The organism is Halomonas sp. A29 (assembly GCF_046723295.1).
Taxonomy (GTDB): Bacteria; Pseudomonadota; Gammaproteobacteria; order Pseudomonadales; family Halomonadaceae; genus Halomonas.
Genome location: NZ_JAXQPR010000002.1, coordinates 1 through 455418 on the forward strand (window position 1 = coordinate 1; position 455418 = coordinate 455418).

General features: G+C 63.6%; 415 protein-coding genes, 9 tRNA genes, 1 other RNA gene and 3 pseudogenes (1 of these 428 only partly in view). 281 read left to right on the plus strand and 147 right to left on the minus strand.

Features of this window, described 5'->3' with window-relative positions; all coding sequences use genetic code 11:
* The 5 genes from SPH52_RS03450 to SPH52_RS03470 all read right to left on the minus strand — a co-directional run.
* On the minus strand, positions 1 to 355 hold a 355-nt coding region (locus tag SPH52_RS03450; protein ID WP_411793608.1), incomplete at its 3' end, for a DUF411 domain-containing protein.
* Entirely contained in the window at positions 352 to 504 is a 153-nt protein-coding gene (locus tag SPH52_RS03455) for a hypothetical protein (protein WP_411793609.1), read from the minus strand. The genes SPH52_RS03450 and SPH52_RS03455, both read right to left, overlap by 4 nt.
* Positions 505 to 545: 41 nt before the next feature.
* Positions 546 to 812: a hypothetical protein gene (locus SPH52_RS03460; protein ID WP_411793610.1), complete on the minus strand. Its 267-nt coding sequence runs from the start codon at positions 810 to 812 to the stop codon at positions 546 to 548.
* Positions 809 to 3091: a heavy metal translocating P-type ATPase gene (locus SPH52_RS03465; protein ID WP_411793611.1), complete on the minus strand. Its 2283-nt coding sequence runs from the start codon at positions 3089 to 3091 to the stop codon at positions 809 to 811. Before SPH52_RS03465 ends, SPH52_RS03460 begins: the two co-directional genes overlap by 4 nt.
* An 83-nt stretch (positions 3092 to 3174) precedes the next feature.
* Positions 3175 to 3723 (minus strand): Spy/CpxP family protein refolding chaperone, encoded by a 549-nt coding sequence (locus SPH52_RS03470; RefSeq protein WP_411793612.1) that lies wholly within the window; start codon positions 3721 to 3723, stop codon positions 3175 to 3177.
* 795 nt (positions 3724 to 4518) lie between these two features.
* On the opposite strand from SPH52_RS03470, the gene SPH52_RS03475 reads away from it, so the two are divergent.
* From SPH52_RS03475 to SPH52_RS03495, 5 genes are all read left to right on the plus strand, one after another.
* Positions 4519 to 4851 carry a hypothetical protein gene (locus tag SPH52_RS03475; RefSeq protein ID WP_411793613.1) on the plus strand — a complete coding sequence of 111 codons (333 nt, stop codon included), beginning with the start codon at positions 4519 to 4521 and terminating at the stop codon, positions 4849 to 4851.
* 71 nt (positions 4852 to 4922) lie between these two features.
* Positions 4923 to 6557, plus strand: a complete 1635-nt coding sequence (locus SPH52_RS03480; RefSeq protein WP_411793614.1) for a multicopper oxidase family protein — start codon at positions 4923 to 4925, stop codon at positions 6555 to 6557.
* A gap of 65 nt (positions 6558 to 6622) precedes the next feature.
* Positions 6623 to 7438, plus strand: coding sequence for a prolipoprotein diacylglyceryl transferase (lgt, locus tag SPH52_RS03485; protein WP_411793615.1), 816 nt, complete (start codon positions 6623 to 6625; stop codon positions 7436 to 7438).
* Positions 7438 to 8904, plus strand: coding sequence for a cardiolipin synthase (gene cls / locus SPH52_RS03490; RefSeq protein WP_411793616.1), 1467 nt, complete (start codon positions 7438 to 7440; stop codon positions 8902 to 8904). The genes lgt and cls overlap by 1 nt, the downstream gene beginning before the upstream one ends.
* 106 nt (positions 8905 to 9010) lie before the next feature.
* On the plus strand, positions 9011 to 10102 hold the full coding sequence (locus SPH52_RS03495) for a L,D-transpeptidase family protein (RefSeq protein ID WP_411793617.1): 1092 nt from the start codon (positions 9011 to 9013) through the stop codon (positions 10100 to 10102).
* A 56-nt stretch (positions 10103 to 10158) separates the two neighbouring features.
* Here the strand turns inward: SPH52_RS03495 and SPH52_RS03500 are convergent, their stop codons facing one another.
* From SPH52_RS03500 to SPH52_RS03530, 7 genes are all read right to left on the minus strand, one after another.
* Positions 10159 to 10941 carry a c-type cytochrome gene (locus SPH52_RS03500; RefSeq protein ID WP_411793618.1) on the minus strand — a complete coding sequence of 261 codons (783 nt, stop codon included), beginning with the start codon at positions 10939 to 10941 and terminating at the stop codon, positions 10159 to 10161.
* A 65-nt stretch (positions 10942 to 11006) separates the two neighbouring features.
* Positions 11007 to 11333 carry a hypothetical protein gene (locus SPH52_RS03505; RefSeq protein ID WP_411793619.1) on the minus strand — a complete coding sequence of 109 codons (327 nt, stop codon included), beginning with the start codon at positions 11331 to 11333 and terminating at the stop codon, positions 11007 to 11009.
* Between the two features lie 120 nt (positions 11334 to 11453).
* Positions 11454 to 12503, minus strand: a complete 1050-nt coding sequence (locus tag SPH52_RS03510) for a fatty acid desaturase (RefSeq protein WP_411793620.1) — start codon at positions 12501 to 12503, stop codon at positions 11454 to 11456.
* A gap of 111 nt (positions 12504 to 12614) precedes the next feature.
* The gene (locus SPH52_RS03515) at positions 12615 to 13259 is read right to left on the minus strand and encodes a response regulator transcription factor (protein WP_411793621.1); all 645 of its coding nucleotides are present in this window, start codon (positions 13257 to 13259) and stop codon (positions 12615 to 12617) included.
* Positions 13256 to 14836, minus strand: a complete 1581-nt coding sequence (locus tag SPH52_RS03520) for a PAS domain S-box protein (RefSeq protein ID WP_411793622.1) — start codon at positions 14834 to 14836, stop codon at positions 13256 to 13258. Before SPH52_RS03520 ends, SPH52_RS03515 begins: the two co-directional genes overlap by 4 nt.
* Positions 14836 to 15495, minus strand: a complete 660-nt coding sequence (locus SPH52_RS03525) for a 2OG-Fe(II) oxygenase (protein WP_411793623.1) — start codon at positions 15493 to 15495, stop codon at positions 14836 to 14838. Before SPH52_RS03525 ends, SPH52_RS03520 begins: the two co-directional genes overlap by 1 nt.
* 47 nt (positions 15496 to 15542) lie before the next feature.
* Positions 15543 to 16187, minus strand: coding sequence for a CoA pyrophosphatase (locus tag SPH52_RS03530; RefSeq protein WP_411793624.1), 645 nt, complete (start codon positions 16185 to 16187; stop codon positions 15543 to 15545).
* Between the two features lie 70 nt (positions 16188 to 16257).
* Between SPH52_RS03530 and SPH52_RS03535 the strand changes: the two genes are divergently transcribed.
* The 11 genes from SPH52_RS03535 (at position 16258) to xylB (ending at position 27481) form a co-directional block, all read left to right on the plus strand.
* The gene (locus tag SPH52_RS03535) at positions 16258 to 16815 is read left to right on the plus strand and encodes an NUDIX hydrolase (RefSeq protein WP_411793625.1); all 558 of its coding nucleotides are present in this window, start codon (positions 16258 to 16260) and stop codon (positions 16813 to 16815) included.
* 26 nt (positions 16816 to 16841) lie between these two features.
* The gene (locus SPH52_RS03540) at positions 16842 to 17801 is read left to right on the plus strand and encodes a sugar-binding transcriptional regulator (RefSeq protein ID WP_411793626.1); all 960 of its coding nucleotides are present in this window, start codon (positions 16842 to 16844) and stop codon (positions 17799 to 17801) included.
* A gap of 145 nt (positions 17802 to 17946) precedes the next feature.
* Positions 17947 to 19251: an ABC transporter substrate-binding protein gene (locus tag SPH52_RS03545; protein ID WP_411793627.1), complete on the plus strand. Its 1305-nt coding sequence runs from the start codon at positions 17947 to 17949 to the stop codon at positions 19249 to 19251.
* A 67-nt stretch (positions 19252 to 19318) separates the two neighbouring features.
* Entirely contained in the window at positions 19319 to 20209 is an 891-nt protein-coding gene (locus SPH52_RS03550; protein WP_411793628.1) for a carbohydrate ABC transporter permease, read from the plus strand.
* A 15-nt stretch (positions 20210 to 20224) separates the two neighbouring features.
* Positions 20225 to 21139 (plus strand): carbohydrate ABC transporter permease, encoded by a 915-nt coding sequence (locus tag SPH52_RS03555; RefSeq protein WP_411793629.1) that lies wholly within the window; start codon positions 20225 to 20227, stop codon positions 21137 to 21139.
* A 12-nt stretch (positions 21140 to 21151) separates the two neighbouring features.
* A complete protein-coding gene (locus SPH52_RS03560) occupies positions 21152 to 22294 on the plus strand; it encodes an ABC transporter ATP-binding protein (RefSeq protein WP_411793630.1) in 1143 nt (380 codons plus the stop codon).
* 11 nt (positions 22295 to 22305) lie between these two features.
* Positions 22306 to 23025 (plus strand): HAD family hydrolase, encoded by a 720-nt coding sequence (locus SPH52_RS03565; RefSeq protein ID WP_411793631.1) that lies wholly within the window; start codon positions 22306 to 22308, stop codon positions 23023 to 23025.
* Positions 23022 to 23804 carry an L-iditol 2-dehydrogenase gene (locus SPH52_RS03570; protein WP_411793632.1) on the plus strand — a complete coding sequence of 261 codons (783 nt, stop codon included), beginning with the start codon at positions 23022 to 23024 and terminating at the stop codon, positions 23802 to 23804. The genes SPH52_RS03565 and SPH52_RS03570 overlap by 4 nt, the downstream gene beginning before the upstream one ends.
* Before the next feature lie 4 nt (positions 23805 to 23808).
* The gene (locus SPH52_RS03575; RefSeq protein ID WP_411793633.1) at positions 23809 to 24432 is read left to right on the plus strand and encodes a nucleoside triphosphate hydrolase; all 624 of its coding nucleotides are present in this window, start codon (positions 23809 to 23811) and stop codon (positions 24430 to 24432) included.
* A gap of 68 nt (positions 24433 to 24500) precedes the next feature.
* A complete protein-coding gene (locus SPH52_RS03580) occupies positions 24501 to 25994 on the plus strand; it encodes a mannitol dehydrogenase family protein (protein ID WP_411793634.1) in 1494 nt (497 codons plus the stop codon).
* Positions 25994 to 27481, plus strand: a complete 1488-nt coding sequence (gene xylB, locus SPH52_RS03585) for a xylulokinase (protein ID WP_411793635.1) — start codon at positions 25994 to 25996, stop codon at positions 27479 to 27481. Before SPH52_RS03580 ends, xylB begins: the two co-directional genes overlap by 1 nt.
* A gap of 17 nt (positions 27482 to 27498) precedes the next feature.
* Here the strand turns inward: xylB and SPH52_RS03590 are convergent, their stop codons facing one another.
* A complete protein-coding gene (locus SPH52_RS03590) occupies positions 27499 to 27810 on the minus strand; it encodes an NGG1p interacting factor NIF3 (protein WP_411793636.1) in 312 nt (103 codons plus the stop codon).
* A 195-nt stretch (positions 27811 to 28005) separates the two neighbouring features.
* Here SPH52_RS03590 and SPH52_RS03595 point away from each other — a divergent pair, with 195 nt between their 5' ends.
* Positions 28006 to 28512 (plus strand): fasciclin domain-containing protein, encoded by a 507-nt coding sequence (locus SPH52_RS03595; protein WP_411793637.1) that lies wholly within the window; start codon positions 28006 to 28008, stop codon positions 28510 to 28512.
* 57 nt (positions 28513 to 28569) lie between these two features.
* On the opposite strand, the gene SPH52_RS03600 is transcribed toward SPH52_RS03595, so the two are convergent.
* Positions 28570 to 31416 carry an AMP-binding protein gene (locus SPH52_RS03600; RefSeq protein WP_411793638.1) on the minus strand — a complete coding sequence of 949 codons (2847 nt, stop codon included), beginning with the start codon at positions 31414 to 31416 and terminating at the stop codon, positions 28570 to 28572.
* Positions 31417 to 31505: 89 nt separating this feature from the next.
* Between SPH52_RS03600 and SPH52_RS03605 the strand changes: the two genes are divergently transcribed.
* The 6 genes from SPH52_RS03605 (at position 31506) to SPH52_RS03630 (ending at position 39332) form a co-directional block, all read left to right on the plus strand.
* Entirely contained in the window at positions 31506 to 32342 is an 837-nt protein-coding gene (locus SPH52_RS03605) for a fructosamine kinase family protein (RefSeq protein WP_411793639.1), read from the plus strand.
* 103 nt (positions 32343 to 32445) lie between these two features.
* Positions 32446 to 33438 carry a lipid A deacylase LpxR family protein gene (locus SPH52_RS03610; protein ID WP_411793640.1) on the plus strand — a complete coding sequence of 331 codons (993 nt, stop codon included), beginning with the start codon at positions 32446 to 32448 and terminating at the stop codon, positions 33436 to 33438.
* A gap of 124 nt (positions 33439 to 33562) precedes the next feature.
* Positions 33563 to 33964, plus strand: a complete 402-nt coding sequence (locus tag SPH52_RS03615; protein ID WP_411793641.1) for a hypothetical protein — start codon at positions 33563 to 33565, stop codon at positions 33962 to 33964.
* An 86-nt stretch (positions 33965 to 34050) separates the two neighbouring features.
* Positions 34051 to 35331, plus strand: coding sequence for an efflux RND transporter periplasmic adaptor subunit (locus tag SPH52_RS03620; protein ID WP_411793642.1), 1281 nt, complete (start codon positions 34051 to 34053; stop codon positions 35329 to 35331).
* A complete protein-coding gene (locus SPH52_RS03625; protein WP_411793643.1) occupies positions 35328 to 38495 on the plus strand; it encodes an efflux RND transporter permease subunit in 3168 nt (1055 codons plus the stop codon). Before SPH52_RS03620 ends, SPH52_RS03625 begins: the two co-directional genes overlap by 4 nt.
* A gap of 144 nt (positions 38496 to 38639) precedes the next feature.
* The gene (locus SPH52_RS03630; RefSeq protein WP_411793644.1) at positions 38640 to 39332 is read left to right on the plus strand and encodes a hypothetical protein; all 693 of its coding nucleotides are present in this window, start codon (positions 38640 to 38642) and stop codon (positions 39330 to 39332) included.
* A gap of 18 nt (positions 39333 to 39350) precedes the next feature.
* Here SPH52_RS03630 and SPH52_RS03635 read toward each other — a convergent pair whose 3' ends face one another.
* The gene (locus tag SPH52_RS03635; protein ID WP_411793645.1) at positions 39351 to 39965 is read right to left on the minus strand and encodes a TetR family transcriptional regulator; all 615 of its coding nucleotides are present in this window, start codon (positions 39963 to 39965) and stop codon (positions 39351 to 39353) included.
* A gap of 178 nt (positions 39966 to 40143) precedes the next feature.
* Between SPH52_RS03635 and SPH52_RS03640 the strand changes: the two genes are divergently transcribed.
* Positions 40144 to 41175, plus strand: a complete 1032-nt coding sequence (locus SPH52_RS03640; RefSeq protein WP_411793646.1) for a succinylglutamate desuccinylase/aspartoacylase family protein — start codon at positions 40144 to 40146, stop codon at positions 41173 to 41175.
* On the opposite strand, the gene dusA is transcribed toward SPH52_RS03640, so the two are convergent.
* Positions 41176 to 42213 carry a tRNA dihydrouridine(20/20a) synthase DusA gene (gene dusA, locus SPH52_RS03645; RefSeq protein ID WP_411793647.1) on the minus strand — a complete coding sequence of 346 codons (1038 nt, stop codon included), beginning with the start codon at positions 42211 to 42213 and terminating at the stop codon, positions 41176 to 41178.
* 221 nt (positions 42214 to 42434) lie between these two features.
* Positions 42435 to 42629 carry a hypothetical protein gene (locus SPH52_RS03650; protein ID WP_411793648.1) on the minus strand — a complete coding sequence of 65 codons (195 nt, stop codon included), beginning with the start codon at positions 42627 to 42629 and terminating at the stop codon, positions 42435 to 42437.
* Between the two features lie 2240 nt (positions 42630 to 44869).
* On the opposite strand from SPH52_RS03650, the gene SPH52_RS03655 reads away from it, so the two are divergent.
* From SPH52_RS03655 to SPH52_RS03665, 3 genes are all read left to right on the plus strand, one after another.
* The gene (locus SPH52_RS03655; protein ID WP_411793649.1) at positions 44870 to 45463 is read left to right on the plus strand and encodes a hypothetical protein; all 594 of its coding nucleotides are present in this window, start codon (positions 44870 to 44872) and stop codon (positions 45461 to 45463) included.
* A gap of 147 nt (positions 45464 to 45610) precedes the next feature.
* Positions 45611 to 45946, plus strand: a complete 336-nt coding sequence (locus SPH52_RS03660; protein ID WP_411793650.1) for a TraR/DksA family transcriptional regulator — start codon at positions 45611 to 45613, stop codon at positions 45944 to 45946.
* 71 nt (positions 45947 to 46017) lie between these two features.
* The gene (locus tag SPH52_RS03665) at positions 46018 to 46611 is read left to right on the plus strand and encodes a hypothetical protein (protein WP_411793651.1); all 594 of its coding nucleotides are present in this window, start codon (positions 46018 to 46020) and stop codon (positions 46609 to 46611) included.
* Positions 46612 to 46626: 15 nt separating this feature from the next.
* Here the strand turns inward: SPH52_RS03665 and SPH52_RS03670 are convergent, their stop codons facing one another.
* A complete protein-coding gene (locus SPH52_RS03670) occupies positions 46627 to 47016 on the minus strand; it encodes a hypothetical protein (RefSeq protein WP_411794111.1) in 390 nt (129 codons plus the stop codon).
* A gap of 24 nt (positions 47017 to 47040) precedes the next feature.
* Positions 47041 to 47223, minus strand: a pseudogene (locus tag SPH52_RS03675) (helix-turn-helix domain-containing protein); the annotation flags it as partial.
* A gap of 245 nt (positions 47224 to 47468) precedes the next feature.
* Between SPH52_RS03675 and gltX the strand changes: the two are divergent.
* The 3 genes from gltX to SPH52_RS03690 all read left to right on the plus strand — a co-directional run bounded on the left by gltX (position 47469) and on the right by SPH52_RS03690 (position 49201).
* On the plus strand, positions 47469 to 48950 hold the full coding sequence (gltX, locus tag SPH52_RS03680; protein ID WP_411793652.1) for a glutamate--tRNA ligase: 1482 nt from the start codon (positions 47469 to 47471) through the stop codon (positions 48948 to 48950).
* Positions 48951 to 49017: 67 nt separating this feature from the next.
* A tRNA-Ala gene (locus SPH52_RS03685) sits at positions 49018 to 49093 on the plus strand.
* 32 nt (positions 49094 to 49125) lie between these two features.
* A tRNA-Glu gene (locus SPH52_RS03690) sits at positions 49126 to 49201 on the plus strand.
* Between the two features lie 507 nt (positions 49202 to 49708).
* Here SPH52_RS03690 and SPH52_RS03695 read toward each other — a convergent pair.
* Both SPH52_RS03695 and gltA read right to left on the minus strand, forming a co-directional pair.
* Positions 49709 to 50596, minus strand: a complete 888-nt coding sequence (locus SPH52_RS03695; RefSeq protein ID WP_411793653.1) for an NAD(P)-dependent oxidoreductase — start codon at positions 50594 to 50596, stop codon at positions 49709 to 49711.
* A gap of 136 nt (positions 50597 to 50732) precedes the next feature.
* Positions 50733 to 52016, minus strand: a complete 1284-nt coding sequence (gene gltA, locus SPH52_RS03700; RefSeq protein WP_411793654.1) for a citrate synthase — start codon at positions 52014 to 52016, stop codon at positions 50733 to 50735.
* A gap of 473 nt (positions 52017 to 52489) precedes the next feature.
* Between gltA and sdhC the strand changes: the two genes are divergently transcribed.
* From sdhC to SPH52_RS03760, 12 genes are all read left to right on the plus strand, one after another.
* A complete protein-coding gene (gene sdhC / locus SPH52_RS03705; RefSeq protein ID WP_411793655.1) occupies positions 52490 to 52867 on the plus strand; it encodes a succinate dehydrogenase, cytochrome b556 subunit in 378 nt (125 codons plus the stop codon).
* Positions 52861 to 53208 (plus strand): succinate dehydrogenase, hydrophobic membrane anchor protein, encoded by a 348-nt coding sequence (gene sdhD, locus SPH52_RS03710; RefSeq protein WP_411793656.1) that lies wholly within the window; start codon positions 52861 to 52863, stop codon positions 53206 to 53208. The genes sdhC and sdhD overlap by 7 nt, the downstream gene beginning before the upstream one ends.
* 3 nt (positions 53209 to 53211) lie before the next feature.
* Complete coding sequence (gene sdhA, locus SPH52_RS03715; RefSeq protein ID WP_411793657.1) at positions 53212 to 54984, plus strand: succinate dehydrogenase flavoprotein subunit; 1773 nt, start codon at positions 53212 to 53214, stop codon at positions 54982 to 54984.
* Between the two features lie 14 nt (positions 54985 to 54998).
* The gene (locus tag SPH52_RS03720) at positions 54999 to 55703 is read left to right on the plus strand and encodes a succinate dehydrogenase iron-sulfur subunit (protein WP_411793658.1); all 705 of its coding nucleotides are present in this window, start codon (positions 54999 to 55001) and stop codon (positions 55701 to 55703) included.
* A gap of 252 nt (positions 55704 to 55955) precedes the next feature.
* Positions 55956 to 58787 carry a 2-oxoglutarate dehydrogenase E1 component gene (locus SPH52_RS03725; RefSeq protein ID WP_411793659.1) on the plus strand — a complete coding sequence of 944 codons (2832 nt, stop codon included), beginning with the start codon at positions 55956 to 55958 and terminating at the stop codon, positions 58785 to 58787.
* A 42-nt stretch (positions 58788 to 58829) separates the two neighbouring features.
* The gene (gene odhB / locus SPH52_RS03730; RefSeq protein ID WP_411793660.1) at positions 58830 to 60371 is read left to right on the plus strand and encodes a 2-oxoglutarate dehydrogenase complex dihydrolipoyllysine-residue succinyltransferase; all 1542 of its coding nucleotides are present in this window, start codon (positions 58830 to 58832) and stop codon (positions 60369 to 60371) included.
* A 52-nt stretch (positions 60372 to 60423) separates the two neighbouring features.
* A complete protein-coding gene (gene lpdA, locus SPH52_RS03735) occupies positions 60424 to 61863 on the plus strand; it encodes a dihydrolipoyl dehydrogenase (RefSeq protein ID WP_411793661.1) in 1440 nt (479 codons plus the stop codon).
* Positions 61864 to 62024: 161 nt separating this feature from the next.
* Positions 62025 to 63191: an ADP-forming succinate--CoA ligase subunit beta gene (gene sucC, locus SPH52_RS03740; RefSeq protein WP_411793662.1), complete on the plus strand. Its 1167-nt coding sequence runs from the start codon at positions 62025 to 62027 to the stop codon at positions 63189 to 63191.
* A complete protein-coding gene (gene sucD, locus SPH52_RS03745; RefSeq protein WP_411793663.1) occupies positions 63191 to 64063 on the plus strand; it encodes a succinate--CoA ligase subunit alpha in 873 nt (290 codons plus the stop codon). Before sucC ends, sucD begins: the two co-directional genes overlap by 1 nt.
* Positions 64064 to 64190: 127 nt before the next feature.
* Positions 64191 to 65072: an urea carboxylase-associated family protein gene (locus tag SPH52_RS03750; protein ID WP_411793664.1), complete on the plus strand. Its 882-nt coding sequence runs from the start codon at positions 64191 to 64193 to the stop codon at positions 65070 to 65072.
* Between the two features lie 174 nt (positions 65073 to 65246).
* Positions 65247 to 65663 (plus strand): CopG family transcriptional regulator, encoded by a 417-nt coding sequence (locus SPH52_RS03755; RefSeq protein WP_411793665.1) that lies wholly within the window; start codon positions 65247 to 65249, stop codon positions 65661 to 65663.
* Positions 65664 to 65686: 23 nt separating this feature from the next.
* Positions 65687 to 67006 (plus strand): alpha/beta hydrolase family esterase, encoded by a 1320-nt coding sequence (locus SPH52_RS03760; RefSeq protein ID WP_411793666.1) that lies wholly within the window; start codon positions 65687 to 65689, stop codon positions 67004 to 67006.
* A 155-nt stretch (positions 67007 to 67161) separates the two neighbouring features.
* Here SPH52_RS03760 and siaD read toward each other — a convergent pair whose 3' ends face one another.
* From siaD to SPH52_RS03785, 5 genes are all read right to left on the minus strand, one after another.
* Positions 67162 to 67938 (minus strand): biofilm regulation diguanylate cyclase SiaD, encoded by a 777-nt coding sequence (gene siaD / locus SPH52_RS03765; RefSeq protein ID WP_411793667.1) that lies wholly within the window; start codon positions 67936 to 67938, stop codon positions 67162 to 67164.
* Positions 67935 to 68324: a biofilm regulation phosphoprotein SiaC gene (gene siaC / locus SPH52_RS03770; protein WP_411793668.1), complete on the minus strand. Its 390-nt coding sequence runs from the start codon at positions 68322 to 68324 to the stop codon at positions 67935 to 67937. The genes siaD and siaC overlap by 4 nt, the downstream gene beginning before the upstream one ends.
* Before the next feature lie 17 nt (positions 68325 to 68341).
* Positions 68342 to 68872, minus strand: coding sequence for a biofilm regulation protein kinase SiaB (gene siaB / locus SPH52_RS03775; protein WP_411793669.1), 531 nt, complete (start codon positions 68870 to 68872; stop codon positions 68342 to 68344).
* The gene (gene siaA / locus SPH52_RS03780) at positions 68872 to 70941 is read right to left on the minus strand and encodes a biofilm regulation protein phosphatase SiaA (protein WP_411793670.1); all 2070 of its coding nucleotides are present in this window, start codon (positions 70939 to 70941) and stop codon (positions 68872 to 68874) included. Before siaA ends, siaB begins: the two co-directional genes overlap by 1 nt.
* Positions 70942 to 71130: 189 nt before the next feature.
* Positions 71131 to 73071, minus strand: coding sequence for an exoribonuclease II (locus SPH52_RS03785; protein ID WP_411794095.1), 1941 nt, complete (start codon positions 73069 to 73071; stop codon positions 71131 to 71133).
* Positions 73072 to 73265: 194 nt separating this feature from the next.
* On the opposite strand from SPH52_RS03785, the gene SPH52_RS03790 reads away from it, so the two are divergent.
* From SPH52_RS03790 to SPH52_RS03820, 7 genes are all read left to right on the plus strand, one after another.
* Entirely contained in the window at positions 73266 to 74063 is a 798-nt protein-coding gene (locus tag SPH52_RS03790) for a Cof-type HAD-IIB family hydrolase (RefSeq protein ID WP_411793671.1), read from the plus strand.
* A 122-nt stretch (positions 74064 to 74185) separates the two neighbouring features.
* Positions 74186 to 74908: a response regulator gene (locus SPH52_RS03795; protein ID WP_411793672.1), complete on the plus strand. Its 723-nt coding sequence runs from the start codon at positions 74186 to 74188 to the stop codon at positions 74906 to 74908.
* Complete coding sequence (locus SPH52_RS03800) at positions 74905 to 76374, plus strand: ATP-binding protein (RefSeq protein ID WP_411793673.1); 1470 nt, start codon at positions 74905 to 74907, stop codon at positions 76372 to 76374. The genes SPH52_RS03795 and SPH52_RS03800 overlap by 4 nt, the downstream gene beginning before the upstream one ends.
* 129 nt (positions 76375 to 76503) lie before the next feature.
* Entirely contained in the window at positions 76504 to 77775 is a 1272-nt protein-coding gene (locus SPH52_RS03805) for an ABC transporter substrate-binding protein (RefSeq protein WP_411793674.1), read from the plus strand.
* Positions 77776 to 77850: 75 nt separating this feature from the next.
* Positions 77851 to 78783, plus strand: coding sequence for a carbohydrate ABC transporter permease (locus SPH52_RS03810; protein ID WP_411793675.1), 933 nt, complete (start codon positions 77851 to 77853; stop codon positions 78781 to 78783).
* Positions 78776 to 79654 (plus strand): carbohydrate ABC transporter permease, encoded by an 879-nt coding sequence (locus SPH52_RS03815; protein ID WP_411793676.1) that lies wholly within the window; start codon positions 78776 to 78778, stop codon positions 79652 to 79654. The genes SPH52_RS03810 and SPH52_RS03815 overlap by 8 nt, the downstream gene beginning before the upstream one ends.
* A gap of 28 nt (positions 79655 to 79682) precedes the next feature.
* Positions 79683 to 80804, plus strand: coding sequence for an ABC transporter ATP-binding protein (locus tag SPH52_RS03820; protein WP_411793677.1), 1122 nt, complete (start codon positions 79683 to 79685; stop codon positions 80802 to 80804).
* 56 nt (positions 80805 to 80860) lie between these two features.
* Here the strand turns inward: SPH52_RS03820 and SPH52_RS03825 are convergent, their stop codons facing one another.
* From SPH52_RS03825 to SPH52_RS03850, 6 genes are all read right to left on the minus strand, one after another.
* Positions 80861 to 81301: a universal stress protein gene (locus SPH52_RS03825; protein ID WP_411793678.1), complete on the minus strand. Its 441-nt coding sequence runs from the start codon at positions 81299 to 81301 to the stop codon at positions 80861 to 80863.
* A gap of 102 nt (positions 81302 to 81403) precedes the next feature.
* Positions 81404 to 82450, minus strand: a complete 1047-nt coding sequence (locus tag SPH52_RS03830; RefSeq protein ID WP_411793679.1) for a YcjF family protein — start codon at positions 82448 to 82450, stop codon at positions 81404 to 81406.
* Complete coding sequence (locus SPH52_RS03835) at positions 82447 to 83838, minus strand: YcjX family protein (protein WP_411793680.1); 1392 nt, start codon at positions 83836 to 83838, stop codon at positions 82447 to 82449. Before SPH52_RS03835 ends, SPH52_RS03830 begins: the two co-directional genes overlap by 4 nt.
* A gap of 26 nt (positions 83839 to 83864) precedes the next feature.
* Positions 83865 to 85043 carry an MFS transporter gene (locus SPH52_RS03840; protein WP_411793681.1) on the minus strand — a complete coding sequence of 393 codons (1179 nt, stop codon included), beginning with the start codon at positions 85041 to 85043 and terminating at the stop codon, positions 83865 to 83867.
* Between the two features lie 30 nt (positions 85044 to 85073).
* Positions 85074 to 86072 carry a GlxA family transcriptional regulator gene (locus SPH52_RS03845; RefSeq protein ID WP_411793682.1) on the minus strand — a complete coding sequence of 333 codons (999 nt, stop codon included), beginning with the start codon at positions 86070 to 86072 and terminating at the stop codon, positions 85074 to 85076.
* A gap of 99 nt (positions 86073 to 86171) precedes the next feature.
* Positions 86172 to 86363, minus strand: a complete 192-nt coding sequence (locus SPH52_RS03850) for a hypothetical protein (protein ID WP_411793683.1) — start codon at positions 86361 to 86363, stop codon at positions 86172 to 86174.
* An 82-nt stretch (positions 86364 to 86445) separates the two neighbouring features.
* On the opposite strand from SPH52_RS03850, the gene SPH52_RS03855 reads away from it, so the two are divergent.
* Both SPH52_RS03855 and SPH52_RS03860 read left to right on the plus strand, forming a co-directional pair.
* The gene (locus SPH52_RS03855) at positions 86446 to 87000 is read left to right on the plus strand and encodes a DUF924 family protein (RefSeq protein ID WP_411793684.1); all 555 of its coding nucleotides are present in this window, start codon (positions 86446 to 86448) and stop codon (positions 86998 to 87000) included.
* 86 nt (positions 87001 to 87086) lie between these two features.
* Positions 87087 to 87329, plus strand: coding sequence for a GlsB/YeaQ/YmgE family stress response membrane protein (locus SPH52_RS03860; protein WP_411793685.1), 243 nt, complete (start codon positions 87087 to 87089; stop codon positions 87327 to 87329).
* Positions 87330 to 87395: 66 nt separating this feature from the next.
* Here SPH52_RS03860 and SPH52_RS03865 read toward each other — a convergent pair whose 3' ends face one another.
* Positions 87396 to 88082: a hypothetical protein gene (locus SPH52_RS03865; RefSeq protein WP_411793686.1), complete on the minus strand. Its 687-nt coding sequence runs from the start codon at positions 88080 to 88082 to the stop codon at positions 87396 to 87398.
* A 217-nt stretch (positions 88083 to 88299) separates the two neighbouring features.
* Here SPH52_RS03865 and katE point away from each other — a divergent pair, with 217 nt between their 5' ends.
* Positions 88300 to 90486, plus strand: a complete 2187-nt coding sequence (gene katE, locus SPH52_RS03870; RefSeq protein ID WP_411793687.1) for a catalase HPII — start codon at positions 88300 to 88302, stop codon at positions 90484 to 90486.
* A 64-nt stretch (positions 90487 to 90550) separates the two neighbouring features.
* On the opposite strand, the gene SPH52_RS03875 is transcribed toward katE, so the two are convergent.
* The 3 genes from SPH52_RS03875 to SPH52_RS03885 form a co-directional block, all read right to left on the minus strand.
* Positions 90551 to 91759, minus strand: coding sequence for a PAS domain S-box protein (locus tag SPH52_RS03875; RefSeq protein WP_411793688.1), 1209 nt, complete (start codon positions 91757 to 91759; stop codon positions 90551 to 90553).
* A gap of 246 nt (positions 91760 to 92005) precedes the next feature.
* Positions 92006 to 93298, minus strand: coding sequence for a 4-aminobutyrate--2-oxoglutarate transaminase (gabT, locus tag SPH52_RS03880; RefSeq protein WP_411793689.1), 1293 nt, complete (start codon positions 93296 to 93298; stop codon positions 92006 to 92008).
* A 31-nt stretch (positions 93299 to 93329) separates the two neighbouring features.
* Positions 93330 to 94775 (minus strand): NAD-dependent succinate-semialdehyde dehydrogenase, encoded by a 1446-nt coding sequence (locus SPH52_RS03885; RefSeq protein ID WP_411793690.1) that lies wholly within the window; start codon positions 94773 to 94775, stop codon positions 93330 to 93332.
* A 206-nt stretch (positions 94776 to 94981) separates the two neighbouring features.
* On the opposite strand from SPH52_RS03885, the gene SPH52_RS03890 reads away from it, so the two are divergent.
* Positions 94982 to 97447 carry a DUF1266 domain-containing protein gene (locus tag SPH52_RS03890; protein WP_411793691.1) on the plus strand — a complete coding sequence of 822 codons (2466 nt, stop codon included), beginning with the start codon at positions 94982 to 94984 and terminating at the stop codon, positions 97445 to 97447.
* Positions 97448 to 97759: 312 nt separating this feature from the next.
* Positions 97760 to 98296: a C40 family peptidase gene (locus SPH52_RS03895; RefSeq protein WP_411794096.1), complete on the plus strand. Its 537-nt coding sequence runs from the start codon at positions 97760 to 97762 to the stop codon at positions 98294 to 98296.
* A 37-nt stretch (positions 98297 to 98333) separates the two neighbouring features.
* On the opposite strand, the gene SPH52_RS03900 is transcribed toward SPH52_RS03895, so the two are convergent.
* Positions 98334 to 99221 (minus strand): LysR family transcriptional regulator, encoded by an 888-nt coding sequence (locus SPH52_RS03900; RefSeq protein ID WP_411793692.1) that lies wholly within the window; start codon positions 99219 to 99221, stop codon positions 98334 to 98336.
* Between the two features lie 109 nt (positions 99222 to 99330).
* Here SPH52_RS03900 and SPH52_RS03905 point away from each other — a divergent pair, with 109 nt between their 5' ends.
* The gene (locus SPH52_RS03905) at positions 99331 to 100533 is read left to right on the plus strand and encodes an MFS transporter (RefSeq protein ID WP_411793693.1); all 1203 of its coding nucleotides are present in this window, start codon (positions 99331 to 99333) and stop codon (positions 100531 to 100533) included.
* Here SPH52_RS03905 and msrA read toward each other — a convergent pair.
* A complete protein-coding gene (gene msrA, locus SPH52_RS03910) occupies positions 100522 to 101136 on the minus strand; it encodes a peptide-methionine (S)-S-oxide reductase MsrA (protein WP_411793694.1) in 615 nt (204 codons plus the stop codon). The genes SPH52_RS03905 and msrA overlap by 12 nt on opposite strands.
* A gap of 111 nt (positions 101137 to 101247) precedes the next feature.
* Here msrA and SPH52_RS03915 point away from each other — a divergent pair, with 111 nt between their 5' ends.
* Both SPH52_RS03915 and SPH52_RS03920 read left to right on the plus strand, forming a co-directional pair.
* On the plus strand, positions 101248 to 103485 hold the full coding sequence (locus tag SPH52_RS03915; protein WP_411793695.1) for an FAD-dependent oxidoreductase: 2238 nt from the start codon (positions 101248 to 101250) through the stop codon (positions 103483 to 103485).
* Entirely contained in the window at positions 103478 to 104128 is a 651-nt protein-coding gene (locus SPH52_RS03920) for a CDP-alcohol phosphatidyltransferase family protein (RefSeq protein WP_411793696.1), read from the plus strand. The genes SPH52_RS03915 and SPH52_RS03920 overlap by 8 nt, the downstream gene beginning before the upstream one ends.
* A gap of 63 nt (positions 104129 to 104191) precedes the next feature.
* Here SPH52_RS03920 and SPH52_RS03925 read toward each other — a convergent pair whose 3' ends face one another.
* Positions 104192 to 104674 carry an FKBP-type peptidyl-prolyl cis-trans isomerase gene (locus SPH52_RS03925; protein ID WP_411793697.1) on the minus strand — a complete coding sequence of 161 codons (483 nt, stop codon included), beginning with the start codon at positions 104672 to 104674 and terminating at the stop codon, positions 104192 to 104194.
* Positions 104675 to 104887: 213 nt separating this feature from the next.
* Between SPH52_RS03925 and SPH52_RS03930 the strand changes: the two genes are divergently transcribed.
* Positions 104888 to 105172 carry a hypothetical protein gene (locus SPH52_RS03930; protein ID WP_411793698.1) on the plus strand — a complete coding sequence of 95 codons (285 nt, stop codon included), beginning with the start codon at positions 104888 to 104890 and terminating at the stop codon, positions 105170 to 105172.
* Positions 105173 to 105339: 167 nt separating this feature from the next.
* Here the strand turns inward: SPH52_RS03930 and SPH52_RS03935 are convergent, their stop codons facing one another.
* The 8 genes from SPH52_RS03935 to mnmA all read right to left on the minus strand — a co-directional run bounded on the left by SPH52_RS03935 (position 105340) and on the right by mnmA (position 113496).
* Positions 105340 to 105807: a glycine zipper 2TM domain-containing protein gene (locus SPH52_RS03935; RefSeq protein WP_411793699.1), complete on the minus strand. Its 468-nt coding sequence runs from the start codon at positions 105805 to 105807 to the stop codon at positions 105340 to 105342.
* 280 nt (positions 105808 to 106087) lie between these two features.
* A complete protein-coding gene (locus SPH52_RS03940) occupies positions 106088 to 107683 on the minus strand; it encodes an isocitrate lyase (protein WP_411793700.1) in 1596 nt (531 codons plus the stop codon).
* A gap of 395 nt (positions 107684 to 108078) precedes the next feature.
* A complete protein-coding gene (locus tag SPH52_RS03945) occupies positions 108079 to 108510 on the minus strand; it encodes a GNAT family N-acetyltransferase (RefSeq protein WP_411793701.1) in 432 nt (143 codons plus the stop codon).
* 4 nt (positions 108511 to 108514) lie between these two features.
* The gene (locus SPH52_RS03950) at positions 108515 to 109687 is read right to left on the minus strand and encodes a JmjC domain-containing protein (protein WP_411793702.1); all 1173 of its coding nucleotides are present in this window, start codon (positions 109685 to 109687) and stop codon (positions 108515 to 108517) included.
* 20 nt (positions 109688 to 109707) lie between these two features.
* Positions 109708 to 110271, minus strand: a complete 564-nt coding sequence (locus tag SPH52_RS03955; RefSeq protein ID WP_411793703.1) for a cob(I)yrinic acid a,c-diamide adenosyltransferase — start codon at positions 110269 to 110271, stop codon at positions 109708 to 109710.
* 34 nt (positions 110272 to 110305) lie between these two features.
* Positions 110306 to 111670: an adenylosuccinate lyase gene (purB, locus tag SPH52_RS03960; RefSeq protein WP_411794097.1), complete on the minus strand. Its 1365-nt coding sequence runs from the start codon at positions 111668 to 111670 to the stop codon at positions 110306 to 110308.
* A gap of 78 nt (positions 111671 to 111748) precedes the next feature.
* Positions 111749 to 112387 carry a high frequency lysogenization protein HflD gene (gene hflD / locus SPH52_RS03965; RefSeq protein WP_411793704.1) on the minus strand — a complete coding sequence of 213 codons (639 nt, stop codon included), beginning with the start codon at positions 112385 to 112387 and terminating at the stop codon, positions 111749 to 111751.
* Positions 112384 to 113496 carry a tRNA 2-thiouridine(34) synthase MnmA gene (gene mnmA / locus SPH52_RS03970; protein ID WP_411793705.1) on the minus strand — a complete coding sequence of 371 codons (1113 nt, stop codon included), beginning with the start codon at positions 113494 to 113496 and terminating at the stop codon, positions 112384 to 112386. The genes hflD and mnmA overlap by 4 nt, the downstream gene beginning before the upstream one ends.
* 137 nt (positions 113497 to 113633) lie before the next feature.
* On the opposite strand from mnmA, the gene SPH52_RS03975 reads away from it, so the two are divergent.
* The 3 genes from SPH52_RS03975 to SPH52_RS03985 all read left to right on the plus strand — a co-directional run bounded on the left by SPH52_RS03975 (position 113634) and on the right by SPH52_RS03985 (position 118380).
* Positions 113634 to 114239, plus strand: coding sequence for a TetR/AcrR family transcriptional regulator (locus SPH52_RS03975; RefSeq protein ID WP_411793706.1), 606 nt, complete (start codon positions 113634 to 113636; stop codon positions 114237 to 114239).
* A gap of 83 nt (positions 114240 to 114322) precedes the next feature.
* Complete coding sequence (locus SPH52_RS03980) at positions 114323 to 115381, plus strand: efflux RND transporter periplasmic adaptor subunit (RefSeq protein WP_411793707.1); 1059 nt, start codon at positions 114323 to 114325, stop codon at positions 115379 to 115381.
* Positions 115378 to 118380: an efflux RND transporter permease subunit gene (locus SPH52_RS03985; RefSeq protein WP_411793708.1), complete on the plus strand. Its 3003-nt coding sequence runs from the start codon at positions 115378 to 115380 to the stop codon at positions 118378 to 118380. Before SPH52_RS03980 ends, SPH52_RS03985 begins: the two co-directional genes overlap by 4 nt.
* A gap of 142 nt (positions 118381 to 118522) precedes the next feature.
* Here SPH52_RS03985 and SPH52_RS03990 read toward each other — a convergent pair whose 3' ends face one another.
* Positions 118523 to 118975: an NUDIX domain-containing protein gene (locus SPH52_RS03990; RefSeq protein ID WP_411793709.1), complete on the minus strand. Its 453-nt coding sequence runs from the start codon at positions 118973 to 118975 to the stop codon at positions 118523 to 118525.
* Positions 118972 to 119580 carry a pseudouridine synthase gene (locus SPH52_RS03995; RefSeq protein WP_411793710.1) on the minus strand — a complete coding sequence of 203 codons (609 nt, stop codon included), beginning with the start codon at positions 119578 to 119580 and terminating at the stop codon, positions 118972 to 118974. Before SPH52_RS03995 ends, SPH52_RS03990 begins: the two co-directional genes overlap by 4 nt.
* Before the next feature lie 285 nt (positions 119581 to 119865).
* On the opposite strand from SPH52_RS03995, the gene SPH52_RS04000 reads away from it, so the two are divergent.
* From SPH52_RS04000 to clpA, 4 genes are all read left to right on the plus strand, one after another.
* A complete protein-coding gene (locus tag SPH52_RS04000; RefSeq protein ID WP_411793711.1) occupies positions 119866 to 122103 on the plus strand; it encodes an NADP-dependent isocitrate dehydrogenase in 2238 nt (745 codons plus the stop codon).
* A gap of 143 nt (positions 122104 to 122246) precedes the next feature.
* Complete coding sequence (gene icd, locus SPH52_RS04005; RefSeq protein WP_411793712.1) at positions 122247 to 123503, plus strand: NADP-dependent isocitrate dehydrogenase; 1257 nt, start codon at positions 122247 to 122249, stop codon at positions 123501 to 123503.
* A 139-nt stretch (positions 123504 to 123642) separates the two neighbouring features.
* Positions 123643 to 124026, plus strand: a complete 384-nt coding sequence (gene clpS, locus SPH52_RS04010) for an ATP-dependent Clp protease adapter ClpS (RefSeq protein WP_411793713.1) — start codon at positions 123643 to 123645, stop codon at positions 124024 to 124026.
* 139 nt (positions 124027 to 124165) lie between these two features.
* The gene (gene clpA / locus SPH52_RS04015; protein WP_411793714.1) at positions 124166 to 126442 is read left to right on the plus strand and encodes an ATP-dependent Clp protease ATP-binding subunit ClpA; all 2277 of its coding nucleotides are present in this window, start codon (positions 124166 to 124168) and stop codon (positions 126440 to 126442) included.
* Between the two features lie 106 nt (positions 126443 to 126548).
* On the opposite strand, the gene infA is transcribed toward clpA, so the two are convergent.
* The 3 genes from infA to aat form a co-directional block, all read right to left on the minus strand.
* Positions 126549 to 126767: a translation initiation factor IF-1 gene (infA, locus tag SPH52_RS04020; protein WP_010627817.1), complete on the minus strand. Its 219-nt coding sequence runs from the start codon at positions 126765 to 126767 to the stop codon at positions 126549 to 126551.
* A gap of 150 nt (positions 126768 to 126917) precedes the next feature.
* On the minus strand, positions 126918 to 127667 hold the full coding sequence (locus tag SPH52_RS04025) for an arginyltransferase (RefSeq protein WP_411793715.1): 750 nt from the start codon (positions 127665 to 127667) through the stop codon (positions 126918 to 126920).
* A gap of 12 nt (positions 127668 to 127679) precedes the next feature.
* Positions 127680 to 128423, minus strand: a complete 744-nt coding sequence (aat, locus tag SPH52_RS04030; protein WP_411793716.1) for a leucyl/phenylalanyl-tRNA--protein transferase — start codon at positions 128421 to 128423, stop codon at positions 127680 to 127682.
* A 204-nt stretch (positions 128424 to 128627) separates the two neighbouring features.
* Between aat and SPH52_RS04035 the strand changes: the two genes are divergently transcribed.
* Positions 128628 to 131714, plus strand: coding sequence for a DNA translocase FtsK 4TM domain-containing protein (locus SPH52_RS04035; RefSeq protein WP_411793717.1), 3087 nt, complete (start codon positions 128628 to 128630; stop codon positions 131712 to 131714).
* A 126-nt stretch (positions 131715 to 131840) separates the two neighbouring features.
* Positions 131841 to 132470: an outer membrane lipoprotein chaperone LolA gene (gene lolA, locus SPH52_RS04040; RefSeq protein WP_411793718.1), complete on the plus strand. Its 630-nt coding sequence runs from the start codon at positions 131841 to 131843 to the stop codon at positions 132468 to 132470.
* Between the two features lie 51 nt (positions 132471 to 132521).
* Here the strand turns inward: lolA and SPH52_RS04045 are convergent, their stop codons facing one another.
* On the minus strand, positions 132522 to 133862 hold the full coding sequence (locus SPH52_RS04045) for a replication-associated recombination protein A (protein WP_411793719.1): 1341 nt from the start codon (positions 133860 to 133862) through the stop codon (positions 132522 to 132524).
* Positions 133863 to 134112: 250 nt separating this feature from the next.
* Here SPH52_RS04045 and SPH52_RS04050 point away from each other — a divergent pair, with 250 nt between their 5' ends.
* The 5 genes from SPH52_RS04050 to SPH52_RS04070 all read left to right on the plus strand — a co-directional run bounded on the left by SPH52_RS04050 (position 134113) and on the right by SPH52_RS04070 (position 142923).
* Complete coding sequence (locus tag SPH52_RS04050) at positions 134113 to 134658, plus strand: hemerythrin domain-containing protein (protein WP_411794098.1); 546 nt, start codon at positions 134113 to 134115, stop codon at positions 134656 to 134658.
* A 114-nt stretch (positions 134659 to 134772) separates the two neighbouring features.
* Complete coding sequence (murI, locus tag SPH52_RS04055; RefSeq protein ID WP_411793720.1) at positions 134773 to 135549, plus strand: glutamate racemase; 777 nt, start codon at positions 134773 to 134775, stop codon at positions 135547 to 135549.
* A 40-nt stretch (positions 135550 to 135589) separates the two neighbouring features.
* Positions 135590 to 136699, plus strand: coding sequence for a tRNA (uridine(54)-C5)-methyltransferase TrmA (gene trmA / locus SPH52_RS04060; protein ID WP_411793721.1), 1110 nt, complete (start codon positions 135590 to 135592; stop codon positions 136697 to 136699).
* Positions 136700 to 136903: 204 nt separating this feature from the next.
* Complete coding sequence (locus SPH52_RS04065) at positions 136904 to 141742, plus strand: NAD-glutamate dehydrogenase (protein ID WP_411793722.1); 4839 nt, start codon at positions 136904 to 136906, stop codon at positions 141740 to 141742.
* A gap of 149 nt (positions 141743 to 141891) precedes the next feature.
* Positions 141892 to 142923, plus strand: a complete 1032-nt coding sequence (locus SPH52_RS04070) for a quinone-dependent dihydroorotate dehydrogenase (protein ID WP_411793723.1) — start codon at positions 141892 to 141894, stop codon at positions 142921 to 142923.
* A 127-nt stretch (positions 142924 to 143050) separates the two neighbouring features.
* Here SPH52_RS04070 and rmf read toward each other — a convergent pair whose 3' ends face one another.
* Positions 143051 to 143257, minus strand: a complete 207-nt coding sequence (gene rmf / locus SPH52_RS04075) for a ribosome modulation factor (RefSeq protein WP_111412507.1) — start codon at positions 143255 to 143257, stop codon at positions 143051 to 143053.
* 279 nt (positions 143258 to 143536) lie between these two features.
* Between rmf and rlmKL the strand changes: the two genes are divergently transcribed.
* The 3 genes from rlmKL to SPH52_RS04090 all read left to right on the plus strand — a co-directional run bounded on the left by rlmKL (position 143537) and on the right by SPH52_RS04090 (position 149673).
* A complete protein-coding gene (gene rlmKL / locus SPH52_RS04080) occupies positions 143537 to 145738 on the plus strand; it encodes a bifunctional 23S rRNA (guanine(2069)-N(7))-methyltransferase RlmK/23S rRNA (guanine(2445)-N(2))-methyltransferase RlmL (RefSeq protein WP_411793724.1) in 2202 nt (733 codons plus the stop codon).
* Positions 145739 to 145817: 79 nt separating this feature from the next.
* Complete coding sequence (locus SPH52_RS04085; RefSeq protein ID WP_411793725.1) at positions 145818 to 146174, plus strand: glutaredoxin family protein; 357 nt, start codon at positions 145818 to 145820, stop codon at positions 146172 to 146174.
* A gap of 106 nt (positions 146175 to 146280) precedes the next feature.
* Positions 146281 to 149673, plus strand: a complete 3393-nt coding sequence (locus tag SPH52_RS04090) for an EAL domain-containing protein (protein WP_411793726.1) — start codon at positions 146281 to 146283, stop codon at positions 149671 to 149673.
* A gap of 55 nt (positions 149674 to 149728) precedes the next feature.
* Here the strand turns inward: SPH52_RS04090 and SPH52_RS04095 are convergent, their stop codons facing one another.
* Entirely contained in the window at positions 149729 to 150010 is a 282-nt protein-coding gene (locus tag SPH52_RS04095; protein ID WP_411793727.1) for a hypothetical protein, read from the minus strand.
* Positions 150011 to 150141: 131 nt separating this feature from the next.
* Here SPH52_RS04095 and pdxB point away from each other — a divergent pair, with 131 nt between their 5' ends.
* Positions 150142 to 151296 carry a 4-phosphoerythronate dehydrogenase PdxB gene (gene pdxB / locus SPH52_RS04100; protein WP_411793728.1) on the plus strand — a complete coding sequence of 385 codons (1155 nt, stop codon included), beginning with the start codon at positions 150142 to 150144 and terminating at the stop codon, positions 151294 to 151296.
* Between the two features lie 79 nt (positions 151297 to 151375).
* Here pdxB and htpX read toward each other — a convergent pair whose 3' ends face one another.
* The 4 genes from htpX to msrB form a co-directional block, all read right to left on the minus strand.
* The gene (htpX, locus tag SPH52_RS04105) at positions 151376 to 152275 is read right to left on the minus strand and encodes a protease HtpX (RefSeq protein WP_411793729.1); all 900 of its coding nucleotides are present in this window, start codon (positions 152273 to 152275) and stop codon (positions 151376 to 151378) included.
* A 125-nt stretch (positions 152276 to 152400) separates the two neighbouring features.
* Positions 152401 to 153633 carry a pyridoxal phosphate-dependent aminotransferase gene (locus SPH52_RS04110; RefSeq protein ID WP_411793730.1) on the minus strand — a complete coding sequence of 411 codons (1233 nt, stop codon included), beginning with the start codon at positions 153631 to 153633 and terminating at the stop codon, positions 152401 to 152403.
* Between the two features lie 63 nt (positions 153634 to 153696).
* Entirely contained in the window at positions 153697 to 154677 is a 981-nt protein-coding gene (gene ylqF, locus SPH52_RS04115; protein WP_411793731.1) for a ribosome biogenesis GTPase YlqF, read from the minus strand.
* A 73-nt stretch (positions 154678 to 154750) separates the two neighbouring features.
* Complete coding sequence (msrB, locus tag SPH52_RS04120; protein ID WP_411793732.1) at positions 154751 to 155152, minus strand: peptide-methionine (R)-S-oxide reductase MsrB; 402 nt, start codon at positions 155150 to 155152, stop codon at positions 154751 to 154753.
* 153 nt (positions 155153 to 155305) lie between these two features.
* Between msrB and SPH52_RS04125 the strand changes: the two genes are divergently transcribed.
* The 12 genes from SPH52_RS04125 (at position 155306) to SPH52_RS04180 (ending at position 160033) form a co-directional block, all read left to right on the plus strand.
* A tRNA-Glu gene (locus SPH52_RS04125) sits at positions 155306 to 155381 on the plus strand.
* Between the two features lie 60 nt (positions 155382 to 155441).
* Positions 155442 to 155516 (plus strand) — tRNA-Gly (locus tag SPH52_RS04130).
* Positions 155517 to 155533: 17 nt separating this feature from the next.
* Positions 155534 to 155609, plus strand: a tRNA-Glu gene (locus tag SPH52_RS04135).
* Between the two features lie 56 nt (positions 155610 to 155665).
* Positions 155666 to 155740, plus strand: a tRNA-Gly gene (locus tag SPH52_RS04140).
* A gap of 38 nt (positions 155741 to 155778) precedes the next feature.
* A tRNA-Glu gene (locus SPH52_RS04145) sits at positions 155779 to 155854 on the plus strand.
* 45 nt (positions 155855 to 155899) lie between these two features.
* A tRNA-Gly gene (locus SPH52_RS04150) sits at positions 155900 to 155974 on the plus strand.
* Positions 155975 to 156137: 163 nt separating this feature from the next.
* Positions 156138 to 157100 carry an ABC transporter ATP-binding protein gene (locus SPH52_RS04155; protein ID WP_411793733.1) on the plus strand — a complete coding sequence of 321 codons (963 nt, stop codon included), beginning with the start codon at positions 156138 to 156140 and terminating at the stop codon, positions 157098 to 157100.
* On the plus strand, positions 157097 to 157870 hold the full coding sequence (locus SPH52_RS04160; RefSeq protein ID WP_411793734.1) for an ABC transporter permease: 774 nt from the start codon (positions 157097 to 157099) through the stop codon (positions 157868 to 157870). Before SPH52_RS04155 ends, SPH52_RS04160 begins: the two co-directional genes overlap by 4 nt.
* On the plus strand, positions 157867 to 158700 hold the full coding sequence (queF, locus tag SPH52_RS04165) for an NADPH-dependent 7-cyano-7-deazaguanine reductase QueF (RefSeq protein ID WP_411793735.1): 834 nt from the start codon (positions 157867 to 157869) through the stop codon (positions 158698 to 158700). Before SPH52_RS04160 ends, queF begins: the two co-directional genes overlap by 4 nt.
* Positions 158701 to 158771: 71 nt before the next feature.
* A complete protein-coding gene (locus tag SPH52_RS04170) occupies positions 158772 to 159332 on the plus strand; it encodes a nitroreductase family protein (protein ID WP_411793736.1) in 561 nt (186 codons plus the stop codon).
* 3 nt (positions 159333 to 159335) lie between these two features.
* A complete protein-coding gene (locus SPH52_RS04175) occupies positions 159336 to 159839 on the plus strand; it encodes a YiiD C-terminal domain-containing protein (RefSeq protein ID WP_411793737.1) in 504 nt (167 codons plus the stop codon).
* Positions 159840 to 159945: 106 nt separating this feature from the next.
* A tRNA-Ser gene (locus SPH52_RS04180) sits at positions 159946 to 160033 on the plus strand.
* A 191-nt stretch (positions 160034 to 160224) separates the two neighbouring features.
* Here the strand turns inward: SPH52_RS04180 and SPH52_RS04185 are convergent.
* Positions 160225 to 160596 carry a VOC family protein gene (locus SPH52_RS04185; protein WP_411793738.1) on the minus strand — a complete coding sequence of 124 codons (372 nt, stop codon included), beginning with the start codon at positions 160594 to 160596 and terminating at the stop codon, positions 160225 to 160227.
* An 87-nt stretch (positions 160597 to 160683) separates the two neighbouring features.
* Here SPH52_RS04185 and SPH52_RS04190 point away from each other — a divergent pair, with 87 nt between their 5' ends.
* The 3 genes from SPH52_RS04190 to SPH52_RS04200 all read left to right on the plus strand — a co-directional run bounded on the left by SPH52_RS04190 (position 160684) and on the right by SPH52_RS04200 (position 164665).
* Complete coding sequence (locus SPH52_RS04190) at positions 160684 to 161106, plus strand: MarR family winged helix-turn-helix transcriptional regulator (protein WP_411793739.1); 423 nt, start codon at positions 160684 to 160686, stop codon at positions 161104 to 161106.
* Between the two features lie 1095 nt (positions 161107 to 162201).
* On the plus strand, positions 162202 to 164118 hold the full coding sequence (locus tag SPH52_RS04195; RefSeq protein ID WP_411793740.1) for a putative bifunctional diguanylate cyclase/phosphodiesterase: 1917 nt from the start codon (positions 162202 to 162204) through the stop codon (positions 164116 to 164118).
* 121 nt (positions 164119 to 164239) lie between these two features.
* A complete protein-coding gene (locus SPH52_RS04200) occupies positions 164240 to 164665 on the plus strand; it encodes a DUF3617 domain-containing protein (RefSeq protein WP_411793741.1) in 426 nt (141 codons plus the stop codon).
* Between the two features lie 69 nt (positions 164666 to 164734).
* Here SPH52_RS04200 and SPH52_RS04205 read toward each other — a convergent pair whose 3' ends face one another.
* Both SPH52_RS04205 and SPH52_RS04210 read right to left on the minus strand, forming a co-directional pair.
* Complete coding sequence (locus SPH52_RS04205; protein WP_411793742.1) at positions 164735 to 167851, minus strand: efflux RND transporter permease subunit; 3117 nt, start codon at positions 167849 to 167851, stop codon at positions 164735 to 164737.
* The gene (locus SPH52_RS04210) at positions 167851 to 168987 is read right to left on the minus strand and encodes an efflux RND transporter periplasmic adaptor subunit (RefSeq protein WP_411793743.1); all 1137 of its coding nucleotides are present in this window, start codon (positions 168985 to 168987) and stop codon (positions 167851 to 167853) included. The genes SPH52_RS04205 and SPH52_RS04210 overlap by 1 nt, the downstream gene beginning before the upstream one ends.
* A 338-nt stretch (positions 168988 to 169325) precedes the next feature.
* Here SPH52_RS04210 and SPH52_RS04215 point away from each other — a divergent pair, with 338 nt between their 5' ends.
* The 13 genes from SPH52_RS04215 (at position 169326) to SPH52_RS04275 (ending at position 181751) form a co-directional block, all read left to right on the plus strand.
* Complete coding sequence (locus SPH52_RS04215; RefSeq protein ID WP_411793744.1) at positions 169326 to 169511, plus strand: Flp family type IVb pilin; 186 nt, start codon at positions 169326 to 169328, stop codon at positions 169509 to 169511.
* Between the two features lie 70 nt (positions 169512 to 169581).
* Positions 169582 to 170109, plus strand: a complete 528-nt coding sequence (locus SPH52_RS04220) for a prepilin peptidase (RefSeq protein WP_411793745.1) — start codon at positions 169582 to 169584, stop codon at positions 170107 to 170109.
* 27 nt (positions 170110 to 170136) lie between these two features.
* Positions 170137 to 171528 (plus strand): AAA family ATPase, encoded by a 1392-nt coding sequence (locus SPH52_RS04225; protein ID WP_411793746.1) that lies wholly within the window; start codon positions 170137 to 170139, stop codon positions 171526 to 171528.
* The gene (gene cpaB, locus SPH52_RS04230; protein WP_411793747.1) at positions 171525 to 172346 is read left to right on the plus strand and encodes a Flp pilus assembly protein CpaB; all 822 of its coding nucleotides are present in this window, start codon (positions 171525 to 171527) and stop codon (positions 172344 to 172346) included. The genes SPH52_RS04225 and cpaB overlap by 4 nt, the downstream gene beginning before the upstream one ends.
* A gap of 79 nt (positions 172347 to 172425) precedes the next feature.
* The gene (locus tag SPH52_RS04235) at positions 172426 to 173988 is read left to right on the plus strand and encodes a type II and III secretion system protein family protein (protein ID WP_411793748.1); all 1563 of its coding nucleotides are present in this window, start codon (positions 172426 to 172428) and stop codon (positions 173986 to 173988) included.
* Positions 173989 to 174016: 28 nt separating this feature from the next.
* The gene (locus tag SPH52_RS04240; protein WP_411793749.1) at positions 174017 to 174313 is read left to right on the plus strand and encodes a hypothetical protein; all 297 of its coding nucleotides are present in this window, start codon (positions 174017 to 174019) and stop codon (positions 174311 to 174313) included.
* Positions 174314 to 174446: 133 nt separating this feature from the next.
* Positions 174447 to 175634 carry an AAA family ATPase gene (locus SPH52_RS04245; protein ID WP_411793750.1) on the plus strand — a complete coding sequence of 396 codons (1188 nt, stop codon included), beginning with the start codon at positions 174447 to 174449 and terminating at the stop codon, positions 175632 to 175634.
* Positions 175635 to 175655: 21 nt separating this feature from the next.
* The gene (locus tag SPH52_RS04250) at positions 175656 to 177017 is read left to right on the plus strand and encodes a CpaF family protein (protein WP_411793751.1); all 1362 of its coding nucleotides are present in this window, start codon (positions 175656 to 175658) and stop codon (positions 177015 to 177017) included.
* Entirely contained in the window at positions 177008 to 177994 is a 987-nt protein-coding gene (locus tag SPH52_RS04255) for a type II secretion system F family protein (protein WP_411793752.1), read from the plus strand. Before SPH52_RS04250 ends, SPH52_RS04255 begins: the two co-directional genes overlap by 10 nt.
* Positions 177995 to 178007: 13 nt before the next feature.
* The gene (locus SPH52_RS04260; protein WP_411793753.1) at positions 178008 to 178988 is read left to right on the plus strand and encodes a type II secretion system F family protein; all 981 of its coding nucleotides are present in this window, start codon (positions 178008 to 178010) and stop codon (positions 178986 to 178988) included.
* Positions 178989 to 179024: 36 nt separating this feature from the next.
* On the plus strand, positions 179025 to 179984 hold the full coding sequence (locus SPH52_RS04265; RefSeq protein ID WP_411793754.1) for a tetratricopeptide repeat protein: 960 nt from the start codon (positions 179025 to 179027) through the stop codon (positions 179982 to 179984).
* Between the two features lie 56 nt (positions 179985 to 180040).
* A complete protein-coding gene (locus SPH52_RS04270; protein ID WP_411793755.1) occupies positions 180041 to 180484 on the plus strand; it encodes a TadE/TadG family type IV pilus assembly protein in 444 nt (147 codons plus the stop codon).
* 1 nt (position 180485) lies between these two features.
* On the plus strand, positions 180486 to 181751 hold the full coding sequence (locus SPH52_RS04275; protein WP_411793756.1) for a pilus assembly protein TadG-related protein: 1266 nt from the start codon (positions 180486 to 180488) through the stop codon (positions 181749 to 181751).
* Between the two features lie 101 nt (positions 181752 to 181852).
* Here the strand turns inward: SPH52_RS04275 and SPH52_RS04280 are convergent, their stop codons facing one another.
* Complete coding sequence (locus SPH52_RS04280) at positions 181853 to 182782, minus strand: helix-turn-helix domain-containing protein (RefSeq protein ID WP_411793757.1); 930 nt, start codon at positions 182780 to 182782, stop codon at positions 181853 to 181855.
* Positions 182783 to 183111: 329 nt separating this feature from the next.
* On the opposite strand from SPH52_RS04280, the gene SPH52_RS04285 reads away from it, so the two are divergent.
* From SPH52_RS04285 to SPH52_RS04300, 4 genes are all read left to right on the plus strand, one after another.
* The gene (locus SPH52_RS04285; protein WP_411793758.1) at positions 183112 to 184326 is read left to right on the plus strand and encodes an NAD(P)/FAD-dependent oxidoreductase; all 1215 of its coding nucleotides are present in this window, start codon (positions 183112 to 183114) and stop codon (positions 184324 to 184326) included.
* 111 nt (positions 184327 to 184437) lie between these two features.
* Positions 184438 to 185751: an ergothioneine biosynthesis protein EgtB gene (egtB, locus tag SPH52_RS04290; protein WP_411793759.1), complete on the plus strand. Its 1314-nt coding sequence runs from the start codon at positions 184438 to 184440 to the stop codon at positions 185749 to 185751.
* Position 185752: 1 nt separating this feature from the next.
* Positions 185753 to 186718, plus strand: coding sequence for an L-histidine N(alpha)-methyltransferase (egtD, locus tag SPH52_RS04295; RefSeq protein ID WP_411793760.1), 966 nt, complete (start codon positions 185753 to 185755; stop codon positions 186716 to 186718).
* Between the two features lie 64 nt (positions 186719 to 186782).
* Positions 186783 to 187433 (plus strand): hypothetical protein, encoded by a 651-nt coding sequence (locus tag SPH52_RS04300; protein WP_411793761.1) that lies wholly within the window; start codon positions 186783 to 186785, stop codon positions 187431 to 187433.
* Between the two features lie 20 nt (positions 187434 to 187453).
* On the opposite strand, the gene SPH52_RS04305 is transcribed toward SPH52_RS04300, so the two are convergent.
* The 4 genes from SPH52_RS04305 to SPH52_RS04320 form a co-directional block, all read right to left on the minus strand.
* Complete coding sequence (locus tag SPH52_RS04305) at positions 187454 to 187765, minus strand: YqjK family protein (RefSeq protein WP_411793762.1); 312 nt, start codon at positions 187763 to 187765, stop codon at positions 187454 to 187456.
* Positions 187746 to 188147, minus strand: coding sequence for a phage holin family protein (locus tag SPH52_RS04310; RefSeq protein WP_411793763.1), 402 nt, complete (start codon positions 188145 to 188147; stop codon positions 187746 to 187748). Before SPH52_RS04310 ends, SPH52_RS04305 begins: the two co-directional genes overlap by 20 nt.
* A complete protein-coding gene (locus SPH52_RS04315; RefSeq protein ID WP_411793764.1) occupies positions 188147 to 188479 on the minus strand; it encodes a YqjD family protein in 333 nt (110 codons plus the stop codon). The genes SPH52_RS04310 and SPH52_RS04315 overlap by 1 nt, the downstream gene beginning before the upstream one ends.
* Positions 188480 to 188554: 75 nt before the next feature.
* Positions 188555 to 189589 carry a phospholipase A gene (locus SPH52_RS04320; protein WP_411794099.1) on the minus strand — a complete coding sequence of 345 codons (1035 nt, stop codon included), beginning with the start codon at positions 189587 to 189589 and terminating at the stop codon, positions 188555 to 188557.
* Positions 189590 to 189914: 325 nt separating this feature from the next.
* On the opposite strand from SPH52_RS04320, the gene mscK reads away from it, so the two are divergent.
* Positions 189915 to 193250 carry a mechanosensitive channel MscK gene (mscK, locus tag SPH52_RS04325; protein ID WP_411794100.1) on the plus strand — a complete coding sequence of 1112 codons (3336 nt, stop codon included), beginning with the start codon at positions 189915 to 189917 and terminating at the stop codon, positions 193248 to 193250.
* A 6-nt stretch (positions 193251 to 193256) separates the two neighbouring features.
* Here the strand turns inward: mscK and SPH52_RS04330 are convergent, their stop codons facing one another.
* Positions 193257 to 194021: a TlyA family RNA methyltransferase gene (locus SPH52_RS04330; RefSeq protein WP_411793765.1), complete on the minus strand. Its 765-nt coding sequence runs from the start codon at positions 194019 to 194021 to the stop codon at positions 193257 to 193259.
* A gap of 80 nt (positions 194022 to 194101) precedes the next feature.
* On the opposite strand from SPH52_RS04330, the gene SPH52_RS04335 reads away from it, so the two are divergent.
* Positions 194102 to 195130, plus strand: a complete 1029-nt coding sequence (locus SPH52_RS04335; protein ID WP_411793766.1) for an AbrB family transcriptional regulator — start codon at positions 194102 to 194104, stop codon at positions 195128 to 195130.
* Here SPH52_RS04335 and SPH52_RS04340 read toward each other — a convergent pair.
* Both SPH52_RS04340 and SPH52_RS04345 read right to left on the minus strand, forming a co-directional pair.
* Entirely contained in the window at positions 195124 to 197172 is a 2049-nt protein-coding gene (locus tag SPH52_RS04340) for a hypothetical protein (protein WP_411793767.1), read from the minus strand. The genes SPH52_RS04335 and SPH52_RS04340 overlap by 7 nt on opposite strands.
* Before the next feature lie 43 nt (positions 197173 to 197215).
* Positions 197216 to 198439 carry an ATP-grasp domain-containing protein gene (locus SPH52_RS04345; RefSeq protein ID WP_411793768.1) on the minus strand — a complete coding sequence of 408 codons (1224 nt, stop codon included), beginning with the start codon at positions 198437 to 198439 and terminating at the stop codon, positions 197216 to 197218.
* Positions 198440 to 198650: 211 nt separating this feature from the next.
* Here SPH52_RS04345 and ffs point away from each other — a divergent pair.
* An RNA gene (gene ffs / locus SPH52_RS04350) (signal recognition particle sRNA small type) lies at positions 198651 to 198747 on the plus strand.
* Positions 198748 to 199003: 256 nt separating this feature from the next.
* Positions 199004 to 199309: a hypothetical protein gene (locus SPH52_RS04355; protein ID WP_411793769.1), complete on the plus strand. Its 306-nt coding sequence runs from the start codon at positions 199004 to 199006 to the stop codon at positions 199307 to 199309.
* 131 nt (positions 199310 to 199440) lie between these two features.
* Here SPH52_RS04355 and SPH52_RS04360 read toward each other — a convergent pair whose 3' ends face one another.
* Genes SPH52_RS04360 through SPH52_RS04370 form a run of 3 tightly spaced genes read right to left on the minus strand, consistent with a single transcriptional unit; the run spans position 199441 to position 203314 of the window.
* The gene (locus SPH52_RS04360) at positions 199441 to 200715 is read right to left on the minus strand and encodes an ArgE/DapE family deacylase (protein WP_411793770.1); all 1275 of its coding nucleotides are present in this window, start codon (positions 200713 to 200715) and stop codon (positions 199441 to 199443) included.
* Between the two features lie 45 nt (positions 200716 to 200760).
* Entirely contained in the window at positions 200761 to 201972 is a 1212-nt protein-coding gene (locus SPH52_RS04365) for an iron-containing alcohol dehydrogenase (RefSeq protein WP_411793771.1), read from the minus strand.
* A gap of 55 nt (positions 201973 to 202027) precedes the next feature.
* Positions 202028 to 203314, minus strand: a complete 1287-nt coding sequence (locus tag SPH52_RS04370; RefSeq protein ID WP_411793772.1) for an NAD(P)/FAD-dependent oxidoreductase — start codon at positions 203312 to 203314, stop codon at positions 202028 to 202030.
* 245 nt (positions 203315 to 203559) lie between these two features.
* On the opposite strand from SPH52_RS04370, the gene dnaX reads away from it, so the two are divergent.
* Genes dnaX through SPH52_RS04400 form a run of 6 tightly spaced genes read left to right on the plus strand, consistent with a single transcriptional unit; the run spans position 203560 to position 208545 of the window.
* The gene (dnaX, locus tag SPH52_RS04375) at positions 203560 to 205593 is read left to right on the plus strand and encodes a DNA polymerase III subunit gamma/tau (protein WP_411793773.1); all 2034 of its coding nucleotides are present in this window, start codon (positions 203560 to 203562) and stop codon (positions 205591 to 205593) included.
* Positions 205594 to 205631: 38 nt separating this feature from the next.
* A complete protein-coding gene (locus SPH52_RS04380) occupies positions 205632 to 205958 on the plus strand; it encodes a YbaB/EbfC family nucleoid-associated protein (protein ID WP_411793774.1) in 327 nt (108 codons plus the stop codon).
* 55 nt (positions 205959 to 206013) lie between these two features.
* Complete coding sequence (gene recR / locus SPH52_RS04385; protein ID WP_411793775.1) at positions 206014 to 206619, plus strand: recombination mediator RecR; 606 nt, start codon at positions 206014 to 206016, stop codon at positions 206617 to 206619.
* 35 nt (positions 206620 to 206654) lie between these two features.
* A complete protein-coding gene (rnd, locus tag SPH52_RS04390; protein ID WP_411793776.1) occupies positions 206655 to 207785 on the plus strand; it encodes a ribonuclease D in 1131 nt (376 codons plus the stop codon).
* Positions 207782 to 208093, plus strand: a complete 312-nt coding sequence (locus SPH52_RS04395) for a YcgL domain-containing protein (protein WP_411793777.1) — start codon at positions 207782 to 207784, stop codon at positions 208091 to 208093. Before rnd ends, SPH52_RS04395 begins: the two co-directional genes overlap by 4 nt.
* Positions 208094 to 208095: 2 nt before the next feature.
* A complete protein-coding gene (locus SPH52_RS04400) occupies positions 208096 to 208545 on the plus strand; it encodes a YcgN family cysteine cluster protein (RefSeq protein ID WP_411793778.1) in 450 nt (149 codons plus the stop codon).
* A 505-nt stretch (positions 208546 to 209050) separates the two neighbouring features.
* Here SPH52_RS04400 and SPH52_RS04405 read toward each other — a convergent pair.
* A complete protein-coding gene (locus SPH52_RS04405) occupies positions 209051 to 209518 on the minus strand; it encodes a hypothetical protein (protein WP_411793779.1) in 468 nt (155 codons plus the stop codon).
* Between the two features lie 43 nt (positions 209519 to 209561).
* Positions 209562 to 211652, minus strand: coding sequence for a S9 family peptidase (locus SPH52_RS04410; protein WP_411793780.1), 2091 nt, complete (start codon positions 211650 to 211652; stop codon positions 209562 to 209564).
* 84 nt (positions 211653 to 211736) lie between these two features.
* Between SPH52_RS04410 and SPH52_RS04415 the strand changes: the two genes are divergently transcribed.
* The 9 genes from SPH52_RS04415 to SPH52_RS04455 all read left to right on the plus strand — a co-directional run bounded on the left by SPH52_RS04415 (position 211737) and on the right by SPH52_RS04455 (position 224648).
* The gene (locus tag SPH52_RS04415; RefSeq protein WP_411793781.1) at positions 211737 to 212207 is read left to right on the plus strand and encodes a hypothetical protein; all 471 of its coding nucleotides are present in this window, start codon (positions 211737 to 211739) and stop codon (positions 212205 to 212207) included.
* A 9-nt stretch (positions 212208 to 212216) separates the two neighbouring features.
* Positions 212217 to 214061 carry a VWA domain-containing protein gene (locus SPH52_RS04420; RefSeq protein ID WP_411793782.1) on the plus strand — a complete coding sequence of 615 codons (1845 nt, stop codon included), beginning with the start codon at positions 212217 to 212219 and terminating at the stop codon, positions 214059 to 214061.
* Entirely contained in the window at positions 214054 to 214884 is an 831-nt protein-coding gene (locus SPH52_RS04425; protein ID WP_411793783.1) for a class II glutamine amidotransferase, read from the plus strand. The genes SPH52_RS04420 and SPH52_RS04425 overlap by 8 nt, the downstream gene beginning before the upstream one ends.
* 215 nt (positions 214885 to 215099) lie before the next feature.
* Positions 215100 to 216773 carry an AMP-binding protein gene (locus tag SPH52_RS04430; RefSeq protein ID WP_411793784.1) on the plus strand — a complete coding sequence of 558 codons (1674 nt, stop codon included), beginning with the start codon at positions 215100 to 215102 and terminating at the stop codon, positions 216771 to 216773.
* 183 nt (positions 216774 to 216956) lie between these two features.
* A complete protein-coding gene (gene hrpA / locus SPH52_RS04435) occupies positions 216957 to 220907 on the plus strand; it encodes an ATP-dependent RNA helicase HrpA (RefSeq protein WP_411794101.1) in 3951 nt (1316 codons plus the stop codon).
* Between the two features lie 84 nt (positions 220908 to 220991).
* Positions 220992 to 222113: a beta-ketoacyl-ACP synthase III gene (locus tag SPH52_RS04440; protein ID WP_411793785.1), complete on the plus strand. Its 1122-nt coding sequence runs from the start codon at positions 220992 to 220994 to the stop codon at positions 222111 to 222113.
* A gap of 39 nt (positions 222114 to 222152) precedes the next feature.
* Positions 222153 to 222932, plus strand: coding sequence for a VacJ family lipoprotein (locus SPH52_RS04445; protein ID WP_411793786.1), 780 nt, complete (start codon positions 222153 to 222155; stop codon positions 222930 to 222932).
* Between the two features lie 11 nt (positions 222933 to 222943).
* Complete coding sequence (locus SPH52_RS04450) at positions 222944 to 224149, plus strand: PP2C family protein-serine/threonine phosphatase (RefSeq protein ID WP_411793787.1); 1206 nt, start codon at positions 222944 to 222946, stop codon at positions 224147 to 224149.
* The gene (locus tag SPH52_RS04455) at positions 224136 to 224648 is read left to right on the plus strand and encodes an STAS domain-containing protein (RefSeq protein WP_411793788.1); all 513 of its coding nucleotides are present in this window, start codon (positions 224136 to 224138) and stop codon (positions 224646 to 224648) included. The genes SPH52_RS04450 and SPH52_RS04455 overlap by 14 nt, the downstream gene beginning before the upstream one ends.
* Positions 224649 to 224713: 65 nt before the next feature.
* Here the strand turns inward: SPH52_RS04455 and tal are convergent, their stop codons facing one another.
* A complete protein-coding gene (tal, locus tag SPH52_RS04460) occupies positions 224714 to 225649 on the minus strand; it encodes a transaldolase (protein ID WP_411793789.1) in 936 nt (311 codons plus the stop codon).
* 142 nt (positions 225650 to 225791) lie between these two features.
* On the opposite strand from tal, the gene SPH52_RS04465 reads away from it, so the two are divergent.
* The 8 genes from SPH52_RS04465 to SPH52_RS04500 all read left to right on the plus strand — a co-directional run bounded on the left by SPH52_RS04465 (position 225792) and on the right by SPH52_RS04500 (position 233356).
* Positions 225792 to 226976: a multidrug effflux MFS transporter gene (locus tag SPH52_RS04465; RefSeq protein WP_411793790.1), complete on the plus strand. Its 1185-nt coding sequence runs from the start codon at positions 225792 to 225794 to the stop codon at positions 226974 to 226976.
* Positions 226969 to 227703, plus strand: a complete 735-nt coding sequence (locus tag SPH52_RS04470) for a sulfite exporter TauE/SafE family protein (protein WP_411793791.1) — start codon at positions 226969 to 226971, stop codon at positions 227701 to 227703. Before SPH52_RS04465 ends, SPH52_RS04470 begins: the two co-directional genes overlap by 8 nt.
* A gap of 139 nt (positions 227704 to 227842) precedes the next feature.
* Complete coding sequence (locus SPH52_RS04475) at positions 227843 to 228859, plus strand: substrate-binding domain-containing protein (protein WP_411793792.1); 1017 nt, start codon at positions 227843 to 227845, stop codon at positions 228857 to 228859.
* A gap of 73 nt (positions 228860 to 228932) precedes the next feature.
* On the plus strand, positions 228933 to 230303 hold the full coding sequence (gene pstC, locus SPH52_RS04480; RefSeq protein WP_411793793.1) for a phosphate ABC transporter permease subunit PstC: 1371 nt from the start codon (positions 228933 to 228935) through the stop codon (positions 230301 to 230303).
* Positions 230296 to 231681 carry a phosphate ABC transporter permease PstA gene (pstA, locus tag SPH52_RS04485; protein ID WP_411793794.1) on the plus strand — a complete coding sequence of 462 codons (1386 nt, stop codon included), beginning with the start codon at positions 230296 to 230298 and terminating at the stop codon, positions 231679 to 231681. The genes pstC and pstA overlap by 8 nt, the downstream gene beginning before the upstream one ends.
* Before the next feature lie 26 nt (positions 231682 to 231707).
* A complete protein-coding gene (gene pstB, locus SPH52_RS04490) occupies positions 231708 to 232496 on the plus strand; it encodes a phosphate ABC transporter ATP-binding protein PstB (protein ID WP_411794102.1) in 789 nt (262 codons plus the stop codon).
* 19 nt (positions 232497 to 232515) lie between these two features.
* Positions 232516 to 232935 (plus strand): arsenate reductase ArsC, encoded by a 420-nt coding sequence (locus SPH52_RS04495; protein ID WP_411793795.1) that lies wholly within the window; start codon positions 232516 to 232518, stop codon positions 232933 to 232935.
* A gap of 34 nt (positions 232936 to 232969) precedes the next feature.
* On the plus strand, positions 232970 to 233356 hold the full coding sequence (locus SPH52_RS04500) for a metalloregulator ArsR/SmtB family transcription factor (RefSeq protein ID WP_411793796.1): 387 nt from the start codon (positions 232970 to 232972) through the stop codon (positions 233354 to 233356).
* A gap of 27 nt (positions 233357 to 233383) precedes the next feature.
* Here the strand turns inward: SPH52_RS04500 and SPH52_RS04505 are convergent, their stop codons facing one another.
* Positions 233384 to 234595, minus strand: a complete 1212-nt coding sequence (locus SPH52_RS04505; RefSeq protein WP_411793797.1) for an MFS transporter — start codon at positions 234593 to 234595, stop codon at positions 233384 to 233386.
* Positions 234596 to 234673: 78 nt separating this feature from the next.
* Positions 234674 to 235759 carry an ACR3 family arsenite efflux transporter gene (gene arsB, locus SPH52_RS04510; RefSeq protein WP_411793798.1) on the minus strand — a complete coding sequence of 362 codons (1086 nt, stop codon included), beginning with the start codon at positions 235757 to 235759 and terminating at the stop codon, positions 234674 to 234676.
* Positions 235760 to 235933: 174 nt separating this feature from the next.
* Between arsB and SPH52_RS04515 the strand changes: the two genes are divergently transcribed.
* Both SPH52_RS04515 and SPH52_RS04520 read left to right on the plus strand, forming a co-directional pair.
* Positions 235934 to 236551: an ATP-binding cassette domain-containing protein gene (locus tag SPH52_RS04515; RefSeq protein WP_411793799.1), complete on the plus strand. Its 618-nt coding sequence runs from the start codon at positions 235934 to 235936 to the stop codon at positions 236549 to 236551.
* Positions 236542 to 237345 (plus strand): ABC transporter permease, encoded by an 804-nt coding sequence (locus SPH52_RS04520; protein WP_411793800.1) that lies wholly within the window; start codon positions 236542 to 236544, stop codon positions 237343 to 237345. Before SPH52_RS04515 ends, SPH52_RS04520 begins: the two co-directional genes overlap by 10 nt.
* 50 nt (positions 237346 to 237395) lie before the next feature.
* Here SPH52_RS04520 and SPH52_RS04525 read toward each other — a convergent pair whose 3' ends face one another.
* Positions 237396 to 238583, minus strand: a complete 1188-nt coding sequence (locus tag SPH52_RS04525) for an acetyl-CoA C-acyltransferase (protein WP_411793801.1) — start codon at positions 238581 to 238583, stop codon at positions 237396 to 237398.
* 169 nt (positions 238584 to 238752) lie between these two features.
* Here SPH52_RS04525 and SPH52_RS04530 point away from each other — a divergent pair, with 169 nt between their 5' ends.
* The 4 genes from SPH52_RS04530 (at position 238753) to SPH52_RS04545 (ending at position 244156) form a co-directional block, all read left to right on the plus strand.
* Positions 238753 to 239358, plus strand: a complete 606-nt coding sequence (locus tag SPH52_RS04530; protein ID WP_411793802.1) for a TetR/AcrR family transcriptional regulator — start codon at positions 238753 to 238755, stop codon at positions 239356 to 239358.
* A gap of 204 nt (positions 239359 to 239562) precedes the next feature.
* Positions 239563 to 241233, plus strand: coding sequence for an AMP-binding protein (locus SPH52_RS04535; RefSeq protein ID WP_411793803.1), 1671 nt, complete (start codon positions 239563 to 239565; stop codon positions 241231 to 241233).
* Positions 241234 to 241319: 86 nt separating this feature from the next.
* A complete protein-coding gene (locus tag SPH52_RS04540; RefSeq protein WP_411793804.1) occupies positions 241320 to 242087 on the plus strand; it encodes an SDR family NAD(P)-dependent oxidoreductase in 768 nt (255 codons plus the stop codon).
* A 257-nt stretch (positions 242088 to 242344) separates the two neighbouring features.
* Positions 242345 to 244156 carry an acyl-CoA dehydrogenase C-terminal domain-containing protein gene (locus SPH52_RS04545; RefSeq protein WP_411793805.1) on the plus strand — a complete coding sequence of 604 codons (1812 nt, stop codon included), beginning with the start codon at positions 242345 to 242347 and terminating at the stop codon, positions 244154 to 244156.
* A 117-nt stretch (positions 244157 to 244273) separates the two neighbouring features.
* On the opposite strand, the gene SPH52_RS04550 is transcribed toward SPH52_RS04545, so the two are convergent.
* Entirely contained in the window at positions 244274 to 245287 is a 1014-nt protein-coding gene (locus tag SPH52_RS04550; RefSeq protein WP_411793806.1) for a lysophospholipase, read from the minus strand.
* A complete protein-coding gene (locus SPH52_RS04555; RefSeq protein WP_411793807.1) occupies positions 245284 to 245586 on the minus strand; it encodes a winged helix-turn-helix domain-containing protein in 303 nt (100 codons plus the stop codon). Before SPH52_RS04555 ends, SPH52_RS04550 begins: the two co-directional genes overlap by 4 nt.
* Positions 245587 to 245767: 181 nt before the next feature.
* On the opposite strand from SPH52_RS04555, the gene SPH52_RS04560 reads away from it, so the two are divergent.
* Entirely contained in the window at positions 245768 to 246028 is a 261-nt protein-coding gene (locus tag SPH52_RS04560; protein WP_411793808.1) for a hypothetical protein, read from the plus strand.
* 21 nt (positions 246029 to 246049) lie between these two features.
* On the opposite strand, the gene SPH52_RS04565 is transcribed toward SPH52_RS04560, so the two are convergent.
* Positions 246050 to 246511, minus strand: coding sequence for a DUF721 domain-containing protein (locus tag SPH52_RS04565; RefSeq protein WP_411793809.1), 462 nt, complete (start codon positions 246509 to 246511; stop codon positions 246050 to 246052).
* Between the two features lie 61 nt (positions 246512 to 246572).
* Here SPH52_RS04565 and SPH52_RS04570 point away from each other — a divergent pair, with 61 nt between their 5' ends.
* From SPH52_RS04570 to SPH52_RS04585, 4 genes are all read left to right on the plus strand, one after another.
* Complete coding sequence (locus SPH52_RS04570; RefSeq protein ID WP_411793810.1) at positions 246573 to 246965, plus strand: hypothetical protein; 393 nt, start codon at positions 246573 to 246575, stop codon at positions 246963 to 246965.
* Positions 246966 to 247029: 64 nt separating this feature from the next.
* Positions 247030 to 249768, plus strand: a complete 2739-nt coding sequence (gene secA, locus SPH52_RS04575; protein WP_411793811.1) for a preprotein translocase subunit SecA — start codon at positions 247030 to 247032, stop codon at positions 249766 to 249768.
* A 62-nt stretch (positions 249769 to 249830) separates the two neighbouring features.
* Positions 249831 to 251060: a bifunctional glutamate N-acetyltransferase/amino-acid acetyltransferase ArgJ gene (gene argJ, locus SPH52_RS04580; protein ID WP_411793812.1), complete on the plus strand. Its 1230-nt coding sequence runs from the start codon at positions 249831 to 249833 to the stop codon at positions 251058 to 251060.
* A gap of 91 nt (positions 251061 to 251151) precedes the next feature.
* The gene (locus tag SPH52_RS04585) at positions 251152 to 252111 is read left to right on the plus strand and encodes a Nudix family hydrolase (RefSeq protein WP_411793813.1); all 960 of its coding nucleotides are present in this window, start codon (positions 251152 to 251154) and stop codon (positions 252109 to 252111) included.
* Positions 252112 to 252222: 111 nt separating this feature from the next.
* Here SPH52_RS04585 and SPH52_RS04590 read toward each other — a convergent pair whose 3' ends face one another.
* Together SPH52_RS04590 and SPH52_RS04595 are read right to left on the minus strand one after the other, a co-directional pair.
* Positions 252223 to 253125: a carbon-nitrogen hydrolase gene (locus SPH52_RS04590; protein WP_411793814.1), complete on the minus strand. Its 903-nt coding sequence runs from the start codon at positions 253123 to 253125 to the stop codon at positions 252223 to 252225.
* Complete coding sequence (locus SPH52_RS04595; protein WP_411793815.1) at positions 253122 to 254183, minus strand: agmatine/peptidylarginine deiminase; 1062 nt, start codon at positions 254181 to 254183, stop codon at positions 253122 to 253124. The genes SPH52_RS04590 and SPH52_RS04595 overlap by 4 nt, the downstream gene beginning before the upstream one ends.
* 163 nt (positions 254184 to 254346) lie before the next feature.
* Between SPH52_RS04595 and SPH52_RS04600 the strand changes: the two genes are divergently transcribed.
* On the plus strand, positions 254347 to 255588 hold the full coding sequence (locus SPH52_RS04600) for a lipoprotein-releasing ABC transporter permease subunit (RefSeq protein ID WP_411793816.1): 1242 nt from the start codon (positions 254347 to 254349) through the stop codon (positions 255586 to 255588).
* Positions 255581 to 256315: an ABC transporter ATP-binding protein gene (locus SPH52_RS04605; RefSeq protein WP_411793817.1), complete on the plus strand. Its 735-nt coding sequence runs from the start codon at positions 255581 to 255583 to the stop codon at positions 256313 to 256315. The genes SPH52_RS04600 and SPH52_RS04605 overlap by 8 nt, the downstream gene beginning before the upstream one ends.
* 48 nt (positions 256316 to 256363) lie before the next feature.
* On the opposite strand, the gene SPH52_RS04610 is transcribed toward SPH52_RS04605, so the two are convergent.
* On the minus strand, positions 256364 to 256903 hold the full coding sequence (locus SPH52_RS04610) for a DUF2062 domain-containing protein (protein WP_411793818.1): 540 nt from the start codon (positions 256901 to 256903) through the stop codon (positions 256364 to 256366).
* 140 nt (positions 256904 to 257043) lie between these two features.
* On the opposite strand from SPH52_RS04610, the gene SPH52_RS04615 reads away from it, so the two are divergent.
* Genes SPH52_RS04615 through murB form a run of 9 tightly spaced genes read left to right on the plus strand, consistent with a single transcriptional unit; the run spans position 257044 to position 265746 of the window.
* The gene (locus SPH52_RS04615; protein WP_411793819.1) at positions 257044 to 259323 is read left to right on the plus strand and encodes a DNA internalization-related competence protein ComEC/Rec2; all 2280 of its coding nucleotides are present in this window, start codon (positions 257044 to 257046) and stop codon (positions 259321 to 259323) included.
* Positions 259324 to 259356: 33 nt separating this feature from the next.
* Positions 259357 to 260025, plus strand: coding sequence for a MotA/TolQ/ExbB proton channel family protein (locus SPH52_RS04620; protein WP_411793820.1), 669 nt, complete (start codon positions 259357 to 259359; stop codon positions 260023 to 260025).
* A complete protein-coding gene (locus tag SPH52_RS04625; protein WP_411793821.1) occupies positions 260022 to 260450 on the plus strand; it encodes an ExbD/TolR family protein in 429 nt (142 codons plus the stop codon). The genes SPH52_RS04620 and SPH52_RS04625 overlap by 4 nt, the downstream gene beginning before the upstream one ends.
* Complete coding sequence (gene msbA, locus SPH52_RS04630; RefSeq protein WP_411793822.1) at positions 260447 to 262204, plus strand: lipid A export permease/ATP-binding protein MsbA; 1758 nt, start codon at positions 260447 to 260449, stop codon at positions 262202 to 262204. Before SPH52_RS04625 ends, msbA begins: the two co-directional genes overlap by 4 nt.
* Entirely contained in the window at positions 262201 to 263211 is a 1011-nt protein-coding gene (gene lpxK / locus SPH52_RS04635; RefSeq protein ID WP_411793823.1) for a tetraacyldisaccharide 4'-kinase, read from the plus strand. Before msbA ends, lpxK begins: the two co-directional genes overlap by 4 nt.
* Before the next feature lie 53 nt (positions 263212 to 263264).
* Complete coding sequence (locus SPH52_RS04640) at positions 263265 to 263474, plus strand: Trm112 family protein (protein ID WP_411793824.1); 210 nt, start codon at positions 263265 to 263267, stop codon at positions 263472 to 263474.
* The gene (gene kdsB, locus SPH52_RS04645) at positions 263475 to 264248 is read left to right on the plus strand and encodes a 3-deoxy-manno-octulosonate cytidylyltransferase (RefSeq protein WP_411793825.1); all 774 of its coding nucleotides are present in this window, start codon (positions 263475 to 263477) and stop codon (positions 264246 to 264248) included.
* Positions 264249 to 264262: 14 nt separating this feature from the next.
* The gene (locus SPH52_RS04650) at positions 264263 to 264742 is read left to right on the plus strand and encodes a low molecular weight protein-tyrosine-phosphatase (protein WP_411793826.1); all 480 of its coding nucleotides are present in this window, start codon (positions 264263 to 264265) and stop codon (positions 264740 to 264742) included.
* On the plus strand, positions 264739 to 265746 hold the full coding sequence (gene murB, locus SPH52_RS04655; RefSeq protein ID WP_411793827.1) for a UDP-N-acetylmuramate dehydrogenase: 1008 nt from the start codon (positions 264739 to 264741) through the stop codon (positions 265744 to 265746). Before SPH52_RS04650 ends, murB begins: the two co-directional genes overlap by 4 nt.
* Before the next feature lie 126 nt (positions 265747 to 265872).
* On the opposite strand, the gene rne is transcribed toward murB, so the two are convergent.
* Positions 265873 to 268992 carry a ribonuclease E gene (gene rne / locus SPH52_RS04660; RefSeq protein ID WP_411793828.1) on the minus strand — a complete coding sequence of 1040 codons (3120 nt, stop codon included), beginning with the start codon at positions 268990 to 268992 and terminating at the stop codon, positions 265873 to 265875.
* A gap of 579 nt (positions 268993 to 269571) precedes the next feature.
* On the opposite strand from rne, the gene SPH52_RS04665 reads away from it, so the two are divergent.
* From SPH52_RS04665 to sppA, 3 genes are read left to right on the plus strand one after another with little or no spacing between them, the layout of a single operon-like run.
* Complete coding sequence (locus SPH52_RS04665) at positions 269572 to 270519, plus strand: RluA family pseudouridine synthase (RefSeq protein ID WP_411793829.1); 948 nt, start codon at positions 269572 to 269574, stop codon at positions 270517 to 270519.
* 38 nt (positions 270520 to 270557) lie between these two features.
* Positions 270558 to 271208, plus strand: a complete 651-nt coding sequence (locus SPH52_RS04670; protein ID WP_411793830.1) for an HAD family hydrolase — start codon at positions 270558 to 270560, stop codon at positions 271206 to 271208.
* Positions 271209 to 271231: 23 nt separating this feature from the next.
* On the plus strand, positions 271232 to 272308 hold the full coding sequence (gene sppA, locus SPH52_RS04675) for a signal peptide peptidase SppA (protein ID WP_411793831.1): 1077 nt from the start codon (positions 271232 to 271234) through the stop codon (positions 272306 to 272308).
* On the opposite strand, the gene SPH52_RS04680 is transcribed toward sppA, so the two are convergent.
* On the minus strand, positions 272293 to 272889 hold the full coding sequence (locus SPH52_RS04680) for a Maf family protein (RefSeq protein ID WP_411793832.1): 597 nt from the start codon (positions 272887 to 272889) through the stop codon (positions 272293 to 272295). The two genes, sppA and SPH52_RS04680, sit on opposite strands and share 16 nt — an antisense overlap.
* Positions 272890 to 273007: 118 nt before the next feature.
* Here SPH52_RS04680 and SPH52_RS04685 point away from each other — a divergent pair, with 118 nt between their 5' ends.
* The 18 genes from SPH52_RS04685 (at position 273008) to SPH52_RS04770 (ending at position 289055) form a co-directional block, all read left to right on the plus strand.
* Positions 273008 to 273535 carry a YceD family protein gene (locus SPH52_RS04685; protein ID WP_411793833.1) on the plus strand — a complete coding sequence of 176 codons (528 nt, stop codon included), beginning with the start codon at positions 273008 to 273010 and terminating at the stop codon, positions 273533 to 273535.
* A 31-nt stretch (positions 273536 to 273566) separates the two neighbouring features.
* Complete coding sequence (rpmF, locus tag SPH52_RS04690) at positions 273567 to 273737, plus strand: 50S ribosomal protein L32 (RefSeq protein WP_021820795.1); 171 nt, start codon at positions 273567 to 273569, stop codon at positions 273735 to 273737.
* A gap of 35 nt (positions 273738 to 273772) precedes the next feature.
* Entirely contained in the window at positions 273773 to 274804 is a 1032-nt protein-coding gene (gene plsX / locus SPH52_RS04695) for a phosphate acyltransferase PlsX (RefSeq protein WP_411794103.1), read from the plus strand.
* An 11-nt stretch (positions 274805 to 274815) separates the two neighbouring features.
* Complete coding sequence (fabD, locus tag SPH52_RS04700) at positions 274816 to 275769, plus strand: ACP S-malonyltransferase (protein ID WP_411793834.1); 954 nt, start codon at positions 274816 to 274818, stop codon at positions 275767 to 275769.
* A 71-nt stretch (positions 275770 to 275840) separates the two neighbouring features.
* Entirely contained in the window at positions 275841 to 276584 is a 744-nt protein-coding gene (gene fabG / locus SPH52_RS04705) for a 3-oxoacyl-ACP reductase FabG (RefSeq protein ID WP_411793835.1), read from the plus strand.
* A gap of 122 nt (positions 276585 to 276706) precedes the next feature.
* Complete coding sequence (gene acpP / locus SPH52_RS04710) at positions 276707 to 276940, plus strand: acyl carrier protein (RefSeq protein ID WP_008956801.1); 234 nt, start codon at positions 276707 to 276709, stop codon at positions 276938 to 276940.
* 192 nt (positions 276941 to 277132) lie between these two features.
* Positions 277133 to 278374 carry a beta-ketoacyl-ACP synthase II gene (gene fabF, locus SPH52_RS04715; protein ID WP_411794104.1) on the plus strand — a complete coding sequence of 414 codons (1242 nt, stop codon included), beginning with the start codon at positions 277133 to 277135 and terminating at the stop codon, positions 278372 to 278374.
* A 24-nt stretch (positions 278375 to 278398) separates the two neighbouring features.
* Entirely contained in the window at positions 278399 to 279220 is an 822-nt protein-coding gene (gene pabC, locus SPH52_RS04720; RefSeq protein WP_411793836.1) for an aminodeoxychorismate lyase, read from the plus strand.
* A gap of 92 nt (positions 279221 to 279312) precedes the next feature.
* Positions 279313 to 280317 (plus strand): endolytic transglycosylase MltG, encoded by a 1005-nt coding sequence (gene mltG / locus SPH52_RS04725; protein ID WP_411793837.1) that lies wholly within the window; start codon positions 279313 to 279315, stop codon positions 280315 to 280317.
* 24 nt (positions 280318 to 280341) lie between these two features.
* Positions 280342 to 280995 (plus strand): dTMP kinase, encoded by a 654-nt coding sequence (gene tmk / locus SPH52_RS04730; RefSeq protein WP_411793838.1) that lies wholly within the window; start codon positions 280342 to 280344, stop codon positions 280993 to 280995.
* A complete protein-coding gene (locus SPH52_RS04735) occupies positions 280986 to 281987 on the plus strand; it encodes a DNA polymerase III subunit delta' (RefSeq protein ID WP_411793839.1) in 1002 nt (333 codons plus the stop codon). Before tmk ends, SPH52_RS04735 begins: the two co-directional genes overlap by 10 nt.
* Before the next feature lie 23 nt (positions 281988 to 282010).
* Complete coding sequence (locus SPH52_RS04740) at positions 282011 to 282346, plus strand: PilZ domain-containing protein (protein WP_411793840.1); 336 nt, start codon at positions 282011 to 282013, stop codon at positions 282344 to 282346.
* Between the two features lie 50 nt (positions 282347 to 282396).
* Positions 282397 to 283242 carry a TatD family hydrolase gene (locus SPH52_RS04745; protein ID WP_411793841.1) on the plus strand — a complete coding sequence of 282 codons (846 nt, stop codon included), beginning with the start codon at positions 282397 to 282399 and terminating at the stop codon, positions 283240 to 283242.
* Between the two features lie 33 nt (positions 283243 to 283275).
* Positions 283276 to 283830, plus strand: a complete 555-nt coding sequence (locus tag SPH52_RS04750; RefSeq protein WP_411793842.1) for a DUF1285 domain-containing protein — start codon at positions 283276 to 283278, stop codon at positions 283828 to 283830.
* Complete coding sequence (locus SPH52_RS04755) at positions 283827 to 286058, plus strand: ATP-dependent helicase (protein WP_411793843.1); 2232 nt, start codon at positions 283827 to 283829, stop codon at positions 286056 to 286058. Before SPH52_RS04750 ends, SPH52_RS04755 begins: the two co-directional genes overlap by 4 nt.
* Entirely contained in the window at positions 286055 to 286888 is an 834-nt protein-coding gene (locus SPH52_RS04760) for a sulfurtransferase (protein WP_411793844.1), read from the plus strand. Before SPH52_RS04755 ends, SPH52_RS04760 begins: the two co-directional genes overlap by 4 nt.
* Before the next feature lie 84 nt (positions 286889 to 286972).
* Entirely contained in the window at positions 286973 to 287950 is a 978-nt protein-coding gene (locus tag SPH52_RS04765; RefSeq protein ID WP_411793845.1) for a Gfo/Idh/MocA family protein, read from the plus strand.
* Between the two features lie 16 nt (positions 287951 to 287966).
* Positions 287967 to 289055, plus strand: a complete 1089-nt coding sequence (locus tag SPH52_RS04770) for a DegT/DnrJ/EryC1/StrS family aminotransferase (protein ID WP_411793846.1) — start codon at positions 287967 to 287969, stop codon at positions 289053 to 289055.
* A gap of 95 nt (positions 289056 to 289150) precedes the next feature.
* Here the strand turns inward: SPH52_RS04770 and SPH52_RS04775 are convergent, their stop codons facing one another.
* A complete protein-coding gene (locus tag SPH52_RS04775) occupies positions 289151 to 290818 on the minus strand; it encodes an electron transfer flavoprotein-ubiquinone oxidoreductase (protein ID WP_411793847.1) in 1668 nt (555 codons plus the stop codon).
* Between the two features lie 348 nt (positions 290819 to 291166).
* Here SPH52_RS04775 and SPH52_RS04780 point away from each other — a divergent pair, with 348 nt between their 5' ends.
* The 3 genes from SPH52_RS04780 to SPH52_RS04790 all read left to right on the plus strand — a co-directional run bounded on the left by SPH52_RS04780 (position 291167) and on the right by SPH52_RS04790 (position 293678).
* Positions 291167 to 291916 (plus strand): electron transfer flavoprotein subunit beta/FixA family protein, encoded by a 750-nt coding sequence (locus SPH52_RS04780; RefSeq protein ID WP_411793848.1) that lies wholly within the window; start codon positions 291167 to 291169, stop codon positions 291914 to 291916.
* 14 nt (positions 291917 to 291930) lie between these two features.
* The gene (locus tag SPH52_RS04785) at positions 291931 to 292857 is read left to right on the plus strand and encodes an electron transfer flavoprotein subunit alpha/FixB family protein (RefSeq protein ID WP_411793849.1); all 927 of its coding nucleotides are present in this window, start codon (positions 291931 to 291933) and stop codon (positions 292855 to 292857) included.
* A 209-nt stretch (positions 292858 to 293066) separates the two neighbouring features.
* A complete protein-coding gene (locus SPH52_RS04790) occupies positions 293067 to 293678 on the plus strand; it encodes a superoxide dismutase (protein ID WP_411793850.1) in 612 nt (203 codons plus the stop codon).
* Between the two features lie 135 nt (positions 293679 to 293813).
* On the opposite strand, the gene SPH52_RS04795 is transcribed toward SPH52_RS04790, so the two are convergent.
* On the minus strand, positions 293814 to 294581 hold the full coding sequence (locus SPH52_RS04795) for an ABC transporter ATP-binding protein (protein ID WP_411793851.1): 768 nt from the start codon (positions 294579 to 294581) through the stop codon (positions 293814 to 293816).
* An 81-nt stretch (positions 294582 to 294662) separates the two neighbouring features.
* Positions 294663 to 295067 carry a hypothetical protein gene (locus tag SPH52_RS04800; RefSeq protein WP_411793852.1) on the minus strand — a complete coding sequence of 135 codons (405 nt, stop codon included), beginning with the start codon at positions 295065 to 295067 and terminating at the stop codon, positions 294663 to 294665.
* A 221-nt stretch (positions 295068 to 295288) separates the two neighbouring features.
* On the opposite strand from SPH52_RS04800, the gene fhuB reads away from it, so the two are divergent.
* Positions 295289 to 297274, plus strand: coding sequence for a Fe(3+)-hydroxamate ABC transporter permease FhuB (gene fhuB / locus SPH52_RS04805; protein WP_411793853.1), 1986 nt, complete (start codon positions 295289 to 295291; stop codon positions 297272 to 297274).
* A gap of 14 nt (positions 297275 to 297288) precedes the next feature.
* On the opposite strand, the gene SPH52_RS04810 is transcribed toward fhuB, so the two are convergent.
* The 3 genes from SPH52_RS04810 to SPH52_RS04820 are packed head-to-tail and all read right to left on the minus strand — an operon-like array spanning position 297289 to position 299982.
* Entirely contained in the window at positions 297289 to 298185 is an 897-nt protein-coding gene (locus SPH52_RS04810) for an ABC transporter substrate-binding protein (protein WP_411793854.1), read from the minus strand.
* Positions 298186 to 298204: 19 nt separating this feature from the next.
* The gene (locus tag SPH52_RS04815; RefSeq protein WP_411793855.1) at positions 298205 to 299143 is read right to left on the minus strand and encodes a sucrase ferredoxin; all 939 of its coding nucleotides are present in this window, start codon (positions 299141 to 299143) and stop codon (positions 298205 to 298207) included.
* The gene (locus SPH52_RS04820; RefSeq protein ID WP_411793856.1) at positions 299140 to 299982 is read right to left on the minus strand and encodes an ABC transporter ATP-binding protein; all 843 of its coding nucleotides are present in this window, start codon (positions 299980 to 299982) and stop codon (positions 299140 to 299142) included. Before SPH52_RS04820 ends, SPH52_RS04815 begins: the two co-directional genes overlap by 4 nt.
* 183 nt (positions 299983 to 300165) lie before the next feature.
* Here SPH52_RS04820 and SPH52_RS04825 point away from each other — a divergent pair, with 183 nt between their 5' ends.
* Genes SPH52_RS04825 through SPH52_RS04870 form a run of 10 tightly spaced genes read left to right on the plus strand, consistent with a single transcriptional unit; the run spans position 300166 to position 312925 of the window.
* The gene (locus tag SPH52_RS04825; RefSeq protein ID WP_411793857.1) at positions 300166 to 301608 is read left to right on the plus strand and encodes a DHA2 family efflux MFS transporter permease subunit; all 1443 of its coding nucleotides are present in this window, start codon (positions 300166 to 300168) and stop codon (positions 301606 to 301608) included.
* A 22-nt stretch (positions 301609 to 301630) separates the two neighbouring features.
* Positions 301631 to 303391: an IucA/IucC family protein gene (locus SPH52_RS04830; protein ID WP_411793858.1), complete on the plus strand. Its 1761-nt coding sequence runs from the start codon at positions 301631 to 301633 to the stop codon at positions 303389 to 303391.
* 5 nt (positions 303392 to 303396) lie between these two features.
* Positions 303397 to 305232: an IucA/IucC family protein gene (locus tag SPH52_RS04835; RefSeq protein ID WP_411793859.1), complete on the plus strand. Its 1836-nt coding sequence runs from the start codon at positions 303397 to 303399 to the stop codon at positions 305230 to 305232.
* Positions 305233 to 305241: 9 nt separating this feature from the next.
* Positions 305242 to 306018 (plus strand): HpcH/HpaI aldolase family protein, encoded by a 777-nt coding sequence (locus SPH52_RS04840; protein ID WP_411793860.1) that lies wholly within the window; start codon positions 305242 to 305244, stop codon positions 306016 to 306018.
* Positions 306015 to 307289 (plus strand): type III PLP-dependent enzyme, encoded by a 1275-nt coding sequence (locus SPH52_RS04845; protein ID WP_411793861.1) that lies wholly within the window; start codon positions 306015 to 306017, stop codon positions 307287 to 307289. The genes SPH52_RS04840 and SPH52_RS04845 overlap by 4 nt, the downstream gene beginning before the upstream one ends.
* Positions 307286 to 309247: an IucA/IucC family protein gene (locus SPH52_RS04850; protein WP_411793862.1), complete on the plus strand. Its 1962-nt coding sequence runs from the start codon at positions 307286 to 307288 to the stop codon at positions 309245 to 309247. Before SPH52_RS04845 ends, SPH52_RS04850 begins: the two co-directional genes overlap by 4 nt.
* A 33-nt stretch (positions 309248 to 309280) precedes the next feature.
* Complete coding sequence (locus SPH52_RS04855; RefSeq protein ID WP_411793863.1) at positions 309281 to 310240, plus strand: ABC transporter substrate-binding protein; 960 nt, start codon at positions 309281 to 309283, stop codon at positions 310238 to 310240.
* Complete coding sequence (locus SPH52_RS04860; protein ID WP_411793864.1) at positions 310234 to 311238, plus strand: FecCD family ABC transporter permease; 1005 nt, start codon at positions 310234 to 310236, stop codon at positions 311236 to 311238. Before SPH52_RS04855 ends, SPH52_RS04860 begins: the two co-directional genes overlap by 7 nt.
* Positions 311235 to 312269 (plus strand): FecCD family ABC transporter permease, encoded by a 1035-nt coding sequence (locus SPH52_RS04865; protein WP_411793865.1) that lies wholly within the window; start codon positions 311235 to 311237, stop codon positions 312267 to 312269. Before SPH52_RS04860 ends, SPH52_RS04865 begins: the two co-directional genes overlap by 4 nt.
* Positions 312270 to 312301: 32 nt before the next feature.
* The gene (locus tag SPH52_RS04870) at positions 312302 to 312925 is read left to right on the plus strand and encodes an RraA family protein (RefSeq protein ID WP_411793866.1); all 624 of its coding nucleotides are present in this window, start codon (positions 312302 to 312304) and stop codon (positions 312923 to 312925) included.
* A 72-nt stretch (positions 312926 to 312997) separates the two neighbouring features.
* Here SPH52_RS04870 and SPH52_RS04875 read toward each other — a convergent pair whose 3' ends face one another.
* Positions 312998 to 315142, minus strand: a complete 2145-nt coding sequence (locus SPH52_RS04875; protein WP_411793867.1) for a TonB-dependent receptor — start codon at positions 315140 to 315142, stop codon at positions 312998 to 313000.
* A gap of 232 nt (positions 315143 to 315374) precedes the next feature.
* Between SPH52_RS04875 and SPH52_RS04880 the strand changes: the two genes are divergently transcribed.
* Positions 315375 to 317441, plus strand: a complete 2067-nt coding sequence (locus SPH52_RS04880) for a TonB-dependent siderophore receptor (protein WP_411793868.1) — start codon at positions 315375 to 315377, stop codon at positions 317439 to 317441.
* A gap of 85 nt (positions 317442 to 317526) precedes the next feature.
* On the opposite strand, the gene SPH52_RS04885 is transcribed toward SPH52_RS04880, so the two are convergent.
* Positions 317527 to 319629: a TonB-dependent siderophore receptor gene (locus SPH52_RS04885; protein WP_411793869.1), complete on the minus strand. Its 2103-nt coding sequence runs from the start codon at positions 319627 to 319629 to the stop codon at positions 317527 to 317529.
* Positions 319630 to 319729: 100 nt separating this feature from the next.
* Entirely contained in the window at positions 319730 to 320668 is a 939-nt protein-coding gene (locus SPH52_RS04890; RefSeq protein ID WP_411793870.1) for a helix-turn-helix transcriptional regulator, read from the minus strand.
* 196 nt (positions 320669 to 320864) lie between these two features.
* Here SPH52_RS04890 and SPH52_RS04895 point away from each other — a divergent pair, with 196 nt between their 5' ends.
* From SPH52_RS04895 to SPH52_RS04920, 6 genes are read left to right on the plus strand one after another with little or no spacing between them, the layout of a single operon-like run.
* Entirely contained in the window at positions 320865 to 321638 is a 774-nt protein-coding gene (locus SPH52_RS04895) for a DUF3450 domain-containing protein (protein ID WP_411793871.1), read from the plus strand.
* Entirely contained in the window at positions 321635 to 323008 is a 1374-nt protein-coding gene (locus SPH52_RS04900) for a MotA/TolQ/ExbB proton channel family protein (RefSeq protein ID WP_411793872.1), read from the plus strand. Before SPH52_RS04895 ends, SPH52_RS04900 begins: the two co-directional genes overlap by 4 nt.
* A complete protein-coding gene (locus SPH52_RS04905) occupies positions 322992 to 323525 on the plus strand; it encodes a MotA/TolQ/ExbB proton channel family protein (RefSeq protein WP_411793873.1) in 534 nt (177 codons plus the stop codon). The genes SPH52_RS04900 and SPH52_RS04905 overlap by 17 nt, the downstream gene beginning before the upstream one ends.
* Positions 323518 to 323925: an ExbD/TolR family protein gene (locus tag SPH52_RS04910; protein ID WP_411793874.1), complete on the plus strand. Its 408-nt coding sequence runs from the start codon at positions 323518 to 323520 to the stop codon at positions 323923 to 323925. Before SPH52_RS04905 ends, SPH52_RS04910 begins: the two co-directional genes overlap by 8 nt.
* Entirely contained in the window at positions 323922 to 324692 is a 771-nt protein-coding gene (locus SPH52_RS04915) for an energy transducer TonB (protein WP_411793875.1), read from the plus strand. The genes SPH52_RS04910 and SPH52_RS04915 overlap by 4 nt, the downstream gene beginning before the upstream one ends.
* Positions 324693 to 324696: 4 nt before the next feature.
* Positions 324697 to 325776, plus strand: a complete 1080-nt coding sequence (locus SPH52_RS04920) for a hypothetical protein (protein ID WP_411793876.1) — start codon at positions 324697 to 324699, stop codon at positions 325774 to 325776.
* A gap of 182 nt (positions 325777 to 325958) precedes the next feature.
* Here SPH52_RS04920 and xthA read toward each other — a convergent pair whose 3' ends face one another.
* Positions 325959 to 326789, minus strand: coding sequence for an exodeoxyribonuclease III (gene xthA, locus SPH52_RS04925; RefSeq protein WP_411794105.1), 831 nt, complete (start codon positions 326787 to 326789; stop codon positions 325959 to 325961).
* Positions 326789 to 327037, minus strand: a complete 249-nt coding sequence (locus SPH52_RS04930) for a hypothetical protein (protein ID WP_411793877.1) — start codon at positions 327035 to 327037, stop codon at positions 326789 to 326791. Before SPH52_RS04930 ends, xthA begins: the two co-directional genes overlap by 1 nt.
* Positions 327038 to 327181: 144 nt before the next feature.
* Here SPH52_RS04930 and rhlB point away from each other — a divergent pair, with 144 nt between their 5' ends.
* Entirely contained in the window at positions 327182 to 328456 is a 1275-nt protein-coding gene (gene rhlB / locus SPH52_RS04935; RefSeq protein ID WP_411793878.1) for an ATP-dependent RNA helicase RhlB, read from the plus strand.
* 180 nt (positions 328457 to 328636) lie between these two features.
* Positions 328637 to 330772: an ATP-dependent DNA helicase DinG gene (gene dinG, locus SPH52_RS04940; protein ID WP_411793879.1), complete on the plus strand. Its 2136-nt coding sequence runs from the start codon at positions 328637 to 328639 to the stop codon at positions 330770 to 330772.
* Between the two features lie 58 nt (positions 330773 to 330830).
* Here dinG and SPH52_RS04945 read toward each other — a convergent pair whose 3' ends face one another.
* Positions 330831 to 331907 (minus strand): 3-deoxy-7-phosphoheptulonate synthase, encoded by a 1077-nt coding sequence (locus SPH52_RS04945; protein ID WP_411793880.1) that lies wholly within the window; start codon positions 331905 to 331907, stop codon positions 330831 to 330833.
* A 297-nt stretch (positions 331908 to 332204) separates the two neighbouring features.
* Here SPH52_RS04945 and rpoE point away from each other — a divergent pair, with 297 nt between their 5' ends.
* The 10 genes from rpoE to pdxJ all read left to right on the plus strand — a co-directional run bounded on the left by rpoE (position 332205) and on the right by pdxJ (position 342283).
* The gene (gene rpoE, locus SPH52_RS04950) at positions 332205 to 332810 is read left to right on the plus strand and encodes an RNA polymerase sigma factor RpoE (protein ID WP_411793881.1); all 606 of its coding nucleotides are present in this window, start codon (positions 332205 to 332207) and stop codon (positions 332808 to 332810) included.
* Between the two features lie 179 nt (positions 332811 to 332989).
* Positions 332990 to 333700, plus strand: coding sequence for a sigma-E factor negative regulatory protein (locus tag SPH52_RS04955; protein WP_411793882.1), 711 nt, complete (start codon positions 332990 to 332992; stop codon positions 333698 to 333700).
* A complete protein-coding gene (locus SPH52_RS04960) occupies positions 333700 to 334695 on the plus strand; it encodes a MucB/RseB C-terminal domain-containing protein (RefSeq protein WP_411793883.1) in 996 nt (331 codons plus the stop codon). The genes SPH52_RS04955 and SPH52_RS04960 overlap by 1 nt, the downstream gene beginning before the upstream one ends.
* Before the next feature lie 128 nt (positions 334696 to 334823).
* Entirely contained in the window at positions 334824 to 336242 is a 1419-nt protein-coding gene (locus SPH52_RS04965) for a DegQ family serine endoprotease (RefSeq protein ID WP_411793884.1), read from the plus strand.
* Positions 336243 to 336439: 197 nt separating this feature from the next.
* Entirely contained in the window at positions 336440 to 338257 is a 1818-nt protein-coding gene (gene lepA, locus SPH52_RS04970) for a translation elongation factor 4 (protein ID WP_411793885.1), read from the plus strand.
* A gap of 13 nt (positions 338258 to 338270) precedes the next feature.
* Positions 338271 to 339074 carry a signal peptidase I gene (lepB, locus tag SPH52_RS04975; protein ID WP_411793886.1) on the plus strand — a complete coding sequence of 268 codons (804 nt, stop codon included), beginning with the start codon at positions 338271 to 338273 and terminating at the stop codon, positions 339072 to 339074.
* A gap of 24 nt (positions 339075 to 339098) precedes the next feature.
* The gene (gene rnc / locus SPH52_RS04980) at positions 339099 to 339791 is read left to right on the plus strand and encodes a ribonuclease III (protein ID WP_411793887.1); all 693 of its coding nucleotides are present in this window, start codon (positions 339099 to 339101) and stop codon (positions 339789 to 339791) included.
* A complete protein-coding gene (era, locus tag SPH52_RS04985; RefSeq protein ID WP_411793888.1) occupies positions 339788 to 340687 on the plus strand; it encodes a GTPase Era in 900 nt (299 codons plus the stop codon). Before rnc ends, era begins: the two co-directional genes overlap by 4 nt.
* A 46-nt stretch (positions 340688 to 340733) precedes the next feature.
* Entirely contained in the window at positions 340734 to 341435 is a 702-nt protein-coding gene (gene recO / locus SPH52_RS04990; RefSeq protein ID WP_411793889.1) for a DNA repair protein RecO, read from the plus strand.
* 35 nt (positions 341436 to 341470) lie between these two features.
* The gene (gene pdxJ, locus SPH52_RS04995; protein ID WP_411793890.1) at positions 341471 to 342283 is read left to right on the plus strand and encodes a pyridoxine 5'-phosphate synthase; all 813 of its coding nucleotides are present in this window, start codon (positions 341471 to 341473) and stop codon (positions 342281 to 342283) included.
* A 52-nt stretch (positions 342284 to 342335) separates the two neighbouring features.
* On the opposite strand, the gene SPH52_RS05000 is transcribed toward pdxJ, so the two are convergent.
* Positions 342336 to 345065: an ATP-binding protein gene (locus SPH52_RS05000; protein WP_411793891.1), complete on the minus strand. Its 2730-nt coding sequence runs from the start codon at positions 345063 to 345065 to the stop codon at positions 342336 to 342338.
* A gap of 117 nt (positions 345066 to 345182) precedes the next feature.
* Here SPH52_RS05000 and cysM point away from each other — a divergent pair, with 117 nt between their 5' ends.
* Genes cysM through ppc form a run of 5 tightly spaced genes read left to right on the plus strand, consistent with a single transcriptional unit; the run spans position 345183 to position 353336 of the window.
* Positions 345183 to 346079 (plus strand): cysteine synthase CysM, encoded by an 897-nt coding sequence (cysM, locus tag SPH52_RS05005; RefSeq protein WP_411793892.1) that lies wholly within the window; start codon positions 345183 to 345185, stop codon positions 346077 to 346079.
* A 1-nt stretch (position 346080) separates the two neighbouring features.
* The gene (locus tag SPH52_RS05010; RefSeq protein WP_411793893.1) at positions 346081 to 347499 is read left to right on the plus strand and encodes a TRAM domain-containing protein; all 1419 of its coding nucleotides are present in this window, start codon (positions 346081 to 346083) and stop codon (positions 347497 to 347499) included.
* Positions 347500 to 347503: 4 nt separating this feature from the next.
* On the plus strand, positions 347504 to 349780 hold the full coding sequence (relA, locus tag SPH52_RS05015; RefSeq protein ID WP_411793894.1) for a GTP diphosphokinase: 2277 nt from the start codon (positions 347504 to 347506) through the stop codon (positions 349778 to 349780).
* Complete coding sequence (mazG, locus tag SPH52_RS05020; protein WP_411793895.1) at positions 349777 to 350691, plus strand: nucleoside triphosphate pyrophosphohydrolase; 915 nt, start codon at positions 349777 to 349779, stop codon at positions 350689 to 350691. The genes relA and mazG overlap by 4 nt, the downstream gene beginning before the upstream one ends.
* Positions 350688 to 353336 carry a phosphoenolpyruvate carboxylase gene (gene ppc / locus SPH52_RS05025; RefSeq protein WP_411793896.1) on the plus strand — a complete coding sequence of 883 codons (2649 nt, stop codon included), beginning with the start codon at positions 350688 to 350690 and terminating at the stop codon, positions 353334 to 353336. Before mazG ends, ppc begins: the two co-directional genes overlap by 4 nt.
* A 78-nt stretch (positions 353337 to 353414) precedes the next feature.
* On the opposite strand, the gene SPH52_RS05030 is transcribed toward ppc, so the two are convergent.
* The 4 genes from SPH52_RS05030 to SPH52_RS05045 form a co-directional block, all read right to left on the minus strand.
* Complete coding sequence (locus SPH52_RS05030; protein ID WP_411793897.1) at positions 353415 to 354074, minus strand: peroxiredoxin; 660 nt, start codon at positions 354072 to 354074, stop codon at positions 353415 to 353417.
* Positions 354075 to 354221: 147 nt separating this feature from the next.
* Positions 354222 to 354863 (minus strand): hypothetical protein, encoded by a 642-nt coding sequence (locus SPH52_RS05035; RefSeq protein WP_411793898.1) that lies wholly within the window; start codon positions 354861 to 354863, stop codon positions 354222 to 354224.
* Positions 354864 to 355042: 179 nt separating this feature from the next.
* Positions 355043 to 355948: a ketopantoate reductase family protein gene (locus SPH52_RS05040; protein ID WP_411793899.1), complete on the minus strand. Its 906-nt coding sequence runs from the start codon at positions 355946 to 355948 to the stop codon at positions 355043 to 355045.
* 71 nt (positions 355949 to 356019) lie between these two features.
* A complete protein-coding gene (locus tag SPH52_RS05045; protein WP_411793900.1) occupies positions 356020 to 357948 on the minus strand; it encodes a DNA topoisomerase III in 1929 nt (642 codons plus the stop codon).
* A gap of 139 nt (positions 357949 to 358087) precedes the next feature.
* On the opposite strand from SPH52_RS05045, the gene SPH52_RS05050 reads away from it, so the two are divergent.
* Positions 358088 to 359329, plus strand: coding sequence for an ABC1 kinase family protein (locus SPH52_RS05050; protein ID WP_411793901.1), 1242 nt, complete (start codon positions 358088 to 358090; stop codon positions 359327 to 359329).
* Positions 359330 to 359416: 87 nt separating this feature from the next.
* Positions 359417 to 361234 (plus strand): SEC-C metal-binding domain-containing protein, encoded by a 1818-nt coding sequence (locus SPH52_RS05055; protein ID WP_411793902.1) that lies wholly within the window; start codon positions 359417 to 359419, stop codon positions 361232 to 361234.
* Between the two features lie 9 nt (positions 361235 to 361243).
* Here the strand turns inward: SPH52_RS05055 and SPH52_RS05060 are convergent, their stop codons facing one another.
* Positions 361244 to 362611: an AmpG family muropeptide MFS transporter gene (locus SPH52_RS05060; protein ID WP_411793903.1), complete on the minus strand. Its 1368-nt coding sequence runs from the start codon at positions 362609 to 362611 to the stop codon at positions 361244 to 361246.
* 179 nt (positions 362612 to 362790) lie between these two features.
* Between SPH52_RS05060 and rfaH the strand changes: the two genes are divergently transcribed.
* The 5 genes and pseudogenes from rfaH (at position 362791) to SPH52_RS05085 (ending at position 365920) form a co-directional block, all read left to right on the plus strand.
* The gene (rfaH, locus tag SPH52_RS05065) at positions 362791 to 363333 is read left to right on the plus strand and encodes a transcription/translation regulatory transformer protein RfaH (RefSeq protein WP_411793904.1); all 543 of its coding nucleotides are present in this window, start codon (positions 362791 to 362793) and stop codon (positions 363331 to 363333) included.
* Positions 363334 to 363374: 41 nt separating this feature from the next.
* Positions 363375 to 363880: pseudogene (locus tag SPH52_RS05070) on the plus strand (FKBP-type peptidyl-prolyl cis-trans isomerase).
* Positions 363881 to 364035: 155 nt separating this feature from the next.
* Entirely contained in the window at positions 364036 to 364152 is a 117-nt protein-coding gene (ccoM, locus tag SPH52_RS05075) for a cytochrome c oxidase subunit CcoM (protein ID WP_411793905.1), read from the plus strand.
* A gap of 158 nt (positions 364153 to 364310) precedes the next feature.
* Positions 364311 to 364796, plus strand: coding sequence for a hypothetical protein (locus SPH52_RS05080; RefSeq protein ID WP_411793906.1), 486 nt, complete (start codon positions 364311 to 364313; stop codon positions 364794 to 364796).
* Positions 364790 to 365920 (plus strand): diguanylate cyclase domain-containing protein, encoded by a 1131-nt coding sequence (locus SPH52_RS05085; RefSeq protein WP_411793907.1) that lies wholly within the window; start codon positions 364790 to 364792, stop codon positions 365918 to 365920. The genes SPH52_RS05080 and SPH52_RS05085 overlap by 7 nt, the downstream gene beginning before the upstream one ends.
* 7 nt (positions 365921 to 365927) lie before the next feature.
* On the opposite strand, the gene SPH52_RS05090 is transcribed toward SPH52_RS05085, so the two are convergent.
* The 3 genes from SPH52_RS05090 to SPH52_RS05100 form a co-directional block, all read right to left on the minus strand.
* Positions 365928 to 366659, minus strand: coding sequence for a lytic transglycosylase domain-containing protein (locus SPH52_RS05090; protein ID WP_411793908.1), 732 nt, complete (start codon positions 366657 to 366659; stop codon positions 365928 to 365930).
* The gene (locus SPH52_RS05095) at positions 366595 to 368316 is read right to left on the minus strand and encodes a proline--tRNA ligase (protein WP_411793909.1); all 1722 of its coding nucleotides are present in this window, start codon (positions 368314 to 368316) and stop codon (positions 366595 to 366597) included. Before SPH52_RS05095 ends, SPH52_RS05090 begins: the two co-directional genes overlap by 65 nt.
* Before the next feature lie 150 nt (positions 368317 to 368466).
* Positions 368467 to 369078 (minus strand): GNAT family N-acetyltransferase, encoded by a 612-nt coding sequence (locus tag SPH52_RS05100; RefSeq protein ID WP_411793910.1) that lies wholly within the window; start codon positions 369076 to 369078, stop codon positions 368467 to 368469.
* A gap of 133 nt (positions 369079 to 369211) precedes the next feature.
* Between SPH52_RS05100 and SPH52_RS05105 the strand changes: the two genes are divergently transcribed.
* A complete protein-coding gene (locus SPH52_RS05105) occupies positions 369212 to 369649 on the plus strand; it encodes a hypothetical protein (RefSeq protein WP_411793911.1) in 438 nt (145 codons plus the stop codon).
* Between the two features lie 96 nt (positions 369650 to 369745).
* Here SPH52_RS05105 and SPH52_RS05110 read toward each other — a convergent pair whose 3' ends face one another.
* The gene (locus SPH52_RS05110; RefSeq protein WP_411793912.1) at positions 369746 to 370243 is read right to left on the minus strand and encodes an Lrp/AsnC family transcriptional regulator; all 498 of its coding nucleotides are present in this window, start codon (positions 370241 to 370243) and stop codon (positions 369746 to 369748) included.
* 205 nt (positions 370244 to 370448) lie between these two features.
* On the opposite strand from SPH52_RS05110, the gene SPH52_RS05115 reads away from it, so the two are divergent.
* Positions 370449 to 371465, plus strand: coding sequence for a 1-aminocyclopropane-1-carboxylate deaminase (locus SPH52_RS05115; protein WP_411793913.1), 1017 nt, complete (start codon positions 370449 to 370451; stop codon positions 371463 to 371465).
* Here the strand turns inward: SPH52_RS05115 and SPH52_RS05120 are convergent.
* From SPH52_RS05120 to SPH52_RS05150, 7 genes are all read right to left on the minus strand, one after another.
* Positions 371444 to 372364, minus strand: coding sequence for an N-acetylmuramoyl-L-alanine amidase (locus tag SPH52_RS05120; protein ID WP_411793914.1), 921 nt, complete (start codon positions 372362 to 372364; stop codon positions 371444 to 371446). The genes SPH52_RS05115 and SPH52_RS05120 overlap by 22 nt on opposite strands.
* 2 nt (positions 372365 to 372366) lie before the next feature.
* Positions 372367 to 373125 carry a DUF3307 domain-containing protein gene (locus SPH52_RS05125; RefSeq protein WP_411793915.1) on the minus strand — a complete coding sequence of 253 codons (759 nt, stop codon included), beginning with the start codon at positions 373123 to 373125 and terminating at the stop codon, positions 372367 to 372369.
* A complete protein-coding gene (locus tag SPH52_RS05130; RefSeq protein ID WP_411793916.1) occupies positions 373122 to 373763 on the minus strand; it encodes a hypothetical protein in 642 nt (213 codons plus the stop codon). The genes SPH52_RS05125 and SPH52_RS05130 overlap by 4 nt, the downstream gene beginning before the upstream one ends.
* A gap of 220 nt (positions 373764 to 373983) precedes the next feature.
* The gene (locus SPH52_RS05135; RefSeq protein WP_411793917.1) at positions 373984 to 375165 is read right to left on the minus strand and encodes a vWA domain-containing protein; all 1182 of its coding nucleotides are present in this window, start codon (positions 375163 to 375165) and stop codon (positions 373984 to 373986) included.
* Positions 375166 to 375168: 3 nt separating this feature from the next.
* Complete coding sequence (locus SPH52_RS05140; protein ID WP_411793918.1) at positions 375169 to 376023, minus strand: AAA family ATPase; 855 nt, start codon at positions 376021 to 376023, stop codon at positions 375169 to 375171.
* A 93-nt stretch (positions 376024 to 376116) separates the two neighbouring features.
* Positions 376117 to 376998, minus strand: a complete 882-nt coding sequence (locus SPH52_RS05145) for an NAD(P)-dependent oxidoreductase (RefSeq protein WP_411793919.1) — start codon at positions 376996 to 376998, stop codon at positions 376117 to 376119.
* Positions 376995 to 377588: an NTP transferase domain-containing protein gene (locus SPH52_RS05150; protein WP_411793920.1), complete on the minus strand. Its 594-nt coding sequence runs from the start codon at positions 377586 to 377588 to the stop codon at positions 376995 to 376997. The genes SPH52_RS05145 and SPH52_RS05150 overlap by 4 nt, the downstream gene beginning before the upstream one ends.
* 176 nt (positions 377589 to 377764) lie before the next feature.
* On the opposite strand from SPH52_RS05150, the gene SPH52_RS05155 reads away from it, so the two are divergent.
* The 6 genes from SPH52_RS05155 (at position 377765) to SPH52_RS05180 (ending at position 382503) form a co-directional block, all read left to right on the plus strand.
* The gene (locus SPH52_RS05155) at positions 377765 to 378268 is read left to right on the plus strand and encodes an SRPBCC family protein (RefSeq protein ID WP_411793921.1); all 504 of its coding nucleotides are present in this window, start codon (positions 377765 to 377767) and stop codon (positions 378266 to 378268) included.
* Positions 378269 to 378517: 249 nt separating this feature from the next.
* Positions 378518 to 379990: an amidohydrolase family protein gene (locus SPH52_RS05160; protein WP_411793922.1), complete on the plus strand. Its 1473-nt coding sequence runs from the start codon at positions 378518 to 378520 to the stop codon at positions 379988 to 379990.
* Positions 379991 to 379998: 8 nt separating this feature from the next.
* Positions 379999 to 380742, plus strand: a complete 744-nt coding sequence (locus tag SPH52_RS05165) for a hypothetical protein (protein ID WP_411793923.1) — start codon at positions 379999 to 380001, stop codon at positions 380740 to 380742.
* A 60-nt stretch (positions 380743 to 380802) separates the two neighbouring features.
* The gene (locus SPH52_RS05170) at positions 380803 to 381225 is read left to right on the plus strand and encodes a VOC family protein (RefSeq protein WP_411793924.1); all 423 of its coding nucleotides are present in this window, start codon (positions 380803 to 380805) and stop codon (positions 381223 to 381225) included.
* Between the two features lie 114 nt (positions 381226 to 381339).
* Positions 381340 to 381690: a DUF2200 domain-containing protein gene (locus tag SPH52_RS05175; protein ID WP_411793925.1), complete on the plus strand. Its 351-nt coding sequence runs from the start codon at positions 381340 to 381342 to the stop codon at positions 381688 to 381690.
* A gap of 102 nt (positions 381691 to 381792) precedes the next feature.
* Positions 381793 to 382503 carry a class I SAM-dependent methyltransferase gene (locus tag SPH52_RS05180; protein WP_411793926.1) on the plus strand — a complete coding sequence of 237 codons (711 nt, stop codon included), beginning with the start codon at positions 381793 to 381795 and terminating at the stop codon, positions 382501 to 382503.
* A 154-nt stretch (positions 382504 to 382657) separates the two neighbouring features.
* Here SPH52_RS05180 and SPH52_RS05185 read toward each other — a convergent pair whose 3' ends face one another.
* Positions 382658 to 383233, minus strand: a complete 576-nt coding sequence (locus tag SPH52_RS05185) for a hemerythrin domain-containing protein (RefSeq protein ID WP_411793927.1) — start codon at positions 383231 to 383233, stop codon at positions 382658 to 382660.
* 168 nt (positions 383234 to 383401) lie between these two features.
* Here SPH52_RS05185 and SPH52_RS05190 point away from each other — a divergent pair, with 168 nt between their 5' ends.
* A complete protein-coding gene (locus SPH52_RS05190; protein WP_411793928.1) occupies positions 383402 to 384163 on the plus strand; it encodes a metallophosphoesterase family protein in 762 nt (253 codons plus the stop codon).
* Positions 384164 to 384165: 2 nt separating this feature from the next.
* On the opposite strand, the gene SPH52_RS05195 is transcribed toward SPH52_RS05190, so the two are convergent.
* The gene (locus SPH52_RS05195; RefSeq protein WP_411793929.1) at positions 384166 to 384636 is read right to left on the minus strand and encodes a phosphatidylglycerophosphatase A; all 471 of its coding nucleotides are present in this window, start codon (positions 384634 to 384636) and stop codon (positions 384166 to 384168) included.
* A gap of 273 nt (positions 384637 to 384909) precedes the next feature.
* Between SPH52_RS05195 and SPH52_RS05200 the strand changes: the two genes are divergently transcribed.
* Positions 384910 to 385332: a cytochrome-c oxidase gene (locus tag SPH52_RS05200; protein WP_411793930.1), complete on the plus strand. Its 423-nt coding sequence runs from the start codon at positions 384910 to 384912 to the stop codon at positions 385330 to 385332.
* Between the two features lie 113 nt (positions 385333 to 385445).
* Complete coding sequence (locus SPH52_RS05205; RefSeq protein ID WP_411793931.1) at positions 385446 to 385727, plus strand: DUF503 domain-containing protein; 282 nt, start codon at positions 385446 to 385448, stop codon at positions 385725 to 385727.
* 556 nt (positions 385728 to 386283) lie between these two features.
* Here SPH52_RS05205 and SPH52_RS05210 read toward each other — a convergent pair.
* Positions 386284 to 386643 (minus strand): general stress protein, encoded by a 360-nt coding sequence (locus SPH52_RS05210; RefSeq protein ID WP_411793932.1) that lies wholly within the window; start codon positions 386641 to 386643, stop codon positions 386284 to 386286.
* Positions 386644 to 387021: 378 nt separating this feature from the next.
* Here SPH52_RS05210 and SPH52_RS05215 point away from each other — a divergent pair, with 378 nt between their 5' ends.
* Positions 387022 to 387990 (plus strand): YbgA family protein, encoded by a 969-nt coding sequence (locus SPH52_RS05215; RefSeq protein WP_411793933.1) that lies wholly within the window; start codon positions 387022 to 387024, stop codon positions 387988 to 387990.
* Positions 387991 to 388011: 21 nt separating this feature from the next.
* Here SPH52_RS05215 and SPH52_RS05220 read toward each other — a convergent pair whose 3' ends face one another.
* Both SPH52_RS05220 and SPH52_RS05225 read right to left on the minus strand, forming a co-directional pair.
* Positions 388012 to 389787 (minus strand): ABC transporter transmembrane domain-containing protein, encoded by a 1776-nt coding sequence (locus tag SPH52_RS05220; RefSeq protein ID WP_411794106.1) that lies wholly within the window; start codon positions 389785 to 389787, stop codon positions 388012 to 388014.
* A gap of 108 nt (positions 389788 to 389895) precedes the next feature.
* Positions 389896 to 392370, minus strand: a complete 2475-nt coding sequence (locus SPH52_RS05225) for an NAD-dependent epimerase/dehydratase family protein (RefSeq protein ID WP_411793934.1) — start codon at positions 392368 to 392370, stop codon at positions 389896 to 389898.
* 339 nt (positions 392371 to 392709) lie between these two features.
* Between SPH52_RS05225 and SPH52_RS05230 the strand changes: the two genes are divergently transcribed.
* Positions 392710 to 393435, plus strand: a complete 726-nt coding sequence (locus SPH52_RS05230; protein WP_411793935.1) for a glutamine amidotransferase — start codon at positions 392710 to 392712, stop codon at positions 393433 to 393435.
* A gap of 9 nt (positions 393436 to 393444) precedes the next feature.
* Here SPH52_RS05230 and yejK read toward each other — a convergent pair whose 3' ends face one another.
* From yejK to SPH52_RS05270, 8 genes are all read right to left on the minus strand, one after another.
* Positions 393445 to 394461 carry a nucleoid-associated protein YejK gene (gene yejK / locus SPH52_RS05235; RefSeq protein WP_411793936.1) on the minus strand — a complete coding sequence of 339 codons (1017 nt, stop codon included), beginning with the start codon at positions 394459 to 394461 and terminating at the stop codon, positions 393445 to 393447.
* A 119-nt stretch (positions 394462 to 394580) separates the two neighbouring features.
* Positions 394581 to 395807, minus strand: a complete 1227-nt coding sequence (locus SPH52_RS05240; RefSeq protein ID WP_411793937.1) for a GGDEF domain-containing protein — start codon at positions 395805 to 395807, stop codon at positions 394581 to 394583.
* Between the two features lie 210 nt (positions 395808 to 396017).
* Positions 396018 to 396779 (minus strand): ABC transporter permease, encoded by a 762-nt coding sequence (locus SPH52_RS05245; RefSeq protein ID WP_411793938.1) that lies wholly within the window; start codon positions 396777 to 396779, stop codon positions 396018 to 396020.
* Positions 396776 to 397750 (minus strand): ABC transporter ATP-binding protein, encoded by a 975-nt coding sequence (locus tag SPH52_RS05250; protein WP_411794107.1) that lies wholly within the window; start codon positions 397748 to 397750, stop codon positions 396776 to 396778. Before SPH52_RS05250 ends, SPH52_RS05245 begins: the two co-directional genes overlap by 4 nt.
* A gap of 188 nt (positions 397751 to 397938) precedes the next feature.
* Positions 397939 to 398217, minus strand: a complete 279-nt coding sequence (locus tag SPH52_RS05255; RefSeq protein WP_167116256.1) for a peptidylprolyl isomerase — start codon at positions 398215 to 398217, stop codon at positions 397939 to 397941.
* A gap of 123 nt (positions 398218 to 398340) precedes the next feature.
* A complete protein-coding gene (locus SPH52_RS05260; protein WP_411793939.1) occupies positions 398341 to 398661 on the minus strand; it encodes a hypothetical protein in 321 nt (106 codons plus the stop codon).
* Between the two features lie 31 nt (positions 398662 to 398692).
* The gene (locus tag SPH52_RS05265; protein WP_411793940.1) at positions 398693 to 399556 is read right to left on the minus strand and encodes an SDR family oxidoreductase; all 864 of its coding nucleotides are present in this window, start codon (positions 399554 to 399556) and stop codon (positions 398693 to 398695) included.
* A 20-nt stretch (positions 399557 to 399576) separates the two neighbouring features.
* Positions 399577 to 400209 carry a glutathione S-transferase family protein gene (locus SPH52_RS05270; protein ID WP_411793941.1) on the minus strand — a complete coding sequence of 211 codons (633 nt, stop codon included), beginning with the start codon at positions 400207 to 400209 and terminating at the stop codon, positions 399577 to 399579.
* A 251-nt stretch (positions 400210 to 400460) separates the two neighbouring features.
* On the opposite strand from SPH52_RS05270, the gene SPH52_RS05275 reads away from it, so the two are divergent.
* From SPH52_RS05275 to SPH52_RS05290, 4 genes are all read left to right on the plus strand, one after another.
* Positions 400461 to 400997: a hypothetical protein gene (locus SPH52_RS05275; RefSeq protein WP_411793942.1), complete on the plus strand. Its 537-nt coding sequence runs from the start codon at positions 400461 to 400463 to the stop codon at positions 400995 to 400997.
* Entirely contained in the window at positions 400969 to 402180 is a 1212-nt protein-coding gene (locus SPH52_RS05280; RefSeq protein ID WP_411793943.1) for a methyltransferase, read from the plus strand. The genes SPH52_RS05275 and SPH52_RS05280 overlap by 29 nt, the downstream gene beginning before the upstream one ends.
* A gap of 156 nt (positions 402181 to 402336) precedes the next feature.
* Positions 402337 to 404331 (plus strand): diguanylate cyclase, encoded by a 1995-nt coding sequence (locus SPH52_RS05285; protein ID WP_411793944.1) that lies wholly within the window; start codon positions 402337 to 402339, stop codon positions 404329 to 404331.
* Positions 404332 to 404484: 153 nt separating this feature from the next.
* On the plus strand, positions 404485 to 405495 hold the full coding sequence (locus tag SPH52_RS05290) for a M28 family peptidase (protein ID WP_411793945.1): 1011 nt from the start codon (positions 404485 to 404487) through the stop codon (positions 405493 to 405495).
* A gap of 68 nt (positions 405496 to 405563) precedes the next feature.
* On the opposite strand, the gene SPH52_RS05295 is transcribed toward SPH52_RS05290, so the two are convergent.
* Positions 405564 to 406034, minus strand: a complete 471-nt coding sequence (locus SPH52_RS05295; RefSeq protein WP_411793946.1) for an aminoacyl-tRNA deacylase — start codon at positions 406032 to 406034, stop codon at positions 405564 to 405566.
* A 145-nt stretch (positions 406035 to 406179) separates the two neighbouring features.
* Between SPH52_RS05295 and SPH52_RS05300 the strand changes: the two genes are divergently transcribed.
* Positions 406180 to 406719, plus strand: coding sequence for a PH domain-containing protein (locus SPH52_RS05300; protein WP_411793947.1), 540 nt, complete (start codon positions 406180 to 406182; stop codon positions 406717 to 406719).
* Positions 406716 to 408248, plus strand: a complete 1533-nt coding sequence (locus SPH52_RS05305) for a PH domain-containing protein (RefSeq protein ID WP_411793948.1) — start codon at positions 406716 to 406718, stop codon at positions 408246 to 408248. The genes SPH52_RS05300 and SPH52_RS05305 overlap by 4 nt, the downstream gene beginning before the upstream one ends.
* Here the strand turns inward: SPH52_RS05305 and SPH52_RS05310 are convergent.
* Entirely contained in the window at positions 408236 to 408640 is a 405-nt protein-coding gene (locus SPH52_RS05310; RefSeq protein WP_411793949.1) for a glutaredoxin family protein, read from the minus strand. The two genes, SPH52_RS05305 and SPH52_RS05310, sit on opposite strands and share 13 nt — an antisense overlap.
* Positions 408641 to 408843: 203 nt before the next feature.
* Here SPH52_RS05310 and SPH52_RS05315 point away from each other — a divergent pair, with 203 nt between their 5' ends.
* From SPH52_RS05315 to gntR, 8 genes are all read left to right on the plus strand, one after another.
* A complete protein-coding gene (locus SPH52_RS05315; protein ID WP_411793950.1) occupies positions 408844 to 409191 on the plus strand; it encodes a hypothetical protein in 348 nt (115 codons plus the stop codon).
* Positions 409192 to 409231: 40 nt separating this feature from the next.
* On the plus strand, positions 409232 to 410338 hold the full coding sequence (locus tag SPH52_RS05320) for an acyltransferase family protein (RefSeq protein ID WP_411793951.1): 1107 nt from the start codon (positions 409232 to 409234) through the stop codon (positions 410336 to 410338).
* A complete protein-coding gene (locus tag SPH52_RS05325; RefSeq protein WP_411793952.1) occupies positions 410335 to 411456 on the plus strand; it encodes a serine hydrolase in 1122 nt (373 codons plus the stop codon). The genes SPH52_RS05320 and SPH52_RS05325 overlap by 4 nt, the downstream gene beginning before the upstream one ends.
* A gap of 224 nt (positions 411457 to 411680) precedes the next feature.
* The gene (locus tag SPH52_RS05330) at positions 411681 to 412751 is read left to right on the plus strand and encodes a TRAP transporter substrate-binding protein (RefSeq protein WP_411793953.1); all 1071 of its coding nucleotides are present in this window, start codon (positions 411681 to 411683) and stop codon (positions 412749 to 412751) included.
* Between the two features lie 66 nt (positions 412752 to 412817).
* Positions 412818 to 413408, plus strand: coding sequence for a TRAP transporter small permease (locus SPH52_RS05335; RefSeq protein ID WP_411793954.1), 591 nt, complete (start codon positions 412818 to 412820; stop codon positions 413406 to 413408).
* A 3-nt stretch (positions 413409 to 413411) separates the two neighbouring features.
* Positions 413412 to 414695: a TRAP transporter large permease gene (locus tag SPH52_RS05340; protein WP_411793955.1), complete on the plus strand. Its 1284-nt coding sequence runs from the start codon at positions 413412 to 413414 to the stop codon at positions 414693 to 414695.
* Positions 414696 to 414724: 29 nt separating this feature from the next.
* The gene (locus tag SPH52_RS05345) at positions 414725 to 415252 is read left to right on the plus strand and encodes a gluconokinase (protein ID WP_411793956.1); all 528 of its coding nucleotides are present in this window, start codon (positions 414725 to 414727) and stop codon (positions 415250 to 415252) included.
* 102 nt (positions 415253 to 415354) lie between these two features.
* Positions 415355 to 416350, plus strand: coding sequence for a gluconate operon transcriptional repressor GntR (gene gntR / locus SPH52_RS05350; RefSeq protein WP_411794108.1), 996 nt, complete (start codon positions 415355 to 415357; stop codon positions 416348 to 416350).
* A 3-nt stretch (positions 416351 to 416353) separates the two neighbouring features.
* On the opposite strand, the gene SPH52_RS05355 is transcribed toward gntR, so the two are convergent.
* From SPH52_RS05355 to SPH52_RS05370, 4 genes are all read right to left on the minus strand, one after another.
* Entirely contained in the window at positions 416354 to 417103 is a 750-nt protein-coding gene (locus SPH52_RS05355) for an ABC transporter ATP-binding protein (protein WP_411793957.1), read from the minus strand.
* On the minus strand, positions 417097 to 418164 hold the full coding sequence (locus tag SPH52_RS05360; protein ID WP_411793958.1) for a FecCD family ABC transporter permease: 1068 nt from the start codon (positions 418162 to 418164) through the stop codon (positions 417097 to 417099). Before SPH52_RS05360 ends, SPH52_RS05355 begins: the two co-directional genes overlap by 7 nt.
* Positions 418154 to 419287, minus strand: coding sequence for an ABC transporter substrate-binding protein (locus SPH52_RS05365; protein ID WP_411793959.1), 1134 nt, complete (start codon positions 419285 to 419287; stop codon positions 418154 to 418156). The genes SPH52_RS05360 and SPH52_RS05365 overlap by 11 nt, the downstream gene beginning before the upstream one ends.
* A gap of 185 nt (positions 419288 to 419472) precedes the next feature.
* Entirely contained in the window at positions 419473 to 419898 is a 426-nt protein-coding gene (locus tag SPH52_RS05370) for a RidA family protein (protein WP_411793960.1), read from the minus strand.
* A 168-nt stretch (positions 419899 to 420066) separates the two neighbouring features.
* Between SPH52_RS05370 and SPH52_RS05375 the strand changes: the two genes are divergently transcribed.
* Together SPH52_RS05375 and SPH52_RS05380 are read left to right on the plus strand one after the other, a co-directional pair.
* Positions 420067 to 421485 (plus strand): bifunctional enoyl-CoA hydratase/phosphate acetyltransferase, encoded by a 1419-nt coding sequence (locus SPH52_RS05375; RefSeq protein ID WP_411793961.1) that lies wholly within the window; start codon positions 420067 to 420069, stop codon positions 421483 to 421485.
* Positions 421482 to 422693: an acetate/propionate family kinase gene (locus tag SPH52_RS05380; RefSeq protein WP_411793962.1), complete on the plus strand. Its 1212-nt coding sequence runs from the start codon at positions 421482 to 421484 to the stop codon at positions 422691 to 422693. The genes SPH52_RS05375 and SPH52_RS05380 overlap by 4 nt, the downstream gene beginning before the upstream one ends.
* 16 nt (positions 422694 to 422709) lie before the next feature.
* Here the strand turns inward: SPH52_RS05380 and SPH52_RS05385 are convergent, their stop codons facing one another.
* Positions 422710 to 424107, minus strand: a complete 1398-nt coding sequence (locus SPH52_RS05385) for a PLP-dependent aminotransferase family protein (protein WP_411793963.1) — start codon at positions 424105 to 424107, stop codon at positions 422710 to 422712.
* Positions 424108 to 424204: 97 nt separating this feature from the next.
* On the opposite strand from SPH52_RS05385, the gene SPH52_RS05390 reads away from it, so the two are divergent.
* Positions 424205 to 424807 (plus strand): LysE family translocator, encoded by a 603-nt coding sequence (locus SPH52_RS05390; protein ID WP_411793964.1) that lies wholly within the window; start codon positions 424205 to 424207, stop codon positions 424805 to 424807.
* Between the two features lie 41 nt (positions 424808 to 424848).
* Here the strand turns inward: SPH52_RS05390 and SPH52_RS05395 are convergent, their stop codons facing one another.
* The 3 genes from SPH52_RS05395 to SPH52_RS05405 all read right to left on the minus strand — a co-directional run bounded on the left by SPH52_RS05395 (position 424849) and on the right by SPH52_RS05405 (position 427431).
* Complete coding sequence (locus tag SPH52_RS05395) at positions 424849 to 425796, minus strand: threonine/serine dehydratase (protein WP_411793965.1); 948 nt, start codon at positions 425794 to 425796, stop codon at positions 424849 to 424851.
* Between the two features lie 9 nt (positions 425797 to 425805).
* On the minus strand, positions 425806 to 426426 hold the full coding sequence (locus tag SPH52_RS05400) for an exopolysaccharide biosynthesis protein (RefSeq protein WP_411793966.1): 621 nt from the start codon (positions 426424 to 426426) through the stop codon (positions 425806 to 425808).
* A gap of 99 nt (positions 426427 to 426525) precedes the next feature.
* Positions 426526 to 427431, minus strand: a complete 906-nt coding sequence (locus tag SPH52_RS05405) for a cation diffusion facilitator family transporter (protein WP_411793967.1) — start codon at positions 427429 to 427431, stop codon at positions 426526 to 426528.
* A 208-nt stretch (positions 427432 to 427639) separates the two neighbouring features.
* Here SPH52_RS05405 and SPH52_RS05410 point away from each other — a divergent pair, with 208 nt between their 5' ends.
* Together SPH52_RS05410 and SPH52_RS05415 are read left to right on the plus strand one after the other, a co-directional pair.
* Positions 427640 to 429361: a methyl-accepting chemotaxis protein gene (locus SPH52_RS05410; protein WP_411793968.1), complete on the plus strand. Its 1722-nt coding sequence runs from the start codon at positions 427640 to 427642 to the stop codon at positions 429359 to 429361.
* 94 nt (positions 429362 to 429455) lie between these two features.
* A pseudogene (locus tag SPH52_RS05415) lies at positions 429456 to 429794 on the plus strand (cytochrome P450); the annotation flags it as partial.
* A 17-nt stretch (positions 429795 to 429811) separates the two neighbouring features.
* Here SPH52_RS05415 and SPH52_RS05420 read toward each other — a convergent pair.
* A complete protein-coding gene (locus tag SPH52_RS05420) occupies positions 429812 to 430729 on the minus strand; it encodes a LysR substrate-binding domain-containing protein (RefSeq protein WP_411793969.1) in 918 nt (305 codons plus the stop codon).
* A gap of 137 nt (positions 430730 to 430866) precedes the next feature.
* Here SPH52_RS05420 and SPH52_RS05425 point away from each other — a divergent pair, with 137 nt between their 5' ends.
* Positions 430867 to 431496 (plus strand): FMN-dependent NADH-azoreductase, encoded by a 630-nt coding sequence (locus SPH52_RS05425; protein ID WP_411793970.1) that lies wholly within the window; start codon positions 430867 to 430869, stop codon positions 431494 to 431496.
* 166 nt (positions 431497 to 431662) lie between these two features.
* Positions 431663 to 432619 carry an alpha/beta fold hydrolase gene (locus SPH52_RS05430; protein WP_411793971.1) on the plus strand — a complete coding sequence of 319 codons (957 nt, stop codon included), beginning with the start codon at positions 431663 to 431665 and terminating at the stop codon, positions 432617 to 432619.
* A gap of 86 nt (positions 432620 to 432705) precedes the next feature.
* On the opposite strand, the gene SPH52_RS05435 is transcribed toward SPH52_RS05430, so the two are convergent.
* Both SPH52_RS05435 and SPH52_RS05440 read right to left on the minus strand, forming a co-directional pair.
* Complete coding sequence (locus SPH52_RS05435; protein ID WP_411793972.1) at positions 432706 to 433545, minus strand: cupin domain-containing protein; 840 nt, start codon at positions 433543 to 433545, stop codon at positions 432706 to 432708.
* Positions 433546 to 433630: 85 nt separating this feature from the next.
* Positions 433631 to 434044: a helix-turn-helix domain-containing protein gene (locus SPH52_RS05440; protein ID WP_411793973.1), complete on the minus strand. Its 414-nt coding sequence runs from the start codon at positions 434042 to 434044 to the stop codon at positions 433631 to 433633.
* A gap of 65 nt (positions 434045 to 434109) precedes the next feature.
* On the opposite strand from SPH52_RS05440, the gene SPH52_RS05445 reads away from it, so the two are divergent.
* Both SPH52_RS05445 and SPH52_RS05450 read left to right on the plus strand, forming a co-directional pair.
* Complete coding sequence (locus SPH52_RS05445) at positions 434110 to 434613, plus strand: DUF2938 domain-containing protein (RefSeq protein WP_411793974.1); 504 nt, start codon at positions 434110 to 434112, stop codon at positions 434611 to 434613.
* A 71-nt stretch (positions 434614 to 434684) separates the two neighbouring features.
* Positions 434685 to 436073 (plus strand): MFS transporter, encoded by a 1389-nt coding sequence (locus SPH52_RS05450; protein ID WP_411793975.1) that lies wholly within the window; start codon positions 434685 to 434687, stop codon positions 436071 to 436073.
* A gap of 11 nt (positions 436074 to 436084) precedes the next feature.
* Here the strand turns inward: SPH52_RS05450 and SPH52_RS05455 are convergent, their stop codons facing one another.
* Positions 436085 to 437482: a diguanylate cyclase gene (locus tag SPH52_RS05455; protein WP_411793976.1), complete on the minus strand. Its 1398-nt coding sequence runs from the start codon at positions 437480 to 437482 to the stop codon at positions 436085 to 436087.
* A 328-nt stretch (positions 437483 to 437810) separates the two neighbouring features.
* Between SPH52_RS05455 and SPH52_RS05460 the strand changes: the two genes are divergently transcribed.
* Entirely contained in the window at positions 437811 to 438647 is an 837-nt protein-coding gene (locus SPH52_RS05460; protein ID WP_411793977.1) for a helix-turn-helix domain-containing protein, read from the plus strand.
* On the opposite strand, the gene SPH52_RS05465 is transcribed toward SPH52_RS05460, so the two are convergent.
* Positions 438633 to 439226, minus strand: coding sequence for a LysE family translocator (locus SPH52_RS05465; RefSeq protein WP_411793978.1), 594 nt, complete (start codon positions 439224 to 439226; stop codon positions 438633 to 438635). The genes SPH52_RS05460 and SPH52_RS05465 overlap by 15 nt on opposite strands.
* Positions 439227 to 439403: 177 nt before the next feature.
* Here SPH52_RS05465 and SPH52_RS05470 point away from each other — a divergent pair, with 177 nt between their 5' ends.
* Positions 439404 to 439877 (plus strand): GFA family protein, encoded by a 474-nt coding sequence (locus tag SPH52_RS05470; protein WP_411793979.1) that lies wholly within the window; start codon positions 439404 to 439406, stop codon positions 439875 to 439877.
* 20 nt (positions 439878 to 439897) lie between these two features.
* Here the strand turns inward: SPH52_RS05470 and SPH52_RS05475 are convergent, their stop codons facing one another.
* Entirely contained in the window at positions 439898 to 440323 is a 426-nt protein-coding gene (locus SPH52_RS05475) for a DCC1-like thiol-disulfide oxidoreductase family protein (protein WP_411793980.1), read from the minus strand.
* 95 nt (positions 440324 to 440418) lie between these two features.
* Here SPH52_RS05475 and SPH52_RS05480 point away from each other — a divergent pair, with 95 nt between their 5' ends.
* The 6 genes from SPH52_RS05480 (at position 440419) to SPH52_RS05505 (ending at position 443550) form a co-directional block, all read left to right on the plus strand.
* Positions 440419 to 440988 (plus strand): hypothetical protein, encoded by a 570-nt coding sequence (locus SPH52_RS05480; RefSeq protein ID WP_411793982.1) that lies wholly within the window; start codon positions 440419 to 440421, stop codon positions 440986 to 440988.
* 89 nt (positions 440989 to 441077) lie between these two features.
* A complete protein-coding gene (locus SPH52_RS05485; RefSeq protein WP_411793983.1) occupies positions 441078 to 441446 on the plus strand; it encodes a glyoxalase superfamily protein in 369 nt (122 codons plus the stop codon).
* A gap of 39 nt (positions 441447 to 441485) precedes the next feature.
* Positions 441486 to 441869, plus strand: coding sequence for a nuclear transport factor 2 family protein (locus SPH52_RS05490; RefSeq protein ID WP_411793984.1), 384 nt, complete (start codon positions 441486 to 441488; stop codon positions 441867 to 441869).
* A gap of 29 nt (positions 441870 to 441898) precedes the next feature.
* Positions 441899 to 442417, plus strand: a complete 519-nt coding sequence (locus tag SPH52_RS05495; RefSeq protein WP_411793985.1) for a GNAT family N-acetyltransferase — start codon at positions 441899 to 441901, stop codon at positions 442415 to 442417.
* A 219-nt stretch (positions 442418 to 442636) separates the two neighbouring features.
* Positions 442637 to 442795, plus strand: coding sequence for a DUF3309 family protein (locus SPH52_RS05500; RefSeq protein WP_411793986.1), 159 nt, complete (start codon positions 442637 to 442639; stop codon positions 442793 to 442795).
* An 8-nt stretch (positions 442796 to 442803) separates the two neighbouring features.
* Entirely contained in the window at positions 442804 to 443550 is a 747-nt protein-coding gene (locus SPH52_RS05505) for an SDR family oxidoreductase (protein ID WP_411793987.1), read from the plus strand.
* On the opposite strand, the gene SPH52_RS05510 is transcribed toward SPH52_RS05505, so the two are convergent.
* Positions 443508 to 444464: a LysR family transcriptional regulator gene (locus SPH52_RS05510; RefSeq protein ID WP_411793988.1), complete on the minus strand. Its 957-nt coding sequence runs from the start codon at positions 444462 to 444464 to the stop codon at positions 443508 to 443510. The genes SPH52_RS05505 and SPH52_RS05510 overlap by 43 nt on opposite strands.
* Positions 444465 to 444577: 113 nt before the next feature.
* On the opposite strand from SPH52_RS05510, the gene SPH52_RS05515 reads away from it, so the two are divergent.
* The 3 genes from SPH52_RS05515 to SPH52_RS05525 all read left to right on the plus strand — a co-directional run bounded on the left by SPH52_RS05515 (position 444578) and on the right by SPH52_RS05525 (position 448608).
* Positions 444578 to 445408, plus strand: a complete 831-nt coding sequence (locus SPH52_RS05515) for an alpha/beta fold hydrolase (protein ID WP_411793989.1) — start codon at positions 444578 to 444580, stop codon at positions 445406 to 445408.
* A 430-nt stretch (positions 445409 to 445838) separates the two neighbouring features.
* Positions 445839 to 448031, plus strand: coding sequence for an OsmC domain/YcaO domain-containing protein (locus SPH52_RS05520; RefSeq protein ID WP_411793990.1), 2193 nt, complete (start codon positions 445839 to 445841; stop codon positions 448029 to 448031).
* Positions 448032 to 448131: 100 nt separating this feature from the next.
* Positions 448132 to 448608, plus strand: coding sequence for an NYN domain-containing protein (locus SPH52_RS05525; protein ID WP_411793991.1), 477 nt, complete (start codon positions 448132 to 448134; stop codon positions 448606 to 448608).
* A gap of 160 nt (positions 448609 to 448768) precedes the next feature.
* Here the strand turns inward: SPH52_RS05525 and SPH52_RS05530 are convergent, their stop codons facing one another.
* Complete coding sequence (locus SPH52_RS05530) at positions 448769 to 449371, minus strand: glutathione S-transferase family protein (RefSeq protein ID WP_411793992.1); 603 nt, start codon at positions 449369 to 449371, stop codon at positions 448769 to 448771.
* Positions 449372 to 449520: 149 nt separating this feature from the next.
* On the opposite strand from SPH52_RS05530, the gene SPH52_RS05535 reads away from it, so the two are divergent.
* From SPH52_RS05535 to SPH52_RS05585, 11 genes are all read left to right on the plus strand, one after another.
* Entirely contained in the window at positions 449521 to 449631 is a 111-nt protein-coding gene (locus SPH52_RS05535) for a LysR family transcriptional regulator (RefSeq protein WP_411793993.1), read from the plus strand.
* Positions 449632 to 449856: 225 nt separating this feature from the next.
* Complete coding sequence (locus tag SPH52_RS05540) at positions 449857 to 450507, plus strand: dihydrofolate reductase family protein (protein ID WP_263583575.1); 651 nt, start codon at positions 449857 to 449859, stop codon at positions 450505 to 450507.
* 46 nt (positions 450508 to 450553) lie between these two features.
* Positions 450554 to 450952, plus strand: coding sequence for a GFA family protein (locus tag SPH52_RS05545; RefSeq protein ID WP_411793994.1), 399 nt, complete (start codon positions 450554 to 450556; stop codon positions 450950 to 450952).
* A 35-nt stretch (positions 450953 to 450987) separates the two neighbouring features.
* Positions 450988 to 451557, plus strand: coding sequence for an N-acetyltransferase family protein (locus SPH52_RS05550; RefSeq protein WP_411793995.1), 570 nt, complete (start codon positions 450988 to 450990; stop codon positions 451555 to 451557).
* Between the two features lie 43 nt (positions 451558 to 451600).
* Positions 451601 to 451747: a hypothetical protein gene (locus SPH52_RS05555; RefSeq protein ID WP_411793996.1), complete on the plus strand. Its 147-nt coding sequence runs from the start codon at positions 451601 to 451603 to the stop codon at positions 451745 to 451747.
* A 64-nt stretch (positions 451748 to 451811) separates the two neighbouring features.
* Positions 451812 to 452402 (plus strand): GNAT family N-acetyltransferase, encoded by a 591-nt coding sequence (locus SPH52_RS05560; protein WP_411793997.1) that lies wholly within the window; start codon positions 451812 to 451814, stop codon positions 452400 to 452402.
* Between the two features lie 89 nt (positions 452403 to 452491).
* Positions 452492 to 453016 (plus strand): GNAT family N-acetyltransferase, encoded by a 525-nt coding sequence (locus SPH52_RS05565; RefSeq protein ID WP_411793998.1) that lies wholly within the window; start codon positions 452492 to 452494, stop codon positions 453014 to 453016.
* A 65-nt stretch (positions 453017 to 453081) separates the two neighbouring features.
* A complete protein-coding gene (locus SPH52_RS05570) occupies positions 453082 to 453498 on the plus strand; it encodes a hypothetical protein (RefSeq protein ID WP_411793999.1) in 417 nt (138 codons plus the stop codon).
* A gap of 210 nt (positions 453499 to 453708) precedes the next feature.
* Entirely contained in the window at positions 453709 to 454125 is a 417-nt protein-coding gene (locus tag SPH52_RS05575) for an SRPBCC family protein (protein WP_411794000.1), read from the plus strand.
* A gap of 17 nt (positions 454126 to 454142) precedes the next feature.
* Entirely contained in the window at positions 454143 to 454730 is a 588-nt protein-coding gene (locus SPH52_RS05580; protein ID WP_411794001.1) for a Crp/Fnr family transcriptional regulator, read from the plus strand.
* Between the two features lie 111 nt (positions 454731 to 454841).
* Positions 454842 to 455418: the 5' portion of a GGDEF domain-containing protein gene (locus SPH52_RS05585; protein ID WP_411794002.1), read on the plus strand. It continues 362 nt past the right edge of the window; 577 of the gene's 939 nt are visible here — the first part of the coding sequence; the start codon lies at positions 454842 to 454844; the stop codon falls past the right edge of the window.

A 455418-nucleotide genomic window follows, 5' to 3' on the forward strand; every position in this document is an offset into this window, starting at 1 on the left:
CGATGGGCATGCCGGCGAGCCCTATGCCGCCGATCTTCGGCCGTTCCTGGAACAGTCTCTCCACGGCTTCGAAGGGCACGTGCCCTTCGATGGCGTAGCCACCGATCAGGGTGGTATGACATGAGCCCAGGCCAAAGGGCAGGCCTGCGTCCTGCTTGACCTTGCCCATGTCCATGTCATCGACGATGTGCACCGTCACCCCCAGCTCCTCGAGCTGGCGCGCGTATTCGTCGCAACAGCCGCACTGGGGGTTCTTGTAGAGTGTGGCTTCGTCGGGTAGTGCGGCGTGAGCGGTACCAGCGACACTGAAGAGCAGGCTGGCAGAAAGCAGCAGGGATGAGGTTCGACGGTTCATGAGCATGCTCCGTTGGTGGTCTTGGCAGACGTGAACAGGTACTTGAGCAGGGCGGCGATGCCCAGGCCCAGCAGGGCAAGGACGGCCACCGGCATCAGCCAGCCAATCCAGCTCATATGGCCCATCAGGGCGAGGCAGTCGGTCATCATGGCGGTAACTCCTCTCGAAAGGTTGCTGTCGTCGGGCCACGTCAGTCGTCCCGATGAGAATGGCCGTGGCGATGCATAAGCAAATGCATACCGAGGCACAGCATCATGGGAAGCAGCAGCCAGGCGCCTCCCGATGCCTGGCCACGCCACATGACCAGCAGGAAGGCGCTCCCCATCAGGATCAGGCAGAGGGGCATCATCCAGGCGTGCAGCCCCCTCAAAAAAGCCCCCTGCGGTTGGTTCGCCGAGTCGTTGTCTTCCTGGGCAAGCTTGTCCTTCAGCCGAGAATGGAAGCGCATGCGGTTCATGACACCTCTCCTTTGGGTTGGGTGCGGGCGTAGCGACGCTTGAGCAGCAGCGAGTTACCGATCACCGACAGCGAGCTTGCGGTCATGGCAATGACGCCGATCATGGGGTGCAGCAGGCCGGCGGCTGCCATGGGAATGGCTGCCACGTTGTAACCGCTGGCCCAGAGCAGGTTCTGCACGATCTTGCCGAAGGTGGCGCGAGACAGGTGCATGGCTTCAACCACGCCGGTGAGCTCGCCGCGCACCAGGGTCACGTCGGCGGCCTCGATGGCCACGTCGGCCCCGGCACCGATGGCGATGCCCACATTGGCTTGCTTGAGGGCCGCAGCGTCGTTGATGCCGTCCCCCACCATGGCCACGTGGTTGCCATACTTTTCCTGCAGCTTGCGAATAGCATCGACCTTTCCCTCGGGCAGTACGCCGGCCTGGACCTCGTCGATGCCGACTTCGTCGGCCACGGCGCGGGCGGCGCGCTCGTTGTCGCCAGTGATCATCACCACGTGCAGGCCGAGCTCATGCATGCCGCGAATGGCCTCGATCGACTCCTTCTTGAGGGTATCGGCTACTGCCACGATGCCTTGGGCGTGGCCCTCGGCGGCGACGATGACGGCGGTGCGTCCCTTGCCTTCGAGCGCCTGCATGGCGTCGTCCAGCGCTGCCAGGCCTGCGATGCCTTCTTCCTCGAGCAGTCGGCGGTTGCCGATCAGTACCTGCTTTCCCTCGACCCTGCCGGAGACGCCGCGGGCGCCAGTGGAGCGAAACTCGCTGACCTCGCCGGGCTTGATGCCGCGCTCGATGGAGCCGTCGACGATGGCGCGGGCGATGGGGTGCTCCGAGGCGTTCTCGACGCTTGCCGCCAGTCTCAGCAGCTCTTTCTCTTCGACTCCTTCCGCCGTGGCCACCTCAGTGAGCTTCGGCTCGCCGCGGGTGATGGTGCCGGTCTTGTCGAGCACCATGACCTTGATGTCCTTGAAGGTCTGGATCGCCTCGCCGGAACGGATCAGGATGCCGCGCTCGGCACCGATGCCGGAGCCGACCATCAGCGCGGTGGGGGTGGCCAGGCCCAGGGCGCAGGGACAGGCGATGACCAGCACGGCGATGGCGGCGATCAGGGCCAGGACCGGTGTGCTGGCGTCCGGGTTCACCCAAGGCAGGAAGCTGGCACCCCAGTCGAGAATCGGGCGCAGAACGTCGGGAATCAGCAACCAGGCGGCCAGGCTCGCCAGCGAGATCAGCAGCACCGCCGGCACGAAACGCCCGGTCATGCGGTCGGCGAACTCCTGTATCGGCACCCGCGAGCCCTGGGCCTGATCGATCAGGCGTACCACCTGGGAGAGGAAGGTGTCGCCGCCGACCCGGGTGGCCTTGACGCGCAGCCGCCCCTCCTTGTTGATCGTCGCGCCGATCACGCTGTCGCCCGTGCGCTTGTAGACAGGGATCGATTCGCCGGTGGCGATGGACTCGTCGAGATGACTCTCGCCCTCGATGACCTCGCCGTCGGTGGGGATCTTGTCGCCGGGGCGCACGACCATGATGTCGCCCGGTTCGAGCTCCTTGATCGGCACCTCGACCTCTTCGCCATTGCGTTCGACGCGTGCCGTCTTGGCGCCCAAGGTCAGCAGGCGGCGAATGGCTTGCGAGGCGCGGCCCTTGGCCAGTGCCTCGAGATAACGACCCAGCAAATGGAAGGTCATGATCGTGGCCGCCATCTCGACGAAGGAGGTCATCGGGTAGACGAAGCCGACCAGGCCGATCAAATAGGGCGGCAGGCTGCCCATGGAGATCAGCACATCCATGTTGAAGGTGCCGTTCTTCAGCGAGCGCCAGCTCGAGCGGTGGGTGGCCGCACCGCCATACGTAAACACCACCGGGAAGGCGAGCAGGACGACGACGACCAGGTAGCCGGGGATCGGCTGCCAGAACATGTGCGGCATCATCAGGAGCATGATCAGCGTGGTGGGTACACCGGCGATCCATAGCCGCTTGCGGGCCTGTCGCAGGTAATCTTCATCGATGGCGGCATCGGATTCACCATCGGCCTCGGCTTCGCCGCTTACCGCCGCGACGTCATAGCCGGCCCCCTCAACCGCCCGTTTCAAGGCGTCGGCATCGGGGCCACCCCGCTCGACCTCGATGCTGACCCGATGGCTGGCTATGTTGGTCTGGATCTCGCCGACCCCATCGAGGCGCTCGAGCGTCTTGCGTACGATGCCGGCACAATGGTCGCTGCCCATGCCTGGTACTGTCAGGGCGATCCTGCTGGAATTACCCTCACTCATCGCGAATCTCCTCGTAGGCGGAGCCAGGCGGGCGACCCGGTATGGGACCCGCCGTCCTGGCTGCGCTACTCAACCTCGCTCAATCAATGGTGAGCGGCGTGGTCATCGGGATCGGTGGCCTCGGGCGCGGCTTGCTGCATCTGCTCGCGCTGCTCCTCGGTCATCAGGTCGTGCATGGCATTACGCATGCGCACCATCTCGGCCAGCATCTCGCCATGCAGCTCTGCCATCTGGCCATGCAGCGCCTGTACCTCTTCGGGATCGGGACGCTCGGTATGCATGGCAGCCATCAAGTCGTCGCGCAGGTTCATCAATTGACCCATGCGCTCGAACTGGGCGGGACGGTGCTCGCGCATGAGCTCACGCATCTCGCTGCGCTGTTCGGGCTCAAGCATCGGCATCATGCCTTTGCCGCCATCCAACATCGGGCAGGGCATCATGCCACCGCCCATCATGCCTGGACCCATGCCACTGCCCATCATGCCTGGCCCCATGCCACTGCCCATCATGCCTGGACCCATGCCACCGCCCATCATGCCGGAGGTCTCGTCCATCTTTGCCTGGGCCAATGCGGTACCGGCGGTACCTACCACCAAGGCGAAGCCCAAGGCGTAAGAGAGTTTGGTTTTCATGATCGTTTCCTGTGGGGCGCGCGGCCCCTTTCCGTTATGGCCAGTGACAAGGCCGAGAGTCATGAACGGCTAACCCGTATCCACGAAGTGCCGCCTGCCCGCAGCAGGTATGGCAAACCGGGCAGCCTTGCTGCTGAAGCTGAAGCTGAAGCTGGAGCAGGAGTTCGAATGGGTGCGTCAGTGACGCAGTCGCTGGGTCAGCAAATAAATCGGGGGAGAAGCAGGGGGCGGTATTCGGCTGGGCTGGCCGATGGTGGCTTCTGCTCGCGGGGGTATCGAGACCTGGGTGAGACAGGAAATCGCATTGCTATCGGTGTCCTGCCGATCCACACGCAGCAACGCCTCGCTCGTACTCTCCCAGCCGTGGCCGTGTTCGCAGTGGGGGGCAGTGTGTTGCAGAGTTTCGGATACTGAACTTTCGTTGGTGAGAGAGTGACCAGGAGGAGGGGTTGGGTGGACAAGGGCTGAAAGAGCAAATGCCAGGATCAGTGCCAGTGCCAAGGGGGCGGCGAGCCAGCCTCTACGCCACCCGGAACGGGTGCACGATCGATGTGAGGCTCGGTTTGCCCATTGCTGCATGGCATGTCGCTCCAACGTGATAGGCAAGTTCAGCATAGTTGTTTGCGCTGGACTGTTACTTGACCTGTATCAGTCAAGGCGTGTCTTCTCGAGTCGTGTAGTCCACATGGATTTCCTTTTTCAGGTCTTACATGAAAGGAGCGAAGACTCTTGCGGCTTTCCAGTGGCCATGGAAGACTAGATGCGTCATGGCTTTCTGGACTGTTTCGACCGCTGATGCTTCCCCGTTTCTTTTTCTTGCTGCTCTGTCTCCTGCTGGGTATCGCTCTGGCGTTGCCGCAGGCTGCCATGAGCGCCTGGAATCACGCTGACGAGGATTGCCTGGTGGAAGGCTATTCGACACACGACCACGCCACTCCAACCGAGACGGACAATAGCCAGGCACAGCCTGCCGATAGGGTGGCCTGTACCGCTCCCTGCCCGGCCTGCTTCGGTTCGTCATTGGCGCTGCTATCCGTAGCCCCACGCTCGCTGGAACCTCGCTGGGATATCGATGAGGCGCCTGCCCCTGCGTCCCGCGAACGCCCGGAACGCCCTCCTCGCGTCTGAATGTTGCCGCTCTCGATGTGATCACTCGTTCAAGCGAGTGGCATCGGTCATTCATTCCACGAGGATTTACCATGCAACGCCGCGACTTTCTCCGCTATTCCGCCCTGGGTGGAGTGGCCCTGTCGACGTCTGGCCTTTTGGCCTACGCCATGGCGGGCCGTCCACACTCTCATAACCCCCTGGCTCCGTTCGACCTATCCAGCCTCCCTCATGGAGAGCCGCTAAGGGCCTTGCCTCGCATCGTCAACCTTGCCGAACGCGAAAGAACGTTCCGCGCTGCCCTTGCGGCTGGGCCGGTGGAAGTGCCGTTGGGCGATACCCGGGTGGCTTGGCTATGGCTCTACAATGGCAAGGTGGCGCCACTGATCGAGGTGCGCGAAGGGGACGAACTCGATGCCACCCTGATCAATGAACTGACGCAGGAAACCACCATTCATTGGCACGGTGTGGCCGTGAAAAATGAATACGACGGTGGTCCGGCAGATGCGGTGCCACCTGGCGAGTCCCGTCGTTACCGCCATCGTTTTGCCGAGGGCAGCGCCGGGCTACACTGGTTCCATCCGCATCCGCACGGCGTGCTTGCCGAGCAGATCGCCCATGGCCTGGCGGGTGTGCTGCTGGTGCGGCCCCACGAGGATCCGCTACCACCAGACGTGGAGGAGCATTTGCTGGTGGTGAGCGACCTGCGTCTCAGCGCAGACGGAAAAGTGGCAGCCCATACCGATGAAGACTGGATGAACGGTCGTGAGGGCGAACTGTTGCTGGTCAATGGCCAACGTCAGCCGCAGCTCGAGGTGGCGCCGGGGGCTACGCTGCGCTTGCGTCTGGTCAATGGCTGCGCTGGACGCTACCTGCGGCTGCGTCTGGAGGAGCATGAGCTCACCCTGATCGGCTCCGACGGAGGGCTGATCGAAAAGCCCCAGGCGCTGCCTGAACTGCTACTGACCCCGGGCGAGCGTGCCGACCTGTTGGTTCGAGTCGCTACCCGCGGTGGGGAACGCTTCGATTTGTCCAGTCACCCCTACGATCGCGGTTGGATGGGCGTGCGCCCGGCACATCTGGATGAGCCCGCGCGACTTCTGACCGTGCGTACCTCGAATGAAGATGTCTTGCCAGCGGTGAGTTTGCCGGAACGACTGCGGCGTATCGAGCGTCTGGGAGAGCCGGCGATACACCGCCAAGTGGTGCTCACCGAAGTCATGCAAGGTGCCGGTCATGAGGGGCACGGCGATCATGCGAGTGACCAAGAGCCGCGCCAAGAGCATGCCGATCATGCCGGTGATCAAGCTGAACACGGTGACCATGGCGGACACGCCCACGCAGGTCGCGAGACTCATGCCGCTTCCGAACAGCAGAGTGAGCGACCCGCGATAGATTTCCTGCTGAACGGTCGGAGTTTCTCGATGGGCGAGGTGATGTTCGAGGGTCGAGTCGGAGAGGTGGAGGAGTGGGAGATCTTCAACGACTCCCACATGGATCACCCCTTTCATGTTCATGGCACCCATTTTCAGGTCGTTGCCGAGCGCAAGGCCGACGGCGATTGGCACGAGACGCCGTGGCTCGCCTGGAAGGATACGGTCAATCTGGCCCCCTATGAGCGGGCCCGCATTCGGCTGGCTTTCCAGGCGCCGGGCGACTGGCTGTTCCATTGCCACATCATCGAGCACGAGGAGATGGGCATGATGGCTGCAATCCGGGTCCGTTGATTGCCCCTATGCAGGGCTGCACTCATGTGTTGGCGCCCATACCTCAATGAGACGAGGATTCTTTCATGAACTATCCCGATATCGACCCGGTGGCCATCTCCATCGGATCATTTCAAGTGCACTGGTACGGCTTGATGTATGTGGTAGGCTTCGTCAGCGCCTGGTGGCTGGGGCGCCGCCGGGCGCATCGCCTCGGGCTGAGCCACGACGACATTGGCGACCTGCTGTTCTATGCCGCTATCGGCGTAGTAGCCGGCGGGCGCCTGGGTTACGTGCTGTTCTATGGCATGGAGCGGTTCCTGGCCAACCCGCTGTGGCTGTTCAGCATTTGGGAAGGGGGCATGAGCTTCCACGGTGGCCTGCTCGGGGTGCTGCTGGCCGCGCTGCTGTTCGCCCGCAGGAAGAAGCTCGCCTTCTTCCAACTCACGGACTTCATCGCCCCCATGGTGCCGATCGGCCTGGGGGCCGGGCGCATCGGCAATTTCATCAACCATGAGCTGCCGGGGCGCGTCAGCGAGCTGCCCTGGGCCATGCCGTTTCCGCACATGGGGCCGGAGCCACGCCATCCTTCGGCACTCTACGAGTTCGCTCTCGAAGGCGTGGTGCTGTTCGCCGTGCTGTGGTGGGTATCCAGCCGCCCACGGCGCCGCGGCCTGGTCTCGGGACTGTTCCTGGTACTCTATGGCATCTTCCGCTTCGCGGTGGAGTTCGTGCGGCTACCCGATGAGCACATCGGTTTCATCGCCTTCGGCTGGGTGACCATGGGCATGCTGCTGACGCTGCCGATGATCGCTGCCGGCGCGGCGCTCATCCTGTGGTCGCAGCGCCAGGGTCGAGACGAACCCGCGCCGGTAGCTTCTCCTGTGCAAGGGGCGGGCTGATGGTGGGGTGGCTTTCCCGTAAGCCAGCCAACGGACGTCGCCGTTCCTGGGGCAAGCTCGCCATCTTCATGGCGCTGGCGCATGTGCTGGGGCTGGTATCGTCAGTGGAAGCACTGATGTCGAGCCGCACCTCGCAAGGGGCGATTGCCTGGATCGTTTCGCTCAACGCCGTGCCGTACGTGGCGGTGCCGACCTACTGGATATTCGGGCGTAACAAGTTCGAGGGCTATGTGCTGTCGCGACGCGACGAAGACACCGAGCTGACCCGGGCCCTGGCAGAGAAGCTCGACGAGCTGCGTGCGCATCGGGTGGAGTGGAACAACGATGACCGCAAGTTGGCGGGTGTGGAGCAACTGGCCAAGCTGCCCTATCTGGGAGGGAACGAGGCCACACTTCTGGTAGACGGTGACGAGACCTTCGACAGCCTGTTCGAAGGGATCGATTCCGCCGAACGCTACCTGCTGGTGCAGTTCTATATCGTACGCGACGACGACCTCGGCCAAGCGTTCCAGCAACGGCTCATCGCGAAGGCCAGCGAGGGTGTCGAGGTCTACTTCCTGTACGACGAGATCGGCAGCTACAAACTGCCGAATGCCTATCTGCAGGAGCTGCGCGACGCCGGGGTGAACGTGCATCGGTTCCACTCCACGCGTGGGCCGGGCAACCGTTTCCAGCTCAACTTCCGCAACCATCGCAAGATCATGGTGGCCGACGGTGCGCGGGCCTGGCTCGGTGGCTTCAACATTGGCGACGAGTACCTGAAAGGCCATGAGAGCCTGGGCCCCTGGCGCGACACGCATCTCAAGCTGGAGGGACCGGCAGCTCTGGCACTGCAGCTGGTATTCATCGAGGATTGGCACTGGGCCACCGAGGAGATCCCGGATCTACCCTGGGAGCCGGCAGAGCCGACATCGAACGGGGCGCCTGCGCTGGTTCTGCCCTCCGGCCCGGCGGATCGCTTCGAGACGGCAAGTCTGATGGTGCAGCAGGCGATCCATGCCGCGCGTGAGCGAATCTGGATCTCCAGCCCCTACTTCGTGCCCGACGAAGGCGTGCAGTCGATGCTCAAGCTGGCGGCGCTGAATGGAATCGATGTAAGGATCCTGATTCCTGAGCGACCGGACAACTTGCTGGCCTTTCATGCGGCCTATGCCTTCCTTGGGCCGATGCTCGACGCCGGCGTCGAAATTCATCGCTACCAGGAGGGGTTTCTCCATGGCAAGGCGTTTCTGGTCGATGACGTGGGGGCCGCAGTGGGTACGGTGAATCTCGACAATCGCTCCTTCCGCCTCAACTTCGAGGTGACGGCCCTGGTGATGGAGCGGGATTTCGCCCGCGATGTCGAGGCGATGTTCGAGCGTGATTTCGCCCGGTCGCGCCGAATGACTCCGGAAGAGATCAACGACAGGTCGCTGTGGCAGCGGGTCGCCGCTCGTGGCGCCTACCTGTTTGCCCCGCTGCTGTGATGGGTGAATCAGATGGCTGTTGCTGTCGAATTCCCGCAATGATCGTTAGTATGGGGCCATCAGATCATTAGGCCCCTAAAGATGGATATGACTAGAGGCAATCGCTATGAAGCATCACGCCATGGTATCTGAACACTGTTGGCCAGCGCGGCGCCTGGCAGGAGTGCTGCTGTTCGCCTGCATGCTGGCCATGGCACTGTTGGCCGGCACGGCTTGGGCCGAAGAAGAGACGGCAGCCGAGGAGAACGCGGCAGAGTCTGCAGATGCGTGGCCGAAGGGGCATTATCCCTTGCCCGAGCGGGGCGATGTCGTCGGCGAGGATTACATCGTCGAAGCGCAAGGTGGAGAGACCCTGCTCGATATCGCCCGCGCCCATAATGTTGGCTACGAGGAGATCCGCCGAGCCAACCCCGACGTCAGCGTCTGGCTGCCGGGTGAGGGCACCGAAGTCCTGATCCCCGGCCGCTTCATCCTGCCGCCCGTGGAGCGGGAGGGGATGGTGATCAACGTGGCCGAACTCAGGCTCTATTATTATCCTCCGACGCGAGAAGGCGAGACACCACGGGTGGAGACGTACCCGATCGGTATCGGGCGAGAGGGCTTCGATACCCCCTTGGGCAAGACCAAGACCACCATGCGGCTCAAGGACCCGGCCTGGTACCCGCCGCGCTCGGTGCGTGAGGAAGCTGCCGCACGCGGCGAGACGGCACCTGCCGTGGTGCCGCCAGGGCCGGACAATCCGCTCGGGCGGCATGCCATCCTGCTCGACATTCCCGGCTATCTCATCCATGGCACCAACCAGCCCGACGGCGTCGGCATGCGTGCCAGTCGCGGCTGCGTGCGCATGTTCCCGGAGGACATCGAGTCGATCTTCGACCGTGTGCCGGTCGGCATGCAGGTGCACCTCATCAACCAGCCGATCAAGGCTGGCTGGGATGGCGATACCCCTTATGTGCAGGCCTACCAGGCGCTCGAGGAGCAGGAAGCCGGCATGGCTGCCCTGATGGAGACGCTGGCGATGCTGGAGCGTGATGAGGAAGAGCCCACCGTACCGCTGAACTACGAGATGCTGCGCGAGCTGCTGGAGAACCCCACCGGTGAAGTCATTGCACTGACGCCGGCCCCGGCCCCGGCGCCGGAACCCGAGAAGGAGGCTGAAAAAGAGGAAAGCCTGCTCTGGGATGAGCTGGCGGTCTAGCGACATGCGGTAAGCGAGTCAGAACGAACCGGGCGCCCTAGTGGCGCCCGGTGCCGTTAGTGTCGATGAACCTGATCGTACTGACCGCCCGGGTCCTCCGGCAGACCATGGCGAATGTAGTGAACCACGGACCATATCTCGTTCTCGCTCAGCTTCGTGGCGAAACGTGGCATGGCGCTGGCAGGATTGCCTTCATGGATGATCCAGGCGTATTCCCCGGCGCCATGGCCTGGCCCGTGTAGCGCCAGATTGGTGGGGCTGGGGTCGTAATAGGCGGCGGCGGGTGCCAGGCCATTTCCTTCCCCGCTCGGTCCATGACAGGCTGAGCAATAGCGCTGATAGACCTGCATCCCCTGAGCCAGGGTCTCGGCATCGGGCTCCAGCGGACTTTCGCGTTCAGCCCACTCCTGCGGTGCCTTCCAGCCATGACCTCCATCCCCATGGGCATGATCGTCTGCACCGTGGCCATCGTCGCCGTGAGCGGCATGGTCGTCACCGCCATGGGCATGGCCATCGTCGCCATGTGTCGCATGGTCGTCGCTGCCATGGGCGTGGTCGTCATCACTATGGGTGTGGCCATCGTGGCCGTGTGCCGCATGGCCGTCATCGCCATGAGTCTGGCCGTTGTCGCCATGGGCAGTATGTTTTTCATCGTCATGGGTGGCATGCGCGTGGCTACCCGCCGAGCTGCGCGCATGGCTCTCATCGGCATGGCCAGGACTGGCCAGGGCAAGGGCGAGTGTCAGGCCGCCAGCTAGAATGATGGCGAAACGACGCAGTCGGCCGCGGTCCTGGGTGGCCACCTGATTGGCGGAATGGTATCGATTAGGGGTAGTCATGGGTTGCTCCTGAATACGGTCAAACGGATGACGACATGAGGAACGTGTCGTTTCGGTAACGGTATTCAGGCGAGTCTAGGTGGGCGCTTGAGCAGATAAGCGGGCGCCGGGGGCGAGTGCCCCGGCATGAACAGAGGCTGCTGCTGCGTGGCGCAGGCGGGAATAACGGCATGGCCGGTAGTGCCCGTCATGCAGTGGCTGTTGCCGATGCAGTCAGTGGTGCAGTCCGCCATATCCGAGTGGGTATCCTGCGTGCAGTCCTCATGGCTGCTCTCCTGGCTCGCATGATGCGTGGCATCGAAGATGGCATCGAGACCGGCCGCGGCGACGCTTCCCGCCGATAGGGCGAGAACGAGGCAAAGGTAGCCGAGTCGGACCATGAATCGACGCATGCGGAGCGGAACCTCGAAAGCGTCAGGCAATTGAACACTTCCGATCTTCGCCGCAATGCCTTGATCAGGCAATCGCCAGGTAGCCTTGGAAAAGCCTGATCGACCGAATCCTGATCTCGGTCAGGATTCGGCCAACGGCCTTGGCACTGATGATCGAGGTGTTGCCTCGGCAAAAGAGACCAGTCGACGCTTCTCCTCGTCCCACAGCACGAGCCGCACCGACGCGAGGCTTTGCCGCAGGGTGAGGCGGCCGATATGGCGGAGTGCGGGATGGTCGCGCAGCACTTCGGGTAGCCGGTAGGAGGGGATGCCACTGCAGAGGTGATGGACATGGTGGACCCCGATGTTGGCGGTGAACCAGCGCAGAGGGCCCGGCAGGTCATAGTGGGAGCTGCCGTGCAGCGCTGTCTCGTGGAACGTCCAGTCGGCTTCGTGTTCCCACAGTGTCTCCTCGAACTGGTGCTGGACATAGAACAGCCAGACGCCGATCGAGGAGGCGAGAAGCGTGATGGGGAGTTGCACGAGCAGAAAGGGGATCAAGCCGACCAGCCAGATCATGGCGGTGACGAGCAGCGCGATCGCCGCGTTGGTGCTCATGGTGCTCAGCCAGGGCATCCAGCCCGCACCCATGAATCCCACCGGCAGGCGATGGTCCAGGATGAACAGGTACGCTGGGCCGAGACCGAACAGCACCAGCGGGTGCCGGTACAGGCGATAGCGGAACCGCTGCCTTGGCGGCAAGTCCCGAAACTCGCGTACGGTCAGGGTATAGATGCCACCGATACGCGGACGATCGAGATTGCCGGAGCTGGCATGATGGCGGGCATGGCTGTGCTGCCACAGGTCGTAGGGCGTCAGGGTCAAGATACCGATGGCTCGGCCGACCCACTCATTGGCAGCGCGAGACGGGAAAAATGACCCGTGACTGCAGTCGTGCTGGATCATGAACAAGCGCACGAGAAAGCCCGCGGCAGGCACGACGAACAACAGGCCGAGCCAGTAGCCAGCGCTCAGGGTGCCCCACATCAGTATCCAGAGGGCGGCGAAGGGGATCGCCGTGGCCACCAGTTCCACCACGCTGCGCGCCAGGCGCGGCGTGCGGTACTCACCCAAGGCTCGCTTCAATGCCCGTGGCTCGGCGGTGATGTCGATAGTCGTTTGGGGATCCATGACTGTAGGTTGGTGTCCGTCACGCACCCTGTCTGTACGGGACCGCACGTATATCTGGGCGATCGTCGGCGTGTGCTGCGGGCGTCACGGCGCGCGTCTGAGGCGACCTGCCTACTGTTGCCGTGGTTCCGTCGGCAGCGCCTCCACCAGCTCCAGCGCAACGCAGATTCGCACCAGCTCGGCCAGGCTGCCGGCGCCGAGCGCTTTCATGGCACGCAGGCGATAGACTTCCACCGTCTTGGCGCTGACGTCCAGATGCTCGGCGATCTCGCGGCTGGTCATGCCTTCGGCCACATGTACCACTATCTCACGCTCCTTGGGGCGCAGGGCGTCATAGCGAGCGCGCAGGGTATTGATCCTCTCTCGCACCGTGCGAAGCCTCTGATGTTCAGCCAGCGCTTGCTGCACGGCATCGATCAGCTGTTGGTGATTGAAGGGCTTCTCGATGAAATCGAAGGCGCCGGACTTGAGCGCGGCCACGGCCATGGGCACGTCGCCGTGGCCGGTCATGAAGATCACCGGTGCAGTGGCGCCGCGCTCGTTGAGCCGCTGCTGTACCTGCAGGCCGGAGAGCCCTGGCATGCGCACGTCCAGCAGTACGGCATCGAAGCTTTCGGGCTCGGCGGCGAGGAAGGCTTCGCCATCGGCGAAGGCGCACGTGGCCAGCCCCACGGAGTCGAGCAGCCAGGCCAGCGAGTCGCGCAGCGCCTCGTCGTCGTCGACCACGGCGATGCAAGAGGCGGCGGGCTGGGTCACGGTTGGCTCCGGGGCGACTGGTTGCGGTAAGTAGGACTGGCTTCGGCCAGCAGTGTACCGGTAAAGGTGGCGCCATCGGAACCGTCCTCCAGGGTCAGGCTGCCACCCATGGCCTCCATCAGCGAGCGGCTGATGGCCAAACCCATGCCGAGCCCTTCCGGCCGGCTGGAGTGAAACGGCACGAAGAGCGCCTGGGCCTCGTCGGCGCCGATGCCGTGCCCCTGGTCGATGATGCTGAAGGTCACCTCGCGTGGGCCGCTGCGGTGCGCACGGATCGTCACCCGTTCTGCCTCGGGGCGTTCACGACTCGCCTCCAATGCATTGAGCAGCAGGTTGACCAGTACCTGCTCCAGGGCGATGGGGTCGGCCTGAACGCGAGGAAGCTCTTCCGGCAGCTTATGGTCGAGCCTGATGCCGGCCTGCTGGAACTGCCATTCGCACAGGCGGCAGGCGGCGTCGACCACGTCGAGCAGCGTGACCGGGCGTGGCCGGGTCTGGCCCTTGCGCACGAAGGTGCGGATATGGCGCAGCCGCTCGGCCAGGCGCTGGACCTGCTCGTCGATACGCTCGAGCGGCAGGGCCAGGTCGCTGGCAGGGCGGTTCGGGTCGGCGCGTAGCTGCATCAGCGCGCCGCTGGCGTAGTTGGCAATGGCGCCCAGGGGCTGGTTGAGTTCGTGAGCGATATTGGAGGCCAGCTCGCCGGTGGTGGCCAGGCGGTTGGCGTGGGCGATCTGCTCCTGGTGGCGCCGCGCCTGGTCCTCGTTGGCCTTGCGCAGGCCGATGTCGCGGTTGAGCAGGGAAAGATGGTCGGGCTCGGCGCCGGGGCCGCGGTGGGCCAGTACCACGCTGAGCACTGGCACCGCCCCCCTGGGGCCCGGCATCTCCAGCTCGCCGCTCCAGGAGCCGTAGCGCGCCACGGCGGGCAGTACGATCTCGCGCAGGATGGCCAGCGAGGCTGGGGTGTAGGCCCGCTCCAGCGGCGCATCAAGGCCTTCGCGCGGCAGGCCCAGCAGGCGTCTTGCCGCCTCGTTGGAGTAGAACAGCCGTTCGTCGCCATCGCAGAACAGCACGTAGTCGGTGGTGGATTCCACTACTCGAGCCAGACGTTCACGGTTGGCCTCGACCCGAATGCGCCGCCCCACGTCGCGGGAAACGCAGAGTACGTCGATCAGCTCACCCGTAGCCGGATCGCGGCGAGTGCGGCTGGTGGTTTCGAACCACACGTAATGGCCATCCTTGGCACGGAAGCGGTAGGTCTGCTGGTAGAAGCCGTCGTGGTAGTAGACCCGCGGCGATTTGTTGAGCAGGTCGCCGAGGTCGGAAGGATGGAACAGATCGTAGGCCGAGACGCCGATCAGCTCCTCCGGTTCGTAGCCGAGCAGGTCGCGGGCGGCCTGGGAGGCGTAGAGGAAGGTGCCGTCGCGGGCGTGGCGCGAGATCAGGTCGGTGGTGCTCTCCGCCAGCCATTGATAGTGGCTCTTCTCCTCGTCGAGAGCGGCGGCCCTCGCTTCGAGTTCGGTGTTATAGGCCTCGAGATCGGCCAGGCGTGCGCGCAGCGCCTCGATCTCGCTGGCCATCAGCGTGCGGGATCCACCAGGCCGCCCAGCGAGGCGTTGCGCCGGAACCAGCCGGCGATGCTGGCTCGCGGCAGGCGGGTCGGCAGCACCTCGTGGGGCACTTCCTCGGAGAGGAAGCAGGCAAAGTTGCCGGCTTGGGGCCGAACCCGGGCCACTTCCCGCTCAGGATCGTCGGCGGCGAAGATCGCCATTTCGCCGCCACCGTCTGTCGGCCAGTCGGGGTTGAGGTAGCCCACCGTGGAGACCACCCGGTTGGCACGTCCACGGAAGCTGTCCAGATGCTTCTTGTAGAAAGCCCCGGGCGGGTAGTGGGCGAAGTGGGCCTCGTACTCGAACAGGCCCAGGAACAGCGCCTGGTTCAGTTCGCGCTGCAGTTCGCCCATGGCCTCGAGATAGCGGCGCTGGGCCAGGCTCTCGCGGTCGAGCCAGTGGATGGCATCGCCGCGGATGTCACGGCGTAGCTGGTGCTCGTCGCCGCGGCCGATGCCGGCGGCGACGAGCGCTTCGCGCTCGGCCATTGCTGCAAGCTCCCGGTGCAGGTCGTGGCATAGCTCGGCGTCGAGAAATCCCTCGCCGATGAACCAGCCCTGCTCGACCAGGGCATCGACCAAGTGGGACAGGGAGTTGGCGGTGAAGGCCGGGCGGGCGAGAAGCGACATGGGCGAGGCGTAACCTCCGCGATGGTAACGAAACCAGGTGGTTGGAATCAGGAGATACGGGTCTCGGTTTTCGGGCTTCGCAACAGCCGTTCGGGAAAATAGCACAGCCGACCGCATGGCGGCTCATCGAACAGGCTGATGGGGCGCTCGAACCCCTCCGCCAGCAGCTCCACCAGCATCATCGCCGAGAGGCCCCAGATCACCTGGCCCTGGGTATGATAGCTGGGCACGTAGTAAGGACGGCCGTTCACCGGGATCACGTCGGTGTGGTGGCGGCGGTCCTCCAGGAACAACTCGAGCGGAACCTCGAAGATGGCGTCGAGCTCCCCCGGGTCGGGAGCGAGCGGCAGGTCGGGAGGGATCAGGCCCACATAGGGGGTGACCAGGATGCCATGCAGCGAGATCACGTCCGACAGGCGACCCAGCAGTTCGACACGGTCCGGCGGCAGAGCGATCTCCTCGTGGGATTCACGCAGCGCCGTGGTCAGCAGGTCGCGGTCGGTGTCCTCGCGCTTGCCGCCGGGAAACGCCACCTGGCCGCTGTGGGTATTGAGGTGACCTGCCCGGCGGGTGAACAGCAGCGTAGGCTCGGGCCGGTCGACGATCGGCATCAGCACCGCGGCCTGGGGCATGTCGAGGCGCATGCGGCGGGGAGCGTGTGCTTGCAGGCGCTTGCGTAGTTTCTCTAACATGGAGTTTCCATCGGGTTTGGTTCCTTCTACCCGGGGGCCTTCGCCGACGTCAAGCCTGCCAGGGAGATCCATGAACTTCTGTAGCCACTGTGGCCATACCGTGCGCTTCGCGATCCCGGCAGGGGACGACCGGCCCAGGTACCTGTGCGATGCCTGCGGTTCGATTCACTACCAGAATCCGCGCATCGTCGCCGGCACCCTGCCGGTGAGCGGCTCGCGCGTTCTGCTTTGCCGTCGGGCCATCTCTCCCCGCAAGGGCTTCTGGACCCTGCCGGCAGGCTATATGGAGAACGCCGAGACCACCGTCGAGGCAGCAGCCCGCGAAACCTGGGAGGAAGCCTGCGCCGAGGTCGACATCCACGGCCTCTATACCCTGATCAACCTGCCGCACATCAACCAGGTCTACATGATCTTTCGCGCCGACCTCACGGGCAATTTCTGTGCCGGGCCGGAGAGCCTCGAGGTGGCGCTGTTCGAGGAGCACGAGATCCCCTGGGAGGAGTTGGCCTTTCCCACCATCGAACGTACTCTGCGTCATTTCTACGCCGACCGCGACAATGGTCACTATCCGCTGCACATCAGCGATATCACCGCCGAGGATCGCGAGCGCTACTTTGGCTCGGCCTGATGGGCAATCGAGAAGGAGCGGGTAACGTGGACAAGTTCGAGCTGAAACTGGACCAGGCGGCGCGTGCGGCCTGGCTCTCCTATGTGGGAGGGCGCACCCAGGACGAGATTGCCAGCCAGCTCGGCGTGTCGCGCCCCGGCGTGCAGCGGCTGCTGGCCCTGGCGCGCCAGGAGGGACTGGTCAAGGTGCATATCGACCATCCGCTGGCCAACTGCATGGTGATGTCGGACGCCATCCTCAAGCGCTTTGACCTCGAATTCTGCGACGTGGTACCGGCCGACCCGGAGGCACCCGAGAGCAGTGCGCACTACCTGGCGGTGGCAGGAGCGGAGCGGCTGGCGCGGCTGATCGAGCGCTCCGAGCCGTTAACGCTTTCGCTGGGCACCGGGCGTTCGGTACGCGCCACGGTGGAGGCGCTCAGTCGCATCGAGCGTCCGCAGCATCGCTTCGTCTCGCTGGTGGGCAACGTCGCCCGCGACGGCTCGGCCAACCGCTACGACGGCGTGATGGTGCTGGCCGACAAGACCGGTGGCGAACGCTTCCTGCTGCCCGCGCCGGTGGTGGCCGGCACGGTGGAGGAGAAGGAAGCAATGCTCGGGCAGCGGCTGTTCCAGGCCATCGTCGACATCGCCAAGGGTGCCGAGGCGGCCTATATCGGCGTGGGTCGCATCGACCGCCAGGCCACCCTGTTCCAGGACCACTTCATCAGCGAGGCCGAGCTCGAAGAGCTGCTCTCGCGCCAGGCCGTGGGCGAGCTGCTCGGCTGGCCGCTCGACCAGAGCGGCCAGGTGATCGAGTGCTCCATTACCCGGCGCGTCACCAGCCTGCCGCTCAACATGTTCCGCGATCAGACCCTGGTGGCCTTGGCCGGTGGGCGTGACAAGGGCCCTGCCATTCTTGCCGCTCTGCGAGGGGGCTGGCTCAAGGGCTTGATCACCGACGAGAGCGCCGCACGTTTCATCCTCGAGAGCGAAGACCTGGCCTAGCCTAAAGTCTAAGGGCATTGGCTTTGCCTTTTTTTGCTCCTTGTTCGATCATTTGATCGTCAGTTGATTATTTGATCAAAACAGCGACTCCCGGGCTACCAACTACAACGCCCCGATGGGCAAGCCCGCACAACAGGAGCACGACATGAAGTTCGCTCACGCCTTTCCCCTGGCCGGCCTGACGCTTGCCGTCGCCACCGCGGCCCAGGCCGAGACGATCACCGTCGCCACGGTCAACAACAACGACATGGTCATCATGCAGAGCCTGACCGCGGCCTTCGAGGAGGCCCATCCGGGTATCGAGGTCAATTGGGTCGTGCTCGAGGAGAACGTGCTGCGCCAGCGCCTGACCACCGATATCGCCACCGGAGGCGGCCAGTTCGACGTCCTGACCATCGGTACCTACGAGGCACCGATCTGGGCCGAGCGTGGCTGGCTGGTCGCCCTCGATGACCTGCCCGAGGCCTATCAGGAAGATGACCTGCTGAAACCGGTACGCGACGGCCTGAGTCACGATGGTTCGCTCTACGCGCTGCCGTTCTACGCCGAGAGTTCGATGCTCTACTACCGTACCGACCTGTTCGAGGAGGCCGGTATCGAGATGCCCGAACAGCCGACATGGGAGCAGGTGCGAGACTGGGCCGCCGAGCTGCATGACCCCAGCAACCAGCTGGCCGGCATCTGCCTGCGCGGCAAGCCGGGCTGGGGCGAGAACATGGCCTTCGTCTCTACCCTGGTGAACACCTTCGGCGGACGCTGGTTCGACGAGGAGTGGAACCCCGAGCTCGACTCGCCGGCCTGGCAGGAGGCGATCGGATTCTACGTCGACCTGCTCGGCAACTACGGCCCGCCGGGGGCCAGCTCCAACGGTTTCAACGAGAACCTGGCGCTGTTCTCGCGCGGCAACTGCGCCATGTGGGTCGACGCCACCTCGGCGGCGGGCAAGCTCTACAACCCGGCTGAATCGCAGGTTGCCGACCGACTTGGTTTCGCGCCGGCACCGGTGGCGGAGACGCCCAAGGGGGCGCACTGGCTGTGGTCCTGGGCGCTGGCCATTCCCGCCACTTCGGAGAAGCAGGAAGCCGCTCAGACCTTCCTGACCTGGGCCACCTCCCAGGAGTACGTTGAACTCGTCGGTGAAAACGAAGGCTGGACCAGCGTGCCGCCGGGAACCCGACAATCCACCTACGAGAACGAGCACTACCAGCGCGAGGCGCCCTTCGCCGGATTCGTGCTAGATGCGATCAACAGCGCCGACCCGACCGACTCGACGCTGGAGCCGAGCCCCTATGTCGGCGTGCAGTTCGTGGGCATTCCCGAGTTCCAGTCGATCGGCACCCAGGTGGGCCAGACGGTTGCTTCGGCGCTGACCGGTGACACCAGCGTCGAGCAGGCGCTGCAGAACGCCCAGCGCGCCACCGCGCGCACCATGCAACGCGCCGGTTATTGAGCAACGGCGCTCGCCTTGCCCCCGGGTCGTACCCGGGGGCGAATTCCCAACCTGATGTGGTGATGCTATGAGCAAGACACGCGCCTCCGGGCGTACTGTCGGTGGCCTGCGCTCGCTGTCGCTGCAGGCCCCCGCGGTCACGCTGCTGCTGCTGTGGATGCTGGTCCCGCTGGGCATGACCGTATGGTTTTCGCTGCAGCGCTACAACCTGTTGATGCCGGGCATGGAGGGTTTCGCCGGCCTGGAGAACTACGAATACCTGTTCAGCGACCCGGCGCTGTGGCGTGCCATGGGCAATACCCTGTTGCTGGTGGGCTCGGTGCTGGCGATCACCGTGGTCGGCGGCGTCCTGCTTGCCGTGCTGTTCCAGCAGGAGTTTCCCGGCCGCGGCATCGCCCGGGTGCTGGCCATCTCGCCGTTCTTCGTCATGCCCACGGTCAGTGCCCTGGTGTGGAAGAACATGATGATGCACCCCTCCAACGGGGTGCTGGCGTGGCTCGCCGGGATATTCGGCCTGCCGGCGGTGGACTGGTTCTCGTCGCTGCCGCTGACCTCGATCATCATCATCGTGGCCTGGCAGTGGCTGCCGTTCGCGCTGCTGATATTGCTCACCGCCATGCAGTCGCTCGATGACGACCAGGTCGAGGCGGCACGCATGGACGGGGCGGGGCCCATCGCGGTGTTCTTCTACATCACCCTGCCACACCTGAAGCGCGCCATCAGCGTGGTGATCATGATCCAGATGATCTTCCTGCTGACGATCTTCGCCGAGATCTACGTTACGACGTCCGGTGGGCCGGGACTCGCCACTACCAACCTGGCGTTCCTGATCTACATCCAGGCGCTGCTCGACTTCGACGTCGGCCTGGCCTCCGCCGGCGGGGTGGTCGCCATCATCCTGGCCAATATCGTTGCCATCTTCCTGGTTCGGCTGGTGGCCAAGAACCTGGAAAGCTGAGGCGAGGAGCCGCTCATGACCACATACAAGACCAAACAGGCCCTGCCGGCCGATGGCCAGCTGGCAAGCGTCCCCGACGACAGCGCGGCGCGCGCCCGCCACACGCCGCTGATTCCCAGCGCCGGAGTGCGGCGGGTATGGCTGACGCTATTGGGCTGGGGCATTGCGCTGATCATCTTCTTTCCCATCCTGTGGATGGTGCTGACCGGCTTCAAGACCGAGGCCGAAGCGATCGCCGACCCCAGCCTGATCTTCACACCGACGCTGGAGAGCTACATCGCCGTGCAGGCCCGGGCCGATTACTTCAAGTTCGCCCTGAACAGCGTGGTGGTGGCCTTCGGTTCGACCTTGCTGGCGCTGGCCATCGCCATTCCCTCGGCCTATGCCATGGCGTTCCTGCCGACCAAGCGCACCAAGGGCACGCTGCTGTGGATGCTCTCCACCAAGATGCTGCCGCCGGTGGGCGTGCTGGTGCCGATCTATCTGATCTTTCGCGATTTCGGCCTGCTCGACACCCGCACCGGGCTGGTCATCGTCTATACCCTGATGAACCTGCCGATCGTGGTGTGGATGCTCTACACCTTCTTCAAGGACCTGCCGCGGGACATCCTCGAGGCGGGGCGCATGGACGGGGCGAACACCTTCCAGGAAGTGATCTACCTGCTGCTGCCGCTGACCCTTCCCGGCATCGCCTCCACCGGGCTGCTGTCGGTGATCCTGAGCTGGAACGAGGCGTTCTGGAGCCTCAACCTGACTTCGTCGAACGCCGCTCCGCTTACTGCCTACATTGCGTCATTCTCGAGTCCCGAGGGGCTGTTCTGGGCCAAGCTGTCGGCTGCCTCCACCATGGCGATCGCGCCGATCCTGATCTTCGGTTGGTTGACCCAGAAGCAGATGGTACGTGGCCTCACCTTCGGCGCCGTCAAGTAACGAGGTTTCCCCATGGCAACGCTAAAACTCAACAACATCGTCAAGCAGTTCGATGACACCCAGGTCATCAAGGGCGTCGACTTGGAAGTCAACGATCGCGAGTTCGTGGTCTTCGTCGGCCCCTCTGGCTGCGGCAAATCGACCCTGCTGCGCATTATCGCCGGCCTCGAGAGCGCTACTTCGGGCGATATCCTGATCGACGGGCAGCGCATGAACGAGGTCGGTCCGGCCGAGCGTGGCCTGGCGATGGTGTTCCAGAGCTACGCGCTCTACCCGCACATGACCGTCGAGGACAACATGGGGTTCAGCCTCAAGCTTGCCGGCGTGCCGAAGGAGGAGCGCCGGCGCAAGGTGCGCGAGGCTGCATCGGTGCTGCAGCTCGAGCCGCTGCTCGAACGCAAGCCCAAGGCGCTCTCGGGCGGGCAGCGCCAACGCGTGGCGATAGGCCGTGCCATCGTGCGCAACCCCAGCATCTTCCTGTTCGACGAGCCGCTCTCCAACCTCGACGCGGCGCTGCGGGTGCAGATGCGCATCGAGCTGGCGCGCCTGCACGAAGAGCTCGACGCCACCATGATCTACGTCACCCACGACCAGATCGAAGCCATGACCATGGCCGACAAGATCGTCGTGCTGCAGGGCGGCGTGGTCGAGCAGGTGGGCTCGCCGATGGAGCTCTATCACCATCCGCGTAACCGCTTCGTGGCTGGCTTCATCGGCTCGCCGAAAATGAATTTCCTGGAGGTCGAACTTGTAGAAGCCGGTCCCACGGGCGTCGAGGTGCGCCTGCCGGACGGTGCAACCTGCGAAGTGCAGGTGGATGGCACTGGTCTGACCGATGGATCGTTGACGCTTGGCATCCGTCCCGAGCACCTGCAGATCGAGCCCGAAGGGCCGCTCTCGGGGCGTATCGAGGTGATCGAGCGCCTGGGTGGAGTGACCTCGCTCTACGTGCGCATGCAGGACACCCTGGTTACCGTAAGCGCCGACGGTAACGTCGCAAGCCGGGTCGGGGATACCCTGCGCTTCGGTTTCGACCGCGCCTGTGCCCATCTCTTCGATGCCAAGGACCTGGCCCTGCCCAGCCTGGCACGGCATCCCCTGGCCGGGCTCAACCGTCAGGACAACCGTACGCCAAGCGTGGCCGGTGGCCAATGAGCGGGGTAGGCATGGAAACCTTGATCTTCGACTGCGACGGCGTGCTGGTGGACAGCGAGGTCGTCGCCGAGGCGACGCTGCTGGAGCAGCTCAGCCTGCTGTTACCGGACATTCCCGAGGACGTCGCCCTGCGCCAGGCGCTGGGCATGACCACCGGGGCGATTCTCGCCCGGCTGGAGCAGCAGAGTGCACATGAGCTGCCGGCGGATGCGCTGGATCGCATCGACAATGCCATCGAGGCGCGCCTGGCCGATGAGCTGCGCGCTGTGGAGGGCGTAGCGGAAACGCTGGCGCGGATCGAGCTGCCGCTGGCCATCGTCTCCAACAGCCGGCGGCGGCGGGTGCTGGCGTCGCTTGCCGTCACAGGGCTCGACGCCCGGCTGGGCGGGGTACCGCTGTTCACTGCCGATGAGGTCGAGCGACCCAAGCCGGCCCCCGATCTCTACCTGCTGGCGGCGCGCCAGATGGGCCGGGCGCCGAGCGACTGCCTGGTGATCGAGGACAGCGTCTCCGGGGTGACGGCGGCCCATGCCGCAGGCATGACCGTGATCGGCTTCACCGGCGCCAGCCATATCGAAGAGGGGCACGCCGAACGGCTGCGCCAAGCCGGGGCGTGGCGGGTGCTGCCGGGCATGCACGGCCTTGAGGCATTGATTCAACAGTGGCATGAAGGTCGCCGTGTTAGCGCGAGTGCGGCCGCGAGCGAAACCAACGAGGAAAGTCCGAGATGAAACTGCAAGACAAAGTGGCGGTGATAACCGGCGGCGCCCGCGGCATCGGCCTGGCCATCGCCGAGCGCTATCTCGTTGAAGGAGCGCGGGTCGCGGTGGCCGATATCGATGGGGCCGCGGTGAAAGAGGCCGTGGCGGGCTTGCGTCATCTGGGGGCCGACCGCGTCATGGGGGTGCGCCTCGACGTCTGCGACCGCGACTCGATCGCGGCGATGATCCAGGCGGTAACGGAACACCTCGGCGCCATCGACATCCTGGTCAACAACGCCGCGATATTCGACATGGCGCCGGTGCTGGAGGTCAGCGAGGGCAGCTTCGACCGCCAGTTCGCCGTCAACACCAAGGGGCTCTTCTTCACCTTGCAGGCGGTGGCCCGGCACATGGTGGCCCGTGGCGAAGGCGGTGCGATCATCAACATGGCCTCCCAGGCGGGGCGTCGCGGTGAAGCGCTGGTGAGCACCTACTGCGCCACCAAGGCGGCGGTGATCAGCCTGACCCAGTCGTGCGCGCTTGACCTGATCCGCTACGGCATTCGCGTCAACGGCATCGCGCCGGGCGTGGTCGACACGCCGATGTGGGACGAGGTCGATGCGCTGTTCGCCCGCTACGAGAATCGCCCGCTGGGCGAGAAGAAGCGCCTGGTGGGCGAGGCGGTGCCCTGCGGGCGCATGGGGAAACCGGAGGATCACGCCGGAGCAGCGGTATTCCTTGCCTCGGATGACAGTGAGTATGTCGTGGCACAGACCCTAAACGTCGACGGCGGTAACTGGATGAGCTGAAAAAATGAACCCCAATATTCACGACATGGCGGTGCGTTTGCTGGAGGCCGCCGAGAACCGGCAGCGCTTCATCGTCGCCCTGGCCGGGCCGCCGGGGGCGGGCAAGTCGTTCCTTTCCGAATGGTTGTGTCGCGAGCTAAACGAGAGGGCACCAGGCATTGCCGCGGTGGTGCCGATGGATGGCTACCACCTCGACAACGCCATTCTCGAACCGCTGGGCCAATTGCCGATCAAGGGCGCGCCGGAGACTTTCGACCCCGACGGCCTCAGGCACGACCTGGAGCGTATTCGCCGCGCAGACAGAACCGTGGCGGTGCCGGTGTTCGACCGACCGCTGGACCTGGCCCGGGCCGGCGGGTGCCTGATTACCCTCGAGCATCGCTTGGTCATCGTCGAGGGCAACTACCTGCTGCTCGACCGCGACCCTTGGCGCGAGCTGCATTCGCTGTTCGACATGACGCTATTCCTCGAGGTGGCCGACGAAGTGCTCGAAGCTCGCCTGATCCAGCGCTGGCTGGGGATGGGCCAGGACCAGCAGGGGGCCGTCGACAAGGCGCGAAACAAGGACATGCTCAATGCCCGACTGATCAAGCGCGAATCCGTCGCGCCGGACCTCTACTGGCGTTAGGCCGCGTCACGCTGCCGTTGCCACCCATCATTTCTCGTTCATTGCCGCTTGCGGCAAGGAGTGCCCCTATGCCTGCTCTCAGCAACGCCACGCTCACCCGCCTCGATCCACGCATCGCCGTGCCGCGCTACGACCGCCAGGCGCTGACGCCAGGCATCGTGCACATCGGCATCGGCGGATTCCATCGCGCCCATCAGGCGATGTATCTCGACGAGCTGATGAACCGCGGCCTGGCGCTCGACTGGGGCATCGTCGGCGTCGGCGTTATGCCCGGCGACCGGCGCATGCAGGAAGCGCTCGCCGCGCAGGACCATCTCTATACGCTGGTAGTGAAGCACTCGAATGGCGAGCGTGAGCCGCGGGTGATCGGTGCCATGCTCGACTATGTGTTCGCCCCCGACGATCCCGAGGCCGCCATCGAGCGCATGGCGGATCCCAACATTCGCATCGTCTCGCTGACCGTCACCGAAGGGGGGTACAACTTCCATCCGGTGAGCGGCGAGTTCGACCTCGGCAATCCCGACGTGCGCCATGACCTCGACCACCCACAGGTGCCGCGCACCACCTTCGGCCTGGTGGTCGAGGCCCTGGTTCGTCGGCGTGAGCGCGACCTGGCGCCGTTCACCCTCATGTCCTGCGACAACATTCAGGGCAACGGCGAGGTGGCCAGGCGCATGTTCGCCGCCTTTGCCCGGGCTCGCGATCCCGCCCTGGCGGAGTGGCTCGAAGCCGAGGTGGCCTTTCCCAATGCCATGGTTGACCGCATCACCCCAGTGACCCAGCCGGCGGATATCGAGGAACTTGCTCGCGAGTTCGGCGTCGAGGATGCCTGGCCGGTGGTATGCGAGCCTTTCACTCAATGGGTGCTGGAGGATCACTTCGTCTGCGGCAGGCCACCCTTCGAGCAGGCCGGCGTGCAGGTGGTCGAGGACGTGGAGCCCTATGAGATGATGAAGCTGCGCCTGCTCAACGCCAGCCACCAGGCGCTGTGCTATTTCGGCTACTTGGCCGGCTATCGTTACGCCCACGAGGTGTGTCGTGACCCGCTGTTCGTCGACTTCCTGCTCGGCTACATGCGCCATGAGGGCAGCCCCACCCTGGCGCCGGTGCCGGGGGTGGATCTCGAGCAGTACCGCCTGACCCTGATCGAGCGCTTCGCCAATCCTGAGATCAAGGACACCCTGGCACGCCTGTGCGCCGAGAGTTCCGATCGTATCCCCAAGTGGCTGGTGCCGGTGATTCGCGAGCAGCTCGCAAAAGGCGGGGAGATCCACCGCAGTGCGGCGGTAGTGGCCAGCTGGGCGCGCTATGCGGAGGGGGTCGATGAGCAGGGCGAACCCATCGTGGTGGTCGATCGTCTCAAGGACGAGCTGATGACATTGGCCGCCGCCAACCGCACGCAGCCCACCGCCTTCATCGACAACCGCGAGCTGTTCGGCGACCTGGCCGGGCACGAGCGTTTCTGTGAGGCCTATCTGGCTACCCTGAAGAGCCTGCATGAACGCGGCGCGCGCGCTACCCTTGAAGCCCTGATGGGGGAGCAAGGGCAAGGAGCGGAGTAATGTATATCGGGGTGGACTGCGGTACCCAGAGCACCAAGGTGGTGGTGGTCGATGTCGAGGGCGAGGCGATCCTCGGCGAGGCGAGCCGTCCGCACCGCCTGGTGGAGGGCGAGAACGGGCGCCGCGAGCAGCAGCCCCAGGAGTGGCTCGAGGCCTTCCGCGGAGCGTTCGAGGAGGCCGTGAGCCGGGCCGGCATCGAGCGCCGCGAGATCCGTGCCATCGGCGTTTCCGGCCAGCAGCACGGCATGGTGGCACTCGACGACGCGGGGCGGCCGGTGCATCCGGCCAAGCTGTGGTGCGACACCGAGACGGCAATGTACAACGCCGTGCTGGTCGAGCGCCTCGGCGGCCCGGTGGGCTGCCTCGAGCGGCTCGGGCTGGTACTGCAGACCGGCTACACCGCCTCCAAGATCGCCTGGCTGCGCGAGTCGCATCCGGACGCCTATCGGCGCATCGACGCCATCCTGCTGCCTCACGACTACCTCAACTACTGGCTCACCGGTGAGAAGGTGGCGGAGGCCGGCGATGCGTCGGGTACCGGCTACTTCGATACTCGCAGCCGGCAATGGCGTCACGACGTCTTTGCCGAGATTGCTCCGGAGCTCGACCCCGGGCGCGTGCTGCCGCGGCTGATCGACTCCCGCGAACCGGCCGGCACGCTGCGCCCGGAAGTGGCCCGTGAGCTGGGGCTGGGTGAGGGCATTCTGGTCGCAAGTGGGGGTGGCGATAACATGCTCGGCGCCATCGGCACCGGTAACATCGTTCCCGGCATCGTCACCCTGAGCCTGGGTACCTCGGGCACCGTCTGTGCCTACTCGCCCGAGCCGGTGCGTGCCGAGAGCGACATGGTCGCCAACTTCTGTACCAGCCACGGCGGCTGGCTGCCGCTGATCTGCACCATGAACGTGACCTCGGCCAGCACCCTGGTGCGCGAGCTGTTCGGTCTCGATCTGGCGGCCTTCGGCGAGCGCCTGGCCGCGGCCCCGATCGGCGCCGAGGGAGTGACGGTTCTGCCGTTCTTCAACGGCGAGCGGGTGCCGGCGCTGCCGCACGCCACGGCGAGCTTCCTGGGGCTCGACAGCCGCAACCTGACCCAGGCCAACCTGTGTCGGGCGGTGGTAGAGAGTGCCACCTTCGGCATGCGCTATGGCCTCGAGCTGCTCGGGCCGCTGGCCGCCGGAGCGAGCCAGATCCGCCTGGTCGGCGGCGGAGCGAGAAGCCCGGTCTGGCGACAAATGGTGGCCGATATTACCGGCACCCAGGTGGTCTGCCCGCAGGTGACCGATGCCGCGGCGCTGGGGGCTGCGCTGCAGGCGGCCTGGTGCGAGCGCCGGGATCTCTCGCTGGCCGCGCTTTGCGAACGCCTGGTGCATCTCGACGAAGCTTCACTGGTCGAGCCCGAAGCCGCCAGAACGCAGGCCTACGAAGCGGTCTACTCGCGCTATCGCGAGGCGCTGGCAGCGCAGCATGGCGTAGTGGAGCGCTAACCCGGGACATTCGGGGCCTAGAAGGTTTCCAGCTTCCACACGTCGAAGGCCGGCTCCTCGTAGGGATGGGCGGCACGCAGGGCCTTGACGGCATCGCGAATCAGCGCGTCCTCGCAGACCAGTTCCACCTTCACTTCCTCCACCTTTTCCAGATCGCCGACCTGCCCGATATGTGGGTTGGCGCCATCCAGCGGGCGAAACTGGCCGGTGCCACGGGTCTCGAAGCAGCACGCCTCGTAGTCGCCGATGCGACCGGCCCCGCTGGCGAAGACGGCTTCCTTGACCGCTTCGGCATCCTCGATCGGAACGTAGAAGGCAAGCTTGTACATCGTGTTCTCCCTGTCACGGATGACGTTCTCCTAGCCTCTCCTTTTTGCCATAGCTGAGGCGTCGCGTCAGTACCTAGGCAACAACGGTGATGCGTAAAAAAATACTTGTCCAATATTTGTACAGATATTATTTTGTGTATAGGGTTTGGTCAGTTCGACTCGAATCCTCACCGTTCACCTGCGAGGTACGCATCAATGAAGACGTTGCAACGAGTGGCCATCGGTTGGGTGGGAGCTGGCTTGCTGGGTGTCACCTTGGCGGGCGCCGTGCAGGCCGACCACCATGGCGGCCAACTGGATATCGTCGATACCGCCGTGGCAGCCGGTCAGTTCGAGACCCTGGCGACCGCGCTGGAAGCGGCGGGCCTGGTGGAAACGCTCAAGGGCGAGGGGCCTTTCACGGTCTTTGCCCCGACGGACGAGGCTTTTGCCGCCCTGCCCGAAGGCACCGTGGAGAGCCTGCTGGAGCCCGAGAACCTCGAGCAGCTCCAGGCGGTACTGACCTATCACGTCGTGGCGGGCAAGGTCATGGCCGAGGATGCCATGGGGCTGGACAGCGCCACGACCGTTCAGGGACAGGACATTTCCATCACCACCATGGACGGCAGCGTGATGGTCAACGATGCCAGCGTGATCCAGGCCGATATCGAAGCCAGCAACGGCGTGATTCACGTCATCGACAGCGTGTTGCTTCCCGAGTGAACGGGAGGAGTATTGCTGTGTCCGCCTTGCCACCCTCCGGGGTGGCTTTTTCATGGTTCAGCCTCGCCGCCGCCGGTCTTCGCCACAGTGACGCAGGATGAAGTCATAGGCGTCGTTCTTGAGCCGTAGCGCTGCATTCCAGTCGCTCCCTTCGGGTTGCAGGAGCGAGCCTAGGTGAATGGCGACCCGGCCGGGATGAGGTCGCCACTCTCTACCTCGCAATAGCCGGCGCGTGCCGTCGATGGCGACCGGTACCACCGGCACGCCGGCATGCGCTGCGGTGAGAAAGGCCCCCATGTGAAAATCGTCCAGGCCGGGCTCGGGGTGAAAGGTACCTTCGGGAAAGATGGCGAGGGTATCCCCCGCCGCCACGGCCTGTTCCACCTGCTGCATGTCCCGCTCCGCCTGGCGTGGGTCGAAGCGCTCGACGAACAGTGCGCCCATGCGAGTCAGCGGTAGGCGGGTCGCGGTGCGATGCTCGAGTTCCTCCTTGGCCAGGTAGCGCATGGTACAGGGCAGGGCGGCGGTCAGCACCAGCACGTCCAGATAGCTGGCGTGGTTGGTGACCAGCACGCAGGGGCGCTTGCCCGGAAGATGCTCCCGACCGTGGACATGCAGGCGTATGCCGGCCAGGGGCATCAGAGCCCGAGTGATGATGTGGGCGGCACGCCAGCGCCAGGCCAGCCGGGGCAGGGGCAAGCCCACTAGCGCTAACAGGCCGATCCCGAGTCCGAAGAGCGACCAGGCATAGGCGTAGTATGCCCAGTTGCACGCCTCGGCCAAGCCCAGGCGCAGCCGACGGCACCATGAGCGTAGCGTCAGCCCGGCCACCTGGCGCCAGACCGGGGGAGCCCGCTCGCCCAATCGCCCTTGTTGATAGAAGTCGCGGGTTGCGGCACGGCGGATCTTGCCGCTCGAGGTCTTGAGCACGCTATGTGGCGGTACCAGTCGAATATCGTCGGCCGGCACGTTGACGATAGCCACTACCGTATCGGCGATGGCGCCATGTAGCTCTCGGCGCTGTGCGGGGTCTTCGACATGGGTTTCCGCCACTACGATCAGCGACTCGACGCCGGTCGCCTGGTCGTGGCTGCCGAATACTGCCACGCACCCCTTGCGTATGCCCTCGAGGCGGCCAACCGCTGCTTCGATGTCGTAGGGGTAGATGTTACGCCCCCCGCGTACCAGCACGTCCTTGCGCCGTCCGCTCACGTGCAGGTCGCCGTTGGCAAGGTAGCCGCGGTCACCGGTGCGCAGCCAGTCGCCGTGACGCAGCTTCTCGCACTCTTCATGGTTGTCGAAGTAGCCGTCGGTAGCGGAGGGGCCCTGGAACTCGATGTCACCCTCCTGACGCTCGGCAAGCGTATGACCCTGGTCATCGACGATACGCAGCGCATAGCCGGGCAACGGCGGGCCGCAATTGACGAAGCCCTGCGCAGCCGCCGGATCGTACTCGGGGCGTGCTTCACCGCTGGCAGCGAAGCGATCGCGATTGACCGAATCGACCACTACGCCGCGGCCGGGGCGAGCCACGCACAGCCCGACCGCGGCCTCGGCCAGCCCGTAGACCGGCATCAGCGCGTCCCTGCGCAGCCCCGCGGGGGCCAGCAGCTTGGTAAAGTGTTCCATGGTGGAGGCACTGACCGGCTCCGCGCCGTTGAAGGCGACCCGCCAGCAGCTCAAGTCCATGCCTTGGATGCGCTCCGGTGGGATGGCGCGCAGGCACAGTTCGTAGCCGAAATTGGGGGCGCCGGAAATGGTGCCGCGGTGGCGGTCTATCAGTTCCAGCCAACGCAACGGGCGCGACAGGAAGGCCAGTGGCGACATCACCACCAGCGGGATGGCGTAATAGAGGCTGGCGAGCCAGGCCGCAATCAGTCCCATGTCATGATAGAGCGGCAGCCAACTGACGAAGACGTCGTCCGGCGTGGCCTCCAGCCGTTCGCCCATGGCACGGATGTTGGCCAACAGTTGGGCGTGGGAGAGCTGCACGCCCTTGGGGTCGCCGGTACTCCCCGAGGTGTACTGCAAAAGGGCCAGACTCGAAGCCTCGGGAGGATGAGGTGGCGCCGAAGAAGGCTGCTCATCGAGTTCCGCCAGGGTCACGATATGACGCAGTTGGGGCGCCTCGGCATGCAGCAGATGCGCTACCGAGCTCGCCTCGGCGACGGTGATCAACAGGCCGGCTCCGGCACTGTCCAGGATTCGCCCATGGCGCCGCAGGTGTTCCTCTAGCTGGGCGGGACGGGCAGGGGGGTAGATGGGAACGGGCACGGCGCCGGCTCGAAGCACGCCGAAGAACGCAACGAAGTAGTCTCGCGAGGTTGGCAGCATCAGGGCGATGCGGTCGCCGTGACGTGTGCCGCGCAATTCCAGCGCCGCGGCAACCCTCCGTGCACCCAGTTCCAGCTCGCCATAGCTGAGGATCTGGGGATCGTCCTCCTCGCCATAGAGATACAGGTGGGGGCGATCCGGGTGCCGTTGCAGGTGCCAGTCCATGACGGCATTGAGGGTGGTGGCCTCTGTCGGGGCGCCGGTTGCTGGGCCGAAGCTGCCATGAGTGGCTTCAGGCGCCGATGGCGAAACGGTGGCACGAGGCTTGCCTGGCTGCTGCTTCGTGGCAGAGCGGGACTGCAGCAACTGCAGCAGAGCTGCGGGGGTGTCGGCGAGCAGCGCCGACTCTGGCAAGCGAACCCCGAAAGCCTGCTCGATGCGCAACAACAGCTCGGAGCGAGCGAGGCTATCCAGACCAAGGTCCCGGTCCAGGCGTGAGTTCAACCGCACGGGAACTCCATTACACCGGTCGGGGTGCGTTTCCTGGATCAGCTCCTCGAGCAGCGCCAACAGCCGCGGCTGCATGGGATCCGTGGCCGGCGTGTCATGACCATCGTCGCGTTTCTGCATACGTCACCTTCATTGTGCGCCCTTGGGCAATGGACTACGACATGGCATGGTTTCTCCATTACTGTAGTTACCGGCCAGGGAGACGATGGATGGACCAGACGCTTGCTGCACTGCTGGAGGCAAAGGGCCTCTCTCCCCAGGAGCCGCTGCGGCCACTCGGAGGTGGCGACATCGCCGCCGTCTATTGGCTGGAAACGTCCCAAGGGCCAGTGGTGGTCAAGCGGGATGACGCCGCGCGGCTATACGGCGAAGCGGATGGTCTGCAGTCCTTGCACGAGGCGGGCAGCTCGCTGCGAGTGCCGGAAGTGCTGGCGCTGGGCGACGGCTGGCTAGTCATGGAGGCGCTCGAGGCCGGTTCGCGCTCGCCACGTTCCGCCATGGCGCTGGGCGAAGGCCTGCGCGAACTGCATTCACACAGCACAACCGAGCACGGCTGGCCGCGGGACAATGCCTGTGGACGCACACCCCAGCCCAATGCGGCGTTAGCCGACGGGCGTGCCTTTCAGCGCGAGCGGCGTCTGCTGCCGCTGGCCCGGGCTTGCCACGCAAGGGGACTGTTGGATAACCGGCTGCGTGGCCGCATCGAGGCCGTGGCGGAAGCGCTCGAAGAGTGGCTGCCGGACGCGCCGGCTAGTCTGCTGCATGGGGATCTCTGGTCGGGCAATGTGCTGCATACGCCGCAGGGACCGGCGATCATCGACCCCGCGGTGTATCGCCACTACCCGGAAGTGGACCTGGCCATGCTGACGCTGTTCGGTTGTCCCGGCGAGATCTTCTTCGAGGCCTACTGGGATGGCGAGGCTCCATCCGACTGGTCACGGCGCGAGGCTCTGTTCCAGCTCTATCCCTTGCTCAACCACCTTTTGCTGTTCGGTGGCGGCTATCGAGGTGGGGTCGAGCGGGCGGTTACCGCCGTGGAGGATTGACGCCGGCAACTTTCATTCGAAAGTTTGTTTGAATATTGCCAGCCCCTTGCTCTCTACATACACTCAAGTATGTTTGTGCGCTCACTCAAGGAAGAGGAACGGTATGAACCGACATTCAAGCGGTTTCATCGGCGTATTGATTATTGCCTGGTTGTTGTCGACGCCGGCCTTGGCAGCCCCCGGAACCGTCACTCTGCAAGTGGACAATGACGGCATGTTCAGCAGCGATGACGACAATTATACGGCTGGTGCAGAACTCCTCTGGACTCAGGCAGCAGCGCCAGATCACTGGAGCCAGCGTATCGCTGGGGGACTTCCGAACGGTTGGTTGGATCGGGTCGATGCGTTGAGCTATCACCTGAGCTATCGCATGTACACACCGGTGGAAGTGGAGCGGCGTGACCTGATCGAGGATGATCGCCCCTACGCCGGCCTGGTACTGGGTGGCCTGTCACTTTACGGTCGGCAGCCGATGCAGAACGACTGGCAGCGTGAAGAGGCACTGCAGTTCGACGTTGGCGTGGTCGGGCCAGTCACGTCGGCCGATAGCATCCAGCGCGAGGTGCACCGTTTCGTCAATGCCCAGCGGCCCCGCGGTTGGTCCCATCAGTTGGGCAACGAGCCCATCCTCAACGCCTCCTATCGCCGCCACTGGTGGCATCGCCAGTCGCTGGGACGCTTGGAAATGCAGCACGGGCCTGGGCTTTCGGCATCCCTCGGCAACCTCATCGTCCAGGCCGGGGCCGGCTACGGCCTGCGCCTTGGCCAAGGGTTGGACAACGCCATGGGCTGGCCCTCCCTGGGGGCGGAGCAGGGCGGCTATCGTCATGTCCCGATGTCGCCGGGCAGCGGCTGGCACGTCTTTGCCGCCCTGCAGGGGCGCTATGTAGCGCATAACCTGCTGCTCGACGGCAACACCGTGCGCGACAGCCATTCGGTCGACCGCCGCGAACTGGTCGGCGATGCCGTGCTGGGGTTGGCGCTGACCTGGGAGAAGTGGCAGGTAAGCGTGGCGCATGTCTGGCGCAGCAAGGAGTTCGAGGAGCAGGAGAGCAGTACCGTGCACGGTGCACTCTCCATGAGCTATCGGTTCTGAGCAATACTGTCGAACGCGCGATGCTCCGCGGCGTCGTAGCTAGCCCAGTCGATGGCCGACCTATACTGGGAACCTGGCCGTCGAATGTGCTTGGCGTCATGACGAGCGGTGGGAGGGCAATGCGATGAACGACCTGTTTCAGCTTCGGCGAGTTGGCGGTGTAGCGCTCTTGCTGACAGGATGGCTTGCCGTAAGCGCCCCTGCCGGAGCCACGCCAGGCGAGCGCCACGCGCCTGCGCCTACTGCCTGGCAGCCGATCTTCCAACCCCTTGCCTGGCATCGCGAACACTGGCGACAACAGCGCCAGTACGACCCTGCACTCAATATCGAATTGCCCTGGATGCTCTTCGATCCCTATTTCCAATGGGACAGAACCTCGCGCCCGGACGAACCACTCCGGCCTGGGGTGAGACAGCGGGAGCGTGGCGACCCATGGCGCGACGACGTGGTGGGCTCCGGCAGTGGCGGCCGCATCGAGGTGCATCCCGAAGGGCGAATCCTGCGCAGCCGGCCACGGAGCGACTGAGCTTTTCCACCATTCGATTTACATCCATACATGCATGAATGTAAAATTTGCCGACCTCTGACGCATCAACGGGAACGACGCACATCATGAAAAGCACATTTCGACTCGGCCGGGCCGCTCTGATGGCGCTGGCCGCCGGTCTGTTGCTGGCCGCCTGTGGCCAGGAGGAAAATCCTCAGGCGCAGCAGGCTGCGCCTGAGCGTCAGCCGCATCCCGTCGAGGTCGTAGCCATTGCGCGCCAGGATATCGCGCTGGAAAAATCTTACCCGTCGATGCTGCGCAGCGATGACGAGGTGACTCTGGTGGCCCGGATCACAGGTATCCTGGAGCAGCGCCATTTCGAGCCCGGCGAGCAGGTGGAGAGAGGCCAGCCGCTGTTCTCCATCGAGCCGGACGTCTATCAGGCAACGGTGAACCAGCACCAGGCCAACCTCCAGAGCGCCCAGGCCGAGCTATCCCGCGCCCAGCGCGATGCCGAGCGTTTCGAGCGCCTGTTGAGCCAGAATTCGGTGAGCCAGCAGCAGGTCGACCAGGCCCGTGCGGACCTTGGCGTGGCACGCGCTGCCGTGGCCCAGGCCGAAGCGGCGCTGGCCAGCTCCCGCATCGACCTCGAGTATGCCGAGGTCACCGCTCCGGTATCGGGCGTGATCGGCCTGGCGCAGGTCAACGTCGGCAACCTGGTCAGCCCCGGCTCGGTTCTGGCCACCATCACACCGCTGGATCCGCTGGAGGTGCGTTTCCAACTGCCCCAGCGCGACGCCTTTGAACTACGCCGGCAGTTGGCCGACGGCAACGTCGAGTCGATCCGTGGCGTTCTCGAAGCCCCAGGTGGCAGCGGCGCCGCTAGCCAGACCCTGTCCGGCCGGCTCGATTTCCTGGGCTCGCGGGTGGATGAGCGCACCAGCACGGTCCAGGCCAGTGCCACCTTCCCTAATCCCGATGCCCTGGTACTGCCCGGCCAGTTCGCGCGCATCAGCCTGGAGGGGCTCAAGCGTTTCGACGTGCTGGCGGTACCCGAGATCGCCATCACTCAGGGCCTGATGGGCCCCCAGGTGTTCGTCCTGGACGAGGACGATGTGGCCCGTGCGCGTACCGTAGAGTTGGGCGAGGTGGCTGGCCCGTGGCAGATCATTCGTGGTGGCCTAGAGCCGGGCGAGAGGGTAGTAGTCGGCGACCCGGCCGGCATCGATCCCGGCACGCCCATCGACCCGCAGCCCTTTGGGGGCGATGCGCAGGCGCTGGTCGAGGAAGTCGAGCAGGCCGAAGCCGAGGCCGAGCGCGAGGCTGCCGAGGCCATGCAGGAGCAGGAAGCCGCCGAGGCCATGCCGGGGGAGGAAGCCGCTGAGGGCGGCGAGGACGACGCATGAATTTTTCCAATTTCTTCATCAAGCGCCCCATCTTCGCCACGGTGCTGGCGATCATCCTCACCGTGATGGGGGTGGTCAGCATGCGGGTGCTGCCCATCGAGCAGTACCCCAGCGTGGTGCCGCCCACGGTGTCGGTGCAGGCGCAGTTTCCGGGCGCCGATGCCGAAACCGTGGCGCAGACGGTGGCAGCCCCGCTGGCCGAGGCGATCAACGGTGTCGAGGACATGCTCTACATGACCTCGACCAGCGGCGACAACGGTTCCATGAGTCTGAACGTGGCGTTCAATATCGGCACCGACGGCGCCATCAATACCATCAACGTCAACAATCGTGTGCAGGGTGCGTTGTCTCGTCTGCCCGAAGCCGTGCAGGCCCAGGGTGTGACGGTGGAGCTTCGCTCCAGCTCGATTCTGATGCTGGTGGCGCTGATTTCACCGCAGGACGATTACAACAACGTCTTCATGCAGAACTACGCCACGCTGAACATCCTCGACGAGCTGCGCCAGGTTCCCGGGGTCGGCGAGGCGTCGGTGCTGGGCGGTGGCGAGTTCGCCATGCGCGTATGGATGGATCCCGACAAGCTGGCCCAGTATGATCTGACCCCCACCGAAGTGGCCAGGGCGATTCGCGCCCAGAACACCGAGGTGCCGGCAGGCAGCCTGGCGGCCACGCCGCAGCGAGATCCGCGGGCGTTTACCTATACCATTACCGCCGGCGGGCGGCTCAGCGACGTCGAGGACTTCCGCAACATCTTCCTGCGCACCAACCCCGACGGTTCATCCCTGCGCCTGGACGACGTGGCGCGCATCGAGCTGGGTGCTTCCTATTACGGCGTGCAGGCACGACTGAACGGCGCCACCATGACGCCGATCATCATCAATCAGCAGCCGGGTGCCAACGCTCTGGAAACGGCGCGGGCAGTGCACGAGACCATGACCGAGTTGGAGGGACGCTTTCCGCCCGGACTCGAGTACGTGGTGCCCTATGACACCACGCTGTTCATCGGGGCCTCGGTGGATACCGTCACCAACGTCTTCATCGAGGCCTTCCTGATCGTCGGCGTGATCCTGTTCATCTTCCTGCAGAACTGGCGCTTCACGGTAATCGCCATGTCGGTGGTGCCGGTCTCGGTGCTGGCTACTTTCGCCGGCTTCTTCATGTTCGGCTTCTCGATCAACCTGCTGACGCTGTTCGCGCTGGTGCTCTCCATCGGCATCGTGGTCGATGACGCCATCCTGGTGGTGGAGAACGTCGAGCGCGTGCTCAGCGAGGATGACGAGATCACGGTGACCCAGGCGACCATCCGTGCCATGCGGGAAGTGGGTGGTCCGGTCATCGCCACTTCGCTGATCATGGCGGCGGTGTTCGTGCCGGTGGCCTTCTTGGGCGGCTTCACCGGCCAGATCTACCAGCAGTTCGCCATCACGGTCGCCGTCTCGGTGGCCTTCTCGGCGCTCATGGCACTGACTTTCACCCCGGCACTGTCGGCCATCTTCATCAAGCACAAGCCGAAGGGCGTGGGGCAGTCCAAGCTGATGCGGGCGCTCTACACGCCACTGCGGCTGTTCGACCGTCTTTTCGCCGGCGTTACGGCTACCTACATGTGGCTGGTCAAGGCGCTGGTGCGTTTCTGGGGGCTGGCGCTGCTGTTGACGGGGCTGGTCATTGGCGGCTCCTGGTGGCTCTATCAGATTGCGCCCTCGACCCTGGTGCCCGAGACCGATCAGGGCATCGTGCTGGCCAGCGTCCAGCTGCCCGACTCCGCCTCTCTGGCACGCACCGAGAGCTACATGGATGAACTCAGCTCGCGCATCCAGGAAATTCCGGGTGTGCAATATTCCACCGCGGTGGCCGGCTATGACATTCTCTCGGGCTCGGTGAATACCGCGCGGGGCATCATGTTCATCAACATGGAGCCTTGGGACGAGCGCGAGCTGACCGCCACCGAACTGGTGGGGCGCATCATGCAGCTGGGCGCGGAGATTCCCGGCGGCTCGGCCATGGCGTTCAACGTACCGCCGATCATGGGGCTCTCGACCACTGGGGGCTTCGAAGGCTACCTGCAATCCTTCGAAGGGGCCTCGCCGCAGGAGTTGTTCCAGGCGTCCGTTCAGGTAATGCAGGCGGCTAATCAGCATCCTGCCCTGCAGCGGGTGTTTACCACCTTCAACGTCAACGTGCCGGGCTATCGTGCTGTGATCGACCAGCAGAAGGCGCTGAGTTACGGCGTGGCCCTGGAAGACCTCAACGCGACCCTGTCGAACACCTTCGGCAACGGTTTCGTCAACTTCTTCAGCTACCAGAACCGTAACTTCCAGGTCTATCTGCAGAACGAGGATGACTTCCGCAAGACCCCGGACGACGTCAGCAGCGTCTACGTGCGCGGGGGCAATGGCGAGCGGATCCCGCTCTCGGAGTTCGTCACGCTGGAACGCCAGGCCAAGCCTGCGGTGGTGTCGCGCTTCGGTGTCTATCTGGGGGCGCAGTTCCAGGGCGGACCCGCGCCGGGCTACAGTTCGGGCCAGGCGATCGCCGCCATGGAGGAGATCGTCGCAGAAACCCTCGGCGGTGGATGGGGCATGGGCTGGACTGGTACTGCCTACCAGGAGAGCCAGCTCGGCAATACCGCGACGCTGGCCATCGTCTTCGGCATCCTGATGGTATTCCTGATCCTGGCAGCGCAGTACGAGAGCTGGTCGTTGCCGCTGGCGGTACTCACGGCGACGCCCTTCGCTTTCCTGGGCGGTATCGGCGGTATCGTGCTGCGTGGGCTCGATACCAGTGTCTACGTGGAGATCGGCATGCTGGTGGTAGTGGGGTTGGCAGCCAAGAACGCCATCTTGATCGTCGAATTCGCCGAGTTGCAGCGCAAGGAGCAGGGCAAGTCGATCCGCGATGCGGCCATTACGGCGGCGGAGCTGCGCTTCCGGCCGATCGTGATGACCTCGCTGGCGTTCATCTTCGGCACATTGCCACTGGCACTCGCCAGCGGGGCGAGTGACGTCAGCAGCCACCATATCGGCACCACCGTCGCGGTGGGCATGGCCTCGGTGGCGATACTTGGCAGCCTCTTCGTGCCGAGCTTCTACGCCGTCATCGCCCGTGTCTCCGACTGGCTGCGCTACCAGCTGCGCGGCCGGCAAGAGACTGCGACCGAGCACTGAGCGCCAGCCATTTCTTAGGCAGCTGACGGGGCGTCATCCTGCGGGATGACGCTCCGTTTCATTTCATGACCTGAAGCGTGCCCCTCGCAGAGCACCTTGGGCTAGGCTGAGAGTGAGTCGAGCGTCAATCGCGAGGAGGCCGCCATGGAAGCGCTGCGTCAGATTGCCCTGAGTTTTCCCGTCGTCGTATTCAGCATCCTGCTGCCATTAATACTGCTCTACTGGCTGCTGGTACTGCTGCGCCTGGCGCCCCTGGAACTGTTTGCGCGCGACAGCCTGAAAGGGGATCACCTGGCAAGCACCATGGTGGCGCTGGGTTTTGCTGGCGTGCCGATTTCCGTTGCGCTCAGTGTGCTGCTGGGGTTGGCTGGAGCCATGACCCTGGCCATCGAGTTGGCCGTGCTGCGCTGGCTGCCGCTGGGCCTGTTCCGCATACCCGTTGGCGTGGCGGTACTGTGGGCAGCTTTCGTTCTTGCCTCGCCATTGGCAGCCAGCCTGTGTCACGCGCTGCACCGTCGCTTTCACCGGGCGGCTCGGGCCCAGCCTCGCTGCCTGCTGGGTGAAACGGTGCAGGTGCGTGACGCGCCCGATGCGCACGGCTGGGCCACGGCCACGGTCGTCGACGACCCCGAGTGCGAAGTGCGACTGCATGGCAAGCCAGACGACCTGCCACACCCCGGCGAGCGCCGGGTACTGGTCAAGTTCGTGGCCCAGGAGGGGGCCTATCGCAGCGTGGCGGAGAGCCGATATTGTGAAGCGCGCGTGCATCTGAGCCGGCTGCGTCTTGCACGCAGCCGTGCCGGGGCGAGCCATGGTGGGGCCGAGGCGCCGCTGTAACGTGGTGCAAGCGTAACGCTAAGAGGAGCGCAGTAGTGTCAACTGAGTCTCGATGAGCTGTGCACCCCGTTCGTGCAGGCTGAAGGTCTCGTAGTTGCGCAGCCAGTCGTGGAACAGCCCGCCAAGTATTGCCTGGAACAGGCGGGCGGCGACTTCCGGTGGGATGTCGTCGCGTAGATGGCCGAGCCGGGCGGCACTCTCGAAATATCCGAGCAGGGCACCGCACGCTTCGTCGGCCATCTCGTTCTGCATCGCCAGTGGGTCGATTTCGGCGAAGGTCTCGCAGTGGTGGATCAAAATGGCATGCACGCGTCGATAGCGCGGCTGCTCTAGGCGCTCGAAGCCACGCTGGCAGGCCTGGTGGATGGCATCCAGCGGTCTTTCCGCTAGCCCCGGGTCGCCAATCTCCTCGACCAGTTCCTCGAACGGCATGCGTACCCGTTGCAGCATGGCCCGGAACAGGTCGGCCTTGTTCTTGAAGTGCCAATAGACGGCACCGCGGGTCATGCCGGCCGCGCGAGCGATCTGCTCCAGCGAAGTGCGGGCCACGCCGCGCTCGAGGAAGACAGCCTCGGCGGCATCGAGCAGGGCTTCGCGCGTGGCGGCGGCTTCTGCCTTGGTACGTCGGGCCATGGTGAGTGGTTTCTCCTCGGAGCTGTCATGTTTCTGTCATTCTACCGCAGCGTAGGCGGGCTTACATTCACATATGTATGTCACGCTTCGCAGTGGAGCGCCATCTTTGTTCAACTCTCGTATTCCACGCAGTGGCACGGTATAACGGATCGAACACCGTTCTGTTTCGGGAAAAGCCATGCCCCGCGCTTCCTTCGAGCTCAATGGCGCCAAGATCAAGCCTGGCAGCCGACTTCAAGTCGACGTGCCGGTGGCGCGACTCTATACCCATGCACCGTTGCACATTCCCATCGAAGTGGTGCACGGTCGCCGCCAGGGGCCGGTCCTGCTGGTGTGCGGGGGTATCCACGGCGATGAGATCAACAGTGTGGAGATCGTGCGTAGACTGATGCGCTCGAAGCAGATCCAAGGGCTGCACGGTACCCTGATCGCCGTACCCGTCGTCAACGTCTTCGGCTTCATGCAGCACAGCCGCTACCTGCCGGATCGGCGCGACCTCAACCGCTGCTTTCCCGGCAGCGAGTCGGGCTCGCTGGGTGCGCGGGTAGCGGCGCTGTTTCGCGAGCAGATCGTAGATCACGCCACGCACATCATCGACCTGCATACGGGAGCCATTCACCGCACCAATCTGCCGCAGATCCGTGCCCAGCTCAGCCCGGGCAGCGAGACCGAGCGCATGGCCAATGCCTTCGGCGCGCCAGTGATCCTCAACGCCGAACTACGCGAAGGCAGCCTGCGCCACTATGCCCAGACGCGGGGCATTCCGGTGCTGACCTATGAAGCCGGCGAGGCGTTGCGCTTCGACGAGTGGGCAATTGCGCCCGGGGTGCGTGGCGTACTGCGAGTCATGCGTCGGCTGGGCATGCTGGCGGGAGAGCATCGTCGGCGGACGCCACCAGCGGCAGAGTTGGCCAATGGATCGAGCTGGGCGCGTGCGCCTATCGACGGCATTCTGCGGCCTAAGGTCCGGCTTGGCGCCCGGGTGACCAAGGGCGATGTGCTAGGCAAGGTGGCCGACCCTCTCGGAAATGCCGAGGCCTGCGTCAAGGCCATGGCCGATGGCATCGTAATCGGCATGAGCAGGCTGCCGCTGGCCAATGAAGGGGAAGCACTGTTCCATATTGCCCGCTTCGATGCCATCGAAGAAGCCGAAAGCGCTATCGAGGGTTTTCACTCCAGCCTCGAGCCGCCGCCCGATCCGCTCTACTGATCACGCTTCGGTGAGGCTGGTTTCGGCTGCACAGGAATCCCTTTCCGGCACCAGGCTCAGGGCATCGTCGAATACTCGCAGGCAGGCGCCGTCGAGGTGGCCATTTTCGGAGAGATGGCGGCGGAAGCGACGTCCGCCCGGCTGACCCTGGAACAGGCCGAGCAGGTGGCGAGTCACGTGGTTGAGCTTGGCGCCTTCCTCGAGCCGGCGTGCAATGTAGGGGCGGAAGGCTCGAGCGGCCGCATGGCGGCTGACGGCCGGCCCGGCGTCGCCGTAGAGCGCCTGGTCCACACCGGCCAGTAGCCAGGGGTTCTGGTACGCCTCGCGGCCGACCATCACGCTGTCCACATGGGCTAGCTGCTCGCGGCATTCTTCGAGCGTCTTGATGCCGCCGTTGATGCCGATATGAAGTTCCGGTCGACTGGCCTTGAGGCGGTGTACGCGCGGGTAGTTGAGCGGCGGGATGTCGCGGTTCTCCTTGGGAGAAAGCCCCTGCAGCCACGCCTTGCGCGCATGTACGATGAACGTCTCGCAGCCGGCATCCGCTACCTGGGAAATGAAGCGCTCCAGGTCGGCGTCCTCGTCCTGGTCGTCGATGCCGATGCGGCACTTCACTGTGACCGGAATGTTCACCACCTCGCGCATGGCGCGTACCGCAGCGGCGACCTTATCCGGATGGCCCATCAGGCAGGCGCCGATCATGTTGTTCTGTACTCGGTCGCTGGGGCAGCCGACGTTGAGGTTCACCTCATCGTAGCCCCACGCCTCGGCAATCGCCGCGCACTCCGCCAGCTCAGCCGGATCGCTGCCGCCCAGCTGCAGCGCAATGGGATGCTCCACTTCGTCATAGCCGAGGAAGCGCTCGCGAGGGCTGCCGTGCAGGATGGCGCCGGTGGTTACCATTTCGGTATAGAGCAGGGCCTGGCGGGTGAGGGTGCGGGCGAAGGCACGGTAATCACGGGTCGTCCAGTCCATCATCGGTGCCACAGAAAACCGGCGCGCCCGTACCAGCGGGTCGTTTCCAGTCGTGTTGCTCATCTATGGCCTCCAGGGTATAGCCGACATTAGCGTTTTGATCACCTCATTTCATCCCACTCAATTCAGTTGTAATGCGCAAAATATCAATACGTTAGCGGCTCGATAGGTGCGCCGAATGAGTCGCACCGTGACGAGCTGCAGGGAACTGGAATGAGGTGGCCGGTTATTGTACGCAAGAAGGTGCAGCGCGCCCAGAGCAGAGGCGCTGTTGGTGTGGCGTGTTACTTCTTCCGCATGAACGGGAATACCTTGCTCATGGCATCCGCGAGTACCTGATCGAGCGGTTTATGATCCAGGCTCACCGCGGCTCGCGCGGCGGTATAGATCCCTTTGTACTCCCGAGCAATTTCGCCATCGCTCATGCCGTCGGGTAGCTGTTCCTTCTCTCGGATCACGTCGATGACGGCCTTGTCCATGGCGTCGTCCTCCATTGAAAACCACTAACTGTCGAGGGTAGTGCAGAATCGCTCTGGCAGCGGCCCATATGCCTGCAGCCTGCTTATGTGCCAACCAGCATCAGTGCGGGTGCCAAGCGGTCTGTCTTCCCTAAAGTGCTTGTAAGATATTTCCTACAAAGCGAAGCGGCGATTTCTTACATTGCCTCATATCGTGCGTTAAACCGCATCTCGCTTGAAGCAACTACCTTGTTTGTAACGGGCAACGGAGAGCCCTACAGGGAAGAAAGAGCGAGGGACTGCTCGGAACCAAGGAAGCTCGAGCAGGATGCTTGAGAAGGTGGAAAGGAAGCGAAGATTCAGCCCGGCCTCACGGCCGGGTTTTCGTGTTCATAGGGCCGGCGCAGCAGGCAGGGGGCTTCGACGGGCTGAATAACGCTGGGTGAGGCCGGGCTGGAGGAGGTGGCAGCTGAACGCCTGGCACTGAAGGCACTCGGCGGCGTGATGCGCTACGTATGGCAAATTTCCTACAACAACTTAAGCGTTTGGCTCTATCCTCGCTACCGAGCGGTTGGTAGGTTAAGCGGGACGCTTCGCCAAGCGATCAGTTCGCCCTGGTCGCCAAGGATGAAGAGAAGCGCGCCTGCAAGGCTCTGGCCAGGGATGGTCGGGGTCTTGCCTATTTACTGCCTGATGGCATTTTGCGTGATCTTTTACACCTTACTTATCCCAGGTTAAAGATCCAGCCTGCGAATAGCTGTCACAGTGTACCTATCGAGCAAGGAGAGCTCAGCAAGGAAGACCGAGTCAGGGACGGCTCATACACCAGGGATGCTCGAGCAGGATGCTTGAGAAGGAAGTAAGGAAGCGAAAATTCGACCCGGCCTGACGGCCGGGTTTTTTTGATCAATACTGCCATTGGAAACATAAACCATCCTGGCGTTTCATAATAATTCATAAAACCTTATTTTCATTACATAGTGGAACATTATTTTTCCTTTCGTCTCTTGATGTGCTTCATTGCCGAACTATTCTGAAGACGTAAGTGAGGCATGGAAGCCTTCCAAGGCAGGAGGCCTTGATGGGCAGGAGGCTCGACAATACGGAACAGGAAGGCTGATTGAGACAAGGATGTCACGGTGGCCAGGGAGTTCCAGAAGCGTTATCTGCACGAGGCAGTCAATTAGCCCTCTCACCTTGGTGAGGGGGCTGCTTCTTTTTGGAGGCAAGGGTCGTGGAAACCTTGCTGATTCTTAGAGTCCGTTTCGAGCCCCTTCGTTACGAACATAGGCCGGCAAGAGCGAAAACCTGACTGGCCATCAAATAGAAGCCTTGCGTGCCTCGCAGGAGGAGGAATAGAAATAGAACATGGGAGCGTGCCAGACGCCGCTTCCTGAGCAAGTAGATTACATTCCGTGTCGGCGATGTCTTACAAGATGAAGAGCCAAAGGCAGCATCTTTTTCTTACCTGATCTGTCAAGCTGTCAGTGGTCGAGCCAAGGAGGCTCTCCAAGGAAGAAGTGCCAGGATGGCTTGGTAATCAAGGAGTTTTGGATAGGGATGTCGTAGAAGTGTGGACGGAGTCGAATCGAGCCCGGCTGTATGCCGGGCTTGTCTCCGTACTTGCTCTGGATACAAGTATAGCGGCCAGTAGGGATGTCTGAGCGGGCCGAGTCGGCCTCATATAGCCTGCGTATTTCAAGAAGATGATATTGTCAAAAGCTGTGTGCCTAATGGGTAACGATGAAGTTTTACCATTGGTCAATACGAGGATTGCTCCACTAGCATGGGGCTATCTCGCAAGGAGCGGGGAAGAAGGAAGATCGGGCAGGATGCCCGCTGACGCCAAGGATGCATGACAGAATCGTCATGTGAACTGGAAAGGAACCAAGAATTGAAGCCCGGTCATGCCGGGCTTTCTTTTTCCTTGTTGCCGACGCAAATTTCCGAATGTGGTTTAGTGTTAAACGGAAATTTATAAGTTATTCAACGATTTGAGACTTGGTCTTGGGCGGCGGGAAAAATCCTGCACAGAGCTTTAACTTAGGTTAATACTTTCGCAATCGCTCAGTGGCATTATGCTATGTGGGCCATCATCCGTTGGCTGACTTTCTTGATCGTGGTTGTCGTTCTGAGGCGATGGAGCCGTGGGGTGGCTCCAAGATACCGCTAGTGATCGAAGCGGCATGAATACCGAAGGAGTTGAAAATGAAGCTTGACTCCAGCCTCGCTTAAGAGACTGGTGGCGCAGGAGAAAAAGAATGATCAGGCTAACATGGAAGTTAGGGTTAAAATTTCTTGATGCCAAAGGCCCTTCTTTCGCAATAATGCTGCTCGTTTCATTCATGGTCTGGATACTTTTCCGGCCATATGCAGGCGGCGTCAATATGGCCTCCGGGAAGGAGGTGGAGGATATCAGGTATCAAAAAATAAGCGTCTCTTATTCGCAGAGTACGGCCGAGCTCATGCTTTATGATGAAGAACTTTTTTCTCATTCCCTTAGTATTCTTGATACTAAAAAATATTACTGCTTGATGACAGAATATCTGGACCGGGAGCAAGAAGAGCGGCTACGGTCCGCTACCCTGGTTCACTACGAGATCTTGTGCGGCATCTTTTCCGATGCCGCGGCCATGGTCGATACCTATGCCGACCGGCTCGGTGGCTGGGAAGACTCCAGCATGGAACTTCATGAGTTCACGTTCTATACGCGGAGCAGGGAGCGATCTATCGGGCCCTTCCTGACCCAAGGGGAGTGCATCGAAATAGCCGACCGACTGGTGCAGGCGGGTGAGCGGATCTCCTGCTGCATGCCCTACGGCCAGGCTCAGTGGACTGCTTCAGACCGGGGCTGACGTGCCAATCAGGCAATGTGGAAGCCTGTTGACCGAAACAGAATGATAACGCTGGTCAAGGGAGCTGAATTTAACCTGCGATTCTGGAAAGTGTGCTCTTTCATCATGTGCTATGTAGAAGAGGAGGGTGCATGATTTGGAGGTGCGATGATGGAACAGCGTCAAGAATTGCTCGAAGCTTTACGCGATGAGCTTGTCGAACGTGTTGATCGCTACAAGGTCCACAAGATGCGCTTGGAAAATCCCTTGGACAGGGACATGGAAGACCAGGCCATCGAACTTGAGAACGAAGATGTCATCGATGCTCTCGAGGAGGAGGCCGAAGAGGAGTTGGGGCAGGTTATGCATGCGCTAGAGCGTATCGAGGAAGGTGAAGGCGAATTGTGTGAACGCTGTGGCGTGCCGATCGACCCCCGAAGGCTCGACGCGATTCCCTACGCTACGCTTTGTCTCGATTGTGCTGAGCAGGAAGGAGAGACGTAGCCGCGCCGGACAGGACTTGCCAACCGCCTGAGTGTTAGTCTAGGAAAACAATGTTCGGTCAGGAGAAAGGCATGAAGGCATGGCGGCGATCCTGCGCAGGGCTGCTGACGATGTTGTGGCTGTCGGGTTGTGGTGGCGATGGCAATGGTAATGGCGATGATACGACAGGAGAGGAAGAGGCACCGCCCGAGCAGTCAGTCGAAATCGTGAGTGAGCCCGAAGACGAAGCGGCTGCGGTAGATCCCTTGCCGGTCGAAATTCACGTATCGGCCACGTTACGCAATGATCGACGTCTCATGGTGGAGGGAGAGAGCAACCTGCCGGATGAGACGCGCCTCCTGATTGTGGTGGAGCGCGAGCTGAGTGGAGTGCGCTGGCAATCACGTACTGCGGTATTGGAAGGACATTTTGCCGCTGGGCCATTCGGGCCGGGTAGTGGCCTGCCTGATGGCGGTTACACCATCACTGTCAACTTGGTTGAGTCCAGCGTTCAACCTACCTCCGTACGCGAGCGAATCGGCGCCCAAGGCGAATATCTCGAAGGCCCATTGGTCCAGCGTGCTCGCCATGGCCTGGGGCAGGTGGCAAGCTACTCGCGACGTTACCTGATCGGCAGTGAACCACGCCGTGCCACCGACCAGGTAGACGTGCTGGAAGTCGAATGAAATCGGATGGCGCCGTCAGGCGCCGTCTTTGCACCAGCGAGCCAACAGTCGCCCTACGACCCTCTCGGTCGCATCCAGCGGGATCGGTAACGCCTTGGGATCGTTCCCGCTGCTGACCAGCAGCTCACCGCTGTTGCCATGCTCGAGTTGACCGATATACAGCCCACCGGCACCTTCGATCAGATAGCGGCCCGGTTGGTCACAGTTCTCCGTGGGGCCAAACGCAGCCAGGTCGCCGCTTTCGAGATAATCGAACTGCTCGCCGGGCGCGGGCGTGACGAGGTAGCACTCACCCTGCCAGTCGACACCTGCCAGTATTTCGTTGGATAGCGTGAAGCGATTGGCATTGGGGTCCAGCCATGGCACGGGAGGCTGGCCGCGGAGGTAAAGGGGCGCGGGCGTCAACCGAGCCTCACCTTCAAGCAGTTGAGCCAGCGAGCATTGAAGGGCATCCGCCAGTGCTACCAGCCTCTCATGGCCTATTTGCTTGATAGCGCCCGACTCCCAATACGAGATCGTGACGTCCGAAACGCCTACCTTCCTTGCCAGTGCGGCTTTGTTCAGGTTTGCCTGTAACCGTAAGTGCTTGATTCTTTCGCCCAATGAATCCATTTCACCAACCTGACGACTGTCAATTCAAAAGTTAAGTCGATAGTCAATGATCTGTGTTAACTGTGCAAATTTAGCGCGTCAACGATAAATTGACTATTAGCCGCTGTCATACTCCCGGTTAACAAGAATCATTCTGCATATTATGATCCGCGCTGACTATCCGGAGAGTGGTGGTGCGGCTGCCTGTGTCGACTCAGGTGCGTATAATGCCGCCATAACGCATACCCGATTGGATAAAGGACGACATGACTGTACGTACTCGCATTGCGCCGTCACCCACCGGCGACCCACACGTAGGCACCGCCTATATCGCACTGTTCAATCTCTGCTTTGCGAGGCAGCACGGCGGGCAGTTCATCTTGCGAATCGAAGACACGGACCGGGTGCGCTCCACGCAGGAATCCGAGCAGATGATCCTGGACTCGTTGCGCTGGCTCGGGCTCGAGTGGGATGAAGGCCCCGACGTGGGAGGTCCTCATGGCCCCTATCGTCAGAGTGAACGTGGCGATATCTACGCCGAGTACGCCCGCCAGCTCATCGAGGCCGGTCATGCCTTCAGGTGTTACCGCACCAGCGAAGAGCTGGACGAGCTGAGGGAGGCACGCAAGGCGTCCGGTATGCATCTGGCGTTGAAACCCTCCGACCTGGCACTGCCGGAAGGCGAGACGGTTCGTCGTGAGCGTGAAGGCTGGCCATACGTGGTGCGCATGAAGGTGCCGTCCAGTGGTACCTGCGTGATCGACGACATGCTGCGCGGTCCCATCGAGGTCGACTGGGCGCAGGTGGATGCCCAGATTCTGCTCAAGTCTGACGGCATGCCGACCTATCACCTGGCCAACGTGGTGGACGACCACCTCATGGGCATCACCCATGTGCTGCGTGGTGAGGAGTGGATCAACTCGGCGCCCAAGCATCAGTTGCTGTATGAGTATTTTGGCTGGCAGATGCCTGTGCTGTGTCACATGCCACTGCTGCGCAATCCTGATAAGTCGAAGCTTTCCAAGCGCAAGAACCCCACCTCCATCAACTATTATCGTCGCATGGGATTCCTGCCGCAGGCGGTGATCAACTACCTGGGGCGCATGGGTTGGTCGATGCCCGACGAGCGCGAGAAGTTCAGCCTTGATGAGATGATGGCGAGCTTCGACATTCAGCGGGTGTCATTGGGCGGCCCTGTCTTCGACCTGGAGAAGCTGACCTGGCTCAACGGGCTCTATATACGTGAGGATCTGGATGACCGGGCCTTCCTCGATGCGCTGCTGAAGTGGGCGTTCAATGAGGATTACGTCGCCCAGATTCTTCCGCAGGTGCGCACTCGGGTGGAGACGCTCTCCCAGGTGGCGCCTCTGGCAGGGCATTTTTTCAGCGGTGTGCCTGACGTCGCAGAACAAGACTTCGAGGGCGTCAAGCTGGAGCGTGAGGAGCTGGTCAAACTGCTGCAGTTCCTGACCTGGCGCTTCGAGACGGTGTCGGCCTGGCACAAGGAGGCGCTGCTTGACGAGGTTAAGGCACTCACCGGCCACTTCGAGCTCAAGATGAAGGATTTCCTGGCGCCTGTTTTCATTGCCATCACCGGTTCCGCGGCGAGTACCTCGGTGATGGACGCCATGGCGATCCTGGGATCCGACGTGACGCGTGCGCGGCTGCGCCATGCCATTGAAGTACTCGGCGGCGTTTCCAAGAAGCAGGCCAAGCGCTTCGAGAAGGAGTTCCGCGACTTGGCCTGATCGGTCCGAAAGTCTTGACGAGGGCGGGACGAATCAGTAACATACGCCCCGTCTTCACGGCACATGTGGGGCCTTAGCTCAGCTGGGAGAGCGCGACACTGGCAGTGTCGAGGTCAGCGGTTCGATCCCGCTAGGCTCCACCAATATTGCAAGTGCCATGAGTGAGCGATATTGCGTCCCATTCGTCTAGTGGTCTAGGACACCGCCCTTTCACGGCGGGAACAGGGGTTCGAACCCCCTATGGGACGCCACTTCTTGTCTTTTCGTTGTGAAAATCCTTTTCCCGAAACGATCTCTTGAGACGCTCTGGCGCCTTGAGCCTTTGCTGTGCCTGCCTATCATGCGCAGGGCTTCTCTTGCGTGAAAAGTCCATTGAAGCGGCTATTTTTACTGCGTTTTGGGCTTGACTTGTCCACTTGCGCAATGCTCTTCACGTACTCCTGTGCGTAAATCACTGAAACGACGACTTGTCAGTGTGCAGGCGCAAAAAACCATAATTATCAGATAGTTATGATTGGTCAAAAAGTGACCAATCTGACGGCAAGCCCCTTCTCATGCCGATTTGATGGAGTTTTCTTGCGGTTGTGAACAGGGTTATCCACAGATTGTGTGGAAAACATTCGGGCCTCACGAAGGCCGCAATTCGCTCCGTGTAAAGCCATGCCTGTCAAGAGCGGACTGGTGCTTTTCTAGTGCTTTTCGCTGAGGGGTGTCGTAGGTAGGCGACGCCCCTCGGCGAGTAATGGCCCTGGGCTGGCTCAGTTGTCCGTGCGGGCGCGCAGGCGGCGCAGCAGGGAGGAGGTGTCCCAGCGTCCACCACCCATGACTTGCACATCGCCGTAGAATTGATCCACCAGCGCGGTGACGGGCAGGCGGGCCTGGAGGCGGCGGGCCTGCTCGAGACAGATCCCCAGATCCTTGCGCATCCAGTCGACGGCGAAACCATGCTCGTACTCGTCGGCAATCATGGTCTTGTGGCGATTTTCCATCTGCCAGGAGCCAGCCGCCCCCTTGGAGATCACGTCCACCACGCGCTGCGGGTCGAGCCCGGCCTGTTCGGCGAAATGCAGGCCTTCCGCCAGGCCCTGGACCAGTCCGGCGATACAGATCTGATTGACCATCTTGGTCAACTGGCCGCTTCCGGCCGGCCCCATCAGGCTGACGGCTCGGGCATAGTGGCCAAGCACGGGCTCGACGCGTACGTAGTGGGCTTGGTCGCCGCCGCACATGATCGTCAGTACACCGTTCTCGGCGCCCTGCTGTCCGCCCGAGACCGGTGCATCGATGAAGCCAATGCCGCGCTCACGGCAGGCGACATCGAGCTGCTCGGCGAGATCGGCCGAGGCGGTGGTGTGATCCACCAGCAGGCTACCCTCGGTCATGCTCGAGAGCGTGCCGTGCTCGCCGACGGTGACCTGCCTGACATCGTCGTCGTTGCCTACGCAAACCAGCACGAGGTCGGTCCCTTGAGCGGCCTCTGCAGGCGTGGAGTGGTGGCTGCCCCCAAACTTCTCGACCCAGGCCTTGGCCTTGGTAGCGGTGCGGTTGTAGACGCGTATGTCGAGTCCTGCGCGGGCCAGGTGTCCGGCCATGGGGTAGCCCATCACGCCGAGGCCGATGAAGGCGACTGAGGAGATCTGATGCATTCCGTTTCCCTCTTTTCTTGACTGATGCTCGTTTGGATATTGCTGGCGAACTGGTTCGCAGAGAGCGGCTCGATACGCAGAAAGCCGCCCGAAGGCGGCTTTCCAGTGCGTTGCGGCTTGGCCGCGTCCTGCCGACTTACTTGGCAGGATAGTCGCGCGGCGGATGTCCGGTATAGAGCTGGCGCGGACGGCCGATCTTGTAGTCCCCGCTCAACATCTCGTGCCAGTGGGAAATCCAGCCGATCGTGCGCGAGACCGCGAAGATAACCGTGAACATGTTGGTCGGAATGCCCATGGCTTTAAGGATGATGCCGGAATAGAAGTCGACGTTGGGGTAGAGCTTGCGCTCCACGAAGTACTCGTCTTCCAGGGCTATCTGCTCCAGGCGCTTGGCAATCTTGAGCTGCGGGTCGTCGATGCCGAGCTCGGCCAGCACTTCGTCACAGGTCTCTTTCATCACCTTGGCGCGAGGATCGAAGTTGCGGTACACGCGGTGTCCGAAGCCCATCAGCTTGAACGGGTCGTCCTTGTCCTTGGCCTTGTCGATGAAGCGCTGAATGTTCTCTTCGGAGTCGTCGCCGATCTCGTCGAGCATCTTCAGTACGGCCTCGTTGGCGCCGCCGTGGGCCGGGCCCCACAGTGCGGCAATGCCGGCACTGATGCAGGCGAACGGGTTGGCACCGGTGGAGCCGGCCAGGCGCACCGTGGAGGTGGAGGCGTTCTGCTCATGGTCAGCATGGAGCATGAAGATGCGGTCCATGGCCTTGGCGTAGACCGGATTGACCTGGTACCCCTCACACGGGTTGCTGAACATCATGTAGAGGAAGTTCTCTGCATAGCTCAGGTCATTGCGCGGGTAGTTGAAAGGCTGGCCGACGTTGTACTTGTAGGACATCGCGGCGAGGGTCGGCATCTTGGCGATCAGGCGGATGGCGCTGATCACGCGATCTTCTTCCTGGGTGATGTCCATGTGGTCATGGTAGAAGGCCGCCAGGCCACCGACCACGCCGCAGAGGATCGACATCGGATGAGCGTCGCGGCGGAAGCCCTTGAAGAAGTTGTTGATCTGGTCGTGCACCATGGTGTGGTTGCGGACACGCGACTCGAAGTCGGCGTACTCCTCGTCGGTCGGCAGTTCGCCGAACAGCAGGGTGTAGCACACCTCGACGAAGTTGGAGTCCTTGGCCAACTGGTCGATGGGGTAACCGCGGTGCAGCAGTACGCCCTTGGCACCATCGATGTAGGTGATGGCCGACTGGCACGAGGAGGTTGCCATGAAGCCGGGGTCGTAGGTGAACAGGCCGTCGGCGCCGAGACCGCGAACATCGACCACGTCAGGGCCCAGGGTGCCTGAGTAGACTGGCAGCTCGATCGTCTTTTCCAGGCCGTCTACCGTCAGTGTCGCTTTCCTGTCAGCCATTCTGGCCTCCTCTCGAAGTCGAATAGAACGTTAACTCTTTCTTTCGCAAGTCCTGTTGAACCGCTGGTCCGCGAAAAAGGTTCGCCCACTATAGAAGCGTTCCCGGGATTGTCAATTGGGCCAAAGCGACCGCTGCGTTGTACAAAATGCTATATAGCGTATAATATTTTGTAAAAGAAATGGTGCTTTGCACCACTGAAAAGCCCCGCCAGCCGCTGGCTGCCGGGCGGAGCCCTTGTGCGAGTTTGTATGTATAGTCGCATGACCTTGGTGGCAGGCTTGTACCATGGTCGAGTCAGGGTGCTGGGCATTTGTCACTGGGGGTTCATGTCCCTATAATCCACACCGCGCGACTGGCAGGTACTCGTTGTCATGCTCGTCCCGGCAGCGGCGAGCCCCCTACCTCAAACCACCGCTCGCTCGAGCCTGGTCCCATCGGTTGTAGAGCGAGCCAAGAGAGTGTGTATAGAGCCGTGAATAGCAAACGACCCGTCAACCTAGATCTCACCACGATACATTTCCCGCTTCCCGCCTTGACGTCGATCGCCCACCGCATTACTGGCGTAATACTGTTCGTTGGTCTCATCTTCGCCTTCTGGGCACTCGACAAGTCGCTGGCGTCCCCCGAGGGTTTTGCTACCGTCCGGGATACCCTGGCCAATAACATCCTGGCGAAGCTGATCGCCTGGGGCCTGTTGTCGGCACTGGCATTCCACTTCGTGGCCGGCATCAAGCACATGCTCATGGACGCCGGTTTCGGGGTGACCCTTGAAGGTGGCGTGAAGAAGGCACAGGCCACTGTGGTCATCAGTGCCGTCCTGATCATTCTGGCGGGAGTCTGGGTATGGTAACCAACATCACCAATCTGGGCCGTAGTGGCCTTTCCGACTGGCTGATCCAGCGGGTCTCGGCTGTCATCCTGGCGCTTTATACGCTCTTCATCGTCGCGTACCTTCTGTTCAATCCCGGGCTCGACTATGTGACCTGGAGCAACCTGTTTGCCCAGACCTGGATGCGTATCTTCTCCCTGCTGGCCTTCATCTCTCTTGCCGCGCACGCCTGGGTCGGTCTGTGGACCGTGACCACCGACTACCTGAAGTCCACGCCCGTGCGCCTCGGCGCCCAGGTCATCATCATCCTGGCCGTTTTCGTGTTCCTGGTCTGGGGCATCCAAGTTCTGTGGGGAGCCTGATCCATGTCTAACATGCGTACCTTGTCCTTCGACGCCATCATTATCGGTGGCGGCGGCTCCGGCCTGCGCGCCGCGCTCGAGCTGGCCAAGTCCGGCAAGAAGACTGCCGTGCTGTCCAAGGTCTTCCCGACTCGCTCGCACACCGTTTCCGCCCAGGGCGGCATCACCTGCGCCATCGCTTCGGCCGACCCCAACGACGACTGGCGCTGGCACATGTACGACACCGTCAAGGGTGGCGACTACATCACCGACCAGGATGCTGCCGAGTACATGTGTTCGGAGGGCCCCAAGGCGGTCTTCGAGCTCGAGCACATGGGTCTGCCGTTCTCGCGCTTCGACAACGGCCGCATCTATCAGCGTCCGTTCGGCGGTCAGTCCAAGAATTTCGGCGAGGGTGGCCAGGCGGCGCGTACCTGCGCGGCGGCCGACCGTACCGGTCATGCCCTGCTGCATACGCTTTACCAGAACAACCTGAAGAACAACACCACTTTCCTCAACGAGTGGTTCGCGGTTGATCTGGTCAAGAATGCCAACGGTGACGTGGTGGGTTGCATCGCCATGTGCATCGAAACCGGCGAAGTGGTGCACGTCAAGTCCAAGGCCACCGTCATGGCCACCGGCGGCGCGGGCCGTATCTATGCCTCGACCACCAACGCCCTGATCAATACCGGCGACGGCATCGGCATGGCGCTGCGCGCCGGCTTCCCGATGCAGGACATGGAGATGTGGCAGTTCCATCCCACCGGTATCTACGGTGCCGGCGTGCTGGTCACCGAGGGCTGCCGTGGCGAGGGTGGCTACCTGGTCAACAAGGACGGCGAACGCTTCATGGAGCGCTATGCGCCCAACGCCAAGGACCTTGCCGGCCGCGACGTGGTGGCACGCTCCATGGTCATGGAGATCCTCGAAGGCCGCGGCTGCGGCGAGAATGGCGATCACGTCTTCCTCAAGCTCGACCACCTGGGTGAAGAGGTGCTCAACAAGCGCCTGCCGGGTATCAGCGAGCTGTCGAAGATCTTCGCCCACGTCGACCCGACCAATGCGCCGATTCCCGTGGTGCCGACTTGCCACTACATGATGGGCGGAATTCCGACCAACGTGCATGGTCAGGCGATCATGCAGGACGCCGACGGCAACGACCACATCGTGGGTGGCCTGTTCGCCTGTGGCGAAGCGGCTTGCGTATCGGTGCACGGCGCCAACCGCCTGGGCGGTAACTCGCTGCTCGACCTGGTGGTGTTCGGCCGTGCGGCGGGCATGTTCATCGAGAGCGCGCTCAACGAGGGCATCGAGTACCTCGATGCCTCCGAGTCCGACATCGAGGCGGCCATGAAGCGCATGACCCGCTGGAACGAGTCCAGCGGCGGCGAATCCGTGGCAGCTCTCAAGACCGAGCTGCAGAGCATCATGCAGAACTCCTTCGGTGTGTTCCGCCAGGAAGACCACATGCAGGAGGGCGTCAAGAAGCTGGCCGATCTGCGCGGCCGCATCGGCGAAGCACATCTGGTCGACAAGTCCGGTGCCTTCAATACTGCCCGTGTCGAGGCGCTCGAGCTCGACAACCTGATGGAAGTGGCCGAAGCCACTGCCATCGCGGCACTGGAGCGCAAGGAGAGTCGTGGCGCGCACTCTCGCTACGACTATCCGGACCGCGACGATGCCAACTGGCTGAAGCACTCCATGTACTTCCCGGCCGAAAAGCGGGTCGGCAAGCGCGACGTCAACTTCAAGCCGAAGACCGTCGACACCTTCGAGCCGAAAATCCGTACCTACTAAGGGGGAGTCACGAGATGCTTCAGGTATCCATTTATCGCTACAACCCGGAAACCGACTCCGCGCCCTACATGCAGGAGTACCAGCTCGACACCCAGGGCCGTGACCTGATGGTCCTGAACGTGCTGGAAATGCTCAAGGCCGAGGACACCACCCTGGCTTTTCGTCGTAGCTGTCGCGAGGGAGTTTGCGGCTCCGACGGCATGAACATGAACGGCAAGAACGGCCTGGCCTGCATCACTTCTCTGTCCGACGTGGTCAAGGACAACAAGCTGGTGCTGCGTCCGCTGCCCGGCCTGCCGGTGGTGCGTGACCTGGTGGTCGACATGGGGCTGTTCTACAAGCAGTACGAGCGTATCCAGCCGTACCTGCAGAACGATACCCCGGCGCCGGCCATCGAGCGTTTGCAGTCACCGGAGGAGCGCGACAAGCTCGACGGTCTCTACGAGTGCATCCTGTGCGCCTGCTGCTCGACCTCCTGTCCGTCGTTCTGGTGGAACCCGGACAAGTTCGTCGGCCCTGCCGGTCTGCTGCAGTCCTACCGCTTCCTGGCGGACTCGCGCGATACCGCCACCCGCGAGCGTCTGGCCGAGCTGGAGGATCCGTTCAGCGTGTTCCGTTGCCGCGGCATCATGAACTGCGTTGCGGTGTGTCCGAAGGGGCTCAACCCCACGCGGGCGATCGGCAAGATCCGCGACATGCTGCTGGCGAATGCCACTTAAATCGTGGCGCATAGCTTGCTATCATACTGGCCGCAGTGCGACCGCGACGTCATGTCGCGGTCGGCTCGCAGCCAGCAGCAAGAGAGCCGGTGCCACAGGTACCGGCTCTTGAGCATGAATTGCAAGGATTCCAGCCTCGCGGCTGGAACCGCCGGGAAGAGAAGACGCCCCTCCGGCAGGGCACCAGCCAAGCCGCCGCGGCTGGCCCGCGACGGCGCCGACAACACCCCATCAGTGTAGGGTGACCGAGAGATGCAACAAGGCATAATGGAGTTGATGTGGAACAGCTCCCACGTGAGCGGCAGCAACGTTCACTATGTGGAAGCGCTCTACGAGCAATACCTCGCCGACCCAGGTTCCGTACCCGACGAGTGGCGGACCTACTTCGATCAGCTGCCGAGAGTCGAAGGCAGTGCCTCCCATGATGTCCCCCTCAGTCCCGTGCGCGATCAGTTCCAGCAGCTGGCGCGCGCGCGCCGGACCGGTCTTGCCGCCGCCGCCGACAGCGGCGAGAGCAAGAAGCAGGTCAAGGTGTTGCAGCTGATCAACGCCTACCGCTTCCGGGGCCACCAGAAGGCCGATATCGATCCGCTCAAGCTGCGCAGTCAGACCCCCGTTCCCGACCTCGACCTCTCCTTCCACCAGCTTTCACCGGCCGATCTGGATACCGAATTCCAGACCGGCTCTTTCTTTCTGGGGATGGACAAGGCGCCGCTGCGCGAGATCGTCGGGGCGCTGGAGCAGACCTACTGTCGCTCGATCGGCTGCGAGATCATGCACATCGTCGATACCGAGGAGAAGCGCTGGCTGCAGCAGCGCTTCGAGTCGGTTCGCTCGGCGCCCAAGTACAGTGACGACGTTCGCAAGCACCTGCTGGAGCGCCTGACCGCCGCGGAAGGCCTGGAGAACTATCTGGCCTCCAAGTACCCGGGCACCAAGCGCTTCGGTCTCGAGGGCGGCGAGGCGTTCATCCCCATGATGGACGAGTTGATCCAGCGCAGCGGCGGCTACGGGGTCAAGGAGGTCGTCATCGGCATGGCCCACCGCGGTCGCCTCAACCTGTTGGTCAACATCCTCGGCAAGAACCCTTCCGAGCTGATCGACGAGTTCGACGGCAAGAAGCTGATCGAGCGCGGCTCGGGCGACGTGAAATACCACCAGGGCTTCAGCTCCAACGTCATGACACCGGGCGGCGAAGTGCACCTGGCGCTGGCCTTCAATCCCTCCCACCTGGAGATCGTTTCGCCGGTGGTCGAGGGGTCGGTGCGCGCCCGCCAGGATCGCCGCGACGACTTCGAAGGTACCAAGGTACTGCCGATCAACGTGCATGGCGATGCCGCCTTCGCCGGGCAGGGCGTGGTCATGGAGACGTTCCAGATGTCCCAGACCCGTGCCTACAAGACCGGCGGCACGGTGCACATCGTCATCAACAACCAGGTCGGCTTCACCACCTCTCATCCGCAGGACACGCGCTCCACCGAGTACTGCACCGACATTGCCAAGATGGTTCAGTCGCCGATCTTCCACGTCAACGGCGATGACGCGGATGCCGTGCTGCATGCTACCCAGGTGGCGCTGGATTATCGCCAGCAGTTCAAGAAGGACGTGGTCATCGACCTGGTCTGCTATCGTCGTCGCGGCCACAACGAGGCCGACGAGCCGTCCGGCACCCAGCCGCTGATGTACCAGAAGATCAAGGATCATCCCTCCTCGCGTACTCTGTATGCCCAGCGTCTGGTCGAGCAGGGTGTGGTCAGCGAGGAAGAAGCCCAGGCGATGGTCGAGACCTACCGCGAGGACCTGACGGCGGGCAACCACGTGGCCAACGCCCTGGTGCAGCAGCCCAACACCTCGCTGTTCGTCGACTGGAAGCCCTACCTCGGCCACGAGTGGAGTGGCTATGCCGAGACCGGCGTCGAGATGAAGCGCCTGCAGCGCCTGGCGGCGCGGATGTGCGAGATTCCCGACGGGGTCGAGGTGCAGCGTCAGGTGGCCAAGATCTACGAGGACCGCCGCAAGATGCAGGCCGGTGGTCTGGCCCTTAACTGGGGGTTTGCCGAAACCCTGGCCTACGCCACGCTGCTCGATGAAGGGCACCCGGTGCGCATCACCGGGCAGGACGTGGGTCGTGGTACCTTCTCCCACCGTCATGCGGTGGTGCACAACCAGAAGGATGGCTCCACCTACGTGCCGCTGCAGCACATGTCCGATGGACAGCCGCGTTTCACCATTCACGACTCCTTCCTCTCGGAAGAGGCGGTGCTGGCATTCGAGTATGGCTACGCCACCACGGCGCCCAACGATCTGGTGATCTGGGAGGCGCAGTTCGGCGACTTCTTCAACGGTGCCCAGGTGGTGGTCGATCAGTTCATCTCCTCCGGCGAGACCAAGTGGGGTCGTCTGTGTGGCCTGACCATGCTGCTGCCTCACGGCTACGAAGGTCAGGGGCCCGAGCACTCCTCGGCGCGCCTCGAGCGCTTCCTGCAGATGTGCGCCGAGCACAACATGCAGGTGTGCGTGCCCACCACGCCGGGGCAGATCTTCCACCTGCTGCGTCGCCAGGTGATCCGACCGTTGAGAAAGCCCTTGGTGGTGATGTCGCCCAAGAGCCTGTTGCGCCACAAGGAGGCGACCTCCAGTCTCGAGGATCTGGCCAACGGTCATTTCCACATGGTGTTGCCGGATCAGGGCAACCTCGATGCCCAGCGCGTCAAGCGCGTCATCATGTGTGCCGGCAAGGTCTACTACGACCTGGCGGCCTGGCGTGCCGAGAACGAGCGTGACGATACCGCCATCGTGCGCATCGAGCAGCTCTACCCCTTCCCCAAGGAGGAGCTCTTCGAGGCGCTCAAGGACTACGTCAACCTCGAGAGCGTGGTGTGGTGTCAGGAAGAGCCGCTCAACCAGGGCGCCTGGTACTCGAGCCAGCACCATATGCGGGCGGTGGCCGACATGCTCAAGGGCGGCCTGGGCGGCGAGCTCAAGTTCGCCGGTCGCCCGGCATCGGCGGCACCCGCGGCGGGCTACATGTCCGTGCATACCGAACAGCAGCGCCAGCTGGTGGAAGACGCCTTCAATCTTTGAGGCGACCCACCGGGACGAGAGAGAACACACAAGGGAAACGACATGGCTACCGAGATCAAAGCGCCCACCTTTCCGGAATCCGTTGCCGAAGGCAGCGTGGCTGCCTGGCACAAGAAGGCGGGGGATAGCGTCGAGCGCGATGAGCTGATCGTCGAGATCGAAACGGACAAGGTGGTGCTCGAGGTGGTGGCGCCGGAAGCCGGCACCCTCTCAGAGGTGCTGGTGGAAGAGGGCGATACCGTGCAGTCCGAGCAGGTGCTGGGCCGAATCGGTGCAGGCAGTGCCAAGGGCGAGCAGAAGAGCGAGAAAGCCGACGCCAAGGCCGAGGCGAAGAGCGAAGCCAAGGCTGCGCCTGCTGCTGGCGGCCAGAAGCACGAGGTGAAGGCGCCGACTTTCCCCGAGTCGATCCAGGAAGGCACCGTGGCTACGTGGCACAAGAAGGTCGGCGAGGCGGTCAAGCGCGACGAGGTGCTGGCTGATATCGAGACCGACAAGGTGGTGCTCGAGGTCGTGGCGCCGGCCGATGGCGCCATCGCCGAGATCAAGGCGGAAGAGGGCAGCCAGGTCGCATCCGAGGCGGTGCTGGCAATCTTCTCCGAGGGCGCTGGCAGTGCCGATACGGCCGCTGACAAGACGCCAGCGGCTTCCGCCGATGATGGCTCCGGCGACGAGAGGATAGGCGACAAGATTCTGGCCCCGGCCGCACGCAAGATGGTCGCCGAACACGACCTCGACGTCAGCAAGATCGACGGCACCGGCAAGGGCGGTCGCATCCTCAAGGAGGACGTGCAGCGCGCCGTACAGGCCGGTACGGCCAAGAAGGGGGCGGCACCTGCCGCTGCACCCAAGCAGGCCGCGGCAGCCGCACCTGCCTTCGAGGGCGAGCGCCCCGAGAAGCGCGTGCCGATGAGCCGCCTGCGCCAGACCATCGCCAAGCGTCTGGTCCAGGCCCAGCAGACCGCCGCCATGCTCACCACCTACAATGAGGTGGACATGGGCGCGGTAATGGATCTGCGTGCACAGTACAAGGACACCTTCCTCAAGGCGCACGACGTCAAGCTCGGTTTCATGGGCTTCTTCGTCAAGGCGGCTTCCGAGGCGCTCAAGCGCTTCCCGGACGTCAACGCCTCCATCGACGGCACCGACATCGTCTATCACGGCTACCAGGACATCGGTGTGGCGGTTTCCACCGACCGCGGCCTGGTGGTGCCGGTGCTGCGCGATACCGACAGCATGAAGATCGCCGACGTCGAGAAGGGCATCGTCGACTTCGGCAAGCGTGCGCGTGACGGCAAGCTCGGCATCGATGAAATGCAGGGCGGTACCTTTACCATCACCAACGGCGGCATCTTCGGCTCGCTGATGTCGACACCGATCATCAATCCGCCGCAGACCGCCATCCTGGGCATGCACAAGATCCAGGAGCGTCCCATGGCGGTCAACGGCAAGGTCGAGATCCGCCCGATGATGTACCTGGCCCTGTCATACGACCACCGTATGATCGACGGCAAGGATGCGGTGCAGTTCCTGGTCACCATCAAGGAACTGCTCGAGGATCCGGCGCGCCTGCTGCTGGATGTCTGAAGGCGCCCCGAATCAACGGACTCAAACGCGAACCGATCAACAGGAAAACCACATGGCCGACAAATTTGATGTGATCGTCATCGGCGCGGGCCCCGGGGGCTACGTGGCCGCCATCCGTGCCGCCCAGTTGGGGCTGAAGACCGCCTGCGTCGAGAAGTGGGTCAACAAGGAAGGCAAGACCGTGCATGGCGGCACCTGCCTGAATGTGGGCTGCATTCCTTCCAAGGCGTTGCTCGAGACATCCCACAAGTTCGTCGAGGCGCGGGATCACTTCGCCGAGATCGGTATCGATCTGGAAGCCCCCAAGGCCAACGTGGCCAAGATGCTGGAATTCAAGAACTCCGTCATCGCCAAGAACGTGGGCGGTATCAGCGCCCTGTTCAAGGCCAACGGTGTAACGGCGATCGATGGTACCGGCAAGGTGACCGGCACCAAGCAGGTCGAGGTCACCGGCCACGACGGTAAGACGGCGACCTTTGAAGCCGACAACATCGTCATCGCCGCAGGCTCGGTGCCGGTGGAGATCCCGCCGACCCCGCTGCACGAGGACATCGTGGTCACCTCCACCGGCGCACTGGAGTTTACCGAAGTGCCCAAGCGCCTGGGTGTGATCGGTGCCGGCGTCATCGGCCTGGAGCTGGGCAGCGTATGGAGCCGTCTGGGAGCCGAGACCGTTGTGCTCGAGGCCATGGATACCTTCCTGCCGATGGTCGACACCGCCATCGCCAAGGAGACCCAGAAGCTGCTCAAGAAACAGGGCCTGGACATTCGACTGGGCGCTCGCGTCACCGGCTCCGAGGTCAAGGGCAACGAGGTGGTGGTCAAGTTCACTGACGGCGAGGGTGACCAGGAGCTGACCTTCGACAAGCTGATCGTCTGCGTCGGCCGCCGTCCCTACACCAAGGGCGTGGTCGATGACGGCGTCGGCGTGGGTCTCGACGAGCGCGGTTTCATCCACGTCGACGACCAGTGTCGCACCAGCGTGCCGGGCATCTACGCCATCGGCGACTGCGTGCGCGGTCCGATGCTGGCGCACAAGGCCTCGGAAGAGGGTGTGATGGTTGCCGACATCATCGCCGGCCACAAGGCCGAGATGAACTACGACGCCATTCCCAGTGTGATCTACACCTCACCGGAAGTGGCCTGGGTCGGCATGAACGAGCAGGAAGCCAAGGCCAAGGGCATCGAGGTCAAGACCGGCAGCTTCCCGTTCTCGGCCAACGGCCGTGCACTGGCCAACAATGCTCCCGAGGGCATGGCCAAGATCATCGCGGACGCCGAGACCGATCGTATCCTGGGCGTGCACATCGTCAGCCAGCATGCCGGTGAGCTGATTGCCCAAGGTGTCATCGCCATGGAGTTCGGCTCCAGCGCCGAGGATCTGGCGCTGACCTGCTATGCGCATCCAAGTACCTCCGAAGCCATTCACGAAGCGGCCCTGGCGGTGGACGGACACGCGATTCACATGGCCAACCGCAAGAAGCGCAAGTAAGCCAGCTTACGCAGTAGACGTAACAACGAGCGCCATCCAGTGGGATGGCGCGTCGTGTCCGGCTATGTACCGGATGCGAACGGGGGTGACCCGGCATCGACCGTCGCAGGCGGTGTTTCGCGGTTGCCATTCGAGTCACATGCAACCAATGGCATGAATCGATGAACCTTCACGAGTATCAAGGCAAGCAGCTGTTTGCTGATTATGGTCTGCCGGTATCCAAGGGCTTCGCAGTCGATACCCCCGAGGAAGCGGCGGAAGCCTGCAAGAAGATCGGTGGTGACATGTGGGTCGTCAAGGCCCAGGTTCACGCCGGTGGCCGGGGCAAGGCCGGCGGTGTCAAGCTGATCAAGAGCCCGGAAGAGGCCAAGGCCTTTGCCGAGCAGTGGCTGGGCAAGAACCTGGTGACCTACCAGACCGACGAGAAGGGTCAGCCGGTCGCCAAGATCCTGGTCGAGAACTGCACCAACATCGCCAGCGAGCTCTATCTGGGTGCGGTGGTCGACCGCACCACGCGTCGCGTGGTCTTCATGGCCTCCACCGAGGGTGGCGTCGAGATCGAGAAGGTCGCCGAGGAAACTCCCGAAAAGATCCTCAAGGCCGAGATCGATCCGCTGGTCGGCGCGCAGCCGTACCAGGCGCGTGAGCTGGCCTTTGCCCTGGGCCTGAAAGGCGACCAGGTCAAGCAGTTCACCAAGATCTTCCTGGGCCTGTCGCGCCTGTTCCACGAGAAGGATCTGGCGCTGCTCGAGATCAACCCGCTGGTGATCACCGACGAAGGCAACCTGCACTGCCTCGACGCCAAGCTCAACCTGGACAGCAACGCGCTGTATCGCCACCCGGACCTCCAGGCGATGCGCGACCCGTCGCAGGAAGACGAGCGTGAAGCCGAAGCGGCCGCCTGGGAACTGAACTACGTGGCCCTGGAAGGCAACATCGGCTGCATGGTCAACGGCGCAGGCCTGGCCATGGGCACCATGGATATCGTCAACCTCAACGGTGGCAAGCCGGCCAACTTCCTCGACGTGGGTGGCGGTGCGACCAAGGAGCGCGTGGCGGAAGCCTTCAAGCTGATCCTCTCCGACGACAACGTCAAGGCGGTGCTGGTCAACATCTTCGGCGGTATCGTGCGTTGCGACATGATCGCCGAGGGTATCATCGGTGCCGTCGAGCAGGTCGGCGTCAACGTGCCGGTGGTGGTGCGTCTCGAAGGTAACAACGCCGAACTGGGCGCCGAGAAGCTGGCTTCCAGCGGACTGAACATCATCGCTGCTACCAGCCTGACCGATGCAGCTCAGCAGGTCGTCAAGGCAGCGGAGGGCAAGTAATGAGCATCCTGATCGACAAGAACACCAAGGTCATCTGCCAGGGCTTCACCGGCGGCCAGGGGACCTTCCACTCCGAGCAGGCGATCGCCTACGGCACCAGGATGGTCGGCGGCGTGACCCCGGGCAAGGGCGGCCAGGAGCACCTGGGCCTGCCGGTGTTCAACACCGTCAAGGAAGCGGTCGAGAAGACCGGTGCCGAGGCCAGCGTGATCTACGTCCCGGCTGCCTTCTGCAAGGATTCGATCCTCGAAGCCGCCAATGCCGGCATCAAGCTGATCGTGTGCATCACCGAGGGCATTCCGACGCTGGACATGCTCGACGTCAAGGTCAAGTGCGATGAGCTGGGCGTACGCCTGATCGGTCCCAACTGCCCGGGCGTTATCACGCCGGGCGAGTGCAAGATCGGCATCATGCCGGGTCACATCCACAAGCCTGGCCGTGTGGGCATCGTGTCGCGCTCAGGCACCCTGACCTACGAAGCGGTCAAGCAGACCACCGACCACGGCTTCGGCCAGTCCACCTGCGTGGGCATCGGCGGCGACCCGATCCCGGGCTCCAACTTCATCGACATCCTCGAGATGTTCGAGAAGGACCCCAAGACCGAGGCGATCGTGATGATCGGCGAGATCGGCGGTACCGCGGAAGAAGAAGCGGCTGCCTACATCAAGGCCAACGTGACCAAGCCGGTGGTGTCCTACATTGCCGGTGTTACCGCGCCTCCGGGCAAGCGCATGGGCCACGCCGGTGCGATCATCTCCGGTGGCAAGGGTACTGCTGACGAGAAGTTCGCCGCACTGGAAGATGCCGGCGTGCGTACCGTTCGCTCCCTGGCCCAGATCGGCGATGCACTGAAGGACGTGACCGGCTGGTAAATTCACGCCTGTTTCAGCCATCGACGGGGCGCCTTCGGGCGCCCTGTTTGCGTTGGGGCGTTGAAGCGCATATCGCTCGTGTCCGCTAGGCTCGAAGAGGTCTTTTACCCAAGCCGAGGAGCCAATCATGAGCAAGGTACCTGCTGCCTATCAGGCGACCCGAGGATCCGTCCTCGATGTCGACAGGCGCTTCTACGCGCAGCTGACTGAGCCGGCGGGCAGGCAGCGCGTCGACTCTCTGGTGGTGCCGATCCGCGAGGGGAGGGCCTGGAAGGTGCCCGCGGGGCATGTGATGCGGCTATCTACTCTGGAGGGACCCCAGGTCGGCGACCTCAACCTGTGGAACCTGCACAATCCACGTGAGCGCTTCTGGGCCTCGCGCACCCGCCAACTGCAGCGTGCCCATGTCTCCACTTACGACCGCCTGTGGTCGACGCTGCCTTACCTGCGCCCAATGGCGACCATCATCGACGACACCCTGGCGAACTATGGCGTCGATGGCAGCGGTATGGACGAACAGGGTGGCCGCATACACGACCTGCTGGGAACCCGCTGCGATCCCTACGTCAATCGTCTGCTCACCGGCGAGGACTTCGACCACCATTGCCACTCCAACCTGGTGCGCGCGGTGTTGCCACACGGCCTTACCGAGTTCGATGTGCACGACGTGCTCAACGTCTTCCAGTGCACCGGGCTCAACGACGACGACCAGTACTTCATGAAAGCGTGTCCAGCCAGAGAAGGCGACTATCTCGAGCTGTTCGCCGAGATCGACCTGCTGTGCGCGCTGTCGTGTTGTCCGGGAGGCGACCTATCGGTGGACCTGTGGGGTCCCGATGCTCGCGACCCGCTGAGTACCTGTCACCCCATCGGGGTGGAGGTGTTTCGACTTGATGCGGCCCTGCTCGAGGGCTGGCAGCCGCCGGTACCTTCTTCCTATGCCGGTGGGCATGGACTGCGCGGCCCGGTAATCGACTGGGCGGAGGAGAAACGTCAGCGCGGCTTCTGACCCCCTGCTCCCACGCTGTGGTTGATGGCCCGCTCTCAGGCGGGTTGTTCTGCATGCACGTTGATTATTCACTCGGCAAGCCTATTATACCATCCATATGGATGGTATAAGGATTCCAGTGGGATGGTTGAAATTTGCCGAAGGTTTTATTTTCAGGGCAGCGAGGCATAACACATGAGCGTACATGAACTGCGCCGCAAGACTGGTGACTCCAGCGAGAAAATCACCATAAATCTGGGGGTAGTCGACCTGGGGCAGATCGATCTGCTGGTCCAAGAAGGGTTCTATTCCAATCGCACCGACCTGATCCGCACGGCAATTCGCAATCAATTGGCGAGCCACGCCGAGGTCGTCAGGGAAACGGTGACTCGAAAGGCCTTCGTGCTGGGGCTTGAGCATTACAGCCGCACGGATCTGGAAGCGCTGCAGTCGGCGGGGGAGACGCTGCAGATTCAGGTCCTGGGCATGGCCAGCATTGCCGACGATGTATCACCGGAACTGGCCCGCGCCACCATCGAATCGGTGGTCGTCCTGGGCGCCCTGCATGCCAGCAAGGCGGTCAAGGCGGCCCTGGCGGATCGAATTCACTGAATCACCGAATAGGGACATTGACGATGATCGACGCGCGACGAATGGAGGAAGCGACGCGGCTCACCCGCGCCGGGAAGCTGCATGAAGCCATGGCCATACTCCAGGGCGCGATGCCCGGTGGGAAGAGCGGAACGGGGGGCGAGGAAGCCCGGGATACCTCCGAGCCGACGGGTAACACCTTCGAGGGGAGCTGCCAAGTCATTGACGAGGAGATGTCGGTGACGAAGCCAGCGTCTGCCGAGTCGGGTTCGTACCGGACAGGTGCATCGTCAGCGGGAGAGGCGTCATCCTCGGCGCTTGGCCGCACCCGACAGGCGGCTTCTGGGACGATACCGGGCGGTGATATCGGGCTGCCTTCTGCCTGGCGCGACAAGTGGCGCCAGTTGCGTGATGCCATGGCCCAGCCCGAGCAGGCACGGGGCACCAACGAGACAGCACTGCCTGGCGCGTTCTCCGCAGGTTGCTTTACCAACCATGCTGGCTCGCGCGATTACAAGCTGTATCTACCCAGCGGCTTTCACGGCCAGGCACTACCGCTAGTGGTCATGCTGCATGGCTGTACGCAGAACCCCGATGACTTCGCCGCCGGGACCAACATGAACCGGTTGGCCGAAGAACAACGATTTTGCGTGCTCTATCCGGCCCAGCCGATGACCGCCAACAGTAACAAGTGCTGGAACTGGTTCAAGGCCGAAGACCAGCAGCGCGAGAGAGGTGAGCCGGCGATCCTTGCCGGCATGACCCGCCAGATTATCGACACTTACGGGGTCGATGCGAGCCGGGTCTATGTCGCAGGACTATCGGCCGGTGGCGCCATGGCAACGACACTGGCGATGACCTATCCGGACCTCTATGCGGCGGTGGGCGTGCACTCCGGCCTACCTCACGGCGTGGCCCAGAGTCTTCCCGATGCACTGGGGGCGATGCAGGGTGGCACAGGCCCCATGGCCAATACCTCATCGACACGAGTGTCTGCATCGGTGTCGCGGGTGCCCGCCATCGTCTTCCACGGTGATCGCGACACCACGGTGCATCCTTGCAATGCGGATCGCGTTGCCGCTCAATACGCCGCCTCGCGTGCGGCTGGCGAGTCGGCAAACGGTCGTCAGGGCAGTGCCGGGAAGACGGTGGAGCGAGGGCAGGTCCCCAATGGCCATGCCTATACGCGAACCTGTCATCAGGCTGCGGATGGGCAGTCGTGCCTTGAGCAATGGATGATCCACGGTGCCGGCCATGCCTGGTCAGGTGGCGATACGCGCGGCTCCTATACGGATCCCAAGGGACCCGATGCGGCCAAGGAAATGCTGCGTTTCTTCCATTTGCATGCCAAAGGCAATCCTTGATGTTGCGCTCGCCATACGGGGCATGGCCTCTCGGAGCCGGTCACGATGAGCTGGCCTAGAAGGGACGGCACCTAGGGTAGTCCGCTATCGGCGAGTCCTGATGAAGCGGCCGTTCCCGGGGCGACATTGCCGTAGTGGTATACGGCCGTAGTGCTTCAGACGATCACGCAGCTGCGGTCGCGGCCGCTGCGCTTGGCCAGCAGCAAGGCCTGGTCGGCTCGCTGCAAGGTTTGGTCGAGCAGATCCTCGCCGTCGCGATATTCGCTCAATCCGGCGCTGGCGGTGATCGAGAGCCGGTTGTCGCCGACCTGGATCGACAGCTCGGCCAGGCGCTGACGCAGGCGGTCGATGATCGCATGGGCTTCGGTGAGGCCGGTGTCGGCCAGCAGCAGAAGAAACTCCTCGCCTCCCCAGCGCGCGCACAGGTCGTAATCACGCAGCTCCTGGCGAAGCTCCTGGGCGATAGCCACCAGCACCTTGTCCCCGGCTTCGTGGCCGTGCAGGTCGTTGACCAGCTTGAAGTGGTCGATGTCGAGCATCACCAGGGTGTACTGCTTGCGCTCGATGAGCTTGGGCAGGCGCTCGTCGATCAGGCGCCGGTTGGGCAGGCCGGTGAGGGGATCATGGGTCGAGGCTTCCTTCAGCGCATTGTTGTGCTCGTGCATGAGCTGCTGGTAACCGTCGGAGATGCGCGACAGCTTCTCTTGCCGGCGCAGCGACTTCTGGTAGCGCCGCTGGGCGTTGCGCTCGTCCTCGCGAACGTAGCGCTGGTAGCTATCGGAAATCGTTACCAGGCGTTCCAGGCGCTGCTTCTCGGCGCGATGAAACGCGTGCAGCCGGGCCAATGTCGCCCGCAGTGGATTGTCTCCATGGTTGGGGTCGTTCAGCAGCGCTTCGACCTGCGCCAGCAGTTCGGTTTCCTCGCGGGTCATGTCGAGGCTCGTGCCGGGGCGATGGCGAACGGAAAGGTGCAATCCTCGCGAAACTCCTCGGCCAGTTCGGCGATTCGTTCGTTGCGGGCGTCGTAGTGCCAGGTGACCTGGATTCCGTGTCCTTCCTGATGGGCCTCCTCCAGCAGGTCGAAGATATCCATCATGGCCTTGACCGAACTGGTATTGAGATAGACCAGCGTCAGTTCCAGCGTCAGCGGGTGCGACGCTTCGTCGAGAAAGCGCTTGACCCACTCGATCACCTGATCGAAGAGTTCGAACGAGTTCTCCGGATAGGAGTCGCCCTGCATGGTGAGTAGGCCGGCTTGCCAATCGCTGACGATGGTTGGTGTGGACTGGCTGCCGGGAATATTGAGATCGTTGGTCATTACTAGCACTCGGCTGATCAGATCACGGCGGTGAGGCTGAAGAAGCCTCGCCCGTCGGGCAGTGGCTCGAGCGAGGCCCGCATCGGTTCGCTCGACTTGCGTGCTATGTCCAGGAGCCCCAGGCCGGCTCCGGATTTTTCTCCCCCGCGGGGCATGCGCAGCTGCTTCTTGTAGGCCTGTTTCAATTCCTGCTTGTCGAGCGCGGCGAGGGCCTCGATGGTCTTGACCAGCCGCTCACCATCTCCATATTCCACCAGGTTGCCGGCGGAAACCGTATAGCGGCCCTGAGCGTCCTTGGCCACCGCCACCGTGGCCGAGGCAGACTCCTCGTCATAGCCATGGCGCATGGCATAGTGACGAATGTTCTGGGTCATTTCGATGTAGGCGGCGAAGACATCCATGGCGTCGGATGGCGTGGCCTGCTGAGAGTTTAGGTAGTTGCGCAGGGCATTGCCGATTTCTTCAATCAGGCTGCGCGAGATTGGGCCATTGAAACACAGCATGATGCGCTGCTCGAGATAGCTCTCGCGCATGCTCAACAGGTTCATCACGAGTTCTCCTGTGATGCGGCACCTTCCTGGGCAGGAAGCAGGGTTGGCGATTCTCTGCCGGGCGGTTGGTCCTGCTCGGTGAAGCGGAAATTCAACAGGGTGATGTCGTCACGCTGCGGCAGGTCACCCTGATAGTCCTGAAGCGCCTGCTCGAAAGCCTCCATCTGTGCTTGCAGCGGGCGCTGCGCCTGGGCCATGAACAGCGCCTCGAAGCGGGTGTTGCCGAAGCCGAAGCCGTCGCTGCCGCCGGCCTGGTCGAGCAAGCCATCGGTACACAGCGAGTAGGTCCAGCCGGGACGCAGGTCGATGTCCTGATTGCGATACTCGATTCGACGCTTGTGGCCCAGCGGCCGCTTGTCACCGGCGAGGTGAGCCAGCGTCACACCGTCGCTGGCGTAGAGGCCGATCTTGGCGCCGGCGAAGGTGATCCGTCCCGTCGCGAGATCCACCCAGGCCAGCCCGGCATCCATGTGCGTGGCGACCGAGGTGGGCAGCTGTTCGGCGCCCAGCAGCTCGCGGCTCTGGCTATCGGTCTCGGTGAGAATCGCTGCCGGATCATGGCAGCCAACCTTGAGAATCGCGTGGTCGAGAATCGCCCGGGCCAGCATGGTCATCAGCGAGCCGGGCACGCCGTGGCCGGCGCAATCCACCACGCCGAAGAGATAGCCTCCGGCATCGGCCCGGAAGAGGTAAAAGTCGCCGCCTACCGTGTCCCGCGGCTTCCACAGCACGCCATGATGATGTTCGAGGTGCAGATCGAGCTGGCGATCGGGAAGAATGGCACGCTGGATGAAGCTGGCGTAATCGATCGAATCGCCCAGCTTCTTCTGAGTGGCGGCCATTTCGGCATTGGCTCGTTCCAGGGCCTGGGTGCGCTCACGAACCTTGGCTTCGAGTTCGCGGGTATGGCGTTGCACCTGATCGGCCATGTGCGAGAAGGCCTGGGAGAGTTCGCCGATCTCGTCGTGACGCGCGGTGGGCAGCGGAGAGTCGTAGTGGCCTGCGGCGATGGCCTGGGCCGATTGCTTGAAGCGGTTCAACGGAGCCAGGATCAGACGCTCGGTGGCCACGGCGATGATGGTCAGCAGGATGCCGAGAATCAGTGCGCCAGCGATCAGCAGTGGCCACAGCCAGCGGCGGTCGAGAATCTGGGCGACGCCGATGTCGAGCGCAGTGATCAGGTACCAGTCCAGTTCGGCAATGTAGCCCACCGAGAGCAGGCGCTCGCGTGCCTCGAGGCTGGCCCACAGGGTCTGGATCGATTCCGGCGACTGACGGGCTGCCTGCATGGCACGGGTCAGCTCGCTGCGCTGCTCGTCGTTGCCGAGCAGGGCATGGATGGTGCGCTCGCCGTCGACCTCGCCCGCGCCCGAACCGAGAGCGATTCGATCCAATGAAGGGTGCGCCTGCAGTGCGCCTTGCTGGTCGACGATCATCGGCGTCAGGCCCTCGGCCTCGTCGCGGAGGAAGGCATCCAGGAAACCGCCCAGTTCGACGCCGGTGCCGGCCAGGCCCAGCAGGGAATCTCCCTCGCGTACCAGGACGTTGAGCCACACCTTGGTCACCCCGAGCTCGTGGTCGACGTTGACGTTGAGGTTGTAGGGCTCGTTGGTTCGGCGGACCTGGAAGTACCAGGCATCATTTGGCTGGGTGACGTCCAGGCGATAGCGCGGTGCACGGCTGCCGGCATTATCGTCGTTGGTATAGTAGTAGTTGCCGCTGGCGTCGACGATCACGAAGTAGGAGCGGTCGGCGAAGTCCTGGCGGAACCCCTCGGCCTCGGCAAAGAAGCGCGCCTGGCTATCGCTGCCGTCTTCGTCGGCCATCCATTGCCGTAGCACCAGGGTGTTGGCAAAGCGCTGTGCCAGGGCTAGCTCACGCGATACCGGTGCGAGGATCCGCTGCATGTGCAGCAGGGTATAGTTCTCCGCATAGGCATTGGCGAAGTGACGGCGAATGTCGTCGATTGCCTTCCAGCCCAGCAGGACGGCAGGGATCAATGAGAGAAGACAGGCGAGCAGCAACGTCGCGACCGACTTGCCACGCAGCCCCCATCGTGCGGCCATGGTGTGTACTGATTCCCTGCAGCGGCAAGACCGAGAAAGGTCATGCTCGAAGTATGTTTTTTATCAACCTCAAAATGCCACAAGGCGGGGCGTAAAGCGAGTGGAAAAGACGACGAAAACCGCCCCATATCAAGGTATCGGGCGGTTTTCGTGCTGCGGACGACAGGTAGGGAGGGTGTATTCGCCGGTCTACTCGGTGGGGCGTGCTACCAGCGAGCGGGTCTCCTCGCGCGCCTCGACCAGCGCCACACGAATCACGTCGCCGAGCTTGTAGCGTTCCTCGCCCTCGATCTGGATGCGACCTTCCTTGTCGTCGATGACCACCTTGTCCCGATCGCTGTGCAACATCGGAGCCGGCACGAAGGCGGTGGCGCCATTGGCGGTGAGGCGCACGCGCATGCCGCCGCGGCTGATGCCGAAGACCTCCGCTTCGAAGGCATCCTGCGCCTTGGCCGCGGGGGTCAGGTAGCGTACGTAGAGCCAGTCCTTGACGTCGCGCTCGGCCATGCGGTTGAGCCGGCGCCGCTCGGTGAGCTGCTCGGTCAACGCCTGGGTGGCTTCCGCCGGGGCCTGCTCACCCTTGAGCACGCGCTTGATCAGGCGGTGGTTGACCATGTCGCCGTACTTGCGGATCGGCGAGGTCCAGGTGGCATAGGCGGCCAGGCCCAGGCCGAAGTGCGGGCCGGGGCGGGCGGACATGCTGGTGAAGCCCTGGAAGCGCCGCAGGCGGGCATCTAGCCAGGCGTCGTCGCGGCTCTCCAGCGCACGCTTGAGCTCCTTGTAGCGCGGCAACTCGGAGAGCGCTTCCAGCTCGACCTCGATCTGCTGGGCGGCGAGAAACTCGTGGGCGGCCTCGGCCTTTTCCGGGTCGAAGGCGCGGTGCACGTTGAAGATCCCGTGGCCGACGTGTTCTGCAAGCAGGTGGGCGCAGCAGGCATTGGCCGCAATCATCGACTCCTCGATCATACGGTTGGCGATGCGCCGCTCCTCGATGCGGACGTCCAGCACGTTGCCTGCCGGGTCGAGGTCGAAGACGTAGTCCGGGCGATCCTTGAACACCAGCGCATGCTCGGCGCGCCAGGCGCTGCGGGCCTCGGTCATGTCGCGCAGCGCCTGGAGCTGGCCAGCAATCTCCTTGGCCGGGCTCCACTCGCCCTGACCTTCGAGCCAGTCGGAGATACGGTCGTAGATCAGCTTGGCCTGGGAGCGCACCGTTGCCGCAAAGAAGCGGTATTCGCCGAGGCTGCCATCGGCTTCCACCTCGAGCGTACAGGCCAGGGCCGGACGCTGCTCGCCCTCGCGCAGCGAGCACAGGTCGTCGGCCAACTGCTCGGGCAGCATGGTCACGTTCTGGCCCGGCAGGTAGACGGTAAAGGCGCGGGTGCGCGCCTCCAGGTCGGCGGCATGGCCCTCTTCGACGTAGGCAGTGGGGTCGGCAATGGCCACCGTCAGGCGCCAGCCGCCTCCCTCGCGTGGCTCGATGCGCAGCGCATCGTCCATATCGCGGGTCTTCTCGCCGTCGATAGTGAAGAAGGGCTCGGCGGTGAGATCTTCGCGCTCGAGTCCCTCGTCGCGCAGCGGCCAGTCGTCACCGGCGTCGGGGCACTCCTGCTCCAGGGCGTGGCGGGCCAGGGTGACGCGCCACGGCACGGCGGGGTCGTCGGCCTTGGCTACCAGTTCGTCGATCTGGCTGAAGAAGGCCCTGTCGTCTGGCTTGAGCGGGTGGCGTACCAGCCGCGCCACGACCCAGTCGGCATCACCGATGCTGTCTTCGTCGAGACTGTTCTTGATGCGGGCCTTGAGCGAAGTCTTGATCGAAGGGTGATCGGGCACCACGGCCAGCCGCCCATCGCGCTTCTGCACCCGGGCGATGAAGCGGCTGAGGCCCGCTTCGACGAGGGTCTCCGGTTCGACGGAGGTCTTGTCGCCATTCTCGTGGATCACGGCCTGGACGCGATCGCCGTGCAGCACCTGCTTCATGGCTGGAGGTGGCACGAAATAGGACTGGCCATCATCAGTCTCGAGGAAGCCGAAGCCTTTGTCGGTGGCCTTGATCACGCCCTCTGCACGGGGGGTGACTTCACGAATCTGTTGCTTGAGCTGGGCGAGCAGCGGGTTGTTCTGCAGCATGATCACGAACGTGTGGCGGGGTAGGAGGGCCACTATACGGATTCCTGAGGCCGGCGCCAAACGCTGCCGTGCCGGCTATGGCAAATCAGTTGCTTGCCCGTGCTTGGCTCAGCGATATCGGCAGGTGTTGTCCGGCTGGGCAATTCTGGCAGGCTGCGTTAGCCTCTATCGGTTACTTGAAGCAATGGATGCCCATGACACCGCACCTGATCGTTTCCGACCTCGACGGCACCCTGCTGGACGCCAATCACGACCTGCACCCCGAGACCATCGAGACCCTGCGCCTGCTGGCAGGGCAGGGCCACCAGCTGGCCTTCGCCTCGGGGCGGCATTTCCGCGACATGCTGGCTTTTCGCGACCGGCTGGGCGTGCCTATCCACGTGATCAGCACCAACGGTGCCTACCTGCACGGCCCCGACGGCGAGCTGTTGACGTCGCGCCATCTCGAGGCCGAACTGGCACGCGAGTTGATCGCGCTGGAGCGTCACGACAGCGTGCGCCTCAATCTCTACCTCGAGGATGAGTGGCTGATCGATGCCCCCGAGCCGCGGCTGCTGGCCTATCACGCCCATACCGGCTTCGGCTACCGGGTAGTGGAGCCGGCAAGCCTCGACGGGGAGGGCGTCGGCAAGGTGCTCTACATCGGCGAGCCGGAACGGTTGGCGGGGCTCGAGGCTGCGGTGCGTGTGCAGCACGGCGAGCGTCTGCACGTTACCTACTCCACCACTAATTCACTGGAGATCATGGCCGGTGGCGTCAACAAGGGTACCGCACTGGCAGCGCTTCTCGCCGCACTGGCGATCGACAGCGAGCGCTGCCTGGCCTTCGGCGACAACCTCAACGACACCGAAATGCTGGCCCTGGCCGGCGAGGCGCACGTAATGGCCAATGCCCACCCCGAGCTGGCCGCGCGGGTACCCGTCGCTCGGCGCATCGGCCATCACGCCGAGACTGCCGTGGCCAGGCATCTGCAGCAGCGATTTTCCCTGTAGCATGCTGCGACGTTGGTCTAGGGCCTCTTGCCGCCTTGGTCGCGCTTGCCCATCATCGAAGCCGAATAACGACAACGACTCACGGGTATTGCCTCGGCACTGCCCCTTGCCATCGGACGACGATGACCACTACGCCCGCCACTCTGATCGTGGTCGATGACGACCCCGAGATCCGCGAACTGCTGGTCGATTACCTGGGACGCCACGGCTACCGCGCCTTGGCCGCCGAGGATGCCGAGGCGCTGCATCGCCTGCTGGCAAGCGAAGCTCCCGACCTGCTCATCGTCGATATCATGCTGCCCGGCGACGACGGTTTCACCATCTGCCGCGACATCCGCCGCTCGAGCGAGGTGCCGATCATCATGCTCACCGCCAGCGCCGACGAGACCGACCGTATCCTGGGGCTAGAGCTGGGCGCCGACGACTACCTGGGCAAGCCGTTCAACCCTCGCGAGCTGCTGGCTCGAATCAAGGCGGTGCTGCGCCGCTCCCGCGCAGGCGTGGCTGCCGATCCGGTGCGGGCGAGGCTGGTGGCTTTCGGCACCTGGCGCCTCGATCGCATGACCCGGGAGCTGATCGACGAGCACGAAGTGCGCACGCCGCTTTCCGGTGCCGATTTTCAGCTGTTGCAGGTGTTTCTCGAACATCCTGAGCAGGTGCTCTCGCGTGACGCCCTCTACGAGCTGACCCGCGGCCGCCCGTCACCTCCGCTGGACCGCTCCATCGACGTGCATGTGTGCCGGCTGCGCCAGCGCTTGGGAGAGGATACCCATTACCATCAGTTGATTCGCACCGTGCGCGGGACAGGCTACGTCTTCACCGCACGGGTCGAGGCGCTGACGTGAACGAAGGGCGTTTCAGGCGCTGGCGTCGCCGCCTGGTGCGCTTCCTGCCGCGTACCCTGCGCGGACGTTTCGTGCTGATCATGCTCGTCGGGGTGCTCTCCGCCCAGTTGGCCAGCTATGTCGTGTGGACCTCCCAGGTGCGTTCCAGCCAGCTCGAACAGCTCGACGAGCTGTCGCGCAACGTCGCCTATAGCGTGGCCTCGACCATGCGCTTCTTTCGCTCACTGCCCTTCGAGTATCGCCATATCGTACTCGATCAGCTGCGCAACATGGGCGGTACGCGCTTCTTCGTCAGCGTCAACGAGCGACGCATCCCGGTGCAGGACATCGGCTCGGGGCCTGAAAAAAATCTGGTCGTGGACAACTTCCGTGAGATCCTCACCGCCGAGCTCAACATCGATGACGTGCTGGTGGAGTTCTCCCGGGCCGAGACGCTGCGCGTCTACAACAACGAGGTGCTGCTGCACGACCTGCCGCCGCGCTGGGGGCAGCACAGCCTGCTGATGGAGCCGCTGTCGCCGCCGATCCTGGTGGTGCAGATGGAGCTCGGCCCCGAAACCTGGCTCTACGTGGCGACGCTGCTGCCGGTACCCGACCTGTTCAATGAGTATCGCTGGCTCTCCGGCGAACGGCTGCTGGCCAGCTTGATGGTACTGCTTACGGTGATCGGCCTGTCGCTGCTCGGTATCCGCAGCGTGACCCGGCCGCTGGCGCGGCTGTCGCGGGCGGCACGCCAGCTCGGCGACGATCTCGATGCGCCGCCGCTGCGCGAGAGCGGGCCACGCGAGGTGGCGGCAACAGCGGTGGCGTTCAACCGCATGCAGGAGCGCATTCGCGATCAGGTCGACGAGCGTGAGCGTCTGTTCTCGGCAATCTCTCACGACCTCAAGACCCCCATCACACGGATGCGCCTGCGCGCCGAGATGCTCGACGACCCGGTACAGCGCGAGCGCTTCTGCGCGTCGCTGGACGAGCTCGGCCTGCTGGTCAAAGGCGCGCTGGCCTCGGTGAAGGGTTTCGACCTGCATGAAGCGGTAGAGCCGGTCGATCCTCGGGCGGTGCTGACCGCGCTTGCCGACGAGCTGGCGCTGCAGGGGGGCGAGGTGAGCGTCTTGGGGCACGCCGAGCTGCTGCCGGTCAAGCCGCTGGCGTTCAAGCGCTGCCTGGCGAATCTGTTGGAGAATGCGGTGTTCTATGGCCGGTGCGCCGAGGTCTGCCTCGATGACACCCCCGAATGCTTGACCATCACCATTCGCGATCACGGCCCGGGCATTCCCGAAGGGCAGCATGAACGGGTCTTCGCCCCCTTCGTACGCCTGGAGCCATCGCGCAGTCGCAATACCGGTGGCAGCGGCCTGGGGCTGGGTATCGCCCGGCACATTGCCCGCGCCATGGGCGGTGACATCTTGCTTGCCAACCACCCCAGAGGAGGGCTTGAGGCCACTCTCGTCTTGCCGCGCCCGTAAAATGTTACGGCCTTGTAATATTTGCTCAATACTTTGCAGGACTAAGTAACCCCAAACAAGGCAGCTCTCGGTTAGCGTTGCTGATACACCGGTAATTGCCGGGTTCAATAACAACAGCAGGAGCATGCCATGCCATCCTTCAATATCTCTTTCAGAAAGACCTCACTTGCCCTGGCCACTGCCGCGACGGCTTCATTGGCGTTCTCCGGTGCCCAGGCCGCCGAGGTGGAGGTGCTGCACTGGTGGACCTCCGGCGGTGAGGCCCGGGCCGCCAACGTGCTCAAGGAGCTGATGGAGGCCGAAGGCTACGGTTGGAAGGATTTCGCCGTGGCCGGTGGTGGTGGCGAGACTGCCATGACCGTGCTCAAGTCCCGCGCCATGTCCGGCAATCCGCCATCTGCGGCTCAGATCAAGGGTCCCGAAATCCAGGAGTGGGGCGAGCTCGGTCTGCTAGGGGAGCTCGACGAGGTGGCCGAGGCCGAGGGCTGGGACGAGCTGCTGCCGCCCACGGTAGCCGAGGTCATGCGCAACAATGGCAGCTACGTGGCGGTGCCGGTCAATGTGCACCGGGTCAACTGGCTGTGGGCCAACCCCGAGGTGCTTGCCGCCGCCGGGGTAGAGATGCCGACCACGCTGGACGAGCTGTTCGCCGTCGGCGAGGCGATTCGAGAGGCGGGCTATATTCCGCTGGCCCATGGTGGTCAGGCCTGGCAGGACGCTACCGTATTCGAGACCGTACTGCTGGCTTCCGGTGGCACCGAGTTCTACCAGCAGACCATGGTCGATCTCGACGAGGAGGCCCTGGGCAGCGAGCAGATGATCGAGGCGCTGGAAACCTTCAAGCGCCTGCGCGAGCTGATGGATGACGACATGTCCGGCCGCGACTGGAACATCGCCACCTCCATGGTGATCAATGGCGATGCCGGCATGCAGCTGATGGGTGACTGGGCCAAGGGCGAGTTCACTGCCGCCGGGCTCACCGCCGGCGAGGATTATCTCTGCGCCGCCGCCCCGGGTACCCAGGACGCCTTCACCTTCAATATCGACAGCCTGGCCATGTTCCGCGTCGAGGGCGAGGAGCGCGAGGCCCAGCAGGCCTTGGCACGGCTGGTACTCGAGCCGACCTTCCAGGAAGCCTTCAACCTGGCCAAGGGCTCGATTCCTGCTCGACCCGACCTCGACATGAGCGAGTTCGACGAGTGCGCCCAGCGCTCCATGGACGACTTCCAGCGCACCGCCGACGAAGGCGGCCTGGTGCCCAGCATGGCTCATGGCATGGCGGTGCGCGCCGACGTGCAGGGCGCCATCTTCGACGTGGTGACCAACTACTTCAACTCGCGTGACATGGCCGCCGAAGAAGCTGCCCGGCGCATGGTCAACGCCGCCCAGGCGGCGTTGTAACGCGCAGTCGAAAGGCGGGCCTGTCCCAGCAGGCTCGCCCCCAGTAGCACGCCGCCACGTCCGAGGTTTCCCCCTATGTCCCTATCGAGTCCCGCGGTGCAGCCGGCCGCCGGTTCTGGTACCCGACGCAGTTCGTCCGGCCTGCTCCAGGCCTGGCTGCCCAAGCTGGTGCTGGCGCCGTCGGTCGCCATCTCGCTGTTGTTCGTCTATGGCTTCATGCTGTGGACCTTCATCCTCTCGCTGACCAGCTCGCGCATGCTGCCCAGCTACGACTTCGTCGGCTTTGCCCAGTATGCGCGCCTGATGGCCAACGACCGCTGGTGGGTAGCTTCCACCAACCTGGTGGTATTCGGTGGCCTGTTCGTGGCGATCTGCCTGGCACTGGGGCTGCTGCTCGCCATCCTGCTCGACCAGCGCATCCGCCAGGAGGGGGCGCTGCGCACGGTTTACCTCTATCCCATGGCGCTGTCGTTCATCGTCACCGGCGTGGTGTGGAAATGGCTGCTCAACCCCGGCCTCGGCGTCCAGGCCATGGTGCGCAGCTGGGGCTTCGAGAACTTCCGCTTCGACTGGCTGGTGGACCCAGACATGGCCGTCTACACCCTGGTGATCGCCGCGGTGTGGCAGGCTTCCGGTTTCGTCATGGCGCTGTTTCTCGCCGGATTGCGCGGCATCGACGACAGCATTCTCAAGGCCGCTCAGCTCGACGGTGCCAGCCTGCCGCGCATCTACTGGCGGGTGGTCATCCCGTGCCTGCGTCCGGTGGTGTTCAGCGCAGTGATGATCCTTTCGCACATCGCCATCAAGAGCTTCGATCTGGTGGTAGCGCTCACCGGTGGGGGGCCGGGCTACGCCTCCGACCTGCCGGCCACCTTCATGTACGCCCACGCCTTCACCCGCGCGCAGATCGGGCTGGGCTCGGCCAGCGCCATGCTGATGCTGGGCGGCGTGCTGGCGATCCTGATTCCCTATCTCTATTCCGAGCTGAGGAACCGTCGCCATGGATAACGTGATTCGACGCCGCACCTTGGGCGCACGGTTGGGGCGTGCCACGCTCTATGCCGTGCTGCTGATGGCCGCGCTGTTCTACCTGCTGCCGCTGGTGGTCATGCTGATTACCTCGGTCAAGCCGCTGGCCGAAATCACTCCGGGCACGCTGCTCTCGCTACCCCGGGAGCCCACGCTGGCGCCCTGGGCCAAGGCTTGGGGCGAGGCCTGCACCGGCATGCGCTGCGAGGGCGTGGGGGTCTACTTCTTCAACTCCATCGCCATCGTGGTGCCCGCGGTGCTGATTTCCACGACCATCGGCGCGCTCAACGGCTACGCCCTGACCAAGTGGCGCTTCAAGGGTTCCGAGCTGGTCTTTGCGCTGATGCTGTTTGGCTGCTTCATCCCGTTCCAAGTGGTGCTGCTGCCCATGGCGCAGACGCTGGGCTGGCTGGGGTTGTCGAGCTCGCGGGCGGGGCTGATCCTGGTCCACGTGATCTTCGGCATAGCCTTCACCACGCTGTTCTTCCGCAATTTCTACGTGGCGGTGCCCACGGAGCTGGTCTCTGCGGCCAAGCTTGACGGCGCGGGTTTCTTTCGCATCTTCTGGCGCATCCTGCTGCCGGTGTCGGCACCGATCATCGTGGTTTCGGTGATCTGGCAGTTCACCCAGATCTGGAACGACTTCCTGTTCGGCGTCGCGTTCTCTGCCCACAACACCCAGCCGGTCACGGTGGCGCTCAACAACCTGGTCAACACCTCGACCGGGGTACGCGAATACAACGTCGATATGGCGGCGGCAATGATCGCCGCGCTACCCACGCTGATCGTCTACGTGCTGGCGGGTAAATATTTCGTCCGCGGGCTCACGGCCGGCTCGGTCAAGGGCTGAGCAACCGAACAACAAAGAGGTTTTCGACATGGCAGCGCTTGAAATCAACAATGTCTGCAAGGATTTCGGCAGCGAACAGGTGCTCAAGGACGTGAGCCTGGCGATCGACTCGGGGGAGTTCCTGATCCTGGTGGGCCCCTCGGGTTGCGGCAAGTCGACGCTGATGAATGCCATCGCCGGGCTGGAGCCGGTCACCTCGGGCGAGATCCGCATTGCCGGCGAGGATGTCACCTGGCAGACCCCGGCTGAGCGCGACATCGCCATGGTGTTCCAGTCCTACGCGCTCTACCCGAGCATGACGGTACGCCAGAACATCAGCTTCGGCCTGGAGATGCGCAAGGTGCCCAAGGCCGAGCGCGAGGCGGCCGTCGAACGAGTCGCCGATCTGTTGCAGATATCCCACCTGCTCGAACGCAAGCCCTCGCAGCTCTCCGGCGGGCAGCGCCAGCGGGTGGCCATGGGCCGGGCGCTGGCCCGCGAGCCCAAGGTGTATCTGTTCGACGAACCGCTCTCCAACCTCGACGCCAAGCTGCGCGTCGACATGCGCACCGAGATCAAGAAGCTCCACCAGCGCCTGGGTACCACTATCGTCTACGTCACTCACGATCAGATCGAGGCGATGACGCTGGCCGACTGCATCGCGGTGATGCGGGATGGCCGGATCCTTCAGCTCGGCTCTCCCGACGAGGTCTATAACAATCCCGTGGACCTGTTCGTCGCCGGCTTCATGGGCTCGCCCTCGATGAATTTTCTTGCCGCCACGCTGGAGGAGGAAGCGGGGGAGTACCGGCTGCGTGTGGATACACCGGAGGAGGAGAGCCTGCGGCTGCCCTGGCCGCGTGAGCGTGAAACCCCGGCCATGGCCGAGCAGATCGGGCAGACGGTGATCCTGGGGCTGCGCCCGGAACATTTCGCCGAGGATGACGCGCGGCTCGTTGAGTTTGCCGAGGGCGTGGCGTTCACGCCGCGCATCAGCGTGGTGGAGCCCACAGGAGCCGACATCCTGCTGCAACTGAAGCTGGGGGAAGGTGAGGCCACGGCGCGGGTCGGTCCCAAGTGTCGGGTGAAGGCGGGCGAGCGTCTGACGCTGCGCATCGACATGGGCCGTGCGGTGCTGTTCGACAGCGAAACGGAGAAGCGTCTGGCCTGATCCGAAAGCGTAACCGAGGCCGCCAGCCAGTGAAGCAGGCGGCCTCGTGAAGTGGCTCAGCGCACGGTGATCACCGTGCACTCGGCTACATGACTGACCTTGTGCGATACGCTGCCCACCACCAGACCACGCAAATCGCTCAGCCCACGGCTGCCCATGACGATGGCCTCGACGCTACGGCGGCGAGCCTCGCTGACAATGGTGCGAGCCGGATCGCCCTGGCCGATTACCGTCTCGATTTGGGTGACGCCCTTGGCACGTGCCGCTTCGGCTGCCTTGTCGACGACCTGCTTGCCGATGTCTTCCCGTTCCTGACGCGAGGCTTCGATGGCGATGGCGCCGATGCCCCAAACAAGTGTCGTCTCGTGCGCGAGCTCCTCGGGAATATGCAGAATGTGCAGGGTCGCAGCGGATTGGTTGGCCAACTGACAGGCGACGTCGAGCGCTTTCTTGGCACCTTCGGAGCCATCGACGGGAACCAGAATGGAGTCGAACATGGGGTTTTCCTTATGCGGCGATTGAGCGGTCCATATCCACGAGCCTAGACGCTCAGGCCCGGAGTGTCATGACCAAGGTCAAGGATGAGCCCAATGCCTGCCTCATTCCGGCTTTTCCAGCCGGCGCAACTGCTGCCAGAGCTCGCTGCGCAGGTCCGCCATCCGGGGTGCCTCACCTTCACCGAACACCAGAGGACGGGTCAGGCGCTGGGTGCGCAGCCCGAGGCGGGCGGTAAGCAGCCCCACCCCCATGCCCTGGCCGGCGCGTGCCGAGAGTCGCCCTGCCAGGTTGAGCGAGAGCAGCTCCACCCCGGCATCGCTGGCCATCTCGGTAGCGCCGGCAAAGGCCATGTTGGAGAGCACATTGCGCAACAGGCGCAGGCGGCTGGCATAGCCCAGCTCCAGCCCATACAGGCGACAGAGTCGGTCGATCATTGCCAGGCTGCGCCACGCCACCAGGAACATGTCCACCAGCGTGAGCGGACTCACCGCCACCATGACCGCCGTTTCCCCAGCCATGCGCGAGATCATCCGCCGGGCCTGACGGTCGCGCGGAGCCAGCAGATGGTGGGCTAGCAGTTGCTGAATTTCCGCACCGCCGTGGTGCGGCTGCCGGGCCGCGAGAAATGCCTGCCAATGGGGATGGTCGTCGTCGAGGCCGAGCTGTTGCTTGAGCACCTTGGCCAAGCCCAGCGCCGCCGTGGCGTCGACTTCGGGCAGCCGGGCCAATCGGCTGCGCAGGGCGTCGTGGCGTTTCAGCCGGCGCAGCCGCCAGCCCTCACGCAGCAGCGCCCCGGCCCCCAGGGCAATGGCGCCCAGCCCCAACAGATGCCAGCCGCCGCTTAGCCAGTCACCACCGAGCAGGGCCGCCGGCAGGCGCAGGGCCAACTCCACGCTGCCCAGCGCGATGCCGCCGCCAAGCAGGGTCAACAGCCCCCAGCGGCGCTTGCGTGGCTTGCCGAGGCTGGCTTCCAGGTCGCGCTCAGCGCGGCTGAGTGGTGGCTCTTCTACCGGCCGTGTGGGCAGATGGCTGTCGAAATCGAGCCGCGGTCGCGGTATCTCCGGGCCCGGAGCAGCCGGCTCATCGAGGGTGAAACGGCGGGCCGGGCGCGGGTCGTTTCCAGGCGGCTCATGGCGATGGTCGCTCATTGCAGCTTGTCTCCGATCAGCCAGTCCAGTGCGGCGTCGAGCCGGATGTGAGGCAGGGCGCCGCCTTCCCGTGGGGCGGGGCGGAAGGCGCGGAAGTCGAACCCTTGGCGAGCCCAGAACTCGGCCTCGGGCAATTTTGCCGGCACCTCGCCGGGAAACACCAGTACCTCCTCACCCTCCAAGGTGATGCCTCGCAGTGCCGGGGTGCGCTCGCTTTTGTGACTGACCTCGTGGGCTTCGGTGGCGCGGATCGAGGCCAGCGACAGCGCTTTCACCGGCACGTTGGCGTAGCGCAGGTCCTGCAGCGGTTCGGCGAGCAGGGCCTCGAGCAGCGCGCTCAGATTGGCGTGCTGCTCCGGGGTGACGTGGTCGGCCTTGGTCGCGGCAATGGCCAGCTTGTCGATACGCGGCGCGAATAGCCGCGAGAGCAGGCTGCGCTTGCCATAGTCGAAGCTCTGCATCAGCGTAGCCAGCGCCTGGGAGAGATCCTCGAAGCGCTCCGGGCCGGCGTTGAGGGCGCCGAGCACGTCGACCAGCACGATCTGACGGTCGAAGCGGCGGAAGTGGTCGCGGTAGAAGGGCCGCACGATGTGCTGCTGATAGTGGCGAAAGCGCGCGGCGAGGGTAGCGTAGACGCTTTCCGGCGGCAGCTTGGCCAATACCGCATCATCGGTTTCCGCCAACTCCGGCAACGGGAAGAACTGCAGCACCGGAGCACCCTCCAGGTCGCCCGGTAGCAGGAATCGGCCCGGCTGCAGATTGGCAAAGCCCGCCTCGCGAGCGGCCTGCAAACTATGGGCGTAGAGTGCCGCGGTGTCGGCCAGCTCAGCCTCATTGGCCTCGGCAGCAGGGTCGAGCACGGCCGCGACTCGCTCCCACTCGGCCAGCAGAGCGCGGCGCTGCTCACCGGTGCCGGCCAGCATGGCGCGGCTCCAGCTCAGGTAGTCGTGGCCAAGCAGTGGCAGGTCCAGCAGCCACTCGCCGGGGTAGTCGAACAGGTCGAGATTGAGCTCGGCGGTCTCGCTACGCAGCAACCCGCGCCGCGCCGGGCGATAGCGGATCGACAGGCGTAGCTCGCTGATGCCGCGGGTGGGCTCGGGCCAGCGCGGCGGTTCGCTGTCGAGCGCCGCCATGGCCTGGTCATAAGGGAAACGCGGCACGCCGAGGTCGGGCTGGCTGACCCGGCGGGCGCCCAGCAGGCGACCTTGACGGGCCGCAGGCATCAGGTCGAGTCTTGCCTCGAGGCCGGCATGGCGCAGCTGGTTGACCAGCGAGGTGAGAAAGGCGGTCTTGCCCGAGCGCGAGAGCCCGGTGACCGCCAGGCGCAGCTGACGGTCGCGGCCGCGTTCGATCAGGTTGGTCAGCTCCCGGGTGAGCGACTGGCGCATTGGCGAGGAATCCCTTCACAGCAGTGTCAGCCGCTAATGTGAGGGTCTTGGCGGCGTCTGGCAAGGCGCTGCCAGGCCAATAGCGCGATCGGCACCAGCGACAGTGGCACCAGCAGGGCGTTGAGCAGTGTCCAGCCGAGCAGGTTGACCAGCGGGCCCGCCAGCAGTGCGGTGACCGCCACGGTAGAGAAGACCAGGAACTCGTTGGCGGCCTGGGTGCGGGCCTTCTCCACCGGCCGATACGCCTCGGTGAGTAGCCCGGTGGCCGGCAGGAAGGTGAAGTTCCAGCCCAGCCCGAGCAGGATCAGTGCGAAATGAAAGCCTGCCACGCCGGCCTCGACCTGGGCGGCCAGGCCACTCGCTGCCAGCAGTACGCAGCCCATGGCGATCATGCGGGGAGCGCCGAAACGTGCCGTCAGGTGCCCGGTGGCGAACGAGGGCAGGAACATCGCCAGCACGTGCCACTGGATGGTGGTAGCGACATGATCGAAATGGTGACCGGCGCCGGCCATGGCCAGCGGAGTGGCGGTCATCGCCAGGTTCATCACACCGTAGCCGATCAGCGCCGAGAGCACCGCCACCATGAACACCGGCTGGCGCACGATCTCGCCGAGGGGCCTTGGCTGGCCGTCGCCATGGGTCTTCTCGGGAGGCGGCAACCGGGTAACCAGCAGCACCAGCAAGGCCACCAGGTAGAGGGATCCCAGGCCGAGAAAGCTACCGAGAAAAGGCGTGTCGGCCGCTTCGCGACTGATGCGGGCCAGCCACGGGCCGAAGAAGGCGGCCAGCACGCCGCCGCCCATCACCAGGCCGATGGCGCGGTCGCGCAGCGCCAGCGGGGCGGCTTCAACGGCGGCAAAACGGTAGAGCTGGCCAAAACCGATGCCGATGCCGATCAGCCAGGTGCCCAGCATGAAGAGAAAAAAGGCTTCGGCCACCAAGGCTTGGGCCGCGACGGCCACGCCCGCGAGTCCCAGCAGATTGCCCAGCAGGAAGCCGCGCTTGCGCCCCAGCCGCGCCATGATCAGCGAGGCGGGAATGGTCGCGCACATCAGCCCCAGCCACTGGGTGGCGACCGGAGCGGTGGACCAGGCCGGATCGGGGGCGAGGCGGGCTCCGATCAGCGGCGAAACCGCGATCAGCAGGATATTACCGCTCACCAGTAGCGCCTGGCACAGCGACAGCAGCATCACGTTGAAGGGCATGGCGGCCTCCTGGGCGCGTTCATCCATCGTTCAGGTGTGAGAGGACATGGTGGCTTGGGCCATCGGTCCGAAGCGCTGGTAATACAGCGTGGGGGAAACCCCGTAATGACGCTGGAACAGCCGGCGCAACTGCTCCGCGCCGCCCAGTTGCCAATCGCTGGCCAAGCGTTCCAGCGGCGGCGCTCGCTCGCTGGTCAGCAGTGCCAGGCGGGCCTGCTCCAGACGCAGGCGGGTCAGGTAGGCGCCCGGCGTAGTGGCGAGCTGCTGACGGAACAGACGTGACAGGTGACGTGGCGTGACCCCGATCGAGTCGGCCAGCGTCTCCACGCGGTGCGGTGCGGCGGGGTCGGCGTGGATGCGCTCGAGCAGCCGTCGCAGCGTACCGCTGGCACGGTGCTGGTTGGCCAGCACTTCGCTGAACTGCGACTGCCCGCCGGGGCGGCGCAGGAACAGTACCAGTTCGCGAGCCACCTGTCCGGCCAGGGCACTGCCGTGGTCGGCTTCCAGCAGCGACAGAGCCAGGTCGATGCCGGCAGTGACTCCGGCACTGGTGAAGCGACCGCCCGAATCGACGTAGAGTGCATCGGGTATCACACGAACCATGGGGTAATCGCTGGCCAGCTGAGCGCAGTGTCGCCAGTGGGTCGTAGCCCGGCAGCCGTCCAGCAGGCCGGAACTGGCGAGCAGAAAGGCGCCGGTGCAGATCGAGCCCAGCCGGCGTACTTGGCGAGCCTGTTCGCACAGTGCATCGAGCAGCTCGGACCGCTGGCGCTGGGCGGCGACGCCGCGTCCACCGGCGACGAGCAGCGTATCCACCGGGCCGAGTGCTGAGAGTTCGCTCCAGGCCGTGTCGGCCATGAGCGCCAGGCCGCCATTGGTTGCCACGCTACCTGGTACATCGGCGGCCAAGTGCAGGCGATAGAGTTCATGGCCACTCAGGTCGTTGGCCGAGGCGAAGACCTGCCACGGACCGCTGACATCGAGCAGCTGGCAATCGGGGTAGGCGAGGATGACGATGGTACGCGGCATGGCGATCTCTCACGACGAGACGTCAAGCCAGTCTCCTCCGGGTTGGAGATGTCTGCAACGACCGATATCCCACCGATTGGGACATTTCTTGCCACTGCGTCACTGTGCCAGCAGCCACTGCCCCCAGATCGGTGTGGTGGCGATGAAGAAGCCGAACCCGGCCAGGGCATGGCCCGGCCAGCGCTTTTGCTGGTGTTTCCTCCGGCGCTGGGCCAGCGTCAGGCCGGCCAGGCAGATCACCAGGCCGACGAGGTTGAAGATGAAGGTGAACATGCCGAGCATGGGCGTCATGGTGTCTCCCGTGGCAAGCGGAGGGTGAAAAATCCGCAACCCAAGTTCATGATATCAGGAGCGTAGACGACGAGGACACGACATGAACGAGAGGTTGCCCGGCCGCGACGCGGTGATTGCCTTTTGGTTCGAGGAGCTCGAACCTGCCCAGTGGTTTCGCAAGGACGAAGCGCTCGACGGCACGATACGTGAGCGCTTCGGTGCGCTGCATGCCGCCGCCGCGGCCGGTGAGCTTTGGCATTGGCGCGATACGCCGCAGGGGCGGCTGGCCGAGATCCTGGTGCTCGATCAGTTCTCGCGTAACCTTTACCGGGACGACCCGCGCGCCTTCGCCCAGGACGCCATGGCGCTGGTGCTGGCCCAGGAAGCCGTGGCCCAGCGGCAGGACCGAGAATTGGACGTACTCTGGCGCAGCTTTCTTTACATGCCCTACATGCATAGCGAGTCGCTCGCGATCCACGGCGAGGCGCTGCGCCTGTTCGACCAGCCAGGGCTCGAGGACAACCTGCGTTTCGAACATCTGCACCGTGACATCCTGCTGCGCTTCGGCCGCTACCCGCACCGCAATGCCATTCTCGGACGTGAATCGAGTGAAGAGGAGGTGGCCTTCCTGAAACAACCCGGCTCGTCATTCTAAGCTACCCTTTGCAGGGAAGCCGCGCTTAGACATCATCGAGTCCCCCGGAGGGGGCAAGAATCCATCAGAAGGGAAGGAGAGACGATATGGGACTTATCGCCTGGCTGATCATCGGTGGGCTGGCGGGCTGGATCGCCGGCAACATCATGCGCGGCGGTGGATTCGGCATCTTGGCCAACATCGGTGTGGGCATCGTGGGGGCCGTGATCGGCGGCTTCCTGTTTGGGCTGCTGGGGCTGCAGGCCGGCGGTTTCATCGGCTCACTGGTTACGGCTACGGTGGGCGCAGTGCTGCTGCTGTGGATCATCTCCAAGGTTCGGCAGGCCTAGCCTGTGAAACGAGTCGGCCCGGGCAGTTCATCGCCCGGGCCGACTCGTTCGTGCTGGAGTGGGTCATCAGAAGGTGTAGCTGACGCCCACTACCGCGACCGGGTAGACGGGCCACTTTTCGGCCTCGCTCTCGAGCCGCTGCTCCTCCTGGCGGATCTCCTGGCGCAGCTGAGCCGACAGCGGATTGTCGCCATTCTCGAAGCCTTCCGATGTCCTCAGCGACACGTCCGGGTCGGTAGGGATCACGCCGACCTCGGCGAACACGCCGAAGCCGCTGCGATGCGACTGACGCCAGCCCATGCCGGCATAGGGTTGGATACCGTCGGCGAGGGTCACCGTGCCGTGCAGGGTGCCGAGGGCATCGGCCGGGTACTCCTGGCCGTTGAACTGGTAGCTTGCGCCGCGCGGCCGGCCCACCACGTCGGCTTCGATATCGGGCAGCATGAGACCGGCGCTGAGAAAGAAGCCGCCGGTGAAGGGGTAGTAGTCGAGCGTCAGCTTGCTTGCCGCCAGGTTCACGTCGCCGTCGTAGTTGACGTCGTCGGTGCTGTAATCGGTACTCCAATCCAGCCCGCCGGTGTAGCGCGCAGAGACCCCCAGACGATCGCTGAATCGCCACGCCATGTCGGCACCCACACCGGTTGTGCCGGCAACGGCGCCGAGGGTTATGCGGTTGTTGTCTTGGGCGTGTGCCGGGGCCGTGCCGAGCAGGCACAGAGTGGCGATCACGCCGGTGGCTGTCATCCTTTTCATCGATTCAATCCTCGTTATTGCCATCGTTCGCGGTGCTGCGCCGCCTCGTTCAGTTACCCAGTATCGGCCGAGGAAGGGGACGGCTTAAAGCGATTAATGTTTTCTTTTGTTGCCATAGGCTGGAGCGATTGGCGGTCGCCGGGGGTGGGACTACCTTTCCAATCGAAGCACAAGAATCATGAGCGCCGGGTCAAGGCGGGGCGCCGTACACGCAGGAATGGATGGATCCACAATTTGCGACAGGAGTTCGAGCATGGCGAACAACCCCCACACCACGCCCAACAGCGGCGCACCCAACGACACCGATTTCAAGACCGACGAGCACAGCAAGTCGAAGAACCTCGAGAAGTACCGCAGGGATGCCACGGGGCACGACCTGCGCACCAACCACGGCGCGCGCATCGCCGACAACCATAACTCATTGAAGGCGGGCGAGCGGGGGCCGACGCTGCTCGAGGACTTCATCTTTCGCGAGAAGCTCAACCACTTCGACAACGAGCGCATCCCCGAGCGTATCGTGCACGCCCGCGGCGCGGCGGCGCATGGCTACTTCCAGCCCTACGACAACGCTGCCCAGTACTCCAAGGCGGGGCTGTTCCAGGACCCTGGCAAGAAGACGCCGGTCTTCGTGCGTTTCTCCACCGTGCAGGGTGCGCGCGGCTCCAACGACACCGTGCGCGACGTGCGCGGCTTCGCCACCAAGTTCTATACCGATGAGGGCAACTGGGACCTGGTCGGCAACGACATGCCGGTGTTCTTCATCCAGGATGCGATCAAGTTTCCCGACTTCGTGCACGCGGTGAAGCCCGAGCCGCACAACGAGATCCCCCAGGGCCAGTCGGCCCATGATACCTTCTGGGACTTCGTCTCGCTGATGCCGGAATCCACCCACATGGTGCTGTGGACCATGTCTGACCGCGCCTTCCCGCGTCATTACCGCAACATGGAAGGTTTCGGCGTACACACCTTCCGGCTGATCGACAGGCAGGGCAAAGCACGCTTCGTCAAGTTCCACTGGAAACCGCTGGCCGGTACCTGTTCGCTGGTCTGGGACGAGGCGCAGAAGCTATGGGGGCGCGATCCCGACTTCAATCGCCGCATGATGTGGGAGGACATCGAGAACGGTGATTTTCTCGAGTACGAGTTCGGCATCCAGGTGGTCGAAGAGGAGGACGAGCACAAGTTCGACTTCGACCTGCTCGACCCCACCAAGCTGATTCCCGAAGAACTGGTACCGGTCACGCCCATCGGCAAGATGGTGCTCAATCGCAACCCGGACAACTATTTCGCCGAGACTGAGCAGGTCGCCTTCAATCCCGCCCATATCGTGCCGGGCATCGATTTCAGCAACGACCCGCTGCTGCAGGGGCGACTGTTCTCCTATCTCGACACCCAGATGCTGCGGCTCGGCGGTCCCAACTTCAACGAGCTCCCCATCAACCAGCCGGTGTGCCCGTTCCACAACAACCAGCGTGATTCCATGCACCGCCAGACCATCGACAAGGGGCAGGCTTCCTACGAGCCCAACTCCATCGACGGCGGCTGGCCCAGCGAGACCCCGGCAGGGCCCGAAAATGGCGGCTTTGAGTCCCATTACGAGCGTATCGACGCACACAAGGTCCGTGCCCGCAGCCCCTCGTTCGGCGATCACTATTCCCAGGCCACGCTGTTCTGGAACAGCCAGACCGAAGTGGAGAAGGAGCACATCATCGCCGCCTACACCTTCGAACTCTCCAAAGTTCAGCGGCCCTGGATCCGTGAGCGGGTGATCAAGGAGATCCTGCCCAACATCGACCTGGGTCTGGCCCGCCGCGTCGGCGAGAACCACGGCATCGAGGCGCCTACCGATAAGCCTGCCTCTCCCGAGGAGCTGGGCAGGAGTTCACAGCTTGAATCGCCTGCGCTGAGCCTGATGGCGCGCCTGCCTGGCAACATCAAGTACCGTAAGGTGGCGATCCTGGTGGCCGATGGGATCGATGCCGACCAGGTCGAGGCCATCAAGAAGAAACTCGAGGCCGAGGGTGCCGAGGGCAAGGTGATCGCGCCCAGCATGGCGCCGGTGAAGGCTTCCAACGGGAAGAGCATCACCCCCGACGCCATGCTCAACGGCATGCCCTCGGTAGCGGTGGACGCAGTGGTGGTGCCTGGTGGCAGCGACGGCGTGGATGCACTGGCCCAGTCGGGGCTCGGCCGTTACTACGTGCAGGAGGCCTACAAGCACCTCAAGGCGATTGCCGCCGTTGGCGACGCCAAGGTGCTGTTGGACTCGGCGGGTGTGCCCACCGGCGAAGAAGGCGTGCTGACCGGGGCCTCGGTGGACGACGTCTTCACTCCGCTGCGCGAGGCCATGGGTCAGCATCGGATTTGGGCGCGAGACCCGAAGGCCAACGACATGCCAGCGTGAGCTTCGTAACGCCAAGACGAGCATCCCGCCGGAATCTCCTGGCGGGATGCTTTCCTGGCGGGCTTCAGGTGTTCAGTCGTTCGACGGCACTCGATACCCGTTTTGCTCCCTCCAGCATTTCATGAACCACTCGGGTGACCTCGGACAGCTTCTGCTGGGTTGAACTGCTTTGCGAGGATGCCAGCGAAATCTTGTTCGTCGCGGCCAGGGTCAGTTCGGCGTTTTCGCTCAGTACCCGGGTGATATCGGCGGCGGCTCCTCCCGCCTGCTGAGCCAGCTTGCGCACTTCGCTGGCAACCACGGCGAACCCCTTGCCATGTTCGCCTGCGCGTGCGGCTTCTATGGCGGCATTGAGCGACAGCAGGTTGGTCTGCTCGGCTACCCGTGAGATCGCTGCGGTAATTCTGTTGATATCGTTGGCTTGGGCATTGAGCTGGCTGAGTATTTCTTCGAGGCTGACGATCTCCTGGTTGGCCCGCTCGGAGTCGTCGACGGCTTCTCCCAGGCGCTCCAGCCCACTGACGGCAATCTGCTCGGTTTGCGTTGCCACGCTGCTTGCCGACTCGACGGCCTCGCGAGCAGCTTCCGCTTGGCGAATGCGAGGTGTGATGTCGGTGGCGAATTTCACCACCTTGAAGACGTTGCCATCACTATCGAAAACGGGGTTGTACGTCGCTTCGATCCAGATCGATTCGCCTGAGGAGGTAAAGCGTTCGAATTGCCCGGCATTGAACTCCCCGGCGCTTAGCTTGGCCCAGAAGTCCGGGTTCTGGCGATAGAAGCTATCGTCACAAAATATTCGGTGATGCTGCCCCACGACCTGGGTGGCAGTGTAGCCCAACGCCTTGAGAAAGTTACTGTTGGCACGCAGGATATCGCCCTGCGGTGTGAACTCTATGACCGCCATGGAGGCATCGAGCGCATTGAGCACGGCTTCCTTGGAGAGTGCTTCCTGCTGTTTGGCGGTAACGTCCAAGGCGATCTTGATGACGCCCGTGACCTTGCCGCTGCGATCGCGCACCGGAAAGTAGGTCGCTTCGAGCCAGACCGTATCGCCGGACTTGGCGATGCGCTGAAAAGTGCCCGCTTGTTGGATGCCTTGGGCAAGTTCATCCCAGAAGCGCGAATAACTTCCGCTCTTGAGAAAGGACTCCGAACAGAATATTCGATGAGACTGTTTCTTTATCTCGTCAAGGGCGTAGCCCATGCAGTTCAGGAACAGTGCATTGGCATCGACTACTTCCCCTTCAGGAGTAAATTCGACATATGCCATGCTTTGTTTGATGGCAGCCATCTTGGCAGAGCGGGAAGTTGGGGGCAGCCAATTCATGAAGCATTACCTCAGCGCGGAGTGGGCTTACTCGTATCATCGGCCTGCTGAAGCAAAACTTTACTTTTTTTTACTTGACTTAAACGGTAGTTTGAAAATAAAGCAAGCCTGGCCAGCGATTTGCTGGCCAGGCTCGTGTTGCGGTAGTGCGGATAGTAGGGCTAGGGCTTCGGTTAGCAAGAGTAGGGATCAGGCGGTGGCCTTGCTACCAACCAGCTCCTTGAGCGCGGCTTCGACGATGTCCAGCCCTTCTTCGAGAATCTCGTCCTCGATGGTGACCGGCATCAGGAAGCGGATGGTGTTGCCGTAGAGGCCGCAGGAGAGCAGGATCAGTCCTCGCTCGCGGGCTTTCTTGCACAGCGCGCCGGCCAGGTCGGCGTCAGGCGTGTGCTTGCCCTTGTCGGAAACCAAGTCGATGGCCGCCATGGATCCCATGTTACGAGCGTTATCGACGCAGTCGAAGTCGCTCTGCCACTGGGCGAAGCGTTTGGCCAGCTTGTCGCCCAGGGCCTGGCTCTTGGCGAGGATTTTCTCCTCCTCGAAGACCTCGAGCACGGCAAGGGTCGCAGCGCAGGAGAGCGGGTTACCGGTGTAGGTGCCGCCCAGCGAGTTGGGGCCGGAGGCATCCATGACCCGGTCGGTCCCCACCACGGCGGAGATCGGCATGCCGTCGGCCATGCTCTTGGCCATGGTGATGATGTCCGGCTCGACGCCGCTGTGCTCGATGGCGAACAGCTTGCCGGTACGGCCGAAGCCCGACTGCACTTCATCGATGATCATCAGCATGCCATGCTCGTCGCAGATCTCGCGAATCGCCTTGAGGAAGCTGGTCGGGGCAGGATAGAAGCCACCCTCGCCGAGCACCGGCTCGAGCACGATGGCCGCGGTGTCGCGGGGGTTGGCGTCAGTCTTCAGTGCCATCTTCAGGCCGCGCAGCGCCTCATCCTCGCTGACGCCGTGGTAGGCCACGGGGTAGGGTGCGCGGAAGACGTTGCCCGGCATGGTGCCGAAATCGGTGGCGTAGGGCGCGACCTTGCCGTTCATGGCCATGGTCATGAAAGTACGGCCATGGTAACCGCCGTCGAAGCAGATCACGTTGTTCTTGCCGGTGGCGGCGCGGGCGATCTTCACCGCATTCTCGAGCGCCTCGGCGCCGGAGTTGGCCAGCATCACCTTGGCGTGGCCACGCACTGGGGTGACCTGGCTGAGCTTTTCGGCCACCCTGACGTAGCCCTCGTAGGGCATCACGGTCTGACAGGTGTGCATTACCTTGTCGAGCTGAGCTTTCACTGCTGCCACCACCTTGGGATGGCGGTGGCCAACGTTGAGTACGCCGATACCGCCGGCGAAGTCGATGATGCGGTTGCCGTCGGCGTCCCAGATCAGCGCGTTCTCGGCGCGATCCGCGAACTGGGTGGCGGGGCTGGCGGCGCCATTGGCGACGTAGCGCTGCTTGAGTTCATTGAGCTGTGCGTTGTTCATCTAGACCTCCATGGAAAGTCGCTGCTGTGGATCACAGTCCGCCGACACAAACGTATTTTAGTTCAGTGAATTCATCCAGGCCGTGATGCGAACCTTCCCGGCCCAAGCCAGATTCCTTGACGCCGCCGAAGGGCGCGAGTTCGGTGGAGAGAATCCCCTCGTTGACAGCCACCATGCCATACTCGAGGTTCTCCATCACATGCCAGATGCGGCGATAGTCACGGGCATAGAAATAGGCTGCCAGGCCGAACTCGGTGGCGTTGGCCATGATGATGGCCTGTTCATCGGTGTCGAAGCGGAATACCGGTGCCAGCGGGCCGAAAGTTTCTTCTTGCGCCACGCGCATCTCATCGGTGACGTCGGCGATCACCGTAGGCTGGAAGAAAGTGCCGCCCAGGGCGTGAGGCTCGCCGCCGCAGATCAGCCGCCCACCCTTGGCCAGGGCGTCGGCGATGTGGGACTGCACCTTGTCCACCGCGGCCGCATTGATCAGCGGCCCTTGCACCACGCCTTCTTCCAGGCCGTTACCCACCTGGAGTTGGGCGACCCGGGCGGCCAGTTTCTCCACGAACGCATCGTAGACGCCTGACTGCACCAGCAGACGGTTGGTGCAAACGCAGGTCTGGCCCGAGTTGCGGAATTTCGAGGCCACTGCGCCCTCGACCGCGGCATCCAGGTCGGCGTCGTCGAAGACGATGAAGGGTGCGTTGCCGCCGAGCTCAAGGGAGGCTTTCTTGACCGTGCCGGCGCACTGGGCGAGCAAGCGCTTGCCCACCGGTGTGGAGCCGGTAAAGGAGACCTTGCGCACACGCGGATCGGTGGTCAGTACCTCGCCGATCTCGGCAGGGCGGCTCGCCGTAACCACATTGAACACGCCAGCGGGGAAGCCGACCTGCTCGGCCAGCCTGGCCAGGGCCAGCGCGGTAAGCGGTGTGGCCTCGGCGGGTTTGATCACCACTGGGCAACCGGCGGCCAGGGCCGGGGCACACTTGCGTGTGATCATCGCCAGCGGGAAGTTCCACGGCGTGATCGCCGCCACCACGCCGATCGGCTCACGAAAGACCAGAATACGCTTGTCGGCGCCGTGGCTGGGCAGGGTTTCGCCCGCCACGCGCTTGGCCTGCTCGGCGTAGAACTCCACAAACGACGCACCGTAGGCCACTTCACCGCGTGACTCGGCAAGCGGCTTGCCCTGCTCGAGCGTCATCAGGCGCGCCAGCGACTCCTGGTGGGTCATGATGGAGTCGAACCAGGCGCGCAGCAGGGCGGCACGCTGCTTGGCGGGCTGGCGGCGCCAGGCTGGCCAGGCGGCTTCCGCTGCCGCCACGGCATCACTTGCGTCGTCCGCGGTCAGATCCGGCACTTCGGCCAGCGTCTCGCCGTTGGCGGGGTTGGTCACGCTGAAACGGCGCTCGGCGTCGCGCCACTGTCCGGCGATATAGGCCTTGTCAGTGAAGATGTCGGCAGGGAGTGTCATTGGGGGCTCCATGGTGTTGATTATCTTGTTTTGTGAGTGTGCATTATTTAAAACGTTTAGCCAAGACCTCGCTCGCTGGACCCGGCCGCCTTTTTTACCGCTCGGAGCCATCGGCGTGCGCCGCGCTTTCCGCTACACTAGGCGCCGATTTCCTTGGTGTGGCGGTGCCGCACTTTATCTCTGCTGGTTGAACGTCGAGGTGAGACTTGGTCGATCCCCTTTACGCCTGGTGGGCTCAGCAACTGGTCCTGTGCGACTGGGCCTTCGAGCCCGAGCCCAACGCGATCGAGGCCAAGGCGGCCGTTGCCAGGTTGCAGGCGCTGGGCGTCGCTGATCGCGGTGAATTGGGCTGGCGCCTGGTCGAGGCCTTTGGCACCGGCACTGCCGATCCGGCGCGTCTGCTGGCGACACTCGAGCTGCTCGCTCTGGCTGGGTCGGCCGGCTGGCTAAGCGAGCCACGCTTGCGCAGTTGGGTGGTGCGCGTGACCGACGAGATCACCGGTCATTACCCGAACCTGGAAAGCTGGCTCGAGGCGTTGAGACATGCCAAGAGTTCCGAAGGCTGGGTACGCGGTGACGATGGCTTCTGGGAGGCCTGTGAGGCCTTGGCGGCCCTCGAGAGGGATGGCGAGGGTGTTACCTGGAATACTCTGACCGAATGGGTTGCCCTGCGGCGCAAGGACAAGTCCCTTGCGCTCTGGCCCGATGCTCCTCAAACCCATGGCTGGCGTTTGCGAGCGGCCTTCGCTCCAGTGGTGGAAGTTGCGCCTGGCGAGGCGGACTGGCCCGATGCCAAGGAGTGGTTGTGGCGCTACTGGCAGGTCGAGGACCGCGCGGGATTGATCCAGAGCCTGCTCTGGCTGGCGGGCTATGGTCACCGACAAGGGTGGGATCTCGATGCTGCTCGCCTGCTGGCAGCACCGGGCGACGAGCGCCAGGCGTGGTTCGAGGGACTCTCCAGTGGCGAGCGTGACTATGGCCGGGTACTGCTTGCCTTCATCGAGCACGGTGAGCCGCTGGAGTGGGCTGCCTGGGATTGGCTGCGGCTGGTCGACCTTGCCTGGGCCGGTGCCTGTGCGGGTTGGCTAGACGTGGCAGAAGCCCGGGATTTCGCCACCCACGGCGCCGACCTGGTGCTGCGTCGCTATAGCGACTGGTCGGCGCTGGCACGTGCCTATCAGCGGGGCTGCAGCCTGTTCGAGGGGCGCGATCGACTGGCTGACATGCAGCGTGACTGGGGGCTCTTGCTCAATTCCCCCGTCAGTCCCTGGCGGGCACCGCTGCCACAGTTGCTGAGCGAGGAAGAGCGGGAGGCCTCACGACGCTCGATGATGGCTTGGCGGCGTTCGCCTCGCCATTGGGTGCTGGCGTTGGCCTCGGTGCGCGAGCCCGAGTTTGGCATGCGTCAAGGGCTGGCCGTGCCGATAGCGATCGAGCGTCGTACCGATGCCCTGCGCTATCTCGACGAAACTCTGGGGCTACACCCCGAGGAGGGAGTGGAGGCGCTATCCCGCTACTGGCTGCCGGCCCAGGCACACCACCTCAACCAGTTGGCGGCCGATGCCGCCCATGGTGCCTTGCCGGCGGCCGACACACCGTTCGGGCGCCCCGAGGCCGAGGATCTGGCCAGCCTCGCAGCGTTGAAGCAGGGCAGCCGCCATGCGGCAACCATCCACATGGCCGAGAAGTACGCCTTCTATCTACAAATGGCGATGGACAGCGAGGCGTTCGAGCCTTCGGCGCTGGAAGCCCTGGCCGAGGCCTTGCGCGGCACACTGTGTCGCTTCTACCCCGATGCCCGTCGTCTGCTCGAAGCCTGGGCTCAATGGGAGCACCTGCTGCCGGAAGGGGAGCATCCGCCCCTGATCAACGAGATCCGCTGGCATCTAGACGATCCGGGAAGTCCGTTTCATTGGCTTGACTGGCATTCGAGCCAGTGGCAGGAGCCTGGGCCGCGTCCATCGCTGTCGCGTTTTACCGCCATGGCCTTGGTGGGCCCGCTCAACAATGCCTCATGGAGCGAGCCGCCGGTGGAGAGCGAGCGGGAAGCGGTTTCCATCAGGGAATGGGTCGACGGCCACTATGGCCTGCATGGCCAAGCCGAGCTCCAGGAGTTTCTCGATTTCCTGCTCGAGGCGGGCGACCGTCAAGAATATCAGATCAACTATGCGCCCTATACGCTCAATACCCAGCGGCTGGCCTCGGAAATCGCCATGCTCGAAACCGGTGAATGCAGCGAGGAGGATCGCACCCACCTGCTGCGCCTGCAGCGGGTGCGCGATAATACCGATGGTTGCAACGAGCTGGACATGACCGCCTGGGACGTAGCACAGGCCGTGGATCTTGCGATTGCCGGACGCCAGTTGGGTTGGTTGGATGACGCTGCTTTCAGCAGTGTGCTGGAACGAGCCCACGCACTGGCTGCGGAGCATTACAGCAGTTGGGAAGCCTATGCGCGTGGTCTCTACGCGGGCTTCTCCTTCTTCATGGGCGAAACGTCTGAACGCGAAGGCTTTCTGGGCGGTTTCCGCCAGGCCCTGGTTGCTTGGCTGTCGGGAGCGCCACCGCTGGCAGGTCCCTGGGCCAGCCTGGACTTCCCCGGGGCGAGTCCGCGCCATTGGGCACCTATGCATATCGACACGTTACCGGGCGATGTCAAAACGCTACATTAGGGCTCGCTCTGGTGATGAAGTGTGGTTTATAGTCAGCTGGTTTATGGAACGGCCCCCTGAGGGCCTTCATACAAAATAGTCGCGAGCCGGCGCAAGGCCGCTCTGGCAGTGGTACGGGCAATTGATGCCAGGCACCACTACCACAGCGATCCTCTCGGGTTTGTCAGGTAGGGCTTATGCTCGACCCGGGAACGCGTGCGGCCCAGGGAAAGAGGACCACGCAAGATGTTAGCCACGGGATCGAGTCGTATCGCTGTGCTCGGTGTGTCGCTGGCGTTGCTGTCCGGGTGTGCCGGACCGTCGAAATCGTCGTTGGAAGCACCGGACGACTACTTTGCGCGGCAGCTGCCTGGCATGTCGTCTTCGTTCAATCCAATGATGTCGCCGGTGGACAATCCCATCCTCCGGGTGAACAGCCTGCATAACCCACCCCCCGAACTGGTCCGTGCGGCTCTGCTGGCGCAGCATGAACGTTGGGCGGGCACGCCTTATCGGATTGGTGGCACCGGCCGCAACGGAATCGACTGTTCGGCTCTGGTACAGGCCATCTTCAACGAAACCTTCCGCTTGCAGCTTCCCCGCTCAACCGGCGAGCAGGTGCGGGAGGGCACGCAGATCTCCCGGGCTGAACTCCAGGTCGGCGACCTGGTCTTCTTCCGCCCACCGGGCCGCTATGACCATGTGGGCATCTATGTCGGCGACGGTTACTTCCTGCATGCATCGACCTCTCAGGGAGTGATGCTTTCCGAGCTCGACAGCAACTACTGGCAGCGCTACTACTGGCAGGCGCGCCGCACCCTGGAACCGACCACTTTGGCGCAGCGAGTTACCGAAGCCGGCGAAGGCTGAAGCCAGATTTACGAGATAAGCCCTCACGCGGGGTAGCCTACAAGGCTTCCCGGTGGGAGAGCACGAACTCGACAAAGGCGCTCTCCGCCCGCGACAGGTAGGCGTCGTGAGCCCAGGCCAGCGACAGATCCAGCCAGGTGGGGTTGTCGAAGGAGACCGCCGCCAGCCCCGGCTCGTCCACCACTCGGCGCAGGAAAGTGGTAATGCCGAAGCCTTGGCGCACGATGGCCTTGGTCAGAGGTATCAGGTTCGACTGGAACGCAATATTGGCGGCAAGCCCGGTCTGCCGTGATAGGGCGTCGACGAACTCGCGGTGGAAGTAGCCATCCTGGAACAGTACCAGCGGCTCCTGGAAGAACTCCGCGGGGCTCACGCAGCTACGCTGTGCAAAGGGGTGCGAGCGCGGCACGCATACCACCATCTCTTCCCTGGTCAAGTGGCGCCGTTCCATGTCACGACTCTGCTCGTCGTCGATCACCACGCCCAGATCCAGTTCGCCAGCGGCGATCATGTTCTGCAACCTGCGTGCCCCGGCCTCCACCACGGTGAGTCTGATGCCGGGGTGGCGAGCCTTGAAGCCCATCAACAGCGGCGGAAAGTAGTACGATCCGAGCATCGAGGGGATGCCGATGCGCACCTCTCCCTTGACCAATCCGTGAAGCTCTTGCATGGCCAGGTGGGCTATCTCGGCTCGCTCCAGCAGCTCCTTGGCGTGAACGTAGAGGGCTTCGCCCTCTGGTGTCAGGGCAATGCGTCGCTCGTGGCGGTGGATAAGGGTCAATTCCAGCTGTCGCTCGAGGTTGGCGATGGTCTGGCTGACGGCGGATTGAGCAACATGAAGCTCGCGGGCCGCGGCGCTGAAGCCGGCCCGGTCAGCCACCATGACGAAAACCCGCAGGGCGCGGAGGTCGAAAGGAAGGGCCATAGCGGCTCCATGATAAGTTAAACAGATAGTGATGATCATTTTATTCTGTTTGTCTTATCATTCTGCAAGCTCGATCATGCAAGGCAAGTCTTGATAGCAGGTACCTTGCATGATTACTGCACGTTCCGGCGCGTGGTGGCGTGCCACCCTGGCGCTCTGCCTCGGTTCCATCCTGGTTTTCGTCAATCTCTATGCACCGCAGCCGCTGCTGCCGGAGTTGCGTCAGATCCATGGTGTATCGACCCTGGCCGTCAGCCTGGTCATGTCGGTGGCGACGCTTGCCCTGGCGGGGGCCCTGCTGGTGTTCGGCCCGCTGTCCGATGCCATCGGGCGCGGTGGCATCATGCGCGTGACGCTGCTGCTGGCCGGGCTGTGCTCGCTTGGACTGGCCTTTGCACCCAACTTCGAAACCTTGCTGGCGCTGCGCCTGGTACAGGGCTTCGTACTGGGTGGGCTGCCGGCAGTGGCCATCGCCTGGATGGGCGACGAGTTCGAGCGACCGGCGCTGATGGCGGCAGTAGGGCTCTATATTGGCGCCAATACCCTGGGCGGCATCGGCGGGCGGCTGATAGGTGGAGGTGTTGGTGAGGTCGGCGGTGCCAACGCCGGTTTCCTGACGGTGGGCTTGATCACCCTGGTCGGCGTGGCGCTGTTCTGGAAGCTGCTGCCGGCACCCCGTCAGTTCAAACCGAGGCGTTTCGAGCTGCGTGGAGCCTTGGCTGACCTCGGTAGCCACCTGCGCCATCCACTGCTGCTGGCTGCCTACCTGCTGGGCGGCATCAACTTCCTCATCTTCATCAACCAGTACAGTTACATCACCTTCCGTCTGGCCGAGGAGCCATTCGGCTTGAGCGCCCGCTGGTTGGGAATGATCTTTCTCACCTACCTGGGCGGCACCCTGAGCTCAACACTCTCCGGTCGACTGACGGGACACTTGAGTCAGCCAGCCTGCATGACGCTGGGCGTGCTCATCTTGATGACAGGTACCTTGATTACCCTGTCCAATTCCCTGGCCTGGATCATTGCCGGGCTGGCCGTCAATTCGGTGGGATTCTTTCTGGCCCACTCCATGGCCTCGAGCTGGGTCAGCCGCCAGGCGCAGCGGGCGAGGGGCAGCGCCTCGGCGCTCTATCTAGTCTTCTACTACCTGGGGGCGAGCCTCGGCAGCCTGTGGCTGGAGCCGTTCTGGCAGCGGGGTGGCTGGTTCGGCATCGCCATCGGCTCCTGGCTGTTGCTCGGCGTGACTCTCGGCATTGCATTGTGGCTATGGCATGGAGAGCGAAGCCACGAGCGGATGTCCTTAGCCTCCTAGACCGCCCGCTTCGTCGCCCCATACCGCTTCGAGACGCCGCTCGCGGCCGCAGGCCGACTTGTAGTAGTTGTAGCGCACCGGATTCTTGCGATAGTAATCCTGGTGATACTCCTCGGCGGGATAGAAGGCCTCGAAAGGGCTGATCTCGGTGGCGATTTCACGGTCGAAGCGCTCGACGAGTTCGTCGCGGGTCGCCTCGGCCAGCGCCTGCTCTTCGTCATTTCCGTAGTAGATCACGCTGCGGTAGGCCTCACCGGCATCGCAGAACTGCCGGTCGATGGCGAAGGGGTCGATGTTGCGCCAGAAGACATGCAATAGCGTGGCGTAGTCGACCGTATCGGGGTCGTACTCCACCTTGACCACTTCGGCGTGGCCAGTATTGCCATCTACCACTTGTTGGTAGCTGGGGTTTTCGACGTGACCGCCGCTGAAGCCGGAGGTGGTCGAGACGACACCTTCCACCTTGTCGAAGGCTTCCTCCACGCACCAGAAACAGCCGCCGCCGAAGATGGCACTGGCGGTTTCCTCGCTCGCCATGGTCGTGCCGAAGGGCAGTACGAGCAGTACCGGGCCGCACAACAAGACGCCTCGTAACTTGAGCATGACGAGTTACCTCGTTTCATTGAGTTGCAGACTGTAAGGTTGGAAGCTGTCAGGCGACACAGGTTCCGTATAGCCTCTATTAAGTATGTGTCTTCAACTTGGGAGTCGCCCTTGTCCCGTCGCCGCTTGATCCTGCTTCTAGTGCTTGCCGTCATCGTTGCGGCGTATTTCCTCAGCGGTGCCGGTGAGGTGCTGACGCTGACCAACCTCCAGGCAGAGCAGGCACGCTTCCAGTCCTGGCTGGCCGACGATCCGGTTACGGTCGTGGGTGGCTTCTTCGCCATCTACGTACTCATGGCGGCCATGTCGCTGCCTGGAGCGACCTTGCTTACGGTGCTCGGCGGCGCCCTGTTCGGGCTTGGTTGGGGACTCTTGATCATCTCCTTTGCCAGCAGCCTGGGGGCAACCCTGGCCGCGCTGATCGCTCGGACCCTGGCGCGGGCACCGCTGGAGAAGCGCTTTGCCGTACAGCTCGAGCGTATCAATGCTGGAATCCGCCGCGAAGGCGCCTTCTATCTCTTCACCCTGCGCTTGATCCCACTGTTTCCGTTCTTCGTCATCAACCTGGTGATGGGACTGACCCGCATGCGTCTTTGGACCTTCTACTGGGTCAGCCAGTTGGGCATGCTGCCGGGCACGGCGGTGTTCGTGAATGCCGGACGCGAGCTGGGTAACCTGCAGTCGCTGTCCGGTATTCTCTCGCCGGGGCTGATCGGTTCGTTCGTGCTGATCGGCTTGTTTCCCTGGCTGGCACGTGGCCTGGTGGCCATCGCCAAGCGTCGGCGCCTAGCGCGGCGTTTCCACCGCCCGATTCGCTTCGACTACGACATCGTGGTGATCGGCGGTGGTTCTGCGGGCCTGGTGGCAAGTTATATCGCCGCAGCGGTAAAGGCGAAAGTGGCGCTTGTCGAGCGTGATAAGCTGGGTGGCGACTGCCTCAATACCGGCTGCGTGCCGTCAAAGGCATTGATTCGCGCCGCACGGGTGGCGGAGGAGGTTCGTGGCGCCGGCCGCTACGGCATTCATGCCGGCGAGCCGCATGTCGATTTCGGCGAGGTCATGGCCCACGTGCAGCGCGCCGTTAGCGAAGTGGAGCCCCACGACAGCCGAGAGCGCTACGAGGGCCTGGGTGTCGAGGTGCTTGCCGGCGAGGCTTGCCTCCAGGATCCGTGGCGGGTTCGCGTGACGGGTGGCTCAGGCGAGCGCGAACTCACCACGCGGCATGTGATCATCGCCAGCGGAGCGAGGCCGAAGGTGCCGCCGCTGCCTGGATTGGAGGCCATAGAGCCGCTGACCTCGGATGACCTGTGGCAGCTCACGACCCTTCCCAAGCGGCTGGTGGTGCTTGGCGGCGGTCCCATCGGCTGCGAGCTGGGTCAAAGCTTCGCTCGCCTGGGCAGCCGCGTTTGCCTGGTCGAGATGGGCCCGCAGCTATTGCCGCGGGAGGATGTCGACGCTGCCGACGTGCTGCGCCAGCGCCTCGAGAGGGAGGGCGTGGCGCTGTGGCTCGATACCCGTGCCGTGCGCATCGTGCCGGGAGAGGCGTCCGACCCAGGCCATGCGCTGGAAGTCGAGCGCCGCCTGATATCGGGCGAGGTCGAGACGCACCGGCTGCCCTTCGACCGCCTGCTGGTGGCGGTGGGACGCCAGGCCAACGTGTCCGGCATGGGGCTCGAGGCGCTGGGTGTGGAGACGCGCCCGGACGGTACCCTGTCGGTGGATGAGAGCCTGCAGAGCGTATTGCCCAATGTGTGGGCTTGCGGCGACGTGACCGGCCCCTTCCAACTGACTCATGCCAGTGCCCACCAGGCCTGGCATGCCACGGTCAACGCACTGTTCGGTGAGTTCAAGCGCTTCCGGGTCAGCTACCGGGCACTGCCTGCCGTGACCTACACCGAGCCGGAGGTGGCAAGGGTAGGGCTTAGCGAGCGGGAGGCACGCCAGCGTGGCATCGACTTCGAGGTGACGCGCTATGAGCTTGCCGAACTGGACCGGGCCATTGCCGAGGGGCAGACGGAAGGCTTCGTCAAGGTGCTGACGGTGCCGGGGAAGGATCGGATCCTCGGAGCGAGTGTAGTGGGGCAGGGCGCCGGTGAGCTGCTGGCTGAGTTTACCCTGGCGATGACCCACGGCATCGGCCTGAACAAACTGCTGGGTACGGTGCACCCCTATCCCACCTGGTCGGAGGCGGCAAAGGCCACCGCTGGGGTGTGGAAGAATGCGCACAAGCCCGAACGCCTGCTGGGCTGGTTGGCGCGCTATTTTGCCTGGCGCCGAGGAGCGTCAGGGACAGCGACGAGCGAGACGCAGTGTAAGATGGGGCGAGGGACGAGGAGGAAGGATGCTTGATCGCTGGACCATGCCACTGACGCAGGCGCCACTGGCGTTCATCGCAAGACGGTTCATGGCCTGGAAGGTCCGGCCCGACCAGGTCACCCTGATGGCCTTTCTGATCGGCATGCTCAGCCTGCCGCTGTTGGCCATGGAGTGGTACGTCGCAGCCCTGGTAGTGATCCTGCTCAATCGACTGGGCGATGGCGTGGATGGCGCCCTGGCCCGGCTGTCGGGCAGAGCGAGCGATGCAGGCGGCTTTCTCGACATCGGCCTCGACTTCGTCTTCTACGCCGCCGTGGTGCTGGGCTTTGCCCTGGCCGACCCGGCTGCTAACGCGCTGGCGGCGGCTCTTCTACTATTCGCCTTCATCGGCACCGGCACCTCGTTCCTGGCCTTCGCCATCATGGCGGCCCGACACGGGCTCGAACGGCCGAGGTTCCAGCAGAAGGCCTTCTACTACCTGCATGGCTTGACCGAGGGTACGGAGACCATCCTGGCCTTCGTACTCTTCTGCCTGCTGCCGAAACACTTCGCCCTGCTGGCCACGCTCTTTGCCGTGGCATGCCTGATCACCACCGTGACACGGATATGGGGAGGCTATCGAACGCTTCGAGGTCTGCAAGATACGCGGGGCGGGCGACGTACTGAATCGCGTTGAAGAGAGGATCAGAAAAGGGGCAGCCATACGGCTGCCCCTTCGTGTTAGCGGATGTCATCGCGTTCAGTGCTGATGGCCGCCTTCGCCATGCACATGGCCGTGCTCGATCTCTTCCTGGCTGGCTTCGCGAACGTTGGAGATCTCGACATCGAAGTTGAGCTTCTGGCCGGCCAGCGGGTGGTTGCCGTCGACCGTCACTGTATCGCCTTCTACCTTGGTCACGGTGACCATCAGCGGGCCGCCCTGGGTCTGGGCCTGGAACTGCATGCCCGGCTCGACGGCCTCGACGCCCTGGAAGGCATCGCGCGGCACTTCCTGGACGAGTTGAGGCTGCACCTCGCCGTAGCCCTCTTCCGGGGAAACGGTCACGTTGAGCTTTTCGCCGGCTTCGCGGCCTTCAAGCTGTTTCTCCAGCCCGGGAATGATGTTGCCGGCGCCGTGAAGATAGGTCAGCGGCTGGCGACCTTCCGAGCTGTCCAGCACTTCACCTGCATCGTTGGTCAGGGTGTAGTGGAACGCGACAACGGAGTTTTGCGCAATCTGCATTGATGATGAACCTTTCGGTGAGTGCATGTACAAACCATGGTAACTCGCGAGGCTGGAGCTGTCAGGGGGGATGCGCTTTTTTCAGCTTATCGAGGCGCGTCCTGAGTTCCGTTCACGCCTATTGGGGTGGTTGCGCCCCCGATGCCTCGCGGCTACCCTAGCGTGACCCTTTTCTTGTCCAATCTGAGCCAACCTTTTGCCTGGAGCGAATCCATGACCGAAATCGTGATCTGGCTGATCGCCTTTGCCCTCATTCTTTTTTTCAGCCTCAAGATGTGGGAAAGCACCGTGAGTGCCGGTTTGAACAAGGTGGTACCCCGGGTCATCAAGAGCGATGACGACAACCGCTGGGTCTGGAGCATCGCACTCGCCGTGCTGGGTGCCACGACGCTGGTGCGCCCCATCGACATGCTGCTGACCGCGATCGTCATCGCCATTCTGGCCCTGTTCGTCAAGAAGGTGGCCGGCTGGGCCATGGACAAGGCCAACTTCCATTGATGTGGTATGCATCGATGTGATGCGTGCCGCCTGATATCTGGCGGTACTCAATAAAAACGGCTAGAGAAACACCCAGTGGAACCAAAGGCCCGTGGCATGTGCCACGGGCCTTTGTCTGTTTCAGGGCATTGCGATTCGATAGTCAACGGTCATCGAGACAGGCTGGCTCAGTACGGCGCCACGCTGACGTTGGCACCGCTGCCGATCATGCGCACGCGCTGACCAACCTGATAGGGGCGATCGGCCTTCTGGACGATGACGACGTTCTGGCCGTCGTCGCGGCGAATCTCCATTTCCCAGGCACGCACGCGGTTGGCTGAGTCTTCGACGGCGCTACCAGCCACGGCACCACCGATGACGCCTGCGGCCGTTGCCAGCTGCCGGCCGGAGCCGCCGCCCACCTGACGGCCGAGCAGGCCACCGACCACGGCGCCACCACCGGTACCGATGATACCGCCCATGCGGCTGTCGGCCTGGATCTGCACCTGGCGCAGCGCGGTAATGGTGCCGAAGGTGACGGTCTGAGCGGTTCCTGCCTGGCTACCGCGGTAGACATCGCCGCCCATGGTCGAGGTATTGGCGCAACCGGCCAGTGTCAGCATGCCAATGGCCAGTGCGGGAAGAAGACGCTTCATGTATACCTCCTGGAGGCAAAGCCGACCGGGGTGTGGATCGCCGTTGCCATGTTTAGGGAAACACTGTTTGCTAATCAGCTTAACCACTCATGGCTCATTTGACCAGTGGAATGGTTCTGTAGTGCCCTTCCGAATGGGGGAAAAGCCGGTAAAAAATGTGGAAATGGCTGAGCAAGCTGATACTTGCCATTATCGAGACCCTGCGCCGGCTGAGAACAAACGAAAAAAGGGAGGCGCAAGGCCTCCCAAGGGTTCCAGTCGTTCTACCGCTACGCCATGCTCAGCCGAACTGGTTCATGGTGTTGTCCTTGCCGCCGGCCTTGAGTGCCGCTTCGCCGTGGAAGAACTCCTTGTGGTCGTCGCCGATGTTGGAGCCGGCCATGTCCTGGTGCTTGACGGTGGCGATGCCTTCACGGATCTCGCGGCGCTGCACGCCCGCCACGTAGGCCAGCATGCCTTCGTCACCGAAGTAGCCCTTGGCCAGGTTGTCGGTGGACAGGGCGGCGGTATGGTAGGTCGGCAGCGTGATCAGATGGTGGAAGATACCCGCTTCACGCGCGGCGTCGCGCTGGAAGTTGCGGGTCCACTCGTCGGCCAGCTTGCCAAGCTCGGTGTTGTCGTACTCGGCGCTCATCAGGCTGGCGCGGTCGTAGGCGGAAACGTCCTTGCCTTCCTTCTCCCAGGCGTCGAACACCTGCTGGCGGAAATTCAGGGTCCAGTTGAAGGAGGGCGAGTTGTTGTAGACCAGCTTGGCGTCCGGCACCACTTCACGGATACGGTTGACCATGCTGGCGATCTGGCCGACATGGGGCTTCTCGGTCTCGATCCACAGCAGGTCGGCACCGTTCTGCAGGCTGGTGATGCAGTCCAGCACCACACGGTCCTCGCCGGTGCCCGGCTTGAATTGATAGAGGCCGGAGGCCAGGCGCTTGACCTTGACCAGCTTGCCGTTCTGCTTGATGACCACGTCGCCGTTGTCGATATCGGAAGCGGAGCTGATCTCCTCGCCGTCGAGGAAGCTGTTGTACTGGTCGCCCAGGTCTCCCGGCTCCTTGGTTACGGCGATCTTCTGGGTCAGGCCGGCGCCGAGAGAGTCGGTGCGAGCGACGATCACGCCGTCATCCACGCCAAGCTCCAGGAAGGCATAGCGCACGGCATTGATCTTGGCGAGGAAGTCCTCATGGGGCACGGTGACCTTGCCATCCTGATGGCCGCACTGCTTCTCGTCGGAAACCTGGTTCTCGAGCTGGATGCAGCAGGCGCCTGCCTCGATCATTTTCTTGGCCAGCAGGTAGGTGGCCTCGGCGTTGCCGAAACCGGCGTCGATGTCGGCGATGATCGGCACCACATGGGTTTCGTGGTTGTCGATCTTGGCGATCAGTTCATCGGCCTTGGCCTTGTCGCCGGCTTTCTGGGCTGCTTCCAGATCGCGGAACAGGTGGTTCAGTTCCCAGGCGTCGGCTTGGCGCAGGAAGGTGTAGAGCTCTTCGATCAGGCCCGCCACGGTGGTCTTCTCGTGCATGGACTGGTCGGGCAGGGGGCCGAACTCGGAGCGCAGGGCGGCGACCATCCAGCCGGAGAGGTAGAGGTAGCGACGCTTGGTGCTACCGAAGTGCTTCTTGATGGAAATCAGCTTCTGCTGGCCGATGAAACCGTGCCAGCAACCCAGGGACTGCGTGTACTGAGCAGTGTCGGCATCGTAGGCGGCCATGTCTTCGCGCATGATCTTGGCGGTGTAGCGAGCGATGTCCAGACCGGTCTTGAAACGGTTCTGGGCGCGCATGCGGGCGGCATTCTCGGGGCTGATGCTCGCCCACTTGCCCTGTTGGGCCTCGCGCAGTTGAGCCAGTGCCTTGATGTCGTCTTTGTATGACATGGTGCCATCCTTCCGATCTGAGGTGATGTCGTCGGCCTCGATTGCCATGCGGCGGCGCTCGTTGCCTCGTCGGTCGCTTGCTTGCTGCACTCTTCCGCGCACTTCCGGATGTATGCTGCAACTGCGAAGTAATATCAGGTTCAACCACAAGGGGGAATATGTCTCTACTGCCTTGGTCGAACCTGAGCGGACGCTAAAGCATTTTTGATCGAATGGTTTTCAGGCCGTTATCGAACAAATGTTTTAACGTTGCCATGACATCACTATGCCCCATGTTTTCTGGCCTGGACAATCATCACTTGGGGGCAGGGAGGGTTGTAGCTCGACTACAAGAGCGGCAAGAGGAGGCCATTCCTGTAGTCGTATTTCGATAGGGTCAGCCGACCCTGGCGGTGTCAGCCATGCAACGAAAGCCGCATGTTGCGATGCGGAATGCCGGCATCCATGAAAACCTCGCCGAACGCCGTGAAGCCAAGATTTTCATAAAAAGCGAGGGCATGCGTCTGGGCGGCCAGCTCGACCTGGGCATGACCCAGGCGTCGCGCCGATGCTATGGCAGCTTGCATCAGCGCCACGCCAATGCCCAGGCCACGCGCTTCGCGCAGCACGGCAACGCGGCCGATATGGCCATCGGGGAGTAGCCGGGCGGTGCCGAGCGCCATTTCACCACGCACGGCGAGAAAATGGCGACATTCACTGTCGCGCCCATCCCACTCCTCCTCCAGCGGTACCTGCTGCTCCTCGATGAACACCACACGGCGAATCTCGCTGGCGGTTTCGCCGAGTTCGGCCCAGCTTCCTTCACGGATCACGATGTTCTCCTCCATGGCGTCACTCCTCTTCTTCGTACCAGATGAGGCTGCCGGCATCGAGCAGAGTGGCGAGCAGTTCGGCGGCACCGTCGAACTCCAGTAGTTCGGCGTCGAGCGGCGTATTGGAGGCCATGGCGCGGGCCAGGAGTCGAGAACACTCTATGCCATCGCCGTCGGCGAACAGGGTGGCACGACTCTCGCTCAGGGCGCGCCAAGCGAAGCGCGATCCCGGGCTGCGCGTCAGCTCCTCGCCCTCCTGTAGTAGGGTGACAAGCTCATCGACATCGGTAGGGGCCTCACTGGGCACCAACTGGTCGACGTACTTGGGCTGAGTCATCACGCGGCCGAACCACTGGGCGAGCTGGGCCGGGTCGTCGAGGGTGGCGAGAATGATCCGACGCATACGTTCGAGCGCGGCATCGTCGAGCTCCGCCGGGTCGGCGGGTGGTGCCATACCGGCATCGCCATAGCGCAGCGAGGAGGGGAGTTGCTCGCCGAGGTAGTCGGCATAGGAGGTGATCGCCTCGTCGGCTGAAGGGGCGCGGAATCCCACCGAATAGGTCATGCAGTCATCAGTCTGGCTGACGCCGTGGTGTGCCCAGCCCGGCGGCAGGTAGAGCATGTCGCCGGGCTCCAGTACCCAGTCGTCACCCGGCTCGACTTCGAAGCGCTCGAGGATGCGCAGATCGATCCCGGACAGAATGGGCGCGTCGTCGGCCACCTTCCCGCCGAGCTGCCAATGACGTCGGCCGCTGCCCTGGAGCAGGAAAACGTCATACTGGTCGACATGCGGCCCGACGCTGCCACCCGGTGGGGCATAGCTGATCATGATGTCGTCGAGTCGCCAGCGCGGCAGGAAATCGAAATGGTCGAGTAGCGCGGCCACTTCGGGTACGTAGTGGTCGACGGCCTGCACCAGCAGGGTCCAGTTTCGCTCGGGAAGCTCGCCGAACACGGCTTCGTCGAAGGGGCCGTGGCTCACCTGCCACGGGCCATCGGGGCCATCCTCTTCCACCAGTCGTGCCTCGACGCCTTCTTCACAGGCGAGCCCGGCCAGCTCGTCGGGGTCGAGCGGGTTCTCGAAATCGGGAAAGGCGCCACGGATCAACAAGGGCTGGCGTTGCCAGTAGTCGCGCAAGAACTCGGCAGGCGTGAGCCCGCCAAGCAGGGTCAGGGGCGTATCGCTTGCCATGGTGCTCTCCTGATGGAAGCTTATCGATTGGCGCCGGGTATCCACAGTACGTCATTCTCGCCGTTGCCATTGGCGTGGCGTGCGAGGACGAACAGCAGATCCGAGAGGCGGTTGAGGTAGCGCAGCACCTCGGGATTGATCGGCTGATCGGCCATCAGCGCCGTGACCAGGCGCTCGGCGCGCCGGGCCACGGTGCGTGCAAGGTGCAAGTGCGCAGCCAGCGGCGTGCCCCCCGGCAGAATGAAGGAACGCAGCGTAGCGAGCTCGGCGTTGTACGCATCGATCCGCTGCTCCAGATACTCGACCTGGGCCGCCGTGACCCGCAGTGGTGGGTACTCGGGTGATTCCTGTTCCGGCGTACACAGGTCGGCGCCCACGTCGAACAGGTCGTTCTGCATCCTGGCCAGGAGCTCATGCAGTTCATCCTCGGCGTGCAACTGGGCGAGGCCGAGGGTGGCATTGGCCTCGTCCACCGTACCGAAGGCTTCCACACGCAGGTCGTGCTTGGCCACCCGACTGCCGTCTCCCAGGCCGGTATCGCCTTTATCGCCGGTGCGGGTGTAGATCTTGGTGAGCTTGACCATGGGTTTCTCCTGCGACGGTTGGCGCCGGCTGCACTCAGAGCCGGCGGGCCTGGGCCTCGGCATTGCCGATATAGGTGGCCGGCGTCAGCGCCTTGAGCTCGCCCTTCACTTCGGCCGGCAGCTCCAGCGAATCGATGAAGGCGGCAAAACCGGCCTGATCGATGCGCTTGCCGCGGGTCAGCTCCTTGAGCTTCTCGTAGGGCTTCTCGATGCCGTAGCGGCGCATGACCGTCTGGATCGGCTCGGCGAGCACTTCCCAACTGGCGTCGAGGTCCTCGGCCAGGCGTGCCGGGTTGGCCTCGAGCTTGGAGATGCCCTTGAGTGCCGCCTGGTAGGCGATCAGGCCGTAGGCCAGGCCGACGCCGAGGTTGCGCAGCACCGTGGAGTCGGTGAGGTCGCGCTGCCAGCGCGAGATCGGCAGCTTCTGTGCCAGGTGGCCGAGTACGGCATTGGCCAGGCCCAGGTTGCCTTCGGAGTTCTCGAAGTCGATGGGGTTGACCTTGTGCGGCATGGTCGAGGAGCCGATCTCGCCGGCTACGGTACGCTGCTTGAAGTAGCCCAGCGAGATGTAGCCCCAGACGTCGCGGTCGAAGTCGATCAGGACGGTGTTGAAGCGGCACACGGCGTCGAACAGCTCGGCGATGTAATCGTGGGGTTCGATCTGGGTGGTGTAGGGGTTGAAGGTCAGTCCCAGGCCCTCGACGAAGGTGCGGGCGTTGGCCTCCCAGTCGACTTCCGGGTAGGTGGCGAGGTGGGCGTTGTAGTTGCCCACCGCTCCGTTGATCTTGCCGAGGATCTCGACACCTTCGATCTGCGCCAACTGGCGGCGCAGGCGATAGGCGACGTTGGCCATCTCCTTGCCCAGCGTCGTCGGGGTTGCGGTCTGCCCGTGGGTGCGCGAGAGCATCGGCAGGGCAGCATGCTCATGGGCCAGCTTGGCGATTTCATCGGCCACCTGGTGCATCACCGGCAGCAGGGCCTTGAGACCGTCGGTCAACATGACGCCGTAGGAGAGGTTGTTGATGTCCTCGCTGGTGCAGGCAAAGTGCACGAATTCGGTGATCGCATGCAGCTCCGGCTGGCCTGCGATCTTCTCCTTGATGAAGTATTCCACCGCCTTGACGTCGTGGTTGGTGGTGCGCTCGATCTCCTTGATGCGCTCGGCATCGGTCAGCGAGAAATCACGCAGCATGGCCTCAAGGAAGGCGGTAGCTTCGGCGGAGAGCGGCGGTACTTCGACGATACCGGCCTGCTCGGCGAGGCGCTGCAGCCAGCGAATCTCTACGATCACCCTGGCGCGGATCAGGCCGAACTCGCTGAAATGCTCGCGCAGGGCCTCTGCCTTGTTGCCGTAGCGGCCGTCGACAGGAGAAAGGGCGGTGAGAGCGGAGAGGGGCAGGGAAGCGGCTTGCATGGTCGTTTATCCAATACGTGTAGGAGAAAGGCGTGAAGGAATCGGCGTGTAGGGCAACAGGACTCAGCCCAACTGGTCCAGGGCGTTCTTCAGGGCGCCGCGCTGGAAGACCAGCTTCCAGCGTCGGCCTCCCTGCTGGTGCCAGAGCAGGGCGAAGCGAATGCCACCGAGCAGGATGGCGCGCACCCGCTCAGGCATCATGCGGCTCTGCAGCATGGAAGGGTCGCCCTGCACCACGATGCGTGTCTTCAGGGTCGAGAGCGTCTGCTGGTACGCCTCGCCGAGGCTCGCAATGACGTTCTCGTGGGTAGCGCCGAAGTGTTCGGCCTGGCCCTGGATGCGGTTCAGGTGTTGGCCGAGGGAGGCCATCATGTCGTTGTCGGTGCGCAGCTTATTCATCAGTAGCAGCAGCGAGAAGCCATAGCGCAGCACCACCGGGTTGGCCTGTTTGCGCCCCACCACTGCCTCGAGCACCTCGAGGCCGCGACGCAAGTTGTTGGGGTGACCGCCGTAGATCGCCTCGAAGCTCTCCGGGTCGGTGTCCAGAGTGGCGCGTATCAGCGTTTCCCAAGGGCGGCTATCGACCTGGCCGGTGCGGGCCAGCTCGTCGACCAGGCTGGCAGCCTGGAAGACACCGGCCAACGCCAGGGCCTGGCGCGCCGTGGAGGAGTCGGGGACGCGATGGATGGGGGTAGTGTTCATGCGCCGGTCTCCTCGGCATTCCAGATGTCGCGGATGACCCCGCCGCCCAGGCAGATATCGCCGTCGTAGAGTACCAGCGACTGGCCCGGGGTGACGGCGCGCTGCGGGTCGTCGAAGTGCACTTCCACGCCGCCGTCGGCGAGGATCTGCATCCGGCAGGGCACATCGGCCTGCCGATAGCGGGTCTTGGCGGTATAGCGCCCCTCGACTGCGGGTGGCTCGCCGGCCACCCAATCCATCGCCTCGGTGGCCAGCGAATCGGTGTAGAGCAGCGGGTGGTGCTTGCCCTGCACGGCGACCAGCACGTTGCGTTCGAGATCCTTGTCCGCCACGTACCACGGCTCCTCGGGATGGTTGGCCAGCCCGCCGATACCGAGCCCCTGGCGCTGACCCAGGGTGTAGTACATCAGCCCCATGTGTTCGCCGATGACTTCGCCCTCCGGCGTCTCTATCACGCCCGGCTGGGCCGGCAGGTACTGCTGCAGGAAATCGCGGAAGCGGCGCTCGCCGATGAAGCAGATCCCGGTGGAGTCCTTCTTCCTGGCCGTGGCAAGGCCGTGGCGCTCGGCAACGGCACGTACCTCAGGCTTCTCCAGTTCGCCGACCGGAAACAGCGTGCGAGCGATGGCGGCTTCCGGTACGGCGTGCAGGAAGTAGCTCTGGTCCTTGTTGACGTCAATGCCCTTGAGCAGGCGCGGGCGGCCTGTCCGGACCCCCTGGCGAACATAGTGGCCAGTGGCGATCTTCTCGGCGCCGAGCATCTCGGCGTACTCGAGGAACACCTTGAACTTGATCTCGCGGTTGCACAGGATGTCGGGATTCGGCGTACGTCCGGCCTTGTACTCGGCCAGGAAGTGCTCGAACACGTTATCCCAGTATTCGGCGGCAAAATTGGCACTGTGCAGCTTGATGCCGAGCTTCTCGCACACGGCCTGGGCATCCGCCAGATCGGCCTTGGCGGTGCAGTACTCGGTGCCGTCGTCCTCGTCCCAGTTCTTCATGAACAGGCCTTCGACCTGATAACCCTGCTCCAGCAGCAGCAGGGCGGAAACGGAGGAGTCGACGCCGCCGGACATGCCGACGATCACCTTGCCTGAGGTGGCGGTCATGGGCGCTCTCGGGTTGAGTGGGTCGCAAATGGGCGGGAATTATACCTCATGTTGCCGCGAGGCTTCATCTGGTGAGGGGCTTCCCTGACGAGCACGGATTAATTGACCGGTCGGCCAGTTAAGGGTATCGTCGCGACATGAGCCAAAGAATCCAGACCCGAGACCCCGAACTGACCCGCGCCCGTATTCTCGATGCGGCTGAAGACCTGTTCGTCGAGCAGGGCTTCTCCGCCGTCAAGCTGAGCGTGCTGGCGCGTTCGGCGGAGGTCACCAAGAGCCTGATCCACCACCATTTCGGCAGCAAGGAACAGTTGTGGGAGGCGGTCAAGAATCGTGCCTTCGAGCGTTACTTCACTGCCCAGATGGCCATGCTCGAGGAAGCCGGCGAGCCGGATGCGGCGCTTCTGCGCAGCTCGGTGGAGGCCTATTTCCATTTCCTGCGCGACAACCCCGGAGTAGTGCGGCTGTTCGCCTGGACCCACCTGGAGGGGGACAGCCACTGTGGTGAACTCGACAACCAGCTCGTCGGAGCCGGAGCCGAGTGGGTTCGCCAGGCCCAGGTGCGCGGCCTGTTGCGTAGCGATATCAATCCCACCCATGTCATCGCCATGTTCGTGATGACCTGCACCCAGTGGTTCGAGGCCAAGTGCCACCACCAGCACTGGCCGGGTATTGGCAGCGACGAAGCGTTTCTGGAGGATTTCCTGAAGATATTCATGGAGGGGGTAACGCCCCGAAAATAAGCGTTTTTTTACGTTGATAACTGACCGGTCGGCCAGTTCGTTGATGTCGATTCGTGGAGGAAAGAACAATGAGGAGGGTGAGGGTGGGACTTGCGGCTTGGCTGGCTCTGTCGGTGATGCTGCTGGTGGGGTGCGACTCGGCACCGGCGCAGGTTGAGCGCGTCGAGCCGTCGTTGCCCAGCGTGCGTACTGAAGCGGTGCGCCTGTCCGAGGATGAAGTGAAATATCGTTTTCCCGGCACGGTGCGGGCCAGCGAGCGGGCGGCGCCCGCTTTCCTGCATGGTGGTGTGCTGCAGGAGCGTCATGTGGCGCGCGGGCAGCGGGTCGAGAAGGGTGAGCCGCTGGCGACACTGCGCAATCCAGCCATGGGGCCGGCGCTTACAGCCGCCGAGGCCCGGGTGCGCGAACTCGATGCCAGCCTGAGCCGCCTGGGGCGCGACGTGGAGCGGGCACGCATGCTGCGTGAGCGCAACCTCACTGCCGAGGAGGAGCTGGATCGCCTACGCTCGGAGCGTGAAGCCATCGCCCAGGGCCGTGAACAGGCCCTGGCCCAGCGTGACGAGGCCCAGGCGCAGCTCGACGAACTGACTCTGCGGGCGCCCTTCGCTGCCGAGGTGACCGACCTGCTGGTCGAACCGGGCGACTTCGTGGCTGCCGGCCAGCCGGTGATGAGATTGGCTGGACTCTCGGGGCGCGAGGTGGAGATTCGTGTGCCGGCGGGTCTCGTCGCGCGGCTGGAAGTAGGACAGGAGGTAAGGCTGGATGCGGCACTCGGCGCGCGGCGCTTCGCTGGGCGGGTAGCCGATATCGGGCGAGCGGGGGAGGGCATGGCGCCGGTGGTCATCGTCGTCGAGACTGACCCTGCGCCGGCTTTGGGTGAGTCGCTCAGGGTACAGTTGGCGCTTGCCGTACAGCCGGAGCTGCAGGTGCCGCTGGCGGCGGTGGTCGATTCCGGTGGCCAGGCCCCGCATGTGCTGATGCTCGCCGAAGACGATACGGTTCTGCCTATGGCCGTGACGCCCGGCCGCCTGGCCAATGGCTGGGTCACGGTATCGGACGCGGCGCTTGCCCCGGGAGAGCGAGTGGTAACGGCAGGGCAGGGTCGCCTGGAAGAGGGCGACAGGGTGAGGGTTCTGCCATGAGCTGGCTGCTCTCCTCGCTGCGTTACAAGCGCCTGCTCCTGACCGTCACGCTGCTGCTGGCACTGCTCGGCTTGGCGGCCTGGCTGGCCATGGATCGCCAGGAGGATCCTTTCTTCCCTTACCGCTTCGGCCAGGTCTTGGTGCCCTATCCCGGGGCAGAGCCGGAGCAGGTCGAGCGGTTGGTGCTCAACCCGCTGGAGGAGGAGCTGGCTCAGGTCGAAGAAATCAACGACATCATCGGCACTGTGCGCCTCGGCGTGGCCCACGTCACGATCGAGATGCACGAGCACGTCTACGATACCGATGCCGCTTGGGAGCAGGTGCGCATCGCCGTGAGCCGGGCCAGCCGACAGTTTCCCGATGGGGTGGGCGAGGCCGAGATCAGCGATCGTGACTCGGATACTCATGGCATCGTGCTGGCAGTGACCGGCTCCGACGACCTGCTCGAGCTGCGTGAAGCGGCCAAGCGGCTGCGCCGGGATCTGTTCCGGCTCACGGAGATCGCCCGTATCGACCTGCTCGCCGATCCGGGCGAACAGGTGGTGATCGGCTGGGACGATACCCTGGCCGAGCTGACCGGCCTGGACGCCCGCCTCCTGGGTGACCAGCTCGCGGCACGTAACCTGACCTCGCCTGGCGGCAGCTTGTCGATCGGTGGGCGCTCGCTCGTACTTGATCCTCGCACCGAGTTCGGCTCCTTGGAGGAACTGGCCAATACACCGATACGCACCCTTCGCGGCGACCAGGTGCCGCTCGGCGAGCTGGCCGACATACATCTGGCGCCCAGGGAGCCCGCCAACGAGCGGCTGTGGCACGACGGCCGGCCGGCGGTGGCGCTGGGGTTGGTGCTTTCCAATGACAGGGTCAACGCCGTGAGCTTCGGTGAGCGGCTGCGCACCTTGGTGGACGAGTTGCGCCCGGCCTATGCCCCGCTGATGATAGAGGAGACGTTCTACCAGCCACGCTGGGTCGAGCGGCGCCTGGCGGAACTCGGCTTCTCGCTGCTGTTGGGCATTGCCATCCTCGGTGTGCTTCTGTTCCTGACCATGGGGCTGCGGCTGGGGCTGGCCGTGATGCTGGTCGTGCCGCTGGTGACCTTCTCCTCTCTTGCCGTTTATGCCATGGGGGGCGGGGTGCTGCACCAGATCGCCGTGGCCGGAATGGTGATCGCGCTTGGCATGCTGGTGGACAACGCCATCGTCATGGTCGAGAACATCCAGTGGCATCGCGACCAGGGGCGCTCGGCAGCACAGGCCGTGACCCGTTCGGTACGCGAACTTGCCACCCCGCTGTTGGCCGCCACGGGTACCACCTTGGCGGCCTTCGTTCCCCTGCTGCTCTCCAGCGGCAATACCGCCGACTTCACCCGCGCTATTCCGATCATGGTGATGCTGACCCTGACGGTGAGCTATCTCTATGCCGTGTTCGTCACCCCGGTATTCGCTGCGGGCATTCTCAAGCCGCGCCTGGGCGCGCGGCGGGAGCGGTTGCAGGAATGGGGTGGGCGGATCGGCCGGGCCGCCGTGCGCTGGCCGGCCTGGGTACTGGTGGGTGCGGGGCTGCTGTTGGCCGGCGCCGTGGCCATGATGCCTTTGCTCAACCATGACTTCTTTCCCGATACCGATCGCAACCAGTTGATCGTCGACCTCAATTTTCCCGAGGGTACCCACCTCGACTACACCGCGCATCAGGCCGAGGTGCTGGCCGTCGCACTGGCCGAGCGGCCGGCCGTGAGGGCGGTGCACCGCTTCGTCGGCTTTAGTGGCCCGCGCTTCTACTACAACCTGGTCGAGCAGCCGCGCCAGTCGCACCTGGCGCGCCTGGTGGTGGAAGCCGACGATGCCGATGATCTGGCCAGCCTGATGGCGTGGGTGCGGGCGGTGGCGCCGGAGCGCCTGCCAGAAGCCGAGGTGGTGGCCCGGCGCCTGGGCCAGGGGCCGCCTGTCGAGGCGCCAGTGGAGATCCGGGTGTTCGGCGAGGATCGCGTCGCTCTGGCCGATGCCGCTGGCCGCATCCTCAGCGTGGTGCGCGAGGCCGAGGGCGCGCGTGATGCGCGCCATCGGCTGGGGGAAGGCTTGGCTACGCTGCGGGTCGAGACCGACGATGCGCGTGCCGCCGAGTACGGTCTTTCGCGGCGCGACGTGGCCATGGCCCTGGCCGGTGCCAGTCGGGGAATCGAAGTCAGTACCTGGCGTGCCGGCCGAGATCCGGCACCGCTGCTGGTGCGTGCACCGGAGGGCGAGCACTTCTCCGTCGAGGGGCTGGAGGGGCTGCGCCTCGCCGCTGCCGACGGGCGCTCGGTGCCGCTCGGCGAGATCGCCTCCCTGGAGCTGGTCTGGCGTCCGGCAGTGATTCAGCATCGTGGCCTGCGGCGCATGACGGCGGTGCTGGCCGAGGTGGCAGATGGCTGGACCTACGGTGGCGTGCTCGACGAGATACTGCCGCGACTGGAAGCGCTCGAACTCCCGCCCGGCGTCAGCTTCTCCATTGGTGGCGCGGCGGAGTCGGCCGGCGATGCCAACACTGCACTGTTCCAGACCTTGCCGTTTGGTGGCCTGCTGCTGGTGATCTTCCTGCTGGCGCAGTTCAATTCCTTCCGCCAGTTGGCCATCGTGCTGACGACCGTGCCGCTATCGATCATCGGCGTTGTGCCGGGGCTATGGCTGACCGGGCAGCCATTCGGTTTCACTGCCATTCTCGGCGTGGTGGCGCTGGTCGGCATCGTGGTCAACAACGCCATCGTGCTGATCGACCTGATGAATGCCAATCGTCGCCAAGGGTCGGCCGTGGGCGAGGCAATCGCATCCGCGGTGGCCCGGCGCACACGTCCGGTGCTGCTCACCACGGCTACCACCGTGGCCGGACTGGTGCCGCTGACGCTCACTCAGTCGACGCTGTGGCCGCCGATGGCTTGGGCGATCATATCCGGGCTGATCGCCTCCACGCTGCTGACGTTGCTGGTGATACCGGCATTGTACCGCCTACTGATCAGAAGTTAAGGAAACCCATTACAAGTGCCTGCGCAAGCGAATCGCTGCGTTGCGCGGTGCTCAGAATCCTCACATATAACCCATATGCTCCGGTTCTTGCGCTCCGTGCGCCTTGCGCTTCATCTCGCTCGTCGACTTGTACTGGGTTTCCTCAGCGCTCGTGGACGACATCCATGGGATAAAAGCGGCCGGCCAGGGCGTCGCGAATGCGCTTGAGTACCAGCGGGCTGCGCATCCGACCCTGGCGCTCGAGTTCCTCGACTTCCTCGAGGGTCAGCCAGTGCACGGCGACGATGGCAGGATCGAGTGAATTGCCCAAGTGGGCGAGGGCCATACCGAAGAAGCTATGACTGTGGAAGGTTTCGCCGCTGGGCGTCTGGTAGACGTAGAGCCCCAGGTAGTCGGTGATGCCTACCTGCCAGGCGGTTTCCTCACGTAGTTCTCGCAGCGCCGCTTCCTGGATCCGTTCGCCTGGCTCCAGGTGACCGGCGGGCTGGTTGAACAGGGTGATCTGGCTGCCTCGCGGGGACTCTTCCACCATCAGGAAGCGGCCGGCGCGCTCTACGACGGTGGCCACGGTAACTTGCGGGTGCCAGCGGCTCATCGGTGACCTCCTTGGCGGCGCGGCGAGCGCCTTGGCGTATTGCGCGGGGCGTGCAGGGTCTCTCGGCGCCACTCTCCCGGAGCCAGCCCGTCCAGACGCCAGGGACCGATGGCAACGCGCACCAGGCGCAAAGTGGGGTAGCCGACATGGGCCGTCATGCGTCTGACCTGGCGGTTGCGGCCTTCGCTGATGGTCAGCTCCAGCCAGGTCGTCAGCGGATGCCGCTTCGGGTCCAGCGGCGGCGTGCGTTCCGCCAGGTTGCTGTGGGTCAGTCGCCGGACCTTGGCGGGGCGGGTCATGCCGTCGCTGAGCGCGACACCTTGACGCAGCGCGTCCAGTGCCGACTCGTCGGGGCTGCCTTCCACCTGCACGCGATAGGTCTTGGGCTGCTTGTGGCGCGGGTCGCTGATACGCTGGATCAGCGCGCCATCGTCGGTCAACAGCAGCAGTCCTTCTGAATCATAGTCCAGTCGTCCTGCCGCGTAGATGCCCGGCACCTTGATGATGTCCGTCAGTGTCGCACGCGGCGCTTCCCCCTTGCCGCGTCGATCGGTGAACTGGGAGAGCATGCGGTAGGGCTTGTGCAAGAGATAGATGGCGCTCATGGGGCAAAGCTTACCGGCAAGCGCGACGGGATGGGAGGGGGAAACGCGTCAGCCTTATTGACCATACGCCGAGGTGGGCAGGCTGATATAATGCGCACGCTCGCCGGGAGCGCCCTCGTCGTTACGGGGCCTGTCGTGACTCCGCCACCGGGTCGATGCCAAGCGCATCCCCCGCCAGATGAGAACCGTAGGTGGAGCACGCAGGGACCCCGTTTCAGGCATCGTGAGTGCGCGCAACCGTTCCAGTTATATGCCACCGCAGCGACCAGAGAGATCAAAGCCACCATGTCAAAAACGCCGAAGATAATCTATACGTTCACCGACGAAGCGCCTGCGCTGGCGACCCATTCGCTGTTGCCGATCATCGACGCTTACACCGACGCCGCGGGTATCGAGGTGGAAACCCGCGACATCTCCCTGGCGGCTCGCATTCTCTCCCACTTCCCAGATTACCTGACCGCCGAGCAGCGCGTCGAGGATCACCTCGCCGAACTGGGCGCCCTGGCCAAGACGCCGGAAGCCAACATCATCAAGCTGCCCAACATCAGTGCCTCCATGCCGCAGCTCAGGGCAGCGGTCAAGGAGCTGCAGGGGCAGGGCTACAAGCTGCCGGAATATCCGGACGAGCCCAAGAACGACGAAGAGAAAGAGATCAAGGCGCGCTACGACAAGGTCAAGGGCAGTGCCGTCAACCCGGTGCTGCGCGAGGGTAACTCCGACCGCCGCGCACCCAAGGCGGTCAAGGCGTATGCCCGCAAGTACCCCCATCACATGGGCGAGTGGAGCCAGGCTTCGCGCACCCATGTATCGCACATGCACGGCGGCGACTTCTACCACGGCGAGAAGTCGATGACGCTGGATCGCGCCCGCGACGTGAAGATGGAGCTGATCACCAAGAGCGGCGAGTCGCTGGTGCTCAAGTCCAAGGTCTCGCTGCTCGAAGGCGAGATCATCGACAGCATGTTCATGAGCAAGAAGGCGCTGTGCGAATTCTACGAGCGTGAGATCGAGGACGCGCGCAAGACCGGCGTGATGTTCTCCCTGCACGTCAAGGCGACGATGATGAAGGTCTCGCACCCGATCGTCTTCGGTCACTGCGTCAAGATCTTCTACAAGGACGCCTTCGAGAAGCACGGTGCGCTGTTCGAGGAGCTTGGCGTCGACGTCAACAACGGCATGGTGAATCTCTACGACAAGCTCGACACCCTGCCCGAATCCCAGCGTGAGGAGGTCATCCGCGACCTGCACGCCTGTCACGACCAGCGTCCCGAGCTGGCCATGGTGGATTCTGCCCGCGGCATCACCAATTTCCACTCGCCCAGCGACGTGATCGTCGACGCCTCCATGCCAGCCATGATCCGCGCCGGCGGCCAGATGTACGGTGCCGATGGCCGCATGAAGGACGTCAAGGCGGTGATCCCGGAGTCCACCTTCGCGCGCATCTACCAGGAGATGATCAACTTCTGCAAATGGCACGGCGCCTTCGATCCGGCCACCATGGGCACCGTGCCCAACGTCGGCCTGATGGCGCAGAAGGCGGAGGAGTACGGCTCCCATGACAAGACCTTCGAGGTGCCGGCGGACGGCGTCGCCAACATCACCGACCTGGAGACCGGCGAGGTGCTGCTGTCCCAGAACGTCGAGAAGGGCGATATCTGGCGGATGTGTCAGGTCAAGGACGAACCGATCCGCGACTGGGTCAAGCTGGCCGTGGAGCGCTGTCGCGATTCCGGCATGCCGGCGGTGTTCTGGCTCGACCCCTATCGCCCGCACGAGAACGAACTGATCAAGAAGGTGAAGACCTACCTCCAGGATCACGACACCACCGGCCTCGACATCCAGATCATGTCCCAGGTCCGGGCCATGCGTTACACCCTGGAGCGTGTGGTCCGTGGCCTCGACACCATCTCGGTGACCGGCAACATCCTGCGTGACTACCTCACCGACCTGTTCCCGATCATGGAGCTGGGCACCAGCGCCAAGATGCTCTCCATCGTGCCGCTGATGGCCGGTGGCGGCATGTTCGAGACCGGCGCCGGCGGCTCAGCGCCCAAGCACGTGCAGCAACTCCTGGAGGAGAATCACCTGCGCTGGGACAGCCTCGGCGAGTTCCTGGCCCTGACCGCCTCCCTGGAGCATCTCGCCAAACGCTTCGGCAACGATCGCGCCGCACTGCTGGCAGACGCGCTGGACAAGGCGACCGGTCAGTTCCTGGAAAATGACAAATCACCCTCGCGCAAGGTGGGTGAGCTGGACAACCGGGGCAGCCACTTCTATCTGGCCCTGTACTGGGCTCAGGCGCTGGCCGCTCAGGATGACGACGCCAATCTCAAGGATCTGTTCGGTCGCCTGGCCGAAACTCTGCAGGCCAACGAGGCGATCATCCTCGAAGAGCTCAATGGTGTGCAGGGCCAGCCGGTGGACATCAAGGGTTACTATCATGCCGACCCTGAGGCGGCGCGGGCGGTCATGCGTCCGAGCAAGACCTTGAACGAGGCCCTGGCGCTGGTCGCTAAGGGCTGATGTCCCGCTAGTACCTTCCGGTCCTACCCATCGACCCCCGTTCGCCCACCGGCGGACGGGGGTCCTTAGGTCATATGGGCCGGTTGGGATGGACGATGCTATACTCCGCGCTCCACTGAATAGACCAGACAGGGGAGTTCTCAATGGGGTTCCAGAAAATTGTCGTCCCTGAAGGCGGCGAGAAGATTACCGTCAACGCTGACAACACCCTGAACGTGCCGAACAATCCCATCATCCCGTACATCGAGGGTGATGGTATCGGCGTCGACGTGACGCCGGCGATGAAGATCGCCATCGATGCCGCCGTGCAGAAGGCCTACAGCGGCGAGCGCAAGATCGAGTGGATGGAAGTCTATGCCGGCGAGAAGGCCACCCAGGTCTACGACGCCGATACCTGGCTGCCCGAAGAGACTCTCGAAGCCGTCAAGGACTACGTCGTCTCCATCAAGGGCCCGCTGACCACTCCCGTGGGCGGTGGCATTCGCTCCCTGAACGTGGCCCTGCGCCAGAAGCTCGACCTCTACACCTGCCTGCGCCCGGTGCGTTGGTTCGAAGGTGTGCCAAGCCCGGTCAAGAAGCCTGCCGACGTCGACATGGTGATCTTCCGCGAGAACTCCGAAGACATCTACGCCGGTATCGAGTGGAAGGCGGGTAGCGCCGAAGCCGACAAGGTCATCAAGTTCCTGCGCGAGGAGATGGGTGTCACCAACATCCGCTTCCCCGAGAACTGCGGTATCGGTGTCAAGCCGGTTTCCGTGGAAGGTACCAAGCGACTGGTGCGTCAGGCTCTGCAGTACACCGTTGACAACGACCGCGAGTCGCTGACCCTGGTGCACAAGGGCAACATCATGAAGTTCACCGAAGGTGCCTTCAAGGATTGGGGTTACGAGATCGCCAAGGAAGAGTTCGGCGCCGAGCTGCTCGACGGCGGCCCTTGGATGCAGTTCAAGAACCCCAAGACCGGCAAGAACATCGTGGTCAAGGACGTCATCGCCGATGCCATGCTCCAGCAGATCCTGCTGCGCCCGGCCGAGTACGATGTCATTGCCACCTTGAACCTCAACGGTGACTATCTCTCCGACGCCCTGGCGGCCGAAGTGGGTGGCATCGGCATTGCGCCGGGCGCAAACCTCTCCGACAACGTGGCCATGTTCGAAGCGACTCACGGCACCGCGCCGAAATACGCCGGCCAGGACAAGGTCAACCCCGGTTCGCTGATCCTCTCGGCCGAGATGATGCTGCGTCACATGGGCTGGGTCGAAGCGGCCGACCTGGTTCTCCAGGGCATGGAAAAGGCGATTTCCAAGGGTGAGGTCACCTATGACTTCCATCGCCTGATGGACGATGCCAAGCTGTTGAAGTGCTCCGAGTTTGGGCAGGCCGTTGCGGACAACATGTAAGCGGCTCGCCAGTCCATCGGGGCCCTCGTTCGCCAGGCGGACGAGGGCCTTTTTGCGTATCAACCTGAACCCTGTCGACCCGTTCTCGTCTAACCTGAGACGTCAATTGGTCGGCTTGCCGAGATGGTGTGTGGCTTTTATGTTCAAGACTGAAGACCCGAGCGGGTGGGAGTCGGTCGGTGTCGTGGCAGGCATGACGCGGCCACCGCGTCCCGAGCAGGAAGACGAGGGCGACCTGGCGGTTCAGCCGGCCGACCCCGAGGTGGCCCGCCCGCCGATGTACAAGGTGGTATTGCATAACGACGACTACACCCCCATGGAGTTCGTGGTGGAAGTGCTGCAGAGCTTCTTCCACATGGACAGTGAGACCGCCGTGCAGGTAATGCTCACGGTACACACCCAGGGCAAGGCCACTTGCGGCATCTTTACCCGCGACATTGCGGAAACCAAAAGCCATCAGGTCAATCAATATGCAAGAGAGTGTCAGCACCCGCTGCTCAGCGATATCGAGGCGGCGGACTGACTCCCGGTCTGCTAGAGACGGGGTAGGAATGGCAGTCGTTGAGGATGAGACTTGCAACGGCAGCGTTTGTGCCCGATGTTGAAGGTGCCGGACCACGAAAGATCCGATGCAAGCCCTAAGCGGCGAGAAGGGGACTGCCATGCTGAGCAAAGAACTTGAACTGACCCTGAACACGGCGTTTACCGTGGCCCGCTCCAAGCGCCACGAGTTCATGACCGTGGAGCACCTGCTGCTGGCACTGCTCGATAACGCATCAGCGGCAGACGTGCTGAGAGCCTGTGGGGCCAACCTCGACAAGTTGCGGTCCGACCTGCAGGATTTCATCAACTCCACCACTCCTCTGATTCCGGAGGACCAGAGCGACCGCGAGACCCAGCCGACACTGGGTTTCCAGCGCGTGTTGCAGCGGGCTGTGTTCCACGTGCAGTCCTCGGGCAAGAGCGAGGTCACCGGGGCCAACGTGCTGGTCGCCATCTTCTCCGAGCAGGAGAGCCAGGCGGTCTACTTCCTGAAGCAGCAGAACGTGGCCCGGGTCGATGCGGTGAATTACATCGCCCACGGTATCTCCAAGGTGGCCGGCCACGGCCAGAACCCCTCGTCTTCGCCCAGCGATGCCGAGGAGGCCGAAGAGGGCGGTGGCGAGACCAGCGCCAACCCGCTGACCGGCTACGCCACCAACCTCAACGAGCAGGCGCGGATGGGCAAGATCGATCCGTTGATCGGCCGTGAGCACGAGCTGGAGAGGGTGATCCAGATTCTCGCCCGGCGGCGCAAGAACAATCCGCTGCTGGTGGGCGAAGCCGGCGTGGGCAAGACCGCCATTGCCGAGGGGCTGGCCAAGCGCATCGTCGAGGAGGACGTCCCCGAAGTCATCGGTGACGCCGTAGTCTACTCGCTCGACATGGGGGCGTTGCTGGCCGGTACCAAGTACCGTGGTGACTTCGAGAAGCGCCTGAAGAGCCTGCTGGCGGAGCTCAAGAAGCAGCCCAATGCCATCCTGTTCATCGATGAGATCCATACGGTGATCGGTGCCGGGGCGGCCTCCGGCGGGGTGATGGATGCCTCCAATCTGCTCAAGCCGCTGCTCTCCTCGGGGGATCTGCGTTGTATCGGTTCCACCACTTTCCAGGAGTTCCGCGGCATCTTCGAGAAGGACCGTGCACTGGCGCGCCGCTTCCAGAAGGTCGATATCATGGCCCCCTCGGTGGACGACACCATTCGCATCCTCAAGGGCCTGCGTTCACGTTTCGAGGAGCACCATCGCCTCAAGTACACCGACGCGGCACTGGAGAGCGCGGCACGCCTGGCGGATCGTTACATCAACGACCGCCACCTGCCCGACAAGGCCATCGACGTGATCGATGAAGCCGGTGCCCACCAGCGGCTGCTGCCGCCGGAGGTGCGGGTCGATACCATCGACGTGGATCAGGTCGAGGCTGTGGTCGCCTCCATCGCGAGAATTCCGCCGAAGAGCGTCTCCAGCTCCGACCGCAAGCTGCTAGAGAATCTCGACCGCGACCTCAAGATGCTGGTGTTCGGTCAGGACGAGGCCATCGACAGCCTCTCCGCCGCCATCAAGCTGTCGCGGGCCGGGCTCAAGTCACCCGACAAGCCGGTGGGCAGTTTCCTCTTTGCCGGCCCTACCGGGGTGGGCAAGACCGAAGTGGCCCGCCAACTGGCGCGGATCATGGGTATCGAGCTGGTGCGCTTCGACATGTCGGAGTACATGGAGCGTCACACCGTGTCGCGGCTGATCGGTGCGCCTCCCGGCTATGTCGGCTACGACCAGGGCGGCCTGCTCACCGAGGCCATCACCAAGCAGCCGCACTGTGTGCTGCTGCTCGACGAGATCGAGAAGGCACACCCTGAAGTCTTCAACCTGCTGCTGCAGGTGATGGACCATGGCCGCCTGACCGACAATAACGGCCGCGAGGCGGACTTCCGCCACGTGATCCTGGTCATGACCTCGAATGCCGGGGCCGAGCAGCAGGCACGACGCTCCATCGGCTTCCAGACCCAGGATCATTCTTCCGATGCCATGGAGGTGATCCGCAAGACCTTCTCGCCGGAGTTCCGCAACCGCCTGGACGGCATCATCCAGTTCCACTCCCTGCCCACCTCGGTGGTACGCAGCGTGGTGGACAAGTTCCTGGTGGAGCTGCAGGCGCAGCTCGACGAGAAACGGGTGCAGCTGGATGTGGACATGACCGCGCGCGACTGGCTGGCCGAGCAGGGTTACGACCCCAGCATGGGCGCAAGGCCCATGGCGAGGTTGATCCAGGACAAGCTCAAGAAGCCCTTGGCAGAGCTGATCCTGTTCGGAGAGCTATCCGAACACGGCGGGGTGGTGCACGTCACGGTGGAGGATGGCGAGCTGCATCTTTCCACGGAATCGGAAATGGCCGACGCCCCCTGACGTTACCGGACGGCCTCGACCTTCGCACAGCGCCCTGTCTTCGGACGGGGCGTTGTCGTGTCTGGGAGAGGAGCCGCTTGGTAGTGCCGCCGAGGCGATCAGATGTTCAGCGCGAGCGGTAGACGATGCGGCCCTTGGTCAGGTCGTAGGGAGTCAGCTCGACCTTGACCTTGTCACCGGTGAGAATACGGATGTAGTTCTTGCGCATCTTGCCCGAGATGTGGGCAGTCACGACGTGGCCGTTCTCCAGCTCGACGCGAAAGGTGGTGTTGGGAAGGGTATCGACGACGACGCCTTCCATTTCGATATGGTCTTCACGTGCCATATAGGCGGTTCCTCGCTGATGACGTTGGGGTGCCGTGCCTGATGCAGCGGCTTATGTGCAGCACGGCATCGTACGCGCTGATGCTGCGTCCGTGCCAAGGATAGCGCGATATTGTGCCGCAAGCCGGGCGTCAAGGCAAAGCAGGCCGAATCATGTCGATGCCGTCGTGGGCAGAAGGCGTCTCCAGTGACGTCCCTCGAGCGCTTCCAGAGGGCGGTAGGTCTCCTTGTAGGCCATCTTTCGGCACTCGCGAATCCAGTAGCCCAGGTAGACGTGGGGCAGTCCCTCACGATAGGCCTCGTTGACCAGGCTCAGCACGGCGAAGGTGCCGAGCGAGCGGCGTTCCCATTCGGAGTCCGGATCGAAGAAGGTATAAATGGCCGAGAGCCCATGCTCGAGGCGATCGAAGGCGGAAATGGCGAGCAGGCGTTCGCCGAGACGGAATTCGAGCAGCCGCGAATAGGGCTCGTCCAAGGTCAGGAAGGTGCGGTACTGTTCTCGGCTCGGCGGGTACATGTCGCCGTCCCAGTGGCGGATCTGGATATAGCGCTCATACAGCGCGTAGTGCTCGGGGTCGAACAGCGCCGGGCGTTCGATCAGGCGCAGGTCCGCATTGCGCCTGGCCACCCGTCGTTGGTTGCGGCTGGGCTGGAAGTCATCGACAGGTATGCGTACCGAGACGCAGGCATTGCAGCCCTCGCAATGCGGCCGGTAGAGATGGTGTCCGCTACGTCGAAATCCAAGCAGGGCGAGCGAATCGTAGATTCCTTGCCCATGGGACTCCTGAGGGTCGAGAAACAGGGTCGTGGCTTCATGCCCCTCCAGGTAGCTGCAGGCGTGGGGCACCGTCAGGAAGAAGCGAAGGTCCCTTATCGGGTGGCGAGGCGTATTGCTGCTCACGTTGTTCGCCTCCTAAGTGAGAGCGGTCAAGGTCTCGGCGCATGGTGAGTCATCGGGCCACGACCAGCAGGGTAGCGGGTGCTGGCTGTCCGTGGGCTCCAATGTCGCCAGGCATGATTCAAGATAGTTGATGAACTCGGTGCGGGCGATATCCCGCGCGCCCAGGCTGGCGAGATGCCTGGTATGCATCTGACAATCGATCAGGCGGCCGCCACCGGCGCGCATGGCGCGTACCAGATGCACCAGGGCGACCTTGGAGGCGTCGCTGGCGCGCGAGAACATCGACTCGCCGAAGAATACCGACCCGATGGCCACGCCGTAGAGTCCGCCGGCCAGCTCGCCTGCCTGCCAGACCTCCACCGATCGGGCATAGCCGAGCCGATGCAGAGCGATGTAGGCGGCATGCATTTCTGTGGTTATCCAGGTGCCGGGTTGGCCGCTGCGTGGGGCGGCGCAAGCGGTCATCACGGCTTCGAACTGCTGGTCGAAGGTGACGCGAAATCCACCGTTGCGTAGCCGTTTCCCCAGGCTTCGTGTAACGCGAAGTTCGTCAGGAAACAGTACCATGCGTGGATTTGGACACCACCACAGGATCGGCTGGCCATCGCTGTACCAAGGGAAGATACCACGTCGATAGGCCGCCAGCAGCCACTCCGGGGTGAGCTCTCCGCCCGCTGCTAACAGGCCCTCCGGATCACGCAGGGCGCTAGATACAGGAGGGAAACGCACGGGGCGCTCGGGAAGCCAGGACAGCATTGCTACGGCGCTCCTAGTCAGCATGGATTTTTAACTAGTCTGACGCTGGAGTCGATTTGGCTCAAGCGACCGTCATGGCCTCTGTGCCGAGGGCTGCAGTCCCGGTATGATGGCGGCTGATTCATTCTGCTTCATGTAAGTCGGAAAGGCACCGTCCCGGTACGGTGCTAGGGGGTTGGTGAGTTGAGTGTAAAGGAAAAGGACGTGCCCCGGCGCGCAGCGGAGGAGAACCCCGAGCAGTCGACCACGCGCCTGGCGCTTCACCTGCAGGGCGTGGCCCGGGAAGGGGCGACCATCATTCTGCTGGCGGCTTGTGTGTTCCTGCTGCTGGCCCTGTTCAGCTATCAGCCTACGGACCCGGGCTGGTCCCGTCGCGGCCCGGAAACCGACGTTGCCAACTGGATGGGCCCCTTCGGCGCCTGGCTGGCCGACGTGCTCTATTCGCTGTTCGGCGCCAGTGCCCTGTGGTGGCCTGGCATGCTGGGCTTTGCCGGGTGGCGGCTGATTCGCACGCGCAAGGTCAGGATCGAATGGGATGCCACTGCCGTGGCCGTGCGTCTGGGGGGGCTGGTGCTGCTGTTGCTGGGCACTACCACGCTGGGGGCACTGCATTTCTACAATCCGGACAGCATCCTGCCCTATGCCTCGGGAGGCATTCTCGGCGAAGGGCTGGTCGGTGCCTTGGTGCCGCTGGTCGAATCGGGCGGCACCGGCCTGCTGGCGGTGGCAGCGATGCTGTGCGGCTTTCCGCTGTTCAGCGGCCTCTCCTGGCTGACGGTAATGGATGAGCTCGGCCATCGCTTTTTGCGCCTGTGGCGCTGGGCGGCTTCCCCCTTCGGCTTGGCTCGCGACCGCCATGAGCCGCATTGGGACGACGACGACAGCCAGGCGGAGGATGAGCCGGAGACGACCGTCGCGGCACCGCGCCGCCGCTGGCGTTTCTGGCTACGTCGCGATGCCGGGGGCGAAGGGGAGGTGCCATCCTTGCGCGAGCCAGGTCTGGCGCCGTCATTTGGTGACGACGGTGACACCGATATCCCTTGGGAGGTACCCGAGCGCACGCCTTCGGCCAAGCGTCCCGAGGCTGCCTATGCGGCGCGCCAGGAGCAGACGGCCGCCGCTCCACGACCTGCTGGCGTGACGCCTGCGCCCAATTCTGGCGATGTGCGCGCTGCGGGGCCACTCGCCGCGGCTGCGCTGAAAGCCAGCCGCGATGACGACCCGCTTCCCGCCTCGGCCATGCCGTTGCGCGCCACCGACGATACGGAGTCGCCCGAGCCCAGCACTGTGCCCCCCACCGGTATTCAGCCGCCGGAACCCGAGGTCGCGCCGCCGCTACGGGGACGCGATGCCAGTGCGCGAGACAAGTCACGAGAGGAGAGTCGGCGTGAGCCCGAGCTGGGCGACCTGCAACCGCAGGAGCCCGCCGACGCGCAGGAACCGCGCCTGAACTGGAACGATATCGGTCGCGATACGTTCGAGGACGATAGCGAGGACGACGAAGAGGCCTATGCCGAGGATGCAAGGGCGGCTCAGGCCCCAAGTCCGGATATGCGCTCCGCTTCATACGGCGATCAGGCCGAGGGGCTGCGAGCCTGGCGGGAGTCAGCCGAGAAGACATTGACCGCCGAGGACGATGGCGCCGAGAGCGAAGAAAGCGGGGGGCGTGTGGCTACCGCCGAGCAGGCGCGTGCCGCGGCGGCTGAGCCCGATGGCCCGACGCTGTGGACGGTAGAGCACTTGCAGAGCCAACGCCCCGTGCTAGACGACATGCCGGAGCCGGACGGTGAGCTGCCCAGCCTGCGCCTGCTCACACCAGCTGAACCGCATCAGCAGAACTACACGGAGCAGCAGTTGGCCGACATGGCCGAGCTACTCGAGACGCGCCTGCGCGAATATGGCGTCAAGGCCGAAGTGGTGAACACCTGGCCGGGCCCGGTCATCACCCGCTTCGAGATCAAGCCCGCCGCCGGCGTGAAAGTCTCGAAGATCAGCAACCTGGCCAAGGACCTGGCGCGCTCGCTGATGGTCAAGAGCGTGCGCGTGGTAGAGGTGATTCCCGGGCGGCCCACGGTGGGCATTGAGATTCCCAATCCGCACCGGGCCATGATCCGACTGCGCGAAGTCATCGACTCCGACCGCTACCAGCAGGAGGCCTCGGCGCTGACCATGGCGCTGGGCCAGGACATCGGCGGCAGCCCCGTGGTGGCCAACCTGGGCAAGATGCCCCACCTGCTGGTGGCCGGTACCACGGGCTCGGGCAAGTCGGTGGGCGTCAACGCCATGCTGATCTCGATGCTGCTCAAGGCCACGCCCCAGGAGCTGCGCCTGATCATGGTCGACCCCAAGATGCTGGAGCTGTCGGTCTACGACGGCATTCCACATCTGCTGGCACCGGTGGTCACCGACATGAAAGAGGCGGCCAATGCGCTGCGCTGGTGCGTGGCCGAGATGGAGCGGCGTTACAAGCTGATGGCCGCTATGGGCGTGCGCAACATCGCCGGTTTCAACGGCAAGCTCGACGAGGCCGAGCGAGCCGGTGCCCAGGTGGCCGACCCGCTGTGGGAGCCGCAGCTGTGGGAAATGCACGAGCCACCGCCGGTTCTGGAGAAGCTGCCCTACATCGTGGTGGTGATCGACGAATTCGCCGACATGTTCATGATCGTCGGCAAGAAGGTCGAGGAACTGATCGCCCGTCTGGCGCAGAAGGCCCGTGCTGCCGGTATTCATCTGATCCTCGCCACCCAGCGCCCCTCAGTGGACGTGGTGACTGGCCTGATCAAGGCCAACATCCCCACGCGCATGGCCTTCCAGGTATCGTCAAAGGTCGACTCGCGCACCATCCTCGACCAGGGAGGTGCCGAGAACCTGCTGGGCCACGGCGACATGCTCTATCTGCCGGCCGGTTCAGGATTGCCGACCCGCGTGCATGGCGCCTTCGTCGATGACGACGAGGTACACCGGGTGGTCGAGGACTGGAAGCGTCGCGGCGAGCCGGAATACATCGATGAGATCCTCGCTGGCGGTGTTTCGGCGGACGCCTTGACCGGGCTCGAGGCCGACGGCAGCGAAGGTGGCGGCGATGCCGAGCAGGATGCGCTCTACGACGAGGCGGTGCAGTTCGTTACCGAGAGCCGCCGCGCCTCCATCTCGGCGGTACAGCGCCGCTTCAAGATCGGCTACAACCGGGCCGCGCGCCTGGTGGAGGCCATGGAGGCGGCCGGCGTGGTTTCCTCGATGGGCTCCAACGGTGGCCGCGAGGTGCTGGCTCCGCCGCCGGTGGGCAACTGAGCCGGCGTCGGTGCCAGGCGACAACCATGCAGCAATCATGAAAGCGTCGGCGGCCATGCAACCCGCCGGTGCGAAGCGGGTCCGAATGACAGGATCCATTCAGGACCCTCGTTAGGGAGAGACACGATGAGCGTTAAGAAGACACTGACTGCATTGGCCCTGACCTTTGTCATGCCGGCAGCCGCCCTGGCCAGCGAAGGCGCCGAGCGCCTGACCCGCATGCTGGAGCCGCTTGAAACCGTCGAAGCGCGTTTCGAGCAGTTGATCCTGGATGGTAGCGGCCAGCGTCTGCAGCAGGCCAACGGCCAGATGTGGCTGTCGCGCCCCGGCAAGTTCCGCTGGGAGGTCGACGCCCCTTACCAGCAGGAAGTGATCTCCGACGGCAGCGAGGTATTCCTCTACGACCCCGACCTGGAACAGGTCACCGTGCAGGCCCTCGACCAGCGGGTCACCCACACACCGGCCCTGCTGCTCTCCGGCAGCGCACGTGAGCTGACCGAGAGCTATGAGGTGTCGCGCCAGCAGGAGGGCGGCAACGAGACGTTCCGGCTGGTACCCAAGTCGCCCGATACCCTGTTCGAAGAGCTGCAGATGACCTTCAACGGTGAGCAGCTCTCGGCCCTGCAGATGATCGACAGTACGGGCCAGGAAACCGTCATCGAGTTCAGTGACGTGCGCACCAACCACGCCATCGACGACAGCCGTTTCAGGTTCGACATCCCCGACGGGGCCGACGTGATCCGCGACACTCACTGACCGCTCAAGCTACCGTTAAGCGCCGCCCTCGAGGCGGCGCTTGCGTCTCCACTACTCGCCGTCACCCCGTTCGGCCCGGGCATCCAGCTCGGCGCGCCAAGCCATCAGCTGGGCGTAGCGCTTCTCCTGGCCATGTTCGCTGGGCTGGTAGAAAGCCTCGTGGGGCAGGCCTTCCGGCCAGCAGTCGTGAGCGCTGCCCGCCGGGTAGCCTTCCGGTTCGTTGTGGGCGTAGCGATAGCCGTGACCGTGGCCCAGCGACTCCATCAGCTTGGTCGGGGCGTTGCGCAGGTAGGTGGGCACCTCCAGGCGTGGCTGGGCGGCCACGTAGGCCTTGGCGCGCTTCCAGGCCTGGTCGATGGCGTTGCTCTTGGGGGCGATGGAGAGGTGGATGGCGGCATGGGCGATGGCGCGCTGGCCTTCGTAGTCGCCCAGGCGCAGGTAGGCATCCCAGGCCGCCATGACCAGCGGCAGGGCGCGCGGGTCGGCGTTGCCGACGTCCTCCGAAGCGATCGCCGCCAGCCGACGCACCACGTCCAGCGGGTCACCACCGCCCTGCATGAAGCGGGCGATGTAGACTAGGGCGGCGTCCTGGCGCGACGAGCGTATCGACTTGTGGATCGCCGATAACAGGTCGTAGTAGTAGTCGCCCTGCTTGTCGAAAGCGCTGGCCTGGTGGCCGAGCGCGGCATCCAGCGCTTCTCGGGGGAGGCGCTCGCCATCGTCCTCGGGCACGGTGAAGTCGCAGGCGGTTTCCAGCATGCCCAGGGCTCGACGCGCATCGCCGGCGGCGGCACGGGCCAGCATGCCCAGTACTTCATCATCGACGACGATACGGCGCTCGCCCAGCCCCCGCTCGGCGTCGCTCAGCGCGCGTCGCATGACGTCGACGAGTTCCTCATCGTCGAGCGCAGTGAGTACGTACACGCGGGCACGCGAGAGCAGGGCGGAGTTGACCTCGAAGGAAGGGTTCTCCGTGGTGGCGCCGATCAGTGTCAGCAGGCCCGATTCCACGTGGGGCAGCAGGGCGTCCTGCTGACTCTTGTTGAGCCGGTGGATCTCGTCGAGGAACAGCAGAGTGGGGCGCCCATGGGCCTGGACGGCGCGAGCGCGTTCCACCGCGGCACGGATCTCCTTGACCCCGGCCATCACCGCCGACAGCCGTTCCAGGTGGGCGCCGGAGTGCTCGGCGAGGATCTCGGCCAGGGTGGTCTTGCCGGTGCCGGGCGGCCCCCACAGGATCATCGAACGCACACTGCCGGTTTCGGCCATGCGCCGCAGCGGCTTGCCCGGGCCGACCAGGGCCTGCTGGCCCACGTAGTCGTCGAAGTGCCGGGGGCGCATGCGAAAGGCCAGCGGTGCAGCGGTGTCAGGCGCCTGGCCGAAAAGGTCCATGGGGAGTTCTCCTTGTGCTGGCTTGAGCTGCGAGGCGTGGGATGCGTAGTTGTCCGGAACTGGCAATACGACCTTAGACGATGTGCGAGATCGAGCCAAAGGGTCTAGGTTGGAAGCTGCATCCTGCCATTTGTGACGTGTCCTGTTTGCGACGAGGCCGTAGCCCGATAGCGACAAGACTGAACCTGCTCCCGTCCCGTGAATCCAATTCCTATACCCGCTCATCGTTAGAGGAGGCCTCGACATGCCCATGCTGACCCAGTTGCGTCAGGATCATGCCAATATGGCGCGCATGTTGCACGTTCTTCAGCTCAAGCAAAAGGCATTGGCAGTTGGTGAACGCCCCAATTTCCAGCTGGTTCGGGAAGTTGTCGACTATATCCTCGACTACATGGAGGGGTTCACCGTTCCGCTGGAACGTGTCTGCTCGGAGAGGCTGCAAGCCCTGGCTCCCGAGAGCAAGGAACTCACCGAACGTCTGTCGAGCGACTACCAGGCCCTCAGGCCGCGCCTGATGCAGTTGTCCAATGATATCGACATGATCCTCATGGACGCAGTGGTTCCGATGGATCGCTTCGCCGCCGACTTGAAGGCCTACCTCGATGCGCATCGTGCCTATCTGCGTGACGAGCGCGAACTGCTCTTCCCGCTGATTGGTGATCACTTCGACGACCATGACCTGGAACGCCTGGCCCAGGCGCTGCCCGAGGGGGCGGCGGCCAAGCTGGAGCGGCTCCAAGAAGCCTATCCGGAGCTATACGCCGAGCTGCGCGAAACTGCGGAATCGACTGCCTGATAGCAGGCGACGCCATACCGACCGGCGAACGGAGGCTTCTGCTCGCTCGGCATGCTGCTAGAATAGGCGCTTCTTCGCAGCAGCCGAGCGACTAACCATGAACGCCGTTTCGCCATGTCCGGCCCGATACTGATCTTCGATTCCGGCGTCGGCGGCTTGTCTGTCGTCCCGCCGCTCAGACATCACCTGCCCGATGCCGCGCTGGTCTATGCCTGCGACAACGCCATGCTGCCCTACGGCATGCGCCCCGACGACTGGCTGGTGGAACGTATTCTTGCGGTATGTGAAGCCGCAGTGGCCGCCAGCGGTTGCTGCGTGCTGGTGGTGGCGTGCAACACTGCCAGTACCCTGGCGCTGGATGCCTTGCGCTCACACTTGACGGTGCCGGTGGTGGGCACGGTGCCGGCGATCAAGCCCGCCGCTGCCTTGAGCGTCAGCCGCCATATTGGCCTGCTGGCCACCAGCGCTACCGTGGCACGTCCCTATACCGATCGCCTGATCGAGGCCTTCGCCAGGGATTGCCGGGTCACGCGAGTGGCCGCCGACCCGATGGTACGCGAGGCCGAACGTTTCCTGGCCGGCGAAGAGCCGGATCAGGCGGTCATCGATGCCGTGACGGCGCCTCTGTGGGAAGTAGACGACCTCGATACCGTCGTGCTCGGCTGCACTCACTTTCCGCTGCTCGGCGAGCGTATCGTGGCCGCCGCCCACAGGCCGGTCCAACTGGTCGATTCCGGCGAGGCCATTGCCAGGCGCACGGTGCAGGTAGCCAATGACATGGCGCCAAGGACAGGGCTTGACCAGAGTCTGGCCACGGCGCCTGACGCCAGGCTATGCCGTGCGATGGCCACCTTCGGTTTCGATGAACCGCGCCTACTGATCGTCGGTTGATTTTTTCGTCCAATACCCCCTGCACACGACAGGAGATGCCGTGTCCATTCCCGTTGTCGACCCCGCGCGCTATGACCAGCAGCTCGAGGCCAAGCGCGAGCGTATCAGTCAGCAGTTTCGGCGCTTCGACCCGCCTGCGCTCGAGGTCTTTCCCTCGCCGTCGAGCCACTATCGGCAACGCTGCGAGTTTCGTGTGTGGCACGAAGATGATGACCTTTTCTATGCCATGTTCGAAGTCGACCCCGACGACCCGAAGCACAAGCGGGTGGTTCGCCTCGACGATTTTCCCGTCGCCAGCCGCCGTATCAACGAGCTGATGCCACGCTTGCGCGAGGTGTTGCTGGCAAGCGACATGCTGCGCCGACGGTTGTTTCAGGTCGAGTTCCTGACCACGCTTTCCGGCGAGGCGCTGGTCACCCTCGTCTACCACCGCCCGCTGGATGCGGTGTGGGAGGAGGAAGCACGGCGGCTCCAGCGGAGCCTCGATATCCATATCATCGGCCGCTCGCGCAAGCAGCGCCTGGTACTCGAGCGGGATCACGTCTGGGAGCGGCTGGAGGTGGAGGGGCGGACCCTGCATTACCAGCACGTCGAAAACAGCTTCACCCAGCCCAATGCCGAGATCAATCGCGCCATGCTGGCCTGGGCGAGGGATGTGACCCGCAATAGCCGAGACAGCGACCTGGTCGAACTCTATTGCGGCAATGGCAACTTCACCGTAGCGCTGGCCGAAAACTTCCGCCGCGTGCTGGCCACCGAGATCTCGCGCACTTCGGTGGCCAGCGCCCAGCAGAACCTGGCGGCCAACGGTATTGGCAACGCAGTGGTGGGGCGCATGTCGGCGGAGGAGTTCAGCGCCGCCCTCAAGGGCGAGAAAAGCGGCAGGCGAGCGTCGGAAATGGCGCTGGAGGAGTACGATTTTTCCACCGTGCTGGTGGACCCGCCCCGCGCCGGCCTCGACGAGGCCAGCTGTCGTCAGCTGAGCGAATATTCGCGAATCGTCTATATTTCATGCAACCCCGAAACATTGGAACGCAACCTGGAGGTGCTGAGCCGTACTCATCGGATGACCCGTTTCGCCTTGTTCGACCAGTTTCCCTGGACGCATCACTGTGAATGTGGGGTGTTTCTGGAAAGGAAATCCGCCTGACCTGCTTGCCTCAAATCGGAAAGGGCCTGTGTTGTCAAGTAGCGAAACGTTCAGTCTCGATGCACAAGCGACATGCTCCATGAGAAGGCTGGTAACTCGATAGGGTGTGGCGCAGGGCTGCAGTAAGCTTCCCGACACGTGGCCGCGAGTCACGCCGATTCTTTCCCAGGGCCGAGACACGGCCCCAGGCAGCCGAGGTGAGGGATGCAATACGAGACGATCGAAGTTGGCCGGCAGGAAATTCTCAAGCAGCTGCGCGAACGCCTGGATAGCCGACTCGAGAAGACACGGGCCGAAGAAGTGGAAGCTTTTGCCCACCATTTCTATGCCACGGTGCCTCTGGAGGATCTGGCCGATCGCCGACTGGACGACCTTTATGGGGCCACCCTGTCGGTATGGCATTTCATCCAGAACTTCGATCACAGTTCGCCCAAGGTGCGCGTCTTCAATCCCGACTTCGAGGAACACGGCTGGCAGTCACCGCACACCTTTGTGGCCGTACTGCACGAGGACATGCCGTTCCTGGTCGATTCCGTACGCATCGAACTCAACCGGCGTGGCCTGACCGTCCATGCGATACACAATGCCGTGCTCGCGGTGGAGCGCAACCGTGGCCATGACCTGCTGCAGGTTGGTTCGCCGCGCGAGGCGAATGCTCCCGACAATCGCGAGTCATTGATCGCCATCGAGATCGACCGTCACTCCAACGCCGAGGTGCTGGCCGACATCGAACAGTCGCTGCAGGAGGTGCTGCGAGACGTGCGCATCGCAGTAGGCGACTACGAGACGATGAGCGAGCGTGCCCACGAGGCGATAACCGAGCTCAAGGCCGGCCGCCCCGAGCAGATCGAGCCTGGCGATCATGCTGAAGCGATTGCCTTCCTCGAGTGGCTGGTGCGTGACAACTTCACCTTCCTGGGCTATGACGCTTATAGCATCGAGTCCGACGCCGATGGTGACCGGCTGGTCAAGGCCGAGGGCAGTGAGCTCGGCGTATTCCGCTTGGACCTTCCGCGCTATCAGGAGCGCATCCGCACCGAGCTGGGCATCGAGGGCAACCGTTTCGTGCTGGTGCCCCAGTTGCTCTCCTTCGCCAAGAGTTCGCACCATGCCCGGGTCCATCGCCCCACCTACCCCGACTATATCTCGATCGATCGCTACGACGAGCAGGGGCGGGTCATCGGCGAGCACCGCTTCCTCGGTCTGTTCACCTCCAGCGTCTACAACGAATCGCCGCGCAACATCCCGCTGCTGCGGCACAAGCTGAAGGCGGTGATGGAGATCGCCGGCTTCAACCCCAAGGGCCACAATGGCAAGCAGCTGCTGCAGATACTGGAGGTCTATCCGCGCGACGACCTGTTCCAGATCGACACCCAGGAACTCGCCCGTACCGCACTGGGGATCCTCGACATACGCGAGCGCCGGCGGGTGCGGCTGTTCATCCGTACCGACCTCTCCGGTCGTTTCCACTCCTGCCTGGTCTTCGTGCCGAGGGACGTGTTTTCCACCGACCTGCGTGTACGCATCCAGAATCTGCTGTGCGAGGAACTCGACGCCACTTTCGGTGACTTCAACACCTATCTTTCTGAGTCGATCCTGGCCCGCATCCAGTTCATCCTGCGTTTCCGCGGCGATGCTCCCCGTGAGGTCAACCTCAAGCGACTCGAGGCCAAGGTGGCCCAACTGGCCCGTAGCTGGCGCGACGAACTGCACGAGGCGCTGGTGGAAGGCTTCGGCGAAGAGCAGGCCAACCGGCTGATGGACCGCTTCCGCGATGCCTTCCCGTCCAGCTATCGCGACGACTTCGGCTCGCGCACCGCGGTATTCGACCTGCAGCACCTGGCCGACCTCGACGCCGGCGAGCCGTTGGCACTGACCCTCTACCGTCTGGTGGAGGAAGAGGGCAGCGGCGTCAATCTCAAGCTGTTCCAGCGCGATCGCCCCATTCCGCTCTCCGACGTGCTGCCGGTGATGGAGAACCTGGGCCTGCGCGTGATCGGCGAGCGCCCCTACGAGTTCGTCACCCCCGATACGCGCTACTGGCTGCACGACTTCGACCTCGAGCATCACACTTCCACCGAAGTCAGCCTGCAGAAGATGCGTGAGCCCTTCATCGAGGCGTTCAAGCGCATCTGGGGCGGTGAGGCCGAGAACGACGCCTTCAACCGCCTGGTGATCGCTGCCAATCTGGACTGGCGCGAAGTGGCCATGCTGCGCGGCTATGCACGCTACCTGAAACAGATTCGTTTCGGCATGTCGCAGGATTACATCGCTGCCACGCTGACCAGTTACCCGGAGATCACCCACGAACTGGTCACCCTGTTCAAACTGCGCTTCGATCCCGGGCAGCGCCCCGGCGAGGAGGAGGTCGAGGCCTGCATCGAGCGCATCAATCGCCACCTGGACGGTGTCGCCAGTCTCAACGACGATCAGTTGCTGCGCCGCTTCATGGAGCTGATCCGGGCCACTCTGCGTACCAACTACTACCAGCGCGGCGCCGACGGCAGGTTCAAGGATTACATCGCCTACAAGCTCGATCCTCAGCGGGTCACCGGCATGCCCAAGCCGCGGCCGGTCTTCGAGATCTTCGTCTGTTCGCCGCGGATCGAGGGGGTTCACCTGCGCGGCGGCAAGGTCGCTCGCGGCGGGCTGCGCTGGTCGGACCGCCAGGAGGACTTCCGTACCGAGGTGCTGGGCCTGGTCAAGGCGCAGCAGGTCAAGAATGCGGTCATCGTACCGGTCGGGGCCAAGGGGGGCTTCGTCTGCAAGCGCCTGCCCGAGGGCGGCGACCGCGACGCCATTCAGCAGGAGGGCATCGCCTGCTACAAGACCTTTATTCGCGCGTTGCTCGATGTGACCGACAACCTGGTCGGCGGCGAAGTGGTGCCACCCAAGGATGTGGTGCGTCACGACGACGACGATGCCTATCTGGTGGTGGCGGCCGACAAGGGCACCGCGACCTTCTCGGATATCGCCAATGAAATCTCCGTCGAGTACGGCCACTGGCTGGGCGACGCCTTCGCCTCTGGCGGAGCCAACGGTTACGACCACAAGAAGATGGGCATCACCGCACGTGGTGGTTGGGAGTCGGTGAAACGTCACTTCCGCAATCTCGGCCTGAATACCCAGCAGGATGAGTTCACCGTGCTGGGTATCGGCGACATGGCCGGCGATGTGTTCGGCAACGGCATGCTGCTCTCCGACAAGATCCGTCTGGTGGGTGCCTTCAACCACCTGCACATCTTCGTCGATCCGAATCCCGATGCGGCCGCGAGCTTTGCAGAGCGCCAGCGCATGTTCAACATGCCACGCTCGAGCTGGGAGGACTTCGATGCGTCGCTGATCTCCGAGGGTGGCGGTATCTTCAAGCGTAGTGCCAAGTCGATTCCGATCTCGCCGCAGATGCAGGAGGTGTTCGGTATCGAGGAGGATCGCCTCTCGCCCAACGACCTGATCCGCGCCATGCTCACGTCCCACGTCGATCTGTTGTGGAACGGTGGCATCGGTACCTACGTCAAGGGCAGCCTGGAAACCGACGCCATGGTGGGCGACAAGGCCAACGATGCCCTGCGCATCAACGGCAGCGAACTCAATTGCCGCGTGGTCGGCGAGGGCGGCAACCTGGGCCTGACCCAGCGCGGTCGCATGGAGGCTGCCGCCAAGGGCGTGCTGGTCAATACCGACTTCATCGACAACGCAGGGGGGGTCAACTGCTCCGACCACGAAGTCAATATCAAGATCCTCATCGACGAGGTGGTCAAGCGCGGCGACATGACGGAGAAGCAGCGCAACCAGCTGCTGGCCGACATGACCGAAGAGGTGGCCGACCTGGTCATCCTCGACAACTATCGCCAGACTCAGGCGCTGGACCTCTCGCAGATGCTGTCGCGCTTCGGCATCGGCCCCTACCGGCGCTTCATCAGCGAGCTGGAAGCTACCGGCCAGCTCGATCGTGAACTCGAGTTCCTGCCCGCCGACGAAGAGCTGCAGGAGCGTGCCAATGCCGACCAGGGCATGACCCATCCGGAGCTCTCGGTGTTGATCTCCTATGCCAAGAGCGTGCTCAAGGGTGACGTGCTGGCTTCCGACGTGCCCGACGATCCTTATATTCAGCAATACGTGGAGCGAATCTTCCCGCGGGTGCTGGTCGAACGCTTCCACGACGAGATGTACGCGCACCGGCTGAAGCGTGAAATCGTCACAACGCAAGTGGCCAACGACCTGGTCAATCACATGGGGATCGTCTTCGTGCGCCGCCTCATCGATTCCACCGGGGCCAGTCCTGCCGATATCGCACGTGCCTACATCATCGCCCGCGACAGCTTCCAACTCAGCGACTTGTGGGAACGGATCGAGGCGCTGGACAACCAGGTGCCGAGCCAGGTCCAGTATTCGATGATGCTCGATCTGATGCGGTTGATCCGGCGCACAACCCGCTGGTTCCTGCGCCAGCGCCTGGGCCTCTCGACACGTGACGCCATCGAGTACTTCGCTCCGCGCGTCGCCCAGTTGCAGGAAGGCATCGGCGAGCTGCTGCGCGGCGAGGAGCGCGAGCGCTGGGAGCAGAAGCGTGACGAACTGCTTGCCGAGGGGGTGCCCGAAGAGCTGGCCGCCACGGTCGCCGCCTCGGGCAGTCTGTATGGTGCACTCGGTATCATCCAGGCTGCGCGTCAGACCGACGAGAAGCCGCAGCGTGTCGCCGAGGTCTTCTTCGAGATCGGAAACCGCCTCGAACTGCCCTGGATGATCCAGCAGGTGAGTAACCTCGACGTCCGCGACAGTTGGCAAGCCCAGGCACGCGAGACCTTCCGCGACGATATCGATCGCCAGCAGCTGGCGCTCACCACCAGCGTGCTCAAGACCGAGGATGGCCGCGAGCCCGACGAGCGAGTCGACAACTGGCTGGCCATGCATGCCTCGCTGCACGAACGCTGGTGCCGTCTCATCGCTGAGGTGCGTAGCGGCAGCCAGGCGACTTTCCCGCTGTTTGCGGTAGCAGTGCGGGAACTGGTCGATCTGGCCGAGAGCAATGGCGAGGTCTGACGAGCCCTGAAGAGAGCGATACCCCAGTCCGTTGTGCAGCGACGCGCCCCGCCTTGATGGCGGGGCGCGTCGTCTTGGGCTCGCGGCGCTGCTATAATCCGCCCGCCTCGCCAATCACCACAGGCCAACCGCCACTGCCAGGAGTTGCCATGTACGCGCTTGCCCGTTCGATCCTGTTTCGCTTCGATGCCGAAACCGCCCACGGTCATGCGCTCGCCGCCCTGGACCTGGCGCATCGACTGAAGCTGGCAGGGCGCCTCGGAGGGGCGCGCGTTGACGACCCGGTGGAGCTGATGGGGCTGAGCTTCCCCAATCGGGTTGGGCTGGCGGCGGGGCTGGACAAGAACGCCGATCATCTCGATGCGTTGGGTGCACTTGGTTTCGGTTTCGTCGAGGTGGGCACCGTCACGCCCAAGCCTCAGGACGGCAATCCCAAACCACGTCTGTTTCGCCTGCCGGAGCGCGGCGCGATCATCAATCGCATGGGTTTCAATAACGCCGGGGTCGACCATCTGGTGGCACGGGTCAAGGCTGCCCGCTTCGATGGGGTGATCGGCATCAACATCGGCAAAAACCTCACCACGCCGGTAGAGAGCGCCGTCGACGACTACTTGATCTGCCTGGAGAGGGTGCACGCCCATGCCGACTACGTGGCGGTGAATATCTCCTCGCCGAACACACCGGGGCTGCGCAACCTGCAGTTCGGCGAGCATCTTGACGCCTTGCTCGGCACCCTGCGGGAGGCCGGCGTCCGGCTGGATCAGGCGGCGGGTCGGCGGGTACCGCTGGCAGTCAAGATCGCTCCGGACATGAGCGCCGAAGAGGTGGGGCTGGTGGCCGAGAGCATTGCCACAAGCGGCATCGATGCGGTGATTGCCACCAATACCACGATATCGCGCGAGGCGGTGGCAGGGCTGACCCATGCCGACGAGCAGGGCGGGCTCTCTGGGCGGCCGGTCTTCGAGCCATCTAACCGTGTGGTTCGCGAATTGCGCCGCCATCTGCCCGAGCTGCCAATCATCGGGGTGGGCGGTATCGATAGCGGTGAGGCGGCGCTGACAAAGGCCGAGGCAGGCGCCGACCTGGTGCAACTCTATTCGGGCTTCATCTATCGTGGACCGGCATTGGTGGGCGAATGCGCCCGGGCGCTGAAAGCGGCCAAAGGCATGATTGAGCGCTGACCCGACAGGGCGGCGAGCGAGGATTGGCAAGTAGAGCGGCGCAACAAGAAAGCCCGTGCATGGCACGGGCTTCGCTCTTCCTCGCCACCTGGCGGTGGCAAAGGACAATAGGTTGGTGGGAAAGTCGTTACATTACCATCGGGTTCTTGTGAATCCCGGAGACGCCGGTCATGCCGGCCCATTGGTCTCCTCGGCCTTCACGCCAACCACTCATCCAGTATTCACGTATGTTGACATCCTGACTGGGACAGTCGTCGCGGGAGCGCCCGGAAATGCCGGCCTTGTAGCCATGGAGATAGGCGCGTTGGAAGCGATCACGTTTCTGTCTTTTCATCGGATGACCTCTTGTCAAGGTACCAAATTGGAGCGCGCGACATGCACGCCCCGGCGTTCCACCGTTCGCCTAGCCGTTATTCAGTCCTTTAACGACGGCAGAGCGAGGTCATGCGGGGCCGATAGAGACCCGCAGAGTGGACGCATGCGTCTTTACAGTAGCTACCATGACTAGTCTTAGCCCATCATGGGGGCCATTGTCGACCTATGTTTCGTCATAAGATCGAGACAATTTTGTAACGAAGGGAATATGCCCGGCCGAAGGGGGCGGGAACGCGACATGAGTGAGTCATCCCAACGCGGAACACGGAATTTTTTGGCAACCTGCCCCAAAGGGTTGGAAGAGCTGCTTGCCGACGAACTGCGCACGCTGGGAGCCGAGCCGTACAAGACGACGGTAGCCGGCGTCCATTTCCACGCTGACCTGGGGGTCGCCTATCGTGCCTGCCTGTGGTCACGGTTGGCCAATCGCATCGTGCTGTGCCTGCTGCGCGAGGAGGGTGTCGAGCGCCCCGAGGAGTTGCACCGCTCAGCTTCCGGTGTCGACTGGCCCAGCCATCTTGGCCCAGGCGCCACCCTGGCGGTGGATTTTCACGGCCGCAGCGAGCAGATTCGTCATACCCGCTTCGGCGCCCAGACCGTCAAGGATGGCGTGGTCGACGCCCTGCAGGCCCGCGGCCTGCCGCGCCCCGACGTCGACCTGCAGCAACCCGACCTCAGGCTCTACGCCCATCTGCTCCGGGGCCGGCTGACGCTGGGCGTGGATCTCTCGGGTGAAAGCCTGCACCGGCGTGGCTATCGCCGCGACGTGGGCCACGCCCCGCTCAAGGAGAACCTGGCCGCGGCGCTGCTGATCCGAGCCGGCTGGCCGCAACGCCTGCGCGATGGCGCAGCGCTGGTCGATCCGCTGTGTGGCGCCGGCACCCTGCTGATCGAGGCGGCGCTGATGGCCGCCGATATGGCACCCAACCTGAACCGGCTACGCTTCGGCTTCCACGGCTGGGCGCAGCATGACGAGGTGTTGTGGACCGAACTCAAGCGCGAGGCAGAGGCGCGTGCCAGCATCGGCCGCAGGCGCTGCCGCAACCGGCTCTACGGTTTCGATGAGAGCCCACCCGCGCTGGCAGCGGCGAAGTCCAACGCCATGCGAGCGGGAATTCCGGCGCTGATCGACTTCCGCGGCGCCTCGCTCGGGCAGCTGCAGCGCCCGGATGAGCTGGAGGAGGAGGCGAGTGGTCTGGTCATCACCAACCCCCCCTACGGCGAGCGTTTGGGCGAGCTACCTGAGCTCGTGACGCTCTACCGTGAATTGGGCGAGGGCGTGCGCAACGCATTTCCCGGCTGGCGCCTGGCCGTGTTCACTGCCAATCCCGACCTCGGCCACCGTATCGGGCTGCGCGCCGACAAGCAGTACTCGCTGAAGAACGGGCCGCTGGAGGCCAAGCTGCTGCTGATGGACGTGTCTGCTGAAGAGCGACAGGCCACTGCGAGCGGTAAAGATGCCGCCAGTGCACCGCGTAGCGAAGGTGCGCAGATGTTCGCCAACCGCCTGGAGAAGAACCGCAAGCGGCTGAAGAAATGGCTCAAGCAGTCGGGGGAGACCTGCTACCGGCTTTATGACGCCGACATGCCCGAATACGCCTTGGCGGTGGATGTCTACGACGGACGGGTACACGTGCAGGAGTACGCGCCGCCGCGCACGGTGAATGCCGCCCAGGCGCAGAAGCGCTTGTTCGACGCGCTGGAAGTCATCCCCGAGGTACTCGACGTCGACCCTGGCCAGGTGGTGATCAAGCGCCGTGAGAAGCAGAGCGGCAAGGCTCAGTACCGCAAGCAGGCCAGCAGCGGGGAGCGCTTCCAGGTGCGCGAGGGGCGTGCCCGGCTGTGGGTCAACCTGCGTGACTACCTCGATACCGGGCTGTTCCTCGACCACCGCCCGGTGCGGCGCATGCTGGGCGAGATGGCCGCCGGCAAGCGCTTCCTCAACCTGTTCTGCTACACCGCCGCGGCCACCGTGCAGGCGGCGCTCGGCACCGAAGAGGCGGGCGGGGCCTGTGACAGCGTCAGCGTCGACCTTTCCAATACCTACCTGGAGTGGGCACGCGACAACTTCGCCCTGAATGGGCTCGACCCGTCACGCCACAGGGTGGTGCGCGACGACTGCCTACGCTGGCTGGAGAGCGCCAGGGCCGAGTTCGACCTGATATTCCTCGACCCGCCAACCTTCTCGAACTCCAAGAAGATGGAAGGCACGCTGGACGTACAGCGCGACCACGTGCGCCTGGTGGCGCTTGCCATGGCACGACTGGCGCCGGGTGGTACCCTGGTGTTTTCCAACAATCAACGCCGCTTCCAGCTCGATGAGGGGTTGACCGAGCGCTTCGCGGTGGAGGATATCTCGGCGCGCACCTTCGATCCGGACTTCAACCGTCGTCCCGATATTCATCACGTATTCCGGATTTGCCACCGGGAGTCGGCATGAAACTTTTTCCTCACGCTTCATTTTTACGGCAACTTGCCGATATTCAACCCAGGTTTCAGGCGTGCCAAGGAGAGGCGGTATGAGGCATTTGACGTTGTACACCACCCTGGGGTGCCATCTGTGTGAACGGCTCGAAGCCCTGCTGGCACGTCTGCACCGCGGTGAGTATCGGCTGGATAGGGTAGAGATCAGCGAAGACGAGACCTTGGTAGAGCGCTACGGCGTGCGCATCCCTGTACTCATGGACGAGACCGGCGATGAGCTCGACATGGGCTTCGAGCCGCCGCGGTTGGCGAACTGGCTGGCCGAGCACGGCTGTCTCGACGAAGCCGCCTGGCGGCGGTTGCAGGCAGGCGCGCTCGAGCCGTTGGAAGAGTTGACGAAGGAACGGGAGGCGGTTTCCCCGCGACCCGCAGGGCGGCGCTACCTGGGTTGAAAGAGGTACGTTGACCCAGCGTAAGCCAGGAAGCCGCTGCGGATTGGTGTGATGCTCGCGCTTTGGCGACACTCACAAGCATGGGCTCGAGAGCGCAGGGGGAGAAATGAGTGCACCGCAACGAAGGCGGTGGCAGTGGATCGCTCTGGGCTGCACCCTGCTGCTGACGCTTGCGGACACGGCGCTGAGCGCCGCGGAACCAGGCGGGATACTGCTGACCGAGGAAGAGCGGCGCTTCCTGGAACAGAACGAGCCCATCGTGTTCGTGAGCCAGAGTCGCTATCCTCCTTTTGAATTCCTCGATGTCAACGAGGAGCGTCGCGGCATGATGGTGGAGCTGGCCCAGTGGATTGCCACCGAGGCTGGCTTTCATGCGCAGTTGACCGACACCGTCTTCCAGCAGGCCCAGGAACGGGTGCTGAGCGGCGAAGCCCATGTCCTGACGAGTTTCTTCTATAGCGAGACCCGGGACCGTCAGTTCGACTTTACTCAGACGGTATTCGAGGTGCCCGCTTCCATCTTCGTCACCGCGGAACGTCCCGATATTGCCTTGGTGACGGACCTCGATGGCAAGCGTGTCGCAACCCAGCGTGGAGATTACGCCAAGGAGTACCTGGCCTCGCTGGATATCGAGGTCGAACTGATCCTGGCCGACGATTTTGCCAGCGCAGCGCGAGCCGTGATGGAAGGCGATGCCGACGCCATGGTGGGCGACGAGCAGATCGTGCTCTATTACTTGTACAGCCATGGCCTCCACGAACTCATGAAGCGGGTCGGGGCGCCACTATACGTAGGACGCAATGCCATGGCGGTGGTGGAAGGAAACCATCTGCTGCAGTCGATCCTGAACAAGGGGATCGAGCATGCTCGCGACAGCGGCACCCTCGACCGGTTGCACGAGAAGTGGGTAGGCGCCGAATTGCCCGGCGCCGGCTTCGATTGGCGCAATTACTGGCCATATGGCGCCGGGCTGGCGCTGGTAGTCATCCTGATCGTGGCCTGGAACGTCAGGTTGCGTCAGGTGGTCCGGCGCAAGACGGCGGAACTGAGGCGTAACGAACAGCAGCTCCACGACATTCTCGACGCCACTCGTACCGCCACTTGGATATTCGATCTGCGCAGCGGTGAGTTGCAGGTCAACCACTGCTGGGCGGAAGCGCTCGGGTATCGGCTGGAAGAGCTGCAGCCGATCACTCTCGAACGCTGGCGCGAGATGCTCCACCCCGATGACCTCGGCAAGACCGAGGCGATGCTGGAGCGGCACCTGGTGGGTGAGAGCGATCACTACTCCTGCGAATTTCGCATGCGTCATCGCCTCGGGCACTGGGTTTGGCTGCTGGACCGGGGGCAGGTCTTGCAACGCGATGATGCGGGCAAGGCATTGACCATGTCGGGTACGCGCATCGATATCTCGACACAGAAGCGTGCCGAAGAGGAGCTCGAACTCGCCGCCAGCGTGTTTCGCCACGCCCGAGAGGGCATCGTCATCACCGATGCCAAAGGCGATATCATTGAAGTCAACGAGGCCTTCACGCGTATCACCGGCTACCGTCGCGACGAGGCGGTGGGCAAGAACCCGCGCTTCCTGCAGTCGGGTCAGCAGTCGGAAAGCTTCTACCAGGCGCTCTGGGAGGAGCTGCTGGAAAAAGGCGCCTGGGAAGGCGAGCTCTGGAACCGGCGTAAGAATGGCGAAGCCTACCCCGAGCTGCTCACCATATCGAAAGTCAGCAACCTGCAGGGCCAGGCTTCGCACTACGTCGCCGTGTTCACCGACATCAGCAGGCAGAAGGAGTACGAGCGTCAGCTACAGAGTATGGCTTTCTTCGACAGCTTGACGGGCCTGCCGAACCGCATCCTGCTGGCCGATAGGCTGCGCCAGGCCATGCTGGCGGCTCGGCGCAGCGGCTGCAAGGTGTCGTTGGCCTACATCGATCTGGATGGCTTCAAGGAGATCAACGACCGGCTGGGCCACGGCTTCGGCGACCGCGTGCTGGTGGCCATTGCCGAACGCCTGACATCGGCCCTTCGTGAGGCCGATACGGTGGCTCGTCTGGGGGGAGACGAGTTCATCATCGTATTACCGGAGCAGAGCGATGTGGCTATCGTCAGTCACCTCATTGCCCGTCTGCTGCGCCGCATCGCGGAGCCGATCGAAATCGAGGGAACCTACCTGTACGTTTCCGGCAGCATCGGCGTGGTTCATTTTTCTCCCGAGGACGAGATAGAGCCCGAGCAGCTCATTCGTCAGGCGGACCAGGCCATGTACCAGGCCAAGCAGGCGGGCAAGAATCGCTTCCACCTCTTCGATGCTGAACACGAACGCGCGGTACGTGGCCATCATGAGAGCGTCGAGCGCATTCGCGATGCCCTGGCCAATGACGAGTTCGTGCTGTACTACCAACCCAAGGTCAACATGTCCACGGGCGAGGTGGTGGGTGTCGAGGCGCTGATCCGCTGGCAGCATCCAGAGCGAGGGCTCCTGGTTCCGGCCTCCTTCCTGCCGGCGATTCAGCAGCATCCCCTGGCCGTCGATCTGGGCGAGTGGGTGTTCGCCCAGGCACTGGATCAGTTCGAGGCGTGGGCAGGTACCGGTATCCGGCTGCCGGTCAGCGTCAATGTGGATGCAATCCACCTTGAGCAGGCAGACTTCGTCGAGCGTCTGCGTGCCGAGGTCAAGCGCCACCCGAGTGTGGGGCAGGGTGATCTCATGCTTGAAGTACTCGAGACGAATGCCCTGGAAGATGTCGGTCATGTAGCAAGCGTGATGAAGGCGTGTCGCGCGTTCGGCGTCGAATTCGCGTTGGACGACTTCGGCACTGGCTACTCCTCGCTGACGTATCTACGTCATCTACCCGCCAGCGTGCTGAAAATCGATCGCAGTTTCGTGCGCGACATGCTCGATGACCCAGAGGATCTGACGATTCTCGAAGGCGTGCTGGGACTGGCCGTTGCATTTCGCCGCGGCATCATAGCCGAAGGCGTGGAGACGCTGCTGCATGGGCGCATGCTGCTGGCGATGGGCTACCAACTGGCTCAGGGCTATGCCATTGCTCGGCCCATGCCTGCCGATTCGATTCCGGGTTGGTTGGGGTCGTGGCGCCCTGATCCCTCCTGGCGCCAGCGTCAGCGCGCCCGGCCGGAAGAGCTGCAGGCCATTTATGCCATGGTCGACCATCGTGCCTGCGCTGCCGGCCTGCTGCGCTACCTGAAAGGTGAGCGAGCCGAGCCGCCGGCGGCGAGCTGCCGCAAGAGCCGTCTGGAACAGTGGCTTTCCGGTCTGCATGGCGTTCCGGCCAAGAGGGGCGAGCATACGGCTCGGATTGCTGCGCTTTATCACGCCTATGATCGGCTCGCCGAGGAGGCTCTGGAACTCAAGACACATGAGAACGGCGAGCAGGTAGAGCAGTACGCTCATCGGGTGGAAGGAGTGAGCGAGGAGCTGTTGGGACTTCTGCAGTACTGGATCGATGCCAGCGAAGCCATTCGCGAGGATCTTTAAGCGAAGATCTTTACGTGGGGGGCTCCAGGTGGCAAGGCCCAGTCGCTGCACGCTTTCATAGCGAATCCAGCAGCGAGAGCTGGCGCACCGCAGCCTGACCCTCGGCGCTCTCGGCCTCTACTTCGAGTACCTTGCGCAGGCCACGGGAAGACTGGATGGTGGTTTCGTCGGAAAGCCACATCATGGCCTGGTCGCGATCGTCGGCGAGCATGTGCTTCAGGCCCCCGAACTGAGTGCCGATCTGGCCCCAGGCACGGCTGAATATCCAGTCGCCGAACATGTCCTGGTGGATGTGTACCAGCACATAGTCGTGTTCACTTTCCCAACGGACGATCACGAAGGCTCCACAAGCATCGAGGCGCTGCCGGGAGGCAGCGCGAAGGGTTCGTGCGGTATTGTAAGGTTTAACGCCGACGGCACAAGTCACGCTTTGCGCCTTTGCCCTCCATCACCTCAAGGAGTGAGACCGTGAGAATTCTCGTTGATGCCAACGTGCCCGGCGCAGAGGCCTGTTTCGGCCCGCTGGGCGAGCTGGTGCGGCTGCCGGGGCGCGAGATCGACGCTGTGGCCCTGCGCGATGTCGATGTACTGGTCATTCGTTCCATCACTCGTCTAGATGCAGCGACCATCGATGCCGCCAAGGCGCAGGGCTCGCGGTTGCGCTTCGTCGGCACCTGCACCATCGGCACCGACCATGTCGACCAGAAGGCGTTGGCACACCACGGCATCGCCTTTGCCAGCGCCCCGGGCTGCAACGCCGAAGCGGTGGTCGACTATGTTCTGGGCAGCCTGCTCACCCTGGCCGAGCGAGAGGGCTGGCAGCTTGCCGAGCGTCGTATCGGCATCGTTGGGGTGGGCAACGTGGGTGGACGGTTGCGCCAGCGCCTGGCGGCCATGGGTATCGCATGCCTGGCCTGCGATCCGCCCCGCGCCGAGCGGGAGGGTAGCGAAGGTTTTGACGACTTGGAAACGCTGAGCGGTGAGTGTGACGTGCTGTGCCTGCATACCCCGCTGGTACGCGAAGGACCGCATGCGACTCGCCACCTGTTCGATGCCCAACGCATCGCCGATCTGGCGCCCGGCACGCTGCTGCTCAACGCCGGACGTGGCGACTGCATCGACGGTGCTGCACTGCGTCAGCGTCTGTCTGGACAGGGCGATATCAGTGCAGCGCTGGATGTCTGGGAAGGGGAGCCGGGCATCGACCCCGCACTGCGCGACATGGTGAAGCTGGCTACGCCTCACATCGCCGGCCATAGCCTCGACGGCAAGCTGCGCGGCACGCACCAGATCTATACCGCCTTGGTTCGCTACCTGGGGCTGCCGGCTCGGGTCGGTCTGGACGACCTGTTGCCGGTACCGCCCGTTTCGCGGCTGACGCTCGAGGGCGGGCTGAATCCCGAAGAGGCGCTACGGCTTTGCCTGCGAGCGGTTTACGACGTACGCCGTGACCACGACAGCCTGCAGCGGGAGAGCCTGCGCCAGGGCATGGCCAAGGGCTTCGATGCCTGCCGGGCGAACTATCCTCTGCGTCGGGAACTCTCGACGCTCACGGTCGAACTGGGTCCGGACGCCAAGGCGCTGGCGCCATGGCTGCTGGGGGCCGGGCTGAAGATGGATTGATGTGTTCCCGGCAACCCGCCCCATCAACGCGAAAGGCCCGTCATCCGACGGGCCCCAGGCTTCTACGCAAGGCGTAGCCTCATCGATAGGCGGCTTCCTTCAAGGCCCGAATCCGATCGTCCAGCGGCGGGTGGCTGGCGAACAGCCGCTCCATGATCTTGCGCGTCTGGCCGGCATTGATGCCGAAGGCCGTCAGGGTTTCCGGCATCTGGTTGGGCATGTCGCTCTCGGCCTTGAGCCTGGCCAGGGCATTGATCATGGCACCGGAACCGGCGAGCTGGGCACCGGCCGCATCGGCACGATACTCGCGGAAGCGCGAGAACCAGGCGACGATGGCCGAGGCAATCAGGCCGAACACGATCTCGGCGACAATCACCACCGCAAAGTAGCCCATGAAGCCCAGGCCGGCGCCATCGTTGCGCGAGCGCAGGAAGTTGTCCACCAGGTGGGCCACCGCCCGGGCGAAGAACATCACGAAGGTGTTCACCACGCCCTGGATCAGCGCCAGGGTGACCATGTCGCCATTGGCCACGTGACCGATCTCGTGGGCCAGCACTGCACGAACCTCTTCGGGGCGCATGCGATTGAGCAGCCCGGCGGAGACCGCGACCAGGGCATCGTTCTTGTTCCAGCCGGTGGCGAAGGCGTTGGACTGCTGCGCCGGGAAGATGCCGACTTCCGGCGTCTTGATGCCGGCTTGCTGCGAGAGTTCGGCCACGGTGTCGAGTAGCCACTTCTCGGTGGCATTGCTCGGCTGCGTAATGACCACCGTGCCGGTACCGCGCTTGGCCATCCACTTCGACAGGAACAGCGAGATCATCGAGCCGGCCATGCCGACAATGAAGCAGAAGATCAGCAGGGCGTTGAAGTTCATGCCCTGCTCGGTGAGGTAACCCTCCACCCCGAGCAGGCGCAGCGTGATGCTGGCCACGACGATTACCGCCAGGTTGGTGCCCAGGAAGAGCAGAATTCTCATCATCGTCAGGAATCTCCGGTCGCAAAGGGATGGGCCGTCGATGGCGGCCCTGAAAATCTGCTGAATTAGATACGGCCCGTTAACGTAGGTTTCAAGTCCGAGCCGAAAAATCGGGTCTGCTCCGGCGGTTACTGGCGATAGCGCGACAGAAAGCGGGCAAGGCGATCCAGGGCATCGCCGAGCTGATCGGCCCAGGGCAGGGTGACGATACGCACGTGGTCGGGTTCGGGCCAGTTGAAGGCCGTGCCCTGGACCAGCAAGATCTTCTCTTGCAGCAGCAGGTCGAGCACCAGCTTCTGATCGTCGTGAATGGGGTAGACCTTGGGGTCGAGCCGCGGGAAGGCGTAGAGGGCCCCCTTGGCCTTGGTGCACGACACGCCGGGAATGGCATTGAGCTTCTCATGGGTGATGTCGCGCTGGGCCAGCAGCCGTCCGCCGGGCAGGATCAGGTCATTGATCGACTGGTAGCCGCCCAGTGCTGTCTGGATCGCGTGCTGGGCGGGTACATTGGCGCACAGGCGCATCGAGGCGAGCATGTTGAGGCCCTGGATATAATCCTTGGCCCGCTGCATGGCCACACTGCCGGAAAGGATCATCCAGCCGGAGCGAAAACCGGCGCAGCGGTAGCTCTTGGACAGCCCGTTCATGGTCACCACCAACTGGTCCTCGTCGGCCAGCGCCCCGGTGGAGACGTGCTCGGCATCGTCGTAGAGGATCTTGTCGTAGATCTCGTCGGAGAAAACGACGAGATCGTGCTCGCGAGCGATGGCCAGCAGATCGCGCACTACCTCGGGGGCATAGACCGCGCCGGTGGGGTTGTTGGGGTTGATGATCACGATGGCGCGGGTGTGACTGGTTACCTTGGCGCGCACGTCGGCGATGTCGGGCGCCCAGTCGGCCTGTTCGTCGCAGCGGTAGTGCACGGCGTGGCCACCGGCAAGGTTGGCGGCGGCGGTCCACAGCGGGTAGTCGGGCGCCGGGATCAGCACCTCGTCGCCATCGTTGAGCAGCGCCTGTAGCGCCATCACGATCAGCTCGGAGACGCCGTTGCCGATGAAGATGTCCTCGATGCCAACGCCGGGAATCTCCTTGCGCTGGCACTCCTGCATGATCGCCTTGCGCGCCGAGTACAGCCCCTTGGAATCGCAGTAGCCCTGGGCGGTGGGCAGGTTGCGCATCACGTCCTGGAGGATCTCCTCCGGCGCCTCGAAGCCGAACGGTGCAGGGTTGCCGATGTTGAGCTTGAGGATGCGCTGGCCTTCGTCTTCCAGCCGCTTGGCGTGATCGAGCACGGGGCCACGGATGTCGTAGCAGACGTTGTCGAGCTTGTGCGATTTCCTGAACAGGGTGGGCGTGTCCATGAGGTGTCCGAGATCCAGTGGTGTCCGGTGGTTCCGGTCAGCCAAGCCGCCGGAACTCAGTGATTATGCTGAAGTATCGCCTGCGCCGCTATCGTTGTTCGCTGCCTCGGCGATCTCTTCCTCGTCCTCCTCCGGGGCCGGGATGTCGTCGGGCGTTTCCAGCGTCAGGCGGCCCAGCTTGCCGTCGCGCAGCTCGTGCAGCAGCACCTCGGCGCCGCGGTGCAGATCGATCTCGCCGCCGGGGCGAAGGCCGCCGCGGCGGCTGGCGATCTCGGCAAGTATCGCGTGGCCGTCGAAGCCGGCGAGGGCGAGTAGGTCGATGCGCCGGGGCCCGTCGGCCTCGACCTGCTCGGCCTGGGGGTTGGGTACATAGGGCGGCAGATCCGTCAGCTTGTAGCGCGCCTTGAGCGCTTCGGGGTAGCGGCGCGCCAGTTCGGCGGCGGTGACTACCGCCACGTCGACATAGTCGATAGCGGTATCGCGGATAGCTCCAGAGGCAGCCAGGCGATAGGCGCTGGCCTGATCCTCGATCTTCGGCCACAGCACCCCGGGGGTGTCGATCAAGGCCACGCGGCCAGCGATACGTACCTTCTGCTGGCGCTTGGTCACCGCCGGCTCGTTGCCGGTCTTGGCGATGGCCTTGCCGGCCAGGCCGTTGATCAGGGTCGATTTGCCCACATTGGGAATGCCCATGACCATTACCCGCACGTCGCGGTCGGCGCGCACCTGGCCGGCCAGCTCATGGCACAGCTTGGGAATGCGCTTGAGCTCGCGAGCGTTGGTGGTGGTCACGGCCAGCGCCCGGGTGTCGGGCAGCGAGTCGAAATACGCGACCCATTCGCGGGTACGCTCCGGATCGGCGAGATCGGCCCGCGACAGAATCTTGAGCACCGGCTTGTGGCGGGTCAGGCCGGCGAGCATGGGGTTGGCGCTGGAGTAGGGCAGGCGGGCGTCGAGCACCTCGATTGCCACGTCTATCTCTGGCAGCGCCTCCTGGATCTGGCGGCGTGCCTTGTTCATGTGTCCCGGATACCAGCCGAGCATGGTCCACTCCTGCAAACCGTACGAGGCCGCCCATCATAGCAGAAGGGCGGCCTGGTCAGGGCAGGGGGCTAGGCTATTCGCCGGGGTGGAAGGAGATGGCTACCGAGTTGATGCAGTAGCGCAGCCCGGTGGTGTGGGTCGGGCCGTCGGGAAAGACGTGGCCCAGGTGGGCATCGCAGTGGGCGCATACTACCTCGGTACGTTGCATTCCATGGGTGTCGTCGTGGCGCTCTTCGATGCAGGCCTGGCCGAGCGGGCGATCGAAGCTGGGCCAGCCGCAGCCGGACTCGAACTTGTGCTCGTTCTCGAACAGCGGGGCGTTGCAGCAAACACAGTGATAGATACCGTGCTCGTCGGTGACTTGATAGTCGCCGCTGAAAGGGCGTTCGGTGCCTTGCTGGCGCGTCACGCGATACTGTTCAGGGGTTAGCTGGGCTTGCCATTCGGCATCGCTCTTCTCGATCTTCTTGCGCATGGCCTCTCTCCTGCTGGTGCGACGTCTTGATTCCGATATCGATAGCTTGGCTGCTTTCCATGGCTTCGGCCAACCCAGACCGGCAGTTGACAGCTCCGGGGGGCTTGAGTAACATTCGCGCCACCTCGTTGAGGCAGAGAGCGAGACGGCTGCGTCCCATTCGTCTAGTGGTCCAGGACACCGCCCTTTCACGGCGGGAACAGGGGTTCGAACCCCCTATGGGACGCCACTCGTTTCACCCCTCGTCTTCAGCAGGGTGCCGGAGTACAGGACCGAAGTACGGATATGTGCGGGAATAGCTCAGTGGTAGAGCATCGCCTTGCCAAGGCGAGGGTCGGGAGTTCGAATCTCCTTTCCCGCTCCAGCTTCAGCTCCAGTTGCGTCCCATTCGTCTAGTGGTCCAGGACACCGCCCTTTCACGGCGGGAACAGGGGTTCGAACCCCCTATGGGACGCCATCATCCGGTTGCAGCAGTGTTATTGATTGCGTTAGATAGCATAGTCTGTCGTGTATGCGGGAATAGCTCAGTGGTAGAGCATCGCCTTGCCAAGGCGAGGGTCGGGAGTGCGAATCTCCTTTCCCGCTCCATCACCTGTTCAGGTGATAACGCACGGTCCGGCGTCTGCGTCCCATTCGTCTAGTGGCCTAGGACACCGCCCTTTCACGGCGGGAACAGGGGTTCGAACCCCCTATGGGACGCCACCTTTCGGTTATACTGCATGGGCAGGGATGACCGATACCGATCAAGCGGGAATAGCTCAGTGGTAGAGCATCGCCTTGCCAAGGCGAGGGTCGGGAGTTCGAATCTCCTTTCCCGCTCCAGTTTTCTTATCCGTTCTCCAGAATGCCAAGGCTCGCGCCCCCACTATTTTGATGACCTTGCCCATGGGCGAGGAATTCTGCGTTTTTCCTGGGCGAGACTTGAAAAACTCCTTCGCGCCCTAATGTTCTGAACTCGTTTTTCATCCCAACGCAAGGATGTCTCATGGCCGAACCGGCGCTGTCGATCCGTGGCCTGACCAAGGTCTACGGCAACGGCTTCCATGCTTTGAAAGGCATCGATCTCGATGTGGAGCAGGGTGACTTCTTCGCCCTGCTGGGGCCCAACGGGGCCGGCAAGTCCACCACCCTGGGCGTGGTCTGCTCGCTGGTACAGAAGACAGCCGGCCAGGTCTCGATCTTCGGTATCGACATCGACCGCGATTTCGCCCGCGCCAAGTACCACCTGGGCGTGGTGCCCCAGGAGTTCAACTTCAACCAGTTCGAGAAGGTGCTCGACATCGTGCTGGCCCAGGCGGGCTACTACGGCATGCCGCGTCGCGAGGCGCTGCCTCGTGCCGAGCAGCTGCTCAAGGATCTCGGTCTGTGGGACAAGCGCAACGGCAGCGCGCGGATGCTCTCCGGCGGCATGAAGCGCCGCCTGATGATCGCCCGGGCGCTGATGCATCGGCCCAAGCTGCTGATCCTCGACGAGCCTACCGCCGGCGTCGACATCGAACTGCGCCGCAGCATGTGGGAGTACATGCGCCGTATCAACCGCGAGGAAGGTACCACCATCATCCTCACCACTCACTATCTCGAGGAGGCCGAGAGCCTCTGTCGCAACGTGGCGATCATCAATCATGGCGAGATCGTGCGGAACACCAGTGTACGCGAGCTGCTCGCCGAACTCGATACTGAGACCTTCCTGCTCGACCTGGCGCACCCGGTAATGCAGGCTCCGCAGGTCGATGGCTTCGAGGTGAACAAGGTCGAGAGTGCTCAGCTCGCAGTGGTGGTGCACCGCGGCCAGCGTTTGAACGATGTTTTCACGGCGCTGGGTGAGCAGGGCATCGAGGTGGTTTCCATGCGCAACCGCGCCAACCGGCTCGAGGAGATGTTCGTGTCGATGGTGGAGCAAGGCAACGACGAGCGACGCGAAGCAGAGCAGGCGGAGGCCGGAAAATGAACGCCATCCAGGTTGCGATTGCCCTGTGGACCCTGGTCGGCAAGGAGATCAAGCGCTTCACGCGCATCTGGCCACAGACCCTGTTGCCACCCTCGATCACCATGGCCATGTATTTCATCATCTTCGGCAGCTTGATCGGCCCGCGTATCGGCGAGATGGGCGGCTTCAGCTACATGGACTTCATCGTCCCTGGGCTGATCATGATGGCGGTGATCACCAACAGTTACTCTAACGTGGCCTCGAGCTTCTTCTCCAACAAGTTCCAGCGCAGCGTGGAGGAGATGATGGTCTCGCCGATGCCCAACTGGGTAATCCTCACCGGCTTCGTGCTTGGAGGCATGGCCCGCGGGCTGGGCGTGGGGGCGATCGTCACCATCGTATCGCTGTTCTTCACTCGCATCAGCGTGGCGCATCCGCTACTCACCGTGGGGGTGGTGGTGCTCACCGCGGCGCTGTTCTCCATCGGCGGCTTCATCAACGCGCTGCTGGCCGACAAGTTCGACGATGTTTCCATTGTGCCGACCTTCGTACTTACGCCGCTGACCTATCTGGGCGGAGTGTTCTACTCGATCTCGCTGTTGCCGACCTTCTGGCAGAACGCCTCGCTGCTCAACCCTATCCTCTATATGGTCAACGTGTTCCGCCACGGTTTCCTGGGGGTATCCGACATACCGGTAGGCTGGGCGCTGGCCGCCATCTTTGCTTTCATCATCGTGCTTTTCGCCATCGCCTTGTGGATGCTGGAGCAGGGCAAGGGAATACGTTCATGAGCCACAGACCCGATACGCTCGAACATGCCCCGCTGGGGCGCGAGTCCGCCTACCCGGAACACTACGATGCCGGGCTGCTCTATCCCATTCCCCGCGCCGCCAATCGCGCGCCGCTGGGGATCGAGGAGGGCAGGCTACCCTTCGTCGGCGAGGATGAGTGGCACGCCTTCGAGGTGAGTTGGCTCAACGGCCGCGGCAAACCGCTGGTGGCCGTGGCACGCTTTCGCCTGCCGGCGGAATCGCCGTACCTGATCGAGTCGAAGTCGTGGAAGCTCTACCTCAACGGCTTCAACCAGACCCGCTTCGACAGTCGCGAGCAGGTGATCGAGACACTCGAGCGCGACCTGGCGAAGGCCGCCGGAGCACCGGTTTCGGTGGAGCTGTTCGACGTCGATGACGCGACACTCGCCGTCTGCCGGTTGCCCGGTGAGTGCCTCGACGCGCTCGACATCGAGATCGACGACTATACCCCTAGTGCCGAACACCTGAAGGTGGGCGAGGAGATCGTCGAGGAGACGCTCTATTCGCACCTGCTCAAGTCCAACTGCCCGGTCACCGGCCAGCCCGACTGGGGTAGCGTGCTGATTCGCTATCGCGGCCCCAAGCTCGACCGCGAAGGCCTGCTGCGCTACCTGATCGGCTATCGTCAGCACCAGGACTTTCACGAACACTGTGTCGAACACATCTTCATGGATCTGATGGCCAAGGCGAAGCCCGAGCGGCTGCTGGTGCTGGCGCGCTACGTGCGCCGCGGCGGGCTCGACATCAGCCCCTGGCGTGCCACGCCGGGCGAGCGCCCACCGGAGCCCCTGCGCTTGGCAAGACAGTAGTCTGGCACGACAGTAAAAATTCCAACTGATAAAGTTCGGTCAACACTTCTTCGGCTGATCAAGGGGATCGTATGGACGCAATTACCCTGCTGCACGAGCGCAGTTCGATGGGCAAGCTGACCGGCCCGGCGCCAAGCCCCGAGCAGATGGAAGCGATCTATCGCGCTGCGCTACGGGCGCCGGACCACAAGGAGCTGCGCCCCTGGCGCTTCATCGAGTTTTCCGGCGAGGGGCTGGAGCGGCTGGGTGAGCTGTTCGCCGAGGCCGAGTACCGCGAAAACCCCAGCATCGAGGACGCCGCCCTGGACGCCGCGCGCAAGAAGCCGCTGCGCGCGCCGATGATCGTTGCAGTGATCGCCAAGATCACCCCCGAGGTGGAGAAGGTGCCCAAGATCGAGCAGGTGATCTCTGCCGGCTGTGCCGGCCACGGCATTCTTCTCGCCGCTCACGCCTTGGGACTCGGCGCCATGTGGCGCAGCGGCAAGTACGCCTTCGACCCCACCGTACGCAAGGGGCTCGGCCTGGAGGAAGAGGACGAGCTGATCGCCTTCATCTACCTCGGCCAGCTCGGCGGGCGCCACAAATCCATCGCCGATCATCGCCTCAGCGACTTCGTCGAGCGTTGGACCTGACGCATGCGCGAAGCCGGCCTACCCCACCCACGCCTGCCGCTGCCCGAGCCCGGCCAGGGCGACGACCCGCAGGCGTTCCTGGCCTGGCTCATGGATGCCATCCCCATGGTCGAGCATCTGGGCATTCGCGAGATGCGCTGGGAAGGGGAGAGCCTGGTGTGGGAGCTTGCACTGGCGCCCAACCTCAACGACAAGGGCACCGGTTTCGGCGGGGCGCTCACCGCCCAGACCACCCTGCTGGGCTGGTGCTGGACCACCCTGTGGCTGCGCCAGCGCGGCCATGCCCGCGACGTAGTGGTGGCCGAGGCCAGCCAGCGCTTCCTGGCGCCGGTTACCGCTGATTACCGTATCACTTGTGCCCCGGAAACCGAACAGGGTCCCGAGACGCTTGTCGAGCGCCTGGAAAGCCGTGGGCGCGGCCGTATCGCCCTGGTCCAGCAGCTCTGGTGCGGCGACACCCTGTGTCTGGAAGCCCGCGGCGACTACGCCGTGCTGCCCGTTTGCTAACGGCGGCAAGAGCCGAAAACCGGCTTGCAAACGCGTACTTAAGCCGTTAGACTTTGCGCCGTTCTGACGCACAAGGGCGCTGTCCCAGGCGATGGAACCGCAATGTGGAGAGGTGTCCGAGTGGTCGAAGGAGCACGCCTGGAAAGTGTGTAAGTCGAAAGGCTTCGAGGGTTCGAATCCCTCCCTCTCCGCCACAGATTCCGAGAAACCAGTCGCTTACGGCTGGTTTTTTGCGTTATCCGTCATCCTACCTATCGTGCGGCCAATAGCGCCCTGGCTGGCGCGGGGCTTGTCATCGTGGCACATCCTTGTGCCGTTGCGGTCCTTATCCTGATCAGTCAACTAAGCGGGCTGATTGTGATTTGTCGTTTCCTTGGTCGCTGAATCAGGACTTCACGAGCGTGTGAACCGTGATGGAGTAGCCGAACGGATCGCGGAACGCGAAATAGCGGCCGAACGGCCCGTCCTTCGGAGCAAACTCGACTTCGACGCCTTGACCAATGAGGTGGTCGTACAGTGCATCAGCGTCATCACAGCCGAACCAGATGGCAATGCCCCAGCCCAGCTTATCGGTCGCCTCCAGGTCGATGACAGGCGTGCGGACGGCAAACGGCACCGGCTTGGTATCGAACACCACGGCTCCCGGCGGGCTCATGGGCGCGGGGCGAAGCCCGACGATGTCAGTGTAGAAGGCGCGCGCGGCTTCAATGTCCTTGACTTGAATGCCAATGAAATCGGGTCCGATCAGATGCGGCATGACTGGGTTTCCTTGTGTTGTCGGATTTGATAATATCAGGATGCTTATATCATGTAAGGACCCTGATATGTCAACACGAGTTTGCTGATGGACGACCCCTATGCAACGATCGGCTTCGCGCTGAAGCAGGCCCAACAGGCGCTGCGGACGCGCATGGATGCTGAATTGCGTCAGATCGGTCTGACCACGCCGCAATATGCTGTGCTTACCTACTTGAAGGTCGAACCAGGAGCTTCAAACGCTGCGCTGGCGCGCCAAGCCTTCATCACGCCTCAGACAATGCAGGCGATTCTCGTCACGCTCGAGAAGTCGGGCTTCATCAAACGTACTCCTCATCCGGAGCACGGGCGTGTTCAGAAGACAGAATTGACGCCCGCGGGCGATCGGGCACTGGTGGCAGCCTCTGCAATCGTTGCCGATGCCGAAAAGCGCCTTGTCGATGCCGCAGCGCCGCTTGCTCCTGAGGTTGTCGCAACCATGCTAATGCGACTGGCAAATGCCCTTCGATAGCGGCAGTTATCCCGAGTGGTGAGGAAGAGCAACTAGGCAGGGGCGTCCCAGTTGCCGAGGTTTGTCGAGCAGGCACGCAGGATGGCCGAACGGCCACGGGTTTTTTGTTGATGCTTGGTCTAACCTGCAAGTTTTGTAGTGAATCTCTTACAAGAACCCATAACCTGGGTTAACACAGAATTCGCCTTTATGTGCCATGGTGTGGACATAGGGCAATGGATGGCCCAACACGGAAGGCCTAGCGACGGAATGCTCATACCAAGGAGGCTTGGGCAGGAAGCCTGAGGTTGGTTGGATAGGGAAGCGTCGATTGAAAGCCCGGCCCAAGTGGTCGGGCTTTTCTTATGGCAAGGTGAGATGGCGGAGCCGGTCGAGGCTGAGCTGTCTCTTTTGCCGCTTCAAGCAGCTTGCCCATGCGAGGGATGCCTCTATACGCGTGCTCTGCGGGTTCGCCAAAATATCGCGTCTCATCGCACCTGGCCCCGGCCATAGGCCGGGGTCTCTGTTGCGCATACGAATATCGTATGAGAGGGGCTCGTGTTTCTGTCGTAGGAATTTTTCTTACGCCGCTTGTCGGCAATTTCCTACAAGAAAGCATATCCCACGTTAACAGCATTTTGCCGTGTAGCTGCCATGCTTGTAATCAAGGGCAAGGAAGCTCCGCAAGGAAGCCGGGTCAGGACGACGCAACGACCAAGGATGCTCGGTCAGGATGACCGAGGTGGTAGCAGGGACGCAAGAGTTCGCCCGGCCGCAAGGCCGGGCTCTTGCATTCTTGGCCCTCGACCGAAGCTTCTGTCAGCTCACACCTTTCGTCTCGATGTTCCTCTTTGCTCTCGCATGGCTCTCCGATGGGCCAGTGGCTATTCCTCCAAGGCTGGAAAAGACCCCATCTTGGTACGGATTCTTTGCTTTTGCTTATCTGCTCAAAGGGTGATGATGAAGGGTCGGTTGCCAAGGGAACGAAGGGACGGCGCCGCGAGCAGATGATCGAACAACGTGTGTGACAGCATGGTGCGTCGTACTCGTTGTTTGCGATCAGTTACTTTAGAATTATCTGCTATAACTAAGCGTATCCTTCCAACGGGTGACGGGATGTCCAATTCTGACTGGCTGATCAAGGCTCGTCGGTCTGCTCTTGCCGGTCTATGGGCTGGCCTACCGTCGTTGGCACTCGCCTCCGCCGAGGGCGGGGCTATGTTCAATACCCTGCCCACTACCGTCTGGGTGGTGGTGATCGCTGTGTTGGCCTTGGTGATGGCGGGGCTGACTTATCGTCGCAAGCTACTGAGCGAAGTCGATAGGCTGCGGACCAGCCACGCAGAGCTGACTACCATTCTCGACAGCGTCGACGCCTGCATCTACGTCAAGTCGAGCGACTTTCGATACCTGTACGTCAACCGCAAGGGCAGCGAGATCGTGGGCCTGCCGGCCGAGTCGGTGCTGGGCAAGACCGACAGCGACATCTTCGATTCGGTGACGGCAGCGGAGCTGCGCTTCAACGATCGGCGAGTCCTCGAGAAGGGCGAGAAGGTCGTGGTGGAAGAGGGGTATGTGAAGAACCAGGACGAGACCCTCTTCACCTTCCTCTCGATCAAGCTGCCGCTGCGCAGGGCCGATGGCTCGATTCACGCGCTCTGCGGTATCTCCACCGACGTCACCGAATATCGCGACATCCAGGAGAGCAAGCACCGGCTGACGTTCTACGATTCGTTGACGGGCCTGCCCAACCGGCGCCTGCTGCTCGATCGGCTGGAGATGGTGGTCAAGGGTTCACGTCGCAGTGAGCGTTATGCAGCCTTGCTGTTCATCGATCTGGACGATTTCAAGGTAATCAATGAGACCCAGGGGCTGCAGCGAGGCGACCGTTTTCTGCGCCAGGTGGCACAGAAGCTGGATGAGGTCGTGCGTGAGAGCGACACCCTGGCGCGGCTGGGGGCCGATGAGTTCGTACTGCTGATCCACGATCTTGGTCTCGACGTTGAGCAGGCGGCCCATGCCGCCGAGCGGGTGGCCGAGAAACTGCTGGGACAGATCACCAGCGCCCAGGCTGACGACGACCAGATGCTGACCCTGCCGATCACGGCGAGCATCGGCATCACCCTGTTTGCCAATGATCAGGCGAACGTCGACAGCGCCATGCGCCAGGCCGATATCGCCCTGCAGCAGGCCAAGTTGGCGGGCGGCAATACCCTGCGTTTCTTCAATGCCGACATGCAGGCCGACGTGATGGAACGTGTACATCTCGAAGCCGACTTGCACCAGGCGCTGGCGCGCGATGAGCTGCTCCTGCATTACCAGATCCAGGTGGATGCTCACGCCAAGGTGACCGGCGTCGAGGCGTTGATCCGCTGGCAGCACCCCCAGCGTGGGCTGGTGCCGCCTGGTCTTTTCATCCCTCTGGCCGAGAAGAACCGGTTGATATTGCCGATCGGTCATTGGGTGCTCGAGACCGCCTGTCGCCAGTTGGCCGCGTGGGCCCAGGAGAGCGACAGGGAAAAGCTGACGATCTCGGTCAACGTCAGCTCGGTGCAGTTTCATCAGCCTGACTTCATCGCCCGCGTGCAACGCGCCCTGAAAGAAACTGGCGCCAACCCGGCCCGGTTGGTACTGGAAGTCACCGAGAGTCTGCTGATGGAGGAGCCCGAGCGGGTGCGCAATATCATGCTGCGTCTCAGCAAGCTCGGTATTCGTTTTGCCCTGGATGACTTCGGCACGGGTTACTCATCGTTGAACTACCTGAAGCGGCTGCCTCTGGATGAGCTCAAGATCGACAAATCGTTCGTCGATGGTGTGCTCGATGACCCGGTAGATGCGGCTATCGTCACCACCACCATCACCCTGGCGAACAGTCTCGGGCTTGCGGTCACGGCCGAGGGCGTCGAGACTGAGGCCCAGCACCGCTGGTTGCTGGAGCATGGCTGCAAGGCCTTCCAGGGGTACCTGTTCGGGCGTCCGCTGGCCCTGGAAGAGCTGGCACTGACTGAAAAGGTTTATTCCTTCCCCTCCTGATGCAGCAGTAACTTGTGCCGTGCTTCCTCCATTTCCTGCTGCTGCTGGGGTAAGCTGAGCGTGTCGTATCGCAAGAGAAGTTCACTTCTCTGCCATGCCTACCCTCACAACGGAGAATTCCATGTCCTTTCGACCCTTGCTTGCCGCTGCCGTGCTGATGCTCCCGCTGTCGGCCTTGGCCGAAACGCCCAATATCGTGCCTGGCCAGTGGCAGTTCACCAGCACCACCTCGGTGAGGGGTGACGTGCCGATTCCCGACCAGACGGAAAGCCATCAGGAGTGCATCGTGCAGGGCGATCTCGACGATGCCGACTTCCAGTTCCTCGACGTGGAGGAAGGCTGCGAGCTGCTGGAGCACAATGTCTCCGCCGACGGTATCGACTACCGCATGGTCTGCCATGCCGAGGGTGGCGAGGCGAACATCGATGGCCGCATGAGCTTCCTGGGTGAGCGCGTCGAGGGTAATGTAAACATCGATACCCAATCGCCGATGGGGCAGATGCAGCTGGAAACCGCCATCGAGGGCGAGCGTCTCGGCGATTGCTGATCGTCATCGCTGGCGCCAAGAAACGCGAAGGCCACCCCTTGGGTGGCCTTTGCGTTTTCCGCTTCAGGCTCAATAGTGATCGGCAGGTGCCTTGGCCATTTCGGCTTCCAGGCGCTGTTTCACCACGCCGGGCGAACCGGTGTGGCGAGCCAGCAGGTCGTAGGCCACCGGCACCACGAACAGAGTGAAGAAGGTGGCGGCCGCCACGCCGGCCATGATGACCGTGCCGATCACCATGCGCGATTCGGCGCCGGCACCGGTGGAGACGATCAGCGGGATGGAGCCGGCCATGGTGGTCACGGCGGTCATCAGGATCGGCCGCAGGCGCGTCACCGAAGCCTCGAGCAGGGCCTCGCGGAAGGCCAGACCCTGGTCGCGCAGTTGGTTGGCGAATTCCACGATCAGGATACCGTTCTTGGCCGCCAGCCCGATCAGCATCACCAGGCCCACCTGGCTATAGATGTTCAGGGATTGGCCGGTGATCAACAGCCCGAACAGGGCGCCGCTCATGGCCAGCGGCACGGTGAGCATGATCACGAAGGGGTGCACGAAGCTCTCGAATTGTGCCGCCAGTACCAGGAACACCACCAGGGCGCCCAGCACCAGCAGGAAGGTGGTGGCGCCGCTGGCTTCGCGATAGTCGCGCGAAGGGCCGGCCACGTTGGTCTGGGCTTCCGGGGGGAGTATTTCAGAGGCCGCCTGCTCCAGGTATGCCAGTGCCTCACCCAGTGGGTAGCCGTCCACCAGGTTGGCCTCGATGGTGATGGAGCGGATCCGGTTGAAGCGATTGAGCGTACTGGCACCAGCGTAATCGGTCAGCGTCACCAGGCTTGCCAGGGGAATCAGTCCGCCCGAACGGGCCGAGCGCACCTGGATGTTGTCCAGCGCGCGCGGGCTGTTCTGCCTGGCCCGATCGCCCTCGACGATGACATCGTACTCTTCGCCGTTGTCCACGTAGCGGGTCACGTTGCGCCCACCCAGCAGGATTTCCAAGGTGCGCCCGATTTCGGTCACCGTGACCCCGAGCGCCGCCGCCCGCTCGTAATCGATATCCACGCGCAGCTGTGGCTGGGTTTCCCGGTAGTCGCTTTCCAGGCCCGCCAGGCGCGGGTTGTGCTCACGAATGTGCTCGAGCATCAGGTCACGCCATTCGGCTAGCTGCTCGTAGGTGCCGCCGCCAAGCACGAACTGTACCGGCTTCTGCACGCGCTGGCCGAAACCCTGGCGCATGACTGGGCTGGCCTGTATGCCAGGCAGGTCGGCCAGGCGCTGGCGGACGTCGTCCATGATCTCCCAGGCGCTGCGACGGCTTCCCCAGTCGGCCATGTTGATGATGGCGAAGCCGTTGTTGAAGTTCTCGATGTTGCCGAAGCCGCGTGGGGCGCGGATCACCACCCGTTCCAGTTCCCCGGCGGCGACCAGCGGTTGCAGGCGCAGCTCGAGTTCGTCCATATAATCCATCATGTAGTCAAAGGTGGCACCCTCAGGGCCGTTGACCAGAATGATGAAGTTGCCGCGATCCTCCCGGGGGGTGTATTCGTTGGGCAGCCGCTCGGCCATCCACACAGTGGCGACGATCAACGCAACGAACACGGCCAGCACGGCCAGGCGTGCCTTGAGCACCGCTTCGAGCAGGGTACGGTAGATTCGCTGCGACAGCTCCAGCAGCCACTGCACGCCACGTGCCGCGGCGCTGTCGCCCATATTGGGCTTGAGGATCTTCGAGGCCATCATCGGCGTGAGGGTGAGTGCCAACAGGCTGGAAATGGCGACGGCCGCCGCCATGGTCAGGGCGAACTCGGAGAACAGGCGGCCCACATTGCCCTGCAGGAAGCTGAGCGGCACGAATACCGCGATCAGCACCAGGGTGGTGGCGATGACGGCAAAGGCGATCTGGCGTGTGCCACGGAAGGCCGCCACCAGCGGCGTTTCCCCGTAGTCGTGCATGCGCCGGTTGATGTTCTCGAGGACCACGATGGCATCGTCGACGATCAGGCCGATGGCCAGCACCAGCGCCAGCAGTGTCAGCAGGTTGATCGAGAAGCCCATGAGCGCCAGCGCGATGAACGAGCCGATGATGGCAATGGGGACCGTCACGGCGGGCACCAGGGTGGTACGCACGTTGCCGAGGAACATGAAGATCACCACCACCACCAGCCCCATGGCAATGAACAGCGTCATCACTACCTGCTGGATGGCGCCGGCCACGAACACCGAGGCGTCGAAGTTCAGGCTCAGTTCCATGCCGTCGGGCAGGGTGGCCTGCAGGCGCTCCATCTCCGCCTGGACGCCCTGGGAAAGCTCCAGCACGTTGGCGGTGGACTGCATCATCATGCCGAGCCCCACCATGGGCACCCCGTTGGCGCGAAAGATCGAGCGGTCGTCCACCGAGCCGACCTCGACCCGGGCCACGTCGCCCAGGCGTATCAGATAACCGTCGCTGCCCTGGTCGATGGCCAGGCGCTGGAAATCCCCTGCCGCGGCAAAGCTGCGTGGCAGGCGCACGATGAACTGGCGCTCACGGGATTCGATGGAGCCGGCAGGGAGCTCGACGTTCTCGGCGCGCAGGGCGCTCTCCACGTCGCTGACGGTGAGGTTCCGCGCTGCCAGGGCGTTACGGTCGATCCACACCCGCATGGCGTAGTCTCGCCCCCCGCCCACGCGCACCCGGGCCACACCGGGTTGCACCGAGAGGCGATCGACCAGGTAGCGGTTGGCGTAGTCGGTCAGCTCCGGCATGGAGTAGCCTTCGCCGGAGAGACTCAGCCACACCACGATCTCCTCGCTGGAGTCCGCCTTCTGCACTTCGGGCGGGTCGGCGTCGTCGGGCAGGTTGCGCTGGGCACCGGCAATGCGGTCACGAACGTCGTTGGCCGCGGCGTCGATGTCCATCTCGAGATTGAATTCGATATTGATCCGCGAGCGACCGTCTTCGCTGGAGGAGGTCACCACCTCGATGCCTTCGATACCGGCGATGCGGTCCTCCAGCACCTGGGTGATGCGCGACTCGACCACGTTGGCCGCCGCCCCGGGGTAGCGGGTATCGATACTGACCACCGGTGGGTCGATGGAGGGGTACTCCTGCAGCGACAGCCGCTGCAGGGAGAGCAGGCCGAAGGCAACGATCAGCAGCGCCAGTACCGTCGCCAGCACCGGCCGCTGAACCGAGATGTCGGAGAGGCGCATCAGGCGTCATCCTCGTCACGATGCGCTTCGAGGATCTCGCGGATGGAGCTTTCTTCGCTGGCGATGCCCAGCAGCCGCACGCGATCGCCTTCCCGGGCGCGCTGTACGCCATGGGAGACCACCAGCTCATCGGCCGCGAGTCCCTCGATGACCTCGGCCTGGCCGATGCGCCGCTCACCGACGCGTACTTCGCGTCGCTCCAGGCGGTTCTCGTCGGTTTCGTCGATGACCAGTACGTACTGGCGGTCGCCGCTGGGAATCAACGCCGACTCGGGCACTACTATGGCCTGCCGCGGGCTGCGCTGCAGCACGACCTCCATCAGCATGCCGGGGCGCAGGCGCAGGTCGGGGTTGTCGATTTCGGCGCGTACCGTGACGCTGCGGCTGACGGGGTCGACCCGCGAGCCGATGCTGGCCACTTCGCCTTCGAAGTTCTCGTCGGGAAAGGCCACGCTGCGCGCCGACAGCTTTAGTCCGGGGGTGAGGATCGACAGGTAGACTTCCGGCACGCTGAAGTCGAGTTTCATCACGTCTAGCTTGTCCAGTGTGACCAACTCGGTGCCAGGGGTGACCAGGCTGCCCAGGCTGATGTTGCGAAAACCTACCACGCCGTCGAAGGGGGCACGCAGGCGATAGTTGGTAAGCCGTGCCTCCAGCCCCTGGATTTCCGCCTCCGCCTGGCGCAGCCGCGCCTGGCTGTCCTCCACGTCGGCACGAGGTGCCATGTTGCGGCTCTGCAGTTGGGTCAGGCGGTCCACCGCGCTGCGTCTCTCGTCGCGCAGGGCCTGGGCGACACGCAGCTGGGCTCGCTCCTCACTGTCTTCCAGCCGGATCAGCAACTGGCCGGCTTCCACGACCTCCCCATCGCGAAAGTTAAGCTCGGCGACGATCTCGGTCACCGTGGCCGAAAGCGTCACGCTCTCGTCGGCGCGCAGGGTGCCGAGAGCCTCCAGCGGGTCGGACCAGGGCTGAACGTCGGCACGGGCGCCGATCACGGCGGTGCGTTCCTGGGCGGCTGAGGGCAGGCCGGTGGCCAGAACAAGCGTGAGAGCAAGAGTGGCGGCCAGGCACGTTCGGCCGATAAGAGTGGCCAGCCGCCGGACCGGTGCAAGAAGGAAAAGGCGCGATGTGTTCATGGGGGCTCTTGTCGTAGTTCGGCATGCACGAGAGGGCGCCACTTCCATGGGCGCTTCCTTAACAGCCTACTCATCTTGTTGGCATTGAATGTGACAACAAATTCGCAATATCGGTTCTACCTTGAGCTTTCAACTGTATAGCTTTTGTACAGAAACATCCAATCTGTGCGCCAGCGCGCGCCTTTTCCCCTGCGACTGCAAGATCCTTTCACTGCTTTGCAAGATCCTCCAAGCGTAACCGAATTGTAACTACGATGCTGAGTCACGTGAGCCGGAGCCAGAGGCGCCGGTTTCCGACAACAGCAAGCTTGGATAAAAACCTGATTGGGAGAAAGACAATGAGCAAGCTGATGCAGGGTATCGAGCGTTTCTGGCGCGAGGAAGAGGGTACCGAGGTGGTGGAGTGGGCCTTGGTTGGGGGGTTGGTGGTAGCAGTTGGGGCAGCCATATTCGTAGCGATTGGAACGCGGGCAGGTGCTCTCTTGACCCAATTGAATACAGCAATTGGTGGTGCTACTCCCTAGTAAGATTGTTGTGCCGGGCGCTGATAAGGATATCGGCGTCTGCCCTGTTCCTGAGGAGGAGGAAAGTCTCATGATAGAACTTGGGGTAGTTCCTCTAGTAGCGTTTGCAGTTTGTACTGATGTTCAGTCACATCGTATCCCGAACTATCTCGTTATGGCCGGGGCCGCCGTGGGTTTTCTGCTGCATGGGTGGGCAGCAGGAGCCGGTGGTGTCCTGGCCGCCATCTCCGGATTGTTGATCGGTATGGTCATCCTTCTTCCTGGTTATATGATGGGCTTTACCGGTGCCGGAGATGCCAAGCTGATGGCTGCAGTGGGCACCTTTATTGGTCCATTTGGAGTGCTGCAAGCAGCACTCATCAGTATTTTCATTGGTGGATTTATCGCCCTTGGATTTGCTTTGAGTGCATTCCTATTCCACCAGTCTATTTCCCCATGGGGGCGCTACGGGTTGATGTTTCGTACCCTCGTCGTCACCGGTAGACCCATCTATATCCCGCCTGAAGAGGGTGAGGTCATGGGTCGTAAATTCCCCTTCGCCGTTTCCATTGCCCTGGGAACCACTGCCTGGATCGCCTGGCAGTGGCTGCTGGCTTAGGTCGAACACGTTCTGGGAGGTGATGGCATGGATACGAAAGATAACAGTCGCGATAGCAGTGCCTCCGCACAGCCAGAGCTGGCGGATGACACTGGTGCCGACACCTTGCCGCCGCGTCCCACCAGCGTCGAGGAGACCGGCCTGTCGCCGCTCTATCTCGCTGACCTGATCTCCAAGCAGCTTTTCGAGCAGGGTGTGCTCGACCTGCACCAACTGAGTCGCAGCGCGGCCCTGGCCGGCAGCGTGGTGGAAACCCTCTGTCATCAACTGCGCCGCGAGGGGCGTGTCGAGGTTCGCGGCCAGGCCGAAAGCGGCGCGCTGCGTTTCGGCCTCACCGAACTGGGCCGGGCTGCTGCCCTCGAGGCGCTGGCCCGGGACGGCTACGCCGGTCCCGCCCCGGTACCGCTGGAAGCCTATGCCGTGCGAGTGCGGGCCCAGGCCCTGAGCGATGTCGGAATCAGCCGAGACAGGGTAATGGCGGCCTTCACTGATACCGTGATCGATCCTCTATTGCTCGACCAGCTTGGCCCAGGGCTGCACTCGGGGCGGGCGATGTTCATTCATGGCGAGCCAGGCACCGGCAAGAGCTACATCGCCCGTCGCCTGGTGCGGCTGCTGCCCGGCGAGGTGCTTATCCCCCACGCCATCCTGACGGGCGGCAAGGCCGTACGCTGCTTCGACCCCGCGGTGCACAGCCCGCTGGCGCCGCTGGGTGGGGAGGGCGAAGCCGCCTCGTTGCTGTTGGCCCAGGGCCACGACCCGCGCTACGTGCGTTGTCGGCGGCCCTGCGTTATCACCGGCGGTGAGCTGACCATGGCGCGCCTGGAGGTCCAGTACGACAGTGCCACCCATATCCACCAGGCGCCGATCCAACTGCTGGCCAACAACGGCATGCTGGTGATCGACGACCTGGGTCGCCAGCGTATGGCGCCGATGGAACTGTTCAACCGCTGGATCGTGCCGCTGGAGGAGCGCCGCGACTTCCTGGCGCTGGCCAACGGTTACCACTTCAACGTGCCCTTTGACGTGGCGCTGGTGTTCTCCACCAACCTCGACCCGCTGTCGCTGGCCGATGCCGCCTTCTTGCGCCGCATCGGCTACAAGATCCGTTTCGCTCCACTGGACCAGGACGCCTACCGGCGGATCTGGGCCCAGCAGTGCCGCGAGAGCGGTATTCCCTTCGATTCGACCCTGGTCGATTTCGTGATCTATGAGCTGCATGCACGCCTCGGCGTGCCGCTACTGGCCTGCCACCCACGTGACCTGCTGGGTCTGGCAATGGATCACCTGCGCTACTGGGGCGGCGAGGTACCCGACCGGGAGGTACTCGCCTGGGCCTGGCAAACCTACTTCGGCGATTTCCCGGACAGCGACCGCGCAGGCGGTGACGGCAACACGAGCGGGAGGAACGCATCATGAAGAAGAAAGGCGTAGTCACGATGTTTGGTGTCTCGCTGCTGATGGCCGGCGGTGCGGCGCTGATCGCCATGAGCTGGATGCAGGGACAGAACCAGGAACGCGACTCCTTGGCCGAGGCTGGCCAGGTGGTGGTGGCGGCGCTGCAGATCCCCTTCGGCACCACGGTGCAGGCCAGCGACCTGAAGACGCTGCGGTTGCCGCCGGATTCGGTACCGCCCGGCAGCTTCAACGACATCGAGAACGTGGTGGGACGGGTCAGCAACCAGGTGATCTATGCCGGCGAGATCCTCCACGAGGGGCGCGTGGCCGAACACCTGGGCGGCAGTGCCCTGGCCGCGCTGCTCGACCCTGGCAAGCGGGCCATGAGCGTGCGAGTCGACGATGTGGTCGGCGTGGCCGGCTTCCTGCTGCCGGGCAACCGGGTGGACGTGGTCTCCACCCGCAGCGATGGCAACCGCAACAGCGTTGAATCGAAGACGGTACTGCAGAACCTCAAGGTGCTGGCGGTGGATCAGATTGCCTCCCAGGAACGCGACGGTCCGGTGATCGTGCGAGCGGTGACGCTGGAGGTGGACCCCACCCAGGCGGAAACCCTGGTCAAGGCCACCCAGGAGGGCAAGGTGCAGCTGACCCTGCGCAACCCGCTCGATCATGAAGAGAAACCCGACTTGCTGGTGGCGCAGCGCGAGCTGCTCAACGTCGAGCCGCGGCGCGAGATCAGCGCACCGCCGCCGCGTGCTGCTCCGGTGGCTCCGGCGTCGCGCCAGGTGATGGTGATACGTGGCACCGAGTCCAGCACCGTGAGCGTACGCAATTGAAAAGGGCAGGGCCGCAACGATCCGGGCTGATGGCCGAGGCGGCTGCGCCTGACAAGTACACGGGCAGGGGAGAAGCATCATGAACATGCAGGATAAGGCGTGGAAAGGGTTGATACTGGCAGGGTTCGTTACCCTGGCACTGGCTTGGGCCAGTGTGCTGGAGGCGCAGGAGAGCACACGCAGCGTGGCCATGCCGGTGGAGGGGCGAACGGTCGCGGTAGCCGTGGAGCTGAACAAGGCCCAGGTGCTGCAGTTTCCCCGGGCGGTGCGGGTGGTGTCGGTGGGCAACCCCGAGATTGCCGACCTGGTGGTGATGGGGTCGCGGCAGCTCTACATACTGGGCAAGTCCACGGGGACCACCAATGTGGTCCTGTGGGACCAGTCGGAAAACATCCAGGGCACGCTCAACGTAACCGTGACCCATGACCTCGAGGCGCTAAAGAGTCACCTGCATGTGCTGCTGCCGGACGAGAACATCCAGGTGCGCTCGGCCCAGGACAGTATCGTACTCAGCGGAGAGGTCTCCAGCGCCGAACGGCTCGATACCGCGCTGCGGCTGGCCACTCGTTTTGCCGGTGGCGGCGAGGACTCGGTACTCAACCTGATGCAGGTGGGCGGGGCCAATCAGGTGATGCTCGACGTCAAGGTCGCGGAAGTCTCGCGCTCGCTGGTCAAGCGGCTGGAAGCCAACTTCAACGTCTTCAACGTGGGCTCCTCGGCGTTCCGGGCCGGGGCGGTCACCGGCGGTGCCACCTTCCCCGACGCCATCTTCCAAGGGCCGGGAGGGGACTTTCGCCTGCCTGTTTTCGAGAATGGAACCCGCACCCCGCTGGGGCCCATGGTTCGGGAATTCGCACCTTCGGTGGCTAGCATCGAGGACACCGGCATCTTCGCCAGCTACCAGCGCAGCGATTACCTGCTCAACCTGGTGCTGGACGCGGCCAGCCGCGAGGGCGTGGCCAAGATCCTCGCCGAACCCAACCTCACCACCCTGACCGGCCAGCAGGCGCAGTTCCTGGCCGGGGGCGAGTTTCCCATCCCGGTCCCCCAGGGCAACGGCCAGGTCGCCATCGAGCACAAGGAGTTCGGTGTCGGCCTGAGTTTCCTGCCGGTGGTGCTGGACTCCGGCTCGATCAATCTCCAGGTCAATGTCTCTGTCTCCGACCTGGTGCCGGCCAACAGCCTGCGGGTAGGCGTGGGCGACCAGGTCTCGGCCCAGTTCTTCGTTCCGGCACTGGTCAAGCGCAGCGCCAGCTCCAGCCTGGAACTGGCCTCGGGTCAGACCATCGCCATCGCCGGCATGCTCAACGAGAGCCTGCGCGAGAACGTCTCAAAGCTCCCCGGTCTGGGTGACCTGCCGGTGCTGGGGGCGTTGTTCCGCAGCCAGGAGTTCATCAAGGAGCAGACCGAGCTGGTGATCTTCGTCACGCCGCGGCTGGCGCGCTCCTTCGCGCCGGAGCAGGTACGGCTGCCCACCGGCTCGTTCGTGGCCCCCAGCGACCTGGAGTTCTACCTGCTCGGCCGTTACCAGTCGCGCGACGATGAGGGCGGCTCGCGGCCGCGTCCCAACAGTCTGGACCTGGAGTTGATGTCGAGCCGTCGCACGGGCGGCACCGAGGGCCGCTTCGGCCATGACCTGTGAACCGATCACCATGACGGGAGTGTCCACCATGTCCTCAATAAGTGCTTTCCATCGGCTTTTTCATCCGTCGCTCGCTCGCAGTGCCTGGCTGGTGCCGCTCATCGTCTCCCTGGGGCTGGCCGGCTGCGCGGCCCCCAAGCCAGGCAGCGGCCTGCCGCCCTTCGGCGACACGGTGAATCACACCAAGCGCCTGCAGACCTATGAGCCTGGCGACGAAGTACCGGCTTTGGGAGGGGCCAAGGCAGCCGAGGCGATGCGTGGCTACCGCGGTGCGGCAGCGGGCCGGCAGCAGCCGGTACCCATGACCTCCAGCTCGCTGCCCTGAGTGACCGGGCGCTCGGCCGAACCCGGAGCGGGGCCAGCAGCAGAAGCAGTAACGGTAACAGTAACAGGCAGGAACACGGGTGCCGGTGGGCGACCGCTGGCGACGACAGAGCGACGACAACAGGTGCATTGTCATGCTGACACGGCTCGAGATACGGCTGGTAGGGCGCGCAAGGGCGGACATGGATGCGCTGGAAGCGCTGCTACGCAGCCAGGGTGACATCAACGTAATCGCGAAGCTGCTCTACAACGGCAGCGTCGATCCCCTGGAGGGTGTCGAGACGATGCCCGATGCCCTGGTGCTGATGGTGGGCGATAACTGGGAAGCGGAACTGATGGCGCTGTGCGAACGTCCCGTCGGCGAGCGCCCGCCGCTGCTGGTGGTGGGCCCCAAGGGTAACGTGGAGCTGATCCGTCTGGCCATGCGGGCCGGCGCCCGCGACTACTTCTCGCCGCCCATCGACGACGGCGAAATCAGCCGCTTCCTGCGCGAGATCGTGCGTAACCGGCGCGAGGAACAGGCACGTCCCGCGGCGACCCTGACCGCGGTGATCAATGCCAAGGGCGGCTCCGGGGCCAGCCTGGTGGCGGCTAACCTGGCCCATCGCCTGGCGGTGCAGGGCAAGGCGTGTGCACTGGTGGACATGGACGTGCAGTTCGGTTCGCTGCCGCTCTATTTCAACCTGACCCCGGACCACGGCCTGGTACAGGCACTGGAAGCCGCCGACAGCCTCGATGCCCTGGCCATGTCGGCGTATATCCAGCGTCACGACAGCGGTCTCGGCCTGCTGGCCTCGTCACCCGAAGATCGTACCAGTCTCGCCGAGGTGCCGGAGGTCCGGGTCGAGCAACTGCTTCACGTGCTGGGCCAGGACCACGACGAAGTGGTGGTCGACCTGCCGCGCTGGATCAATGGCGCCACGGCCTGCGTGTTGGAGCGCGCCGACCACGTGCTCATGGTCATGCAGCAGAGCGTGGCCCACCTCCACGACGCCCAGCGCTTGCGCGACATCCTGATCCATGAACTGGGCCTGCCGCCGTCGCGCATCGCGGTGGTGGTCAACCGCGTCGACAAGCGCAGCGACATATCCCTCGGTGCCATCGGCGATGCGTTGCCGCGGCTGCCGCTGCATACCCTGCCCAACGACTATCGCCATGCCAGCCAGAGCATCAACGTCGGCAGCCCTTTGATCGACCTGGCGCGCAAGGCAGCGCTGACGCGCTCGCTCGAGGTACTGGCCCTGGCGCTTGCGACGCCGCGTGAGGCCCCGCTGCAGCCGCGGCGCTGGTCGCTGAAGCTGTGGAATCGTACCCAACACTGACGCTGATCGGGAGAGAGACCCATGAATTTCCGTGAACGCATGACGGCAGGAGAAGAAGAGCGGGTCTGGGGCGGCCGCGGACTGGCCGGGGGCAGCCTGTCGCCAGCCGAGCAGGAGTGCAAGCAGCGGCTGTTTCGCCAACTGGTCAAGGTGATGGACCTGGCGCTGCTCAGCACGCTGGACGAACGTGAGGCGCGCAGCCAGGTACAGCAGGTGTGCGAAGCCCTGATCGGCAAGGAGACGCTGCCGTTCAATGCGGCCGTGCGTCAGCGCATCGTCAGTGAACTGCAGGACGAGGTGCTGGGCCTGGGCCCGCTGGAGACGCTGCTTGCCGACAAGACGATCTCCGACATCCTGGTCAACGGCACCAACCCCATCTACGTAGAGCGTCGCGGCAAGCTGGAGCGAACCATGCTGTGCTTCGACAGCGACCAGCACTTGATGACCATCATCGACCGTATCGTGTCGAGCGTGGGGCGCCGCGTCGACGAGTCCTCGCCGATGGTCGATGCACGGCTCAAGGATGGCTCGCGGGTCAACGCGGTGATCCCGCCGCTGGCCATCGATGGGCCGATGCTGTCGATCCGCCGCTTCGCCGTGGACCGGCTCACGGTGGAGAACCTGATCGCCCACGGCAGCCTCTCGTCGGTCATCGCCCAACTGCTCGAGAAGGTGGTCAAGGCGCGGCTCAACGTGCTGGTCTCGGGCGGCACCGGTGCCGGCAAGACCACCCTGCTCAACGTGCTGTCGGGCTTCATCCCGGCGGACGAGCGCATCGTCACCATCGAAGACTCTGCAGAGCTGCAGCTGCAGCAGCCCCACGTCGGCCGACTGGAAACGCGCCCGGCCAACATCGAAGGACGTGGCGAGGTCACCCAGCGCGACCTGGTGCGTAACAGCCTGCGCATGCGCCCCGACCGTATCATCGTCGGCGAGGTGCGCGGGGGCGAGGCCTTCGACATGCTGCAGGCGATGAATACCGGACACGACGGCTCGCTGACCACCATTCATGCCAACACGCCCCGCGATGCCCTGACTCGGATCGAGAACATGGTGGCAATGAACGGCTATCAGCTGCCGCCGCGTGCGCTGCGTTCGCAGATCGCTTCGGCCATCGACGTGGTGGTGCAGGTGGAGCGCCAGGAGGACGGCGTTAGACGCCTGATCAGCGTGCAGGAGGTCAACGGCCAGGAGGGCGAGATCATCACCATGTCGGAGCTGTTCCGCTTCGAGCGTGAGGGCATCGACGAACATGGCCGGGTGGTGGGGCGCTACATGGCCACCGGCGTGGTGCCAGGCTTCTACGAGCACCTCAAGCTGCGCGGGCTCGACCCGGGGCTGGAGGTCTTCCAGGTGGGCGGAGGGCAGCGGCCATGGGCATGAACCTCAATCTCTCCGACGAGGCGATCTTCATCGGCATGATCTTCATCGCCGCCTTCCTGCTGATGCAGAGCTTCCTGGTGCCGGCATTCGGTGAGAACCGCAAGGCGCAGAAGCGGCTCAAGAAGCGGCTGAACGTCATCTCGGCCGGTGCCGAGCGCGGCCAGGCCTCACTGGTACGCCGCAAGTACCTGCGCCAGCTTTCGCCGCTGGAGCGGGCGCTCGAGGCGCTGCCCGGCATGGCTCGGATAGAACGGCTGATCGAGCAGGCGGGGCGCGAGACGCCGGCCTACCGACTGGTACTGCAGAGCGTCTGTCTGGGGGCCGCGAGCGGGACGGGTGGTTTCTATCTACTGCCGCAGCCGCTGCTTGGCGTGCTGCTGGGAGTGGGCGTGGCGGCGCTACCTTTCATGCACCTTCAGCGGCTGCGCAGTCAGCGCCTGGCGCGCTTCGAAGAGCAGTTGCCGGATGCGTTGATCGTCATGGCGCGGGCGCTGCGGGCGGGACATCCGTTCAGCGATGCCATGCATCTTGTGGCCGAGGAGATGGCGGATCCCATTGCCGCCGAGTTCCGTACCACCTTCATGGAGATCAATTACGGGGGCGAGGTGCGCAGCGCCATGCTAGGCATGCTGGAGCGGGTGCCGAGCGTGACCGTCATGGTATTCACCACCTCGGTGCTGATTCAGAAGGAGAGTGGCGGCAACCTGGCCGAACTGCTCGATGGCCTGGCCGCGGTGGTGCGCGATCGTTTCCGCTTCCAGCGCAAGGTGCGCACGCTCTCCGCCCAAGGGCGCATGGCGGCCTGGATCCTCTCGCTGCTGCCGTTTGCCCTGGCCGGTATTCTCACCCTGGTATCGCCGCAATTCCTGCCCATGCTCACCCAGGATCCGCTGGGGCGGCAGATGATCGTCGCGGCGTTCGTCATGATCGTGATCGGCATCCTGTGGATGCGCCGCATCGTGCGTATCGACGTCTGAGGAGGACGCGCTGATGGATATGGTGACAGCTTGGGTCGACAGGTTCGCTACCTTCACACAGGACCCGTACGCCATGCAGCTCGGTTTTGCCGCCTTGCTGGGCATGGCCGTCTTTACCTTGATGGTGGCACTGCTGCTGCTGTTCCTGGGACTTTCGGACCCGCTTCGGCGTCGCCTCAAGCATCTCGAAGCCAGCGCCGAGGCGGCTGCGGGACACGGCAAGGCGGAAGAGGGGGGGCTGGTCCAGTGGCTGGGCCCCATGGGTGAGAAACTGGTGCCAGGGAAAGAGGAGGTCCGTAGTCGTATCGCCGGAGAGCTACGCCATGCGGGCAAGCGTTCGCCTGCGGCCGTCAGCTTGTTCTATGGCATCCGCCTGCTGCTGACCGTGGCGCCGCCGCTGCTGCTGTTGATGCTGGTCGTTCCCTTCGTGCGCATCCCTTCCGCGATGGCGATGTTGCTGGTACTCGCTTCGGCCATCTTCGGCTACCTGCTGCCACGTTTCTGGCTGGAGCGGGCAATCAGGCAACGTACCCGGCAGCTGCGTCGCGGCCTGCCCGACGCACTCGACCTGCTGGTGGTCTGCAGCGAGGCGGGGCTGGGGCTGGGGGCGGCGATTCAGCGGGTGGCGCGCGATCTCGAAGTGAGTCATCCGGAACTGGCTGGCGAACTGCACCTGTTCGGCATGCAGACCCGGGCGGGCATGGACAACAGGAGTGCCTTGCGTGACCTCGAGGAGCGCACCGGCGTCGAGGACATCCGCGGTCTGGTCACCACGCTGCTGCAGAGCATGCGCTTTGGCACAAGCATTGCCATGACGCTGCGCCTGTTCGCCGTGGAGCTGCGCGACAAGCGCACTCAGGAGGCCGAGGAGAAGGCTGCCAAGGTCAGTACCAAGATGTTGTTTCCCCTGATTTTCTGTGTCTTTCCCAGTTTCTTTGTGGTGGCCCTTGGGCCACCGTTGCTGGGGGCGGCAGCGGCGTTGGCGGGGCGCTGAGCCAGCCAAGGTCATCAACGAGCGGGAGGGATCGTCATGAAAGTCATCATCAAGAAGACAAAGGGTTTCCGTACCGTCTGGTCCGTTGCCACGTTATCCCTGGCGCTGAGCGGCTGTGCTGCAACCGGGGGCTCGATCCAGGAGGGTGATATCTATGGGTCGCTGAGCAACGGCGGGTCGTCAGTGGCCTATGGCACCGCCTTCCCGGTGGGCTCCGCCGAAGAAGCTTACCGCAACGGCGATGCCGCCCTGCGAGCCGGAGATGTCGACCGGGCGCTGTTCGAGTATTTGCGCGGGCTGCGCATGGAGAAGCGACCCCAGGCCGACCCGCTATATCGAGTCGGTATCATCCACCATGGCCGCGGCAATCATGAGCTTGCCGACATGGCTTATCGCTGGGTGCTGGACATCGATCCGCGCCATCACGGGGCGGGCACGGCGCTTGGCATCATCCTGGTCCAGCAGCGCGACTACGAGCAGGCCGAGCGCTTCCTGGCGCCGATTGCGGCACGCCGTGAGGCGCCCTGGCAAGCCCATAACGCCTTGGGTGTGATCGCCGACATACGCACCGATCATGCCGCTGCCCAGGCTCACTATGCGCGAGCGCTGGAGACGAACACCAGGATACCGCTGGTGCTCAACAACCAAGGCTACTCCCGTTACCTGGCCGGTGACCTGGCAGGGGCTCGTCAGGCGCTGCGCCAGGCGCTGAGCGCCAACCCCAACTATGAGCTGGCCTGGCGCAACCTGGGTCTGGTGCATGCCCGCGAAGGGGATTTCGAGACTGCCATCGAGGCGGTGGCACGTAGCGGCGACCGCGCCAAGGCCTACAACGACATCGGCTACATCTCGATGCTCGAGGGGCGTTATCAGGACGCCATGGGCTTCTTCGAAGAGGCGATGCGCCTGTCGCCTGCGTACTACGTCACGGCCAGCGAGAACGCTCGCAGCCTGGATCAGTTGATTCGGCGTCACGGTAATCCAGCCATCAACTGACGGGCCTGGCCTCGACGCCCATCGCGCGGGGCAGCAAGAGCGAGGAGGGGGGAGGCATGAAAACGATACGCTCGGCGCGCCGTCAGCGGGGTTCTGAGGTAGTGGAGTTCGCCATTTCGGCCACGCTGCTGTTCATCCTGCTGTTCGGCATCATCGAATTCAGCGTCGCACTGTTCGACAAGGCGACGCTGACCAACGCCAGTCGTGAAGGGGCGCGAACCGGCATCCTGTTCCGACCGGAGCCGCGTGACACGGGAAGCGAAAACGCCGCCATCGAGCAGGCGATCCGCGACTATGCCGAACAGTTCCTGATCTCCTTGGGCGGGCCGGCACAGATGGAGATCACGATCGAGCGGCCCAATGGCGGGACCCTGCAGGCCGGGGATAGCTTGATCGTGACGGTCAACTATCCCTACCAGTTCCTGCTGCTGCCCGGCTTCATCGGCACCCTGGGCAACGTGCTCGAGCTCAGTGCCACCACCGTGATGAGGGCCGAATGACATGAACGCAAGCATTGCCAGGCGTGGCCGCTATGGTTCGCCGCAGCGCCAGCGCGGGATCTCCTTCGTACTGATGGCGGTTGGCCTCTTCATGCTGCTGGCCTTCACCGCCCTGGCCGTGGACGGTGGCAACCTCTACGTGGCCAGGAACGAGCTGCATAACGCTGCCGACGCTGGATCCTTGGCGGGAGCCCGTGTGCTCTATACGGCAGACGGCAGCTCGGTCAATTCGGGGGCCAATCAGGTCGCTACCGAGGCGGCCATGGCCAATAACAGCCAGAACGAGGCGGTAGAAGTGCTGAGTGCGCTGCGCGGACATTGGAGCTTTGCGACTCGCACCTTCGAGCCCAACGACTCCCTGGAGCCGGTGGATCTGTTCGAGCGTACTGCCGAGGACCTCGACGGAGACGCGAATTTCATCAACGCAGTGGAGGTCGTAACGGCCCGCCAGCAGACCCAGGTGGGGGCTTTCTTCGGGCGAATCTTCGGGTTCCCCGGCTACGACATGACGGCACGCTCGGTGGCCTACATCGGTTTTGCCGGCAACCTGCGCCCGCAGGACGTTGACCAGCCCATTGCTTTGTGCCGGCAGGCCCTGGTGGACTCCTCGGGTAACTACTCCTGCAGTGTCGGCCGCTTCATCCCCGAAGGCGACCAGACCGGCGGCTGGACCAACTTCCAGCACAATGACAGTGGCGGGGCCAGCGCCAATGAGGTGAGGCCGTTGGTGTGCGGTGACGGCAACCCCGACGAGATGCGCTTCGGCGAGAATATCTCCACCAATAACGGCCAGATTAATTCAGCCTTCGGTGACCTTTATGACTGCTGGGCTGAGAAGACCGCCAAGGAGGAGGTTTGGACTCTGACCCTGCCGGTGATCGACTGCGAGTCGGGCGTGTCGCCGAGCAATCCGCTGGTAGGGGCCGTGACCGTCAATATCGTGTGGATCAACGACCAGGCCAACCATATCGACCAGCAGGCGCCAAAGCGGATGGAACTGCCACCGGAAGACAGCAGCGGCACCTCGCCGGGCACCTGGAGCCATGGTGGCACGAGCGGTGCAGAACGTTGGAACAGCTTCGTCGATGCCTTCAACCTGCAGAAGCCCAATGGGAGCATGGCTTACTGGAGTTCCCAGCCACAGCAGACGGGTTGGAAACAGAAGAGCATCTACTTCCTGCCCAGTTGCAGCTACCACGACCCCAAGGGGCAGACGGGGGGTGAGAACTTCGGCATCCTGGCGCAGATACCGGTGCTGGTGGATTAGGCCCCGCCAAAAAAGCCGGCAGGGCGCAGGTCGATGATTTCGGCCAGCGCCCTGTCTTGCTTCTGGTTTTTTCCTCTCGAGGCTCAGGCCTGATGTATCTCTCAAGTCGACGCCTTGAAGCTCCAGGCGGCATCGCTGGCACGGCCAGTGATATGGATGGGCTTGGCGGCAGGCGCTAGTGCATCGCATGGCTTCGCCGGCACCTGGCCAGCTTCAACGGCCGTGCAGACAGCCCCGTTAAGGTTCAGCGACTGACGATAGAGAGTCGGCGTATGGCCGACGTGCTTCTGGAAGGTGCGCGTGAAGTAGGAGAGATCGCGAAATCCGACGCTGAAGCAGACATCCGTGACCGACATCCCGGGGTTGGCAAGCAGCCGTTTGGCTTCATCGATGCGCCGTTCCAGCAAGTAGCCCTGGAAGGTGTTGTCGGTGAGTTTGCGAAACAGCCGGCTGAGCTGGAACGGCGTGATGCCGCACTGCTCGGCGACTTCTGCCTGGGCCACTTTCTGGTGCAGGTGCTGTTCGATATAACTGATGGCTCGCTGCAACTGCATTCGATGATGGTTAAAGGAGGGACAGTGAAGTCGTGCTTCCGGGGGGATCTGGTTGCTGACTTCGGCTGCCTGTTTCCTGGCCTGTGTCCCGGCGTTTAACGATCTCAACTGATAGAGGCTCTCCATGACGGCCATGAACCTGGCGAGATCGACCGGCTGAACGAAATAATCCCAGACCCGGGTGCGAAAGGCCCATACGGCCAGGCTCTCCGAATGCGCCTGGGTGATCATGAGCAGGGGCACCGAAGCGGCACGCTGCTTGGCCTGTCTCAGGTCGGTCAGGCCCTGCAGGTCGGGATAGTCGAATTCGAAGCAGGCGGCGATGGGGGGATGAGAGACCAGGATCGGTAGGGGGTCCTGGTCGGCAGTCACCAACTCTACTGGGTAGCCCTTTTTTTGCAGGGCGCGTAGGTAGTCTTTCTCTTCAGGATCATCGAATGTACGTAGCACAACGAGAACGTAGGCATGAGTGGACATTAGCAGTGTCCCTCCAGGATCCCTTGCGTGATAATGCTTTATAAGTTCTATTTGTTGGGTCTTGCTGTTTGTAAATTTTTGCTTTTTAAGAATGGGTCTATGTAACCTTTTGTGATGAGCATGTCTTATCCAATGTAATTGAAGATGACGAAACAACAGAATTATATTTCTCATCCTTTGGTCTTGTGCTTATAAGTCTAAAAACTGAATTAGAAGAAGTTGAAAATTCCGCCCAGTACCAGGAATGGCCGGTCATACGATCTCGCGACCTTGCCTGTGCGGCTGAGAGTTCTGCTAGAATCGGCCCCCTTTCTGCCAACGGAATCGTCATGCCGTCTTCTGGATTCGATGTCGTGATCGTAGGCGCGGGCGCTGCCGGGCTGATGTGTGCACTGACGGCCGGCTATGCGGGGCGTCGCGTACTGGTGATCGACCATGCCAACAAGCCCGGCAAGAAGATTTTGATGTCGGGGGGAGGGCGCTGCAATTTCACCAATCTGGCCACCGGTCCGGCCAACTTCTTCTCGGCCAACCCGCACTTCTGCATCTCGGCGCTGAAGCGCTACCGCCCGGAACACTTCGTCGAGCTGGTGGAGCGGCATGGCGTCGAGTATGTCGAGAAGGCCCCCGGCCAGCTGTTCTGTGCCCACTCCGCCAAGGAGTTGCTCGGTGTGCTGCTCACCGAATGCGAGTGGGCCGGGGTCGAACAGCGGCTGAAGACCTCAGTGGAGCGCATCGAACGGGCAGGCGAGGGCATGCGGCTCGTCACTTCCGCGGGGCGCATCGAGGCCGGCGCGGTGGTGATCGCCAGCGGCGGCCTCTCGATTCCCACCATGGGCGCCACCGGCTTCGGCTACGACATCGCCCGCCAGTTCGGCCTGGCCGTCACCGAGACGCGCCCTGCGCTGGTGCCGTTCACGCTCACATCGCAGTGGAAGGCGCGGGCGGCCGATCTGGCCGGGGTGGCCTGCGACGTGGCAGTGAGTGCCGTGCGCGCCGGCCAGCGGCTGGGGCCGGGGCGTGAACGGCGCTATCGTGAGCCGATGCTGTTCACCCACCGCGGCCTCTCCGGCCCCGGCATGCTGCAGATTTCGAGCTACTGGCAGCCAGGCGACGAACTCGAGATCGATCTATTGCCGGGGCATGACATTCCCGCTGGGCTGGCCGAGGCCCGCCAGGCAACAGCGCGTCGCCAGCTCTCCACTTGGCTGGCCGAACGCCTGCCGCGCCGTCTGGCCCAGGCACTGGTCGAATGGTACGGCGAGGATCCCACCCTGGCCGAACTTTCCAATGCCCACATCGAGGCGTGGCAAGAGCGCCTTGGCCGTTGGCGGCTCAAACCTGCCGGCACCGAGGGCTGGCGTACCGCCGAGGTGACCTTCGGCGGTGTCGATACCGCACCGATCTCATCGAAGGACTTCAGCGTCGAGGGCTTGCCGCAGCTGCGCTTCATCGGCGAGGTGCTCGACGTGACCGGCGAACTCGGTGGCTACAACTTCCAGTGGGCCTGGGCTTCCGGCGTGGCGTGCGGGCTCTCACTATAAGCGTGGAGTGAACGACAAAACCTTACGCAACGTAACCGGGCGCTCTCTCGGACATTGCTACGCTGGGAAAATCGGTTCGTCCCAGGATATGGTCAGTCACAGGAGTGCGCCATGCCCCCCCAAGCCCACCAGTGGGAAAACTCCCACCAGTTGGAAACGCCCGATACCCTGCACACCAAGGAGTGGCTGAGACGCTATCAGCGCGTTCGTCAGGCCAGCGAGCGGCTCTGCGAGCCACTGTGTACCGAGGACTACGTGATCCAGAGCATGGATGACGTCAGCCCGCCGAAGTGGCATCTCGCCCACGTCACCTGGTTCTTCGAAGCCTTCATTCTCGCTCCCTTCCAGCCACGCTACCGAACGCTCGACCCCGCCTACGACTTCCTTTTCAACTCCTACTACGAGACTCATGGCGTGCCTTTCCCGCGGCCTCGGCGCGGAACGCTGTCGCGCCCCACGGTGGCCGATGTCTACCGCTTTCGCGCCCATGTCGACGCGGCCATGGCAGAGCTGCTGGAATCGCCACCGCTCGAGCACGCCAAGGAGATCCTGCGGCGCGTGGAGCTGGGGCTGCACCATGAGCAGCAGCATCAGGAGCTGTTGCTCATGGACATCAAGCACATTCTTGCTCAGAACCCGCTGTGCCCCGCGTATCGTCACGATCTATCGCCGCCTGTGGAGGAGGCGCCTGGCGAGCTGGCCTGGCTTGACCACCCTGCGGGCATCCGCTCAATCGGCTATGAGCTGGAGGCCGGCTTCGCCTACGACAACGAAGGGCCAGTGCATCGCCAGTTTCTCGAGGCGTTCCAACTGGCCAACCGTCCGGTGACCAACGGCGAGTTCCTGGCCTTCATCGAGGACGGCGGTTATGCGCGCCCCGAGCTTTGGCTCTCCGACGGCTGGCAACAGGTCGGCCAGGAGGGTTGGCAAGCGCCGCTGTACTGGGTAAGGCGCGACGACGGCTGGTATCACTTCACCCTGGGCGGACTGCGTCGGGTGGACCTGCATGCGCCGGTGGTCCATGTGAGCTTCTTCGAGGCCGATGCCTATGCCCGCTGGGCCGGGGCCCGCCTGCCCAGCGAGGCGGAATGGGAGGCCGCCGCTCGCGACGTGGCCACGAGCGGCAACTTCGTCGAGAGCGATCACCAGCAGCCGGTGGCCGCTACAGCCCTGACCCAGGCTCCGAGCCAGCTGTTTGGCGACGTCTGGGAGTGGACCGGCAGCGCCTACCGCCCCTATCCGGGGTTTCGTACCCTGCCGGGCACGTTGGGCGAGTACAACGGCAAGTTCATGTCGGGGCAGATGGTGCTGCGTGGTGGCTGTTGTGCCACCCCGGCCGACCATATCCGCCTGACCTACCGAAACTTCTTCCCGCCCCACGCCCGCTGGGCGTTTTCCGGTTTTCGGCTCGCCAGGGAGGCATGACATGAATCCGCTCATACGCTTTCATGACCAATACCCGCCGGAGGCGGTGGGTTCGCTTAGAGAAGAACTGCTGGCCGGGCTTGCCGCTACGCCCAAGCACACTCCCCCCAAGTTCTTCTATGACCGGCGCGGCTCCGAACTGTTCGATGCCATCTGCGAGCAGCCCGAGTACTACCCGACCCGTACCGAAGAGGCGATTCTGTGCTCTGCCGCCGCCGAAATTGCCGAAGTGGTCGGTCGCGACGCGACCCTCATCGAGCTGGGCAGCGGAGCCAGTCGCAAGGTGCGTCTGCTGCTCGAAGCGCTGCATCCGGCCTGCTACCTGGGCGTGGATATCTCTCGCGACTTCCTCCTCGCGAGCACCCGTCGTCTGGCAGAAGACTACCCCTGGCTCGAGGTTCATGCCGCCTGCGCCGACTTCACGCGCCCCATGGCCTGGCCGGAAGGGCTGGCGGGAGAACGCCCGGTGGCCTTCTTTCCCGGTTCGAGCATCGGTAATTTCACTCCCGAGGAAGCGGAAGGCTTCCTCGAAGGGCTGGCGACGCTGTTGCCCGCGGGAGGCGGGCTGCTGATCGGCGTCGACCTGATCAAGGACCGGGCGATACTCGATGCCGCCTACAACGATGCTGCCGGCATTACCGCGGCCTTCAATCTCAACCTGCTGGAACGGCTGCGATACGAGTTCGAGGCACAGGTAGAGCCGCAGGCGTTTCGGCATAGCGCCTTCTACAATGAGGCCGATTCGCGCATCGAGATGCATCTGGTGAGCTCGCGCAACCAGGCCATCCGCGTGGCAGGTGAGCGGATCGATTTCGACGAAGGCGAGAGCCTGCATACCGAGAATTCCTACAAGTACAGCGTCGCAGGATTCCGCGAGTTGGCCGGCCGCGCAGGCTTCGAGCCGCGGGCGCACTGGATCGATCGCGATTCCCTGTTCTGTATCCATTACCTGGAATGTGCGGCCTAGTGGTCTTGGTGGCGATCCGGTCTATGCTGCATGACAGAACCACGCTGGAAACAGAGGGACCGCCATGACCATGATTGCGATTCAGGACTCCTCAGAATCCGAGGTGTCTCCATTCGCCGACCTTGTCGTCGACGAAGCCGTGCGCCAGGCAGAAGAGCGGGGCTGGCAGGCAGTGCGCCTCTCCGAAATCGCGCACAGCCTCGAGCTGCCGATGTCCGTGGTGCTGGAGCGCTTTCGTGATATGGATGCCGTGGCCAATGCCTGGTTTCAGCGCGGCTGGCGCGCCATGCTGGCCACCAAGCCCGATACCTTCGACGACTGGCCGGAGCGGGTACGTATCGAACACTGCCTGCAGGTCTGGTTCGATACCTTCGCCGCCCACCGGCAGGTCACCGTACAGATGCTCAAGACCAAGGCGCACCTACCGCATCCGCATACCTGGGTGCCGATGGTCTTCGACCTGTCGCGCACCGTCCAGTGGCTGCGCGAGGCGGCACGGCTCGAGGCGCGCTACGGTACCCGCCGTGCCCAGGTGGAGGAGATGGCACTGACCAGCCTGTTCCTGGCGGCATTGGCGGTCTGGTCGTCCGATACCAGCGAAGGCCAGCGTCGCACCCGGCGCTTCATCGAGAAGCGCCTCAAGAATGGGGAGAGCTGGATGAAGTGGGTGCCCGGTGCCGGACGCCGCCGCCATCACGCCGAAGCGCAGCTATAGGCAAGTTCGTCGGACGACGCCTAGCCAAGCTGTTGTAGAAGTCTGCGCGCCCGATTTAGCAGCAGCCCGCCGGCAGCGAGCCGCTTGACCGTGCGGATCAGCGAGCCGGGGTGGCGTGCCGCGCCGACCAGCAGGGCGCCGGCGGCCAGATATATCCCCCCCCGGTAACGCTTGAGATGCTGCCAGCCCGCATCAAGGGACCCCGAGGCGTGTCGCCAGCGCTCCCCAGCGACCAGGATGTCGATACGCTGCTGCTCGATGGTGGCAACGAGTTCGGCCTTGCGCTGTATGCGAGACAGCCCGCGGCTCCGGTCACTGGCGCGACGTGTCACGACGCTCCTCCATCAGGTGGCGGTCCAGGGCGAGCTGCGCCAGAGTTTCCTTGAGCAGGGTATGACGCCGGGCCTGACGGAGGCTCAGCAGGGCGATGCCGACACCGCCACCCAGCAGCAGCACGGCGCTGATGCCGATGGCAGCCAGGCGGTGGGTATCCCAGAACAGTACCACCACCAGCAGCGTGAGCATGCCCAGCCCCAACAGCATGAGTACCAGGCTCAGGCCCAGCAGCAGCAGCAGGGTAACGAGGCGGCCCCGTTCTTCCTCGAGTTCCAGCACGGCGAGACGCAGTCGCGTCTCGCCGGTGGCGAGCAAGCTTGCCAACAAGCGCTTGCTGTTATCGAACAGTCGTTGTACCGGTCCGTCACCCGACGCCATCAGCGACGCCCGATGAGCATGCCGATGACTACGCCCACCGCGGCGCCGATGCCGATGCTGGTCCAGGGGTTGTCGTGTACGTAGCGGTCGCAGGCGTCGGCCTGGTGGTGCAGGGAGTCGCGGGCTTCACCATAGAGTCGCTCACCGCGGGCCTCGAGACGTTCGCGGGTATCCTTCAAACGCTTCTCGGCGCGCTCGCGGAGTTCCTTGATGTTGCTGCGCGAATCGTCGGCGGTGGCACTCACCAGCTCCTCAATGGTGCGGGTGAGCTGGTGCAGGTCTTCCTTCAACTGCCGAGTGGTTTCGTCGGTTTGCGGCGTGCGAGATGCCATGACAGTCTTCCTTTGACAATGAATGACATGCTCAGCATAGCAGTCAGTCAAACGAGTTCAATGTTACCCAGGCGCTCAGCGCACCCCGCCGGCGCCGGAGAACAATGGATTGACGCTGAAGCCAAAGCTCAGGCGCTGGTTGCGGTGGTCGTAATCGATCATGCTCTCGGCATAGCCGTAGTAGTATTGGACGTGGCCGCGAACGTTGCCGAACAACGGCCAGGAGTAGTCGACCTGGGTACCCATGTTGCCGGCACTGGGATTGCCGCGCACCATGACGCTGGCTTCCTGGTCGCCGTTGATGCGCCGTGCTACGGTGATGTCGCCATAGCCCCAGTAGCGGTCGATATCGGGGTTGTCGTCATCGCCATCCGATTCCGGTATGCGCCAGTGCGGCGCCACGGCGACGGCCCAGTCGCCACGCTGAAAGATGCTTTCGAGATAAAGGCGGTTCCAACTGCGCGACAGGGGCGTGGAGCGGCCGTTCGAGAGGTGATTGAAGGCAACGCGGTTGCGTGTATTGGTCCAGCCAAGCATGCGCCACCTGTTATCGAAATCCACGAAGACTTCAGGCTCGTAGTTGGTTTCCCGGAACGGGGAAGAGGCATCGGTATTGTAGGCTTGCCACCAGCTCCGTTGCGTATAGGCGAAATAGAGATCTCCAGTGGTACCGAAGAGATCTTCAAGAAGGTTGACCTTGGCGCTGAACTGAAACTTCACCTCCAGATCATTGGGCCCGGTGTCGGCGGCGATGTCATTGAAGGCCGTATGATTGGGATGCGTGGTATAGCTCAGCGGGAAGAGGTAATTGCGCCGGTGCATCGTGATGGCAAGCGGGTTGCGGGTCGACTCTCGCTCCAACTGCCGGCGCTGGGCGATTTCCTCTAGCACGGGATCGTCGATCTCGGCGTGCCAGGCATCTTCTTCTTCCGGCAGGGCTTCCAGCCGCAGTTGCAGGCTCTCGAGCTCACCGCTCAAGGCCTGGATGCGCGCTTCTATCTCGGCTCGCTCATCGGAGAGGGAGCTAGCCTGTTGGGCCATTGCACCGCCGGTGGCTCCGGCCAGCAGCAGCACGAGGACAGCCTTGAAAGACGAACGACGAAGGATCATGGAATCGAGACCGAAGGAAGCGTGACTATGAACGCCGTTTCTACCATGTCGGGCGATCAAGTCAATCATGAGCGGATTCGTCGCCCCCGCTGATCGGGAACTGAGCTGGACGAATCATGAACTGAATGGGAATAGTAACAGCTTCCCATTGCCTTGTGCTGCTACGAGGCCGAGAATCAGCACGAAGCCGCAGGTCCCCCAACCGAGAGCAAGAGTGAACGATTTGCCGTATCCACTGCATCGCCGTCGAGGTCGAGCTGGCCAGTTGGTCTGGCGCTTTCCCGCATGGTTCTTCCTGCTATTGCTGCTCCTTGTCTGTGGCCGTGTGGTAGCCGACGACGCCCTGCCCGATCAAGGAGCGGTGGAAGAACGCCTGGCTGAGCTGCGTCCCGAGGAGGGCGAGAGCGTCACCGACGCCGAACAGCGCGTTATCGATGCCCTGGAAGCCACTCTGGATGCCCTTGAACAGTTACAGGGGGTCGAGGAGCGGCTCGTGGCGCTGGAGCAGCGGTTGGAGGAGGCCCCTGCCGAGCTGCTGCGCCTGGAGCGTGAGCTGCTGCAAGAGGAGGAGGAGGCGCTTGATCGTTCGATAGCCGAGCTCGATGACGTGCCGCTGGATGAGCTCGAGTATCGCCAACAGGAAGCGGTGTTCGAGCTGCAGCAGCTCCAGGATCGCCTGGCCGACGTCAACGCTCAGCTGCTTTCCGCCCAGACCCTGCCGGAGCGGGCTCAGCAGGCCATCGCCGAGGCGATGCAGGCTTCCGAACGTTCGCGCCGCTCACTCGACGTATTGGAAGGCCAGGGCATCAGCGAAGACTCGCCCCGGCTGTGGCAACTACAGGTCGAGCGGCGCTTGGCCGAACGGACGCTGCGGTTGCGTCAGCGCGAATTGGGCAGCAATACACGACTGCGCGAACTGGCACAGCAGCGGCGCGACTTGCTGACCCAGCAGATTGCGCGACAGGAAGCCGAGCTGGCACTGTTGCAGAGCGTGATCGATCGCCAGCGCCGCATGGCTTCGGAGCAGGCAATCGCCGATGCCGCACGTGACGATCCGTTGCTCGAGGCCGGCCACCCTGTGCTGGAGCGTGCCCAGCAGGTCAACCGTGAACTCAGTCTCGAACTGCTGCGGGCCAATGATCGCCACAACGGACTGGTGCGAGAGGGTCTGGCCATCCGCAGCCAGCTCGATCACGTGCGCCAGTTGCAGCGTAGCCTCACTGAGCAGATCGAGGCGATTCGCGGCAGCCTGTTGCTCTCTCGCATCCTGCGCGAGCAGCGTCGTTCTCTGCCCCAGATCGATGCCAGGGGCAACCTACAGGACGAGATCGCCGACCTGCGCCTGCGCCAGTTCGACCTCGTGCGCCAGCGCGATGCGCTGCGTCAGGGCGAACGCCTGGCCAACCAGCGCCTCGAGGAGGCCGGGGTCGAAGTCAGTCAGGCATTGGTCGACTCCCTGCAAGGGCTTTACCATTCGCGCCGTCAACTGGTGGATCAACTTGAGCAGACCTACGGCAGCCTGCTGAGTGCGGCCATCGAGTTGCAGCTCAACCAGCAGCAGCTGCTGGAAACCTCGCGTGAGCTGCGCACCACCATCGACGAGCAGCTGTTCTGGATCGCCAATACCCGGCCGCTGGACCTGGCCTGGTTCCGTCACCTTCCTGCCAACCTAGCCACCGAGTGGCGGCAGGGCGAGTGGCGCGAGGTGCTACCGGTACACTGGCGTACCCCGGGGGGCGAGGCCTTGGCAGGCGTTCCCTTCGTGCTGGTGGCGGGGCTGCTGCTGGGGCTGCGCCGTCGTATCCAGCGTCGGCTGGCCGCATTGCACGAGCAGATCGGTCGACTGCGCAGCGATTCCCAGGCGCATACGCCTATTGCGGTCGGCCTCAACGCTCTGTTGGCCTTGCCGGGGCCGATGACCCTGGCCGGTATCGGGGCTTCATTGATTGCCATCGAAGCAGGGATCGCGTCGGGCCTGGGGCAGGCCTTTTTGCACCTGGCCCTGGCCTGGGCCTTCATCGCCTGGTCGCGGCGCCTGCTGGTACGCGACGGCGTGGCGACAAAACACTTCTACTGGCCCTCGGGTTACGTTTCGCGGTTGCGCTGGTTGCTCGGCTGGCTCGGCGTATCGCTGGTACCGGTACTGTTGATCTCCGCCCTGGCTCGCGATGGTGAAATCAGCCTGACCACGCGGCCCATCGCACTGACGCTGCTACTGGTCGGAATGGTGACCATGAGCGTCCTGCTGGCGAGGTTGATCTTGGCACATACGCCGTTCTTCGGCGTCAAGCTGTTCCGCCTGATACTGGGATTGATCATGGCCGCCGTACCGTTGGTGCTGGTCGGGCTGATCATTTCCGGCTTCGAATACACCGCGCTAAGCCTGATCGGCCGATTCGTCATTACGCTCTATCTGTTGGCGATGTGGATCCTGGTCGAGGCATCGGTGGTACGCGGTCTGGCAGTGGCGGCCCGTCGGCTGGCGTTCAGGCGCGCGCTGATGCGGCGGCGGGCCCAGGCCCAGGAGGGCGCCGAGGGTGGGCTCGAGGTGGTGGAAGAGCCGCCGTTGGACATGGAGCAGATCAACCAACAGTCGCTGCGCCTCTCCAAGCTGATCCTGCTGATCGGTTTTGCCCTGTTGCTCTACGTGGTATGGGCCGATCTGCTCACCGTGCTCGGCTATCTGGACGATGTGGCGATCTGGGAAGCGGGAGAAGGCGTAGGCAATGAGCTCGTCACCAGCGCACTGTCGGTCGCCGATATTGTCACTGCGGCGCTGGTCTTCGTGCTGACGCTGGTCATGGCGCGCAACCTGCCAGGCCTGCTCGAGGTAATGGTGCTGTCGCGGCTGGAGCTCAAGCAGGGCAGCGCCTACGCCATTTCGGCGCTGCTCTCCTACACCATCGTCGGTACCGGGCTAGTGGTGGCGCTGGCCACTCTGGGCGTGGCATGGAGCCAACTGCAGTGGCTGGTGGCAGCGCTGGGTGTGGGCCTGGGCTTCGGCCTGCAGGAGATCTTCGCCAACTTCGTCTCGGGCCTGATCATCCTGTTCGAACGGCCGGTGCGCATCGGCGACACCATCACCCTGGGTAACCTCACCGGCACGGTGAGCAGAATTCGTATCCGCGCTACCACGGTGACTGATTTCGACCGCAAGGAAATCATCATTCCCAACAAGACCTTCGTCACCGATCAACTGATCAACTGGTCGCTGTCGGATACGGTCACTCGGGTGGTGCTGGCATTCGGCGTCTCCTATGGCTCGGACCAGCGGCTGGTACATCGCTTGCTACGGCAGGCGGCCGACGAGAACCCGCGGGTGCTCGGCGACCCCGAGCCGCAGGTCTTCTTCATGGACTACGGCGAGAGCACCCTCAACTTCGAGCTGCGTATCTTCGTCAATGCCCTGGGCGACCGACTCTACGCCACCGACGAGATCAACTGCCGGGTCGGCGAGCTGTTCGCCGAACACGGGATCGATATCGCCTTCAACCAGCTCGATGTCTGGCTCCACCGTAGCGGTGGGCCAGAGAAGAAAGTACAGAGCGTGAAACCGGGCAGCGCACGGGAACTCGACCATCCGCCGCCGGGCGCAGCTGGCGATCCGGGCGATATCGAGATCGGAGATGGCGGCGGGGATGGGGGCGATGGCGGGCGTTGAGAGGGTCTAGCGTTTCACGGCGTGGAGCAGAAACTCCCGGTTGCCATCGCCTCCGGTGATCGGGCTCTCCTGCCAGTGTCGAATGTCGAGCCCCTGCTCGCCGCAACACGTGCGAATGGCGGTTTCCACTTCGGCATAGCGGGCCGGGTCGCTCACGATGCCGCGTGAGTTGACGCCGCCCGGGCCTACCTCGAATTGCGGCTTGACCAGGCTCAGCAGGTGCCCACCACTGTGCAGCAGTTGGGCAATCTGCGGCAGGATCAGCGTCTGCGAGATGAACGAGACGTCCATCACGACCACCTCGGGCGCTGCGGCGCCACGCTCGGCGAACGCGTCGTGCAGCCGTGGCTCGTCGGCCATGGTTCGCGCATTGATGCCTTCCAGGCAGGTGACCCGGGGCTCCCCGCGCAGCTCGGGGTCGAGCTGGCCGTGGCCCACCTCGATGCCGATCACGTGACGCGCTCCGAAGGCCAGGGCGCAGTCGGTGAAGCCGCCTGTGGACTGGCCCACGTCGAGCACCAGTTTTTCCTTCAGCTCGAGTCCCAGCGTTTCGATCAGTGCCTCGAGCTTCAGCCCCGCCCGTGAGACGTAGCGTTCCTCGGGGTCTTCCGTCACTGCAAGCCGCACTTCTTCGGGCAGCTTTTCCCCCGGTTTGTTCAGTATGCGTCCGCTTGCGACAAGGCTCACTCGGCCATGGCGAATCAGCCGCTGGGCGCGGGTACGTGAGCGGGCCAGGCCCTTGGAAACGAGCAACTGATCGAGGCGGGGCATGGCAGGGACTCCGGCAGCCAGAAGCGAAGCTGGCATTATGGCATAATCATTTCGTTAGCCGGTTAACAGAAGGGGCTCGCGTGAATCGAACCGAAGGAACGGCACTGGCCAGGTCGCTGGCCTTCGGGGTACTGGGTGGGCTGACTTTCCACTTCATCGGTATGCCGCTGGCATGGATGCTGGGGCCCTTGACCGCCAACCTGATCGTCTCGGCGAAGGGGGGCGACGTGCGCGTGCCCGAGCCGCTGCGCGAGACTTTTCTCGGCGTACTCGGCCTGGTGCTGGGCAGCCAGGTAACTCCCCAGTTGGCCGAGCGGGTACTCGACTGGCCGATTTCCGCCGCGCTGTTATTGCTCGGTGTGGCGGCATCCACCGCGGCGGCGGCCGCCTGGTACCGGCGCTGCGGCTTCGATTCCGTCAGCGCCTGGTTCGCCTCCGCTCCCGGAGCCATGACGGCCATGATCCTGATGGGGGAGAAGTGCGGCGGCGACCCGCGGCGCATCGCCATCGCCCAGTCGTTGCGCATCATCTTGGTGATCATGATTTTGCCGCCGCTGTTCTGGGCCTATGAAGGCGGGGCTGCGGCGCAAGCAGGAGAGATCGAGAACGGCTTTGCCGCTGCCTGGATGCTGCTGGCCTTGCCTCTGCTGTTCCCCTTGGGGCGGTGGCTACGATTGCCCAGCCATACGCTGCTGGCACCGCTGCTATTCGCCGGTCTGCTCTCCGGCTTCGATATCGCCAGCCTGCGCCTGCCGGACTGGGGCATGAACGTGATGCTGTGGGTGCTCGGCTGCGCCATCGGCTCGCGCTTCCGCGGGCTCTCCTCGGCCAGGCTGGGCCGCTACCTGTTCGAAGCCTTCATTGCCACGCTGCTGGCGCTGGCGGTGCTGGCCGGCTTCGCCGAGCTGATTCATCGCCTGCTCGACGTGCCCCGCGACGTAGCCCTGCTGGCCCTGGCGCCCGGCGGCATCGGCGAGATGGCGATACTTGCCGTGGCGCTGGACCTCGACCCCGTGTTCGTCGCCTTCCACCACCTGCTGCGTATGGTGGCGCTGATGTTCTTTGCGCCGTTCTGGGCGCGCTGGCTGCGACGACGTCTTGATCAGTGATCCTGGGGCCGTGGGCCGGAATCGGCCTGCAATTCTGCCGCCGGGATACGGTTGGCCCCCCAACTGCGATGAATGTACTGCGTCACCCGGTCGAGTTCCTCCTGGCTGACCTGGGCCAGCTCGCCCCGCTCCAGCGGGTCGTAGTGGAAGATGTAGAGGCGTGAGGCGAACTGTTCGAAGGGCAGTGAGGCTTCACCGAAGCGCTCGCCCTTGCCGGCGGTGCTGACTTGTACACCATCGCCCCAGTCCTGGCCGCTGTCGTTATTGGGATTGAAGAAATAGACCCGCATCACATCGTCCGGGTCGAGTGAGACCCGCAAGACGGTGATGGCGTGCCAGCCGATGAAGCGGGCCGCGCTGTCGGTGACGGCGATGCCCGACGGTTGCGGGTGGATGAGAGGCTGGTTGCCGTTGTAGTAGGGGTGGTAGCTGGCATAGAAGTGGCGCAGAAAGGTATCGAGTTCGTGGAGCTGGCCGGTGGCGACATCCACATTGATACGAAAACCACGGCCCGCCCACCAGCCGTGGAATTCCGGGTTGACCCAGCGGTGCGGGTCGCCCTCGCGGCCGATGCAGCGCCGGCCCATCTCGGCATAGATGCGGTCCAGGTGCGGCACCACGATCAGCGATACGGGGTCGAGGTCCATGGGCAGGCTCTGGGCCACACCGCCGCTGCTCTCCATCGAGGAGATAGGCTGCCCCTCGAAGTGCATGACGATTTCATCGTCACGGGCCGCCCAGGCCACCATCTGCAGCAGGTAATCGGGGTCGTTGTAGGCCCACATGGAGAGCGCTCGTGCCGATTGGCAGGTCGGGTTGTTGCCTTGGCCAACGCCAAGGGGCTGGCCGAGCATGCACAGCACGCCCTCGAGCAAGCGGGCACGAGGGGAGGCCGTCTCGCCGAAGGCGAGAGTGAGGCGCGCCTGGGACCACTCGGAGAGCGGCAGCCCCAGCTGTCGCCACATGGCGGGGGCCACCGGGGGCTGGTAGAGAATGCCTCGCTCCAGCATCAACGACAGGCCATAGACTGCCTGGGGTGTAGTCGGATGTACCGCACCCCGGATCAAGGCGTGGGCAAGTTCGCGATAGCACAGCAGGCAGTCGCGTCCGGTGGAAGAGAGGCCCAGGGCCTCGGTAACGAGATGGTCGCTATGCTCGAGCAGGTGACGCAGCAGCACCGGGTGGTAGGGCGACACCAGCCCCGTATCGTGCATGGCACGGGCAAAGCCGGTGGCCTCACCCTGTAGGGCGGTATTGTCCATGCTGCCCAGGCGTTCGCGGTAGACCTCAAGCCCCGGGTCTTCCCGGCAGGCGCGGGTGGGGCCGTACAGCGAACTCACCAGACGATCGGCACCCTGGCCGCTGGAACCCAGGTCGATGTCGGGGGCGGCCTGGCAGATGGCGATCTGGGTGATCATCTGCTTGACGGCCTCTACCTGGATCGGGCGCTGCTGGAGAATGCGCCAGATCTCCTCGATCAGCTTGTCGATGATGTGCTCGTAGCCTATGCCCTCGGCCAGATGGTGGAACAGGTAACGGGGGATCTGCGCCAGCCGCCCCTGGGTCTCTCTCTCTGCCTCGCTGGGAGCGCTGAACAGCAGCCACAGGTTGATCGCCAGTACCTGGGTCAGGTAGTGGTGAGCCTGCTCGGCGGAAATCAGCGTATGTAGATGTTCGCCCTTTGCGACTGCCAGTAGCCGCAGCTCGCTCAATGCCTCGATCACTAATGTATCGGCTGCAGAGCTCTTGAGCGCATGAGTGGTCAACGAAGGCAGCAGGTACTGTGGCGTGGCCCAGTCGGAGCCCAGGAACACCCCGGCTTCCTCGAGCGCCTTGGCGCGGGCCTCCAGGGCGGCGACTCCGCCGGGCTGAAGCAGCACGCGGCGCGCAGTATCCAGCACGCGGGAAACCTTGCCCGGCTTGGCGAAGTCGCGAGCCTCGCCGAGCAGAGTGGTCGCCTCGTCGAGATTTGCCAACAACCGGTGGAGCTTGTCATCCTCCAGTGGCGCGTTGGACTCATGCGTGTGCCGGTTCGTGGTCACGCCGACTCCTTGTGATCAGGCTGTGATGAACATGACGCCTTGATCAGATGTAGAAATCAAGCTCTTCCTGGTGCTTCAGCAGGTCTCTCAACCGGTGGGGATCTTCGCCCTTGAAGTAGATCAGCCCCCAGTGAGTACCGAAAGCGGTACGCTTGGTCACGGTTTCCTCCATGGGTGGGGTGAGCTCGTGGGATTCGAAGTAAGGGTCGTCCTCGACCTCTTCGGGAATTTCCAGACGGCTGACCACACGGCGCCGTGGATAGACACCGAAGCAGCCGGCGTAGCACTTGGCATCTTCCACCTCCCTGGGAAAGAAGGCCTTGACCTCATCGGCGGTACTCTTGGGGTCGAACACCAGCATGCTGGCCTGATAGGCGTTGAAACCGTAGACCCGCTCGAGCAGCTCGAACACCTTGAAACCCGGCGGGCGGTAGGCAACTTCGCCGAAATACATTTCGCCGTCGCTGGTGACGAAGTACTCGGGATGGATCAGGCCGAAATCGATATCGAAGGCCTTGATCAATTTCTCGATCTGGGCGGTTATTTGCGGGCGGTACCGTTCGAGTTCCGGCGAGGCGGGAACGAACACCGAATAGCCCAGGGTGACGTATTCCGAGATGTTCAGGAAGGCGATCTTGCCATCATGGATCCATGCCTCGACGGCGAATTCCCAGCCGTCCAGGTGTGACTCCATCAGTACCGGAAACTCCTCGTCGGGAATGGTATCGACTTCGTCAGGCGTACGGATCACCCGGTGCCCCAGGCAGCCGGCCTTGTCGAAGGCCTTGAGGTGTATGGGGTCGTTGGGGTCGCCGTCGAGCTTGAGCAGGGTCTGGTTGACGCGCTTGAGGAAACGGATCACGTCGCCCTTGTCGTGGGCTTCTTCGAAAATCCCTACGCGAATGCCGCCCAGCTGGGCGCGCCGCTTCATCAGCGCCTTGTCGCGCAGCAGCAACGATTGGCCATATAGGCGAGGGTTGTCGAGCAGAAGCGAGTTGATGGCACCTGCCCATTCGACGGTCTCCTCGAACAGAGGAATCGCCACGTCCACACCCATCTCCTGCAAGGTTTCGGCGATTTCCATGGAGCGGTCGTTCAAGCGTTCGAAATTCCATGGGATATGAGGAATGTCGTGCTTCTGGCAGTACTCTTCTGCCCATTCCGGTGCTACAACGATATAGCGGCGATCGAAATTCTCGGCGGCCTCGATGGCATTGAGACTCCAGCCGAGTAATGCGATGTAGCCTTTGTCGGACTTCTTGTCCATGGGGCATCTCCTCTAGGGGCGGGGTCGTTCTCCTCATGTTCCCTTGCTCTCTTTACCCTAGCTGATTTGAGGCCCTCCTCACAGGGGCGGGAAGGTAGGCGCACCTATCCTTGCCCGCTCCCGATACCGCTGGTATAGTGCACGCGCACTCGGCAAGCCATTGATGCTGGTCGGGTTCGGTGCCCTTTACAGCATCGTGTCGTGGTGGCCTCGTCGGTCCTCCCGCAACGCTAAACCGCAAACCCCGCCAGGCCCGGAAGGGAGCAACGGTAGTGGTGGCCGCGTGTGCCGGGATGTGGCTGTCGGGGCCGCCTCCATTTCGGCCCTCTGATTTCCTGAATCCAGACATTCCTCTGGGCCGTGATCCTGCTGCTTATATTTACCCCCTTTAGCGATTGGCGCCGTGTTTCGCCTATTCGTTGTGGCCCCCTTTTTGCGTCAGGAGCCGAAATACGTCCTTTCCTCCGGGGATGGGCGAAGGGGAACGATGGTCTCTTAGACCTTGGTGGTGTTCGACTTTGGTGTTAATATGCAGTGCAGCAAAATCCATGGGAGATAGCGCACATGCCGATCGACACCACGCCCAATGCCGCCATTCAGCGCAGCCTGCGTCAGTGCCTTTCGAATGCCGCTTTCATGCTCTATCAGCAGGGTCATGTGCTGGAAACCATCACGATTCCCTTCCGCGGGCTCGACGGTAGCGCTCTGCGCCAGCTGCGCGAAGCCTCCCGCGAGTGGCCCGCCTGCCAGCAGGTGCTGGAGAGCAGCGAGGCCGCGGTATACAACGAGCACGGTCGTTTCGTGCTGACCGCCATGGGTCGCGAGCTGTTGTTCGACATGTTCGGTCAAGGTGCGGCAGATTGCGCCTGAGCCTGGCAGCGGCGAGACGAACAGACGGTAGCAGAGACGAACGAGCGGGGAGGCCAATGGCCTCCCCGCTTGCGTTGATTACCGGCGCCAGACCGGGCGAGATGCAGGCAACGGTCGGACGACGTCCATGATCAGCTTGTGGACTTGGCCAACTGCGCCCAGCGGTGAATGAACAGTGCATAGGTAGTCAGCACGTGGCGGATCGAGTCGACCTCCACGCACTCGTCGACGCCGTGGATGCGCTGGGCCACAGGGCCGTAGCAGGTGCCGTTGATCTTGCCGCTGACGTGGAAGGCACGCAGGTCGGTGGTGCAGGTGGAGAGGTAGGGCTTGGGTGGTTCGCCGAGCAGATCCTGGTGGCAGCGCGTGAGCAGCGCAATACCCGGCGTCTCGAGATCGACCAGGAAGCCCTCCGAGCGGAAGCCGTGGAACTCGACGCGTGGCGCAGGGCTGCTATCACCGAGCTCGGCGTGGCGTGCCTCGACGCATCGGCGGACGCGGTTCATCGCCTCATCGGGTGTCATGGCCGGCGGGAAGCCGATGCGACCTTCGAGGATGGCATGGGCCGGTACGCTGGAGGCCCAGTTACCGCCCTCGATCTTGCCAATACTCAGATTGAAGGGGCTGTCGAGTGTATCGTAGGGCGCCTGGCGTGGCAGGGCGTTGATCTCTTTTTCGAGCGCCGTGAAGGCGGGCAGGTACTCGACCAGTATTTCGATGGCGTTGCGTCCGGCGCGAGTATCGAGCACGTGTGCCGGCACGCCGTCCAGGCGTATGCGGAACCACAGCACCCCCACCTGGCCGGTATAGATTTGCGCGCCGAAGGGTTCGGGAATCAACACGAAATCACCGCTGTAGCCTTGGTGCAGGCAGGCCAGGGCGCCGTTGCCGGTACACTCCTCCTCGATTACTGTCTGCAGGGTCAACGGAAAGTCGATGGATACACCGGCTTCGCGTACGGCGTGCACGGCCATGGTCATGGCCGCGATACCGGCCTTCATGTCTCCGGCTCCGCGGCCATAGAGCCAACCGTCCTTCTCCCATGGCTCCCAGGGTGGGCGGCTCCACATATCGATGGGATCGGCAGGCACCACGTCCAGGTGGCCGTTGAATACCAGGTGTGGCCCCGGGGCGCCCGCGTTGAGCTGGGCCACCAGATTGTATCGTCCGTCACTGGCCCACTCGGTGGGCGCACGATGGGGGTGCTCGGCGAAGCCAGGGGCATCCAGCGGCACTCGGGTGGTTGGCAGTCCGAGGCGCCCTAGCCAGCGTTCCATGGTTTCAAGGGCGCCATGCTCCTGACCCAGAACACTGTAGCCACGTACCAGGTCGCAGGTCAGCGCCAGGGTGTCGTCCAGCATCGCCTCGCAGCGCTCGACAAGGCGTTTTTCGGTGGCATCGAGCATCTAAACCTCTCCAGTGATCAGCAGCGGGCGGCAGCACTTGTGAATCTACAGCCGTCTCGCCAGCAGTTCACCCAGCTCATCATCGGTCAGAACCAGTGGATTGGTCTTCATGCTGCCGCCCCGGGCTCCGGCGACCACGCGTTCGATATCGTCCTGGTTCATTCCGTAGACGCCCAACCTCGGTATGTCGAGTCGCTGGGTCCAGTCGCGCAGCGTCGCCACCAGGGCATCGCAGGCGTCGTCGTCGCCCGGTTCGCGCACGCCTGCCATCAAGCGGCCGACCTCGGCGTATTTGGCCAGGGCCCTAGCATTCGGTTCGCGCTGGCGCAGCGCGCCGACATTGACCGCGGTGGCTTCGGCCAGCAGGGTGCCGCACACCGTGCCGTGGGGAATCGGGAAGAAGGCGCCCAGCGGTGAGGCGAGTCCGTGTACCGAGCCCAGGCCAGCCTGGGCCAGAGTCACGCCGGACATCAGCGAGGCGTAGGCGATCTGGCCGTAACCGCGGGCCGCCTCTGGATAATCCATCTCCCAGGCCGGCCAGAAGCCCTGACGGAACGCCTGCATGCCGGACCAGGCCAGGGCATCGGTGGCCGGGCTGGCATTGAGCGAGACGTAGGATTCCAGCAGCTGGGTGAAGGCGTCCATGCCGTTGGCGGCGATCTGCGCCTTGGGACAGCCGGCCAGCAGTTCGGGGTCGACCAGCGCCACGGCGGGGACCAGCCGCTCGTCGCGAAACGACTTCTTGAAGCCCTCCGCGCCCTGCACGCTGAGCACGGCATTCTTGGTCGCTTCGCTGCCGGTGCCGGCGGTGGTCGGCACGGCGATCAGCGGTACCGCCGGGCCGGTATAGGGAAGGCCGTGTCCCACGCCCTCGAGATGATCCATCACCGAATTGCCGGGGCGCAGCAGGCCGGCGACTGCCTTGGCGGCATCCAGCACGCTGCCGCCGCCGATGGCCACCACCACGTCGATGTTGTGTTCTCGATGCACGCTGACAATGGCATCCACCCGATGAGGGGAGGGCTCGCTCTCGATGGTGACGTGATACCAGGTCGCACCCTGCGCTTCGAGGGCTGTGGTCAGCTCACTCCAGCGCAGCGATTCGATGAAGGAGCGCCTGCCGGTTACCAACAGCACGCGTTGACCGAAGTCGGCGATCAGCGCCGGCAAGAGGGCGATACCGCCATCGCCGAAGCGGATATCGGGCAGTCGCGCGATACGGAAGGCGTCGATGTGCTCGGGACGGGATACGGTCATGGCGGCTCACGACTCTAATTTTTGGGCGAAGCCCACTATAAGCAGCGGCGAAACCCTAACGCCAGCGCTCGAGAAGCTGGTAATACCACATCCCGACGGCCAGCAGCGGATTGCCCAGCGCATCGCCGAACGGCACCTTGACGTGGCGACAGGCGGCAAAGGTGTCGAACTCCTCCAGATGTCCGGCAATCGCCTTGGCCATGATCTCGCCGACGATGTGTGAAGTTGCCACCCCATGCCCCGAATAGCCCTGGGCGTAATAGACGTTATCCGACAGTTGGCCCAGCATGGGGATGCGATTGACCACGATGCCGGCCATGCCCTGCCAGGCGTAATCGATCTGCGTGCCCGCAAGCTGGGGGAAGGTTGCCTCCAGGCGCGGACGCAGCTCGGCGGCGATGTCGGGGGAGTCCTTGCCCGAGTAGTTGGCGCCGCCGCCGAACAGTAGCCTGCCGTCGGCGGTGAGGCGGTAGTAGTCGAGCACGAAGCGACAGTCGTAGACGGCAAGGTCATGGGGGTTGATGGCCTCGGCCAGCCCGCCCAGCGGCGCGGTGGTGACGATGCCCAGCGAGGCCGGAAACAGCCTGCCGCCCAGTCGGCGGCGCTCCAGGCGGTGATAGGCGTTGCCCGCCAGCAGCACCCGCTCGGCATGCACGCTGCCGTTTGAGGTGATCACGGCGGGCGAGGGGCCGTGGTCGATTCGGACCACCGGAGAGTCCTCGAAGATCCTTGCGCCCAGTGACTCGGCGACGCGCGCTTCCCCCAGGCACAGGTTGAGTGGGTGCAGGTGCAGGTTGTAGCGGTTGAGCAGCCCACCATGGTAAAGCTCGGTGCGTATGACGTCGCGCACCTGGCGCGCATCGAGCAGCTCGACGTATTCGCCCATGTCGCGGGCCTGGCAGGCCTCGAAGTCGGCCTGGAGTGCTGCCATGTGCGATGGCTTCCAGGCTGCCTGCAGATGACCCAGCTTCAGGTCGCAGGCAATGCCATACTTTTCTACCCGCTCACGGATGATGCGCTGGCCGCGCCAGCGCAGATTCCAGACGAAATCGTCGGCAGCCTGGCCCAGGGTGCGGCGCATCTGCTTGCGCATGGCCGCTTCGCCGGAAAGGCTGCCGGTCACCTGGCCGCCGTTGCGGCCGCTGGCGCCCCAGCCGACCTTGTTGGCCTCGATGATGGCGACCCGATAGCCGCGCTCGGCCAGCTCCACCGCTGAAGCCACCCCGGTGAAGCCGCCGCCGACGATGGCTACGTCGACCGTCACGTCGCCCTCCAGTCGGGGGTGGTCCGATTCCTGATGGATCGATGCGGTATAGTAGGAGGCGCAGCGTGAGTGGGTCATGGAGACTCCGGAGTGTCGAAAATACTCAACGCATGCTAGCACAGTCTGCCTGTCTGATGAGCCCTGAGAGCGATGTCTGCCACGGGGGGACGCTCACCATTTGGGGGCGAACTTTGCGCCTCCGGCAACAGCCGGTAGAATGGGAGTTTTCGTGTTCGGCTCGACGCCGGACGACTCGCCGGGGCGCAGCAGGCCCTGCTCCGATCGGCTGCCCACCAGCCCCGTTTCAAGGAATTCGTGCCGCAATGAGCTATCAGGTTCTGGCCCGCAAGTGGCGGCCGCGTACGTTCCACGAACTGGTCGGCCAGGAACACGTCCAGCGTGCGCTGGTCAACGCCCTCGACCAAGGGCGCTTGCATCACGCTTATCTGTTCACCGGCACGCGCGGCGTTGGCAAGACGACTCTGGCAAGAATACTTGCCAAATGCCTCAACTGCACCGCCAAGGGATATGGTGACGACGGCGTCACTTCCACCCCTTGCGGCGAGTGCAACAGCTGCCGTGCCATCGACGAAGGGCGTTTCGTCGACCTGATCGAGGTGGATGCCGCCTCGCGCACCAAGGTGGAGGATACCCGCGAGCTGCTCGACAACGTGCAGTACGCTCCCACCCAGGGCCGCTACAAGGTGTATCTCATCGACGAGGTGCACATGCTCTCCACCAGCAGTTTCAATGCCCTGCTCAAGACGCTGGAAGAGCCGCCGCCCCACGTCAAGTTCCTGCTCGCCACCACCGACCCGCAGAAGCTGCCCGCCACGGTGCTGTCGCGCTGCCTGCAGTTCACCCTCAAGAACATGCCGCCGGAGCGCATTGTCAGCCACCTGGCCAAGGTGCTCGAGGCCGAGGATATCGGCTTCGAGGAGAGTGCGCTGTGGCTGCTGGGGCGGGCTGCCGACGGCTCCATGCGCGATGCCATGAGCCTGACCGACCAGGCCATCGCCTTCGGCCAGGGTCAGGTCCACCATGCCGACGTCGCGGCGATGCTGGGCACGCTCGATCACCGCCACGTACTGGCGCTGGTCGAGGCCCTGGCCGACACCGATGCTCCCCGGCTATTGAGCGAGATTGCCCAACTGGCCGAACAGGGGCCGGATTTCGCCGCGGTACTGGACGACATGACGGCCGTGTTGCACCGCCTGGCAGTGGCCCAGATGGTGCCGGACGCCGTGGACAACGGCCACGGTGATCGTGAAACGGTGCTGGCCCTGGCTTCGCGCTTTACCGCCGAGGATGTGCAGCTTTATTACCAGATCGGTATCCAGGGGCGTGGCGATATGGTCAATGCCCCCGATCTGCGCACGGCGCTCGAGATGACCTTGTTGCGTATGCTCGCTTTCCGTCCTCAGGGAGTGCCTCAGCCAGCGAAGACGCCATTGCCGCTGCGCAGTGCCGGCGGTGGCGGTACCTCTACTGCCCCCGTGGACGCAGCGGGTGAGCCGAAAAGCAATGCCCAACTCGCAGGCAGTGCGGCTACCGTGCCAGCGGATCGAACATCGCCGGAACCCGAACCGCCGGCCGAGTCGGCTGCAGTGCAGAGCGCGCCGGAGTCTGCTGCCGAGGCCGAAAGAGCACCCGAGCCGCCTCCGCCCTGGGAGGAGCCGGACGACGAGGCAATGGCACCGCCATTGGGTGAGGTTGCTCCTGCCTCGGCGGAGCCCACCCCGAAGGCACCCGCCACCGCCCATGCGCAAGAGCACGCCGCGCCGATGCTAGCGATCGCGCAGCCGTATGCCAGCAGGCAGGAAATGGCGCCAAGGGAAGATGAGGGCGACACTGCGGTACTCGAGGCGCCGGAACCCGTTGCCGAAACGCCACCTTCAGAGCAGCCGGTCGCCGAAGCGCCGAAGCCACAAGTCATTGCTGCCCGCGGTGAGCTGCTCGACCATGACTATTGGCTGGAAAGTTTCGACAGCCTGGGCCTGGGAGGGCTGACGCGCAACCTCGCAGCCCACTGCGTGGTCGAAACCGATGATGGCAACCGGCTGACGCTGCGCCTGGACCCATCGCAGGAAGCCATGAACGCAGAGATTCACGTGCGCCGTGTACAGGAGGCGCTGGCCACCATCGGCGTGTCGCGCCAGTTGGTGATCGAGCCGGGCCCATTGCCGACGCAGGTGGAAACTCCGCGCCAGCGCGCCGACCGCATCGCCGCCGAGCGTCACGCCGAGGCCGTGGCGGCTCTGCAGCGTGACCCTCATGTCAGGCAGCTGCAGGATACCTTCGGCGCACGCTTGATCGAATCGAGCGTCAAGCCGGCGGAAATGGCTCCAAGGGCCTGATACCGACAGTTTCATTTTGCCAAGCGAGAGGAACGACCATGATGAAAGGTGGAATGGGCAACCTGATGAAGCAGGCCCAGGAAATGCAGCAGAAGATGCAGCGCGTCCAGGAAGAAGTCGCCAAGGCCGAGGTGACCGGTGAAGCTGGTGCCGGTATGGTCAAGGTGACCATGAACGGTCGTCATGACGTGAGCAAGGTCGATATCGACCCCAGCGTCATGGAGGAGGAAAAGGAGCTGCTGGAGGACCTGCTGGCCGCGGCGGTCAACGATGCCGTGCGCAAGGTCGAAGCCAGCTCGCGGGAGAAAATGGAAGAAGCCACGGCAGGGCTCAATCTGCCGCCCGGGTTCAAGTTGCCCTTCTGATAGACCCAAATCGGTGCACTAGTCCCGCGGGCTTACCATCTTCTAGAGGTATCGAATGAGCTTTTCCCCCCTCCTGGAGAGGTTGATGGAGTCGCTGCGGGTGCTGCCGGGGGTGGGTCCCAAGACCGCGCAGCGCATGGCGATGCACCTGCTCGAGCGTGACCGCGACGGCGGTCGTCGGCTGGCCGCCGTGCTCGAGCAGGCGATCGAGCAGGTGGGCTATTGCCGCCGCTGTCGTACCCTCACCGAGGAGGAGATCTGCGGGCTCTGCATCAGTAGCCGGCGCGACGACGCCCTGCTGTGCGTGGTAGAGTCGCCGGCCGACCAGTTGGCCATCGAGGAGGCGGGCGGTTTTCGCGGTCGCTATTTCGTGCTCCATGGCCATCTTTCGCCGCTGGATGGCATCGGCCCCGAGGACATCGGCCTCGACCAGCTCGAGGCACGCATTGCCGAAGGCGGTATCAGCGAAGTGATTCTGGCCACCAACCCGACGGTGGAAGGCGAAGCTACTGCTCACTACATCGCCGCTCAGCTTTCACCTCACGGTGTGACGCTTACGCGCCTGGCCTATGGCGTGCCCATGGGCGGCGAACTCGAATACGTCGATGGCGGCACTCTCAGTCGTGCGTTCAATGGACGCTTGCCGTTTCGTGGCGATTGATACCGACTCACTGTCCTTACCTGCTGGATGACCGCATGACCTTGACCCCCGAGATATACTGGATCGATACGTCCGAGGCGCTGGATGCCGCTTGCGCCGAAGTGGCCCAGGCCGAAGTGATAGCGCTGGATACCGAGTTCTTTCGCGAGAAGACCTTTCACCCGGTACCGGCCTTGATCCAGTTCTCCGCGGGTGGTCCGGCCTGGCTGGTCGATCCACAGGTGGTCGAATGCACTGAATCCTTCCGTCGGCTGCTGGGCGCGGGGCCGCTGAAGCTGCTGCATGCCAGCAGCGAGGATCTCGAAGTGCTGGCGCACTGGGCCAATGTGACGGTTGCCCCGCTGGTGGATACGCAAATTGCCCAGGCGCTGCTGGGGGAGGATCCCGCCATGGGCTACCAGCGCCTGGTGCAGCACTGGACCGGCGAGACTCTGCCCAAGGATGAGACCCGTTCAAACTGGCTGCAGCGTCCCCTGAGCGACTCCCAGCGGCTCTATGCCGCTCTCGACGTGGTGTGCTTGCTTGAGGTCTGGGAGCACCAGCGTGAAGCGTTGGAGCGGCAGGGGCGGCGCGAATGGCTAGAGGCCGATTGTCGTGAACTGATGGCCCAGGCCCTGCGCAGCGACGAGGCGGATGGGCAGTGGTTTCGTCGTCATCGCCAGCTGTGGCGGCTTTCGCCGCGCCAGATCGAAGCTTACCGGCTGTTGACAACCTGGCGCGAAGGCGAGGCCCGGCGACGCAACCTGCCGCGAGGGTGGCTGTTCAACGACCGGGTGCTTTACGGCATTGCCGAAAGTATGCCCGAGAATCGCTACCAGCTCGCCGAGGTCGACGAGGTCAAGCCGAGCCAGGTCAAGCGCGATGGCGATACCCTGCTGGCGTTGGTGAAACAGGCGCAACAGTGCGAAGTGGGGGCGTTGCCTGCCGCGCTGCCGTCACCCATGGGGGCGGAGTACAAGCGTCGCCTGAAGGCGCTGAAGCGGGTCGTGAACGACAGTGCCGAGCAACTGGGCATGGCGCCCGAGGTGTTGATGCGCAGGCGCGACCTGGAAGCCTTGATTGCCGCCGACCTGGTGGCCGAACCGCTACCCCTGCCCCAAGGCTGGCGTGGTGAGCGCCTTGCGGCGCCCTTGAAGCAAGCACTGGACGAGGTGAAGACCGAATGACGGATGACCGCATGCAAGGCGACAAGCTGCTGTGCGAGATCTACAAGAGCCCGCGCAAGGAGGAAATGTATCTCTACGTGGACAAGCGGCAGGGGCTGGCCAAGGTGCCCGAGGCGTTGCTTGAACGATTCGGCAAGCCAGTTTCGACCATGACCATGATCCTGACACCGGAAAAAAAGCTGGCGCGCGCGCAGGCGAGCGAAGTCATGGCGGCGATTCGTGACAAGGGATTCTATTTTCAGATGCCGCCAGCCAAGGAGGAGTATTTGCTTGATCTGTATCGCACGCCCACCGAGGCGCGCTACTGAATATGCGTGAGCGTTTCTGGGAGCGCTTCGATCTCGAGGAACTCACCGCCGAGGAGTGGGAGGCGCTGTGCGACGGCTGCGGCCAGTGCTGCCTGCTCAAGTTCCAGGATGACGAAAGCGGCGATCTCGCCGTGCTCGGTGTTGCCTGTGAGCTGCTGGACATTCACAGCTGCCGCTGCAGCGATTATCCCAACCGCCAGGCCCAGGTGCCGGACTGTGCCCGGCTCACGCCTCAGCGCGTCGACGAGTTCCGCTGGTTGCCGAAATCCTGCGCTTACCGTCGCATTGCGGAGGGGCGCCGGCTGGCGGGCTGGCACCCGCTGATCTCTGGCGACCCTGAGCGGGTTCACCGCAAGGGCATCAGCGTTCGGAGCTTTGCCGTTTCCCAGCGGGACGTGGCCGAGGACGAGCTGGAAGACTACATCATCGCCATACTGCCGATCGACGGTTGATCCTTCCAAAGGCTGAGCGTGACTGGTTCGCTCCAGTCTTGGTTTGAGCCGTTGCCTTTCGTTTTCACATCAGGCGCCTGATGTGCATTTTCATCCTAGCTTCCGATGGCCAATTTCCCCGATCCCTATGATGCTGAATGTTGCTATTTGTAACTTTCTGTTTCATAGACGAGGCGATGCCAATAGCTTGGCTGCCAGTGCAGGCGGGAAGGAGGGGATCATGAAACGGGTATGGACGACGACGGCAGGACTGGCGTTTGGCGCCATGATGACCACGAGTGCTCTGGCACAGTCGCCGATATGGAGCGAGCCGCTCGGCGACGAGGAGATGGCCGCGCGCTGGAACGCGCTGTTCAACGAAGGGGTTGTACTCAGTGACGAAGAACTCGACGAGTTGCTGAAATGGCTGCCACCCACTGGCGCTGGCTTGGGCCTTGGGACGGGGCTGGATGGTTCCTGGGGTGGTGAAGGAGGGGGGCTCGCTCGCACCGGACGCACTTCAACTTCACCACCCAACGGCGGCGGCGACAACGGTAATGGCGGTGGCGGTAACGGTGGTGGCGGCGGCGGTAACGGTGGTGGCGGCAACGGTGATGGCGGCGGCGGTAACGGCGGTGGCGGTAACGGCGGTGGCGGTAACGGTGATGGTGGCAATGGCGGCGGCGGAAATGGTGGTGGCAATGGCGGCGGCGGTAACGGCGGCGGAGATGGTGGTGGTGATGGCGGCGGTTCCGGCGGCGGAGATGGTGGTGGTGATGGCGGCGGTTCCGGCGGCGGAGATGGTGGTGGTGATGGCGGCGGCAGTGGCGGTGGTGATGGCGGCGGCAGTGGCGGTGGTGATGGCGGCGGTTCCGGCGGCGGCGGTGATAGTGGTGGCTCTGGAGGGGGCAGCAGCGGTGGCGCTGGTGGAGGTGGCGCCGGTGGAGGTAGTGGCGGTGGCGCCGGTGGTGGCACCTGATCCCGCAGCAGCCATAGAGAAGACCCGGCCTGAGGTCGGGTCTTCTTCATTCTGGCGTTCAGGGTTCCTTGTCGGCCAGCCCCAGGGCCCAGAGTATGAAGGCGTCCTGGCGCGCATTGTCGTGCCACGCCTTGAATCGGCCCGAGGCGCCACCATGGCCGGCGTCCATGTCGGTGCGTAGCAGAACAGGGCCGCGTGCGGTGCCCATCTCGAGCAGCCGGGCATAAAGCTTGGCAGGCTCCCAGTAGGGGACTCGGGAGTCGTGCCAACTGCCCTGGAGAAACAGGGTGGGGTAGGGCTGAGGGGAAAGGTTGTCCAGTGGCGAGTAGGCGCGAATACGCTTGCGCGCGTCCAGCTCATCGGGGTTGCCCCACTCGGTGTACTCGGCGGTGGTCAGCGGCAGGTCGGGATTCTCCATGGTGCGCAGCACATCGACGAAGGGCACGTCGAGCACGGCGGCACAGAAGGCCTCGGGTGCCAGGTTGAGGCTGGCACCGACCAGCAGCCCCCCTGCGCTGGCGCCATAGGCGGCGATTCGCTCGCCGTCGCTGAATCCCTTCTCGACCAGCGCATTGCGCGCCGCGAGAAAATCGCGAAAGCTGTTCTCCTTGTGTTCCAGCTTTCCGGCCAGATACCAAGGCTCTCCCCGATCGCCTCCACCGCGTACATGGGCGACGGCAAAGGCCACTCCACGGGCAAGCAGTTCGAGCCTGGCGACAGAGAACCAGGGGTCGAGCACTTCACCATAGGCGCCATAGCCGTAGAGCAGGGTCGGCAATGGCCGGCCGGCCAGGTCGGCGCGCATCACCACCGATACCGGTATGCGCTCGCCATCGTGGGCACGAGCCCAGATCCGTTCGCAGCAAAGGTCGGCCGGCTGCAGGTTGCCGTGAATCGGTTGGGACTTCAGTACCTGGCTCTCCCCACTGTCGAGGTTGTACTCGAGCCAGCGTACCGGCATGACGAAGGACTCCTCACGCAGGCGCAGGCGGCGACTGTCGAAGTGTGGCACGTCGCCGAGCATTACGCTGCAGGGGGACTCCGGCAGTGGCAGGCGCTCGTCGCGCCGGGCCTCGTGACCGGCATCGAGCTCGACGATGCGGATACGGACCTGGGCCTCGTTATGGTCGCGCTCGGTGATGGCCAGGCCCCATTCGAAGGCCTCGACGCCTTCGAGCGTGGTGTCGTCGCGGTGGCCGAGAAGCGGCTGCCATTGGGCATCGAGATCGTGTTCGTCGATCACATCCAGGCAAAAGTGCGGTGCGTTGCGGTTGTGCAGGATGTAGAAATGCCCTGGGCGGTGTTCCAGCCCATACTCGACGCCTTTTTCTCGCTGTCGGAAGCAGCGCGGCGCTTGCTCCGGCGCCAAGGCCGGTAGCAGATGGCACTCGCTGGTGTCCTTTGAGGCGCTCTCCAGTACCAGCCACTGCCGAGAGCGGGTCTTGCCCAGCCCGAGCCAGAACTCGGGATCCTCCTCACGTAGTAGTAGAGAGGGTTCACCGGCCTGGCCGTCTTCGAGCGGCAGGCGCCAGATGCTGTCGGGGCGCTGCGTGGCATCGAAACGGGTGAACAACAGGGTGGTGTTGTCCTCTGCCCAGGTCAGTTCCGGGCCTATCTCCTCCAGCAGCAGGTGTGGCTCGCCGTCAGGCAGTGCCTTGATATAAAGTGAGAAACGTTCGTCGCCACTGGTGTCTTCGGTCCAGGCCAGCCAGCGCTCGTCGGGTGACAACGCCATGTCACCGAGCTCCAGGTAGTGCTCTGCCACGGCACGTGCCTGCAGATCGAGAAAAACGCTCGTCTCTTCCTCGCGACCATTTGGATGACGCCACCACACGGGATAATCTGCATCGGTGGCCGTCTCGCTCCAGTAAGTGTAGTGGTCAAGTGCGGTGCGTAGCCCGTGAACCGCCAGCTCGCGGCGTGCCAGATGGCCGTGGTATAGCCGCTCGACCAGGCTGTCGAGTGGTGCCATCCAGGCTTGGGATTCTTCGTTGGCGGCTTCGAGAAAGGCCTGAACGCGCGCATCATCTCGCTCTTCCAGCCAGTGCCATTCGGGATCGTCGGCGCGTCGAAACCGTTCGACCGGTGAAGGAAGGGCTTCGGTGCTGATTGCAGTGGGAAACGAATGATGTGGCGGCTGTGCTTTCATTGGGTCGCGTGTACCATACTCAAGGTGACTTTCCATCCTGTACGATTCGTTATCGGCGGGCCGTAACGCGAGAATGAGGTATCAATGCTGACATCCGATTCGATGTCCCTACTATGGCTGACCTATCTGGGTTTGTCGCTGGTCGTACTGCTGGCTGGCTACCTGGGGTTGGCCTTCCTGCCACGCCTGTTGCGCTTGCCTATTACCTGGGCAGTGGCCGGCATACTCTGGATGCCGACCCGCTTTCGGTTGCCGCTGGTGGAAGGGGAGTTCTATACCGGCATGGCGCCAGCGGTGGTAGTGGCGGCCGTGGCCTTTCTCGAGCGAAATAGCTCGGTACTGATCTCTTCAGGCCTGTTGGTAGTCGCTGGTGCCATGCTGGGTGTCGCCGTTGGCATTCTGCAGGCATGGTGGTTCCGTGCACCTGCCATGGCCAGCGCAGGTACGCAGGAAAAGCAGGACAGCAAGAAGCAGCACAATAACAGCAGGCGCAATGGCCAGCGCAGCGAGAAGCCGCGTCAGTCGCCCCAGCGCCGGGAGCCGAAAATCGGCTAGGGAGCCCCGATGGGGAGGGAGTACAACAAGATATGGCGTCGGCTGGCCGGTCTAGCCGGCTGCCTGGTCGTGTCGAGCTGTCTGTCTGCCGCACCGCTCGAAGAACATCCGGAAGTCCGGGTCATCATCGATGTATCCGGCAGCATGCGTCACAACGATCCAGACCAGCTCGCTGCCGAGGCGCTGGAGCTCCTGGTGACGCTGGTGCCCAGTGATGCCAGAGCCGGCATCTGGACCTTCGGCGAGCATGTGGCCAATCCCATACGGCCCGCACCGGTCAATCTCGAATGGCGCGATCGCGCCAGAGCCCTGTCCAGTCTGCTGGTCGACTATCAGCAATATACCGACATCGAGTCCGCCATCTATCAGGCGGCATCGGCTGAGGTGGTGACGGGGCAGCCTCACCTGGTGCTGCTTACCGATGGCATGATCGACCTGCCCACCTGGCGTGGCAGCAAGCCTGCCATCGACAGGGCCTCGCGGGAAGCGCTACTGGACGAGCTCGGGCCGAGGCTGGTCGAGGAGGGCGTGGTCGTCCACGCCATCGCCTTCTCCGACGAGGCCGACCTGGACCTGGTGGAGCGCCTGGCGCAGATGACGGGAGGGCTTTCGGCGACGGTGGCCGCTCCCGATGCCCTGCTGGGCGCCTTCCTCGCCATTGCCGATCGCATCTTCCCCAGCGACCGAGTACCGGTCACCGACCAGCGCTTTCTCATCGAGCCGGGCCTGCGTGGCTTCACCGCGCTGCTGTTCCGCGGCGAGGAGGCGCTGGAGCTGGTGGGGCCGGATGGCCGTCGCTACTCCGCCGACTCCCCGCCCGAGGGCGCCGAGTGGCGCAGCGAATCCCGCTATGACCTGGTGCAGGTGCCCGATCCACAGCCGGGCCAGTGGCGCCTGGAAGGCGCACCGGGACAGGACAGCCGGATCACCGTCGAGTCGCCGCTCAGGCTGCAGACGGCCGGCGTGCCGAATACGTTCTACCTGGGCTTCGATGTCCCGGTGGAAGCCTGGCTCGCCCGCGAAGGTGAGGCGGTGGGCGTCGAGGAGCTGCCGGCGCATTTACGGCTGACGGCGGAACTTCACGATGCATCGGGGGCGGTCCAGTCGGCCGTGGTCCTCAGCCAGCAAGAGGAACGCTTCGTTGGCCGCTTGCCGGCGCCAGCGCTGAGCGGCACCGCTCAGTTCGTCGTGCGTGCCGAGGGGCAGGGCTTTCGACGTCAGCGGGTACAGGCGGTCAACGTGCTGCCGTCAATTGCCGCACAGCATGACGAAGCCAGCCAGCAGGTTCTCCTCGCCGCCGAGCACCCCGCGCTCGATCGCGACAACACTCGTCTGTATGGCCAACTGCAGGGCGCTCGTCTCGAGGCGGAACCCATGGATGAGCGGCATTGGCGCATTGCCCTGCCCGAGCTGGACCTGACACTCAGTGTGCCGCTGATACTGCGCGGTGAAGTCACTCTGGAAGGCGAGACGCGCGAGCTGCACCTGCCGCGCCTGATGCTGTTCCCGTCGGTGGCCACGGCGATCGACCAAGTGGACGCCAGCCCAGCCCTGGAAGTGGCTCGCTTCCACGAGGAACTGTCTCCTATACGCGAGCCGCGCGCGATGCCGGGGCCGGCGCTGCCCGAGCCGGTCGAGCGCGTCATACGGCAAATCCAGGAGTTGCCCCAGGCCGCCCAGGAGCGTTGGCGAGAGTGGAGCCCCGTGCTGGTCAGGCCGCTGGAAGAGGCGGTGCGTGATCCGTTTCAGCGCTGGCTGCTTGGCGGTATGCTGCTTGCCCTTATGGTGTTGCTGCTACTATGGCGAATATTGCGGCGGCGTCGCATAGTGCCTCGGGAGGAACCGCATGTGTGAATTGTTGGGCATGAGCGCCAACGTGCCCACCGACATTTGCTTCAGCTTCACCGGTTTCCTGCATCGTGGCGGCGGCACCGGGCCGCATCGCGACGGCTGGGGGATCGCTTTCTACGAGGCGGGTGGTTATCGCGACTTTCGCGACCCGCACCCCTCGGTACGCTCTCCCATTGCGCGATTGATCACCGATTATCCGATCAAGTCGCATATCGCCATCAGCCATATTCGCCAGGCCAACGTCGGCGAAGTGCGCCTGGCCAATACCCATCCATTCACTCGCGAAATGTGGGGACGAACCTGGTGCTATGCGCATAACGGCCAGCTCGAGGATTGGCAGGAATTATCGCTGAGCTTCTACCGGCCGGTGGGCGACACCGACAGCGAACATGCTTTCTGCTGGCTGCTCGCCACCCTGCGCGAGCACTATCCCGAGGCACCAGCGCTTGGGACGTGCGATGAGACCATGCTCGAGGGTCACCAGGCCTTCTGGCAACTGCTTCATCGTCTGTGCGAGACGCTGCGGGCCAAGGGCGTGTTCAACCTGCTGCTGGCCGACGGCGAGTTCTTCTACACTTTCTGTTCGACCAAGCTGGCCCATATCACCCGCCGCGCTCCGTTCGGCAAGGCGGAACTCTCCGATGCCGAGTTGACGGTGAATTTCGCCGAGCACACCACTCCTGACGACATCGTCTCGGTGGTAGCGACCGAGCCATTGACCTGCAACGAAGCGTGGGTTCGCATGGTGCCGGGTGAGCTGCTGGTATGGCGTCATGGCCGCATCGTGGCCCGTTTCGTTGCCGAGGCTCAGGCCTCCCAGGACTGACTTTCTTCCTCAGCTCGACTTGCCTTTCTGCCTGTTCTTGCCCAGCTTGGTAGCCAATGCCTCGTTCTTTTCCGGGGCGGCAGGGGTTGAACGAATGTTTCAATCGTTCGTTTTACAGCCGCGTGGTGCCTGGTATATCGTAACGGTTTTCAAAATAACAACGGTCGAGGTCGTGGGTGAGTGACCACGTCGCCGATGCTGTGGAGATAGCGCCAATGAGTGAGCAAGCCAACGCCAATATTCTCAACGGTCCCGAGCTGAAAGGCATGGACGAGTACCGATCGCTGATGGATGTCTTTCATGGCGCGGTGAAACGCTTTGCCGATAACCCGGCATTCACCTGCATGGGGCAGACCCTCACCTTCGCCGAACTCGATCGCCTCTCAGCCGATTTTGCGGCCTGGCTGCAGCACGAAACCGGCCTGCAGCCGGGCGACCGAATAGCCATCCAACTGCCCAACGTGCTGCAGTTCCCGGTGGCCGTGTTCGGTGCTCTGCGTGCTGGCTTGGTGGTGGTCAATACCAACCCGCTCTACACCGAGCGTGAGATGGCTCACCAGTTCAAGGATTCCGGCGCTCGGGCGATCCTGATCCTGGCCAACATGGCCAGCAAGCTCGAGAAGGTGCTCGACCGCACCGACATCGAGCACGTACTGGTGACCGAGCTCGGCGATTTGCACGGTTTCCCCAAACGCTTCCTGATCAATGCCGTGGTCAAGCACGTCAAGAAGATGGTGCCGGCCTATTCGCTGCCGATGGCGGTGCCGTTCCGCAAGGCGCTGAAGGATGGCGCCTCGCGTCAGCATCGCGAAGTCGAGCGTGGCCTAGACGATATCGCTGCGCTGCAGTACACCGGTGGTACCACCGGCTTGCCCAAGGGCACCATGCTGACCCACTGCAACCTGGTAGCCAACATGCTCCAGGCGGATGCAGCCATCGGCCCCGGCCTGGAGGAGGGCAAGGAGGTGGTGATCGCGCCGCTGCCGGTCTACCACATCTATACCTTCACCGTGAATTGCCTGTTCCTGATGAAGACCGGTAATCACTCGATCTTGATCACCAACCCGCGCGACCTGGACAACTTCGTCAAGGAGCTGCAGAAGATCAAGTTCACCGCCTTCATCGGGCTCAACACGCTGTTCAACGCATTGTGCAATCGCGAGGACTTCCGCAAGCTCGACTTCTCCCGGCTGCATCTGACGATTTCAGGCGGGATGGCGTTGACCAAGGCTTCGGCAAAGCGCTGGGAGGAGGTGACCGGATGCTCCATCGCTGAAGGCTATGGTCTTACCGAGACCGCGCCGGTGGTCAGCTTCAATCCCATCGACGCCATTCAGCTCGGCACCATCGGCAAGCCGGTGGCGGGTACTTCGGTCAAGGTCGTGGATCACGACGGCAATATCCTGCCGTTCGGCGAAGCGGGTGAGCTTTGTGTCAAGGGGCCCCAGGTGATGAAGGGCTACTGGAACCTCGACGAGGAGACCGCCAAGGTACTGACCGACGATGGCTGGTTCCACACCGGTGACATCGCCGTACTGCAGGATGATGGCTACATCAGGATCGTCGATCGCAAGAAGGACATGATCCTGGTGTCGGGCTTCAACGTCTATCCTAACGAGATCGAAGACGTCGTGGCGGGTCATCCTGGCGTGGTCGAGTCGGCCGCGGTAGGTGTGCCGGATGAGGACAGCGGTGAGGCGGTCAAGCTGTTCGTGGTCAGGAAGGACGATAGCCTCGACGAGAAGAGCCTGCGCGAATGGTGCAAGAAGGAGCTGACCGGCTACAAGGTGCCCAGGTTCGTCGAATTCCGCGATGAGTTGCCAAAGACCAACGTCGGCAAGGTGCTGCGCCGCCAGTTGCGTGATGAGCAGAGCGGCGACAAGGCTTAGCCAGGGCATCATTGGCCGAAGTCCGGCTGGCAGCGTTACAATGACCTGCCCGCTCCGGTTTCCGGAGCGGGCAGGTTTTTCCTTGGCGAGAGGAGTTTCGTGAGTACCGCAATCCATACTGGTTCCACCGCCGCCGCTGACAAGGCCGAGCTCGACCGCCTTGAATACGCGTTGGGCGAGGTCATGCTGCGCGATCGAGAGACGCTGGCGCGCAGGCTGAGTGGCCTTGCGCGGCGCCTGCGCGAGGGCAAGCCGGTGGACCGTGGTCTGGCCGAGGTGGCGCGCAGCGTCGAGCGCTCCGCGCAGTTGGCGGCGAGGCGCATGGCGCGGCCGGTGACGCTGAACTACCCACCCGAGCTGCCGGTAGCCGAGCGCCGCGGCGATATCCTCGCTGCGTTGCGCGAGCACCAAGTGGTGGTGGTGGCCGGTGAGACGGGCTCGGGCAAGACCACCCAGTTGCCCAAGCTGTGCCTGGAGCTGGGCCTGGGGCGCCGGGGCCTGATCGGCCACACCCAGCCGCGACGCCTGGCGGCACGCTCGGTGGCCACGCGCCTGGCCGAAGAGCTCGAGGCGCCACTTGGGGAGCAGGTGGGCTATCAGGTGCGCTTCACCGATCAGACCGGCGACGATACCTTGGTCAAGCTGATGACCGACGGCATCCTGCTGGCCGAGACCCGCCACGACCCGGATCTCAGCCGCTACGAAGCGATCATCATCGACGAGGCCCATGAGCGAAGCCTCAACATCGACTTCCTGCTCGGCTACCTCAAGCGCCTGCTGTCGCGCCGGCCCGAACTCAAGTTGATCATCACATCGGCGACCATCGACGTGGCGCGCTTCGCCGAACACTTCGCTCTGCCCGGCGAAGAGGGTGAACTCGAGCCGGCACCGGTAGTGGAGGTTTCCGGGCGCACCTACCCGGTGGAGGTGCGCTACCGGCCGCTGGTGCGCGAGGCCGACGACGAGGCCGACCGCACCCTGCAGGAGGGTATCCTGCACGCGGTGAAGGAGATCGAGCAGGTCGAGCGCGACAAGCGCTGGTTTCATGGGCCGCGCGACATCCTGGTGTTCCTGCCCGGCGAGCGCGAGATCCGCGAGACCGCCGATACGCTGCGGCGTGCCGATCTCAAGGGTACCGATATCCTGCCGCTCTATGCGCGGCTCTCCAACGCCGAGCAGAACCGCGTCTTCGCCCCTCATGCGGGGCGGCGCATCGTGTTGGCCACCAACGTTGCCGAGACCTCACTCACGGTGCCCGGCATTCGCTACGTGATCGATCCGGGGCTGGTGCGCATCAGCCGCTACAGCTACCGATCCAAGATCCAGCGGCTGCCGGTGGAGCCGGTCAGCCAGGCCAGCGCCAACCAGCGCAAGGGGCGCTGTGGGCGCGTGGCCGAGGGTGTCTGTATTCGTCTGTATGACGAAGAGGATTTTCTCTCCCGCCCCGAATTCACCGATCCCGAGATCCGACGCACCAACCTGGCCTCGGTGATCCTCTCGATGCTGTCCCTCAAGCTTGGCGACATCGAACACTTCCCCTTCGTCGACCCGCCCGATTCGCGCTTCATCAAGGACGGATTTCGCCTGCTCTTCGAACTGGGTGCGGTGGACGAAGCCAACCGGCTGACGCCGGTGGGGCGCAAGCTCGCACGACTGCCCATCGACCCGCGCCTGGCGCGCATGGTGCTGGCCGGTGCCGAGCAGGGCGGGTTGCGCGATGTGCTGGTCGTCGTCTCGGCGCTGGCGGTACAGGACCCGCGCGACCGCCCGGCGGAGAAGCGCGAGGCCGCCGACCAGGCTCACCGCCGCTGGCATGATCCGGATTCCGATTTCGTCGCCCTGCTCAATCTGTGGCAGGGCTTCGAGGCGGCCCGCGAGGAGCTTTCGGGTAACCGCCTGCGGCGCTGGTGCAAGGAGCATTACCTTAATTACCTGCGCCTGCGAGAGTGGCACGACACCTTCCGTCAACTGCGCCAGCTGCTGCGTGAGATGGAGATCGAGGTGCCGCCGCCGGCACCGCTGCCAGAGCCTGCCCAGGAGGGTGAGACCCTCGACCAGGCCCGCCAGCAGGCGCGCCGACAGGGTGCCGTGCAGCTGCACAAGGCGCTGCTGCCGGGGCTGCTCTCGCACCTCGGCATGCTCACCGAGAACCGCGAATACCTGGGCGCGCGCAATCGCAAGTTGGTCATCCACCCTGGCTCGGGTTTGGCCAAGAAGTCGCCCAAGTGGCTGATGGCCTTCGAGCTGGTGGAAACCACCCGGCTGTTCGCGCGCACGGTAGCGAAGATCGAACCGCAGTGGATCGAGCCGGTGGCAGAACATCTGGTCAAGCGCAGCTATAGCGAGCCGCACTGGGAAATGAAGCGTGCCCAGGTAGTGGCCAATGAGCAGGTGACCCTGTTCGGACTGCCCATCGTGGCTGGGCGCAGCGTACACTACGGGTCGGTTGCGCCACGAGAAGCGCGTGAGCTGTTCATCCGTCGTGCCCTGGTGGAGGGCGATTTCCGCACCAAGGGCGAGTTCTTCGACTACAATCGCGCTCTGATAGCGGAGGTCGAAGATCTCGAGGATCGGGTCCGCAAGCGCGACATCCTGGTCGATGAGGAGACCCTGTTCGCCTTCTACGACGAGCGGGTTCCCGAGGAGATCGTCAACGGCAAGGGCTTCGAGGCGTGGCGCAGGAAGGCCGAGGCCGAGAATCCCGCGGTGCTCAAGTTCGACCGCGCCGCACTGTTGGCACGGGAGGCGAAGGAGGTCACCGAGGACCAGTATCCTGACGAACTGATGCTTGGCGGAGCCCGCTACCCGCTCGATTACCGTTTCGAACCGGGTGCCCCGGACGATGGCGTGACCCTGACGGTGCCGGCGGCGATGTTGCCGCAACTGCCCCGGGCGCGGCTCGAGTGGCTGGTGCCGGGGCTGCTGCGTGAGAAATGCATTGCCCTGCTCAAGTCGCTGCCCAAGGCGATCCGCCGGCAGGTGGTACCGATTCCCGACTGGGTCGATGCCGCGCTGGAAACGCTGACGCCCGATGACGTGCCGCTCAGCGAGGCGCTGGGCGAGTTCCTACGTCGACGCACTGGGGTGCGGCTTCACCCCGACGACTGGCGTTACGATCAGCTCGAACCGCACCTGATCATGAACCTGCGCGTGGTCGATCATGAGGGCAGGACGCTGGGCCAGGGACGTGACGTGCGCGAGCTCGAGCGACGTTTCGAGGCCGCAGCGGGCGAGGGCGCGCGGGCATTGGCGGCAGAGGTCAGCGGTGCGCCCGCTGTCGCCGGCCTGCCCGATACGCCGCTGCCGGAGTCGCGGGTGACCACCCAGGCGGGCATTCGGGTCGAGGCCTACCCGGCGCTGATACCGGAAGGCGAGGCGTTTCGCATCGAGCTGTTCGACCACCCGGGCAAGGCCGAGCAGGCCCATCGCCGCGGTGTGGTCAGGCTGGCCATGGCCCGCCTGCCGGACCAGGTGCGCAGCATCCAGCGACTCCGGGAGCTCGAAGCCTGCGCCCTGCTGTTCACCAAGGTGGGCAGCAAGCGTGAGTTACTTGATGACCTGATCGAGGCAGTATTTGCCCGTACCGTGGCCCAGGCGCCGCTGCCGCGCTCGGCTGCCGAGCTCGATGCCCGGTTGGATGCGACCCGTGCCGAGCTGGTGCCCACCGCCGAAGGGTTGGTGGTGACGCTCAAGCAGGCGCTCGAAGGCCACCTGGCCGTGACCAAGGCGCTCAAGGGGAACCTGAGCCTGGCCCTGGCGCTGGTATACAGTGACCTGAAGGTGCAGATGCAGCGACTGGTGCATCCTGGCTTCGTGAGCGAGGCGGGCGAGTGGCTCGAGGAGTACCCGCGCTACATGGAGGCGGCGCTGATTCGCCTGGAGAAGGCGCCGCGCGAGCGCATGCGCGACCAGATGCACATGCAGGAAGTCCAGGACTTCGAGGCGCGCCTGGCGGTTCGCCGCGAGAGCCAGCGCCGAGGCGGCCACGAGGACCCCGAACTGGTGGAGTTCGGCTGGTGGATCGAGGAGCTGCGGGTGTCACTGTTCGCCCAGCAGCTCGGGACTCGCATGCCGGTTTCCGTCAAGCGCCTCGAGCGGCGCTGGGTGGAGCTGGTGGGGCACGGTCAAGGCTGACCTGGGCGTGCCGATATACGAGACATGAGGCATCGGCTAGCTGATGCACAGCCAGCGGCGAGATGGCCGCACGAGGGAGATGATATGACAGACGTCGTGATTACCGGTACGGGACTCTTCACGCCGGAGCACGCCATCGACAACGACGCCCTGGTAGCCTCGTTCAATGCCTGGGTGGACACCGAGAATGCCCGCCATGCCGCAGCGATCGAGGCCGGAGAGCGCGAACCGCTGCTGCACTCGAGCAGTGAGTTCATCGTCAAGGCATCCGGTATCCACAGTCGCTACGTGCTCGATGCCGAGGGCATCCTCGACCCCGCGCGCATGCGCCCGCGCCTGCCGCAACGCAGTAACGACGAGCCCTCGATCCAGTGTGAGATGGGGCTCGCCGCCGCGCGGCAGGCCATGGATGCAGCAGGCGTCGAGGCCGGTGACATCGACATGGTGATCGTTGCCTGCTCCAACCTGGAGCGAGCCTACCCGGCGGTGGCGGTAGAGTTGCAGGCGCTGCTGGGAACCCAGGGGCATGCCTTCGACATGAACGTGGCCTGCAGTTCGGCCACCTTCGCCATCGATCTGGCGGCCAGCGCCATCCGTGGCGGCAACATCCGGCGCGCCCTGGTCGTGAACCCGGAGATCTGTTCGGCCCACCTCAACTTCCGCGATCGCGACAGCCACTTCATCTTCGGTGACGCCTGTACCGCCCTCGTGCTGGAGGACGCCGAGCTGGCCACGGCCGAGATTCGCTTCGAGATCCTCGGCACGCGCCTAGCCACACGCTTCTCCAATGCCATTCGCAACAATGCCGGCTTCCTCAATAGGGTCACCGACAGCGATCCCCTGGCCAGCGACAAGCTGTTCGTGCAGGAGGGGCGCCGCGTCTTCAAGGAAGTCTGCCCCATGGTGGCGGCATTGATAAACGACCACCTGGCCAGTCTCGAGCTTTCCGGCGAGGAACTCTCACGGCTGTGGCTGCACCAGGCCAACCATCACATGAACGACCTGATCGCCCGGCGGGTTCTGGGCCATGATCCCGAGTCCGGACAGGCGCCGATCATCCTCGATCGGTATGCCAATACCAGCTCGGCGGGCTCGATCATTGCTTTCCACCTGCACCATGCCGACCTGGCGTCGGGTGACGTAGGGGTGGTCTGCTCGTTCGGTGCCGGGTACAGTGCCGGCTGCGTGGTGGTGCGTCGGTCATGACGCATCGCCTCACGCTGACACCATGAGGAGACCTGTCCGATGCTCGTGAAGCAGACCGGATTCTTCACCCGTGCCCTGGTCGCCTTGGCGGCGATAGCCATGTTGGCGGGCTGTGCCGGCCGGGTGGCGATGGAGGATCGCCATCCCGATGACCCCTGGGAGGGCTTCAATCGCCGAGTGTTCTCTTTCAATGAGGCAATCGACCGGACCGTGCTCAAGCCGGTGGCGCGCGGCTATCGTACCGTCACGCCCCAGCCTGTACAGACCGGCGTCGGCAATTTCTTTTCCAACCTGGGCGAGATCCGCACCACGCTCAACAGCCTGCTGCAGGGCAAACCCGCCAATGCCGGGCTGTCTACCTCGCGCTTCCTGATCAATTCGACGGTGGGTATCGTCGGCCTGTGGGACTTTGCCACCCACATGGGCATCACCGCCGACAAGGAAGACTTCGGCCAGACCCTGGGTGTCTGGGGCGTAGGCGAGGGGCCCTATCTGGTCCTGCCGCTGCTGGGGCCGAGCACGGTAAGGGATACCTCCGGCCTGCCCTTGGACATGTATACCTATCCGCTCACCTACGTCGAGGATGACAAGGTACGCTACGGCCTGACCGCGCTGCGTATTGTCGATACAAGGGCAGGCTTTCTCGAGCAGGAAGAGTTGATCCGCGGAGACCGCTATGTCTTCATTCGCGATGCATATCTGCAGCGCCGACGCTTCGAAGTCACTGACGGCGAACTGGGAGACGATCCTTTCGCCAGCGACGAGTTCGACTTCGACTTCGATGATGACGACTTCGACGATGGCGACTTCGCCGACTGAGGCCTGAGCCGATGGATGCACCGAAGCCGTTGATCGGCTTACTCGACGAGCCCGGCGCCTATCGCGATGCCTTGGCCGATACCATCGCTCGAGATGGCCTGGCCGTGTACGCTGCGGAGCGCCTCGAGGACCTGCCGGCGGAAACGCTGCTGGTGGTCGCCCATGCCCAGGCCATTCCCAGCCTGGCGTGGTCGAGCCTGACGGAGCGCTTGCCGACGGTGGTGGTGAGCGATTCACGTCTCGATGCCGACCTGCTGACGGCGGTGGACGTAGGGCTGGTAGATTACGTCGTCGAACCCATGCGCCATGGCCAGTTGCTGCGGCGAATGATCCGCAAGGCGATCGAGCTCCGTCAGTTGGAGGATGAGCGCAAGCATGACCGTGAGCGTCTCGCTCAGCTCAATGCGCACCTCGAGGAGCTCAACGAGAGCCTCGAGACGCACCTGGCGTTGCTGAGGCTCGACCAGCAGGCGGGTGGGCAGATCCAGCGCAAGCTGCTGCCGCCTCATCCCCAGACCATCGGTGGTGTGACCTGCGACTACTGGTTGATTCCCTCGCTCTACCTATCGGGGGATTTCCTCGATTTCCAGCGCTTTGACGAACGCTACACGTTGTTCTATTTCGCCGATGTGTCTGGCCACGGGGCCTCGTCCGCATTCGTCACGGTGCTGCTCAAGTATCTGTTCAATCGCTGGCTCGGCGACTGGGACGCCTGTCAGCCGGAAGCGCTGCCGACTCGCTGGCTGTCGGCGCTCAACCGGGAGCTGCTGGATACCGGTATCGGCAAGCACGCCACCCTGTTCGTCGGCGTCATTGACCAACAGACCCAGGAGCTTCACTACTCGCTCGGCGCGCAATTGCCGAAGCCGCTGCTGGTCAACGATGACAAGGTTGTCGAGCTGCCCGGCGAGGGGATGCCGGTGGGCCTGTTTCCCGATGTGGAGTATCCACGTTTGAGGTATAGGTTACCGCCGAACTTCCGGTTATGGTTGTGTTCGGATGGAATACTGGAGTGCCTGCCGGGCGACACGCTCGACTCGCGGCTCAGGGAACTCGAGCAACGTGTTCTGACTTGCGGGACGTTGGAACGACTTCGTGACAGCCTGGTGCTGGACACTCTCCACGACATCGATGCCGAGGGGGATGGCAGCGGTCAGGAACTGCCCGATGACCTGACGATCATGGTGTTGAGCGGATTTGGCAATGATCACGAATGAAGGCCGCGTTCAGGCGGCGTTCGACTCCGGTGTCTTCGTACTCAAGCTGTGCGGCGACGTACGCTTGACGCTGTGCGCGACGCTGGATACCCAGGCCCAGCAGCTTGCGCGCACGCCGGGGTTGCAATCCCTGATGATCGATCTGCGGGAAGCCACCAACGTGGATTCCACCGCCTTGGGATTCCTGGCCAAGGTGGCCATGGCAGTCAAGGACAGGATCCTCTACAAGCCCACCATCGTGGTCGATAACCCGGACGTGCGTCGCATGCTCGAAGTCATGGGCTTTGCCCAATACTTCGCCATGGTCGAAGCGCCGCTTACCGAAACCTGTGAACTCAGCGACCTGCCCGAAGTACCTGCCGACATGGAGGAGATGCGCAAGCGCATCCTCGAAGCGCATCGCATCCTGATGCGCATGAGCGAACACAATCGGGAGGAGTTCCAGCCGCTGGTCGAGATGCTGGAGGCTCAGGAGACCCCACACACCGACAAGCACTAGCTCGTCTGATTTCTCTGTTTCAGCGTTTCAGCAGGTGTGATGCCACGCCTGCCTGTCGCCTCTCATCACTGGCGTAATTCTCCCAGCAGCTTTTCCAGCTTGTGCTGGTCGGCGGCGAACTTGCGGATCCCTTCGGCCAGTTTCTCCGTGGCCATTGCATCCTCGTTCATCTCCCAGCGGAACTCAGCCTCGTCCTGAGGTTCGGGCGGCGATGTTTCGGCGTCGACCGGGCTCAGCCGGCGTTCGAGCCGCTCATGGCTCTCGGCCAGCTCGCCCAGCAGGGCAGGGGAGATGGTCAGGCGGTCGCAGCCGGCCAGCGCCAGGATTTCGCCGACATTGCGGAAACTGGCGCCCATCACCACGGTCTTGTAGCCATGGCCCTTGTAGTGTTCGTAGATACGCTTGACCGACTTGACGCCAGGGTCGTTGTCGCCGCTGAAGTCGCCATCCGGCCACTCCGCCCGGTACCAGTCGAGAATGCGGCCGACGAAGGGAGAGACAAGGGTCACGCCGGCATCGGCACAGGCCTGTGCCTGGGCAAAGCTGAACAGCAGGGTCAGGTTGCAGTTGATGCCCTCGCGCTCCAACTGGCGGGCGGCACGGATACCCTCCCAGGTCGAGGCGATCTTGATCAGGATACGTTCGGGGCCGATGCCATGGCGATCGTAGCGCTCGATCAGAGCGCGCGCACGGGCCAGGGTCGCCTCGGTATCGAAGGAGAGCCGCGCGCTGACCTCGGTGGATACGTAGCCGGGCACCAGGCCGCTGATCTCGCTGCCAATCTCTACGGCGACGGCATCCAGGGCGTCATCGATGTCGGTGGCCTGCCGGGCGATTTCCGCCAGCCGCTCCCGGCGGCCCTCGTGCTGAGCGGCCTGCAGGATCAGCGAGGGATTGGTGGTCGCGTCGGTGGGCTGAAAGCGGCGGATGGCATCGATGTCACCGGTATCGGCCACGACGGTGCTCATCGTCTTGAGTTGGCTAAGCAGATCCTCTGCCATGGTCGTCTCTCCTGAGTGGCGGTATCGGGCCACTTTAGCAATTGGGCGGGAGCGGGAACAGACGCATGAAGAAGCAGGAGGGAATCAGTTGCGCTATTATTAGCCTCCTAGCTTTCTCGTTCACTTGGCAATGGGAGCTGCCTTGACCCTTTCCCCTCGACGCGTGGCATTGCTGGTGGCCATCAACACGGCTCTGGCCCCCTTTGCCATCGATGCCTATCTGCCCGCCATGGCGGCATTGGCCGACAGTATCCAGGCCAGCATCCACCATACCGAGCTCTCCATCAGCGTGTTCATGGCCGGTTTCGCCATCGGTCAACTGCTGTTCGGGCCGGTATCCGACCGGCTGGGACGCAAGCCGGTCCTGCTCTCCGGGCTGGTGGTGTTCCTGCTTGCCAGCCTGATGCTGGCCACGGTCGGTTCGCTCACGGAACTGCTGGCCTGGCGCTTCGTTCAGGCGCTGGGGGGAGGGGCCTGTGTGGTCAATTCGGCGGCCATCGTACGCGACTGCTTCAGTGGCAGGCAGGCGGCGAGCGTGATGTCCACCATGGCCATGATCATGATGCTGGCTCCGCTGGTGGCGCCCCTGGTAGGTAGCGGGCTGTTGCATCTGGCCGACTGGCGGTCGATCTTCATCTTCCTGGCCGGTTATGCACTGTTCCTGCTGTGGTTGATGTCCACCCGGTTACCCGAGACCCGTGACCCGAACCAGCCCACGGCGTCATTTCCACAGGTGCTGGCCAACTATGCCAGCGTGCTGCGCCACCGCGAGGGGCTGGGCTATATCTGCGCAGTGGCGGCTTCCTTCGGCGGCCTGTTCGCCTTCGTCACCGCCTCGCCCTACGTCTACATGGAGTATTTCGGCCTCACCCCGGCCACCTATCCTTTCGTGCTGGGTGCCAACGTTGTCTTCATCGCGCTCTCCAACCGTCTCAATATCCACCTGTTGCATACGCGCACGCCGCTGCAGAATCTCACTCTAGGCCTCGCCGTGCAGCTGGTGGCGGTAGTGGGCCTGGTGGCCGCTGTCATGGCCGGGCTGGCGTCGCTGTCGATGGTGGTGGTGCTGGTGATGCTCTATTCCAGCATGGTCGGTCTGATCACGCCCAATGCGATGGCCTTGCTGCTGGACCGCTTCGGCCATATGAGCGCCACGGCCACGGCGTTGATGGGGGCGGCCAAGTTCGGCTCGGCGGCGCTGGCCGGCGTCATGGTCGGAGCCTTCGAGATCGAGAGCCTGTGGCCGATGGTGGCGACCATGCTGGTAGCCGTACTGTTCGGCAACGTCATGCTCTCACGCTTGGCCGGGCGCCCCGTGCATGCCTGACACTTTCCTGCATTGGCTCGACATGACGCCGATGACCTGGCTCGGCTGCGCGCTGGTGCTCGCCTTGGGCGCCTTCGTGCAGCGCGCCACCGGCTTCGGCCTGGCGGTGGTCGGTGCGCCGCTGCTGCTGATGCTGGAGCCGCGCCTGGTGCCGGTGATCCTGGTGCTGTTCGGATTCACCGTATCGTTGATGACGGTGCGCCACTATCGCCATGAGGTCCGTCTCGGCGAGATCGGCTTCGCGCTGATCGGGCGCCTGCCTGGCAACGGCCTGGGGCTCTGGCTGCTGCTTTCCGCCCCCATGGTGCTGCTGGAGAAGCTGATCGCCTTCAGCGTGCTGTTTGCCGTGGCGGTGACGCTGTTTAGCTTTCGCCTGCCGGTCAACCGTATGAGCCTGTTCGGCGCCGGGGTGATGTCGGGCATCTTCGGCACGGTGGCCGCCATCGGTGGGCCGCCGATGGTGCTGCTGATGCATGGCCTGTCGCCGGACCGCCTGCGTGGCAATCTCTCCGCCTTCTTCATCATCACCTCCAGCCTGACGCTGGCCACCCTGGCGCTGGCCGGCCAGGTGCGCCTGTGGCACCTGGGGCTTGCGCTCACCTTCCTGCCGGCGGTACTGGCCGGTAACGCCCTGGCCGATCGCATCGCCCACCGCCTGGACCGCCGCCGGCTGCAGGGCGCCTCGCTCTCACTGTGCACGCTGGCGGCGCTGGGGTTGCTGCTTTAGACAGAGAGTTACGTTCCGTTCACTTGTCATCTTTCTGCAATCAAGTCGCCGCAGAATCACTCCTGCGAATGGCCATGAGCCAACACGACACCGCCAGGCCGTGGGTCTGCCGGATCAAAACGCAGAGAGGATAGTGAAGATGAGCTTCAAGAAGAGCACACTGAGCATGGCGATCGCCGCTTCCCTCGCCGTCGGTCTGTCGACCGCCGCCCAGGCCCGCGATACCATTCAGATCGCCGGTTCCTCCACTGTGCTGCCCTTTGCCAGTATCGTTGCCGAGGAGTTCGGTGCCTCCTTCCCGCAGTTCAACACCCCGGTGGTCGGCTCCGGCGGTTCCGGCGGCGGTCTGCGCCAGTTCTGCCAGGGCGCGGGCGAGAACACCATCGACATTGCCAACTCCTCGCGCGCCATTCGCTCCGGCGAGCTCGAGAACTGCGCCTCCGGCGGCGTCAACGAAATCCTCGAAGTGATGTTCGGCTATGACGGCATCGTCTTTGCCTCACGTGCCGACCGCGACGAATTCGCCCTGACCCCGCAACATGTGTTTGCGGCAGCGGCGGCACAGATTCCGCAGGACGGCCAACTGGTCGCCAATCCCTACACCCGCTGGTCCGAGATCGACAGCAGTCTGCCGGATCAGGAGATCATCTTGGTCATTCCGGCCTCCAATCACGGTACCCGCGAAGTCTTCGAGGAGAAGGTGCTGCACGCAGGCTGCGACAGCTACGCCGAGGTCGAGGGCGATGCCTGCAACAACCTGCGTGGCGACGGCCGCATCATCGAGATCGCCGGAGACTATACCGAGACCCTGGCTCGCCTCGATGCTCAAGCCGATGCCGTGGGTGTGTTCGGGCTGAGCTTCTACGACCAGAACCGTGATCGCCTGCAGGTGGCCACCGTAGATGGCGTTACGCCGAGTCTGGAGACCATCGGTTCCGGCGAGTATCCGGTGTCACGGCCGCTGTTCTTCTACGTCAAGGGCGAGCATCTCGACATGGTGCCTGGCCTGGCTGAGTACACCGAGTTTTTCCTCAGCGAAGCCATTTCCGGCTACGGCAGCCCACTCGAGGACGCGGGCCTGATCCCAATGGACGACGACGAGCGTGCCGAAGCGCTGGAGCAGTTCCAGGCGCGCACTGTCGTTACCGTCGAGTAAGACAAGCGCAATACCACGGGGGGCGCAACCGGCGCTCCCCGGCCCGGATGCAAGAGCGCAAGATGGAGAAGCGATGAATCTTGTCTTGATCGCGACCGTGCTGATAGTGATGGCCCTGGCCTACCAGGTCGGGCTTGCGCGCAGCAGAGCGGTGGCAAACGGTGGGGTGCGGCTGCACTCCCGCCCCGGATATTACGGCGTGCTGGTTGCCCTGTGGTGCGGGCTGCCGGCACTGCTGCTTTTTGGTGTCTGGCTCGTACTTCAGGATGCCATCATCGAGATGCTGGTCATTCACCAGTTGCCCTCCGAGCTGGCTGGCCTGAGCGAGCGCGAAATGCAGGTGCTGATGCGCCGCATCGGCGCGCTGGCCTCGGGGCAGGGGTTGTCCGGCGAGGTCCAGGCATACGAGGTTGCCGCCGCCCAGCAGATGTCTCGCCTCGATAGCATGGGGCGGTTGGCCATGATCGCGGTCATGGCTGTGCTGGCCGTCGTTGGACTGACGACTGCGCGGCGACGGATTTCGCCGCCGCTTCGGGCGCGCAACCATATCGAGCGGGTGATCACGGCGCTGCTGGCGTTGAGTTCCGGCGTAGCCATCCTGACGACTGTGGGGATCGTGCTGTCGCTGATTGGTGAGGCTATCAACTTCTTCCGCTTCGTGAGCCCTGCGGAATTCTTCCTCGGTACCGTGTGGAATCCTCGTTTCAGTACCTCCGGCACCGGCGGGCAGGGGCAGTTCGGACTGTTGCCGCTGCTGTGGGGCACGCTCATGGTCAGCGCGATCGCGCTGCTGGTGGCGATTCCGCTGGGCCTGATGACGGCCATCTACATGGCGGAGTACGCTCCACCGTGGCTGCGCAACGTGGCCAAGCCGATCATCGAGGTTCTGGCAGGCATACCGACCATCGTGTATGGCTTCTTCGCCTTGATCGTGATCGGTCCCTTCCTGTCGGGGCTTGGCGATCTGATAGGTATCAACATACGCACTACCAGCGCCCTGACAGCGGGCCTGGTGATGGGGATCATGATCATTCCCTTCGTCTCCTCGCTGTCCGATGACATCATCACCCAGGTGCCCAAGTCGCTGCGTGATGGCGCGCTGGGACTGGGTGCCACCAAGTCGGAGATGATTCGCCAGGTGGTGCTTCCCGCTGCGTTGCCGGGCATCGTCGGGGCCTTCCTGCTGGCCGCCAGCCGCGCCATCGGCGAGACCATGATCGTGGTACTGGCTGCCGGCAACAATCCGGTGCTGCATGCCAACCCCCTCGAGGCGATCTCCACCATCACCGTGACCATCGTCAATCAGCTGACCGGCGACATGGACTTCTCCAGCCCGCAATCGCTGGTGGCCTTTGCCCTTGGCCTCACGCTCTTCGTCATCACCCTGGGGCTCAATGTCATCGCCCTGGTCGTGGTGCGTAAATACCGTCAGCAATATGAGTGACGCCCAAGTGACCGCTACCAACTTCGACATTGCCGATACCAGACGCCGCAAGCGGCTAGATACCATTCAGCGTTCGCTGAATGCCCGCCATGCCCGGGAGCGTCGCTTCAGGTTGATGGGGCTGGCTGCTGTGGTCACTGGCCTGGTGCTGGTGGCGATCCTGTTCACCAGTATCCTGTCACGGGGACTGCCGGCCTTCTGGCAGGCTACGCTCTACCTCGACGTCTACCTCGACCCTGAGGTCATCCAGGTGGATGATCGGCCGGTGCGCGAGGCGGGAGAGAGCCCGGCGCAGTTCCGCGAGCGCGAGCTTGCCTGGTTGAACCAGCTTGGCATGGTCAACTGGAATGGCTTGATCGACGAGGCGTTGAAAGCGCACCTTCCTGGCGAGATCGAGTCGCGCCAAGCCCGCGACCTGCGAGCCCTGGTGGCAAGCGGCGAACGCTTCGCCCTGCGTGATCGCGTCATGGAGAATCCGGGGCTGATCGGCCAGACCATTGGGGTAAAAATGCTCGCCAGTGCCAACGTGGATGTCTGGTTGAAGGGCAACATCGATCGTAATCTGGCCGACAGTCGGCAGCAGCTAAGCGCCCAGACTCGTGAATGGGCGGACCATCTGAAAGAGCAGGGCATCATCCGCAACAGCTTCAGCACGGCACTGTTCCTCAACACCGATTCACGTAGCTCGCCGGCCTCGGCGGGTCTGGCCGGTGCCTTCATGGGCTCGCTGTTCATGATGCTGATCGTCATCGCGTTGTCGGTGCCGCTGGGGGTGGCCAGTGCCATCTATCTAGAGGAGTTCGCGCCCAAGAATCGCTTGACCGATCTCATCGAGATCAATATCAACAACCTGGCCGCGGTGCCCTCGATCATCTTCGGCCTGCTGGGGGCGGCGATCTTCATCGGCTACCTGCGTCTACCGCTTTCCGCTCCTCTGGTAGGCGGTCTGGTGCTTACCCTGATGACGTTGCCCACCATTATCATTGCCACGCGTGCGGCGCTGCGCTCGATTCCGCCATCGATCCGCCAGGCGGCGCTGGGCATCGGCGCGTCCCGCGTGCAGACAGTCTTCCATCACGTGCTGCCGTTGGCGCTGCCGGGGATTCTCACCGGCTCGATCCTCGGTGTGGCCCAGGCGCTGGGTGAAACGGCGCCACTGCTGCTGATCGGCATGAACGCCTTCGTGGCCAACGTGCCCAGCTCGCCCGTGGATCAGGCGACGGCGCTACCGGTACAGATCTACCTGTGGCAGGGCAACGAACTCCGCAACTTCTTCGAGGCGCGCACCTCGGCAGCCATTATCGTGCTGCTGGGCCTGATGCTGAGCCTCAATGCGACGGCCATCTGGCTGCGCAAGAAATTCGAGACGAGGTGGTAACCATGACTGTATCCGTCACCGTGCCCATGGCAATGAACAAGCGGGCCTCGCAAAGCCGAAACGTGAAGATGAGCGCTCGAGGTGTGAAGGTGTTCTATGGCGAGAACGAGGCTCTTCACGGCATCGACATCGATATTCTCGAGAATGAGGTGGTTGCTTTCATCGGTCCCTCGGGCTGCGGCAAGTCCACTTTCCTGCGTTGCTTCAACCGCATGAACGACACCATCGCTGGGACCCGCATCGAGGGACAGATGACCCTGGACGGTAACGATATCTATGACCCCTCTCTCGATGTGGTGCTGTTGCGTGCCCAGGTGGGTATCGTGTTCCAGAAACCGAACCCTTTTCCCAAGTCGATCTACGAAAACATTGCCTACGGCCCGCGGTTGCACGGGCTGGCCAGGCGCCGTGCCGAACTCGACGACATCGTCGAAAGCAGCTTGCGTCGCGCCGGACTGTGGGATGAGGTGAAGGATCGCCTCAACGAGCCCGGTACCAGTCTCTCCGGTGGACAGCAGCAGCGCCTGTGCATCGCACGCACCATCGCCGTGAGCCCCGAGGTGATCCTGATGGACGAGCCGTGCTCAGCGCTTGACCCCATCGCCACGGGCAAGATCGAGCAGCTCATTGACGAGCTGAGCGAGAGCTACACGATCGTAATGGTGACTCACAACATGCAACAGGCGGCACGGGTGGCCCACAAGACCGCATTCTTTCACCTGGGGGATCTGGTCGAAATGGGAGATACCGACGACATCTTCACCAACCCGCGCGAGCAGCGCACCCACGACTACATTACCGGGCGCTTTGGCTGATCAAGGCGAGGTGAGTACAGTGAAACAGTATCGGGTTCTCTTTCTCTGCAATGCCAACTCCGCCCGGTCGCTGATGGCCGAAGCACTGCTCAACCACATCGAAGGCGAGCGTATCGCCGCTTTCAGTGCCGGGGTCGAGCCCGACCGGCCGCATGAGCTTACCTTGGAAGCGCTGCATCATTTGGGTATCGACACCGATGGGTTGGCCAGCGAGCCGCTGGAGCGCTATGCAGGGGAGCATTTCGATTCGGTCATCGTCCTATGCGAAAAAGCCCAGCAGGCTTGCCGGGAATGGCAGGGGCAGGCCGGTGAGGTCGTCTTCTGGGACATTCCCGACCCCCGCCTCAGCGATGATTCATCCGCATACCGCAAGACGCTGCGGGAGATCCGCGGACGGCTACAGCTGTGGGTGGATGCCAAATTGCGCAAGCTGGGTTGATTCTCTCGCACGTGCAGGTTGCCACTTCGCTAGAATGGGAGCCGTCCATGCCGCTGGAGACTTGCTGGTGCCCGAGCTGGATCCCGTTCGACTCTTCAAATGTCTTGCCGACGAGACACGCTTGCTGGTAACGCTGCTTATTCAGCGCGAAGGTGAGCTCTGTGTTTGTGAAATGACCCATGCGCTGGAGCAGTCCCAGCCGAAGGTGTCACGCCATCTTGCGCAACTGCGCGAATGTGGGCTGTTGCAGGATCGCCGTGATGGGCAGTGGGTCTACTATCGGCTGGCCGATGGTCTGGCCCCTTGGGTAGTGACCACACTCGATGCCGCCGAAGCGGGCGAGACCTCTCGCCTGGATGCCCTGCAGGCGCGCCTGCAGGGCATGGGCAACCGCCCGGAGCGGCGTGCCGCGCTCTGTTGAGCGGTAGTTAGCTGGCAGCCCCCGGTCTTACTCCTGTCGTAGCGGTGCTGGCGCCGGGCTAGCTGGATTGGCCAGCCTGCGTAAAGCCCACAGTCCAAGAACCGGTCCCGGCAGAAGCCACCACAGCACCCAGGTGCCCTGCATGGACCATAGCGACGTCGTCAGCGAAATGGCGGGAATCGTCAGGGCGAAACCTACGGCGTTCATCACAGCCAGGGTCGAGCCGACGCGTTCACGCGGTGCCGTCGCGGCAGCCAGCGCGGAGAACTGTGGTGAGTCGGCGATCACCGTCAATCCCCAGAAAGCCAACAAAATCAGCAGTAAACCGGGCGGCGCCCAGGCCAGCAGCGGGTAGGCCAGGCAGATCGCACCGGAAGCCGTCAGCGCCCAACGGGCCACCCATAGACTGCCCAAGTGTCGGCTCACCAGGCCGCCGCCGACACAGCCCGCCAGCCCCAGCGCAATGATGCCGAAGGAGAGCCAGGCCACCAGATTGGTGGAGGCGGCCAGCCGTTCGATTTCGCGATAGACCAGGAACGGCGTGAGCATCCAGAAAGCATAGAGCTCCCAGCAGTGCCCGAAATACCCGCCGGCCACGGCCCGAAAGCGCCTCTCCCCCAGGGCCGCTAGGCCCTCGGCCAGGCGTACCCTGCCAGCTGGCGGCGGCAGGTGAGGGCCGTCGCCAAGGGCGTGGACCATGGCGCCACCCAGCAGGGCCAGCAGCGAGGCGCCCAGCAGCGGCCACTCCCAAGGCATACCCAGGGTGCTTCCCCGCAATAGATGCGGCAGGGCAGTGCCCAGGGTCAACATGCCTACCAGCCAGGAGAGCGCGGCCCCGGTGTGCTTGGGCGTCCAGCCGATCACCAGCTTCATGCCCAGCGGATAGATGCCGGCCAGGCACAGCCCGGTAGCGAAGCGCAGCAGTACGGCCAGTGGAAACTGGGCGGCCACCAGCACGAAACTGGCGTTGACCAGCGCCCCCAGCAGACACGAGGCGGCGAAGATGCGGCTGGCGCGGAAGCGATCGGCCAGGCCGGTGGTGGCGATGAACAGGGTGCCGCAGATGAAGCCTGCCTGCACGGCCAGCGTCAGCCGGCCGAGTTCGACCTCGGTGAAGCCGAGATCGCGCGCGAGCGACAGGCCGACACCGTTGACGGAGAACCACAGCGACGTGCCGCAGAGCTGGGCCAGTACGATGACGGTAAGCGCTTGGCGCTGCCAAAAGGTAGTGTCGTTCATTGCCTGATCGTCGCCTCGTCGGGGCGACAAGGCAAGCGGGCGCTTCGGCTAGTCGCACCTGCGTTTCATGGCTGCGACTCAGCCCCTGGCTTCACCGACGGCGGGGAAATGGTGGCGAGTGTTGTTGGCGATGCGTACCAGGGCCAGCATCAGCGGCACTTCCACCAGCACGCCCACCACCGTGGCCAGTGCCGCGCCGGACTGCAGGCCGAAGAGGGCGATGGCGGCGGCCACGGCCAGCTCGAAGAAGTTGCTGGCGCCGATCATCGCCCCGGGGGCGGCCACGTTGTGCGGTACTTTCCACGCCTTGGCCCAGCCGTAGGCGATGAAGAAGATCAGCACGGTCTGGATGATCAGCGGTATGGCGATCAGCACGATATGCAGCGGGTTGTTGAGTATGACGTCGCCCTGAAAGGCGAACAGCAGCACCAGGGTGATGATCAGGCCGATGGGCGTGATCGGCCCGACTCGCTTCATGAAGACGTTGTCGTACCATTCGATGCCGTGGCGGGCGATCAGGGTACGTCTCGTCAGGTAGCCTGCAGCCAGCGGGATGACGATATAGAGGAAGACCGATAGCGCCACGGTATCCCAGGGTACCTGGATGTTGGAGATGCCAAGCAGCAGCACCACGATGGGAGCGAAGGCGAACAGCATGATCAGGTCGTTGAGCGCCACTTGCACCAGGGTGTAGGCGGCATCCCCTCGGGTCAGGTAGCTCCACACGAAGACCATGGCGGTGCAGGGTGCGGCGCCGAGCAGGATGGCGCCGGCCAGGTACTGGCTGGCCAGCTCCTCGGGAATGAAAGGTCTGAACAGCACCATCAGGAAGAACCAGGCGATGGCGAACATGGTGAAAGGCTTGATCAGCCAGTTCACCGTAGTAGTGATGACGAGTCCCTTGGGCTGGCGGCGCACGCCGAGCACGGCGGAAAAGTCGATCTGCGCCATCATGGGGAAGATCATCGCCCAGATCAGGATCGCCACCGGTATCGATACTTGGGCGACTTCGAAGCGCGAGAGGGTGTCGGGTACCGCCGGGACGAACTGACCGAGGAGCACGCCAGCAACGATGGCCAGTGCCACCCACACGGAGAGATAGCGTTCGAACAGGCCCATGCCTTCGGTTGGCGAAGGCGCTTGGGTGTCCTGATGTGCTGTCATTGCAATGTCCCAAAGGGGTCAACAGGCTGCCGCAGGCCAAGCTTGCGGAATGCTATGGCTGTCATGATATATGGATTCCCATATATGCTCAAACCTGATGACGAGTGTCTCGACTTGCCAGTTCGACGGGTTCGCGCCACTGTAGCTTCTTTTCCACGCAGCGGGGAGGCGCCCTTGTCACGTGAGCATCTGCGACTCGATAACGTTGCCATCGGCGAGCTGGCCGAGGTGAGCCTTGCCATCGCACCCGGTGAGATCGTCTGTCTGTCCGGCGCCAGCGGTTCGGGCAAGAGCCGGCTGCTGCGTGCCGTGGCCGATCTCGAGCCCCATGAAGGAGAGATTTGGCTGGGTGACAATGCCCAGGCGCTGACCCCCGGCCACGCCTGGCGGCGCCAGGTGATGCTGGTGGCGGCCGAGAGTCATTGGTGGGCGGAGACGGTGGCTGAGCACTTCGCCGATGAACCGGAAGCTGCAGAGCTGGAAGCATTGGGGCTGGAGCCCGAGGCCCTGGCCTGGCAGATAGGACGGCTCTCCACCGGCGAGAAGCAGCGCCTGGGTCTGTTGCGGGCCGTCAGCCGCGAACCGCGAGTGTTGCTGCTCGACGAGCCTACCGCCAATCTGGATGACGCGACCAGCGAGCGGGTGGAAGCCTGGCTGACGGAGCGTATTCGAGCGCGCGGCTGGCCGACGCTATGGGTTGCCCATGACCGGGGGCAGATTGCCCGGGTGGCCAGCCGTCACTGGCGGGTCGCGAGCGGGCGGCTGGAAGAGGCGGACGTCGCATGGGCGTGATCGAACTCTCCTGGTGGCAGCTGGCGCTGGCAGCAGTGATGGTCGTGGTGCTGGCCGGCTGTACCGCTGCGATGCGGCTGGGCATGAGCCGCAGCCTGCTGGTTGCCGCGCTGCGTACCGTCATTCAGCTAGCATTGGTTGGCCTGGTACTGGAGGCGCTGTTCGCCGCCGAGCGACTGGTGTGGGTGGTGCTGATGGCGTTGGCGATGCTGTTGATCGCCGGGCGCGAGGTAATGGCGCGGCAGAAGCGTCGGCTGCTGGGTGGCTGGGCCTTCGGCATCGGCACGCTATCGATGTTTCTCTCCTCATTCACCGTCGCCGTGCTGACCTTGACCGTGGTCATCGGCCCCGAGCCCTGGTATCGCCCCCAGTACGCGATTCCTCTGCTGGGCATGCTGCTAGGCAACACCATGACCGGAGTGGCCCTGGCGCTGGATCGGCTGACCGATAGCGCCTGGCGTCAGCGCGGTGTGATCGAGAACCGGCTGATGCTCGGAGAGCCGTGGCAGGTGGCGATCGGTGACATTCGTCGCGAGGCGATGCGCAGCGGGCTGATGCCGATGATCAACGCCATGGCCGCCGCCGGGGTGGTCAGCCTGCCGGGCATGATGACCGGCCAGATACTCGCCGGTACCGCGCCGGGCCTGGCGGTGAAGTACCAGATCCTGATCATGTTCGCGATCACGCTGGGCACAGGCTTCGGCACCCTGGCAGCGGTTGCCGTGGGCAGCCGCCGGTTGTTCGACTCCCGTGAGAGGCTGCGCCTCGATCGGCTCTCGGTACCTCGTTCATGAAAACGCCCGCTTCGGTGTCGAAGCGGGCGTTTATTGACTCTACAGCCCGATCAGTTGATCAATTCAACCGCTACCGCAGTGGCTTCGCCGCCGCCGATGCACAGGCTGGCGATGCCGCGTTTGCCGCCCTTGGTGCGCAGGGCGTGGATCAGGGTAGCGATGATGCGCGAACCGGTGGAACCGATAGGGTGACCCTGAGCGCAGGCGCCGCCGAAGACGTTGACCTTGTCGTGAGGGATGTCGAGCCCGTCCATGGCCAACAGGGTGACTACGGCGAAGGCCTCGTTGATCTCGAACAGGTCGACGTCGGCGACGCTCCAGCCGAGCTTTTTCATCAGCTTGTCGATGGCACCGACCGGGGCGATGGTGAACTCGCTGGGATGCTGCGAGTGGGTGCTGTGGCCCAGCATGCGCGCCAGCGGCTTGCTGCCAAGCCTGTCGGCAGCCGCCTGGCTGGCCAGGATCAGCGCCGAGGCCCCGTCGGAGATGGAGCTGGAGTTGGCCGCGGTGATGGTCCCGTCCTTGGCGAAGGCGGGACGTAGCTGGCGAATCTTGTCGAGCTTGGCCTGGAACGGCTGCTCGTCGTGCTCGACCACACTCTCGCCCTGGCGGCTGGTGACGGTGACCGGGGCCATCTCGGCGTTGAGATGGCCGGCATTGGTGGCGTCCATGGCCCGCTCCAGCGAGGCGATGGCGAAATCGTCCAGGCGTTCGCGTGAATAGCCGCGCTCGCTGGCGACATCCTGGGCGAATACCCCCATCAGCTTGCCGGTCTCGGCGTCTTCAAGCCCGTCGAGGAACATGTGATCCTTCAGCTCGCCGTGGCCCAAGCGATAGCCGGTGCGCGCCTTGGTCAGCACGTGGGGAGCGTTGGACATCGACTCCATGCCGCCCGCCAGCATCACCTCGCCGCTGCCGGCGCGGATCAGATCATGGGCCAGCATGGCGGCCTTCATGCCTGAACCGCACAGCTTGTTGATGGTGGTGGCACCGATGCCGTCGGGAATGCCGGCCTGGCGCATGGCCTGGCGGGCAGGGCCTTGCTTGACGCCACCCGGCAGCACGCAACCCATGATGCCTTCGTCGATGGCGCCGGCTTCGATACCGGCACGTTCGATGGCGGCACGTATGGCCGTAGCGGCAAGCTCAGGCGCAGTGAGGCTTGACAGGCTACCGAGCATGCCGCCCATGGGCGTGCGGGCGGCGGAGAGAAAAACGATATCGTTGGGGCTGCTCATGGTGGCGCTCTCCTGTTGAATCATCCGTTATGGTTGTGATCGTCCGAACCGGTCCTGATGGGGTGTGGCGACCGCCTCATTCAACGTTTTTCAGCGGCATGGCGCGTTGACCTGTCAGCGCCGCTGTGGTTTTCTCAAGATCAACCAAGCAAGCGCTAGTGTAAACCCGATGAATGTCGTTAACGAGTCCCCACGCCGCAAGGAATTGACCCGTCTGGCCGCGCAGTTGTTCGTCCAGGAAGGGTTCGACCGCACGACGGTGCGCATGCTTGCCCAGGAGATGGGCATCAAGTCCGGCAGCCTGTTCCACCATTTTCGCGACAAGCAGGAAATCCTGGCAGCAGTCATCGAGGAGGGCACGCAGAATGCCCTGACGTTGGCTCGCCAGGCCCTGGAAGATTGCGGCGACTCGGCTAGCGAGCGCCTTCATGCCATGGCCCGGGCGCATCTGGAAACGCTGCTGACCGACCGCAATGCGCATGTCGTTGCGCTTTACGAGTGGCGGCGGCTGGATGCGGCGGCGCGCGACCACTTGAGTCATCTGCGCGATGCCTACGAGGAGCTATGGGAGCGGGTCATCGACGAGGCCTTGGCAGCCGGACTTATCCATGGCGATCGCTTCCTGGTGTCACGCTTCGTCATGGGTGCGCTGAACTGGACGGTGCGCTGGTACGATCCCGAAGGGCCGCGCAAGCCGGAGGACCTGGCCCATGAACTGGTTGCCATGATTGCCCCTTCCACTCACTCCCGGCCCGAGTGGTCGACCAAGGTATAGCCCACTACCTCCGCCTCGGGGGTTGCTCCGCTCCCGCTTTGCTTCTAGCTTGTACCAAGCGCTTGCTAGGTTGACGCTTACGTCAACGGCATCTAAGTAAAAAGATTCAGCCTGAAGAGCATGAACGCGAACCAGCCTCGGTGGTGCGCCAAAGTCGAGGCGGCGCTTCAACAACAAGCACAATCCAGCACGAGAGGGCAGCCAATGAGCACGCAATCCCTTCCAGAATACTCCGCCTGTTATCAGGCTTTCTCCATCGACGAGGTCATCGCCCGGCTCGATGATCGTGGCGACGGCAAGCTCAACGCCTTCGAGTCCTGCTGTGGCCGCCATCTGCGTGCCGGGCGTGGCGAGGTGCTGGCGCTGATCCATGAGGACACCCAGGGCAACGTCAACCGACTTACTTACGCCGAACTGGAGGCCCGCAGTGCCCGGCTCGCCGGCTGGTTCGCCGAGCGCGGCCTGGGCGTGGGCGATCGCATCGCCTGCATGCTGCCGCGCTCGCCCGAACTGCTGGTGGCAGTGCTTGCCACCTGGCGCATCGGCGCGGTCTATCAGCCGCTCTTCACTGCCTTCGGACCCGATGCGGTCGACTACCGCCTGGGTCGCGCCGACACCAAGCTGGTGATCACCGATCACGCAAACCGCTTCAAGTTCGATGGCCTCTCCCAATGCCCGCCGGTACTGGCGGTGGGTGGCCCGAGCGAAGGGCACGACGGCGACCTAGACTGGCAGGAGGCGATGGGTCATACGCCCATCGAGGCTAATCCGCCGCGGCTCTCGCCGGAGGCGCCCTTCCTGCAGATGTTCACCTCCGGCACCGTGGGCAAGCCCAAGGGCGTGGCGGTGCCGCTCTCCGGCATGCCGGCCTTCGCGCTCTACATGGAGCTGGCCATCGACCTGCGCGAGAGCGATCGTTTCTGGAACATGGCCGACCCGGGCTGGGCCTACGGGCTTTACTACGCCATTGCCGGGCCGCTGCTGCTGGGCGTGACTACGCATTTCTGCGAGGCGGGGTTCAGCGCCGAAGGGGCGCTGGCGTTCATGCAGCGCCATCGCATCACCAATTTCGCCGCTGCGCCCACCGCCTACCGTCTGATGAAGGCGTCGGGGCTGTTCGATGATGCCCACGAAAAGCTTGAACTGCGCGTGGCCAGCTCCGCCGGCGAACCGCTCAACACCGAGGTGGTGACCTGGGTCGAGCGCTCGCTGGGCTGCCCTGTCATGGACCACTATGGCCAGACCGAGACCGGGATGACCTGCTGTAACCATCACGCGCTGGAGCACCCCAAGCACGTCGGCGCCATGGGCGTGCCGATGCCGGGCTATCGCCTGGCCATTCTCGATGCCGAATACAACGAGTTGCCACCGGGGGAACCGGGCGTGCTGGCGGTGGATATCGAGCGTTCGCCGGCCCACTTCTTCGCTGGCTACACCTGGCAGGAGAAACACCCCTTCGCCAAGGGCTACTACCTCACCGGTGACGTAGTGATACGCAACGAGGACGGCACCTTCCAGTTCGCCGGTCGCGACGACGACATCATTACCACCGCGGGATACCGGGTAGGCCCCACCGACGTCGAAAATACCGTAATGACCCATCCGGCAGTGGCTGAATCCGCCGCGGTGGGCCAGCCCGACGAGATTCGTGGTGAGATCATCAAATCCTACATCGTGCTGCGAGAAGGCTTCGAGGCGAGCGACGAGCTGGCCGAGGAGATCCGCCAGCGCGTACGCGAACGCCTTTCCACCCATGCCTTCCCACGGGTGATCGAGTTCGTCGACACCTTGCCCAAGACGCCCAGCGGAAAGATCCAGCGCTTCAAGCTGCGCGCCGATGCCGCTGAAAAGGCCGAGGCCGGTGCTGCAAGATGACAGGTGCAGTTACAGTTACCTGAAGCGAGAGGCGCCGGGGCCGGGGGCCACTTTCCACCTCATACATCCAAACTCAGGAATTCGATATGCAAGTGAAGGACCGTACCTTTCTTATCACCGGCGCCGCCTCCGGACTGGGGGCGGCCACCGCCGAGCGCCTCGTTGCCGAAGGCGGTCGGGTGGTGCTGTGTGACCTGAGCGATACCGTCGAGGCTCATGCCGAGAAGCTGGGCGAGGCCGCCCGCGCACTGCGCGGCGACGTGACCTCAGCCGAGGACATGCAGGCGGCGGTGGATGCTGCCGTCGCGTTGGGCGGCGAAAGCGGCCTTGCCGGCGTGGTCCACTGTGCCGGTGTGGTCAGCGTGGCCAAGCTGGTAGATCGTGAAGGCAACCCGGCCGATCTAGGGGCCTATACGCGCACCGTGCAGATCAACCTGGTGGGTACCTTCAACGTGATGCGCCTGGCGGCCGCTGCCATGGTGAAGAACGCTCCCAGTGCGGACGGCGAGCGTGGGGTGATCGTCAACACCGCCTCCGTTGCTGCCTTCGACGGCCAGGTGGGGCAGTGTGCCTACAGCGCCTCCAAGGCCGGCGTGGTGGGCATGAGCCTGCCGGCGGCACGGGAGCTGTCGCGGCATGGCATTCGCGTGATGGCGATCGCGCCCGGCGTATTCGAAACACCGATGATGAGCGAGATTCCCGACGAGGCCGCCAAGGCACTGGCCGCCTCGGTACCGTTTCCCAAGCGGCTTGGACGCCCCGACGAATTTGCTCGCCTGGCCGAGCAGATCATCACCAACGTTATGCTCAACGGTGAGGTGGTTCGCCTGGATGGCGGCATTCGTATGCAGTAGGCAACACCGGTTCTACTATCCTGATAGAGTTTGCCCGCCTGCCCAGGCGGGCTTCTGGTTTGGCGGCGCTGGTTCTTGGCTTGGCGGCGCCTGGTGCGACTAAAGTGGCAGATTGGTTTTCCACTAACTTCAAACGAGCGCTTGACTGAGAGCGGCAGGGAGGCTAGTTTCAAACACATGTTTGAAAGCGGCTGCCGCTGCTTCCTTGCGCCCAACCTCAGGCGACCTTTCATGGCGACCTTCTGTGGAGAGTAGAGATGCCCGATTATCAGGCCCCCCTGCGCGACCTTCGCTTCGTGATGGACGAGATGCTGGATTATCCCGCTCACTACGCTCGTCTGCCGGGCGGTGAAGAGGCCAGTCCCGACGTGGTGGCCGCCATCCTCGAGGAGGGCGCGCGCTTTACGCGTGAGGTGCTGCTGCCGTTGAACCAGAGCGGTGACCAGGAGGGCTGTCTGCTGGAGGGGGGCGAAGTCAAGGCTCCCAAGGGCTTCAGGGAAGCCTATCAGCAGTATGTCGAAGGCGGCTGGCCTAGCCTGGCAGCGGACCCCGCCCATGGCGGCCAGGGCCTGCCGCACTCGCTGGCCATGGTGCTCTCCGAGATGATTTGTGCCACCAACCTGGCGTGGGGCATGTATCCCGGGCTGTCTCACGGTGCCGCCGATGCCCTGCGCCACCATGGCACCGAGGAGCAGCAGGCCACCTACCTCACCAAGCTGGTAGAAGGCGTGTGGACCGGCACCATGTGCCTCACCGAACCGCACTGCGGCACCGACCTGGGCCTGATCAAGACTCGTGCGGTGCCCACTGCCGATGGCGGCTACGACATTACCGGCACCAAGATCTTCATCTCCGCCGGTGAGCACGACCTGGCCGAGAATATCGTGCACTTGGTACTGGCCAAGCTGCCGGATGCCCCCGAAGGCTCCAAGGGCATTTCGCTGTTCGTGGTGCCCAAGTTCCTGCCCGACGCCGAGGGCAACCCCGGCGAGCGCAACGGTGTGAGCTGCGGCTCCCTCGAGCACAAGATGGGCATCCACGGCAACGCCACCTGCGTGATGAACTTCGATGCCGCCCGTGGCTACCTCGTCGGCCCGCCCAACAAGGGGTTGGCCTGCATGTTCACCATGATGAACGCTGCGCGCCTGGGTGTAGGCATCCAGGGGCTGGGCCTGACCGAGGCGAGCTTCCAGAATGCGCTGGCCTATGCTCGCGACCGCCTGCAGATGCGTGCGCTCTCCGGCCCCCAGGCTCCCGAGAAGCCTGCCGATCCGATCATCGTGCATCCTGACGTACGGCGCATGCTGCTGACCCAGAAGGCTTTTGCCGAAGGCGGTCGGATGCTGGTGCTGTACACCGCCCAGATGCTGGATATCGTCGAGCACGGCCAGGATGCGGCGGAACGTGAGCATGCCGAGACCCTGCTGAGTCTGCTGACCCCGGTCGTCAAGGCGTTCCTTACCGAAGTGGGCTTCGAGGCCACCAACGAGGGCGTGCAGGTCTTCGGTGGGCACGGTTTCATCCAGGAGTGGGGCATGGAGCAACTGGTGCGCGATTCGCGTATCACGCGTCTCTACGAAGGCACCACCGGTATCCAGGCCCTCGACCTGCTGGGTCGCAAGGTGCTGATGAGCCAGGGCGAGAGCCTCAAGGTCTTCACCAAGGAGATCCACAAGTTCTGCAAGTCAGAAGAGGGCAATGCCGAGCTGGCCGAGTTCGTCGCGCCGCTGGCCAAGCTCAATGCCGAGTGGGGCGAGCTGACCATGGGCATCGGTATGAAGGCGATGAGCGACCGCGAGGAAGTGGGAGCGGCCAGCGTCGACTACCTGATGTACTCCGGCTACGTGACGCTTGCCTACCTCTTTGCCAGGGCCGCCAAGCAGGCTCGTGAAGCTCTTTCGGCGGGCAGCGGAGAGGCGGCTTTCTACGAGGCCAAGGTCAAGACGGCGCGCTTCTACTTCCAGCGCCTGTTGCCGCGTACCCGTACCCATGCTCAGTGCATTCAGGCCGGCGCCGAGCCGCTGATGGCGCTGTCAGCGGAGGAGTTCGGTCTCGGCTTCGAGATCTGATGACTACCAGGCATCTCTCTCGGTCAGTGTGACTGATCGGTGTCTTGCGGCGGGCCTTCGCTCGCCGCTTTTTTGTTTTCAGCAGATGTCGTCGCATAGTCTGACCACTCTGCCGCGTCATTGATGGCATAGCATCGCCAGCGGGATCTCGCGAGCCACCTCGAAGCCCGAGGGCAGCTCGGCGGTGGGGTCGAGGAGCCAGGCGACAAGATCCCGTTCGGTGCGTTCGCGTTGGCTGTAGCGGGTGAGCATGTGATAGCCACCGGGGTAGAACGCCAGGCGTATGGCCTCGTCGCCCGGCAGGCGTTCCAGCAGGGCGCAATAGGCTTCCGTGGGAATCACTTGGTCTGCGCCGCCGTAAAGTACCAGGGCGGGCGAGGGTAGCTTCTCGATGGCTTCGAGCGCCTGCCCCATGGCCCGGGTCAGGCCGGCCAATGTATCGATCCGAGCGCTGCGCAGAATCAGCGGGTCGCCAGCCAACTGGCGCTTGATCTCCTCGTCGTCGGTGGGCTCTATGCCCAGGCGACGGGTGGTGCGTATCGAAAACGTGGTCTGGGGCATAAGGCGTACGCCGAGCCACAGCCCTGCTCGCTGATACCACGGCATGGTTTGCGGACCCCACACCGCGGGGGCGATCAGCACGCTGCCATCCACCGGGGGCGGCTCATCGGCGGTCATGGCGAGCAGCGTTATCGCGGCTCCCATGCTCTTGCCGACGACGTAGAGCGGCGTGTCGTGATGGCGTTCGCGCAGCAGTTCGGCAAGCATGACGATGTCGTCACGCAGACGCTCGTGGCCTGGCCACAGGCGCCGCTGATCAGTGGTGCCGAAACCGCGTTGGTCATGAGCGTAGACCTCGATACCATGGCCGGTAAGGGCCTCGGCCAAGATCTCAAAGCTTCCTGCATGATCGTTGAAGCCGTGTACTGCCAACACCACGGCCCTGGCTTCGTCAACGGCGGGCCAGTGACGCAGCGGCAGGCGATAGCCGTCGTTGGCAATGACCTGGTAGGGCGTCAGTTGGGGCACGCTGCTGGCGGGCCCCGGCGTTTGCAGCACCGGCCCGGCACAGCCGGCCAGCAGGAGCGGCAAGGCCAGCAACAGCCGCAGGCTCGAGCCACGCCGCATCATGTCGGCTCGGGATAATCCAGGGCGCGGCGTAGACGCTCGGCGTGCTGTGCGACCCACGTTCGGCTTATCGGACCCCAGTCGAGGATTTCGTACCGCCCGCTGTTGTGGCGCTCGCCTGGAGCGGGGCGAAACTCGCAGCGCACATCCAGCTCCTCGAGCGCCTTGAGCGTATCCTGGGCGGTACGCCGGGGCATGCCGGTGGCTGTGACAATCGCCGGAACGCTGGCGATGCCGCACTCGATCAGGTGTGCCAGATAGAGGCGACGATAGAAACTGGACTGGGTCTTGCTGAGCGCCATGGATTTACCGCATGTCGATGAAAGGGCAGGGTTGATCGTTAGCATAGCGCCGCAGGATGGCTTCTCTCCAGCGGTGGCGGGAGATGTCGTAGCTGGCGGTAATCTCCTACAGTGAAGGGAAAGCGGCAAGCTCATGCTTTGCCGGGACGCACCGCACCGGTTTCAGTTCAAGGAGGAAGCCATGACCGTAAAACAGGTAGACGAAGCGGAGCTGCTGGCCCAGGTGGGGCGCTGCATGTTCGGAGAGCGGTTGGTGATCGAACGTGAAGGCAAGCGCTTCTCGGCGCGAGTGCAGCATGTGGGCGCAACGGGCGTTAAGGTGGTGCCCGAGACGACGCTACTGGAACACGAAGGAGCACCCGGCGACATCAACGGTGTTACCGTTTCCTACGGCGATATCAAGGAAGTCGAGGTGGATGGCATCACCTACCGGCTGGCTTGATTGCCGGCTGGGCAGGCAGCGCTAGTCGCGGCGCTCCGCGTGGGAAGCAAGCCGTTCCAGGGCGCGCTTGAGTCGCGGATCGTCGACGTCGGCGGCACAGGCGGAGATCTCGTCGGCGGCCGGCGCCGGTAGTGTACGCACCTGGCGCAGCGGTACCTTGAGCGGGCGCACGGGGCGTACCTTGAGGCTGAAGCCGGTGACGGCGGCGAATTCCGGCAGACGGTGAAGCAGTTCGAGTAGCCGCGGCTGTTCATAGCGCAGCCAGGTCAGCCACACGGCACGGTCGGTGAGCAGGGTCAGCTTGCCGTCGCGAAAACCGCCGACGAAGAGATGCCCACGCACTTCTTCCGGCAAGTGCTCGCGCAGATGCTCCTGGGCCTGGGCGATCAGCTTCGCCGTGCGCATCAGCGGCGCCAGTTCCCCCTTGCCCCCCAGCAGGCGAGACATGGGCTGGGCTCGCGAGCGCTTAACCTTTATACTCATGGGCTTGTTTCTCGTCCGTACCAACACGCCAAGCCTAGCACGCTAGGAGATCACCGACAGCATGACCGCCGCCCAGCCACAGGATCGTAGCGTCACCAGCCCATCGGCTGCGGTGACGCGCTGTCGACAGCGCTCGCGCTGGTGGCTGGCAGGGCTGCTGGTGGGCTGCCTGTTGCCGGCTGGCTTGACCCAGGCGGAGACGCTGCGCCTGGCCGAGCGGGTGGTGCAGACCTGCATCCTCGCCCCGACCCTGATGCGTGCCCGCTGTCGCTACGTGGCCCGCCGGCGTGCCTTGCCCCACTGGCCGCCACGCCGGCCGACGTATCCGGCGCGGCGCGCCGCTCCTCCGCGCCCGGCACCGCAACACCGTTGGGTTGCCGCCCATGATGTACAGACTCGCCGTGGCCCGCCGTGTGCGTATCGCTCTCTCGTTACCCTCGAATGTTGCTGGTGACGGCTGGCCTCCTGCCAGCCTTGCATAGCGCCGGCTGACCGCGATACGCAAAAACGGACATTTCATGATCAATACATTGTTACGCAAGGTCGTCGGCTCCAAGAACGACCGTGAAGTCAAGCGCATGCAGCGCCAGGTGGTGCAGATCAATGCGCTGGAACCGCAGTTCGAAGTACTCGACGACGCCGCACTCCAGTCCCGTACCGAAGAGTTCCGCGAGCGCCTGAAGAGTGGCGAGAGCCTCGATACCCTGCTGCCGGAGGCATTTGCCACGGTGCGCGAGGCCGGCAAGCGTGTCATGGGCATGCGCCACTTCGATGTGCAGATGGTGGGGGGCATGACCCTTCACCGCGGACGCATTGCCGAGATGAAGACCGGCGAGGGCAAGACACTGGTGGCGACGCTGGCGGTCTACCTCAATGCCTTGCCAGGCAACGGTGTTCACGTGGTAACCGTGAACGACTATCTGGCGCGCCGCGACGCCGAGTGGATGCGCCCGCTGTACGAATTCCTGGGTCTCACCGTGGGCATCATCTACGCCGGCCAGACCGCCGAAGAGAAGCGAGCCGCCTACGCTTGCGACATCACCTACGGCACCAACAACGAGTACGGCTTCGATTACCTGCGCGACAACATGGCCTTCTCGCTGGAAGACAAGGTCCAGCGTGGCCTCAGCTTCGCCATCGTCGATGAGGTGGACTCGATCCTGATCGACGAGGCGCGTACGCCGCTGATCATCTCCGGCGCCGTGGACGAGAACACCGAGCTCTACAAGGTGGTAGACCGCCTGGCAGCCCAACTGGAAAAAGGCGAGGTCTCCGAGGATGCCGATGCCCCGGTCGAGGGCGACTTCCTGCTCGAAGAGAAGCACAAGCAGGTCGAGATCACCGAGGCCGGCCACAACAAGGTCGAGGAGTTGATGCGTGCCGAGGGGCTGCTGGGCGAGGATGACTCGCTCTATGCCGCCCAGAACCTCAACCTGCTTCACCACATGCACTCGGCGCTGCGTGCGCGCCACCTCTACCATCGCGACGTCGACTATATCGTCGCCAACAATCAGGTCGTCATCGTCGATGAGCATACCGGCCGTACCATGCCGGGGCGGCGCTGGTCGGAGGGGCTGCACCAGGCGGTGGAGGCCAAGGAGAATGTGCCGGTCCAGCGCGAGAGCCAGACGCTGGCCTCGACCACCTTCCAGAATTACTTCCGCCTCTATGACAAACTGGCCGGCATGACCGGTACCGCCGATACCGAGGCCTTCGAGTTCCGTCAGATCTATGGCCTGGACGTGATTGTCATCCCGACCAACCGGGCACTGGTTCGGCGCGATCTCAACGACCTTGTCTATCTCACGGCGGAAGAGAAGTACGAAGCGATCATCAACGACGTCAAGGCTGAAACCGAAGCCGGTCGTCCGGTGCTGGTGGGTACCGCTTCCATCGAGACCTCCGAGTATTTGGCAGGCTTGATGAAACAGGCAGGGCTCGCTTTCAACGTGCTCAACGCCAAGCAGCACCAGAGCGAGGCCGAGATCATCGCCCAGGCCGGGCGTCCTGGCGCCGTCACCATTGCTACCAATATGGCTGGCCGTGGTACCGACATCGTGTTGGGCGGCAACTGGGAGGCCGAAGCGGCCAAGCTCGAGAATCCTACCGAAGAGCAGATCGAGAAGCTGCGTGAGGAGTGGCGGGGGCGTCACGAAGCGGTGCTTCAGGCCGGTGGCCTGCACGTGATCGGCTCCGAGCGCCACGAGTCGCGGCGTATCGACAACCAGCTTCGCGGTCGCGCCGGCCGCCAGGGCGACCCGGGCTCGACGCGCTTCTTCCTCTCCATGGAAGACAGCCTGATGCGCCTGTTCGGCTCCGATCGCGTACAGCGCATGATGAAGGCGCTGGGGCTCGAGCGTGGCGAGGCCATCGAGCACAAGATGGTCACCAATGCCGTGGAGCGCGCGCAGAAGAAGGTCGAGAGTCGCAACTTCGACATTCGTAAGCAGCTGCTCGAGTATGACGACGTGGCCAACGACCAACGCCGCGTGATCTACGAGCAACGTAACGAGATCCTGGCCGCCGAGGATGTCTCGGAGAACATCCTGGGTATTCGCAACGAGGTACTCGATCTTGCCATCAGTGAGTTCGTACCTCCGCAGAGCCTGCCGGAGCAGTGGGACCTGGCCGGCTTGCAGGAGCACCTCAAGACCGAGTTCAATCTCGAGGCCCCGGTGGTCGAGTGGTCCGCTGCGGACGAGCGGTTCCACGAGGAGCAGCTACGCGAGCGCCTGCACGAGATGCATCGCAAGATCTACCAGGAGAAGATCGATACGGCGGGTGTCGAGCTGATACGTCGCTTCGAGAAGCAGATCATGCTGCAGGTTCTCGACACACGCTGGAAGGAACATCTGCAGTCGATGGACCACCTGCGTCGCGGTATCCACCTGCGCGGCTATGCTCAGAAGAACCCCAAGCAGGAGTACAAGCGCGAGTCCTTCGAGCTGTTCCAGACCCTGCTGACCAATATCAAGGCCGACATCACTCGTATCACCAGCCACGTGCATGTGCGCCGGCCGGAGGAAGTCGACGAACTCGAGCGTCAGCGTCGTGAAGCGCTGGAGCGCGAGAAGGCGGCAGCTGCCAGCCGCCATGATGCGCCTGAGCTGGATGGGGAAGGGGAGCCGATGTCGGCTGCGGCGCTGCCAACTGATGCTCGTCCGGTTCGTCGCGAAGGGCCCAAGGTGGGGCGTAACGATCCCTGCCCGTGTGGGTCGGGGAAGAAGTACAAGCAGTGCTGCGGCCAGTTGAGTTGATTCAGTGCGCATGCAGCGTTTGACGATACGATTGCTCCAACCAATCGAGGAGTAACCATTTCATGGCAGTGGGTGACACACGTTTTCCGGCCATGCCGGCCATCGAAGGGCTGCGTCTGGGCACCGCCATGGCTGGCATCAAGAAGCCGGGACGGCGCGACCTGGTGGTGATCGAGATTCCCGAGGGCGCCCGGGTAGCAGGCAGCTTCACCCGCAATGCCTTCTGCGCTGCCCCCGTCACGGTGGCCAAGGCGAATCTGGCCGCCTGCCAGGCGCGTGGCGAGGGCGCTCGCCTGCTGGTGATCAATACCGGCAATGCCAATGCCGGCACCGGTGAGATCGGCCTGCGCGACGCCAGGGCGACCTGTATGGAACTTGCCAGGCTCGCCGGCGTGGCGGAAGACAGCGTGTTGCCATTCTCCACCGGTGTCATCGGCGAGCCGCTGCCCATGGAGAGGCTGTTGGCTGGCCTGCCGGCGGCGCTGGAATCGCTGGGGGCAGACGGCGAGTCGTGGCAGCAGGCCGGGGAGGGTATCCTGACCACCGATACCCGAGCCAAGGGGGCCAGCGTGACCCTGGAGATGGGCGAGCGCACGGTGACCATCAACGGCATCAGCAAGGGCTCGGGCATGATCAAGCCCAATATGGCCACCATGCTCGCCTTCGTCGCGACAGATGCCGCCATCGAACAGCCGCTGCTCGACTCGTTGCTGCGCGAGACGGTGGATCGCTCGTTCAACTGCATTACCGTGGATGGCGACACCTCGACCAACGACGCTTGTATGCTGATCGCCACAGGGCGTGGCGCCGAAGTGGTCAGTGACGAGCAGATTGCCGTGTTCCGCAACGGCCTGCAGCGGGTCATGACCGAGCTGGCGCAGGCGATCATTCGTGATGGCGAGGGTGCCACCAAGTTCGTCACACTGCAGGTATCCGAGGCGGCGAGTCGAGAGGAGGCGTTGGAAGTCGCCTTTACCGTGGCCCACTCACCCTTGGTCAAGACGGCGCTGTTCGCCTCTGACGCCAACTGGGGGCGTATCTTGGCAGCGGTGGGGCGTGCCCCGGTTAGCGACTTCGATGTCGAGCGGGTGATCATCGACCTGGGCGATGTGAGGCTGGTGGAGAATGGCGGCCGGGCCGCCGGCTATACCGAGGATCAGGGGAGCCGAGTGATGCGCGAAGAGGAGATCACCATTCGTATCGCGCTGGGGCGAGGCGAGGAGAGCGCTACGGTATGGACTTCGGACCTGTCCCACGATTACGTCAGCATCAACGCCGACTATCGCAGCTAGACGATCGCAGATGGACAAGGCTGCGACGCAAGAACATCACCCTGCGCCGCTCGTGACGGCGTGGACAAGCGGGTAGGAGTCAATGAACGTAATGGTGAAGAGAAGGGTGCACGTGGCGGCTGCTGCCATCATCAGCGGCGATGGTCAAAAGGCGCTGATTGCCCGCCGCCCCTCCAATGTCGATCATGGTGGCCTGTGGGAGTTTCCGGGGGGCAAGCTGGCGCCCTATGAGACCGGTTTGGAAGGTCTCAAGCGTGAACTCCACGAGGAACTCGGGGTAGAGATCAAGCGCGCTCAGCCGCTGATTCGTGTCCACCACGAATACCCCGACAAGCATATTCTGCTCGATGTCTGGCAGGTGCATGAGTTCAGTGGCGAACCGTTCGGGCGCGAAGGGCAGGCGGTGCGCTGGGTGCCGCTCGACGAGCTGGTCAACTACCCCTTCCCGGCGGCCAACCTGCCGATCCTGCAGGCCGTAATGCTGCCGACAGAATACCTGATCACGGCGGAAGAGGCCGATGAGGAGGTATTCGACGCGTGCCTGGAGCGGGCACTGATCGAGGATGCTGTACGCCTGGTACAGCTGCGTGCGAAGAATCTCGATGAGGCTGCCTACATCGCGCGTGCCGAGAGGGCTCTGGCGCTCTGCCGCCGGCACGGCGCACAGCTATTGCTCAATGCCGATCCCGCTCTGCTGGGGCAGGTCGATGCCGACGGTATCCATTTGACCAGCGAACGGCTGATGAATCTCGAGCGTCGTCCTATCGCAGAGGACAAGTGGCTGGCGGCATCGACCCATGATCGCAAGCAGCTCGACCAGGCGGCCCGCATCGGTTGCGATTTCGTCACCCTGTCGCCGCTGCGTACCACGCCGTCGCATCCTGAAGTGGCGCCGATGGGCTGGCACGACTTCCAGCAGTTGGTGGAGCGCGCTGCCATGCCGGTATTCGCGCTCGGTGGCATGACTCGCTTCGATGCCAACCATGCCCGCGCCGTGGGCGCCCAAGGCATCGCCTCGATCCGCGATTTCTGGAAAGCGCCGGACGCCTGAGCTCGGCTGCAAACAGAAAAACCCACCGCATGCCTCTGCAGCGGTGGGTTTCGTGTTATGGGCCTGCCCCCCGCGCCGCTTACGCTGGTGCGTGTTTTACGGCAGGAGATCTCAATCCCTATAACGCCGGGTCAGGTCGCCATAGGCGTCGATGCGGCGATCGCGCAGGTAGGGCCAGATGCGCCGTACGTCCTCGCCACGGCTCATGTCGAGGGTCACCAGCATGCGCTCGGCCTCGGTGCCGGCGTGGGCCAGCAGCTCCCCCTGGGGGCCGGCGACGAAGCTACCGCCCCAGAAGTCGATTCCTTCGCCGATACCGGAGTGATCCGGCTCATGGCCGACGCGATTGGCCACGATCACGGGTAGCCCGTTGGCCACCGCATGGCTGCGCTGGATCAGTGTCCAGGCTTCCTTCTGGCGCGCCTTCTCGGCATCGTCGTCAGAGGGGCTCCAGCCGATGGCGGTGGGGTAGAGCAGCACTTCGGCACCGGCCAGTGCCATCAATCTCGCCGCTTCCGGGTACCACTGGTCCCAGCAGACCAAGAGTCCCAGCCGGCCGACCGAGGTGTCGATCGGCTGGAAACCCTGCTTGCGGCTGTCGTCCTGGTCGCCCGGGGCGAAGTAGAACTTCTCGTAGAAGCTCGGGTCGTCGGGGATGTGCATCTTGCGATAGACGCCTACCTGGCCGCGGTCGCGGTCGTAGACCACGGCGGTGTTGTGGTAGAGCCCCGGGGCGCGTCGTTCGAACAGCGAACCGACCAGCACGATGCCGAGCTCGGCCGCGAGTGCTGCCAGCCGCTGGCCGGTGGGACCGTCCAGCGGCTCGGCCAGGTCGAACAGCTCGGTGGCCTCGTACTGGCAGAAGTAATGCGTGGCATGCAGCTCCTGGAGCAGCACCAGCTCGGCACCGGCTGCTGCCAGCTCGCGCACGCCGGCCTCGCTCTCAGCCAGGCTCTTGCTCTTGTCGGGCCAGGCGGGCTGCTGGACCAGGCCGACCTTCAGGGTGCGGGTCATGATGTCTCTCCTTGCTGTGTAGCGGCGTTCAGGCTGCCCCGGGGGAGCTGCATGGTCAGGCAGTGCAGGCTGCCGTGCTGGCGGATCACGCTCAAGCAATCGATCGGCACGATATCGCGGCCTGGAAAGGCTCCGGCCAGGGCGGCCAGCGCTCGGCTGTCGGCGGCATCGCCATAGACAGGCACCAGTACCGCCGAGTTCACGATCAAAAAGTTGGCATAGGTGGCCGGCAGTCGATGGCCATCCACCGGGTCGAGGCAGGGCCGCGGCCAGGGCAGCGGGACCAGGCGGTAGGGCTCGCCATCGGCGCGGCGGAATGCCTGGAGTTCGGCTTCCATGGCAGCCAGGGCCGGATAGTGCGGGTCGGCTTCGTCGTCGCAGCGTACGTAGGCAATGGTGGCGGTGTCGCAGAAGCGTGCCAGGGTATCGATGTGGCTGTCGGTGTCGTCACCTTCCAGGTGGCCGTTGGCTAACCACAGCACCCGCTCGATGCCGAAATCGGCTTTGAGCAGCGTCTCAACCGCTTCGCGATCCAGATGCGGGTTGCGGTTGGGGTTGAGCAGGCAGGCCTCGGTGGTGAGCAGGGTGCCTTCTCCATCGGTGTCGATGGCGCCGCCTTCGAGCACGATGTCGCGACTCTCGACCGGGCTGGCGTAGGCGCCGGCCTCGGCCAGTTGCCGTGTAAGCCGGTTGTCGCGGTCGGCCTCGAACTTGCCGCCCCAGCCGGTGAAGACATAGTCGAGCAGCACGGGATGGCCATCGCGTTCGATGGCGATGGGGCCATGGTCACGCGCCCAGGTGTCATCGGCCTCGGCTACCACCAACTGCAAGCGTGCGGGGTCGACCCCAAGATTGGCGAAACGCTGCGTGAGATGATTTCGGGTAGCGGCATTGGGAACCGCTATCAGCACGTGCTGATAGCGTGCCATGGCGACCACCATCGCTTCCATGGTGGCCTCGATGCGCTCGAGCAGCGGCGCCCAGTCGCCGGTGGGGCTGGGCCAGGTGAGCTGGACGGCATCCTGGGGGTGCCATTCGGGGAGCAGGCGATTGGCCATGAACGAAGCCTCTTGAGTCGCGTCTTAAGACGGTGCCGGGTATCGAGTCGGCGCAATGTAGGCGCGCGCCGGCAATGTTGCAAGCATTGGGCAATCCACACGCAGCCGATGCAGCGCGGCGCAAAAAACCGTACCATGGCCACCTCTGACAAGGAACGCGATGATGCTCGACCGCCTGCCACTGCTGATCGGGTTGCGCTATGTGCGCGCCAAGCGCCGCAACCACTTCATTTCCTTCATATCCCTTACCTCCATGCTGGGCCTGATGCTGGGCGTGGCCGTGCTGATCCTGGTGCTCTCGGTGATGAACGGCTTCGACCACGAGCTGCGCACCCGTATTCTCGGCATGGTCCCGCACACCAAGATCGAGTCGCGTAGCGGCCTGGTCGAGTGGGAAGCCCTGGCCGAACAGCTGATGCAGCGCGAACGGGTGATCGGTGCCGCGCCCTATGTCCAGCAGCAGGGGATGTTCTCGGTGAGCGGGCGCAACGAGGGTGCCATGGTCAACGGCGTTCACCCCGAGTGGGAGGATCGCGTTTCGATCATCGGCCGCCACATGCGTCAGGGCAGCCTCGACGACCTGCAGCCGGGTGAGTGGAACATCGTGCTGGGTTCGCTGCTGGCGCGCCATCTAGGGGTCGGCGTGGGTGACCGGGTCACACTGCTGGTACCCGAGGCGTCGATTACGCCGGCCGGCGTCTTCCCGCGTCTCAAGCGCTTCACGGTGAGCGGCATCTTCAGCGTTGGCGCCGACCTTGATGCCAACCTGGCCTATGCCAACATCGAGGACATGCAGACCCTGGCACGGCTAGGGGATGCCGTGGGCGGGCTGCGCCTGGAGCTGGATGACCTGTTCGTCGCCGGTAGCGAGACCCGTGCCATCGTCAACGAACTGGGAACCGGTTACCGCGGTATCGACTGGACCTTCTCCCACGGCAACCTGTTCCAGGCGATCCAGATGGAGAAGCGCATGATTGCGCTGCTGTTGACGGTGATCATCGCCGTGGCGGCCTTCAACATCGTCTCGACCCTGGTCATGGTGGTGACCGACAAGCATGCCGACATTGCCATTCTGCGCACCATTGGTGCCACGCCGCGCTCGATCATGGGCATCTTCGTGGTGCAAGGGATGGCAATCGGGGTGATCGGTATCGCCATCGGTGTGGGGCTCGGCATCCTGTTGGCCCTGACGGTTTCCGACCTCATCGGCTGGGTGGAGTCGGGGCTCGGCATCCAGTTCCTCGACGCCGGGGTCTATTTCATCAGCGACCTGCCGTCACGTCTGCACTGGGACGACGTTCGCGATATCGTGGCCGCCGCCTTCGGCCTGACTTTCCTCTCCACTCTCTATCCGGCCTGGCGCGCCTCGCGTGTGCAGCCTGCGGAGGTACTGCGCTATGAGTGATTCAGCCACCGCGAACAAGGAAGATCTCATGCAACGCACGGCCAGTGGCAAGGTGATGCTGGCGTGCCGTGACCTGACCCGGATCTATCATGAGGGTCCCCAGGACGTCACCGTGCTTGACGGGCTCTCCCTCGAAGTGCGCGCCGGGGAGCGTGTTGCCGTGGTGGGTAGCTCGGGCTCGGGCAAGACCACGCTGCTCAATCTGCTGGGGGGGCTGGATCGCCCGACGCGAGGCGAGGTGGCGATTGCCGGCGAGTCGCTGCTGGACCTCGGTGAGGCGGCGCTGGGCAAGTTCCGCAACCGCCACATCGGTTTCGTCTACCAGTTTCACCACTTGCTGGCCGAGTTCACGGCACTTGAGAACGCTGCACTGCCGCTGATCATTCGCGGCCAGCGCAAGAAGGTCGCCGAGGTGCGGGCACGCGATTTGCTGGATAGGGTGGGTATCGCGCACCGCGCGGATCACAAGCCGGGCGAGCTTTCGGGTGGTGAGCGCCAGCGGGTGGCCATCGCCCGGGCGTTGGTTACCGACCCCAGCCTGGTACTGATGGACGAGCCTACCGGCAACCTGGATCAGAGTACCGCAGCCAGCATCCTGGCATTGATGGACGAACTGGCACGTACTACTGAGTGCGCTTTCGTGGTGGTGACCCATGACCCCTCGCTTGCCGCTCATCAGGATCGGGTGATGAAGCTGGATGGTGGGCGTCTCACCGAGCAATACTGAGCCCGGCCGGCTCCGGGTCTCCCTCCGAGCCTCCGTTTCAGCGGAGGCTCATTCCTCCATCTCGAGACGGCGAAGCCGGCGCTTCGTGGCACGCTGCTTCCAGCTGCGCGAGATGTGCCAGCGCCATACCAGACGTACGAGCAAGTTGCCCACGATGGCCAGCACGATGGCCGTTACCACCGAACCCAGCGCCAGGGCAGGCAGAATGTCGGCCATGCGCTCGGCGATCCAGCGGGTCGAGACACGGGTAGGCGCTTCTCGTGCCGGGGTATCCATCAGCCAGGCACCGATACGGTAGTTGCCGTAGAAGATCAACGGCATGGTCAGGGGATTGGTTATCCACACCAGACCCACGGAGAGCGGCAGATTGCAGCGCAGGATCCAGGCACCGAAGGCGGCGACCACCATCTGGAAAGGGATCGGCAGCATGGCGCTGAACAGGCCGACGGAAAAGGCGTTGGCCACGGTGCGCCGGGAGAGCACCCATAGCCCGGGATCGCCGATCAAACGGCTCATGAAGCGCAGCGAACGCTGGCGCCTGAGCGTCTCGGGATTGGGCATGTAGCGCTGCAGGAATCGGCGCGGCATGTCGGATTGGCTCGCTGCTTCGGGACCCGGGTATTATCCATGTATGAGAGGCGGGTCGCCATGCTGGGGGCGGAATATGCCTCAACGGGATGAGCCAGTCCGGGGCTGGGAAGGGAGAGGGCGAGGGAGTGCGACTGGGCATGGCGATGCCGCTGGCGCTGGCGGCACTGGTCGGGGTGGGATTGGGATACTGGGCACCGCCCGGGCTGAGCGAGGCCTGGGCCTTGTGCCTGTTGATTGTGCTGGCTCGCGGACACTGGCGTGCGGCCGGGCTGGCGATGGTGATTGTTGCTACGGCAACGCAGGTTCTGCTGGCCAGGGGCGCCGTGCTGCCCGACGGGCTGCTGCGAACCGACCTTGCCTTGGAGGGACGCATCGAGTCCGTCGAGGATGAGGGGCGACTCAGCCGCTTAATGATGAGGGTCGACGCGTGCCGGCCACTGGCTGCCGGCAGGCTGCCGTGCGATACCCTGCGTCGAGTGCGGCTCAGTTACTATCAGGCGCCCGAGATGCAGGCCGGAGAGCGCTGGACCATGACCGTGCGGCTGAGGCCGCCGGCGGGTTTCGCCAACCCCGGCACCTTCGATTATGGCGCCTGGCTATGGCGAGAGGGTATCCAGGCCACCGGCTATGTGCGCAGCGAGCCCGCCGCCGAGCGGCTAGCGGTGGCACCAGTATCGCTGCGCCAACGTGCACTCGGTCACCTCGACGATCAGGAACTTTCCCCGCAGGCTCTGCGCTGGCTGGCCGCCCTGACCCTGGGTGCGGGTGAACGGCTCGAGCGTGACGACTGGGATCTGCTCAATGCCAGTGGCACGACCCATCTGGTGGTGATTTCCGGCCTGCACGTGGGGCTGGTGGCAACCTTCACGCTGTTGGTGGCGCGCGGCCTGGCTCGCTTGGTCATGCCGCGCCGGTGGCGAATGACGGTCTGGCCGTGGTGGCTGGCAGCCGCCGCAGCCGTCGGTTATGCCTGGCTGGCGGGGCTTCAGCCACCGGCCATGCGTGCCATGATCATGACCGTGGTGGGGCTATGGGTGGCCAGTGGAAGGCATGCGCCGGGGCCTTGGCAGGCATGGTGGCTGGCCTTGGGGCTGGTGGTGCTGCTCGATCCGCTGTCGGTCTGGCGCCCCGGGCTGTGGCTCTCTTTCCTGGCCGTAGCGCTGTTGATCCTGATCTGGCAGGGTCGGCCGCGTCCGCGGGGGATATCCGGCTGGGGCTGGGGATTGGTTCGCACACAGTTGCTGCTGGCTCCACTGATGGCGGCCGCTGTGCTGCTGGCTTTCGCCCGGCTGGCGCCTGCGGCGCCGCTGGTCAACCTGGTGGCGGTGCCGTTGGTAAGTTTGCTGCTGGTACCTCTCGGCCTGCTGGGTTGGCTGTTTGCGCCTTTGCCCTATCTCGGCAGCCTGTGCTGGTGGCTGTTCGAACGTACCTCCCGGCTTTTGATGGAACTGCTCGAACTGGCCGTAGAGCGTTTGCCGCTGTGGTGGCCCGCCCCGGAACAGGTCTTGCCGTTGGCGCTGATGCTTGGTCTCGTGGCGTTGCTGTGGGCGCTTCCCGGCCTGGCCAGGGCGCTGCGTCTGGGAGCTACGCTGATACTGGTGCCGGCCATGCTGGGGTTGACGGCACCCGTGCCGGAACCGGGTGCTCTGAGGGTCAGAGTACAGGACGTCGGTCAGGGCCAGTTGATCGAACTGCGCAGTGCCAACTATCGCTTGCTCTATGATACCGGGCCCCGCTTCGCATCGGGTTTTGCGCCGCTGGGTTCGTTGTGGCCGGCGGGGCAGCGCTTCGATGAGGTGATGGTCAGCCATGACGATCTCGATCATGCCGGTGGCGTGGCCGTCCTCGCCGCGCAGCATAGCGTGGGGAGCTTCCTGGCACCGCCCGGCGAGTCGATCGGCGCACCCTTCGAGGCTTGCCTGCGAGGTCAGGCCTGGCAGCGGGATGGCGTGTCCTATCGGGTGCTTTGGCCGCCGGAGGAGACGGAACATCTTTCCAGTAACGATCGCTCCTGCGTATTGGAAGTGACGGCCGGCAGCGATCGACTGTTGATCACCGGCGATGTGGGGCGTGAGGTCGAGCGCAGGTTCCTGCGGGATGTCACGCTTCCCGTCACCCTGCTGGTGGCAGGACATCACGGCAGCCACACCAGCTCGGGGCCGCAACTGGTGCAGTGGCTGACGCCACGCCACGTGGTCTACAGTGCTGCCCGCCATAGCGCCTTCGGGCATCCTCACGACGAAGTGGTACGACGCTTCCGTCGCGCCGGCAGCTGTCAGTGGAGCACCGCTCTGGATGGTGCCGTGACTTTCTGGATGGGCCGCGAAGAGCCGCTGTCGCTTCACGCCGTGCGTGGCATGCCTTGGCGCCGAGGCGGTGTCGAAGGCAGGTGCCATGCGGTAGAATCGCGCCATTGATCGCGACGGTCGTTGCGTGAAGAGGGGAAATCGATGGACATGATGGATGCGCTCATCGCCGGCGGCTGGCTGATGATCCCACTGCTGGGATGTTCGCTGCTGGCGACGGTGATCATCATCGAGCGCCTCTGGACCCTGCGTGCCAAGCGTATCGCACCCTACGGTCTGGGTCAGGAGGTTTGCTCGCTGGTGGCGCGCGGCCAGGTCAATCTCTATTGGCTGGAGAGCCACTCGCCCCTGGGCGGCGTGCTGGCTGCCGGGCTGCGCAATGCGCGCCTGGGGCACGAGCAGGTCAGGGCGCGGCTACAGGAGGCGGCGACCGCCGTTATCCACGACATGGAGCGTTTCCTGAGTCCCTTGGGCACCATCGCCGCCATCACCCCGCTGATCGGGCTGCTGGGCACCGTGGTGGGCATGATCGAAGTGTTCGCAGTGATCGTTTCGGCCGATGGCGCCGGGCGTACTGCGGAACTGGCCGGCGGTATCTCGCGTGCCTTGGTCACCACTGCAGCGGGTCTCACCGTAGCGATTCCGGCACTGATGTTTCATCGCTATTTCCTGCGCCGGGTCGAGGAGATCACGGTGCGCATGGAGGAGCAGGCCGGACAGGTAGTCGAGTTTCTCGCCCACTACCGTGGAGAGGTAGGGTTCCAGGAACAGCGCGAGGGCGAGTATTCGAGTGCGGAGACCCGCGGCTCGTGAGGTTCACGCGTCGTCGTCGCGACCCGGTGGAGGTCAACCTCACGCCGCTGATCGACGTGGTCTTCCTGCTGCTGATCTTCTTCATGGTATCGACCACCTTCGAGACCCGGCAGGCGCTCGAACTCACGCTTCCCGAGAGCGCTGCGGGGGTCGATCTCGAGATTTCCCCGGTCACGCTGGTGGTGACCGAGCAGGGGCACTATCGGCTGGGCGAGCGTGAACTCGCCGTCGCTGAACTTGGCGAGGCGCTCGCAGCTGAGGCCGAGCAGGCCAGGCTGCACGGGCTGGTGGTCGAGGCAGATGCCCGAGCGGTACATGCCGACGTGGTGAGGGCACTGGATCAGGCGGGGATGCTAGGTATCCGCCAGGTTCGCATCGCCACGCGCGAAACACAGGCAACATCCACGCAAGCGGAGACACCGTGACTCAAGACCGGACCCAACACTCGGGCTGGACCCTGTACAAGCAGTTGCTGGCATACGTGAAGCCCCACTGGATCTCCTTTTCCGTGGCGATCGTCGGCTATACGATCTATGCGGCCTCCAGCACTGCCTTGGCCGAAATGATGAAGCGGCTCATCGATGGCATTCAGAACCCGGATGCCTCCTTTCGCCTTTTTCTGCCGCTGTTCGTGGTCCTCATGTTCGCCGCCAGGGGGGTGGGTACCTTCCTCGGCACCTATTTCATGAGCAACGTGGCACGCAACGTGGTGCATGCCCTGCGCTGCAACGTGTTCAATCACATGCTGCACCTGCCAGGGCGGTTCTTCGACTCCCACTCCAGCGGCCATTTGATCTCGCGGGTCACCTATCACGTGGAGCAGGTCACCGGGGCGGCGACCAATGCCATTACCATCCTGCTGCGTGAAGGGCTTTTCGTGATCGGCCTGCTGGCCTACCTGCTGTGGACCAACTGGATGCTGACCCTGCTGTTCCTTACGGTGACGCCGATGATCGGTGGCGTGGTGAGCTATGCCAGCAAGCGCTTCCGCCGTATCTCCCAGCGTATCCAGGACTCCATGGGCGACGTGACCCACGTGGCCTCCGAGGCCCTCACGGGGTATCGCGTGGTGCGCACCCATGGTGCCGAGGCCTTCGAGAAGGCGCGCTTCGCCCGTGCCAGCGACTACAACCGTCAGCAGAAGATGAAGGAAGCCCTGACCAAGGCGATCAGCACACCGGTGATCCAACTGCTGATCGCCGTGTCGCTGGCCGTGCTGGTATGGCTGGCGATGTCGCCGGCACTGCTGGACAACATGACGCCCGGTGAATTTGTTGCCTTCATCACCGCCGCCTCGCTGATGGCCAAGCCGGTACGCCAGCTTACCGAGATCAACAGCGAGATCCAGAAGGGCATCGCCGCGGCCGGTGAGCTGTTCGGCCTGATGCAGGTGCCGCTCGAACTCGACGAGGGTACTCGCGAGCCCGAGCGCCTTCAGGGGCGGGTCGAGCTGCGTGGGGTGCGCTTTCGCTACAGCGAGGATCAGCCCGAGGTACTCAAGGATATCAACGTCGTCATCGAGCCAGGCGAGATGATTGCCATCGTGGGGCGCTCCGGAAGCGGCAAGTCGACCCTGGCCGGACTGTTGCCACGCTTCTATCGCCCCACCACCGGTCAGGTATTGATCGACGATGTACCCATCGACGAATACCGCCTGGCACCGTTGCGCCGCCAGATTGCGCTGGTGTCGCAGCAGGTCACCCTGTTCAACGCCAGCGTGGCCGAGAACATTGCCTATGGCGTGCCGCAGGCCGAGCCCGGCAGTATAGAGGCGGCGGCGAAGGCGGCCTATGCCCACGAATTCATCGAGCGGTTGCCTGATGGCTACGACACCATCGTCGGCGATAACGGCGTGATGCTCTCCGGTGGACAGCGTCAGCGCCTTGCTATTGCCCGAGCAATCTTCAAGGACTCGCCCCTGCTGGTCCTCGACGAGGCCACCTCGGCTCTGGACACCGAGTCGGAGCGCTACATCCAGCAGGCACTCGAGGTAGTCTGTCGTGGACGTACCACCTTGGTCATTGCCCATCGTCTTTCCACCATCGAGCGTGCCGACCGCATCCTGGTGATGGAGCAAGGCCGGATCGTCGAGCAGGGCAACCATGCCGACCTGCTGGCGCGGGATGGTGCCTATGCCGCGTTGCACCGACTGCAGTTCCAGGAAGCCCCGGTGTCATGAATTACGGCCTGGGCGAGCGCTGGCTGCAGGCCGCGTATGGCGATGCCGGCTGGCTCAGGGCGCTGAGGCCGCTCGAGGCATTGTATCGATGGGCGATGGCGCGTCGCGCTGCGGCCTATCGTGATGGGCGCCGCAAGGTATGGCGAGCCGAAGTGCCGGTGATCGTGATCGGCAACGTGACCCTGGGCGGTACGGGTAAGTCACCTTTGGTCGCATGGCTGGCGCGCTACCTGAGCGAACAAGGCTGGCGGCCAGGCATCGTGTCACGGGGCTATGGAGGCGAGGCGGGGCAGGGCGCAGGCTATCCCCTGCATGTCACGACCCATACCCCCATCGCCCAGAGCGGCGATGAGCCGCGTATGCTGGTGCGTCAGACCGGCCTGCCGGTGGTGGTTGACCCCGACCGCCCGCGTGGGGCCAGGGCTTTGATCGAGCAGGGCTGCGATATCCTGCTCAGTGACGATGGCTTGCAGCATCTGGCGCTGGGGCGTGACCTTGAACTGGTGGTGGTGGATGGCCGCCGTGGCTTCGGCAACGGGCATTGCCTGCCGGCGGGTCCCCTGCGTGAGCCGCTGACGCGCCTGGACGAAGTCGATGCGGTATTGATCAACGGAGTGCCGGTTTTCGCGCCTCCCGCCGGGGCCTGGACCTTTCACCTGGCCCCGGCACGCTGGCGTTCGCTGGCGGACGGCATGGTGTTCCCCCTGGAGCCGCTGCCTTTCCAAGGGCCGGTGCATGCCGTGGCGGGCATCGGCAATCCCGTGCGCTTCTTCGATACCCTGGTGACGCTGGGTATGGAGGTAAAGCCGCATGCCTTTGCCGATCATCATCGTTTCGCGCCGCAGGACTTGGCCTTCGGCGATGATCTGCCAGTGGTAATGACGGCCAAGGATGCCGAGAAGTGCGACACCATGGCCCTCGAACAGGGCTGGGTGCTCGAGGTCGAAGCTGAGCCACCGGCGGACTTCGTGGCTTGGCTGGACAGGCGCCTGGCAGGGCTGCGATGACCGTATGGTCGAATGGGTGAGGCATGAAACTCGTGGATGATAGAGGTGAAACGATGGACAAGGAACTGCTGGCCATGCTGGTCTGCCCGCTGTGCAAGGGCAGGCTCAAGTACGACCGCGATGCCCAGGAGCTGCTGTGTCACTATGACGGCCTGGCCTATCCGGTGCGCGACGGCATTCCCGTCATGCTGCCCGAAGAGGCACGGCGGATGGAGGTCGACGAGAAGTTACCGCCTTCTCCCGGTCGCACCGGGGAGGCTTGAATGAAGCGGGACAACGCCTTCATCGCAGTGATTCCGGCACGCTTCGGCTCCTCGCGCCTGCCGGGCAAGCCCTTGCTCGAGATTGCCGGTGAGCCCATGGTGGCCCATGTCTGGCGACGTGCGAGCGAGAGTGCAGCCAGTCGCGTGGTGGTGGCTACTGACGATGCCCGCATACGCGATGCCCTGCTGCCGCTGGGTGCCGAGGTGGTGATGACCCGGGCCGATCACCCCACCGGTACCGACCGACTGGCCGAGGTCGCCGATCGTCTGGGGCTCGCCGACGATGCCGTGCTGGTCAACGTCCAGGGCGACGAACCGCTGATCCCGCCGCGTTTGATCGATCAGGTCGCCATGCGGCTGCATGATGACCCGGGCGCCTCCATCGCTACTCTTGCCGAGCCTATTGCCGACGTCGAGGCGCTGTTCAATCCCAACGTGGTCAAGGTGGTGCGGGCTCTATCCGGTCGTGCTCTCTATTTCTCGCGTGCCCCCATCCCGTGGGATCGCGAGTCGTTCACCGTGCGCCCCGAGTGGCTCGAGACCGATGCCTGGCTACGTCATATCGGTCTCTATGCCTACCGTGCCGCTTTTCTGGCCGAGTATCGCGACTGGAGTCCCTCGACGCTGGAGCAGTTGGAGCAGTTGGAGCAGCTCCGTGCGCTTCACCATGGCCATGTCATCCAGGTGGCGATGGCTGCCGAGCCCAATCCGGCCGGCGTCGACACGCCCGAGGACCTGGAGCGTGTCAGGGCATTGCTATCTGTGAATCCGTGAACCAGGAGGGGGCCATGCGCGTTCTATTCGTCTGTCTCGGCAATATCTGTCGCTCACCCACCGCTGAAGGAGCGTTTCGTCGGGAGCTCGAGTTGGCAGGGCTGGCGCATCGTGTCGAGGTCGATTCGTGCGGAATCGGCGACTGGCACGTGGGCAAGTCGCCCGATCCGCGCTCTGCGGAAGCCGCTCGCCGACGCGGTATCGACTTGAGCGAGCTGCGCGCACGCCAACTGGCGGCAGAGGATTTTCAGCGCTTCGACTACCTGCTCGCCATGGATCACGACAACCTGGCGGCCCTGCGTCGACACTGCCCTGACGGGTGCCGAGCGCACATTGGTCTTTTTCTCGACTTTGCCGGCCATGTCGACCGCCCGGTACCCGACCCCTACTACGGCGGCGAACGGGGTTTCGAGGAGGTACTGGACCTTATCGAGTCCGCCTCGCGTGGTCTGGTCGAGGATATTGCCCAACGGCTCGAAGGGCGGCGGCCTTGAGCGGTACCATCCTGGTCGATCAGGACTTGAGCTTGGCCAATACCCTGGGATTGCCGTGCCGTGCCGAGCGCTTCGCTGCACCAGCCACCAGTGGGTCGCTGCGCCGACTGCTGTGCCTGGCGGCCGAGCAGGACTGGCCCCTGACCTTACTGGGCGGTGGCAGCAATCTGATCCTGCCAGAGCGCTTGGCGGGGCTAGTGATTCAGCCGGCGCTGCGGCATTGGTGGTTGGAGCAGCAGGGCAACGACGTTCTGGTACACATCGGGGCAGGGGTCGAATGGCATTCACTGGTCATGGCCTTGGCCGGCCGTGGGCTGTGGGGCACGGAGAACCTGGCGCTGATTCCGGGAACCTGTGGCGCCGCGCCGATCCAAAATATCGGTGCCTATGGCGTCGAGCTGGGCGAGGTGCTCGAGGCGGTGCAGGTGCTGTTCGTGGAGGATGGTCGCAGTGCAGTGCTGACTCCCGAAGCGTGTGCTTTCGGCTACCGCGACAGCATCTTCAAGAGTGAACTGGATGGCAAGGTCGTCATTACCGGCTTGACCTTGCGTCTGTCTCGGCTGGCATCCCCGCGCCTGGCGTATGGCGATTTGGCCCAGCGGGTGGGGGCGCAGCCCACACCGCTCGAGGTGGCCGAGACGATATGTGCCATTCGCCGCGAGAAACTGCCTGACCCGGCAGAGCTGGGCAATGCCGGCAGCTTCTTCAAGAATCCCATCGTCGAGCGGAAGCAGGCCGAGGAAATGCTGTCGTCATGGCCCGACATGCCTTATTTCGAGCTGACAGATGGGTGCATCAAGCTGGCGGCTGGGTGGCTGATCGATCGCTGTGGCCTCAAGGGCTGGCGTAGCGGCCACTTCGGCGTGCATGACCGCCAGGCGTTGGTGCTTGTTCACTTCGGGGGAGGCAGCAGCGCCGAGCTGCTGGCCTTTGCCGACAGTGTGGTCGAGCAGGTTCAGGCCCGCTTCGGAGTGGTGCTGGAACGCGAACCCAGGCTAGCCTGAGCATCAATATGCAGCATAGCGAACACCCCGGGTAGCCAAGGAGCTGAGCAGAAAGTAACAGCGCCAAATAAAAATGGCCCGCGCACTTTGAACTGCGCGGGCCATTTGCTTGCGGGCGGGCTAGTGTCAGCCCTGGCTGCCTTTCTGTCCCTCTTGCTCGCGCCGACGGATCTCGCGTGGGTCGTTATGCGCGCGACGCCGACGGCGAGAGGCAGCCTGCGACTCCTCTACCGGCTCGCTGCTGGCTTCCTCCGGCTTGGGCTGCTCTTGCTCTACCTTCGCGGGCTCAGCAGGCTTCTCGGTCGGCTTGGGTCCGTCTGCTTTGGGCTGTTCGGCTTTCGGCTGTTCGGCTTTCGACTGCTCGGGCGTTACCGGCTCGATGGGCTTCTCCACCGGCTTGGGTGCGTCGGCCTTGGGCTGTTCGGCTTTCGGCTGCTCGGGCGTTACCGGCTCGATGGGCTTCTCCGCCGGCGTGGGTGCGTCGGCCTTGGGCTGTTCGGCTTTCGGCTGCTCAGTGGGCTGCTCCGCCGGCGTGGGCGCGTCTGCCTTGGGCTGCTCGGGCGTTACCGGCTCGATGGGCTTCTCCGCCGGCTTGGGTGCGTCGGCCTTGGGCTGTTCGGCTTTCGGCTGCTCGGTGGGCTTCTCCACCGGCGTGGGCGCGTCTGCCTTGGGCTGCTCGGCTTTCGGCTGCTCGGGCGCCACTGTCTCAGCAGGCTTCCCGGTCGGCTTGGGCGCGTCGGCCTTGGCCTGCTCCGGTTTAGTCTGCTCGGCTTTCGGCTGCTCGGACGTCACCGGCTCGATGGGCTTCTCCACCGGCTTGGGCGCGTCGGCCTTGGCCTGCTCTGGTTTAGTCTGCTCGTCTTTCGACTGCTCGTCGGGCGCCACTGTCTCAGCAGGTTTCTCGGTCGGCTTGGGCGCGTCTGCCTTGGGCGGCTCGTCGCCACTTTCAGACTGAATTGGCGCTTCGGCCTGCAGGCGCTTCTGCTCGGCTTCCGCCTGCGGGTTGATGGCGTGCTGGCGCGAGCGGTTGCGCGGATTGTTGCGCGCACGCTTGGGCTTGCCATCGTCGATTACGGTCGGCTCGGCCGTCTGTTCGGCGGGCTTTTCCTGAGGCTCGGCCTTCTGGCGACGAGGAGCTTCGTCACGACTGCGAGACCTGCCTTGACGTCCCTCGTCGGCCTGGGGCTTGTCGGCACGCGCCTGATTGCGGCCGCGACCGCCGCGTCCTTCATTGCGACCTTCAACGCGTCCTTCATTGCGACCTTCAACGCGACCCTCGACGCGTCCTTCACGGCCAGTGTCCTGGCGCGATGAGTCGCTGCGAGTGCTCTCCTGTTGGCGGGCCTGGCCGCGCTGATTGCGACCGTCGTCCTGGGAGTCGCCGCGGGTACGCCGCCGCTGGCGGCCGTTGCGCTCGCCGCGCTCATCATCGCTACTGCGGGCCGGCGGGGGAGAGGACGGCTTGCGCGGCTCTGCCGGCGTGGTCGTATCGCTCTCGGCGCCGCCGAGCAGTTTGCTGACGCCCTTCAACAGGCGACCGAGTACGCCGGCAGCAGGGGCCGCAGCCGTGGGAGCAGGAGCCGCAGCCCTGGGGACGGGCGGCTGCGGGGCCGGCTCCTGTTGCAGGGAAGCCGGTGCTGGCTCGTTGTGTATCACCGTCTTGACGGCCGCCTCGGTGCGGGCAATCGGCTTGGCAATGCTCGTGTCCGGCTCCTTGCCAATCTCGGTATGTACCGAGAGCTCGAAGCTGGACTTGTCCTGTTCGCCTTCCTCTTCGATATGGTCGTCACGCAGACGCTGTACGTCGTAGTGCGGCGTATCCATATCAGGGTTGGGCAGCACCAGAACGCGTACGCCCTGGCGCTTCTCGATGTCCGCCAGTACTGCACGTTTCTCGTTGAGCAGGTAGGTGGCGACCGGCACTGGCAGAATGGCGCGAATCTGAGCGCTGCGCTCCTTCATCGCTTCTTCTTCGATCAGGCGCATGATCGACAGCGACAGCGAGCGCACGTCGCGAATGGTGCCCTGGCCGTTACAGCGCGGGCAGACCACGCCACTGGTCTCGCCCAGCGACGGGCGCAGGCGTTGGCGCGACATCTCCATCAGGCCGAAACGCGAGATGCGACCGATCTGTACCCGCGCGCGGTCGAGCTTGAGCGCGTCGCGCATGCGGTTCTCGACCTCGCGCTGGTTGCGCGCCGGGCTCATGTCGATGAAGTCGATCACCACCAGCCCGCCGATGTCACGCAGGCGCAGTTGGCGCGCGATCTCATCGGCCGCCTCGAGGTTGGTCTGGAGTGCGGTTTCCTCGATGTCGCTGCCGCGGGTGGCGCGCGCCGAGTTGATGTCGATGGAGACCAGCGCCTCGGTGTGGTCGATGACGATGGAGCCGCCGGAAGGCAGCTTCACTTCGCGCTCGTAGGCGGTCTCGATCTGGGATTCGATCTGGAAGCGCGAGAACAGCGGGACTTCGTCAGCGTAGAGCTTGATCTTCTGCTGATACGAGGGCATGACCTGGCGAATGAACGCCAAGGCGCGCTCATGCACCGTCGAATTGTCGATGAGGACTTCACCGATATCCTGCCGCAGGTAGTCGCGCATGGCGCGAATGATGACGTCCGACTCGCGATAGATCAGGAAAGGCGCCGGGCGTTTGCCGGCCTCTTCGGTGATCGATTCCCATACCTGGACCAGGTAGTTGAGGTCCCACTGCAGCTCTTCGCTGCTGCGGCCGATGCCGGCAGTGCGCACGATCACGCCCATCTTCTCTGGCACGGTGAGCTGGCCCATGGCCTCCTTGAGCTGGGTGCGCTCATCGCCCTCGATGCGACGCGAAATACCGCCGGCACGTGGGTTGTTAGGCATCAGCACAAGGAAGCGGCCGGCCAGGCTGATGAAGGTGGTCAGCGCTGCACCCTTGTTGCCGCGCTCCTCCTTGTCGACCTGGACGATGACTTCCTGACCCTCCTTGAGCACCTCCTTGATGCTGGGGCGCCCCGAAGAGTCCTTCAGGAAGTATTCGCGGGAAATTTCCTTGAGGGGAAGAAAACCGTGACGATCGGCTCCGAAGTCGACGAAGGCGGCTTCGAGGGAGGGCTCGACGCGGGTGATCTTGCCGCGATAGATATTGGCTTTCTTTTGTTCCCTGGCACCCGACTCGATGTCCAGGTCATACAGGCGTTGTCCATCTACCAGCGCGACGCGCAGCTCTTCGGGCTGGGTCGCATTGATGAGCATCCGTTTCATGTTGTCTCGCAAACTGGACGCGCCGGTAGGCTTCGAAGAAGGCGAACCTCTGGGTGCTGCGTGCTTGTGCTCAGCGCATGTCGCGGATGCACAGTGGCGCCCGATCGTGCCGGTGCCTGAAAAGGGACCAGCACGACATGATCATGTTGAGTACGTGGCGGAGGCAAGACATGTCTCGGTGGGGCTTCTCCCATCCGGCCCTGCGGTCACCGCCAGACACCTGGCATTCATCGATTCGCCAACGCCGGCCACCGGCACGATGTGGAACGATTCCCGTGGCCACCGCTCGCTTGTCACTGTCGCGAGTCGGGTCCGGGCGTGGCGTCACTACTTGTCTACTTTTCTTGCGTCTATCTTGCTTCAATCACTCGTCGGCGGCGGGACCCATTGTATGGTGGTCATCGCTACCCGATTTCGTCGCTCCGGCCTGCGTGTCTGTCGTGCAGGCGCCATGGGACCGAAGGGATCCATCCGAGCGAGCTGGCAATATAGCAGTATTGGTAATCGGCAGCAATTGGCGCAGCGCGTCGTCGAGTACGTTAGAATGCTGCCTCACAACGGATTTTCAGCAGGAATGTCATGGCCGAGGGGCACGACGTACAGTGGGTGGAAGTGGGCGAAGGTCAGTCGGGCCAGCGGGTCGACAACTTCCTGATAACACGTCTGAAAGGCGTGCCGCGAACGCTGGTTTACCGCATCGTGCGCAAGGGCGAAGTGCGGGTAAACAAGAAGCGGGTGAAGGCCGATTATCGCCTGCAGGTAGGCGACCTCGTGCGTATTCCGCCGCTCAGGCTGGCTCCGCGTGAGGCAGTCAAACAGGTCAGCGAAGGGTTGCGCAACCTGCTGGCCGGCAGCGTACTGGTGGAAGGGCCGGGCTGGCTGGTGCTCAACAAGCCGGCCGGCCTGCCCGTGCACGGCGGTAGCGGCGTCAAGATCGGCCTGATCGAGGCGCTGCGCCAGGTGCGAGAGGACCTCGACTTCCTCGAGCTGGTCCATCGCCTCGATCGCGATACGTCGGGCTGCCTGCTGCTGGCCAAGTCGCGCCCGGCGCTGCTCACGCTCAACGAGGCGCTCAAGAATCATCAGATGGACAAGCGCTACCTGGCGCTGGTAGCGGGGCGCTGGCCTGCGCGCCGAGAGTTTGTCAGTGCCCGTCTCGATCGCTACGATGCCGGCAATGGCGAGCGTCGCGTGCGTGTAGATGCAGCGGGCAAGGTGGCTAGAACCCGCTTCGCCGTTCGCGAGGCATTCCCCAAGGCCACCCTGATCGAGGCCGAGCCAGTGACAGGGCGCACCCACCAGATCCGCGTGCATGCCGCCCATGCCGGCTTCCCCCTGCTCGGCGACGACAAGTACGGCTCGCGTGAAGGGGCGTCGTTGGCGCGTCATCTGGGCTTGTCGCGCCTGTTCCTGCATGCCGAGTCGCTGACCTTCCCCGAACCGAGCAGCGGCCGACCGGTGCAGATCCGCGCACCTCTGCCCGATGAGCTCGAGGCGGTGCTGTCGCGTGCTCGCGCTACCCGTTGACATACTTTCATACTGGTCTCCTTTGAGGCGGAGCTGACATGCGCTACCGACTGGTGATCTTCGACTGGGACGGCACCCTGATGGACTCCGCTGCCCGTATCGTCTCCTGCATGCAGGCGGCGGCACGCGATGCTGGCTGGGGGCATCTCGAGGACGATGCGGTGCGCGACATCATCGGCCTGGGGCTTCCCGAGGCCATCGATCGGCTGTGCCCGGGGATCGATGCCGAGCGCTTCGAGCTGCTGCGTAGCCGCTATGCGCACCATTTTGTCGAAGGCGATAGCACCCCGATGTCCTTCTTCACCGGGGTCGAGGCTGGCGTTGCCACGCTGCGCGAGCAGCAGGGGCGGCGGCTGGCCGTGGCTACCGGCAAGAGTCGGCGCGGACTCGATCGGATCTTCCGTGAGAGCGGCAGTGGCAACTGGTTCCACGCTAGCCGTACCGCCGACGAGACCCGCTCCAAGCCGCACCCACAGATGCTCGAGGAGCTGCTGGTCGAGCTGGACGTGCCGGTCGAGGAGGCCGTGATGGTGGGAGACACCGAATACGACCTCGAGATGGCCCGTGCTCTGGGCATGGATCGGATTGCAGTGACCTGGGGTGTGCATGCCCCCGAGCGGCTGGCGGCGAGCCGTCCTGTCTATACTGCCCAGGCGGTAACCGAGCTGTTCGATTGGTTGAACCAATAGCAGGTGAAAGGAAGACGACTTAAATGAGTGATGACAAGCGAGAAGACCGCTGGACCGAGGGGCCGGAGCTGACCCCTGAGCAGGCGAGCGAGGTGCAACAGGCGAAGCGCGAGAAGCCGGCGCCGGCGGCGGAGAGCGCCGAAGTGCTGCACGAGCGCCAGCGCCTGGCGCAGCAGGAGATGCTCGACCGCTGGATCGGCGGGGTGCTGGTCGAGCAGCGCCGCTCACGACGCTGGAAGCTGTTCTTCCGCTTTTTCTTCGCTGCACTGATCCTGGCCTCGCTGGCCGCTACCTTTTATAGCCTGTTCGGCGACCTCTCCCGGGAGCCGGAGCGTCAGCATCTGGGGGTGGTCACGGTGCATGGCGTGATCGATAGCGAGTCGCCGGCCAGCGCCGAGCGCATCATCGAAGGGCTGAACCGGGCCTGGGACGCGACCAATGCCGCCGCCGTGGTGCTGCACATCGACAGCCCAGGGGGAAGTCCGGTGCAGTCCCAGCGCGTTTACAACGAGATCCTGCGCCTGCGTGAGGAGGGCGACAAGCCCATCATTGCGGTGATCGAGGACGTGGGTGCCAGCGGTGCCTACTACATGGCAGCGGCGGCTGACGAGATCATTGCTGCACCGGCGAGTCTGGTGGGCTCGATCGGCGTCATCTTCGCCAGCTTCGGCTTCGAGGAGGCAATCGACAATCTGGGAATAGAGCGGCGCATCTACGTCAGCGGGGAGAACAAGGGTTTCCTCGATCCGTTTTCGCCCGTCGCACCTGAAGAGCGTGAGTTCTGGCAGACGGTGATGGATACCACCCATGGTCAGTTCATCGAGGCCGTACGCCAGGGGCGCGGCGACCGTCTGGTCGACGACGAGCGGCTCTTCACGGGACTGATCTGGAGCGGGCAGCAAGCCCTGGAGCTGGGATTGATCGATGGAATCAGCAGCATCGATGCCCTGAGCCGTGATCTGTTCGGCGAGGTGCGGCTGCACGACTATACGCCGCGGCTGGATCCCTTCGAGCGCCTGTCTCGCCAGTTCGGTCGGGTAGCCGCCGAATGGCTTGGCGTACCATCCAGCCGCTCTCCGGTGCGTTACCAGTTGCCCTGATCGCCCAGCGGGTCGAGGCCCGCTTCGCGTAGCAGCGCACACAGCCTGATCAGCGGCAGGCCGATCAGCGTGTTGGGGTCGTCGCCCTCGAGTTTTTCGAACAGGGCGATGCCGAGTCCCTCCATGCGAAAGCTTCCGGCGCTGTCCAGCGGCTGTTCGCGCTCCACGTAGCGGGCGATCTCGGCGTCGCCGAGCCGACGGAAGAGTACTTCGTAGCGCTCGTGGCAGACCCAGTGGCGTGCGTTGCGGGTATCGATCAGCGCCAGGCCGGTGAGAAAGGTGACCCGCTGGCCGGAGAATCGCGCGAGCTGCGCGCGCGCCGTGGCGGCGTTTCCCGGCTTGCCCAGTACCTCGCCGGCGAACACGGCGACCTGGTCGGAGCCGATCACCAGGTGCTCTCTGTGCTCCTCGGCCACGCGGCCGGCCTTGGCCAGTGCCAGCCGATGGACCAGCGCTTCGGGCGTCTCGCCGGGGCGTGGTGTCTCGTCGATGTCAGGGCTGGCCCAGGCATAGGGTATCCCCAGTCGATCAAGGAGTTGGCGGCGCCAGCGGGAGCCGGAGGCAAGAACGAGTCGAGGCATGGAGTGCTCCTGCAGCTGTTGGGTAGGGGCCTTCGCAGAGGCCAATCAGGAAAGCATTGTAACTTGTTGAGTGGGCCTCTTTGACAGGGGGATGGGGAGTGCCTATCATTGCGCGCCTATGTTGACCTCACGACTTCCCAATAGAGTCGAGCCCTATCGGCTCGCCGCACGTGCCGAAAGCCTCTCCGGCTTGATGGCGCTCGACCAGTTCGAGCGCCTGGCCGAACAGGTCGGTGCGCAGGCGGGCGATTGCCAGGTATGGCTCGATTTCGGTATCGACGCCCAGGGCCGCCGCGAGATTCGCGGTCGTCTCGAGGCCGAGCTGCAGCTGCCTTGCCGGCGCTGTCTCGAGCCCATGGCGCAACACGTCGAGAGCGAATTCCTGCTGGGCATGGTCTCGAGCGATGCGCTGGCGGCAGATCTGCCGAGTACCCATGAGCCGGTGCTGGTGGAAAACGAACAGCTGAACCTGCTGGAGGTAGTCGAGGATGAGCTGATCCTCAGTCTGCCCCAGGTGGTTTACCACGACGAGGCGCATTGCCGTGTCTCGCGCGACCAGCTGAGCAGCGGTGAGGAGGCCGTATCGAGCGAGCCGACTCCCGTTAGCCCTTTCGAGGTGCTGCGTCACCTCAAGGGCAAATCCTGATTGTTTATCGTCTCACTTCGGAGTGACACCCATGGCAGTTCAACAGAACCGTAAGACCCGTTCCAAGCGCGGCATGCGTCGTAGCCACGACGCCCTGAGCGCACCGACCCTGTCTCAGGACAAGGAAACCGGTACCACTCACCTGCGCCATCACGTCTCCCCGGACGGCTTCTACCGTGGCCGCAAGGTGGTCGACGCCTGAGTCGACCCGCTGTCGATGACCGTCGGCACTTGAACGTGCGGATTGCCATCGATGCGATGGGTGGAGACGCCGGTCCCAGCGCTGCCGTCCATGGCGCGGCAGCAGCCGTTCAGGCTTGGCCGGGGCTGGAGATAGACCTGTTCGGTCCGGGCGATCAGCTTTCAGCCGAGCTCGAGAACCTGCCGCGGCCTCTCGCCGCGGCCGGTTCGCATCTATCCGTCCATCATGCGCCGAATCTGATTCACCAGAATCAGCGACCCTCCGATGCGCTCAGGCGCGGTGGCGATACAAGCATGGCGCTGATGCTCGCCCATGTGGCCAATCGCGATGCTGCGGCAGGTGTCAGTGCCGGTAATACCGGCGCCCTGATGGCCTTGGCCAGGCGCGCACTCGGCACCGTGGCGAACATTCCGCGCCCGGCCATCTGCACTGCCATTCCGACCCGCGGCGACGGGCGTTGCTACCTGCTTGACCTCGGTGCCAATGTCGATGTCACCGCGGAGCGACTGGTGGATTTTGCTCGTATGGGCGAAGTCATGGCGCGCCACGTGGATGGGCTCACCGCACCGAGGGTGGCGCTGCTCAATGTTGGCAGCGAGGGCACCAAGGGCAGTGAAGCGGTGCGTCAGGCGGATGCGTTGCTGGGCACGCTGGGTTCGTTGAACTATACCGGTTTCATTGAGGGAGACGGCATCTTTGCCGGTTCCGCCGATGTGGTGGTATGTGATGGTTTCGTTGGCAATGCCGTACTCAAGGCCAGCGAAGGGTTGGCGCGCATGCTGATCGAGCGGGTCCAGACGACCTTCGAGTCGCATTGGGGTAGCCGTCTGGTCGGTATGCTGGCGAGGCCGGCGCTGCGCCGGTTGAAGAACGAGCTCGATCCGGTGCGCTACAATGGCGCCAGCCTGCTGGGGCTCGACGGCATCGTGATCAAGAGCCATGGCAGTGCTGATGCCACTGGCTTCTCCTATGCTGTGTTGCGGGCCGTGCAGGAGGTCAGTCGCGGCTTGCCGGAGCGACTCGCCGTGGAGCTGGATGCCCGGCGTGATAGCACTCAACAAGAGTAATGGTGAACGACATGACTCAACCCCTTGCCCTCGTCTTCCCCGGGCAAGGCTCCCAGCAGGTAGGCATGCTGCGGGAGCTGGCGGAACGCTACAGCGTCGTGCGGACGACCTTCGAGGAAGCTGCCGATGCGTTGGGCTACGACCTGTGGAAAGTAGTCCAGGAGGGGCCCGATGAGGCCCTCAATGCTACCGCCCGCACTCAGCCGGCGCTACTGACTGCCAGCGTTGCCATCTGGCGGGTGTGGCAGGAGCTGGAGGGGCCCCGCCCCGGTGCCATGGCGGGACACAGTCTGGGTGAGTACAGCGCCATGGTGTGTGCCGGTGTCATGGGCTTCGCCGATGGCGTGCGCCTGGTGCGGCTGCGTGGCGAGGCGATGCAGGAGGCGGTTCCGCTCGGTCAGGGCGCCATGGCGGCCATTCTAGGGCTCGAGGACACTACCGTTGAAAAGGCCTGTGCCGAGGCGGCGCAGCATGAGGTAGTGGCGGCGGTAAACTACAATGCCCCGGGGCAGGTGGTGATCGCCGGCGACAAGGCCGCCGTGGAACGCGCCATAGCGCTGTGCCAGGAGGCGGGTGCCAAGCGTGCCATGCCGCTGCCGGTTTCCGTGCCTTCGCACTGTGCTCTGATGCAGCCCGCTGCAGAACGGCTCAAGGCCGCCATGGCCGATCTCGACATGCGTCCGCCGCGCTATACCGTTTATCAGAACGTTGATGCCCAGGCGCATGCCGATGTCGAAACCCTGCGTACGCGTCTGGTCGAGCAGCTCTACCAGCCAGTACGCTGGACGTCCTGTGTCGAGTCGATGGAGGCAGCAGGTGCCACGGTCTTCATCGAATGCGGGCCTGGCAAGGTGCTTACCGGCCTGGGCAAGCGTATCGCCAAGGGCAGCAAGGGGCTGGCGGTCAACGACCCCGACAGCCTCGAGGCAGCGCTTGGCCTGGCGCGTGAGGCGGTCGGTCAATAAGGCTCGACAAGCCCATACAAGGAGGGGCATCGAGCCCCAGGACCAAACAGCATTCGGAGCGGGAACAGGTTATGTCCAGCGAACGCAGAATCGCCTTGGTGACCGGCGCCAGTCGCGGCATCGGTCAGGCCATTGCCCATGAGCTTGGTCGCCAGGGGCGAATAGTGATCGGAACTGCCACGACGGAGGCGGGAGCAGCCAGGATCGATGAAGACCTGCGTGCCAACGGCATCGAAGGTGCCGGCAGGGCACTCGACGTGACCGACCAGGCCAGTGTCGATACGTTGATCAAGGCCATCACCGAGGAGTTCGGCGCGCCGACCATTCTGGTCAACAATGCCGGCATCACGCGCGACAACCTGCTGATGCGCATGAAGGAAGACGAGTGGGATTCGGTGCTCGACACCAACCTCAAGTCGGTCTATCGCGTTACCAAGGCGTGCCTGCGCGGCATGACCAAGGCCCGCTTCGGCCGTATCGTCAGTATCAGTTCGGTAGTGGCGACCATGGGCAATCTCGGCCAGACAAACTATGCTGCCGCCAAGGCGGGCATGGAAGGCTTTACTCGCGCTCTGGCGCGTGAGGTGGCATCCCGGGCGATCACCGTCAACGCCGTGGCTCCGGGCTTCATTGCCACCGACATGACGCGAGCACTGCCCGAGGAGCAGCATCAGGCGCTGCTGACCCAGATTCCGTTGGCGCGTCTTGGCGAGCCTGTGGAAATCGCGGCTGCCGTCGGTTTTCTGGCGAGCGAGGCTGCTGGCTACATCACCGGTGAGACGCTGCAGGTCAACGGCGGCATGAACATGCGTTGAAGCTCCCGCGGGTCGGCGGTTGCGCCGACGGGGGGGCGTCTATAAACTACCCCGCAGCTTGAGTTTGCGGACCAAACGGCTGGTCATCCGAACGGCTAACTTGAACGACTGGAGTACGTATAATGAGCACCATCGAAGAGCGCGTGAAGAAGGTTGTGGCCGAGCGCCTGAATGTCAAGGAAGAGGATATCCAGAACAGCTCCTCCTTCACCGAGGACCTTGGCGCTGATTCCCTGGATACCGTCGAGCTGGTCATGGCGCTCGAAGAGGAATTCGACACCGAAATTCCCGATGAAGAAGCCGAGAAGATCACCACCGTTCAGGAAGCCATCGATTACGTCAACGCCCATCAGTAAGGGCGCGGTCGTCACCGCTTGCTGAGGTGAAGGGCTCTATGTGTGGGCCTTGGAAAAGCCGTCCTGTGTCACAGGGCGGCTTTTTGCTTTGTGTCGAGGCCGTGGCTGCCCAAGCAAGGAGTATGTCCGGTATAATGCGCGCAATGACGGCCCGGGAGAAGGGTCGTGTCATCAAGGTTGTCTGGAGGATTTCTGATGGCTCGTAGAGTTGTGGTGACCGGGCTGGGGCTGGTCACGCCGGTGGGCAACAGCGTCGAGGAGAGTTGGGAGAACATCCTGGCCGGCAAGAGCGGCATCGCTCCCATCGAACATTTCGATGCCACCAGCTTCAACACTCGCTTCGGTGGCTCGGTCAAGAACTTCGACATCAGCCCGTACCTGAACCCGAAAGATGCGCGCAAGATGGATCTGTTCATCCAGTACGGCGTGGCAGCGGGAGCGCAAGCCATCAGTGATGCCGGTATCGAATGCACCGAGGAGAATGCCGAGCGTATCGGTGTCGCCATCGGTTCCGGTATCGGTGGGTTGCCGATGATCGAGCAGAATCACAATGCCATGCAAAAGGGAGGTGCGCGCCGCATCTCGCCGTTCTTCGTGCCCGGCTCGATCATCAACATGATTTCCGGCAACCTGGCCATCCAGCATGGCTTCCGGGGTCCCAACATCGCCATCACCACGGCCTGCACTACTGGCACCCATAACATCGGCTACAGCGCGCGTACCATCGCCTACGGCGATGCCGACGTGATGATCTGCGGTGGCGCCGAGATGGCGACCACGCCGCTGGGTCTGGGCGGTTTTTCCGCCGCTCGGGCGCTGTCGACCCGTAACGACGACCCGCAGGCGGCCAGCCGCCCCTGGGATCGCGACCGCGACGGTTTCGTGCTGTCGGACGGCGCGGGTATCCTGGTGCTCGAAGAGTACGAACATGCCAAGGCGCGTGGAGCGCGGATCTACGCCGAGCTGACCGGTTTCGGTATGAGTGACGACGCCTATCACATGACCGCGCCACCCGAGGATGGCAGTGGGGCAGCGCTGTCGATGCGCAACGCCATTCGTGATGCCAAGCTCGACCCCACGGCGGTGCACTACATCAATGCCCATGGCACCTCGACCCCGGCGGGTGACCTGGCCGAGAGCCGGGCCGTCAGAAAGGTGATGGGCGAGGCCGCCAATGGCGTGGCCGTGAGTTCCACCAAGTCGATGATCGGTCATCTGCTGGGTGCTGCCGGCGCCGTCGAGGCGGTGTTCTGCATCCTGGCAATCCGCGACCAGGTGGCACCGCCGACGATCAACCTGGACAACCCCCAGGAGGGCTGCGACCTGGACTACGTGCCGCATACCGCACGTGAGATGAAGATCGACGTGGCGCTGTCCAATTCGTTCGGTTTCGGCGGCACCAACGGCACACTGGTCTTCTCCCGGCTGCGCTGAGCCGGGACGTTGCGAGCGTGTGACATGACCCGACCGTTGTCTCACACGCAGATTCCGGCCGACGACCGCGGCCTGGCCTACGGTGACGGACTGTTCGAGACCGTACTGGTGCGCGATGGCGAACCCAGACTGTGGCACCAGCATATGGACCGGCTGGCCAGGGGTTGCCGTGCACTGGGGATCCCTATGCCGGACAGTGCCGATCTCGATGGCCTGCCGCCCCTGTCGGGAACCGGGCTCAAGGTGCTCAAGCTGATGCTGACCCGTGGCAGCGGCGGCCGTGGCTATCTTCCTCCGTCGTTGGCCGAGCCGCGCCTGCTGTGGCAGGTTTCCGACTTCATGCCTCAGACACGGCACTGGGAGGCGGGCGTACGGGTGCGCCATTGCGAGTTGCGGCTGGGCATCCAGCCCCTGCTTGCCGGGCTCAAGCATCTCAATCGACTCGAGAATGTGCTGGCACGCAGCGAGTGGGATGACCCCGAAGTGGCCGAAGGACTGCTCTGCGACAGCCACGGGAGCCTGGTCGAAGCTACCTGCATGAATCTGTTCTGGCATCGCCAGGGGCAACTGGAGACGCCGCGGCTCGACGGCTGCGGTGTGGCGGGTACCTTGCGAGCTGCCCTGATGGAACGCCTGCCGATCATGGAAGTCACTAGGGAGCCGGAGGTGCTGGCTGACGCCGAGGCCGTGTGGCTCGGTAACTCGATCCAGGGCCTTTGGCCCATCGTGCGCCTCGATGCCGCCGATGGCACCTTGCTCCGGCGCTGGCGGTTGGGTGGTCTCCACCGTCGCCTGCAGCGCGAGGCTCATGAGCTGCTGGGCTATCCGACCGGATTCGCAAATTGAGCTGCCCGGCATGGCGAAGCGAACTTCGCAGGCTTTGTTCCGCAGACTGAGAAATACGCGGGCTGAATAATAGTGAGCAACGAGGAAGGCGCATGCTGCGTTTGGTGAAGTTTCTGTTGGTGCTGATCATCGTGGCAGCCATTGCGGCCTTTGCCGGATATCACTATTGGGAGAGCCGGCTCGAGGCTCCCATTGCGGTGGAAGAGGAAACGCTCTATGAAGTACCGCGTGGGGCGGGTTACAACCGGGTGGTAGCGGACCTGGCGGATCGCGGCATGATTGAGAACGAATGGGCGTTTCGCCTGCTGACGCGGTTGGAACCCGAGACGATCCCGAGGCTGCGTACCGGCGAGTACATGCTCGAGCCGGGCATGAGCGGGCGCGAGCTGATCGAGCTGCTCGGCAGCGACCAGGTCGTCACCTACCCGCTGACCATTCCCGAAGGCTGGACCTTCCGCCAGATGCGCGCCCGTCTCGATACTGCACCCAAGCTCGAGAATCGTACAGCGGAGCTCAGCGACGAGGAGGTCATGGCGCTGCTGGAGCGTGAGGGGCGACACCCTGAGGGCTGGTTCTTCCCCGATACCTATCGCTACCACAAGGGCATGAGCGATGTTGATATCCTGCGCCAGGCATTGACACGCATGGAGCAGGTGCTGGACGAGATCTGGGAAGCTCGCAGCGACGACCTGCCCATCGAGACGCCCTATGAGGCACTGATCATGGCCTCGCTGATCGAACGTGAAACCGGTGCCCCCGAGGAGCGCCGCGAAATTGCCGGTGTCTTCAAGCGCCGCATGGAGCGCGGCATGCGCCTGCAGACCGACCCTACCGTGATCTACGGCATGGGCGAGCGCTATATGGGACGCATCACTCGCGCCGACCTGCAGGAGGCCACGCCGTACAATACCTACGTGATCCCCGGCATGCCGCCGACACCCATCGCCATGCCGGGGCGCGCTTCGCTTGAGGCTGCCGTCGACCCGCTGCCCGGCGAAACCCTCTACTTCGTCTCGCGGGGTGACGGTACGCACCACTTCTCGCGTACGCTGCGCGAACACAACAATGCCGTGAACCGCTACATCCGCAACCGTTGAGCGGCCGGACTGACAGGAGCCCCGATGCAACAGCGTGGACGATTCATCACCCTGGAAGGCGGGGAAGGGGTCGGCAAGTCGACCAACCTGGAGTGGGTGGCCCAGTGGCTGGCGGCACGCGGTGTCGAGGTGGTACGCACGCGGGAACCCGGGGGCACACCACGGGCCGAGGCCATTCGTGAGTTGCTGCTCTCGCCGCAGGCCGACGAGCCGCTCGACGCCGATGCCGAGCTATTGCTGGTATTCGCTGCTCGTGCTCAGCACCTGGCACAGCGCATTCGTCCGGCGCTCGAGCGGGGTGCCTGGGTACTTTGCGACCGCTTCACCGATGCCACTTTCGCCTACCAGGGCGGTGGACGCGGCATCGACCCGGGTCGTATCGCCGAGCTGGAACGCTTCGTCCAGCAAGGGCTCGAGCCCGACCTGACGCTGTTGCTCGACATGCCGGTGGAAGCGGCCCAGCGGCGCCTGCAAGGCCGTCTGGCAGCCAGCGGCGAGACCCGCGATCGCTTCGAGCAGGAGCATGTGACCTTCTTCGAAGCCGTGCGACGCGCCTACCTGGCGCGGGCCCATGCGGCACCTCGGCGGGTGGCGGTCATCGATGCCGATGCTCCACTGGCAGCCGTGCAAGCGCGCCTTTCGGCATGCCTGGAAGAGCGGGTGAAGGGATGGCTGTGAACGAGCCCTCACTGCCCACGCCACTGCCCTGGCAGGAGCCGCTGTGGCGTCAGTTCCTGGCGCTGCATCGTGGGGCTCGTCTGCCGCATGCGCTGCTGCTCTCGGGGCCGCACGGTGTCGGCAAGCAGCGCTTCGCCGACGCCATGGTCAACTATTTGCTATGCACCTCTCCGGGAGAGGTGGCCTGCGGCCAGTGCCATGGCTGCCATATGCTGGCGTCCGGCTATCATCCCGACCTGCTGCGTGTTTCGCCGGAAGAGGGCAAGCGACAGATCCGCATCGACCCCATCCGCGAAGTCAATGCCTTCGTTGCCCAGACCGCTCAGCAGGGCGGCCATCGTGTGATCGTGTTGTCGCCGGCCGAAGCGATGAACGTGGCTGCCGCCAACGCGCTGCTCAAGAGCCTGGAGGAGCCAGGGGCTCGCACGCAGTTCTTGCTGCTCGCGGACGTACCATCACGCATGCTGGCCACCATTCGTTCGCGTTGCCAGCACTGGAACCTGCCGCTGCCGCAGCCCGAGCAGAGCCTGGCGTGGCTGGCGAAGCAACTGGACAGCCGTGAGGAGGCCGAATTCTGGTACCAGGTCTCGGGTGGTTTGCCGTTGCTGGCCGCCGAACTGGCTACTCCCGAATCCAGGGCGCTGCGCAAGCAACTGCATGAGACCTTCGATGCCTTGGTGCGCGGCGCCGAGCCGGTTGCGGAGGCGGCCCGTCTCGACCGTCAGTCCCTGGAGGCGATCCTGTGGTACGGTATTGCCTGGCTCGAGGATCTCATTCGCCTGGGCTTGTCGGGAGAGGCTTCGGAGGTACGCAATCCCGACCTGTTGCCGCTCTACCGCCAGGCGGTCAAGAACGCTCGGGTGCAGGACTGGTTCCGGTTACTGGACTTTGCGCGGGAGCAGCGCCGACTGCTGGCCGCAGGTGGCAATCCGAATCCCCAGTTGGTCCTCGAGGCCTGGCTGGTACGCTGGTCGACCCTGCTACGCTCCTAGGCAGGGCAAAGGAAGGAGAACCCATGGCACCGCAGAAGGCCTTGTCACTGGCGATACAGGACGAGCAGACGCTGCTCTCCGCCTACATGCCCCTGCTGGAGCGGGGCGGAATCTTCGTGCCCACCCGGGAACGCTACGAGCTGGGCCAGGAGGTCTACCTGCTGCTGACCCTACCCGGCGAGAGCGAACGGGTGCCGGTGACCGGTCAGGTCGTCTGGGTCTCTCCCGATGGCGTGGCGGGGCGGCGGGTGCCGGGTATCGGCATCCATTTCAGCCCCGAGGACCATACCGTGCGAGACCGCATCGAAACTCTGCTGGCGGGGCAACTGGACAAGGGTGCTCCGACCTATACCCTGTGAGCGGAAAGCGCCTCATTCCGCACCAATACACCTGACGAGTTCCACCCTGCATGTTTGTCGATTCGCACTGCCACCTCGACCGCCTCGATCCCGCCACCCATGATGGCAGCCTCGCCGCCGTCCTGGAGGCGGCCCGTGCTCGTGACGTACGCCAGTTCCTGGCCATTGCGGTGACCCTTGAGGACGTGCCGAACCTGGCCGCGATCGCTCGTGAGCACGCCGACGTGGCGATTTCCGCCGGCGTGCATCCGATGCATATGCTGGAACGTGAGCCCGACCTCGAAACCCTCAAGGAGACGGCGGAGCGCTTCGGTGCCGTGGCCATCGGCGAGTGCGGCCTGGACTACCATTATCTCGACAAGACGCCCGAGCGCGTGCCGTCGCGGAAGGTGCAACGCGAACGCTTCCGGCGCCACCTGATCGCCGCCACAGAGCTCGAGCTACCGGTGATCGTGCATACCCGCGATGCCCGTGAGGACACCCTGGCGTTGATTCGCGAGCATAGTGACCCGGCCATCGGCGGGGTGCTGCACTGTTTTACCGAGGACCTCGAGATGGCGCGGCAGGCGGTTCGTCACGGCTTCTACATTTCGCTTTCCGGCATCGTCACTTTTCGTAATGCCGAAAGCCTACGCGAGGTGGCGCGCCGCGTGCCTCTCGATCGGTTGCTGATCGAGACCGACAGCCCCTATCTTGCGCCGGTCCCGCATCGCGGCAAGCCCAACGAGCCGGCCTGGGTGGTGGAAGTGGCCCAGTGCATCGCCCATGAGCGCGGCATCAGCGTCGAGGAGGTTGCCATGCAGACTACGGCCAACTTCTACCAGCTGTTTCGCGATGCTGCTCCGGAAGTGTCTGACGATACCCGTGAAGTCCTGGCCCGGGCCGGCCTGGTGTAGCCCAGGAGAGAATTTCATGTCGAAGGGACAAGCATGAACCTGGACCCACTGCTCAACCATGTCTATGCCGGCGGCGCCATTCCGCCTGTCGACCGCTGGCAGCCAACCCAGGCAGGGGAGATGGACCTGGAAATCGCCGCCGACGGCCGCTGGTTCCACGAAGGCAGCGAGATGACGCGCCCCCGCCTGGTCAGGCTGCTCTCGACGCTGCTTCGCCGTGAGGAGGATGGCCATTACTACCTGGTCACGCCGGTGGAGAAGCAGCGTATCCGCGTGATCGACCGCCCCTTCGTCGTGGTCGACGCCGAACAGGACGAGGCAGGGGACTGGTGGCTGACCACCCATGCCGGCGATCGCCTGCGGTTGGATGACGAGCATCGGCTGCAACTGAGCGCAATGCCGGATGGTGCGCCGGTGCCCGAGGTGTCGGTTCGCTTCGGTCTCTCGGCCCGGCTGGGACGCAATGTCTTCTACCGCCTGGTGGAGCATGCCGAACAGCGCCAGGATGGGAGCGGGGCGCTCGAACTCGGCCTGACCAGCGCAGGTGTATGGCAGCCGCTGGGCGAGCTGCCGGCCGAGGCTTCGTGAGGCTGACCGAGGAACAGCGTGCCGTCGTCGAGCATGGTGCCGGCCATGCGCGGGTCGCTGCCGTGGCGGGGGCCGGCAAGACGACGACCTTGGTCGCGCGGGTGTTGCACTTGCTCAAGCAAGGAGTCCCGGCGAATCGAATCCTGGTGCTGATGTTCAACCGCTCGGCACGCGAGGATTTCCAGCGTCGGCTCGTCGAGATGGCACCAGTTGGCCAGCGCCTTCCGGACGTGCGTACTTTTCACTCGCTGGGACATCGCCTGACCGCCAGCCTGACCCGCTGGGGGGCGTTGACTCCTCGTCGGCTGATTGCCGCCGACTGGCAGGTGGAACGGCTGCTGCGCCAGGCTACACTCGACGTGCTGGAGGACGACGACCGGCGTGAAATGGCACTAGAGGCCGACAATCTGGAGGCACTGGCACATTTCTGCGGCCTGGTGAAGGCCGAAATGTTGCCGGCGGCCACGCTCCTGGAGCGGCTCGATTACGACGAAGGCAGCGAGCACTTCGCCGAGACGTTCGAGCGCCTCGAGGTGTTGCTCGACGAGCACGGTCTCATGACCTATTCCGACCTGCTCTATCGGCCCCTGCGTGCGCTGGAGGCGGATATTGGCCTGGTGCGGCGGGTCCAGGGCTATCTCGACCAGGCGATCGTCGATGAGTACCAGGACATCAACCAGGCCCAGCTAAGGCTGCTGGCGCTGCTTGCCGGACGCGATGCCGACGTGATGGCGGTAGGAGATGCCAACCAGTGCATCTACGAGTGGCGGGGCGCCCATCCCGACACCATGCGCGAGCACTTCACCGCCACCTTCGGCACGGCAACCGATTATCCGCTCTCGACCACTTTTCGGCACGGCCACTCGCTGGCGCTGCTGGCCAACCATGCGATTGCCGCCAACCGGCGGCGGCCCGATCAGCTGTGCCTGGCTGCACCCGGCAACCCGCGCACTGAACTGGCCGTCGAGCAGGGCAGGGCGCCGCTGTTGGCGGCCCTGGACCACTGGCAGCAGGGCGGCAGGACGCTGAGCGAGGCCTGCCTGCTGGTACGCAGCTGGGCGCTGTCGGTACCCGTGCAGCTGCAGCTGCTGCAGTCCGGCATCCCGTTTCGTCTGTCGCGCGAAGATCGCTTCGTCTTTCGTCTGCCGCTGGTGCAGGCCCTGGCCGGCTACCTGCGCCTGGCGCGAGCTCCTGCCCTGCTGCACGATCCGGCCCACCTCCTGCGCCTGTTCGAGCAGCCCACGCCATTCGTCGCCCGTGAGCGTCTCGTTGCCCTGGCCCAGCACCTGGCACAGACGCAGTGCTATCCCGAGCGGGGCGACCCTTTGCTGGCGGGCCTAAAACCCATGCAGCGTCGCAATCTCAAGCGGCGCTGGACGCTGCTGTGCGAGCTGCCGCGGCTCGGCGATTGGCCACCGGCTCGGCTGCTGACGCACATCGTCGATACCTTGGATGCCGAAAAGGTACTCAAGCGAGCCGCTGCGCGCCGTGAGAAAGGCGAGGAGGACGTACGCCTGCTCGACGTGCTCGTCGAGCAGGCTGGCGAGACGCGCCACATCGACGCATTCATCGAGCTTCTCGAACGGCCCGTCGAGAACCATGCCGATGGACTCTTGATCACCACCGTGCATGGCGCCAAGGGCCTGGAGTGGCCGTTGGTGGCGCTGGCCGGCGCCAACGAAGAGGACTTTCCCCACTACAGCCGTGACAACCCGCTGTCGCCTGAGCGGCTGGAAGAGGAGCGACGGTTGTTCTACGTCGCAGTGACCCGCGCCCGCGAGCGCCTGCTGCTGCTGCATGACGGCGGTGATCATCGCCCCAGCCGTTTTCTTGCCGAGACGGCATGGGAGGATTGCCGCCAAGTCGCGTCTCGACTGTCGGATCCGGTAGAGGAAAATGCTGCCTTGGCGGTAGCTTCGCCTGAGCTGGTCTCGCGCTACCTGGCTGCAGTAGGCCATGATGGAGTAAGACTCACCCAAAGCACGCAGGAGATTGCCGAACCGGGGGCGAGCTATGCCGCGCACCTCTTCCACCCTGGGCAGCGGTTGCGCCATGCGGTATTCGGCGAGGGCGAGGTCGTGGTGGTGGAGGGAGACCCTACGAACCCGGTGGTCGAGGTAAACTTCAAGCAGGCCGGCCGGCGTCGTCTGCTGGCTTGCCGGGCCCCTATCGAGCTGCTCGCCAGCGAAGGGGCTGTCAAAGCGCCTGCCCAAGGAGAACGCGCATGAATCGAGTGCTGATCACAGCCAGCGAGCTGGCCGAGTCGCTGCAGGGGCAAGACCCACCGAGAGTTCTCGATTGCCGGGCGCGACTCGGCGACAACACTGCCGGCCACCGCCTGTGGGAGGCCGGCCACGTGCCCGGCAGCTTGCATCTCGACCTCGATCGCGACCTGGCGGCTGAGCCGGGTGAAGGCGGCCGCCACCCATTACCCTCACCCGATGCCTTTGCCGCCACGCTACAGCGGCTCGGTATCTCGCCTAGCGTTCCCGTTGTGGTACTGGACGACATGGGCGGCCAACTGGCCGCAGCTCGGGCCTGGTGGATGTTGTCCGTCTGGGCGGGGCATCCCGATGTGCGGGTGCTCGACGGCGGGCTGCACGCCTGGCAGGAGGAGGGGGGTGAGCTGGGGCTGGGCCAGGAGCCGCTGCCCGAGCCGAGCCAATGGCAGCCAGCATTCGATGGCAGCACACGCCTGGACGCCGATGAAGTCTTTTCGGGGCGTGAGCTCAAGGTCGATGCCCGCAGTCAGGAGCGTTTTCGCGGTGAAGCCGAGCCCATCGATGCGGTAGCCGGACACATACCCGGCGCGGTGTGTCGCCCCAGTGCTGCCAACCTGACTGAAGCGGGGCGCTTCAAGGCGGCCGAAGCGCTGGACGCCGAGCTACCCCATGGTGAAGCCATCGTGGCCTATTGTGGCTCCGGCGTGACCGCCTGCCACAATATCCTGGCCTATGCCATTGCGGGGCGGCCCTTGCCCCGGCTCTACCCGGGATCGTGGAGCGAGTGGATTCGCGACCCATCGAGGCCTGTAGCCCGCGCGACTGACCGCGACTGACTTGAATTGCCCAGCGTGCGACTTGTACCGTCAACCGCAGGGTTTCATGGAGATGTCACAAAAGGGAATTGAGGGGATAACAATATGAATTTTGCGCTCATTGGAGCTGCGGGGTACATCGCACCGCGCCATATGCAGGCCATCAAGGATACGGGCCACACACTGGTGTCAGCCTACGACATCAACGATTCGGTGGGTATCATTGACTCCATTTCCACAGACTGTGCCTTCTTCACCGAGTTTGAATATTTCATGGAGCATGCCTGGCGACTCAGGCGCGAGAAGAAGAGGGCGATCGACTATTGGGTGGTGTGCTCTCCCAACCATTTTCACAGCGCCCACATCACTGCCGGCCTGCACCTTGGCTGCAACGTGATTTGCGAGAAACCGCTTGTATCGACGCCAGCCCAGCTCGATGAGCTGCGCTCGGTCGAGAAGGAGACGGGGCAGCGTGTCTTCAGCATCATGCAACTGCGCCACCATCCGGCGATTCACGAGCTGCGCGACAAGGTGCTGGCCGAGCAGCGGGATGGCCAGTACGACGTCGAGCTGACCTACATCACCGCACGCGGCCCCTGGTACCTGGCCAGTTGGAAAGGCGATCCGCGCAAGTCGTTCGGCGTGATGGCGGAAATAGGCATTCATTTCTTCGACATGCTTCACGTGATCTTCGGCGAGCTGAAGGCGCAGGCGCTGCACTACCATGACGAGCACAAGGCCGCCGGCTATCTCGAATACGAGAAGGCCCGGGTGCGCTGGTTCCTCTCCATCGACGCCGAGGATCTGCCCGCGCGCGTACGCGGCCAGCACGCCACCTACCGCAGCATCATCTGCGACGGCGAGGAGTTCGAGTTCTCCAGCGGCTTCACCGACCTGCATACCGTCAGCTATCGCGAGGTGCTCGCCGGCCGGGGCTTCGGTATCGAGACCGTGCGGCACTGCCTCGATACCGTCTATCAGCTGGGCCAGGCGACCCCGCAGGCGCCGCGTGAAGACGAGGCCCACTCTCAGTTGGCCAGGCTTGCGCCGACGCGACCGGTTGTCGTGGCCGGGCGTGGCTGAGTGGAGGGCAGGCGCAATGAACTTCATCGACCTTGCCGCCCAGCAGGCCCGGATCAAGCCCCAGTTGGACGCCGCCATCCAGACCGTGCTGGCGCATGGGCGCTATGTGATGGGGCCCGAGGTGGCTGAACTGGAGCAGCGCCTAGCCGACTATGTGGGCGTGGCCCACTGCATCGGCTGCGCCAATGGCACAGATGCCCTGCAGATCGCTCTGATGGCGCTCGATATCGGTCCCGGTGACGAAGTCATCGTGCCTGGGTTTACTTTCATCGCCAGTGCCGAAAGCATCGTGCTGGCCGGTGCCAGGCCGGTCTACGCGGATATCGACCCGCATACCTACCTGCTCGACCCTGCCCGGGTCGAGGCGGCAATCACGCCACGTACTCGCGCTATCATGCCGGTGTCGATGTTCGGCCAATGCGCCGACATGGAGGCGATCGATGCGCTGGCGCGCAATCACGACCTGGCCGTGGTGGAGGATGCCGCCCAGAGCTTCGGGGCCACCCGGCATGGGCGCCGCTCCTGCGGCTTGTCGCGCATCGCCTGCACCAGCTTCTTTCCCAGCAAGCCGCTAGGCGCCTATGGCGATGGCGGGGCGCTGTTCACCGATGACAACACCCTGGCCGAGGCGATTCGCCTGGTGGCACGCCACGGCGAATCGAGCCGCTATCACCATACCCGTATCGGCATGAACAGCAGGCTGGATACGCTGCAGGCCGCCATCCTGCTGGCCAAGCTGGCGCTGTTCGACGAGGAGGTGGCGTTACGCCAGCAGACGGCTGCGCGCTACGATCGGCTATTGGGCGAAGCAGGCTTCGCCAAGGCTCCGCGTATCGCTCCCGGCAATACCAGCGTCTACGCCCAGTACAGCATTCGCGTACCACGCCGCGACGAGGTGCGGGTTCACCTGTCCGAGGTGGGTGTGCCGACCGCCGTGCACTACCCGCTACCGCTCAGCCATCAGCCTGCAGTTGCCGACCCTGATTGTCGGTTGCCGGTTACCGAGTCGGTATGTCAGGAGATCCTCAGCCTGCCGATGCATCCCTATCTTGAGGCCGAGCAGCAGAAGCGCGTGGTCGACGCCTTGGCGAAGGCGCTGGTCTGAGCCTTTCGCTTGAGGAACGACAAGGGGCGTGCCAATGGCACGCCCCTTGTTCGCTTTGGGTGCGCTGGGCCGTTACATGTTCGGGGGCCAGTGGGTCACATATTGGGATAGTTGGGGCCACCGCCGCCTTCCGGCGCCACCCAGCGGATGTTCTGGGCCGGGTCCTTGATGTCGCAGGTCTTGCAGTGTACGCAGTTCTGGAAGTTGATCTGGAAGCGCGGCTTGCCTTCTTCCTCGACAACCTCGTAGACGCCGGCCGGGCAGTAGCGCTGCGCCGGCTCGGCGTATTTCGGCAGGTTTTCCCGAATGGGAATTTCCGGGTCCAGCAGCTTCAGATGGCTCGGCTGGTCCTCTTCATGGTTGGTGTTCGACAGGAACACCGAGGAGAGCTTGTCGAAGGAGAGCTTGCCGTCGGGCTTGGGGTAGTCGATCTTCTCGAACTTGTCGGCCGGCTCGAGAGCGGCGTAGTCCGGCGTGGTGTCGTGCAGGTTGGGCAGCTTGCCGCCGAGCAACTGGTTGACGAAGTTATAGGCTCCGCCGCCCACGGTGCCGTACTTGTGGATCGCCGGGCCGAAGCTGGCGGTCTCCTTGAGCTCGGCATAGGCCCAGCTCTGCTCCCATTTCTGGGTGAAAGCTGTCAGATCCCGCCCGCCCTCGTCACCGCTCGCGATGGCTTCGAAGACCGCTTCGGCCGCCACCAGGCCGGACTTCATGGCGGTATGCAGGCCCTTGATCTTGGCGAAGTTGAGCGTGCCGGCGTCGCAGCCGATCAGCAGCCCGCCGGGGAAGGTCATCTTCGGCAGGCAGTTGAGGCCGCCCTTGGTGATGGCCCGCGCCCCGTAGGCCACGCGCTTGCCGCCCTGGAGATGCTTGGCCAGCACCGGGTGGTGTTTCATGCGCTGGAACTCGTCGAAGGGCGAGAGCCAGGGGTTGCGGTAGGAGAGGTCCATGATCAGGCCGACCACTACCTGATGGTTCTCGGCATGGTAGAGGAACCAGCCGCCGTGGGTGTCCTTGGCCAGCGGCCAGCCCGAGCCGTGCAGTATCAGGCCCGGCTCGTGCTGCTCGGCGGGGACGTCCCACAGTTCCTTGAGGCCGATGCCGTAGTGCTGGGGATCCTTGCCTTGGTCGAGCTTGAAGCGCGAGATCAGCCCCTTGCCCAGGTGGCCACGAGCACCCTCGGCGAACAGGGTGTACTTGGCGCGCAGCTCCATGCCAGGCGTGTAGCTGTCCTTGGGCGTGCCGTCGGCGCCCACGCCCATGTCGCCGATGAGAATGCCACGTACGGTGCCGTTTTCGTCGTGAATCACTTCCTGAGCAGCGAAGCCGGGGAACACCTCGACACCTAGCCCTTCGGCCTGTTCGGCCAGCCAGCGGCACAGGTTGCCGGCGCTGATCACGTAGCGGGTGAGGTCTCCGCCGGTGTTGTGCATGCTCTTGGGCACCAGGGCATTGGGCAGCTTCTGGGCCTTCTCGGCGTCCTTGAGCAGGTAGAGCTCATCGCGGGTCGCGGGGGTGGTCAACGGGGCGCCACGCTCTTCCCAATCGGGGAACAGCTCGGCCAGTGCGCGAGGCTCGAACACAGCCCCGGAAAGGATATGGGCGCCCACCTCGGAGCCTTTCTCCACCACGCACACCGTCAGCTCCTGGCCCGCCTCATTCGCCTGTTGCATCAGGCGACAGGCAGCCGATAGCCCCGAGGGGCCGGCGCCGACGATCACCACGTCGAAGTCCATCGAATCGCGTTCTACTTGCTCAGACATGCCAGTCGCTCCTCCCTCGGCTTCGGCGTCGGAGTCGTGCCACCAACGTCGAAGAAAAATAAAACGGTCGTTTGCTTCTAGATATTCTACATGATAGGCATAATAAACGACTCAGGACACCCCTACGATGGCAATGTACGATGACACCGCACTGCCAGGGGATTGTTGCCACCAGTCGGCCTGTGGCACATTGGCAAGGTTTTTTGGTTTGATGCCTATCAAACGCTTGCATGAAACGCATAAAGGAATACCAATCGGTTCCAAGGGATCGTTGACCTTCCTTGAAGGCGCCGGGCGTCAGCGAGTCCAAAACCAGACGGTTCACCCATCGAACCAAGCGAGGACACCATGAAAGTACTCGTCGCGGTCAAACGCGTCATCGACTACAACGTCAAGATCCGCGTCAAGGCGGATCACTCCGACGTCGACCTCACCAACGTCAAGATGGCCATGAACCCCTTCTGCGAAATCGCCGTGGAAGAGGCGGTGCGGCTGAAGGAGCGCGGCGTGGCCACCGAGGTCGTCGCCGTGACCATCGGCCCCAAGGCCGCCCAGGAGCAGCTGCGTACCGCGCTGGCGCTGGGTGCCGATCGTGCCGTGCATGTCGAGAGCGAAGAGCGCGTCGAGTCGCTGGCCGTGGCCAAGCTGCTGGCCAAGGTGGTCGAGGAAGAGCAGCCAGGGCTGGTCATCCTCGGCAAGCAGGCCATCGATACCGACAACAACCAGACCGGCCAGATGCTGGCTGCGCTGACCGGGTTGCCCCAGGGCACCTTCGCCTCCGAGGTCGTGGTGGAGAATGACAAAGTGCAGGTGACGCGCGAAGTCGATGGCGGCCTGCAGACCGTCGAGCTGAGCCTGCCGGCCATCGTCACCACCGACCTGCGCCTCAACGAGCCGCGCTACGCCAAGCTGCCCGACATCATGAAGGCCAAGAAGAAGCCGCTGGACGTCAAGTCGCCGGCCGACCTCGGCGTCGAAGTCGCCAGCAAGCTGACGCTGCTCAAGGTCGAATCGCCGGCCGAGCGCAAGGGCGGCATCAAGGTGGGCTCCGTGGATGAGCTCGTGGACAAACTCAAGAACGAAGCCAAAGTCATTTGACAGGAGCTGATCTGATGAGCGTACTGGTTCTAGCCGAACATCACGACGGCGTCCTGGTCGGCGCCACTGCCCACGTGGTCGCTGCGGCCCAGGCCATCGGCGGCGACATCGACGTGCTGGTCGCCGGGGAAAACGTCGGCGCCGTGGCCGACGCCGCCGCCAAGCTCGACGGCGTGAGCAAGGTCCGCGTGGCCGACCATGCCGTCTATGCCCACCAGCTGGCCGAGCCCATGGGCGCGCTGCTGGTCGAGCTCGCCGGCGACTATTCCCATATCCTCGCCGCCGCCTCCACCACCGGCAAGAACGTGCTGCCGCGGGTCGCCGCGCTGAAGGACGTCAGCCAGCTCTCGGAGATCGTCGAGGTGGTCGACGCCGACACCTTCAAGCGCCCCATCTACGCCGGCAACGCCATCGCCACGGTCAAGAGCGATGACAGCCTCAAGGTCATCACCGTGCGCAGTACCGGCTTCGATGCCGTGGGCGAGGGCGGAAGCGCTTCCATCGAAAGCGTCGATACGATCGTCGACAACAGCCAGTCCCGCTTCGTCAAGCAGGAGCTGGCCGAGAGCGACCGTCCCGAACTGGCCGCGGCCAAGGTAGTCATCTCCGGCGGGCGTGGCATGGGCAGCGGCGAGAACTTCAAGCTGCTCGACGGCATCGCCGACAAGCTGGGGGCGGCCATCGGCGCCTCCCGCGCGGCGGTGGACGCCGGCTTCGTGCCCAACGACATGCAGGTGGGGCAGACCGGCAAGATCGTCGCCCCCGAGCTCTACATCGCCGTGGGCATCAGCGGGGCGATCCAGCACCTGGCCGGCATGAAGGACTCCAAGGTGATCGTGGCGATCAACAAGGACGAGGAGGCACCGATCTTCCAGGTGGCGGATTATGGATTGGTCGGCGACCTGTTCCAGATCCTGCCGGAGCTCGAGAGCAAGCTCTGACCTCAATGTCGTGATGCTCGACGAAGCCGGCTCCGCAAGGAGCCGGCTTCTTGCTGAGTGGCTGCTCCGTTCTGGGCGGAGGCCTGCTGTGTGGTGTAGTGTGTCCCTGCCTTGAGAAAAAGGAGTCTCGAGACGGTTGAAATTGACGGTCGGCGACCGCACCTCATTGAATTGCAGCACAACCAAAGCCACCAAAGGAGATGATCAACATGGCACATACCCTCCCTGACCTGCCGTACGCCTACGATGCGCTCGAGCCGCACATCGATGCCATGACCATGGAGATCCACCACTCGCGTCACCACCAGACCTACGTCAACAACCTGAATGCCGCTCTGGAAGGAACGGGTCTGGAGGACATGCCGGTCGACGAGCTGCTCGCCAACCTCGACCGCGTGCCGGCGGACAAGCGTCAGGCAGTGATCAACAACGGCGGTGGCCACTCCAATCACACCATGTTCTGGCAGATGATGTCGCCCAACGGCGGCGGCAAGCCCAAGGGCAAGGTGGCTGAGTCCATCGACAACGAGCTGGGTGGCTTCGAGGCGTTCAAGGATGCCTTCACCAAGGCGGCCCTGGGTCGCTTCGGCAGCGGCTGGGCCTGGCTCAGCGTGACCCCGGAGAAGAAGCTGGTGGTGGAGAACAGCCTCAACCAGGATAGCCCCATCTCCAACGGCAACACCCCGGTGCTGGGCCTGGATGTGTGGGAACACGCCTACTATCTGAAGTTCCAGAACAAGCGTCCGGACTATATCGCCGAGTTCTTCAACGTGATCGACTGGGAAGAGGTGGAGCGCCGCTATCAGCAGGCGACTGCCTGATTCCAGCGTCACACGCTTCAGCAAAATCGCCGCGGCCCTTGGGCTGCGGCGATTTCGTTTGGCCGGAACGACCACTCGGCAACATGGCCAGCCCGCGAGCTGGGTTACCAGGCCGAGAGTCGGAGAGAGCCTGACTCAATAGGCGACAGCGATACGGTGCTGGCCGCTCGGGTGGGGCATGACCCGCATGGGCAGGCCGTAGATGGCTTCCAGAGTGGCGTCGGTCATCATCTCATCGGGGGAGCCGTGGGCCAGGACCCGACCGCTGTGCAGTGCGAGCAGCTCATCGCAGTAGCGTGAAGCCATGTTGATGTCGTGCAGCACGATGATCACGCACAGCTTGAGTTCGTCGCACAGCTTGCGGATCAGGGCCAGCACCTCCATCTGATGGGCGATATCGAGTGCTGCCAACGGCTCGTCGAGCAGCAGGAAGCGGCTTTCCTGGGCCAGCAGCATGGCCAGCCAGACGCGTTGCCGTTCCCCCCCGGAGAGAGTGTCCACCAGGCGGTCGGCAAAGGCTTCGGTGTGGCTGAGTTCGATGGCACGCTTGATTGCCATCTTGTCCTGGGCCGTATGGCGACCCAGCAGGCCGCGCCAGGGGTAGCGGCCGAAGCCGATCAGCTCGTACCCGGTCAGGTTCTCGGCACCGGGGAGGTGCTGGGGCAGGTAGGCGACTCGGCGGGCGAACTCGCGCTGCCCCCAGTCACCCAGGAGGCGACCGTCGAGCAGTATCTCGCCTTGGCTTGCCGGCTGCTGCTGGGCAATCAGCTTGATCAACGTCGATTTGCCCGAGCCGTTGTGGCCGATCAAACCGTAGACCTTGCCTTCCATGAAGCAGTGTTCGACGGGCTTCAGCAGCTGCTTGCCATCGATTTCGAAGGTGGCGCCCTTGACTTCGAACATGCGGGTTCCTTGTATAGCATTCCGACTGCTAAGGGTAAACGAGAATCGTTGCTCTTATCTACCGTTCCAGGACTCATGTGATCACCACCCCAGCCAACTGCGAAGACGCTGGGCGGGCGATGCTGCACAGCTGGCGGAGCTGCGGTTGGTGCTGCCCGAGAGTTGTGCCGTGGCTTCCTTCAGCGGAGCCATGATGGCTTCGAGATGATGCTGGCAGAGCTGGCGATCGAGAGCAGCGGGGCATTGAGCCATGAGCAGGCCACAGTGGTAAGTGGCGGTATCCAGCAGTTGGCAGACTTCCTTGAAAGGGGCGGCTTCGCCTCGGCAGCGCTGCAGCTCGCTGAGGAGCATCCGCAGCATCTGCGCATCCAGCCAGCAGGGTGTACCGTCCCGCTTGGTCAAGGTTGCTACCGAGTTCTGAATGGCCTGGAAGGAGACGTACAGGAAGACGCAGGTGTAGTACAGCTGGGAGCGTTCTGTGGACATGGGACACCATAAAAAATCTCAATGAGATTGATTTGCATTTTGTTTGGTGGGTGAAGTGCTGTCAATGAGAATCGAAGGGCATCAATTCTACTGATAATCGTTTTCATATAAGATTGCGTCCACGTAGATGTCTCAAGAGAAAAGAGCCGAAGCATGATCGACGAACGCATGGCGAAGGGTGTGCGCACGACGGCAGTGACCGATCGACCGGAGCGCGGAGCATGACAGCAGGCATGATGCGCGTTGTTTCACCAGGGAGTGCCTGTCTGTTGCTGAGCCTGCCCCTGCTGCTGCTGTTCTGGCTAGGCTTGCAGGAGCAAGGGGGCGTCGGACGGGGGGTGGAGGCGCTGTTAGCCCCATCTTTCGAAGACGTCAGCGAGCTGCTGCTGTACTACGCCTGGTGGCCGAGGCTAACCGTTGCGTTATTGGCCGGTGGCGGTCTGGCGTTGGCAGGCGTGTTGATGCAGCAGGTGCTGCGCAATCCGCTGGCGTCACCTACGACCCTGGGCGTGGCTTCGGGCGCCAACCTGGCCCTGCTGGCAGCGACCCTGCTGGCACCTGGCCTGCTGGCAGCAGGGCGTGAGTGGGTCGCGCTGGCCGGCGGCGGGCTGGCGGTGGGGCTGGTGTTCATGCTGGCCTGGCGACGTGGCCTGGCGCCCATCGTGGTGGTACTGGCGGGGCTGGTGGTCAATCTTTATCTGGGGGCGTTGGCCACGGCGCTGCTGCTGTTCAATCACGAGGCACTGTCGGGGCTGTTGATCTGGGGGGCCGGTTCGCTGGCTCAGAACGGCTGGGATGGTGCGACGACCCTCTGGCCGCGGCTGGCCATCGGTGCCGTGGGGGCCTGGTTCCTGCTGCGCCCGCTGGCGGTACTCGAGTTGGACGATGCCAGCGCCAAGAGCCTGGGCGTATCGCTCGTCTATCTGCGCTTCGCTGGTATGGGGCTTGCGGTGTTCATCACCGCCAGTATTGTCAGCGTGGTGGGAGTCATCGGTTTCATTGGCCTGGCGGCGCCCAATATCGTGCGGCTGGCGGGAGCGCGGCGCCTCGGTGAACGCTTGCTATGGGGTACGCTGCTGGGTGCGGTGTTGCTGGCCACCACCGACCTGTTGCTGCAGCTCTTCACCGGCGTGCTGCCGACGCTGATCCCCACCGGCGCGGTGACCGGTGCCTTGGGGGCACCGCTGCTGTTGTGGCTGATCCCGCGGTTGAAGCTGCAGGGCAACCGGGCGCCCCAGCCGGCTGCGGTACTGGCCAACCGGCATCCCGTCCCGGGGCGCCTGGCCACTCGTCTGGTCTTGGGGCTGCTGCTGGCAGTGGGCCTTGGCCTGCTGCTGGGGCAGGGCGCGAATGGCTGGTACTGGTTGACGCCGAATGAGTGGAACGTCATGCAGTGGCGATTGCCCAGGGTACTGGCGGCGGCGGCCAGTGGCCTGATGCTGGCGATAGCCGGTACGCTGCTGCAGCGCCTGTCTGCCAATCCCATGGCCAGCCCTGAAGTGCTGGGGATCAGCGGTGGCTGTGCCATTGCCTTGATCTTGGGAATCTTCCTGCTTCCTGCGCCGACCAGCGGTGTGCTGGTCGGCATCGGCACTCTGGGAGCCCTTGCCGCCCTGTTGCTCCTGATGGCGCTGAACCGAAGCAGCGGCTTCATGCCCGAACGGCTGTTGTTGACCGGGGTGGCAGTCAGCGCGCTGTTCGACGCCGTGCGCAGCGTGATGCTGGTGGGAGGCGATCCGCGCGGGCAGCAGGTGATCGCCTGGTTGGCGGGTTCGACCTACTACATCGATCTCACCAGCGCCCTGGTGGTGGGGATGTTGGCGGCGCTACTGACACTGTGCACCCTGCCTCTCACCCGTTGGCTCGATATCCTGCCTTTGGGGGCTGCCACTACTCGAGCCTTGGGCGTAGAGCTCAACCGGGCCCGTCTGGTGCTCTTGGTGCTGGTGGCCCTGCTGACCGCCTGCGCCACCCTGGTGGTGGGGCCGCTCTCCTTCATTGGGTTGTTGGCGCCGCATATGGCAAGGCTTTTAGGGCTGTCACGAGCGCGGCAACATCTGCTCGGCGCGGCGCTGGTCGGCATGCTGCTGATGGTGCTGGCCGACTGGGTGGGGCGCCAGGTCATTTCTCCCTACGAAATCCCGGCCGGCCTGGTCGCCTCGCTGATCGGTGGGGCCTACTTCATGTGGGGGCTGCGGAGATTGTGACAGGGGGCAGGCGTTCAGGTTCCGGAGGGTCGCTCCAGTGCGTCCACCAGGAGTTCGGCGAAGCGCTGCGCCGAGGGCAGGGCGCCGAAACTCCACACCGGCGGCAAGGTGACCAAGGTGCCGTCGCGCACGCTTGGGTGGTACTGCCATAGGGCGCTGGCGGCGAGCTTTTCCTTGGCGCCGATGGGGTAGGGTTCCACCACTACCAGGCGTGCATCCAGTTCGAGCAGCGCCTCCAGCCCGACCAGCGAGAATCCCCAGTAGTTGGTTTCCCCCTGCCAGGCGTTCTCCAGGCCCAGGCGGTCCATCACGGCCTGGAAGAGACCATGTTCACCGAAGACCCGTACATGCCGCTCGTCCATGAACTGGATGACCAGCAGGGGAGGAACTTCTTCCGGCAGCGTTTGGCGTAGCGTCTCGAAGTGTGATTCGGTGGCAGCAATCAATGCTTCGGCTTCGTCCTGGCGGCCATAGGCCATGCCAAGCTCCCGGGTCAGGACGAGAATCTGGTTCCAGGTGTCCCCCTGCGGCGTGTAGATCTCCCTGACGTCGACTGCTCCGATCCGCCCAAGGCGAGGCGCCAGATGACCGAACATCGGGGAAATGAGGATATGCACCGGGTCGAGGTGAGCCAGCAGCTCGACATTGGGCTGTGAGCGAAGCCCGATGTCGGCGACGTCTTCCGGCAGTCGTGGCTCGCCGACCCAGCTGTGGTAGTCGTCTACCTGGGCAATCGCGGCTGGAGGCTCGCCCAGAGCCACCAGCGTTTCGGCCAGGGTCCAGTCGAGAGTGGCCAGGCCAGCTCCATTACTGCTCGCGGCCGGGGTAGCTGCCAGCCATATCCAGCCGAGTATCCCGGCCAGACGCCGTGAATGGGACGAGTAGCGAAATCCAGAAAGCACTATGGGCATGAAGTGACTCGAACAGGGTTCATGAGTGCAGTACGGCCTTCCCGGTAGCCAAGACCTGCGTGGCCACCCACACTTGGCTCGCCGCGGGCGGGCCCGCGGCCAGGTCGGCACAGGTGTCGTAGCGCTGGATCATCCTCGGTTCGCAGCGCACCGCGAGTCGGCCTGTGTCGCTTGCGTCACGCCAATCCATCTCAATCCATCCTTGGCTCGATTCCTGTTCAGCGCTTGGCTGGGACACCGACACGTCAGCATGTATGCCTTGTGAGGCCAGCCACTCCAGTGCCGCAACCTGGGCACACTGCTGCATCGGGCTGAGCCGGGAATCGCCGCGGTAGCAGGGCAGGTAAGGGCGGCCTGCCATCTCGCTCTCGAGTAGCGGCAGCACGTCCTCATCGCCGATGCGGCCGTACTTGCGCAGGGCGGGAAAGACCACGGCACTGGCAGCCAGGCGACAGCCGCCCAGGTGGGTGCTTTCCCACACTTCAAAGGGGAGGCCACGCTCCACTACTGCTGCGTTCAGGGCCTTGTAGGCGGTGTAGCCGAACTTGGCGCAGCACTTGTCCTTCTTGCCGTGGGTACAGCACAGCAATAGCGCGCCCGTGGGCGCGGCCATCTCCCAATACGCAAGCGGTTCGTCCCGCTGCAGCGCCGCCAGGAAGGCCGGCAGTTCGTCACGTGCTACTTCGTAGCGGCGATTCTCCGGCATCAGGTAGAGGCGGTGGCGAGCACTGGATTGGTCGCGCCGATGAATCAGGTTGACCCGTCGCCCCCCCCCGGCAATGGCCTCGAGCCGTGTCGATACCTCGTCACACATGTCGCTGGCCTGGCGCAGGCTGCGCTGCCATTTCGGCCGCGGCCAGCTGAGCAGCAGGTTGCGCTCGGCATGGGCGGCGCTGCCCGCCAGCGGGTCGCCTAGCGCAAGGCTCTCCCGGGCACAGAAACGCTGGGTGGTGCTCATGCAGGCAACTCCTCCTTGCGTTTGACGGGAGAGACGGCACTGCCCAAGGCCGGGATGCAGACCGGTCGACCGGTACTGGGGGCGCTGATCACCTCGGCATCGAGATCGAAGACCTGCTTGAGGTTCGCCGCGGTAAAGACCTCCTCCGGGGGACCGCTATGTTCGATGCGTCCGTTGCGCATCATCACCAGCACGTCGGCATGGGCGGCGGCCAGGTTGAGATCGTGCAGCACTACCAGCAGGGTGCGGCCACGCTCGTGGGCCAGCCGTACCAGCAGCTCCAGCAGATCGACCTGAACCTTGAGGTCGAGAAAGGTGGTCGGCTCGTCGAGCAGGATGAGGTCGGTGTCCTGGGCCAGCACCATGGCGATCCAGCAGCGTTGGCGCTGGCCGCCGGAAAGGGCGTCCACCGGACGCCCGGCAAGGTCCGCGACCCGCGCCACGGCCATGGCCTCCGCGACCGCCTCTTCGTCCTGTGTCGACCATTGCCGCCACAACCGCTGATGGGGAAAACGTCCCATGCCGACCAGCTCGTGTACCGTCATGCCCTCCGGCGCCGTGGGGCTCTGGGGCAGGATGCCCAGGCGGTGGGCCACGTCGCGGGTGCGGTAGCGGTGTATCTCCTGGCCGTCGAGCAGCACGCGGCCTTTTTCTGGCGTCAGCGTACGGGCCAGGGTCTTGAGCAGCGTGGACTTGCCGCTGCCGTTGGGGCCCAGTAGCACCGTGAGACGCCCTTCGGCAACACGGAGATCGACGTTCTCGAGGACGCGGCGGTCCTCATAGCCGGCAGTCAGGCCTTCGCCCAACAGGCGGCAGGCTTGGGAGCGAGGAGTGTCCATTGGCGATGCCACAGCTAGGGATGCAGGCGAGGAGTATAAACATTTCTCATTCCGGATGCGACGTATTACATATAATTACCAAATGCTTTTGATAACTATTTGTATTTAAGAATTGGCTGTGACAGCCTTGAGGCATCGTCCAGGTTCGCCCCCATGCACTCATGGGGCGTAGGGAAGAAGGGAATGCCATCCAAGGATAGTGCCGCGCGTCGAGTGCTTGTCACCGTGCTGCTGGGAACCTTCACCGTCAGTCTCAATAACAGCGCCTTGAATCTGGCGATCCCCGAGTTGATGCGGGTATTCGACGCCACCGCCATCCAGGTGAGCTGGGTCATGACCCTGTTCCTGGTGGCGATGGGCATGACCATGCCGCTGACCGGATTTCTTGCCAAGCGCTGGGGGGCGCGGCGCTTCTACCTGCTGGGGCTGTGGCTGTTCCTGTTCGCTTCCCTGCAGGGGGCGCTGGCGACGAGCCTGGCCTGGGTGCTGGCGGCGCGAGCCCTGCAGGGCATTGCCGCCGGTCTGATGATACCGCTCTCGCTGCCGTTGATCTTTGCCGCCTGGCCTGCCGAACGGCGGGGGCGGGTGGTAGGGGTCTGGGGGTTCGCCGTGATGATCGCGCCGGCCATAGGGCCCAGTGTCGGCGGGCTGCTGCTGGAAGTGAGTGCCTGGCAGGCCCTGTTCCTGATGAACCTGCCCGTCGCCGTCCTCGCCCTGGCGGGCGGTCATTTCTACCTCGAAGAGGGCGACCGCGACCGCGAGCGGCGCTTCGACCTGCCCGGCTTCGTGCTGGTGACCCTGGGCGTGGGCGGGGTGCTTGTCGCCCTGGCCGGCTTGGAAGCTCCTGCCGACCTCCTCGAAGCCGTCCATTGGGGACCGCTGGGGCTCGGAGTGGCGTTGCTGATCGTCTTCGTCAGGGTCGAACGACGTGCCTCTCAACCGCTGCTCGAACTCCGCCTGTTTGCCATCTCTCCTTTCCGCGCCAGTGTGCTCATCGCCTGCGCTCAGGCCGTCACTACCTTCGGGTGTCTGTTGTTGATCCCGATCTGGATGCAGCGGGTTCAGGGCTACGACGCGCTCATGACCGGCCTGATGTTCCTGCCCACCGCGCTGATGGCGGCCGTCTGCTCGCCCTGGGCCGGCCGTCTGGTCGATGGGCGCTGGGCGCGCCAGGTGGTAACGGGCGGCCTGGTGGTGTCGGCAGTGGCGCTGGCAGGTCTTGCCGCGCTGGGCAATGCAGCGCCCCTCTGGCTGATCGGCGTATTGATGGCCTCACGCGGGGTCGGGCTCGGCTTCGGCTACCTGCCGGCAACCACGATCGGACTCAATGCAGTCGGTGATGCCCATGTCGCCCAGGCGTCGGCAATGAACAACCTGGCCCGGCGGCTCGCTTCGGCGCTGGGCATCGCCATCCTGGCCCTGCATCACGACCTGCGTACATGGCAGCTCGCCGTCGAGGGCGTCGCTCATGAAGCGGCTGCGCTGGCGGCGTTGGGTGAGGCCTTTCTCGCCCTGGCTGCCCTGCTTCTCGTGGCGACGCCCCTGGCGTTGTCGCTTCCCTCCACCCGCCATGAGGTAACGCCAGCTCATGATCCATGTAGAGCTACCCAGATTTCCCGCAAGTGAGCGGGAGGCAAGCCAGGCCACGATGCCGACACCACGCGCGACATGTCCCTCCTATGGCAGCCATCTCCAGGCCAAGGAGACAACGCTGCGTGCGCTGCTCAACAGCTACCTGCGTGAGACGGGGTGCCACGATCCGCGTCATGACGAGACCGGCCTGGCGGCATCGCTGCTCGACGTCGGTGAACCCTTCCGCTTGAGGTTGCCCGCAGGCGAGCTGATCGGCACGCTGCGCGACTTCTCCCTGTCGGGACAGCATCGCTATGGTGCGGCCTTCTACCTGCGCGACGATCAGGGGAGGGTGGTGCCTCTCGACATGCAGGACATCATTCAGCGGCTGCTGGAATCGCTGAGTGAGCCGGCGCTCGACAATACCCACGAGCTGCGGCTGTGGGACATGCGCGATAAGATCAACAACAGCTTTACCCGCATGGCGGCGCATCTCGACGACTTCCATCATCGCCAGGGCAGTGCGCCGGCTGAGGCATGGGATTTCATCGCCGCCGAACAGTCGCTCTACCTCGGCCACCCGTTCCATCCCTTTCCCAAATGCTCCCAGGGCGTTGAGCGCCGCGCTTTCGACGACTACAGCCCGGAGCGACGCGCCCGCTTCCCATTGCACTACCTGGCCGTGCGCCGCGACCTGCTGGTGGAGGCATGGCTCGACGGCCCCGACGATGGGCTGGCGGACATCGTGCTGGAGACGGCCCGGCAGCGGCTCGGCGAACGCCATGCCGATTATGTCCTGCTGCCCATGCATCCCTGGCAGGCGGACTATCTGCTGCATCAGCCGGACGTGCGCCTGCTGCTGGAGGAGGGGCTTCTCGTCGATCTCGGCGCGCTAGGGCCGCTGGCCTATCCCACTTCCTCGGTGCGTTCGGTATGGGTGCCGGAGACCGGCCAGGGCTACAAGCTGCCACTGCAAGTGCGCATCACCAACCTGATCCGCGAGAACACCCTCGAGCAATCGCGCCGTACCCTGGACGCCGCGCGGCTGATCCACCAGCTACGCGAGGAACTGGAGAGCGATGCCTTCCGCGTCGTGATGGAAACCGGCTATCGCACCCTGGACCCCGCGCACCCGGCCCTGGCCGACCACCGTGCGGCTGCCTTTACGGTGATCTACCGGCCAATGCCGGTCGAGGCGCAGCATGCCTGCGTGCTCGCCTCGCTGCTTGAACCCTACCCCGGCGAGGCGCAGCCCAAGCTGGTAGCGGCGATTCGCCATGGTGCAGGCGGCGAGGTGGACCTGGAGCGCTGGTTCGCAGCCTATCTGGAGATCTCGCTGGTGCCGATTCTCGAGATCCTGGCGCGCACCGGGGTCAGCTTCGAGGCCCACCTGCAGAACAGCCTGCTGCGCCTGGAGCGGGGCTGGCCCACCACGCTCTACGTGCGCGACCTGGAGGGTGTCAGCCTGGACCGAGAGCAGGTCACTCGACTGCCGGCATGGCCTTCGCTTGCCATCGCGGCGGACAGTCCGCTGCTCTACTCGCCGGAGGTCGCCTGGCGGCGCACGCAGTACTACTTCTTCGTCAACCATCTCGGGGGCGTGGTGAACGCCCTGGCGTCTCATCTCGATGTCGACGAAGGGCGCTTCTGGCGCCTGGTGGGTACCCGCCTGGCGCGCCTGCGCGAGGCAGGAAACGCCCGCCTTGCGGCTTACGCCGAAGACCTGTTGCAGGCTGACCACTGGCCGGCCAAGGCCAATCTGCTCAGCTGCTTCCGGCAGCGCGGTGCAAGCCCGCTGTTCGTCGATGTTCCCAACCCCATCAAGCGAGCCGGATGACCCCCATGGAAGCGATCCTTCGACCCACGCAAGCCAGCGTCGACCTTGGGCAAATGCCGTTGTCGCCGGAATATGTGCGCGTACAGCAGCGAGTGCTGCGCCAGTTCATCCAGGGTCTGCTGTTCGAAGCGGTTCTGCCAGCCGTCGAGGAGGCAGCCGGGCAGGGTGAGCAGCGCGCCTTCTCGCTGATGGGGCGTGACGCCCACGGGCGCGAGGTGGGCTACACCGCCTGGGGCGCGCGCAAGACCAGCTTCGGTCGTGTGCGACTGGCGATGCGGCCCGTCCAGCGCCGCGATGCGGACGGCCAGCAGCAGGAGGCGACCCTCGTCGGTTTCATGGCCGAGGTGATGGCTACGGTGGTTCCCGCAGAGCGCCTGCCCTATCTGCTGGAAGAGCTGCAGCAGACCCTGCTCAAGGATACCCAGTCGCGAATATTGAGCGGCATGCCCACCACCCCGGACCTGACCTGGGACCATGATGCCTGGGAAGGATGGCTGCAGGAGGGCCACCCCTATCACCCGAGCTACAAGTCGCGGCTGGGTTTCTCGCTTACCGACAACGCGGCCTATGGCCCCGAGTTCCGTCAGCACGTGCGGCCGGTCTGGTTGGCCGTGGACCGTGAGCATTGCCGGGTCTCGCCGTCGGCTTCGCTGAGCCACGCTGCCTTTCTGCGTGATGAGCTGGGCGAGGCGACGCTGGCGCGCTTCCGGCGCCAGCTCGTGGCGAATGCACGGCGCCCTCAGGACTATGCATTCCTGCCGGTGCATCCCTGGCAGTGGAGCCGCATCATCCTGCCCACCTTCCAGGCTGAGCTGGCCGATGGGCGGCTCTGCTATCTGGGCACCGGGGACGACGCCTACCTGGCCCAGCAGTCGATCCGCACCCTGGCCAACGCCAGCCGGCCCCGACGGGCCAGCCTCAAGCTCGCACTGAGCATCGTCAACACCTCCACCAGCCGCATCCTGGCTGCCCACACCGTAGAGAACAGCGCGCGCATCAGCGACTGGCTGCATGACCTGGTGATGCGTGACGCTACGGCGCGCGAGTGCGGTGTGGTCATCCTGCGTGAAGTACTGGGGGTGGCCTATGATGCCGCGCGCCTGACCGAACCGCAGCGCAGCCTGGCCTACGGTGCCCTGGGCGCCGTGTGGCGCGAGAGTCTGCACCGCTACCTGCAGCCGGGTGAGCGCGCGCTTGCCTTCAATGGCCTGACCCAGCTCGCCGCCACGGGCACACCGATGCTCGACGGCTGGGTGCGTCACTATGAGGTGGCGGCCTGGACCCAACGGCTGCTCGAGGTCACGGTGACGCCGCTGATTCACCTGCTCTATGCCCATGGCATCGGCCTGGAATCCCACGGTCAGAACATCCTGCTGATCCATCGCGATGGCTGGCCTGAACGCATCGCGCTCAAGGACTTCCACGACGGGGTTCGCTACAGCCCGGCGCTGCTGGCCGAGCCAGAGCGCGCCCCCTGCCTGGTGCCGGAGCCGGCCAGCCACGCCGCCGTCAACCGCAACTCTTATATCCAGACCGAGAGTGCCGACGAAGTGCGTGATTTCACCTACGACGCCTTTGTGTTCATTGCCCTCACCGAACTCTGTCTGTGCCTGGAGCAGCATTACGAGCTGTCCGAGGCCAGCTTCTGGGAGATGGCTGCCGACGTCATCCGGGATTATCAGGCGACGCACCCGGCGCTGCAGCCGCGCTTCGCGCTGTTCGATCTCTTCGCGCCGACGGTGAGCATCGAGGAACTGACCAAGCGGCGGCTGTTCGGCGATGCCGAGAAGCGCTTCGCCACCCGCGACAACCCGCTGTATCCGTACCGGCCAGGCGCCTGAGGAGAGTCGATGTTGACGCCCAATGAACTGAAGCGCCGGCTGGCGCGAGGCGAGACGGTGCTCGGCCTGTTTGCCTCGATTCCCACGGCGGTGACCGTCGAGATGATCGGCCAGGCCGGCTTCGATTTCGTCATCCTCGATACCGAGCACACCCTGGTGAGCCCCGAGACCCTGGAGCACATGCTGCGCGCCGCGGAGCTTGCCGGGCTCACCGCCCTGGTGCGGGTGTCGCGCCCCGACCCGGCCAGCGTGGTACCGCTGCTCGATGGCGGTGCCCGGGGCATCGTGCTGGCCGACGTGCGCGGCCCCGAGCCCCTGCTGGCGCTCAACGAATGCCTGCGCTTCCATCCACTGGGGCGGCGCGGCATGAACAGCGGCCGCCCGGGGCGCTTCGGTGCCGACGACCTGGTCGACTACCTGCAACGGGCCAACGACGAGCTGATGCTGGTGCCGATGATAGAGAGCGTAGAGGGGGTGGATAACCTTCAGTCCATCCTGGCGGCGCCCGGGATCGACATGGTGCTCGAGGGCGCGGCGGACCTGTCGCAATCGCTGGGCCTGCCCTGGCAGACCGAGGCGGCGGAGGTACGCCAGGCGCTGGATCGTATCCATGCCGCCTGTCGCCGCGCCGAGGTGCCGTTCTGCGCCATTCCCCGCAGCGCCGCACGGCGCGACTACTGGCGCGAGCGGGGCGTGCACGCCTTCGTGCTGGGGGATGAACGCGGCACCGCCTTTCGTGCCCTGCAAGCGAAGCTGGCCCCCTATCGTGAGGAGGCGAACCCATGACCAGCGTGGCCAAGTTCCTGCCTCGGGCGCCCTGGAGCCCGCCTTCCGTAGCGGTCAGGCGTTGCCTGGCGGCACTCGGCGAGTCGGCTCCCGACGGTACGCGCGAGCCTGTCTGTGCCTTTGTCTACGACCTGACGGCACTGCGCGAGCACGTTCGCACCATGCTGGCGGGGCTGCCGCAGCCCTGCCGGCTCTATTATGCCGTCAAGGCCAACCCCGACCGGCGCCTGATCGAGACCCTGGCTCCTCTGGTCGCGGGTTTCGAGGCCGCCTCGATCGGCGAGATCCGCCGCATCCGCGAGGTCAGCGATTCGGCCCCGGTGATCTTCGGCGGCCCCGGTAAGAAGGACGCGGAGCTCGAGGAGGCGCTCACCCTCGGGGTGGAGCGCATTCACGTCGAGAGCCTGCACGAACTGCGCCGGCTCAATCTGATCGCCGGGCGTCGCGGCAGGGTAGTGCCGATCCTGCTGCGGGTGAACCTGCACGATGCGCTGCCCGAGGCCACCGTCACCATGGCCGGACGGGCGACCCAGTTCGGCATCGACGAACCGCAGGTGGAGGAGGCGATCGAGGAGGTCCGACGCAGCCCGGCGCTGCGGCTTGACGGCTTCCACATGCACTCAATCTCCAACAATCTCGATGCGCACCTGCATGCCCGCCTGGTGGCCACCTACCTGGCAAGGGTGCGAGGCTGGGCCGAGCGCTTCGACCTGAAGATTCGCTGCCTCGATGCCGGTGGCGGCTTTGGCGTATCCTACGACGAGCGCCCGGACTTCGACTGGGCGGCCTTCGTCGACGCGCTGCGGCCACTGCTCGCCGCCGACCCGCTGCCCGGGGCGGAGCTGCTGTTCGAACCGGGGCGCTTCATCGCCGCCTTCTGCGGCTACTACATTGCCGAGGTCATCGACCTCAAGCAGAGCCATGGGCGCCACTTCGCCATCCTGCGTGGCGGCACTCACCATTTCCGCCTGCCCGCTTCCTGGCAGCACGATCACCCCTTCGAGGTGCTGCCATGCGAGCTGTGGCCTTACCCCTTCCCACGCCCCGAGCTCAACGTTCAGCGCGTGACCCTGGCCGGTGAACTGTGCACGCCGAAGGACGTGCTGGCCCGTGAGGTGGCGGTGGCGCGGCTGAGGGTGGGGGACCGGGTGCTCTTCCACCGTGCCGGCGCCTACGGCTGGACCATCTCCCATCACGATTTCCTGGGCCATCCCCATCCCCGGCATCTTTATCTCGATGACAGCCACGACGACAAGGAGCCTGTCTCATGATTCCGTTTTCCTCACCGACCGATGCGGGCTTTGCCGAGGCAGGGCGCCTCGCCGAGATACGCCTGTTGGGCGATCTCGTCGACACGCTGATTGCCGAAGGCTTTCTTGACGACCAGAGCATCGATTGGCCGGCGTCCGATACGCTGCCTGCCGCCCTGGCCTGGCCGCGGGGGGTACAGTGCCTGCGCTGGTGGACGGCACGCGAGGCAGGGGAGGCGGTATTGATTCCGCTGCGTGGCGCAGTGCTGCCGCCGCACCGGCATGTGGCGACAGCCGGTGTGTTCGCGGCGAACTGTCGGGACGATGGCGGTATTGTCGTCTGGTGGCGCCTAGCACCGGTCGAGCTGCTCGAGCTCGTGGTCAAGCACTGCCTGAACGACGCCCAGCGCCAACTGCCGGGGGTGGCCAACGTTCAGCGGCTGTTGCTCACCACCCTGTGGCAGACCCGACAGTCCATCGGCGAGGCAGCGCCGCTGGACATGCCGCAGGTGCACACCGCTGCAGCGAGCCTGCGTACCTTCGAGCGCCGTGCCGCTCTACGCGATCGACCCTTTCATCCGCTGGCCAAGGCCAAGGAGGGGCTCGATGAGGCGGACCATCGCTGCTATGCGGCGGAGTTTGCCCATCCCATCCGCATGCGCTGGCTGGCCATGCGGCGAGACTGCCTGACGGCCGGGAGCGGGGCGGCGCCCGGAGCCCTGGAACCGGTGGACCTGCTGCTGAATGCCGCGGCGCGCAGCAAGCTGGAAGAGGAGATGGCAAGGCTTAGCCTGGACCCTCAGCGTTACATGGCGCTGCCGGTGCATCCCTGGCAATTCGAACACGGCCTGCCGCGTCATCTCGCTGCCATGCTGGAAGCCGAGGAGGGGGTGGCACTGACGACGGCCGTTGGCGACTACACGGCAACCTCCTCGCTGCGCTCGCTGGCGCCGCTGAACGATGGCCGCTTCCATCTCAAGCTGCCGATGGCGGTTTTCTCGCTGGGGGCCGCTCGCTACCTGCCGGCGGTCAAACTGATCAATGGAGAGCGTGGCCAGACGCTGCTTGAGCAGGCCAAGGCGCGGGATCCGGAGCTCCAGGCGCGGCTGTACCTTTGCGATGAGCGCCGCTGGTGGTCCTACCTGCCCCAGGGCAGCGGTCTGTTCGACGACCCGCCCCGCCACTTGGGGGCGCTGGCGCGGGAGTACCCGGCGGCGCTGCTGGATGACCCGGCGGTGCGCCTGGTGCCGATGGCGGCCCTGGGCGTATCAAGCGTCCAGATGGAGCATGTCGGCGAGCATCCCTTCGATGCATGGCGTCGGCAGCGCGGCTGGAGCGACAGCGAGGCGGCGGTGATCGCCCTGTTCGGCGAAGTGTGCGACACCTTCTTCGAAATCGCACTGCGCCTCTATCGCCTGGGGTTGATGCCCGAGATTCATGGCCAGAACGCTGTGCTGGTGTGCCGCGACGGCCGCCCCGAAGGGATGCTGCTGCGCGACCACGACTCGGTGCGCCTGCATCTACCGTGGCTCGACCGCCATGGCATCGACGACCCTCGATACCGTATCCGTCCGGGCTACGCCAACAGTCTCTACAACGACACCCCGGAGGACCTGCTGTTCTACCTCCAGACTCTGGGCATCCAGGTCAACCTGCTGGCCATCGTCGAGAGCCTGACGCAACATCATGCCCACCTTGGCTTGGCAGAGGTACGGCTATGGCAGGAGATGCGCGTTCGCCTGGAGGCGCGAATCGCGTCGCTGCCGTTCGACACCGGGCAGCGACGTACCCTGCATAGCGTGCTGTTCGAAGCGTCGCGTTGGCCTCTGAAGTGCGTGCTGCGGCCGCTGTTCGAACAGCAGGGGGTGCCTGGCAGCATGCCTTCGGGCAAGTCGAGCCTGCCCAACCCGTTCCATGCGGCAATGCTGGGTAGCCGCTCGCGGCAAGGCGCGTGCGTTGTCGGGGCTGAACCTGTATAAAGGGGCCGACTCCCGAAATGACGAATGATTCTCATGCTCTTCTTGTGCACCTGCCGTCGCGTCATCGTCCTGCTGTTGACGGGCTGCCTGACCCTGACGGCCCATGCCGAGGTAACACGCAGTGTCGGGCACGCCTTGGGTGAGGCACGCATCGAGGAGCGGCCCCAGCGCATCGTGACGCTCTATCAGGGCGCCACGGATACCGCACTGGCGCTGGGACTCGAACCGGTCGGGGTGGTCGAGTCGTGGCTCGAGCGCCCCATGTATCGCTACCTGCGCGACGAGCTGCCTGGGGAAGTGCGTTACCTGGGGCTGGAGACCCAGCCGGACCTGGAGGCGGTGGCGGGGCTCACGCCCGACCTGATCGTTGGCGCCCGCTATCGCCATGCCGGGGTTTACCCGCTGCTGTCGCGTATCGCGCCTACGGTGATTGCCGATAGCGCCCATGATTTCGAGTCCATGCTCGAGCTGATGGGCGAGGCGACCGGTCGCGAGGCCGAGGCTCGTGCATTGCTCGCCGACTGGCGGGCACGGGTGGCCGACTTTCGCTGCCGCGCCGAGGCCCGGCTGGGCGATGCCTGGCCTCAGCGGGTCTCGGTGGTCAGCTTCCGTGGCGACCACGTGCGTCTCTACTACGATGGCTTTGCCCGCGGTGTCCTCGATGAGTTGGGATTCCTGCGTCCGGCAGGGCAGCAGGGCAGTGGCTGGGGCATCAAGCTGGTCAGCCGTGAAACCCTGCCGGCCCTGGATGCCGATGCGATCTTCGTGTTCATGCGCGACGATGCGGCGGTGGCCGAGCTGCATCGCGAGTGGACGACGCATCCACTATGGCGACGCCTGGAGGCGGTCGAGCGGGAGCGGGTCTATTACGTCGACCCGGTGATCTGGAGCATGGGCGCCGGCATCCTGGCCGCCCATCGTCTGCTGGACGAGCTTTACGATCACTACGAGCTGCGCGATGCCGTGCGTCAAGGGGAGGGAGGGGCATGCTGACCACTCCCTCGGCCAGGCTGCTTGGATTGATGGCAGGGATACTGTTGGCGATTGCCGCCGGCCTGGCCAGCCTTGCCCTGGGCGCCACTGCGATTGCGCCGGCCACCCTGGTGGAGGCCTTTCTCGCGCCCGACCCCGGGTCGGTGCAGCACCTGATCCTGCGTACCGAACGCCTGCCTCGCGCGCTGATCGCCGCCGTGGTGGGGGCCAGCCTGGCGGTGGCCGGCGCCCTGATGCAGACCCTGACGCGCAACGCTCTGGCGGCGCCGAGCATCCTCGGCATCAACGCCGGAGCCATGTGCTTCGTGGTGGTGGCGAGCAGTCTCTTCGCCCTGCGCTCGCCCATGGCGCTGGCCTGGGTGGCCTTCCTCGGTGCCCTGGTGGCGGCACTGCTGGTCGCGCTGCTGGGGCGAAGCCGCGATGGCGGCTTCTCGCCGGTGCGGGTGGTGCTGGGCGGGGTGGCGGTCACGGCCTTGTTCGTCTCGCTGGCCCAGGGGCTCTTGATCGTCGACCAGGAGGGCTTCGAGAGCCTGCTGCTGTGGCTGGCGGGTTCGGTGGCGGGGCGCAGCCTGGACATGCTGATGCCGCTGCTGCCGTTCTTCCTGGCTGCCGCCGCTGTCTGCCTGCTGCTGGTGCGCCAGCTCAACCTGCTGGTGCTGGATGACGAGGTGGTCAAGGGACTGGGCCAGCGCACCGGCCGGGTCAGGCTTCTGGCGGGAGCCGTGGTCATCGTGCTGGCGGGAAGTTCGGTGGCGCTGGCCGGCATGATCGGCTTCGTCGGGCTGATCGTTCCGCACATGGTGCGCGCCCTGTTCGGCCGCGACCATCGCTGGGTGCTGCCCGGCTGTGCCCTGCTCGGTGCCGGCTTGCTGTTGGGTGCCGACACCCTGGCGCGCTTCCTCATGCCACCCCAGGAGGTACCGGTGGGGGTGATGACGGCGCTGCTAGGGACGCCGTTCTTTCTCTATCTCGCACGCCGCCGGAGCCTGGTCCCATGAGCCACCCCGTTCTCCTGCGCACTGCCGATGGCAGATTCTCCCTGCGCCTGGAGCGCTGCACCCTGGGGGTGACGCTGCTGTTGACCCTGGCGCTCGCGGCCAGTGTCCTGGCCTCGCTGAGCCTGGGCAGCCAGGCGACATCGCCTGGAGCGGTGCTGGAAGCGCTGCTGGTCCCCGAGCGCAGCGACATCGCTCTGATCGTCCATGAGATCCGCCTGCCCCGGGTGGTGCTGGCGATCCTCGTCGGTGCCTGCCTGGGGGTGGCCGGGCTGCTGCTACAGGGGCTGGTGCGCAATCCACTGGCCTCGCCGGATGTGATCGGTATTACCGGCGGGGCTTCGCTGGCGGCGGTCGGCTTCCTAGCACTGGGCGGCACGGCACTGGGGGAGGCCTGGCTGCCCCTGGCGGCACTGGGCGGCGCTCTGCTGGTGGCGCTGGCCATCATCGCCCTGACCGGGCGTGGGGTGACCTCGGCACGCTTGGTATTGATCGGCATCGGCATGGCCGCAGCGCTCGGTGCTGGCACCACGCTGGTGTTGGTGCTCAGCACCGATACCACGGCCATGCAGGCCTATGTATGGCTGACCGGAAGCCTCTACGCCGCCCAGTGGCGGGAGGTGGCAGGACTGGCCCCATGGGCGCTGGTGGGATTGCCCCTGGCACTGGTGCTGGCGCGACGCCTGGATGTCATGGCGCTGGGCGACGAACTGGCCGTTGGGCTCGGCACGGCGTTGCAGGGCAGCCGCCTGGCCCTGCTGCTGCTGGCCGTGGCGCTGGCCGGTGCAGCGGTGGCGTTTGCCGGTGGGCTGAGCTTCGTTGGCCTGCTCGCTCCGCATATCGCACGGCGGCTGGCGGTACGCGGCCATACCGGCATGGTACCTGTTACCGCCCTTATCGGTGCGCTGATCGTGCTGCATGCCGACTTGCTCGGTCGGGTCGCCTTCCTGCCCCGGGACCTGCCGGCGGGTATCTTCGTCGCCGGTATCGGCGCGCCGTTCTTCGTCTATCTGCTGTATCGCTGGCGCAGCTGAGCGCCAGCCGTCAATGACAAGGAGTCTCGCCCATGTTCGCCATTCGTTCCCGGGTGAGGGGCATTTCGCCCGAGCTGCTGGACCGCTACCGCGAGGTGGCGACTTCCACCCTGGGTCACTTCACCGACATCGGCGCCATCACCGACCTTACGCCGCTGCGCCGCCCTACACGGCTGCTGGGCAGCGCCCTGACGGTGCGTATCCCGCATCTCGATGGCAGCGTGATCCGCGAGGCGCTGAAAATGGCCGAGCCGGGGGACGTGCTGGTGATCGACGTTGCCGGAGACGAGCGGCGCGCCTGCTGGGGTGAGCTGCGCAGCTATGCGGCATTGCGCAAGGGGGTGGCCGGTGTGGTGACCTCGGGGCGGGTGACCGACACGGCCGAACTCGCAAGGCTGAGGTTGCCCATATATTCGCGTGGTCCAAGCTCGCTGACCACGCGCGCCCTCGAGCTGGAAGGGGAGGTCAACGTGGCGGTGGCCATCGATGGCGTGGCGATCTCTCCCGGCGACCTGATCGTCGGCGATGACGACGGCCTCTACGCGCTGACTCCCGAGCGCGCCGAGGCACTGCTGGCACCCGCGCTCGACAAACAGGCACGGGAGGCGGCGCGTCGGCAGGAAGCCATGGCGTCGAATCCCGAGTGGTGGCGCTGAGGAGAGGCAACGAAAAAACGGCGCCCGAGGACGCCGTCAAGCAGTAAGCCAGGTCCGCTTCGGGACGAGGAATCAGAAGTCCAACTGGTAGCCGATCGTGAAGGTGCGGCCACGGCCAGCAAAGTACTGGTCGTCGCCTGGGCGAGCGGTCTGTGAATAATAGGTGATGTATTCCCTGTCGGTGAGGTTCTCGACCCCCAGGGAGAGCTGACCCATGGGTAGACGATAGCCGAGCGAGGCGTCGACCAGGGTATAACCGTCGAAACGGCGCAGGTCGGGATCTTCCTGATCGTTGAAGTTTCGATCGAAGAAGTGGCTCGCCTGGAGGTGGGTAGAGAGATCGTCGCTCCAACTGGCACTCCAGCCCAGGGTGAGACGCTCGGGGGCGATATTGAGGCCGGTCAGCTCGGTATCGACCCGGCCGTCGCCGGTGGTATCGGACTTGCCGCGGCTGCGGGCATAGGCGACGCGCAGGCCATGCTCGTCGGTCAGGTCGAATTCGCCTGCAAGCTCCACACCGCGGATTTCTGTCTTCTCGCGACTGCCCACGAACACCCCGCTGTCGTCCTGCACGAGGCGTTCCCCCAGGTCGGAGTCCGACTCGTAGTAGCTCAGCTCGAGGCGAGTGCGCCCCCAGTCGAAGCGGGTGCCGACCTCGCGGTTGTCGGTAATGATGGGGCTCAGCTCCAGCAGGGTATCGATGGATTGACCTTCGCTATTGACCGCGCGTAGTACCCGTCCCACGTCGGGCATACCGAAACCTTCCGAGTAGTTGGCGAACAGCTGAGCCCAGTCGGTGGCCTGATAGACCAGGCCGAAGTTGTACAGCGTTTCGTCGAAGCTCGGCTTGCCGCCTTCCACGGTTACGCCATCCTGCCGGACATCGTTGCGGGCGAGGGTCTGGTAGGTGTCGACGTCGAGCTGGGCATGTTCGTAGCGAACGCCGGCGTGTAGCGTCAGCGGCTCGAACACTTGCAGCGAGCCCTGCAGGAAGGCTGCGGCATTGCGGAACTGGGTCTCGGGCACATAGCTGCGGTCGGTCTGCACCAGCCGCTGCTGGGTGTCGTCCTGCAGCAGGTCGATGCCGGTGGCCAGCGACACGCGATCGTCGAACAGGTCGCTGCGGCTCAAGGTGAACTTGGCGCCCAGCTTGTCCGATTCGTTGCGGCTCTGATCGAGCCGAGCATTGCCCTGGGCGTCCTGGTACGGGAAGGCGGAGGGGTGCGGACCGAACTGGGCGCGAAAACGCTGGTGATAGACCTTGGCGTCCAGCTCGTTGCCGAACCAGTCGCCGTGCCGGTAGGTGAGCTGCGCGGTGGTGGATTCGTTGTAGGAGGCTTCTCCATCCGGTGTGCCACGCTCGGCGCTGGTCGGGACCTCGTTTGCCCTGTTTCCCACTACCGGCACGTATTCGTTGTTGCCCTCCAGCTCGAAGCGGTTGAGGGAGAATTCCAGGCTCTGGTCGTCGTCGATCCAATAGCCGAGCTTGGCGAAGAGGTCGTAGCTGGTCGAATCCTGGATCTCGCCCTGGATCGGGTCGATGCCGATGTTGCGTCCGCCGCCATCGCGGAAGAGCCCCTGCTGCTGGCGCGTAATACCGCCGAGGAAGTCCCAATCGCCTTGCTGGGCACTGAGGCGATATCCCAGCCGGTGGCCGAAGCCTTCGGAGTCGAGCTTGTCGTCGAAGGTGATCTCGGTGGAAGCATGGTGATTGACGCCGCCACCCTCGGCGCGCTTGGTGACGAAGTTGATGATGCCGCCGGTGGCACCCAGGCCGTGCTCGGCGCTGGCGCCATGGATCACTTCGATTCGCTCGACCATGTCCAGGTCGATGGTGTAGCTCTCGCGAGAACTGTCGCGAATGGGCGTGGATTGCGGTACGCCATCGATCATGTAGAGCGGGGTGCGGCCACGAAACGTTTCGCCGGAATTGGTCATCTTCTGGCGGCTGGGCGAGTAGCCGGGGATGAGGTTGCCCAGGATCTGGCCGCGGTCGCGGGTAACGGCAAGCTGCTGTTCGATCTGCTCGCGAGTGATGACGGTGACCTTCTGGGGCGTTTCGCCGGCTTGGCTGCGGTTACGGGTTGCGGTCACCACCAATGGCGAGAGATCGGGTGAGGCGGTGGCTTCGTCATTGGCCTGGGCGAAGGCCAAACCCGGCAGGGCGGAGCCGAGCATCACCGGCGCCAGCCAGGCGATAGGCGTCTTGTGGGTCATGGAAGGTCTTTCCCTTGCTTGGTGTTGGGCTTTCGAGTCGTCTCAGCGAAGACCATGCAGAGCTGTGCTCAAGCAGAATAACGATAATGGTTTGCATTTTATTTTTCAAACGACAAAGAGGCGCGTATGGGTTTTAATGCTGTTCGTTATTCATTGTTATTGAGATGTGACTGTCGTGCAGTGCTGCAGTTCGACCGTCCCTTCTCCACCAAGCGCTCAGAGGGCACCTCTCATGTCCAACATTCACTCCTGTGCTCAGCCGACTACACTGGCTGAGGCGATACGACTCGCACTCGGCCTCACGCTAGGGGGTGCGCTGCTCGGCGTGACGCCGCAGGCGTTTGCCGAGGAGACCCTGGAAGGGGATACCCTCGTAGTCGTCGGGACGGCCCTGAAAGTGGCTTCGCCACTGGTCGAGACGCCGCGTCCCGTCTCCCTGGTCGACCGGCAGGAACTCGAGACGCGTAACGTACAGCAGCTCGACGAGACCTTCCGCTACCGAGCCGGTGTGCTCTCCGGTCATTACGGATCGGACAACGACACCGACTGGTTCAAGATCCGAGGCTTCGACCACTCCACCTATCTGGATGGGCTGCGCCTCTATCGTGAGGGGTTCTACCAGTGGCTGCCCGAGCCGTATGGCCTGGAGAGGGTAGAGGTGTTCAAGGGGCCCTCGTCGATCCTCTACGGTGAAGCTCCTCCCGGAGGGTTGATCAACGCGGTCAGCAAGCGCCCCACTGACGAGCCCCAGGGGCGCTTCGACCTGCAACTCGGCAACCGTGACCACCGTCAGGTCGGCATCGACAGCTCGGGGCCGCTCTCGGCGTCGGGCGACGTGCGCTATCGGCTGGTGGGAACCTGGAAGGAACGTGACGGCGATCTCGATCACACGAACAGCGAACGTTACTATTTCGCCCCCAGTCTGGCGGTGGATCTCACCGAGGCCACCACCCTGACGCTGCTCGCCAGCCTTCAGCGGGACGATGGGGTTCCCACCAATCCGTTCAAGCTGGCCTACGGCACCCTTCAGGACACACCCTTTGGCAAGGTGGCGCGCTCGACCAACCTGAGCGAGCCGGGCTACGACACCAACGAGCGCACCCAGCGCATGCTGGGCTACGAGCTGGAGCATCGCTTCGGCGACACATGGCGCTTCGAGCAAAACCTGCGCTACAGCGAACTGGATTTGCTGTTGCGAAGCACCTATGCCTTGTTCATGCAGGATGATCGCCATGCCGTTCGCGGTCATATCCATCGCGACGGTGAGATCGACAGCCTGACGATGGACAACCGCTTTATCGGCGACTGGTACGGTGAGCGCCTCGAACACACCTTGCTGCTCGGCGTGGATTACCAGGACCTGCAGCTACGTGGCCGCGAAGCCGATCCGTTTCCGTTCGGCGAACCCATTGACATCTTCGCGCCCGACTATGGCAACTTCACGCCGCTCGACGAGAGCGAGCGCATCGAGCGTCATATCGACAAGCGTCAGACCGGCTTATATGCCCAGAGCCAGCTGAGGCTGGACGACCGCTGGGTGCTGCTCGGTGGCGTACGCCACGACCAGGCCGAGACCGACAACGTCAACCGGACCACGGGCCAGGCTCAGCGCTCCGATGACAATCAGCTCTCCTGGTCGGGCGGTGTCATGTACCTGGGTCAGGGTGGGGTGCATCCTTACCTGAGCTATACCGAGTCTTTCGATCCCTTGGCTCGCGTCGATGACAGCGGCGGGCTTTACGAGCCGCGTGAGGGCGAGCAGTGGGAACTGGGCGTGAAGGTGGCACCTCCGAGCTGGGATGGCTACGTGACGGCGGCGCTGTTCGATCTCAGCGAGAACAATACTCTGGTCACATCACCGGCTGGCTTCCAAGTGCAGGAAGGGGAGCGGCGTTCGCGTGGCTTCGAGCTGGAGGGCAGCGGTTATCTCACCGATCACCTGCGGCTCACGGCGGCTTACACCTACACCGATGCCCGCCTGGAAGACGACAGCCGCGCCGCGCTCATTCCTCGTCACCAAGCCTCGACCTGGTTCGACTACGTCTTCTCCGAAGGGGAGTTGGGCGGGCTGCAACTGGGTGCTGGCATACGCCATGTGGGTTCGAGCGTCGACGGGGGACTCAAGGTACCTGACTACTCGGTGGTCGATGCCATGGTCCGCTATGATCTCGACGATCATTGGCGCGTCCAGCTCAACGTCAACAACGTTGCCGATGAAACCTATGTGGCCTCCTGCGACTACTGGTGCTACTACGGTGAGTCGCGCAGCGTGATCGGCAGCCTCACCTATCGCTGGTAAGGCTTTCTTCACGCCTGATGTTTTCAATGACGGACGCCCGGCCTGGAGCCGGGCGTTTGCGTCATGGCGAGATTGCTATGGGGCGTCAGAAAGCGTAGCTCAGCGTGCCGAGCACTCCGCGTTCGGCGCCGAAATAACAGAACTCGAGCGAGTTGCACGAGGCGACGTACTCCTCGTCGGTGAGGTTTGTGACGTTGAGGCGTGCGCTCATGCCATCGAGACCGAGTCGGCCAAGATCATAGCCCAGGGTGGCGTCGACCAGCGTGTATGACGGCAGCTCGGCGGTGTTGGCCCGGTCGGCCTGGATGCCGGCGTAGTGGCGTATTCCTAATCCGGCATCGAGCCCGGTGAGCAAGCCCGAATCGAAGGCGTAATGCCCCCACAGGCTGGCCAGGTGGCGCGGCGCGTAGATGGCGCGGTTGCCTTCGTTGCCATCGTCGCTGCGCTTGTAGGTGATGTCGGTATAGCTGTAGGTCGCCTGCAGGCTCAGGTTGTCACTCAGGTGGGTATGGGCCTCGAGTTCCAGGCCCTTGGATTCGATCTCGCCTACGGCGCGGTAGGGGTCGGTGGGCTGCTCCTTGGTCGCCACGTTCTCCTGGTTGATCTGGAACAGGGCCACGCTGTAGCGATCCTGCGTGCCCGCCGGCTGAAATTTCAGGCCGGTCTCGATCTGTCGGCCCTCCATCGGCGGCAGCAGGTCGCCTTCGGCGTCGACAAAGCTCGTCGGGGTGAAGGCGGTGGAGTAGCTGATGTAGGGGGCGATGCCGTTGTCGAACAGATAGAGCAGACCGGCGCGGCCGCTGAACTGGGTATCGTCGAGGGTGCTGGTGTCACCGCTGTCGCGGTTGGTGTTGGCGATGTCGACCCAATCGTAGCGTCCACCCAGGGTCAGGCGCCAGTTGCCCATAGCCATCTGGTCCTGCAGGTAGATGCCGGTCTGCCTGAGCTCGTGATCCTCCCGTAGAGGGGCATACATCTCGATCGGCTCGGCGCCGTACTGTGGATCGAAGGCATCGATGTTGGGGAACAGGCCCGAGGGCCATGCCACGCGATTGTCGCGGCGCTGGTAGTCGGCGCCGACCAGTACGGTATGGTCAATGAAACCGCTGGCGAGACGGGCCTCTAGCTGGTTGTCCACGGTCCAGGCCTCCAGCGACTCGTCGGCACCGGAGTAATAGCGAGTCAATTCGCCGTCACTGCCGGGCGCCCAGCCGTAGGCGTAGACCTGGTTGAGCACCACATTCGAATTGAGATAGTTCAGGCGCTGCCGGCCCGTCCAGGCTTCGCTGAAGCGATGCTCCAGCTCGTAGCCCAACATGCGTTGGGTGCGCTGATAGCGGTCGTACTCGTCCTCGCCCTCGAAGAAGCCATTGGAAATGCGCCGGCCGTTGCGGTCCACCACGGTGCCCTCATAGGGCAGCCCGGCATGATAGCCGCCTTCTGGGTCCTGCTGCAGGTAGGCCTTGAGCGTCAGGCTGGTGGCGTCGCTCACGTCCCAGGTCAGCGAGGGGGCGATGGCGTAGCGCTCCTCCTCGGCGGGGCCGAACTGGGTATCGGCGGCACTCGCCAGGCCCACGATGCGGTAGGCGACGCGCTGCTGCTCTCCCAGCGGACCCGTCACGTCGAAGGCGGCGCTGCGCTGGGCGTTGTTGCCTGCAGTAAGACGTAGCTCGCCGCCTTGCTGGAACTGCGGGCGCTTGCTGGTGAGGGCGACGACACCGCCCGGTGAGGCCTGGCCATAGAGTACCGACGCCGGCCCGCGCACCACCTCGATGCTGTCGAGAAACCAGGGATCGACCGTCAACGAGCTGTGCGAGTTGGTGTCGCCCATCAGCTTGAGGCCGTCGAGGAAGGCATTGCTCAGGCTGCCGTCGGAGAAGCCCCGCAGCACCAGGTAGTCGAAGCGGTTGGAGGCGCCAACCTGATTGGTGAAGACGCCGGGGCTGTAGTCCAGGGCACGCTGAACGGTGCGTGCACCACGCGCTTCCCACGTGTCACGCTCGATGCTGGAAGTGGCTTGAGGCGTTTCGTTGAAGGGCGTTTCGGTCTTGGTAGCGGCCTGGCCGGTGACGGTCAGGGTTTCCAGCGCATCGGCTCGTGCGGGCTGAGTCTGCTGAGCCTGGGCGTTGGCCACGACAAGGGAGGACACGAGCGAGATGGCCAGTGCCAGTGGATGAGATGTTGGCATGGTGATTCCTCTGCGGAATGGTCTCATTGGGTAATGAGAATTATTCCTCTACAAGGTGCCTCCGTCCTCTGCCGAATGCTCGGCTTTCTCTGCATGGCGCTCAGTCTGCGTGGCGCAGGGAACTTGGCGGATAGCCGTAGCGTTGGCGGAAGGCCGTAGAGAAGTTGTTGGCATGCTGATAACCGGAGCACTGAGCGGCGCGTTCGATACCGTGACCTTGCAGCAACAGCTCGTGGGCGAGTGCGAGGCGGCGGTCGCGCAGGTAGTCGAAGACGCTGCATCCGTAGGCCGCCTGGAACTTGCGGCGCAAGCTGGCGGGGCTCATGGCAGCAAGCTCGGCCAGGGCCGCCAGGCTGTGCGAGCGTGCCGGGAAAGCCTGCAACTGCTCGCGGACTCGTTCCAGGCGTTGCCACTCGCTCGGTGAGAACTGCGCTGTGGATGCATCCAGCCCGGACGGCAAGCCGTGGGCCAATAGCTGCAGTGCAAGCCCTTGCCATTGCAGACTGGCTGTCGCGCCGCTCAGCGGGGAGGCGAGGGCCTGTTCCAGTGCTTGTTGCAAGTAGCTGGGCAGTGGCCAGGCATGCAGGTGCGAGCCATGCTGAGGCGGTTTGCCGCCAAGCGCTTCGGCCAGGCGTGATGCGTCCAGAGCCAGGGTCAAGGCGCGTATGCGCTGGTTGGGCAGCTGCGTGGCCTGAAGACCTTCGCGGTCGTCCAATCGCAGGCTCAAGGCCGTGCCGGAGGTAAGGACAAGACGCTGCCCGCCCAAGCCGATCTCCGCAGTTCCTTCGAGCATGACGATGATCGACAGGGGACTGGGCCGCAGCGAACGTGAGTCGTAGCGTTGCAGCACCTCGATATCCGAGGCGACCAACTGCATGCCGGTTGCCGGCACAAGCTCGAGGATGCGCCCACGAAGTACGGCCTGCCCAGCGGCATTCGAAGACAGGGAGGGGAAGCGGTAGTCGATGCCGTAGCGTTCGCCGTAGGCCCGGAGGTCGCAGGAAGTATGCTGGCAAGTGGCTGCAGCAATCAGCGGCATGGCGCTATCTTGGGCTCTGGATGAAGGTTCGACGGATGTCGCTCAGCTTGTCATTTGAATCTAAATGATAAGAATTATCAAGTTTGAGTGGTAATCTGATCATTGATAACGGTTATCATTTATGGCATCGTCTTGCGCTCCGCCCAAATGGGCGAGACCGCATTTTCATCGAAGTCTTTTTGCCGGGAGTTCGCACGTGAGAACGTTTCGTCATCCATGCCTTTGGGTAGGCCTCCTCTGGCTGGGGTTGGTCATCTCGGCGGTAGCCGACCCCATGCTGCAGCAGGAGGCGAGAGAGGCCCAGCGCAGCCAGGCCGAGCTGCAGGCACGCATCGACGCCGCCGATGACGAGACGCGCGCGATGCTCGAAGAGCTACGCGAGCTGGAGCGCACCGAGCGCCGCCTGACACGCGACGGCGCCGAGCTCGCCCCGCGTCTCGAACGCCAGGCCGAGACCCTCGACCGCCGTGAGGTGGCACTGGATACGCTGGAGGAAACCCGTGAGGCCCTGCCGGTACTGCAAGAGCGCTTGATCGAGCGGCTTGCCCAATGGGTCGACAGCGACATGCCGTTCCTGCGTGAGGAGCGTCAGGCGCGAGTCGCCAGCCTGCGCTCTCAAGCCGGCGAACTCTCTACCGCCGAGCGCTGGGAGCGTATCGTCGAAGCCTGGCGTACCGAGCTGGAATACGGGCGCGAAGTCGATGCCTGGCGCGGCTATCTCGGCGAAGGCGATTCGCGCCGCGAGGTGGACTACCTGCGACTGGGACGCGTGGGCTTCTACTATCTCACTCCCGACGGGCGCGCCGGACGTGTCTGGCAGGCCGATACGGGTAGCTGGGCACCCCTGGACGAAGCTCAGCGCCGTGAGGTGCGCAACGGCCTGCGTATTGCCCGTGATCGCCGTTCCCCCGAGCTTCTTACGCTGCCCATTTCACAGCCGCTGGAACGGGCCGAGGAGGGCGACGCATGAAAGCGCCACGTTACTTTATCGGTGTGGCCATTGCCGCACTCTTGGCGGTTCCGGTCATGGTCCAGGCCCAGTCCGAGCCGTTGACCACCTTGCGTGCCGAACGCGAAGCCGCCGAGGCCCGCGACCGGGCGCGGCTGGCCGAGCTGATCGAGGATCGCGACGCCCTGGAGGCCGCCCTGGAGGAGGCCCGCGCCGCCCACGAGCGGGCCGAGACCCGCTACGCCGAGCTGCAGGTCGAGGCACAGGCGTTGAGCGAGCGCCAGGCCGAGATCGAAGCTCGCCAGCAGGAGCAGGGGGGCGACCTCGAGGCCGTGCTTGCTTCACTGGCCCGTCACAGCGGTGAACTGCGCGACACCCTGGCCGATAGTTGGGTGGCGATGCAGGATGCCAGCCTGCCTCCGCGGCTGGACGATGCCGAGGTGCTCGAACTCGGGCACCTGGAAGCCTTTGCCGACCGCCTGGTGGCCTTGACCGTCGATACGGGAAGGGTGGTCCGCTTCGAGGCGCCGGTAGCCTCGGCCAGTGGAGAACTTGCCCCGCGTGAGGTCGTACGGCTAGGCGATTTCGCCGCCTTTACCGAGGGCCACCTGCTGCGCCGTGGTGCCGATGACGAAACCCTGGCGGTGGTCGAGCGCACGCCGCGTGAGGTAGCCACCACTCTTGCCTCCTTCCATGCCGGTGAGTCCCGCTCGCTGGCCCTCGACCCCACTCGCGGCCAGGTCATTTCGGCGCTGGCTCAGCGTCCGAGCTTGATCGAGCGCTTCCATCAGGGCGGGGCGGTCGGCTACGTGGTGGTCGGGCTGGGGGGCATTGGCCTGTTGGTCGCCCTGCTGCAGTACGCCTACCTGCTGCGCGTCAGCCTGGCCATGCGCCGTCAGCTGCGCGATCTCGCCACGCTGCGCGAGGACAACCCGCTCGGAAGAGTGCTGCTGCGCTTCCGGGCGCTGCACGACGATCCTGTACCGGAAGCGCTGGAGGCTCGTCTCGACGAAGCCGTGCTGGCCGAGCTGCCGCGTCTCGAGCGCGGCCAGCCGCTGGTCAAGCTGCTGGCTGCGGTGGCGCCGCTGCTGGGGCTGCTGGGCACCGTGACCGGCATGATCGTGACCTTCCAGGCGATTACTGTCTTCGGCACCGGCGATCCGCAAATGATGGCGGGCGGCATCAGCCAGGCACTGGTGACCACGGTGCTGGGCCTCATCACCGCCGTACCGCTATTGTTCGCCCATACCGCACTGGCGGGCCGCAGTCGCCACCTGGCGGGCCTGGTCGAGGGACAGGCCAGTGCCGCCCTGGCCGAGCAGCTCGAGCATCGTCCGCATGGACCCGATGGCGTCACCGGGAGCGCGCGTCGCGATGCCGCCATGGTTTGAACCGCTGGAGCGCCTGGTCGAGGCGGGCGGCTCGGTACTGGTCGTCATCGCCCTGGTGGCAATGCTGCTGTTCAGCCTGGCGCTGGAGCGAGTGTGGTATTTCCGCCTGACCTACCGCCGGGCCAGGCGTGCCCTGATCGAGCGCTGGGCAGCACGCCAGGATCACCTGAGCTGGAGTGCGTTGACACTGCGCGAGGTCTGGACGCGCGAGCTGATCTGGCGGCTGCGTCGTCCGCTGCCATGGCTCAAGCTGCTGGTGGCGCTGTGCCCGTTGCTCGGCTTGCTGGGAACCGTGACCGGCATGATCGCCGTCTTCGACAGCCTGGCGATGACCGATACCAGCCAGGCCCGTGCCATGGCCGATGGTGTGGCACGGGCCACCCTGCCGACGCTGACCGGCATGGCGGTGGCGGTGGTAGGACTGCTTTTCACCAGCCGCCTCGAGCACATCATTCGACGCGAGGACCAGCGGCTGCACGACCGCCTGGCCCGCGCCGTGGAGGATAACGATGCGTAGACGCCGTGTAGGCGCCGATGACGGCGAAGCCAGCGAAGTCAACCTGACGCCGATGCTGGACGTCGTCTTCATCATGCTGATTTTCTTCATCGTCACCACCAGCTTCATCAAGGAGAGCGGGGTGGAGATCGAGAGGCCCGAGTCCAGCGCCGCCACGCCGAGGCCGGACGCTCAGGTGATGGTCGCCATCACGCCTGAAGGAGCGGTATGGGTCGATGGCCGCGCGGTAGACCTGCACCGTGTCGGTGGTGAGGTTGCCGGGCTGGTGAGCGAGGATGGCTCGGTAGTGATCCAGGCCGATCGCGACTCCACCACCGGCCTGCTGATCGAGGTGATGGACCGCATCCGCGAGGCCGGCGTGGAGCAGGTCGCAGTGGCTGCCAGCCGGAGCCGGCCGTGACGCGTATTCCCTTCTCCTCGCTGGGCGGGGTGGCGCTGGCACTACTGCTGTTCTGGCTGCTGGCGCTGCTGGTCACGCCACCGGAGGAGGAGTTCGACGTGGTCGACGTCAGCATGACGATGAACATGGTCGAGGCTCCGGAACCGGTGCAGGAGGAAATGGCCGAGCCCAGCGCCGAGCCGCCACCGCCTGCAGAAGCAGCACCGCCGCCCCAGCCGGAGCCACTGCCGCCGCTGGAGAGTTCCATCACGATGCCGGAGCCCGAGCTTCCGCCGGAGCCGATGGAACCGCTGGAATTCGACGCCAGTCTACCGGAGCTCGCCGAGGCACGGCCTGAGCCGCCCCCCGAACCAACCCCTGAGCCGCGGCCCGAGCCGACTCCGAAACCGGCTCCCGAGCCGGCGCCGACTCCCGAGCCGAGCCCGTCATCCTCGGCACAGAGCGCTGCCTCCGCATCAGGGCCGGCGGCTGAGCAGGCGGCACCGGCAGAGCAGGGTCCGGTAGACGTGGGCGAGATTGCGCCGACCAGTCGCGTGCCGCCGGAGTATCCGTCGCGGGCCCAGCGGCGCGGCCTCGAAGGTCACGTGGAGCTGCAGTTCCTGATTAATCCCGACGGCAGTGTCGATCGTTCGTCCATTCGTGTGGTCGAGTCGCAGCCGCGCAATGTCTTCGACTCGGCCGCCGAGCAGGCCGTGGCGCGCTGGCAGTTCGAGCCGGCCAACGGCGTGCGCCGCGCTCGCCAGCGCCTCGAGTTCCAGTTGAGGTGATGCCATGACACTTCGTGCCGTGATTCGTCTGATCGCCTGTGCCGCAATGCTGGCAAGCGCCTCGGCAGCGGCCGATCCGCCGGCGCTCTCAGGCGACATCATTGCCGACCTGGAGCAGCTCCAGCGTCAGCTGCAACAGGGCGGGCATGACGGCGTCGGCGAGCGGGCCCGCACCCAGGCACTGCGTCTCGAAGGAGGTAATGTCGCCGATCGCTGGGCCAGCGCGCTGTATCGGCAGTTGGCGGCCGGCGCCGAGGCTGGGGCTGGGCGCCACGAAGCTGCCGCCGAACATTTGCGCCAGGCCCGCAGTACGCAGGAGGCCCCGCAACCTCAGCGCGACCGCTGGCTGCGTGAAGAGGCGCGATTGCGCCTGGCGGCGGGGCAGACAGAGGAGGCGGTGACGCTGTGGCTCGATTGGCACCAGCGCCATAGCGGCAGTGCCGACGATCGTTGGCGTCTGGCTCGCGCCCTGGCCGAGCTGGAGCGCTGGGACGAGGCCGCTGACTGGGTCGAACGCGCCCTGGCGGACGACCCGAACCCGAACGAACGCAGGCAGGCGTTAGCTTCTACCGTATTCCAGCGCGCAGGGCGGGGCGAGCAAGCCCTGGCCAGCCTCGAGGCCGCGCTGAACGCTCAGGCCGGACCTGCCGCGTGGCGGCGTGCCGCAGCCATGGCCCAAGGGCTCGGCGAGGCCGAGCGGGCCGCGGCAATCTGGGAAGCCGGTTGGCGGCTGGGTGTACTGGCGGGCGAGGAAGACTTGCGCCAGCGCATCGAGCTGCATCTGGTTGCCGGCACTCCGGCCCGGGCGGCGGAATATCTGGAGGCCGCGCTCACCGACGAGACGCTGCCCGACACCCTGGAGCACCGACGGTTGCTGGCCCGCGCCTGGGAAGAAGCCCGAGACCGCGCGCAGGCACTCGAGGCCTGGCGTACGGTCGCCGAACAAAACAATAGCGGCAAGGACTGGCAGCGACTTGGGCTGCTGGCCCACGCCTGGGGACGGCTCGAGCTGGCTCAGGAAGCCATGCAGCAGGCCGCTGCGCATGGCGCCGAAGTTGATCCGCGCTGGATCTCGACCCGCTAAGAAAACGCTGCACAAATGCCTGCGCGAGCAAATCGCTGCGTTGCGCGGTGCTCAAAATGCTCACCTATATCCCATAGGCTCCGCTTTTTGCGCTCCGTGCGCCTTGCGCTTTATCTCGCTCGTCTATTTGTTCAGCGTTTCCCTAACAATCAGGATTTCCCCACAGGTCGAGGCGTGAGGTTTCAGATGTCGAAGTCGGTCCACACCGGGGCGTGATCCGAAGGGCGCTCCATGCCGCGCAGATCGTAGTCGATGCCGGCCTCGTGCACGCGTTCGGCCAGCGGTGGCGTGACCAGGATGTAGTCGATGCGCAGACCGCGCCTCGGCTCGCGTTCGAAGCCGCGTGAGCGGTAGTCGAACCAACTGAAGCGGTCATCCACCTCGGGGTAGCGCACGCGGTAGCTGTCGCTGAGCCCCCACGCCTTGAGGGTACCCAGCCACTCCCGCTCGATGGGCTGGAAGCTGGTCTTGCCCTCGCGCAGCCAGCGCTTGCGGCTGTCCTCACCGATACCGATATCGATGTCCTCCGGGGAGATGTTGAAATCTCCCATCACCACCAGTCGCTCGTCGGGGCGGTGCTGGTCGCGCAGCAGCTGTATCAGCTGGGCGTAGAACTCTCGTTTGTTGGGAAACTTGGTGGGGTGGGCGATATTCTCCCCCTGGGGGAAGTAGCCGTTCCATACGGTCAACGCTTCGCCGTCGGCGGTACGCAGGCGAGCGCCGATCAGGCGCCGCTGGGACTCCTCGCCATCGCCGGGAAGACCGAAGAAGACTTCTTCCGGCCCGCTGGGGCAGAGTGTCTTGTGGCACAGCAGGGCGACGCCGTAGTGGCCCTTCTGGCCGTGGAAATGGACGTGATAGCCCATGGCCTCGACCGCCTCGCGGGGAAACTCGTCGTCGTGCACCTTGGTTTCCTGCAAACCGATCACCAAGGGCCGGTGGGCGGCAATCAGCGCTTCGAGCTGATGCAACCGGGCGCGCAGCCCGTTGATGTTGAACGAGACCAGGCGTATCACTCGTCGCGCTCCTCGCTAGTCGTTGTGCTGGATTCGGGATGAATGGCGATGCTGTCGCCCTGCTCCTGGCGGGCCAGCTTGCGTGCTGCCTGCAGCTTGCGCTGCTGGCGCTTCTTCTGGGTGAAGCGGCGCGACGAGACCACCTGGTCGGGGTTCTCGTGGCGCCACTTCTTGTAGTCCTTGCGCTTGCCGGTGCGGATGGTCACCTTGTCGGCCAGCGAGCGTGTTTTCTTGCGGCGTGTCATCAGGCCTGGCTCCATGGGTGTCGAGTAGCAGCAGAACGTCATTCTACCAGTCCGATGCAAGAGGCGCGCCCTCGACGCCATAGACTGGTACAATATGCGGCTGTACGAAGTTCATCCCATTGCTACGGACGTGATACATAGCCTATGAGCGAGTCGGAACAGACCACAGCACCGGCCGAAAACCGCAAGCCCAAGCGCCGTCGTCGCAAGCCGCGCCGCCGCCAGTCGAACTGGGATCTGCGCCAGTTTCAGGTGCCTGCCGTGGCGGGCAAGTGGCGCTTTCACGACTTTGATCTGCCTCTGCCGCTGATGCGCGCCATTCATGCCCTGGGCTTCGAGTACTGCACGCCGATCCAGGCCGAGGCGCTGACCCACACCCTGCTGGGTGGCGACGTGGTCGGCAAGGCCCAGACCGGCACCGGCAAGACCGCCGCCTTCCTGATCTCGATAATGGCCTACTTCCTCGAGGAAGAGACGCCCGATGGGCAGAAGCCCGGTGCGCCGCGTGCGCTGATCGTGGCCCCGACCCGCGAGCTGGCCCTGCAGATCGAGAAGGATGCCAAGGCCCTGGCGCGTTTTACCGACCTCAACGTGGCCAGCGTCGTCGGCGGCATGGACTACCAGAAGCAGCGCGAGCATCTGGGCAAGACAGTGGACATCCTGGTTGCCACGCCCGGACGCCTGCTCGACTTCCACGAGAAGCGCGACGTCGATCTCACCCAGGTTGAAGTACTGGTACTCGATGAAGCCGACCGTATGCTGTCGATGGGTTTCATTCCCGACGTCAAGCGCATCATCCGGCATACGCCGAAGAAAGAGGAGCGCCAGACTTTCCTGTTCTCGGCCACCTTCTCCCATGACATCCTCAACCTGGCCAGCCAGTGGACCCATCAGCCGACCCATGTCGAAATCGAGGTCACGGTCGACAACAAGGCCAACATCGATCAGCGCGTCTACATGGTCAGTGACGATGACAAGGCACGGTTGCTGGTCAACCTGCTCAAGCAGGAGAGCTTCGACCGGGTCATGGTGTTCGGCAACCGCCGCGACCTGGTGCGCAAGCTCGAGGGACTACTGAAGAAAGCCGACATCAACGTGGCCATGCTCTCTGGTGACGTGCCGCAGAACCAGCGCATCAAGACCCTGGAGATGTTCCGCGAGGGCGAAGTGCAGGTTCTGGTGGCGACCGACGTGGCTGGCCGTGGCATCCATATCGAAGATGTTAGCCACGTGATCAACTACACCTTGCCCGAGGACCCGGAGGACTATGTCCACCGCATTGGTCGTACCGGCCGTGCCGGGGCTGCGGGGGTGTCGATCAGTTTCGTCGGCGAGGAGGATGCCTTCTCGTTGCCGGAAATCGAGCGCTACATCCAGGACAAGCTGCCCTGCGTGCATCCGCCCGAGGGATTGCTGTAAAGCCTGCTGCCCGCGCCGAGAGGGTGCCGGGGACAGGTGGAAGAGGAGGTCTTTTGCCATGAATGGCAAAAGTAGCGCCCAGGGAAGGGTTCACAGCGCCTCCTCGGAAACCTGTCGACGGCGCCGAAGCCACTACTGCCAGGCGTTCCCCAGACAGTAAGTTCTCTAGAGAGTGAGGCCATGCTCGACGAGGCCCTCAAGGGCGAGATACAGGCCGCCTACCGCCGCGTGCTGGAGGCCCAAGGACTGACGCCTCGCTACGGCCAGCGGCTGATGATCGCCGAGATCGCTCGCACCCTGGGTGCCATCGAGGCCGACGATGCCGGCCGACGGGTTTCGGATGAGCATGTCTGTGTACTCGAAGCGGGTACCGGAACCGGCAAGACCCTGGCCTATTTGCTGTCGGCGCTGCCCGTGGCCAAGGCCAAGGGCAAGCGCCTGGTGGTGGCAACCGCTACCATCGCCCTCCAGGAGCAGGTGCTGCTGCAGGACCTGCCGACCCTCAAGGCTCATAGCGGTCTCGATTTCAACTACGCCCTGGCCAAGGGGCGCGGGCGCTACCTGTGCCTGACGCGCCTGGAGCAGGCGCTCGATGGTGTCGAGGGCAATCCGACCCTGTCGCTGTTCGAGCAGAGCCTGGCGCAAGGTGGCGGCGACCACTTCCAGGCGCTGGTTCAGGAGATGGCCGACGCCTACGGTAGCGGCCGCTGGGAGGGGGATCGCGAGAGCTGGCCCGATTCCATCGACGACGGCGACTGGCGGCGACTGACCATCGACCATCGGCAGTGCACCAACCGCCGCTGCGGCCATTTCGCCGCCTGTGCCTTCTTCCGCGCCCGCCGCGACCTCGAAAGCGCCGACATCATCGTCGCCAACCATGACCTGGTGCTGGCCGACCTGTCGCTGGGCGGCGGCGTGGTGCTACCGCCTCCCGGCGATTGCATCTACGTCTTCGACGAAGGGCATCACCTGCCGGACAAGGCCCTTACCCACTTTGCCCATCGCGTGGGCGTCAACGGTACGCTGCGCTGGCTGGGTAACCTCAAGAAATCGCTGACCGAGCTCAACCAGGCGCTGGCGATACAACCGACCCTGGCGCGGCTGCTGGCTGGTCTGCCGGAAACCATCGCTGCGCTAGAACCGCGCCTGGGCGAAGCGTTTTCGCTGGGCCATCAACTGGCTGGGCGTCAGCATGGGCTGGAGGAGGGTGAGGAGAGCCACCAGTATCGCTTCGAGATGGGGCGGGTACCCGATGCCCTGCGCGAGCACGCCGGCAGCATGCTGGTGGGTTTTGCCGAGCTTTCGCGCACGCTCGAAACCATGAGCGACATCCTGCGCGAGAGCCTTGATCCCGACAAGCACGCCGGGCTCGAGCGCGAGCAGGCCGAGGCCTGGCTGCCGTTGCTGGCGCTATTGCATGGTCGCGCGCTGGAGGCGCATGGGCTGTGGGAAGCGTACGCCGAGACCGATACGGAAGGTGAGGCGCCGCAGGCGCGCTGGCTGACGCTAGAGCGCTTCGGAGCCGACCCCGAGCTGACCTTTTCGGCAAGCCCCGTCTCTGCCGCGCCGACACTGGCCAAGAGCCTGTGGGGGAGCTGCTTCGGTGCCGTGGTGACCTCGGCCACGCTTACTGCGCTTGGTCGCTTCGAGCGTTTGCAGGAGCGTGCCGGGCTGGCCAATCGCTACCGCTACCAGCGCCTGCCGAGCCCCTTCGACTACTCCCGTGCGGTGCTCAGCGTACCGCGTGCGGCCGTGGACCCCAGCGACCGTGAGGGCCACGAGCGGGCCATCGTCGATTTCGTCACCGGGCTCGGTGACAAGGAGGCGGTATTGATGCTGTTCTCGTCACGGGCTCAACTACGGGCGGTGGAGAAAGCCCTGCCGGCGCAATGGCGCGAGAGGGTGCTGGCCCAGGATCGACTGCCCAAGCGCGAGTTGATCGAGCGCCACCGGGCGCGGGTGGACGCCGGGGAGGGCAGCGTGATCTTCGGTCTGGCGAGTTTCGCCGAGGGCATTGACCTGCCGGGCGACTACCTGACCCACGTGGTGATAACCCGGCTGCCGTTCGCCGTGCCCGACGATCCGGTCGGAGCGACTCTTGCCGAGTGGATCGAGAGCCGCGGCGGCAACTCCTTCATGCGTATCAGCGTACCCGATGCCTCGATCAAGCTGGTCCAGGCCTGCGGGCGGTTGATCCGCAAGGAGGCCGACCAGGGGCGAATCACGCTGCTCGATCGACGTGTGCTCACCCGTCGTTACGGCCAGGCGCTGCTCGATTCCTTGCCGCCGTTCGTGCGAGAAATCGACGGCATGTAGCGGGGCAAGAAAAAGGCCCGCAATGGCGGGCCTGTGGCGGCAGTCGCACCCGCCGGCCTCAGTCCTGGCGTCGTTCGACCAGCGCCGTGCTGAGCTTCTGTGCCATTCGGGTCATGCTTTCCTCGGTCGTGGTCCAGTCGATACAGGCGTCGGTCACGGAAACGCCGTACTGCATCTGGCTATGGTCGTCGAGGATCTTCTGGCTGCCCCAGCCGATGTTGGATTCGACCATCAATCCCATGATCGAGCGGTTGCCTTCGAGGATCTGGTTGGTGACGTTGTCCAGCACCAGCGGCTGCAGCGCCGGATCCTTGTTGGAATTGGCATGGGAGCAGTCGATCATGATGTTGGGCTTGATACCGGCCTTCTTCAGTTCCTGCTCGGCCAGCGCCACGCTGACGCTGTCGTAGTTGGGCTTGCCGTTGCCGCCACGCAGCACCACGTGGGCGTAAGCGTTGCCACGGGTACGGATGATCGCCACCTGGCCGCTCTGGTTGATGCCGAGGAAGTTGTGGGGGTGCGACACCGACTGCAGGGCGTTGATGGCGACATCGAGGCTGCCGTCGGTACCGTTCTTGAAACCTACGGGGCTGGAGAGGCCCGAGGACATCTCGCGGTGGGTCTGGGATTCGGTTGTGCGTGCGCCGATCGCCGACCAGCTGATGCAATCCTGCAGGTACTGGGGTGAGATCGGGTCGAGCGCCTCGGTGGCCAGCGGCAGGCCGAGTTCGGACAGCTCCACCAGCAACTTGCGTGCGATGTGCAGGCCTTCCTCGATCTCGAAGGAGCCGTTGAGGTGCGGATCGTTGATCAGGCCTTTCCAGCCGACCGTGGTGCGCGGTTTCTCGAAGTAGACGCGCATCACGATGAAGAGGGTGTCCTTCACTTCGTCAGCCAGGCGGCGCAGGCGGCGAGCATAGTCCAGGGCGGCATCGACGTCATGGATCGAGCAGGGGCCGATTACTACCAGCAGCCGTGGATCGGTGCCGTCGAGGATGTTCTGGATGGTCCGGCGTCCCTCGATCACCGTTCTCTCGGCGACTTCACCGAGGGGGATCTCGTTCTTGAGGGCTTCGGGAGTGATCAGTACGTCCTGGGACAGGACGTTGAGGTTGCTGACCTGCTGATCTGACATGTTGCTACCTGTGTCGTGGTGCGTTGATGGCAAGAGGATGAACTACTATACACCCGCCGAGGAAGAATTCAGCAATCGCAACGGAACCCGGCGGCCAGGTAATTGTCACAGCGCCGGCTGCATGGCAGCGGCTTGATGCGCGGCCAAGAAACAGGAACACTTGTCGAAACGGACGACGACGTCCAGGGACTTACAGCGGCCAATGGGCTCCAGGTTGATACCATGCATGCAGACTACCTAACGACGCATTCGTCGCTCATCCCGCTTCAGGCTGTCGCCCTGCCGGGGGGAGCGTGAATGGGTAACCGGGAAACCGATCAACAGCTCGTCGAGCGTGCTCAGAAAGGCGATACGAGAGCCTTCGACCTGCTGGTCAAGAAATACCAGCACAAGATCATTGGGCTGATTGGGCGCTATATACAGGATCACGCCGAGGTGCAGGATGTGGCCCAGGAAGCCTTCATCAAGGCCTATAGGGCGCTCGGCAAGTTTCGCGCCGAGAGCGCCTTCTATACCTGGATGTATCGCATCGCCATCAACACGGCGAAGAACCACCTGGTATCCAGAGGCCGGCGGCCTCCTGGCAGCGATCTCGACATCGTCGATGCCGAGATTCTCGATCATAGCGGTCGCCTGGCAGACATCGAGACGCCCGAATCGTCTCTGGCTCGGGACCAGCTCGAGGCAGCCGTGTTCGAGGCCATCGAAAACCTGCCTGACGACCTGCGCACGGCCATTACCCTGCGTGAACTCGACGGGCTTTCCTATGAAGATATTGCCAACATCATGCAGTGCCCCGTGGGCACGGTACGCTCGCGTATCTTTCGTGCCCGGGAGGCGGTGGACCAGCACATTCAGCCACTGGTGACGACGGCAAGAACACGGGAATCGATCACGGAGTAAAGTTTTCGACAATGTTTTTGCTTCGACGCTGAACTGTCTCGCGTCGATGACGTCTGAAGCATTGACTGCTGTATGACAGTGGAAACATGGGGTGTCGGCATTTCGGTTGGGTGCGGTCGGGAATGCCGGGAATCATTGATAGCGAGGCAGGGTGCCTTGCCGATGTGGGGGTGTTAGGAATGAGTCAGAATGCACGGGAATCGCTTTCTGCCCTGATGGACAGCGAAGGTGATGATCTCGAGTTGCGCCGGGTGTTGAAGTCCCTCGAGGATGAACCGGATGCAGCGGAAGCCTGGCGGCGCTATCACCTGATGCGCAGCCTGATGCGTCGGGATCATGACATCGATGTCCGCACGGACCTCTCGGCCGGGATCATGGCCAGACTGGAAGCCGAACCGGCACCGGTAGTGGAAGAACCGAGTATCGCAGCGCGTCGTTCCTACCCCTTTGCCCGCAGCGCGGGTATTGCCGCCGCCGTCAGTCTGATGGTGATCACCGGGGTGCAGTTCTATCAAGGCAGCGACTTCACCGCCACGACGGGCGGCGATGCCCAACTGGCCGACAGCGAAGCACGTTCCGCCGCCGCTCAGCCGCAGCGTAGTCTCGCGGCTCAGGCCGGAGTTGGCAGTCAGGCGACACCCGTGGGCATGCCGCTCTTTTCTCCGGCGGCCTCTGGTGGGCAGTCCGGCATGATGCCGGCAGGAGCCAGCTTCGACTCCCCCTTGTTCATGACGCCCAACCCTCGTCAGTCACAGCGCTCCGATCAGGAGCAGGCACGCCTGCTTCAGTCCTATCTCGATCGGCATGCCGAAGGCGCCACCTATCGCAGCGGCGATGTATGGATGCCCTTGCTGCGCGGTTCGGGTAACGAGACACTGGGGCAGCGCTGATGGCGGTCAGGCGTATCGTAAAGCGCCTGGCCCTAATCAGCAGCGCCGCGCTTCTGGCACCTCTGTCGTCGCCCGCTTTTGCCGAAACCTCGGCAGCGGCACAGTTCGACACCGAGCAATTCGATTGTCGTCAACTGGCTGAATGGGACCAGCCCGAGTCGCCCCTGGAGTGGTTCGAGCGCAGCCTCTGGGCCAGTCATTGTCACGTCTTTCAGGCGCGTGCGGTACGCATCGGCATCGATGGGGTGCGCACGCTGGCGCTGTCACGTGACATCCAGGACGGTGTCGAACGTGAAGTGGCCCGCTTTCTCGACGGGCCTCCGGTCTTCTTCGAGCGCCGCGGGCGTATCGGCCGCATGAACTGGTCCAGCGACGACGAGGGCGTACCTGCCTCCCCTGCGGGTATCGCACGTCATATCGACCAGTACTACCGGTTATCCCTGGGCAGCGACGAGCGCATTGCCAACCGTGGCGCGATGCGGCTCGATATCGAGCCGCTCGATGGGATGCGCTTTGGCCAGCGCCTGTGGCTCGACTCCGAGACGGCCTTGCCGCTGAAGCGCGAGCTGATCGACGACCGGGGACGCGTCGTGGAGACATTTCAACTTACCGAGCTTCAGCCACCGCGGCTGCATGAGGGTGGAGTCGTGCTGGATGCCTATCGAGAGCCCCAGCAGCAGTCATGGTATCCCGCCTGGCTACCCGAAGGTTTCGTCGACCAGCCGGTCGACAGTGATGCAGAACGGCAGGATCCGGCTGTAGGCCACCGTATCTACAGCGATGGACTCTCGACGCTCAGCCTATTCGTCGAACCCATCGAGGAGGGGCAAGAGCGCCTGATTCCCGGGCTGCATCGGCTGGGTATCTCGCTTGCCGTAGTTCGCCACGTGATGGCCGACGAGCGCCCCCTTCAGGTCGTCGTAATGGGCGAGCTGCCCCCTCGGGTGCTCGTTCAGGTGGCAGAGAACATGGCTTGGCGCGAAGCAGCGGAATGAGCGCTCGTTCACGGTGCTCTCTTCATGGCTTTATGCCAGAGACCCTTGAAAAACGGTGCGCGCTTCCCTAGTTACCGCTTTGGACAGTTACCGCTTGAGACGACGTACAAGCTGATGCAGGAGCTCTAATGATGCCTTTTATGCGACAGTTCTCTCTCTGGGCGCTGCTGTTGGCCATGCTGCTGTCGTGGCAGTCTGCCTTCGCCCGCGATTTGCCTGATTTCACCGAGCTGGTCGAGCAGGCTGCTCCAGGAGTGGTCAATATCTCCACCACCCGGGCCATGCGGGATCGGCCGCCGGCTTTCGAGGGTTTCGGCGGCCAGGAAATTCCCGATATCTTCCGCCACTTCTTCGGCGACCGCTTCCCGGCGCCTCCGGGTGAGCCCGGACGAGGGGGAGAGCGGCAGTCGCTGGGGTCCGGATTCGTCATCAGCGAGGATGGCTACATCCTGACCAATGCCCATGTGGTCGAGGGAGCCGACGAGATACTCGTTCGCCTCAATGACCGTCGTGAGCTGGAGGCCGAGCTGATTGGCGCGGATACCCAGACCGATGTGGCGCTGCTCAAGGTCGATGCATCGGACCTGCCTACGCTGAGAATGGGCGATTCCGATCGCCTGCGCGTAGGTGAGTGGGTGGCCGCCATCGGCTCCCCGTTCGGCTTCGACCATTCGGTGACCGCGGGCATCATCAGTGCCATCAACCGCACGCTGCCGCGGGATGCCTACGTACCCTTCATCCAGACCGACGTTGCCATCAACCCGGGCAACTCGGGCGGGCCACTGTTCAACCTCGATGGCGAGGTGGTCGGCATCAACGCCCAGATATTCACCCGCAGTGGCGGCTTCATGGGAGTGTCGTTCGCGATTCCGATCAACGTGGCCATGGACGTCGCCAACCAGCTGCGCGACGACGGACGTGTCCGTCGTGGTTGGCTCGGGGTGATGATCCAGCCGGTATCGCGTGACCTGGCCGAGTCCTTCGGCATGGAAAGCGCCAGCGGCGCCCTGATTGCCGATCTAGACCCCGAAGGCCCCGCGGCCAAGGCAGGTCTCCAGGCGGGCGATATCGTGCTGGAGGTCGATGGCGAAGAGGTCGAGCGTTCTCGCAACTTGCCGCGGTTGATCGGCCGGGTGACCCCCGGCAACGAGGCCGAGTTGACCATCATGCGCGATGGCGATCGTCAGAACCTTGCGGTGACCATCGGTGACTGGCCCGGCAGTGAACAAACGGCCCAGGCGCGTTCTGGAGGGGCCGACGCCCAGGCCCGTCTGGGGATGGCGGTGGCTCAGTTGGACGAGACCGAGCGCCAACGGCTGGGTATCGACAATGGCGTGCTGGTGCGCGAGGTCGATGCCAGTGGCGCGGCCGCCAATGCAGGTATCCTGCCGGGCGACGTAATCGTCAGCCTCGACCATCATGCCGTCGAGGGTGCCGAGCAGTTGCGTGAGCTGGTCGAGTCGCTGCCCACCGATCGCGCCGTACCAGTGCGCCTCTATCGCGAGGGACGTTCCCTGTTCGTGGCGCTGCGACTCGGTCGCGGCTGATTCGTCCCAGGGTAAGCGGCGGACAAGGCACCTCCTGCCCATGGCGGGAGGTGCCTTCGTTTTTCCCGCCATTGGCGGCTGTGCTGTCCAACACTTGGCCATGCCGGTACAATACCGGCCATCGATTTCATATGACGTGAACGGGCGCCGATGACTCCGCCGCTGCCGCGCTCGTGTCGAACACCGGATTGGGCTAGATGAGCAACGAAGCAAGCAACGAAAAACTGAAGCATATACGCAATTTTTCGATTATCGCCCATATCGACCACGGCAAGTCGACCCTGGCAGACCGCCTGATCCAGAGCTGCGGCGGGCTTTCCGAGCGCGAGCTGAAGGAGCAGGTGCTCGATTCGATGGACCTCGAGCGTGAGCGCGGCATCACCATCAAGGCGCAGTCGGTCACGCTCGACTACCAGGCCCAGGATGGCAAGACCTACCAGCTCAACTTCATCGACACGCCGGGGCACGTGGACTTCTCCTACGAGGTGTCGCGTTCGCTCTACGCCTGCGAGGGGGCGTTACTGGTGGTCGATGCCGCCCAGGGCGTCGAGGCGCAATCGGTGGCCAACTGCTACACGGCCATCGAACAGGGGCTGGAAGTGCTGCCGGTGCTGAACAAGATGGACCTGCCCCAGGCCGATCCCGACAAGGTTTCCCACGAGATCGAGGAGATCATCGGTCTCGACGCTACCGACGCCTGCCAGGTGTCGGCCAAGAGCGGCCTGGGTATCGATGCTCTGCTAGAGCGCCTGGTGCGCGACATTCCGCCACCCAAGGGCGACCCGGAAGCGCCGCTGCAGGCACTGATCATCGATTCCTGGTTCGACAATTATCTTGGCGTGGTCTCGTTGGTACGCATCTTCGATGGCACCCTGAAGAAGGGTGAGAAGATCCGCATCAAGTCCACCGGGCGCGACTGGCAGGCCAATGAAGTGGGCATTTTCACGCCGCTGCGCAAGGAAACCAATATCCTGCGTGCCGGTGAAGTGGGTTTCGTGGTGGCCGGCATCAAGGAGATCCAGGGCGCCCCGGTGGGGGACACCATCACCCACGCCAAGACGCCGGACGTACCGCGTCTGCCCGGCTTCCAGAAGGTCAAGCCTCAAGTCTATGCCGGCATGTTCCCGGTCAGCGCCGACGACTACGAGGACTTCCGCGATGCGCTGGAGAAGCTGGCGCTCAACGATGCCTCGCTGGAATACGAACCGGAGAACTCCGATGCCCTGGGCTTCGGCTTCCGCGTCGGCTTCCTCGGCACGCTGCACATGGAGATCATCCAGGAGCGGCTCGAGCGCGAGTACGACATGGACCTGCTCACCACGGCGCCTACCGTGGTCTATGAGCTGGCAATGAAGAACGGCGACGTCAGGTACGTTTCCAACCCCTCCAAATTGCCTGATATGGCCGACGTCGAGGAGATGCGCGAGCCGATCGTACGTGCCAGCATCCTGGTGCCACAGGAGTATGTCGGCAACGTGATCATGGAGTGCGAGAACCGGCGCGGCAATCAGCTCGACATGCAGTTCCTCGGCAGCCAGATCCAGCTCGTCTATGAGCTGCCCATGAGCGAAGTGGTAATGGACTTCTTCGACCGACTCAAGTCCATCTCCAAGGGCTACGCCTCGTTGGACTACAACTTCGAGCGCTTCGAGGCGGCCAAGCTGGTCCGCCTGGACGTGCTGATCAACGGCGACCGGGTCGATGCGCTGGCGGTGATCATTCACCGCGACCATGCTCACTCGCGCGGCCGCGTGCTGGTCGAGAAGATGAAGGAACTGATTCCGCGCCAGATGTTCGATGTGGCGATTCAGGCTGCCATCGGCGGGCAGGTGGTAGCGCGCTCCACGGTCAAGGCGCTGCGCAAGAACGTCACCGCCAAGTGCTACGGTGGCGACGTGACGCGCAAGAAAAAGCTGCTCGAGAAGCAGAAAGCGGGCAAGAAGCGCATGAAACAGGTCGGTCGGGTGGAGATTCCCCAGGACGCTTTCCTGGCCGTACTCAAGGTGAACGACTAGGACCGTCGATACTATGGATTTCTCTCTTCTGCTGGTGATGGCCGTCGCCATCACGGGTCTGATCTGGCTGCTCGACATGGTTTGGTGGCGCCCGGCGCGTCGCCGGAAATTGGCTGCCGTCGAGGCGGGTACCACGGAAGGACTCGACGCTACCGCTCGCGAGCGGGCCATGAAAGAGCCCTGGCCGGTGGACTATGCGCGCTCGTTCTTTCCGGTGCTGCTGGTAGTCTTGCTGCTGCGTAGCTTCCTGGTGGAACCCTTCCAGATACCCTCCGGTTCCATGCGTCCGACCCTGGAAGTGGGCGACTTCATCCTGGTCAACAAGTATGCCTATGGCCTGCGCCTGCCGGTTACCCACACCCGTATCATCGAGCTCGGTGAGCCCGAGCGCGGCGACGTCATGGTGTTCCGCTTCCCCACCGAACCCTCGGTGAACTTCATCAAGCGGGTGGTGGGTCTGCCGGGCGACACGGTGCGTTACGAGGACAAGCAGCTCTACGTCAACGGCGAGCTCGTGCCCAAGCAACTGCTCGACGAAGCGCCTCCTACGGCGCCAGGCGAGTGGCTGTTGGAGGAGCAGCTGGGCGCGGTCAGCCATCGTATCTACAATAATCCCCGTGACCCGGGCCCGCGCGTGCGCGAAATCGTCGTCCCCGATGGACACTATTTCACCATGGGCGACAACCGCGATCACTCCAACGACAGCCGGTATTGGGGCTTCGTGCCCGAAGAGAATGTCGTCGGTCGTGCCTTTGCCGTGTGGATGCACTGGGATGGCGGCTTGCCCAGCTTCACCCAGGTTCGCCGCATCCATTGATGGACCAGAAATAACAGGAATTTCGTGAGCAAATCCCTTACCGCTTTCAGCCGCCGTATCGGCCATACCTTCCGCGACGACTCGCTGCTGGAGCTGGCCATGACCCACCGCAGCTTCGGGGGGCAGAACAACGAACGGCTGGAATTCCTCGGCGACTCCATCGTCAATTTCGTTATCGCCGAGGCGCTGTACGAGCGCTTTCCTCAGGCCCGTGAGGGACAGCTTTCGCGCTTGCGTGCACGCCTGGTGCGTGGCCAGACACTGGCCGAGCTGGCCCGGGAAATGTCCTTCGGCGAATGCCTGCGCCTGGGCTCCGGCGAGATGAAGAGTGGCGGGCACCGGCGTGACTCGATTCTGGCCGATGCGGTCGAGGCCGTGCTCGGTGCCATCTATCTCGATGCCGGGATGGACGTGGCGCGCACCCGCGTGCTGGCCTGGTATGCCGAGCGTCTCGAGGCGATCGATCTGCAGGACACCCAGAAGGATCCCAAGACCCGGCTGCAGGAATTCCTGCAGTCGCGCCAGTCGCCGCTGCCGCGCTATGAGGTGGTCTCGGTGGAGGGCGAGGCCCACGACCAGACCTTCACCGTCGAGTGCCACATCGAGCTGCTGGACTCCCATACACTGGGTACCGGCTCCAGCCGTCGCCATGCCGAGCAGCAGGCCGCCGAACTCGCGCTGCTCCAGCTCGAGAACCGTAAAGGGCAGAAATCATGAGCGAAACCTGTGGCTTCGTGGCCATCGTCGGCCGTCCCAATGTCGGCAAGTCGACTCTGATGAACCGCATCCTCGGCCAGAAGATCTCGATCACCTCACGTCGTCCTCAGACCACCCGGCATCAGGTGATGGGCATCAAGACCGAAGGTGAAGCACAGTTCATCTATGTCGATACGCCGGGAATTCACATCCTGGGCCGCGATCGCAACAAGGCGATCAACCGCTTCATGAACCAGGCAGCCACCCAGGCCCTGCGCGACGTCGACTGTGTGGTCTTCATCATCGACCGCACCCGCTGGACCGAAGAGGACCAGGTGGTGCTCACGCGGCTTGAGCACGTCGAGGCACCGGTGATCCTGGCGGTGAACAAGGTCGACCGGCTCGAAGACAAGAGCACGCTGCTGCCATGGCTTGCCGAGGTCGGAGCGCGGCGCGAATTCGCCGCCATCATTCCCCTTTCCGCCAAGCATGGCACCAACGTGCCGGAGCTGGAGGCGGAGGTGGCCAAGCACCTGCCGGAAGGCATCCACCATTTTCCGGACGACCAGATCACCGACCGGAGCCAGCGCTTCCTCGCGGCGGAGCTGGTGCGCGAGAAGATCATGCGCCAGCTCGGCGATGAGCTGCCTTACCAGGTCACGGTGGAGATCGAGGAGTTTCGCGACGAGGGCAGGGTGGTGCACATCAGCGCCCTGATCCTGGTGGAGCGTGATGGCCAGAAGAAAATTCTCATCGGTGACAAGGGCGAGCGGATCAAGAGTATCGGCCGTGAGGCTCGGCTCGACATGGAGCGTGCCCTGGACGCCAAGGTGATGCTCAACCTGTGGGTCAAGGTCAAGCGCGGCTGGTCGGACGATGAGAGGGCGCTGAAGAGCCTGGGTTACGACCTGGACTGACCCCAACCTGTCTGCGCTTGCCCCTCCTTCGTTCAGGCGACCCACCATGCAGCCGCAGCCGGCCTTTCTTCTCCACAGACGCCCGTACCGCGAGACCAGCGCGCTGGTCGAGCTGCTGACCCTCGAACATGGTCGCGTGCGTGCGGTGGCCCAGGGCGTACAGCGCCCCGGGTCACGTTCGCGCGGGCGTCTGCAGCCCTTTACTCCGCTGCACGTGACCTGGGTGGGAGAGGGGGAGCTCAAGCGCCTGCGCCTGATGGAGAGCCGAGGTGCTGCGGCACTGCTGGCGGGCGAGGGGTTGCTGTGCGGCCTCTATGCCAACGAACTGCTGACGCGAACCTTGCCGGTGGAACTGCCTGCGCCGGAAGTCTTCGCCTTCTATACGGCACTGCTCGAGGCGCTACCGCGCCCCGATGGTCGTGCCGTGGCGCTGCGGCGCCTGGAGTTCTCCCTGCTCGATACGCTGGATGCCGCACCGCGATATACCACGCCGGAGGGCGGTGAGCTCGACCCCCAGTGCCGCTATCGCTTCGATACGGCCTCGCGGGCTTTCATACCCGGTGAACCCGGCCTCGACGGGCGTACCCTGCGTCTGCTGGCTGGCGGCGACTGGGCGGCCCCCGGACTGGCCGGGCCGGCCAAGGCGATTGCACGGGCGGCGCTTGCCCCCTTGCTCGGCTCGCGACCGCTGCGGTCGCGCGAGCTGATGCGTCAGCTTGCCGAGCGGCGCCGTTCCCCCTCAAACTGATCGCCACATCCCCTGACCTGCAGTTGGAGACCATCATGCACCCCCCACGCATTCTGCTTGGCGTCAACATCGATCACATTGCTACCCTGCGTCAGGCTCGCGGTACCCGATATCCCGACCCGGTCCAGGCGGCCCTGCTGGCCGAGGAGGCCGGTGCCGATGGCATCACGGTCCACTTGCGCGAAGACCGCCGGCATATCCAGGAGCGCGATGTGCGCATCCTCGCCGAGGTGCTCAATACGCGCATGAACCTGGAGATGGCGATCACCGAGGAGATGCTGGCACTGGCCGAGGAGATCCGCCCGGCCCATGTGTGCCTGGTACCCGAGAAGCGTGAGGAGCTGACCACCGAGGGTGGTCTGGACGTGGCCGGTGGCTTCGATGCCATAGCCGCAGCCTGCCGTCGGCTGGCTGCGGCAGGCTGCGAGGTATCGCTGTTCATCGACCCCGAACCTACCCAGATCGAGGCGGCCAAGCGTGCCGGGGCGCCGGTGATCGAGTTGCATACCGGAGCCTATGCCGAGTGCAGTGGCCAGGCGGCCCGCGAAGAGCATGCACGGCTGACGGCAGCGACGGAGATGGCGCTGGAGCTGGGCCTCACGGTCAATGCCGGCCATGGTCTTCACTATCACAACGTCGAGGCGATCGCGGCGATCCCAGGGCTTCATGAGCTCAATATCGGTCATGCCATCATCGCCCGGGCACTGTTCGTCGGGCTCAAGGAAGCCGTGGCCGAGATGAAGCGGTTGATGATCGCCGGTCAGGAGGCGGGGTTCATCGCCTCATTGGAAGAGCACGAGCACGAGCACGAGCACGACCACGACCATTCCCACGACGAGCACGCATGATCATCGGCATTGGCGCCGACCTTGCCCGGGCGGCGCGCTTCTAGGCCGCCCGTCACTTATGGTCCTTGAGCGATGAGGCCGAGCTGGCATTGGCAGTGGTCGTGCTGGAAGGCGCGCCCTGACTTGCTGTGTGCCAGCCGCGTAGCCGTTCGATGGCCTGGAACAGGTCGTCGATCAGCGTGTCGACGTCCGCCATTCCGCGTGAGCGCAGCCGGGTTTCCAAGGTCTCCGCTACCAGGGCAAGTGCCGGTGCGCCGCAGTAGCGGCAGGCACCATTGAGTGCATGCACGGCATCCAGCAAGGCTTCAGGATCTCCAGTGGAGAGCGCAGCCCCGATTTCGTTCACGGTAGCCGGCAGCGAGGCGACGAGCTCGTCCAGCAGTTCACGGGCCAGGCTTTCGTTGCCGTTCGCCAGGCGAGTACCGAGTTCCATGTCGACGACGGCCAGTTCGCTGGCGAGACCAGACTCCCGTGCGGCAGGTAGCGCAGGCGCTAGAGGTGGCGACACGGGGCCGATATGGCGATGCAAGACGGCCTCGAGCCGGTTGGAATCCACCGGCTTGACCAGCACCTCCTGCATGCCCGCTGCCTGCAGTCGTTCGCGCTCGCTATCGTGGGCATGAGCGGTCACCGCGATGACGGGGCAGTTCGACCAGGATCCGCCCAGGCGGCGCAGCGCTTGGGTCGTCTCGATGCCGTCCATTCCCGGCATGCGAATGTCCATCAGGACCAGTTGGAAAGGAGGGGCTTCGGCCAACGCCAAGGCCTCTTCACCACTGCCGACCTCGACCAGTTCCAGGCCGGGGCGTTGCAGCAGTTCCCGCAGCAGGCGGCGGTTGATGGCGTTGTCGTCGACGACCAGCACTCGCACCCGGCGTCTTTCCACGGTTGCAGGACAACGCTTCGCGGTACTGCAGCGGCGCAGGGCGTCCGCCAGGGCCTGGCGAGACACCGGTTTGCACAGGATCTCGCAGCCGCTGGGCAGGTGCAGGTCCGGCATTTCCAGTGGCGCTACGTTGACCAGCAGCAGCACGGGGCAGGGGCTTGCTTGCAGCCTGGCCCGCCACTCGTCGAGCACCGGATCGTTCAGCTCGGTGGGTAGGGCGGCAACCAGCAGCGATGGATAAGGGGGCGACAGCTCCGGCAGGTGGAGTTCCTCCACCTGGCCTCCCCAGAGTGAGAGGAGATGATTCAGCGCGTGGCGTGTCGGGGCATGCGGTTCGAAGAGGGCGACCCGCTCGTTGTCGAGGATGGCTTCGGGTGAGGGCTCGCTGCTGTCGACGACATCCAGCGGCAGGGTAAAGGAAAACGTCGAACCCCGCGACGGCTCGCTCTCCACGGTAATCTGTCCGCCCATCTGCTCGACCAGTTGCCGGCTGATGGCCAGGCCCAGCCCGGATCCGCCGTACTGGCGTGAGTGGCTGGCAGCGGCCTGGCGAAAGGCCTGGAACAGGCTGTGCTGTTCCTGCGAGGTGAGTCCGATCCCGCTATCGCTGATGCTGACGCGCAGCAGTGCGCGCCCCTGGGTGTTCTGCTCCTCGACCATCACCCGGACGATGACCTCGCCGCGCTCGGTGAACTTGAGTGCGTTGTGGATCAGGTTGGTCAGCACCTGGCGGATGCGTAGCGGGTCGCCACGCAGTAGCGTGGGAACATCGTCGTAGACCAGTCCCAGCAGGTGCAGTCCCTTCTGGTGAGCCAACGGTGCCTGCTGGGCCAGCGCCTCGTCGACCAACGAAACCATGTCCAGCTCAGCACGCTCCAGTTCGAGTCGTCCGGCTTCCATGCGCGAAAAATCGAGCACGTCGTTGACCAAGGCCAGTAGATTGTCGCAGGCGATCTGCACCTGGTCGAGCCACTCGCGCTGACGTGGTTCGAGGCGCGAACGCCCCAGCAGGCGACAGAAACCGACGATGCCGTTGAGCGGGGTGCGAATTTCATGGCTCATGCTGGCCAGGAACTCGGACTTGATGCGGTTGGCTTCCAGCGCCCTGCGGTGGGCCAGGTCGAGTTCGATGTTCTTGATCTCGATGGTTTCCATCGACTCTTCAAGGTCGGTGGTGGTCTGCTCGATCTGGCGCTGCATGTTCTCGTGAGATTGCTTCAGCTCATCGCCCAGCGCGTTCACGTGGCGTGCCAGCCGTCGTAGCTCGGGGGCTCCCGCCTCGGGCAGGCGAGCTTCGAAATCACCGCTACGTAGCCGCCTTAGCGCCTCCGCGGTATCGTCCAGGCTGGTATCCACGCGGCGGCCGAGAGCCGAGGCGATCACGAACAGCAGCAGGCCGAGGATCAGCAAGATCAGCCCTGTAGTGGCAAGGCGTCGATAATAATCGAGGGTGAGCGAGCGGCTGTCGATGTCGAGCTCCAGCCAGGCTCGGCTGGTCACGCTGCCCTCCAGTTCTGTCGGGGCCAGTGGCACTATCAGGCGCCACAGGTCGCCGCTGGTATCGAGATGTCTCTCGAGCGGCGTCGTTGTTGCAACCTGAACGCGATTGCGGCCCAGCTCCAGTTGAACCGTGCCGTTGTCGGAATAGACCCCCACGCCACGCGCTTCGTCGATGTCCAGCAGACGCCTGGCCATGCTGTCCAGTCGCGACTGGTCTGACTCGATGACGGCCAGGGCCATTTCGGGAGCCTGCTGTTCGACGGCGGTCATGACGCGGTCGTAGAGGGCCGACCTACGCCACTCGGTATCCAGGTGCAGCACGAAAACCGCCACGAGTAGCAGCACCAGCAAGGGTAGACACAAGATCCAGAGTGTCAGGCGATTTCCGAGCGACATCCGCATTCCTTTGTCATGGGACTTTCGTACCAGTATGCCACATTGCTGGGGCATGCCTGTCTTGTGGATGGCACCGCGGATATACTACGGAAAAGACGTTAGCCTAAGGACGGTTACATGCAGTTTCCTACCATCGAGGATGTCGTCGGCCATACGCCGCTGGTGCGGCTGAAGCGCATCACGGCAGGTCGCAACAACACCCTGTTGGCCAAGCTGGAAGGCAACAATCCGGCCGGATCGGTCAAGGATCGCCCCGCGTTGTCGATGCTGGAACAGGCCGAAGCGCGTGGCGACATCGCGCCTGGCGATACGCTGATCGAGGCGACCTCGGGCAATACCGGTATCGCCCTGGCCATGGCCGCGACGATCAAGGGCTACCGCTTGATCCTGATCATGCCCGAGAGCGCCTCCAGCGAGCGCAAGCAGGCCATGGCGGCCTATGGTGCCAAACTGATCACGGTCAGCAAGGAGGGCGGCATGGAAGAGGCCCGCGACCTGGCCGAGGCGATGATCGCACGCGGCGAGGGCAAGCCTCTCAACCAGTTCGCCAACCCCGACAACCCGTTGGCGCATTATCGAGGTACCGGCCCCGAGCTGTGGGAGCAGACCGCGGGCACGATCACGCATTTCGTCAGTTCCATGGGAACCACGGGCACCATCATGGGGGTATCGCGCTACCTCAAGGAGCGCAACCCCGAGATCCAGATCGTCGGCCTGCAGCCGGAAGATGGCGCCAGCATCGCCGGCATCCGGCGCTGGCCGAGGGAGTACCTGCCGAGCATCTTCGATGCCGCACGTGTCGATCGGGTGCTCGATATCGGTCAGTACGAAGCCGAGGAGCACATGCGTCGCCTGGCCCGGGAGGAGGGCATACTTGCCGGCGTGTCGTCCGGCGGTGCCCTGGCAGGTGCGTTGCGCATCGCCGAGGAAACCGAGAATGCCGTGATCGTCTTTATCGTCTGCGATCGCGGCGACCGCTACCTGTCGACCGGGCTGTTTGCCCCGGAGGCCTGAGGTGGCAATGCTTGGCAAGCGACGTCCGACGCGCCAGCGCTCCGGCGTCTCAGGGCTGCAGAGACGGCTGGACGGAGCCCCACCCGTAGCACTATCGACAGCCGACGCTGCGGTAGTCATCGAGCGTCTGGCCCACGATGGCCGGGGCGTGGCGCGAGCTGACAGCGGCAAGACCCTGTTCGTCGAAGGAGCCTTGCCGGGTGAGCGGGTCGAGGTGGCCGTGCACCGCTCGCGCAAGCGTTATGACGAAGCCCATATTCGCGAGCTGCTCGAACCGGTGGCCGGGCGGGCGGAGCCACCCTGCGCCCACTATGGCCAGTGTGGCGGCTGCGACATGCAGCATCTCGCCGTGGCGGCCCAGCGAGAGCACAAGCGCCGTGTGCTCACCGAGCTGTTGGCGCGGGAGGGTATCGAGTTGGTCGAGCCGCCAGGACTGCTGGCCGGTGAGCCGCTTGGCTATCGGCGCCGCGCCCGGCTGGGCGTCAAGGTGGATGCACAGGGCGAGGTTCATCTCGGCTTTCGTGCACGCCATGCCAGCCGCCTGGTGGATATCCAGGGTTGCGAAGTGCTCGTTCCCGAGCTGGCGGCTCTGATCGGGCCGCTGCGGGAACTGCTGAGCGAACTCGAGGCGCCGCGCCAGGTGGGACACCTGGAGCTGATTGCAGCCGACTCGACCCAGGTGGTGGTGGTTCGCCAACTGCGCGACAACCGCGCTGACCTGCAGCGCTGGCGCAGGTTCGGCGAGGTGCACGGCGTGGCCGCTGCGTGCCTCCTGGGTCGCCAGGAGCCCTCCCTCGAGTGGCTGGGGGAGGCGCCGACGCTTGGTTATCGGTTGCCTGGGGGAGAGCGTGAGCTGCAGCTCGATTTTGCCCCGGGCGATTTCGTGCAGGTCAACGAGCAGGTCAATCGTGACCTGGTGGCCACGGCACGGCAATGGCTGGCGCCGGTTGCCAGTCAGCGCGTACTGGACCTGTTCGCCGGCATCGGCAACTTTGGCCTGCCGCTGGCCGCCGACGGTGCCTCGGTCACCGCGGCAGAGGGCAGTCCCGCCATGGTGGCCAGGCTTGCGCACAATGCCAGCCGCAACGGACTCGCCATCGATGCCCTGCAGCTCGACTTGAACGACCAGGCAGCCGTGGCGGAACTTCTCGCACGCCTTGCACCGGAAGCCGTGGTGCTGGATCCGCCCCGCGACGGTGCCGATGCGGTTTGTCGTGCACTGATCGAACGCCCCGTCTCGCAGGTGGTCTACATTGCCTGTGACCCTGCCACGCTGGCGCGCGATGCGGCACGACTCGTGCATGGCGGTTATCGCATCACTCGTGTGGCGGTGGCCGACATGTTCGTGCACACCTCACACTTGGAGTCCCTGTTGTTGCTCGAACACGGTGCAACGCAGCCGTCATCGCAAGGAGCCTAGAGAGATGGTGAAAGTTCGCGACGATCAGCCACTGACGGACAATGGCGACGTCGATATCGCTCACTGGCTGGAGCGCCTGCAGGAAGACGTCAAGCTGCGAGACTCGGGTGAAATGCACGAGGCTTGTGAACTCGCCAAGCGTCTTGCGCAGGAGGCCGACCGCCCCCACAAGGCCTGGCTGCCCCAGGACACGACTTACCGCATGGGCCTGGAGATGGCCGACATCCTGGCTCTTCTCAAGCTCGATCAACCGGCGCTCGAAGCCGCGGTACTCTATCGTGCCGTGCGTGAAGGGTTGATCTCGGTCGATGCCGTGGCCCGACGCTTCGGCACCGAAGTGGCGCACCTGATCGAGGGTGTGCTGCAGATGGCGGCCATCAGCAACGCCCAGATTCCCAGCCAGGGGCTGGTCCAGCACGACCAGCAGGACAACCTGCGCAAGATGCTGGTGACCATGATCGACGACGTGCGGGTGGCACTGATCAAGATCGCCGAGCGCACCTGTGCGTTGCGTCAGGTCAAGGATGCTCCCCGCGAGAAGCGCCTGCAGGTGGCTCGCGAGGTGTTCGACATCTATGCCCCGCTGGCTCATCGGCTGGGCATCGGCCAGGTCAAGTGGGAACTCGAGGACCTCTCCTTCCGCTATCTGCACGAGGACGACTACAAGGCGATCGCTCGCCAACTGGCCGAAAAGCGTCTGGATCGCGATCGCTACATCCACGACGTGGTCGAGGCCCTCAAGGGTATGCTGGAAGTTCAGGGCATCACCGAGTACGACGTCAGCGGACGTGCCAAGCACATCTACTCGATCTGGCGCAAGATGAAGCGCAAGCGCATCGATTTTTCCCAGGTCAACGACGTGCGTGCGGTACGCATCCTGGTACCGGAAGTGGCCGACTGCTACACCGTGCTGGGACTGGTCCATTCACGCTGGCACCACGTGCCCAACGAGTTCGACGACTATATCGCCAACCCCAAGAAGAATGGCTATCAGTCACTGCACACCGCCGTGCTGGGGCCGGAGAATAAGGTCCTCGAGATCCAGATCCGCACCTTTGCCATGCATGACGAGGCGGAGCTGGGTGTCTGCGCCCACTGGCGCTACAAGGGCCACGATACCGGTGGCAAGAGTTCCAGCTACGAGGAGAAGATCGCCTGGCTGCGCCAGGTGCTCGAATGGCAAGACGAGGTCGGCGATTTCAGCGACCTGCGCGAAGGGCTCTCCAGCGACGTAGCGCCGGATCGCATCTACGTGTTCACGCCGGACGGTCATGTCATCGATCTGCCGCGCATCGCGACGCCGATCGACTTCGCTTATCGCGTGCATACCGAGGTCGGGCATCGCTGCCGCGGGGCCAAGATAGACGGCCGCATCGTGCCGCTCACCTACAAGCTCAAGACCGGCCAGCAGGTCGAGATCCTCACCGCCAGCAAGGGCGGGCCGAGCCGTGACTGGCTCAACCCCAGCCTCGGTTATGTGCGTACCTCGCGGGCGCGGGCCAAGATCCAGTCCTGGTTCAAGCACCAGGCCCGCGAGCAGAACGTGGAAGAGGGCAAGGCGCTGTTCGACCGCGAGATGAAGCGCCTGGACGTGGAGGACATGGACCTCGGCACTCTCGCACACAAGGTCAACTACGCCAGCTCCGAGGACATGTACGCTGCGCTGGGCGCCGGCGACCTGCGCATCGGCCAGGTACTGCACCAGGCTCAGCAGCTGTTCGGCGAGACCGACGATCAGGAGCAGCTCGACCGCTTGCTGGCCAAGCCCCGCCGCGATCAGGGCAAGGGGGCCGCCAGCGACATCACCGTACTGGGCGTGGGCAACCTCAAGACCAGCATGGCCAACTGCTGCCACCCGGTTCCCGGCGAGCCGATCGTCGGCTTCATCACCCAGGGGCGTGGCGTCACCGTGCATCGTCAGGACTGCCCCAACATCCTGCAACTGCGTGTGGATGAACCGCAGCGGGTCATCGAGGTGGAGTGGGGACAGCGCGCCCGTACCCAGTATCCGGTGGATATCGAGATCCAGGCCTGGGATCGCTCCGGTCTGCTGCGCGACGTGACCGCCATCCTCAGCAACGAAAAGGTCAACGTCCTCTCGGTCAATACCCTGACCGATACCCGTGACGGCATCGCGCGCATGCGCATTACCGTGGAAGTCGATGGCCTGGAGATGCTTGGCAGGCTCTTCTCACGTATCCAGCAATTGTCCAACGTGATCGAGGTCCAGCGCCTGCGGGCGGGTGCCAAGGGGATGAAACGCAAGGGGAGCGGCCTATGAGCGAGATCCGACACGGCATCGACGATCTGCTGACGCTGATGGCCGTGCTACGTGATCCCGACCAAGGCTGCCCCTGGGATCTCGAGCAGAGCTGGGACAGCATCGTACCGCATACCCTGGAAGAGGCCTACGAAGTCGCCGATGCGATCGAACGGCGCGCCTGGGAGGAACTGCCCTCGGAACTCGGTGACCTGCTGTTCCAGGTGGTCTACTACAGCCAGTTTGCCAACGAAGAGGAGCGCTTCGACTTCAACGATGTGGTGCATACCCTGACTGCCAAGATGCTGCGTCGACATCCGCACGTCTTTCCCGAAGGTACCCTGGCCTCGCGTCGCCCCCCGGGCATCAGTGCCGAGCAGTTCGACGCGAGTCAGGTCGAACTCGAAAACGTGAGCAGCCGCTGGGAGTCGCTCAAGGCCGAGGAGCGGGCCGGACGTGCCGCCGATGATGCGGTATCGGTCTCGGTGCTGGACGATGTGCCGCGTACCCTGCCGGCACTGGCGCGCGCCGCCAAGCTCTCCAAGCGCGCGGCCCGGGTCGGCTTCGACTGGCCGGACGCCAGCGGCGTGATTGCCAAGATCCGTGAAGAGCTCGACGAGGTCGAACAGGCGCTGGCCGAGGGCAATCGTAGCCACGCTGCCACGGAAGTCGGCGACCTGCTGTTCGCCGTGACCAATCTTGCACGCACACTCGAGGCCGATCCAGAGCAATGCCTGCGTGCCACCAACGCCAAATTCGAGCGCCGCTTCCGCCATGTGGAGACGGCGCTGGCCGAACACGGCATGACCACCCGAGACGTCGACCTGGATACCATGGAGCGCCATTGGCAAGCGGCCAAGCGGCTAGAGAACGAAGTTACCGAAACGTCAGTTGGACATTTTGAATCGTCTTCAGGAGGAGATCGGTCATGAGCGGCGATCTGCACGAATCCCTACGCGACAACGTACGCATTCTGGGCGACAGCCTGGGCCGCACCATCGCCGATGACCTGGGCAAGGGCTTCGTCGACCGCATCGAGACCATCCGCGGCCTGGCCAAGAGCGGCCGCCAGGGAGACGTTCAGAGCAGCCGCGAGCTGATCGAGTACCTGCGCAAACTCCCCGACCGCGACCTGCTGCCGGTGACCCGTGCCTTCAACCAGTTCCTCAACCTGGCCAATATCGCCGAGCAGCACTACCGGGCGCGTTTTCGCCGGGTGGAAGACTATAAGCCGGGTTCGCAGCCGGTGCTTTCCGAGTTGCTGGTGCGGGCTCGCAGCGCCGGCCATGCGCCCCGCAAGCTGGTCGAGAGCCTGGCCACCATGCGCGTCGAACTGGTGCTGACCGCGCACCCCACCGAGGTCATCAGGCGCACCCTCATCCAGAAGTACGACGCGATCGATGAATGTCTCACCGTCATCGAGTCGTCGCTGGACTATCCCGAGCGGGCCAGCCGTGCTCGCGGACGCCTCGAGGAACTGATCAGCCAGGCCTGGCATACCGACGAGATTCGTCACGAGCGGCCTACGCCGGTGGACGAGGCCAAGTGGGGCTTCGCGGTGATCGAGAATTCGCTGTGGCAGGCGGTGCCGGCGTTCCATCGCGATCTCGACAGCCTGCTACTGGAGTCCGCCGGTGAGCGACTGCCGCTGGATGCCGCTCCGATCGTGTTCGCCTCGTGGATGGGGGGCGATCGGGACGGTAACCCCAACGTCACCTCTCGGGTGACCCGCGAAGTATTGCTGCTGGGGCGCTGGATGGCGGCGGATCTCTATCTGCGCGATCTCGAGCAGCTCAAGGCCGAACTCTCCATGTGGAAGTGCAACAGCGCGCTGCGGGCCGAGGTCGGCAACGTCGCCGAGCCTTACCGCGAGTTGCTCAAGCGCTTGCTGCAGCGGGTGGAGGCGACCCGCGACTGGGCCAAGGCTCAGCTCGATGGCAAGAGCTACGAGGGCGGCCCGATCATCGAGAACAGCGATCAGCTCTACGCGCCGCTGCTGACCTGCTATCGCTCGCTGTGCGACGTCGGGCTCGACACCATCGCCAATGGCGCGCTGCTCGACACCCTGCGCCGGGTGGCGGTATTCGGCGTCACCTTGACCAAGCTCGACATTCGCCAGGAAGCGAGTCGCCATGCCTTGGTCATGGAGGAACTGACCCAGAGCCTGGGGCTTGGCCACTACCGCGACTGGAGCGAAGAGCAGCGCCAGGCCTTCCTGCTGGCCGAACTCGACTCGCGTCGACCGCTGATCCCGCGGCGCTGGGAATGCTCGGCCGAGACCCGCGAGGTACTCGATACCTTCATGGTGATCGCCAGCGAGCAGTCCGAGGCGCTCGGCACCTACATCATTTCGATGGCCGCGCAGCCCTCTGACGTGCTCACGGTCGCCCTGTTGATGAAGGAGGTCGGTGGCGTCGTCTCGCTGCCCATTGCCCCGCTGTTCGAGACGCTGGACGACCTCAACCGTGCCGGTGACGTGGTCGATCGGCTGCTGGCGCTGCCGGGCTACCGGGCGCTGGTCGGCGAGCGCCAGGAGGTGATGATCGGCTACTCCGACTCGGCCAAGGATGCCGGCCAATTGGCGGCGGCCTGGGCCCAATACCGTGCCCAGGAGCGTCTGGTGGAGGTATGTCGCAGTCATGGCGTCGATCTGACGCTCTTTCACGGTCGCGGTGGCGCCGTCGGTCGCGGCGGCGGTCCGGCTTACGCCGCCATCCTGTCGCAGCCGCCGGGCTCCGTAAACGGCAGCCTGCGGGTCACTGAACAGGGCGAGATGATTCGCTTCAAGTTCGGCCAGCCGGACATCGCGCTGCGCTCCATGGAGATCTACGCTTGCGCCGTGCTGGAGGCGACCCTGCTGCCGCCGCCAGCGCCCGAGCCCCACTGGCGCGAGGAGATGGATCGGCTGGCCGAGATTGCGCATGGCGCCTATGTCGGCGTGGTGCGTGAGGATCCCGATTTCGTGCCCTATTTCCGAGCGGTGACGCCGGAGGGCGTATTGGGGCATCTGCCGTTGGGTTCGCGTCCGACCAAGCGACGCCAGGATGGCGGCGTGGAGACGCTGCGTGCCATCCCATGGATCTTTGCCTGGACCCAGATCCGTCTCATGCTGCCGGCCTGGCTGGGCAGCGGCGAAGCCTTCTCCAAGCGCATGGAAGAAGAGGGCGGCCTCGAGATCCTGTGCGAGATGCGCGACCGTTGGCCCTTCTTCGGTACCTACCTGGACATGCTGGAGATGCTGTTGGCCAAGGCCGACGTGGGGATTGCCTCGTATTACGAGCAGCGTCTGGTGGACGAACCGGCGCTCAAGGAGCTGGGCGCCGAGCTGCGCCAGCGCTTCACTCGGCTGCAGTCGGTGCTGCTGACTATACTCGACCAGCCGCAGCTGCTGGAGCAGACGCCGCTGATTCGCCAGGCCATCGAGGTACGCAACCCTTACATCGATCCGCTGCACGGCCTGCAGGCCGAGCTGTTGCAGCGTAACCGCGATGCCGACGGGGCCATCAGCGGCGAGCTTTCGCGCGCCCTGATGGTGACCATGGCGGGGATTGCCGCGGGCCTGCGCAATACGGGCTGAAAAGTTACTGTTCTTGGCCATACGACACCGCCCCGGCATAGTTGCCGGGGCGGTGTCGTCAATGAAGCCTGTATGGCTTCAGTTAGGCTGCTTGACGGTGCGTAGGTAGGGCTTGATGGTGGTGAAGCCCTCCGGGTACTTCTTCTTCGCTTCTTCGTCGCTGACCGCAGGTGGGATGATTACATCGTCCCCGGGCCGCCAGTTCACCGGTGTGGCCACGGTATGCTTGGCGTTGAGCTGGATCGAGTCGAGCAGGCGCATCACCTCGTTGAAGTCTCGCCCGGAAGTCATCGGGTAGACCAGCATCGCCTTGACCTTCTTGTCCGGCCCGATGATGAACACCGAGCGCACCGTGGCGTTGTTGGCGGCGGTGCGGCCCTCGGCGTTGCCTGGTTCATCGGCGGGTAGCATGTCGTAGAGCTTGGCGACCTCTAGCTGGTCATCGCCGATCATCGGGTAGTTGGGTGCGGTGCCCTGGGTTTCCTCGATGTCCTTGGCCCAGGCGGCATGGTTGTCCACCGGGTCCACGGAAAGACCGATGATCTTGGTATTGCGTTTGTCGAACTCGGGCTTGAGCTTGGCCATATAGCCCAGCTCGGTGGTGCAGACCGGAGTGAAGTCCTTCGGGTGCGAGAACAGGATGCACCAGCTGTCGCCGATCCATTCATGGAAATTCACGGTTCCCTGTGTGGTTTGTGCCGTGAAGTCGGGCGCGGTATCGCCGATTCTGAGACTCATCGTGGTGACTCCAGGATCATGAGTACATGTAGAAAAGGGCCGCATGTCGGCATGCAGCGCTGATTGAATATAGAACACGTCAGCATGGGCTGCCGTGACACGGGGAAAGTGCCGGAGAGCTGGGCATGCCTCAGCCCCGGCAGATGTTCAGAAGGCGTAGTGGAGTGAGGCGGTAATCAGATTCAGGTGAGCCATGCTGGGAGCATCGATCTCTTCGAACTCCAGCCGGCTCACCAGGCGATTGTGCTGCAGCCGGGCACCGAAGCCCTGAATGCGGGCGGTGCCGGTGGTTGCCATGTACAGCGGCTCACCCTGGGTCACTGGATCACCCTCCCATTCGGCAAAGCCTGACTTGGCGTAGAAGCCGACCTGGCCCAGGCGGACGCCGGCGACCAAGCTTCCGCCCAGCGTCGTGGTGTTGACCAGCAGAGCCTGATCGGCATGGCGGGTCGGGACCTCGTCACTTTCGCGATAGGTGAATTCGGCACCCAGGTCGAGCCGGGGCAGGTTCATCGGCGAGAAGCCCGCCGTCAAACGAAAACCGGAGGTATAGCCATCGGGTGTTTGAAGATCGCCTCCCTCCAGCACGAGCCCATTGTCGAGATACATCAGGTCGCTGGTCTTGCCGGCGTAGGCAGGCGCGAGGCGGGTCATGGTCAGGGAGGCCAGCAGGTCGTGCGAGGCTTCGGTGTAGGCGGCGGGTTCGCTGTACAGGGGCGAGTGCACACCTTGTGGTGTACCTGTTTCTGCCATGGCCATGAGTGGCAAGAGCGTCAGGCCGGTAGCCATGATGATGGCACCTCTGAAACACGTTCTCATGTTTCCTGACCCCATTTTCCCTGTGCGATGCGGTTCGCTCGACCGGTGGTCCCTGTGCGAAGCGCTATGCGAAACACACGCCTAGTTTGAAGATACTAGGCCAATTACAAAAGATTAGCAGCCTGACATGGCGATAGCCAGGCTGCACCTCAACGCTGGGGCTGGGCACTGCGTGCCAGGAAGTCGTCGAGCTCGCTCAGATTGGGGGTGACGATGTCGTGGCGATGGGCAGCTGACAGCAGAGGCCCAAGGATGGCTTCGCGCTCGGTCGGTCTCCCGGCCAGCACGTCCTGCAGCATGGAGGCGCGATTGTTGGCGGTTCCCCCCACCACCTGCCAGACAAGCGCGTGCCAGCCCGCTGCCGGAGGTGCGATTCCCTCGGCGGCCATTATCGTGGCCACTTCGTCGATGATCCGTTCCACCATGGGTCGAAAGGGACGGTCGCGTAGTTGACCGTTACGAATACGAAAACGTGCCGCCAGCGGATTGATGGCGGCGTTCACCGCCAGTTTGTGCCAGAGGCGGACGTCGATGTCCGTGACTGCCTCGGCGGCAAGGCCCGCCTGGCCGAGCAGGGCGGCCAACACGCGGCAGGTGGGGGCATGACGGTTGGCAAGATCGCCAATGCAGGTGATGCCGCGTCCGGCGTGGGAGACGCCATGGTCGCCGCTCAGCCAGGCGCCTTCGGTCGTCGAGGCGCACAGCACAGGGCCCTGATGACGACGGTCGAGCTCGGGTTGCACCTGGTAGCCGTTCTGCCACAGCACCAGCGCCGGCGTGCCGGTCAGTCGGGCCATGGCGGCGGTATAGGCGGCTTCGGCGGCATAGGCCTTGGTAGTCAGGTGCAGAAAAGCGGGCGTCGTGGGCGGCAGCCGGTCGACCTCGTGCATGACAAGCCGGCGCGTGCGCTGCGTACCTTCCGGCGTGGTCAGGATCTGCTCGGTGGGAAGCATCCGTCGCCCTGCCAGTACGACCGGTGCGACGTCGGTCAGGTGCAGGGCCAGCAGCCGGCCCAGGGCGCCGGGGCCGACGATCAGGTGGGTCTGGTCGTCCATGGAGTGCCTAGGTGGAGGAGTAAAGGTCAGCATACCGATGCTGCACGGCGGGACGCCAGTGGCGAGCTCGATTACGCGCTCGTGCGCGGCTTGCGGCGTGCCCGGCCCGTGCTGCCTTGACGTCGCCGGCTCTTGCCGTTCGTGCCGCGTCGCTTCGGTGCGGCGGCGGTCTCGCCCTTGGCCGCGGCCATGGCCTGACGCAGGCGGCCTGCGTCGGCACTGCCCAGCAAGCCACGCAGGTCCTCGACCAGGGCGGAGAGGAACGGGGCAGGGTCGTCGTTACGCTCGACGATCGCCGTCAGCCGCTGTTCCCACAGTGCCGTGCGCTCGGGTCGTGATGCTGCCTCGGGCAGCGAGGCGATCAGGCCCGTGCCCAGCCGGGTAGCGCGCAGCGTCTTCTTCAACCGTACCAGGTAGCCGCGCTCGATCAGCGTCTCGATGATGCCGGCGCGAGTGGCTTCGGTGCCCAGGCCGTCATGCTCGCGGAGGGTGCGCCTGACCTCGGGGTCGTCGACGTAACGTGCGATGTTCATCATCGCCTTGATCAGGCTGGCATCGGTGAAAGGCTCCGGCGGGCGCGTCTCGCGATCCTCGACCGCGCACGCCGTGACCCGGCAGGCTTCGCCTTCTGTCAGGGGAGGCAGGGGTGGGGCCTCGTCGCGGGTGGTGAAGAGTGGCTTCCAGCCCGGCTGGAGCAACTCCTGGCCGCTGGCACGAAAGCACTCGCCGAGAATGGTGAACTCCGCCTTCACCTCGCGAGCGACCAGTGGCGGATAGAACTGTGCCAGCACGTTGCGTGCGATCAGGCGGAACACGTCGGCCTCGGTGCGCTCCAGCCGCTCGAGTTCGGCCGGTTTGCCGGTGGGTGCCAGGGCATGGTGGGCGCCGACCTTCTTGTCGTCCCACGCCTTGGAGCGCAGCGCAAAGTCGGCGTCGACCAGCCAGCCGCGCAGGGTCTCATCGCTGCCGCAGGCGCTACTCAGGTTGGCTTGCGCCTGGGCCAGGTGCTCCTCGGGGAGGTAGCGGCAGTCGGAACGCGGGTAGGTGATCAGCTTGTGGCGCTCGTAGAGCCGCTGACAGATGTCCAGCACGGCCTGGGCGGAGAGCCCGAAGCGCCGCGCGGCATCCACCTGCAGCGCCGAGAGCGAGTAGGGCAGCGGGGCGGATTGACGCTTCTGGCGGGTATCGAGCGAGGTCAGCCGGCCTTCGGCGCCGGGCAGACGCTCGGCCAGCGCCTGGGCCGGGGCGCGTTCGAGCAGGCGGCCCTGCTCGTCGAGACGGTGGTGATCGCCGGGCTGCCACCAGGCACGCAGTTGGCCAGTGGCCACCGCGAGGTCGGCCCAAAGCACATGAAAGGGATAGGGTCGGAAATCGCGTATTTCGGCGTCGCGGCGTACCACCAGCCCGAGCACCGGCGTCTGCACCCGGCCCACCGAGAGCACGCCATCGTGGCCGGCCTGGCGCCCGGTCAGGGTCCAGGCCCGGGTCAGGTTGATGCCGTACAGCCAGTCGGCTCGGGAGCGGGACTCGGCGGCACGGTATAGCGGTTGGTAGCGGGCATTGTCCTCCAGCCGCGTCAGGGCCCGCTGTACCGCGGGCCGGTTGAGGTCGCTGACCAACAGGCGCGACACCGGCCCCTTCCAGCCCAGGTATTCGATCACTTCCTGCACCAGCAATTGCCCCTCGCGGTCCGGGTCGCCGGCATGCACTACTTCGCGGGCCTGCTTGAGCAGCTTGCGAATCACAGCGAGCTGCCCCCTGGCCTTGGGCCGCGGGCTGAGCTGCCAGCGCGTCGGCAGAATCGGCAGGTGGTCCAGCCGCCACTGCTTGAAGGCAGGGTCGTAGGCATCGGGAGGGGCCTGCTCCAGCAGGTGGCCCAGGCACCAGGTCACCACGGTTTCACCGGCGTGGATGGCGCCGTCCTCGCGGCGCGCACCACCCGGCAGGGCGTCGGCGATGGCCCGGGCAAGGCTGGGTTTTTCGGCGATGATCAGGCGCATGTCACCCTTCCGCTGCTGTCGAGTCGCGTTATTTATGGATATTCTTACAGTAAACGATCTTCAAGGCCAGAGGCCAAAGGCGCCACTGGCGGTACAATTCCTGTAGCCTATGAAAACCGACGGCAGAGGAGAGCACCGTATGCGGGAACGGGGAAGGACACGACGCCTGTTCGGTCTCGGGGCGCGTACCGGCGGGGCTCTGCTGCGCAGTCGGCTTGGTGGCGAGGCCGACTGGCGTGCGCTGGGTGAAGCCCTGTTCGAGGGCTTTTCCGAGCTGAAGGGACCCGCCATGAAGCTGGCCCAGATCATGGCCCAGTGGGACGACCTGCTGCCGCCGGATCTCGCCGACGAGCTGGCGCGCCTGCAGCGCCAAGCCGAGCCCATGCCCTGGGAGGGCATACGGCGCACTCTGATCGATCAATACGGTGAGCTGGACGCCCATTTCCGCGAGATTGAACCCAGACCTTTTGCCAGTGCGTCGATGGGACAGGTGCACCGTGCGGTAACCCAGGACGGCGAGACGCTGGTGCTCAAGGTGCAGTATCCGGGCCTAGCCGACATTCTGGAGGGCGACCTGATCCAGCTCAGGCGCATCATGCGCCTCGGCCGTTGGCTCAAGGTGCCTCAGGCGCGCCTGGACGCCCTGTTCGAGGAGCTCGCCGCCAGCCTGCGACGCGAGCTCGACTACCACGCCGAGGCTTGCGCGCTGGCGCGCTATCGGAAACGCTATGCGCATCTGCCAGGGCTGGTCTTCCCCGAGCCGCTACCTGCACTTTCCGGTCCACGGGTGCTGGCCATGCGCTACGTGGCCGGCACGCCGCTGCGTGAGCTTGAGGGGGCGGACGATGCCGTGCGCCAGCGAGTCGCAACGATCCTGGCCGACTGGCTCACCGAAGAGCTCTTCACCCACGGCGAGCTGCACGCCGATCCCCATGCCGGCAATTTTGCCGTCGATGCCGATAGCCGGCTGGTGATCTACGACCTGGGCGCGGTGATCCCGGTGCCTGCAGCGCACCTCAAGGCGATGATGCAGCTGCTCGATGCCACCCTGGCGGGAGATGCCATGGCCATGGACGATGCCCTGCGACGGCTGGGTGGACGCCAAGGGCAGGGGGCGCCGCTGGCGTTGTATCGCGAATCCGCCGAGGCGGTGGCGCCGCTGTTCGAACCCGGCCCGCAGGACTTTTCCGACGTCAGGGTGCATCGTCGCCTGCGCGACCTTACCCCCAAGGTGTGGGCGGCCATGGATCGCTTGCAGCCCCCGGCGGACGTGCTGCTGTTGTCGCGCACGCTGAACGGTCACTACTGGAACCTGGTGCGCCTGGGGGCTCGCCTCGACATGCATGGCCGCACCCGCCCGCTGCTGGCCTGGGCGCGATGAGCAACCTGTGCACCGCCGGTCTTGTATGCAGCACCGAACCACGCTTCCCTGTTACTATATGCGCCTTTTGAACTGGCGGAGAGTGTGATGCTGGCAGTATGGGTGGAACAGCTGCTGGGCTATGCATCGGGTGCCTTGGCAGCCATCCGTGAGGAGGAGCGCTACCCGGCCTTCATGGCCTGGGCGCGCGAAGAGGGTGCCGAGCTGATGGGCGGCGACATGGCCATGGCCCAGGCGCTCGCGCCCATACTGTGGAGCCAGACTCCGCTCGAACGTGCCGGCTTTACCAGTGAGTCCTTGGCCCGCCCTGGTCGCAACGAACCCTGCTGGTGCGATTCCGGACGCAAGACCAAGCACTGCTGCGGAGCCGTCGCCATGCCCGCCGAAGTGCCCGACCACTTGATGTGGATGCTCTCGCTTCGCGACTGGAAGGGCCCTACGCTCAAGGCTGCCCTGGAAAGTGGCAACGCTCCCGCCCAGGCCCTGCTCGAGGCCGGACTGATCGCCGCCGAAACGGGTCAGCGCGGGCGTGCCCAGCAGATCCTCGAATCGCTGTTCCAGCGGGCCGACTGGTCGCGCCTGCCGGCCCAGGCCGAACCTGCCTTCGAACTGTTGATCGACCTCTATCAGGAGCGCGGTTTCATCCGCAAGCGCACCGAGCTGCTCGACGAGGTGCTCGAGCGCGGCCCGCTGTTCCTTCGCGGCGTGGCCCTGGAGCGGCTGTGTCTGATGCATCTGGACAACGACGACCTGGACAGCGCCCGTTCCGCCTTCGTGCGTGCTCAGCAGGCGCTGCCCGACTCGCCGACCCTGGCCTACATCGAAGCCATGCTGCTGCTGCACGAAGGGCACGAGGAGGAGGCTGCGGAGCGTGCGCGCTTCTGGTTCCGCCGTCTGGCCCGCAAGGGCGAGCTGGAGCCCGACCAGTTGCAGTTCCTGGCCGATCTGGCCGAGAACCCCGGAGCCACCCTGGCTGACCAGTTGCTCAACGCCGAGGAGGACCTGGCGGAGCCGCTGGCCGCCCTGCAGGAACTGCTGGCTGAGCTGCCACCGGCTCCCGGGCTGGACGTGCGCTGCACTGCCTCTGGGGAGCTGGAGTACCATCGCAGCGCCCGCGAGGACACTCTGTTTGCCGCTTGGCACAAGCACTTCCAGGTGGAAGTGGATGACGAGAGCGCCTTGGGTCTCAAGGGTGACCCCTGGGTTCAGGCGGGTGAGTGGCTGCGCGAACTCTGCGCGCACCCCGAATGGCTCGACTCGCCCGGGGTGGTGGAGGCGTTGACCCTCGCCCTGACCAGCCGCTTCGGCAGTTTGCCGTGGATGTCGCCGAGCCTGTTCGAGCCCTTGGCCGACCGTCTGGAGCGCTGGCTCGAGCGGGTCCGTGGCGAGGGTGAGGGGCCGTTTCTGTGGGACAGCGCCGACAACGCCGTGCTGCTGCGTACCGGTCTGGCGCTGGTAGTCGGCATGGAGCGGGGCGCCCGGGAGCGCTCGCGACGCCTGGCCGAGCGGCTGCTGGTGCTCGACGATCAGGACAGCCTGGGCCTTCAGGAACTGGTACTCGATCAGCTGTTGCGTGAAGGGCGCGACCGTGAGGCGCTGGCCGTGACCGAAACCCGGCGCGATGAAGCGCCGGTACTCGGCCTTCTTATGGGGCGGGCGCTGGCGCTGTTTCGGTTGGAGCGTGTCGACGAAGCCAACGAGGCGCTGCGCGAGGTGCGCCGCCACAACGCACATGCGCTATCCATGCTGTGCGCCGAGCAGACTCGCCCAGTGCAACAGGGTCAGGACAGCATCGCCGAGCCCGGTACCCGTGCCGAAGCGTGGCAGTATCGCACGCTGATGCGCGATCAGTGGCGCGCCACGCCAGGCGCCTTGGCCTGGCTGCAGGAACAGATCGACGGCTGAAACGTTGCGTCAGGCCGCACGCGGAGTGGGTGGTGGGACCAGCTCCTTGTCGCGGCTGATCCAGATCGCCAGTGCAATGGCCGGCAGCCCCAAGGCCGTGGCGATGACGAAGAAGGTCGCATAGCCCTCCGCCGCCACCACCAACCCTCCGAAGCCGCTCAAGAACTTGCCCGGCAGCGTCATCAACGACGAGAACAGTGCGTACTGGGTGGCGGTGTAGGCGCGCGAGGTCAGGCTCGACAGAAAGGCGATGAATACCGCGCTGGCGAGGCCATTGGCCAGGTTGTCGCCAACGATGGCCATCACCAGCATCGGCAGGCTCTCACCGGCCAGCGCCAGGGCGGCGAACAGCAGGTTGGTCAGCGTCGCTGCCGCGGCACCCAGCACCAGTATCGGGCCGATGCCGTAGCGTGCCACCAGCAGCCCGCCCATGATGCCACCGCAGATGCTCATGGCAATGCCGAACACATTGGTGACCTTGGCGATGGTTTCCAGCGAAAAGCCCATGTCGATGTAGAGTGGATTGGCCATTGACGCCATGGCCAGGTCGCTGATGCGGAACACGGCCACGAATACCAGCAGCCACAGCGCCTTGAGCCGATGTCGGGAAATGAAATCGGTGAAAGGGCACACCACCGCGCCGATCAGCCAGGCACCCAGGCGGCGTAGGTGGCGCGGTTTGCCGCGAGAGGCGCGAATGAAGGCGCGCACGCGCGGCTCGTGGATCAATTGGGTGGTCAACGACAGGCGCTTGGGCTCCGGGCGCAGCAGCACGGTGATCACACCCACGCCGACCAGCAGGGCCATGGTCAGATAGGCGGCCTGCCATGAGAACCAGGCGGCCATGTACATGGCGCCGGCCCCAGCGGCCAGCAGGCCGCCGCGATAGCCGATGATGTAGGTCGAGGCCATGGCCGCCTGGATGTCATCCGGGGCCGACTCGATGCGGAAGGCATCGATGGCGATGTCCTGGGTGGCCGAGCCGAAGGCCACCAGCAGCGCAAAGGCGGCTACCAGCGTCAGGTTCTGCTGCGGGTCGAGGCTTGCCAGGCCGACCAGCCCGCTGGCAATCATGGCCTGGGCCAGCAGCATCCAGCCGCGCCGTTGGCCAAAGGTAGGTGTCAGCACGGGCAGGGCCAGGCGATCTACCACCGGGGCCCAGAAGAACTTGATCGAATAGAGCATGCCGATCCAGGAGAAGAAGCCGATGGCGGCCACCTGGACACCGTCACTGCGCAGCCAGGCAGAGAGAGTCGAGAACACCAGCAGGAACGGCAAACCGGCCGAGAACCCCAGGAAAAGCATGGTGATGACAGGGGCCCGTAGGTAAATGGCCAGGGCGGCTCCCCAGCTGCGCTGAGCGGTCGGGGTGATCATGCGTGGCGATACTCCTCGGTGTGACAATGGCCAGGGGGGCGGCCCGAAGCCGGCAACGATGCTAGAATGGCCCACCGCTCGGCGGAGGTGGGCGGCCCAGGCGGACCCATCGTCCGGCCGCTCGATTGTTGCAGAGCCCCGGCATCGATGCCAGCAGGATATCCCGGTAGGAGGCCGTCATGAACCACAGCGAACGTCAGCCGATCGAAGAAGAGAACGATAGCCTGCCGCGCTGGTACGTCGTTCAGTGCAAGGGAGGGGAGTCCTTCCGCGCTGCGGAGCATCTGGCCAACCAGGGCTACGAGCTGTTCCATCCCATTCTGCAGGTTCAGAAGAAACGGGGTGGCAAGCTGGTATGGCTGGACGAGCCGCTGTTTCCTCATTATCTGTTCATTCATCTCGACCGTATCGCCAGTAACTGGCGGCCTATTCGCTCGACCCGCGGTGTGCTCAAGATCGTCACCTTCGGCGATCACCCGCTGCCTGTCGATGACGAACTCGTTGCAACGCTGCGTGAACATGGCGTGCAAGGTCAGGAGAGCGTGGCCAACGTCTATTTCCGTGCCGGCGAGAAGGTAGAGATCACCGAAGGGCCATTCAAGGATCTGCAAGCGGTCTTTGCCAGCCACAAGGGGGATGAGAGGGCGATCGTGCTGCTCAATCTGCTCAATCGCCAGCAGCAGTTGGAGATGCCCGTGGCGAACCTGCGCCCGCGGACGTGACCGATGGCCCGAGCCTTGGCAACCGAACGAAGGAGGCCCTCATGAACATTGCCCCGCAGCGGGTCGTGACTCTCCACTATGTGCTCAGCGACGCTCGAGGGCAGGTGCTCGACGACTCGCGGGCGCGCGCCAAGCCTCTCGAATACCTGCATGGTCACGACAACATCATGGCCGGTCTCGAGCAGGCCCTGACGGGCCACGAGCCCGGTAGCCGACTGAGCGTCACGCTGCCACCCGAAGAGGCCTATGGCGAACGCAGCGAGAAGCTGGTACAGGAAGTCGCTCGCAGCGCCTTTTCGCAGGACGACCTGGCGCCCGGCATGCGCTTCCAGACACCAGGCGATGATGGCCCCCAGATCGTCACCGTACTCGAGTTGCGAGCCGACAGCGTACTGATCGACACCAATCACCCCCTGGCCGGGCACACACTGAGCTATGCCGTGGAAGTCCTCGACGTACGTGAAGCCACTCGCGCCGAACTGGCCAAGGGGCACCCGCTGCCGCCGATATTGCCCTCTCCCAGGTAGAAGATCGCAAGCTTTCCTAGGGAAAGCGCGAGTGAACCCCCTTGAAAACTGACCTGTATCAATTCTCCATGCGTCGTTCCCGGTGCCCGAGATGAAATTTGATGCAGGTCAGTTTTCCCACGTCATCAACGGGCTAGAGTGAACCCATCACATCAGGTGACGGGGAGAAACCACCATGTACTGGGATGACGCTGTAATTTTCGGACTGGTAACCGTCGCGATGATGGTCGCTTTCATGGCAGGTTGGATCGGCTTCGTCATTCGCGACCATCGTCGCAAGCGCAAGCACTGAACCAGCCTGTAGAGCAAGTCGTCAGGGGAGGGGGGAGTTTTCCCCCCAGTAGCCGGCCCAATTGGGCCGGCATTTTTTCGTGGTAGACTCCGTCGGTAACGGTACGTCAATGGGCGCTATCGGCACGAGAAGAAAAAGAAGAACGAAGGGAGTCTGCTATGTCTTGCCTGGGTTACCGCATACGTCAATGCGCACGGGGGCTGCTGCCGGGTTTCCTGCTGCTCGCTTCGGCCGTTCTGGCCAACCCCGAAGAACTGCTGTTGCGCGACGCAGAGCGCGAAACCGCGCTCCCGGTGGAAGAGGTGCGTGCCCGGGCCGACGTCGAGTTCCGCTTCTACGACCCCTATCTGGCCGACGAGGTCGAAATACGGGGGCTCGTCTTCCGTGACCTGTTGGTCGAACAGTTTGGTCGGGTGCCGCCACAGCTCCATTTCGAAGCCTGGGATGACTATGACGTGACCCTGGCCGGCTGGGACGATCCCAACTGGATTCTCGTGACCCACCAGGATGGCGAGCCGATCAGCCTGCGTCAACGCGGCCCGCTGCGCCTGGTCGAGCGCGACTATGGCCGTCGCGACCCCGCCAACCTGCGCAATTTCAATGATTGGGTCTGGATGATTCGCAGCATAGAGGCGGTATGGTAGAACCCGTACGCCCCTGGCGGCGTCACGTACGCTGGCTGTGGCTCAGCCTGATGAGCTTCACCGCGCTGATGCTGTTGATCGCCTATCAAACGCGCTGGGTCTACCCCGAGATCCACGCCTATTTCAGCCAATCGGGCAACCTCACGGGGCAACAGTTGGCTACCCGCGCCCGCGGCTACCTGCAGGAAGGGCTCGACCTGTTGTTGACTCTACCCAGCGATGCCGACACTCGCCAGCAAGCCCATTTCCAGATCAAGCTGGCCTACAGCCTGTTCGACATTGGCCTCTATCGGCGTGAATACGACTGCACCGGGCCAAGTCTGGCGGCCATGGACAACCTGCTCTTGCGTTTGCAGGGGGATGGGCCCGTCCAGGTCTCACACTTGCGCGAAAGCCTGTTGGAGCCGATGCGTTGCTTGACGCAGATAGAAATGCACCAGCTCGACAGGCGAAGCGCCGTCACTTCGGAGTTCGTCGACAAGACCCGCCACCACCAGGGGCAGGTACTGGTTGGCAGCCTGGTGATCTTCGTGCTGGGTCTGGGATTCTGGTTCATGCACGAGCTTCAGCGTCGCCGCGCCGCCAAGTCAGCCCGCGAGAGTCTTGAGTGGATGACCCGAGCCTTGCGCGACCCCTTGACCGGGGTCGGTAACCGCAGCGCCCTGCATGACGACGTGGTTGCTTCCCAAGGGCGGGCCATGGGCATGCTGCTGGTCGATATCGATTACTTCAAGCAGTACAACGATAGCCTGGGTCATCCCGACGGCGATCGGCTGCTGCGCCGTCTGGTCCAGTTGATCGAGGATACCCTGGTGCACGAGGCTAGGCTCTATCGAATGGGAGGCGACGAGTTTGCCGTACTGTTCGACTGCGTCGATGACGAGGCCCTGAGTGAGACCTGCCGGAGCGTCGTCGAGGAGCTGCGTGCCGCCGATATTCCACATCCGTCCCACCCTCACTCCTCGCACGTCACCTTCAGCGTGGGGGCCGTGCGTTTCAACGCCTCTCATGCCGAGCTGGACGCCGCCTATACCGCCGCCGATGCAGCGCTATACCAGGTCAAGACCGAGGGACGCGACGACTGGGCGATAGCCACGTTGGACACCAGCAGGGTAGCTGGCTAAGGCCGAATCAGCGCGCAAGCCACCAGTGATCGGTCCAGGCGCGCATGACCCGTTCGGGGTACCAGGTCTGACCTAGGCTGCCGTTGTAGCGGGCCAGGGCGCGAGTTAGGTCGCCGCGCTCCACGGCCAGGTAGTGGGCAAGTATCGTGCAGCCGTAGCGCAGGTTGAGCCAGGGGTCCATCAGGTCGTCGGCCGTGCGGCCCAGTTCACGGATCCAGAACGGCATGATCTGCATCAGCCCTACCGCGCCGGCTGAGGAGACGGCATCGGTGCGAAAGGCGCTTTCCACCTGGATGACCGCGAGGACGATTTCTGGAGCCAGTCCGGCCAACCGGGCCTCGTGGTAGATGCGGGTGAGCATCTCGCCGCGCAGGGCGTCGTCGCGCACGAAGCGTGCGAGCCTGGGTTCCATCTGGCTCATCCACTGGCGTGCCGCCCATACCTGATCCGCTGATGGGGGGGCGCTGACCAGCGTATCGAGGGTCTGGCGCAGCGAAGGGGGGATGTCGGGCTCCACCCGAACCCGCTGGGTGGATGACGCCTGCAGGGCAACGGGCAGCATGTCGAGAAAGCCCGCTTCCCCGGTGTCGATTTCCTCTCCCTGTTCCAGCGCTGAAGCCGGCAGGGTGCCAATCAGACTGGCCGCGACCAACAGCGTCGCGGCCAGCCGGCGATCAGGCCCCGATCCGCTCGCGCAGGAACTCGACGATGCTGTCGGCCGGTACCATGGTCGCTTCACTGTCACGCCGCCCCTTGTACTCCAGTTCGCCGTTGTCCAGCCCGCGGTCGCCGACCACCAGGCGGTGAGGAATGCCGATCAACTCCTGGTCGGCGAACTTCACCCCGGGGCGGAGGTCGCGGTCGTCCATCAGCACGTCGATACCGGCCGTGGTGAGGGCCTGATAGAGCCGCTCGGATTCTTCTCGCACGCGCTGGGACTTGTGGGCGTTCATCGGCACCAGGGCGACCTGGAAGGGGGCGATGGCGTTGGGCCAGATGATGCCGTTCTCGTCGTGGTTCTGCTCGATGGCAGCCGCCACCACGCGGGTCACACCGATACCGTAGCAGCCCATCCAGGGGTGAGCTGCCTTGCCGTTGTCGTCGAGCACTGTGGCGTTCATCGCCTCGGAGTACTTCTTGCCCAACTGGAACACGTGGCCGACCTCGATGCCGCGCTTGATCGAAAGCGTGCCCTTGCCGTCCGGCGAGGGGTCGCCCTCGACCACGTTGCGAATGTCGGCCACCTTGGGCAGCGTCACGTCGCGCTCCCAGTTGATGCCGAAGTAGTGCTTGCCATCGACGTTGGCGCCAGCGCCGAAGTCGCTCATCAGTGCCACGCTACGGTCAATGATGATCGGCATGTCGAGGTTCACCGGGCCCAGCGAGCCGGGGCCGGCCCCCACCACGGCACGAATTTCCTCTTCCGTCGCCATGGTCAGCGGTGCGGCCACCTCGGGCAGGTTTTCGGCCTTGATCTCGTTGAGTTCGTGGTCACCGCGCACCAGCAGGGCGATCAGGCCACCCTCGGCAGCGCGCACCATCAGTGTCTTGATGGTCTTCTCGATGGACAACCCGTGCTGCTCCACCAGGGCGGCGATGGTCTTGGCGTTGGGCGTGTCGACCAGACGCAACTCCTCGCGGGGCTTGGCGCGCTCGGGGTTGCTCCCCAGCGGCGCGGGCAGTGCCTCGGCCTTCTCGATATTGGCGGCGTAGTCTGACTCGGTGGAGAACGCGATATCGTCTTCACCGGAAGCGGCCAGCACGTGAAATTCGTGGGAACCGGTACCGCCGATGGCGCCGTTGTCGGCCAGCACCGGGCGGAAGTCCAGGCCCAGGCGGGTGAAGATCCGCACGTAGGCGTCGTACATCGCCTGGTAGGTCTCCTTCAACGAAGCCTGGTCGATATGGAAGGAGTAGGCATCCTTCATGATGAATTCGCGCGAGCGCATCACGCCGAAGCGCGGGCGGATCTCGTCGCGGAACTTGGTCTGGATCTGATAGAAGTTGGCCGGCAGCTGCTTGTAGCTGGAAAGCTCACGCCGCATGAGGTCGGTGATCACCTCTTCATGGGTAGGACCGACGCAGTAGTCGCGCTCGTGGCGATCCTTCAGGCGCAGCAACTCGGGGCCGTACTGCTCCCAGCGGCCGGACTCCTGCCACAGCTCGGCGGGCTGTACCGCCGGCATCAGGACTTCCTGGGCTCCGGCGCGATCCATCTCCTCGCGCACGATCCGTTCCACCTTGCGCAGGGTGCGCAGGCCGATCGGCAGCCAGGTGTACAGGCCAGAGGTCAGGCGACGGATCATGCCGGCACGCAGCATCAGCTGATGGCTGATGACCTCGGCGTCGGAGGGGGTTTCCTTGAGAGTGGCGATCAACAGTTGAGTGGCGCGCATGGGTCCGGCGTTTCCTTCCAGCATGGGCTGACATGAGTCGAGGTGCCGCGGTGGGCGGCATTCGGGGCATTGTACGGCCAACGGCGAATGGCGGCAAAAGCGTTGCTCAACCTGGCATGGCCGCTCGGGGCTTATCCGTCGACAGGCCTCCTACCTCAACGACTTCAACCAGAACACCATCGGCTTGTCGGTCTCCTCCGGCTCGCCGATGTCCTTCCAGCGGAAGGTGGTGGCAAGTTCCGGATGCCGCTCATAGCCCTGCGAGCGCCAGAAGCCGTGCAGGGGAACGTAGTCTGCCGGCCTGAGCGGATGATTCTCGGGGCGCTCCACGGCGCAGAAGGCCACGGTTGCAAAGCCGTGTCTGGCTGCATGGCGCTCGCGCTCGGTGAGAAACGCCTTGCCGATGCCGCGACCGCGGTAGCTTGGCAGCAGCACCGACTCGCCGTAGTAGAACACGCTGTCGATATTGAAGCCGGCCTGCTCGAAGGGCGCGCGGAACTCTTCCACGTCCTTCGCCAACGGCATGCCCGTGGCGGCGCCCACCAGGGCATCGCCGTCCTCGGCCAGCACGAACAGGCTCTCCGGACATTCGGCGTAACGACGCAGGTAGTTGGCTTCGTAATCGAAACTGCCATCGTAGAGGTAGGGAAAGTCGCGGAACACGGTGATCCGAAGGTGTGCCAGCTCGTCCAGGCGCGGTTCGATGGCGCTGCCCTGGCGGATATGCAGTGCGGTTTCGCCCATGACGCTCTTTTCGCTCATGGCTGCCTCCGTGAAAAATCTAAACGTTCGTATTAGCTGTCGCTGTGGTAATCTCCCGCCATTCTCCACGGCGGCGCCTGGGGCGGCAATCGTCCGGCGCCGGTAAGCTGACTTTCTGCGGAGCATTCGTTCCATGAGGATCCGAATCCGTCGTGCCCTGACCGGCCTGGTGCTTGGCGTTTCCATCACCGCCCTGGTGGGCTGCGGTACCGTCTTCCATCCCGAACGCAAGGGCCAGATGAGTGGCCGCATCGACCCGGTAGTAGCCATTGCCAACGGCGTGGGTCTGCTGTTCTTCATCGTCCCGGGAGTGATCGCCTACGCCGTGGACTTCTCCAACGGCACCATCTACCTGCCCGGTACCCACGACAGCGCCAGCGTCGATGTCCTGCAGATGGAAGAGGACATGGACGTGCCGACCCTTGAAAAACTGCTCTCCGAGAAGACCGGCAAGCCGTTCAGCCTGGACAGCGAGCTGGTGCGGGTCGAAGAGGTGGAAAGCCTCGACGAGGCCCTGGCCCTGGTACGCATGGCCGGCGTCAACGACCGCGAGCGTCTGGCCACGCTGTAATTCCTCAAGAAGCGGAAGAAGCGCTTACCCTGCGTCCTGCCGAGTGCCGGCAGGACGGCTTGCTTTACCGCTACGGTTTCTCGCCACAGCTTTCCGCTACAGTGGCACCTGGTGGGTCGACACCACCTCTTTCAAACCCATGAATGAGCGTATCTGGCGCACTCCAGGCAGGTACAGCAGCTGCTCGGCGTGCAGCTTGTTGAAGCTCTGGCTGTCGCGAGTTCTTACCAGCATGAAATAGTCGAACTCGCCGGTAACGACATGGCACTCCATGCAGCCGGTGACGCGCTGCGCGGCTTCCTCGAAGGCGGCGAAAGATTCCGGCGTCGAGCGATCCAGCACCACCCCTATCAATACCACCATGCCGGCACTGAGCCGTTCGGGATCGAGATGCGCGACGATCCCGCGAATCAAGCCTTCCCGCTTAAGTCTCTCGACGCGCCGCAAGCAGGCGGGTGGGCTGAGATTCACTTCGGCTGCCAGCGCCACGTTGGAGATCGAGGCGTCCTGCTGCAGCGTCTTGAGGATGCGCTTGTCGATGCGATCCAGCTCGGCAGCGGTGGCGGGCGCAGAGGGAGTGATAGTGTTGCGCAATTTAATTTCTCTTATTGCTGAATTGATGGTCTTTGGCTGGAGTCAATTGGTATTTGGCTTTCTTTTGTTTGAATAATCGACGCTATTTTGCAACCAGGCAACTCTCCGGGGTCGTTAGTATGAAAAAGACCGAGCACGCCACTCATGAGCCCGGCGGCTTAAGCCGAAAGGTCGTCGCCATTGCCCAGTCAGCAGGAGAAGCTAAATGAACTTGAAGCGTTTTCCCCGTTACCCGTTGACGTTCGGACCTTCCCCCATCACGCACCTGAGGCGCCTCGGTGAGCATCTGGGCGGGAAGGTCGAGCTGTATGCCAAACGCGAAGATTGCAACAGCGGGCTTGCTTTCGGCGGCAACAAGACGCGCAAGCTCGAATACCTCATCCCCGAAGCCTTGGAGCAGGGCTGCGACACGCTCGTCTCCATCGGTGGCATCCAGTCCAATCAGACGCGCCAGGTCGCTGCCGTGGCGGCTCACCTCGGCATGCACTGCGTGCTGGTACAGGAGGATTGGGTCAACTACTCCGATGCCGTGTACGACCGGGTCGGCAACATCGAGATGTCGCGCATCATGGGCGCTGAGGTGCGCCTCGACGAGGCGGGCTTCGACATCGGCATCCGCCCTAGTTGGGAACAGGCGCTGGAGGACGTGCGCCAGCGCGGCGGCAAGCCGTTCCCGATTCCCGCCGGCTGCTCCGAGCATCCCTATGGCGGCCTGGGCTTCGTGGGGTTTGCCGAGGAAGTACGCCAACAAGAGCAGGCGCTCGGTTTCACGTTCGACTACATCGTGGTCTGCTCGGTGACCGGCAGCACCCAGGCCGGCATGGTGGTCGGCTTTGCTGCCGATGGCCGGGCGCGGCGGGTAATCGGCATCGATGCCTCGGCCAAGCCTGAGCGCACCCGCGAACAGATCCTGCGCATTGCCCGTCACACTGCTGAACTGGTTGAGTTGGAAGGGGGCGTCGCCGATGAAGACGTGGTGCTGGATGCACGCTATGGCGGCCCCGAGTACGGCCTTCCCAGTGAAGCTACGCTGGAGGCGATTCGTCTCTGCGCACGCCTCGAGGGCGTACTGACCGACCCGGTTTACGAGGGCAAGTCGATGCAGGGCATGATCGACATGGTACGTAACGGTGAATTCCCCGAGGGCTCACGGGTGCTCTACGCCCACTTGGGCGGCGTGCCGGCGCTGAGCGCCTATAGCTATCTATTCCGTAACGGCTGATCGAGATCTTCCAGCACTGCCGGACGATACTTCTCCAGCAGCGCCCAGAGGATGGCCTGGGTCTCCACGTCCGGCTTGCCGCGGTAGTCGGCAGGCCGGAAGCGCATCTGGAAGGCGCGTAGGACGGCACGAGTTTCACGGTCCATCTCGCCCGTTTCCTCTAGCCGATATCCCCAAGCCTTGAGCGCTTCCTGAAGGGTGGTGAGAGGTAGCTCCTCTGTCTCGAAATGTGCCTGCCAGTGCGATACCGCTTCCGCCTCCGGCCACACGCCGATGCCGGCCTGATAGAGCTCGTGCCAGGGGAAACGAGGACCGGGGTCGACCTTGCGTGTGGGGGCGATATCCGAATGCGCCACCACGTCGGTGGGATGGATGTCATGGCGCTCGATGATGTCCCGCGATAGTGCAATCAGCGCCTCGACCTGTTCGTCCGGGTAAGGGGCCCAGCCGATCTCTACCATCGCTTCGGGGCTCTGCTCCAGCAGGCGTTCCACCTCGGCGTAGGGGCGGTCGGGCCCCAGGTTGACGATCTCGATACCGATCGAGGTGTCGTTGATGTTGGTGCGCCCCTTCCAGGCGCTGGCGCCAGCGTGCCAGGCGCGGCGTTCCTCGTCGACGAGCTGGTAGACCAGCGGCTGGCCGTGCTGCTCCCGTGCCGGCAACGGCAGCACATAGTGGGCGCTGACGTGAGGTCCGGTGAGTACGGCCAGCGATTCGGCCTCGTCGACATCGGTGTAGTGCAACACCAGGTGGCGCACCCGGCTGGTGTGCGAGGGCGAAACGTGGGTGTGATCCACCACATAGCCGTCGCGCTGCTCCAGATGTTCCGGTGAGGCGCAGCCGGTCAGCCATGCCCCGGCGACTGCCATGCTCAGTAAAGCGGCCCAGCGGCGTAGCATGATCAGCTCCCTTGCGTCACGAGCCGGATCAACAAACCGAGCACCATGGCGCTCGAGACGCTGAGCAGGGTGCCCATGAGTACGTATTCGGTCAACTTGCGATCCTGAGCGCCACGCAGTTCACCGAAGCGCAGCACCGACTTGGCGGCGAGCAGGAAGCCGATGGCGGTCAACTGATCGAGCAATACCAGGGTCAGCACCAGTGCGCGCTCGGCCATGCCGATGCGTGCTCCGGCAGCAATGAGCGTGCCCGGGTTGTCGATTTCGGCACTCCAGCGCTGGATGACTAAGGCAATGACGATCGACAGGGGGCGAGTGACGAGCACGTAGGAGACGACGATGCCGAGTACCTGAGGGGTGAACAGCCATTGCCAGAATGTGACCAACGGCTGCCAGCTGCCCAGCCAGGCCAGCCAGACACCCAGCAATACCAGCAGGTGTAGTGCCTGGTCGAGCATGAACCAGCGCAGCCTTGCCGGGGAGAGATAGGATTTGCCGAGGTCGATCGCCATGTGGCTCACCGCGACGGCAACTGCGCCTCCCAGCACCATGGCCAGGGAAGTATCGGTCGAGTAGGTGAGGGTGGCCGCACCCAGCACAGCGCAGGCCAATCCCCCGTGCAGTGCCGCATGCAGGTAGAGTTGTGGGGAGCGCACCTTGCGCACGTAGCGAGCCTCGACCCAGCGCCTTGGCTGAAAGGCGAAATCGCCAAGCAGATGGACCAGCACCAGCCCCAGCAGCAGCGAGAGATCTGCGTTCATCGTGGGTCGTCCTTGAATCGTTGGCCGAGGTAGCGAAGATAGTCGTCGAGCAGTGACCAGCGGGCCGCCCGCAATCGCTTGTGTACGCCGGGCTGGCTGATACCGAGCCGCTTGGCGAGCGCCTGTTGGGACTCATCGTGCCACAGACACAGGTAGACGACCTCGGCGGCGTAGCGCGACCAGCCGTCGATCAGGTCGTCGACGAAGCGGGTCAGCAGAGTCAGGCATTCGCTCTCGGCATCTCCGCTCAGGCTGAGGCACAGATGTGAAGTACCTTCGCTCATGGCATCCAGGGTCTGGCCGGAACGCACGAACACCTCGCCGCTGGCTGCGGTGACCCGCTGTTCGGGCTGCCAGCGATCCTTGCCGATGGCGACGGCGATACGGGCATCCCAGCGCTGGTTCTTTTCCGAATGGCGAATCAGTGCCGCGCGTAGCAGCACCGCGGCGGGCAGGGCGCTCACGGGGTCGGGCAGGGCGATCTGGAAACCGTCACCGCGGTAACGCTCGCCCTGGCCGCCGTAGCGGCCGGTGATCGCTTCGATGGCGGTATCGAGCTCCTTGAAGAGTCGCTTCGGGTCGCTGGCCTTGCGTGAATCGACAAGGTCGCCCGTGAGTACGGCAATGCGCTGCACCATAGGCCCGTTCTGCATGAGGTATGGAAAGATAATAGCCTTTAAGGGTTATTTTTCAACTTAATAACCAAAAAAGGTTATAGCGGCCAATCCGCTATCGACGCTTCTCCAAGGCCAGGTGGAATGACTGGTTCGTCATATGAAGCCTGTATGAAAATACAGTATAGGGGGCCGCCCTGCGGTGAGCAAGCAATCGCAGGGATATCGAACCGATACGGTGCTGCTACCCGCGCGCTAACTCGCGCATGGCGCTCTCCAGCCCCGCCAGGGTCATGGGGTACATGCGGTCGTCGATCAACTGGCGAATCAGCTGGGTCGAGTGGGTGTATTCCCAGGCACGCGGCGGCATGGGGTTGAGCCAGGCCAGCCGGGGGAACTTGTCGACCAGGCGCTTGAGCCACACCGCGCCGGCCTCGTCGTTGAAATGCTCCACGCTGCCGCCGGGGTGGGTCACCTCATAGGGCGACATGGCGGCGTCACCAACGACGACTACCTGGTAATCACGCCCGTAGGTATGCAGCACGTCCATGGTGGGAATACGCTCGCTGGTGCGGCGGTAGTTGTTGCGCCAGACCCCTTCGTACAAGCAGTTGTGGAAATAGTAGTGCTCCAGGTGCTTGAACTCCGAGCGGGCGGCGGAGAACAGTTCCTCGCAGATGCGAATGTGGTCGTCCATGGAGCCGCCCACGTCGAGGAACAGCAGCACCTTCACCGTATTGTGACGCTCCGGGCGCATGCGCACGTTGAGCAGGCCGGCGTCGCGGGCGGTGTCGCGGATGGTGGCATCGACGTCGAACTCCTCGGCCGCACCCTGGCGGGCGAACTTGCGCAGCCGGCGCAGCGCCATCTTGATGTTGCGCGTGCCCAGCTCGAGCGAGTCGTCGTAGTCGCGGAAGCGGCGCTCGTCCCACACCTTGGTTGCCCGGCGATGGCGCGAGCCCTCCTGGCCGATGCGGATGCCTTCTGGGTTGTAGCCGTAGGCGCCGAAGGGGCTGGTGCCGCCGGTGCCGATCCACTTGTTGCCCCCGGCGTGACGCTCCTTCTGCTCCTCGAGGCGCTTCTTGAAGGTCTCAATGAGCTTCTCGAGACCGCCCAGCGATTCGATCTGCGCCTTTTCTTCCTCGCTGAGCTGTTTCTCGAACTCGCGGCGCAGCCAGTCGTCTGGGATCAGCGCCTCGATGGCGGCATCCAGGTTCTCCAGGCCGTCGAACCAGGCAGCAAAGGCGCGATCGAAGCGGTCGAAGTGGCGCTCGTCCTTGACCATCACGGTGCGCGCTACCTGGTAGAACGCTTCCATGTCGGCGAATACCACGCCGCGTTCGACGACGGCGTGCAGGTCGAGCAGTTCGCGCAGCGACACCGGCACCCCGGCACGCTTCAGAGTCTCGAACAGGCCGATGAACATGGCTCAGCGCCTCTGGTTGCCTTGGCGACGCATCATAAAGGCCAGCCGCTCGAGCAGTTGGGTATCCTGCTCGTTCTTCACCAGCGCGCCTGCCAGCGGCGGGATCGCCTTCACCGGGTCGCGATGATAGAGCGCCTCGCGGGCCAGCTCGTCGGCCATCAGCAGCTTCAGCCAGTCGACCAGCTCCGAGGTGGAGGGCTTCTTCTTCAGTCCCGGGGCCTGGCGCAGGTCGAAGAACACCTCCAGTGCCTGGCTGACCAGCTTCGGTGCGATGTCGGGGAAGTGTACGTCGACGATGGCCTGCATGGTCTCGCGGTCGGGAAACTCGATGTAGTGGAAGAAGCAGCGGCGCAGGAAGGCGTCGGGCAGCTCCTTCTCGTTGTTCGAAGTGATGACGATGATCGGCCGGCAGCGGGCGGAGATGGTCTCGCCGGTCTCGTAGACGTGGAATTCCATGCGATCCAGTTCCTGGAGCAGGTCGTTGGGGAATTCGATGTCGGCCTTGTCGATCTCGTCGATCAGCAGTACCACGCGCTCGTCGGCGGTGAAGGCTTCCCACAGCTTGCCGGGCTTGATGTAGTTCTCGACGTTCTCCACGCCCTCGACGCCGAGCTGGGAGTCGCGCAGGCGGCTCACGGCGTCATACTCGTAGAGGCCCTGAGCCGCCTTGGTGGTGGACTTGATGTGCCAGGTGATCAGCCGCGTGCCGAGCGAGGTTGCCAGCTCCTCGGCGAGCAGGGTCTTGCCGGTACCCGGCTCGCCCTTGATCAACAAAGGCCGTTCGAGGGTCACGGCGGCGTTGACTGCCTGTTTCAAGGCATCGGTAGCCACATAGGTAGAGGTCGAATCGAAAGCCATGGTCGTGCCTCGGCGATAGCATCTTGTAGGGGAGAGTCAAACAAGTGTACGGAAGGGTGGGGCGAGGGACAAACACCTCGGATATCGACCTCGTCATTCCTTGCGTCGATAGGCTTCCACCAGCGTCGCTGGGTCATGCTCGGCGTAGCCATGGCCGGCATGGGCGCGCATCAACTGGGCGGCCAGTCCGCTCATGGGCGTGGCGCTGCCGGTGCGCTGACTCTGGGCCACTGCCATGTCGAGATCCTTGAGCAAGGTGCGCAGATGCCAGGCCGGATCGGCGAAATTGCTGGCCGCCATGCGTGGAGTGAGGATCTGGAACGGCCTGGAGTCGGCGAAGCCACCGGCCAGCGCCTCGGCCAGACGGCTGGCATCCACGCCGCTGGCCTCGGCCAGGGCCACCATCTCGGCGATCACCGCCGCCTGGCAGCCGACGATCATCTGGTTGCACACCTTGGTGACTTGGCCGGCACCCACCGGGCCCATATAGGTGATACGTGCCGATAGCGGGGAGAGCAGAGGGCGCATGGCTTCGACGTCCTGCACCGTGCCGCCGCACATGATCGCCAGGCTGCCCGCCTCGGCTCCCGCTACGCCGCCGGACACCGGTGCATCGACCCAGCGCATGCCACACCTCTCTTCCACTCGTTCGGCAAAGGCACGTGTTGCCGCTGGGTCGCTGCTGGAGAGATCGACCAGCCTTTGCTCCGTGCGGCCATGGGCCGCCACGCCGCCGTCGCCGAACACCACCTCTTCCACCACGGCGGTATTGGCCAGGCACAGCATCACCACGTCCACGCTTTCTACCAGCTCACCGATGGAGCCGGCGAGCGTAGCGCCAGCCTCACGCAGCGGCTCGGCTTTGGCCGGAGTGCGGTTCCACACCGTGACGGCAAAGCCGGCCTCCAGTAAGCGGCGCGTCATGGGGTCGCCCATCAGGCCGATGCCAATGAAGCCGATGCGAGGCTGTGTCATGTCGTGTCTCCAGTGAGATCCTGTTTGCTGTCGATATCCTGGCAGACGCCGGGATCCTCGACATTGAGTATGCTGAGCTGGGCTTGGTGCTCACGCAGAATTTGCTTGGCTCCGTCGTCGCCGTCCAGGCTTTCGAGTGAGGGCCAGTATTCGCGACCGAAGAGCACTGGATGGCCGGGCTGGCCCCTGTGGCAAGGACGAACGATTCGAGAGCGCCCCGCCTTTCCCTGCAAGAAGAGCAAGGTTTCGAGACGAATGTGGGGCATGTCGCCGAGCAGGATGGCGGCCGCTTCGATACTTGTCAGGGCGGGATCGCGGCCGAGGGCGGCGATGGCCTCGCCGAGACTCGCTCCCAGCCCGTATCCGGCACGTGTGACACCTATGATGGGCGTGGTCGAGAGTAGCCCCAAGGCGATCGGATCGTCCTCTTCGCGTAGTACCACGCGCAGCACAGGAAAGGCTTCACCCACTCGGCTCACAGTGGTTGCCAGAAGTCCACGACCATCTGGCAACTGGGCCACGCGCTTGTCCTGTTTGCCGAAGCGACGCGAATAACCGGCAGCCAGCACCACCGCTACTACGGAAGGCAAGCTGGGCTCAGAGTGCATTACGGGGCCTGCCGTGCTGCACACGGACGATAACGGCCATTGACTTCTCCTTGATGAAAATCGATTAGTCCTGGATTGGCGCTATTCTAAACGCAACACCCTGCCAGGGTGCCGGTACGTGGCTACGCTCCTTGTCAGGACGAGAAGCGGAGCCTGACATGTCATCATCAAACGACTCGACGGTGCACGAGATCGATTTACCCTTGGCGCAGAACAGCGCCTTCAAGCTCTTCGCCGAACGGCTTGCAGACTGGTGGCCTGCGGAATACACCTGGTCCCGGTCGGCCTTGAATACCATCGGCATCGAGCCGTGGCAGGGTGGTCGTTGTACCGAAGTGGGGCCTCACGGCTTCCAGGTGGACTGGGGGCGCGTGCTGGCCTGGGAGCCACCTGAACGCTTGATCATTTCCTGGCAGATCGGCCCCAACCGAGTGCCCCAGCCCGATCCCGCGCATGCCAGCACGGTGAAGCTTGGTTTCCACGAGAACGGGCCAAGAGCCGCCCGCCTGATACTCGAGCACCACGACTTTCGAAATCATGGCGATGGCGCCGAAGAGTATCGTGACGCCATGGCTTCCGAATACGGTTGGCCCTATATATTGGCATGTTTTCGCAAGTTCTCCTCTCGTCAGGCCATACCTGACAAGCACCGACCAACATGACACACGTTCGATTGGAGCAAGACTTGCAGCAGCGCCGCGAAGTGGCCTGTCTGCTTGAGCGAGCCAGCTATTGAGAAGGTTAGTGGCGCGGAGTCTGGCCCCGAGCTAGTTTCATATTGTTACCTTGTGGAGCGCATGATTGTTCGCCGTGCGTGCCCGCTCATGAGTTCGCAACAGAAACGGGCGCACCGAGCAGGTGGGCGGCAGTATTCGCTGATCTTGAGGCGCCCTTAGGATGAGGACCTCAACATGCCAACCACCGGCCATTCCATGCTTGCCTGGCCCCATCCGGCTGTCCATGCTCATGGTGCCTGCTGTTGCGGTTCGCCGCTGCTGCAACGCTTCCATGAACGCATGATGGCCGATATCTCCCGGCGTTATTTCCTCGGAGGCACGGCGGCCGTCATGGCGCTGTTTGCCGGCCTGCACGCGCCGAAGGCCGTAAGCGCTCAGCCGCAAGACCGCAGAGGACCGTTGCTGTTCTCCAACCTCAAGCTCTTCGATGGTAGCGGCGGATCGCTGCGCGAGAATGTGGCCGTACGGGTGAGCGGAAGCCGCATCCAGGCGCTGCTGGCCGCCGATGCCGAGCCCGAGGGCGCCGAAGTGATCGACTGCGGCGGCCGTGTGCTGATGCCCGGGCTAATCGACGCTCATTGGCACAGCACCCTGGTTGCTATCACCCAGGCGGCAGCGATGACAGCCGACCCGGGCTATCTGCATTTGGTCGCAGCCAGAGAGGCGGAGCGCACCCTGATGCGTGGGGTCACCTCAGTGCGGGATGCCGGTGGTCCATCCTTCGCGCTGAAGCGCGCCATCGATGAGGAGGTCGTCATGGGACCAAGGATATTCCCTGCTGGCGCGATGATTTCCCAAACATCGGGACACGGTGATTTCCGCATGCGTTATGACGTACCCCGCGGCACCACGACACCCCTCAGCGAGCCGGAGCGCCAAGGCGTGGTGGCGATCGCTGATGGCGAGGCCGAAGTGTTGCGACGCACCCGTGAGCAACTGATGCTCGGCGCCTCCCAGATAAAGCTGATGGGCGGTGGCGGGGTCGCCTCGACCTACGATCCTCTGGACAGCACGCAGTTCACGGAGCGCGAGCTGCGTGCTGCCGTTGAAGCGGCCGAGGACTGGGGTACCTACGTGATGGTGCACGTCTACACCCCGCGCGGCATCCAACGCTCCATCCGGGCCGGGGCCAAATCCATCGAACACGGCCAGCTCGCCGATGAAGAGAGCGTTCGAATGATGGCTGGGGAGGGCACCTGGTGGAGTCTGCAGCCTTTTCTTCAGGATGAAGACGCCAACGTTTACCCCGACGAGACCCGCCGTACGGCCCAGCGTCAAGTGGCAGAGGGGACCGAGCGTGCCTATGAGCTGGCGCAGCGCTTCGACGTCAGGCTGGCGTGGGGCACTGATATCCTCTTCAGCCCTCAGAACGTGCCTAATCATTTGCGCCATCTGGCCAAGCTGACACGCTTTTACGATCCGCTCACGGTGCTGGCCATGGCTACCGGCCAGAATGGGGAGTTGCTCACGCTCTCCGGCCCTCGCAGCCCTTATCCCGGCACGCTGGGGCGCATTGAGGAGGGTGCATTTGCCGATCTCTTGGTAGTGGATGGCGACCCGAGTCGCGATCTCGACTTTCTGACCGACCCGGAGCGCAATCTGCGCCTGATCATGAAGGATGGACGCATCTACAAGAACAACTTGTGAGGCTAACCATGATCGACAGATTCCTTGTCGTTGCCTTGGTCATCGTGACTGTAGGCTTCACGGCTGAAGCCCAGGCCCAGGCGCGTGAAGACACCTGGCGCTTTCAGCTCACGCCATACATTTGGTTAGCCAACCTGTCCGGCGATATTCGCCCGTTGAGAGGTGCTCCCACTGTCAGCACTTCGCGCTCTTTGGATGAGATTCTGGACGATCTGGAAGGGGCTTTCTTTATTTCTGGCAGCGCTCGCTACGAGCGCTGGGTGCTGTTTGGGGACTTCACCTACGCCTCGCTCAGCCATGTCGGCGTGATCCCGGCGGGATTGACCGCCGAAGGCAGGGTGCGACAACGCTCCTTCACGGCGGCGGGCGGTTATCAGGCCATTAGCGAACACGGGCATTATCTGGATCTGCTGGCCGGCGCGCGGGCCTGGCGCATGGAGGCTGAAGCCGCTGTTCCGGCTTTTGGGCTCGACCTGCGTGACACCGAGCGTTGGGTTGATCCGATTCTGATAGCACGTTTGCGCTCGGAGTGGAGCCCACGCTGGTCTACGCTGGTGCATGCCGATGTGGGCGGCTTCGGGATCGGCGCCGACAGCACCTGGCAAGTGGTGGCAACCACGAACTATCGGGTGAACGATGCCCTCTATCTATCCGCTGGCTACCGCCATCTGGCACTGGATCGTGACGAAGAGGGTATGCGGCTCGACATTTCGATGGGTGGCCCGCTGCTGGGGGTGACCTGGCGTTTCTAGGCAAAGGAGCCAACTACGAACGATACGTTCGCCTTGATTTCATGTAGAGGAGTTCGTGAGATGTCAAGTATCGCCAAGAATACGCGGGTCACAGTGATTCCATGCCTTCGCTACCGTGATGCACCCGCAGCCATCGAATGGCTGTGCGAAGTCTTCGGCTTCGAGAAGCAGTTCGTCGCTGCCAACGAGGATGGGACCATTGCTCACGCACAGCTGACATTCGGCAATGGCATGATCATGCTGGCATCTGTTACGGACAGTGAGTTCGGCAGTCTGATGAAACAGCCGGATGAAATCGATGGTGCCGAAACGCAGTGTGCCTATCTCATCGTCTCGGACGCCGATCTCGTCTACGAGCGTGCCAAAGCGGCAGGTGCCCAGATAGTTATCGAGATCAAGGACGAGGATTACGGAGGCCGAGGCTTCAGCTGTCGTGATCTGGAGGGGCATCTTTGGAACTTCGGTACCTACGACCCCTGGTAACGCTTGTGCGTACATACAGCTGCCCCTATGTGCTGTATTTTTATTTGTCAGACTTCTGTTGGCCGCCCCTCAGGCGGCCAGCAAGGCGCGCAGCGGGCGAAAGGAGAATCGGCGATGCCTCAACATCCAATATACCGAATGAAATTTTCGCGCGTTTATCCGTTGTACGTTCAGAAGGCCGAACGCAAGAATCGCACGAAGGAAGAAGTCGATAAAATCATATGCTGGTTGACAGGCTACAGCCGTGAAGAGCTTCAAGCCCAGATCGAAATGGAAAGCGATTTCGAGACATTCTTTGCCAAAGCACCTGGGTTCAACCCAAATGCTTCGCTGATCAAAGGCGTTGTGTGTGGGGTGCGCGTAGAAGAGATCGAAGATCCTCTCATGCGAAAGGTTCGCTATCTGGATAAGCTTGTTGATGAGCTCGCAAAAGGTAAGGCGATGGACAAGATTTTGCGCCAGTAGCCATACGCGACACGCATTCAAGACAAGTGCTGTAAACGCCTTTCCGAGAAGTGCGCTAATGGGGCGGAATTTGTCAGAGGATTGCCAAGGACGGAGAAGAAGATGAACCAAGAAGAAATAAAAGCCCTATTTGATCAGCAGGCTGCCAGCTACGACACGCAGTGGGCGAAAACTGCACCGATTCGTAACTGCCTGCATCTGCTTCTTGGGTCGATGTTCGCCGAGCTGCCTGCAGATGCAAAGGTTCTATGCGTCGGGGTAGGAACGGGTGATGAGCTTCTCTATCTTGCCTCTGAGCATCCTGGGTGGAGCTTTACTGCTGTAGAGCCATCCGGCGCCATGCTTGATATCTGTCGGCAAAGAACAGGGAAAGAGGGCGTTGCGCCTCGCTGTACTTTTCACGAGGGCTACCTCGACTCACTTCCCATCAGCGAGCCGCACGATGCTGCAACCTGTTTTCTGGTATCCCAGTTCATCTTGGATGAGAGCGAGCGCTCCAAGTTCTTTAGGGAAATTGCCGAAAGGCTCAAGCCAGGCGGGCTCCTGGCAAGCTCCGATTTGGCATCCGATGTTGAATCGCCTGAATACGAAGTACTGCTTCGTGCCTGGATGAACATGATGTCCGCAGCGGATATTTCACCCGAAGCGATGGAGCGCATGCGCAAAGCTTACGCCAATGATGTTGGCGTTCTTCCTCCGGCTAAGGTTGCCTCTACCATTGAATCAGGTGGCTTCGAGCTTCCCGTGCAGTTTTTTCAGGCTGGATTGATCCATGCCTGGCTATCAAGGCGAGCTCGCATCAATGCTGCCTGACCGAACCATGGGGGGCCTGGATGAGCTTCGAGGACTTCTATGGTGCTGAATACAGCCTATGCATCATGGGCAAGCGGTTGGCTGCCTAGTGCAGAAGATATTCGACACCGGGCGCCTGTTGGTCAGGCGCCCGGGCGAAGCGAAGGTCCGGTGATCAGCCGGTCATTCGGCCGCTGAGCTGGTCGCGCAGGCGGTCGACCATGCCGACGCCAGGGCCTACCGTCTTGTGGAACAGCTCGGAGTGCGGCGCGCTGGGGTGGGGGCGGGTCGGGGCCATCTGCTTGGCTTTCTCCACTTTCCTGCCCAGCTCGACGAGATCTTCACGGGAGATGCGCTGACGCAGCTTGGGGAACTGGTCGACTTCCTCGTCCTTGGCGTGGTGGCGCAGCAGCTCGTCCAGCTTTTGCACACGATCCATGAAGACCGGCTCGGCGGCGTCGGTATCCTCCAGCTGTTTCATCACCTGCACGATCTCGTCATGCTCCTCTTTGTCGTGCTCGGCTTCCTCCTCCCCATCGGGGATACGTTTCTCCATGACCGGGTAGAGGTGCATCTCCTCGGCGACAGCGTGACGCACCACTTCAGCAATCAGTGTGTCGGTCAGGTCGCGGCGCTGTTCGACATCGGGCGAACGTTGGATCTGATCCAGCAGATCCTCCATTTCGCGATGGTCGATGGTGAGAATGTCGACGACGTCCTGGGTGGACGTGGTGGTGTTCTGCACGTTCATGAGACTCCTCCATTGAGTCGTTGCGCCTTTTGCAACAGGCTATCTCAACATAGACGCGAGCTGGCTGATGGGCCAAGCCTGGCGGAGCCTTCCATCCCCCGCTTATGCTGATGAGTCTCTTGCCGGGACTGGCGATCAGTCCTGTACGTCGAATCAAGGAGGATAGTCATGCGGCTCAGGGTGCTGTCGGATCTGCATCTGGAACACTTCGATGAAGGGCGCGAGCTGCCGGAAGTGGCGGCGGATGCGGTGATTCTTGCCGGGGACATTCACCGTCATGCGGAGGGGCTGGCCTGGGCTGCCGACCGCTTCGCTGGGCTGCCGATCCTCTACGTACCGGGCAACCACGAGTTCTATGGTACTTCCATGCCGCTGCTGCGCCAGGCGCTGGCGGCCGAGGCCGAGCGGCTGGGTATCCATCTGCTCGACAACCGTACCCTCACTCTAGGTGGAGTGCGCTTCCATGGTACGACGCTATGGACCGACTTCGCCCTTTATGCCGACGACCCGGACCATGACCCCGCGCTGACCGAGGAGAAGGCGCGTTGGCTGATGCCCGACTTCAGCATCATCGAACAACCACGCGGGGAGACCTTCAGCCCCGCAGCGAGCCAGTGGCTGCATACCGAGGCCTTGGCCTGGCTCGCCGTGGAATTGGCCGAGCCCTTCGATGGGCCTCGCGTGGTGATCAGCCACCACGCGCCATTGGCCGAGTGCATTCCGCCGCGCTATCAGGGCGATGCGCTGTCACCGGCCTTTGCTTCGCACCTGCCGGCGATGATGGGCCGCATGGATGTCTGGATTCACGGCCACGTACACGAGCCGGTGGATCGAGAAGTGACCGGCACACGGGTAGTGGCCAATCCTGGCGGTTACCCGGGGGAGTTCGATCTGCCTCTGTTCGTGCCGGACCTGGTCATAGAAGTGTGAAGTCAGCTGCGGCCATATCGCCGCCATAGGGGGAGTATTGCCGCCAGGACCAGCCAAGCGTAGATCGCCGCCATCACGTCGTCGAGAACGATGCCAAGCCCACCACCAAGCGCTTCGATGTGATCAATAGGTAGCGGCTTGGTAATGTCGAACAGGCGGAACAGGCCGAAGGCGAGCGCCATCACCCAAGGGTTGCGTACCGCGGAAAGGCCCAGTACGGCAATAGGAAAGGCCATGAACTCGTCGGCCACGATCTGGGCAGGGTCGCTGCCGCCCAGGAGGCTTTCCGCCACATGGCAGATCGGCATGGCGACGATCAGCAGGAACGCCACGATGCCGAACTGCGAGCTGCGGGAGAAGCCCAGCATCCACCAGGCCAACGGTATGCCCAGCAGCGAGCCGAAGGTGCCGGGTACCAAGGGTATCCAGCCCAGCCCGAACCCGGTGGCGAAGAACAGGATGGCATCATCCATGGTCATGATCGTTTACGCGCCCGCTCTTTCGTGGAAGCGCACCAATATACCAATTCCATGAGTTAGCTGGCATAAAGGAGTTGCGTACCCAGCGGTGCGTGGCCTTGCCGTTACCCCTATACGGCAAGTTTGTTCCGACCCTGATAATAACGAAATTCAACCAGCCAAGGCGGGTGCCGTTATCGCTGTGCTGACAAGCGGCGCCCTGCGCCGAGCCAGGGCTGATACTGGCTCGACGCTGCATGCTGAGCAGGGTTTCGTGGGAGAGCGACAATGAACGGTGCGACTGCGGACAAGAAAATGGCCCTGCTGTGGCTGAAAATTGCGGTTGTCTACCTCTTGATTGGCGTCATCTACGGCATCGTGATGGCCGCCAGCCACCAGTATGTCTTTCGAAGCGTGCATGCCCACATCAACCTGCTGGGATGGGCGAGCCTGGCCCTGGCCGGATTGATGTACCATCTTTACCCCGTTGCGGCGCGCAGTCGTCTGGGCCGTATCCACTTCTACCTGCACAACGGCGGCCTTCCGGTGCTATTGCTCACCCTGCATTTCTATGCTGGCGGTATGCGTCAGCTCGAGCCTTTGGTGGCGGTGGCCTCGGTGGTTGTCGGTTTCGGAATCCTGGCGTTTGCCGTAAACGTCATGATGAACATGAAAGTCGTGATGACGGCCGGCAACATCGATAGCGCTTGAGAGACTTTGCGGCTGACTCTTGAAAGCGATCTGCCTGGGCCATATCTGGACGAGTGAAAGCCAGGCTGCCAGGCTAGCCTGGGCAGTCATCGACCGACAGGAGCCTCAGCCGCATGTATCTTGCCGTACTGACGCTGAACATTTCCCTGCCCGGCTGTGCATCACTGAAAGAGAAGCGACAGCGGATGGGCGGCTTGCACGAGCGGTACGGCCGCAACCCGGCAGTGGCGGTATGCGAGAGTGGCGAACATGACCGGCTGGAAGCGAGCGAGTGGACCTTCGTGGTGGTGGGAAACGAGCGGCAGAAGGTGGAGTCGCTGTGCAGCGAGATCGAGGACAAGGTGCAGCGCACGGTGGATGGGCGTGTGATGGATGTCACTCGCGAGTTGCTGTAGTGAACGGGTGTATGGTGTCGTTGAACTGGTTTATGCTGCTTCACTTATTTTGCAATGCATCAAAATGCTGCAAAAGAGCCTTCAAGTGGGCTTCGGTGGTGCAGATGAGGTGAGCTGGCGGTGTATGGCACAAAGCCTGCGTAGCTGTTTTTCTTGCAGGTCTTTGTTTTTACAAGGATTCTATAATTATTGGCGCGGCTATCGCATTGTACTGGATAACGGAACGAATCACCGAACAACGCTGTAGGGAGGTCAGTCTGGGATATACCTTCCTGAGCAACGTCGCCAACGGCTGAACGAACAGCGGGCGATATACCGATGTGAGCTGGCGTGCTCCACCTGACCCCCTTCGGGGGGTCTTTTTTATTTTTGGCTAGGGTGCGCGTTCGCTCTCGACGCCGCAACTCGACCTTGGTCGTGTGTTGTGAGACAGGCCGGCTGCGCAAGTAGCAAAAAGCTGCCAGGGCATGCCCTGGCAGCTGTTCGAGCCGTCCATCCCGCGAAGCATCCATGCTTCGTATCTCAGTCCCTGAAGACCTGGACGGAAAGGGCCGTATCAGTGGCCCTGGTTCTTGCCGCCCTTGCGGCCGGCTTCGGAGGCCCTCTGCGGGTCATTGGCAAAATTGCCGCCGCTCTGCTGGCCACCTTTCTGGCCGGCTTGGGAAGCGCGCTGAGGGTCGTTGGCGAAGTTGCCGCCGCTCTGCTGGCCGCCTTTCTGGCCGGCTTGGGAAGCGCGCTGAGGGTCGTTGGCGAAGTTGCCGCCGCTCTGCTGGCCGCCTTTCTGGCCGGCTTGGGAAGCGCGCTGAGGGTCGTTGGCGAAGTTGCCGCCGCTCTGCTGGCCGCCTTTCTGGCCGGCTTGGGAAGCGCGCTGAGGGTCGTTGGCAAAATTGCCTGGATTCTGGTTGCGCTGTGCCATGTCAGATCTCCTTCCTGGTTTGCCTGTCGAATCACAAGAGCGTGATCGTACTTCCATTTACCGGTTTTCCGGCACTGCTGGCTTCTGCCATCACGGTTAAACGTAGAAACGACAACGCTGCGTATCAACCCATCTAGGGTTTAGTAATGCAAAGAAAAGTTGGTATTTCTAACGAAAGATTGTTCATAGCGGCAAGTCGATTTACCCGGCACTCAGCCACGCCTTCGGGCGCTGCCATGGTCCGGTTCTGACGCAGCGTGGATGCCATTCGAATGCCATGGAAATAATTGGGCAGGGTGCGCCATATCGGCGGGCGCTTGCTCGTGAGCGGAGGGCAGGCGACGATGAATCGGTGTAAAGGCAATGGAGGGTTGGGACTTGACTGAGGAGACGTCACCGAACGCGATACCGGTGGGCATCAGTGCCTGCCTGATGGGTGAGCAGGTGCGCTACAACGGCGGGCACAAGCGTTCCCGTTACTGCCTGGAGGTGTTGCAGGAGTGCTTCGCTTTCGAGCCCTTCTGCCCCGAGCTGGAGGCCGGCCTGGGCGTGCCGCGAGAGCCGATTCGCCTGGTGGGCGCCTCCGGCGAGCCGCCGCGGGCGAAGGGTACGGTCGACCCGGGCCTCGACGTCACCGAGCGGCTGCAGGAGGTCGGCGAGGCGTTCATTGCCTGCCATCGCCATTTACGCGGCTTCATTCTGATGAAGGGGTCGCCGAGCTGCGGGCTCGAGCGGGTCAAGGTCTATCATGAGAACGGTATGCCGAGTCATGTCGACTCAGGGCTCTTCGTGCGGGTTCTGCGCGAGTACTTCCCCGAGCTGCCGTTGGAAGAAGAAGCGCGCATGAACGATGCCGTGCTGCGCGAGAACTTCATTACCCGGGTGTTCGCCTTCGACGACTGGAAGCGCCACGTCGAGAATGCGTTGGAATACCATGCCCTGATCCAGTTCCATAGCCGCCAGAAATATCTGCTGATGGCGCACCATGTGGAAGCCTACCGCGAGTTGGGACGCTATCTCGGCAGTGAGGCTCACGACCTGCCGCTGGAGAAGGTGAAATCTTCCTACCTGCGGCGCTTCATGGCGGCGCTCTCGCGTCCGGCCACGCGCAAGACCCATACCAATGCGCTGATGCATGTGCTGGGCTACCTGAAGCAGGAGCTGGCAAGCGAAGTCAAGCAGGATCTGCTACAGGCCATAGACGAGTACCGCCTGGGCCATGTGCACTTGGCGGTACCAGTGCGTCTCCTCAACCACTACGTGAAGCGTCACGGCTCGGACTACGTTCGCCAGCAGACTTACCTCGACCCGCACCCGTACGAACTCGGTTTACGCAATGCTATCTGAACGAGCTTCGGCTGAACTCGTTCATGCTTCCGCCCGGTGCCGGCCGAACTGCAGCTCCGCCAGGTGGCGGTAGAGCGGGCTCTGCTCGAGCAGTTCGGTGTGGCGGCCGGCGGCCACCAGCTGCCCCTCGTCGAACACCAGCAGGCGGTCGGCGGCAGTTACCGTGGCCAGGCGATGGGCGATCACCAGGCTGGTGCGCCCGGCCATCAGCCGGTCCAGCGCCTGCTGCACCAGGCGCTCGCTCTCGGCATCCAGGGCGCTGGTGGCTTCGTCGAGCAGCAGTACGCATGGGTCCTTGAGCAAAGCTCTGGCGATGGCCAGGCGTTGACGCTGTCCACCTGAAAGCTGCACACCGCCAGGGCCGAGTGAGGTGTCGAACCCGCGGGGCAGGGCCTCGACGAAGCCCAATGCATTGGCGTCGTGGGTGGCCTTGCGCAGCTCCTCGAGCGTAGCGTCGGGTTTTCCATAGCGCAGATTGTCGGCCACCGTGCCGGTGAACAGTACCGGCTCCTGGGCTACCAGCCCCATGCAGGCACGCAGCGACTTGGGGTCGAGCTCGCGCAGGTCGATGCCGTCCAGCGTCAGGCGGCCCCGGTCGGGATCGTGGAAACGCAGCAGCAGCGAGAGCAGGGTGCTCTTGCCGGCGCCGGAAGGGCCGACCAGGGCAACGCGTTCGCCGGGGCGAATCCACAGGTCGACCGATTCGAGCGCCGGGATTTCGCGCCCGGGGTAGGCGAAGCTTACGCCTTCCAGGCGGATTTCCCCGCGCAGCGGCGAGGGCAGGGAGATCGGTCGAGCCGGCGGGCGAATACCGGGCTCGGCGTCGAGCAGCTCGAGCAATCGCTCGGCGGCTCCGGCGGCGCGCTGCACATCGCCGGCGACCTCCGCCAGGGTGGCCACGGCGCCTGCAGCGAGCACGGCATAGAAGACGAAGGCCGAGAGCTCACCCGCACTCATTTCGCCTGCCATCACGGCTTGGCCGCCCTGCCACAGCATGAGCCCCACCGCAGCGAATACCGCCAGCATGGCGGCACCCGTGAGCCAGGCGCGCTGGCGAGAACGTACCACCGCGGTGGTGAAGGCGTGCTCGACGCGCTCGCCATAGTCGTGTCGATCAATCGCTTCGTGGGCGAAGGCCTGCACTGTACGAATGCCGTCCAGAGCTTCGCTGGCATAGCGGCCAAGCTCGGCCACGCGATCCTGGCTGTGTCGGGAAAGCTGGCGCACTCGGCGCCCGAACCACAGGATCGGAAGCACCGTGGCGGGTATACCGAGCAGCACCAGCGCCGAGAGCCATGGCTGAGTGACGAGCATGAGTGCCACGGCACCCAGCAGCATCACCAGATTGCGCAGCGCCAGCGAGATAGAGGAGCCGAACAGGGTTTGCAACACGCTGGTGTCGGCGGTCAGGCGTGAGGCGATCTCGGCGGCGCCGCGGTCGCGGTGGGCAGCGCTCTCGAAGAAGGCCGGCTCCAGCTCGAGCAGATGGTCGAAGACCTGCCGACGCAGGTCGGCAGCCAGGCGCTCTCCGATCCAGCTCACTTGGTAATAACGCAATGCCGAGGCCCCGGCGAGTACACTGACCACGGCGAGCATGGCGACCAGTGTCTGGTTGAGCTGGGTGCGGTCGGCAGCCAGGAAGCCCTGGTCGATCACCAGGCGCAACCCTTGGCCCAGCAGCAGCACGCTGGCGGAGGCCACCAGCAGGGCGAGGGCAGCAATGGCCAGTCGGCTGCGATAAGGCGCCAGTAGCTTGAGTAGGCGCAGTAGTACCCGGGGGTCAGGGCGTGAGGTCATGGTGGGGTTGTCGCTCGTGGCAGGCATGCCGACACGATAGCAGCGTGGCCGGGCGCGTGCATGAAAGCGACAGGAAGCGCCCAGAGGAAGGCGCTCCCTGTCGCAGCCTCAGGCCAGCAGCCGGCTCCAACTGCCATACTCGCCGCGGATCGGCCCGCGACGCAGGCTGAGTGCGATCACCGCAGCCCCGCAAACCAGGCTGTTGATCAGGGCCGGCATGTCAGCCCCATGCAGGAAGGGGGTAAGGAACAAGATGACGCCCAGCGGTATCATCAGCCAGCGCACCGGGCGGGCCGACTCGGCCATGGCGATGACACCCAGGGTGATGAGCAGGGCGCCGACCAGGTGGTCCCAGTTGGCCAGGCTGCCTTCGGCGCCGAAGGTGATGCGGGTCAGCATCAGCCAGGCGCCGATCAGGATGCACAGTGCCAGGTTCCACGGCAGGCTCACGCCGGTTCCTAGTGCGTCGCCGATGATCGTGGTCGGCTTGCGCTGGAAGTCCTCGTCCGGCGACTCGTTGGGGCCTTCGTCGGTGTCGCCGGTGAAGAATATCTTGAGCACCGGGGCGCCGGCCTTGTGGCGCCGCTTGAGGAACTCGCCGGTGGCGACGAACTCGTTGAAAGCATAAGCGATCTGCAACAGCATCGCGCCGGCCTGGAGCAGGCACAGGGTGCACCAGGTACCGATCAGTATCGGTTGGATGATGATGAAGGTCACTGAGACCACGCCGAGCGGCACGATCAACACGCCGAATGAGGCGACGACCCAAGGCATGGTGCGCCAGCGGTTGGCTGCGCCGATGAAGCCGAGCAGGATCTCCAGCATGTAGACGATCCCACCGAGGCCGGCATCGGGCACCGGCCAGGCCTCGGATGCCTCCGAGGTGATGATGTCCTCGGTGCCGTTGAGCCCGCCGCGAGTACCGGCGAAGAAAGGGTCCCACACCGCGTCGATATGGCCGAGCTGGTAGGCGGCAAGATAGCGCGAGATGAAGAAGCCGACGAACGCCAGTACGATGATTGGCATGCGCTGGAACCAGCTGGAGGGGTTGTTGTTCCAGCCGGGCGGCATGGTGGGGCCGGTCATCGCCGCTGCCGGCGAGACACCGGGTGCTGGTCGTGCCAAGGCCGCGAAGCCGATGGCCAGAGTGCCGACCAGGGTACCGTTGATGTAGGCCGCGGCACTGTCGCTCCAGAATACCAGCGGGGCGAACAGCACCCAGAGGCCTACGGCAGCGCAGGCGAAGCGCGCCCAGTTCAGCTTCAACGACAGCGAGAGAGCGCCGAACAGCGCCAGCAAGAGACCCGAGGCCATGTCGCTGTAGGCCATGGCGCCGCCATAGCCCAGCGTGGCAGGGGAGGCCACCAGCCAGGCGCCAAGCCCGACATTGAAGAAGTGGGCCCATAGGAAGCGGTAATGCTCGCGCTGAGCATGGGCCTCGTAACTCTCCAGCACCTGTTCGGCGTTGACGCCCTTCTCTTCGGCCTCCTCGACCCAGTCGGGTGGGGTGATGCCATTTGCTTCGTACCAGCCGTGGGGATCCGCGAGCAGGTTATCGACCATGTCTTCGAGCACGTCGTAGACTTCATGGCGCGGCTCCCAGCCGAGCTGTTCGCGCGCACGGCGGATGTCTAGCTCGTAATGATCGTCGGCCATGTCGATCATGAACGGCCGGATGAAGGGCTTCTCGCCCTTGTCGAAATCGTCGGGTACCAGTGGCTCGCTTTTCTCCTCGAGCAGCGCACCGGCCTTGGCCAGCGGCTTGGGCATCACCACGGTCTTCCACTTCTTCTTGCCGTGGATCAGTTCGCCGAGTCGGTTCTGCAGCGCCTCGTAGCTGACGGCATGCTCTTCGCCGATGAGGATCTCGTTGTGCCCTGGCAGCTCGCGGCGGCGATCGATGGTGCGGCGGAAGGCGTCGACCATGTCCTGCTTGTGCACGCAGGCCTGCCCGGCGTTGGTATTGCCCGAGTAGAAGTGGCTCTTGAAGGTATGCTCGTAGATTCGCGCGATCTGGTGCGCAAGTGTGGGTACGCTGGTCTTCTCGTCGTACATGCCGGCCAGACGCAGCAAGGTGTAGGGCATGGTGGCATGTTCGCGGATCACCGCTTCGGCCTTGGCCTTGGATTGCGGATATGGCCAGGTTGGTCCGATCGGCGTCTGTTCATTGACCCGGTGGCCCGGCACCTGGGGTTCGTGCACCAGCATGGTGCTTGAGTAGACGAAGCGTTCGACGTTCATGCTCTCGAGCGCTTCGAGCAGGTTTCGGGTGCCCTGTTCGTTGACTTTCTCGTAGAGCGGCGACTCCTCGCCGGTAAAATCGAAGTAGGCGGCGAGGTGCACGACTGCGGCGATGTCGCGCCCGTGCTTCTCGGCAATCTTGTCCAAAGCCGCCTTGACGGAGTCGACGTCTGTCAGATCGAATTCGTAGCTCTCATGTGTCTCTTCGCTAGTGCTCCTGTCCAGGCCGATAATGAGATAGTCATCCTTGAGGCTATGGGTTAGCGCCGTTCCCACGCCACCCGAGGCTCCCGTGATAACGACCAGCGGTTTCTCCTGGGCTGCCACATCCTTGTCCTGCATGACCGGGGCTCCCTCCATGACTTCGTTGAAGCGCATCGCGCTGCTGCACACTCAAGCTAGTCGGGTTTGCGCCGTCACGGCAAACGCGACTTGTCGCCTTGTGCCATTCTCAGTACAAGAAAGGGGGCAGGCACTGGCTTTTGTCTCAGTCTCGTGCCGTACCGTACCGTCAGCCAGGCCTTGTCCGAAAAGTGTCTACGCTCGGTCATACGGCGTTAAAAATCAGCTCAAAGTACTCACTTACACCCCGTAAACTCCGTTTTATCGCTAATTTTTGCCTTGTCTGGCCATCGCTCGCCGACTTTTCAGACAATGCCTAGGAAAAGGAGCTTCTTTCGCATGAAGAGTGTCGTCGCCATTCGCCATGTCGCTTTCGAGGATCTGGGCATCTTCGAACCGATTCTCGAAGAGTTCGGCTATCGGATTCGCTATCTCGATCCGGGCCTGCTGGGTCCGGATGCGCTGGAATCGCTGGATGTAGATAGCCCTGAGCTGATGGTAGTGCTGGGGGGGCCGATAGGCGCTAATGACGACGCGCTCTATCCCTTCCTGGGAGCCGAGCTGGATGCCATCCGCCACCGGCTCGATTCGGGGCGCCCGCTGCTCGGCATTTGCCTCGGTGCCCAGTTGATCGCCAGGGCCATGGGAGGAAGGGTGTTTCCCATGCCGGAAAAGGAGATCGGCTTTGCCGATGTCTGCTTGACCCGTGAAGGCCAGGAGGGGCCGCTCAGGCACCTTGGCAACCCCGATGTGGTGCTGCATTGGCACGGCGACATGTTCGAGACACCACCCGGTACAACTCGCTTGGCCTATAGCCACGCCTGCTCCCATCAGGCCTTTGCCTTGGGTGACCAGGTGCTTGGCCTGCAGTTTCATCTCGAGGTGGATCCGGCCAGGATCGAGCCCTGGCTGATCGGTCACGCCGCCGAACTGGGCGCGGCACAAGTCGACCCGGTCGAGCTGCGCGAGCAGTCCGTGCGCTACGGTGAGAGCCTGAAGAAGCGTGGCCAGGAGGCGCTGCGCGAATGGCTGGCCAATGCGGAAGCAGCGTACGGCATCGAGTGATGCGAAGCGTTACTCCTTGCGCTGCTTGAGCTGCTCCTTCAACTGTTTGGGCACCTGCTTGATGATCAAGCGATCCTGGCTCTCATCGTATTCGATGCTGGAGCCGAGCAGGTGTGAGTCGAAGCTGATCGACATGCCTCCGGCACGACCGGTGAAGCGACGAAATTGCCGTAGGGTACGCTTGTCAGGCGGAATTTCGGGGGAAAGGCCATAGTCGGTACTGCGAATGTGGTCGTAAAAGGCCTTCGGCTGCTGCTCGTCGAGCAGCTCGGAAAGTTCCTCCAGGGTGATCGGCTCACCCCGGCTGGCCTGTTCATTGGCGTAGTCGATCAGTGTCTCGGTCTTCTCGCGACTCTGCTCTTCCGGCATGTCCTCCTGCTCCACGTAGTCGCTGAAGGCCTTGAGCAGGGCGCGGGTCTCGCCGGTGGCGTCGATGCCCTCGGTGGCACCCAGTATGGCGGCCAGATCTTCGGAGAGCTTCTTGCCGCCGCGGTCATGAATCCAGGAGAGGTAGTGTCTTGACGCAGCGCCCTCGCGCCACTGCGTCAAGTTGATGCGCAGGCCCAGGCTCATGCGCGCCAGGTTGAGCTGGGCAGCAGGTACGACCTGCAGCGACTCGGTCACGCCAAAACCCTCACGCTGGTGCAGTAGAGCCAGGCTCAGGTAGTGAGCCTCGCCATGGCGATAGTCGAAGCACACTAGATGACCCGACACTGACAGGTGCGCATCAACCAGGGGCAGCAGCCGCTCGGCGACGGCGCGGGTGAAGGCGACGAAATCGTTGCCACCGTCGAGGTATGTTCCCAATAGGTGGGGAAAGGCAGGCGCCGAACCGGCTTCGAGTTCGTCTTCGCCGCGAAAGTGGCCCCACGCCTTGGTCTTGGCATGGTAGGCATCATGGAAGCGAGAGAGCAGATCCTCCATGAGCGCCGAGGTTGTCAGCGCCGCGGTGGCCGGTTTCAGGCTGGCGGGCTGGTCGCTTCCGGTCTTGTCGATGTCGTGGACGATGCAGTGCTGTATCGGCATGACCTGTGATCCTGCGAAGAGAGGGGAGGTTGCGAGAGGGCACCGAGGCTGTGCCTGAAAGCAGAAAGGCGAATCATACCGGGCTCATGGGCCAGTTCAACCCATGTGCTGGAGCGCCTTCAGGCTCTGACGACTATCGAGGGAGGGTCTTCACCGGCCACGACAACGCAGTTGCGCCCGCGGGCCTTGCCTGCGTAGAGCGCGTCGTCGGCGCGCTGCAACGCCAGTTCGAGCTTCGCTTCGCCGGGTTCGATCTGGCTGATGCCCACCGTGACGGAAAGGTGCTGGCCCTCATCGAGCACCGCCAGGTGCAGTGAAGTCACCTTGTGGCGTAACCGCTCGGCGATGAAGGTGGCGGTTTCGAGATCGGCCTGGGGCAGGGCGATGACGAACTCTTCGCCGCCGTAACGGCCGATGATGTCCGTTTCACGCAGCATCGAGGCGCAGCATGAAGCGACGGTAGTCAGGACGAGGTCGCCGACGGCATGCCCGTGATGATCGTTGAGGGTCTTGAACAGATCGATATCGACCATGCAGATCGACAAGGGTGTGCCTTCTCGTTGCGCCCGGCTGAATTCGCGTTCCGCCAGCTCGAAGAAATGGCGCCGGTTGGCAAGGCCGGTCAGCGGATCGGTACTGGCCATGTGGCGCAGTTGGGCCTCCAGCAGTTGACGCTCCTCGATCTCCTTCTGCAGCTTGCGGTTGGCTTCGCGCTCATCCACCAGCAGCGCGAACTGCTTGCGCTGCAGCCTGTTGAGGCGGCTATAGGTCAACCAGCCCATCAGGTTGGCGAAGCCGAGTATCAGGATGCTGCTCATCAGCATTCCGGGCGAGAGGGGTTTCCACAGAGCTGCCACCAGAACGAATCCGAACGTCAGGTAGCCATTCCAGGTCAATATCCACGGCAAGCGGTTGGGAACCAGGAGATAGATGGCCAGGCTCGACACCACTATGCTTGAAATATGCAGGCCCACGCTGCCGGGGTGCAGCAGAATGGAGAGCAGCAGCCCGGTGATGGCGGTGAAGTACACCAGGTTGAGCGGCCTGGGGCGATGTACCTGGGTCGGACGGCGGCCAACCAGGCGTGCCAGCGCCAGACAGCTGCACGCCACGACGAAGCGGATGGATAACAAGGCCAGAAGTTCGAGACTTGCGCCGAGCAGGATGTAGTCCGCGACACCGAACAGCAGGAAGGTACCTGCAATGATCCACAGTGCGTAACGTAACTGCTGGGAATCCTGTAACTGCATGGTACGGCGATACAACGCCTCCAGCGCCGAGTCCTTGAACTCGTCGCGCCAGTCGAGCGAAGCCCCCTCCCCAGCCTCGTTCTTGCCAGCAGTCATGTAGTGTTCCCTTGAAAGGAGGCGTCGAGATGCATGACGCCCACCAGCGGAGCTTTTTGGTTATACCTTGCCCTGTGGCTATTTTCTGCCTTTCTGTTTCTACCTTACTGCACTGCCTTTGTAACGAGAAGTAATCTCTCAAGAATGGCCAAGAAAGCTGGCGAGTGCCAGTCGTGACTATGCCCAAACGACAAATGTTTTAGTCTAACCTCAGGGCTTGAGGCGATAACCGGTGCGGAAGATCCAGTTGACCACTGCCAGGGCAACGCCGAGGAACAGCGTGATGATGGCCAGGCTGGCCCAGATGCTGACGTCGCCGGTGCCGTAGAAACTCCAGCGAAACCCGCTGACCAGGTAGACCACCGGATTGAGCAGGGTCACGGCCTGCCAGAAGGGCGGCAGCATATCGACGGAATAAAAAGTGCCGCCGAGGAAAGTCAGTGGCGTGACGATCAGCAGCGGCACCAGTTGGAGCTTCTCGAAGCCATCGGCCCAGATGCCTATGATGAAACCGAGCAGGCTGAAGGTCAGTGCGGTGAGTATCAAGAACAGCAGCATCATCAATGGGTACTGGATCGTGAAGGGGACAAACAGGCGCGCCGTACCGAGTACGATCAGGCCCAGGATGACCGACTTGGTGGCCGCCGCGCCGACATAGCCGAGCACGATCTCGAAATAGGAGATCGGCGCCGAGAGAATTTCGTAGATCGTCCCCGAGAAGCGCGGGAAGAAAATGCCGAATGATGCCGTCGAGACGCTCTGGGTCAGCAGCATCAGCATGATCAGCCCAGGCACGATGAAGGCCCCATAGCTCACGCCATCGACCTCGCTGATGCGCGAGCCAATGGCCGCGCCGAACACCACGAAGTAGAGCGAGGTGGAAACCACCGGCGAGACGATGCTCTGCAACACGGTACGCAGGCTGCGGGACATCTCGGCATGATAGATGGTCTTGACCGACTGCAGGTTCATGCGCTCTCCCTGACCAGATTGACGAAAATTTCTTCCAGAGAGCTCTGTCGCGTGTGCAGGTCCTTGACGCGAATGCCGGTGGCTTCCAGGTCGGCCAGCAACCCGGCGATACCGGTTCCCTCGTCTAGGCGGGTGACGTCGTAGGTGTAGACCAGTGCATGGCCTTCCTCGACCAGCTCCAGGTCGTGGCCGGCCAGGGCTGCAGGCACTGCCTCCAGCGGGGAGGCGAGGTGCAGGGTCAGCTCCTTGCGTCCCAACTGCTGCATCAGGGTGGTCTTGTCCTCCACCAGCACCAGCTCGCCGCGGCGGATCACGCCGATACGGTCGGCCATCTCTTCCGCCTCCTCGATGTAGTGAGTGGTAAGGATGATAGTCACGCCTTGGTCGCGCAGGCCACGCACCACTTCCCACATCTCGCGGCGCAGCTCCACGTCTACCCCGGCGGTGGGCTCGTCGAGAAACAGCACCTGCGGCTGGTGAGAGAGCGCCTTGGCGATGAGGACGCGGCGCTTCATGCCGCCGGAGAGTTCCAACAGGCGGTTGTCGCGCTTGTCCCATAGCGTCAGGGCACGGAGCACATTCTCGATGTGTGCGGGGTCCTGGGGCTTGCCGAACAGGCCACGACTGAAGCTGACGGTGTCCCACACCGTGGTGAAGGCTTCATTGGTAAGCTCCTGGGGCACCAGGCCGATGCGCTCGCGGGCCTCGCGGTATTGGCTCACGTTGTCGAAGCCATCGACCTTGATACTGCCACCGCTGGCATTGACCAAGCCGCAGATAACGCTGATCAGTGTGGTCTTGCCAGCTCCATTGGGGCCGAGCAGGGCGAATATCTCGCCGCGGCGAATCGTCAGGTCGACATCCTTGAGCGCCTGGAAGCCGTCGCCATAGGTCTTGGAGAGTTTCTCGACCTGGATCACCGGCGTGCCGGCTCCGCTGTTGCCACCAGCGGTGCTGCTCTGCTCCTGCATGGTGATCGGCAAGGGGTTGGCTGAAAGGGTCATGCGGCGTCCCTGTCTCGGTGAGTACGAATCGACATTGCCCTATCCTAGCGCGTGCCAGTGCCTGGCGCAGAATCCCCGACGAGAAAAGCCGCCGTGCCTGGGCACGGGCGGCTTCTCAGTACGATTTCCGGGCCCGTGCAGCCCGGTGTGTCGTGTTAGCTGCGGCTGGTGATTTCCAGCAGGTGATAGCCGAACTGGGTCTTCACCGGACCGTGCACCTTGTTCAGCTCGCCGGAGAACACGACTTCGTCGAACTCGCGCACCATCTGGCCTGGGCCGAAGCTGCCCAGGTCGCCGCCCTGGCGGCCGGAGGGACAGGAGGAATGCTCGCGTGCCACTTCGGCGAAGTCGCGTCCGCCCTCGATCTCGGCCTTGAGGGCCTCGCACTTCGCTTCGTCGTTTACCAGAATGTGCCGTGCAGTTGCCTTGGCCATGTCGCGCTCCTGTGAAAAAGGGTTGGCGTGCGTGCCGCCTGAAAATGAGTGTCCTGCAAGGAGGCGAAGCATAGCATGGAGGGCCTGTGACGCCGAAAGTCCATGCCTGCTCCTCCTTGTAGGTTAGCCGCCCGTACCGATCCTCAGCCGCAGGTTCTGCAAACCGTCGAGCTCCATGCGCATCTCGTCCGAGAAGATCGGGTGGCCCTGAATACGAATGGTGACCGTGGCATCGGCGCCGCGGTAGCTGACGTCTGCGCGTATCGTGGCCTCGGTGCTGACAGGGGCCAGCGGGCCGTAGTCGATGCGCTGCACTTCCAGGGCATCGAGGCCGCGGGCTGCGAGCTGTTCGTCGATGGCCTGCCTGACGACGTGCCCGTAATAGAGATAAAGGCCGCCATAGGCCAGGCCGGCAATGACGATCAATGAGATGAGTCGACCCAAGTGTTTCTCCTTTCAGTAACCGATTATCAAGCTAGGTTCTGCGTTCGTCGCGTGTCGATGCCAGCAGCACACGATCCATGCTCCGCGTGGAAAGCAGCCGCTTCAGCACGCTGAACAGATGAGTAGGCAGGGTGACATGATAACGCGGTTTGGGCCGCCGGCTCTCCAAGGCATGGATCAGCTTGTCGACCACGGCATCGGGCCGCAGGGTGAAGGCGCCGCCTGAAGAGCCCTTGCTGCCCGCCAGGCGGGCTTCCACCGTGCGGTAGGTATCGTGATGATAGCTATGCCGGGTATCGATATTGGAGAGAAAGGCGCGATAGGCATTTTCGCGGAAGCGGCTGGCGATGGGACCAGGCTCGATCAGGCTGACATGGATACCGCTGCCGTATAGCTCTTGACGCAGGGTGTCGGTCAGGCCCTCCAGGGCGAACTTGGAGCATACGTAGGCACCGCGGTAGGGCAGAGCGGCAAAGCCGAGTACCGAGCTGTTCTGCACGATGCGCCCGGAACCCTGTTCGCGCATGACCGGGATGATCCGCGTAGTGAGTTCGTGGGTACCGAGCAGGTTGGTTTCCAATTGGGCGCGCAGCACATCCCGGGAGAGATCTTCCACGGCACCCGGCTGGCCATAGGCGGCATTGTTGAACAGCGCGTCGAGCCGACCGCCGGTGCGTTGCAGTACCTGCTCCACGCAGGCGGAAATGGAATCGCCCGACGTCAGCTCCAGGGCCAGCGCCTCGAGTCCCTCCTCGCGCAGCCGGTCGAGATCCTCCTGGCGGCGGGCGGTGGCAAAGACCCGCCAGCCGCGCAGTGCCAGGGCATGGGCCGCGGCATGGCCGATCCCGCTGGAACAGCCGGTCACCAATATGCTGGGCGGCGTTGCGTCAGCCATACCAGGTCGTGAACCGTGACTCATGGCAAGGGAATCTCGTTGACCCTCTTGGGCACGTGGTAGCCGCGCTGCACCGCCGGGCGGCTGGCGATCTCGACGTACCAGCGCTTGACGTCGGGATAGTCGTTCAGGTCGATACGTTGCCACTCGTAGCGCGATATCCATGGCCAGCAGGCGATATCGGCAATGGTGTACTCGTTGCCGGCCAGATAGGCGTTTTCGGCCAGGCGGGCATCCAGCACACCGTAGAGGCGCTGGGCCTCGTTATGAAAGCGCTCCTCGGCGTAGGGCGCCTTGCCGGGGTTGAACTGCAGGAAGTGGTGGGCCTGGCCGAGGAAGGGGCCGAGGCCGCCCATCTGCCACATCAGCCACTCCAGGGTGCGGTGGCGCTGCTCGAATGCCGTGGGCAGGAAGCGTCCCGCCTTCTCGGCCAGGTAGATCAGGATGGCTCCCGATTCCATCAACACCATGCCGGTGTCGTCATCGCGAATGGCGGGTATCTTGTTGTTGGGGCTGACTGCGAGGAAGTCTGGCTCGTACTGCTCTCCCTGAGTGATGTCCACGGCGTGGGTGCGATAGGGCAGGCCCAGCTCTTCTAGCAGGATGGAAACCTTGCGGCCGTTGGGAGTGGTCCAGGTCCAGAGGTCGATCATCGTCGTATCCTTGGGGCAGTGACTGCCCAAGACCATACCATTTCGCCACGGCGCTACGTAACGGCCTGCTTGCGGGCATGTTTCGCCTGATGCGCCACAGCAGCTACGCTGAGATGAAGAAGCGCAATACGGGTTTTGTAGCTGCTTAGCGTAAGCCCGCCAGCCTCCCGGGGCTTGTCAGCTGGCCGGGCGCCCTAGAGAATGACCGCCCAATGGCTGCAGGCGGGCCGAAGCGACGGCGAGGGGAAATCATGAAGGGGAGACACACGCAGTGGATGTGGCTCGGCCCATTGGTGCTGCTGGCTGTTGCCATTCCCGCTGCGGCCAGCCCGCTGGAAGAGCCCGAGATCACCGGCAAGATGGCAGGCCTGCTGGACGGTCAGGAGCGCGAGTGGTTCATCGTCAGCCAGGGCGCCGACTCCAATGCCACCTTCACCGAGACTGGCGATCACGTTCAGATCGACCTGGTCGGTTTCACCGAGCCGGATGACTGGCGGGTGCGGGACTCGCTCTCGCTCAGCATTACCTTGGTCGAGGGTGAGGTAGTGGAGTTCGACGTGCTGCACCCGATCGGCGCCACCGTCATGCCGCCAGTGTTCACCTCCGACGATGCCTCGGTGCGCCTGACCTTGCATACCTTCGACGTTGAGGGAAGCAAGGCCCATGTGGCGGGCAGAGTGGAGGGTATCCTGGCCTTGCAGACGGCGTTGGGTGAAGAAGCCATTGAAGGCGAGGGCATTGGAATATCGGTGGAATTCGGTGCCGAAGCATCCCGTATCGAATACTGAGTCGCGCTTTTCCCGCCTGACCTCCTTGCTGGCCGAGTGGCAGCCGCTGTGGCGTCCGGCGCCCTTCATGTATCGCCGACCGCCTTGGCAGGAGGCCTATCGCGAACTGGCAGACGTGCTGCTGGAGTTGGACGATCTCCAGGTAGCGCGCCTGCAGGCAAACCCTTGGCAGGACTCGCCGCTGAGTGACTGGCTGCCGGTGCGAGAGTTGGCCGAGCTGGTACGCCTGGAGCCGCTTGCCGCCTCACCCGGGTCCTTGCCGGAGGGCTGGGGGCGCCATGTGGGTGGCCGCAAGTGGCGGCAGATAGAGGCTTTCAGTCAATGCCTGCAAGTGAACTCGCATGAGAGCCTGCTGGATTGGTGTGCAGGGAAGGGGCATCTGGCTCGGACCCTGGCCCGCTGCCATGCCGTTGAGGTAACCGCTCTGGAATGGCAGGTCTCGCTGTGCGAGGAAGGGCAGCGCCTGGCGGCAGCGCAGCACGCCCCAGTGCTCATGCGGCAGCAGGACGTCATGGCCGAGGAAGCCGGCGGTTTTCTCTCTTTGCACACCCATGTCGTCGCCCTGCATGCCTGTGGCGACCTGCACCTGCGTTTGCTCGAACTGGCTGCGGCAGCGGGAAGTACCGTGACCCTGGCACCGTGCTGTTATCACCGCACCCAGGACGAGGTGTATCGATCTACCTCGCAACTCGGGCGCCGGCTGTCAGACGAGTACCCCCTGCGGCTCGACCGCGACGACCTGGCCCTGGCGGTACAGGAAACCGTGACGGCACCACGCGGCGTGCGTCACCGCCGCGAGCGGGCCAATGCCTGGCGGCTGGGGTTCGACGAGATGCAGCGCGAACTGCGCGATGAGGACAGCTACCTGCCTGTCCCCAGCCTGGCCTACGGTCGCATGCCCGAATGCTTCGTTGCCTTCTGCCACTGGGCGGCGCAACGCAAGGGGCTCGACCTGCCGGGCTCACTCGACCTGGCTCCCTATGAGCGGTCTGGCTGGCAGCGCCAGGCCGAGGTGAAGCGCCTGGAGCTGGTACGCCATCTGTTTCGGCGTCCGCTGGAAATTTGGTTGGTCATGGATCGGCTTTCGCTGTTGGAAGAGGCTGGGTACGAGGTGGAGCTCGGGACGTTCTGTGCAACTGAATTGACACCGAGAAATCTGTTAATCCGGGCCAAGAAGACTTAATCTCCAAGTAGTAGATCGAGTCCTGGTTTCAGCTCAGGCCGTATCTACCTATTCTTAGACAACGATTATTATAACGACGCCTGCTCCCGAGCTTGGTACGGGTTCGGTTCGAAGACGACTCTAGCGAAGGCGTCGACACGCAAGGGAGCCGGGGTTGTGAACGAAGGTAACTTGACGGTGCCGGCTGACGACGACCTGAGTCGTCTACTCCATGCATTGCCCTTGCCTGTGCTGGTCGTTCGCATTCAGCAGGGGTGGCAATTGCACTATGCCAACGACGCTGCTCGTTGCTACTTGGGGGTGGGTGGCAAGGTAGAAAACCAGGCATTGCTGCAGCGCATTGCCGATGTTGATCGGCAGGCGCTCGAAGCTGGCATGGCTGCGCTGATACAGTCGGAACTCGCTGAAACCCGCGTCGTGTGCCAAGGTGCCAATGGCAAGCCGCCATTCGAGGTGTTGCTGCGCCGTGCCATCTGGCAAGGCCGGGCCGCGTGGCAATTGACGCTGGTTCCGCTGGCACAGGAATCCCGCCCGGGCAGCGAGCCGTTCTATAAGCAGATGTTCAATACCAACCCGGCGATCAAGCTGCTGATCGACCCCGTCGACGGGCGTATCGTCGATGCCAATGCCTCGGCAGTAGCCTTCTACGGCCATTCGCTCGATACCCTCAAGCAACTGAGCATTACCGATATCAATTGCCTTGGCCCCGATGAGGTGCGTGCCAATCTGGCCAGGGCGGAGTCCTGCCAGCAGCTCTTCTTCGAGTTTCGTCATCGCTTGGCCAGCGGCGAGATTCGCGATGTCAACGTCTATTCAGGGCCGGTGGTCCTGGACGGCCGCGAGTACCTGCACTCGATCATCGTCGACGTTACCGACGAGAAGCGCTACTACGCAAAGCTTGAAGGCTATAACGAGCTGTTCCACAACCTGCCCGTGGGCGTCTATCGGCATACGGCGGACCCGAAGGGGCACTTCACCGCCGCCAACCCTGCCATGCTGCGCATCTTCGAGGCGGATTCGCGCCAGGAGCTCTTTGCTGCTCGAGTCACCTCGCTCTATGACTGTCCCAGGGAGATCGAGAGTTTCCTGGCTGATCTCGAGCGCGATGGTGCCGTGATCCGCCGTCCGTTGCGCCTGCGTACCCTCAAGGGGCGCCTCATCCATGCCGAGGTTACCGTCCATCGCCAGATCGCAGCGGATGGCACCGTGGACTTCAGTGGAATCGTCGAGGACGTCTCGGCTCGCCATGCCGCCCAGGTCAACCAGGACCGGTTGACTCACTTGCTCGACGCCTCGCCAGACGTCGTCTCCATTGCCGATGCCGGTCATCGAGTCGTCTATCTCAACAAGGCGGGACGCAAGTTGCTGGGCGTTCTACCCGATGCGTTATCGGATGCGCTGGTCTCGGCGCATCCGCTCTGGGCGCGCCGTCTCATCGAGGAGAAGGGGATTCCTTACGCTCTCGAGCACGGCTACTGGTATGCGGAAACCGCCGTACTGACCCAAAGTGGTGAGCTTCCGATCTCGCAGTTGATCGTCACCCGCCGCGACGAGAACGGAAAGATCGACAGCATCGCCACCATCATGCGTGACATCAGTCAGGCCAAGCGCTATCAGGCGGAGCTCGAGTACCACGCCGGCCACGATCCGCTGACCGGTGCGGTCAACCGCAACCGTTTCATCGGCCTGCTGGAACGTGAGCGGCAGGAGGCGCGCCGCGATGCTCGCCCCGTGAGTCTGGTCATGTTCGATATCGATCACTTCAAGCGCATCAACGATACCTTCGGTCACAGCGTTGGCGACATGGTGCTGCACAAGTTGGTACGCACCTGCAGCGCGCTGCTGCGCGAGGTGGACGTGCTGGCTCGTTGGGGCGGCGAGGAGTTCATGCTGTTGCTGCCAGGAACGCCGTTGGCCGGTGCCGTGACACTGACTGAGCGCTTGCGCCGGGCGGTCGAAGAGGAGGACTTCACTCCGGCAACCGGTCTCACCAGCAGCTTTGGCGTTGCGCAGATGGAACCGGAGGAGCCGGACATCCAGTGCTACAAACGCCTCGACGAAGCGCTTTACCGCGCCAAGGCTGGCGGCCGCAACCGTGTGTGCCTTGCCGAACCGTTCGACGTCTTCGCCCAGAGACGCAAGGCGCAGTAGCGATTTCTCCTGTTCAGCGGTATGCCAGGCACCTATCTTGACCAGGGAGGTGAAGTGACTCCAGGGAGAGGGGGCGACAATGAACGGGAGCAGACGAAGCGAGTGGAGCAGTCGTGACAGGAGCGATGAGAGGGGCGCTGAGAGGAGTGAACGGTGAGGCGCAGGCTCTCATCCCTGCCGACATGGCTGGGAGCGATCGGACTTCTCGCCAGCGCAGCACTGGTGGGAGGGTACTGGCTGATGCTGTATATGCCGGGAACCTCCTTTCGTGGTGAACCAGCCCCGTTGGGGGAAGAGGGTGAAGCCCTGCGTGAACGTCTCCATTCCCATGTTCGGGCCTTGTCCGAGGAAATAGGCGAGCGCCACTATTGGCGACCGGAAGCTCTGCAGGCGGCAGGCAACTACATAGAGGACTCCTTGCAGGCGGCTGGGCATCAGCCACAACGTCAGGCCGTACCGACCGGCAGTCGGGAATTCCACAATATCGAGGTGGTTTTGCCTGGTGGGAGACTGGCTGATGAGGTGCTTGTGATAGGCGCGCACTACGATACGGTACGCGGCAGCCCGGGTGCCGATGACAATGGCTCTGGCGTGGCCGTGCTGATCGAACTGGCGCGTCTCTTGCGCGACGCAGAACTCGACCGTACGTTGCGCCTGGTGGCGTTCGTCAACGAGGAGATGCCATTCTTCGGCAGCGATGCCATGGGCAGCCTGCGCTATGCCCGGCAGGCCAAGGCCGAGGGGATGGACATCGTGGGTATGGTCTCGCTGGAAATGCTCGGCTACTTCAGCGACGAACCCGGCAGTCAGGCCTATCCCTTCCCGCTTGACCGGTTCTATCCGGATACGGGCGATTTCCTGGCCTTCGTCAGCAATCTGGAGTCGCGGCGCCTGCTCCACCGTGCCATCGGTGCGTTTCGTCGCCATGCCGACGTTCCCTCAGAAGGGTTGGTGGCGCCACCGCTGCTCGGCGACATACGCCGATCGGACCATTGGGCGTTCTGGGAGAAAGGGTATCCCGCCATGATGCTGACGGATACCGCCAACTTTCGTAATCCTTACTATCACGGCCCCAGCGACACCCATGATCGCCTCGATTACGCCACCATGGCCAGGCTCACCATGGCGCTGGCGGCGACTCTCGAAACCATGGCCCGGCACTGAGCCGAGGCGAAAGCGGGCCTTGCATCGGCAAGGCCCCGGGAAAGCTAAGAGAGCGGGCCCGGATTCGCTCAGTGATGGCGGCTGAACTGGCCGTGCGGACTATTGCCCATCAGTTTCTCGAACTCCTTGCCGCTCATGTGCAGCAGCGTCTCGTGATCGCCGGCATCGAAATAGATGTCGGGCTGGTGGCGCAGCATGTCATCGACGTAGACCTGCAGACCGTACGCCTGGCCAACAGGTGTGGTGGCGCCGGGATCGCAGTCGCGAAAACGGCTGACGATCTCATCTTCCGTGGCCAGCTCGACCGGCTCGTCGACCAGCTGTGCAAGGCTGTCGAGGTCGGCGTCGCAGGTGCTGGGCAGAACGGCGATCCGGTAGCCAGAACTGCCATGCAGCATGACTGCCTTTGCCACCTGCTCGCCAGTGATATGAGACTGTTGGGCAAGGCGACTGGCGCTGACTTCGTGAGTGTGCTTGACCTCCTCGTAATCGATGTCACAGGCTCTCAAGTATTCCCGAAGGGTTGCCGGGATAGCCATGACTCTGTCTCCCTCGGCACGGTGGCCGACGTTCGCTGGTGATGCGCCTCCCTGCGGCGGTATGTGTCCTCGTCTTATCAGCATAGCCAACGGGTACGAAGAGCAGAACCGAAATTGCCCAGCTGAGCCTGAAGAAGGAGTTCCTTTGACGTTTTCCAATGCTTCGCTGGACCCGCAACGGCTGCCGTTGCTGAAGGAGGCAGCGCTCGAGCCCGTATCGCGGCGCTTGGCGCCCTGCCAGGCGGCGTTGCGCACCTTGCACTGGCTGTTTCTCACCCTGTTGGCCTTCTTTCTCCTCCGCTTGCACGAAGAACTCGCTGCATGGCAGCCGTGGTTGACCGCCGGCGTGGCGACGCTGGGCGCAGTCAGCGTACTGATGGGCTGGTGCGATGCGCGTCGACGAGCCTATGGGCTGCGCCAGCATGACTTGATCTACCGGCGCGGGCTTCTGGTGCGGCGCATCCAGGTGCTGCCGCTGGCTCGCCTGCAGCACGTCGAGACGCTGAGCAATCCGGTTGAGCGGGTCTTCGGCCTGGTACGACTGGCCTGCTTCACGGCAGGCGGCAGAGGGGCGGACATGGTGCTCGAAGGCCTGACTGCCGAGCGCGCGGTGGCGATCCGCCAGCATCTGCTGGCGCAACTGGAGGGGACGCCGAAGGCGCATGTAGGGCCGGATGTGCCATGAGTGAAGAGGTACAGTCGAGCGGCACGACAAGCGATCTGTCGCAATGGCAGCGCCTTTCACCCTGGGCGGTAATCCTGCTGTTGCTCAGCGGCGCAGCCTCGCTGTTGCGTCAGCATATGCCGCTCGTACTCGGTGCCGGTGCAGGCCTGGCGCTGCTCGAGCGCGTGGGCTTGCGAGAGCTGGCGCTGGGTGGCGTCTTGCTGCTGGGCCTGGCGGCATTTGTCAGCCTGCTCTATTACCGACGCTTTCGCTATCGCTTCGATGGCGATGTGCTGATCGTGCAGAAAGGTTTGCTGGAACACCGCGAATTCAAGGTGGCGGCGAGTCACGTGCAGCACGTTGCCACTCACCAACCGGTCTACATGCGTCCCTTCCGGCTGGTGCTGTGGGAAGTGGAAACGCTTGCGGGGGCGGCATCACGCATCACCCTACCCGGTATCAGGCGTGAACGAGCCGAGGAACTCGGGCAGCGTCTGCGTGCCATGGACGGCCTGGCGGTACTGGGGCCTAACGGCCGGCTCGGCACTCGCACCAGCGCCATGGAGCTTGCCCGGGATGGTGAGCCGGTCTTTGCCATTTCCAGTCGCGCTATCGTGCTGCATGGGGTGGCCAGCCGCTCGATCTATGTGATCGCGGCGATGCTCTCGCCGTTTGTGCGCCCGCTGGAGCGCTGGCTGCATGATCGGTTGCCCCAGCTCGATATGAGCGCCTGGCTGCCTGCCTCACTGTGGATTGCGGTGCCCCTGGGCATCGTGGCAGTCGTGGCGCTGCTGGCGTTACTGGCCGTTCTCGCCGCTTGGTGGCGTTTCCATGGCTACGTGCTGCATGACGAAGGTGATAGACAGATACAGACCAGCGGCCTGTTCAACCGTCAGGAGCAGGCTCTGAGCCTGGCACGGCTGCAAGTGGTGGAGTGGGTGCAGACGGGCCTTGGCCGTTTGCTCGGGCGCGGTTACCTGGTCTGCCATCAGTTCGGCGCTCTGGGCGGCGATGCGGCCGAGTCACGCCGCTTCGTGATTCCGGGACTCACCCGGGAGCAAGGTGGCGAGCTGACGACCCGCTTGTGGCCGGGGTATTGCGCCGAATACCCCCTGCAGCGGGTGGATACGAGCTATCGGCGGGTTCTGCTGTTGCGCCATGTGCTGCTGGGAGCGGCCGCACTGCTGGCGCTGGCCCTCTTGGCTTCGCCGGATCTGCCAACGGTGGCATGGGGTGGGTTGGTGGGGTTGGTCCTGCTGACTTCGGCGGGGCTGGCCCAGCTACGCTGGATGGCCACCGCCTGGGCGGTGGAGGGGGACTACCTGCGTATCCGTCGTGGGATATTGGGACAACGCACCGGGATCTTTCCCATGCATCACCTCATGTCGCTGAGCCTCCAGCAGAGCTGGCTTCAGCGCCGACGCGGCGTTGCCACCCTGCACCTCGAGCTGGCCAACGGCCGCCAGAGCCTGCCATACCTGAAAGAAGCCGAGGCACGCCGGCTTGCCGATACGCTGCTGTTTTACGTCGAGGTCGATCAGGCGGCCTGATCACTGTGGCCGAAACGGCGATGCAGCCACGCATTGATGGCATCTGACTCGTACAGCCACTCTTCGCTCCCGTCGTCGTGGGTGATGAGCAGGCAAGGTACCTTGACCTTGCCGCCGCCTGCTTCAAGCTCCTGACGGCGATCAGGGTCGAGCTGGGCATCGCGAATCTCGATCTTCAGACCGAGCCGGGCCATTTCCTTGCGCACCTTGATGCAGAATGGGCAAGAGCGAAACTGATACAGCGCCAACTGCCGGCACTCCCCGTCGACACGGGCTTGCTCTTCGGTAGAGCGCTCGACGCTTTGCGGCGTGGAGAGCTTCTCGGCGATCAGCATGACCGGCGACAGCACCAGCCGCACACCGCGAAAGAAATAGCGCAATACAAGTCTCATTGAGGCCCCGATGGCAGATGAATTTCCAGGGGGCACATGATGCCGTGACCGGTGCCAAGTTCCAAGCTGAGGGCCGTAATCGTTGATTAGCAAGCGAGCATGAAAGCAGCTGGCTGGCCATACTGTGTCGATAAGGTTGGCCCAATCCTCTGGAAGCGTTCCGGCACTTGGGCTTCTGTTTGCAACCAGACAGGTGATGTGGAGTGAAATCGAAACGCCGGGGTGTCATGGCCGGGCTGGCCCTGCTGGTTCTCGCGGCCTGTTCGGATTCGTCGGGTGAAGTCCGTGAAGTGAGCTTGGCGGTGCTCGTCAACCAAGGGACACAGCTCGATGGATCCCGGGTGGCCACCCAAGGGAAAGTGAGGCATTTCGAGGACCCGCTTCACTACTGGATCGAGGACGAGGACCTGAACCGGGTGGAGATCTTTCCCCAGGAGCAGATCGCTCCCCACCTGGGCGAGACGGTGCGCGTCGTCGGGGAATTCGAGTACTCTCCCACGCAGGGGCGCCGTTTGACCTTGGAGAGCATCGAACCGGTCGAGGAGCGCTAGGGCAGGGGACAAGGACAACAAGTCGTAGCGAGGGAAGCGCATGATCGGGCTCAGTCAGCGGCCGCAGTTGCCGTCATTGCCGGCCAGGGTGGAGGCCATCGACCTGGCCCGCGGCATCGCCATTGCCCTGATGATCCTTAGCCACGCCGTCAGTGGGTTGCTGGGCATCCGCCAGGTGCCCGACTGGGGCATGGTGCCGATTCATCTCGTCACCAAGTTCTCCTCTTCACTGTTCATCCTGGTGTTCGGCATCGCCCTGGCGGTGGCCTTCCTGCCCAAGACCGGAACGCCCGACTGGCCACAGCGTCGGCTCAAGCTGATGCTGCGGGGGGTGGAAGTGCTGTTCTGGTACAAGGCGCTGACCATCGTCGAGATGCTGCCGCTATTCCCCCCTCAGGACATTCTCGAGACGCTGCTCTACCAGCGCTTCGCCATCTGGGTCGAGATCCTCGGTTTTTACGCCCTGGCACTGCTATGGCTGCCGTGGGTGCTGCCGCTATGGTGCCGTATGCCGCTGTGGTCGCGGCTGCTCGCTCCGGTGCTAGTGGGCGTGCTTTCGGTGATGCTCGAACGCCACTTTCACTTCTGGGGCAGCGACATTCTCAAGGCACTCCTGGTCGAGGATGCCGACCATTACACTTGGGGCCAGCTCTCGCGGCTGCCGTTGGTGATGCTGGGACTGCTGATCGGCGAGGCCATACTGCGCTGGTATGGCGAACCGGCCACCCGCCGACGCCTGGTGGCCTACCTGGCCGGGATCGGGGCGGTATTTCTGCTTGGCTTCGTGGCGCTTTCTCTGCCTGAAATGTACGAGGCGCTCCTGGCCGTGGCCTGGAACGCTGGCAAGCATCCACCGGAAGTGCCCTTCATGCTCTTCAGCACCGGCGGAGCGCTGGTGATCATGGCTCTCTGCCTGCTGGGCGGCCGCCGTGCAGCCATCTGGCTCAAGCCACTCGCCGTGATCGGCAGCGATGCCCTGCGCGCGTTCATCTTCCATATCGTGGTCATTTTCCTGGTGCTGCGCTTGCTGTTGGGCGCCTGGCAGGTGTACAGCTACCCGCAGGTGCTGGCAATTGGCCTGGTACTGATACTTCTCACCGCGGGCTGGATTGCCCTGATGCGCTGGTTCAGGGAGCAGAGTCGATGATTGGCAGGGTGTTTCGTGAGCGCGGACAGCACTGGCTGCACGGGTTAATGCGGGCGCTGTTGCTACTGGCCATGGCGCTACCGTCACTGGCTGCGGCACAGCCTGGTTGGGCGGAGCAGGTCGAGGCCTGGGTGGAACCGCCCTGGGCCGAGCGCCTGGAAGCCAGGTTGGCGCTGCTGGAAGCCGGCTTCGGCGGTGAGCTCGGCGTGTACGTGCGAAACCTGGAAACAGGCGCGCGGTACGGTTGGAGGGATGACGAATACTGGTACCTGGCCTCGCTGGTCAAGGTACCGGTGGCGATCGAGCTGATGGGCAGGGTCGAGGCAGGGGAGATGGCGTTGCTGGACCGCCTGACACTCCAGCGCAGCGATTATGTCGACGGTGCCGGCTCCACCAACTGGGCGGCACCGGGAAGCACACTCACGCTGCGCCAACTGCTGGAATCGATGATCACCGTCAGCGACAACACGGCAAGCGACATGCTGATACATCACCTGGGGCTGGAAAACGTAAACGCTAGGGCGCGGCAGCTCACACCCGTCGGCAGCCTCGGGCCGATTACCACCCTGGTCGACGTGCGTCGCCATGCCTACGCCAACCTTCACCCGGATGCTTTCAGCCTGAGCGGGCTGGATTTCATCGAGCTGCGCAAACGTCAGGGCGACGCCGCCCGGGTGGCGTGGCTACGTCAACGCCTCGGCCTGACCCCGCAGAACCTGCTGGTGCCGAGCATCGACGAAGCCTTTCGCCACTACTACGCCACCGATCTCAACAGCGGTCGGCTCGACGCCTTCGGCGATCTGCTCGCAGATCTGGCTGAAGGTAGGGTGCTGGGGTCGGATGCCACTGCCGAGCTGCTGGCGGTGATGGCACGTACCACCAGCGGCGAACGGCGGCTCAAGGCCGGCCTGGGCCGCGACATCCGCCTGGCTCACAAGACCGGCACCCAGCATCGGCTCGTCTGCGATTCGGGTATCGCTACCCAAGGGCAGGGGGATAACGCCCGCCGTGTCGTGATCGTGGCCTGCGTGCGCGGCGAGTTCGACCTGGCCCGCAACGAGCAGCTACTGGCGGCAGTGGGACGTGCCGTGAGGGAAGCGGGGGCGTTCGAGGGTTGAGCGGGGCGTTCTGTGAGATGTCGGCACGCTTGGTCATGCTACGAACGTCTAACTGTCATCGCCAAGTTCGAGATTGACAGCCCAACACCGTATGTCTAGCCTTCTAACATCGAATGTTACCGGTAACAAAATGGCGGCATTCGATGCCCCACGAAGTTTCCAAGACTTCGGGGAGAACGCAAAAGATGTGCTAACTCACAACGATAATTCGACTGGAGTCCGCCATGACCACCATCTGGCGCAACACCCTCACACTAGCCGGTGCTGCTACCCTTTCCCTGGGCATTGCCTATGCCCAGAGCCCCGACCTCTCCGATCCGCCCGCTATCGAGGGCGATGTGGTGGGCGACCACGGCAGCCATACCCTGCGCATGGGCATCGGCCTGGCCGAGAGTTCTCCGCAGTATCTTTCCGTCCAGTACTTTGCCGATATTCTCAACCAGCGCACCGAGGGACGTATTTCCGTCAATGTCTTCCCCAACAGCCAACTGGGCGATGACGTGCAGATGATGGAGATGCTCCAGACCGGTTCACTGGACATGAGCTATCCCTCTTCTTCGCCAGCGACGACCTATGTGCAGGAGCTGGCGGTGTTCGACCTGCCGTTCCTGCTGCCGACCCGTGAAGCGGCCATTGCCGTCATGCAGAGCGATACCGCCCAACGTATGCTCGACGGCTTCGAAGGTACCGGCCTCAAGGCGCTGGCCTTCTCCGAGAACGGCTACCGTCAGCTCACCAACAGTGCCCGTCCGGTGGAGTCCCCCGAGGACGTGGCTGGCCTCGACGTGCGCGGCCTGACCGTGCGTACCATGGAGAACCCGGTACACCTGTCGATCTGGGAGACCCTGGGCGCCAACCCCACGCCGATGGCCTTCGGTGAGCTGTTCTCGGCCATGGAGCAGGGCGTGGTCGACGGCCAGGAGAACCCCTGGAGCACCATCCTGACCTCCAACTTCCACGAAGTGCAGGATTACGGCTCCGAGACTCGTCATGTCTATACCCCGTTCATTCTGATGATGTCCGAGCGCACCTGGGATCGCCTGGCGCCGGAGTATCAGGAACTGGTGCAGGAGGCGGCGCGCCAATCGGCCGAATACGAGATCCAACTGGCTACCGAATACGACGATTGGTCACGCGAGCAGCTCGTGGAGCGAGGCATGCAGATCACCCGTCTCAACGACGAGCAGATCGCCGCTTTCCAGGAGGCCGTGCAGCCGGTCTACGACCGCTGGGCGCCGCGCATCGGCGAGGACCTGATTGCCGAGATCCAGTCCATCGTCGAATCTACCCAGTAATTCGTCCACTCGTCTGACTTGGCAGGGCAGGGGGCTCGCTGCCCCTTGCCCTGTACGGAGCGCTGCATGACTTTGCCGACCCAATTGCCCAACGAGGCCAGCGCCTATCTGGATGATCCCAGGCGCGAGCCGCTCGAACTCGACATCGAAGGGGGCCGTGGCCCGGCCATATTCCGCTGGGCGACCCAACTCATGGAACATTTGATCGCGGCGATCCTGGTGGCGCTGATCGTCTCCGTATCGGCCAACGTCATCGGCCGCTCATTGTTCAATCGCTCGCTGCCCTGGGCCGATGAGCTGGCACGCATGCTGTTCATCTGGCTGATCTTCATCGGTGCCGCGGCGGCCTTCGCCCGCTACGAGCACATCGCCGTGGATTTCCTGGTGCGTCGACTCAAGCCGCGGGCCGCTTACCTGCTCTATCTGTTGCAGCATCTGATCATTGCCACGCTGATGAGCATCATGGTCTGGGGCGGCTATCTGGTGATGTCGCGTTCGACCGGGCGCACCGCCATCCTCGGGGTACCCTGGAACCTGATCAACATTTCGCTGGTGTTCTGCTCGTTGTTCATCGTGGTGGTAGCCCTCTGGCGCGCCTGGCAGTGCCTGCGCCTGATTCGCGACCCCGCCCTCGCCAACCGAACGGCAGGAGACTGAGCCATGCTGTGGATCTTCCTGGGTATCTTGTTCGCCTCCCTCACCATCGGGCTGCCTATTGCCTTTGGTCTGGGCGTGGCCGCCGTGGTCATGGCCGTGCTCTCCGACATTCCGCTATCGATCCTGATCGAGCAGTCGATCCGTGGGGTAAACAATTTTCCCTTGCTGGCCATCCCGTTCTTCATTCTGGTGGGTGAGGTGATGAGCCACGGCGGCATCGCTCGCCGCCTGATGGAGCTCGCCGGTGCGCTGGTCGGCTTCGTGCGCGGCGGCCTGGGCCAGGTGGCGATCACCGGCTCGATGTTCTTCGGCGGCATCAGCGGCTCGGCGGTAGCCGACACCGCCGCCACCGGCGCGATGATGATCCCGTCGATGAAGCAGCAGGGCTATTCGGCCCCGCATGCCACGGCGATCAATACCGTCTCCTCGGTGATCGGCATCATCATCCCGCCATCGATTCCGCTGATTCTGTTCGGCATCGTTACCGAAACCTCGATCAGTCGCCTGTTCATTGCCGGTATCGTGCCGGGTCTGCTGATCGGCTTCGCGCTGATGGTCACCACCTTCATCATGGCCAGCATCGAGCACGCTGGGCAGACCCGAAAATTCGAGCTGGGCCGCCTGTGGCAGGCCTTCAAGGCGGCATGGCTGGCGCTGGTGTTGCCGGTGATCGTGATCGGCGGCATTCTCGGCGGGGTGTTTACGGCTACCGAAGCTGCCGTGGCGGCATTGCTGTTTTCGCTGTTCATCTCGCTGGTGGTCTATCGCGAGTTCCATCCCCGTGAGCTGTGGGGGATGTTGATTCGCACCGCAAGGTTGACCGGCATGGTGCTGCTGCTGCTGGCCTTCGCCACCGTCATCGCCTGGTTCCTGACCATCAACATGGTGCCGCAGACCCTGGTGCGTCAGGTGCAGGCGATCACCCAGGAGCCGTTCTTGCTGCTGCTGATCGTGGCCGCCTTGCTCCTCCTGGTGGGCTTTGTGATGGACCTCACTCCGGCGATGGTCATCATGGCGCCGATGCTGACGCCGATCGTCACCTCGGTGGGAGTCGATCCGGTCTACTTCGGGGTACTGATGGCCTTCATCCTCGGTATCGGCCTGCTGACGCCACCGGTAGGCACCTGCCTCTACGTGGGGTGTGGTGTCGGTCGGGTCAGCATGGAGCAGCTGGTCAAGGCGATGATGCCTTATTATGCGGCGCTGCTGGTGGTGCTGGTGGTGCTGATCGCCTTCCCCGGGATCGTAACCTGGCTGCCCGACCTGGCCGCAGTCCGTGGAAACTGAGTGCGGCAACTGATACGGGGGAAGGTCTCGTGAAGGATGGTACATACCGCATCGTGGTGATGGGAGTGTCAGGATCGGGCAAGTCGCACATCGGCGCCTTGCTCGCTCGCCGCCTGGGAATCGCCTTCATCGACGGCGACGATTATCATTCGCCGACCAGCATCGACAAGATGGCCAATGGTATTCCGCTCGGTGACGAGGACCGTCGCGAGTGGCTGGAAACCCTGGCGGGGCTGATCGGTGACCACCGTCGTCGCGATGCTTCGCTGGTCCTGGCCTGCTCGGCACTCAAGCAGCGCTATCGCGAACTCTTGCGGGGCGGCGATCCGGAACTGCGGTTTCTTTTCCTCGAAGGGGACCGGGAGCAGTTGCGCCATCGCCTGGCCTCGCGGGACGAGCATTTTTTCCGCGGCGAGGCGATGCTCGATAGTCAGCTTCATGATCTCGAGCCCCCGGGGGAGCTGGAGGCCGTGGCTTGCAACATCGCCGACGTGCCCGAAGCCATCGTGGAGGCTTTCCTGGAGGCAATGCCCGAGTGTCGCCAGCGCGGCGGCTGATCGCTGCGGGGTGTGAATGGCGGCAGACGGGAGACGACTTAGGTATCAAACTGGCGGGTGCCGTTGGCACGCACCAGTATCACCAGCTGCCAGCGGGGCATCGTGAAGAAGAAACGACCGACACTGCAGGACATCGCCGACCGGGTCGGGGCGACCAAGATGACCGTGAGTCGCTGCCTGCGCGACCCCACGACCGTATCGGAAGGCTTGCGCGAGCGTATCTTCAGCGTGGCGGAGCAGGTCGGCTACATCCCCAACCGTGCACCCGATCTACTGTCGCGTGCTACCAGTCACTCTATCGGCGTGCTGGTGCCTTCATTGACCAACCAGGTGTTTGCCGACGTGCTGGTGGGCATCGAGGAGGTCACCGAACCGCTGGGCTATCATCTGATGCTTTCGCACTATGGCTATAGCCCGGAGCTCGAGGAGCGCAGCCTGGCCTCGCTGCTTTCCTACAACGTCGATGGCGTGATCCTCTCCGATAGCCATCACACGGCGCGAACGTGCCGCATGCTCGAGACGGCGGGCATTCCCATCGTGGAGATCATGGATTCTCTGACCCCGCCGCTACACCAGGCGATCGGCTTCGACAACGTGCGCGCTGGCTATGACATGGTCAGTGCGATGATTCGCCAGGGCCGGCGCCGGATCGTCTACCTCGCCGTGCGCCTCGACTCGCGCACGCTGCAGCGCGAGCAGGGCTACCGCCAGGCCATGGAAGAGCACGGTCTGAAGCCTTCGACCAAACAGCGTAGCCAGCGCTCTTCCTATAGCGTGGGCGCAGCGTTGCTCAACGAGATCATGGAAGAGAGCCCCGAGACCGATGGCATTTTCTGTACCAACGACGATGTGGCGGTAGGCGCCTATTTCGAATGCCTGCGACGTGGCGTCAAGGTGCCGGAGCAACTGGCCATCGCCGGTTTCCACGGCCACGACGTCAGCCAGGTGATGACCCCGCGGCTGGCCAGCGTGGTGACTCCGCGCCAAGCTATCGGCAAGAGCGCCGCCACTGAGCTGCTGCGGCGCATCCAGGGCGGGGCATTGGAGGAACGCATCATCGATCTTGGCTATCGGATCGAGCTCGGGGGAACGCTTTAGGCCTCATGCATCGGCTTCGACGATGAGCTGGGGTTGGCCTTTCGAGCAGGGCTCGATGCGGGCAGTCACGCCATAGACGCTTCGCAGCAGTTCCGGGGTGACGACCTCGGGTGTCGCTCCGCAGGCGATCATGTGGCCGTTTTCCAGCACCATCGCCTGGTCGGTGAAGCGCAAGGCGTGCCCCAGGTCGTGAAGCGCCACCAGGATCAGCATCCCATGCTCTCGGGCTAGCCGTCGGAGGATGGACAGCAGGCCGATCTGGCGATTGAGGTCCAGCGCCGAGGTCGGCTCGTCGAGTAGTAGGATCTCGGGTTCCTGCACCAGCGCCTGGGCAGCACTGACCAGCTGGCGTTGGCCGCCGCTGATATCGCCGATGTGCCGTTCGCCAAGATTGACGATGCCCAGCTCTGCCAGGGCATGCTCGACCCGCGATAGATCCTCCTCCCGCACCTTCAGGCTGCGCCCCTGCATGCGTGCCAGCAGCACCGACTCGTAGACCGTCAGCACGGCATTCACCCCGGTATCCTGGGGCATGTAGGCCACGGGGCGCTCCGAGGTGGCGCCGTCGATCCGCACCTCTCCAGCGCCCTTGAGCAGGCCGAAGATACGCCGGAAAAGGGTGGACTTGCCAGCGGCGTTGGGTCCCAGCAGCGCCACCACTTGACCACCTTCGAAGCGGGGAGTGGTGACCTCCGCCAGGATCTGGCGGCGGCCATAGCTGGCCGACAGGCGATCGAGTTGAAGCGTTACCATGAGGCCTTCTTGTGGTTGAGGATGAGATACAGGAAGAAGGGGATGCCCACCAATGAGGTAATGATCCCGATGGGGATGACGGTGCCGGGCAGAATGATCTTCGACAGTACGGAGCCGATGGAGAGTATCAGCGCGCCGCACAGAGCCGAGCCGGGCAGAAAGAAACGCTGATCCTCTCCCACCAGCATGCGGGCGATATGCGGACCGACCAGACCGATGAAGCCGATGGTGCCGACGAAGGCCACGGCGATGGCAGCCAGCAGCGAGACCAGCACCATCACTTCCAGGCGCAGTGCGCGCGGGTTCACCCCCATGCTCTCGGCCTTGGTGTCACCCAGCCGCATGGCAGTCAACGCCCAGCCGTGACGGGCCAGCAGTGGCAACACCGCGACGAGAACTCCGAACGAAATCCAGAACTTGGGCCAGGTGGCCTTGGTCAGGCTGCCCATCGTCCAGAAGACCACCGCCGCCACGGCCTGCTGGCTGGAGAAGAACTGGATCAGCGCCATCAGCGAGTTGAAGATGAACACCATGGCGATGCCCAACAGCACGATGGTTTCGATCGTGACTCCCCGCCTCAGACTCATCGCATGGATGAGAAATGCGGTCACCATGGCCATGATGAAGGCGTTGATTGGCACCACGTATTCCACTGCCCCCGGGACGATCACTACGCCGAAAGCCAGCGCCAGTGCCGCACCGAAGCTCGCGCCCGCCGAGATACCCAGGGTGAAGGGGCTGGCCAAGGGGTTGCTGAGGATGGTCTGCATCTGAGCGCCGGCAATCGACAGGCTGGCGCCGACGACCAGCGCCATCAGCGCCACCGGCATGCGTATCTCCCACAGGATGACCCGGGCCTGCTGGCTCACGGCATCCGGTGTCGCCAGCGCGGCCACTACCTCAGCGAGGCTGAAGCGGGCAGGGCCCAGCGCCAGGTCGACACAGAAGCTCAGCGCCAGCCCAAGTGACAGCGCCAGCAGGATGAGCTGACGCCGCAGCACCAGCGCACTGTAGTAGCTGCGCTCGGCCTTGACGGTTTGCTGAGTCAGCTCACTGTTCATCGAGCGTCACCCAATAACCCGGCTCATAAGCCACGGGGAGGAAGCGTTCATGCAATTCCTGCATCGTCGCTTCGGGGTCCAGGTCGGAGAACAGCTCTGGGTGAAACCATTTGGCCAACTGCTGGATGGCGACAAAATAGTAGGGGTTGTTGTAGAACTGATGCCAGATGGCGTGGAAATTACCCGTTTCGACGGCGTCGATGCCGGTCATGGCGGTGCGCCCGGTCAGCGCCTCGAGCTTGGCCAGGGCGCGGTCCAGATCGGCCCCCGGCCCGACTCCGACCCAGGCGCCATTGGGGACATAGGCTTCCCAGTTGCCGCCGGTGACCACCACATGCTCGGGGTTGGAGGTAATGATCTGTTCGGGGCTCAGCGTGCCGAAGGTGGCAGGGATGATATCCCTGGCGATGTTGATGCCTCCGGCGATCTCGACGTACTCGCCGAAGTTGCCGGGGCCGAAACTCATGCAGCATTCCTCCGAGTAACCGCCGGCACGGTCGACGAACACGCGCGGACGCTTTTCGTTCTCGACCTCGGCTTCGATCACCTCGGAGACTCGCGCCATTTGCGACTCTGAGAATTCAATGAACGCCTCGGCGGCTTCCTCCTTGCCCAGCAGTCGCCCCAGCAGGCGCATGGAGGGGGCGGTGTGCTCGAGCGGATCCTCGCGGAAGTCCACGTAGACGATGGGAATGCCCAGTGCCGCGAGCTTGTCGTCATAGGCGGCATCCTCGGTGGCTGCCTGGGCTTCGAGGTTCATCAGTATGACATCGGGCTGGAGCGAGGCGGCCAGTTCCACGTCAAAGGTGCCGTCCTTGAAGCCGCCGAAGGTCGGCAGCGCCTCGAGCTCCGGAAACTTGGCGGCATAGCGGGCGTAACTGTCGGGGTCGGCTTGAGACAGATCGTCGCGCCACCCCACCACGCTGGCGAAAGGGTCCTCGGGCTGTAGAGCGCCGAGCAGATAGACCTGGCGCCCTTCGCCGAGAATGACGCGCTCCACGGGAATTTCGACGGTGACCTCGCGGCCGGCAATGTCGGTAATGGTGATCTCTTCGGCTTGGGCGGCGACGCAGCTGAAAGCCAGTGCCGTGCAGCAGAGAACCTTCGAAAGGTAGCTGTCCATGTTGGGTGCATCACTCAGTGAGGTCGGAGCTCAGTGCCAGTAAACGGGTTTGCCCGCTTTGGCGCATCGCTCTAGTAAAGAAAACTAATCAACTGGCTATTGAGTATCATTCCCACTCTCAAGCGCGGCCAGTATGGTGCAACCTCTAGACTTTGTCGAGATAGGGGTAGGCGGTGACGCTTGCGTCATGCCTCGGTACCGGCCTGACGGTCGACTTGAGGGTTGGGCCCCGGCTGGCGCGCCATCAGCGTGATCTCGACATTGGCGCCGCCGCTCAGGCGTGATGACTGGGTGCAGGTGCGCGCCGGGTAGCGGTAATTCTCGAAGAACTCTGCGTAGGCGGCGTCCATGGTGTGGATGGTGTCGAGGTTGGTCAGGTGGATGTCCACCCGTACCACGTTGGCCATCGAGGCACCGGCGTACTCCAGCATGCGCGACAGCCGACGCATCACCCAGCGGGTCTCCTCGGCGATGTCCCCGAGCACGGCTTCGCCGCCCTGGATGTCGGTCACCGTCAATCCGGAAAGGAAGATGTAGTGGCCATCCATCGCCATGTGGCTACCCGGAAAGACCGGAACAGCAAGCGTGGGGTCATTGAGGAAACGGTGCATGGGCAGGCCTCGTTATTGTTCTGGCTTTCCGTTCATTGTGGTGTCTCGTTCGTGGGGCGCAAGCGCTTGCCTTCACCCTGAGCGTGACCGATGCTGTCGGTTGGGGCTTGCTGCGTTGCAGTATCCGACGCCTCTCGGTTCATCTCACTTCCGGTCAAGGCATAGCGCATGGACAGTCACGATCAGTGGACGGATAACGGTCATATCGAGAACCGCACCTTCGACGAGATACAGGTTGGCGATACGGCCTCCCTGGAGAAACGTCTGACCCTCGACGACATCAAGCTCTTCGCCATCATGTCCGGCGATATCAACCCGGCGCACCTGGACGACGACTTCGCCAAGAGCACACGCTTCCAGGAGGTGGTGGCCCACGGCATGTGGGGCGGGGCGCTGATTTCTACCGTTCTGGGCACCGAGTTGCCCGGGCCTGGCACCATCTACCTGGGCCAGACCTTGCGTTTCCGCAAGCCGGTGCGCCTCGGTGACGTGCTGCGGGTCAGCGTGCGTGCCCAGGACAAGGATGTTCAATACAAGCGCATTACCTTCGCGTGCCTGTGCACCAACCAGAACGGTGAAACCGTCATCGAGGGCGAGGCGGAGGTCCAGGCGCCCACCGAGAAGATTCGGCGGCCACGCGCCGTGCTGCCGCGGATACGCCTGGCCGAGCGGGCACGTCTTCACGAGATGCTCAGCGCTGCCGAACATCCCGCACCGGTGAGCATGGCGGTGGTGCACCCGGTGGATGAGGTCTCGATCCTTGGGGCCTATGAATCGGCACGTCAAGGGCTGATTCGTCCGGTGCTGGTAGGCCCGAGGGCCAAAGTACAGGCTGCCGCCGAGGCGGTCGGCATCGATATCGCCGAGTTCGAACTCATCGACGTGCCACACAGTCATGCCGCGGCCGCCGAGGCCGTGGCACTGACCCGAGCGGGCCGGGTGGAAGCCCTGATGAAGGGAGCGTTGCATACCAACGAGCTGCTTCATGAAGTGGTCAAGCGCGACACCGGCCTGCGCACCGAGCGTTGCCTGAGCCATGTGATGGCTTTCGACGTGCCGACCTATCCGCGGCCGCTGTTCATCACCGATGCGGCAATCAACATCTATCCCACCCTCAGCGACAAGAAGGACATCGTGCAGAACGCCATCGACCTGGCCCATGCGGTGGGCAACGAATTGCCCAAGGTGGCAATCCTGTCGGCGGTAGAGACGGTCAACCCCAAGATTGCCTCCACCCTGGAGGCCGCAGCGCTGTGCAAGATGGCGGAGCGAGGGCAGATTCTCGGCGGCGTGCTTGATGGCCCATTGGCCTTCGACAACGCTGTCTCCGAAGCGGCCGCCGCGGCCAAGGGAATCGTCTCGCCGGTGGCGGGGCGGGCCGACATCCTGGTGGCGCCGGATCTGGAGTCGGCCAACATGCTGATGAAGCAACTCACCTACCTTGCCGATGCCACTGGCGCCGGGCTGGTGGTCGGCGCCCGGGTGCCCATCGTGCTCACCAGCCGCGCCGACGACGCCATCACCCGCATGGCCTCCTGCGCCTTGGCGTTGCTGGTGGCGGAACAGCAGAAGAAGGCCAGGGCATGAGCGGTGAGATCCTGGTCGTCAACAGCGGCTCGTCGAGCCTCAAGTTCGCCCTGTTCGAGGCTGCGCACGCAGAGAACCCCATGGCCCTGACGCTGCGCTGTCGCGGCCAGTTCTCGGGGCTTGGTGATCAGGCGCGGGTCGAGCTGGGAGCGGGCTTCGACGAGGCCGCTGATGAAGCGTACACGGCCGCGCTGCGCAACGTACCGTCCATGCTGGGCCACCAGGGTGCCTTGGCCCGTCTGCTGGAGTGGATCGAAGCGAACCCGGCCCTGGGCGATCTTCGCGGTGTAGGCCATCGGATCGTTCACGGTGGAGCGCGCTATCGCGACCCGCTGCGTCTCGACGAGACGAGCCTTGGCGAGTTGGAGGCGCTGGTGATGCTTGCGCCGTTGCACCAGCCCTATGGGCTGGCGCCAGTGCGGGCGCTGGCTGATCTGCGCCCGTCGCTGCCCCAGGTTGCCTGCTTCGATACCGCTTTTCACGCTACCCAGCCGGCCGTGGCGCAAACCTTCCCGCTTCCGCGCCGCTTTCATAAGCAGGGCGTGATCCGTTACGGCTTCCACGGGCTTTCATTCGATTATGTCAATCGTGCCCTGGCCGAGCAGATGCAATGCCAGCCGATATCGAGCGGGCGGGTCATCATTGCCCACCTGGGCAACGGTGCTAGCCTATGCGCGCTACGCGACGGCAGGAGCGTCGCTGCCACCACTGGCTTCACCGCCGTGGAAGGGCTGATGATGGGCACTCGCAGCGGCAGCCTCGACCCCGGCCTGGTGCTGCATCTGATCCTGCAGGAGGGCATGGCGCCCGAAGCCGTGCAGCGGATGCTCTACAAGGAGTCGGGCCTGCTCGGCGTGTCCGGCATCAGCGGCGACATGCGGGAACTCTTGGCCAGCCAGGCCTTCGAGGCAGCGGAGGCCATCGAGCTGTTCGTCTATCGTATCGTGCGCGAGATCGGCAGCCTGGCGGCAGCGCTTGGCGGGCTCGATCATCTCGTCTTCACCGCCGGCATCGGCGAGCGTGCGGCGCCGGTACGTGCCGCCATTGCACAGGGCTGCGAGTGGCTCGGCGCTCGGCTCGATGCCAACGCCAATGCAGACCATGCTACCGCTATCGCCGCCGCCGACAGCCAAGTGGGGCTGTGGGTCATTCCTACCGACGAAGAGCGCATGATCGCCTGGTATACCGCCGCCGAGCTGACTCGTTAGTCGTCAAGCCCTGGCGCTACAGCGTCTGCCAAGGGGCGGCGGGGGGCTCGGCGAGCAGTTCAGCCAGTGTATCCAGCGCCTGGGCCAGCGCCTCGCGGGAAACGGCGGCGCTGAGGCACAGCCGCAGCGCCTGGGGAGCGGGTTCGCTACCCACGCAGAATGGCTCGGCGCTGCTCACCAGCACATTGCGTCGTGCCAGCGCTTCCGCGAGCACCGCGCTGCGCAACCCTTCCGGCAGCGGCAGCCACAGGTTGTTGCCATGCAGGCGGCCACCGGTGGCGTAGCCGGCCAGACGCTGGCGTGCCAGTTTCTGGCGCTCGCCCAGCTCCTGAATCAACCACTCGAGCAAGACACGGCTGTCGTCACTGGCTACCCAGCGACACACCGCCTCGACCATCAATGGCGGTACCATCCAGTTCTGTGCGCGCAGTGTCGCCCCCAGGCGCTCCCGTAGCATGGCGGGCGCCACCAGGGTGCCGATGCGCAGCCCACCGGCCAACACCTTGGAGGTGCTGAAGATGAACAGGGTGCGCTCCGGGGCCAGGCGGTAGATCGGCGTGCCGCGTTCCGACTCGGGCAGGTACTGCACGCCATCCTCGACGATCCAGAAATCGTGGCGCCGTGCCAGCGCCACCAGGCTTTCGCGGCGCGCTTCGCTCAGCGGCGTACCGGTGGGGTTGTTCTGGTCAGGCGTGACATAAACCAGCCGTGGCGGCTGTTGCTGTGCGCAGAGGCGGGCGAGGGCGTCCATGTCCATGCCCTGATCGTCCATCGGTACGCCTGACACTTTGAGGTGGGCCTGGCGCGCGGCACTGATCAGCCCAGGGTAGGTGAGCACGTCGGCGGCGATGCGCTCGCCAGGCCGCGCCAGGGCCTGCAGCGCCAGGCTGATACCGTGCTGCCCGCCCTGGGTGACCAATAGCGCCTCTGCCTCGACGGGCATGCCCAGTTCGCACATCCAGGCGGCCAAACGTTCGCGATGGATGGGCACGCCGCGGTCCGGCTGGTACTCCACCGCACGCTGCAGCACCAGGTCGTCCTCGGCGATCTCGCGCAATACGCGCCCCAGCGAAGCGGCGCGCATCGGATGCGGCGGCGGCAGGCTCAGACTGAGGTCGACGATGCCCTCTTCGACGGGGCGGCTGGCGAGAAAATCCTGGCCCGATGAGGTCTCGGCGCCACGCACGAAGGTGCCGCTGCCCACCCGTGCCGTCACCCAACCCTGGCGTTCGGCTTCGGCATAGGCGCGGGTTACGGTGCCGACGGTGACGCCCAGACGATCGGCCAACTGGCGCTGGGGTGGCAATTTCTGACCGGCAGCGAGTTCACCGGCCTGGATGGCCAAGGCGATGGATTCGGCAATGGCACGGTAGCGCACGCCTTCGTCAGGGAGCTGAGGCATCCACATTGTCATGGTGACAATAAAACCTTTGACGGAATATCTGGACTCATTATGCTGACATTTGTGCGCACGATCCAATCAAATTGCATAATTGTATGGGTTCAATGACATGGAAGCTCTGGCGTTCCTCGGGCCCGCGGCCCTCTACATGATCTCGATGACCATCACTCCCGGCCCCAACAACATGATGCTGACGGCCTCGGGAGCCAACTATGGCTTCATGCGCACCTTGCCGCATATCTTTGGCATTCTAGGGGGCTGTTTCCTGTTGTTCGCCGGTATCGCCCTGGGGCTTGGGTTGATCTTCGAGCGCTACCCGGCGGTACAGATGACCCTGCGCGTCGTTGGTAGCGCGTATCTGCTCTACTTGGCCTGGAAGATCGCCACGGCGCCACCGCCTGACATGCGCCAGAGGAGCGAAGGCAAACCGCTCAGTTTCTGGCAGGCGGCGGCCTTCCAGTTTGCCAACCCGAAGGCGTGGGTGATGGGCCTGGCGCTGATAGCGGGATTTCTGCCGGAAGGCGGCGACCCGATAATGAACGCCTTGCTGCTGGCTGCCTTCGCCGAGCTGGTCGGGCTGCCGTGCATCGCGCTGTGGGCGGGCTTCGGCGTGGCCATTGGTCAGTGGCTGGATACGCCACGCGCCTGGCGAATCTTCAACTGGACGATGGGCGGGCTCACCGCGGCCTGCGTCTACTTCATTCTGGCGTAATGCATCTAGCGCAGAGCGGCTGACAGCCGGGAGCGGCGGAATCAAAGGAACGGTTCCAGCTCTTCCCGGCTCATGTTGCCACCGGTGATCACTACTACCACATCGCCTGCCGGCGGCAGCGTGACCGCGCCGTCCAACAGGGCGGCGATTCCCACCGCGGCTCCCGGTTCCGCCATCAATTTGGCCTGATAGAACAAATGATACATGGCGCGTCCGATCGCGGCCTCGTCGACCTGCACCAGAGCCCTTACCGTCTCGCGGCACATGGGGTAGGTGTATTCACCGACGATGGCTGCGCCCAGGCTCTTGGCGCAGGTTTCGACGCCTGCTAACCGCGCGGGCCGGCCCTGGGACCAGGCCTCAGCCATGCTGGCGGCACCGGTAGGCTCTACGCCGATCACTGCCAATTCGGGCCGTAGCGCCGCGATAGCCGAGCCGATACCGGCAATCAGGCCACCACCACCCACTGGGCAAAGAATGGCCGTGGCTTCGGGCGCCTGCTCGAGAATTTCCAGTCCCACCGTGCCTTGGCCGGCAATGATGCGCTCGTCGTCATAGGGGTGTACCAGGGTCAGGCCGCGCTCTGCCACCAGTTCATGCATTCGTTCCCAAGCCGCATTGATATCGCCGTGCAGGATCACTTCGGCGCCCAGCTCACGGCTGCCATCGACCTTGAATCGGCTGGCGTTCTCCGGCATCACGATGGTGACCGGCACACCGGCCTGACCCGCCGCCCAGGCGAGCCCCAGCGCATGGTTACCTGCCGACACCGCACCCAGCCCGCCCGCAAGCTCCTCCTGGCTGGCCGTGCGCACCCAGTGCAGGCCGCCGCGCGCCTTGAACGAGCCGGTGCGCTGGAACAGCTCAGCCTTCAGCCATACACGCCGGCCGAGCCGGTCCGACAGCGTATGGTCAAGCAGCAGGGGCGTGGGAGCGAGGGTATCGGCAATGAGGCGCTGGGCTGCCTGCAGGCGTTCGAGTGGGAGCATGGGGCACTCCTACAGCAGGTTGTAGAGGATGGTGAACAGACTCACGCCGGTAATGATGAAGGCCAGGATCGACAGCAGGCCGTCACGTGCCATGATCGACAGACCGAAGAGGGTCAATGCCACGCCGGCGATATTGACCGCCATCGGCACCAGCTCCATGGGCGGCATGGCCAACGCCAGTACGAAGCACGCCAGGGCGGTCAGGCGTATGCCCTGTTTGCCGGTCATGAAGGTGATACGCGAGTACAGCAGGCGGTCGATCCACTTGGCCGGCTTGTACATCCACTTGAGCCCCTTGTGCACCTTGTCGCTGGGTAGCGTGCGATTGCGCAGCCAGCCCGGCAACCAGAAGGTGCGACGGCCGACCAATAGCTGCCCACAAACCAGCAGAGTGAACAAGGCCATCAGCGTCGGCACGCCGGGGATGCCACTGACGACAGGCATCAGCGTGACCAAGCCGGCCAGCAACAGCAGTGGGCCGAAGGCGCGCCGGCCGATGGCGTCGAGCACTTCGTCGAAGCGAATCCGCCCCGAAGGCGTGTCGATGGATTCGATGGCGCGCATCAACTCGATGAGATTGTGCGGCTCCTGGGTGGATTCATTCGACTCGCGATCCTGTGATGCCTGCATCCTTTCTCCCGTTCGCTCATCCTTTGCATACACATCTCTACTGGCACACAGCATAGCCACTCTGAGTCAGGACAACGCTCTCGCCCGTAGGAGCGCTCATCAGGCCCAGCGCGGATCGGCGGTAAACGCCACCGTGAACCAGCGACGTTCCGGCGGTGGGCTCAACTGCGCGGCGATCTCTTCACGAATCTCGTCGAGCTCGGCAATGCCACGGTCGGTAGCGAATTCCGGGGCGGTGACGATGTGGATCTCGATATAGTGGCCGCGCCCGGCCTTGGCCACGTGGCTGAAATATTCGATCAGCCCTTCGCGCTGCATCACCGGAACCATGGCGGCATGCACTTCGCGGTCGATGTTGCTGGGTGCGATCAGCAGGATTTCGCGCAGCGCGCGGCGCACGATACCTATCGGCACCGGCATGAAGCACACCGTGAGCAGCACCAGCAGCAGCGAGTCGATGTAGGGGGTCAGGTGCTCCCATTCGGTGCCCTGCAGCAGCAGGCCGATGGTGAAAGCCACCAGCAGCGAGGTGGTGATGAGGGCAGCCATCAGCCAACCCTGCATGTCGATGCGCACGAACTCCGACTGGGCCCGGCGGTTGATGCGTCGCTGATAGAACACCATGGCGTAGCACATGGTTGCCACTACCACGGCATAGGCGATGGCCACGTCGAAGGCCAGCGGCTGGCCGCCCTCCATCAGCCCCTGCAGGGCGTTGAGGAAGGCGTAGAAGCACAACAGCATCAGAATGCTGCCGTTGAGTGCTGCTACCAGCGGCTCCAGGTGCCAATAGCCGTGCTGGAAGCGCTGGCTGGCCTCGCGCACCGCCAACCGAGCCACCAGCAGGGCCAGTGCCGACATGGCCGCATCGATGGTGGAGAACACACCGTCGAACAGAATCGACTGCGAGCCGGCCAGCAGGCCAAAACTGACCCCTAGGCTCGAGACCACGAGAGTGACGGCGATGGAAATCTTGAGCGCACGCTGCTCGAGAGTGGCTTGCATTGGGCGATCCTCGATGCCAAAAGCCTTCCATGTTAGCCGAGACGGCGAGACGAAGGGAGCTGGGCCTGCCCTTTGGCATCACTGAATCAAGGAATTGAGTTAGACAAAAGTCGTAATTTCTCTAATCCGACTAAATAACTCGGCTTCTCTGCCGATGAATAGAAGATGCCTTTCTATTCAAGGAATTGTTACGCATGGGGGCGTTACGATGAAACATCTTTCCATCAAGTGGAGCCTGACGGCAGCGCTGGCGGCGCTGGTGCTGATGATCGGCTTGATCAGTGGACTGGGCTTCTATTCCAACGCCACCAGCGAGTCGGCGCTGCACGAGCTGGCGGAAACCAACGTCAAGCTCTCCAACCTGGCCAACCGTGCCCAGGTCGACGTGCTGCGGGCGCAGACCTTCCTGGATCGGTTTGCCGCCCACAGTGCCCAGGGCAATCCGGAACTCGGTCGCGAAAACCAGGAGATGGCGATAGCGGCCGTGGAAGCGGCGCAGCAACGTTTCGCCGAGTTCCGTGAGGTCGCCATCGACCCTGCCGATACACGGGCACCCTTCGTCTCCGCCATCGGCGAAGCGTACGATGCGTACGTCAACGAAGGGCTGGTACCGCTGTTGGATGCTGCGCCGTTCCTGGTGCAGCGCCGTCAGGGTCAGCTGGCCGAACTGGGCGCACGGCTCGACGATGCAATGGAAGCCTTCATCGTCTACAGCGAACGGCGCGGCGACGCCGCTATCGCCCAGGTGGAAACCTTGGGCGATCGGATGGGAGCGATAGCCGTCGGGCTGCTGATCGTAGCGCTGGTGGCCGCCTTGCTCATTCGTATCGCCATGATGAAGGCGGTGGTTACACCGCTGCGGGAAGCCATCGCTCACTTCGAGCGAATCGCCGACGGCGATTTGACGGCACGCATCGAGGATCGCGGCCGTAATGAGATCGGTCAGCTCTACAGTGCATTGGGACGTATGCAGGAGAAACTCAAGACGCTGGTGGTATCGCTGCGTGAAAGCAGCGAGAACGTGTTCACCGGTGCCGGCGAGATTGCTTCGGGCAGCCAGGATCTCTCTTCGCGTACCGAGGAGCAGGCTGCAGCATTGCAGCAAACCGCCTCCAGCATGGAAGAGATGGCTTCCACGGTGAGCAAGAACACCGACACGGCCATCGAGGCTGACAGGCTTTCCGCCTCCGCTTCGCAAACCGCCGAGGCTGGTGGGCAAGAGGTCGAGCGCACCGTCAAGCTGATGCGTGAGATCTCCACCAGTGCCAACCGCATCAACGATATCATCGGTGTGATCGACTCCATCGCCTTCCAGACCAATATCCTGGCGCTGAATGCCTCGGTCGAGGCGGCCCGGGCCGGCGAGCAGGGTCGTGGTTTCGCCGTGGTGGCCAGCGAAGTACGCTCCCTGGCCAGCCGCAGTGCAGAATCGGCCAAGGAAATTCGCAGCCTGATCGAAGACACCACCTCGCGTATCACCAGCGGTGCCGAGCAGGCCGAGCGCAGCGGTGAAACCATCAACGAGACCGTCGACTCGATCCGCCAGGTAACCGCCCTCATGGCCGAGATCTCCACCGCCACGCGGGAACAGAACAGCGGTATCGAGCAGATCAACACTGCCCTGACCGAGATGGACTCGGTAACCCAGCAGAATGCTTCCCTGGTGCAGCAGACCAGCGCCGCCGCCGCCTCGCTGGAAGATCAGGCCAGCCGCCTCGCCGCGCTGATCGCCACCTTCCGTATCGACGAGCGGGCCTCTTCGGCAACGGCACAGACCGATCGCAAGGCCGCTGACCAAAGTCAGCAACGAGGTGCAAGGGTGGAGGAAAAGGGCGGGCAGCGGCAGGTGGCGCGGCTGGTAGATCCTAAGCCGACAGGCTCGGGCTCCCGCCAGCGTTCCAACGCGGAAGAGGAGTGGAGCGAGTTCTGACCGGAAGCTGTAAATTTTTGTATAAACAAAGGCTTGAGATGCGCTTCATGACTAGACTGCGAGCCAGGAAGGATCGCAGTCCACCGAAGAGACCGAGTGGGAGAACGGCACGATGCCGGCCGAAACCTCGCTGCTCATGCTTGCTCCTTATTTCCATCGCGATGACCGCTATTTGGACAATGCCAACCGGTTCGACCCCGATCTCTGGCTGCAGCCAGGGGAAGCCGGGAACTGGCCGATGATGCCGTTCAGTGGAGGCCCCGGCATCTGTCCCGGGCGGCGCGTTGTGCTGACGGTGACCAGTCATATGCTGGCCAGGCTGCTCCATGGTCGCGAGTATCAATTGAATCCGCCCAGCCGCCTGCTCAGCAGCAAGCCGATGCCACCGTTGCTCAACAACTACGACCTGGAGTTCAAGGTCGGCAGAAGGTGAGTTCGAAGCGCCAAGCTTCAGTTCGAAATCCCCATCTCCTCGGCCAGGCTCGGCAATCGCTGCGCCAGGAAGTCGATGAGGTGACGAACTGCGGGGCGCAGGCCGCGTCGGTAGGGATATACCGCATGCACTTGGCCGTGGGGCAACTGCCAGCTCGGCAGCACGACCTGCAGCTCGCCGGCCGCCACGGCCTCGCGGCAGACAAAGCTCGGTAGCGCTACGAGACCGATGCCGGCGATGGCGGCTTCCTTCAGTGCCTGCATGTCGTCGGTAACGAACCTGGGCGTCAGGGAGATGGCCTGGCTCGTGCCGCCTGGCTCGGTCAGGGTGAGCACGTGGCGGCCATCGGCGAAGCGCATGGAGAGGCTGGGGAAACGCTCCAGATCGACCGGGGCCTCCGGCTCGCCTAGACGGGCAAGCAGTGCGGGGCTTGCCACCAGCACGCCGATACTGATGGCGAACTGCCGCGATACCAGCGAGGAATCTTCCAGCCGTGGCCGAACGCGAAGGGCGAGATCCACGCCCTCGGCGACAAGATCCACTCGCCGATTGGTGGCGTCCAGTTCCACCTCCACGCGAGGAAAGCGCAGCATGAACTCGGGTAGGGCGCGGGCGAGCAGCGTTTGCGAAAGGGAGATGGGGCTGCTCATCACCACGCGTCCACGCGGCTCCCCCTGGACCTGTTCGATGACTCCCTCGGCGGCTTCCGCTGCGGCTAGCAGGTCATGGCAGTGGGTCAGATAGGCGCGGCCGGTATCCGTCAGCGTCAGGCGCCGCGTGGTCCGGTGCAGCAGGCGCACCTCCAATCGATCCTCCAACTGGGCGATGCGCCGGCTCAGGGTGGACTTCGGCATGCCCAAGGCATGGGCCGCAGCGGTGAAACTGCCGTGCTCGGCCACCTGGGCAAAGTAGAAAAGATCGTTGAGGTCTTGCACGGGAGTGCCTCGAGCAGGAGAAGGCTATTGTTCCATTAGCGGAACTATAAATTCAATTATTGCCGACTAGTCCCGGTAACGGGCGAATCCTAAGGTGGGCAGATGGTGCCAATCGCCCATTCCCAAGGAGAGCCTCAATGAAACTACTGCATCTGGATTCCGGCCTGTTCGAGGAACAATCCGTCACTCGCCAACTATCCGCTCGAATCGTCGAACAGCTAAGTGCCACCACGCCCGCTCTCGATGTCGTCTATCGCGACCTGGTAAAGGACGCGCCCAATCATCTTTCCGGCGAGATCCTGCTCGGTAGTGGTCTTGCCGAGGAAGAGCGCAACGTGTACCAGCGTGAGGAGGCGGCAACGACGGAAACGTTGCTGGAAGAGTTCCTCTCGGCCGAGGTGATCGTCATCGGTGCGCCGATGTACAACTTCGCCATTCCGAGCCAGCTCAAGGCCTGGTTGGACCGCATTCTCCAGGCCGGCAAGACCTTCCGTTACACCGAGAACGGTCCGGAGGGGCTGGCCGGGGGGCGCAGGGTGATCGTCGTATCCGCGCGTGGCGGCATCTATTCGCAAGGCCCGGATGTCGGCAACGACTTCCAGGAGCGCTACCTGCGCGCCGTGTTCGGCTTCATCGGCATCGACGATGTCACCGTGATCCGGGCCGAAGGCGTGGCCATGGGTGACGAGATGAGGCAGAGCGCGCTGGAGACCGCCCACGAAGCCATTGCCAAGACGTTCAAGGCCACCGAGTTGGCCGAGAGCTAGCGAGTCCAAGCAATGCACTTCAAGAGTGAACGCCGAGACTTGGCAGAACTGTTAGACGATCTGCATGGTTTCGGCGACTATCTGCAGCCGATACGACAGCCTTGATGGATACCATGGCGTTGTGGTTAGCGCACACCGCCTAGCCCTCACCCATCGAGGAATGATCATGAGCACACTGAATCGCGCCCTGGCCCTTGCCGCTATGACGCTTGCCAGCTCCGTTGCCGCCGACGCTACCCAACTCGCCAACAGTGGTGACACCACGGCGGTACCGGCCATCGCGGAACGCTCAAAAAGCTATGTGGTGACCAACGACGGCGTGAGCCTCTACTACAAGGACTGGGGCCCGCGTGACGGTCAGGTCGTCATCTTCAGCCACGGCTGGCCGCTGAACTCCGACAGTTGGGAGTCGCAGATGCTGTTCCTGGCCTCGCAGGGCTATCGAGTGGTTGCCCATGACCGTCGCGGACACGGTCGCTCCAGCCAGCCCTGGGAAGGCAACGACATGGACCACTATGCTGACGACCTCGCGGCGGTCATCGATGCGCTGGATCTCAGGGACGTCACTCTGGTTGGCTTCTCGACCGGCGGCGGTGAAGTGGCACGCTATATCGGGCGCCACGGCACCGGCCGAGTCGAGAAAGCCGTTCTGGTCGCTGCCGTGCCGCCGATAATGCTTCAGACCGAGAGCAACCCCGATGGCCTTCCCATCGAGGTATTCGACGGCCTGCGCCAGGCATCGCTGGAGAACCGTTCACAGCTCTATCTGGACATCGCCTCCGGTCCGTTCTTCGGCTACAACCGGCCAGACGTTACACCTTCGCAGGGCCTGATCCACTCCTTCTGGGTGCAGGGCATGCAAGCCGGCCACAAGAACACCTACGACTCGATCGAAGCCTTCTCGGCCACGGATTTCCGCGACGACCTGAAGAAGTTCGATGTGCCGACCTTGGTAATACATGGTGATGATGACCAGATCGTGCCGGTCGACACCTCGGCACGGGCATCGGCGGCACTTATCGACGACGCCGAACTGATCGTGTACGAAGGCGCGCCGCATGGCCTGGCCGACACGCACAAGGAGCGACTCAATCAGGACCTTTTGGACTTCCTCCGTAAATAAGCACCGCCGCCTTCGCCCCTGCCTATACAGGGCCGAAGGGGCAACACCAGTGAAGCGCATGAGCGGGCCTATGACCACAGGGCCGCTCATGCGCTTTGTGGGTCAGCCTGAAGTGATTTCATCCAATCGCGAGGGCTGCTGCCCGTTTTGCGCCTAAAGGCCCGGGCGAGTGCCGACGGGCTTTCATAACCGACCTCGTCGGCTATCAGCGCAATCGGCCGGCCCTGGAGTAGGCGCTTCTGGGCCAGGCTGACTCTCCAGCTCAATAGGTAGTCCGCCGGCGTTTGCCCCAGGACGGCACGGAAGTGCGCGGCATAGCTGGCGCGTGACATGTTCGATTCACTGGCGAGTTCGCTCACCGTCCAGGCCCGCTGAGGCATGTTGTGCATCTGTACCAAGGAGCGGGATAGGCGCGGGTCGGCAAGCCCGGCCATCATGCCGGTGGAAAGGCCCTGATGAGCAAGCAGATGCCGCAACAGCTGGATCACCAGCAGTTCGAACAGGCGGTCGAGCACTGCCTCCTTACCACAGTTTTCTGCGGCAGCTTCCTCGAACAGCCATCTGAGGGTTTCTGCCAGCATGGGCAACTCGTCCAGGGCCAGCACGAGGCGATCTGGCAATGAGGCGGATAGCGGGTTGCTCCCGCCGCCGTCGAAAGCCAGCGTGGCGCAGAGAAGCTTGGCTGGGTCCGCTTCGGAAGCGATCATCGTGTGCGGTAGGGGGCGTGGCAGGAACATCAGGCTCGGACGTGTGACCAGCAGATCCGGCTCCTTGGGGCTGTGCAAGGTGACACTGCCGCTTCGCAGAAGATGAAGGTAGCCATACGGACCGGGGTCGCCGATCGAAGCGACGCTGCAAACCGTGCCGCTATGGAAGAGCCGCGCACGAACGCCGAACTGCGATAGTAACGTCGATAAGCGATCCACTGTTGAGTCACCTCCGCATGAGTTCGTTGGCCAGCACCCTAGCTGGCGCTTATGGCACCAAGCGCGAATGTTCCCGTAGTGTCGTTCACTGCTTGCGCCGCTCTCGAGCTGGCCGGGAGGCATGACGTAACAGGCGTTGGAAAGTCGGGCATTCCATGTGGCTCGGGGCAGGGCAGGCGGCAGCATGGCGCAAGCCATCCCGCATCGCTGTCAGGCGTCGAATCGTCCGGTCCAGTTCGTCTGCCTTGGCGCTGAGCTGAGCACGATCGATATCGGGCCCGCCCTTGGTGCCGAGCATGCCGCCGATCTCCTCCAGCGTGAAGCCAGCGCTTTGCCCAAGCGCAATCAGCGACAATCGCTCCAGAACGTTTTCCGCAAACAGGCGCCGCAGGCCGTTTCTTCCCACCGAGCGAACGAGACCTTTTTCTTCGTAGTAACGCAGGGTAGAGGCCGGCAGGCCGGAGCGCCGGGCGACCTCTGCAATATCCAGAGTTTTCACGCTTGACCTCAAGTTCACTTGAATTCGTACATTGAAATCGTCGTGGACAAAGGGCGAGTTTCATCATGCACGAAGTTAACCAGATACTCCTGCATTCCGTGGTGATTGGTATTGGCGCCACGTTGGTGATGGATGCATGGGGTTGGATTCAGAAGCGCGTATTCCATGCACCACCCCTCGATTATGCCTTGGTGGCAAGATGGCTAGGCCACTTCTCGCAGGGCAGATTCCGTCACGACTCCATCATGGCGGCAACGCCCGTTGCCGGTGAGCGTGCCTGGGGTTGGATCGTGCACTACGCCATCGGCATCGTCTTTGCAGCCCTGCCGATTGCTCTCTGGGGGCTGGAATGGGTGCGCAACCCCACACTAGGGCCGGCTCTGATCGTTGGTGTCGGCACTGTCGTGGTTCCCTTCTTCATCATGCAGCCCGCTTTCGGTATTGGCATTGCCGGCACGCGCACACCAAAGCCAGGTATCACTCAGATAAAAAGTCTTGCTGCGCATACCTCCTTTGCCATCGGCCTCTTTCTGGCGGCGAATGCCTGGGCGCAGCTTGCCTGGCTGTAAATATATCTCACCGCTTCGATCCAACTCGGGGCGCTTAAGGGAGAAACGAAATGGGTTCGAACTCTTCATCCATGGATAGCAAAGGTCCGTCTGAGGCCGGCTTCGTTTTCCGGGTGCTGGCTGTGGTACAGGCGACGCTGATTTTCACGATCGCGCTCATCATGGTGCCGCTGCCAAGGTTAGGACTGGAGTTCTCGCTTGGCTCGGCAGAGCTGCTCCTGCTGCAGGTAGCCTACGGTTTGCCGTTCAGCGGGCTGCTGCTGTTTGGTGGGCGCTTGACGGATCGCTTCGGCGGGCAACGAATCTTCTACATCGGGCTGGTCGTCTTCGGCAGTGCCTCGCTGGGTGCCGCGCTGGTGCCTACCTTCGAGCTTCTCGTCAGCATGCGCTTTGCGCAGGGCGTGGGGGCAGCCCTCGCTGCGCCTGCCGCCATGGCACTGCTGCGTGCGCTCTTTCCTGAGCCAGCGGCCTACGGCAAGGCCATGGCCGTATGGGGAGGTGTTTCCGTACTCGGCGCGCTGCTGGGTTTTATCGCTTCAGGCATCGTGACGACCTGGTTCTCCTGGCGCTGGATGTTCAGCGTCCCGGTGCTGGTCGCAGTAGCCGCGTTCATGCTGACCCGTGGGCGGTTGCCAAAGGAGCGCCGCGAGATGCGGTACCTCGGGCTCGATCCGCTTGGCGCAATACTCGCCACCCTGGGGATCGCCCTGGCCAGCTACGGCCTGATCGCCAGCGAGAACTATACCTGGTCCTCCGGACGCGTATTCGGTCCTCTGCTGGTTGGCATTGCGCTCCTGGTCGGCTTTCTGATGGTTGAGCGTAGGGTCCGTCATCCGCTACTGCCGCCCGGTTTCATCCGGGAGCCGTGCCGTATCGCCGGGCTCGCCGGAATGTTGCTGGCTGCCGCCGGCTCGGTGTTGATCGAGTTCATTCTCACGCTCTACCTGCAACAAGTCCGCGGCTGGTCGCCGCTGCAAGTGGCGCTGGCGTTCCTGCCTTTTGCCATCACCTTGGTGGCGGCAAACCATGCTGCCGTATCGCTGGTAGAGCGCTGGGGTGCGGCCTTCGTCAGCTGCGCAGGCTTTGCCATGGCTGGCATCGGTCTCGCCGTGCTGACGGCAATCGCTCATGACACCGCCTATGTGAGCGTGCTGCTGCCAGGACAAGTGCTGCTGGCAGCGGGTATTTCGATGATTTTCTCCGGCTCGGCGGTCCTCTCGACGACGAACGTCCCTCAAGAGCAGGCAGGGCTTGCCGGAGGCGTAATGAACACGGCCATGGAGCTGGGGCCGACCGTTGGGCTTGCCGTATTGATGTCGGTTGCGGCAACACAAGTCGACACGATAGCAGGCTACTCCTGGGCGTTTGGAGCTGCCGCCCTGGCCTACGGCGTCGTAGCGTTCCTCACTCTCGGGCTCAGCCGCCGAAAGGTATGCTCAGCGGCTGTCGAAGCGCTCTGATATGAACGCGCTCAACCGGTGGCCCTGGTTTTGCGGCGCTCACTCTTGTCGTCGTACATACGCTCGTCCGCCAGGCTCAAAACCTCTTGGGCGGGCGTCTCGGTGGAGCTGGCACTTCCCAGGCTCAAGCGAACCTCCAGCGCCACATGCTCGCCTTGAGCGGTAGTGATCATGCAGCGTTGGCCTTCCAGGTGCGTGCGGATCAATCCGGCCAGGCGATTTGCTGCGCTCAGGTTGGCGGATGGAAACAGCACGACGAATTCGTCGCCGCCATAGCGCGCCAGGATATCGCTTCCACGGCAGTGCACTTGCAGGCGTTCGGCCACGGTGGTGATGAGCTGGTCGCCTGCCACGTGCCCATAACGATCGTTCACTTCCTTGAGCCCGTCGACATCCATCATCAGTACGGCGAAGTCCAGCCCTGGTGGCTGGGCTTTGCCCTGTATGCTCAGCTGTAGCGCCGATTCGAAGAAGCCCCGATTGTAAAGCCCGGTCAATCCGTCGCGTTCCGCCGTTTTCTTCAGCGCAAGGTGCAGCAGCTTGTTCTCGGTAGCCGCTGCCAGTTGATCGACGAACAGGGTCAGCATGCGCTCCAAGGGGCCGTCCAGCTTGGGCGCGCGCACGATCAGCCAACCTTCGTAAAGGCTGAGCCGCCCTGCCATGGAGGTGGCATAGAGCTGCTCGCCATCGGTTTTTTCCCTGAGCTTGATGGTGTTTTCCTGTCGCTCCTGGAGCTTGGCCAACAGGCTGCCCAAGCGGCGTTCATCTTCGGGACCAAGGCGTAGGCCGGCAACGGCTGCGTAGCGCGTTACCTCGGGACGTTGCTGCTCTTGCAGAAAGACGGCAAACCCGTACTCCGGGAAGTTGGCATGCAGATGCTTCAAGGAGTCATCGAGAAGGGTATGAATGTTAGTGGCGCGATTGGCCACAATGCCGAGATCGAGCAAGGCGTGGAAGACCCGGTTCTGGAACTGAATCTCGACGATGCTGCGACCGATCTTGCGATTCTGACCGTACATGACGTGGGCAATCGCCAGGAAGTAGGCCACTGCACCGGCGCCCTGGTAAATATCCAGGCTGCTAGTGACGTAAGGTCGGAAATCGAACCCTGCCACAGCGCCCCAACTCAGCGCACCGCCGACAAACAGAACCATGGAGATGGCCATTCGGCGCAGGCCGCCGACCACCATGTTGTTCATGAAACAGGCAAGGCCAATGGAGAGGGTGGCCAGCACATAGAAATCCAGAACGCCGCACCAGACGCCGAACAACAAGCTGTCAAAATACAGGTTCTTGAATTCGGCATGCTTCGAATTCTGGGCCCTCGCCGCGTGGAGGTATGCCACCGCAGGCCATAGCAGCAGGAGCAGCCCCGGCAGGAGCAGCGACCAACCTCTGTCCTCGATCACGGCAATCCATAGCGTGAGGCCGAAGGTATGACAAAAGGCGAAGGCACGAGGTGGCATCGTCGCCAAGGCGAGGCGATGGGGGCGTTTGAATGAAGGCTGCGTCCGAGCTGCAGCAGGTGTGAAATCTGCCATGGCCACCTGGGTCGTTTTACCTGGCTACTGCAGGCCAGTCGACATCAATTCGTTAGGGTAATGAGCTGTTTTAAACGATCTTGCCATTAGCCTAACACCGGCGGCGAGGGCTGGCATTAACTTGGTCCAAAGCCTTGGGTATGACAAGTAGCCCGTCACAAGCGCTACACTGGTATGAAGACGCAGCGAGCTAACCATGACAACGACATCCTACAAGCCCTTGTTCTGGCGCGATTCGCGCATGCCACACGTAGAGTTGCGTGAGGTCGAGGGCGGCCGCAAGGTCTGCTATGCGCCCCATAGTCATACTCACTGGTCGCTGGGTGCCATTACCGAGGGCGAGAGTACTTTTCGCTATCGGGAGGAACGTTACCACGTGCATGCCGGCACCCTGGTGCTGATGAATCCCGACTGGGTGCACGCTTGTAGTGCCATCGACGACCGACCCTGGGCCTACCTGATGCTCTACGTCGATACCGACTGGCTTACCCAACTGCGCTACCAGGCTGGGCTTTTGGAGGCGCCGCGCTGGCAGGACATCGCCACCGCCGTGATTCGAGAGCCCAAGTGGTATGAAGGCTACTGCCACATGGCGGCCTGTTTGCTGGACCCAAGCCGCGGGCTGCTCGACAAGCAAACGGAAGTGGTCGAATACCTCTCCGCCCTGATGCACGAGCTGGCAGGTCAACCGGCGCGAGCCCTGCCACGGGCCCCGGCGATCCTGCAGGAACTGGCGGGCTACCTGGACGCACACGCGGCGGAAGAGATCTCCCTCGACGATCTGTGTGAGCGCTCCGGCTACAGCCCCGGCCACCTGATTCGGGCTTTCAAGCGTCATTTCGGCTTTACGCCTCATGCCTACCTGATCAACCGGCGCATCCAACTGGGCCAGCGTGAACTGAAAGGCGGCACACCCATCGCCGAAGCGGCATTGAACGCCGGTTTCGCCGACCAGCCGCACTTCCAGCGCACCTTCAAGCGGCTGGTGGCGGCCACACCGAACCAATACCGCCAGCCGTCACTCGAGCAATAGATAGACGCAGCTACCGGCGAGCAGTACCGCCAATGAACGATTCACCGCCACCAGCACGGCAGGTCGGTGAAGATAGCGCCTCAGAAAGGCTCCGGCATAGACCCAACTGCCCAGCGAGAGCCAGCAGATCGGCAGGTAGAGCGCGGCAAACAGCAACACCAGGCGCAGGTCACTGCCACTGGTATAGGCACCGATGCCCGAGGCAGAAGCCAGCCACGCCTTGGGATTGAGCCACTGCATCAATGCTCCCGTCATGAATCCTGGCGCACGCTGGGCTTCGCCCTCCGGCAGGCGGCCGTCATCGCGAAACAGCCGAACGCTCATATAGAGCAGAAATGCCACTCCCGCCCAGCGCAGCGCCTGGTCCAGCCACGGCACTACGGAGATCAGCGAGTAAAGCCCCAGCCCGACGGCCACGAACAGCACGACGAAGCCCAGCGTGGCCCCGGTCACGAACACCAGCCCCTGGGAGAGGGGATAGCGTGTGCCGCTGCTCAGGCACACCAGGTTCACCGGCCCCGGCGAGATCGAAGCGGCGAGGGCGAATGCCGACATCGGCAGAATCATGGCAAGGCTCATCGTCTTCCTCCTGGGATGGCAATGAGCGAAGCATGCCGAGGCGGCGGGGAGGCGGTATTGAAGGAAATTGAGGTGACTTGCCGCTCGCCTTTCTTGCCGCTGACCGCAACAGCGTCCAAGGTGAATGCAGAGCCATGTGTGCAGCGAGTGGTTTCGACATGAAGCCAAGGAGGAAAAATGTTGCTCGAAGGTTCCTGCCACTGCGGCGCGGTTCGTTTCAGTGTGGAGTCGCCGCACCCTTATCCTTATCAGCGCTGCTACTGTTCGATCTGCCGCAAGACCGCCGGCGGTGGCGGCTACGCCATCAATCTGAGTGGACTTGCCGAGACGCTGCAGGTCGAGGGAAGCGAGCACCAGAGCGTTTATCATGCCGTGATCGATGGCGAAGAGAGCTCCGGTGAGCGCCACTTCTGCAAGCAGTGCGCCTCGGCGCTGTGGGTCTATGACCCAAGCTGGCCCGAACTGGTGCACCCATTTGCTTCGGCAATCGACACCGAGCTGCCGGTGCCGCCGGAGCGGGTGCACTTGCTGCTGGACAGCAAGGCCGCCTGGGTCGAAGTCGAAGCCAGGGAAAGCGACCAGTGCTTTGCCGGCTACCCGGAGGAGAGCATTGCCGAGTGGCATCAGCGCCGGGGATTGGAAATGCCCTGAATGGCCCTATAACGGCAGTTTCATTTTCGCTTCAGGTTGTCGATACGCCCTTTTCTCAATACCTTCAACAACCCATTTCGACACGCTCGGAGCAACGGATAGAGCCGTGCCGTGTGCTCGGGGCTTGCGAACAGCCGGTACATCAAACGGTTGAACATGCCGCTGCGGGTACCGAGCAGGGTGAGGCGGTGCAGGGCTTCGCTGCCGTGATACCAGCGTTCGCCGATCTGCAGGGCGAAGCCCTGGTCCAGGTCGATGCCCATGGCAGTCAGTTCCTGGCGCGCTTCGCTGTCCTGCCTGGCGTCGATCAGTTCGAGCTCACCGACTTCCTTGCGCATGCGTTGCCAACGCACGTAGCGCCGGCAAATCGGGCACTCGCCGTCGTACACCAGGCGAAGCCGGCGGCTGGATGAATCCTGTATGCCGGAACCGCTCTCTGCCTGCATCTTGCAAAGCCCCCCTTCGTTGGCGACGCTCTATGCACAGCATGAGGGCAGTGGAGCACCAAGGCCAGGCTCTTGGTCTGAAAGAGGAAATCTGCATGAGCCAGGGATACAAGACACCACCGGACCAGGTCGATCTGCAGCGTGTCGAACGCACGATCCGTTTCAACGGCACGCTCGGTCTCGTGCTCTTCGGTGCCGCGACGGGTGTGGCTTACCTGTTGTTGCCTTCAGTCGTCGACTTTCCTGTCTTGCTCGCCGAGCGCCTTGCCTTTGCCGCTCGCGCCAGCGCCGTAGTGCTGTTCTGTGTCCTTGTCGCCGTGGGCCTGGTGGCTTCCACCCGCCGGGTTTCTCCGGAGGATGTCGGCGGGTCTGCCGCCGGGCCGCCGAGCGAGAGGCTCGCCATCTATGTGGCGTTCCTGCAGAACACCTTGGAGCAGGCGGTGTTGGCAGCCGGGTTCTACTTGGCCTTCGCCAGCCTGGTCGCGGGGGCGTGGCTCACGCTCATTCCCGTCAGCGTGGCGTTCTTCGTGATCGGCCGCGTGCTGTTTCTGCGTGGCTACCGGCGGGGCGCCGAGGGCCGCGCGCTCGGCATGGTGCTGACCATGACACCCACCCTGGTGGGCTATCTTGCTGTGTTCATCCTGATGGTGCTGAATTGGCTTTGAAGTGCCTGTCAGGCTGCCGAGCCTTAGCGTAGAGGCTCGATTCCGGTATATCTTGCGGGTTACCTGTCATCCAAACTGGGATACACAGCATGAGCTTCGGAAAGACGACGCCAATACTGCGCATTTTCGACGAAGCCAAGGCCAAGGAGTTCTATATTGAGTTTCTCGGCTTCAGGGTGGACTGGGAGCATCGCTTTGCGGCAGGCATGCCGCTGTATATGCAGGTCTCCAAGGATGGTTGCGTACTGCATCTCTCCGAACACCATGGCGACTGCAGTCCCGGTGCCGCGCTGCGGATCGAGACCGACGAACTCGAGGCGTTTCATGAGCAGCTGCATGCTGCCGATTACAAGTACGCCAAGCCGGGCCTGGAAGTGATGCCTTGGGGCAGCCAGGACATGACGATAGCCGATCCGTTCGGCAACCGGCTGACCTTCACCAACGCGATCAGTACCTGAATGCTGATTTCATCACCGCTTGCTCGAAAGGAGCACTTCATGGACGAATCAACGAAGCGTGATCTGATAGAGCGATACATCGCCGCCTACAACCTCTTCGACATCGACGGGATGCTGGCCGTACTTGCCCCGGATGTCATCTTCGAGAACTATTCGGGTAGCGAACTCACCAACTCGGCCAACGGCATCGACGAGTTCCGGCAGCTCGCCGAGCATGCCAAGGGATACTTCTCCGAGCGCGTGCAGCGCGTCACCAGCTTGACCTTCACCCAGGATGGCGCCACGGCCGAGATCGATTACCACGGCCGCCTGGCGCAGGATATTCCCGGTGGGCCGAAAGCGGGAAGCCTGATCGAGCTGAATGGCGTCTCGGAGTTCACGTTCGGCAGCGAACGGATCTCCAAGATCGTCGATCGTAGCTGACTGGACTCCGGCCGTTACAGAGAACCTGCATGAAAGCGAACATCATCATTCGTGATGAAACTGTCGCCGATATCGACGCCATACACGACGTGACCGTCGCGGCTTTCCAGACGATGGAACACAGCAGCCACACCGAGCAATTCATCGTCGCCGAACTGCGCAAGGCTGGGTCCCTTACCGTTTCTCTGGTCGCGGAATGGAATGGCCAGATTGTAGGACACATCGCCTTCTCGCCGGTGGCCGTCTCGGACGGCAGCCCAGGTTGGTACGGGCTGGGGCCCGTTTCCGTGCTGCCAGAGTGTCAGCGGCAGGGCATAGGCAGGGCGCTGGTGGAAGAGGGGCTGGCATGCCTGCGAGACTTGGGCGCCCAGGGCTGCTGTCTCGTCGGCCACCCGGAGTACTACGTGAAGTTCGGGTTTCGCAATGTCCCGGAACTCGTTTACGAAGGTGTGCCACCGGAATATTTCTTTGCGCTACCCCTGGGCGATCATGCCCCGCAAGGGGCCGTTACCTTCCACGAAGCCTTTCTCGCGGGCAGTTCGTCATGAGACCCGTACTACGCCGGTGTGGACCGTTTACGGCGCAGGCGTAAAGACGGTCCTCTTCCTATGGTCTAGTGTCAATACAAGGACATGGCTTGTCGCTTACATATTGAGCAGTTGGTATCTGGCCGAGAGAAAGATGCTGGTGCCCAAGGTAAGCCGCATTGATACGTTGTAAGCATCTGCTGCAACACTGTCCCGCCACTCACTGCTGGGAGATACGACATGCCACTAGGAACAATTCTGCTGATAATTGTGATTTTGCTTCTGATCGGCGCGATACCTGCCTGGCCTCACAGCAGGGGATGGGGCTACGGCCCCAGCGGTGGGCTCGGGCTGGTGTTGGTAATTCTGCTCATTCTGGTTTTGATGGGTAGGTTATAGGAGTCATATTGAAAAAGGTCCTGGTGATTACGGGCGGTAGCCGAGGCATCGGCGCGGCCACCGCCCGCTTCGGTGCTGCAAGCGGCTATGCAGTGTGCGTCAACTATCGCCATAACGAAGCCGCGGCGCTTGCCGTGGTCGAGGAGATCACCCGTGCCGGCGGCGAGGCCATCGCCGTAGCGGGTGATGTTGGCTCCGAGGCAGATGTGGTGCGCTTATTCGAGCAGGTCGACGAGCAGCTCGGCCCGGTCACGGCGCTGGTCAACAATGCCGGTATTCTGGAAGCGCAAATGCGCGTCGAGCAAATGGACGCCGCCCGCCTGGGCCGGGTGTTGACGGCCAACGTCATCGGCAGCTTCATTTGCGCACGCGAGGCGATTCGGCGCATGTCGACCAGGCACGGCGGCCAGGGCGGGGCGATCGTCAATGTATCTTCCATCGCCTCACGGCTCGGCGCACCCAACGAATACGTTGACTACGCTGCCGCCAAGGGCGCCATCGACAGCTTCACCATCGGCCTGGCCAAGGAGGTCGCGGCGGAGGGCGTTCGCGTCAATGCCGTGCGTCCGGGCGTGATCTACACCGAAATCCACGCCAGCGGCGGCGAGCCCGACCGCGTAGAGCGAGTGAAAGCCTCCGTGCCCATGCAGCGCGGCGGCCAGGCCGAAGAGGTCGCCCGCGCCATCCTCTGGCTGCTCTCCGACGACGCTTCCTACTCGACCGGGGCGCTGCTGGACGTAACGGGCGGGCGGTAGTCGCCCGTTTCGATATTGCATCTCAGTGTTGCCGCCTGCGTTTCCAGGCACTCCCATAGTCGCTTGGCAATGGGGCCGTGGGGGCGGTCACGCCGACGCCCTACAACCAGTTCCTCGGTAATACCAGGGAAGTGACGCCCGGTGATGGAAAGCAGGCGGCCGTCGTGCAACTCTTCCTCGATCATGAAGCGTGGCAAGTGGCCCCAGGCCATGCCTTGCAGAATGAAATCCTTCTTCATCTCATGATCGCCCACGCTGCACTGAGAAGGACCACCCACCACGTAGTAATTGCGGGGCTCGGTGTGCTGCGCCGTGTCACGCAGCACGCATTGGGTCAACTCGTGCATCTGCTCCGGCGTGATCTCATTGGTAATGGGAAAGGGCAGGAAGCCTGGTGCAACGACCGGTACCAATTGGATGGTGCCGAGATCGATCCACTCCAACTGCAGGTCGCTCTTGTCGATCCGGTGCAGGATCAGGTCGGCCTCGCCGTTCAGCAGTCGCTCCCAGGGCCCGGTAACGGCCTCGTAGTGAAGCTGCAGGCGGGTGTTGGGATGTTCGGCAAAGAAACGGCTGAGTAAGCCAAGGAGCTTGGAGCGAGGGCACAGATCGCCGATCACGACGTTGAGCTCGGTCTCTTCGCCCATGGCCATCTGATGGGCATGCAGAGATAGCGCTTCGGCATCCTGCAGTAGCGACTGGGCGCGCCGATAGAGCGACAACCCGGCTTCGGTAGGTTGCACCCGATAGCCGCTCCGGTCCAGCAGGGCGATGCCGAACTGACGTTCGAGTTTCGCCAGCGCAGCGAAGACGGCGGCATGCGAGCGGTTGAGTGCGGCTGCCGCCGCTTGAAAACCGCCTTTATCGACCACGGAGACGAAACAGTGCAGCTCGTGCAGCGTGAACCTGTTCATTGTCAATCTACTTAACAGTGATGTTAAAAACTATGTAATATTTTTCTTATAACAACCGCAACTACTATCGAACGGCCACTCACCACCAAGGCAAATTGCCTGAGGAGTTCGATATGTCCCGCTTGGCTTCCCACCCTGTAAACGCCGCCGACAATACGCGTACTTTCTTCACCACGGGTGATGGCGTCCGTATCGCCTATCGCATCGACGGGCCTGCCGAGAATCCCGTGCTAGTGCTTTCCAACTCCATTGCCACGGATCTGGAAATGTGGGATCGCCAAGTGCCCGAGCTGGCCGAGCATTTCCGCGTGTTGCGCTACGACATGCGCGGACACGGTGAGTCGGGCATACCGGTTGGCGCCTACTCCATCGAGCGATTCGGCAGGGATGTACTGGAGCTGCTAGATAGTCTGGATGTCGAGCGGGCTCACTTCCTGGGGCTCTCGCTGGGCGGATTCGTTGGCCAGTGGCTGGGCATTCACGCGCCGGAGCGCATCGACCGGCTGATCCTGAGCAACACCGCCTCGTACCTAGGGCCAGCCAAGCAGTGGGATGAAGCCATTGCCGCAGTGCTTGAGGCAGCGGATATGCAGGAAACCGCCCAGAGGTTCCTGCGCAATTGGTTTCCGGCGCGAATGCTGGCACCAGAGAGCCCAATCGTGGAGCCGTTTCGTACCACGCTGCTGGCCACGGATCGACAGGGCCTGGCCGGCTCCTACGCGGCGGTTCGCGATACTGACATGCGGCGCACCATTGCCCTCATCACGGCTCCGACACTCATCATTGCCGGCGAGCATGATCCTGTGACCACCGCCAGCCATAGCGAAGCGATGTCTGCCAGCATTCCCGGTGCTCGGCTGGTGGTAATGCCAGCCGCTCATATGACCCACGTCGAATTCCCAGCGGAATTCATGAAGGCGGTATTAAACTTTCTGCTGAGCTGAAACGGGTAGGGCTATACGATTAGGACCCAGTGAGAGGGTGCGTTGCTGCAAGTTCAACCACTTAGCAACGCCTATGCCTGCCAGGCAGTACCAGAGCCGTCATACGCCTTAGCCCTTTGTCTATGTTGCTTTCAACGTTACTCAACGTTAAATTGCGTAAAGAAAGCCGCTGAGACGGCTCAGAAGCAACAGACATAAGTACGCAGGGAACTACCCGGCAAACAAGAAGGATGCGAACGCTACCTTGTTGTTTGTCGGGTAGATTCTTGTTTGCCCTCCAGTCAGGCCCTTCTCGATCCCATTCGCCCGACTCGTACCGTATTCCGCCAGACCTTCTTGTTGTGCCGCCGGTTGCCGAAAGGGGCTGGGTGGTGTGGTAGACTGCGCGCCTCGGCCTGCGCCAGCATCACTTCCCCATCGGTAGCCCGTCATGGAAATCAAAGTCAATTTTCTCGAAAATCTCAGGCTTGAAGCCAAGTTTGACGATTTCACCGTCATCACCGACCAGCCCATTCGCTACAAGGGTGACGGCTCGGCGCCAAGCCCGTTCGACTACTTCCTGGCGTCCTCCGCACTGTGTGCGGCCTACTTCGTGCGGGTGTACTGCCTGGCGCGCGACATCCCTACCGAGAATATCCGGCTCTCGCAGAACAACATCGTCGACCCGGAAAACCGCTACAACCAGATCTTCAAGATCCAAGTAGAGCTGCCTGAGGACATCTCCGAGAAGGACCGCGAAGGCATCCTGCGCTCGATCGATCGCTGCACGGTCAAGAAGGTGGTGCAGACAGGCCCCGAGTTCCAGATCGAGACGGTGGAGAACCTCGACGAAGATGCTCAGGCGCTATTGATGGTGCAGCCCGACGAGGCCTCCTACACCTGGATCGAGGGCAAGGACCTGCCGCTGGAGCAGACCATTGCCAACATGTCGGCCATGTTGGCGGACCTGGGCATGAAGATCGAGATCGCCTCCTGGCGCAACATCGTGCCCCACGTGTGGTCGCTGCACATTCGCGACGCCGCTTCGCCGATGTGCTTCACCAACGGCAAGGGCGCCACCAAGGAGAGCGCGCTGTGCTCGGCGCTTGGCGAATTCATCGAACGCCTGAGCTGCAATTTCTTCTACAACGACCAGTTCTTCGGCGAAGAGATCGCCAACAGCGCCTTCGTTCACTACCCCAACGAGGAGTGGTTCAAGCCGGGGCCGAACGACGAGCTGCCCGAGGGCATCCTCGACGAGTACACCCGCGAGATCTACGACCCCGAGGGCGAACTGCGCGGCTCGCACCTGATCGACACCAACTCCGGCAAGGCCGAGCGGGGCATCGTCGCCTTGCCCTTCGTGCGCCAGTCGGACGGCGAGACGGTCTACTTCCCCTCGAACCTGATTGAGAACCTCTACCTCAGCAACGGCATGAGTGCCGGCAACACGCTGCAGGAAGCCCAGGTGCAGTGCCTCTCGGAGATCTTCGAGCGGGCCGTGAAACGCGAGATCCTCGAGCAGGAGCTGGCGCTGCCGGACGTACCCATGGAAGTGCTGCAGCGCTACCCAGCCATTCTCGAAGGCATCCAGGCGCTGGAAGCCCAGGGCTACCCGGTGTTGGTCAAGGATGCCTCGCTGGGCGGCCAGTTCCCGGTGATGTGCGTGACCCTGATGAACCCACGCACTGGCGGCGTGTTCGCCTCCTTCGGCGCCCACCCCAGCTTCGAGGTGGCGCTGGAGCGCAGCCTCACCGAGCTGCTTCAGGGCCGCAGCTTCGAGGGCCTCAACGACTTCCTGCCGCCGACCTTCAACTCGCAGGCCGTCTCTGAGCCGAACAATTTCGTCGAGCACTTCATCGACTCCTCGGGGCTGGTTTCGTGGCGCTTCTTCAGCTCCAAGAGCGATGTCGAGTTCAGCGACTGGGACTTCTCCGGTTCCAACGCAGAAGAAGCCGCCACTCTGTTCGGCATCCTCGAGGAATTGGGCAAGGAAGTATACGTAGCCGTGCACGAAGACCTGGGCGCGCCGGTGTGCCGTATCCTGGTGCCGGGCTACTCCGAGGTGTACCCGGTGGACGACCTGATCTGGGACAACACCAACATGGCCCTGGATTATCGCGAGGACATCCTCAACCTTCACGCCTTGAACGACGATCAGTTGGCCGACCTGCTGGAGCGCCTGGAAGAGAGCCAGCTCGACGACCACATGGACATCATCACCCTGATCGGTATCGAGTTCGACGAGAACACCGTATGGGGGCAGCTCACCATCCTCGAGCTGAAGCTGCTGATCAACCTCGCCCTGCAGCAGCATGAAGAGGCGCTGGAACGGGTCGAGATGTTCCAGCAGTACAACGACAACACCGTGGAGCGGGGGCTGTTCTACCAGGCCGTGGCCGCGGTGCTGGAAATCGTACTCGACGACGAGCTGGAGCTCGACGACTATATCTACAACCTCACGCGCATGTTCGGCGAGCAGACCATGGCAGCCGTTGTCGGCTCGGTGAGCGGCGAGGTGCGCTTCCACGGCCTGACACCGACCAACATGCAGCTCGAAGGCCTGGAGAAGCATCAGCGCCTGATCGAGAGCTACAAGAAGCTGCATGCCCACCGCGCCGCCAGGGCAGGTGTGGCGTTGTAAGCCGCTTAGCTGTCAGCTTCGCGACACACAGCGCCCCGGGCCAGCACTGGCCCGGGGCGCTGTGTTTGGCACCATCATTCAATAAAAAAGAGTACATGAGATGGAGAAAGTTGCGATATTCGTTGACGTCCAGAATGTCTACTACACAGTCAGGGAAGCGTACGGGCGTAATTTCGACTACAACAAGTTCTGGGCCGAGGCCACTGCAGGAAGAGAGGTCGTGAAAGCCTTTGCCTACGCCATAGACCGGGGCGACCAGAAGCAGCGAGAGTTCCAGAACATTCTCAGGGCCATCGGGTTCGAGGTAAAGCTGAAGCCTTTCATCCAGAGGTCGGACGGCTCCGCGAAAGGCGATTGGGACGTTGGCATCACTCTTGATGCCATAGAGTACGCCGAGCAGGCAGACGTCATAGTGCTGGTGTCGGGTGATGGGGATTTTGACCTGCTGGTAAATAAGATTCGTGAGGTGCATGGAAAGAAGGTCGAGGTCTATGGCGTCCCTCAGTTCACGGCTGCTTCGTTAATGAGAGCGGCTAGTGAGTATAATCCGATTGATGGTTTTCTATTATTAAATTAGTCGCTTGATTCGGTGAGCCGAGCTCGTACGATGCAGCGAACACTGAAGACTCGCCGACTCTCAGCCAACTGCCCAGCGACGGAGGCATAAAAGCCATTAGACATCCTTGCAAGGTCAACTGACGGCGAGCAGCGCCGTCAGGTTCCCGGTCACAATTTTCCTATTCTGCGGTGATTGGACTGTGGTTCGGGTGGGACGCGACACGATCCAGCCATCGACAGACGCTGGGGTAGTCTTCCAGTGTGAATCCCCCTTCGTGGGCCACATGGGTATAGGCGTAGAGCGCGATATCCGCGATGGTGTAGCGATCCGCGACGAACCAGGCATGTCGTGCCAAGTGATCGTCCATGACCGCCAACGCAGCCCGCCCCATCGCCTGCTTGCCAGCCAGTTGCGCCTTGCGTTCCTCGTTCAGACCAAGGTGAGTCAGCCAGAAGCGCGATGTGGCGATGTTGGGCTCATGACTGTACTGCTCGAAGCTCATCCAGCGCAGAACCTGAGCCTGATCCCAATCGCCCTCGGGCCAATAGTCGCTCCCTTGGGCCAGGTAGTAGAGAATGGCGTTTGATTCGCTGAGAAATCGGCCGTCATCGAGTTCCAGCACCGGGATCTTGCCGGCGGGATTCTTATGCAGGAATTCGGGGGTGCGGGTTTCTCCCTGAACGATATCGTAATGGCGATATTCATAGGGCTGACCAAGCAGATTAAGCAGCAGGCGTACTTTATAGCCGTTGCCGGAAGGCAGGTAGTCGTGCAAGATCATCGTCGTCTCCAGTGAATTGCATGAGAAGGAAGCCGCTCTGGTATTTATCCCCGAGCACTGGGGTACAGTGTTCCGCTTTTCCGGCAGCTCGACAAACGAATAGAAATAATATCAGCCATAAGTGGGGCTGATGGATAGAGCCCCGTTACATGGATATGGATCTCCTGCGCACCTATATCGCTGTCGTCGATACCGGTAGCCTGACCCGGGCTGCTCGCCAGGTGCACCGAACCCAAGCTGCGCTCAGCATGCAGATGTAGCGACTGGAAGAGCAGGCCGGCTGCAGCTTGTTCTTCAAGGAAGGTCGCAACCTGGAGCTCACCAACGACTGCAAATTTCATAGCCCGGCTCTGGATGGCTTGAACAAGACGCACCGGCCCTATCGCATCAAGGCACTCAGGCCCGAGTCCGGTCAGCTTGGATGTCGAAATCCGAGCGGGCCGTTCGATGACTGATTGTGTGTCGTTCCCATTCAGGAGATCACGATGACTCAGCTGCGCGTGTCATGCTTCAGTATTTCGCTGGACGGGTTTGCCGCCGGCCCCGAGCAGAGCCTGGAAAACCCGATGGGCCTCAATGGCATGGAGATCCATGACTGGGTGTTTCCGACCGCGACGTTTCAGCAAAGGGTGCTGGGCACGCAGGGTGGGGAAACCGGAACCGACGATGACTTCGTGGTGCGCGGCTTCGAGAACGTCGGCGCCTGGATCCTGGGCCGCAACATGTTCGGCCCCGTGCGCGGCCCCTGGCAGGACGAAGAGTGGAAGGGCTGGTGGGGAGACAGCCCGCCTTTTCATGCGCCTGTCTTCGTGCTGACGCATCATGCTCGCGATCCCATCGAGATGGCAGGCGGCACCACGTTCCACTTCGTCACGGAAGGCATCCATGCGGCGCTGGAGCGCGCCAAAGAGGCTTCCAACGGTATGGATGTGCGTCTCGGTGGGGGCGTGGCTACGCTTCAACAGTATCTAAGGGCGCAATTGGTCGACGAACTCCACCTTGCCATCACGCCTGCTCTGCTCGGCGCAGGGGAGCACTTGTTCGCCGATATCGACATGCGCGCTCTCGGCTACCAGTGTGTGGAGAGGTCAGCTACCGACAGGGCCACCCATGTCGTCCTCCAAAGGAGGCGTTGAGTAGTACAGCGAAGGCTGGGCCGCCCGATAATGCAGGAGAATGGGTATGTTGAAAACCTATCAAGGCAGTTGCCATTGTGGTGAAGTCCGCTTTGAGGCGGATTTGGACCTTACTCAAAGCTCATTTCGCTGTAACTGCTCCATTTGCCGACGCAATCGGTTCTGGCCTGCTGTTGCGAAGGAGGACGGATTTCGTCTCTTGACAGGAGAGGATTATCTCACCGAGTACCTCTTCAATACAAAAAAGAATCAGCACTTCTTCTGTAAAGTATGTGGTGTGCGAGCTTTTGGTGTTGGCAACGACACGCCGATCGGCAGGATGTATGGTGTCAATATAGGTTGCCTAGAAGGGGTCACCGAGGAAGAACTGTCGAATGTTCCCATCACTTATGTCGATGGTATGAACGACCGGCAAGAACCTCCTCAATACTTCTCGCATCTCTAATCGGTTCAGCATCAAGATATAGGCAAGGGGGGGCAATGGTTTTGTCGTTCAAACCATTAACCACAGCAACTTGGCACGACTTTGAGGCGCTATTAGGTGCCTATGAGGGTTGCAAGGGCTGCTGGTGCATGCACTGGCGTCTGTCATTTCCCGATTGGAAGAAGCAACAAGGTGAGGGCAATCGTCGGGCAATGAAGGCTTGCGTGGATGCAGGCGATGTGCCGGGTATCTTAGCTTATGCAGAGGGTCGCCCTGTCGCTTGGTGTGGGTGTGGGCCTCGCGAATGGTACCCACGACTGAACAAATCGCAGGTAGCCAAACCGGTAGATGATCAGGAAGTGCTATCGGTGAACTGTTTCTTCGTCGACCGTCGGGCCCGGGGAAATAATATCCAGCTCGAACTTCTCCGTGAGGTTTTGCGTTTCGCTAAGCAGCAAGGGTACAAAGTCGTTGAGGGTTATCCTGTCGAACCGGGGGAGCGACGCCTCGATTCCTCCACCTCGCTTGTCGGCTTTGCGAAAGCTTTTGAAGAGGCCGGTTTTCATGAAGTGGCTCGCCGGAAGAAGGATCGGCCCATCATGCGTAAGGAGATTCAAACTGGCTAAACGCGAATGGTTGGCCGGAAACTTCTCCGTCGCCGATATTCTCATGACAGACGTGCTGCGTCTCGTCGATCGGTTCGATGGGCTGGCTAAGTATCCGGCCTGCCGAGGCTATGTCGAGCGTGCCACGGCTCGCCCGGCCTTCGTGAAGGCGCATGCGGATCAGATGGCGCATTTCTCGGCGGCTGACTGAGCCATACTGTTGTAGTCACGATGCTGTCCAGACGATCCGCAACGATTGCGTGGAAAGCCGAGCCATGAAAACCACGATACGCAAAGCCAAGATCGAAGATGCGCCGAAGCTCGCCGAGCTCATGAATCTGGCAGGCGAGGGGATCCCTGCCTATCTCTGGGAGCGCATGGCTGACCCAGGCGAGGAAGTCATGGCGTTTGGCACTCGCCGTGTAGCCGGGACCGAAAGTGGATTCAGCTATACCAATGCTCATGTCGCGGAGTGCGACGGGGCGATTGCCGGCATGTTGCTGGGCTACCGGCTACCCGATCCTTATGAAACCGGGCCGTTGGGTGAAATTCCAGCCGTCGTCCGGCCGCTCGTCGAGATGGAAGCATTGGCTCCCGGCTCATGGTACGTCAATGCCGTGGCGACAGATTCGGCGTATCGCGGCCAGGGGGTGGGGCGCATGCTCATGGAAGAGGCGGAGCGACTTGCCGCTGACTCACATGCGACGACGATTAGCTTGATCGTGGCGGAACAGAATGCAGCCGCTTACCGGCTGTACGAAATGCTCGGCTATCAAGTGCATGCGCATCGATCGATAATCCCGTTTCCTGGCTGCCCCCACACGGGTGACTGGCTCTTGATGACGAAAGCGGTAGAACCAGCATGATAATGGCTTCGCTCAGGCTCGGTATCGCATGCTGCTCTACGGCCAGCATCGTCTCTGGCAGGCTTTCCGTGCGTCAGGGAGATGCTCTTATGAGATCTGCAAGACTGGAGTTGAAATACTTCAGCTGCGGGGACGTTCCGAGTATTTTCAATAATTATACGGGCGATCTGGAGTCGTCACGATACTTGGCCCGAGAGCCTCACTCTGACATAGCACAGACTGAGCGTATGCTTGATAGGCTCTCGAGACCGGAAAGCTTGGCTTGCTTCGGGATTTGCACTTGGGTTGTGTATTCCCATGATCAAGAAGAAGCCGTAGGCTTGATCACGGCGGTCAAGCATGGCCAATCAATGGCACTGCACTTCGGCATTGGAGCTCCATTTCGAGGTCGGGGCTACGCCGCGGAAGCGCTATCACTGGCAGCTCGATACATACTCACTGAACGGCAGAGAGGAAACGTCGTTTCTTATGTTGACGTAGAAAATACTGCCGCCCAAGCTACCCTTGGGCGAGCGGGGTTTAGACTCGTGGGAAGAAGCGAGCGGTTTTATAAAGCGCCTCAGTTGCGTGGAGAGTATAGGGACGTTTTTCATTATCAGTTTGACTCTGCTTGACGTAGGAGCTCGTTTGGTATGATGGCCAGAACTGCACAGCAGCACCAGCCTTAGAGGAATCTCGAATGATAAGGCCAGTGATACAGGAAGAAGTTACAGGTTGCGGAATTGCGGCTGTTGCCAACATTCTGGGAAAAACCTATTCGGAGATGAAAGCCCGGGCAAATGCCATGGGAATCTATGCTGAAGATAAGTCGCTGTGGTCTGATACCCAATACGTCCGGAGATTACTGTCCAGCGCTGGAGTTGAGGCTTCAGCCGAGGAAACGCCTTTTGAATCATGGGATAGCTTGCCTGATGTAGCACTGCTGTCTATAAAGCATCATCAGGAAGAGGGAAAAAATTTCTGGCACTGGGTCGTGTTCAAGCGCGTAGATGGGCAGGATTTGGTTCTGGATTCAGCAAGCTATCTGCCGTCCAATGTTCGAACAGACTTCGATGAAATGCAGCCTAAGTGGTTCATTGCGGTTAAGCCTGCGTGACTGCAAGGTTTGAAGCCTGCCTGGCGCAAGCTCCAGGGCGCATGGTTTCTACCGTGCGCAAGGATGGCGCGCCAACGGCACCTACGATAGCAATGGTGACGAGGTTCTGGTGCTCAGGCCGGGTTCGTAGCGAGAGATGTCGAATTGGCCTCGCCTCGTTCGTCTAGGGGGTGTGCGTACAATAGATTGACTCTACTTGAGGAGACTCCCGTGAAGATCGCCATTGAAACCGTGATCAAGGCCGACCTGGAAAGCGTCTGGCAGGCTTGGAGCAACCCTGACGATATCAAGCAGTGGAATGCCGCGTCGGATGACTGGCACACCACACAAAGTGCTGTGGATCTGCGTGAAGGAGGGAATTTTCTGTCGCGCATGGAAGCCAAGGATGGCAGCATGGGCTTTGACTTCGAGGGTACCTACACCCGCATCGTGCCGCTTAAGCTGATCGAATATCGCATGAGCGACGGCCGGGAAGTCGAGATCGAGTTCATCGAGCGCGCCGACGGCATCCTCGTCAAATCGGCATTCGACGCAGAGTCTGAGAATCCGACGGAGATGCAGCGCCAAGGCTGGCAGGCGATTCTGGACAACTTCGGACGGCACGTGGAGATGAAACGCACAGGTTAATACGCAGCGAGGATCTCTTGAGCACAGCGAAGCGCATTTTCGAGCAACTGGCTGGCAGCCCACTTCCCGAGTGGCATCTCGTCGAGCCTTCGCTACGGCGCAAGACGTTACAGCCTGGCGATACCGTTTTTCGGGCCGGTGTGGCGCATCCCTACGTTTACTTCGTGGAAAGCGGGATCATCAAGATGATCTACGACACCTGTGAAGGCGATGCCTGGGTCAAGGCGTTTGCCGCGGAGGAGAGGTTCTTCGCCAGCCTTGCCGCGCTTTCGCCGGGCGGCGCCACCAGCTTCAGCGCCATCGCGGCCTGCCCGGCGTCGGTCGAATCGCTGCCGTACCACATCCTGGAGCAGCTCGGTGACAGGCACCCCCAATGGCAGCGCGCGCTCAGACGGGCCTTCGAGCTCTACGCCTTTCGCAAGGAAGCCCGAGAGCGCGACCTGCTGACCCTCTCCGCAGAGGAGCGCTACCGGCGCTTCATCGAAGAATATCCCCATATTGCCGGCCGCGTGACCGACCGAGACATCGCCGGCTACGTTCGGGTCACACCGGCGGCCCTCAGTCGGATCAAGGCACGCATCAGGCAAACTCATACTCGCGTATGAGGCCGATAGTCTTATTTTTGTTCTATTTCCTGGCCACGCTGTGTCAGAGTCGTGAGGCAAGGTTAGTTCATGCATGGACGCGCATAACAAATTTGCGGAGGCCATGAATCCATGAGTGACGTTGCCGTAGAGATGAACGTAGATACCGCCGTTTATAAAACGCTGCTGGAGTCTACCAAGGCCATTCCCTGGAAGATCGACTGGGAAACGCTGCGCTTCTCCTACCTCGGGCCTCAGATCGAGAGCCTGCTGGGTTGGTCGCCGGACAGCTGGGCCTGTATCGATGACTGGATAGAGCGTATGCACCCGGAGGACCGAGACCGGGTCGTCAATTTCTGCGTGGAACAGTCCAAGGCGGGGGTCGATCACGAAGCGGATTACCGTGCGCTGAAGGCCGACGGCACCTACGTGTGGATTCGCGACGTCGTGCATGTGGTACGCAACGGCGCGGGCGAAGTGGAAGCGCTGATCGGTTTCATGTTCGACATCAGCGAGCGCAAGCAGAGCGAAGAGAAGCTGCTGCGGCTGCAACGGGAGCTAGAGGAGCTCTCGTACCAGGATGGCCTCACCGGCGTCGCCAACCGCCGCCTACTGGATTCCGTGCTGGATACAGAGTGGTCGAGTGCCCGGCGCAGTGGCCAGCCACTCTCTTTCATCATGTTGGATATCGACTGTTTCAAGCAGTACA

Coding starts and splice junctions, on each gene's coding strand:
- SPH52_RS04610 (WP_411793818.1), bottom strand. CDS start 256,903: ATGCCGCGCCGATTCCTGCAGCGCTACATGCCCAATCCCGAGACGCTC.
- SPH52_RS04790 (WP_411793850.1), top strand. CDS start 293,067: ATGGCACATACCCTCCCTGACCTGCCGTACGCCTACGATGCGCTCGAG.
- SPH52_RS03695 (WP_411793653.1), bottom strand. CDS start 50,596: ATGCATCAGATCTCCTCAGTCGCCTTCATCGGCCTCGGCGTGATGGGC.
- SPH52_RS04820 (WP_411793856.1), bottom strand. CDS start 299,982: ATGGACACTCCTCGCTCCCAAGCCTGCCGCCTGTTGGGCGAAGGCCTG.
- SPH52_RS03975 (WP_411793706.1), top strand. CDS start 113,634: ATGAGCCAAAGAATCCAGACCCGAGACCCCGAACTGACCCGCGCCCGT.
- SPH52_RS03820 (WP_411793677.1), top strand. CDS start 79,683: ATGGCAGCGCTTGAAATCAACAATGTCTGCAAGGATTTCGGCAGCGAA.
- SPH52_RS04000 (WP_411793711.1), top strand. CDS start 119,866: ATGTCAAAAACGCCGAAGATAATCTATACGTTCACCGACGAAGCGCCT.
- SPH52_RS03885 (WP_411793690.1), bottom strand. CDS start 94,775: ATGACACTCCCTGCCGACATCTTCACTGACAAGGCCTATATCGCCGGA.
- SPH52_RS04270 (WP_411793755.1), top strand. CDS start 180,041: ATGAAAACGATACGCTCGGCGCGCCGTCAGCGGGGTTCTGAGGTAGTG.
- SPH52_RS03835 (WP_411793680.1), bottom strand. CDS start 83,838: ATGCGCCAGTCGCTCACCCGGGAGCTGACCAACCTGATCGAACGCGGC.
- SPH52_RS04905 (WP_411793873.1), top strand. CDS start 322,992: ATGCCGCCATGGTTTGAACCGCTGGAGCGCCTGGTCGAGGCGGGCGGC.
- SPH52_RS04380 (WP_411793774.1), top strand. CDS start 205,632: ATGATGAAAGGTGGAATGGGCAACCTGATGAAGCAGGCCCAGGAAATG.
- SPH52_RS04930 (WP_411793877.1), bottom strand. CDS start 327,037: ATGACACGCCGCAAGAAAACACGCTCGCTGGCCGACAAGGTGACCATC.
- SPH52_RS03990 (WP_411793709.1), bottom strand. CDS start 118,975: ATGAGCCGCTGGCACCCGCAAGTTACCGTGGCCACCGTCGTAGAGCGC.
- SPH52_RS04845 (WP_411793861.1), top strand. CDS start 306,015: ATGACCAGCGTGGCCAAGTTCCTGCCTCGGGCGCCCTGGAGCCCGCCT.
- SPH52_RS04540 (WP_411793804.1), top strand. CDS start 241,320: ATGCAAGTGAAGGACCGTACCTTTCTTATCACCGGCGCCGCCTCCGGA.
- SPH52_RS05060 (WP_411793903.1), bottom strand. CDS start 362,611: ATGATCACCCCGACCGCTCAGCGCAGCTGGGGAGCCGCCCTGGCCATT.
- SPH52_RS05225 (WP_411793934.1), bottom strand. CDS start 392,370: ATGCAGGACAAGGATGTGGCAGCCCAGGAGAAACCGCTGGTCGTTATC.
- SPH52_RS04600 (WP_411793816.1), top strand. CDS start 254,347: ATGCTCGACCGCCTGCCACTGCTGATCGGGTTGCGCTATGTGCGCGCC.
- SPH52_RS05180 (WP_411793926.1), top strand. CDS start 381,793: ATGAACCAAGAAGAAATAAAAGCCCTATTTGATCAGCAGGCTGCCAGC.
- SPH52_RS03625 (WP_411793643.1), top strand. CDS start 35,328: ATGAATTTTTCCAATTTCTTCATCAAGCGCCCCATCTTCGCCACGGTG.
- SPH52_RS05050 (WP_411793901.1), top strand. CDS start 358,088: ATGCGGGAACGGGGAAGGACACGACGCCTGTTCGGTCTCGGGGCGCGT.
- SPH52_RS05195 (WP_411793929.1), bottom strand. CDS start 384,636: ATGGATGATGCCATCCTGTTCTTCGCCACCGGGTTCGGGCTGGGCTGG.
- SPH52_RS05530 (WP_411793992.1), bottom strand. CDS start 449,371: ATGATCTTGCACGACTACCTGCCTTCCGGCAACGGCTATAAAGTACGC.
- rfaH (WP_411793904.1), top strand. CDS start 362,791: ATGAACCACAGCGAACGTCAGCCGATCGAAGAAGAGAACGATAGCCTG.
- SPH52_RS05395 (WP_411793965.1), bottom strand. CDS start 425,796: ATGCTCCCACTCGAACGCCTGCAGGCAGCCCAGCGCCTCATTGCCGAT.
- SPH52_RS04505 (WP_411793797.1), bottom strand. CDS start 234,595: ATGAACGACACTACCTTTTGGCAGCGCCAAGCGCTTACCGTCATCGTA.
- rhlB (WP_411793878.1), top strand. CDS start 327,182: ATGAGCGAGTCGGAACAGACCACAGCACCGGCCGAAAACCGCAAGCCC.
- SPH52_RS04745 (WP_411793841.1), top strand. CDS start 282,397: ATGTTTGTCGATTCGCACTGCCACCTCGACCGCCTCGATCCCGCCACC.
- SPH52_RS03555 (WP_411793629.1), top strand. CDS start 20,225: ATGACCACATACAAGACCAAACAGGCCCTGCCGGCCGATGGCCAGCTG.
- SPH52_RS05230 (WP_411793935.1), top strand. CDS start 392,710: ATGAAGAGTGTCGTCGCCATTCGCCATGTCGCTTTCGAGGATCTGGGC.
- SPH52_RS05250 (WP_411794107.1), bottom strand. CDS start 397,750: ATGCAGGAGCAGAGCAGCACCGCTGGTGGCAACAGCGGAGCCGGCACG.
- SPH52_RS05355 (WP_411793957.1), bottom strand. CDS start 417,103: ATGGTAACGCTTCAACTCGATCGCCTGTCGGCCAGCTATGGCCGCCGC.
- SPH52_RS04945 (WP_411793880.1), bottom strand. CDS start 331,907: ATGTCAGATCAGCAGGTCAGCAACCTCAACGTCCTGTCCCAGGACGTA.
- SPH52_RS04450 (WP_411793787.1), top strand. CDS start 222,944: ATGGATGCACCGAAGCCGTTGATCGGCTTACTCGACGAGCCCGGCGCC.
- SPH52_RS05490 (WP_411793984.1), top strand. CDS start 441,486: ATGGACGAATCAACGAAGCGTGATCTGATAGAGCGATACATCGCCGCC.
- SPH52_RS05115 (WP_411793913.1), top strand. CDS start 370,449: ATGAACTTGAAGCGTTTTCCCCGTTACCCGTTGACGTTCGGACCTTCC.
- SPH52_RS05560 (WP_411793997.1), top strand. CDS start 451,812: ATGAAAACCACGATACGCAAAGCCAAGATCGAAGATGCGCCGAAGCTC.
- SPH52_RS04650 (WP_411793826.1), top strand. CDS start 264,263: ATGCGCGTTCTATTCGTCTGTCTCGGCAATATCTGTCGCTCACCCACC.
- SPH52_RS04345 (WP_411793768.1), bottom strand. CDS start 198,439: ATGGACAAGAAGTCCGACAAAGGCTACATCGCATTACTCGGCTGGAGT.
- SPH52_RS03650 (WP_411793648.1), bottom strand. CDS start 42,629: ATGGACAAGGCCGTCATCGACGTGATCCGAGAGAAGGAACAGCTACCC.
- SPH52_RS04825 (WP_411793857.1), top strand. CDS start 300,166: ATGCCATCCAAGGATAGTGCCGCGCGTCGAGTGCTTGTCACCGTGCTG.
- SPH52_RS03725 (WP_411793659.1), top strand. CDS start 55,956: ATGCAACAAGGCATAATGGAGTTGATGTGGAACAGCTCCCACGTGAGC.
- siaA (WP_411793670.1), bottom strand. CDS start 70,941: ATGGCCGCACGATGGGGGCTGCGTGGCAAGTCGGTCGCGACGTTGCTG.
- SPH52_RS05190 (WP_411793928.1), top strand. CDS start 383,402: ATGCGGCTCAGGGTGCTGTCGGATCTGCATCTGGAACACTTCGATGAA.
- SPH52_RS05105 (WP_411793911.1), top strand. CDS start 369,212: ATGAGGATCCGAATCCGTCGTGCCCTGACCGGCCTGGTGCTTGGCGTT.
- SPH52_RS04545 (WP_411793805.1), top strand. CDS start 242,345: ATGCCCGATTATCAGGCCCCCCTGCGCGACCTTCGCTTCGTGATGGAC.
- SPH52_RS04810 (WP_411793854.1), bottom strand. CDS start 298,185: ATGCCCATAGTGCTTTCTGGATTTCGCTACTCGTCCCATTCACGGCGT.
- SPH52_RS05380 (WP_411793962.1), top strand. CDS start 421,482: ATGAGCGGTGAGATCCTGGTCGTCAACAGCGGCTCGTCGAGCCTCAAG.
- SPH52_RS05330 (WP_411793953.1), top strand. CDS start 411,681: ATGACCACCATCTGGCGCAACACCCTCACACTAGCCGGTGCTGCTACC.
- SPH52_RS03950 (WP_411793702.1), bottom strand. CDS start 109,687: ATGGCAAGCGATACGCCCCTGACCCTGCTTGGCGGGCTCACGCCTGCC.
- SPH52_RS04955 (WP_411793882.1), top strand. CDS start 332,990: ATGAGTCAGAATGCACGGGAATCGCTTTCTGCCCTGATGGACAGCGAA.
- dusA (WP_411793647.1), bottom strand. CDS start 42,213: ATGAGCAACACGACTGGAAACGACCCGCTGGTACGGGCGCGCCGGTTT.
- SPH52_RS04800 (WP_411793852.1), bottom strand. CDS start 295,067: ATGTCCACAGAACGCTCCCAGCTGTACTACACCTGCGTCTTCCTGTAC.
- msrA (WP_411793694.1), bottom strand. CDS start 101,136: ATGCTCAAGTTACGAGGCGTCTTGTTGTGCGGCCCGGTACTGCTCGTA.
- SPH52_RS05500 (WP_411793986.1), top strand. CDS start 442,637: ATGCCACTAGGAACAATTCTGCTGATAATTGTGATTTTGCTTCTGATC.
- SPH52_RS03930 (WP_411793698.1), top strand. CDS start 104,888: ATGACCGAAATCGTGATCTGGCTGATCGCCTTTGCCCTCATTCTTTTT.
- SPH52_RS03475 (WP_411793613.1), top strand. CDS start 4,519: ATGCTTCCCCGTTTCTTTTTCTTGCTGCTCTGTCTCCTGCTGGGTATC.
- tmk (WP_411793838.1), top strand. CDS start 280,342: ATGCAACAGCGTGGACGATTCATCACCCTGGAAGGCGGGGAAGGGGTC.
- SPH52_RS04550 (WP_411793806.1), bottom strand. CDS start 245,287: ATGATGCGGCGTGGCTCGAGCCTGCGGCTGTTGCTGGCCTTGCCGCTC.
- cls (WP_411793616.1), top strand. CDS start 7,438: ATGGTGGGGTGGCTTTCCCGTAAGCCAGCCAACGGACGTCGCCGTTCC.
- SPH52_RS05120 (WP_411793914.1), bottom strand. CDS start 372,364: ATGCTACGCCGCTGGGCCGCTTTACTGAGCATGGCAGTCGCCGGGGCA.
- SPH52_RS04090 (WP_411793726.1), top strand. CDS start 146,281: ATGAGTGCACCGCAACGAAGGCGGTGGCAGTGGATCGCTCTGGGCTGC.
- SPH52_RS04280 (WP_411793757.1), bottom strand. CDS start 182,782: ATGTCCACTCATGCCTACGTTCTCGTTGTGCTACGTACATTCGATGAT.
- SPH52_RS04215 (WP_411793744.1), top strand. CDS start 169,326: ATGAGCAAGCTGATGCAGGGTATCGAGCGTTTCTGGCGCGAGGAAGAG.
- mnmA (WP_411793705.1), bottom strand. CDS start 113,496: ATGACCGCCACCTCAGGCAAGGTGATCGTCGGCATGTCCGGCGGCGTC.
- SPH52_RS04065 (WP_411793722.1), top strand. CDS start 136,904: ATGCAATACGAGACGATCGAAGTTGGCCGGCAGGAAATTCTCAAGCAG.
- SPH52_RS04735 (WP_411793839.1), top strand. CDS start 280,986: ATGGCTGTGAACGAGCCCTCACTGCCCACGCCACTGCCCTGGCAGGAG.
- SPH52_RS05460 (WP_411793977.1), top strand. CDS start 437,811: ATGACAACGACATCCTACAAGCCCTTGTTCTGGCGCGATTCGCGCATG.
- SPH52_RS04185 (WP_411793738.1), bottom strand. CDS start 160,596: ATGCCGCATCTGATCGGACCCGATTTCATTGGCATTCAAGTCAAGGAC.
- SPH52_RS04250 (WP_411793751.1), top strand. CDS start 175,656: ATGAATTTCCGTGAACGCATGACGGCAGGAGAAGAAGAGCGGGTCTGG.
- SPH52_RS04880 (WP_411793868.1), top strand. CDS start 315,375: ATGTCCAACATTCACTCCTGTGCTCAGCCGACTACACTGGCTGAGGCG.
- SPH52_RS04860 (WP_411793864.1), top strand. CDS start 310,234: ATGCTGACCACTCCCTCGGCCAGGCTGCTTGGATTGATGGCAGGGATA.
- pdxJ (WP_411793890.1), top strand. CDS start 341,471: ATGCACCCCCCACGCATTCTGCTTGGCGTCAACATCGATCACATTGCT.
- SPH52_RS03530 (WP_411793624.1), bottom strand. CDS start 16,187: ATGTTAGAGAAACTACGCAAGCGCCTGCAAGCACACGCTCCCCGCCGC.
- SPH52_RS04500 (WP_411793796.1), top strand. CDS start 232,970: ATGGGAGCCGTCCATGCCGCTGGAGACTTGCTGGTGCCCGAGCTGGAT.
- SPH52_RS03945 (WP_411793701.1), bottom strand. CDS start 108,510: ATGGAGGAGAACATCGTGATCCGTGAAGGAAGCTGGGCCGAACTCGGC.
- clpA (WP_411793714.1), top strand. CDS start 124,166: ATGCTGAGCAAAGAACTTGAACTGACCCTGAACACGGCGTTTACCGTG.
- SPH52_RS03985 (WP_411793708.1), top strand. CDS start 115,378: ATGAGCTGGCTGCTCTCCTCGCTGCGTTACAAGCGCCTGCTCCTGACC.
- rnd (WP_411793776.1), top strand. CDS start 206,655: ATGACCTTGACCCCCGAGATATACTGGATCGATACGTCCGAGGCGCTG.
- SPH52_RS04740 (WP_411793840.1), top strand. CDS start 282,011: ATGGCACCGCAGAAGGCCTTGTCACTGGCGATACAGGACGAGCAGACG.
- SPH52_RS05210 (WP_411793932.1), bottom strand. CDS start 386,643: ATGGCACAGCGCAACCAGAATCCAGGCAATTTTGCCAACGACCCTCAG.
- SPH52_RS04875 (WP_411793867.1), bottom strand. CDS start 315,142: ATGACCCACAAGACGCCTATCGCCTGGCTGGCGCCGGTGATGCTCGGC.
- SPH52_RS04220 (WP_411793745.1), top strand. CDS start 169,582: ATGATAGAACTTGGGGTAGTTCCTCTAGTAGCGTTTGCAGTTTGTACT.
- yejK (WP_411793936.1), bottom strand. CDS start 394,461: ATGCCGATACAGCACTGCATCGTCCACGACATCGACAAGACCGGAAGC.
- queF (WP_411793735.1), top strand. CDS start 157,867: ATGAGCCACAGACCCGATACGCTCGAACATGCCCCGCTGGGGCGCGAG.
- msrB (WP_411793732.1), bottom strand. CDS start 155,152: ATGCGCAAGAAGATCGAGAAGAGCGATGCCGAATGGCAAGCCCAGCTA.
- SPH52_RS05095 (WP_411793909.1), bottom strand. CDS start 368,316: ATGCGCGCCACTCAACTGTTGATCGCCACTCTCAAGGAAACCCCCTCC.
- SPH52_RS05245 (WP_411793938.1), bottom strand. CDS start 396,779: ATGAACCTGCAGTCGGTCAAGACCATCTATCATGCCGAGATGTCCCGC.
- SPH52_RS04255 (WP_411793752.1), top strand. CDS start 177,008: ATGGGCATGAACCTCAATCTCTCCGACGAGGCGATCTTCATCGGCATG.
- SPH52_RS05400 (WP_411793966.1), bottom strand. CDS start 426,426: ATGCAGGCATCACAGGATCGCGAGTCGAATGAATCCACCCAGGAGCCG.
- SPH52_RS05365 (WP_411793959.1), bottom strand. CDS start 419,287: ATGGACAGCTACCTTTCGAAGGTTCTCTGCTGCACGGCACTGGCTTTC.
- egtD (WP_411793760.1), top strand. CDS start 185,753: ATGAATCCGCTCATACGCTTTCATGACCAATACCCGCCGGAGGCGGTG.
- SPH52_RS04750 (WP_411793842.1), top strand. CDS start 283,276: ATGAACCTGGACCCACTGCTCAACCATGTCTATGCCGGCGGCGCCATT.
- SPH52_RS05130 (WP_411793916.1), bottom strand. CDS start 373,763: ATGGTGCAGCGCATTGCCGTACTCACGGGCGACCTTGTCGATTCACGC.
- rlmKL (WP_411793724.1), top strand. CDS start 143,537: ATGAGTGAGTCATCCCAACGCGGAACACGGAATTTTTTGGCAACCTGC.
- SPH52_RS05165 (WP_411793923.1), top strand. CDS start 379,999: ATGATCGACAGATTCCTTGTCGTTGCCTTGGTCATCGTGACTGTAGGC.
- pstA (WP_411793794.1), top strand. CDS start 230,296: ATGAGTGACGCCCAAGTGACCGCTACCAACTTCGACATTGCCGATACC.
- SPH52_RS05255 (WP_167116256.1), bottom strand. CDS start 398,217: ATGGCCAAGGCAACTGCACGGCACATTCTGGTAAACGACGAAGCGAAG.
- dnaX (WP_411793773.1), top strand. CDS start 203,560: ATGAGCTATCAGGTTCTGGCCCGCAAGTGGCGGCCGCGTACGTTCCAC.
- recO (WP_411793889.1), top strand. CDS start 340,734: ATGCAGCCGCAGCCGGCCTTTCTTCTCCACAGACGCCCGTACCGCGAG.
- SPH52_RS05555 (WP_411793996.1), top strand. CDS start 451,601: ATGACAGACGTGCTGCGTCTCGTCGATCGGTTCGATGGGCTGGCTAAG.
- SPH52_RS03495 (WP_411793617.1), top strand. CDS start 9,011: ATGAAGCATCACGCCATGGTATCTGAACACTGTTGGCCAGCGCGGCGC.
- katE (WP_411793687.1), top strand. CDS start 88,300: ATGGATGGATCCACAATTTGCGACAGGAGTTCGAGCATGGCGAACAAC.
- SPH52_RS03845 (WP_411793682.1), bottom strand. CDS start 86,072: ATGCCGCGTACCATCGTCATCCTCGCCTACCCCGATTGCCAGCTGCTC.
- SPH52_RS03480 (WP_411793614.1), top strand. CDS start 4,923: ATGCAACGCCGCGACTTTCTCCGCTATTCCGCCCTGGGTGGAGTGGCC.
- SPH52_RS04965 (WP_411793884.1), top strand. CDS start 334,824: ATGATGCCTTTTATGCGACAGTTCTCTCTCTGGGCGCTGCTGTTGGCC.
- SPH52_RS05295 (WP_411793946.1), bottom strand. CDS start 406,034: ATGGCTATCCCGGCAACCCTTCGGGAATACTTGAGAGCCTGTGACATC.
- SPH52_RS03505 (WP_411793619.1), bottom strand. CDS start 11,333: ATGCGTCGATTCATGGTCCGACTCGGCTACCTTTGCCTCGTTCTCGCC.
- secA (WP_411793811.1), top strand. CDS start 247,030: ATGATCAATACATTGTTACGCAAGGTCGTCGGCTCCAAGAACGACCGT.
- gltA (WP_411793654.1), bottom strand. CDS start 52,016: ATGGCTGACAGGAAAGCGACACTGACGGTAGACGGCCTGGAAAAGACG.
- SPH52_RS03615 (WP_411793641.1), top strand. CDS start 33,563: ATGAACGACCTGTTTCAGCTTCGGCGAGTTGGCGGTGTAGCGCTCTTG.
- hrpA (WP_411794101.1), top strand. CDS start 216,957: ATGCTGCGCGATCGAGAGACGCTGGCGCGCAGGCTGAGTGGCCTTGCG.
- sppA (WP_411793831.1), top strand. CDS start 271,232: ATGAGTGATGACAAGCGAGAAGACCGCTGGACCGAGGGGCCGGAGCTG.
- kdsB (WP_411793825.1), top strand. CDS start 263,475: ATGAAGCGGGACAACGCCTTCATCGCAGTGATTCCGGCACGCTTCGGC.
- SPH52_RS03535 (WP_411793625.1), top strand. CDS start 16,258: ATGAACTTCTGTAGCCACTGTGGCCATACCGTGCGCTTCGCGATCCCG.
- SPH52_RS04850 (WP_411793862.1), top strand. CDS start 307,286: ATGATTCCGTTTTCCTCACCGACCGATGCGGGCTTTGCCGAGGCAGGG.
- SPH52_RS03925 (WP_411793697.1), bottom strand. CDS start 104,674: ATGCAGATTGCGCAAAACTCCGTTGTCGCGTTCCACTACACCCTGACC.
- SPH52_RS04760 (WP_411793844.1), top strand. CDS start 286,055: ATGAATCGAGTGCTGATCACAGCCAGCGAGCTGGCCGAGTCGCTGCAG.
- SPH52_RS03940 (WP_411793700.1), bottom strand. CDS start 107,683: ATGTCATACAAAGACGACATCAAGGCACTGGCTCAACTGCGCGAGGCC.
- cysM (WP_411793892.1), top strand. CDS start 345,183: ATGCAGTTTCCTACCATCGAGGATGTCGTCGGCCATACGCCGCTGGTG.
- arsB (WP_411793798.1), bottom strand. CDS start 235,759: ATGACAGCACATCAGGACACCCAAGCGCCTTCGCCAACCGAAGGCATG.
- SPH52_RS05360 (WP_411793958.1), bottom strand. CDS start 418,164: ATGAACAGTGAGCTGACTCAGCAAACCGTCAAGGCCGAGCGCAGCTAC.
- SPH52_RS05335 (WP_411793954.1), top strand. CDS start 412,818: ATGACTTTGCCGACCCAATTGCCCAACGAGGCCAGCGCCTATCTGGAT.
- SPH52_RS05545 (WP_411793994.1), top strand. CDS start 450,554: ATGTTGAAAACCTATCAAGGCAGTTGCCATTGTGGTGAAGTCCGCTTT.
- SPH52_RS04160 (WP_411793734.1), top strand. CDS start 157,097: ATGAACGCCATCCAGGTTGCGATTGCCCTGTGGACCCTGGTCGGCAAG.
- SPH52_RS04245 (WP_411793750.1), top strand. CDS start 174,447: ATGCTGACACGGCTCGAGATACGGCTGGTAGGGCGCGCAAGGGCGGAC.
- SPH52_RS05510 (WP_411793988.1), bottom strand. CDS start 444,464: ATGAACAGGTTCACGCTGCACGAGCTGCACTGTTTCGTCTCCGTGGTC.
- SPH52_RS05525 (WP_411793991.1), top strand. CDS start 448,132: ATGGAGAAAGTTGCGATATTCGTTGACGTCCAGAATGTCTACTACACA.
- SPH52_RS04885 (WP_411793869.1), bottom strand. CDS start 319,629: ATGCCAACATCTCATCCACTGGCACTGGCCATCTCGCTCGTGTCCTCC.
- SPH52_RS03665 (WP_411793651.1), top strand. CDS start 46,018: ATGAAGGCATGGCGGCGATCCTGCGCAGGGCTGCTGACGATGTTGTGG.
- SPH52_RS03810 (WP_411793675.1), top strand. CDS start 77,851: ATGTCCCTATCGAGTCCCGCGGTGCAGCCGGCCGCCGGTTCTGGTACC.
- SPH52_RS03900 (WP_411793692.1), bottom strand. CDS start 99,221: ATGGCCCTTCCTTTCGACCTCCGCGCCCTGCGGGTTTTCGTCATGGTG.
- pabC (WP_411793836.1), top strand. CDS start 278,399: ATGACCCGACCGTTGTCTCACACGCAGATTCCGGCCGACGACCGCGGC.
- fhuB (WP_411793853.1), top strand. CDS start 295,289: ATGACAGCAGGCATGATGCGCGTTGTTTCACCAGGGAGTGCCTGTCTG.
- SPH52_RS04440 (WP_411793785.1), top strand. CDS start 220,992: ATGACAGACGTCGTGATTACCGGTACGGGACTCTTCACGCCGGAGCAC.
- murI (WP_411793720.1), top strand. CDS start 134,773: ATGTCCGGCCCGATACTGATCTTCGATTCCGGCGTCGGCGGCTTGTCT.
- lepA (WP_411793885.1), top strand. CDS start 336,440: ATGAGCAACGAAGCAAGCAACGAAAAACTGAAGCATATACGCAATTTT.
- SPH52_RS04910 (WP_411793874.1), top strand. CDS start 323,518: ATGCGTAGACGCCGTGTAGGCGCCGATGACGGCGAAGCCAGCGAAGTC.
- aat (WP_411793716.1), bottom strand. CDS start 128,423: ATGCTGTCCTGGCTTCCCGAGCGCCCCGTGCGTTTCCCTCCTGTATCT.
- SPH52_RS04555 (WP_411793807.1), bottom strand. CDS start 245,586: ATGGCGCTCAGCAAGACCCAGTCCAGTTTCTATCGTCGCCTCTATCTG.
- SPH52_RS03855 (WP_411793684.1), top strand. CDS start 86,446: ATGAACGAGAGGTTGCCCGGCCGCGACGCGGTGATTGCCTTTTGGTTC.
- SPH52_RS04070 (WP_411793723.1), top strand. CDS start 141,892: ATGTACGCGCTTGCCCGTTCGATCCTGTTTCGCTTCGATGCCGAAACC.
- SPH52_RS04900 (WP_411793872.1), top strand. CDS start 321,635: ATGAAAGCGCCACGTTACTTTATCGGTGTGGCCATTGCCGCACTCTTG.
- pstC (WP_411793793.1), top strand. CDS start 228,933: ATGAATCTTGTCTTGATCGCGACCGTGCTGATAGTGATGGCCCTGGCC.
- era (WP_411793888.1), top strand. CDS start 339,788: ATGAGCGAAACCTGTGGCTTCGTGGCCATCGTCGGCCGTCCCAATGTC.
- relA (WP_411793894.1), top strand. CDS start 347,504: ATGGTGAAAGTTCGCGACGATCAGCCACTGACGGACAATGGCGACGTC.
- htpX (WP_411793729.1), bottom strand. CDS start 152,275: ATGATGAGAATTCTGCTCTTCCTGGGCACCAACCTGGCGGTAATCGTC.
- SPH52_RS03750 (WP_411793664.1), top strand. CDS start 64,191: ATGAGCAAGGTACCTGCTGCCTATCAGGCGACCCGAGGATCCGTCCTC.
- SPH52_RS04275 (WP_411793756.1), top strand. CDS start 180,486: ATGAACGCAAGCATTGCCAGGCGTGGCCGCTATGGTTCGCCGCAGCGC.
- SPH52_RS03850 (WP_411793683.1), bottom strand. CDS start 86,363: ATGACGCCCATGCTCGGCATGTTCACCTTCATCTTCAACCTCGTCGGC.
- SPH52_RS03805 (WP_411793674.1), top strand. CDS start 76,504: ATGCCATCCTTCAATATCTCTTTCAGAAAGACCTCACTTGCCCTGGCC.
- SPH52_RS05430 (WP_411793971.1), top strand. CDS start 431,663: ATGAGCACACTGAATCGCGCCCTGGCCCTTGCCGCTATGACGCTTGCC.
- SPH52_RS05470 (WP_411793979.1), top strand. CDS start 439,404: ATGTTGCTCGAAGGTTCCTGCCACTGCGGCGCGGTTCGTTTCAGTGTG.
- SPH52_RS05125 (WP_411793915.1), bottom strand. CDS start 373,125: ATGAACGCAGATCTCTCGCTGCTGCTGGGGCTGGTGCTGGTCCATCTG.
- SPH52_RS03570 (WP_411793632.1), top strand. CDS start 23,022: ATGAAACTGCAAGACAAAGTGGCGGTGATAACCGGCGGCGCCCGCGGC.
- SPH52_RS04780 (WP_411793848.1), top strand. CDS start 291,167: ATGAAAGTACTCGTCGCGGTCAAACGCGTCATCGACTACAACGTCAAG.
- sdhA (WP_411793657.1), top strand. CDS start 53,212: ATGTCTAACATGCGTACCTTGTCCTTCGACGCCATCATTATCGGTGGC.
- SPH52_RS03510 (WP_411793620.1), bottom strand. CDS start 12,503: ATGGATCCCCAAACGACTATCGACATCACCGCCGAGCCACGGGCATTG.
- SPH52_RS05100 (WP_411793910.1), bottom strand. CDS start 369,078: ATGAGCGAAAAGAGCGTCATGGGCGAAACCGCACTGCATATCCGCCAG.
- SPH52_RS04920 (WP_411793876.1), top strand. CDS start 324,697: ATGACACTTCGTGCCGTGATTCGTCTGATCGCCTGTGCCGCAATGCTG.
- SPH52_RS05520 (WP_411793990.1), top strand. CDS start 445,839: ATGGAAATCAAAGTCAATTTTCTCGAAAATCTCAGGCTTGAAGCCAAG.
- SPH52_RS05540 (WP_263583575.1), top strand. CDS start 449,857: ATGACTCAGCTGCGCGTGTCATGCTTCAGTATTTCGCTGGACGGGTTT.
- SPH52_RS04225 (WP_411793746.1), top strand. CDS start 170,137: ATGGATACGAAAGATAACAGTCGCGATAGCAGTGCCTCCGCACAGCCA.
- sdhD (WP_411793656.1), top strand. CDS start 52,861: ATGGTAACCAACATCACCAATCTGGGCCGTAGTGGCCTTTCCGACTGG.
- SPH52_RS05270 (WP_411793941.1), bottom strand. CDS start 400,209: ATGATCGACCTCTGGACCTGGACCACTCCCAACGGCCGCAAGGTTTCC.
- SPH52_RS05310 (WP_411793949.1), bottom strand. CDS start 408,640: ATGAGACTTGTATTGCGCTATTTCTTTCGCGGTGTGCGGCTGGTGCTG.
- SPH52_RS03465 (WP_411793611.1), bottom strand. CDS start 3,091: ATGAGTGAGGGTAATTCCAGCAGGATCGCCCTGACAGTACCAGGCATG.
- SPH52_RS04640 (WP_411793824.1), top strand. CDS start 263,265: ATGGACAAGGAACTGCTGGCCATGCTGGTCTGCCCGCTGTGCAAGGGC.
- SPH52_RS03935 (WP_411793699.1), bottom strand. CDS start 105,807: ATGAAGCGTCTTCTTCCCGCACTGGCCATTGGCATGCTGACACTGGCC.
- SPH52_RS04395 (WP_411793777.1), top strand. CDS start 207,782: ATGACGGATGACCGCATGCAAGGCGACAAGCTGCTGTGCGAGATCTAC.
- SPH52_RS03630 (WP_411793644.1), top strand. CDS start 38,640: ATGGAAGCGCTGCGTCAGATTGCCCTGAGTTTTCCCGTCGTCGTATTC.
- SPH52_RS04770 (WP_411793846.1), top strand. CDS start 287,967: ATGAACTTCATCGACCTTGCCGCCCAGCAGGCCCGGATCAAGCCCCAG.
- SPH52_RS04315 (WP_411793764.1), bottom strand. CDS start 188,479: ATGGCATCTCGCACGCCGCAAACCGACGAAACCACTCGGCAGTTGAAG.
- SPH52_RS05465 (WP_411793978.1), bottom strand. CDS start 439,226: ATGAGCCTTGCCATGATTCTGCCGATGTCGGCATTCGCCCTCGCCGCT.
- SPH52_RS04815 (WP_411793855.1), bottom strand. CDS start 299,143: ATGAGCACCACCCAGCGTTTCTGTGCCCGGGAGAGCCTTGCGCTAGGC.
- SPH52_RS04455 (WP_411793788.1), top strand. CDS start 224,136: ATGATCACGAATGAAGGCCGCGTTCAGGCGGCGTTCGACTCCGGTGTC.
- SPH52_RS04475 (WP_411793792.1), top strand. CDS start 227,843: ATGAGCTTCAAGAAGAGCACACTGAGCATGGCGATCGCCGCTTCCCTC.
- mltG (WP_411793837.1), top strand. CDS start 279,313: ATGCTGCGTTTGGTGAAGTTTCTGTTGGTGCTGATCATCGTGGCAGCC.
- rpmF (WP_021820795.1), top strand. CDS start 273,567: ATGGCAGTTCAACAGAACCGTAAGACCCGTTCCAAGCGCGGCATGCGT.
- SPH52_RS05450 (WP_411793975.1), top strand. CDS start 434,685: ATGGATAGCAAAGGTCCGTCTGAGGCCGGCTTCGTTTTCCGGGTGCTG.
- cpaB (WP_411793747.1), top strand. CDS start 171,525: ATGAAGAAGAAAGGCGTAGTCACGATGTTTGGTGTCTCGCTGCTGATG.
- SPH52_RS03760 (WP_411793666.1), top strand. CDS start 65,687: ATGATCGACGCGCGACGAATGGAGGAAGCGACGCGGCTCACCCGCGCC.
- lpdA (WP_411793661.1), top strand. CDS start 60,424: ATGGCCGACAAATTTGATGTGATCGTCATCGGCGCGGGCCCCGGGGGC.
- SPH52_RS04785 (WP_411793849.1), top strand. CDS start 291,931: ATGAGCGTACTGGTTCTAGCCGAACATCACGACGGCGTCCTGGTCGGC.
- SPH52_RS05055 (WP_411793902.1), top strand. CDS start 359,417: ATGCTGGCAGTATGGGTGGAACAGCTGCTGGGCTATGCATCGGGTGCC.
- SPH52_RS03610 (WP_411793640.1), top strand. CDS start 32,446: ATGAACCGACATTCAAGCGGTTTCATCGGCGTATTGATTATTGCCTGG.
- SPH52_RS03550 (WP_411793628.1), top strand. CDS start 19,319: ATGAGCAAGACACGCGCCTCCGGGCGTACTGTCGGTGGCCTGCGCTCG.
- SPH52_RS04890 (WP_411793870.1), bottom strand. CDS start 320,668: ATGCCGCTGATTGCTGCAGCCACTTGCCAGCATACTTCCTGCGACCTC.
- SPH52_RS03785 (WP_411794095.1), bottom strand. CDS start 73,071: ATGCTGCAGAACAACCCGCTGCTCGCCCAGCTCAAGCAACAGATTCGT.
- SPH52_RS04775 (WP_411793847.1), bottom strand. CDS start 290,818: ATGTCTGAGCAAGTAGAACGCGATTCGATGGACTTCGACGTGGTGATC.
- SPH52_RS05370 (WP_411793960.1), bottom strand. CDS start 419,898: ATGCACCGTTTCCTCAATGACCCCACGCTTGCTGTTCCGGTCTTTCCG.
- SPH52_RS05170 (WP_411793924.1), top strand. CDS start 380,803: ATGTCAAGTATCGCCAAGAATACGCGGGTCACAGTGATTCCATGCCTT.
- SPH52_RS03920 (WP_411793696.1), top strand. CDS start 103,478: ATGCTTGATCGCTGGACCATGCCACTGACGCAGGCGCCACTGGCGTTC.
- SPH52_RS03655 (WP_411793649.1), top strand. CDS start 44,870: ATGATCAGGCTAACATGGAAGTTAGGGTTAAAATTTCTTGATGCCAAA.
- siaB (WP_411793669.1), bottom strand. CDS start 68,872: ATGAACCTGTTGAGCATGCGCGAGAGCTATCTCGAGCAGCGCATCATG.
- SPH52_RS03525 (WP_411793623.1), bottom strand. CDS start 15,495: ATGTCGCTTCTCGCCCGCCCGGCCTTCACCGCCAACTCCCTGTCCCAC.
- SPH52_RS05480 (WP_411793982.1), top strand. CDS start 440,419: ATGAGCCAGGGATACAAGACACCACCGGACCAGGTCGATCTGCAGCGT.
- SPH52_RS03545 (WP_411793627.1), top strand. CDS start 17,947: ATGAAGTTCGCTCACGCCTTTCCCCTGGCCGGCCTGACGCTTGCCGTC.
- SPH52_RS03755 (WP_411793665.1), top strand. CDS start 65,247: ATGAGCGTACATGAACTGCGCCGCAAGACTGGTGACTCCAGCGAGAAA.
- SPH52_RS05485 (WP_411793983.1), top strand. CDS start 441,078: ATGAGCTTCGGAAAGACGACGCCAATACTGCGCATTTTCGACGAAGCC.
- SPH52_RS04605 (WP_411793817.1), top strand. CDS start 255,581: ATGAGTGATTCAGCCACCGCGAACAAGGAAGATCTCATGCAACGCACG.
- SPH52_RS03595 (WP_411793637.1), top strand. CDS start 28,006: ATGAAGACGTTGCAACGAGTGGCCATCGGTTGGGTGGGAGCTGGCTTG.
- SPH52_RS04195 (WP_411793740.1), top strand. CDS start 162,202: ATGTCCAATTCTGACTGGCTGATCAAGGCTCGTCGGTCTGCTCTTGCC.
- SPH52_RS05135 (WP_411793917.1), bottom strand. CDS start 375,165: ATGTTCATCGGCCTGTTCGAGACTCTGAAGCGTGCCGGGGTGCCGGTG.
- SPH52_RS03720 (WP_411793658.1), top strand. CDS start 54,999: ATGCTTCAGGTATCCATTTATCGCTACAACCCGGAAACCGACTCCGCG.
- SPH52_RS05155 (WP_411793921.1), top strand. CDS start 377,765: ATGTCATCATCAAACGACTCGACGGTGCACGAGATCGATTTACCCTTG.
- SPH52_RS04445 (WP_411793786.1), top strand. CDS start 222,153: ATGCTCGTGAAGCAGACCGGATTCTTCACCCGTGCCCTGGTCGCCTTG.
- SPH52_RS04670 (WP_411793830.1), top strand. CDS start 270,558: ATGCGCTACCGACTGGTGATCTTCGACTGGGACGGCACCCTGATGGAC.
- SPH52_RS04590 (WP_411793814.1), bottom strand. CDS start 253,125: ATGACCCGCACCCTGAAGGTCGGCCTGGTCCAGCAGCCCGCCTGGCCC.
- SPH52_RS04085 (WP_411793725.1), top strand. CDS start 145,818: ATGAGGCATTTGACGTTGTACACCACCCTGGGGTGCCATCTGTGTGAA.
- SPH52_RS03580 (WP_411793634.1), top strand. CDS start 24,501: ATGCCTGCTCTCAGCAACGCCACGCTCACCCGCCTCGATCCACGCATC.
- odhB (WP_411793660.1), top strand. CDS start 58,830: ATGGCTACCGAGATCAAAGCGCCCACCTTTCCGGAATCCGTTGCCGAA.
- SPH52_RS05160 (WP_411793922.1), top strand. CDS start 378,518: ATGCCAACCACCGGCCATTCCATGCTTGCCTGGCCCCATCCGGCTGTC.
- SPH52_RS04595 (WP_411793815.1), bottom strand. CDS start 254,183: ATGGCCAATCGCCTGCTCCCCGAATGGCACCCCCAGGATGCCGTCCAG.
- SPH52_RS04420 (WP_411793782.1), top strand. CDS start 212,217: ATGGGGAGGGAGTACAACAAGATATGGCGTCGGCTGGCCGGTCTAGCC.
- SPH52_RS04360 (WP_411793770.1), bottom strand. CDS start 200,715: ATGCTCGATGCCACCGAAAAACGCCTTGTCGAGCGCTGCGAGGCGATG.
- SPH52_RS04425 (WP_411793783.1), top strand. CDS start 214,054: ATGTGTGAATTGTTGGGCATGAGCGCCAACGTGCCCACCGACATTTGC.
- lpxK (WP_411793823.1), top strand. CDS start 262,201: ATGAATTACGGCCTGGGCGAGCGCTGGCTGCAGGCCGCGTATGGCGAT.
- SPH52_RS03995 (WP_411793710.1), bottom strand. CDS start 119,580: ATGAGCGCCATCTATCTCTTGCACAAGCCCTACCGCATGCTCTCCCAG.
- SPH52_RS04050 (WP_411794098.1), top strand. CDS start 134,113: ATGCTGACCCAGTTGCGTCAGGATCATGCCAATATGGCGCGCATGTTG.
- SPH52_RS04835 (WP_411793859.1), top strand. CDS start 303,397: ATGGAAGCGATCCTTCGACCCACGCAAGCCAGCGTCGACCTTGGGCAA.
- SPH52_RS03825 (WP_411793678.1), bottom strand. CDS start 81,301: ATGTTCGACTCCATTCTGGTTCCCGTCGATGGCTCCGAAGGTGCCAAG.
- SPH52_RS04320 (WP_411794099.1), bottom strand. CDS start 189,589: ATGATCCTTCGTCGTTCGTCTTTCAAGGCTGTCCTCGTGCTGCTGCTG.
- SPH52_RS03640 (WP_411793646.1), top strand. CDS start 40,144: ATGCCCCGCGCTTCCTTCGAGCTCAATGGCGCCAAGATCAAGCCTGGC.
- SPH52_RS05265 (WP_411793940.1), bottom strand. CDS start 399,556: ATGGCTGACGCAACGCCGCCCAGCATATTGGTGACCGGCTGTTCCAGC.
- siaC (WP_411793668.1), bottom strand. CDS start 68,324: ATGACCAACGATCTCAATATTCCCGGCAGCCAGTCCACACCAACCATC.
- rne (WP_411793828.1), bottom strand. CDS start 268,992: ATGAAACGGATGCTCATCAATGCGACCCAGCCCGAAGAGCTGCGCGTC.
- SPH52_RS05390 (WP_411793964.1), top strand. CDS start 424,205: ATGGAAGCTCTGGCGTTCCTCGGGCCCGCGGCCCTCTACATGATCTCG.
- SPH52_RS04795 (WP_411793851.1), bottom strand. CDS start 294,581: ATGTTCGAAGTCAAGGGCGCCACCTTCGAAATCGATGGCAAGCAGCTG.
- SPH52_RS04365 (WP_411793771.1), bottom strand. CDS start 201,972: ATGACCGTATCCCGTCCCGAGCACATCGACGCCTTCCGTATCGCGCGA.
- SPH52_RS03660 (WP_411793650.1), top strand. CDS start 45,611: ATGATGGAACAGCGTCAAGAATTGCTCGAAGCTTTACGCGATGAGCTT.
- SPH52_RS03840 (WP_411793681.1), bottom strand. CDS start 85,043: ATGCCCTTCAACGTGATGCTGCTGTCGCTGTGCCAGGCGCTACTGGTG.
- xylB (WP_411793635.1), top strand. CDS start 25,994: ATGTATATCGGGGTGGACTGCGGTACCCAGAGCACCAAGGTGGTGGTG.
- SPH52_RS04260 (WP_411793753.1), top strand. CDS start 178,008: ATGGATATGGTGACAGCTTGGGTCGACAGGTTCGCTACCTTCACACAG.
- SPH52_RS03790 (WP_411793671.1), top strand. CDS start 73,266: ATGACACCGCACCTGATCGTTTCCGACCTCGACGGCACCCTGCTGGAC.
- SPH52_RS05320 (WP_411793951.1), top strand. CDS start 409,232: ATGATCGGGCTCAGTCAGCGGCCGCAGTTGCCGTCATTGCCGGCCAGG.
- SPH52_RS04430 (WP_411793784.1), top strand. CDS start 215,100: ATGAGTGAGCAAGCCAACGCCAATATTCTCAACGGTCCCGAGCTGAAA.
- SPH52_RS05515 (WP_411793989.1), top strand. CDS start 444,578: ATGTCCCGCTTGGCTTCCCACCCTGTAAACGCCGCCGACAATACGCGT.
- siaD (WP_411793667.1), bottom strand. CDS start 67,938: ATGACCCGCGAGGAAACCGAACTGCTGGCGCAGGTCGAAGCGCTGCTG.
- SPH52_RS04765 (WP_411793845.1), top strand. CDS start 286,973: ATGAATTTTGCGCTCATTGGAGCTGCGGGGTACATCGCACCGCGCCAT.
- SPH52_RS04525 (WP_411793801.1), bottom strand. CDS start 238,583: ATGAGCAGCCCCAACGATATCGTTTTTCTCTCCGCCGCCCGCACGCCC.
- fabD (WP_411793834.1), top strand. CDS start 274,816: ATGACTCAACCCCTTGCCCTCGTCTTCCCCGGGCAAGGCTCCCAGCAG.
- SPH52_RS05185 (WP_411793927.1), bottom strand. CDS start 383,233: ATGAACGTGCAGAACACCACCACGTCCACCCAGGACGTCGTCGACATT.
- sucD (WP_411793663.1), top strand. CDS start 63,191: ATGAGCATCCTGATCGACAAGAACACCAAGGTCATCTGCCAGGGCTTC.
- gltX (WP_411793652.1), top strand. CDS start 47,469: ATGACTGTACGTACTCGCATTGCGCCGTCACCCACCGGCGACCCACAC.
- SPH52_RS05385 (WP_411793963.1), bottom strand. CDS start 424,107: ATGACAATGTGGATGCCTCAGCTCCCTGACGAAGGCGTGCGCTACCGT.
- SPH52_RS05570 (WP_411793999.1), top strand. CDS start 453,082: ATGATAAGGCCAGTGATACAGGAAGAAGTTACAGGTTGCGGAATTGCG.
- SPH52_RS05275 (WP_411793942.1), top strand. CDS start 400,461: ATGAAGGGGAGACACACGCAGTGGATGTGGCTCGGCCCATTGGTGCTG.
- egtB (WP_411793759.1), top strand. CDS start 184,438: ATGCCCCCCCAAGCCCACCAGTGGGAAAACTCCCACCAGTTGGAAACG.
- SPH52_RS04960 (WP_411793883.1), top strand. CDS start 333,700: ATGGCGGTCAGGCGTATCGTAAAGCGCCTGGCCCTAATCAGCAGCGCC.
- SPH52_RS04235 (WP_411793748.1), top strand. CDS start 172,426: ATGAACATGCAGGATAAGGCGTGGAAAGGGTTGATACTGGCAGGGTTC.
- SPH52_RS05045 (WP_411793900.1), bottom strand. CDS start 357,948: ATGCGCCTGATCATCGCCGAAAAACCCAGCCTTGCCCGGGCCATCGCC.
- icd (WP_411793712.1), top strand. CDS start 122,247: ATGGGGTTCCAGAAAATTGTCGTCCCTGAAGGCGGCGAGAAGATTACC.
- SPH52_RS04370 (WP_411793772.1), bottom strand. CDS start 203,314: ATGACCCACTCACGCTGCGCCTCCTACTATACCGCATCGATCCATCAG.
- lepB (WP_411793886.1), top strand. CDS start 338,271: ATGGATTTCTCTCTTCTGCTGGTGATGGCCGTCGCCATCACGGGTCTG.
- SPH52_RS04190 (WP_411793739.1), top strand. CDS start 160,684: ATGGACGACCCCTATGCAACGATCGGCTTCGCGCTGAAGCAGGCCCAA.
- clpS (WP_411793713.1), top strand. CDS start 123,643: ATGTTCAAGACTGAAGACCCGAGCGGGTGGGAGTCGGTCGGTGTCGTG.
- SPH52_RS04205 (WP_411793742.1), bottom strand. CDS start 167,851: ATGCGCCTCTCCGACATCTCGGTTCAGCGGCCGGTGCTGGCGACGGTA.
- hflD (WP_411793704.1), bottom strand. CDS start 112,387: ATGAACACTACCCCCATCCATCGCGTCCCCGACTCCTCCACGGCGCGC.
- SPH52_RS04300 (WP_411793761.1), top strand. CDS start 186,783: ATGACCATGATTGCGATTCAGGACTCCTCAGAATCCGAGGTGTCTCCA.
- SPH52_RS05405 (WP_411793967.1), bottom strand. CDS start 427,431: ATGCAAGCCACTCTCGAGCAGCGTGCGCTCAAGATTTCCATCGCCGTC.
- SPH52_RS03575 (WP_411793633.1), top strand. CDS start 23,809: ATGAACCCCAATATTCACGACATGGCGGTGCGTTTGCTGGAGGCCGCC.
- SPH52_RS04535 (WP_411793803.1), top strand. CDS start 239,563: ATGAGCACGCAATCCCTTCCAGAATACTCCGCCTGTTATCAGGCTTTC.
- SPH52_RS05140 (WP_411793918.1), bottom strand. CDS start 376,023: ATGGCTTTCGATTCGACCTCTACCTATGTGGCTACCGATGCCTTGAAA.
- SPH52_RS05145 (WP_411793919.1), bottom strand. CDS start 376,998: ATGACACAGCCTCGCATCGGCTTCATTGGCATCGGCCTGATGGGCGAC.
- SPH52_RS04405 (WP_411793779.1), bottom strand. CDS start 209,518: ATGGCTGCTGCGGGATCAGGTGCCACCACCGGCGCCACCGCCACTACC.
- ccoM (WP_411793905.1), top strand. CDS start 364,036: ATGTACTGGGATGACGCTGTAATTTTCGGACTGGTAACCGTCGCGATG.
- SPH52_RS05305 (WP_411793948.1), top strand. CDS start 406,716: ATGAGTGAAGAGGTACAGTCGAGCGGCACGACAAGCGATCTGTCGCAA.
- SPH52_RS03500 (WP_411793618.1), bottom strand. CDS start 10,941: ATGACTACCCCTAATCGATACCATTCCGCCAATCAGGTGGCCACCCAG.
- sucC (WP_411793662.1), top strand. CDS start 62,025: ATGAACCTTCACGAGTATCAAGGCAAGCAGCTGTTTGCTGATTATGGT.
- rmf (WP_111412507.1), bottom strand. CDS start 143,257: ATGAAAAGACAGAAACGTGATCGCTTCCAACGCGCCTATCTCCATGGC.
- rpoE (WP_411793881.1), top strand. CDS start 332,205: ATGGGTAACCGGGAAACCGATCAACAGCTCGTCGAGCGTGCTCAGAAA.
- SPH52_RS04680 (WP_411793832.1), bottom strand. CDS start 272,889: ATGCCTCGACTCGTTCTTGCCTCCGGCTCCCGCTGGCGCCGCCAACTC.
- SPH52_RS03470 (WP_411793612.1), bottom strand. CDS start 3,723: ATGAAAACCAAACTCTCTTACGCCTTGGGCTTCGCCTTGGTGGTAGGT.
- tal (WP_411793789.1), bottom strand. CDS start 225,649: ATGGCAGAGGATCTGCTTAGCCAACTCAAGACGATGAGCACCGTCGTG.
- SPH52_RS05410 (WP_411793968.1), top strand. CDS start 427,640: ATGAAACATCTTTCCATCAAGTGGAGCCTGACGGCAGCGCTGGCGGCG.
- fabG (WP_411793835.1), top strand. CDS start 275,841: ATGTCCAGCGAACGCAGAATCGCCTTGGTGACCGGCGCCAGTCGCGGC.
- SPH52_RS05550 (WP_411793995.1), top strand. CDS start 450,988: ATGGTTTTGTCGTTCAAACCATTAACCACAGCAACTTGGCACGACTTT.
- acpP (WP_008956801.1), top strand. CDS start 276,707: ATGAGCACCATCGAAGAGCGCGTGAAGAAGGTTGTGGCCGAGCGCCTG.
- SPH52_RS03560 (WP_411793630.1), top strand. CDS start 21,152: ATGGCAACGCTAAAACTCAACAACATCGTCAAGCAGTTCGATGACACC.
- SPH52_RS04410 (WP_411793780.1), bottom strand. CDS start 211,652: ATGAAAGCACAGCCGCCACATCATTCGTTTCCCACTGCAATCAGCACC.
- SPH52_RS04170 (WP_411793736.1), top strand. CDS start 158,772: ATGGACGCAATTACCCTGCTGCACGAGCGCAGTTCGATGGGCAAGCTG.
- SPH52_RS04585 (WP_411793813.1), top strand. CDS start 251,152: ATGGTGAAGAGAAGGGTGCACGTGGCGGCTGCTGCCATCATCAGCGGC.
- SPH52_RS05425 (WP_411793970.1), top strand. CDS start 430,867: ATGAAACTACTGCATCTGGATTCCGGCCTGTTCGAGGAACAATCCGTC.
- SPH52_RS05495 (WP_411793985.1), top strand. CDS start 441,899: ATGAAAGCGAACATCATCATTCGTGATGAAACTGTCGCCGATATCGAC.
- SPH52_RS05000 (WP_411793891.1), bottom strand. CDS start 345,065: ATGTCGCTCGGAAATCGCCTGACACTCTGGATCTTGTGTCTACCCTTG.
- SPH52_RS04685 (WP_411793833.1), top strand. CDS start 273,008: ATGTTGACCTCACGACTTCCCAATAGAGTCGAGCCCTATCGGCTCGCC.
- argJ (WP_411793812.1), top strand. CDS start 249,831: ATGGCAGTGGGTGACACACGTTTTCCGGCCATGCCGGCCATCGAAGGG.
- SPH52_RS04110 (WP_411793730.1), bottom strand. CDS start 153,633: ATGGACACGCCCACCCTGTTCAGGAAATCGCACAAGCTCGACAACGTC.
- SPH52_RS05085 (WP_411793907.1), top strand. CDS start 364,790: ATGGTAGAACCCGTACGCCCCTGGCGGCGTCACGTACGCTGGCTGTGG.
- ylqF (WP_411793731.1), bottom strand. CDS start 154,677: ATGCTCGGCTGGTATCCGGGACACATGAACAAGGCACGCCGCCAGATC.
- SPH52_RS04870 (WP_411793866.1), top strand. CDS start 312,302: ATGTTCGCCATTCGTTCCCGGGTGAGGGGCATTTCGCCCGAGCTGCTG.
- SPH52_RS04665 (WP_411793829.1), top strand. CDS start 269,572: ATGGCCGAGGGGCACGACGTACAGTGGGTGGAAGTGGGCGAAGGTCAG.
- SPH52_RS03860 (WP_411793685.1), top strand. CDS start 87,087: ATGGGACTTATCGCCTGGCTGATCATCGGTGGGCTGGCGGGCTGGATC.
- SPH52_RS05445 (WP_411793974.1), top strand. CDS start 434,110: ATGCACGAAGTTAACCAGATACTCCTGCATTCCGTGGTGATTGGTATT.
- SPH52_RS05240 (WP_411793937.1), bottom strand. CDS start 395,807: ATGACTGCTGGCAAGAACGAGGCTGGGGAGGGGGCTTCGCTCGACTGG.
- SPH52_RS04330 (WP_411793765.1), bottom strand. CDS start 194,021: ATGCCCCGCCTCGATCAGTTGCTCGTTTCCAAGGGCCTGGCCCGCTCA.
- SPH52_RS05535 (WP_411793993.1), top strand. CDS start 449,521: ATGGATATGGATCTCCTGCGCACCTATATCGCTGTCGTCGATACCGGT.
- SPH52_RS04470 (WP_411793791.1), top strand. CDS start 226,969: ATGCCTGACACTTTCCTGCATTGGCTCGACATGACGCCGATGACCTGG.
- SPH52_RS04620 (WP_411793820.1), top strand. CDS start 259,357: ATGGACATGATGGATGCGCTCATCGCCGGCGGCTGGCTGATGATCCCA.
- SPH52_RS03955 (WP_411793703.1), bottom strand. CDS start 110,271: ATGGTCAAGCTCACCAAGATCTACACCCGCACCGGCGATAAAGGCGAT.
- SPH52_RS03795 (WP_411793672.1), top strand. CDS start 74,186: ATGACCACTACGCCCGCCACTCTGATCGTGGTCGATGACGACCCCGAG.
- SPH52_RS04210 (WP_411793743.1), bottom strand. CDS start 168,987: ATGAACACATCGCGCCTTTTCCTTCTTGCACCGGTCCGGCGGCTGGCC.
- SPH52_RS05565 (WP_411793998.1), top strand. CDS start 452,492: ATGAGATCTGCAAGACTGGAGTTGAAATACTTCAGCTGCGGGGACGTT.
- SPH52_RS04045 (WP_411793719.1), bottom strand. CDS start 133,862: ATGGACCTTTTCGGCCAGGCGCCTGACACCGCTGCACCGCTGGCCTTT.
- recR (WP_411793775.1), top strand. CDS start 206,014: ATGAGCTTTTCCCCCCTCCTGGAGAGGTTGATGGAGTCGCTGCGGGTG.
- SPH52_RS05340 (WP_411793955.1), top strand. CDS start 413,412: ATGCTGTGGATCTTCCTGGGTATCTTGTTCGCCTCCCTCACCATCGGG.
- SPH52_RS03460 (WP_411793610.1), bottom strand. CDS start 812: ATGAACCGCATGCGCTTCCATTCTCGGCTGAAGGACAAGCTTGCCCAG.
- SPH52_RS03455 (WP_411793609.1), bottom strand. CDS start 504: ATGATGACCGACTGCCTCGCCCTGATGGGCCATATGAGCTGGATTGGC.
- SPH52_RS05040 (WP_411793899.1), bottom strand. CDS start 355,948: ATGGACGACCAGACCCACCTGATCGTCGGCCCCGGCGCCCTGGGCCGG.
- SPH52_RS04200 (WP_411793741.1), top strand. CDS start 164,240: ATGTCCTTTCGACCCTTGCTTGCCGCTGCCGTGCTGATGCTCCCGCTG.
- SPH52_RS03590 (WP_411793636.1), bottom strand. CDS start 27,810: ATGTACAAGCTTGCCTTCTACGTTCCGATCGAGGATGCCGAAGCGGTC.
- SPH52_RS05325 (WP_411793952.1), top strand. CDS start 410,335: ATGATTGGCAGGGTGTTTCGTGAGCGCGGACAGCACTGGCTGCACGGG.
- SPH52_RS05375 (WP_411793961.1), top strand. CDS start 420,067: ATGGACAGTCACGATCAGTGGACGGATAACGGTCATATCGAGAACCGC.
- SPH52_RS05030 (WP_411793897.1), bottom strand. CDS start 354,074: ATGAGTCTCAGAATCGGCGATACCGCGCCCGACTTCACGGCACAAACC.
- SPH52_RS04310 (WP_411793763.1), bottom strand. CDS start 188,147: ATGGCGTCGGGTGACGGACCGGTACAACGACTGTTCGATAACAGCAAG.
- lgt (WP_411793615.1), top strand. CDS start 6,623: ATGAACTATCCCGATATCGACCCGGTGGCCATCTCCATCGGATCATTT.
- SPH52_RS03620 (WP_411793642.1), top strand. CDS start 34,051: ATGAAAAGCACATTTCGACTCGGCCGGGCCGCTCTGATGGCGCTGGCC.
- SPH52_RS03605 (WP_411793639.1), top strand. CDS start 31,506: ATGGACCAGACGCTTGCTGCACTGCTGGAGGCAAAGGGCCTCTCTCCC.
- SPH52_RS04560 (WP_411793808.1), top strand. CDS start 245,768: ATGACCGTAAAACAGGTAGACGAAGCGGAGCTGCTGGCCCAGGTGGGG.
- mazG (WP_411793895.1), top strand. CDS start 349,777: ATGAGCGAGATCCGACACGGCATCGACGATCTGCTGACGCTGATGGCC.
- SPH52_RS04285 (WP_411793758.1), top strand. CDS start 183,112: ATGCCGTCTTCTGGATTCGATGTCGTGATCGTAGGCGCGGGCGCTGCC.
- SPH52_RS04355 (WP_411793769.1), top strand. CDS start 199,004: ATGCCGATCGACACCACGCCCAATGCCGCCATTCAGCGCAGCCTGCGT.
- SPH52_RS04400 (WP_411793778.1), top strand. CDS start 208,096: ATGCGTGAGCGTTTCTGGGAGCGCTTCGATCTCGAGGAACTCACCGCC.
- SPH52_RS04415 (WP_411793781.1), top strand. CDS start 211,737: ATGCTGACATCCGATTCGATGTCCCTACTATGGCTGACCTATCTGGGT.
- SPH52_RS03635 (WP_411793645.1), bottom strand. CDS start 39,965: ATGGCCCGACGTACCAAGGCAGAAGCCGCCGCCACGCGCGAAGCCCTG.
- pstB (WP_411794102.1), top strand. CDS start 231,708: ATGGCAATGAACAAGCGGGCCTCGCAAAGCCGAAACGTGAAGATGAGC.
- SPH52_RS04175 (WP_411793737.1), top strand. CDS start 159,336: ATGCGCGAAGCCGGCCTACCCCACCCACGCCTGCCGCTGCCCGAGCCC.
- SPH52_RS04865 (WP_411793865.1), top strand. CDS start 311,235: ATGAGCCACCCCGTTCTCCTGCGCACTGCCGATGGCAGATTCTCCCTG.
- SPH52_RS04830 (WP_411793858.1), top strand. CDS start 301,631: ATGCCGACACCACGCGCGACATGTCCCTCCTATGGCAGCCATCTCCAG.
- infA (WP_010627817.1), bottom strand. CDS start 126,767: ATGGCACGTGAAGACCATATCGAAATGGAAGGCGTCGTCGTCGATACC.
- SPH52_RS04240 (WP_411793749.1), top strand. CDS start 174,017: ATGTCCTCAATAAGTGCTTTCCATCGGCTTTTTCATCCGTCGCTCGCT.
- SPH52_RS03520 (WP_411793622.1), bottom strand. CDS start 14,836: ATGGCCAGCGAGATCGAGGCGCTGCGCGCACGCCTGGCCGATCTCGAG.
- SPH52_RS05475 (WP_411793980.1), bottom strand. CDS start 440,323: ATGCAGGCAGAGAGCGGTTCCGGCATACAGGATTCATCCAGCCGCCGG.
- SPH52_RS04265 (WP_411793754.1), top strand. CDS start 179,025: ATGAAAGTCATCATCAAGAAGACAAAGGGTTTCCGTACCGTCTGGTCC.
- ppc (WP_411793896.1), top strand. CDS start 350,688: ATGAGCGGCGATCTGCACGAATCCCTACGCGACAACGTACGCATTCTG.
- SPH52_RS05200 (WP_411793930.1), top strand. CDS start 384,910: ATGAACGGTGCGACTGCGGACAAGAAAATGGCCCTGCTGTGGCTGAAA.
- SPH52_RS05205 (WP_411793931.1), top strand. CDS start 385,446: ATGTATCTTGCCGTACTGACGCTGAACATTTCCCTGCCCGGCTGTGCA.
- dinG (WP_411793879.1), top strand. CDS start 328,637: ATGCTCGACGAGGCCCTCAAGGGCGAGATACAGGCCGCCTACCGCCGC.
- SPH52_RS05220 (WP_411794106.1), bottom strand. CDS start 389,787: ATGACCTCACGCCCTGACCCCCGGGTACTACTGCGCCTACTCAAGCTA.
- SPH52_RS04570 (WP_411793810.1), top strand. CDS start 246,573: ATGACCGCCGCCCAGCCACAGGATCGTAGCGTCACCAGCCCATCGGCT.
- SPH52_RS03865 (WP_411793686.1), bottom strand. CDS start 88,082: ATGAAAAGGATGACAGCCACCGGCGTGATCGCCACTCTGTGCCTGCTC.
- SPH52_RS05035 (WP_411793898.1), bottom strand. CDS start 354,863: ATGGCTACCGGCCTGACGCTCTTGCCACTCATGGCCATGGCAGAAACA.
- SPH52_RS04520 (WP_411793800.1), top strand. CDS start 236,542: ATGGGCGTGATCGAACTCTCCTGGTGGCAGCTGGCGCTGGCAGCAGTG.
- SPH52_RS03875 (WP_411793688.1), bottom strand. CDS start 91,759: ATGGCATATGTCGAATTTACTCCTGAAGGGGAAGTAGTCGATGCCAAT.
- SPH52_RS03565 (WP_411793631.1), top strand. CDS start 22,306: ATGGAAACCTTGATCTTCGACTGCGACGGCGTGCTGGTGGACAGCGAG.
- SPH52_RS03815 (WP_411793676.1), top strand. CDS start 78,776: ATGGATAACGTGATTCGACGCCGCACCTTGGGCGCACGGTTGGGGCGT.
- SPH52_RS04530 (WP_411793802.1), top strand. CDS start 238,753: ATGAATGTCGTTAACGAGTCCCCACGCCGCAAGGAATTGACCCGTCTG.
- SPH52_RS05080 (WP_411793906.1), top strand. CDS start 364,311: ATGTCTTGCCTGGGTTACCGCATACGTCAATGCGCACGGGGGCTGCTG.
- SPH52_RS04565 (WP_411793809.1), bottom strand. CDS start 246,511: ATGAGTATAAAGGTTAAGCGCTCGCGAGCCCAGCCCATGTCTCGCCTG.
- SPH52_RS05175 (WP_411793925.1), top strand. CDS start 381,340: ATGCCTCAACATCCAATATACCGAATGAAATTTTCGCGCGTTTATCCG.
- SPH52_RS04855 (WP_411793863.1), top strand. CDS start 309,281: ATGCTCTTCTTGTGCACCTGCCGTCGCGTCATCGTCCTGCTGTTGACG.
- SPH52_RS03830 (WP_411793679.1), bottom strand. CDS start 82,450: ATGAGCGACCATCGCCATGAGCCGCCTGGAAACGACCCGCGCCCGGCC.
- SPH52_RS04615 (WP_411793819.1), top strand. CDS start 257,044: ATGGCGATGCCGCTGGCGCTGGCGGCACTGGTCGGGGTGGGATTGGGA.
- gabT (WP_411793689.1), bottom strand. CDS start 93,298: ATGAACAACGCACAGCTCAATGAACTCAAGCAGCGCTACGTCGCCAAT.
- lolA (WP_411793718.1), top strand. CDS start 131,841: ATGAGCGTTAAGAAGACACTGACTGCATTGGCCCTGACCTTTGTCATG.
- SPH52_RS04155 (WP_411793733.1), top strand. CDS start 156,138: ATGGCCGAACCGGCGCTGTCGATCCGTGGCCTGACCAAGGTCTACGGC.
- SPH52_RS03905 (WP_411793693.1), top strand. CDS start 99,331: ATGATTACTGCACGTTCCGGCGCGTGGTGGCGTGCCACCCTGGCGCTC.
- SPH52_RS03600 (WP_411793638.1), bottom strand. CDS start 31,416: ATGCAGAAACGCGACGATGGTCATGACACGCCGGCCACGGATCCCATG.
- SPH52_RS04840 (WP_411793860.1), top strand. CDS start 305,242: ATGTTGACGCCCAATGAACTGAAGCGCCGGCTGGCGCGAGGCGAGACG.